We start from the raw sequence: 461,373 nt of genomic DNA on the forward strand, positions 1-461,373 counted from the left end.
CAAACACCGCACCAAGTCCTTGAATGCCGTAGCCGCCAGCCTTGTCTTGCGGCTCGCCGCTGGCCCAGTAAGCCACCGCTTCATCGCGACTGATGTTGCGAAAACGCACCAGACTGCTCACCACCCGAGACTCGCAACGCTCTCCATCGAGCACCGCAATCGCCGTCAGGACTTCATGTTCACACCCGGACAACATCATAAGCATGGCGCACGCCTCGGCTTCATCAACCGGCTTGCCGAGAATTTTTCCGTCCAGCACCACGGCGGTGTCGGCGCCCAGCACACAAAAATCTGTGGCGGACACGACAGTCCCACACCCGGCCTCGGCTTTGCCGCGCGCCAGGCGCTCGACATAGGCCGAAGGGGATTCATTTTCTAAAGGGGTTTCATCGATGTCCGCGCTGATGGCGGAGAACGGCACGCCGATCTGCGTGAGCAGTTCACGCCGACGCGGTGAGCCTGAGGCGAGGTACAACATTTTCATCAAGACATCTCCCTTGTCGAGGTGCGGGCAAATGCCTGACCGAATTAATTGATCTTGTAGCGCCGACGCAAACCGCGCAAACCGTAGCTGATCCACGGCCAGAGTAATGCGCTGACCAGTGCCGGCAAGACCAGCGCCAGCGTCGGCTGACGATTGCCGGTCAGGGCGCTGAGCCATAGTTGAACAAGCTGCGCGAGGCCGAAGATCACCAGGATCACCAGGCTCTGTTGCCACATCGGGAACATGCGCAGGCGTTGTTGCAGCGCCAGCACCAGGTACGTGATCAGCGTCAGGATCAATGCGTTCTGACCCAGCAGCGTGCCATAGAGCACATCTTCAGCCAGGCCCAGGCACCACGCGGTGACCATCCCGACTTTCTGCGGCATGGCCAACGCCCAGAATGCCAGCAGCAGGGCCAGCCACAGCGGACGGAGGATTTCCATGAATTGCGGCAGCGGCGAAACGCTGAGCAGCATGCCTATGGCGAATGTCAGCCAGACCATCCAGCCGTTTCGGGAGGCAGTAGCACCCACCATTATTCTCGTCCCCCAGTGGTAGCCGGCGCAGAGACAGGCGGTTTGGCTGCAGGCTTCGCGGCAGCAGGTGTCGTGGCTGGCGGTTTAGCGGCCGCAGGTTGCGTCGCGGGCGGCTTGCTGGCCGCAGGTTTCGCAGGAGCAGAATGAGTTGCCACAGGTTTGGGCGGGGTTGTGGCAGCAGGGGCAGCAGGGGCAGTCGTCGGCGCAGCCGGAGCCACGGGCGCAGCAACAGCAGCCGGGACCATGGCTGGTTTCGGTACTGTCGCTGGAATGATCGGCCCACCACCGTGCTGGTCCAAGGCTTCTTGAGCCTGGGCAGCTTCGTTGGCGCGCTCTTCGGCTGTGCGACCGTCGGTGAACACCAGCAGCAGGTAACGGCTACGGTTCAAGGCGGCGGTCGGCACGGCGCGCACGATAGCGAACGGCTGACCGGAATCGTGAATCACTTCCTTGACCGTCGCTACCGGATAACCCGCCGGGAACCGCTGACCCAGACCGGAGCTGACCAGCAGATCGCCTTCTTTAATGTCGGCGGTATCGGCCACGTGACGCAGCTCCAGGCGTTCCGGGTTACCGGTGCCGCTGGCGATCGCGCGCAGACCGTTACGGTTCACCTGCACCGGAATGCTGTGAGTGGTGTCGGTCAGCAGCAGCACACGAGAGGTGTACGGCATCAACTCGACAACCTGGCCCATCAGGCCGCGGGCATCCAGCACCGGCTGACCAAGGACCACACCGTCACGCTCACCTTTATTGATGATGATGCGATGGGTGAAGGGGTTGGGGTCCATGCCGATCAATTCGGCCACTTCGACCTTCTCGTTGACCAGCGCGGAAGAGTTGAGCAACTCGCGCAGCCGAACGTTCTGCTCGGTGAGGGCGGCAAGCTTTTGCATGCGGCCCTGCAACAGCAGGTTTTCGGTTTTGAGTTTTTCGTTTTCGGCGACGAGCTCGGTACGGCTGCCAAACTGGCTGGCCACACCCTGCCATAGCCGCTGCGGCAGGTCGGTGATCCAGTAAGACTGCATCAGTACCAGCGACATCTGGCTACGCACTGGCTTGAGCAGTGTGAAGCGGGCATCGACCACCATCAACGCGACCGATAGCACGACCAGCACCAACAAGCGCACGCCCAGTGAAGGCCCTTTGGTGAAAAGCGGTTTAATAAGCCGCTCCTCCCAGGCAAATGTTCTCTTTATTCATACGGCATCAAACCGGCCTGGATGCAGACTGACAGAAGATAAACGCCAACAGGCAGCACTGCAAAGTGCTGCCTGCGCGCCAACAGCATAGAGGCGTCGGGCGAGATCACTCGCTCGACAGCAGGTCCATGGTGTGTTTATCCATCATTTCCAACGCACGGCCACCGCCGCGAGCAACACAGGTCAGCGGGTCTTCGGCAACGATTACCGGCAGACCGGTTTCCTGGGCCAGCAACTTGTCGAGGTCACGCAGCAAGGCGCCGCCACCGGTCAGTACCAGGCCACGCTCGGCGATATCGGAAGCCAGCTCCGGAGGCGATTGCTCCAGCGCACTTTTCACAGCCTGAACGATGGTGGCCAGGGACTCTTGCAGAGCTTCCAGCACTTCATTGGAGTTCAGGGTGAATGCGCGTGGAACGCCTTCGGCCAGGTTGCGACCACGAACGTCGACTTCGCGAACTTCGCCGCCCGGGTAGGCAGTACCGATTTCCTGCTTGATGCGCTCAGCGGTGGATTCACCGATCAGGCTGCCGTAGTTGCGACGCACGTAAGTGATGATCGCTTCGTCGAAGCGGTCGCCGCCAACCCGTACGGACTCGGCGTAAACCACACCGTTCAGGGAGATCAGCGCGATTTCAGTGGTACCGCCACCGATATCGACAACCATCGAACCGCGAGCTTCTTCAACCGGCAAGCCAGCACCGATCGCAGCAGCCATTGGCTCTTCGATCAGGAACACTTCACGGGCACCGGCACCGAGGGCCGACTCACGGATGGCACGGCGCTCAACCTGGGTGGATTTGCAAGGAACGCAGATCAACACACGAGGGCTAGGCTGCAGGAAGCTGTTTTCGTGAACCTTGTTGATAAAGTACTGCAGCATCTTTTCGCAAACGCTGAAGTCGGCGATCACGCCATCCTTCATCGGACGAATGGCAGCAATGTTGCCCGGTGTACGGCCGAGCATGCGCTTGGCCTCGGTGCCGACAGCAACGACACTTTTCTGGTTACCGTGTGTCCGAATAGCCACAACTGATGGCTCATTCAGGACGATACCGCGCTCGCGCACGTAAATAAGGGTGTTGGCAGTGCCCAGGTCAATGGAAAGATCGCTGGAAAACATGCCACGCAGTTTCTTGAACATGGGAAAGGGACCCTAGGCAACGCGTGGGTAAAAAAGTGCGGCAAACTCTAACAACGACAGGGATTTTGGGCAAGGCGCCAATATGTTAAATTGGCCGCTTTTCTGTGCACCAACCCCCACAATCGCGGCCTTATGACCGTAGAAATGCGGTAGTGTTCCGACAATCTAACACACGGATAGCATCCGTTCTGTTTTCCTTCCACTGGAGAATCCCATGACGCTTGAACGCTCCGACGTGGAAAAAATCGCTCATCTGGCCTGTCTTGGCCTTAATGATGCCGATCTTCCACACATCACTTCGGCCCTGAACAGCATTCTGGGGCTGGTCGACGAAATGCAGGCGGTCAATACCGACGGTATCGAGCCGCTCGCCCATCCACTGGAAGCCAGCCAGCGCCTGCGTGCAGACGTCGTGACCGAGACCAATCATCGCGAGGCCTATCAGTCCATCGCACCAGCGGTCGAAAACGGCCTGTACCTGGTTCCGAAAGTCATCGACTAAAGGGAAAGAGCCTGCAATGCATCAATTGACTCTGGCCGAGATCGCCCGCGGACTCGCCGATAAAAAGTTTTCTTCCGAAGAGCTGACCAAAGTCCTGCTGGCGCGCATCGCCCAGCTCGATCCGCAGCTCAACAGTTTCATCAGCCTCACCGAAGACCTGGCGCTCCAGCAGGCGAAAGCCGCTGACGCACGCCGGGCCAATGGTGAGAGCGGCGCCCTGCTCGGTGCGCCGATCGCCCACAAAGACCTGTTCTGCACTCAGGGCATCCGCACCAGCTGCGGATCGAAGATGCTCGACAACTTTAAAGCACCGTACGACGCCACCGTGGTCGCCAAACTGGCCGCTGCCGGGGCTGTGACCCTGGGCAAGACCAACATGGACGAATTCGCCATGGGTTCGGCCAACGAGTCGAGCTACTACGGCGCCGTGAAAAACCCGTGGAACCTGGAACACGTGCCCGGCGGTTCGTCCGGTGGTTCGGCCGCGGCCGTTGCCGCTCGTCTGTTGCCGGCCGCTACTGCCACCGACACCGGCGGCTCGATCCGCCAGCCGGCCGCGTTTACCAACCTGACTGGCCTGAAACCGACGTACGGTCGCGTTTCGCGCTGGGGCATGATCGCTTACGCCTCCAGTCTCGATCAGGGCGGCCCGTTGGCACGCACGGCCGAAGACTGCGCCATCCTGCTGCAAGGCATGGCCGGTTTCGACCCGCAAGACTCCACCAGCATCGACGAGCCTGTGCCTGATTACAGCGCCAGCCTCAACGGTTCGCTGCAAGGCCTGCGCATCGGCGTGCCGAAGGAATACTTCAGCGCCGGTCTCGACCCGCGTATCGCCGACCTGATCATGGCCAGCATCGAAGAGCTGAAAAAGCTCGGTGCCGTGATCAAGGAAATCAGCCTGCCGAACATGCAACACGCGATCCCTGCGTACTACGTGATCGCCCCGGCAGAAGCGTCTTCCAACCTGTCGCGTTTCGACGGCGTACGTTTCGGCCATCGCTGCGAAGACCCGAAAAACCTGATCGACCTGTACAAGCGTTCCCGTGGCGAAGGCTTCGGGCCTGAAGTGCAGCGCCGGATCATGGTCGGCGCCTACGCGTTGTCCGCCGGTTACTACGACGCCTACTACCTGAAGGCGCAGAAGATTCGCCGTTTGGTGAAGAACGACTTCATGGCGGCCTTCAATGAGGTCGACATCATCCTCGGCCCAACCACGCCAAACCCGGCCTGGAAGCTTGGCGCCAAGAGCAGCGACCCGGTTGCTGCGTACCTGGAAGACGTCTACACCATCACCGCCAACCTCGCCGGTCTGCCGGGCTTGTCCATGCCAGCCGGTTTTGTCGATGGTCTGCCGGTCGGCGTGCAATTGCTCGCCCCGTATTTCCAGGAAGGCCGTTTGCTCAACGTTGCGCACCAGTACCAGCTGAACACTGACTGGCACACCCGCACCCCAACCGGCTTCTGAGGAGAAACACATGCAATGGGAAGTCGTGATCGGGCTGGAGATTCACACCCAGCTCACCACCCGGTCGAAAATCTTTTCCGGTAGCTCCACCACTTTCGGTTCCGAGCCGAACACCCAGGCCAGCCTGGTTGACCTCGGCATGCCCGGCGTATTGCCGGTGCTGAACCAGGAAGCAGTGCGCATGGCGGTGATGTTCGGTCTGGCAATTGATGCCGAGATCGGCCAGCACAACGTGTTCGCCCGTAAAAACTATTTCTATCCGGACTTGCCGAAGGGCTACCAGATCAGCCAGATGGAATTGCCGATCGTCGGCAAAGGCCACCTGGACATCGCGCTGGAAGACGGCACGGTCAAACGCGTCGGCATCACCCGCGCGCACCTGGAAGAAGACGCCGGTAAAAGCCTGCACGAAGAATTCAGCGGCGCCACCGGCATCGACCTGAACCGCGCCGGCACGCCGCTGCTGGAAATCGTTTCCGAGCCGGACATGCGCAGCGCCAAGGAAGCCGTGGCTTACGTCAAGGCTGTCCACGCACTGGTTCGCTACCTGGGCATTTGCGACGGCAACATGGCCGAAGGCTCGCTGCGTTGCGACTGCAACGTGTCGATCCGTCCGAAAGGCCAGGTTGAATTCGGCACGCGCTGCGAGATCAAGAACGTCAACTCGTTCCGTTTCATCGAGAAGGCGATCAACACCGAAGTGCAACGTCAGATCGAATTGATCGAAGACGGCGGCAAGGTGATCCAGCAGACTCGCCTGTACGATCCGAACAAGGACGAAACCCGTCCGATGCGCAGCAAAGAGGAAGCCAACGACTACCGTTACTTCCCCGATCCAGACCTGCTGCCAGTCGTCATCGAGAACTCGTTCCTCGACGACGTACGCGCCACCCTGCCTGAATTGCCGCCGCAGAAACGCGAACGCTTCCAGGCGCAGTTCGGTCTGTCGGTCTACGACGCCAGCGTCCTGGCCACCAGCCGCGAGCAAGCCGATTACTTCGAGAAAGTCGTGAGCATCGGCGGCGACGCCAAGCTGGCGGCCAACTGGGTGATGGTTGAATTGGGCAGCCTGTTGAACAAACAGGGCCTGGACATCGATCAGTCGCCGGTCTCGGCCGAGCAACTGGGCGGTATGCTGCTGCGCATCACCGACAACACCATCTCCGGCAAGATCGCCAAGGTGGTGTTTGAAGCCATGGCCAACGGAGAAGGCAGCGCGGACGAGATCATCGACAAGCGTGGCTTGAAGCAAGTGACCGACACGGGTGCGATCTCGGCAGTATTGGACGAGATGCTCGCGGCCAATGCCGAACAGGTTGAACAGTACCGCGCGGCAGACGAAGCCAAACGCGGCAAGATGTTCGGCTTCTTCGTCGGCCAGGCCATGAAAGCCTCCAAAGGCAAGGCCAACCCGCAACAGGTTAACGAACTGCTGAAAAGCAAGCTCGAAGGCTGATGAGAATGGAGCCAGATTTAAAGCCTGGCTCATTCCCCTGTGGCGAGGGAGCTTGCTCCCGCTCGGCCGCGAAGCGGTCGCAACGTCGGCTGATGCACTCTTCCAGAAAGAATGCGGTTGCCGATTTGGGTCTGCTTCGCAGACCAGCGGGAGCAAGCTCCCTCGCCACATTTATTTTGGGAACCTTTGAATGAAGCGTCTGCTCAGTACCTGCGCCCTGCTCTCTCTGCTGGCCGGTTGCGCCAGCACCGATGTCATCGATCCACACGGCTACGACAAGACCGGCGTTGCTTCGTATTACGGCGCCAAACACCAAGGTAAACGCACCGCCAGTGGCGAGCGTTTCAACAAGAATTCCCTGACCGCCGCCCATCGTCAGTTGCCCTTCGGCACGCGGGTGAAGGTCACCAATCTGAACAACGACAAGTCCTGTGTAGTGCGCATCAATGATCGCGGGCCGCACACCCGTGGGCGTCTGATCGATGTTTCACATGAAGCGGCCGAACAACTGGGTATGCTCAGGAGCGGCACCGCGAAGGTTCGCGTGCAAGCCCTCGACGACTGATAGATGGAGCGCTGACCATTTTCGGACTTGCCGATTTACCCCTGATCAGCGTGATTGAATTGCTCAGCGGCTTGCTGTTATTGATCGCCGGCGCCGAACTGATGGTGCGCGCCGCCGTACGCCTCGCCGCGCGCCTGCATGTACGACCGCTGATTATCGGCCTGACCATCGTCGCCCTCGGCAGCAGCGCACCGCAGATGGCGGTCAGCCTGCAAGCGACCCTGGCAGAGAACGCCGACATCGCCGTCGGCAGCGTGATCGGCAGTAGCATCTTCAACATCCTCGTCACCCTCGGGCTCTCGGCACTGATCATCCCGCTGCGGGTTTCACGGCAACTGGTGCGCCTGGATATTCCGCTGATGATCGGCGCCAGTCTTTTGGTGTTCGTATTGGCGTGGAACGAAGAACTGACCCGCACCGATGGCGTGATGCTGCTCGCGGCACTGGCCCTGTATCTGGGCCTGCTGCTGCGCCAGTCGCGGCACTCGACCCGCCCGCAATCGACGACCCACGAAGTCCCGCAAGCGCCATGGTTCAGCAGCCTGCTGATGATCGCCGTGGGTTTGGCGATGCTGGTCTACGCCGGTCACTTGCTGTTGGGCGCGGCGGTTTCGGTCGCGACCGATCTGGGATTGTCGGAGCGGATCATCGGCCTGACCATCGTTGCCGTCAGCACGTCCCTGCCGGAACTGGCGACCTCGTTGATCGCCGCCTTGCGCGGCCAGCGCGACATCGCCGTGGGCAACGTGATCGGCAGCAACCTGTTCAACCTCTTGGGCGTGCTGGGCTTCACCGCATTGATCGCGCCTTCGCCGTTGTCGGTATCGCCCAATGCCCTGGATTTCGACTTGCCGGTGATGCTCGGCGTCGCGACATTGTGTCTGCCGGCGTTCTATTCCGGCTACCGGGTGACCCGCGCCGAAGGTCTGCTGTTTTTGGGTTTGTATCTGGCTTACGGTCTGCACGTGGTGTCGTTCACCACCGGCATGCCGCTGGCCGGCAAGCTTGAACACCTGATGCTGTTTTTTGTCCTGCCGGCGCTGGTGGCGTATTTGCTGTTCACGTCGCTGCGCGCCTGGCGTCGCCAACACCACAATAAGGAATTGCCATGACCGATGATAAAAAGCCTGGGATTGAAGTCCGCCGCCAAGTGATGGGCGACGCCTTCGTCGACCGCGCGCTGGGCAATGCCACCGAATTCACTCAACCGCTGCAGGATTTCGTCAACGAACACGCCTGGGGCGGCGTCTGGAACCGCGAAGGTTTGCCATTGAAAACCCGCAGCCTGATCACCCTCGCCGCCCTGACCGCGCTGAAGTGCCCGCAGGAATTGAAAGGCCACGTGCGCGGCGCGCTGAACAATGGCTGCACCGTGGAAGAGATTCGTGAAGCGCTGTTGCATTGCGCGGTGTATGCCGGTGTACCGGCGGCGATCGATGCGTTTCGCGCGGCGCAGGAAGTGATCGATAGCTACCAGAGGCCTGAGTAACCGCCAGACATCTTGGGTGTCGAGTCGATTGCTATCGCGAGCAGGCTCACTCCTACAGTGGTTTTGTGTCGATCACATACCTTGTAGGAGTGAGCCTGCTCGCGATGAGGCCCTGAAGGACAACACAAAATCCCCGGGCTAAATCCACCCGCCCCACTGCAACAGGAAGATCCCGACATTGGTGGTGATCGCCGCCATCAACGTGGTGATCACAATGATCGCTGCCGCCAGTTCATGATTGCCATTGGCCTGACGGGCCATGACAAAACTGGCCGCGGCGGTCGGGCTGCCGAAGTACAGAAACAGAATCCCCAACTCCGCACCGCGAAAACCCCAGAGCCACGCCCCCAGCGTCGCCAGGACCGGCAGGCCGATCATCTTCACCAGACTTGAGCTCAGCGCCATGTTGCCGCTTTTGCGCAGGGCCGCCAGCGACAGCGTGCCGCCAATGCAGATCAACGCCAACGGCAAGGTGGTTTGCGCCAGGTATTGGCCGGACGTCTCCAGCCATCCCGGCAAGCTGATCTTGAAGTAGGCAAACGGCGCCGCCGCAAACACGCTGATGATCAACGGATTGACCATCACGCTTTTGCAGATGCTCCAGGGGTCGGACTTGATCACCGGGCTGTACACCGCCAACACGATTGTCGAGAGCGTGTTGTAAAACAGGATCACCAACGCCGCGAGAATCGCCCCGAGGGAAATCCCGTAGTCGCCGTACATACTTGCAGCCAGTGCGAGGCCGATGACCCCGTTGTTGCCGCGAAAGGCGCCTTGGGTGTAAATCCCCCGATCTTCCCGCGGGCACTTCCAGATCGCCCAGCCCCAGGCGATGGCAAAACACACCAGCGTCGCCAGCGAGAAGTAGATGAGCAGCGCCGGTTGCAACGCGGCGTGCAGGTCGGCATGCAGGATGCCCAGAAACAACAACGCCGGCATGGTGACATTGAACACCAAGGCCGACGCTGTGTGGATGAAGTTGTCGTTGATCCAGTCGATGCGCTTGAGCAGCGCCCCCAGAAACAGCATGGCAAACACCGGCGCGGTGATGTTCAGGGTTTCGAGGAAGATAGCCAGCATGCCGGGGGTAACCTTGGGTGAGCGTCGTTAGGGGGCTAATGATAAGCCACTGAGGACATCGGCGTCTGGTAGAGCACCGCCGCGAGCAGGCGATGAGTAACCTGTGGCGAGGGAGCTTGCTCCCGCTGGACTGCGCAGCAGGCCCATTTTGGGGGCCGCTTCGCGCCCCAGCGGGAGTAAGCTCCCTCGCCACAAGATCAGGTGATCGGCGCGGGGTTGAACAACGTGATGTCGTTATGCAGCTTGTGCTTCTCCGCCCACGTCTGCTTCTTCCCGCTAGCCACATCCAGGTAGTAGTGGAACAACTCCCAGCCAAGGTCCTCAATCGACGCCCGTCCGGTCGCAATCCGCCCGGCATCGATGTCGATCAAATCCGGCCAGCGCTGCGCCAGCTCGGTCCGGGTCGACACCTTCACCACGGGCGCCATCGCCAAACCATACGGCGTACCACGCCCGGTGGTGAACACGTGCAGGTTCATCCCCGCCGCCAATTGCAACGTCCCGCAGACAAAGTCACTGGCCGGGGTCGCACAGAAGATCAGCCCTTTACGCTTGAACCGCTCGCCAGGGCCAAGCACGCCGTTGATCGCGCTGCTGCCGGATTTGACGATCGAGCCAAGCGACTTTTCGACAATGTTCGACAACCCGCCCTTCTTGTTCCCCGGCGTAGTGTTGGCGCTGCGATCCGCTTCACCCTTGGCCAGGTAACGGTCGTACCAGTCCATCTCGCGCACCAGTTCCTGAGCGACCTCTTCTGTTTCCGCACGTGAAGTCAGCAGGTAAATCGCATCGCGCACTTCGGTGACTTCGGAAAACATCACCGTCGCACCCGCGCGCAACAACAGGTCCGAGGCATAGCCCAACGCCGGGTTGGCGGTGATCCCGGAAAACGCATCGCTGCCGCCGCACTGCATGCCAAGAATCAGCTCGGACGCCGGCACCGTTTCCCGGCGACGTTGATCGAGCTTCTTCAAACGGGTCTCGGCCAACGCCATGATCTGCTCGATCATCTCGGTGAAACCGTGACTGGAATCCTGCAAGCGGTACAACCACGGATCGCTCAGATCCACCGAGCTGTCGTTCTCGTGCATCACCTGCCCGGCCTGCAATTTCTCGCAGCCCAGGCTGATCACCAACGCCTCGCCACCCAGGTTCGGGTTGCGCGCCAGGTTGCGCACGGTACGAATCGGGATGTACGCGTCAGTCGCGGTAATCGCCACGCCACAGCCGTAGCTGTGGGTCAGCGCCACCACGTCGTCAACGTGCGGGTACTTGGGCAGCAACTCGTCCTTGATGCGCTTGACCGCATGGTCCAGCACGCCGGTGACGCACTGAACCGTCGTGGTGATCCCCAGAATATTGCGCGTACCGACGGTGCCGTCGGCGTTGCGATAACCCTCGAACGTGAAGCCCTCCAGCGGTGCCTGCGCCGCCGGCACTTCGGTGGACAGCGGCAAGCTGTCCAGCGGTGGCGCGGTGGGCATGCGCAGTTGATCTTCCTTGACCCAGCTGCCGCGCGGTATCGGCTGCAACGCGTAGCCAATGGTCTGGCCGTAACGAATCACCTGGCCGCCCACGGGAATGTCTTCCAGGGTGACCTTGTGGCTCTGTGGTACGAAATCCACGGTGACCAGGCCGTCCGGAAATTCGGTACCGGCCGGCACGCCTTGGTCATTGACCACGATCACTACGTTGTCCCGCTCGTGCAGGCGGATGTAGCGCGGCGAGTCGGAATGTTCAATCAACTGCATGACGCCGCTCCTCAGGAATGCGCTTCAGATAATTTGTTGTTGGTTTCAGGACCGCTGACTGGCGGTTCCTTGAGTACCACACGTTTGATCGGACCAACGATCACCAGGTAACTGAACACTGCGACCAGTGCGTTGCAACCGACAAACACCAGCGCCCATTTGAACGAACCGGTGGAGCTGATGATGTAGCCGATGACAATCGGGGTGGTGATCGAAGCGATGTTGCCGAAGGTGTTGAACAAGCCACCGCTGAGACCGGCGATCTGTTTTGGCGAGGTGTCAGACACCACGGCCCAACCCAGCGCACCCACGCCTTTACCGAAGAATGCCAGGGCCATGAAGCCGACGACCATCCATTCAACGTCAACGTAGTTGCAGGCCACGATGCTGCTGGAGACCAGCAAGCCAGCAATGATCGGCGCCTTGCGGGCGAAGGTCAGGGAATGGCCCTTGCGCAGCAGGTAGTCGGAAATCACGCCGCCGAGCACACCACCAATAAAGCCGCAGATCGCCGGCAACGAGGCAATGAAACCGGCCTTGAGGATGGTCATGCCGCGTTCTTGCACCAGGTACACCGGGAACCAGGTCAGGAAGAAGTAGGTGATGCCGTTGATGCAGTACTGCCCCAGATACACGCCGAGCATCATGCGGTTGGTCAGCAACTGGCGGATGTAGTCCCACTTCGGACCGTCGACCTTTTTGCCTTTGCCTTTGTCCTGGTCCATGTCGACCATGCCGCCGTTGTCGGCGATGTGTTTGAACTCGGCGTCATTGATCATCGGATGCTGACGCGGGCTGTGGATAACCTTCAGCCAGATCCCCGAGAAGATGATGCCGATCACGCCCATGACGATGAACACGTGCTGCCAGCCGAAGCTGTAAACGATCCAACCCATCAGCGGCGCAAACAACACGGTAGCGAAATATTGCGCCGAGTTGAAAATCGCCGACGCCGTACCGCGCTCAGCGGTCGGGAACCAGGCTGCAACGATGCGCGCGTTACCGGGGAAGGATGGCGCTTCGGCCAGGCCCACCAGGAAGCGCAGCATGAACAGCGCAACCACCGCCGTGGACATGCCGAACTCACCGACATAACCCTGCAACACGGTGAACAGCGACCAGGTGAAGATGCTGAGCGCGTAGATTTTTTTCGAGCCGAAACGGTCCAGCAGCCAGCCACCGGGAATTTGCCCGGCCACGTAGGCCCAACCGAATGCAGAGAAGATATAACCGAGGGTGACCGCGTCGATGCCGAGGTCTTTTTGCAGGCTGGAGCCCGCGATGGCGATGGTAGCCCGGTCGGCATAGTTGATCGTGGTCACCAGAAAAAGCATGAGCAAAATCAAATAGCGGACGTGGGTCGGCTTGGTCGCTTGCATGTAGATGTACTCCCACTGATTATTTTTATGCGCGGGTGGAGCTGTTGCGGTATCGATGCCGATACCGCGATGTTTCCTGTCAGGAGCCGATGTAGCTGGTCTTCACGACCGTGTAGAACTCTTGCGCGTAGCGACCTTGCTCGCGGGACCCATAGGATGAACCTTTACGCCCACCGAATGGAACGTGGTAATCCACGCCTGCCGTCGGCAGGTTGACCATCACCATCCCGGCCTGGGAGTGGCGCTTGAAGTGGTTGGCGTACTTCAACGACGTGGTGGCAATGCCCGCCGACAGACCGAATTCGGTGTCGTTGGCCATGGCCAGCGCGGCCTCGTAATCCGCTACGCGAACCACGTTGGCCACCGGGCCGAAGATCTCTTCACGGCTGATGCGCATCGCGGCTTCGCTGTCGGCAAACAGGGTTGGCGCGAGGTAATAGCCTTCGGTATCGCAGGTCACCAGACCGCCGCCACTGACCAGACGTGCACCTTCGGACTGGCCGATGTCGATGTACTTCATGTCCTGTTCAAGCTGCGCTTGCGAGACGACCGGACCGATGTCGGTGCCGGCTTTCAGCGCGTGACCGACCTTGATCGACTTCATGCGCTCAGCCACGGCTTCGACGAACTTGTCGTGAATCCCGGCGGTGACGATGAAGCGGCTCGAGGCGGTGCAACGCTGGCCAGTCGAGTAGAACGCACTCTGTACCGACAGCTCGACCGCTTGCTTGAGGTCGGCGTCGTCGAGAATGATCTGCGGGTTCTTGCCACCCATTTCCAGCTGAACCTTGGCCTGGCGCGAAACGCAGCTGACCGCGATCTGACGACCGACGCCCACCGAACCGGTGAAGCTGATGCCGTCGACTTTCGGGCTCTGAACCAGCGCATCGCCAACCACTCGACCGCTGCCCATCACCAGGTTGAACACGCCGGCGGGGAAGCCGGCGCGGGAGATGATTTCGGCCAGCGCCCAGGCGCAACCCGGCACCAGATCAGCCGGCTTCAGCACGACGCAGTTGCCGTAGGCCAGGGCCGGGGCAATTTTCCACGCCGGGATCGCGATTGGGAAGTTCCATGGCGTGATCAGACCGACCACACCCAGCGCTTCGCGAGTCACTTCGACGTTCACACCCGGACGTACCGACGGCAGGTAATCGCCGGACAGACGCAGGCATTCACCGGCGAAGAACTTGAAGATGTTACCGGCGCGGGTCACTTCGCCGATGGCTTCAGGCAGGGTCTTGCCCTCTTCCCGAGCCAGCAAGGTGCCGAGTTCTTCGCGGCGAGCAAGGATTTCAGTGCCGACTTTATCCAGCGAATCGTGGCGAGCCTGGATGCCCGACGTCGACCAGGCCGGGAACGCGGCGCGAGCGGCGTCGATGGCCGCGTGAACCTGAGCCAGATCAGCCTTGGCGTACTCGCCAATGGTGTCGGTCAGTTCGGACGGGTTGATGTTGGTGGAGTAATCGCTACCCGAAACCCATTCACCGTTGATGTAATTATCAAAACGCTTTGTATCAGCCACAACAAATCTCCTCACGCAAAAGGCCGCTGAATACTCAGCGGCCTTGTTTAATCGGGTTGTTACTGCGCACCTTGCTTGTCGATCAGCGCGGCGAGCATTTCGTACTCTTCGCCGGTCAGATCGGTCAGCGGTGCACGCACAGGACCTGCGTCATAGCCGGCAATTTTTGCCCCGGCCTTGACGATGCTCACGGCGTAACCGGCTTTGCGGTTACGGATGTCCAGGTACGGCAGGAAGAAGTCGTCGATGATCTTGCCGACGGTGGCGTGATCTTCGCGGGCAATGGCGTGGTAGAAATCCATCGCGGTTTTCGGGATGAAGTTGAACACCGCCGAGGAGTAGACCGGTACGCCCAGCGCCTTATAGGCAGCGGCGTACACTTCGGCGGTCGGCAAACCGCCCAGGTAGCTGAAGCGATCACCGAGGCGGCGACGAATCGACACCATCAACTCGATATCGCCCAGGCCATCCTTGTAGCCGATCAGGTTCGGGCAGCGCTCGGCCAGACGTTCCAGCAGCGGCGCGGTCAGGCGGCAGACGTTGCGGTTGTAAACCACCACGCCGATTTTTACCGATTTGCACACAGCCTCAACGTGGGCGGCAACGCCGTCCTGGCTGGCTTCGGTCAGGTAGTGCGGCAGCAGCAACAGGCCTTTGGCGCCCAGACGCTCGGCTTCCTGTGCGTATTCGATGGCTTGACGCGTCGAGCCGCCAACGCCGGCCAGAATCGGCACGCTGGTTTCGCAGGTGTCGACGGCGGTCTTGATGATTTCCGAATATTCGCTGGCCGCCAGAGAGAAGAACTCACCGGTGCCGCCCGCGGCGAACAACGCCGTGGCGCCGTATGGGGCCAGCCATTCGAGACGTTTGATATAGCCCGCGCGATGGAAGTCGCCCTGAGCATTGAAATCGGTAACCGGGAAAGACAGCAGACCGGAGGAGAGGATGGACTTCAGTTCTTGTGGATTCATTATTCGAACACCCTGGTAGCAACGTATGTGTGTGTGAGTAAACCGTTCAGCCTGCGCCGAAGTTGTAGGTCATCGTACAACTTAAAAAATAACCGTCAACTGCATTTCATCGCCAACCGCAGAATTTGAGTCGGAAAGGTATTTTCTTGACGTAGGAAATTTCTCATCTATGATCCAGACAGCTGTATATACATACAGTTATTTTTTGATCGTACCGACGACATATCAAGGAGATAGAAATGTCAGGTCTACACGCACAACCGAAGGAAAAACCGAAACAGGTCATCGCCGAACTGGATGATCTTTTTACCGAACATGGCATCCCTCTCATCGGGGAAAACCAGCACGTGGTCTTGCAGATTGCTGATCATCACAACGCTGCGTCTGCCCTTCCCGCGTCGCTACCCACAGCCTCCGGTAAAGCCCTGAAAGGCAAGCCACAGCTGAGGTTCGAGGGTGGCGAACACACCGCCATCGGCGACAGCACCCTGCTGCGTTTCATCAAAGATGCACCTGCTATCCCGGCTTCGCAGGTGGAGCTGCATCTACCCAATGGGCTGGCGCTCACCTATGGCCAGGTCGTTGCGCTGGGGGGTGATTTCTATGGAATTCCCGATCAACCGATCAGCGAAGGCGCGACGGCCGCCGACCGAATCCAGCGTTTTACCAATGCCTTCAATTCGCTGGCCGTGCTGCCTGCTTCTAACGCTGAGGCCAAGCTGATCCTCGGTGTCATGCAAAAGGAAATCGCCGCGATCAAGCAGGCGATCAAGGACGGTAAACAGCCTCACGAAGCCTATGACGCCCTCGGTGATACGTTGTCGGAAGAGTGGAACAAGATCACTGGCGGTGGCAGTGTCGTCTCGGCGCTATTTCCATTGGGGCGCTACCTGAAACTGGCCGCCAACAATGCCGATCACTTCGCCGAATGGGCACTGCTGGCATATATCGCCGGTCACACCGCGGCGGTGCAACAAGCGGTGCAGGCCCACGCCAGCGGCGATGAAAAGCAGTTGGAGCAGGCCTATGCGATGAACGCTTTTGCCGATCACTACCTGACCGACCTGTTTTCCGCCGGCCACCTGCGAGTGCCGCGCAAACAATTGGCCGCGGTGGTCACGCCGAGCGATCTGGGTTCGTTGATCACGCGCTTCATGCACGACGAAGACAGCAAATTCGGCCTCAATGTGCGCAATAGCAACGGCGATCAATGGCGTGCGTATGGGGACAAGCGCTACTTCGACGCCATCGACAGCGCTAATCGCGCCCAGGTGAATCAGGCGGTTCAGGTGTCGGCGGATGAAGTGTTTGCGGCTTATCTCAGCGGGATCGCACCGTCGGCCGGCAGCTTTGCTGCGTTAAAAAAACTGCCTGATCTTCAAGCGGTCCTGAACCCGACGGGTAATTTCTCGCCGTTGTTCAAGGTCGAGGGCAACAAGGTGTTGCGACGTAAGGACGTCAACAACCTGAACGACACCGCCACCGTGGATGACTGGTGGGGCTGGAGCACTTATTTGCTGCTCAAGGATTACAAACCCACTGGCAACGTTGCCTGATAAGGAGATCGATGATGACTATCAAATTGAAACTGGAATTGGCTTCGGGCCAATCGCTGAAGGGTGCGCCGTTGGAGTTGTTGGTCAAGGGAGTGCCAATTGCTCGGGCGGTGGTTGATGAGCATGGGCATGTGGCGTTCGATGCCAAGGCCGGGGCTTCTGAGTGGGCCGTGAGGGTGGATCGTTCGATTCTCAGGACCGGCTGATTCCCCGCACCTGATCGTTCCCATGCTTTGCGTGGGAACGATCTAATTCGTCAGCCCACTTCACCTACCATTCGTCGGCACTGTAATTTCTGACAGTAGCCGAACAACTGTCGCTGCGGCCTAAATGGTTCCGGAGTTAACGAACCGGCTCCGTCAGCGAAGCGTTTCAGTTCGCGTCTTTCAAACGGTTTGATTGATTGCTAAAAGGATTTTGATCATGACTGCACAACTGAAAACCTTGCCTGCACCGGTGCTTCCAGACGCCGTCGGCAACATTCTTTACGTTCACAACTTGCCAGACCCGACACCTGGCAAGGTTGAACCATACCCAAATGCTAAGGCAGGAGATGTAGTCAAACTTACGGTAAGCACTTCTACGGGTAATAACTGGCAGGAACAGCACACGCTGACAGCCGGGGAGGTCGGGAAACCTATCAAATTCTTGATTAAGAAAGAGGCCTTTGAAAAAGGCCTGGTCCCAGGTGCCACTGCCGAGCTGCATTACACGGTGACCAGCGCATCCAGTAACCCGGTTCAATCCCCGGTGCTAAAGGTTCGCCTCGAACGCTAAACAGCAATGAGCGCTGCGCCTCCGCTTCTTCATGAGCATGGCGCAGCCGCTCGCGGCTATTGGTCAGGTGCAACCGCATCGACTGACCCGTGTTTGGTGCCAAGCCCGGTGCCAGGAGTTGGGCTAAAACTGAATCACTCGCTGATCAAATGTGCGATTGAATGGCTGTTCTTTTGCTTCAGACCGTTCGTCGTAACTAGTAATTCTTACAGTATCGTTGACTGAGGGGTTGCTCCTAGTTTGAGTGACCTCATTAAGTAAGCAGGAGTAGAGCGTGAACATTACCTATACGTTGAAGCATCCCATCGGCAAACGTCAGAACTTCATGTTCGACGGCATTATTTATGCGACGGACGTATTGCAATTCGAAGGTCTCGATGATCAGTACATCGTCACCAAAAGAACGCTGACCATCCCTTTCGAAATCGATCAACCGATCGAACGCGTCACACTTGAAACCGAGCTTTATAAACCTAAGCCTTAACCCCGCTGCGCCTCAGCCTCTTCATGCGCATGACGCAGCCGCTCGCGGCTGTTCGTCAGATGCAACCGCATCGCCGCCCGCGCCGCATCCGAATCCTGACGAGCAATCGCGTCGTAAATCTCTTCGTGCTCACGGCTCAGGCGATTCATGTAGTGCTGCTGGTCGTCATGGGCCAGGCGCGCGGAGTTGAGGCGCGTACGCGGAATGATGCTGGTGCCCAGGTGGGTCATGATGTCGGTGAAATAGCGGTTGCCGGTCGCCAGGGCGATTTGCAGGTGGAACTGGAAGTCGGACGCCACGGCATCGCTGGCATGGGAAACACTTTCATTCAATGCATCCAGCGCAGCACGCATCAACGCCAGTTGCTCAGGGCTGCGGCGCTGCGCGGCGAGGCCGGCGGATTCCACTTCGAGGCTGATGCGCAGTTCCAGAATCGCCAGTACATCCCGCAGCGTGACCACCGTCGCCGGGTCGATTCGGAAACCGCTTGGGCTTGGGGTGTCGAGTACAAAAGTACCGATGCCGTGGCGGGTTTCAACCTGGCCTGCGGCCTGCAAACGGGAAATCGCTTCGCGCACCACGGTGCGGCTGACGCCATGGGCATCCATGATCGCCGACTCGGTGGGCAACTTGTCGCCACGCTTGAGGTGACCGTCGCGGATCTGCTCGGACAGCACCGTCACCAGTTCCTGAGCGAGGCTGCGGCGCTTGCGAGGGAGGCGTGGTGCGTCGATCGGGTTTTCCATGGTGAACGTCTTTCTCGAAAGTTGCGGCTGAAACCGCATCATAGCTCAACGCGGTTGTACGATCACCCCGCCCCGGTAGGCGCGACCTGTGGCGAGGGGATAAATCCCCTCACCACAAAATCCACCCCACAGGTAGGGCGGAGGGGTTTACGCAGTCACGGTCTGGTCCACCAGATGCCCATTCTCGATACGAACATGCCGAGGATGAAAGCGCTTCAGGCTGCTGCGATGCCCGACGCTGACAATGCTCAACCCCGGAATCTCATCGATCAAAGTCTGATACAGCGACGCCTCGTCCTCTTCGTCCATCGCCGAGGTCGCCTCGTCCATGTACAGCCATTGCGGTCCATACAGCAGCGCACGGGCAAAGGCCAGACGCTGTTGCTCACCCGGCGACAACATGCGCTGCCAGTGATTGGCGTCATCAAGACGCGACACCAGATGCGGTAAACGACAGGCTTCCAGCACGTGAACGTAGCGCTCGTGCGGATACGTATCGCCAGCCTGTGGATAACTCAGCGCCTCGCGCAGCGTGCCAATTGGCAAATAAGGTTTTTGCGGCAGGAACAGATAACGCCCCGTCGGCAGTCGAATACTGCCGTGGCCCGCCGGCCACAGATGACCCATTGCTCTGAACAACGTGGATTTACCACTGCCGGAACGACCGCTGAGCATGACGCGCTCACCCTCCTCCACGGTCATGTCGGCGTTGCTCAGCAGGTGACGACCGTCGGCCAGATCAAGGCCGAGGTTATGCACCTTCAACGCCGAGCCTTGGTTTTGCACATCAATCGCGGGCGCACGCTCTTCGTTGTCGGTCATGGCCTGACGGAAACTCAGCAGACGATCACAGGTGGCGCGCCATTCGGCGAGGTCCTGGTACGCGGTGATGAACCAACTGAAATTGTCCTGGACGTTAGCGAACGCCGAGTTGATTTGCATCAGCTCACCCAGCTCGATCTTGCCAGCGAAGTAACGCGGCGAGGCGACCATGAACGGGAAGATGACGGCGATCTGCTCATAACCGGAAGTAAAAAAGGTCAGGCGCTTGGACACTTTCATGATGTCCCAGAAGTTGTGCCAGACCATCCCGAACCGGCTGCTCAAGCGGCGGTTCTCATTCGGCTCGCCGTTGTACAGCGCAATGCTTTCGGCATTCTCGCGAACCCGCACCATGGAGAAACGCAGGTCGGCCTCGAAGCGTTGCTGGTTGTTGTTGAGGCCGATCAGGCGGCGACCAATCAAATGCGTCAGCCAACTGGCAACCGCCGCGTAAACCAGCGCGCACCAGAACATGTAGCCGGGAATGGTGAAACCAAATACTTCGATACTGCCGGACACGCCCCACAGAATGATCGAGAACGAGACGAGGCTGACGATGTTGCGAATCAACCCGAGCCCAAGGCCCAGCGTGTTGGTAGTGAATTTATTGAGGTCTTCGGAAATCCGCTGGTCCGGGTTATCGGTGTAACCGCCCTGCTCCAGCTGGTAGTAATTCTTGTTGTCGAGCCAACGGGCAAAGTGCTTCTCGGTGAGCCAGGCCCGCCAGCGGATGGTCAGCATCTGCGTCAGGTAGAGCCGATACACCGCGCCGAGAATGGCCACCGCCGCAATGCCGCAGAAATACAGGATCAACTGCCAGAAGGCCGCTTCGTCCTTTTTCTGCAGGGCGTTGTAGAAGTCCTTGTACCAACTGTTGACCCACACCGAAATCGCTACGCTGAACAGCGACAGCGCGATCACGGCGATCAGCAACGTCCAGGCCTTGCCCTTCTCTTCGCTGCGCCAGTAAGGCGTGGTCATCGCCCAGACTTTGCGAAAAAACTGCCCGCGCACAGCATCATTGACCGCGGAATATTCAGCGTTCTGATTCATGGATAAGGCTCGATAAAGAAAAGAACACACACGAACCGATCATAGATGATCGGTTCGGTTCCTCGCGAGGAGCGGCCCACATTCGTTCAGCGCCGGTTCAGCGACGGAACAAATGACAGCGGCACCCTGCGAATCATTGCACGACAGCCATCACCGTTGGTCTGGACTGTCAGATATGACAGTAGAATGAAAAATTTCAATTTGCCCTAATCCGTTCACACCGCAGGCGCGAGGTGCCAAGTCGATAAAGCGCTATAACGCAAAAGGAGTTTTTACATGAGCAATGACAAAAATAATTTTGCCGCCCCAATCGCCAAAGATGTGCATCAGAATGCGTTTTACATGTACCGACTACATGAAAAAGAAACCACTCCATTAACGCTGCCATTAGCAGCATATCCTGTACCCGCAACGCTAGTGTTCGTGGCCAAGATGGAAGGTACTGACCCCGTGAAAAAATGGGAGTCCCCCCCTATGCCCTCCGGCGCGGATAACATAGCTCACTTACCCGTAAGCTTCCTGAGAGAGAATCTACACCGAGAAGTCGATATCACGTTCAACGTTGATGGCGTCGACTCTAAATCGTTGAAAGTTCGTATCTTGCCGTAAAGCCTTACGAAGCTGGAAAGCGACACTCGATAGAGTGTCGCTTATTAGCCTCTTCATCAAAAATATCAGCTCAACGACGAACGGGACGCTTCTGCAGTTTGCGCTGCAGCGTGCGGCGGTGCATGCCCAGGGCGCGGGCAGTGGCGGAGATGTTGCCTTCGTGCTCGGTCAGCACGCGCTGGATGTGTTCCCACTGCAGGCGATCCACCGACATCGGGTTTTCCGGCACCAGCGTGTCGAGGTCGGCGTGCTCGGAGAGCAGCGCGGCCAACACGTCATCGGCGTCCGCCGGTTTGCACAGGTAATTGCAGGCGCCGCGCTTGATCGCCTCGACGGCGGTGGCGATGCTCGAGTAACCGGTGAGGATCACCACGCGCATTTCCGGGTCCAGCTCAAGCAGCTTGGGCAACAGCACCAGGCCGGAATCGCCGTCCATTTTCAGGTCCAGCGCGGCGTAGTCCGGCAGGTCGGCCTGAGCGATGGTCAGGCCTTCTTCGGCGGAACCGGCGGTGCTGACGCGAAAACCGCGGCGGGCCATGGCACGGGCCATCACCCGGGTAAAAGTTGCGTCGTCATCTACCAGCAGCAAATGCGGCAGTTCTTCGCCTTCGCCTTCGACTTGGATCTCGTCACTCATGTTCGTCTCCTCGGGCGACACGGGGCAGGCGCAGCTCGGTGAGCGTGCCGCCTTCCTCATGACTGTAGAGTTTCACTGAGCCGCCGGCGCGTGTCACGCTGGCCTTGCTCAAAAACAGGCCCAGGCCGAAACCTTTGCCCTTGGTGGTAAAAAACGGTTTGCCGATCTGCTCGGCGATGGCCAGCGGCACCCCGGCGCCGTGGTCGCGGATGCTGATGGTCAGGTCTTCGGCATTCCAGTCCAGCGTCACTTGCAGCCCTTCGGGGCAAGCGTCGGCGGCGTTGTTGAGCAAATTCAGCAGCGCCTGGGTCAGGTCCGGCGGCGGCGCCATGCGCGGCACGGCGCCTTGGCCCAGGCGCTGGAAGCGGTAACTGGCTTCCGGGCGCATCAGGTGCCAGCGGTTCAGCGCTTCGTCGAGCCAATCAGTGACGTCCTGCATCTCCACTGCCAAGCGGCGGTTGGCCTCGGCGGCGCGCACCAGTTGCTGCAAGGTTTCCTTGCAGAGTTTGACCTGATCCTGCAGCACGCTCAGGTCGTCCTGCAACATCGGGTCGTGATGGTCCTGACGCATTTCCTTGAGCAACACGCTCATGGTCGCCAGCGGCGTGCCCAGTTCATGGGCCGCACCGGCGGCCTGGGTGGCGACGGCCAGCAGTTGCTGATCACGCAGCCCCTCTTCGCGACGGATGGCGCGCAGTTCTTCCTGACGGCGCAGCTCTTCGGCCATGCGTGCGGCGAAGAAGGTGATGACCGCCGCGGCCAGGGCGAAACTCAGCCACATCCCGTAAACCTGCAGGTTTTCCCGAGCGATCGGGAAGGTTTGCAGCGGATAGAAGCGCGCCAGCAGCAGGGTGTACATCGTCAGCGCAATGCCGGACAGAATCACCGAATAACGCCACGGCAAGGTTACGGCGGCGATGGTCAGCGGTACCAGGTAATAAGAGACGAAAGGGTTGGTCGAGCCACCGGAGAAATACAGCAAGGCACTGTGGATAAACAGGTCGCAGGCCAGTTGCACGGCGTATTCGAGTTCAGTAACCGGCCATGAGGTGCGCAAGCGAATCGCCGTGAACGCGCACAGCAGCATCGAGCAACCGAGGGTCGCGGCCAGTTGGAACCAAGGCAGCGGCAGTAAGTCGAGCCAGTAGGCAAGCCCCACGGAACCGGCCTGAGCGGCCAACACCAATGTGCGGATGAACGTCAGCCGCCAGAGATTCTGGCGAGTTGCGGAAGTGATTTGAACGGGGGCGAGCATGAGCTCTCCTGATGAGCGCTCCAGGCGGATCGCACGGAGTATAACCAAGCACGGGGGCTGACAGGCAAAAGTGCGGCAAACCGCCACAGGCCTTCAGCCAACACAAAGCCTTGTAGCAGCTGCCGAAGGCTGCGTTCGGCCGCGAAGCGGTCGTAAAACCTGAGACCTTATTCCTTCATGCAAAACGCGCCAGCCCAATTGCGACCGCTTCGCGCTCGAACGCAGCCTTCGGCAGCTGCAAGAGATCGCGTCGATCTGTATAGAAGTTGTAACTGTGCGAACCGGATCATAAAAGCTAGAGTCTGATGGTTTCACGCAGGCTCGGCCCCATACCCCTGCGCACCGCCCAAGGAGCTTTTCATGCACACATTGCGCCGCAGCGTCGCCCTTCTCGCCCTCAGCGCTGGCACCGTCGCCAGCCTCCCGACCCTGGCTGCCGACGAACTTCATTACAACCAGATCGCCCTGCGCGCCGAAGTCAGTCAGGAAGTCGCCCGCGACCTGATGATCGTGACCCTCTACACCGAAGAACAAAACACCGACCCGGCCAAACTCGCCGCCGACGTCAGCACCACCATGAACAAAGCGCTGGCCCAGGCCAAACAGGTCAAGGAAGTCACCCTGCGCCAGGGCAGCCGCAACAGCTACCCGATCTACGACACCAAGGGCCAGAAAATCACCGGCTGGCGCGAACGCGCCGAACTGCGCCTGGAAAGCTCCGACTTCGCCGCACTGTCGAAACTGACCGGCGAACTGCTCACCGACCTGAAAATGGGCGGCATGGACTTCGCCATCGCGACACCAACCCGCAAGGCCAGCGAAGATGCGCTACTCAAAGACGCTGTCAGCGCATTTAAAGCCCGTGCGCAATTGGCTACCGATGCATTGGGCGGCAAGGGGTACAAAATCGTTAACCTGAACTTGAACAGCAACGGTTACCCACAACCGTACATGCGCGCGCCGATGATGATGAAAGCGGCGAGCATGGACGGTGCGCCGGTGACGCCGGACGTTGAGGCTGGCACCAGTCAGGTCAGCATGACGGCGGATGGTTCGATTGAAGTGTTGATGCCTTGATTCGATAACCCGTGCACAGAAACGGCGATCACTGAAGTGATCGCCGTTTTTTTATGCCAGAGCAAAACCCATGCAATTCCCCTGCAGGGGTTTCAGAAGGCTTAGAAGCGGAACGCGGAGCGTCCCAGTCGGCATTCCCACGCGGAGCGTGGGAACGATCAATCGAGCACAGCAGCAAGATATTGCTCAGCTATAAGGCGGCCAAGCCGACAACCCGCTTGAATATGCCGAGATAGAGGGGTCCCCCTCCAAAAACGATATTTCCGCGACACCCGCCAACACCGCTACTCTCAGAAAAACACCGCTACCCAAACCCTCGGGGACTCCATGGAAAGAACCACCGTCAAACCACTGCTGCTCGCTCTCGCCCTCGCAATGACCGCCCCACTCGCCCAAGCCGCCACCACCCTGGTCTACTGCTCCGAAGCCAGCCCCGCCGGCTTCGACCCCAGCCAGTACACCAGCGGCACCGACTTCGACGCCTCGGCCGAAACCCTCTTCAATCGCCTCACCCAATTCAAACGCGGTGGCACCGAAGTCGAACCCGGTCTGGCAACAAAATGGGAGGTGTCCACGGACGGCCTCAGCTACACCTTCCACCTGCGCGACGGCGTGAAATTCCACACCACCGACTACTTCACCCCGACCCGCGACTTCAACGCCGACGACGTACTGTTCACCTTCCAGCGCCTGCTCGATCCGGAAAATGCGTTCCGAAAAGCCTACCCCGCCGAGTCGCCATACTTCACCGACATGGACCTGAACAAAACGATCAAGAGCGTCGACAAAATCGACGACCACACCGTGCGTTTCAACCTGAACAACATCGACGCGGCCTTCATCCAGAACCTCGCCATGAGCTTCGCCTCAGTGCAATCCGCCGAGTACGGAGCGCAGTTGTTAAAAGAAGGCAAAGCGGCGGATATCAACCAGAAACCTGTCGGCACCGGCCCGTTCGTGTTCAAGCGCTATCAAAAGGACTCGCAGATCCGCTACGCCGCCAACAAGTCGTACTGGAAACCCGAGGACGTGAAAATCGACAACCTGGTGTTCTCGATCACCCCCGACGCCGCCGTACGCTTGCAGAAACTCAAGGCCGGCGAATGCCAGGTCAGCGGTTACCCACGCCCGGCAGACATCGAAGTCATGGAGAAAGACCCGAATCTCACCGTGCTCAAACAAGCCGGTTTCAACCTCGGTTTCCTGGCCTACAACGTGACGCATCCACCTCTGGACCAGCTCAAGGTACGCCAGGCCCTGGACATGGCCATCGACAAACCCGCGATCATCAAAGCCGTTTACCAAAGTGCCGGCCAACTGGCGCAGAACGCCCTGCCTCCTGCCCAATGGTCGTATGACCCGAGCATCAAGGACGCGCCTCACGACCCGACGAAAGCGAAGGCACTACTGAAAGAAGCAGGGGTTGCACCCGGTACCACTATTAATTTGTGGGCGATGACCGTGCAGCGCGCATCGAACCCCAACGCCCGGATGTCGGCACAGATGATCCAGCAGGATTGGGAGAAAATCGGGATCAAGGCCAACATCGTCAGCTATGAATGGGGTGAGTACATCAAGCGCGCCAAGAACGGCGAACACGACACGATGATTTACGGCTGGACGGGCGACAACGGTGACCCGGATAACTGGCTCGGCGTGCTCTACAGCTGCGCTGCGGTGAAAGGTAGCAACTACGCCAAGTGGTGCGACCCGGCGTACGACAAATTGATTCAGCAAGCCAAAGTGTCCACTGACAAACAGCAACGGGTCAATTTGTACCAGCAGGCACAACAAATCCTTAAGCAACAAGTACCTATCACACCGATTGCGAACTCGACGGTGTTCCAGCCGCTGCGCAAGGAAGTGACCGACTTCAAGATCAGCCCGTTTGGCCTCACACCCTTCTATGGTGTGGGTATAAATAAGTAACACCGCGCTCCAACCGGGTGCGCCAGGCGCCCCGGCCGCCCTCTGTCGGTGCGCGATTTGCACTGGAAAAAACCTGCGCAAACGGTCAAATGCGCCTGAATTTATACATATGCGACATTAAGGTACGTTCGTGCCACTGTTTAAGACATGTGGCCGCTCTGGATCTTGCAATGGGTATGGCCCCTGCATAAGTATCCGCAGGCACGACTCACGAGGTCGTCCTCTAATTCCAAAAATGACAACAAATCATGAGGCCACCATGCTTAAACACGCGGTCATTCCGTTTTTAGTCGGCGCCAGCTTGTTAGCTAGCGCACCATTCGCCCAAGCAGCGACTAACCTGGTGTTTTGCTCCGAAGGGAGCCCGGCCGGTTTTGATCCTGGTCAGTACACCACCGGAACCGACTTCGACGCCTCTGCAGAAACCATGTTCAACCGTTTGACCCAGTTCGAACGTGGCGGCACCGCTGTCATTCCTGGTCTGGCGACCAAATGGGACATCTCCGATGATGGCCTGACTTACACCTTCCACCTGCGTGAAGGCGTCAAGTTCCACACCACCCCGTACTTCAAGCCGACTCGTGAGTTCAACGCCGACGACGTGCTGTTCACCTTTAATCGCATGATTAACAAGGATGATCCGTTCCGTAAGGCGTACCCGACCGAATTCCCGTACTTCACCGACATGGGGATGGACACCAACATCACCAAGGTCGATAAAGTCGACGACAAAACTGTCAAGTTCACCCTGAAAGAAGTCGACGCCGCGTTCATCCAGAACATGGCCATGAGTTTCGCTTCCATCCAGTCCGCCGAGTACGCCGCCCAGCTGCTGAAAGAAGGCAAAGCCGCCGACATCAACCAGAAGCCGGTCGGTACTGGTCCGTTCGTGTTCAAGAGCTACCAGAAAGACTCCAACATCCGCTACACCGGGAACAAGGACTACTGGAAGCCTGACGACGTCAAGATCGACAACCTGATCTTCGCCATCACCACCGACCCGTCGGTGCGTATCCAGAAGCTGAAGAAGAACGAGTGCCAGATCACTCTGTTCCCACGTCCGGCCGACCTGAAGGCGCTGCAAGAAGACAAGACTCTGAAAGTACCTAACCAGGCTGGTTTCAACCTGGGTTACATCGCCTACAACGTGATGGACAAGATCAAGGGCAGCGATCAGCCGAACCCGATGGCCCAACTGAAAGTGCGTCAAGCGCTGGACATGGCCGTCAACAAGCAGCAGATCATTGACTCCGTTTACCAGGGCGCAGGTCAGCTGGCCGTCAACGCCATGCCGCCAACCCAGTGGTCCTACGACACCACCATCAAGGATGCGCCGTACAACCCTGAGAAAGCCAAAGAGCTGCTCAAGGAAGCCGGCATCAAGGAAGGCACCGAGATCAACCTGTGGGCGATGCCGGTACAGCGTCCTTACAACCCGAACGCCAAGCTGATGGCTGAAATGCTGCAGTCCGACTGGGCCAAGGTTGGTATCAAAGCCAAGATCGTGACCTACGAGTGGGGCGAGTACATCAAGCGCTCCAAAGGCGGCGAAAACGGCGCGATGCTGATTGGCTGGAGCGGCGACAACGGTGACCCGGACAACTGGCTGAACGTGCTGTTCGGCTGCGACTCGCTGCAAGGCAACAACTTCTCCAAGTGGTGCGACAAGAAGTTTGACGGCATCGTGAAAGAAGCCAAGCGCACGACCGATCAGTCCAAGCGCACCGAACTGTACAAACAGGCGCAACACGTCCTCAAAGATGCCGTTCCAATGACACCTATCGCTCACTCGACGGTGTTCCAACCCATGCGCGACAACGTGCAGGACTTCAAGATCAGCCCGTTTGGCTTGAACTCCTTCTACGGCGTCAGCGTCAGCAAATAAGGTTTTGCAACGGCGACGTTTTTGACGTCGCCGTTGTTCTATCTGCCGAGAAAGTAGGAAACCACCTACATCCAATTCCGCTGGGTATTACAACAGCGGCGTCGGACGCGTTGCCATTTCCTACGAGTCTTTAGGACTCTACGCATTTACTGCCAGGCCCGCGGCTCATACCGTCGGGACCTGACCCGTTCATGCGTGGGCTCTCGGTTATTGCTGCCTGTCATGGCTTGAGATCAGTGATGCCTCCACGTCCCCGGACGAGGCGGCGGTTCATTGAAAACACTTAGAGAAAGAGAAAAGGGAGCGTCATGCGCCATACCTTGGTTTTATCCGCATTGCTGGGCACCGGCCTGTTGGCCGCCACTTCTATCAGCCAGGCCGCCAATAACAGCCTGGTGTTCTGCTCCGAAGGCAGCCCTGCTGGCTTCGACACCGCGCAGTACACGACCGCGACCGACAATGACGCCGCCGAGCCGTTGTACAACCGACTGGCAGAGTTCGAAAAAGGCGCCACCAACGTCGTACCTGGCCTGGCCAAAAGCTGGGATATTTCCGAGGACGGCCTCAAGTACACTTTTCACCTGCGCGAAGGGGTGAAATTTCACACAACCAAATACTTCACGCCGACCCGTGATTTCAACGCCGATGACGTGCTGTTCACGTTCAATCGCATGCTCGATCCACAGCAACCTTTCCGTAAGGCTTATCCGACCGAGTTCCCGTATTTCAACGGGATGAGCCTGAACAAGAACATCGCCAAGGTCGAGAAGACCGGGCCGCTGACCGTGGTCATGACGCTCAACAGCGTGGACGCCGCGTTCATCCAGAACATCGCCATGAGCTTCGCCGCCATCCTGTCCGCCGAATACGCCGACAAACTGCTGGCCGACGGCAAGCCGAGCGACATCAACCAGAAGCCGATCGGCACCGGGCCGTTCGTGTTCAAGAGTTATCAGAAAGATTCCAACATCCGTTACACCGGCAACAAGCAGTACTGGGACCCGAGCCGGGTCAAGCTTGAGAACCTGATTTTCGCCATCAACACCGACGCTTCGGTGCGGGTGCAGAAGCTCAAGGCCAACGAGTGCCAGATCACCCTGCACCCGCGCCCTGCCGACGTGACCGCACTGAAGAACGACCCGACGCTCAAGCTCATCGAGAAGCCTGGTTTCAACCTCGGTTACATCGCCTACAACGTGCGCCACAAGCCTTTCGACCAGCTCGAAGTGCGCCAGGCGCTGGACATGGCGGTGAACAAGCAAGGCATTCTCAACGCCGTCTATCAAGGCGCCGGTCAACTGGCGGTCAACGCCATGCCGCCGACCCAATGGTCCTACGACGAGACCATTAAAGACGCCGCCTACAACCCGGAAAAAGCCAAGGAATTGCTCAAGGCTGCCGGCGTGAAGGAAGGCACCGAAATTACCCTCTGGGCCATGCCGGTCCAGCGCCCGTACAACCCCAACGCCAAATTGATGGCCGAAATGCTCCAGGCCGACTGGGCAAAAATCGGCCTCAAAGTGAAGATCGTCAGCTACGAATGGGGCGAGTACATCAAGCGCACCAAGAATGGCGAACACGACGTCAGCCTGATTGGCTGGACCGGTGACAATGGGGACCCGGACAACTGGCTCGGCACGCTTTACAGCTGCGACGCCATTGGCGGCAACAACTACTCCATGTGGTGTGATCCGGCTTACGACAAGCTGATCAAGCAGGCCAAGGTCGTCACCGACCGCGACCAGCGCACCGTGCTTTACAAACAGGCGCAGCAGTACCTCAAGCAGCAGGTACCGATTACGCCAGTCGCCCACTCGACGGTTAACCAGCCGTTGAGCGCCAAAATCGAAGGATTCAAGGTGAGTCCTTTCGGTCGCAACGTGTTCTCGGGCGTCAGCATAGAAAAATAACCGATTAGCCAAAAACGCAGGGGGCGGATTTCGCCCTCACGCAAGCGTATTGCCGTAATTCGTCAATCCGGCCTACAGCAAACGTTTGCGATGCCTTGTATGAGTTCAAAACCAAATAGCCGGATCACCAAAAAAGACCGGCATTAATAAAAGAAAGAAAGGAGCTTCACCCCATGAAACTGAGCAGCACCGCGTTATTGGCCCTGGCCATCAGCAGCGTAACCGCCTCGGCGTACGCAGAAACCCAAAGCCAGGCGTACACCCCGGTTACCGTGAAAGAGAAAAGTGCTCAGAGTGAAGCCACTGGTTTCGTCGAAGGCCAATCGATCACCGGGAGCACGCGTAACTGGTATGCCAACGAGCAACTGAAGCGCGGCGGTGTGTTCCGTTACAACAAGAACGGCGCATTGCAAACGACAGACCGCCGTATCAACTGGCTGCAGGGCACCATCCTCAAGTACAACTCGGGCTTCACCGAGGGTGCTGTCGGTTTGAGCACCGAAGTTGCGGTATATAACGCCGTTGCCCTTGAGCGTGATCGCAAGGATCTGGCCTCTGGTTTCGGCGGCGTTCCCTTCGACCGTGAGCGTGCCGGTAACAACCGCACCCTGACCAAAGAAGGCGGCGATGCCCAAGGCCAGTGGAGCAAACTGGGCCTGGCCAACGTCAAGGCCCGCTTCTCCAACACCACCCTGACCGCCGGCCGCATGAACTTCAGCAGCCCGCAGGTCGATGTAATCGGCAACCGTGCACTGCCTTCGAGCTTCGAAGGTGTGGCGATCCACAGCGAAGAGCTGGAGAACCTGTCGTTCGACCTGGCCACCTTCGATCGCAACTCACCGCGTACCGAAGAAAGCCAGCGTAAATTCCGCGCGGAATACGCCGACCACCTCGTTGAAATCGATCACGTGTACACCGGCGGTATCACCTACCAGCCGTTCGCCAGCCTGACTACCAGCCTGTGGGGCACCCAGGCCGAAGACATGTGGAACCAGTACTACTTCGGCGCCAGCCATGTATTGGGTGACAGCTCGGTACTGAGCCTGACCACCGGCCTGAACTACTACAAAACCGTCGACGAAGGCAAAGCCGTACTGGGCGAAATCGATAACGACACCTACTCCCTGTCGTTCGGCCTGACCCACCAGGCCCACAGCCTGACTTTCTCGTACCAGGAAGTGAACGGTAACGAGTACTTCGACTACCTGCACGAAACCAACGGCATCTACCTGGCCAACTCCCTGCTGTCGGACTTCAACGGCCCGAACGAGAAATCCTTCCAGATCGCCTACGGCTTGAACATGGCCGAATACGGCGTGCCAGGCCTGAAGTTCAACATCTACCAGGCTCGCGGCTGGGGTATCGACGGTACTCATAACAAAGGCGGCGAGTACGCCAGCGTGCAGACGATGGACGGCGAACACCATTACGAATACGGCATCGGTACTTCGTACGCCGTGCAGAGCGGCCCACTCAAGGCCACCACTGTTCGCGCGACCTACACCGCTCACCGCGCCAGCGAGAACCAGGCTGACGGCAGCATCAACGAGTTCCGTCTCGTGACCACCATTCCGTTCAACATTCTGTAAAAACGCACGCCTGCGGCTGACTCATGACGAGTCGGCCGTTTGGTTTTCTTCAGTTCAACCGATTGCAGAGGGTTCTTTGATGAAAATGCTTCCCCTACGTGCGGCCATCGCGGCCGCGTTGCTGAGTGTCGCTGTTGGCGTCTCGGCCAAACCCCTGGTGGTCTGCACCGAAGCCAGTCCGGAAGGCTTCGATATGGTCCAGTACACGACTGCAGTCACAGCCGATGCGGTGGCCGAAACCATCTTCAATCGTCTGGCGGACTTCAAGCCCGGCACCACTGAAGTGATTCCGGCACTGGCCGATTCCTGGGACATCAGCGAGGACGGTCTGACCTACACGTTCCACCTGCGCAAAGGCGTCAAGTTCCACACCACCGAATACTTCAAGCCGACCCGCGACATGAACGCCGACGACGTGGTCTGGAGCTTCCAGCGTCAGCTGGACCCGAATCACCCGTGGCACAAACTGTCGAGCGTGGGCTTCCCGTACTTTGAAAGCATGGGCTTCAAAGAGCTGCTCAAAAGTGTCGAGAAGATCGACGACAACACGGTCACCTTCACCCTGACCCGCCGCGAAGCGCCGTTCCTGGCCGACATCGCCATGGCCTTCTCCTCGATCTACTCCGCCGAGTATGCCGACCAGTTGCTCAAGGCCAACAAGACCGGCGACCTGAACAACAAGCCTGTCGGCACCGGCCCGTTCGTATTCCAGCGTTACAACAAGGACGCTCAAGTCCGCTTCAAGGCCAACCCGGATTACTTCCGTGGCAAGCCACCGGCTGATTCGCTGATCCTGGCCATCGCCACCGACAACAACGTGCGTCTGCAAAAACTGAAAGCCAACGAGTGCCAGATTGCGCTGTACCCGAAACCGGATGACATCCCGAGCATCAAGAAAGACGCCAAACTGAGTGTCGATGAACTGAACGCGATGACCGTTTCGTACATCGCCATGAACACCTCGCACAAATACATGAGCGATGTGCGCGTCCGTAAAGCCATCGATATCGCCTTCGACAAGGCCGCCTACGTCAACGCGCTGTTTGGCAAAGGCAATGCGACCGTGGCGGTCAATCCGTACCCGGACACCCTGCTGGGCTACAACCACGACCTGAAGAATCCGCCACGTGATCTGGACAAGGCTCGCGCCCTGCTCAAGGAAGCCGGCGTGCCGGATGGCACCACATTCACCCTGTTCACCCGTAACGGCGGCGGTCCAACCAACCCGAACCCAATGCTCGGCGCGCAGATGATGCAGGCTGACCTGGCCCAGGTCGGGATCAAGGTCGATATTCGCGTCATGGAATGGGGCGAAATGCTCAAACGCGCGAAAAACGGCGAGCACGACATGGTGTCTGCCGGATGGGCGGGCGATAACGGCGACCCGGATAACTTCCTGACGCCTATGCTCAGTTGCGAGGCCGCCAAAAACGGCGAAAACTACGCACGTTGGTGCAACGAGAAGTTCCAGGCGCTGATCGATGAAGCCAGGGCTAAAGTGAACCCGGCGGAACGCGCAGCGCTCTATGAGCAAGCCCAAGAAGTCTTTAACCAGGACCAACCTTGGATCAGCATGGCGCACACGCGTATGTTCACCGCAATGCGCAACAACGTAGAGGGCTATCACATTAGCCCGCTCACCACTAATAACTTCGCCACCACCCAGGTGAAGTAGATAAGAAACTACCGGCATTCCTGACCCAGGAATGCCGGGCACGCCTAACCGGCTGATGAGGTACACCACAAGATGTTTAGTTTTATTGCCCGCCGATTGGGGTTATTGATCCCCACGTTCTTCGGCATCACCTTGCTGACTTTCGCGTTGATTCGCATGATTCCAGGCGACCCCGTGGAAGTGATGATGGGCGAACGTCGAGTCGACCCCGAAATGCACGCTCAGGCAATGGAACGCCTAGGTCTGAACAAACCCCTGTATGCCCAATACCTGGATTACGTTGGCAAACTGGCCCACGGCGATCTCGGCGAATCCCTGCGTACCCGTGAAAGTGTCTGGAGCGAATTCACTTCTCTATTCCCCGCGACCCTGGAACTGTCCATGGCCGCCCTGTTGTTCGCCGGCGTCCTGGGCCTTCTGGCCGGGGTGATCGCGGCACTCAAGCGAGGATCCCTGTTCGACCATGGGGTGATGGGCGTCTCCCTGGCGGGATACTCGATGCCGATCTTCTGGTGGGGCCTGATCCTGATCATGTTCTTCTCGGTGTCCCTGGGCTGGACCCCGGTGTCCGGGCGGATCGACCTGCTCTATGACATCGAGCCACGGACCGGTTTCATGCTCATCGACACGCTGCTGGCCGATGACGTCGGTGCGTTCTTCGATGCCCTGCATCACCTGATCCTGCCGGCCATTGTGCTCGGCACCATCCCGCTGGCGGTGATCGCGCGGATGACCCGTTCTTCGATGCTCGAAGTGCTGCGTGAAGACTACATCCGTACCGCCCGCGCCAAAGGCCTGTCGCCGTCGCGCGTAGTGTTCGTTCACGGCCTGCGTAACGCGCTGATTCCGGTACTGACCGTGGTCGGCCTGCAAGTCGGCACATTGCTGGCCGGTGCGGTCCTGACCGAAACCATCTTCTCCTGGCCCGGCATCGGCAAATGGCTGATCGAAGCCATTGGCGCACGGGACTATCCCGTGGTGCAAAACGGCATCCTGTTAATCGCCTGCCTGGTGATTCTGGTCAACTTCGTGGTGGACATCCTCTACGGCTTTGCCAACCCACGCATTCGTCACCAGCGCTGAGATCATTATGACCATGACCACTTCAATTCCAGCGGTAGCAGTCGATCAAAGCCTGCTGTATCCGTCCCCTTACAAAGAATTCTGGCAAGCGTTCTCCAAGAACAAAGGTGCCGTCGCCGGCCTGATGTTCATGCTGCTGGTGATTTTCTGCGCCCTGTTCGCCCCTTGGGTGGCACCGCATAACCCGAGCGAGCAGTACCGCGACTTCCTGCTGACCCCGCCGTCCTGGCTGGAAGGTGGGCAACTCCAGTTCCTGCTCGGCACCGATGAACTGGGTCGCGACCTGCTGTCGCGACTGATCCACGGTTCGCGCCTGTCCCTGCTGATCGGCTTGTCGTCGGTGGTGATGTCGCTGATTCCGGGCATCCTGTTGGGTCTGTTCGCCGGGTTCTTCCCGCGCTTGCTCGGCCCGACCATCATGCGTCTGATGGACATCATGCTGGCCCTGCCGTCCCTGCTGCTGGCCGTGGCGATTGTCGCCATCCTCGGCCCTGGCCTGATCAACACCATTATTGCCATCGCCGTGGTTTCGTTGCCGTCCTATGTTCGTCTGACCCGCGCCGCGGTGATGGGCGAATTGAACCGCGACTACGTGACCGCCGCGCGCCTGGCCGGTGCCGGTCTGCCACGCCTGATGTTCGTCACCGTGCTGCCTAACTGCATGGCGCCGCTGATCGTTCAGGCTACTTTGAGCTTCTCCTCGGCGATCCTCGATGCCGCCGCACTGGGCTTCCTCGGCCTTGGCGTACAACCGCCAACCCCTGAGTGGGGCACCATGCTGGCTTCGGCTCGCGACTACATCGAACGCGCCTGGTGGGTGGTAAGTCTGCCTGGTTTGACCATTTTGCTCAGCGTGCTGGCAATCAACTTGATGGGCGACGGCCTGCGCGATGCGCTGGACCCGAAACTCAAGAACGCCGCCTGAGGAGATTCAAATGTCACTGTTAGAAATCAAGAATCTCAACGTTCGCTTCGGCGACAAGAACGCCGTTCCGGTGGTCGACGGTCTCGACATCACCGTGGACAAGGGCGAAGTTCTGGCCATCGTTGGCGAATCGGGTTCCGGCAAGTCCGTGACCATGATGGCGCTGATGGGCCTGATCGAACATCCGGGGATCGTCACCGCCGACGCCCTGAATTTCGACGGCAAGAACATGCTCAAACTGAGCAACCGTCAGCGTCGGCAAATCGTCGGCAAAGACCTGGCCATGGTCTTCCAGGACCCGATGACCGCGCTGAACCCGAGCTACACCGTTGGTTTCCAGATCGAAGAAGTGCTGCGCCTGCACCTGAAAATGTCCGGCAAGCAAGCCCGCGCCCGCGCCATCGAACTGCTGGAAAAAGTTGAAATCCCGGGCGCCGCCAGCCGTATGGATGCTTACCCGCATCAACTGTCCGGTGGTATGAGCCAGCGTGTTGCGATCGCCATGGCGATTGCCGGCGAACCGAAACTGCTGATCGCCGACGAACCGACCACCGCACTGGACGTAACGATTCAGGCGCAGATCATGGACCTGCTGTTGGCCCTGCAGAAAGAGCAGAACATGGGCCTGGTGCTGATCACTCACGACCTCGCGGTCGTGGCCGAAACCGCTCAGCGCGTGTGCGTGATGTACGCCGGCCAAGCGGTCGAAGTGGGTCAGGTGCCTCAGCTGTTCGACATTCCGGCGCACCCGTACAGCGAAGCGCTGCTCAAGGCGATTCCGGAACACAGCCTGGGCGCCACCCGCCTGGCCACGCTGCCGGGCATCGTTCCCGGTCGTTATGACCGTCCGCAGGGTTGCCTGCTGTCGCCGCGTTGCCCGTATGTGCAGGAGACCTGCCGTCAGCAACGTCCAACCCTTGACCCGAAAAGCAACAGCCTCGCCCGCTGCTTCTACCCGCTGAATCAGGAGGTGGCGTAATGGCCGTCGTACTTACCGCCCGCGACCTGACCCGTCACTACGAAGTGTCCCGTGGCCTGTTCAAGGGCCATGCGACCGTTCGCGCGCTGAACGGTGTGTCGTTCGAACTGGAAGCCGGCAAGACCCTCGCTGTCGTCGGTGAATCGGGCTGTGGCAAATCCACTCTGGCCCGTGCCCTGACGCTGATCGAAGAGCCCTCCTCCGGCTCCTTGAAAATCGCCGGGCAGGAAGTCGCCGGTGCGAACAAGGCTGAACGCAAGCAACTGCGCAAAGACGTGCAGATGGTGTTCCAGAGCCCTTACGCGTCGTTGAACCCTCGGCAAAAAGTCGGTGACCAGCTCGGCGAGCCGCTGCTGATCAACACCAACCTGTCCGCTGCCGAACGTCGCGAAAAAGTGCAGGCGATGATGAAACAGGTGGGCTTGCGTCCTGAGCACTACCAGCGTTATCCGCACATGTTCTCCGGCGGTCAGCGCCAGCGGATCGCCCTGGCCCGCGCGATGATGTTGCAGCCTAAAGTGCTGGTCGCGGATGAACCGACCTCGGCGCTGGACGTGTCCATCCAGGCGCAGGTGCTGAACCTGTTCATGGATTTGCAGCAAGAGTTCAACACCGCTTACGTGTTCATCTCCCACAACCTGGCGGTGGTGCAACACGTCGCCGATGACGTGATGGTGATGTACCTCGGTCGCCCGGTGGAAATGGGCCCGAAGAACGACATCTACGAGCGTCCTCTGCACCCGTACACCCAGGCGCTGCTGTCGGCCACCCCGACCATTCACCCGGACCCGAACAAGCCGAAAATCAAGATCGTCGGCGAATTGCCCAACCCGCTGAACCCGCCGTCCGGCTGCGCATTCCACAAGCGCTGCCCGTACGCGACCGAGCGCTGCAGCACTGAAGAGCCGGCCCTGCGCCTGCTCGACAGCCGCCAGGTGGCTTGCCACTACGCCGAGCAATTCCTCGACGGCGCGGCATAAAAATGTGGGAGCCGGCCCGCTCCCACAGGGATATTTGAGCTGTTCAATAACCCCTTCTGCTTCGATTGCGCATCAATCGGTCAGAAGGGGTTTTCTTTTGTCTGTCATTCAAGCCCCTTCATCCTCGTCGGGGTCCGGTTCGTCGGTGGTCGAGTCGTCATCGTCCGCGCTGCCACCCTGCCCCTCATCACCGGGCTCCGATTCGGATTTGGCGATCATCTGGGCAGTGTGCGCCACCGGCCCACTCGAAGCCTGTTCTCCGTGATCCTCGCACTCGGCCCACGCCGCCGACATGCCAACGGACAGCATCACCAAAACCTTAAGCAACAGCACAATGCGTTGAAAAATGCTCATAGCCGATTCCATCCTTCATTAGTGAAGCGTGGGGTGTCTGTCTGGCACTCAATGAAATTTAGTTCCGATCAGCGCGGTTCTCCAGATAGGACGCTAACGAATGGACGGAATGCCGTTTGCGGGGAGATTGGTTTTGCATAATGGCTATAACCAGATCAGCTAAGTGGGGCGGGCTCGCCGCGCGCAGTTGGATGAACCCTTTGATGCTCCGACAAGCGAGTCGCTTGATAAAACAGCGGTATGGACAACACCGCCAGCGCCGCGCTTGCGAGCCAGACACTGTGGCCACCGAAATGACCGTAAAGCTGGCCGCCCAGCACAGGCGAAAGCAGTGCACTCGCACTCCAGCACATGAAAAAAAGGCCGAAGTAGTGCCCGCTTTTTCCTGCTTGCGCATGCTGCATGACCAGCACGTTCAGGGGTGGCATGAACAGCGCTTCGCCAAGCGTCCAGACCGCCGTCGACAGGCAGACATACGCCAACCCCGAGCCCAACGGCAACATGCCGAGACCGCAAGCCAACAACACGCTGCCTGCCAGCAGTTGCCGACGCGCGCCCCACTGCTCGGTCCAATGGGATATCGGTATCTGCAGCAGCACGACCAACAGCGCATTGAGTGCAAACTGCCATCCGATGGCTTCCGTACTCAACCGGTAGTATTCGCGTAAATAGTTGCCCAGCATGCTGTACACCGAGTCAAAGGCAATGCCGAGCAAGACAGACGCCGCCAGCAACCAAAGAAAAGGTTTGTCTCGATACGGTACGCATGAACCTGTCGCGCCATCAGGCCCCACATCCGGCGGCAATACCGGTCGATGAAATGTCGCCCGGACAAACCAGGACAACGCCAACAGCGTCATGGCCGCGCTGACAAAAAACACCCAGCGAAAATCAGCCTGCGCCAAGACCCCGCCCATCACCCCGGCGACAGCCATGCCCAGGTTCCTGGCCACTCGACTCAATGACTGCGCCCGAGCGCGCTGCGCAACCGGGCAATACTCCATGATCAACCGTTGGTGCAGCGTACGAATCGCACCATCGAGTACACCGCTCAACAGCAGCAATCCAGCCAGCCAAGGCACGTCAGTGACCAGCCCCAACGAGACCAAAACCCACACCGAGGCAAAAAACAACGCGCCGGTGAGCCGCGCCGTAGAGCAATGATCACTCAACAAGCCACCCACCATTGACCCAATCAGCAAGCCGGCCCCGTACCCGGATAACAACCAGCCAACGGTTTCAATCGCAAGCCCCAGTTCCTGGCGTAGATACAACGCCATGAACAGCTTGACCATGGCGCTCAACCGATTGATGAAGAGCAACGCAGCAAGCATCCAGGCCATTGGACAGAAATAGCCATCGAACCGAATCAGGTGAGTGAACCGACTGGTCATTCCATTGATCTCGTGGAGAATCGCTGCTTGCGAAAGGTCCTCCAAACACTAGACGCCAACAATTGCGTTGTCGCGGGTAAAACCCCTCGTATCGAAAAAACAGAGTCAAGCCACGACAACAGGAAAAAAGACCTACAGAAAAGCCTTACCCGCGAGGGCTCCTGCCCGTTCAATGATCAAAAAAAACCCGCAGCTTTCGCAACGGGGCTAGTTGAAAGACTGCTTTTAATATCTCTTGCAATCTCATCAGGTAAACACTTATTCGCGAGCCCCAGCGTCCGATCGACCGAGTTCTCCAGATAGGACGCTAACGAACGCAGAGAATTGTCGTTAATGGGCTGATTGGTTTGGAGCAAGAAATATAGCGAAAAACTTTCCAAAGACTACTTGCCGACCCGCGCGAATAGTCTCGGGAATGCGCATTGGATGTCCGCTTACTTGAGAACTGTGCTGGCCCGACGGGAGAGGGAGAAACCTGTTAAGTTCGCCCCGCCCACAAACTTGGCGACATTGCCATCGCCCTCTGCAGAGAAGCCGAAACTGACCTCGACATGGGCATTGGGCAGGTCCATTTTGTTGACCGTGAGCGTGCCACCCGCCAGTGTTTCCCATCTAACGCTGTCGTCAGTGGCGAATTGTACATCCACGGAGACGTCATGATCCCCTTGATCCGGATAGATCTTGTAGGCATGACCTGGCACGACATTCTCATAATTATAAATCGTGATAATTAGCCCCCTCCCGTCGTTGTCCCATCCTTCCAGAGCCAGCTCATCATAAGGAGATGGAAACGAACGAAGTGAAATACACTCTGCTTTGAAATAGTCCTGTCCCGATACATCAGCCTCAAATTTACCTGTGGTGGCTAACTTTTCATTGGCGCTCATGGCAACGTCCTGTTTATGTTTGGGTTCAGAGAGGGTTTTCTCTTCGCGAATTTATAGGAAGTAAACATAGGAGCGGTCTACTGTCAGATCTGACAGTGAAACGATTTTTCTGCAAAAAAACAGACTAAAGGTAAAAAGCCGTGTCTGGAGTTGGGCGGCGTCGCGATCAGCGGGAGCAAGCTCCCACAGGGATTTCGCTTAACTGGCTGAAATCGGGTCAATAAAAAACCCCGCAGCTTTCGCAACGGGGTTTTGAATGTAGCCGATCAGCGCTTAGTGATGCTCACGCGTCGCACGGAATTTCACGTCCGGCCAGCGCTCTTCCATCAGCGCCAGGTTGACCCGCGTCGGGGCCAGGTAGGTCAGGTGACCGCCGCCGTCAATCGCGAGGTTTTCCACAGCCTTGATGCTGAACTCTTCGAGCTTCTTCTTATCGCTGCAATCAATCCAGCGCGCGGAATAAACGGTGATCGGCTCGTAAGAGCACTCGACCTTGTATTCCTCTTTCAAACGGCTGGCGACCACATCGAACTGCAGCACACCGACGGCGCCGAGGATGATGTCGTTGCTGCGCTCAGGGAAGAACACCTGAGTGGCGCCCTCTTCCGCCAATTGCTGCAGACCCTGACGCAGTTGCTTGGATTTCAGCGGATCACGCAGACGTACGCGACGGAACAGTTCCGGGGCGAAGTGCGGGATACCGGTGAAGCCCAGGACTTCGCCTTCGGTGAAGGTGTCGCCGATCTGGATGGTGCCGTGGTTGTGCAAACCGATGATGTCGCCGGCAAACGCTTCTTCCAGTTGCTCACGCTCGGAGGAGAAGAAGGTCAGCGCATCGCCGATCCGCACGTCCTTGCCGGTGCGCACGTGGCGCATCTTCATGCCTTTTTCGTACTTGCCGGAGCAGATACGCATGAAGGCGATACGGTCGCGGTGTTTCGGGTCCATGTTCGCCTGGATCTTGAACACGAAGCCGGCGAATTTCTCTTCAACCGGTTCCACGGTGCGTTCGTTGGCGACACGGGCCAGCGGTTTCGGCGCCCAGTTGACCACGGCGTCGAGCACGTGATCGACACCGAAGTTGCCCAGTGCGGTACCGAAGAACACCGGGGTCAGTTGGCCGTCGAGGAATTCCTGTTGATTGAATTCGTGACAAGCGCCCTGCACCAGTTCCAGCTGATCGACGAAGCGATCGTACTCGTCGCCCAAGTGCGCGCGGGCTTCATCGGAGTCGAGTTTCTCGATGATTTTCACATCGGTGCGCTCGTGGCCGTGGCCAGCGGTGTACACGATGATGTAGTCGTCGGCGAGGTGATAAACGCCTTTGAAGTCGCGGTAGCAACCGATCGGCCAGGTGATCGGTGCCGCCTTGATCTTCAGGACCGCTTCGATTTCGTCGAGCAGTTCGATCGGGTCGCGGATGTCACGGTCGAGTTTGTTGATGAAGCTGACGATCGGCGTGTCACGCAGACGGCAGACGTCCATCAGCGCGATGGTCCGTGGCTCTACACCCTTACCGCCGTCGAGAACCATCAATGCCGAGTCAACCGCCGTCAGGGTGCGGTAGGTATCTTCGGAGAAGTCTTCGTGGCCCGGGGTGTCGAGCAGGTTGATCATGTGATCGCGATACGGGAACTGCATGACCGACGTGGTAATGGAAATACCCCGTTGTTTTTCCATTTCCATCCAGTCGGAGGTGGCATGGCGGTCAGACTTGCGAGATTTCACCGTGCCAGCAATCGCAATCGCCTTGCCCATCAGCAAGAGCTTCTCGGTGATGGTGGTTTTACCGGCATCGGGGTGGGAAATAATGGCGAAAGTGCGGCGTTTCGCGACTTCGGCGGCCTGTTTGGTCATGGGAAATCGCCTGGCAGGTGATTCAAAAAAGGGCGGCGAGTATAGCGCAAACCGGCCTCTACGGACCACCGTTCGCCCTGTAGCAGCTGCCGAGCAGCGCGAGGCTGCGTTCGGCGGCGCAGCCGTCGTAAAACCGTACGCTGCGGTGTATCAGACCGACCGCATGGGCCGACTCTACGACGGCTGCGCCGCCGAACGCAGCCTCGCGCTGCTCGACAGCTGCTACGGGAGGCAATACGGAATGCGCGGTGGCTAAATGCTGCTAAATATGGAACCTTTTAAAAGGTGGAGGCGTCCACTCCCCTGTTACAGCACTCGTAGCAGGGTTTGAAAAATCTGCAAGTTAGCCTGACGAGGCTGCGCTTATGGCTCGATCTCATGCGGCTTCATCAGCATGTAGAGCTGCTTCTCGCGAACGTTGATAAGCCCGGCAGCCAGGAATGGCCCTGCCACACGGGACTGCGTTCGCCGACAAAGAAAAAAGGAGTCTGCCTGTGGCTATTCGCTATGGCAAAGGGCTGATAGGAGGTGCGGTTGTCGTCGCTCTCCTGGCCCTGCTGGTCCACTGGATTGGCATCAACACGATCGAACATTACCGCGACGATTTGTTGTTTTACCTGCAAGCCCATTTGATTCTCGTCCTCGCTTCCATGCTGGCCGCCCTTGTTGTGGGCATACCCGCCGGTATCTTTCTCAGCCGCCCGACCATGGTGGGCCGCGCTGAACGCTTCATGCAGATCTTCAACATCGGCAACACCGTGCCGCCTCTTGCCGTACTGGCCATCGCCCTGGGGATCCTCGGCATCGGCAGCGGCCCCGCGATTTTCGCCCTGTTCCTCGCCTCGCTGTTGCCGATCGTGCGCAACACCTATGAAGGCCTGAAAAACGTCCAGGGTTCGCTCAAGGAAGCGGCCGTCGGCATCGGCATGACACCGACTCAGGTGCTGTGGCGGGTCGAACTGCCGAACGCCGTACCGATCATCATCGGTGGCGTGCGCGTGGCCCTGGCGATCAACGTCGGTACCGCACCGCTGGCGTTTCTGATCGGCGCCAACAGCCTGGGCAGCCTAATTTTCCCTGGCATCGCCTTGAACAATCAGCCGCAACTGCTGCTCGGCGCTGCCTGCACCGCCCTGCTGGCCTTGCTGCTCGACGGCCTGGTGACACTCGCCAGCCGCCTCTGGCTCGAACGCGGCTTGCGCCCGTCTTAAGCCTCGGCAAAGGAATTAACATGAAAAAAGTATGCTTGTTTTTAGGCTGCGCTCTGCTGTTCGCAGGATTTGCCCAAGCCGCTGAAAAACCGGTGATCCGCATCGGCGCCCGGGTGTTCACCGAACAAACCCTGCTGGCGGAAATCACCTCCCAATACCTGCGCACCAAGGGTTACGACACTCAAGTGACCGGCGGCCTGGGCAGCAACCTGGCCCGCAGCGCCCACGAAAGTGGCCAGCTGGATTTGATGTGGGAATACACCGGCGTGTCGCTGGTGGCTTACAACCACATCACTGACAAGCTCGACAGCGCTCAGTCCTACGCCAAGGTGAAAGAACTCGACGCGCAAAAAGGCCTGATCTGGCTGACGCCGTCGAAGTTCAGCAACACCTACGCCCTGGCGCTGCCGGAAAAAACCGCAAAGGCTTATCCGCAGATCAACACCATCAGCGAGCTGAACACGGTGATGCAGGCCGAGGCGAAGACCAATCACATCGTCGCCCTCGACACCGAGTTCGCCAACCGTTCCGACGGTCTGGACGGCATGGTCGATCTTTACGGCATGAACCTGACCCGCAAAAACATCCGCCAGATGGATGCCGGGCTGGTTTACACCGCCTTGCGCAATGGCCAAGTGTTTGCCGGTCTGGTTTACACAACGGACGGTCGCTTGAACGCCTTCAAGCTGAAACTGCTGGAAGACGACAAGCGTTACTTCCCGGACTACACCGCCGCGCCCGTGGTGCGTCAGGTTTACCTCGACGCCCATCCAAAACTGGCGGAAGAAATGAAGCCGCTGGCTGAACTGTTCGACGACGCCACCATGCGCCAGCTCAATGCGCGGGTCGACGTCGATCACGAAAGCCCTTCATCCGTTGCCGCCGATTTCCTGCGCCAGCACCCCATCAAATAAGGAGGAAAAGACATGGAATTTCTGAACGCCTTTTCCCATCTCGACTGGCCGCTGGTGCTGCAACTGACCGGACAGCACATCACCCTCGTCGGTATCGCCGTGACCCTGGCGATTCTGGTCGGCGTGCCGCTGGGCATCCTGATGACACGCTTCCCGACGCTTGCCGGTCCGCTGCAAGCCAGCGCCACGGTGCTGCTGACAGTGCCATCGATTGCGCTGTTCGGTCTGCTGCTGCCGTTCTACTCCAAATTCGGCCAGGGCCTGGGCCCGATGCCGGCGATTACCGCAGTGTTTCTGTATTCGCTGCTGCCGATCATGCGTAACACCTACCTCGCCCTGACCGGCGTAGACCCCGGCATTCGCGAAGCCGCCCGCGGCATCGGCATGACCTTTGGCCAGCGCCTGCGCATGGTCGAGCTGCCGATTGCGGTGCCGGTAATCCTCGCTGGTGTGCGCACTGCCGTGGTCATGAACATTGGTGTCATGACCATCGCCGCGACCATCGGCGCCGGCGGCCTCGGTGTACTCATTCTCGCTTCAATCAGCCGCAGCGACATGTCGATGCTGATCGTCGGCGCCGTGCTGGTCAGTCTCCTGGCCATCTTCGCCGACCTGCTTCTGCAATGGCTGCAACGCACGCTGACTCCAAAAGGATTACTCAAATGATCGAACTTCAAAACCTCAGCAAGACCTTCCAAAGCAACGGCAAAGATGTGAAAGCCGTGGACTCGGTAAGCCTGACCGTCAATGAAGGCGAGATCTGTGTGTTCCTCGGGCCATCGGGCTGCGGCAAAAGCACCACGCTGAAGATGATCAATCGCCTGATCAAGCCGACCTCCGGCAAGATCCTGATCAACGGCGAAGACACCACCGACCTCGACGCCGTGACCCTGCGCCGCAACATCGGTTATGTGATCCAGCAGATCGGTCTGTTCCCGAACATGACCATCGAGGAGAACATCACCATCGTTCCGCGCCTGCTGGGCTGGGACAAACAGAAATGCCACGACCGCGCCCGCGAGTTGATGAGCATGATCAAGCTTGAGCCCAAGCAGTATCTGACTCGCTACCCGCGTGAATTGTCCGGTGGCCAGCAGCAACGAATCGGCGTGATTCGTGCGTTGGCGGCGGATGCGCCACTGTTGCTGATGGACGAACCGTTTGGCGCGGTCGACCCGATCAACCGCGAGATGATCCAGAACGAGTTCTTCGAAATGCAGCGCGCGCTGAACAAGACCGTGATCATGGTCAGCCACGACATCGATGAAGCGATCAAGCTGGGCGACAAGATCGCGATTTTCCGTGCGGGCAAGCTGTTGCAGATCGACCACCCGGATACGCTGCTGGCGCACCCGGCGGATGACTTTGTCAGCAACTTCGTCGGCCAGGACAGCACCCTCAAGCGTCTGTTGCTGGTGAAAGCCGAAGATGCAGCGGACAACGCGCCGTCGGTGAGCCCGGAAACACCAGTGGCCGAGGCCCTGGAGTTGATGGACGAACTGGACCGTCGTTATGTGGTGGTCACGGATGGTGAGAACAAGGCGCTCGGTTATGTACGACGTCGCGACCTGCACCGTCAGACCGGGACTTGCGCGCAGTACCTGCGTGAGTTCAATGCCACGGCGGCGTTTGACGAGCATTTGCGCATCCTGCTGTCGCGCATGTACGAATTCAACCGCTCGTGGTTGCCGGTGATGGATGCGGAGCGGGTGTTCCTGGGTGAAGTGACTCAGGAATCGATTGCCGAGTATCTGAGCTCCGGCAAGTCCCGTGGGGGCAAGACCAGCATTGTTTCGCCTGCCGAGACTGCTGTCGCCTGATCTGACCCTGTGGCGAGGGAGCTTGCTCCCGCTCGGTTGCGTAGCAGCCGCAAAATCCGGGGCCGCTACGCAGCCCAGCGGGAGCAAGCTCCCTCGCCACAAAGGCTATGTAAATCCCTTCAGAATTCCCCATCCGGGGAACATCACACTGTCATGCAGGTCGGTTACATCAGTAGTTGTCCGGGACCGCACGACGGATGCGTGTAAAAACGCGACATTTTTTGTTGATCTCAAGCCCCTCACGCCCTAAAGTTCGCGCCGAACGTCCATGCTGGAAACGATCCATCCGGCTCAAGTACTGACGACGAGACAGCAAGGCCAAGGGAAAGCACCGCTTCCCATGGCCTTTTTGCTTTCGGCGACATGCCTTGGGAAGTAGGCGAACCAAAGTGGGGATACGGAGGACGTTCATTTGCACCCATTGTTAATTTCAGTTTGCCAGTAGGAGTTCCCAGCATGTCGATCAACGTCGAAGACTATTTCGCGCGCGATACCTTCAACAAAATGAAGGCCTTCGCCGACAAACAAGAAACCCCGTTCGTGGTGATCGACACCGCGATGATCAGCCAGGCCTATGACGACCTGCGCGCCGGTTTCGAATTCGCCAAGGTCTACTACGCGGTCAAGGCCAACCCGGCCGTCGAAATCATCGACCTGCTCAAAGAGAAAGGTTCGAACTTCGACATCGCTTCGATCTACGAGCTCGATAAAGTGATGAACCAGGGCGTCGGCCCGGATCGCATCAGCTACGGCAACACCATCAAGAAATCCAAAGACATTCGCTACTTCTACGAGAAGGGCGTGCGTCTGTATGCCACCGACTCCGAAGCCGACCTGCGCAACATCGCCAAGGCTGCACCGGGTTCGAAAGTCTACGTGCGCATCCTCACCGAAGGCTCGACCACCGCTGACTGGCCTCTGTCGCGCAAATTCGGCTGCCAGACCGACATGGCCATGGACCTGCTGATCCTTGCTCGCGACCTGGGCCTGGTGCCGTACGGCATCTCGTTCCACGTCGGCTCGCAACAGCGCGACATCAGCGTCTGGGACGCGGCGATCGCCAAGGTCAAAGTGATCTTCGAACGCCTGAAAGAAGAAGACGGCATTCACCTGAAGCTGATCAACATGGGCGGCGGCTTCCCGGCCAACTACATCACCCGCACCAACAGCCTGGAAACCTACGCTGAAGAAATCATCCGTTTCCTCAAGGAAGACTTCGGTGACGAACTGCCGGAAATCATCCTGGAACCGGGCCGTTCGCTAATCGCCAACGCTGGCATCCTGGTCAGTGAAGTGGTGCTGGTCGCCCGTAAATCCCGTACCGCGGTAGAGCGATGGGTGTACACGGATGTGGGCAAGTTCTCCGGCCTGATCGAAACCATGGACGAAGCCATCAAGTTCCCGATCTGGACCGAGAAGAAAGGCGAGATGGAAGAAGTGGTCATCGCCGGCCCGACCTGCGACAGCGCCGACATCATGTACGAAAACTACAAGTACGGTTTGCCGCTGAACCTGGCGATTGGTGATCGTTTGTACTGGTTGTCGACCGGTGCGTACACCACCAGTTACAGCGCCGTTGAGTTCAATGGCTTCCCGCCGCTGAAGTCGTTTTACGTGTAAAAACCGCTGGTAAAAGAAAAGGCCCATGACATGTCATGGGCCTTTTTTATTATCTGGACCACTGCTGAATCTGATGCCTCATCGTCACGAACTCCTTCAACACGTATTCAACCTGCGCCAAAGAAGAGATCAATTGCGATAGTTTCATCGTCGGTTTGACTGCCAGCAGCTCTTTTTCTGCCGTGCTTGAAAAGCCGCACATTGCATACAAAAAATCACTCAAATTGTTAATCGCTGAACTGGCGTCAGTGTAAACAGCGACAAGCTCGCGAAGGTGTTCTTTGGACTGGGCCAGACTTGCGCCCCTGAAACCACCGATTGCAGGTGGAGTTTTCATTCCTGACAAGCTGAATCCGCCTTCCACGTACCAGGCTTCAATCCGGGAATAATGGGAATGGCATTGGCAGGACTTCAGTGTCCATGACCGCACAAATCGCGAAAACACAGTGTGGATATCAAGATTGAGTTCGAGAGGCACAGCCTTGAGCTCCATAATCGCCGATGTAGCGCGATTCAATCGAAAATAAAGCTCATGGGTCAACCCTTTCACATCCGTGGGTGGAACCCAGATCCACCATGGCGAACGGGATAAGCTGAATCGCTTGAAGTCCAGCTCACGGAGGGTGATACCCCGGCCATTGCGCGGCGACTCTTTCGCGAGAACCCGACACTCTTGAATAAAATCAGAAAGGTAAATCAAGTTTTCATCACAGATTTTCCCAGCCTTCGCGATGTTACGTGCAAGTTGGTCCAGGTAACCCGTACTGAAAGAGGCCAGCACTGTCAAACGTTGCGTGTCCGGCAGGGTCGTCAGTACATGGCCCTGTCGCTGCAAACTTTCCGAGAAACTCTTGTATTGATTGAACGTGACAGGAAGTGCCTGGAGAAACTTGAAATAATTTTTCAGAGAAACAAAGTGTTTCTCGGCCAGCAGAAATTCATACATAAAATAGAGCCTGGATAAACGGGCGATAGCGTGTCGAAGAATCAAAAACCTTTAATAGGTGCCAGACAGGGCGCAACTGTCTTTGATAAAAAACGCGTTGCCCCCTGCGTACCCGTCAAACGTCTATGGTTATGGCAACGACACCGGGGCGAGGAAGGTGACGAGCTTCTTCACCTCTTTTATCGCGAGCGATACGCGCTGACCGAGATCACTTGTTTTGTTTTTTTCTACAGCGCTCAGAAAATCCGCAAATACCACGACTGCTTTCTTGTATTCCGAGACATAGACCTGACGTTGATCATCCAGCGAATGGACCACGCGAATAAACTCGATGCGCCCGAGGGTCTGGCTGATGTTTTTATCTTCCTGGGCAATCCTCTTGAAAAGGTCGTTCACTTTCTCTTGCAGCTTCCGACTCTCATGGATCATGTTCAGGAAAGAGATACCGTCATTGATATCGGCCATACTCTTTTTAAGCTGTTCGATCGCGAACATCACAATCTGAGCTTGCGGCGGCGCCATACCCAAGGCCTGAATCTTGTCGATGGTTAACGCAACATCGTTGCCGATTTTCTCTATAGCGGTTTTTTCAATTGCACTGATGGCGTCGGCAACCGCCTTGAGTTCACCCTGGGCGTTGACCAGGTATTCACCTAGCTCCGCCTTCACCTCACGAGCCCCCGCCAGATCTTTTTCCAGACCGGCTGCAAATCCTCGCGTAACGCCTTGGTCATACCCATCACTGATATTGGCCAGGCGAGTGCTGATTTTTCCTGCCTGCTTACCTGTTAATACCGGCAACTTTTTCAGCTCTGTCGCAATATCGACCTCGATCTCCAAGTACTCCTCGGAACCCGCAACCGCACCCGCCAGTTCTGCTTCAAGAGCGGCGAGTTTACGAATCCTGGACTCCAGATCCATCTTACTGTTGAGGCTGCACTCCCGTAGGTCGCGAGCACTGGCGTTAACATCACCTACCAGCCTTTTGAAGCGGTCAAAGACACCAGGGAGGTAGTTGAGCCGGATGAACAGCGCTTCAGCCGTGATGCCATCGTCGAGCATTGCCGACTGACTATTTTTCAGTGCCTGAAGATCAAGCACCGAGTATTGCTGCTGCTCAATGAACATGGTTCTCATCATCCTTGGTGCCGCCATTACCTGGCTTTGGCTGTATTCCTGATCTGCGTCCTTGAATACTTGAATCAAGGCATCTGCATCCTGGTGAATTTGTACCCAAGGACTAACCACTTCCCTGAATGTCGACATAAACCGCCGAAGGCTCAGTGCATCGTTAATCCCCGAAATCGCGGTCGCAGACTCCGTGACATAGCGATGCATTACGTTCCACACGTGCATCAGGTTTTGCGTCGCCAGATCCGCATCGATGGCGACAACCGTCAGATTTTGCAAATCGTGCTCAACGCGCTTCAACGAACCCAAGGTCTGGTTCATGTTTTTAAGGATTTCGATGTCCTTGTCTTGCTGCTCATTCAGTTTTTTGCGTTCGGCCCGGACATTTTCTGCCTCGACGCCGTAATAGATTGCCATACCAAGACCAAAGATATTCAGGCCCGCCGCAGAGCCCAGCGCCTTCTCGACCAGCGCTTTATATTGCGTGTTCTTTTCCTGGATCTCTGCAGCACGCCGAGTGATAACGTGGTCCTGCGCCTTGATGTCGGCAGGGTAAGAGTTGGTCTGGATCAGGCCAACTCGAAGTTTTATCCCTGGAAGTACCTTCTCTCGCAGGTCATAACCAAATTTATCCAGATCGGTTTTTATGGCACTGACATTCGCCAGATTGGACGCAACCCGGGCAAAGATCTTACTCAGGTAGTGCTGAATATCCGGAAGGGTGTCAGGTTCCAGTTCAATACCTGGAAACTTGCCACCCATATTGATTTGCAGCGTCTTTAGTTCAGCCAGGGTCTTAATATTATGTTTATCGAGCAATGGCGCAGCCTTGAGATCATCGTAGACCTCCTGCATATCGTCGCCATAGGTCTGCATGCTAGCGCCAAACAGTTTCAACTCGGTACCGGTGAGCATGATGCGTTCGCGCAGTGGCGACCAGCGCTTGGCATGATCACGGGTGTCGGTGAACGTCTTCAGAAAATCAGCCGCCTTGAGGCCCGCGCCACCGTCCTGCCCGGCACCAAAGCGCAAATAGTCGATTACATCCTGCAAGGTATAGGGCAGGGCCAGACCCGCAGCCTCGTACTTCCTCAGATCGATGATTTGTTTCTTGGTCAGCAACAGACCGGTATCGCGAGTAACACCATCGCTGTCAGCGGTGGAGGCATCGGTCAGAAGTTTTGGCACTTCCGTTGCAAACTCGGTAACTTTTTCATAACTGGCACCCTGCAAAGAGGCTGCCCACAACTTATTATCACTCATAATTATTCCATTAATTATACGACTGTTTATCCAAGGCAAATTACCTGAACAGTATTGCGCAACTTAAAACAACTTAAAGTCACGACACCCGAAAGACTAAAACAACTTCGAAAGTACTGTCAAAGACTAACAATCAACTTATATAAGAGAATAATACAGAGCAACTTATTACCACCAACCAACTTACTCACGAGCTCAGCCAAACATCTCCCGCTCGTGTTTTAAATAATCCTCGCCTAACAACTGCAGCAGAGGTTGCGGCGCATTCAGCAATCGCCGGGCACTGATCTGAAGAAAACGCTGATTACCGTTGAGCATGGCTTGGCGTAGCCAGACGAGCCCGTCTTCGATCCGGCCCTGCTCGACCAGCACGGCGCCAAGGCTGAATTGGCCACGAAAGTCGCCACCTTCGGCCGAGCGCTTGTACCACTCGACGGCCGCGGCAGGATCGCGCGGACAAAAACGCCCTTCTTCCAGATAACGCCCGAGCAGGTTCATCGACTTTGCATGCCCGAGTTCGGCTGCCCGGCGATAGCAGCCCAATGCTTGCGCCTGGTCTTCAGCCACCCCGCGCCCGGTGGCCAGCAGATTGGCGTAGTTATACATCGCCCAATCCAGTCCCTTCTCAGCCGCCAGTCGATAATGCCCCGCAGCCACTGAAGCATCGGCGGAGCAACCCCAGCCATGTTCATGACAACGACCGAGCATGTTGCGCGCCATCAAGTGCCCGCCATGGGCAGCGATCTCGAACCAACGCACAGCCAACGGCTGATCCTGCTCGATACCCTGCCCGTCCAGCAGAATCTGCCCGAGCAAGGCCTGAGCGTCGAGAACACCTTCGCGGGCGGCGATCAGAATCGCCTGTGCCGCGCGCGCCGGGCTTTCGTCGAGCATGGCCTTAAGCGAATCACCGTCGAGGATTTCCTCGCGCCGTAGTTGAAAACTCATACCTCGACCCAGCGACGCAGCAGGTTGTGGTAAGTGCCGGTGAGGCGAATCAGCGAAGGGTGATCGGGCATGTCCTGGGTCAGCTGCTGGATCGCCCCGTCCATCTCGAACAGCAAGGCGCGCTGGCTGTCTTCCCGGACCAGGCTTTGGGTCCAGAAGAACGAGGCGTAGCGAGTGCCGCGCGTCACGGCGTTGACCTTGTGCAGGCTGGTGCCGGGGTACAGCACCATGTCACCGGCCGGTAACTTCACCCGTTGGGTGCCGAAGGTGTCCTGGATTTCCAGTTCGCCGCCTTCGTAGTCGTCCGGCTCGCTGAAAAACAGAGTGGCCGACAAATCGGTGCGCACCCGCTCGATGCTGCCCTTGGGCTGGCGCACGGCGTTGTCGATGTGAAAGTCGAAACTGCCGCCGGCCGTGTAACAGTTCAGCAACGGAGGGAAGACCTTGTGCGGCAGCGCCGCCGACATGAACAGCGGATTTTTCCACAGCCGTTCCAGCATCGCCGCGCCGACTTCCTTGGCCAGCGGATGACCTTCCGGCAGCTGCAGATTGTGCTTGGCTTTGGCCGACTGGTAGCCGGCGGTGATCTTGCCGTCCGCCCAATCTGCCTGCTCCAGAGCCTCGCGGATGCGCTGCACTTCTTCTTTCGCGAACAGGCCGGGAATGTGCAGCAGCATGGGGATGACACCTGAAGACAAAGAGGCGGCAATGGTATTGATTCTTATTGCCTGTGTAAAACCCCTAGGACGAACGAGACGCCAAAAACCGTAAGGGTAAATTGTAAAGAATGTAAATTTAATGCGAATAGTAAAGTTTCGCAATTGATACAAATACCTGTTTACCCTATATTCCGCGGCCTCAAATCCTTGGGGAGGGGAATTCAAATGTCACGTCAACAACCACAAGTACCGGTCAGTTCACCACGTTTGCTCGCATCGGCCATCGGCATGGCGATTACTGCCGGTTCTGCGGGCCACATGGTTTTCGCAGCGGAAAAAGCTGACGAAAAGGCACCGGGTAATGTGATTTCTCTGGGCGCAACCGCCATCACTGGCGAGGCCCAGGACGAGACGTCCTACAAAGTCGAAAAAGCCTCCTCACCCAAGTACACCGCGCCGCTGGTGGATACCCCACGTTCGATCACCGTCATCCCGCAACAAGTACTCAAGGACACCGGCGCCCTCAACATGCAGGACGCGCTGCGCACTGTTCCAGGCATCACCTTCGGTGCCGGTGAAGGCGGCAACCCTCAAGGCGACCGCCCATTCATTCGCGGCTTCGATGCCCAGGGCGATACGTATCTGGACGGCGTGCGCGATACCGGTTCGCAGAGCCGCGAGATCTTCGCCGTTGAGTCGATCGAAGTCAGCAAAGGCCCGAACTCGGCAATCGGCGGCCGTGGTGCTGCCGGCGGCAGTATCAACCTGGTGAGTAAAAAAGCTCACCTGGGCAATTCGCTCGATGGCGGTTTCACCTGGGGTTCCGACCAGACCCAGCGGTACACCATGGATGGCAACTATCAGTTCACCGACACCGCGGCTGGCCGTCTGAACCTGATGAGCCACGAAAGCAACGTCGCTGGCCGTGACAGCGTCGACTATGACCGTTGGGGCGTCGCACCTTCGCTGGCTTTCGGCCTGGGCACCGACACTCGGGTCAACCTCGACTACTACCACCTGGAAAACAACGACACGCCAGATTCCGGGATTCCGTACAGCATCCCGGTCGCAGGTTCGACGGCTCGCACCAAGTCCAGCCCGGACAAGCCTGACGATGGCGGCGACAGCAGCAACTTCTATGGCTTGAACGGCCGCGACTTCCGCAAGGGCCGCACCGACACCGCAACCATCGCCATCGAGCACGATCTGAACGACGCGCTGACCATCAAGAACACCCTGCGCCACGGCACCAGCATGCAGGACTACATCCTGACCCAGCCGGACGACAGCAAGGGCAACGTCAACAATGGCAGCGTCTGGCGTCGGGCCAACACCCGGGTCAGCAACACCGAAACCACCACTAACCAGACCGATCTGTTTGGCGACGTCTACATCGCCGGATTCAAAAACAGCTTCTCTACCGGTATCGAGTTGAGCCGCGAGGAAAGCGAAAAGTCCTCGTATAACGTCAACACCGACACCACCCCGGGAACGACCGCGCCTCCAGCAAGCACCAACTGCACACCGGCGATGATTGGCGCACCGAGCGGTTACAACTGTACCTCGCTGTCCAACCCGAACCCGAACGACCCATGGAACGGTGCAATCTCGCGCAACTACGCTGGCACCGACACCAAAGCCAACACCTATGCGCTGTATGTGTTCGACACGCTGGAATTGTCCGAGCAATGGCTGGTGAACATGGGCCTGCGTTACGACCATTTCGACACCCAGTACCGCACCTTTGACAGCGCAGGGGCGACGGTCATCAACAAAGGCGTACCTGCAAAAGGCAAAGACACCAGCGAGTTCGTCACCGGTCAATTCGGTGTGGTCTACAAGCCGGCCGAAAACGGCAGCATTTATGCGTCCTACGCGACTTCTGCCACTCCACCAGGCTCCACCCTCGGCGAAGGCATGGACGGCAACCCGCTGGGTGGCACGGTTGATCGCAACAAAGATGTGCTCAAAAGCGACATGGAGCCGGAAACCACCAAGAACTACGAAATCGGTACCAAGTGGGACCTGCTGAACGATCGCCTGTCGTTGACCGCCGACATCTTCCGCACCGAGAAAGAAAACGCTCGCGTTCAAGTCGACACCACATCGTATGAAAACGCCGGTAAAACCCGCGTTCAAGGTATCGAACTGTCGGCCAGCGGCAAGATCACCGACAAATGGCAAGTGTTCGCCGGTTACGCCTACATGGACAGCGAGCAGGTCGATGCCGGCCCGCTGAACCGCGCCAACGAAGGCAACGAGCTGCCTAACACACCGAAAAACAGTGCCAGCGTGTGGACGACTTATCAGGTCACGCCGAAGCTGACCATCGGTGGCGGTGCGTTTTATGTCGATGATGTGTTCGGCAACGTAGCCAACACCACCATGGTTGATTCCTACGTTCGTTACGACGCAATGGCCGCGTACAAGCTGAGCAAAAACGTCGACCTGCAACTGAACGTGCAGAACCTGACCGATGAAACCTACTACGACAAAGCTTTCTCGACCCACTTCGCCAACCAGGCGGCGGGCCGTACCGCCCTGCTGAGCACCAACTTCCACTTCTGATAGAAGCGTGAAGACCAAAGCCCCGTTCATCCAGATGAACGGGGCTTTTGTGCGTAAGAAAGAATGTTTCTCGACAACCCACGGCATAATGCGCGCCGTGATCATTATTTCCGAACGAACAAGGCGAGTGACGTGTTGAAGAAAACCCTGTTCCAGTTGCACTGGTTTTTCGGCATCAGCGCCGGACTGGTCCTGGCCCTGATGGGCATCACCGGGGCGACGGTGTCGTTTCAGGATGAAATCCTGCGCGCGCTGAACCCTTCTGTGCTGCAAGTCGAGAAGCAGGTCGCTGGCGTCCTGCCACCCGCCGAACTGGTGGAAAAAATCGAGGGTGCCTCGGGCAAGAAAGTTTCGATGCTCTGGGTTGAGACCGACAGCGGTAACGCCGCGCGTGTGATCTTTACCCCGCCACCGGGCGAGCGCCGTGGGCAGATGCGCTACTTCGACCCGTACACCGCCGAGTTCATGGGCGACGCCACCGGCCAGGATTTCTTCGGCCTGATGCTGCAACTGCACCGCTTCCTCGCCATGGGCGATACCGGTCGGCAAATCACCGGTGCCTGTACGCTGATACTGGTGTTCTTCTGCCTGTCCGGCCTTTACCTGCGCTGGCCGCGCCAGTGGAAAAGCTGGCGCGCCTGGCTGACCCTCGACTGGAAGAAAAAGGGCCGCAGCTTCAACTGGGATTTGCACTCCGTCGCCGGCACCTGGTGCCTGGTGTTTTACCTCCTGGCAGCGCTCACCGGGTTGTCCTGGTCCTATGAGTGGTACAACAAGGGCCTGACCCGATTGCTTTCCGACTCACCGCAGAACGAGCGTGTTCGTGGCGGTCGCGGCCCTGCGCCAAGCGGCCCGGCCCCCACCGCCGATTACGCCGCGATGTGGAGCAGCATCTACAGCGCCGCTGGCCCGGCACTGAGTGCCTACAACATCCGCATGCCGTCCGTGGCCGGGCAGCCGGCCACCGTGTTCTACCTGTTGAACAGCTCGCCCCACGACCGTGCGCTGAACCAGATCACGCTGGATCCGGCCACCGGCATCGTCAAGCGGCATGACCGCTACAGCGACAAGAGCCTCAAGGCGCAACTGCTGACCAGCATTTACGCGCTGCACGTCGGCAGCTATTTCGGAATCATCGGGCGCGTCATCCTGACGATCAGTGCGCTGACGATGCCACTGTTTTTCGTCACCGGTTGGTTGTTGTACCTCGATCGTCGACGCAAGAAAAAACAGATCAAGGATGCCCGCGCAGGCTTCGCGCAAACAGGCAGCAATACACCCGCCTGGTTGATCGGCTTCGCCAGCCAAAGCGGCTTTGCCGAACAACTGGCGTGGCAGACCGCCGGGCAATTGCAGGCGGCCGGCCTGCCGGTGAAGGTTCAGCCGTTGGCGAATGTCAGCGCGCAGGACTTGCGTGAATCCAGCAACGCACTGTTCGTGGTCAGCACCTTCGGCGACGGTGAAGCGCCGGACAGCGCCCGGGGTTTTGAGCGCAAAGTGCTGGGCCGGACGTTGGGCCTGGAAAGCCTGAACTACGCCGTGCTTGGGATTGGCGATCGCCAGTACCAACATTTCTGCGGTTTCGCTCGACGCTTGCACACGTGGCTGGGCGAGCACGGCGGCAAGACCCTGTTCGCCCCGGTGGAGGTCGACAGCGGCGACCCTTACGCCTTGCGTCACTGGCAGCAGCAACTGGGCCTGCTGACCGGACAGGCGCCCGTGGACACCTGGCAAGCACCAAGCTATGACAACTGGACCCTGACCCGCCGCGAACTGCTCAACCCTGACAGCACGGGTTCTGCTGTGTACTTGCTGGGCCTCACCGCCCCCACCACCAGCAGTTGGCTGGCCGGTGACCTGGTGGAAGTGTTGCCGCGCAATTGTCCGTGGGCGATCGAGCATTTCCTCGATGGCCTGGGCATTGACGGTCGCGCCACGGTTACGCTCGATGACCTGTCGCAACCGCTAGAGCAAGCCCTCGCCAGTCGACAACTGCCGGAAAACAGAGCTCACCTGGTCGGCCTGCATGCCCAGGCGCTGGTGAATGCGCTGGTGCCCCTGGCCATGCGCGAATACTCCATCGCCTCGATCGCCGCCGATGGCGTACTCGAACTGATCGTGCGCCAGGAACTTCATCCCGACGGTAGCCTGGGTGTTGGTTCCGGCTGGCTGACCGAACACGCCACGGTGGGCGGCACCATCAGCCTGCGCGTGCGGCGCAACAGCGGTTTCCATCTACCGAACGAACCCGTGCCGATGATCCTGCTGGGCAATGGCACCGGCCTGGCCGGGCTGCGCAGTTTGCTCAAGGCACGGATCGCCAATGGGCAGCAACGTCATTGGCTGTTGTTCGGCGAACGCAATCGCGAGCATGACTATCTGTGTCGCGATGAGCTGGAAGAATGGTTGATTTCGGGGGATCTGGAGCGGCTGGACCTGGCGTTCTCGCGGGATCAGGCCGAGAAGATTTATGTGCAGGATCGACTGCGTGAGTCGGCTGGGGAGTTGAAGAAGTGGTTGGCCGAGGGTGCGGTCATTTACATCTGCGGCAGCTTGCAAGGGATGGCTTCGGGGGTGGACCACGTGCTCAACGAATTGCTTGGGATTGCAGAGGTTGATCGCCTGATTGAGCAAGGTCGGTATCGGCGTGACGTCTACTAAAAAGCCTCCCTCACCCTAGCCCTCTCCCAGAGGGAGAGGGGACTGACCGAGTTGTTCTTAGAGTTACATCGACCTGAAAAATCGAGTCGAACTCAGGTTTGGATACGATGAAGATCGGCTCCCTTTCCCCCTCTCCCCCGTGGGGAGAGGGGTGGTTCTACAAGCAAACGACAAAACCTCGGCTACAGTTAAACCTCCATCCCCCTTCACACGGACGTGAAGCATGCCCACCCGCCCCTCCTCCAACCAACGCCAATTCGCCCGCCATCTGCGCACCCACCAAACCGACTGCGAACTGCTCCTCTGGCAAAAACTCCGTTCTCGGCAAATCGCCAATCTGAAGTTTCGTCGGCAGTTTCCATGCCCGCCGTACATCCTGGATTTTTATTGCGTGGAACTGAAGTTGGCCATCGAACTCGATGGTGGTCAGCATTACGAGACGGCGGCAAAAATACATGACCAGCGTCGAACGCTTTACCTTCAGCAGCAAGGTATTGAGGTTGTGCGGTTTAGCAATCTGGAGGTCATTGAGAGGATGAGTGACGTGCTTGAGCAAATCCTGAGGTTTGCGGCGAATCGAACATCGCCCCCTCACCCTAACCCTCTCCCGGAGGGAGAGGGGACTGACCGTGGGTTTCTTTAGAGTTTCTGCGACCTGAAAGTGCTGTGCCGAATCCACAATCGACTCGATTTTTCAGGTCGATGGATTACGGGAGACACTTCGATCGGCTCCCTCTCCCCTCTGGGGAGAGGGCTGGGGTGAGGGGTGGATCTATCAGACTGGCTGCAACTTCTGCTCAAACACCCCAACCCCATCCAGATCCCGCAACACCACACTCATCTCCCCCGTCTGCCCATCAATATTCACCTCACCAAAAAACTGAAACCCGGCAAACGGTGAGGTGTTCTGTGCCGGCGGTGCTTTCTCGAACACCACGTCCGGGCCAAAGGTTTTATCCAGCACATCAGGCCCGAAGCTCCCCGCATTCAAAGGTCCGGCGACAAACTCCCAGAAGGGTTCGAAATCCTGAAACGCCGCACGGTCCGGGTGGTAATGGTGCGCGGCGCAGTAATGCACATCCGCCGTCAGCCAGACGAAATTGCGCACCTGCTGCGCCCGCAGAAAACCCAACAATTCGGCGATTTCCAGTTCACGCCCCTGGGCCGGTCCCGGATCACCATTGGCCACGGCTTCCCAGCGCGCCACACCGGGGCTGACTTCACCATCCGATACGCCGAGGCCGATCGGCATATCAGCAGCAATGACTTTCCACTGGGCATTGGAGGCCTTCAATTCACGCTTGAGCCAGTCCAGCTGTTCACGTCCGAGGAACGGTTTAGCGGCACCCAGGTTGGCATCATTGGCCCCGCGATAGCTGCGCATGTCGAGCACGAACACATCAAGCAATGGCCCATAACCGAGCTTGCGATAAATCCGCCCGCCGTCATCGGCGCTCTGCAACCGCATCGGTGCGTATTCAAGCCAGGCCTGACGCGCGCGACCGACCAGGCTGTGGATATCTTTGCTCTTGTAGCGATCATCCAACTGCTTGCCCGGCGACCAGTTGTTCACCACTTCATGATCGTCCCATTGCCAGATCTGCGGGACCTCGGCGTTGAAGCGGCGGATGTTTTCGTCCATCAGGTTGTAGCGGTAATTGCCGCGATAGTCGTCGAGGGTTTCGGCGACTTTGCTCTTGGCTTCAGTGGTGATGTTTCGCCACACGCGGCCGCTCTCTGTGGTGAGCTGCGCAGGTATGGGACCGTCGGCGTAGATGGTGTCGCCGCTGTGGATAAAGAAGTCTGGCAGGCGCAAACGCATGGCATCGTAGATGCGCATGCCGCCGATGTCCGGGTTGATGCCGAAGCCCTGGCCGGCGGTGTCGCCGCTCCAGACGAAACGGATGTCACGACGGGTTTGCGGCACGCTGCGCAGATGGCCAAACCAGGGTTCGCTGGCGACACCGCTCTGGGCGTCTTCGAAGAGCACGCGGTAGAAAATCGCCTGGTCGGCGGGCAGGCCAGTGAGTTCGACGCGGGTAGTGAAATCGGTAGTGGAGTCGGCCAATGGCGAGACAAAACGACGGGGGTTGGTGAACAGACTGCGGGTGTCCCACTCCACCACCATGCGCGCCGGGCGATCACAACGACTCCAGATCATCGCCCGGTCGCCCAGTACGTCGCCGGACTGCACGCCATCGGTGAGTTGCGGACGATCCTTGACCGAAGCAATCACCGCCGGCGCCAGGCCTGGCAACAACAGCCCGGCACCGACGGCTTGTATGACACGACGGCGGCCGAGGTCGAATTCGCTCATGGTGTTCTCCCTGAAAAGGAAAACTTAAGCACATGCCCATGAAACCGGTGTGACACGTCCCTTTGTAGGAGTGAGCCTGCTCGCGATAGCGACTTAACATTCAACGAAAATGGTGACTGCTAAACCGCTATCGCGAGCAGGCTCACGCCTACAGTAGTGCGGTGGGGTGTCAGGCGTTGGCGGGTTCCAGTGCCAGCTCGACCGCTTCCGGCCGCTTGAGCAGCGCATACGCCACCGCCGTCAGCAGACTCCCGGCCACAATCGCCAGCAGGTACAACAGCGCATGGTTGATCGCATTCGGGATCGCCAGCACGAACAATCCGCCGTGCGGCGCCATCAGTTTGCAGCCGAAATACATCGACAACGCACCGGTCAGCGCACCACCGGCAATGCTCGCCGGGATCACCCGTAGCGGGTCTTTCGCGGCAAACGGGATCGCGCCTTCGGAGATGAAGCACAACCCCAAGACCAACGCCGCTTTACCGGCCTCGCGTTCGGTCTGGGCGAACTTGCGCCGCGCAATAAACGTAGCGATGCCCAGACCAATCGGCGGCACCATGCCGGCCGCCATGGTCGCGGCCATCGGTGCATAGCTTTGCGACGCCAGCAGCCCCACCGAGAACGCATACGCGGCTTTGTTGATCGGCCCGCCAAGGTCGACGCACATCATCCCGCCCAGCAACACACCGAGCAGAATCGCGTTGGTGGTACCCATGCTGTCGAGGAAGTGCGTGAGCCCTTCGAGCATCCCGGCCACCGGTTTGCCGACCACATAGATCATCACCAGACCGGTGAACAGACTCGCCAGCAACGGGATGATCAGGATCGGTTTCAGCGCCTCAAGACTTTGTGGCAAGCGCGCATAACGGTTGATCGCCTGCGCCGCGTAACCGGCGATGAAACCGGCAATGATCCCGCCGATAAAACCGGCCCCCAAAGTACTTGCCAGCAGACCGCCAATCATCCCCGGCGCCAGGCCCGGACGGTCGGCGATCGAGTAGGCGATGTAACCCGCCAGCAGTGGCACCATCAACTTGAACGCAGTCTCGCCGCCGATCTGCATCAGCGCCGCCGCCAATGTGCCCGGCTCCTTGAACGCCGTAATGCCGAACACAAACGACAAGGCGATCATCAGACCGCCCGCTACCACCATCGGCAGCATGAACGACACGCCCGTCAGCAGGTGTTTGTAGACACCGGTTTTCTCTTGCTTGGCCGGGCCTTTGGCACCGCTCGAAGCGGTTTCCTGCGTGCCTTCGGCCAACGCTTTGTTCAGCGTCGCTTCGGCTTGCTTGAGGGCGATGCCGGTGCCGCAACGGTAAATCTTCTTGCCGGCGAAACGATCGGTGGCGACTTCGATATCGCAGGCCAGCAGCACCACGTCCGCATTGGCAATCGCCGCTGCACTCAACGGATTGCGCGCACCGACCGAGCCCTGGGTTTCCACTTGCAGGTCGTAACCCAGACGCTTGGCCGCTTGCTGCAAAGCCTCCGCGGCCATGAAGGTGTGAGCGACGCCGGTCGGGCACGCGGTAATCGCGACCAGACGCGGGGCGTTTTTTACCAGGGCGGCAGGCTCGGCCACGGCTTCCGGGACGACGTAAACCTGGGCCTCTTCAGCACCACGACGCAGCACCGCTTCAACATCTTGCAGGGCTTGCGCCGGGGTGCTCTGGAACACCCGCTTGCCGACGAATCGCGACATATCCACCGGCGCGCTGGTCACCAACAACACCCACTCGGCCGCCTCAATCGTGGCCGCCGATAATTGACGTTCAGGGTGCGCGGCATCGTTGACTTCGACACTGGTGCTCCAGCCCTGACGCTGGGCCGCTGCATCAAGCAAGCGGGCGCACAGCACACTGGTGACCATGCCGTTCGGGCAGGCCGTAACAATGGCTAACTTCATGACAAACCCTCTTATTGTTCTGTCAGGGGGCGCACGCGCACACCCTGTTCAAGCCGCGCCAACTGCGTGGCGTCGCCAATACCAAAACCGATCTGGGTGACCGCCATCGCGGCAATCGCCGTGGCGGTGCGCAAGGTTTGTTCAGGCGTGTCGGCGCTGAGCAAACCGTGGAGCATGCCGGCCAGTAACGAATCGCCTGCGCCCACGGTGCTGACGACACTGACCTTGGGCGGCGTGGCATGCATCGCCGAGCCGACACTGAACCAGTTCACACCGTCAGCACCGTCGGAGATCACCACGTGCTCGATGCCTTGAGCGTGCAAGCGGCTCGCGGCTTGCGCTTGCGCAGCCACCGAAACCACATCGCAGCCCAGCACGTCGGCCAGCTCTTCGGTGTTCGGCTTGATCAGCCACGGGCCGGCATTGAGCGCGGCCCGCAAAGCTTCGCCACTGCTGTCCAGCGCCACGTTCAAACCGAGATTTTTCAAACGCACAATCAACGCCTGCAACCACTGAGGACTGATGCCTTGGGGCAGGCTGCCGGCAACGACGACCGCGTCATGACCGGGAGCGATTTGATCAAGTCGATCAAGCAATGCCTGCTGCGCGGCTTCACTCACCAAGGGTCCGGGACCGTTGATGTCGGTGATGCGTCCATTGCCTTCCGCCAGTTTGATGTTGCTGCGCGTCTCACCCGGAACACGGATGAACGCGTCGACAAACCCGCGTTTGGCGAACAGGGTTTCGAACGCTTGAGGGTTGTCCTCCCCGAGGAAACCGCTGACCGTGAGCTGATGCCCGAGGTCCGCCAGCACCTGTGCCACGTTCACGCCTTTACCGGCGGCATGCGTGTGCATCTCGTCGCTACGGTTGACTTGGCCGGGGGTAAGCAACGGCAACTGGACCGTGAGGTCCAGCGCCGGGTTGAGGGTCAGGGTCAGGATCTTGGCCATTACAGGGCCTCCACTAATGCGCGCACTTCGTTTGCGCTGCCCACGGCCAGGGCCTGTTGGGCAAGGATTTTGGTCTGCGCCAGGCTGAGTTCGCGAACCCGCGCCTTGACCTCGGCGATGCTGCGACCGGACACGCTCAACTCATCCACACCGAGACCGACCAGCACCGGCACCGCCAGCGGATCGGCCGCCAACTCCCCGCACACGCCGACCCACTTGCCGTTGGCATGCGCCGCACGCACGGTGATGTCGATCAGTTGCAGCACCGCCGGGTGCAAGCCGTCAGCCTGGGCCGACAAGGTTGGGTGACCACGGTCGATGGCCAGGGTGTATTGGGTCAGGTCATTGGTGCCGACGCTGAAGAAGTCGACCTCTTTGGCCAGCACCGGCGCCAGCAACGCAGCCGACGGCACTTCAATCATGATCCCCAGTTGCAGGTCGGCAACCGGAATTTCCAGACGCAGACGTTCGGTCATGTCCCGCGCCTGGCGCCATTCATCGACGCTGCCGACCATGGGAAACATGATCCGCAATGGACGGTTGTCCGCCGCACGGAGCAACGCACGCAATTGCGCTTCCATGATGTGCGGACGTTGCAGGGTCAGACGAATACCGCGAACGCCGAGGAACGGGTTTTCTTCTTTGGCGATCGGCCAATACGGCAGCGGTTTGTCGCCACCGACATCGAGAGTACGCACCACCAGCGGCCGACCGGCCAGACCATCGAGGACGCGACGGTATTCGACTTCCTGGGTCGCCTCGTCCGGCGCTTGCGAGTGAGCCATGAAAATCAGTTCGGTGCGCAGCAGGCCAATGCCTTCGGCACCCTGCTCCACCGCGCTGGTCACGCCGGCGCTTTCGCCGATGTTGGCGAACACTTCGACCGCATGTCCGTCAGTGGTCAGTGCCGGTTGATGACGTTGTTCGGCGGCCGCTTTCAGACGCAGCTCGCGGGTGTCGCGTTCTTCGGTGGCGCGCTGCAAGGTCGCCGCGTCGGCGTCCACGTGCAGGCGGCCGCGTTGGCCATCAATCAGCAACGGCGTGCCCGGCGCCAGCAGCAACACGGCCGGGCCGGCGCCGACCAGCGCTGGAATACCGAGGGCTCGGGCAACAATCGCACTGTGTGCGGTGGCGCCACCACGGGCGGTGAGGATCCCGGCGACACGCGCCGGATCAAGGCGGGCGACGTCGGACGGACCGACTTCATCCATCACCAGAATGTACGGTTGCTCCGGCTCGCTCGGGGATTCGACGCCACTCAGTTGCGCCAGCACTCGACGGCCGATATCACGCAAGTCGGCGGCACGCTCGGCGAGCAAGGCGTCCTGAAGCGATTCCTGTTGTTTGGCCGCCGCTTCAATCACCGCCATCCACGCCGCTTCGGCGCTTTCGCCCTGCTTGAGACGGGTGTCGACTTCATCGGTCAATTCCGGGTCGTCGAGCATTTCCTGGTGGGTGATGAAAATTTCACGAATAGCCTTGGACTTGCTGCGTTCGATCAGGCCTTCAATGTCGCGACGCACGTCCGCCAACGCCTGTTGGAGGCGCTCACGCTCGATTGCGGCAGACTCACCGCGCAGCGGGTATTCAATGATTTGCAGCACTTGAATGTGCGCCGGGCCGATGGCGATGCCCGGTGCGGCGGCGATGGCCTGAACCAGACTGCCGGAGGCTGGCGCGAGGACCACTTCGGCCACATCGGCGATCACTTCGCGCTGTTGGCTCACGGCTGGCAGCGGCTCGACTTCTTCACCGAGGCCTTCTTCGATGGCGGCCAGCAAGGCTGGCAAGGCATCGGCGGAGATGCTCGGTTCAGCGACAAATTCCAGAACCTGACCGCGACGGGCGCCGAGGCTGAGCAGTTTGCTCAAGCTCTTCACCGACACAGCGCTGTCCTGGCCATCGACGATGCGTACGCGGATTTCACCTTCAAAACTTTTCGCCAGTTGCGCGAGGATCTTCGCCGGACGTGCGTGCAAGCCGTGGGCGTTGGCCAGGGCGATGCGAGCGCTGGGCCAATCGGCCGGCAGCTCACCGCCAAGGACTTCGAGGACTTTACGGCTGCTGGTGGCGCGGCCCAATTCGTGGCCGCGACCTTCGATCAGCAACGCACAAAGGCGTTCGAGCAAGGCCTGATGGGCTTCACCGAGGCTGGCCAGGCAAAACAGACCGCTGAGCGGCTGGCCGAGGTAACGCATGGGTTTGTCCGGCGTAACGAAGGCCAGGCCCGGGCGCTTGACCGTTTGCTCGCTGTGCAACCACCACAGGCCATCGCCCAATGGCAGCGCGTCGACTTGTTGCAACACGGCAGAGAAACCGTTGCTCACACAATCGGCCTGACGCAGCAAACGCGCACCGCGCCAGACCAGCTCTTCGAAGTCATCGGCGGACACACCGAGGCCGATCATCTGTGCATCCAGCGCCAATTCTTGCGGCGCGCCTTGCAGCAGTTTCAGCAAGGCTTCGGCGGAACCGGCGCGACGCAGGGCCTGGCCGAGGTCAGTTTCGCCGAGGGCGCGGGTAAGAAGTTGTAACAAGCGCAGGTGTTCGTCGGATTTGGCCGCAATACCAATCGCCAGGTAGACGATCTGACCGTCGCCCCAGTCCACGCCTTCGGGGAACTGCATCAGTCGCACGCCGGTGGAAAACACCAGATCGCGGGTTTCCGGCGTACCGTGGGGGATGGCAATACCTTGACCGAGAAAGGTCGAGCCCTGGGCTTCGCGCGCCTGCAACCCGGCGAGATAACCCTCGGCCACCAGGCCATCGGCGACCAGATGCTGGGCCAGCAGTTGCAACGCTGCGGACTTATCCACAGCCGATTGGCCCATGGATATCTGCTCTATGGTGAGCTCGAGCATGCTTTCTCCTTTTTGGCGTCTTGTGACGCCAGGTATTGTTTTGAATGATTCAGCTTAAGCTCTTAAGCACACCTTTTCAGGGGCAGTTTTGGCGGTTTCGCGGCAGAACCGTCAAAGGAGCCTATAACGTAGAAAATACGCCTGCTGAAACGTTTAATCTAGAATGATTGGCACGTTACTCGATAATGTCTCATCCTTGAAGCCCAATTGTCGGATGCGTCACGACGATGGTCGTCTGCCTGAATCGGGTAGGATTGGCGAAAATGTCGGGGCAAGCTCGAAAAAACAAGGAAAACCCGGGTTGAAACTCAGTGATATTGCCCAGTTGGCCGGTGTGTCCGTTACCACCGCCAGCTATGTCATCAATGGCAAGGCAGAACAACAACGTATCAGCAGTGCCACCGTCGAGCGCGTGCGCGCAGTCGTCGAACAACATGGCTTTACGCCCAACCCCCAGGCTGCCGGGCTGCGCAGCCGGCATACCCGCACCCTGGGTTTCATTCTGCCGGACCTGGAAAACCCCAGTTACGCGCGAATCGCAAAACTGTTGGAACAAGGTGCCCGCGCTCGCGGCTATCAGTTGCTGATCGCCAGCTCCGACGATGCGCCGGACAGCGAACGGCAATTGCTGAAACTGTTCCGGGCCCGGCGCTGCGATGCGTTGATCGTTGCCAGTTGCCTGCCGGCCGGCGATGACAGCTATCGCCAATTGCAGGCCAAAGGCATTCCGATCATCGCGATCGACCGGGTCATGGAGCCTGAGCATTTCTGTTCGGTGATCAGTGATGACCGCGAGGCCAGCCTGCAACTGACCCGCAGTCTACTGGACCCGTTGCCCAAGCAGATCGCACTGATCGGCGCACGCCCCGAACTGAGCATCAGCCAGGAACGGGCGGGTGGTTTCAAAGAGGCGTTGGACGGGTTCAAAGGCGAAGTGCTGATCGAACACGGTGAGTCGTTCAGCCGTGAATGCGGCAAACAGTTGATGGAAGAACTGCTACAGCGTCTGGGCCATTTGCCGGATGCGCTGGTAACCACGTCCTACGTGTTGCTTCAGGGCGTATTCGATGCCTTGCACGACTTCCCGCTCAAAACCCGCCCGCTACGCCTCGGCACATTCGGCGACACGCAGCTGCTGGATTTCCTGCCGCTGCCGGTCAACGCCATGGCCCAGCAGCATCAGCTTATCGCCGACAAAGCGCTGGAACTGGCCCTGGCCGCCATCGAGCAATCGGATTACCGACCCGGCGTGCAGGCCATCGCGCGGACCTTCAAGCAGCGTATTCGCCAGGACTGAACCGTGGAGCTGATCGACAGCCATACTCATCTGGATTTTCCGGACTTCGACGAGGATCGCACGGCGTTGTTGGCCGAGAGCCGCGCCCTCGGAGTGCGGCGGATGGTGGTGCTGGGGGTTTATCGGGGCAATTGGCAGCGCGTCTGGGATCTGGTGCAAAGCGATCCCGACCTGCATGCGGCGTTCGGTCTGCACCCGGTGTATCTGGATGATCATCGCCCTGAAGATTTACACGAACTGGGTGATTGGCTGACCCGGCTGGCGGGTCATCGGCAGTTGTGCGCGGTGGGCGAGATCGGTCTGGATTACTTTATCGAAACCCTGGACCGTGAACGCCAACAGGCGTTGTTCGATGCGCAACTGCAGCTGGCGGCGGACTTCAACCTTCCAGCGCTGATACATGTGCGACGCAGCCACGCTGCTGTAATTGCCACGCTTAAACGGTTTCGCTTGAAACGCGCGGGGATCATTCATGCCTTCGCCGGCAGCAAAGAAGAAGCCCGCGAATACATCAAGCTCGGTTTCAAATTAGGCCTGGGCGGTGCCGCGACCTGGCCTCAGGCGTTACGCATGCATCGTGTGCTTGCCGAATTGCCGATTGAATCGGTGGTACTGGAAACCGATTCGCCGGACATGGCACCCGCCATGTTTCCCGGCCAACGCAACAGCCCGGCGCATCTGCCGGCAATCTGCTCGGCACTGGCCGGGATCATGGCGATCAGCCCTGAGCAATTGGCCGCCGCCAGCACGGCCAATGCTTGTGAGCTGTTCAACTGGTAATCAGTCGGCGTGGGCCTTGGCGGCTTCCAGCGTCAGCGTCATGTGTTGCCGGTGCCGGGCAAACCGCATGACGGCGAAATAGACGAAAATCGCCAACAGCGAAAAATTCAGCTGCTCCACGACGCTGAACATCCCGATCCACTCCAACACCAACGCCACCAGCAACGCGGTGCAAACCATGACCAACGTGCTCGCCCGCAGCAATGCCAGGGAGTCGAGGGACTTGAAGCGCTTGATCTGTTTCGGATCGTTCAGTTGCAAAGCTTTCTGGCAGTGGGAACACGCGAACACTTCATTGATCGCAATGGCGTTGAGTTGCCAGGGTTTGAGCAGGAGTGTGCTCCCGCAATGAGCGCAGTGACCCTGGATTCCAATCGTTGCAGCAGACATAACCGAGCCTCCTCAGGGCAGGTCCAAGTGATTGATCTTCCTCCATTAAAGACCAAAAACCAGATAACGGAGGAAAACCGGACATTGCCGACCTGAAGAGGAAACAAATACTACAGATTGTGCGCAAGCCCACTCCCACACTCGATCCGATGTGTGACATCAAACCCGGAACGCGCTGATCAACTGCTTCAACTCCACCACCTGGGCCGACAACGCACGACTGGCGTCCTCGGTCTGGTGTGCACCTTCGGCTGTACGCTCACCGGCGCGGTTGATTTCGACAATATTCTGGTCGATGTCATGGGCCACGGCGGTCTGCTGCTCTACCGCGGCGGCAATTTGCTGGTTCTGATCGACGATCATGCCGACGGCACCGAGGATGTTTTCCAGCGCTTGCTGAACCTTTTCCGACTGACCCACCGTGCCGCTGGCCATCTGATGACTGGTCCCCATCGCTTTCACCGCAGCGCCGACACCGCTGTGCAGCTTGGCGATCATCTGCTCGATTTCCTCGGTCGATTGCTGGGTGCGCTTGGCCAGGGTCCGGACCTCGTCCGCCACCACCGCAAAACCACGCCCCTGCTCACCGGCCCGAGCGGCTTCGATGGCGGCGTTGAGGGCCAGAAGGTTGGTCTGTTCGGCGATGCTTTTGATCACCTCCAGCACGCGGCTGATGGACTGGCTGTCGCTGGCCAGTTGATTGATCACCAGCACCGACTGATCGATCTCACTGGCAAGGGCTGCGATGCTGCCTTGCTGGGATTCCACCAGCCCGCGACCGCTGATGGTCTCGTCGTTGACGCTGTGTGCGCTGCTGACCGCTGCCGCGGCACTGCGTGCAACCTCAAGTGAGGTGGCAGACATCTGGTTCATGGCCGTGGCGACCTGTTCGATCTGCGTGCGCTGCCCCGCCACCGCCTGGTTGCTCTGGGCGGAAACGTTTTCCACCTGCCCGGCCTGGCGCTCGACCTCACTGACGGTCTGGCCGACCCGCTCGATCAGGTCATGGATTTTCTTCACGGTGCCGTTGAACACCTCACCCAACTCACCCAGTTCATCGCGGCTATTGGCGCTGAAGGTCACCGTCATGTCGCCGGCCGCGACTTTGTCCATCACCGCGCCAAGACGCTTGAGGGTGGTGCGGGTCGAGGCGTAGAAGCCGCCGTAGAGGTAAAAAATCAGCACAAACACCACCGACAACGCCACGGCCTGCAAGACCATGTGGGTGCGGTTCTGCTCCAGTCGCTGTTGCAGCTGGGTGCCAAGAAACTTCAGCGTGGCTTCGTTGAGTTGGTACGTCTGGTCCATCAGGCCCGTGACCTGATCGTAAAAGCCCTGCCACGGCGCATCGAGCGTGTCGGCCATCACCACCTGCTCTTCGAACAGTTCACTGGCCTTTTTCAACGACGCCTTGCTGCTATCGGCCTGAGCGGCCAGGGTTTCACGTGCCGCTTTGCTGGAACCCAGCGCGTCTTGCAACTTCAGGGCATATTCGGCGTGCAGTTTTTCGATCTGCGCCAGCAACTCATCAAAACGGGTACTCGATGCCGAGTTGAGAAAACCCTGCCCCAGCGAAAAAGAGCCCATTGCCCGACCTTCACCCAGAAGCTGAGTCACGGGCGGGGTGACATTGGTAATGAGTTCGCTCAGCTGGCGCATGTCGCTCTGGGTGTCGCGGCTGAGGCCGGCCTGACTGGCGATGATCTGACTGAAAATTTGCGCGTTACCGAGCAACTTGCCGATCATCGCGCTTTTGCTTTGCAGGGAGTTTTCCGCTTGCTGGGCCTTGAACGCGGCGATCATTTCATCGCGTTTGCCATCGAAAACCATGATTTGCTCGGGGTCAGCGGTCATCGCCGACAGCCCTTGCAAACGGGTCAGCACACTTTGCCCCAGGGTACTAATCTGCGACTCGACATTGCCGGCCTTGCCGGACTGACCGAGGGTGACGTTGATCTGCACAAGGTTGTTCAGGGTTTCCAGATCGCGCCGTAACGCCAGGCTGCTGCCCAGCAGGTCGAGGCTTTGCAGTTCGACTCGGGTGCCTTGGAATTCGCGATAGGAATCGCGTACCAGATAGAAGTTAGTCACCAGCATCGGCACAAGGAACAGCACGCTGATCAGACTGAACTTCATGCCAAAGCTCAGGCGATTCATCAGCGCGACGGCGGGATAGAGCAAGCTCTTCACTGGAAGTCTCCCTTTGATTTCTTATTTTTATTGGCAGGCGCGGGTCGAGAGCAGATAGCCACTATTCGGCGCTGTCTCTGTATAGCTCAAATCGGCGGGAGGTTTTGTAACTTAAGGTTAACGGCAGGATACACGCGGACCGGTAGCAGCTGGCGCAGCCTGCGTCAGGCTGCGTCAGGCTGCTACAGGGGGTCAGTGTGCTTACGGAAGGACGGTCCACAACGCAAAACCGGCGTACCAGAGCACCGCCGCGCGCAGCAACAGTTCCCAGATCCGGTCGAGGCTGTTGATGCCGTCTGGCCCGACCACCGGTGCCGGGATTTCACCGGCCACCAGCCCGACCTTCTCGATCAATTGGGCGGCGCTGATGTTCCAGTTCAGCAGTTCGTGCAACATCACTCGGCTGACCGCGACAAAGTTGCCGACCAACGCAAAACTCGCCGCCAACAAACGCACCGGCAGCCAATCGAACGCATGACGTAGTTTTGCCGCGCGCTCGACCACGGCCGGATTCTGCCCGTGTTCTTCGGCCAGGGCCAGCAGGCGATAGCTCAGGGCGGCGACCGGGCCCAGCAGGAAGTACCAGAAAATCACTGCGAAAAAGCTCTGATAAGCCTCCCACAGCAGATGCCCTTCGACCCGTTCCAGCAATTGTTCGCCACTATCGGCGCAAATACCCAGGTCGCGGTTCGCCACATGAGCGGCCGCTTGCAGGTCTTCCCGGCGCCAGGCATCGCGAAACGGCCCGAGACCGGCCAGCAGATCACCGCGACCGAGACTGTAAATCACCACCAGCAGGTGCACCGGCAAGGCCAGCAGACCGTAAGCCACCGGGTCCAGTACCAACAGCAGCAAACCCAGCAGTGCCACTGGCAACAACACCAGTACGACCAAGATCAGCCACGGACTTTTCGCCAGACGCGGATTGACCTCAAGCTTGTTCAGCTCGCGAACCCATCCACCATCGCGCTGAATCCGATGACGCAGGGCCGAGAACTTCTCGATCCAGACCGCCAACAGCAACACCAGAAAACTCATTGTTACTCCTTACTTTCCAGAGCAGCTTTTGCCAGGGCCGCTCGATAGCGTGCCCAGTCGAACGCCGGCCCCGGATCGGTTTTACGCCCGGGTGCGATGTCGCTATGCCCGCAGATGCGCTGTGCGGTGATGGCCGTGAAGGCGCTTTGCAGCTGCCGGGTCAAGGTCGTCAACGCTTGATACTGAGCGTCGGTGAACGGCAGATCATCCGTGCCTTCAAGTTCGATGCCCACGGAAAAATCGTTACAGGTTTCCCGACCTTCAAAACTCGAGACGCCGGCATGCCAGGCACGCTCAAGACAAGAGACAAACTGAGTGACGGTGCCGTCACGTTCGATCAGAAAATGCGCAGACACACGCAGGTCGGCGATCCCTTCAAAGTAGGGATGCTCCGTGACATCCAGACGATTCTGGAAAAATTCCTGCACCTTGCCGGTAGCGAACTGCGCTGGCGGCAGGCTGATGTTGTGGATCACCAGCAGGGAAATTTCGCCCGAGGGGCGCGCATTGAAGTTGGGCGAGGGGCAAATATCTACGCCCTGACACCAACCGCTCGCGGGGTCCAACTGCATAAAGGTTCCTTCAACGACGACTGTGTAGGCGCCCAGTATGCCGCGATAGACCCTCGGGGCGCGATCACTTGCCGCGATTGAGGCGCCGCAGGTTGCCGATCACCGACTCCAGCGCCCGGTCGAACAGCAAGGTGTCATCCAGCGCGCGCACCGCGCCACGACGGAATTCCAGCGCCAGGCCGATGCGGCTGCGCTCCAGCACTTTCATCCCGGTGCGATTGACGAAAATATACTTGCCGGTGGCTTCAATGATCGCCGCCAGCTTGCAGCGAAGGGTGTTTTCCTCATCTTCCTGAAACTCGACCCAGCCCCCCAACCGCAGTTGATCGACCTGAAGCAGACCGGCATCGTCCTCCGGCAAGCGCACTGAAGCCGTATCGACTGGCCCTTCGTCCGCGGTTCGCAGGACGACTTGCTGCCGCACTTCGACCATTACCGGTGTTTTGACAGACTGCTCAAGCTTTTGCCCAGGACGTTCGAACAGTTGAACGTGCAAGGCTTCCAGCTCACTGAAAAATTCGCTGGTGGCGAACGGATCGAAGGCCGAACTGCTCAGCCCGTCGCGCAACGACTTGAGTAACCCTGGCACCAGCGCCAACAAGCGCAGGCTCGCACCGGGTTCATCATGACGCTGCACGCTCCAGATCAATTGCTCCATGGACTGCACATCGGCGTGCCACTCGGCCGACTGATCGCCGTGCTTGAGACAGGTCAGCAGCAACACCTGGCTCCAGGCTTCCTGTACAAACACCACCACCCGTTGCGGCAATACTTTGCCCAACAAGGCCTGATTCAGCACCTGCTCGACGCGCTGACGGGCCAGTTCAGTCCTGGCACGGCCTTCTTCGGCGTCACGGGTACGTTGCTCCAGCAGATCACTGCGACGGCGCTCGTCGCTGGTGAAGGCGAGAAAATCCGCGAGCAATTCGGAAAAGACCGCCGGATCATCGACAAAATCATTCAGCAACCGTTGCACCACTTGCTCGATGCGCAGATACAGGCTGTCGCGCTCATGATCATCGCACTCACCCCAGCCCATGGCTGCGTTGGCGATTTCATTGAGCAGGCGCCGGGCCGGGTGACTGCTGCGGCTGAAGAAGCTCTTGTCGAGCACCGCCACTTTCAGCATCGGGATCTGCAAACGGCCGATCAACGCCTTGAGCGAGTCCGGCAGGTTGCGGTCATCGAGAATGCATTCGAAGAGCATGGCGATCAGGTTGATCACGTCTTCGTCAGCCACCCCGACCACGCGTGACTTGCCACTTTTAACGCTGACCCGGGTCAGCAGCTGTTCGAGCTGGTTTCGCAGATCGAAGTCATCCTGGGCTGCCGGCGCCGGCACGTATTGCTGCAAGTGCGAGAGCAGGCGCATGAGGTCACGGGTGGAAATCGGCTGGGTCTGGGCACTGGCTTCGAGCGTTGGCGCGACACTGCCACGCACATGAAACAGCAACTCCTGCAACGCCGCGAAGACTTCCTGCACGCTGTCGTCGGTCGGCGGGCCACCGACGCGAGTGCTGGCCTGTGCGGGTTCAGTACCGACGCTGGCAGCCGCACGATCCGTGGACCGACGCGCAGGGGCGGGCTTGAGATCAGGCAGAACACCGGTGGCGGCCAGCAACTGATTGGCTTCGGCGTACAGCTGATTGGCATCCCTGAGTACATAGCGTTCGAACAGTTTGAGGATGATCAGCTTGACCTTGATTTCCACCCCCAGGTTGCGCCCGGCCTGCATAAAGTACTCGCAGAGCATCGCCGGCCCCATGGGATTGTGCCGATCGAGCAGTTCCCTGCCCAGCAGTGCGCTGAGTCGGGCGGTCAGTTGGTCCAGGGCGAAGCCGTCGCGGTTCAGCACTTTGCTGACCATCGCTTCCACTGCCACGCTGCGCTCCATGTCGTCATTGGGCTGCGCCACCGAGGCGTCGAAGGCCAACGCCTGGGGCAAGGCAGACTGAGTGGTGTCGTACTGGGTAAGGCTGACAAAGGCCTCGAAGAATTGTTCGAGAAAGCCGCGCTCGATGTTTTTGCGCTTGAGGCGCAAGTCACGCATGGCTTCGAAGAACAGGTTCTGTTCGACGTCATTACGGGCCCGGTCGGCCATTTCGAACAGCGTGTCGTCGGCGTTATCGAACAGTTCCTGCAAGCCCTGCCTGAGCTGTTGGGCGGCCTTGTCGCGAACCTGAAGCAGAATCACAGGCAGGCGGGCGAGCGGCGAGGGAGTCGCCTGGTCGGTAGCAACCTTGTGCAAAGGCACTACATTCCCGTCGTTGTGCATTCAGGCCTCCTGAAACGGTGAGTCTTCGAAGTCGTCCATTCAAATCTACGTCAAAGCCATGACGTCAAAAGCAAGGCGGATTATCTTGCAAAAGATGCCCCCTCTACCAGCAGACTCTGCGTTTCCCATTGAAATAGACGCTTATGGCAGACGCAGACTTAGGGCCGATTGCTCAGGCGAATCGACCAAATGCAGGTTTCAGAGCGATGGGAACGCCTCTGATGCCTTGGGTTGCCCAGCGCCATGGCCCTATAATCGGGCCACTTTGTTTGTGGAGTCCGTTATGCCGAATCTACGTCTCGCCGATTTGACCGCCGAAATCGAAGCCAACGTGCGCCGTGCGTTGCTCGAAGACATCGGCAGCGGCGACATCACCGCACAGCTGATCCCGGCCGAACGCCTGGCCAAAGCCACGATCATCACCCGCGACGCTGCTGTCATCTGCGGCACAGCCTGGGTTGATACTGTGTTTCGGCAGCTGGACCCACGAGTTGCTGTGCACTGGCAGGTGTCCGATGGCGAGCGGGTGAAACCCAATCAGGTGCTGTTCCACCTCGAAGGCCCGGCGCGCTCGCTACTGACGGGCGAACGCAGCGCACTGAACTTCCTGCAACTGCTTTCGGGTGTGGCCACTCGCGCGCAATACCTGGCGGATTTTGTCGCCGAGACCCAGGTGAAGTTGCTCGACACCCGTAAAACCTTACCGGGGCTGCGTCTGGCGCAGAAGTACGCCGTGACCTGCGGCGGTTGCCACAACCACCGCATCGGCCTGTACGACGCCTTCCTGATCAAGGAAAACCATATTGCCGCCTGCGGTGGCATCCCGGAGGCCATCAAAGCCGCGCACAAGATTGCCCCGGGCAAACCGGTGGAGATCGAAGTGGAAAGCCTGGACGAGCTGAAGGAAGCCCTGGCGGCCGGTGCCGACATCATCATGCTCGATGAGTTGAGTCTGGATGACATGCGCGAAGCCGTGCGTCTGAACGCAGGCAAGGCGAAACTGGAGGCTAGCGGCGGCATCAACGAAAGCACGCTGCTGCCTATCGCCGAGACCGGGGTGGATTACATCTCGATTGGTGCGATGACCAAGGATGTGAAGGCTGTCGATCTGTCGATGCGTCTGAGCCTTTGATAACGCCTGCGTGAATGAAAAACGCCAGCCTCGTGAGGCTGGCGTTTTTATCAGACCACCAGATTATTCATCTCGCAGTACTCTTCCCACTCGACACCCAACACCTCGGCCGCCTCCTTGTGCAGAACAAGGCGCGCAGCCTCGAACTCTTCCGGAGTCGAGGTGTACTTGAGCGTCAGCTCCCACGGCTGTAAGCCCTGAGACTCTGCTTCGTCTTCGAACGCCCACTGGATCTGGTCTTTCTGATCGTCGGCGGGCAAGTCCTTGATCTCTTCGGCTAGCTGGGGCGATTCCAGCAAGTACTTCTTCAGCGCTTCTGCGTGTCTGGCTTCTTGGGTCAATTCTTTAACGGTCATGGCGTTCTCTTTGATCTGGGGAATGGAAGATGGATCTGGATCATCAAGGATCTCTCTGACGCAAAAAACCGTTTGAAGCCCGGTTTGTCTGGCCTTCAGAACCATTCGGGATCATCTGAAAACAACGTGTCGCTCGTGCCCGAGACAGGAATCGAACCTGCGACCTTCGCGTTACGAGTGCGCTGCTCTACCAACTGAGCTACACGGGCAGTGGGCTAAACCTAGCACTGACTTTGGGGTCAGGCAACTTCATGACTCGTCTCATTTTTTTGCAGGCAAAAAAATGCCCCGCAGCTTGCACTGCGGGGCATTTTTTATAACGTTGAAGCGGTCAGGCGTGGGGAGTGATTAAACGCCCGAAGCCTTGGCTGCTGCTACGTCTTTGATGGACAGCTTGATACGGCCGCGGTTGTCCACGTCCAGTACCAGTACTTCCACTTCCTGGCCTTCTTTCAGGATGTCGGTCACTTTCTCAACGCGAGCGTCGCTCAGCATCGAGATGTGAACCAGACCGTCCTTGCCAGGCAGGATGTTGACGAATGCGCCGAAGTCGACGATGCGCTCAACCTTACCGACGTAGATCTTGCCGATTTCAGCTTCAGCGGTGATGCCCAGGACGCGCTGACGTGCTGCTTCAGCCGCTTCCTTGGTTTCGCCGAAGATCTTGATCGAGCCGTCGTCTTCGATGTCGATCGAAGCCTTGGTCTCTTCACAGATCGCACGAATGGTCGCGCCGCCTTTACCGATGACATCACGGATTTTGTCGGTGTCGATTTTCATCGCGATCATGGTCGGAGCGTTTTCCGACAGTTCGGTACGCGACTGGCCAATGATCTGGTTCATCTGACCGAGGATGTTCAGGCGCGCTTCCAGGGCTTGGCCCAGAGCGATCTCCATGATTTCTTCGGTGATGCCTTTGATCTTGATGTCCATCTGCAGCGCGGTAACACCTTTGGCGGTACCGGCTACTTTGAAGTCCATGTCGCCCAGGTGGTCTTCGTCACCCAGGATGTCGGTCAGGACGGCGAACTTCTCGCCTTCTTTAACCAGACCCATGGCGATACCGGCAACCGGTGCCTTCATCGGAACGCCGGCGTCCATCAGAGCCAGGGAAGCGCCGCAGACCGAAGCCATGGAGCTCGAACCGTTGGACTCGGTGATTTCCGATACCACACGGATGGTGTACGGGAACACGTCGGCAGCAGGCAGCATGGCCTGAACCGAACGACGGGCCAGACGGCCGTGACCGATTTCGCGACGACCAGCGCCACCCATGCGACCACACTCACCTACCGAGAACGGAGGGAAGTTGTAGTGCAGCATGAACGGGTCTTTTTTCTCGCCTTCCAGGGTGTCCAGCAGCTGTGCGTCACGGGCAGTACCCAGCGTTGCAACAACCAGAGCCTGAGTTTCGCCACGGGTGAACAGAGCCGAACCGTGGGTCTTTGGCAGAACACCGACTTCGATGTTCAACGGACGTACGGTCTTGGTGTCGCGACCGTCGATACGTGGCTTGCCGTTTACGATGTTTTCGCGAACGGTGCGGTATTCGATTTCGCCGAAAGCCGCTTTGACTTCGCTGGAGGAAGGCTGACCTTCTTCACCGGACAGCTTGGCAACGACCTGGTCTTTCAGCTCACCCAGGCGAGCGTAACGGTCGGCCTTGATGGTGATGGTGTAAGCCTGGGAGATCGCGTCGCCGAACTCGGCACGGATAGCGCCCAGCAGAGCAGTGGCTTCTGGCTGTGGAGCCCAGGTCCAGGTCGGCTTGGCAGCTTCAGCGGCCAGTTCTTTAACGGCGTTGATCACAACCTGGAACTCGTCGTGAGCAAACAGTACCGCACCCAGCATCTGGTCTTCGGTCAGCTCTTTGGCTTCCGATTCAACCATCAACACGGCTTCCGAAGTACCGGCAACGACCATGTCCAGGCTCGACGCTTTCAGTTGTTCGTAAGTCGGGTTCAGCAGATAGCCGGTGCTTTCGTGGAACGCAACGCGGGCAGCGCCGATCGGGCCATCGAAAGGAATGCCGGAGATGGCCAGCGCAGCCGAGGTACCGATCATCGCAGCGATGTCCGGATCGGTCTTCTTGCTGGTGGAAACGACGGTGCAGACAACCTGCACTTCGTTCATGAAGCCTTCTGGGAACAGCGGACGGATCGGACGGTCGATCAGTCGGGAAGTCAGGGTTTCTTTCTCGGAAGGACGGCCTTCACGCTTGAAGAAACCGCCAGGGATCTTACCGGCAGCGTAAGTTTTTTCCTGGTAGTGAACAGACAGAGGGAAGAAGCCCTTGCCTGGATCGGCTTGCTTGGCGCCGACCACAGTCACCAACACGCTGACGTCGTCGTCAACGGTGACCAATACTGCGCCGGAGGCCTGACGGGCGATACGGCCAGTCTCGAGGGTAACGGTCGACTGACCGAACTGGAATTTTTTGATTACCGGGTTCACGGTGTCCTACCTTCTTTTGTGGCTCTTGGGGAACTTGTCTTCTTGCGAAATTCTTGGGCAACGCCGGGAATCGGCCCGACTGTCATTGTCCAGGTAAAGCAGGTATCCAGATAAAACTTGAGGCTGGGAGCCTGCCATGCGCCAGCGGGAAACCCGCTGACGTACGACAGACAACCAACCTCTAGCGCAATCGCTTATTAGCGACGCAGACCCAGGCGACCGATCAGAGTCTGATAACGACCCAGATCCTTGCCTTTCAGGTAGTCCAGCAGCTTACGACGCTGGTTTACCATGCGGATCAGACCACGACGGGAGTGGTGATCTTTACCGTTGGCCTTGAAGTGACCTTGCAGCTTGTTGATGTTGTGGGTCAGCAGTGCAACTTGCACTTCTGGCGAACCAGTGTCACCAACAGCTTGCTGGTAGTCAGCTACGATTTGAGCTTTTTCTTGAACGTCGAGAGCCATGAGGCAATCCTTTTATCAGGAAACTGTTTCAAAGAAACAGCTTCAACAGGCCAGGGACAAATCCCTGTATCTAAAAATGAGTAGTGACCGTGCCTGTTAACAGCCACACTCGTTCGGTCATTCTGACCGAATCAGTCGACGTGGCGCGATGCGCCCGTCTTCGCTCACTTCACCGATACCGATGAAGCGACCATTGTGATCCTGTACCCGTACCATGCCGAACTTCGGTGCATCCGGGGCTCGTACCGGTTGGCCGTTAAGCCAGTAGAACGAGCTGTGCTCCGAGAACTGCAACAGTGGCCAATCCAGCAGGCCGCTGTCCGATGGCATCAGGAAGCGGTCGACCGCTTCGTTGCCGCCTTCGGCATGTACCGCTTCCAACTCTTCCAGCGTGACCGTCTGGGCCAGCGTGAAAGGCCCGGCCTGGGTACGTCGCAGTTCAGCAACGTAAGCGCCACAACCGAGTTGCTCACCGATATCCTCCACCAGGGTGCGGATATAGGTACCTTTGGTGCAATCCACTGCAAGCCGCGCAGTATCACCTTCAAAGGCCAGTAATTCCAAGCGCGTAATAGTAACAGAACGCGGTTCGCGCTCCACTACTTCACCTGCCCGGGCCAGCTTGTACAACGGCTGGCCATCACGTTTGAGCGCCGAGTACATGGGCGGTATCTGACTGATTTGCCCACGAAATTTCGGCAGTACCGCTTCGACATCGGCGCGACCAACGGTCACCGGGCGCTCCAGCAAAACATCACCCTCGGCATCGGCCGTGGTGGTGGTCTTGCCCAGTTGCGCCAGAGTCTCGTAACCCTTGTCGGAATCGAGCAGGTATTGCGAAAACTTGGTGGCCTCACCGAAGCACAACGGCAACACGCCGGTGGCCAGCGGATCGAGACTGCCGGTGTGCCCGGCCTTCTCGGCGTTCAGTAGCCAGCGGACCTTCTGCAACGCCGCATTGGAGGTGAACCCCAGTGGCTTGTCGAGCAGGATGATGCCGCTGACGTTACGACGGATACGTTTGACCTGAGCCACCGATTACTCCTTGGTGTCTTCGGCTTCTGCCGCAACCGGATGCTGATTGTCTTCAGCCACTGCACGTTCGATCAATGCCGACAGATGAGCACCACGCACGACGCTTTCGTCATAGTGGAAGTGCAACTGCGGAACGCTGCGCAACTTCATTTCGCGAGCCAGCTGCATGCGCAGGAAACCGGCGGCGGAGTTGAGCACCTTGATGCTTTGCGCGATGTCTTCAGCGTTATCCTGACCCATCACGGTGATGAAGATCTTGGCGTGACCGACGTCACGGCTGACTTCAACAGCGGTAATGGTGACCAGGCCGACGCGCGGGTCTTTGACTTCACGACGGATCAGCTGTGCCAGCTCACGCTGCATCTGATCGCCGATACGTTGGGTACGGCTGTATTCTTTTGCCATGTCTTGTTACCTGTTACTGCCCCACGGTGAAACCCGAAGGGTCTGAAAGCGGCAAACGCCCGGCCTGACAAAAGCCAGACCGGGCGTTGCGTTTAGAGTCCTGACGCTGTGTCGCGCATCTGCATGCGGCGGCTCATCGTGGCCCTTGAAGTGCGCGAGTTAGAGGCTGCGAGCAACCTGAACCTTCTCGAAGACTTCGATCTTGTCACCGACTTTGACGTCGTTGTAGCTCTTCACGCCGATACCGCATTCCATGCCGGCACGTACTTCGGAAGCGTCATCCTTGAAGCGGCGCAGGGATTCCAGCTCGCCTTCGAAGATAACGATGTCTTCACGCAGTACACGGATTGGACGGTTACGGTGAACAACACCTTCGATAACCATGCAACCGGCGATCGCGCCAAACTTCGGCGAACGGAACACGTCACGCACTTCAGCGGTACCCAGGATGTTCTCGCGAACATCGCTGCCCAGCATACCGGTGAGGGCTTTCTTGACGTCTTCGATGATGTCGTAGATCACGTTGTAGTAACGCATATCCAGACCTTCCTGCTCGACGATCTTGCGAGCGCCAGCATCGGCACGCACGTTGAAGCCGAACAGTACAGCGTTGGAAGCCAGTGCCAGGTTGGCGTCGGACTCGGTGATACCACCGACACCGCCACCGACAACACGCACTTGCACTTCGTCGTTACCCAGGCCGTTCAAGGCACCGTTCAACGCTTCCAGCGAACCACGGACGTCGGATTTGAGGACGATGTTGAGCGTCTTCTTCTCTTCCTGACCCATGTTCTCGAAGATGTTTTCAAGCTTGCCAGCGTGAGCACGGGCCAGTTTGACTTCGCGGAACTTGCCTTGACGGAACAGAGCCACTTCACGGGCTTTCTTCTCGTCGGCAACTACGCTCATCTCGTCGCCAGCGTCCGGGGTACCGTCCAGGCCGAGAATCTCGACAGGGATGGAAGGACCCGCTTCCTTGATTGGCTTGCCGTTCTCGTCGAGCATGGCGCGAACGCGGCCATAGTTCGAACCGACCAGCACCATGTCGCCTTGGCGCAGGGTACCGTCTTGAACCAGAACGGTAGCAACCGGGCCACGACCTTTGTCGAGACGCGATTCAACCACAACGCCACGGCCAGGGGCCGAAGGAGTCGCTTTCAGTTCCAGGACTTCAGCTTGCAGCAGAACAGCTTCGAGCAACTCGTCCACGCCAGTACCGACTTTCGCCGAAACCGATACGAACGGGGTGTCGCCGCCCCACTCTTCCGAAGTCACGCCGTGAACCGACAGTTCGCTACGGATGCGATCGAGATCAGCGCCCGGCTTGTCGATTTTGTTCACTGCAACAACCAGCGGAACACCGGCAGCCTTGGCGTGCTGAACGGCTTCAACGGTCTGCGGCATTACGCCGTCGTCCGCTGCAACCACCAGGATCACGATGTCGGTCGCCTTGGCACCACGAGCACGCATTGCGGTAAACGCGGCGTGACCCGGGGTGTCGAGGAAGGTGACCATGCCGCGTTCGGTTTCAACGTGGTACGCACCGATGTGCTGGGTGATACCGCCGGCTTCGCCTGCAGCTACCTTGGCACGACGGATATAGTCGAGCAGCGAGGTCTTACCGTGGTCAACGTGGCCCATTACGGTCACGACTGGTGCACGGGAGAACGCTTCACCTTCAAACTTCAGGGACTCGGCCAGGGAATCTTCCAGGGCGGTGTCGCTGACCAGGGTCACTTTGTGGCCCAGCTCTTCAGCAACCAGTTGGGCAGTTTCCTGATCCAGTACCTGGTTGATGGTCGCTGGAGTACCCAGTTTGAACATGAACTTGATGATTTCAGCAGCCTTGACCGACATCTGCTGGGCGAGATCGCCAACAGTGATGGTCTCGCCGATCTTCACTTCGCGCACAACAGGGCCGGTTGGGCTCTGGAAACCGTGAGCGTTGCGTTTCTTCAGCTTGGCCTTGCCGCGACCACCACGACGGAAGCCATCGCTTTCTTCGTCGGTAGTACGTGGGGCAACGCGTGGAGCAGGCGCTTTTTCCTTGACCGAAGCACGATGCGGAGCGTTTTTGCGCTCACCATCGCCACTGCCACGACGACTGTTATCGTCGGCACGTGGTTTGTCCGGACGGCGCTGTTCGTTCTGCTTATTGCGAACATCGGCAGACGGCGCTGGAGCAGCAGCCACAACCGGCGCGCTTTCACGTACTGGCTCGGCAACTGCAGCAGGTGCTGCAACGGCGTCATTAGTAGCGGATTGCGCAGCAGCAGGCTGGCGACGCGCTTCTTCTTCGGCGCGACGCTTGGCTTCTTCTTCAGCCTTCTGACGTGCAGCATTTTCTACTGCGCGACGTTCTTCCAGTTCGCGTTTGCGCTCGGCTTCGATTTCTTCCGGGCTGCGCTGTACGAAAACTTTCTTCTTACGGACTTCAACGCTGATGCTTTTGCTGCCAGCAACACGCAGGGTGCTGGTGGTTTTACGCTGCAGCGTGATCTTGCGTGGTTCTTCCACTTTCGCCTTGTGGCTGCTTTTCAAGTGAGTCAGCAAAGATTGCTTCTCACTGTCAGTCACATGTTCTTCGGCGGCGGTGTGCGGCAGACCTGCCTCACGCATCTGCTGCAACAGGCGCTCTACCGGTGTTTTGACCTCATCGGCCAGTTGTTTCACCGTGACTTGCGTCATGCACTTCTCTCCTCAGGCCGCGCCTAATTACTCGAACCAGTGGGCTCGGGCGGCCATGATCAACTTGCCGGCACGATCATCGTCAATGCCGTCGATGTCGAGCAGGTCGTCAATAGACTGCTCGGCCAGGTCTTCGCGGGTAATTACGCCGCGCACCGCCAGTTCCATCGCCAAATCCTTGTCCATACCCTCAAGCGAGAGCAGGTCTTCGGCCGGATGGGCGTCTGCCAGCTTTTCCTCAGTAGCGATGGCTTTGGTCAACAAACGATCCTTGGCGCGAGCGCGAAGCTCGTTGACGGTTTCTTCGTCAAAGCCGTCGATGTTGAGCATTTCTTCCAACGGTACGTAGGCAATCTCTTCCAGGCTCGTAAAGCCTTCATCTACCAGCACCTGTGCCAGGTCTTCGTCGACTTCCAGCTCGTCGATGAAGTTGCGCAGGATGTCGCCGGTTTCTGCTTGCTGCTTAGCCTGGATGTCCGATTCGGTCATCACGTTCAGGGTCCAGCCAGTCAACTGGCTAGCCAGACGCACGTTCTGACCACCCCGACCAATGGCCTGAGCCAGATTGTCTGCGCCAACGGCGATGTCCATTGCATGGGCATCTTCGTCAACGATAATTGCCGCCACTTCAGCCGGCGACATTGCATTGATCACGAACTGAGCCGGGTTGTCGTCCCACAGGACGATGTCCACACGCTCACCGCCCAACTCACCCGACACTGCCTGGACGCGCGAACCGCGCATACCGATGCAAGCGCCTTGCGGGTCGATGCGTTTGTCCTTGGAGCGGACCGCGATCTTGGCGCGCGAACCCGGGTCACGGGATGCTGCCATTACTTCGATCAGGCCTTCAGCAATTTCCGGCACTTCGATGCGGAACAACTCGATCAGCATTTCCGGCGCGGTACGCGACAGGATCAGCTGCGGGCCGCGGTTCTCGGTGCGGATCTCCTTGAGCAGCGCACGCAAACGCACGCCAACCCGGAAGGTTTCGCGAGAAATGATGTCTTCGCGAGCCAGCAACGCTTCAGCGTTGTTGCCCAGGTCGACGATCACGTTGTCGCGGGTCACTTTCTTCACGGTGCCGGAGATGATTTCCCCCAGGCGCTCGCGATAGGCATCAACGACTTGAGCGCGCTCGGCTTCGCGAACTTTCTGCACGATGACTTGCTTGGCAGTCTGTGCAGCAATGCGGCCGAACTCGATGGATTCGATCTTTTCTTCGACTACATCACCAACCTGAGCACCAGGATGCGTTTCTGCAACCTTGCTCGGCCAGGTTTCGATGGCCGGATCGTCCAGGTCTGCTTCTTCGACGACCGTCCAGCGACGGAATGTCTCGTAAGCACCGGTGTGGCGATTGATTTCCACACGCAGATCGACTTCGTCCTCGAAACGTTTTTTGGTAGCAGTGGCCAGAGCCAGCTCCAGCGCTTCAAAAATTACGTTTGCCGGTACGCCCTTTTCATTGGATACCGACTCAACAACCAGCAGTACTTCTTTGCTCATCGTACGCCTCGCCTTTCGCAAGCCATTGGATCCGCGGGATCCGCGTCTCAGTCAAAACTGGGAATAATGTTGGCCTTGTCGATCATATCGATCGGCAACAGGAACTCATGGTCTTCAACCTGCACCACGACGTCCTGCTCTTCTACACCGCGCAGAAGGCCCTGAAAGTTGCGTCGGCCTTCAAAAGGCGAGCGCAGCTTGATCTTCACTTGTTCACCGGCAAATTTTGCAAACTGCTCAATAGTGAACAGCGGGCGTTCCATGCCAGGCGAGGAAACTTCAAGGGTGTATTCAACGGCGATTGGATCTTCAACATCCAGGACACCGCTGATCTGACGGCTGACAATGGCGCAATCGTCCACCAGCACACCGCCCTCTTTATCGATATAAACGCGCAACATTGAGTGGCGACCTTGAGCCGAAAACTCAATACCCCAGCATTCATAGCCTAGGGCCACGACCACCGGGGCCAGCAAGGCCTGCAACTCTTCTAGCTTGCTCGACACCTGAACCCCCTCGTGCATGTATGTGCATGCTGTGCAAAATAAAAAAATGGGCGAAACGCCCATCCTTGAAACGCCGTCGAACAGCGGCGTTGAAAGTGTCCAGCTAACAAAAAGCCCCTTAAAAGGGGCTCCTTAAACTGGTTGCGGGGGCCGGATTTGAACCGACGACCTTCGGGTTATGAGCCCGACGAGCTACCAGACTGCTCCACCCCGCGACAAAGCTGGGGCGGAAGTATACGACCGATCCCTGACAGGGTCAATGTAACCTTCCACCTACAAGAAAGCCCGCAACAGCGGGCTCTCCTGATAATTGGTACCGAGAAGGGGACTCGAACCCCTACACCCTATGGGCACAACCACCTCAAGGTTGCGTGTCTACCAATTCCACCACCTCGGCAATACTACGTTTGAAACCTTCTTACTTCTGCTCTTGAGCTGGAGGCACGTCAGTCGCTGGAGTAGCCGACTTTTGCTCTTGAAGCACCGGGACATCATCAGAAGCCGGTTGTTGCTTTGGAACTTCCAACACTGCTGGATTTGGCAAACCTACTTGAGTCAGCTGGTGAGCCTTCTCTTTAGCAAAGTAACCTAACCCTAAGCTGGTTATGAAGAAACCGGCGGCAAGTATAGCAGTAAACTTACTAAGAAAGGTAGAGGAACCTTGGCTTCCGAACACAGTATTTGAAGCACCTGCTCCGAAAGACGCGCCAGCATCCGCACCTTTACCCTGCTGCAGCAATACCAGAGCAACTACGCCCAATGCACCCAGCAGATGAAAAACGACTACGACTGTTTCCAGCATTTTTTCAGTTTCCCGCGGCGCGACAAATCGCACCGAACTCATCTGCATTCAGGGAAGCTCCACCAATGAGCCCCCCATCGATATCCGGCATGCCGAACAGTTCGACCGCATTGGCCGCCTTCACGCTGCCGCCGTATAGAAGCCGCACACCTTGTGCGACCTCAGAATTCTCTGCCGCCAACTGAGCGCGAATGGCTGCATGCACATCCTGCGCCTGTTGCGGCGAAGCAGTCAGCCCGGTACCAATGGCCCAGACCGGCTCGTAAGCAATTACTGCCTTTGCAAAGGCACCAACACCCAGCTCTTCTATGATACTGCCTAGCTGACGCCCGACAACCTCAAGAGTTTTCCCAGCCTCGCGCTCTTCAAGGGTCTCCCCTACGCACAATACCGGAATCAAGCCGCATGCCTGTGCCGCTGCGAACTTGCGAATCAGCATTCCGTCCTGCTCGCCCATTATCTGGCGGCGCTCGGAGTGCCCGACAAGCACCAGGGAACAACCTGCATCCACTAACTGACTCGGCGAAACTTCACCGGTCAATGCACCTTGCATGGATTCCACCGCAGAGTTCTGCGCGCCGACCGAAATCGACTTTTCCTTCAAGCCATCAATCACTAGATTGATATGCAAGCAAGGCGGGAATACCGCTACATCAACATCGCTCGGCAAGGCCAGATGACGAAGGCCATTGATCAGCTCAGCGACGCTGGCGCGGGTACCGTGCATCTTCCAGTTACCAGCTACCATAGGGCGACGCATGCTGTACCTCGTCGGTCAAAGTGGGCGCAGATGTTACCCAACACAATCATGGCTGGCAAGCCGAAATCAGGCAGAAACTTCAGTAACCAGTTTTGCCAGCTCTTCGGCGTAGCCGCGAACCTGTGTTTCGTCCTCGCCTTCGACCATGACACGCACCAGCGGCTCCGTCCCGGACTTGCGCAACAGCACGCGCCCACGACCCGCCATAGCCTTGGTAACGCGCTCGCTTGCCTCCTTGACGGAGGGATGATCAAGAGGGCTCGCACCACCGCCGAATCGTACATTGATCAGCACCTGAGGGCACTTGCGCAGTGCCTGACGCGATTGCGCCAGCCCCTCGGAGCGGGTCTTCAGCGCCATCAATACCTGCAATGCGGCAATGATCGCGTCACCGGTGGTGGTGTGGTTGAAGCAGACAATGTGCCCCGAATTTTCACCACCCACCAGCCAATCGCGCTCCAGCAACTCGGAGATTACGTACCGGTCGCCAACATTGGCCCGCACAAAAGGAATTGCCAGATCCGCCAGGGCCAATTCCAGCCCCAGGTTACTCATCAGCGTACCGACCACACCGCCCTGCAACTTGCCGTGCTCATGCAGGTCGCGAGCAATGATGAACAACAGCTCATCACCGTCGACAACAGTACCGGTGTGATCAACCATTTGAACGCGGTCACCATCACCGTCAAATGCGATACCCAAATCAGCATGCTCGGCCAATACAGCTGCTTGCAGCGGCCCCATATGGGTCGAACCGCAATTTTCATTGATGTTCAGGCCGTTAGGATGAGCGGAAAGCACAACGACATCGGCTCCCAGCTCACGGAATACACTAGGCGCCACCTTATAGGTCGCACCGTGAGCGCAGTCGATCACGATCTTCAGGCCCGCGAAGCTGGTGCCGGTCGGGACGCTGCTTTTGCAGAATTCGATATAGCGACCTGACGCATCGTTGATGCGCGATACCTTGCCGATCTTGCTCGACTCAACCACGGTCATCGGGGTGTCGAGCAATTCTTCGATCATATGCTCGACTTCATCAGGAAGCTTGGTGCCCTTCCCGGAGAAAAACTTGATGCCATTGTCATCGTGAGGGTTGTGCGAGGCACTGATCACGATGCCCGCTTCGGCCTGGAAGGTACGCGTCAGGTAGGCGATGGCCGGTGTCGGCATCGGCCCCAGGAGCATGACATCGGCACCTGCCGATGTAAGTCCGGCCTCGAGCGCAGATTCGAACATATACCCGGAGATCCGCGTGTCCTTGCCCACCAATACCTTGCAGGCGCCCATTTTGCGGAACGCCATGCCAGCAGCCCAGCCGAGCTTGAGCATGAAGTCAGGAGTAATCGGATATTCGCCGACCCGACCACGAATGCCGTCGGTGCCAAAGTATTTTTTAGTCATAAGTACTCCATCATTCTTATTCGGCTGAGTCCACTGCGGCGATCATTCGCACCACATCGACGGTTTCGGCCACATCATGGACGCGCAATATACGCGCACCCTTGACCGAAGCCAGCGCTGCAAGCGCCAGACCACCATACAGACGCTCGCCAACCGGACGATTCAATGCCTGACCTATCATGCTCTTACGCGAGACCCCGACCAACAGGGGTCGCCCCAAGGCATGCAAGGCCTCCATATGCTTGAACAAGCTTAGATTGTGCTGCAAGGTTTTTGCGAAGCCAAAGCCCGGATCCAGGATGATCCGGTCCGCCGTAATTCCTACCGACGCACACTGAGCCATGCGCTCGGCAAGAAACTCGCCGACCTCTTTCGTGACGTCCTGGTACTGCGGATTGTCCTGCATGTCGCCCGGCTCACCGAGCATATGCATGAGACAGACTGGCAAGCCGGTGGCCGCAGCCGCATCCAGAGCACCATCACGCCGCAGCGAGCGCACGTCATTGATCAACCCCGCGCCAAGCCGTGCGGCTTCGCGCATGACAGCCGGGGTGGAAGTGTCGACCGAGATAATTACATCCAGCTCGCGATGTATTCGCTCGACGACCGGAGCTACGCGTTCAAGCTCCTCCAGCGGTGAAACCACCCTGGCACCCGGCCGGGTCGATTCGCCACCGACATCAATCAACGTCGCGCCGGCCGCCACCATAGCCTCAGCGTGGCGCAAGGCCGCATCGAGCTGGCTAAATTGGCCGCCATCAGAGAAGGAATCGGGAGTGACATTGAGAATACCCATGACGTGCGTCAGGGCTAAATCAAGAACCCGATTGCCGCAAGGCAACCGGGTCGAGGACTGAACAGAAGTCATTTCAAACCTTAAACGTCAGCAGCCGGACCGCCGATCGGTGTTTCCGGACGCGGATCCTGTGCCACCGGAGGAGTTCCGGAGGTACCGGTGCCGCCGCCTGACCAGTCGCGAGGCTCACGAGGCGTACGACCCGCCATGATGTCGTCGATCTGATCAGCGTCGATCGTTTCGTACTTCATCAAGGCATCAGCCATGGCGTCGAGCTTGTCACGGTTATCAGTGAGGATCTGCTTCGCCGTGCCGTAGCACTGATCGATGATGCTGCGCACTTCGGAGTCAATCAACTTGGCTGTCTCACCGGAGAAGCTTGCACCCTGACCGCCACCGCCGCGACCGAGGAACACTTCGCCCTCTTCTTCTGCGTACATCAACGGACCGAGTTTTTCCGACAAGCCCCACTTGGTCACCATGTTCCGTGCAATCTGGCTGGCACGCATGATGTCGTTTGACGCACCGGTGGTGACGCCGTCGAAGCCCAAGGTCATTTCTTCAGCAATACGACCGCCATACAACGAGCAGATCTGACTGATCAACGCACGCTTGGACAGGCTGTAGCGATCTTCTTCCGGCAGAAACATGGTCACACCCAGCGCACGACCGCGCGGGATGATCGACACCTTGTAGACCGGGTCATGCTCAGGCACTACGCGCCCAACAATAGCGTGACCTGCCTCATGGTAAGCGGTGTTCTGCTTCTCTTTCTCGGACATGACCATGGATTTGCGCTCGGCGCCCATCATGATCTTGTCTTTGGCCAACTCAAATTCTTTCATTTCGACGATGCGCTTGCCGGCACGGGCCGCGAACAACGACGCCTCGTTCACCAGGTTAGCCAGGTCAGCACCAGAGAAACCAGGGGTACCACGAGCGATCACGGCCGGAGCGACATCGTCACCCATTGGCACTTTTCGCATGTGAACCTTGAGAATCTGCTCGCGACCACGGATATCCGGCAGACCGACGACAACCTGACGGTCGAAACGGCCCGGACGCAGCAACGCAGGGTCCAGCACATCCGGACGGTTGGTTGCAGCGATGACGATAATGCCGTCGTTCATTTCGAAGCCGTCCATCTCTACCAGCAACTGGTTGAGAGTCTGCTCGCGCTCATCGTGACCACCACCCATCCCGGCGCCACGATGGCGACCGACGGCGTCGATTTCATCGATGAAGATGATGCAAGGCGCGTGCTTCTTGGCCTGCTCGAACATGTCACGAACACGGCTGGCACCGACACCGACAAACATTTCGACAAAATCGGAACCGGAAATAGTGAAGAACGGTACTTTTGCTTCGCCTGCAATCGCTTTGGCGAGCAACGTTTTACCGGTACCTGGAGGACCCACCATCAGCACGCCGCGAGGAATGCGACCACCCAGACGCTGGAACTTGCCCGGATCACGCAAGAACTCGACCAGCTCACCAACTTCTTCCTTGGCTTCGTCACAACCGGCAACGTCACCCAAGGTGGTTTTCACCTGATCCTCGGAGAGCAGGCGCGCCTTACTCTTGCCGAAGCTCATTGGCCCGCCCTTTCCACCGGCGCCACCCTGCATCTGCCGCATGAAGAACATGAACACGGCGATGATCACCAGGATCGGGAAGCTTGCGACCAGGAGCTGAGTCCAGATGCTTTGCTGTTCAGGCTGCTTGCCTTCAACTACGACATGGTTGTCCACGAGGTCGCCGATCAGACCGTTGTCCTGGATTGCCGGACGAATGGTCTTGAAGCTGTCGCCATCGTTGCGTTTGCCGGTAATCACGTAGCCGTCAACCGCTACGCGCTCGACCTTTCCATCCTTGACCTGCTGGATGAAGTCGGAATAGTTGAGGGTCTGCGGCTCGTTAGGGCTGGAGAAGTTGTTCATCACTGTCACCAGGACAGCCGCGATGATCAACCACAGGATCAGATTCTTTGCCATATCGTTCAATTAACTACCCTCTGAAGCAAGCTCCGCTAATGGCGCGCGCTTCGCATGATATTCACCGGCCTAACTTACTACATTACCTACGGCTCTGGCAGGCGCCGTCTGTAACCCTTTGTGAAACACTTTCTACACAATATTCGTTTATGCACGCGGGGCGAAATACGAAAAACCTATCACCCCGCAAAAAAACCTCGTTTTACTCACTACGGCCGCGATAGCCCCAAGCCAGCATGTATTGCTCGCGGGAACTGCCACGGGAAGAGTCCGGCTTGATCATCTGGACCTTGTCGAACTTCTGACGAGCGTCCTTCACGTAAGCATCAAACCCCTCACCCTGAAACACCTTGATCACGAAATTACCACCCGGCTTGAGTATCCGAGCCGCCAGATCAAGAGCCAGCTCGCAAAGAAACATGGCTTTTGGCATGTCTACGGCAGGCGTACCACTCATATTGGGGGCCATATCGGAAATCACAAGGTCCACCTGCGAATTACCCACGGCTTCAAGGATCTGAGCGAGCACTTCGTCCTGGGTGAAGTCACCCTGGATGAAAGTCACGTCCGGAATGCTGTCCATTTCGAGGATGTCCGACGCGATCAGGCGCCCCTGCCCACCGATCAGCCTGCTAGTGACCTGCGACCAGCCACCGGGCGCCGCACCCAGGTCGACAACGCTCATACCCGGACGGATCAGCTTGTATTTCTCTTGGACCTCCAGAAGCTTGTAACTCGCACGCGAGCGGTAGCCATCCTTCTGCGCCTGCTTCACATACGGATCATTGACATGTCTTTTCAGCCAACCAAGGCTTGTCTTGGAACGCGCCATTGGGCACCTCGATGATAAGGGTCGTGATTAATTGGGCGGATCCACGAACCCTCGGGTAAAATGGCCGCCATTTTACAGAATCCAGACTAAAGGGTCAGATTATGCCGCTCACTCAAGAGCAGAAGAAACAGTACAAATCCATTGGCCACCATTTGAAACCAGTTTTGATTGTGGCTGACAACGGTTTGACTGAAGGTGTATTAGCCGAACTTGAACGCGCTTTGGCGGATCACGAGCTGATCAAAATCAAGCTCAACATCCTCGATCGCGAGTCGCGTCTGGCGAACATTGCAGAACTGTGCAAGGTCGGCAAAGCGGACCTGGTTCAGGTCATCGGCAAGATGGCACTGATTTACCGCAAGAACTTCAGCGTCAACAAGCAGCTGTCGAACGTTCATCGCTTCAAGTGATGGCAAGGGTCAAGGGTGTGCTTCGCGCACCCTGCCACTCCATCCAGGCACCGGCTGCAACACCAGCACCAGCCCGGAAAAGCCCAGAACAAGATAGCTGAACACCTGCCAACGCACTGCATCCGGCCAACCGAAGCGCACCGCGAAAAACATCGCACACGCATACAGCGCCATCATTAGCAGTTGCCCACGAATATCGCGCCATAGACTGACGAGGCCCTCGGCCTGAACCAGCACCAAAGCCTGAAAAATCACGCACGCTGTGGCGAAACCCACCATCAGCGCATCAAGCATGCCTGCAATTTCGTCGATCAGCAGCGGCGCCAGGCCAATCTTGGCCAGCACCGGCAGCAGACCGATGTGCAACAGCCACAGGCCACCCACCCACAACATCTGAGTCAGTTGCCAAAGCATGGCGCCCGCATGTAGCGGGCGCCTGCGCTCAGATGTGGCGAACTTCGACAATCTCGTACTCGATAACGCCGCCAGGCGTTTTCACGGCAACCACATCACCCTCTTCCTTGGCAATCAAGGCGCGGGCCAATGGCGAGCCGACCGAAATCTTGCCGAGCTTGAAGTCAGCCTCATCCTCACCAACGATGTGGTAAGTGACGCTTTCATCTGTCTCGACGTTGGCGATTTCAACGGTGGTGCCGAAGATCACTTTGCCGGTATGAGGAATGGTCGTGACATCAATGATCACCGCGTTCTGCATGCGGCCTTCGATGTCGCGGATCCGTGCCTCGACCATACCTTGCTGCTCGCGAGCAGCGTGGTATTCGGCGTTTTCTTTCAAGTCACCCAGCTCGCGGGCCGTACCGATGTCCTGGCTGAGCTTCGGACGGACGACCTTGGTCAGGTGAGCGTGTTCTTCTTCCAGGGCTTTCGCGCCCTGAACGGTCATTGGGTACTTGGTTATGCTCATGCCTTCAATCCTGCGTGTAGATCCTGCAAGCGGCGCACGGTCTTCTCGGGACCGAACTTCAGCGCTTCGCAGATAGCTTCGCCAGCAGCAATGGTAGTGGTGCAGTAAATCTTGTGCTGCAAGGCATTACGACGAATGGAGTACGAATCAGCGATCGATTGACGACCTTCGGTGGTGTTGATGATCAGGGTGACTTCGTCATTCTTGATCATGTCGACCACGTGCGGACGACCCTCGGTCACCTTGTTCACACGACGCACTTTCAGGCCTGCGGCTTCGATCAGCTTGGCAGTACCGGCAGTGGCGACCACTTCGAAGCCCAAGTTGATCAGATCACGGGCCACGCCTGCAACCAGTGGCTTGTCGTCATCACGCACGCTGATGAATGCGGTACCGCCGGTCGGCAGCACTTCGCTGGCGCCCATTTGGGCTTTGGCAAACGCTTCACCGAAGGTGTCGCCCACGCCCATCACTTCACCAGTGGACTTCATCTCTGGGCCCAGAATCGGGTCCACGCCAGGGAATTTGGCGAATGGGAACACCGCCTCTTTCACACTGTAGAAGTTCGGAATGATTTCTTTGGTGAAACCAATTTCCTTCAGGGTTTTACCGGCCATCACGCGAGCCGCGATCATTGCCAGGGAAACACCGATGCACTTGGACACGAACGGCACGGTACGGGAAGCGCGCGGGTTGACTTCGATGACGTAGATGTCTTCGCCTTGCAGCGCCAACTGAACGTTCATCAGGCCGACAACGCCCAGCTCCAGGGCCATTTTCTTGACCTGTTCGCGCATTTCGTCCTGGATGTGAGCAGGCAGCGAGTACGGCGGCAGGGAGCACGCGGAGTCACCGGAGTGAACGCCGGCCTGCTCGATGTGCTGCATGATTGCGCCGATCACCACGTCGGTGCCGTCGCAGACCGCATCCACGTCCATTTCGATCGCGCAGTTGAGGAAGTGGTCGAGCAGCACCGGGCTGTCGTTGGACACTTTCACCGCATCACGCAGGTAGCGCTTGAGCTCTTCTTCTTCGTAAACGATTTCCATCGCGCGGCCGCCCAGTACGTAGGACGGACGAACGACCAGCGGGTAACCGATCTTGCTGGCTGCGCGGATCGCTTCGTCTTCGCTGCGCACGGTGGCGTTTGGCGGCTGACGCAGGTTCAGGCGCTCAACCATTTGCTGGAAACGCTCACGGTCTTCTGCACGGTCGATGGCGTCAGGGCTGGTGCCGATGATCGGCACACCGGCTTCTTCCAGGGCACGAGCCAGTTTCAACGGGGTTTGGCCGCCGTACTGGACGATCACGCCTTTCGGCTTCTCGACGCGGACGATTTCCAGTACGTCTTCCAGGGTCACTGGTTCGAAGTACAGGCGATCGGAAGTGTCGTAATCGGTGGAAACGGTTTCCGGGTTGCAGTTGACCATAATGGTCTCGTAACCGTCTTCGCGCAGCGCCAGTGCCGCGTGTACGCAGCAGTAGTCGAACTCGATACCCTGGCCGATACGGTTAGGACCGCCGCCGAGGATCATGATCTTGTCGCGGCCCGACGGCGCAGCTTCGCACTCTTCCTCGTAAGTTGAGTACATGTAGGCGGTGTCGGTGGCGAACTCGGCCGCGCAGGTGTCAACGCGCTTGTAGACCGGGAAGATTTCCAACTTGTGACGGTGGCGACGCAGAGCCTTCTCGGTCACGCCCAGCAGCTTGGCCAGACGCATGTCGGAGAAGCCTTTGCGCTTGAGGCGGAACATCAAGTCGCGGTCGATGCTGGCCAGACCCAGGGTCTTGATCTTCTCTTCTTCCTTGATCAGATCTTCGATCTGTACCAGGAACCACGGGTCGATCATGTTCATGCCGAAGATGTCTTCGACCGACAGGCCGGCGCGGAAGGCGTCAGCCACGTACCAGATACGCTCGGCACCCGGCACGGTCAGTTCGCGCTTGAGGATGCTCATGCTTTCCGGATTGCTCAGGTCGAGCTTCTCGTCCAGGCCGCAAACGCCCACTTCCAGACCTCGCAGGGCTTTCTGCAGGGATTCCTGGAAAGTCCGGCCGATGGCCATGACTTCACCCACCGACTTCATTTGAGTGGTCAGGCGCGCGTCGGCTTTCGGGAATTTCTCGAAGGCGAAGCGTGGCAGCTTGGTCACGACGTAGTCGATGGACGGCTCGAAGGAAGCGGGAGTAGCGCCGCCGGTGATTTCGTTCTGCAACTCGTCCAGGGTGTAGCCGATCGCCAGCTTGGCAGCGATACGCGCAATCGGGAAACCAGTGGCTTTCGAGGCCAGCGCCGAAGAGCGGGATACACGCGGGTTCATCTCGATCACGACCATACGGCCAGTGTCCGGGCAGATGCCAAACTGAACGTTGGAGCCGCCGGTTTCCACGCCGATCTCACGCAGTACCGCCAACGAGGCGTTACGCATGATCTGGTATTCCTTGTCCGTCAGGGTTTGTGCAGGAGCAACGGTGATCGAGTCACCGGTGTGCACGCCCATCGGGTCAAAGTTTTCGATGGAGCAGACGATGATGCAGTTGTCCTTCTTATCGCGGACAACCTCCATCTCATATTCTTTCCAGCCGATCAGGGATTCGTCGATCAGCAGCTCTTTGGTCGGCGACAGGTCGAGGCCGCGGGCGCAGATTTCTTCGAACTCTTCACGGTTGTAAGCGATACCGCCACCGGTGCCGCCCATAGTGAAGGACGGACGGATGATGCACGGGAAGCCAAGCTTCTCGAGGACCACGTTGGCCTCTTCCATGCTGTGGGCGATACCCGAACGCGGGCAGTCCAGGCCGATGGATTTCATCGCCTTGTCGAAGCGCGAACGGTCTTCAGCCTTGTCGATGGTGTCAGCGTTGGCGCCGATCATCTCTACGCCGAACTTCTCCAAAACGCCTTCGCGCTCCAGATCCAGTGCGCAGTTCAGAGCGGTCTGGCCACCCATGGTCGGCAGCAGTGCGTCCGGACGCTCTTTCTCGATGATCTTGGCAACGGTCTGCCACTTGATCGGCTCGATGTAGGTGGCGTCGGCCATGGCCGGGTCGGTCATGATGGTCGCTGGGTTGGAGTTCACCAGGATGACGCGGTAACCCTCCTCGCGCAGGGCTTTACAGGCCTGGGCGCCGGAGTAGTCGAATTCGCAGGCCTGGCCGATCACGATCGGGCCAGCGCCGAGAATCAGGATGCTTTTAATGTCTGTACGTTTTGGCATGGGTTTGTCACTCAAATCCGCAGGTCAGTCGGCAAGCCGTCTTGTTCAATCTTTGAAGACCTGAGGGGCCACCGTGTGTCGGGACCGCCCTCAAGCTTTGCTACATCAAGGCGAGCGATTAGCGTCGCTTGGCCATTTCGTTGATGAAGCGATCAAACAGTGGTGCTACGTCGTTCGGGCCAGGGCTGGCTTCAGGGTGACCCTGGAAGCTGAAGGCGCTCTTGTCGGTACGTTCGATACCTTGCAGGGTGCCGTCGAACAGCGATTTGTGGATCGCCCGGACGTTGGCTGGCAGGGTCGCGTCGTCTACCGCAAAACCGTGGTTCTGGCTGGTGATCATCACCACACCGGTGTCCAGATCCTGGACCGGGTGGTTGGCACCGTGGTGGCCGTGACCCATTTTCAGGGTCTTGGCACCGGAGGCCAGGGCCAGCAGTTGGTGACCAAGGCAGATACCGAAGACCGGAATGTCGGTTTCCAGCACATCCTTGATCGCCTGGATCGCGTAGTCGCAAGGCTCCGGGTCACCAGGGCCGTTGGACAGGAACACGCCGTCCGGCTTCAATGCCAGCGCTTCAGCAGCTGGCGTCTGTGCCGGCACCACGGTCACGCGGCAACCGCGCTCGACGAGCATGCGCAGGATGTTCAGCTTGACGCCGTAGTCGTAGGCAACCACGTGGTACGGCAGCTCAGAGGCCTCGATGGTCGCGTGGCTGTCGGTTTTCAAATCCCAGACAGTTGAGCGCCACTCGTATTTCTCTTTGGTGCTGACGACTTTCGCCAGGTCCATGCCTTTGAGGCCAGGGAAACCCTGGGCGGCGGCGATGGCGGCTTCTTCGGAAATGTTGTCACCGGCCATGATGCAGCCGTTCTGCGCGCCTTTTTCACGCAGGATGCGCGTCAGGCGGCGAGTGTCGATACCGGCGATTGCCACAACGTTGTTGGCTTTCAGGTAGTCGGACAGAGACATCGTGTTACGCCAGTTGCTCGCAACCAGTGGCAGGTCACGGATAACCAGGCCCGCGGACCAGACGCGGTTGGACTCGGCGTCTTCCGGCGTGGTGCCGGTATTGCCGATGTGCGGGTAAGTCAGGGTAACAATCTGTTGGGCGTAGGAAGGATCGGTAAGGATTTCCTGATAGCCGGTCATTGCGGTGTTGAACACCACCTCACCAACGGTTTGACCGTCGGCTCCAATGGCTTCGCCGCGAAAAATGCTGCCATCAGCAAGGGCGAGTATGGCTGGCTTAGTCAAGAAGACCTCCCGTAAATAAAGCCTGAAAGGGCGATCGCAGGTTGTAAAAAAGCGGAGTGACGTATGGACACGTCACCCCGCTTCTTCACCGAATAATTCTGCGCGCTTTTAGTGGACACACTAAAGCTGTAGCTTACAGAAAAAGGCATTTTTGGTCTACCGCCAATGAGCCTAAAAGGCCGGAGAATGCGACAGGACGTCGCTTGGCGGAATAAAACCGGGTTCAAACACACTCTTTGAACCCGATTTCGGGGCGCATCTTAACGCAGATCGAGTACATCTTGCATGTCGTAAAGACCCGGCTCACAACCGTCCAGCCACAACGCAGCACGTACCGCGCCCTTGGCGAAGGTCATGCGACTGGAAGCTTTATGCGTGATCTCCAGTCGCTCGCCCTCACAGGCGAACAGCACCGTATGATCGCCAACTACATCACCACCGCGAACAGTGGCAAAGCCGATCGTTTCACGCTCGCGAGCACCGGTATGACCTTCGCGACCATAAACCGCAACCTTCTGCAGATCACGATCCAGGGCGCTGGCGATGACTTCGCCCATGCGCAGAGCCGTACCTGAAGGCGCATCGATCTTGTGCCGATGATGAGCCTCGATGATCTCGATATCCGCGTCATCACCCAGCACACGAGCAGCCATGTCGAGCAGCTTCAGCGACAGGTTTACACCGACACTGAAATTGGCGGCGAACACGATCGGAATATCCTTGCCGGCCTCGGCCAGCAGCTGCTTCTGCGCGGCGTCCAGCCCTGTCGTGCCGATCACCATGGCCTTGCCCGCCTTACGGCAGAACGCCAGGTTTTTCAGCATGACTTCCGGGAGCGTGAAGTCGATCAGCACGTCGAATTCATCAACCACCGCGTCCAGATTGCCAGACAGTGGAACGCCGATACGCCCCAGCGAGGCCAGCTCACCAGCATCTACGCCAATCAGCGTGCTGCCAGGGCGTACGATGGCTGCCGTCAGCCCGGTCAGCGGCGCGCGCTGCTGCACCGCCTCGACCAGAATCTTGCCCATGCGCCCGGCAGCGCCCATCACAGCTATACGTCGCATGCCGACTCCTTACAAATCGCCGAAGAAGCGCTTCACGCCTTCGAACCAACCAGTGGTTTTAGGCGAATGGCTGTTGTCATCCGCCAGCGAGCTACGGAACTCTTCCAGCAGTTCGCGCTGACGACGCCCCAGATTGACCGGGGTTTCGACCGCCACTCGGCACATCAAGTCACCAGCACCGCCGCCGCGCACTGGCGCCACACCCTTGCCGCGAACACGGAACTGCTTGCCAGTCTGAGTCCCTTCAGGGATTTTCAGTTTGACGCGACCATCAAGGGTCGGAATCTCCAGCTCGCCACCCAGCGCAGCATCGACAAAGCTGATTGGCACTTCGCAGAACAGGTGCTTGCCGTCGCGCTGGAAGATCGCGTGCTCACGCACGTTGATCACCACGTACAGGTCGCCAGTCGGACCACCCTGAGCACCCGCCTCGCCTTCGCCGGACAGACGAATGCGGTCACCGGTATCAACACCGGCCGGCACTTTCACCGAGAGGGTTTTGTACTCTTCGACACGACCTTGACCGTCGCACGAGCTGCACGGATCGGAAATGATCTTGCCTTGGCCATGGCAGCGCGGGCACGTCTGCTGCACCGAGAAAAAGCCCTGCTGCATACGGACTTGACCGATACCGCCGCAAGTCGGGCAAGTGATCGGCGCGGAGCCTTTCTTGGCGCCCGAACCGTCGCACGGCTTGCAGTTGACCAATGTCGGAACACGGATATTCACGGTCGTACCGCGCACCGCTTCTTCCAGGTTCAGTTCCAGGGTGTAGCGCAGGTCGCTGCCGCGCTGAGCGCCGCCACGAGAACCGCCGCGACCACCGCCGAAGAAGTCACTGAAGACATCACCAAAGATGTCGGAGAAGTTCTGACCGCCAAACCCGGCACCGCCGCCGCCCATGCTCGGGTCAACACCGGCATGACCGTACTGGTCGTAGGCCGCGCGCTTGCTGGAATCGGACAGCACCTCGTAGGCCTCGTTGGCCTCCTTGAACATATCTTCCGACGCTTTGTCATCGGGATTACGGTCCGGGTGGTGCTTCATCGCCAGGCGACGGTAGGCCTTTTTCAGGTCTGCTTCGCTTGAGCCACGCTCAACACCCAATACTTCGTAATAGTCACGCTTTGCCATAAGTCTTTGCACTCTTAAGGACGTTCGGCAAACCTCTCCTGAGCCTTGCCAAACTCGTTGAGCCCCAATACAGGCCCGGACCCAACTCACGTCAATTCAACGATCCTGGTCTTTGATTCACGCGGTACTTTCGGCTCGAAAAGCAGGAGCATTCCCGGCCATACCGCCAACACACGAGCCTTGTCGCATGCTGTAAAAATTCGTTAACTCCAGACACGCCAACGCGGGAGCAAGCCCCCGCGCGGCGACATCCTACCAGTCACTGCCTAAAGGCAGTCAACCGGCCGACCAACAACTTACTTGTGGTCTTTGACTTCTTCGAACTCAGCGTCGACGACGTCGTCAGCCTTCTCAGCCGATTCGCCTTGCGGTGCAGCACCTTCAGCAGGTTGAGCCTGCTCGGCGTACATCTTCTGCGCTACTGGAGCGGAGACTTTCGACAGCTCTTCAACCTTGGCTTCGATCGCGGCCTTGTCGTCGCCTTTGACAGCGGCTTCCAGGGCAACAACAGCAGCTTCGATTGCAGCCTTCTCTTCAGCAGTCACTTTATCGCCAGCGTCTGCGACCATTTTGCGAGTCGAGTGAACCAGCGCATCGCCCTGGTTGCGAGCAGTTGCCAGCTCTTCGAACTGGCGATCTGCGTCGACGTTGGCTTCAGCATCGCGAATCATCTGCTGAATTTCTTCCTCGGACAGACCGGAGTTGGCCTTGATCACGATCGACTGAGTCTTGCCGGTAGCCTTGTCTTTGGCGCCTACGTGCAGAATGCCGTTGGCGTCGATGTCGAAGGTCACTTCAATTTGTGGCACGCCACGTGGTGCTGGTGGAATCTCGGCCAGGTCGAACTTGCCCAAAGACTTGTTTTGAGCGGCTTGCTTACGCTCACCTTGCAGCACGTGAATGGTCACAGCGCCCTGGTTGTCGTCGGCAGTCGAGAACACTTGCGATTTCTTGGTAGGAATCGTGGTGTTTTTCTCGATCAGCGCGGTCATCACGCCACCCATGGTTTCGATACCCAGGGTCAGCGGGCTAACGTCCAGCAGCAGAACGTCTTTCACGTCACCAGCCAATACTGCGCCCTGGATAGCAGCACCCATGGCAACAGCTTCGTCCGGGTTTACGTCTTTACGTGCTTCTTTACCGAAGAACTCGGTCACCAACTTCTGAACCAGTGGCATACGGGTCTGACCGCCGACCAGGATCACGTCATTGATAGCGCCAATGTCGATACCGGAGTCTTTCAGAGCGATGCGGCAAGGTTCGATGGTGCGTTGAACCAGGTCTTCTACCAGCGCTTCGAGCTTGGCGCGGGAGATTTTCACGTTCAAGTGCTTAGGACCGGTAGCGTCTGCGGTGATGTACGGCAGGTTCACGTCGGTCGAATTGCTCGAAGACAGTTCGATCTTGGCTTTTTCAGCGGCTTCTTTCAGGCGCTGCATGGCCAGCGGGTCACCTTTAAGGTTCATGCCGCTTTCTTTCTTGAATTCGTCAACGAGGTAGTCGATCAGACGAATGTCAAAGTCTTCACCACCCAGGAACGTATCACCGTTGGTGGCCAATACTTCGAACTGGTGCTCGCCATCGACTTCAGCGATTTCGATCACGGAAACGTCGAAAGTACCGCCGCCCAAGTCGTAAACGATCACGGTGTGATCGCCCTTCGCCTTGTCCATACCGTAAGCCAGAGCGGCTGCGGTTGGTTCGTTGATGATACGTTTTACGTCCAGGCCCGCGATGCGGCCGGCGTCTTTGGTGGCTTGACGCTGGCTGTCGTTGAAGTAGGCCGGAACGGTGATTACCGCTTCGGTCACTGGCTCGCCGAGGTAGTCTTCGGCGGTCTTCTTCATTTTCTTCAGAATTTCAGCCGAGATTTGTGGCGGCGACATTTTCTGGCCGTTCACTTCAACCCACGCATCGCCGTTATCAGCCTTGGCGATTTTGTAAGGGACCATCTTGATGTCTTTCTGTACGACTTCTTCGTCGAACTTACGACCGATCAGACGCTTCACCGCATACAGGGTGTTGTGCGGATTGGTCACAGCCTGACGCTTGGCCGATTGGCCAACGAGGATTTCACCATCGTTGGCGTAAGCGATGATCGACGGCGTGGTACGCGTGCCTTCAGCGTTTTCAATAACTTTGGCTACGCCGTTTTCAAGCACGGAGACGCAGGAGTTGGTAGTCCCCAGGTCGATACCGATAATTTTGCCCATGTTCACTCTCCCGAAACTTTGGATTTGGTTGCCGCAGCAGTGGTGGCTAACTGCGGTAGCACTTAAACGCTTGACTTCTAAATGGGGGCCTTGCGGCTAATTTCAAGCCTGCTCGTCAATCGAAGGCGAAACCGGTGCAGGTGCCTTGCTGACCACGACCATGGCCGGGCGCAGCAGGCGACCGTTGAGCTGATAGCCCTTCTGGAACACCTTGAGCACGCTGTTCGGCTCGACGTCGGCGCTTTCCTGCATGGCCATTGCCTGATGCTGAACGGCGTTGAACGGTTCGCCATGCGGATCGATCGCTTCCAGCTGATAACGTTTCAGGGTGTCCTGGAACATTTTCAGGGTCAGCTCGATGCCTTCGCGCATTGGACGAATGCTTTCGTCGTCCGGGCTGGACAACTCCAGACCACGCTCGAGGCTGTCGATGATCGGCAACAAGTCACCGGCGAATTTCTCCAGTGCGAATTTGTGAGCCTTTTCGACATCCTGCTCGGCGCGACGGCGGACGTTCTGCAGATCAGCCGCTACACGCAAAGCCTGATCATGAGCGCCAGCCAATTGCTCTTCGAGCACTTGAACACGAGCCGCCAGTTCATCACCCGAATCCTGGGCAGCCTGATCGGCGTCTAGGTTTTGCGTATCCACTGTCTGTTCGTCAGCCATAGATTTCTCCTTTCAATATCGTCCGCGAGCTCAACTCGCGCTTCTGCCCAGCTATATGGGGCCGCAAAATTCAGCTTCAAGGGGCGCTTATTTATTAACCCTACAAAAAACAGCTGCATTGTCATTCCCGGGCGCACTAAGGATTTCGTCGGATCAAGCAAATCGAGCTAAGTGAGGGCATTGTCAGCCAGAAACAAAACACTGTATAAATAACCAGACCTAAAGCCTGGGAGCGGCCTTTATGCTGGTGCACCTGTCCGTACATAACTACGCCATTGTTGAACATCTCGATCTCGAACTCGATCGCGGGATGAGCGTGATCACTGGGGAAACCGGCGCCGGCAAGTCGATCATGCTCGACGCCCTCGGCCTGACCCTGGGCGATCGCGCCGACAGCGGCGTGGTCCGTCCCGGCGCCGACAAGGCCGATATCCTGGCAACCTTCGACCTGGTCGATATTCCAGAAGCCAGTGTCTGGCTGGCCGAACGTGACCTGGAGAGCGATGGCCCGTGCATCCTGCGCCGGGTGATCACCGCCGAAGGGCGCTCGCGTGGCTACATCAACGGCACGCCCTGCCCCCTCGGCGACCTCAAAGCCCTGGGTGAACTGCTGATCGATATCCACAGCCAGCATGAACATCAATCCCTGCTCAAGACCGACACGCACCGCCGTCTGCTCGACGAATACGCCGGTGCAACGGACCTTGCCCGCCAGGTACACCTGGCCGCCCAACGCTGGCGCCAGACCCGCCAGGAGCTGGAACGCCTTTCCAATTCCGGCGATGAACAGCGCGCTCGCCATCAATTGCTCAGTTATCAACTCGAAGAGCTGGAAAACCTCGGCCTCGGCGAAAACGAGCTGGAGCAGCTGGAGCAGGAACACAAGAACCTGACCAACGCCGAAACCCTGCTGGGCATTTGCCGGCAAGTGGTCGAACAATGCAGTGAAAGTGATTCCGGAAATGTGCTGAACGCCCTCACCGCCAGTCTCAATCGCCTTTCGAGCGTCAACAATTCGATTGGGGCCCTGGGTGAAGCCAGCAGCCTGCTGACCAGCGCACAGATTCAGGTTGAAGAAGCCGTGGGAGAACTGAACCGCTTCCTTGATAACTTCGATGCCGATCCAGCGCGTCTTCAGTACCTGGAAGAACGCCTTGATGCGATCTATACCATGGCGCGCAAACACCGCATCCAGCCGACCGAAGTGGCCGAGATGCAGCAGCGCCTGCTGGATGAAATCGAAACCCTGAATGCCAACGACGAATCCATCGAGCGACTGAGCGATGAACTGGCTTCCTATGCCCGTCATTATCAGGAAAAGGCTCGCGAGCTCAGCGATTTGCGCCATCAAGCCTCGAACAGCCTGGCCAGCGCCGTGGAGCATGAAATCCAGCGATTGGGCATGCCCGGTGGGCGCTTCACTATCGAGCTGCGACCCAACAGTAGCGATGAACTGCTACCCAATGGCCTCGAGCAGGTAGAGCTGCTGGTGAGTGCTAACCCGGGCCAACCTTTGAAAGCGCTGGCAAAAGTCGCGTCTGGCGGCGAATTGTCACGGATCAGCCTGGCGATACAAGTGATCACCGCACAAACCTCCCGCGTACCGACACTGGTGTTCGACGAAGTGGACGTAGGCATCGGCGGCCCGACCGCCGAAATCGTGGGCCAATTGCTGCGCCGACTTGGGGAGCGCGGGCAGGTATTGACGGTAACTCACTTGCCGCAGGTTGCAGCGCAGGGCCATCAACATTTATTCGTACACAAAGTGCGCGGCGAAGAGGCCACTCACACAGCCGTCTCCAAGCTGAGCAAGAACGATCGTGTCGAAGAAGTGGCGCGGATGCTGGGCGGCATCGACCTTACAAAGGAATCCCTGGCTCACGCCAGGAAAATGGTCGTCACCGCGAAAATTTAAGACTGACAGAAAGCACGAAGGCGACCCTGGGGTCGCCTTCGCTCGTTTCGCGAACCTTAAGTTCGCGCGACATGCTTACTTTTTCTTGCGTACGTACAGCACAAGATTGTGATCAACCATCTCGAAGCCATACTTGTCGACGATTGCCTTCTGCAGTCGCTCGATTTCTTCGTCGAAGAATTCGATCACTTCACTGGTCTCAACGTTGACCATATGGTCGTGATGCTTGCCGTCGTCCAGCTCGAAGACCGCATGGCCCCCGTCGAAGTTGTGCCGCACCACAAGGCCAGCTGCCTCGAACTGGGTCAGGACACGGTAAACCGTGGCCAGACCGACGTCCTCACCAGCCTCCATCAGCGCCTTGTAGACATCCTCGGCACTCATGTGGCGTTGCTCGGCGGAATCGAGCATTTGCAGAATCTTGACCCGTGGAAGGGTCACTTTGAGGCCGGCTTTGCGTAGTTCGCTATTTTCAACCATGGTCAGCTTTCTCGCGATGCTGCTTCGCAGCTTCTCTTAATGCGGGTATGATCGGCGTTTACGTTGTCCCAGCCAAGATAGTGGAAGTCGCCCACCGATGCAAAACACCAAGCTCTTGCTAACCAGTTTCACCTTTGTGGGACTGCTCGCACTCGCCGGTTGTTCATTCCCCGGGGTTTACAAAATCGACATCCAGCAGGGCAATGTCGTCACGCAGGACATGATAGACCAGTTACGCCCGGGAATGACCCGCAAGCAAGTACGGTTTATCATGGGCAACCCTCTGTTGACCGACACGTTCCATGCCGATCGCTGGGATTATCTGTACAGCCTGCAACCGGGTGGCGGCGAACGCCAACAGGAACGCATTAGCGTTATCTTCAACCCAAATGACCAGCTTGTCAGCCTCTCTGGTGATTTCATGCCAGGCGTGAGCCGCGACGAAGCCATTCTCGGCAAGGACAGCGGCACTACAGTTGCTGCACCAGCAGAAAACGCCGAGAAGCCGAAACCAGAAAAACCGGTCAAGCCAGGTTCTTTGCTGGACCAGATCCAGAAGGATGTCGACGGTGTAGAAACCGTTCCAGTCCCGACTCCAGAACCGCTGGAAACCTCGCCGCAATAATTTGCGACGCAATAAAAAACCCGGCATGTCCGGGTTTAATGAGATGGTCAGCCTGACCGAGAAGCCCTGCAGGTTTACGCTTGCAGGGCTTTTCTCGTTTTCGGCGGAGGATCTCTCATGAACACGATGACGCTTCTCGGTATCGACATTGGCAAACACAGTTTCCACCTGCATGGCCAGGATGCCAAAGGTCATCAGGTACTGCGCAAGAAAACCAATCGCGGCCAATTGCTCAGCACCTTGGCCCAGCTACCGGCCTGCACGGTGGTGATGGAGTCATGCGGCGGCGCTCACTGGCTGGCTCGACAGATCGGTACTTTGGGCCACGAGGTGAAGCTGATCGCCCCGCAGTACGTCAAACCGTTCGTCAAAGGCAACAAAAACGACTTCATTGATGCCGAAGCGATTTGCGAGGCGGCGAGCCGCCCCGCGATGCGCTTCTGCTCGATCAAAACCGCAGAGCAACAAACGCTTTCAGCGCTGCATCGTGTCCGAGATTCCCTGATTAGCCATCGCACCGTCGCGACCAACCAGATTCATGGGTTTCTGCTGGAGTTCGGGATCAGCCTGCCTATTGGAACCGCTGCGCTGCACCGTGTGCCGACGTTGCTCGACAACCCGCAACACTCGGTGCCGTTGCGCCTCAAGGGTTTGGTGATGCGTCTCTACCGACAAATTCAACAACTGGACCAAGAGATCAAGGATATCGAGTCCGACCTCAAGCAACAGTTGAAAGAGGACGACGCCGGAAACCGTTTGCAGAGCATCCCTGGCATCAGACCGATCACTGCCAGCGCCTTGCTGGCAGATATAGGGGATGTCTCGAACTATCGCAGCGGACGTGATTTCTCGGCTTCGTTGGGGTTGGTACCGAAACAGCATTCAACCGGCGGAAAGACAGTGCTGCTGGGGATCACAAAACGCGGCGACAAACACATACGCCGGCTGCTGGTGCAGGGCGCACGAGCCATCATGCAGCATATCGACGGTAGGGATGATGCGTTGGGGCCTTGGGTTCGAGAGCTGCTGACGCGTCGGCACTCCAATATCGTCGCCTGCGCGCTGGCGAACAAACTGGCGCGAATCGTGTGGGCGGTACTGGCCAAAGGCGGCCAGTACGACCCACATCCGAACGCTTGAACGTACAGCTTTAGCACCGGCTTTTGCGACGTCACTGACTGATGACAGTAAACGGCAAACGGCCCGACTGCGAACCTGGCAATAAAATCAGCTTCAGAAGCTGAGGGTTTTTTCAGGACAGTCGGGAGCGGCTACTCATCGAGGGCCGAGCGTTGTGGCGCAACGCTCACAATGAGCCCGGATACATTAGCGCAAGCCAGCTTTACCGAAAACAGCCCATGAGGTTGCAGGAGATGGGCTGACCATACATTTTATTGTCCAGCGTTTGAGCGAATTACTGATTCCGGTTTTTGGCCTCGGCAGCCTTGGCTGCGCGCAACCGACGAACTTCTTTCGGATCAGCCAGCAATGGTCGGTATATCTCGATCCGATCTCCAGCCTGGACAGGATGCTTGTCCGGATCAGCGATCACTTTACCGAAAATCCCCACCGGGCAACTGGCCAGATCCAGCTCGGAAAACGCCTCGCCGATGCCTGACTTCAGCAAAGCCGCCCGCACGGTTGTTCCTGCCGGTACCGACACCGACAGGAGCACCTGACGATCAATGGCGGCATACACCACCTCAACGTCGATCACGGCCTCAACCATGCATCTGCTTGGCGCGCTGGCAGAAGGCATCCACCAGCGTATTGGCCGCCTGATTGAACAACGGCCCCAAGGTTGCGCGGACAATCGGCCCGGCGTAATCGAACGACAGGTCCAGGCTGATCTTGCAGGCTTTCTCGCCCAACGGCTTGAACACCCAGACGCCATGCAATTGATTGAACGGGCCTTCCTCGAGGTTCATCTCGATCGAATGCCCAGGCACCAGCGTGTTGCGCGTTACGAAATGCTGGCTGAGACCGCCCTTGGCCACCCCGACGCTTGCGCGCATATGTTCAGGAGAACTCTCCAGAACTTCGGCCGATGAGCACCACGGCAGAAATTCCGGGTAACGCGCCACGTCGTTGACCAGGTCATACAGCGCTTGTGCCGGATACGGCAGCAGGGCCGAACGTTGAATGTGTGTCGTCATGTCAGCGTCACTTCCACAGCTGGGCGGCAAACACTACGAGAATGCCGATGGGCGCCACATAGCGCATCAAGAACAAGGACAGGGCGAACAATACGGGGCTGCGGATCGACAACTCGTCGCGTACCGCTTCACGCCCCATCACCCAGCCTGCAAACACCACGAAACACAAACCACCGAGTGGCAACATGATCCGCGAGGTGAAGAAATCGATCACACCAAAGAAGTCCAGGCCACCGGCCGCACCCCATTGATAGAGGTGGAACATCCCGCCTTCGTTCACGAAAAACTTGGCTTCCTTCCAGATATTGAAGGAAAACACCGTGCCCAGACCGACAAACCAGCAGATAAATGCAAGCCAGAATGTCACCCAGGCGCGGCTGACTTTCGTGCGTTCAACCAGGTAAGCCACCATCGGCTCAAGCAAGGAGATCGCCGAGCTCCAGGCTGCAATCGCTACCAACACGAAGAACACTACGCCCATCAACTGGCCGAACGCTACGTTACCAAAGGCAAATGGCAGGCTGACGAACATCAGGCCAGGGCCCTCGCTCGGATTCAGGCCTGCGGCAAACACGATCGGAAACAATGCCAGACCAGCGACCAGGGAAACGAAGGTATCGAGCAGTGCCACACCGACGATGGTGCCGGAAATCGATGAGTTCTTCGGCATATAGGCGCCGTAGATCATGATCGAACCGACGCCCACGCTCAGGGAGAAGAACGCATGCCCCATAGCGGGCAGTAAACCGTCGAGGACTTTTTCCGGGTGGAAGTCGAACATGAAGTGCACGCCCTCCATGAAGTGGCCGGTCGTCATGCTGTAACCCAGCAGCACCAGAATCATCACAAAAAGTAGCGGCATCATGATGCGCAGACTGCGTTCCAGGCCGGCGACCACCCCTTTGGCAATCACCACCGCCGACAGCAGCATAAATATTGTGTGCCAAAGTGTCAGGCGCCATGGATCGGCGATCACATTGCCAAAGTACGTGCCGACCTGATCCGGCGTTACTCCCTGGAAGTCGCCACGGCCCATGTCGATGATGTAATCCAGCGACCAGCCGCCGACCACACTATAGAAAGACAGGATCAACAACGCCGTGATCATCCCGGCAAATGCGCCCCAGGACCACTTCGTCGAATGCCCGGCTTCCAGTGCCAATACCTTCAAGGCGTTGGCCGGGCTCTGCCGTGCACGGCGACCGATCAGGGTTTCGGCCAGCATGACCGGCACACCGATCAGCGCGATACAGGCCAGGAACATCAGCACGAAGGCGCCGCCGCCATAGACGCCGACCATGTACGGGAATTTCCAGATACTACCCAGGCCCACGGCCGAACCGGTCGCGGCGAGTATGAAGACCCAGCGGCTAGCCCAACTGCCGTGGACAGAAACCTTGTCTGTCGACATCGTTATCACGTCCAAGCGTTCAAAAAAGAGGCCGCATTGTCCGGGATTCAATCAACCTGCTCAAGCACGTAGCGATACCGTAGCCGACTCGCGTGCAACTCCCTATAATGCCGCCCCTATGGCTAAACAGAAGAAACACCCAACAGGGACCATCGCGCAAAACAAAAAGGCGCGACACGATTACTTCATCGAGCATAAGTTCGAGGCTGGTCTGGTCCTGGCCGGCTGGGAAGTAAAAAGTCTGCGGGCAAGCAAGCTGCAACTGGTTGACAGTTACGTGCTGCTCAAGGATGGCGAAGCCTGGCTGCTCGGCAGCCACATTACGCCGCTGATGACCGCCAGCACCCACGTCATCGCTGATCCGACCCGCACCCGAAAATTGCTGCTCAACCGGCGCGAGCTGGAAAAGCTGGCCACGGCCGTGCAGCAAAAAGGTTACGCCTGCGTGTGCCTGTCCTGGTACTGGAGCAAGCACATGGTCAAGTGCGAGATCGCTCTGGGCAAGGGCAAGAAGGAATACGACAAGCGTGATACCGAACGCGAACGCGACGCCGGCCGCGAGTTGCAGCGTGCGGTGCGCAACAAGGGCAAGGAAGATTAATCTTTCGGCCTGAGTGTTGTGGCGCTAGCGAAAAGATCGCAGCCTGCGGCAGCTCCTACATAGATCGCGTATCCATGTAGGAGCTGCCGCAGGCTGCGATCTTTTGCTTTAAATAATCACATCCCTTTGCGCCGCTCCGCCCGAGCCATGCGCTGTACTTCCTGACGCACTTCTTCCAGCACTTCCTGCACATACAAGATATGTCGGCTGGAGACTTCCCGCGCCTGCTCGGCCCTTCCTTCGATAATCGCCAGGTACAACTCACGATGCTGGGTAATCAGCATGTCGCGGGTTTCCGTACGCTGCTTGTACATCCCGCCGATGTTGGTCACCACGTTACGCTTGAGCAGATCGAACAACCCACGAATGGTGTGCAGCAACACCGCGTTGTGACTGGCTTCAGCAATTGCCAGGTGGAATTTCGCATCCGCCGCCCCCTCTTCCGCCCGACTGACCTCGTCGTGACGCGTATAGCAGTCCTGCAATTCGTTGAAGGCCGCGGTCAATCGCTCGCGATCAACGTCCGTCGCACGCATGGCCGCGTAATAGGCGCAGGAGGCTTCCAGGGTGTGACGAAATTCCAGCAGATCGCGCTGCGCTTCAGGGTTGCTTTCCAGCAGATGCAGCAACGGATCACTGAAGGTTGACCCCAGCGACTCCACCACATAATTGCCGCCACCCTGGCGACTGACCAGCAAGCCCTTGGCCGCCAGCTTCTGAATCGCTTCGCGCAACGAAGGGCGTGACACGCCGAACTGCTCGGCCAACGCACGTTCGGCCGGCAAGCGCTCACCCGCCTTCAGCGTGCCCTCGAGAATCATCCCCTCGAGCTGCTCGACAATATCGTCAGACAAACGGCGCTGACGAATTTGATCAAACCCCATAACTCATTTCTCCACGATCCCGACGGCTCGCCGGGGTCTCTATTCTGGCCTATCAGGGCTGTGTCAGCACCTGCCAGACGGCATTTGGTCGAGCGGACCAGATGACTTCTGCACCACGCATTCGACAAAAGTTCTAGGACGGCAAATTGACACATCGCCTACAACGCTTTTACCCTAGCCAACAGCGATTGTAAATTGGTATTACCAATTATCCAAGAACGCTGACCAGTGCCTGACCAACAACAATTAGGGGCCACCCCATATGCAAACCTGGCAACAGCTCTATTCTCCGCTCGGCAGTCTCGGCGTGTCCGCGCTCGCGGCCGTTATCCCCATCGTGTTTTTCTTCCTGGCATTGGCCGTGTTCCGACTCAAAGGACACGTGGCCGGCAGTATCACGCTGGCCTTGTCCATTGCCGTGGCGATCTTCGCCTTCCAGATGCCGGTCGACATGGCCTTCGCTGCCGCCGGGTATGGTTTCGCCTACGGTCTGTGGCCGATTGCCTGGATCATCGTGGCAGCGGTGTTCCTCTACAAACTGACGGTCAAGAGTGGTCAGTTCGAAGTGATCCGCAGCTCGGTACTGTCGATTACCGACGACCAGCGCCTGCAAGTGCTGCTGATCGGCTTCTGCTTCGGTGCCTTCCTGGAAGGTGCCGCCGGTTTTGGTGCGCCGGTCGCGATTACTGCCGCCCTGCTGGTAGGGCTGGGCTTTAACCCGCTGTACGCCGCAGGCCTGTGCCTGATCGCCAACACCGCGCCGGTTGCCTTCGGTGCCTTGGGGATTCCGATCATCGTCGCCGGGCAAGTGACCGGTATCGACGCGTTCAAGATCGGCGCCATGGCCGGTCGGCAACTGCCATTGTTGTCGGTGTTCGTGCCGTTCTGGCTGGTGTTCATGATGGATGGCCTGCGTGGAGTTCGGGAAACCTGGCCTGCCGCACTGGTGGCCGGTTTGAGCTTTGCCGTCACCCAATACTTCACTTCGAACTTCATTGGCCCGGAGCTGCCGGACATCACCTCGGCGCTGGTCAGCCTGGTTTCTCTGACCCTGTTCCTGAAAGTCTGGCAGCCAAAACGCGCCGCAGGCGCACACATCGTCGGCGCCGTCTCGGCTTCCGTGGTGGCCAGCACCGGTGGTTTCGGCCAGAAGCGCACCACCGTGGCTTCGCCTTACAGCTTGGGGGAAATTTTCAAAGCCTGGTCGCCGTTTCTAATCCTCACCGTGCTGGTCACGATCTGGACGCTGAAACCGTTCAAGGCCATGTTCGCTGCAGGTGGCTCGATGTATAGCTGGGTGTTCAACTTCGCTATCCCGCACCTGGATCAAATGGTGATCAAGATCGCACCGATCGTGACCGCACCGACGGCGATGCCAGCGGTGTTCAAACTCGACCCGATTTCCGCGACCGGCACGGCGATTTTCTTCTCCGCACTGATCTCGATGCTGGTACTGAAGATCAATATCAAAACTGGTCTGACCACTTTGAGAGAGACCTTCTACGAGCTGCGCTGGCCGATTCTGTCCATCGGTATGGTGCTCGCCTTTGCCTTCGTCACTAACTACTCGGGCATGTCTTCGACCATGGCGCTGGTTCTGGCAGGCACTGGTGCAGCATTCCCGTTCTTCTCGCCGTTCCTCGGCTGGCTGGGTGTGTTCCTGACCGGTTCCGATACCTCGTCCAACGCACTGTTCAGTTCGCTGCAAGCGACTACTGCGCACCAGATCGGTGTGAACGATGTGTTGCTGGTTGCAGCGAACACCAGTGGTGGCGTGACCGGCAAGATGATCTCGCCACAATCGATCGCCGTCGCCTGCGCCGCGACCGGTCTGGTGGGCAAGGAATCGGATCTGTTCCGTTTCACCCTCAAGCACAGCCTGTTCTTTGCAACGATCGTCGGCTTGATCACTTTGGCTCAGGCCTACTGGTTCACCGGCATGCTGGTGCACTAAGTACTACACGAAAAAAAGCAAAAACCGACGCCGGACCACGATTCCGGCGTCAGCTATTCACTACCCGGTCTGTAAGGCTGCTGAAAGTTTGCCTCTCTATATTCAGCAGCCTCAGCGGACGGATAACCGGGCCCACCCGGAGACACGCCTGATGAGCGAGCTTTTTTACAACGCCGTGCCGAACGCGACCCGAGTCGCCCCGCCACTGCCCGAGCCTCGGCAATACCCCAGCAAAAAACCGTCACGGGTCTACCTGTTCGGAACCTGCGTCGTGGATTTGTTCTACCCTGAAGCCGGGATGGACGCGATTCACTTGCTGGAACGCGAAGGCATTCGTGTCGAGTATCCGCAGGGGCAAAGCTGCTGCGGGCAACCAGCCTACACCTCGGGTTACACCGAGCAGGCGAGGACCGTGGCACGCTCGCAACTGGCGCTGTTTGCCGGGGACTATCCGGTGGTGGTGCCGTCGGGATCGTGTGCCGGGATGTTGCGCGAACACTACGCCGACTTGTTCAAGGACGAGCCGGACACGCTGAAACAGGTTCAGGCGCTGGCTGGCCGGACTTATGAACTGGCCGAGTTTCTGTTGTTTGTCTGCAAGGTGCAGCTCAAGGACAGTGGCGAGCCAGTCAAAGTAGCGTTGCACACGTCGTGCTCGGCACGCCGTGAGATGAACACCCACTTGCATGGCCGTGAGTTATTGGCGCAGTTGAGCAACGTGGAGCGAGTCGACCACAGCCATGAAAGCGAATGCTGTGGCTTCGGTGGGACTTTCAGCGTCCGTATGCCAGACATTTCCGGCGCGATGGTGGCTGACAAGACCCGCTCGTTGAAGGAATCCGGCGCGCACAAGGTACTGAGTGCCGACTGCGGTTGCCTGATGAACATCAACGGCTCGCTGGAGAAACAGAAGGAAGCGTTGCGCGGCCAACACCTGGCCAGCTTCCTTTGGCAGCGAACCGGAGGTGTTCTATGAACGCTTCCGCGATTATTCCTACGGTTGCCGTAGAAGAAGATTTCCGCACCCGTGCTCACAAGGCGCTGGGTGACAAGCAACTGCGAAATAACTTTCGCACGGCGATGGATTCGCTGATGACAAAACGGGCAGCGTCCTTCAGCGATGCCCACGAAAGAGAACATTTGCGAGTGCTGGGCAATGCGGTCCGTGCCCGTGCTCTATCCAAGTTGCCCGACCTGCTCGAGCAGCTTGAACAGAACCTGACCCGCAACGGTGTGACAGTGCACTGGGCGGAAACGGTGGACGAGGCCAATGGCATCGTCCTCTCGATCATCCGCGCTCACGAGGGGCGGCAAGTGATCAAGGGCAAATCGATGGTCAGCGAAGAGATGGAAATGAATCACTTCCTCGCTGAACAGGGCATTGAATGCCTGGAATCGGACATGGGCGAGTACATCGTCCAGCTCGACCACGAGAAGCCTTCACACATTATTATGCCGGCGATCCACAAGAATGCCGGTCAGGTCGCGTCCTTGTTCCACGACAAACTTGGCGTGGAATACACCAAGGACGTTGACCAACTCATTCAGATCGGTCGCAAGGTCTTGCGGCAGAAATTCTTCGAAGCGGACATCGGCGTCTCCGGCGTCAACTTCGCCGTGGCCGAAACCGGCACCTTGCTGTTGGTGGAAAACGAAGGCAACGGGCGCATGACCACCACGGTGCCACCGGTGCACATCGCCGTCACCGGCATCGAAAAAGTCGTGGAAAACCTGCGCGATGTGGTGCCACTGCTGTCACTGCTGACCCGCTCAGCCCTCGGCCAACCGATTACCACTTACGTCAACATGATCTCCGGCCCGCGCAAGGAACATGAGCTCGACGGCCCTCAGGAAGTGCACCTGGTATTGCTCGACAACGGTCGCAGCCAGGCCTTCGCCGACAGCGAATTACGCCAGACCCTGAACTGCATCCGCTGCGGCGCCTGTATGAATCATTGCCCGGTCTACACCCGAATCGGCGGCCACGCCTATGGGGAGGTTTACCCTGGGCCTATCGGAAAAATCATCACCCCGCACATGGTCGGCCTGGCGAAAGTCCCGGACCACCCGAGCGCCTCGTCGCTGTGTGGCGCCTGCGGTGAAGTCTGTCCGGTAAAAATTCCGATTCCGGCGCTGCTGCGGCGCCTGCGGGAAGAGAACGTCAAAGCCCCTGACAGTCCCCATCAAGTGATGCGCGGCCAAGGCAGCAAGTATTCGCGCAAGGAACGCTTTATCTGGAACGCCTGGGCCAGGCTCAACAGTTCACCTACGCTCTATCGTCTGTTCGGCTTTTTCGCCACGCGCCTGCGTGCGCTGACGCCGAGCAACGTCGGTCCCTGGACGCAAAATCACAGCGCACCGAAACCCGCTGCCCGCTCACTGCATGACATGGCCCGCGAGCATCTGGGCAAACAGGGAGATCGTTGATGAGCGCCAAGCAAAATATCCTCGCCAAATTGCGTAAAAGTCTGACAGGCACCACGTCGGTGCCTGACGAGTTCGACGTCGAACTGGTGACCGCGCCCTACACGTACACCGCCGAGCAACGCATCCCGCAGCTGCGCAAACTGATGGAAGCGGTACACACCGAAATCCATCTGACGTCCGGCGAAGGTTGGCCTTCGTTGCTTGCTCAGTTGTTGCGGGACCGTCAGCTGCCGAGTTTGTTGATCGCACCGACTACACCGCACGGGCAACGCGTCACTCAGCACTGGGCGAAAAATCCTGGCTTGCCAACACTCAAAGCCTACGACCGTCCGGTTGAAGAATGGAAGACTGAATTGTTCAACGACACGCCGGCCAGCCTGACCGGCACACTGGGCGCAATCGCCGCGACAGGTAGTCTGATTCTCTGGCCGACGCGGGAAGAACCACGCTTGATGAGCCTGGTGCCGCCGGTGCATTTCGCCCTGCTCAAGGCCAGTCAAATCCGCGACAACTTCTATCAAGTGCAGCAGGAGTTCGAGTGGGCACAAGGCATGCCGACCAATGCCCTGCTGGTGTCCGGTCCTTCAAAAACCGCTGACATCGAGCAGGTCCTGGCTTACGGCGCTCACGGTCCGAAAGACCTCGTGGTCATGATCCTGGAGGACCAATGAATCTACCCGCGGCTTTCCTGCGAGATGCGCAGCAACTGATTCCCCAGGAGCGACGTTTCGACGACCCGCTGTCGACCTTGGCCTTCGGCACCGACGCCAGTTTCTACCGGCTGATTCCGAAACTGGTGATTCGTGTCGAATCGGAAGATGAAGTCGTCGCGCTGCTCAAACTGGCACAACGGGATAAAGTCCCGGTGACCTTCCGCGCCGCCGGCACCAGCCTGTCCGGCCAGGCCATCAGTGACTCGGTGTTGATCGTCCTCGGGGATAACTGGAACGGTCGCGAGATCCGTGGGCAAGGTACGCAAATCCGTCTGCAACCGGGTGTGATCGGTGCACAGGCCAACGCATGGCTGGCACCGTTTGGGCGCAAGATCGGCCCGGATCCGGCGTCGATCAATGCCTGTAAAATCGGCGGCATCGTCGCCAACAATGCCAGCGGCATGTGCTGCGGCACCGCGCAAAACACCTATCACACGTTGGCTGGCATTCGTCTGGTGCTGGCCGACGGCAGCCGTCTCGATACCGAAGATGCGGCGAGTGTTGTGGCGTTTCGTGAGAGCCACGCTTCGCTGCTTGAACGCCTGGCAACGTTGGGCCGCGAGACCCGCGCCAATGCCGAACTGGCTGCAAGAATTCGCCACAAATACCGTCTGAAAAATACCACCGGGCTGTCACTGAATGCGCTGGTGGATTTCGACGAGCCTGTGGATATCTTGAGCCACTTGCTGGTGGGCTCCGAAGGCACCCTCGGTTTCATCAGCGCGGTCACTTACGACACGGTGATTGACCATCCGAACAAGGCCTCGGCACTGATCGTATTCCCAGATGTGGAGACCTGCTGCAACGCCGTGACTGTACTGAAAAGCCAACCGGTGTCGGCCGTCGAACTGTTGGACCGACGCAGTCTGCGTTCAGTGCAGGACAAACCCGGCATGCCGGCTTTCGTACAACAGCTGTCGAACAATGCCTGTGCGCTGCTGATCGAATCCCGCGCAGCATCGTCCACGTTGTTACAGGAACAACTGGCGCACATCATGGCGTCGTTGACTTCTTTCCCGGTGGAAAAACAAGTCGACTTCACCGAAGACCCGGTGGAAAACGCTCGGCTCTGGGCGATCCGTAAAGACACCTTCCCTGCCGTCGGCGCCGTGCGCAAAACCGGCACCACGGTGATCATCGAAGACGTGACCTTCCCGGTGGAACAACTGGCCATCGGCGTAAACCGTTTGATCGAACTGTTCGACAAACATCACTACGACGAAGCGATCCTTTTCGGACACGCGTTGGAAGGCAATCTGCATTTCGTCTTCACTCAAGGCTTCAACAACCCGGAAGAAGTCGCACGCTATCAGGCGTTCATGGACGACGTGGCGCAGTTGGTGGCGGTGGAGTTCGGCGGCTCGTTGAAAGCTGAACACGGCACCGGCCGCAACATGGCGCCCTTTGTCGAACTGGAGTGGGGCAGCGATGCCTACCAGTTGATGTGGCAGCTTAAACGTCTGCTCGACCCCAACGGCATTCTCAACCCGGACGTGGTGCTCAGCGAGGATCCGCAGATCCACCTCAAGCACCTGAAGCCGTTGCCGGCCGCCGATGAGATTGTGGATAAGTGCATCGAATGCGGCTTCTGCGAACCGGTCTGCCCGTCTAAAGGCCTTACCCTGAGCCCGCGCCAGCGCATCGTGATCTGGCGTGACATTCAGGCGAAGAAACGCGCTGGCGTGGACACCACCGAACTCGAAGCCGCTTACGAATACCAAGGCATCGACACCTGCGCCGCCACCGGCCTCTGTGCGCAGCGTTGCCCTGTGGGAATCAACACCGGCGAGCTGGTGAAAAAGCTCCGCAGCCGGAAGGCAACTCATACGAAAACCGCCAATTGGCTGGAAGGTAATTTTGCCACTGCGTTGCAAGGCGCGCGTTTCACCCTGCACGTGGCCAACGGTGCGCGAATGCTGCTGGGGGCGCCACGATTGGCAAAGCTTTCGGCGACATTAACGCGCCTATCCAAAGGTCAGGTCCCGCAGTGGACCAACGCCATGCCGCAACCGGAAAAAGCCATTCGCTTCAGCCCGACGGTGTCGGACGAACGCCCTCGAGTGGTGTACCTCGCGGCCTGCGTATCGCGGGCAATGGGCCCGGCAGCGGGTGATAAAGAGCAAATGTCGCTGTACGACAAAACCCGTGGGCTGCTGGAAAAAGCCGGCTACCAAGTGGTCTTCCCGGACAACCTGGACAACCTCTGCTGCGGGCAACCGTTCGCCTCCAAGGGCTACGCCGAACAGGCCGAACACAAACGCCAGGAACTGATCGGTGCCTTGCTGCACGCCAGTCGCGGTGGGCTCGATCCGATTTATTGCGACACCAGTCCGTGTACGTTAAGACTGGTTCAGGACCTGGGCGATGTGCGACTGGACCTGTACGACCCGGTGCGTTTCATTCGTACACATCTGATGGATCGTCTGGATTTCACGCCGCAGGAAGCGCCAATCGCAGTGCACGTCACCTGTAGCACCCAGCACCTTGGGGAAAGTCAGGCGCTGATCGATCTGGCGCGCAAGTGCAGCAAAAACGTGGTTATCCCTGAAGGCATTCATTGCTGTGGGTTTGCCGGCGACAAGGGCTTCACCACGCCTGAACTGAATGCTCATTCGCTGCGCACGCTCAAGGATGCGGTTCAGCAGTGTAGCGAGGGGATTTCTACCAGCCGTACGTGTGAGATCGGTCTGACGCAACACGGTGGAATTGATTATCACGGGCTAGTCTATTTGGTGGATCGGGTAACGCAGGCGAGGGTTATGCAAGAAAAATAGAACCCTGATGCGCTGCCATAGTCCACAGAATTAGCCCGGCCGTTACCGGGCTTTACCCAAACTCGGCAGCCCGTCCTGATGGCCAGCGATGCCTGGACCCTCAGTTCAAGGAGATACTCATGAAACGTTCTGTACTGTTAGGTCTGTTCGTTACTGTCTCGCTGATGGCGTCCACCTCGTTTGCCGCTGAAGACCTCTGTGCGGTCAACTTGAAAACCATCGAAAATGCCAAGGCACAGACACCTCCGGAGATGACTGATCAGGTAATGGACAGCGTCAAAAAAGCCAAAGCCGATCAGGCAAAAGGCACCAAGGAAGGGACTGATGACTGCATCGCCGAGACCGAACAAACTATCCAGCAAATCAAGAACGCGAACAAAGGTGCGAAGTAATCCAGCACTTGGCCAACCTTCGGGTTGGGCTTGTGGCCCACGGTGGCACCCAATATGAAGCAAACCAAAACCCGCCAATCGCGGGTTTTGTTGCATCTGCGGTTGGCCATGTGTGCCCACTTTTAATGCCATTGTTTCTATCAAACAATTTTTTCATAGCCCTTCTGCCAAAACCGAATTCTTGCGTCGTGCCGTAGTCTTTTAAGTAGGCCTCTTCAATCGTGGCTTATTTTCCGACCTCGGCCGAGCCGCCCGCACATACGGCAGCACCGAGACCATCAGCTCAAGGTGATATCCATGAAACGTACCGCACTCGCTGGTCTGTTCATCTCTGCTGCAATGTTGGCCTCCCCCGTATTTGCTGCGGACAACGACCTTTGTACGAGCAAGCTGCAAGAGCTCAAAAACAAAGTGACGTCATTGCCGGTGACCTCCAGCAACACCGCCATGGAGGTCAAAAGACTGATGTCCAGCGCCGAAGCTTCAAAAGCCTCCGGCGACGACAAAAAATGCGTCACCGAGGCCACCCAGGGATTGTCTCTCGCTAACAACCTGAGCAATCAACCGACCCCATAATCTGCTGGAGCCAACCTTCGGGTTGGCCTTCTGAGGCGTGTTGGCGTACACTGCGCGTGCTTGTTGCTCACTTTGATTCACAGAGCAACAGGCTCGGGGCCGTTTAGGATTCGACGCCGGTTGCGAAACTTTAGGTGCATGCCGAGTTGGTAACAGAACTCGTAAATCCACTGTTGCAACTTTCTATAGTTGCCAATGACGAAACCTACGGGGAATACGCTCTCGCTGCGTAAGCAGCCTTAGCCCTTCCCTCCTGGTACCTTCGGGTCCAGCAATCATCAGGGGATGTCTGTAAACCCAAAGTGATTGTCATATAGAACAGAATCGCCGTGCAGTACGTTGTGGACGAAGCGGCTAAAACTTACACAACTCGCCCAAAGCACCCTGCCCGTCGGGTCGCTGAGGGTTAACTTAATAGACACGGCTACGCATGTAGTACCGACAGCGGAGTACTGGCGGACGGGGGTTCAAATCCCCCCGGCTCCACCACTTCATCATCTAAAGACGTCCACGGACGTCTTTTTTTGTGCCTGGAATCCAGTAAATACGCGGCTTCCATGGCTTCCGAGGACTTTTGAGGATTTCTGAGTTCCAGGCGCTTTGGTATCCCAGGTGGTATCCCGGGCTGCCAAATGCTACTTTCAGGATACCAAAACGGTGCTGGAGGTAGCCCCCATGCCTACTAACGCAACCCGCCTCTCCGATCGCCAGCTCAAGGCAGTCAAGGCAACTGGTAAAGACTTCGTCCTCAGCGACGGCGACGGCCTGCAGCTTCGAGTACGCGCCAGCGGCTCGATGATGTGGAATTTCAATTATCGCGAACCGTTGACCAGAAGCCGTCTTAATATGGCGCTCGGTCCATACCCCGACCTCTCATTAGCGAATGCTCGGAAGAAAGCAGTCGAGGCGCGAGAGCTACTTGCTCAAGGCATTGATCCCAAAGCCCAGCGCGATGAGCAAAGGCAAGCCAGATTGGCTGAGACCGAACACACCTTCGAGAAGATAGCCACCGCCTGGTTCGAACTGAAGAAAGACTCAGTGACGCCAGCGTACGCCGAGGACATTTGGCGTTCACTCACGCTGCATGTTTTTCCGAGCATGAAATCGACGCCGCTCTCTGAGGTCAGTGCTCCTATGGTGATCAAGCTCCTTCGCCCGATTGAGGCCAAAGGCAGCCTCGAAACAGTGAAGCGGCTGAGCCAACGACTCAACGAGATCATGACTTACGGGGTGAACTCCGGACTGATTTTCGCTAACCCCCTCAGCGGCATTCGGGCGGTCTTCAAGAAGCCCAAGAAAGAGAACATGGCCGCGCTACGACCCGAAGAGCTATCCGAGCTCATGATCGAAATCGCGAACGCCAGCATCAAGCGAATCACCCGCTGCCTGATCGAATGGCAACTGCACACCATGACCCGTCCTGCCGAAGCGGCGACCACCCGATGGGCAGACATCGACTTCGACAAACGCATTTGGACCATCCCGCCGGAGCACATGAAAAAGCGTCGTCCGCACACCATCCCGCTGACTGAACAGGCGCTCGGGCTGCTGGAGACACTCAAGCCCCACAGCGGCCACAGGGAATACGTGTTCCCGGCAGATAGGAATCCGCGCACCCACGCCAACAGCCAGACCGCCAACATGGCGTTGAAACGCATGGGCTTCCAGGACCGCTTGGTCAGCCACGGCATGCGCTCCATGGCCAGCACCATCCTGAACGAGCATGGGTGGGATCCGGAGCTGATCGAAGTCGCGCTGGCGCATGTCGACAAGGACGAAGTCCGAAGCGCTTACAACCGGGCGGACTACATCGAACGCCGGCGTCCGATGATGGCTTGGTGGAGCGAGCACATCCAGAAAGCGGCCACTGGCAACCTGTCGGCATCTGCGATCAATCAAACCAGAGACCACAACGTCGTGCCGATACGGTGAGCGCTCACCGGATGCCGCCGGTAACCGAAAATGACTCCCCAGATGGAGTGATGGTTGATTTGGCGACAGCGGCGACACCGGCGACAACCCGCGTAATACCTGGCTTGCAGCATGGCGACAGAAGTGGCGACTGTCGCCGTTGCAAGCCTCCCTCTTGGGGCTTTCTCGGCCAAGCCCACGCGAGCGGGAAGGCTCCGCATTCCCACTCGCATGGGCTCTGCGTAATTACATCTCATTTGACCACCTAAATGCATTGCCACTGACCAGTCATTCGCATTCGCGCTGACCAACCGCTTGCAGTTGATGGATGTCAGCGGATGCCACTCAGCCGCGAGTGCGTCAGCCAAGCACTGAAGGACTGCAACCGCCCCATAGCTGTCGGTGGCGACAGGCAAGAATCGGCCAGGAGCAGTCATTCGCACAGGAGTATTTCAGACCCCAGATTGCGGACGCATCCGCTGCCAACGGCTTGGGTGGGTGCGTTTTACAGGTCGCCCCCACGACTAATCCACAATGAACAACTTCGCCCCGATCGTAGTGAATGACCGATGTCCCTCAGCATTATTGCCCACCTGATAGCTCATGCCTGGCGTCAGTGTGAACTGACGACCATCTTCCAGTTCTGTATGCAACTGACCCTCTAGGCACAACAGGATGTGCCCCCTCCAACACCAGTGATCGGCCAGATATCCAGGGCTGTATTCGACCATCCGCACGCGCGCTGAACCAAACTGGCAGGTACGCCAATAGGCTGTGCCTGTCTGACCGGCATGCGCCACTGGTTCTATCGTTGACCAATCGGTGGTACCAAATGGGATTGCAGTGAAATCCATTGTTGCCTCATCGAAATGCAATAAATGCAGACCGTATCATTCGGGCGATAGTGCCGATAGACACAGAAGGCCCGCATTTATGGGATACAGGCGCGGTGAGAGAAACTGCCTTCAGCCTGCCACTGGATAACCATTCGGTGCTGCTATCGCGGGTAACTCATTGACCGCTTCACGCTCTGAGCCGGTCGTGACAGGCAGAGAATGGTAAGCGTCTTGCGAAGCCATCTCGACGAAGGAAAATCACGCGTTTTGCAGTGACGGCCAGAAACCTTAGCAACATATCGACAGCAGCATTTAGGCTACTGGCGATCTAGGATGGCTTTATTTTTTTTCGATGATGGAGGTGATTGCGGACGAAAATTGGTGGGCATCCTCAAGCATCATCAGATGGCCACAATTTTTCATTACTCGGTATGACGCGGCTTTCTCTTTGACCCAGGCGGGAATGTGCCATCCATTGGCTGATCGTTCGCCTGCAATAAGATGGAGCGGAATGTCATCAACCCAGCCTTTGATTCCATTCAGGTAGGCTGGGGCGCCCGTGATATCAACGACTGAGGCTGCCATTTGTTGAAGCGTGCTCGCCGGCTGAAAGGAAAGAGAGGTTATCGCAGCCAACAAGGTTGCCTCGGTTGGTTTAACTCCAGCTCCATGCAGCCATTTTTCAGGTTTTGAACGGTCATTCGCCAACTTGGCCTCGACTTCTTCGAGTGGCATCTTTGCCAGCTTTTGCGACCAAAAGGCGTCATCCAACGTGAAGTTGCCTTCAACACTTATCACGGCTTCCACGCGATCCGGGTACGCTGCGGCAAAAAGCGCAGCAATTGCACCACCGACCGAGTGCCCTACGAGGTACCAGCGGTCATGTGGTGCAGAGACTGCATTCATTTCCTTATGAAGATACTCGACCTGAGCATCTAGGCTAATCATCGCCGGATCGACTTTTGCCAAGGAGCCGTAGCCGAGCATGTCAGGAGCGAGCATTTGCGTAAACTTCGCCCCCTCCATCAGGATGGTTTCCTTGAGTGGGCCGATTAAGCCGTGAATAAAAACTATGCGAGTTGATTGAAGCATCTATATCTCCAATTAGTATTTTGAGTTCCTATTCGAGTAAGCCACGAATGCATCTTGTTCGGCCAACCTGTTCTCCGTCAATGCTACTGCGATGAAAACTATGATTTTTCATGTCGGGTGCGTTGAACCGTTGGTGCCCACGTCAAATTGATCCAGTTGCCGATGTCACTGACCCAATCTGTTCTTCTCGAACCATTGCCTATGCGTGACTTGTGCAAATTCAGAGGTGAGGCAGTCTTGCATCCGCCCGTGGTCAATTTGGCGTCGGTGTTAACACAAGCACCTTTTTTCGCTTTGCCACTTGATTTGTACACACCCCATGCATTTCGATTAAGCGCACCCTTGGGCGCTAGTCCTTAACCAATGTTGTTGGTGGTACTAACAAAAGTCTAATGCGGAGCATCAGTAATTATTTTTATTAAAACGCTATCTGTAAGGTTTCTAATTCTTATGCACTAATCAGCGTATTCGGACTTGCTCTTGCATCGAGATAGCAAGCCGGTGTTACCCCTCCCTGTTGAGTCGTTCAAAGCCCAAGGTGAGATCGTGCTTCAGATCATTGATGTCTTCCAGCCCAACTTGAATACGCAAGGCGTACCCAGTTTCCAACCAATCAGTCGCCGTTCTGTACGATTGGCAGTTGAACGGCACGATCAAACTTTCGAAGCCACCCCATGAAAGCCCCATACTAAAAACAGACATATTATCAAGCATGTTGCTTAGGCTTTTTTTGCAGTACTTCTTGTTTAAAATGACAGAAAACAACCCGGATGACCCGGTAAAGTCACGTTTCCAGAGTTCGTGCCCTGGACATCCTTCAAATGCTGGATGTAGCACCTTTTCGATCTCTGGACACTTTTGAAGCCAGGCAGCGAGTTCTATGGCCTTCTTCTCAGCCTCCTTCAACCTCAAATGCATTGTACGTAAACCGCGCAATGCCAAAATACAATCATCAGCACCAGGCAGCATTGCTATTGCATCGTACGTAGCTCTGAGTGCAGGCCAGCACTCTTCATTGGCGGATGCTAGTCCAAGCAGAATATCGGAGTGTCCTCCAAGGTATTTGGTGCCTGCCTCGACAGATATATCAATCCCATGAGCATGGGCATTAAAGAAAATTGGCGTGGCCCACGTATTATCCAAGATAGTCTTAATGCCATATTTTTTTGCCACTTGGACAATGGCGGGGATATCTTGGATCTCCATCGTTTGAGAGCCAGGCGACTCCATGAAAATAACCGTGGTATTGTTTTTTACGAGTGCCTCAATGTCATAACCAATCAAGGGATCATAATAGCTCGTCTGGACACCAAATTTAGCGAGAAAACCATCACAAAAAACTCGAGATGGTCGATAGATGGTGTCTGGCATCAGTATGTGATCGCCTACCTTAGTTAAACTCCATAGTGCTAAAGCCACGGAACCCAATCCTGATGGCGACAGAACAGTGCCCGCCGCACCAGTTAGCTGTGTCCATGCATCTTCTAGGTTTGCAATCGTTGGAGTACCGCAGGTTCCATAATGAAAACGGTTGCGCTTAAGCTCTATATCCTCAAGCGTTTTATAGATGACGGTGGAGCCTTTGTAGAGCGGAGGATTGACAAAGCCTGACTGCTCATCAGGATTTCTTCCGAGCATTGTAAGTTGAGTGCCGATGCTAAATTTCGAGATATTTTTGCGAGAGTCCATAATCGACCTCAGCGAACTGATTAAGTTTAACAGCTGCCTTACCGCCAAGTCCTCTGGTGCATCTAAATACACCCAGACTGGTACGATGTGATATTTAATGATTTTGACAACGGCGCCTCATGACAACCCGCATGCATCTAAGTGTCGGAGAGCTAACACTTAGGCACATGATGCGGAACGTCCATCCACGAACATTCAATTAGTTCGCAGCAACAGCCATTTCAGGAGCATCAACGGCTATCGGGGTGAATCGACTTGTTTTTCCCGCATGGAATCTACCTGGCGACACCAATAGTCAAACGTTCCGTTAACAATCGAAGGCTTCAGGAGGTAATCGTGAGCCTCACTTGCCAAGGCATCATCCAGCGGTTCCAATGGGCCGAACACCCGAGCACGAACCTGCATGCGTGCTGCGCGCTCGAGATACACACAGAGGTAAGTAGCTTCCTGGATGTTCCCGGTGGTGAGTTGACCGTGGTGCGCGAGCAGGATGGAGCGCTTTTTTCCAAGGGCGGCGGAAATGACTACGCCTTCGTGATCGGCAATCGGGACGCCTGGCCATTCGCTCAGAAAAGCGCAATCGTTGTGGAAGGGTGTCATATCCATTTGAGAAACGATCAGGGGCTGGCGCGCGGCGACCAAAGCAGATACCCAAGGAGAGTGGGTGTGAATGATGCTCTGGATATCAGGACGCGCTTCATAGACCCACAGGTGGAAACGCGTAGCAGGGTTTGCCATCCCGGATCCCGTAAGGGTATTCAGGTCACGGTCAACCTCGATAAAGTCTCCTGCTGTCGCTTCGTCGAACCCCAAGCCGAAACGCAATGTCCAGTAGGCATCAGGCCGTTCCGAACGAGCACTGATCTGGCCAGCCAAACCAGCTTCCTGACCTGTCATGGCGAGGATGCGACATGCGTAGGCAAGCTGTTCCTGTATTGAACGCTGTTGGGGTTTCAGATGTTCCTTCATCTCTCGTGTGGCACGGTCGTCGAAATATTCTTTGCTTCGTAAGTCCATACTATCTCCTCGAGGAGGTGCCTTCGACACCAGCTTTTCTCCAAGCGCGAAAACAATTCAGGTTGCCACTTCGTACAACTTTTTGCCTGTATCTGTTTTACCGGACGCATCCTGTCGGATGGACTGGAGCACGACATCGTTTGCGTGCCCAAGTCGCGGAAAACCTGTCGCCTAGCACAAGTGAAGTGCGAACTATCGCTCCAGCTCCAATTCTTTCAACAACGTGGCGACAATTTTCCGATCATTGCCCTCCAACGCTTTCAGGGGCAGCGGCAAACATGGTCGGCTTACCACGTTCAGCAACTCGGCCATCGCCGCCACGACTCGGAGGCTTCCGTGATTGCCAAACAACGTCCATAAAGGCCGTAACTTCTCCGACAGCCGAGCAGCTTCCTGCCAATTCCCTGCTTGTGCAGCGCGTGTAATTGCCACCGCCAAGTCTGGTAGCAATCCTCCGATTACGGAGTACCAAGCGTCGCAACCGGCATTCAACCCAGTCACAGCCGAAGCATCACCACTGACACCGATGGTCACATTGACGGGTATCAATGCACGAAGGCGATCAACTCGTGCCCTGGCAGCATCTAGATCTGCCGGTACCGCCGGGATCTTGATAGAGCCCACATTAGGCAGTTGCGCGATACGCCCATGTAGTTCGTCGCTGAACTCGAAGTGGGTAGTGTAGGGATTGTCATACACGCAAAGTGGTACAGACAGATCACGCGTCACTGCTTCATAGAGCCCAAATACCTCGTCAGCAGTCAGCTTCTGGTAAGACACTGGGGCGAGCAGAACGGCGCTTGCTCCAGCTTTCTGCGCCTGTTCCGCCAGAGCCTGTACGTCTCGAGTGCGCAACGCACCGATACCAACGATTACCGGAACGTCGCCTGCGTGCTTCACCGCAAGCTGTGCGGTTCGCAGCCGCTCTGCATGAGTCAGATATGCATAACTGCCGGTCGAACCGAGGGCTCCAATGGAGTCAATACCGGCAGTCGCAAGGCGCTCGATCAATCGGATATAGGCCGTTTCGTCAAGGCCGCTTTCATCCATGGGGGTCAATGGAAATGCACTGAGACCGGAGAACATTGTTGAGACTCCTGCGGTGGTTGAAGTGGAAAAGTTGTGCGTTTGTATTGCTTTGGCACTACAGAGACATCAGATCAGTCAAGGTCTTCGGCAGTGCTGATAAGACCTTCATTCAAATTGTGTTGATTAATTGGCCTATGGTATAGAGCCAATATCTAACAGAATTAATGAGCCAGAATTGATGGCAAGAAAAGCGAATGTTGTTGAAATTCCATCGCTAGGCGCTCTGGATCGAACCACAGGCCAATTAGGACGACAGCTTGCGCAAGCTCTGAGATCTGCGATCCGCAGGGGCGACGTTAAACCGGGCGAACTCCTTCCATCGACACGCATTCTCGCCAAATCGCTGACGATTGCCCGAGGCACCGTTATCGAGGCATTTGAGCAGCTGATCGCAGAGGGCTTCTTGGAATCGCAAGGTAGAGCGGGCACGCGGGTTGCCCGTTCTTTGGTCGACGTGCCTCCAACTAGCAACCAGAAGGAAAGTACGCCAACTGAAACACTGCCGTGGACGCCCTCTGCGCGAATCGAGAGGTTCGCTCAAGTGGCCCAGCAATTTGGAGCAGCTCCTCAGATTCCATTCTCAGTCTCTGTCCCGATCGGTAAAGCTGCTCCTGACGATATTTGGCGCCGCCTTGGTAATCGTATAAGGGCGCGAGGCCCAGGAGCGCCATCGGGATACGGCGATCCGAAGGGCGCCCTTGAGCTACGGGAAGCCGTAGCCGATTACGTGCGCAAGTCACGATCTGTCAGATGTGAAGCGAACCAAGTCATCATCACATCCGGCACGCAACAGGGCCTATACCTCGCTTGCCAGGTGCTTCTTGATGTCGGGGATTTTGCGTGGGTGGAGGATCCGGCCTACCGGGGTATCACCGCGATTTTGGAAAGTGCAGGCCATACGAATCAAATGATCCGCGTCCCTGTTGATGCTGAGGGTTTGAATGTTGAAAGCGGAATAGAGCAATGCCCCCAGGCCCGTGCAGCCTTCGTGACCTCATCACATCAATACCCGCTCGGCATGCCGATGAGCATGGCCAGACGCAATGCTTTGTTGTCATGGGCCAGAGCTTCAAACTCCTGGATTGTCGAGGACGATTATGATGGTGAGTTGCGTTATGCAGGCCATCCCTTTCCGTCCTTACAGGGACTAGACCCCGAGCGCGTCATCTACTTAGGAACATTCAGCAAAATATTGTTCCCATCTTTACGGCTCGGATACGCAATCGTTCCACCATGCCTGGTGCAAGCCTTTTGTGGGGCAAGAGTCCTGATGGATAGGCACCCTGCCAATGCTGATCAGCATGTTCTCGCGGCATTCATCGCAGAGGGACATTTGGATCGACACATCCGGAGAATTCGCGGAGTGTATGCGGATATTCACAGGCAAATAATCGAGGCCGTAAATAAGCTGATCCCCCACAACCTTGCATGGCTGGAACCCAGTGATCAGGGTATGCATTTGGTTCTATGGCTAAGGGACGACATCGATGATAAGTGGGTTGCCTTGAAAGCCTCAGAAGATCAAGTATCAGTACGTGCGGTGTCCACAATGTACGCCGGTGGCAATGGCCGCCCAGGGGTGATTTTGGGCTTGGGTGGGTTCAGCCCTGAAGAAATTGAATCTGCCACCCGGCGTCTTGCATACGTCATCACGCTGGCTGCGCAGAACCCTGCTGAATGATCTTGCTCCAAGTGTCCCCAGCCTGTTGTCGCTGACGCCCCCCCAACTGCCAAGACGTCACTGACCCAGTTTGTTCCTATAGAACCATTGCCTATGGGAGATTTTTGCAGATTTAGAGGTGGGTCAGTCTTGCTTCAGCACGAGGGTCAATTCGGCGTAGTGGAAGAGAATCACGTAATGGATTCGATCCTGGATGACAAGAAGGAACCAAAAGCGCTCACTCAAGAAACATCCGAAGGTGTTGGATGGCTGGCGTGCCCACATGGAATGGCAGATCGGGTCTGGAAACTGTAAAAGCCAGGCTACGGCCCTGGAAAGCGGAACTTGAAGATGTATCCATGACAATAATTTGATTGCCTTGCATGCACTCCATAGCATGCTTTTTTCAAGCCTGACTTGAGCAGCCGACGCTCGCCGTTGTGGCGTACCTGCTTCACGTTCCATTCCTGACCATATGCAGAGGAAGAAAACAGCATGCACGTCGCAATTCTTACTTTTGAAGGCTACAACGAACTCGACTCGCTCATCGCCTTGGGCATTCTAAATCGAATCAAGAAGCCTGGCTGGCGTGTATCAATTGCCAGCCCAACAGCCAAAGTTCGCTCCATGAACGGGGTTGTCATCGAATCCCATGTGTCGCTTTCAGAAGCGAGCAAGGCGGACGCCGTTATCGTCGGCAGTGGCATGCAAACACGAGAAGTGGTCGCTGACCCTGCGCTCATGGCGCAATTGAAACTTGATCCTAAAAGGCAATTGTTGGCCGCTCAGTGCTCCGGAACGTTGATTCTGGCAAAGCTCGGGCTGCTCGATGGTATTCCTGCCTGCACGGATCTCACGACGAAACCTTGGGTTCAGGAAGCAGGTATCGAAATTCTCAATCAAGCATTTTTCGCCCAAGGTAACCTTGCCACTGCGGGTGGGTGCCTTGCTTCCCAATATCTGGCCACCTGGATTATCGCCCGCTTGGAAGGCATTGAAGCAGCAGAGAGTGCAATGCATTACGTAGCGCCGGTAGGCGAAAAGGAAGACTACGTTAAGCGCGCAATGCGCAACATCACCCCCTACTTGCCCCAGAAACAAATCGCTCTTTAAACGCCATCAAAAAAGACGGGCCCTCGAAGGGCCCTTTTGTACTCAAATAAAATCACTTGGTCAGCCAGGACTCAACTGTCGCGGAGCCGTGCTCTGCTTTCCATTCTTTTAGGCCTTTGTGATTCCCACCTTTGGTTTCGATGATCTCGCCAGTGTGCGGGTTCTTGTAGACCTTAACCTGGCGCGGTTTGCGAGTCCCGGTCTTGGGCTCGGCTGCTGGAGCGCGACGACCAGACTTCGGATCAAGCAGGTTGATCACGTTCGGCAGGCTGTAACCGTACTCGGCAAGCAGAGCGCGCAGCTTGGTTTCAAATTCGATTTCTTTCTTGAGGCCCGCGTCGCGCTTTCAGCGCTTCAAGAGCTTGGAGCTGCTCGGCGAGGTGTTTTTCGAGCTGGCGGAATTCAGCTAATTTAGACATGAGAAATCTCTTTTCAGTAGTTGCCTAACAGTATATTGCAAATCGACCAGTGCAATACGGGCTGCTGGCGACAACTGAGCTAGCAGCCGAAAACTATGACTCAGCAGTAATTACGGCTGAGCCATAATTTGGAATAATCCAGTTTTGCTGCGAAATTTCACTCCACGTGGCCAATCCTCTCGACTCTCAGTTTTCGAGGTATTCAGCGCGTTTTCACACAGCCTGGGTCGATAGCGACCACAACGCACCGTGACTGTTCCACCCTTGTCCTCCCTCAACCTGGAGGACAAGCCATGAACTCAATTGCTACATATCGCCATCAGCCTTGGAACAAGGGAAAGCTCGTCGGGCAAAAGGCGCCGCTCCGAGTCAGAGATATCTGGGCCATCCGCGTAAGACTTCAGCTTGCTGAGAAGACACGGGATCTGGCGCTCTTCAACTTGGCTATCGACAGCAAACTGCGTGCCTGTGACTTAACCAAGCTGCGAGTCCGAGACATAGCCCATGGGGAACATGTGTCGTCACGGGCCATCGTGATGCAGCAGAAAACCCACCACCCAGTGCAATTTAAAATCACTGAGCAAACCCGAACGGTTCTGGAGGCTTGGATGCATCAAGCTCACCTGCACAGCGAGGATTTCTTGTTCCCGAGCCGTTTGCACGACTCAGACCATCTCTCCACCAGACAGTACGCTCGAATAGTCAAAGCGTGGGTGACCGCCATTGGCCTTGACCCAACCATGTACGGCACTCACACGCTACGGCGAACCAAGGCATCGTTGATTTATCGCAGGACAAAGAATCTGAGAGCAGTTCAACTCTTGCTGGGACATACGAAGCTTGAAAGCACCGTCAGGTACTTGGGCATCGAGGTCGATGATGCCCTGGAAATGGCAGAGCAGACGGAAGTCTGACCATCCACTGCGACGGTCCACGACAGACCGTCGCTATCCGACCCTAAGCGGTCTTACGACTTTCGCGGAAGCGGACATTCAAAGTAGTAGCGCCTTGCCTAATTATCCAACCAAACTTCAACTACTACACTGAGCCCAGTAATTCATTTTTTTAATCACTTTTTAAACGTCAATCAGGCGAACTGCCTGGCGCGAATCAATTGTTGGAATAAATCCGATGCGTTGGTGCTCTGTGATCCACCTCCGAGTCAGCTCTATATCGAAGTACCAGCCGTGGGTTTTCATCAGCACAAGCGCCGCACCCGTAATTCGACAATGCCCACAGCTCGGACAGGTTCTTTCCTCGTATTCACCATCAGTTTCAACGACCGCCGCAGACTCACCACAAATCAAGCAAGTCATGAACTACTCATTTTGGCTTTACCAAATCCCCCAGCGGGACGATAAATCTGCAATCCCAACGCGTAATCGACCCGAGTGGCGGCCAGGGCTGGGAGCTTGCCTAGTTGGCTTCTTTCACCGCACTGAGAAACGCGCACGTGCGTTCCTGCTGCGGGTGTTCGAAGATTTGCGCCGGGGTGCCCTGCTCGTGAATCTGCCCTTTGTAGAAAAAGCACACACGATCAGCGAACTCCCTAGCGAAACCCATTTGATGCGTAACCATCAGCATGGTCAGGTTGTGTTCGGTGCCGAGCTTGCGGATCACGTTGAGCACTTCGCCGCACAGTTCCGGGTCGAGCGCGGAGGTCACTTCGTCGAACAGCATGACTTTCGGGCGCATGGCCAGTGCCCGGGCGATCGCCACCCGTTGTTGTTGACCACCGGATAACTGCGATGGGTAATGCCCGAGCTTGCTGCCCAGACCCACCAGTTCCAGCAAGTCTGCTGCACGTTCACGGGCCTCGGCCGGTTTCATGCCGAGCACCTGCACCGGCGCCTCGATAACGTTTTGCAACGCTGTCATGTGAGGGAACAGGTTAAAACTCTGGAACACCATGCCGATCTTGCCGCGCACTCGGCGGATGTGCCGGTCATTGGCGGGCACCAATACACCGTTGCGATTGGGCATGTGGGTCAGCAAGTCATCCTCAATGCGGATCAGTCCGTCATCGATGCCTTCGAGTGTCATCAGTACCCGCAGCAGTGTGGATTTTCCGGAGCCGCTGGGGCCGATGATCGCGACTTTCTCACCCGGCGTGACGTCCAGGTTCAAATGATCGAGCACGGTAAAGTTGCCGTAGCTCTTGGTAACGTCCTGGAAGCTGACGATCGGCTTTACCGGTTTGGTTTCCTGCATGGCCATGGCCTCCTGCGGATGCAGCGGGGTCGGGTTGCTGTGCCGTGAAAGGTCACCGGGTGTCGACAGTGGAGTAGTCATTAGCGTAGCTCCAGGCGCACTTCAAGGCGCCGTACCAGATAAGCCAAAGCAATGCTTAGGGCGAGGAAAAACAGGCCGACCATGGTGATCGGCTCCAAATAGCGGAAATTCTCGGAACCGATGTTCTTGGCCTGTTGCATGATTTCCACCACGGTAATCGCCGACAGCACCGGCGTGTCCTTGAGCATCGCCACCAGGTAGTTGCCCAATGGAGGCAGGATCGGCCGCAGGGCCTGGGGCAGTATGATGTTGCGATAAGCGCTGTATGGGGCGATGTTCAACGCCGTGACCGCTTCCCATTGCGCGCGCGGCACCGCATCGAGGCCGCCGCGATACACCTCGGCGATGTAGCAGGCGTAATGCAGGCCTATGCCGAGAATCCCCACTTGCATCGCGGTCATGCTGACACCGTAATTGGGCAGCACGTAGTAAAGGAAATACACCTGGATCAGCAGCGGCGTGCTGCGAATGAACTCGATCACGGCGGTGGTCGGCCACGACAGCCAGACTCTGCGGCTCCTTCGACCGATAGCCAGGAACAGCCCCAGCACAATGGCAATCAGGAAGCCGACCAGGGTAATCCCCACGGTGTTAAGCGAAGCGCGCAGTAAATCGGGGAGGATTTGCCAGGCATAGGTCCAATCGAACAGTGTCATGACAGACCTCCACGCATCCGCCCGCGAGCCAGATGGCGCTCAATGTGACGCATGCCGATGTTGATCGCCTGCGCCAAGACGAAGTACATCACCAGCGCCAGGCTGAAAATTTCCAGAGTCTCGAAAGTTGCCTGATCCAATTGACGAGCCCTGAAGCTCAGGTCTGACAGGGTGATCAACGACACCAGCGAAGTATTTTTCAGCAGTTCGATCAGCAGGTTGGTACCCGGCGCAATAGCGGCCAGCAATGCCTGCGGAAGAATGATGCGGCGAAAGCGCTTGTAGCCGCTGAAGTTGAGTGCTGTGGACGCCTCGTATTGACCCTTGGCGACGGAGCTGATCGCACCGCGCATCACCTCGGCGCCGTAAGCGCCAATGTGCAAGCCGAGACCGACGATGGCCACGCTGTAGGGACTCAGTTCAAGGTTGAACGGCGGCAGCGGCAGCACGAAAAACAGCCAGAACAATTGCACCAGCAACGACGTGCCGCGAAACACTTCAATATAAGCAATGGAAAACCAGCGCAATGGCCGCCAAGGCGACATGCGCCCCAGAGCCGCGACAATTGCCGCGACAATCGCCAGCAGCGAACCGAAAATCGTCACCTGGAGCGTCACCCAGGCGCCTTGTATCAATAGCGGAAGTAATTCACCCATGGGTTAAACCTGTCCATCCGGATTAAGCAGGGAAATAGGCATCGCGCCGTGGCGCCATGCCTGTTTCGACTATTGAGCGCAGAGCTCGGCAGCCGTTTTGCTTGTCACGTTGGATTTGTCAAACCCGAAAGGGGCAACAGCCTTGAGGTGCTCTTCGGAGCCCAACCACTTTTTCAACTCGGCGTTGACCGCATCGCGCAGGTCTTTGTCTTCCGGACGGAAGGCGAGAGCACCGTATCCAATGTGTGACGGGTCGTCCTTGAACTCGGTGACCGCTTCAACTTTGTCGCCACCTTTGGCGGCCAAACCTTTCATGGTCAGTTGAGTACCCACTGCCGCATCGGCACGACCGGCGCGCACGGCTTGCAACTGGGCGGTGGTGTCCGGTACCTGGAGGATTTGCTCATCCTTTACACCCGAGTCTCGCGCATAGGCCAAGTTTACCGTGCCGGCCATGATTGCCAGCTTCACCTCGGGATTCTTGGCGATGTCTTCGTAACTGTGCAGACCCTTCGGGTTGCCTTTGGCCGTAAGCAGCGCGTCCGGCAGTTGATACTGCGGATCGGTAAACAGCACCTGCTTGCAGCGAGCCGGCGTGATGTACATGCCGGCGGCAATCACGTCGAAGCGCCCGGCGCGCAGACCCGGGATCAACGAGCCCCATTCGGTCAACACGCCGTCAACCTGTTTGATGCCCATTTTGGCAAAGATGGCTTTGGCGATTTCCGGTGATTCACCGGTGACCCTGCCGTCGGTTTCGGTAAAGGCGAACGGGGTTTCGTTGGCATAACCGATACGGATGCTGCTGTTCTGTTTGACGGTTTCCAGTGTCGTAGCGGCATGGGCGCCGGCGACTAGGCCGAACATCGCGCAAGCTACGAACAGGTGACGCAATGCATGGGTGCTGCGGGAAGGGAAATTGCTCATCGATAAAATCTCCTGTTTCTTGTTGACCCGTCGGTGACGGCTCTGTGGTAGGAGGCAGTGTTACAAGAGCAAAGCGTACAAGGACTGATCTCATGGATCTGGACGCAGTCCGGTACAGGTCGATTGATTTTGTTGTGGGCTTGAAGGTGCCCGGCTGTCGACCTTGAGCCGAGCATACAAAAGCGCTGAGCATCATTGTATTGCACTAGGACAATTGCATTGCATGGATACTGGCGCGATGCTGTCCCGACGAGCACAGACCCGGGTTTTAGCGCTGATGGACAAATGGAAAGCGGCACTGGATATCGCCCGCAGTGGCGAGTCAAAGTACAAGATTCTGGTGCAGGCGATTGCCGATGATATCGAGCAGGGTGTCTTGGCCAATGATCAGCGCCTGCCGCCGCAGCGGCATGTTGCCGATACCATGGGCATCAGCGTGCAGACGGTCACCAACGCCTATAAAGAGCTGGAGCGTCAGGGGCTGGTGCGTTGCGAAGTCGGGCGCGGCAGCTTTGTGTCGCGGCGCATGAGCGATCGAGTGGCTACCTATATTCTCGATAGCCCTGAACGGGCCCTGGTGGATTTTTCCATCGCGCGGATCCTGCACACCCGCGAGCACGACCAGTTCTGGCGTGACACCTGCCGCGAGCTCAGCACGGAAGAGGATCAGCCGTGGATACACGCATTTCGTCCGATTGCGGGTTTCGAGTCGCACCGCGAAGAGGCCATGCACTGGATCGGACGGCAAGGACTGCGGGTCGAGCGTGATGACATCCTGATTACCAACGGCGCCGCTCACGGCATCTTCCTTGCGCTGGCGTCTCTGGCCGGCCCCGATGATGTCGTGCTCTGCGAAGGGCTCACCGATCACGGGGTAATCGGCAACTCTCAGGTATTGGGATTCACCCTCAAAGGCCTGGAAATGGACCGTTATGGCATCGACCCGGAACACTTCGAAGACATGTGCAGCAATGAGCGCATCACCGCGCTGGTGTGCACGCCCAACCTGAACAACCCGACCACCAGCCTGATGCCGGACAGTCGTCGGCGGGAGATTGCCGACATCGCCCGGCGTTTCGGTGTGCACATCATTGAAGACGACGTATACGGGCCGTTGCTGGATGAGCATCGCGCGCCGCCGATCAGCCATTACCTGCCGGAGCTGTCGTTCTATTGCACCAGCATGACCAAGTCAGTGCTGACCGGTTTGCGCATCGGCTATTTGGTAGTGCCCAAGCGCCTGGCGTTGCGCACCGAAAGTATCTTGCGGGTCAACAGCTGGATGGCCACGCCCATGGTCTCCGAAATCGCTGCGCGCTGGATTCGTGACGGTCGCGCCGACACGCTCGTGCGATTGCAGCGCAAACTGTTGGCCGGCCGGCAGGCGATGGTCAGCGAATACCTGGGCGAGCACCTGCTCGGCCAGCATCCTCATGCACTGAACGCGTGGGTTGGCATTCCAATACACTGGGAGGTCGACAGCCTGGTGCGAGCCTTGCGTCACCGGCACATCGCTGTCGCATCGCCTGATCCGTTCACCGTGCGTGGAACGCCGCGAGCTCGAGCGGTGAGGGTGTGTGTCGGCGCCGAATGCAGCGACGAAGAAATGCGGGACGCACTGATGAGCATGCGCGAGATATTCGGGCAGTACCCGCAAATCCACGATGTCTGACCGGGAAAAAGTTCGCAAAAAAGTTTGTCGACTAAATTGCCCTAGTACATTCATTACGACAATCCAGTCCTCTTAGACTGCGCCCAACACCACAGTCGGGACGCGGTCATGTCAACGTTACAGCTACAGGATATTTACCTCGCTCGCCAGCGCATCGAATCGCTTGTCCGGCGTACCCCCTTGGAATATTCGCCCAGCCTTTCGCAACGATTGGGCGTGGCGGTGTACCTCAAACTCGAATCCCAGCAAATCACCGGCAGTTTCAAATTGCGCGGCGCGAGCAATGCCGTGGCGCAGCTCAGCGCCGAGGAGAAAGCGCGTGGCGTGGTGGCGGCGTCGACCGGTAATCACGGTCGTGCTCTGGCGTATGCCGCTTCCCGGCAAGGCGTGAAGGCGACGATTTGCCTGTCGCATCTGGTGCCGGCGAACAAGGTTCAAGCCATTCGTGATCTGGGCGCCGAGGTATGCATCGTCGGCCAGTCTCAGGACGACGCCCAGCGTGAAGCCGAACGGATCGCCAACGAGCAAGGCGCGACATTGCTGCCGCCGTTCGATCACCCGGCCATCATCGCCGGGCAGGGCACGCTGGGGCTGGAAATCCTCGAACAGCAACCGGACGTGGCGCAAATCCTCGTGCCGTTGTCCGGCGGCGGTTTGTTTGCCGGTGTGGCGCTGGCGATCAAAAGCGTCAGCGCGAACATCATCACCCACGGCATCAGCATGCAACGCGGTGCGGCCATGCACGCCAGCCTCGCAGCCGGGCATCCGGTGGAAGTCGAAGAGCTGCCGACTCTGGCCGACTCGCTCGGCGGTGGCATCGGCCTGAACAACCGTTACACCTTCAACATGACCCGCGATCTGTGTGACCACGTGCATTTGCTCAGCGAGACTTCCATCGCCAATGCCCTACGCCATGCCTATCGCGAAGAGCGTCTGGTGCTGGAGGGCGCGGCCGTGGTCGGGATTGCCGCGTTGCTTGATGGATTGATTGAGCCGCGCGGGCCGATCGTGGTGGTGGTCAGCGGCCGTAACGTCGACATCGATCAGCACCTGCGAGTCCTCGCGGGCGCAGATGCGTGAACCCCAACAATAACGACTGAATGGAGTGCCGCATTGATGAGTGACATCACCTTATTGAGCGAAGCGGATCTGCGTGCCTGTGTGGCACTAGACTTGCCGAGCATCGAAGCTATCGAACAAGCCTTTGTGCTGCTGGCCACGGCAGCGGTGGCCATGCCGCCGATCCTGCGTCTGGACATCCCCGAGCACAATGGCGAAGTGGACGTGAAGACTGCATACCTGCCGGGCCTGGAGCGTTTTGCGATCAAGGTCAGTCCGGGTTTTTTCGACAATCCGAAACTGGGCCTACCGAGTCTCAACGGCATGATGATGTTGCTTTCGGCGCGCACCGGTTTGCTCGACGCCTTGCTGCTGGACAACGGTTATCTGACCGCCGTACGCACAGCCGCGGCGGGCGCCGTGGCGGCTCGAGCCCTGTCCCGGGTCGACAGTTGCAGCGTAGCGCTGATCGGTGCCGGCGAGCAGGCCGCGTTGCAGCTTCAGGCGTTGCGTTTGGTTCGGCCGATTGAATCCGTTCAAGTCTGGGCACGCGACAGCGCCAAGGCCAAAGACTTCAGCACCGAGCTGGCGCGCGACAGCGGTCTGACGGTCACGCCTTGCGCTAGCATCGACGAGGCCATGACCGGCGTGGACATTGCGATCACCTGCACCCCGAGCCGTGAACCGCTGATCGAAGCGCGCCACTTGCACCCCGGCTTGCACATCACCGCCATGGGTTCGGATGCCGAACACAAAAATGAAATTTCTCCCCAAGCGTTGGCCAAGGTCGACCGCTACGTGGCGGATCGCTTGAGCCAAACGCGAATCCTCGGCGAGTTGCATCACGCTCTGGCGGCCGGTGTTATTACCGACGAATCGGGCTTGGCCGAATTGGGGCAAGTGCTCGCGGGCCAGCACCCGGGTCGGACCAGCGATGCGCAAGTCACCTTGTGCGACCTCACCGGAACCGGCGCCCAGGACACCGCCATGGCCAATCTGGCCTTCGAGCGCGCGCGCTCGGCCGGCAAGGGTTTTCAGTTCGGTAGCTAATCCACTTTTTTCATCCGTGCGTCATTTATCAGAGGGCATGTGCATGTCTCAGATAGTCGTCAATCTCCCGTTCGAACGGGAGGAATACGCCCAGCGTCTGGCCAAGGTTCGAGCGGCCATGCAGGTTCAGGGCATCGAGCTGTTGCTGGTCACCGATCCGTCGAACATGGCCTGGTTGACCGGCTATGACGGTTGGTCGTTTTACGTTCACCAATGCGTGTTGTTGGCGCTCGACGGCGAGCCGGTCTGGTTCGGTCGCGGGCAAGACGCCAACGGCGCCAAGCGCACGGTGTTCATGCAGCACGAGAACATCATCGGTTACCCGGACATCTACGTGCAGTCCCGGGAACGCCATCCGATGGATTACCTTTCGCGGGAAGTCATCAGTGCCCGGGGTTGGGACGCGCTGACCATCGGCGTGGAAATGGATAACTATTATTTCAGCGCCGCCGCGTATTTGTCGCTGCAGAAAAACCTGCCGCAGGCCAAGCTGATCGACGCGGTCGGGTTGGTGAACTGGCAGAGGGCGATCAAGTCGCCCCAGGAAATCGCTTACATGCGCATCGCTGCGCGCATCGTCGAAAACATGCACGGGCGGATCCTCGAACGGATCGAGCCGGGCATGCGCAAAAATGAACTGGTGGCTGAAATCTACAGCAGCGGGATCCTCGGCGCTGACGGTCATGGCGGCGATTACCCGGCCATCGTGCCGCTATTGCCCACGGGTGCCGACGCCAGCGCGCCGCACCTGACCTGGGACGATTCGCCGTTCGAAAAAGGCGCCGGGACCTTCTTTGAAATCGCCGGTTGCTACAAGCGTTATCACTGTCCGCTGTCGCGCACGATCTATTTGGGCAAACCTCCACAGCACTTCCTCGACGGCGAAAAAGCCGTGGTCGAAGGCATCGCCGCAGGACTGGAAGCAGCCAAACCGGGCAATACCACCGGCGACATCGCTGTGGCGTTTTTCAAAGTGTTGGAGAAATTCGGCATCCACAAGGACAGCCGTTGTGGCTACCCGATCGGGATCAGCTATCCGCCAGACTGGGGCGAACGCACCATGAGCCTGCGTCCCGGCGACACCAGCGTGTTGCAGCCGGGCATGACTTTCCACTTCATGCCGGGCCTGTGGATGGACGATTGGGGGCTAGAAATCACCGAAAGCATTCTGATCACCGAAACCGGCGTCGAGACGCTGTGCAACGTGCCACGCCAACTGTTCGTGAAGGATTGAGCCATGAGCGACCTGCCTGACAACCCGATCAGCGCCACGGTGGATTTTGCCCGCGAAGGCGTGCAGCACGGGTTCCTCAAATTGCCGTACTCCCGGGACGACTCGGCCTGGGGCTCGGTGATGATTCCGGTCACGGTGATTCAGCGCGGTCAGGGTCCGACCGCGCTGCTTACCGGCGGTAACCACGGTGACGAATACGAAGGCCCGGTGGCGCTGAGCAAACTGGCCCAGGGCCTGACGGCCGCCGATGTCACGGGGCGGGTGATTATCGTCCCGTTCATGAACACCCCGGCGTTCCATGCCGGTCGGCGCACGTCGCCGATCGACAAGGGCAATCTGAATCGCAGTTTCCCCGGTAAGCCGGACGGCACCGTGACCGAGAAAATCGCCGATTACTTCAACCGGACCTTGTTGCCCTTGGCCGACATCGTGCTGGATATCCATTCCGGTGGCCGCACCCTGGACTTCCTGCCTTTCGCGGCTTGTCATGTGCTGCCCGACAAGAACCAGCAAGAGCAATGTGAAGCCGCTATGCGCGCCTTCAATGCGCCTTACAGCATGCGCATGCTGGAGCTCGATGCCGGGTCGATGTACGACACCGCCGCCGAGCGTCAGGGCAAAGTTTTTGTCACGACCGAACTGGGTGGCGGTGGTTCGTCCACGGCGCGCAGTGTGGCGATTGCCGAGCGCGGGGTGCGCAATCTGCTGGTGCATGCGGGGATTCTCGAAGGTGAGATCCAGACCACGGAGTCAATCATGCTCGACATGCCCGATGCCAATTGCTTCATCGACAGCGAACACGATGGCTTGCTGGAAATGTGCCGCGATCTGGGCGATAACGTGAGAGAAGGAGACGTGATTGCCCGCGTTTACGACGCTACCCGGAGCGGCGTCGCCCCGGTGGAATATCGCGCGGCCCGCAGCGGGCTGCTGGCGGCGCGCCACTTTCCCGGCGTGGTGCAGTGCGGCGATATCATTGCCGTCATCGCCGATGTATTGACCTGATCTAAAAACCTGTGGGAGCGAGCCTGCTCGCGATTGCGGCGTTACATCTCTCATTGATGTGACTGAAATATCGCTATCGCGAGCAGGTTTGTCCTACTCATTCAGGAGATCCTCGACCCATGCACAAGCTCGATCGCTATGACCTGAAAATCCTGCGAATCCTCGCCGAAGACGGTCGGATCACCAAGTCGAGCTTGGCCGAGGCGATCAATCTCTCGGTGACCCCGGCGTGGGAGCGGGTTCGCAAGTTGGAGTCGCTTGGGCTGATAAAGGGCTACCGGGCACTGATCGACTGGAACGCGGTGTTCAAAAGCCAGCAGGTGCTGGTGGAAATCACCCTGGCCCGACACACCGCCCAGGACATGCGGCGGTTCGAACAACGCATGAACGAGGCCGCCGAAGTGGCATTCTGTTACGCCACCGGTGGCGGTGTTGATTACATGGCGATGATCCAGGCGCCGGACATTGACCATTACCAGCGTTTTATCGACCAGTTGTTGCTCGATGACCTGGGCATCGAGCGCTACTTCACCTATATCGTCACTAAAACCATCAAGACCGCGGGTGCCTTGCCGGCCGAGCTGGCGCAAGAGCCATAAACCGGGGCAAAACCTTCACCGCAAAAAGCCTCTGTTTGCCGACGTTCAATCAGAAAAAACCAATCGTTACACCCCGCCAAACGCCAACTCATCTTGGCTGCGCTGCCCTAGCATGGATTCACGCACACGGTTTGGAGTGAACGCCATGACATACAAACATCCGCTGTTGTTCAAAGCACTTTGCTACGTAGACGGCCATTGGGTCCACAGTGACAGCGGCCATAGCGTCGCCGTGCACAATCCGGCCGATCAGACGTTGATCGGTCATGTGCCGATGCTCGATCAGCCTCAGATCATCGCCGCCGTAGATGCCGCACACCGGGCGTTTTCAGCCTGGAGTGAACAAAGCCTCGATGACCGCGGAACGATTCTGCGGCGCTGGGCGGCGTTGATCCTTGAGCATCAGGAAGACCTGGCGCGGATTCTCAGCCAGGAACAAGGCAAGCCCCTGGCCGAATCACGCGGCGAAATCGCCTACGCCGCCAGTTTCATTCCATGGTTTGCCGAAGAAGCGCGGCGCCTTTACGGGCAGAACATCCCCAGCCATATCCCCGGCGCGCATCTGGGCACGATCAAGGAACCGGTTGGCGTCTGTGCACTGCTGACGCCGTGGAATTTTCCTTCGGCGATGATCACCCGCAAAGCCGCCGCCGCATTGGCCGCCGGTTGCACTGTGGTCATCAAACCGGCCCACGAAACGCCGTATTCGGCATTGGCCCTGGCGCAACTGGCAGAAGAGGCGGGCTTCCCGGCCGGCGTGTTCAACGTGGTGCTGGGCGAACCGCAAATGACCATGCAAACCCTGGTGCAGGACACTCGCGTGCGTTCGGTCAGCTTCACCGGCTCGACCCGGGTCGGCAAGTTGGTGCTGCAAGCGGCGGCCCAGGACGTGAAGAAAGTGTCGCTGGAACTGGGCGGAAACGCGCCGTTTATTGTCTGCGCCGATGCCGATCTGGATCTGGCGGTGAAAGTCGCGGTAGAGGCCAAGTTCCAGACCTCGGGCCAGGATTGCTGCGCGGCCAATCGGATTATGGTCGAACGCTCGATTTATCCGGCGTTCCTCAGCCGCTTTGCCTCTGCGGTGCGCGAACTGCGGGTCGGCCCGGCACTGGTGGGTGATCAAGAGCAAAGCGTCGACATCGGCCCGCTGATGCATCAGGCCGCCTTCGATGTGACCGCCGAGCGTGTGGCTGATGCGCTGAAGCTGGGCGCGCAACGTCTGGTGGGCGGCGAAGCGCATGCCCTCGGCGGATTGTTCTATCAGCCGACGGTGCTGGCCGACGTTACGCCGCAGATGCGTATCTACCGCGAAGAGAATTTCGCGCCGATTGCTGGCGTCATGCCTTTCGACACCCTCGAGCAAGCCATCGAAATGGCCAACGACACCGAATACGGTCTGGCTGCCTACATTTGTTCCAACCGCCTGGACCTAATCTACCCCCTGATTCGCCGCCTCGACCACGCCATGGTCGCAGTCAATGGCGTCAAGTTCACCGGCCATCCGATCCCGTTCGGTGGCATGAAAGCCTCGGGGCTGGGCCGCGAGGGCGGTACCGAGGGCTTCGAAGCCTTTGTCGAAACCAAATACTTTTGCCTGCACCATCAAGGCCAGTTCTAAGGAGATCCGCCATGAGCCAAAAACTCGATTCGTTGTTCGAACAAGACCGTGCGCACTTCATGCACCCGTCGACCCATGCCCATGACCACGCCAGCGGCACGCTCAAGGGACGCATCATCAAGAGCGCGTCAGGCATTCGTATCCGCGACCACGAAGGCCGCGAATTCATCGACGCCTTTGCCGGGTTGTACTGCGTGAATATCGGCTACGGGCGCACCGAAGTCGCCGATGCGATCTACAAGCAGGCCAAGGAACTGGCCTATTACCACACCTATGTCGGGCACTCGACCGAAGCGATCATCGAGCTGTCGAGCCGCATCATCGACTGGGCGCCGGAGGGCATGAAAAAAGTCTACTACGGCCTGTCCGGTTCCGACGCCAACGAAACCCAGATCAAACTGGTGCGTTACTACAACAACGTATTGGGTCGCCCGCAGAAGAAGAAAATCATCTCCCGTGATCGCGGTTATCACGGCTCGGGCATCATGACCGGCAGCCTGACCGGCCTGCCGACGTTCCATCAGCATTTCGACCTGCCGGCGGAGGGCGTCAAACATACCGTTTGTCCGCACTGGTATCGCAAGGCACCGGTGGGTATGGATGAAGCAGCTTTCGTGCGCTATTGCGCCGACGAGTTGGAGAAAATGATCCTGGCCGAAGGGCCGGACACCGTCGCCGCATTTATCGGCGAACCGCTGATGGGCACCGGCGGCATCATCGTTCCGCCGGCCGGCTATTGGGCCGCCATACAAGCGGTGTTGAACAAGTATGACGTGTTGTTGATCGCCGACGAAGTGGTCTGCGCCTTCGGTCGCCTGGGTTCGAAGATGGGCAGCCAGCGCTACGGCATGCGTCCGGACCTGATCACTACGGCCAAAGGCCTGACCAGTGCCTATGCGCCTTTATCAGCAGTGATTGTCGGTGAAAAAGTCTGGGACGTGATCGAAAAAGCCTCCGAATCTCAAGGTGCCATGGGGCATGGCTGGACGTACTCCGGGCATCCGATCTGCGCGGCGGCGGCCTTGGCCAACCTCGACATCCTGGAGCGGGAAAACCTGACAGCCAACGCAGAGAAGGTTGGCAGTTATCTGAATCGTCGGTTGCGGGAAGTATTGGAAGGTCATCCGCTGGTAGGCGAAGTGCGTGGCGACGGCATGCTTGCCGCAGTCGAGTTCATGGCCGATCGTGAGCAACGCACACCATTCGATGCTGCATTGAAGATCGGTCCGAAAGTATCGGCAGCCTGTCTTGAACGCGGAATGATTGCCCGAGCGATGCCCCATGGCGACATTCTCGGCTTTGCACCACCGTTGATCTTGACCGAGGAGGAGGCCGACCTGATAGTCGACATCACCAAAAGTGCGGTCGATCACGTGGCCAGCGAGATACTGGGCTAAGCCTTGCCGCTCATCCCTCACTCCCCAAAAAACCGTTCGATCCTTCACCGTTCGGGTGGTTTTTTGTATCGCCAGTTTTGGCCTTATCGTGAATAAACTGCGAATAGAAGATTGTGACTACATAAACTCATTTTGGGAGTAAGGAGGCCCGGAGATGAACTGCTGAAGGCCCATCGAATGACTGCTTTTGGCCGATTCTGTTGAAAAAGTCGGTTCTTCCAGACTGCCCGCATACTGACGGCTGAAAACGCCTTTTTTGCGCGCCGCTACGCGAAATCTGAACCCGGAATCCACTGCTCAAAGTAAAGATTTCAATCTCAAACGCGTACTTTTCTGTCGTGGAATCCATGACCGACTTTTTCAACAGAATCGGCCGAATTCTGCCTGTCGCGACGGGCTGATGTCGACCCATAGCTGCCCTTCACGAAGGGTGGAGATTGGCCGTTCTCTGCCTGTCGACTCTTGTGTGTGCATTGGTCAACCGTATGCAAACGGCGGTCTCCGCGAATGCAAATGTCTTGTGAGTGGCAATGCAATGGGTGGCCATGTGCGATGCAATTAAGCGTTTAGGAACACTTGAGAATTCACCACATTCGACGTGTCGCATAAGGCTAAACGCTCTACGACGACCTCTTTGCTTCGATAAAAGAGGCCGATGGTAGTGGGTAATCCTGCGTTGGTGCCTGCCTGAGCGTGGGCCGGATCAATGAGAGATCGCTGTCCAAGTGTTTGTAGAATGGGCGCCAAAGTGCGCGTGGAATCCGCAGACCAACTTGCGCACAGAGGCTAAACCCCCTTGAAACATTGGGTTTGGGGTTTATCAGAGAGGGAGAGAGAATTGTGTCAAAGTCGAAAAACCAGCGCGGATATGCCGCTCGGCGGCAACGAAGTGAGAGCCCAACCGATTCGACTACCAGCCTTTGACACCGCTCATGTCAGGCAACTTGTGGGCGATGCCCTTATGACAGTCGATACAGGTCGCCTGACCGCTGGCCAGTGCCGTGGAGTGCATATTGGCGGCGCGTTTGCCCTGGCGGGTAAAGTCCATGAATTCAAAGTTATGGCAATTGCGGCATTCTCGGGAGTCATTTGCCTTGAGCCGCCCCCACTCGTGCTCGGCCAGTTCACGCCGCATACCGAGAAATTTTTCCCGGGTGTCGATCGTTCCGAACACCTTGCCCCACACCTCTTTGGAAGCCTGCATCTTGCGGGCAATCTTGTGCGTCCATTCGTGCGGGACGTGACAGTCCGGACAGGTGGCGCGTACGCCAGAACGATTGGTGTAGTGAATGGTGTCCTGCAACTCGACAAACACGTTATCGCGCATTTCATGGCAGGAAATGCAGAACTTCTCGGTATTGGTGGCTTCCAGCGCAGTGTTGAAACCACCCCAGAAAATCACTCCGGCGATGAACCCGCCGAGCGTCAGAAAGCCCAGGCTGTAATGCACGCTGGGGCGACGCAGAATGCCCCAATAGTCTTTGAGCAGCGCACGCAAGGATTTCATGGCCTCTCCTTAAGGTTTCTGCTGGCCGTTGATTTCGTCTTGCAGCACCTGGTCAATGTTCTTGAAGTTGTTGCCCACCAGAGGCTTTACGTCTTTCTGTGGCACGTGACACTGAGTACAGAAATACCGACGCGGCGAAACAGCGGCCAGCGCCTGACCATCACGGTCCATGTAGTGGGTGATACTGATCATCGGCGCCTGAGTGCGGGCACTATTGGCACGGCTGTGACAGGACAGGCACTTGTTGCTGTTCTTGTCGATCGGATACCCCCGGATACTGTGGGGGATGGTGGGCGGCTGGTCAGGATAATTGCGCTCGCGCTTGAGGTCCTTGTTCTCGTCATCAGCCATCAACGGTGCCGCAAATTCCTGGGTCAAGGTCCCTCCGGGTCGCCGGCCATCCGGCGCAGGCGCATCCAGCGGGTAATCGGGCTGCGCCGCGAATGCCAGCGGCATCCACAGCAACAGAGCAGCAAGCAAAGACAGCAAATGACTCTTCATCTGAGCGCTCCTTATGCCGTCTTGATCAACTCAATCCTGATCGCACATTTTTTATAATCAGTCTGCTTGGAGATGGGATCCGTCGCATCGAGTGTGACCTTGTTGATCAGCTTGTTGGCATCGAAAAACGGCACAAAAACCAAGCCTTGTGGTGGCTTGTTGCGCCCTCGGGTTTCGATGCGCGCACGCATCTCACCGCGTCGACTGATCAGCTTCACTTCGCTGCCTCGACGGGCATTCAAGGCTTGGGCATCAGCCGGATGCATGTAGACCAATGCGTCGGGGACTGCTTTATGAAGTTCCTCGACACGCTGCGTCATCGACCCGGTGTGCCAGTGCTCAAGCACTCGTCCGGTGCTCAGCCAGAATGGGAACTCCGCGTCGGGGGATTCCGCCGGGGGCTCGTAGGGCAGCGCGAAAATAATCGCCTTCTTGTCGGGATAGCCATAGAACTGCACACCGCTGCCCTTCTCCACGTAGGGGTCATAGCCTTCCCGGAAACGCCAGCGTGTTTCCTTGCCATCGACGACGGGCCATCGCAACCCTCGTTCGGTGTGATAGAGATCGAACGGGGCGAGGTCATGACCGTGGCCACGGCCGAATTGGGCATATTCTTCGAACAGCCCTTTTTGCAGGTAAAAACCAAAATCCCGGGCTTCGTCGTTTTTATAGCCCGCCGCCATTTGATCAAGCGGGAACTGATCGACCTGACCGTTCTTGAACAACACCTCGTACAGGGTTTTGCCCTTGTACTGCGGTGAGGCCGACAATATTTCCTCGGACCAGACTTCTTCCGTTTTAAAGCGTTTGGAAAATTCAACCAGTTGCCAGAGGTCGGACTTGGCGTCACCCGGGGCCGAAACCAATTGATGCCAGAACTGCGTGCGTCGCTCCGCATTGCCGTAAGCGCCCTCTTTCTCGACCCACATCGCTGTGGGCAGAATCAGATCGGCCGCCTGGGCAGAGACGGTGGGATACACATCCGAGACAATCACGAAGTTCTCGGGGTTGCGCCAACCCGGCAACACTTCCTGCATGATGTTGGGGCCGGCCTGCATGTTGTTGCTGGCCATCGTCCAATACACATTGAGCACGCCGTCCTTGAGCATCCGACTCTGCTGCACGGCATGGAACCCGACTTTTTCATTGATGGTGCCTGGCGGCAATTTCCAGATTTTCTCCGCCGTGGCGCGATGCTTTGGATTGGTGACCACCAGATCAGCGGGCAAGCGATGGGAGAACGTTCCCACTTCCCGCGCCGTGCCGCAGGCCGAGGGCTGGCCCGTCAGGGAAAAAGGACTGTTGCCCGGCTCGCTGATTTTTCCGGTCAGCAGGTGGATGTTGTAAATCAGGTTATTCGCCCAGACGCCCCGCGTGTGCTGGTTAAAGCCCATGGTCCAGAAGGAGACCACCTTGCGCTTCGGGTCGGCATACAGCTCAGCCAAGGCCTTGAGTTGCTCGGCCGGTACGCCGGTTTCCTTGGCGGTGCGCTCAAGGGTGTAAGGTTTTACGAATGCCGCGAATTGCTCAAAGTCGATGTCACTCCAAGTGTTCGCCTTGGCCGCATTTTGGGCCTTCATCTCCAGCGGGTTATCGGAACGCAGGCCGTAGCCGATGTCATCCGTACCTTTGGCAAATTTGGTGTGTTTGCTGACAAAGTCCTTGTTGACCGAGCCACTTTCAATGATGTGGTTGGCAATGTAATTGAGGATAAACAGGTCCGTCTGTGGCTTGAACACCATGGGAATGTCGGCCAACTCAAAACTGCGATGCTCGAAGGTCGACAGTACGGCCACCTTGACGTTGGGCTGACTCAATCGGCGATCCGCCACCCTGCTCCAAAGAATCGGGTGCATCTCCGCCATGTTTGAACCCCACAGCACGAACGCATCGGTGACTTCTATATCGTCATAACACCCCATCGGCTCATCCATACCGAACGTGCGCATAAAACCCATGACCGCCGAGGCCATGCAATGACGCGCATTGGGATCAATGTTATTGGAGCGAAAACCCGCCTTCATCAACTTGTTGGCCGCATAGCCTTCCCAAACGGTCCACTGACCTGATCCGAACATGGCGATGGACTCGGACCCTTTGTTTTTTATCGCCTCCTTGAACTTCAACTCCATCACATCAAACGCTTGATCCCAGGACACCGGTTGAAACTCGCCTTGCTTGTCATACTGCCCGTTGGTCATGCGCAACAACGGCTGAGTGAGCCGATCAACGCCGTACATGATTTTCGACAGGAAATAGCCTTTGACGCAGTTCAGTCCGCGATTGACCTCGGCTTTCACATCACCATGAGTGGCGACCACCCGATTGTCCTTTGTTGCCACCATGACGCTGCACCCGGTACCGCAAAAGCGGCAAGGCGCTTTATTCCAGTCCAGGGCTACCCGGTCCTCTTCGGTGATCAGGTTGCTGGCGGATGTAAACACCGGGAGCCCCGCCGCCGCTGCGGCGATCCCGGCAGCCTGGGCTTTGACAAACTCGCGTCGAGTCATAGGCATGTGCTTTCTCCCGTTACATCGAGAATCTCGTGATAAACGAGGGCGGCATTGAGTACACCCGGCAAGCCGTTGATCTCACTGATGCGCCGGGAAATCTCACTTTCTTCTTCCATCTCCAGCACCACCACCAGCTTGCCGGCGGGACTTTCCTGATGCAGCTCAACGCCTTCGAGCAAGCGCAAGTTGGCTTTCACCGCCTCGAAAAACTCAGGAAGGGCAAGCACCACCAGACTGGCAATATGCAGCGTCTTTTCCATGACCCGTACTCCCCGTCTTTTGCTAAAGATGGACAACGATCAGTGAAGTGAACCAGGAGGGCCGAGCAGCATTTGCAGAAACCAGACAAAGAAACCGTAACCACCCACTATCGCCACCGACAGCAGAGGAAAAAAAACGACAATCAGAAAAAAGAACAGACGGGTTTCTTTGCGCGCTTGCCGGGTAGAGTCATCCGCTGATGGCATGGTTATCGCTCCTGCCAAACTTTGAATTCAGCCTAGACGGCCCACATCACAAATTCCACTAAACGGATTAACGGCAAAGCTAAGGAAGGTCTGAGCCAAGAGACAGATATTTTCAGATGGCGAGTCGAAGGACAGGCTGACACAACCAATTCAAGCTCAGGTGACCGGCGGCAAGCGAGAAGCGGAGGGGGTATCGACCAAAATTTGATGTTTTCCCCAGTCAACTGGAGCCCAACCCATTAGCGACGCCATATCGCTGATATTGCACTTTTTGAAAATCGAGCGTCCACTTTTGGCCGTTCTCCGCCGGTCGTCACTATGGCGTTTGCTGGTCAAGTCGAATGCAAACGGTTGATCAGCACGAATGCAATTGACTGGTCAGTGACGATGCAAATGGGTGGTCAAGTCCATGCAATTACGCAGGCTCACATTAAAAACCGACAAACGACCACCCGGCTATGGAAAACCACCGGACTCCAAGGTCTTCTAGCACTACCGATTGGCGCAAGAGTCGCCTCCAAAATATGGTTGACCGCGAGTAGAACGAGCGCTAAACCAGAACCGTACCAGCGCTGTCCTCGACAGCACCCAGGTAGCCAGAACCTTTGAGGCTACGCCACATCGTGGTGGTTCACCCCAAGTGCGATTAGCGTCCGGCGGCTCGCACAGTCACAGCGATGTGATGGATGCCACTTCTTCCAGAATGCCCACTGCGGAAACTCATGCCCCCTCCTGGCTGCTCTGCAGCAACTGATCCGCTTGGCTATTTCTTGCGCCAACCTTTTGCCCGTCTCTTTGCCCCCTAAAGAGACGGGCGCATATCACACTGCTGCAGCCCTGCTCGCACGGGCCTTTGCGGCTTTCCCCCTCGTGACAATCGGCGTGACAAACACCGAATGCTCACTCGACACAGCGATGCCGATGATGGTGCCGCAGCCCAAGGAATGGACTGCCCCTGACTGACAGTCAGGCATGCCCCGGTCATCACATCACTGCCTTCACCCGACTCAGGATCTCGCGGCATTGGTCTCGTCAGCCAGTGCAGCCTCTACCCGCCCACTTCTACGGAAGTGTTCAGGAGGCCAGATCATGAGATGCCCAAGTTCCCGGTCGTAAGGAGCCGTCAGTCCCGCGTGAGTGGACAAACCTCACAGGTCGCAGGGGGCTTGATCCCTGATAACACTCAACAACCGTGGCGGGATGAGTGAGGACGAAGTCGATAATCTCAGGAGAATAGCGATGCAACTGTGCGAAGCATTCGAGCCACCACAACCATTGCTGGAATACCAGCAGGCGCCACTGTCCTACCCGGTCGAAGCACTCGGGGATCTGTTGGGCCCTGCGGTCGAACGACTGGCCGAGGTGATCGGCGTGCCCTGCGCCATGGCCGCGCAATCGGTGCTGGCCAGCGCTGCTCTGGTGAGCCAGGGTCATGCCAATGTCCAACTCGACGGCCGAACCTATCCGCTGTCCCTCTACCTACTGACGGTGGCGTCCTCGGGTGATCGCAAAAGCGCGGTGGATCACCTGGCATTAAGGGCGGCGCGCGACTGGGAGCGGCAGCAGTGGACCCTGTATGTGGAAAAGCTCAAAGCCTATCGCGCCGCTACCAGCCTCATGGCCAAACCCAAAACCTCAACAGAGCGTGCTGAGGCGAAAGGCGCTGAGCTGTCCGAGCCGGTACCACCGAGACTGATCATTGCCGAACCCACCATTGAGGCCCTGGTCAAAAGTCTGTGCCAGGGCTTGCCCAGCATGGGCTTGTTCAATGATGAAGGTGGCCAGTTCTTGGGCAGCAGCACCATGAGCAAAGAGAACCTGCTCAAGGCGATCACCACCTTGTCGACACTGTGGGATGGCAGCCCAATCGACCGGACGCGCTCCATGGCCGGAGAAAGCCTGCGTGCCTATGACCGCCGCCTCAGCCTGCACCTGATGCTGCAGCCCTACCTGGCCAACCAGCTGTTCAAAGACCCGGTGATCAATGGCCAAGGCATCCTCGGCCGTTGCCTGATCAGTTGGCCCGAGCGCCTGGTCGGCCAGCGGCTCTACAAGGCGATCGACTTGACCCGAGATGCCAAAGTCCAGCGCTACCAACAGCGGATCACCGCTCTGCTGCAAAAGCCCTGGCCACTCCACAAGGATGGCTCACTCAATCCTGCCGCGCTGGAGCTGACGTCCCGTGCCCGCCGAGCCTGGATTGATATTCACGACACCATCGAGTGCCAGTCTGGCGAGTTCGGCGAGCTGGCCGGCGTCCAGCCTGTCGCGAGCAAGGCGGCGGCAAACGTACTGCGTATCGCGGGCGTGCTGGCCATGGTTGAAGAGGCCAGTGCGTTGGACGAAGCACACATCCAGCGCGCCTCCACGTTGATGGATTACTACCTGGCCGAGATTCAGCGCCTGACCGAACAGGAGCCAGTCAATAGGCGACACGAAGAGGCGGATCGGCTGCTGCGCTGGCTGGTGCAGAAAGGCTGGACTCACTTCACCATTCGCGACGTCAATCGCAACGGCCCTCGTTTTGCCCGCAAGAGCGCTGACCATACCGCCTCTTTATTGGTCGTGCTGATCACCCATCGCTGGCTGAGCAGCCGCGACGGAAAAACTTTCGAGGTCCGCCATGTTCCGCCTCAATGACGCGGTGCGCCGCTACCAAGCGCAACATCAACCGCCGCAAGAGTCGCGATGTGTCGCCGCTTCTGTCGCCACCCTGTCGCCACGCCCCAGGCCAGAAACGAAGCGGGTTGTCGCCACTGTCGCCGCTGTCGCCACACCCCCCATGGACCCTGCCTACATCGTTCTGCTGATTGAGCAACTGCGTGAGGAAGGGGCAATGCTGCAACATCAAGAGAACGCCCTCCTATTCCGCCCGACACACTGGCAGCAGGTAGAGAGGCTCAGCCCTCACTGGAAAGCCTTGCTGCTCTTTCTGCAAATAAACGAAAACGGTGATGACGATGGCCTTGGTCGGTCGGCGTGATGGGCGCAATTTCGGCTACGGCCGTCAGTTGAGTTACGCCGGCCCGCAAGCGCTGAGGGATTTGTTTGCCGGCGGACACTTTGCCACCGTCAAAGCGCATAGCGATCGCTGGCAAGCGTTCGTGCGTTGGTGTCGGTCAGAGGACGGTCCCGGTTACAACGATGCGCGCCAGATTGATCGCCGGACGCTGCAAGACTACGCCGCGTATCTGCGCCAACAGATCCAGCAAGGTGAACTCTGCATCGCCACCGCGCAGAACCGCCTGAGCAGCGTCAACCGCACCCTCGCTGCGCTGCGCGGTGATCAGGACCTGAGGATCGCCAGCCCGAGTCAGGCGTTGGGACAGAAGCGCTCGAGCGTACGCACCCGCGCACCGGACGGCCAAGATCACCAACATCTACGGCGAGTGCTCGAGGCGCTTGGCGAACAGCAACACGAGCGGGTGGCCGCGATTGTCCTGTTGGCCCGAACAACTGGTATGCGTCTGCGCGAAGCGATCCTGGCTGACCTGCCACGCTTGCAGCGCGAAGCCGAACACTTAGGCTGCATCAATATCCAGGACGGCACCAAAGGCGGCCGCTCAGGGGCATCAGCGCCGCGTTGGATCATCGCAAATGAAAAGGTGAAAGCGGCGCTACAGCTGGCTCGTGAAGCGTCACCGGCCGGCAGTCGCAACTTACTGGACCGAGACGAAAGCTACGTCGCGTTCCTACAACGGACCGTGCTCCCTGCCCGCGAAATACTGCACACACGTGGACTGAAGGGGGTCCATGATCTGCGTGCGGCCTACGCTTGCGAGCGTTACGAACAGCTCACGGGCCATGCCGCACCGGTCAATGGTGGTCACTGCTATCGCATTGACCGCGAATTGGATCGACAGGCGCGCCAACAGATCAGCCTTGAACTCGGGCATAACCGGATCGATGTGGTGTCGGCCTATATTGGAGGTAGAGCGTGACTAGGCCCTTCGATATGGCGCTGTTCCTGAGCGGCGTACTGACCGGCTCGAAAACCACGCAGCAACGCCACCTGCGGCAAGCCCGAATCATGCAAGCGGCCATTCAACAACGATGGCAACGAGACAATCCCTGGACCTGGCAGCTCAAGCATGTGCGCTGGTTTCTCACTCAGCACCTGAAAGACCACTCCGACGCTACCCGGTATTACTATCAACTCACCGTTCTATTGATCTGGAAGCGATTAGGGAATGATAGAAAATACTGATCTATCGTTCGAATTTAGGTGATTTTTTATCAAATTATTCTTGGCAATAAACGATGGGATGTATACCCGCTTCTTTAGCGGCATGCACGAACGACGATAAGATCCAGTAGAGCTGGGTTATGTTACCTGCCACACTCTTTCCTTTCTGGATTTTTTTGAACTCCTTCTCAATAATTTTCTTCGATATGAACGAACAGCAGATGATACACCTTCGATTGAATCGATAGTCCTGCCTAATCTTGTAAAGATAGTCTTCAAACTTGCCAGGAATACTTTTTCTCGTGCGATTCAAAAGACCACCACTATATTTCTTTTGAAGCTTTTCCTTGTGCTTTTTTAGAAACAGCTTCGGGTCAACGTCCATATTACCGATGTTTTTGATGGCCTGGCCCACGACATCATGGAGATTACTGGCCGACTTGCTAGCCTTCCCATGTTTGGAGTGTATGAAAGACACGGAAAAATCAGTTTGGTTAAAAGTGATGTGATCCGCCCACTCATTGCCTAGATCATCGCAGAAAACGTAGTCGTCAGCACCATGAGCTATCTCAACGATATCAAATACCGAGGTGGAATCAAACTTGGTTATCTTCTTTGTGATTTCGCCTTTCTCAGAGGTCGCTGAGGCTAGCGTTGGTAGGACTTTTAAAGTCCGAAGCATTGAAGGGATTTCGTTGATCCCCGCACCATCCTCAAAACACTGTCCCATAAAGTACATGTACCTTGGATCGGAGAATGTGATAGTTGCCAAACTCTGCTTCTTGATGTACGCCTGGAGTGTGATCCGTTTGCCGTTCTGCTCAAAATGAACATTTCGGAGTGCCCGGCTATTGACGGCAATCGAGTGAAGATTCTTTTTGAGTGTGGCCGCCCTAAAACTACCTAGGAGTTCGTAATCGGGCCCCGGACCAATTTCGTAAACCTGTTCCATTTCCGCAATCAAGGACTTGATCTGCTTAGATGTCATCTCAATAACACGACCATGTTTGGTTGTGTAAAAAACAGGGATACCTTGATCTATTACGTTTTCAACAAAAAACGAATATTCCAGCAGAATTGCGTTTGGCGCACTCGATTTCCAGACTAAATCAAGCTCGATAAATTTTGCGAAATTATTGAGAAAGTCTTTTTCAGTAGAAGGATTATGGATGTCGTGCAGTTGTGCCTTAGCCCATTCCACGGCGTGATGTACCGATTTCCGTTCCGATGCCTCGACTACGCGACCGCTTTGCGCGGAAATAGTTTTAGTACGCCCCTTCAATTTAAGCTTAAAGAAGTAGGGTATTGATCTCCCCGCAGCGTGTACAGACATAAGCCCTTTCAGATCTGAAGCTTCAAAGGCCCGGCCACGCATTGCTCGATCGGACACAGTCATGTTGCGGGTCGCCATCTTTTGATACTGCGCATCGACGTCGCTAAAAGCAGAGGTCAGCTCACTACTTCTAATTAGCATCGCATGCTTGTCCATGCTTTCCGTTATGCTGGCACAAGACTTTTTGAATATAGCGATACAGTCATCTATGGCAATGATCAAAATGAACGCATAGATCGTATCTTTGAGTGGCTGCTGCCAAAAATGTACATCACGGTCGGTCTTGAAGACGCGGAGGCTATAGGAGAACTTGCTGCCGTCTGGAAGCGCATCATCCTGGTCCAGAATGTCCGCGATAAGCGCGCTACCAATAGTCATATTGGAACTGGCAGCTTCGAGGATTACCGTGAGCGTAGCCTTAGTAAAAGGGGCCGTAGGGCGGTAGAATTGGGCATTCTGTGTAAGCAGGAGATCTTGCGACATCAAGCACCCTTCCGTGGAAATTCTGATAATGGGTAGCATAATGCTACTTATGACTTGGGGTCTACGGCATACAACTCTCGGCTTCACGTCGAAAGGTTGAGTCCGCCGCCAAAAACCACCACTAAAATTTTTAGAATCGACCATTCCTTTGGATACCTGTCGAGTCCGGCAGGAAAGTACAGAGCCCCAAATTTTTAGGCTTCTTTGCCGATTGCCTAACGGCGTTGCTTCCTAGCCACCTTCACCCTGCCCTAGGGCACAATCCAAGATAAAAGCACTGCAGGGACGACGTGAAACACTAGTCCTGCTATGGCCTCGGCTTATCTTGCCTACAACTCCATCACCAAAATCCGATCTTCCCCCGTGCCACTATTAAACAAGGTACATTTACACCCATCGAGCACGATCAGCGGTGCCGGAATGGAGCGACCAGGCCGGCTTGAAAGGGAATTGGGTTATGGACAAAAAGTCGCTTTCCGAGCGAGATATCTGCAGCAAGTACATCGCCCCAGCCGTTCAGCAAGCTGGATGGGACATGCACAAGCAGGTGCGCGAGGAAGTCAGCTTTACCAAAGGCCGCATTATCGTCCGGGGAAAACTTCACAGCCGTGGCGAAGCACGCCGCGCAGACTTCATCCTCTACCACCAGGCCAACCTGCCTATCGCTGTGATCGAGGCAAAGGACAACAAGCACTCCGTTGGCTCCGGCATGCAACAAGCCCTGGGCTATGCAGAGGCCCTGGACGTACCGTTCGTGTTCTCTAGCAATGGCGATGGCTTCTTGTTTCACGACCGCAGTGGCACAGGCAGCCAGGTAGAAACCGAACTCACCCTTGATCAATTCCCCAGCCCTGCCGAACTTTGGCACCGCTACTGCCAGTGGAAGGGGCTGGATACAACAGCCCAACACAAGATCGAAGCGCCCTACTACGACGACGGCTCCGGGCGCATGCCGCGCTATTACCAGATGAATGCCATCAACCGTACCGTCGAAGCCGTAGCGCGTGGCCAAGACCGTATCTTACTAGTGATGGCCACGGGCACCGGCAAGACCTACACCGCCTTCCAAATCATCTGGCGGCTGTGGAAATCGAAACAGAAGAAACGCATCCTGTTTCTGGCCGACCGCAACATCCTGGTCGACCAGACCAAGAACAACGACTTCAAACCCTTCGGCCAGGCGATGACCAAAATCGCCAAACGCCAGATCGATACCTCCTACGAGATCTACCTGTCGCTCTATCAGGCCGTCACCGGCACTGATGAAGAGATGAACAGGCACTGCAAACGTCAGTCTGACTGTTGCAAAAATTGGTGATGTCCCGGTACCTCTACTACCAATATCAGCACAACGTAAAGTCGATGAACTGATGGCCCTCTGCGACCGCCTGGAAGCCCAGCAGGCCGACGCCGAAAGCGCCCACGCCCAACTGGTGCAAGCACTGCTCGACAGACTGACCCAAGCTAGCGACGCCACCGACTTCGCCGTCAACTGGCAGCGCCTGGCTGAACACTTCCACACCTTATTCACCACAGAACCCAGCGTCGAAGCCCTCAAACAAGCCCTGGTGCAACTTGCCGTTATGGGCAAATTGGTGCCGCAAGATCCCAACGATGAAACGGCCAGTGAACTGCTAAAGCGCATCGCTGAGGAAAAGTCACGGTTGGTAGGGGAAGGCAAGCTCAAAAAGCAGAAATCATTGCCAGAGGTCGACGACGAAGAAAAACCATATGCTTTGCCCTCAAGCTGGAAATGGGTGCGCTTCGACTCGATCTCAAATACCCGTCTTGGAAAGATGCTTGATAAAGCCAAGAACAAAGGCGAGCTGCGACCATATCTTCGTAATACCAACGTTCAGTGGTTCAATTTTGAGATCGACGATCTCAAAAGTATGCGATTTGAAGAGCATGAGCTTGATGAATATCGAGTTACCTCCGGCGACTTAGTAATTTGCGAAGGAGGAGAACCTGGACGGTGTGCTGTCTGGCAGGGCGATGTGGAGGATATGTTCATCCAGAAAGCACTGCACCGTGCTCGCCCCTGGCTGGGTATTTCGCCTTTTTTCCTTCAGTTTTGCTTGAAGGCAGCGACTAACTCTGGCTATCTGAATCAATTTTTCACCGGAGCTACAATTAAACACTTCTCCGGCGAAAAGCTGGCGAAGTACCCGATACCGCTCCCCCCACTTACCGAGCAACACCGCATCGTCGCCAAACTAGATCAACTGATGGGGTTCTGCAAACAACTCAAAACTAGCTTAAGCCAGGCCAGCCAACTAAACGAACACGTGGCCAGCACCCTCGTCAAACATGCCCTTACCGATGATCTCCAGCAAGCCCTTATCGCTACGGATCGGCAAGTAGCCCGTACCACACTCGCCGCCGAAATCACTTGCCGGCTGCACGGCCAACGAACCTTTGGCCAGCGTAAGCTACAAAAGGTGATTTACTTAGCCGAGCATGCAGCCAAGCTTGCCGCTATCCAGGGCGCTTATCTGCGTGACGCCGCCGGCCCACATGATCGACAATTGATGAGTCAGGTCGAAAGCGAGCTGCAAAACCATCATTGGTATGAACGCATCGAGCGCGAGACAGTTGGTTTTGCTTACCGCCCGCTTTCCCAAGCAGGGCAGGGGCATATAGCAGTGCCTGGTCGGCCGTTGAACGCACCACCATTGAGCAGGTTATAGAGCTAATGCGGGACTGGGATACGGACCGTTGCGAAATGACTGTAACGCTCTATGCCGTATGGAACGACTTTATTCTCGAAGGTCACCCGGTTACCGATGAAGCCATCGTGGACGAAGTCTTGCATAGCTGGAACGACACCAAGCTGCGCTTTGGCAAAATCGAATGGTTGGCGGTACTCGCAGAGATGAAAAAACACAAGATCCTAATGCCCACCGGCTTTGGCAAGCGCACCAAAGGCGGCATGCTCAGCTTGCCCGGCTTCGAGTAAACAGATGATCCTTTTGGCCGTCCTTTGCAAGATACAGAAACGAAGCATATTGCTCGTTCCAGCTTCTCTCGGTATTCCAATCGGTATTCCAAAGAAATTTACAAACCAACATTAATCAATTAAATCAAATACCTAAAAAATCAGTTCAGATTACCCCGGCCCACCAAATACGAAGCAAAACAAAACCCGCCAAGTGCGGGTTTTGTTGCATCTGGGGGATCGACAATCGATGACCCACCGCGCCCCTCTGTGGGAGCGGGCTTGCCCGCGAAGAGGCCAGCCAGGTCAATACAAATACCCAGCAGCCACAGAAGCCTCCGTCGCCGCGACCTTCCCCGGAGCCTCGCATGCGCCAAGCCCTCCTCATCCTCGACGTCCAGCCCGGTTTCGCCCCACCTCAATGGCTCACCGAAGGTGTCCAGACACTCATCGGCACGATGCCCAGCGTGATTTCCAGCGAAGGCGACCCAAAGCCCTTCTACACTCATCTCTCACACGTCTGAAACACTCACCAAACGAGCCCACATGACCACCCTCAAAGACCGTTTGAAGCAAGGCAAGGATGCTCGCAAGAACTGCTCCCGCGGTTCGCAGGCGTCCATGGGGAAAATAAATCGCGACCCGCTGCCGCTGATCAAAACGTCCAGTGAAGGCCGGATCAAGTCGCTGGTCGAATTGCGCTACGGCCGCATGCTGGTTTCGCCCTTCACCTTCTATCGCGGCAATGCGCTGCTACACGCCCACGACTTGGCCGCAACATCCAGCATGGGTCTGGTATCGCCCATCTGCGGTGACAGTCACTTGATGAACTTCGGCGGTTTTGCAACGCCGGAACGCAATCTGCTGTTCAGCGTCAACGATTTCGACGAAGCCCATCCCGGCCCTTGGGAGTGGGACTTGAAACGGCTGGTGGCAAGTTTCGTGGTGGCGGCGCGCGACCTTCGTCATGGCGACACGGTCGAAGAAACGGTCTGCCGCCAGGTGGTCGGCGCCTACCAACAGACCATGCTCGAATGCGCCGAGCAAAGCGCCTTGGAAACCTGGTACGAGTCCATCAGTTACAGCGATCTGCGGCAGCAGGCAAGCAAAGCGACCCTGGAGCATGTGGAGCGCGCCATCGAAAAAGCCGAGCGGCGTACCCATGCTGAACTGCTGCCGAAAATCAGTGACCGTGACGCACATGGCCGACTGATCATTCGCGATGACCTGCCGGAAATTTTCCATTTACACGAAAACACCACGTTGCTGGATGCCGACGACGACTGGCTGCGCTTGTCGAACTGGCCTGCGCTTTACGACGCGTTCATGCGCGACTATCCCGGCACACTGCAAGCCGACCGTCGCGAGCTGTTGTCGCGTTTTCATGCCCACGACATGGCGTTCAAAGTGGTCGGTGTGGGCAGCGTCGGGACTCGTTGCCTGGTGGCCCTGCTGACTGACGATCAGGAGTTCCCGCTGTTCCTGCAGTTCAAGGAGGCACGTCGTTCGGTGCTTGCCGATTATGTGAAGACTAAATCGCGGGTGCGGCATAACGGTCAGCGCGTGGTCGATGGTCAACGGTTGATGCAATCGGCCAGTGACCTGTTCCTCGGCTGGACCACCGGCCCCAGCGGGCGACACTTCTATGTGCGCCAGTTGCGCGACATGAAAGTCTCGGCTGAGCTCGAGACGTTCGATGCGGACACCTTCGCCGCCTACGGACGCGTTTGTGGTCGCGCGTTGGCCCGCGCACACGCCAAATCGTCGGGAAACGCCGCACACATCAGCGGCTACATCGGCAAGAGCGATGCGCTGGCCGACGCGTTGTTCAAGTATGCGCAAAGCTATACCGCGCAGAATGAGCGCGACTTCGAACAATTCCAGCAGGCCTGCCGCAAGGGCCGTTTGCGGGCGCGCTCGGAAGCGGACTTTGCGGCGGATCACTTGCCTTAGGCATGTCTCAGGGCGTGAAGCGGGGGGCACTCATCGACATGAATTTTTCTTCACCCCACGACCTTTCACCAACGGGTACATTGCGCTCGCTCATTCAAGAAACTACGGTTTGCCCGCCCTCCCGCGGGCTTTTTTTTGCCTGCTGTTTTGTTGTCAGTGGGTTTAAAACGGTACTACGGGCGCTCCAAACGATACAAAGCGGATTCCATATTGGCCAAAAAAGGCGATGTTTGCTTGTTTGTGCAGCTAACCGGAAGGACTTTATAGAGCCATGCACTAGAAAGAGTCGGGGTTTCGGGCCCTGTCGCAATCCCCTGACGCAAACCACTTCCAACACCGCCATTGGGTGTACCATCAAACACTGTCCATCAGATATCAGTTAGCCATGTCCACGCTAAGCGATGAGAGCCGCCAGATCGTAGCTTCTCTGGCGCACCGCGTTGGCCCCAACGCTGACATTGCAACAGTCGCGCAAGCGATCGCATCAATATTGCAGGATATGGACGCAGCCCTCACGCCCATCATCGGCCAACAAGGGGTTGCCGCGCTTTATCGCCGCAGCCTTCACCTGTGTGCCTCCAACCATCCGCGCCTGGTCGGCACCTATGACGGTGTGCTGGCCTCCCTGGATCTGACTGCCCTCAAGTCCGTACTCGTCGAGCAAAGCGAAGCCGATGCGTTGTTTTTCGGTGAAGTAATGCTGACCACGTTTTACGAGCTGCTGACCACGCTGATCGGGCCCTCGCTCACCGCACGTTTGCTTCGTGGCGTGTGGGAACCTTCTTTGAGCGACACCCCTTCGCAGGAAATTTCGCCATGAGCACCAAAGTGACTATCAACCGCCTGGCCACCGGCGTGCCAGGACTGGACGAGGTGCTGGGCGGAGGGTTGCCGGAGTTTTCGTTCAACCTGATCGCAGGTCCCCCTGGCTGTGGCAAAACCACCCTGGCGCATCAGATGATGTTCGCCCTGGCGACGCCCGAGCGCCCGGCACTGTTTTTTACGGTACTCGGCGAGCCGCCTCTGAAGATGCTGCGCTATCAGCAGCAATTCGACTTTTTCGACAGCGAAGCGATCAACCAGTCGATCCGCTACATCAACCTGGCTGACGACACCCTGGCCGGGAATCTGGACGAAGTGCTGCGGCGCATCGTCAGCGAGGTGGAGGCTCACTCCCCGTCACTGGTGTTCGTCGACTCGTTCCGTTCGGTGGTCCTGGCGAGCCAGACCCAGGACAACCCCAACAACAACCTGCCGCAGTTCGTTCAGCAACTGGGTATGTTGATGACCACCTGGCAGGCCACGACCTTCCTGATCGGCGAATATTTCACCGAAACCGACACCAACCCGATTTTCACCGTGGCCGATGGCCTGATCTGGCTGCGCCAGAGCGTTCAGCGCAATTCCATGGTGCGCAAGATGGAAATCATGAAGATGCGCGGCCAGCCGACATTGCCGGGGCTGCACACCTTCCGCATTGCGACGTCGGGGATCAAGGTCTTTGCGCCTGCGCCACTCAATCCGGTTGAAGCGCCGCTGGAGTTCCCGATCAAGCGCCTGAAAATGGGCGTGCCACAGCTCGACGAGATGCTTGGCGGCGGCCTGCCCCGTGGTTATTCCTTGCTGGTGGCCGGGCCGTCGGGCTCGGGCAAGAGCATTCTGGCAGCGACCTTCCTCGCCGAAGGCGCGCGCAATGGCGAAACCGGTGTGATCGCGGTGTTTGAACAACGGCCCAATCACTCCCAGAACGCCACCCTTGCGGGCCTGATCCAGAGTGGACAGGTCGGTCTGGTGGACAGCCGCGCCCCGGACCTGTCCATCGACGAAATCGTGCAATTGCTGCTCAGCGAGATCAGCCGACTGAAAGCCACCCGTGTGGTGATCGATTCGTTGTCGGGCTTCGAACTGGCGCTGGCGCCGACCTTCCGCGAAGACTTTCGCGAGTCGCTGTCGCGCATGGTCACTGCTTTGACGAGCGCCGGGGTCAGCGTGTTGATGACCTCAGAACTGGAAGACCGCTACACCGATCTGCGTTTCAGCCCTTACGGCACGGCATTTCTCACCGACGCCATCATCGTTCAACGCTACATTGAAGTGCAGAGCCGTTTGCTGCGCATCATGGCCGTGGTCAAGGTGCGGGCCAGCGCCCACTCCGATGAATTGCGCCTGTATCGCATCGACGATAACGGCCTGCAGATCGGCGAGATGTTGCCGGATCAGGAAGGCTTACTCGGCGGCCGGCCAACCCGGCAGCTCAGCAAAGACAAGGTATGAATCAGGACCATGACTGAGGCCAATGGCACGAACGCGCAAACGATGGCCACGGCCGCTCGTGAGTTGTTCCTGCTCGGCCAGAAAACCGTAGAAGCGCGCGCAGTGCTGGCGGCACTGCAAAAAGAGTTGAGCGATACCAATAATCGGCTGGTGGACGCCCAGCAAATCGAACAATTGGTCGAAGCCAATCAGCAATTGGTACTGGCCATTCTCCTGGCGCAAACGGATGCGGAAAAACCCCATCGTTCACAGGAAGAACAGAAGCTGTTCCTTGAGATGCGCGAGGCTAACGCGCAATTGGTGATCGCGGCCCTCAGCGCACAAAACCTGCAAGCCTCGGCAGAACACACGCTGGCGCAGCAAGGCAACATCCTCACGCTGGTCGCCCATGAACTTCGCAACCCGCTGACGCCCATCAGCATGATCGCCGGTCGACTGGTGCGGGTGCCCAGTGAAGAGCTGCCGCGCATGCAGGCGCTGATCGAAGGTCAGGTGCAGCACATGTCGCGGCTGGTGGATGATTTGCTCGACGTGTCCCGCGCCAGTACCGGCAAGCTGCGCCTCGATTGCCGGATTGTGGACATGGTGCAGATCATCCATCAGGCCATCGAAGTGTGCAGCCCGGTGATGACGGCTCACCATTTGCACTTCACCACTGAACTTCCCACGTGCGCGCTGGCGGTGAACGGAGACCCGGTGCGGCTCACGCAGATCCTTGGCAACCTGCTGGGTAATGCGGCCAAGTACACACCGGAGGGAGGCAATGTCACGCTTTCGGTCACGACCAAGGACGACGTGCTGCAGATGAGCATTTGTGATGACGGCATCGGTATTTCCGCCCAGGCCCTGCCGTTTATCTTCGACCCGTTTGTGCAAGACGTTCACGCCATCGGCTTCAACGGTGCGGGCCTTGGCATTGGCCTGACGGTGGTGCGCGAGCTGGTCGAAGCCCATGGCGGCACGGTGATCGGCATGAGCGATGGCGACGGCAAAGGCAGCACCTTTATCGTGACATTGCCGCTGGCGATTTGAGTTTTCCCGCTGGCCACGCAATGCTTGCGCGACGATCCCTGTGAACCGGAGCGCCCTATGCCTCTGCTATCCCTGCCCTGCAAACGCTTGACGCTGGCGGTTCTCGCCCCTGAACAGGCGGCGCTGGAAAGCGACTTCTACCGGCGCAACCTGAGGCATCTCGCCCGGTGGTCGCCGATTCGCCCCGTCGATTATCACAGCCCTGAACGCATCCGCCCGCGCCTTGAGGTGCAAGCCAGCGCTTTCCAGGCCGGTCTGGCGGTGCATTTCGCGTTGCTGGATCCGGACAACGGCCAGATGATCGGCGCCTGCAACTTCAGCGGCATCACTCGCGGGGCGTTTCAGGCCTGCTATCTCGGTTACCACATCGACGAATCTCATCAAGGCCAGGGCTTGATGCAGGAAGCCCTGGAAGCGGGAATCGGCTACATGTTCGATGAGCAGAAACTGCACCGGATCATGGCCAATTACATCCCTGGCAATGAACGCAGTGCGCGGCTGCTGGAGCGCCTGGGATTTGAACGCGAGGGCTACGCCAAGGCCTACCTGAGTATCGCAGGGCGTTGGCAGGATCATGTGTTGACGGCGTTGATCAACCCGGCGCCAAGTGCCGAGTACCACTAAGCGCTCATCGTGTTATTGCACGACCACCTTTTGCGCACCATCGGGCAACAGGCAGCCTTTGGCCATCCACTGACAATCCCGGTCCCAACGATAACCGGTTTCCAGGTTGCCTCGATCGTCATAGTAGGCCAGCCGCAATTGGCCGGGATTCAGATCAAGTTTGGCAAAACCGGCGTGTCCGGTGGCAAACGAGGTGTCCTGCGATCCAGCGCCAACGGCGTAGAGTTTCTGGCCCCCGGCCCCGGAAATCACCCAGGCTGGCTCGGCGGCGCGTAGCAGCAGTTGCTGGTTGTGGTCGTGCCCGGCCAGGAACATGTCGACCTTGTTGCGCTCCAGTGCGGGCAACAACAGGTTGACCAGTTCACCGTCCTCACCATGCTGGCCATGATTGCGGACCGGGTGATGGGCCGCCGCGATGCGCCATACAGGTACCGGTCCCGGTTGCTGGAAGGCTTGGTCAAGCAAGTCGATCTGACGCTGAAAGGTTTCCCGTGGCGCCGAGGTGTCGAGGAACACCATTCGCACTAACGGGCGACCATCGACGCTGCCAAAATCCTTGACGTAGAAATTGCCCGGCATCTGCCAGCGACCCGAACCCTTGCGCTGCCGGCCATATTTGAGTTCGACCTTTTGCGACGTGGGGTAATCGTGATTGCCCAGCACGGCGTAGAACGGCACATGACTCAGCCACTGGCCCCAATAGACGCGCTCGAATTTCATTTGCCAGCCGAGGTCGTGGGTACTGGTCAGCGGTTTGCCATAGAAGTTGTCGCCCAACAACACAACCATATCCAGCCGCCCGTCTCTGGCCGCGACTCGCTCCATGGCCTGCCCCACTCGCCACTGTTGCAGATCGCCGCTGCCCTGGTCGCCCAAGGCAATCATCGACACGGCGGAAGGATCCAGACCGCTCAACGGAACAAACGGCGCCGGCGGTGTAAACATCCAGTACCCGACCATCGCTGCGCCAATCACCAGGATGACCGCGATGATGCTTAACCTGCGAACAGCTTTTGCGGGCACAAAACGTTTTGCAGCCGGCGATGGAATTGGAGGGCGTTTCAATCAAGGGCTCACTTGGCATGGCCAGCCAGGTATTAAGGGAAAGCAATGGTTGACAACAAAAAACCCGCCACCCTCTTCAGGGTTGGCGGGCTTTGTCGTTCAAGTCTTTTGAATCAGCTAGCCGTCTGCGGCTGTGCAACGCGTTCAGGCCGTTCATGCGCCTGGAGCACCGGTTGCTCCAGCCGCGCTCGCCCATAGAACGCCAGCGCTGTCAGCAAACACGCCAGCCACACGAAGATTCCCGCCCAGAAGGTGTGGGACATGTAGTGCCAGCCTTGCAGAACCCGCGTCGTGCCGTAGACGAAACCGAGCAGCAGCGAGCCGTACATCACCGCTTTGGAGTAGCGCCAGCGGTAACGACGCGCCACGAAGTACAACGCCAGCATGGTGAAACCACCCGAAGCATGTCCGCCCGGCCAGCAGCGACCTTCCCCTGCGACTTTCAGCAGATCAAAATTCTCATACCACTCCTTGTGCTCGATTTTCCCGCCGTACTGGGTCGTTTCGATCGGGCAGTACACGCTGGTGTGGCCCTTGAGGTAGTGGATGACACCGGTGCAGATGGAGAACGCGAACACCACGTAGAGGAAGTCCCGACGGTGCTTGGTGGCGAACCGAAGCACCGGCGCGACTTTGATTTTTTCCAGGAATGCGATGATTTTCGAATGCTTTTCGGCCTTCAGGCGCGGCCAGAGAAACGACAGCAAGGCGCCGACGATCGCTATCTCTCCGGTCCAGTTCGGGATGATCCGTGCCCACTTATGGGTGATCTTTTCGAACAGGTGGACATGATCCAGCGGAAACGTCTGCGTGACCGGATCATAAAAAAGATCATTGAATGCGATGTCGATTTTGGTCAAATCGAACATCAGGAAAACCACGACCGCACAGGCCAGCGGAATACCAAAGTTCACCCAGTAGAAGCGGTAATGGGAAGACGTCAACATCGTGTGTCCTGATCCAGAAAGTGAATTCACTCGGTGGTCATCGAGTGCCAGTCCGAGGCTTCGATGAAACCGAGCATGCGGGGTGCCTGTGGCGTTTCGGCCGAGATAAACAAAGAAGCGCCGTAGCCCAGCGTAGAGGCCGGCAACTTGAGGTCTTTCTCCAGTTGCGACATGCATTCGCTGTGGGTCACCAGAATCAGGTTTCGCCCGGCCACTTTGTGCGCCAGAGCGTCACGCAGCATGGTGCCCTTGCAATTGATCAACCATTCTTCACCGACACTGACCTTGTTGAACATGTAGCCAGCGGTCTGCGCTGTACGGATCATGGGGCTGTTGTAGATGTCAGCCTTGTTCAGGCCCAGTTGTTCGAACTGTGCACCGACACCCACCGCGACACTGCGAGAGCGATCGGTAATGCCATCGTTACCACTCAGGCAGGGGGCGCTGGAGTGATCGCAGCGTTCGACGTGCCGCACCAGCGCGATCACATTGCCTTTGGCCCAATCAGCCGTCAACCCCCGGGCGCCGGTTACATTGCCATGGGCCAGGTCCGGTACAGCGGCCGGCTGCAACAGCCACACCGTCAGCGGAATCACCACCAGTGCCGAGGCGAGCACGACAGCCGCATTGCGATAGCGGGCAAAACGGCTCAGATCAATCGAGCGTTTTATCCCGAACAGACTCAGTCTCAATTCCACATCAAACCGCCTCGCCGGCACGCATTACTGTCATTCGATGCCGCGAGGTTAGAGAGGCTGGCGTCGGCAGCCGGTGAAACTCATGTGAAAAAAAGCTTAAGACCGCACGAAAGTCTTGTTACACATCTGCCTGCAAAAACCATTCAGCTCTCGCAATTGCTGCCGATACAGTCCTGCTACACACCTTGCTGGCGACCAAAAACAACAATCTTCCAGCCAACCGACGATCTAGAAGCACAACGTTCCTGGAGGACTTTTGATGAATAGCTGGTTCGGCAATATCAGCGTGAACATGAAGCTGGGCTTGGGGTTCGGCCTGGTCCTGGCCCTGACCTGCGTCCTCGCCCTGACCGGTTGGACGAGCCTGGGCGGATTGATTGACCGCAGCAACTGGATGAGCGACATCACCCAGCTCAATGCCGGCCTGACCAAGCTACGTGTGGTTCGCCTGCAATACATGCTGACCAACGGCGACGAAACCGCCGCGCAGAACGTCCAGACCACACTCGAGGCGTTCTCCGCTCAGCAACAAGCGCTGCTGGTGAAATTCAAGAGCCCGGAAAACCTCAAGCTGCTCAAAGAGCAAGGCGCCGTCATCGACGCCTACAAGACGTCCCTGAACAAAATGCGCAGCGCGTACCGCACCGGTAACAGCGCGCGCGACACCATGGGCGCCAATGCTGACACCGCGAACACGCTGATCAATGCCATCAACACCAACGTGCAGCAAATGCCTCTGAGCGACCAACGCTTCGAACAATTCCAGGCCATCACGGCGGCCAAGGAAGCGTTCTTGCTGGCCCGCTACGAAGTGCGCGGCTACACCGCGACCACCAACGCCGAGACCGAGCAAAAAGCCGTCGGCCAACTGGACGTGGCCATCGCCAGCCTGAAACCCCTCAATGTACATTTCGCCGACACTCAGCAAGACGCCCTGCGTCAGCTGGAAACCGCACTGACCAACTACCGCAGCGCCTTGCAGGCTTATAAAGCGGCGAACAGCGATGCGGTGCAAGCGCGCAAGGAAATGACTGACCAGGGCGCCGCCATCGTGAGCTTGAGCGACCAGCTGTATCAGATCCAGCTCGATCGCCGTGACGCCGAAAGCGCCCAGGCTCGCACACTGCAGCTGATCAGCACCTTGCTGGCGTTGTTGGTGGGCATCATTGCTGCCGTGATCATCACCCGTCAGATTACTGGCCCGCTGCGCGATACTTTGGCCGTGGTTGAACGCATCGCCAGCGGCGACCTGTCCCAGGACGTCAAAGTGACTCGTCGCGATGAACTCGGCGTGTTGCAACAAGGCATCGCTCGCATGGGCGTGACCTTGCGCGACTTGATCAGCGGCATCCGCGATGGCGTCGCCCAGATCGCCAGCGCTGCCGAAGAACTGTCCGCCGTGACCGAGCAAACCAGCGCCGGCGTGAACAGCCAGAAGATCGAAACCGATCAAGTGGCCACCGCCATGCACGAGATGACGGCCACCGTGCAGGAAGTCGCGCGCAATGCCGAAGAAGCCTCCCAGGCGGCGGCCGCTGCTGATGGCGAAGCCCGCGAAGGCGACAAGGTTGTGAACGAAGCCATCGCCCAGATCGAACGCCTGGCCACTGAAGTGGCGCGTTCCACCGACGCCATGAGCGTGCTGCAACAGGAAAGCGACAAGATCGGCAGCGTCATGGACGTGATCAAGGCGGTGGCCGAACAGACCAACCTGCTGGCACTCAACGCCGCCATCGAAGCGGCCCGTGCCGGTGAAGCCGGTCGTGGTTTTGCCGTAGTTGCCGACGAAGTCCGCGGCCTGGCTCAGCGCACGCAGAAATCCACCGAAGAAATCGAAGGCCTGGTGGCCGGTCTGCAGAACGGCACGCAACAAGTGTCGGCGGTAATGAATAACAGCCGCGCCCTCACCGACAGCAGCGTCGCGCTGACCCGCAAGGCTGGCGTGTCACTGGAAAACATCACCCGCACGGTGTCCAACATCCAGTCGATGAACCAGCAGATCGCCGCCGCTGCCGAGCAGCAAAGCGCCGTGGCCGAAGAGATCAGCCGCAGCATCATCAACGTGCGCGACGTGTCCGAACAGACCGCCGCTGCCAGCGACGAAACCGCTGCGTCCAGTGTTGAACTGGCGCGGTTGGGTAATCAGTTGCAGATGATGGTGAGCCACTTCCGGGTGTAAGTCTCAGCTTGCTCCCCCCACCAGCACTCGTGCCGACTGGGGGAGCAAGCGTGTCGAATTCTTACAGGTTAATAGGCGTTTCTCCCGTCCAAACGGCGCCTTTTCCAGCTCTCCATGCAATGGACGGCTGACGGTTCTCAATCCTCCCGTGCAGTAATGTCGATAACTCCACTTCATAGGAGATTTATCGGCATGGACGGCTATCCATTACTCCAGGCACTTATCACGGCCAACAGTTCCGAGAAACACCGGGATCTGCAAAAACTCTTCAAAGACGCACTGAAGCTCACTTCAGTGTTCGATATCACTCGACTGACCGAAGCCAGCTTCAAGAAAAAAGTCGGGGACGCGATCAACCGTGACAGTACGCTCAAAGGGCACGCCTCCAGCATCGACATCGGGAAGCTCTACGACAACGCCAAGTGTCTTGCCGCCCAGGTCAGCCATTTATATCGGGAACAACAACTCTCATCTGGACAAACGCAACACCATTGGCACCCCCCAGGTATTCGTGCGGTCGAGAAACAAGGCCCCACCTATACCAATCTGTTTCAGGAAAACTGGGACGAGTCCTGCACAGTAGATTCGATCGCGGCAATCGACTCGCCAGTCGCTTACCTCAGAGCGCTGTACCTGTTTGCCAAGCAACTGGAAACCAGTGCCTCGCAATCAGCAACTGAGACCGTCAACCGAATCCTGCTGGAAAAGCGACGCCCGGATCTCGCAGCTCTGTCGATCGATCAGCAAAATACCTTCACTGCACAGCCCATGCTCAAGATCGTCAATGACATCCTGAACACGAATATTCAGGAGGCACTGAAGAGCACCGCCGACAAAAACAAATCAACGTATGACGTGTTGGCGCAACGACGTTATCCCTTCGCTCTTCCCTACAACATTTTTCATCATCAGTGCCTGCTGGGCCTCAGTGGAAAAACACCTTCGCTGGGAGAATTGAACTACCTCATCAGCACCCACCTTCCCATCACACAGACAGTCAACATTCAGTATGGCCAGGTACGGACATCCACCCCTTTCGAAGCCCAACAACTGTTGTCCGGGCTGAGTCCACAGCAGCAGGCATTACTGACAGAAGTCCCAAGAGAGGATGAGCAGTCTAAAGATAGCTATTGGCAAAGCCTCTATGGCACCGATGCACTTGCCAGCCTGAAAAACTTGGCAAGCTTTATGGAGCGCACAGAACTGAATGCAGGGCAAATCGAAGCGCTGCTCTCGCAAGGCAAACATGCCCCACGCCAATCCAGCAATGACCCAACGGCCGTTTCACTTCCCGGTCCGTATGGCGCTAGTTATATAAACGGCCCTTTCCCGGTAGGCACCACCACTGCCAACAACATGGCAATCATCAAAGTTGAGGGGGTTAAACAGATAGCCGAGGCGACAGACCCGCGACTTGTACGCTTGCAACGAATGATCCGCTTGCAACGCTGGCTCGATATCCCTTTCGCCGAGCTGGATACCCTGATCATCGGCGCGTTTGAATCACAAGTGCCGCGTAACACGCTCATGCAACTCGACACTTATACAGTGTGTACTTTGGGTGTTTATCGCTACTTTAACCGTCGGTACTCGATCAATGCCGAAGAGTTTGCTGCCTTGCTTTATCGAGTATCCCCCTCTGCCACCGGTGATGCCCCCGCCTTATTCGACCGGGTATTCAATCCGGCCCGACTATTCGATACGCCACTGGTACTCGATGGTCGAACCTTCAGCGCTGACGGCTCCGACCCGGCCTCGCATACCATCCTGCAACACCTGAGTGCCAGCCTTGGTCTGCCTCTGACCGAAGACTCGTTATTACTGATCGTCAGGAACACGAAGCGATACCTTGGCCCGCTGAAGTGTGATCTACGCACCCTGTCCTCGATCTATCGGCAGGCGCGGATTGCCCGAATGCTCGGCATTTCAATTGCCGACAGTGCGATGCTCGCAAACTTACTGGGGGGTGAAAGCCTCTCTAAATGCTTGGCAAACGGATACGCCCTAGACAGTCGAACAATCCAAATAAACATCAGAAATTCCAGTCAGTATTTCAATCTAGTCGCACGTTTTCGCGCACCCAAGCAAGTCGACCCTGAGAACCCTCCCCTGCTTCTGTCAGGATCAACACTTACAACCAATACTTCATTGTTCGCCGATAGAAATCTCATAGGAAAAATTCACATCCGTTTCCCCGGCGACTCAAGCAATAATGATGACTCCGATGATGAACCCAGCATCACTATCAACCAGATCCCGACCGTTGCCGGTGATACGGTGATCTCTCTTGAGGGTTGCCCAATAGAGCTGCCCAACGGCGATCTCAATGTATTAATACGCAGTGCAACCAAGTTAGCGACCGTGATACAGAGCCCACGCAGTCAAACTAGCAACGACCTCGATAACACTAGCAACTACACCGATGTCACGCTGACGCAGAATGAGCCCCAGGGGCTTGATGTACTCAACTTGCTTGATGTGCTGATGCAAATGGACTGGATAACAAACTGGCTCAGTGAGTCCGCCTACGACATTCCCAAGCTGCGACGCCTCCTGGAGCCCATGGGCAGCGATGATCATTCGTTTCGAGATTTGCGGCAACATCTCACCAAGCTGAACGGCGATACCTTGCAGTGTGTGGTAACCCCACGAGAAGTAGCAGAGCTGTCGCTTCCAAAAGACTTCGGGTGGCGTGCCCTACTGGCTAAAACATTGCTTGATGACAACGGCCTGGTAAAAAACTTCGCGCCTGCAATCAAAGACGATGTGCCGCAGAAACTGGCCACCGCACTGAACGACGTTATCGACCCACTGAAATTGGGTAACGTGCTCAAAGATGACTGCAAGCAAAAACTCAAAGACCTGCTACTGCGTGCCCATGATCGACAGCAGCACCTGATAGAGAAGCTCTTGCAGGAAACTTCTCAGCTCCCCATGAACTGCGCAAAGGGGGTGCTGTTATGGGCAAACTCCTCGACCCACGCGGTCCTCGCCGCCGCGCTGAGTGATGCACACTCAACCAGGCTCCCCACAGCACTCCACCCGGTTCTGCGCCACGCCGAAGCTGCCGTTCAACTGCATCTGAGCAACAGCGCCCTGCGCTTGTTCCTGCGCCATCCCGAGTGGCTGGAAACAGCAAACACGCAGCTGAAACTGACACTCAGCAGCTTGTACCTGCTGGATCGTTTCAACCACTGCATGAGCACCCATCAGCACCCGGAGGAAAGCCTTCTGAGCTATCTGGGGCTTGCCAATTCGACTGCCGATACCACAACAACGAACAGTTTCCTGGCCAAATTGCTGGGCTGGACGCCGACTGAAGTCAGTGTGGTGACCGCAACGCTGGCGTCCCGCAAAGCCAAAACAATGAAGGATGTGGATTGGGTAATGCGTTGTCATGCAACCTGCAAGACAACGGGGCTGAGCGCTACCTCACTCCTCGGCGCAACCGCCCTGAACAACGCAAGCGCGTCAGACGCCTGGAAGAAAGTCGGTGAAGCCGTCATGGCCGCCAGTCATTGATCCTGTTACATGCTCAAGGAATGAACATGTCTATCACCATTGAAAAGCAACTTAATGAAAGTTTGCGTGATGCTCAACTCGCACTCTATCTGTCAGCGATCGTACCTGAAGACGAGATGTTGAAGTCGCTGAAGATCGCCGAACATCTCAAGACGCCTAACGACCTCTATCACTACTGGCTTCTCGATGTGCTGGTCAGCCAGGACGTACCCACCAGTCCGGTGGCTTGCGCCATTGCCAGCCTGCAGCAATACATCAACAGCATTCTGGCCAACATGGAGCCCGGATATCACACCGCGAATATCCCGGCCGACCAGATCGAGACCTGGCGTACCGTGATGCATCACTATCCGACCTGGGTAGCCAACCAGCAGTTGCATTATTTCCCTGCGGTCTATCTGGACCCGACACTTCGCAGGACCAGGACCGACAGTTTTCAGCAACTGGAAAACGACATCAACCAGCATCAACTCACCTCCGAGTCCGTTCAGGCGGCCGTCTTGGCCTACCTGACAAGACTCGAAGAAGTTGCCAACCTGACACTACTCAATGGTTACATCGACGGAAACGATTTCGCCAACAGCACCTATTACTTCATTGCCAAATCCCGAGCCGCGAATACCTACTATTGGCGCTCGCTGGACATGGCCAAGCGTCCCCATACGGGAAGCTCTGCAGTGTCCCTCGCCTCGCCCTCCAAGTTCGATGCCCCCGAGCCAGAGGCCTGGTCGGACTGGAAACGCGTGAATCTGCCGATTTCCGAAAGTGCCATCGAACATACCATTCGCCCGGTCATGTTCAACAATCGTCTGTACGTGATCTGGGCCGAGTGCATCTTTCAGGAAAGTACGGCGGTAACCAAGACGGCAAAAGACAGCGCAACCAGCACAGAAAGACCTGACACCAATCCGCTGTTTCGTTTGAACCTGTGCTACAAAAAATATGATGAGAGCTGGAGCACCCCGCAGACCTGTCTACAGGGTTACGCTTCACGTGCACTGTTTCACAATAAGACCTTGGCTAATATCAAGCTGGACACACACACCATTGCCCTCAATGACGAGCATCACTCAACGCATTCATTGCACATTGGCCTGTATGTAAACGACCAGCTCCCCCAGTCAGATATTGCGCCGCAGTTCCAACTATCGGTAGATATCGATAAAGACTCGATTATCACAACGACCCCTACACGATCCAATACTGAAGAACTTGCCATAGCAATAATGCATAAACTTCTTCATTCGGGCATTCCCATCACGGCTGCCAGCGAGTGGAATAAGGCAAACAAAAGAACACTCCAGTTCAGCCGAATAAACGCGGACAGCGTAAAACTTAAAGCCCCTCGATTTAACTTCCGCCTGGCCGATAATTCAGGCACGACAGAATTTATTGATTTTGCAAATTCTACAATAGAAAAAAGTGACGTCTCGACCGACGAAGATCGCAATCCTGTTCGAATGAACATCACCTTCGCCAGGCATCTGATCGAGCGCGCCGAAACGGGCATGGACAAACTGCTGAGCTGGGGAACCCAGCACCTGCAGGAGCCTGCTTTCAGGGAAAACGGTACGCCTGAGAACGTGGATTTCTACGGCGCCTATGGTCGCTACTTCGTAGAGTTGTTCCTTTATCTTCCATGGCTGGTGGCACACCGCTTTAACCTGGAGCGCCAATACGGTGAGGCCGAACGCTGGTTGCAATACGTGTTCAACCCCGGCCGCAAAAAAGTCAATGAAGGCAACCCCGACTATTGGAATGCCGTGCCATTAATCAGCGCCAGTCCATCCCCCGGCCAACCCAGCTACGCCATCCAGGACCCACAAGACCCGCATCAGATTGCCCTTAGTTATCCCGTGCACTTTCGCAAAGCCTTGTACATGCTCTACATCGATATCCTGGCCAATCGCGGTGACACGGCCTACCGCACGTTGACCCCCGATGGGCTGGCGCAAGCCAAGCTCTGGTACATCCGCGCACTGGACCTTCTGGGCCCTCGCCCGGATCTCAGGCAAACCGACCTCTGGTCTACCGTCACACTGCAAAAATTCAGTGACGAGACCAACAGCGCTCTGCGCGCTTTTGAGAATGAGCTTGGAATAAACAAAAGAAACCAACCGACAGCAACCTCCCCCAACATTGCGCCCCAGGTGTGCGTGCGTCCGTATGCACCGCCCCCCTCGGTACACGCGATTGACACGCCACACTTGCGACTACCGTTCAACCCGGTGCTGATCTCGCGCTGGGAAAAGCTGGAAAGTCGCTTGCACAACCTTAGACATAATCTCGACATTGTCGGCAAGCCACTGAGTTTCTCCCTCTTCAAGGCGCCCGCTACACCAGGCGATTTATTGCGCTCCAATCCTCAGCGTGCGGCAGAACCCGGCATTGAGCGACGCCCAAGTCTGGATATCCCGCCCTACCGCTTCAGCACCCTGCATGCCCATGCCATAAGCGCGGTAGATACCGTGATTCAGTTCGGTACAACGCTGTTGTCATTCATCGAGCGTACCGAGCAAGCCAGCTATCAGGAAATTCAGCAACAACACCTCTGGGATCTGGCAAACATTACGGTAGACCTACAAACCCAGGCGTTGAAGATCGACCAGAAGAACAAGGAGGCCTTGCTAGCCAGTAAAGCCATTGTCGAAGGGCGTGTGGATTATTACAGTCAACGGGTCAATGAGGTGGTCAACACAGAAGAGGTCGCCGCCGCCACATTGCACCTCACAGGGCGTATTGCTGAAGCCTCTGCCTACGCGGCCCAAGTGGTCGGCCATGGCCTGAAGGTCATTCCCAACATTTTTGGCCTGGCAGACGGAGGTCATCGCGTCGAGGGGGTGCCCTTTGCGGTCATGGCCGGAGCTCAAGGCGTGGCAACTGCTGCTCATGGCGCTGGCGACGCCCTCGAACGTGCTGAGCAATACCGTCGTCGCCATCAGGAGTGGACACTCGCTCGCGATCAGGCAAGACTCGAAATCGCACAAATCGATGCACAACTGGCACTTGAAGCCGAACGGGAGACAGCCTCCCTGCTGCTGTTACGACAGACTCAAACGGCACTCAACCAAGCCAGAACCACCTACGACTTCCTCAGCAAGCGCTTTACCAGCTCGCAGCTTTACCAGTGGTTCACTGGCCAGCTGTCCATCTTCTATTACCAGGCGTATGACGAAGCCTTGTCGCTGTGCCAACTCACCGAGTCATGTTGGCGCTACGAGATGGCCGAGTATTCCACACAGCCGTTCTTCCAACCCCAGGGCTGGAACAGTACCTACCGCGGACTCGGCCCTGGGGAGTCGATGAAACTGGGCTTGCTGAAGATGAAGAGCGCCTACCTTTTGGGTCATGAGCGCGAGCTGGAAATTCGCAAGACCGTGTCGTTACGCCTGCTCAAAGACAAGGACAAGACCCCTGAATCCATTAATAAGCCCTGGAACGATACGCCTGCGCAGGGTGTGAAACCTGCGGTCACAGGCCTCAAATCAGGTCTTGTAAATAATGGCTCATGTGAATTCGAACTGACCCAGCCCCTGTTTGACAATGACTACCCAGGGCACTGCCTGCGCCGGATCAAGAGCATCAGCATCTCCCTGCCGGCGATCCTGGGCCCTTATGAGGATATCCGCGCTATCCTGACCCAGACCAGCAGCGATGTTGTCATGCCCAACGGCAGCAAAATGAGTAGCCGGCGAGCCAGTCAGCAAATAGCCCTTTCGACCGGTATCGACGACAACGGTCTGTTCACGTTGAACTTTCAGGACGAACGCTATCTGCCCTTCGAGTACACCGGCGCAATTTCAAAATGGAAGCTGTCGTTCCCTAATCACGCCGTTCAGAAAGCCATGCTCGAATCGCTCACCGATATCATCGTGCAGGTGCAGTACACCGCCAAGGCTGATGGGGGTGCCCGATGAGCGAACAAACCTCCATACCTGTCGATCTTCCGGCTCTGCCCAAGGGCGGCGGGGCGATTCAAAGCATTGGTAATGGCTTAGGCCCGATAGGGTCCAGCGGTGCGGCGTCCTGTGAGATCCCCCTGCCTGTTTCACCGGGTCGCGGATATGTCCCAGCCCTGGCCCTGAGCTACAGCAGTGCTCAAGGCAACGGTATTTTCGGCCTCGGCTGGAAATTGTCCCTGCCTACCGTTACACGACACACCCGTCTGGGCGTTCCGGCCTACACCCACGATGATTTGTTCGTCGGCCCCGGTGGTGAGGTCTGGATGCCTGAACGGGACAGAACAACAGGCGCAATCAAATCCAGCCACAAAATGTGCAGCGACGGCAAACAGCTGGTGCAACATGCTGTCGTGCGTTATCGACCTCGGATCGAAGCCGCCTTCGACTTGATCGAGCATTGGTCCAGCGCCACGAACAAACCGGGCTTCTGGCTGATACACAGCGCCGATGGCAGCCAACACCTGTACGGAAAAACATCGTCGGCACATCGCGCAGATCCCGACGCATCAGTGCGGGTAGGCGAGTGGTTGCTCGAAGAGAGCATGAATGCTCATGGCGAGCATATTCTTTATGAGTACACCGCTGATGAGGTCGCGACTCAGGGCTCCGCCGATTACCGCGCCCAGCGCTACCTGAGTCGCGTGCGCTATGGCAATTTCCACGGTGACTCACAGTTGTACCTGTGCAAGGTCGATGGCCTCAACGATAAGAAATGGCATTTCGAGCTGTGTTTCGACTATGGCGAACGCAGCGTTAGCCTGGAAGACACGCCTGGTTACGAAGGGACGCTGCCGTGCTCTGTACGCAGTGATCCGTTCTCGGAGTTCGCCTACGGTTTTGAATTGGGCACTCAACGCTTGTGCCAACAGGTTCTGATGTTTCATTACTTCCCGGATGAAACATCGATGGGCCGCGAACCAATACTGGTGCACCGCCTCCTGCTCCAGTACCAAACTGGCGCTCTATCCTATAACTGCCTGAGCGCAGCGTTGAACCAAGCCTTTGGCGACAATACCAATGAATATCAACCTCCACTTGAGTTCACCTACACCGGTTTCACGCTCAAGCCTGAGTCTCGCCACTTCAAACCCTTCGAGGCGCTGGCCAGGCTCAATCACCAGGAGCAGTTTCAGTTCGTCGATCTGCTGGGAGAAGGACTGCCGGGCATTCTTCATCGAACAGACAAAAGCTGGCGCTACAGCCAGCCTTTGCGGGACGACAACGCAGAAGATCACGTCATGTACGCACCATGGCGCGAGCTGCCACGAATCCCGCTGGCCGACAGCCGAAAGTCTCCTCGACAATTTCTCGGTGACCTCAGCGGTGACGGCCGTCCGGACTGGATCATGGCACACCCCGAGTTCAGCGGTTTCTTCACGCTGAGCCCGGATGGAGATTGGTCGAATTTCACCTCATTCACCGCTGTTCCGACCGAGTTTTTCCATCCTCAAGGACAATTGGCCAGTCTGATGGGGACCGGGCGCAGCGATCTGATCATGATCGGACCGCGCAGTGTTCGCCTGTACGCCAACCAGAACAAAATCGGCTTCGCCCCCGCAACCGAGGTGTCACGCCACACCGATGAAGATGATCTGCCGCAGCCCGGCAACTCATCCTGTGAACTGGTGGCCTTCAGCGATCTTCTGGGCAGCGGCCAACAGCACTTGATCCGTATTCGTCACAACGAAGTGAAATGCTGGCCCAACCTGGGCCAAGGACGCTTCGGGAAGGGGCGGGTGATCGCCACCCTGGATTTCTCATACGAGCAATTCGATGCATCCCGCGTCCTGCTGGCCGACCTGGACGGCTCGGGGGCCGCTGACCTTGTTTATCTGCAACCTGATTGCGCGCGCATTTTCATGAACCACGGCGGTAACACACTGGGGCCTGCGGTCGACTTACCCTGGCCCGAAGGCCTGCGCCATGACCGACTTTGCAAGGTCAGCGCCGCAGACCTGCAGGGGGTTGGCTGCTCCAGTCTGGTTTTCAGCGTACCTGGAGAGGAAAGCCGGCATTGGCGCTATGACTTCATTGACACCAAACCCTACTTGCTCAAGTCGACCAACAACAACATGGGCGCTAGTGGCAGCGTCAGCTATCGCAGTTCTGCACAAGAGTGGCTGGACGAAAAAAAGCAGTTACTCAAGAACAACAAACCAGCGATTTCACGTTTGCCATTTCCTCTGTTCCTGGTCAAGCAACAGACTCAGTACGACGAAATCACCGGCAATCGGCTGACCCAGCGGTTCAAATATCGACGTGGCTTCTACGACAGCACCGAACGAGAGTTCCGGGGTTTCGGCCTGCTCCAGCAAACCGATAGCCCAACCAGCCGTGGCAGCACAGAGAACAGTCCTCACACCTCAGCGACACTGACCAAGACCTGGTTCCACACCGGTGAAGAGGTAGACCCGTCCAACCTTGGTTACAACCGTAGCGATGCGACAGCCGCAGCCCTGAAGGCAACAGTTCTCGAGATGGGAGAAAGCTGGGGGCCAGCTGAACACACGCCGGCCGTTGACGCCATCAGTCACATGCTGGCCCGAAGGCGCGAGTTCGCTCGAGCGTTGAGCGGCCACACTTTGCGGGTAGAAACGTACGGTCAGGACCAGTCCCCGAAAGCAAAGCACCCTTATTCGGTGCAACAACATCGGTACCTGATACGTGAGCTCAGAGGCCTGGGGAAACACAGCCCCTATTCAATCGTGCATCCCGCGGTCGTGGAATCCATTAACTATCAGTACGAGCGCATTCCTGATGATCCTCGCTGCACCCACACGATCAATCTGGAATGGGACTCATATGGTCACCTCACTCACAGCCTGGAGATCAGTTACGCACGGCGTAAAACGGCTACCGATTCCCCCCCTTTCACGGATACCTGGCAAAACAAATGGTGGGGCGATGCCCATGACGAGGACCAGCAGTATTACTACCTGAACGAAACAAAAGCTCAATTTATCAACGTTAACACCCAGGGCAGGCGCCTGGGCCTGCGTTACCTGCAACGCACCAACGCGCTGAGGTTGCCCAAGACACCCTCGGCCGGAGGCCTGACCCCCAACACCATCAACTATGAAAACATATTGGAACTGAGCAATTCAGCGACCTGGGAAACCAGGCGGGTCATGACCGACCTGTCTTTACAGCGTTACAGAAAACCAGACACAAGCGACACCTTCGCTGATGGCCAGGCCAGCGTCGAAGCCTTGTTTGATCACCTTGAAACAGCCGAACTCAATGAGCTGGCGTTGAAGGCCTACGACGTGCTCAAACTTATACCGAGCAACGCGTCTTTTGATATGACGAAGAAACTCCAGGGCAGTGGCTACAAAAAAATGTCCATCGCTTTAGCGGCCGACAAGGAGTGGGATAAACAGGGCAACCTCTGGTCTGTACGACGCGGTTTCACCACTTACGCAAAACTGGACGGTTTTTTCAGGGCGCTGACATTCAAGGAAAGCCAACAGCATGGCTCAACGGCTATCACCTACGACGCTTATTACTGCCTGACCACCACTGTCAAACTACCGGACAACTGCACCACCACAGCGTCAAATATTGACTACCGAATACTCCAGCCAAAACAGATCACCGACCCCAACGGTAATGTCCAGGAAGCGTTGTACGATGTAGCCGGACAAGTTCAAGCCATCAGTTACCACAAAAGCAACTCGGGTGAGGATATCGGCTTCAAACCCATTGCCACCTATACCCGCCATTACGATGAGCGGCCCGACATCGCCATCGAAAATCCCGGCAGGGCACTCCAGGATGTCGCCAGCGCCTACTTTTACTCTCCGCTCAGTTGGATGGGACATATTGCGGCCACCACAACGCAAGAGCAGGACTGGCGCAAACAAGCCGTTGCGCAAGGCGATCTGTTGCCCAGCGGGCATGTCCGCGCCAGCGCTCGTACTCGTCTGGCCGACCTCAGTACCAAAACACCTTACGAGCAAAAACTCCAGACGCTGATAGAAAGCGTGGCACGCGAACCGGTGCACTGCGCCACGATGCAGGCAGACCGATTCCACAGCGACTCTGAACGACAAACCCGCATCGCCGTCGTTTGCTGGGATGGTTTTGGCCGGCAGTTACAAAGCAAACAAAAAGTCGAGCCAGGAATGGCCTGGATCGTTAATGAAGGCGGCACACTGACGCGGTTGAATGACAAACCGCAAGAGCGCGAAGTCAATCTTCGCTGGCGTGTCAGCGAGCGTATCGAATACGACAATAAAGGCCTGGTAATTCGTACCTATCGGCCCTACTTCAGTGACCGGCATCGGTACATCAACGATGAGTCGCTACGTCAGTCAGGACTTTGCGATCAGCATTTCCATGACCCACTGGGCCGACTCATTCGCGTCATCAATGCCAACGGCGACGAGCGTCGGTACACCTACCACCCCTGGTATTCCATCACCGAGGACGAGAACGACACCCGGCCCGACACGCCGTCCGATGATTCAACTACGCATGGAGGCGAAGTATGAGTACCACCATTCATCATCACACCCCGACACTCAACGTCGTCGACGGTCGTGGCTTTCAGGTTCGCGAAGTCACCTACCTGTGCAATGAATCCATCGCACAACCTCAGGCCCGTATTGCTCGTTACGTAAATGAAATCAATGGTCAGGTCGTTGAGCAACGCAGCAGCGCCAGCGTAATAACCGCTGATTCAAAGCAGCTCCGCAGTCTGTCGGGGGCTTTGTTACTGACCCAAAGCATCGATGCAGGCTGGCGCCTGACCTTCTTCGGCGAAGCCGGTCAGGTGGCGGAAAAATGGGACTCTCGCGGTAACCATTGGCAAACGCACCATGACAATCAGTTGCGCCCGACGGTGACTTACGAAAAGCCCGACGGAAAAAACCGCCAGGCCATCGAGCGTTTTACTTATGCAGATAACTCAACCGACCATGCGAAAACGAATCAGTGCGGTCGGTTGATTCGCCATGATGATCCGGCAGGCAAACTGCTTTTATCCGAGTATGACCTGACGGGAAAGTTGCTCAGCGAAACGCGACACTTTCTGAAAGATCTACAAGCACCGGACTGGCCGGAAGAACTCGACAAACGTGATGAGCTGCTAGAAAACGATACCGCGCACACCACCCACTGGCAGTACGCCCCCACTGGCGAGATCCTCAAACAAAAAGATGCCAAAAGGCATACACAATACTTCTGGTTCGATGTCGCCGGACAGCTCAAAAAAGTCACCCTGCAACTCGATGGTGTCATCAAACACACGCTGATTCTCGATCAGGTCAGGTACAACGCCCAGGGTCAGATCGAATCGCAGACCCTGGGAGGAAAGATCACCAGTGCAGCGGTTTACACGCCTGAAAATGGCCGCATGAACCAACTGAAAACGTCGCGAGCAGGAAAGGCTCTCCAAGAGCTGCACTACGCCTATGACGCTGTCGGCAATGTGTTGAACGTCGAGGATCACACCAAACCCGAACAGCACAACGCCAACCAACGCATAGAGCCGATCAGCACTTATGTCTACGACAGTCTCTATCAACTGACCCAGGCTTCGGGTCGTGAAGAGCACGGAGCACGGATTCACGCACCGCTCCCCGATTGGTTGCCGAGTCCGGGTGACCGGAGCCGGCTACGCAACTTCACTCAGCGTTATACCTATGATGAGCGCGCGAATCTGATCAAGCTGCAACATCAGTGCGAGGGAAATAATTACACCCGTGAGATGGGCATCGCCCCTGACAGCAATCGCGGGCTGTTATGGAAAACGGGCGATCCGACACCCGACTTTGCAAAGGGCTTCGACACCAACGGCAATCTACAACTGCTGCAAGCCGGGCAACCTATGGAGTGGAACGCACGCAACCAATTACAACGCGTGACACTGGTCGAACGCACAGAGCAAGCAGCGGATGCGGAAAGCTACTTCTACGACGGCAACGGTCAGCGCGTTCGCAAACGACAAATCCAAAAGGCACACGCGCTCATCCACTGCAATGACGTCACCTATTTGCCGGGCCTGGAGATCCGTGAAAGCACTAAGGAGAAACTCGATGTCATCACTGTGCAAGCAGGGCGCTGCAGTGTGCGTTGTCTGCATTGGAGCCAGGGAACTCCCTCGGCTATCACGAATGACGCTTTGCATTACAGCTTCGATGACCATCTGGGCTCCAATACAATGGAGCTGGACGCCGAAGGCAACCTGATCAGCGAGGAAGGTTATTACCCCTATGGCGGCACGGCCTGGAGGGCTGCCCGTACAGAACTGGAAGCGAAGTACAGAACCATTCGCTACTCAGGCAAGGAACGCGATGCCAGTGGGTTGTATTACTACGGCCAACGGTATTACGCGCCATGGTTGCAGCGCTGGATCAGTCCTGATCCGGCCGGTGCGGTTGACGGGTTGAATCTGTATTGCATGGTCGGGAATAACCCGGTGAGATTCATCGATCACCAGGGCCTGGGAAAAGACGATATCGTCACTGACTTTGCGGCTAAGGGCCGGGCCAGATCACAACAGATCATGTCATCAGCCTCTCAAGTGTATCCCGGCACAACACCGGCGAAGCGGGAGAGTTTCCGCAAGAAGAACATCGGAACGAACCCGGACTACAAATTCACCAAAGGCGTGCTGAAGGATCATCTTGTTGCTCATTCCTATGCGGTAGACACAGAGCATGAGCAAACATTTATGGACTATTTCAACATCGCAGCGCCCAAAAAAGGCCCGACTGACTATAACGGTGTAGACGCTGGCTATAAGGGCAGTGCTACGAGCACAGAGTTCTACCTGAACTTCGGAAGTTACAAAATCAATAATACTGCCGAGTACATGATGGATTTATCAACGCGGTACAGCGCAGCGAACGACGACTTGCTACATAAAAGAAGCTTCACCGAAGCTGAACTGATAGCTGATCCAACCCTGAGCAGGACGACCAGTCAAAGCAATGAACTACAACCGTATACGCGAGAGCTTATCGCAACGCATATCGAGCACAGCGACGGAATCATTCCGATAAGAGCTGGCGGTCCAGGGGCTCACTCAGAAGTCAGGCTCTTGAACTCGGTCGTTGCACTCTATCCAAACCGTGCTGAAAGGTTGCTTACTGACTTACACCTGTTCACGGACACCTTAATGAAAGGTGACGTCCCCGTGGCATTTCCAGCCTGCCACAATTGCAGCGGCATCATTCCTCAAGGCATCAATATCCCGACCGGGCGCAGTATTAGAGACTATCAATCGTTCAATGCTCATGTCCTGAGCATCAGGAGTGCTGAGCATTGACAGTCTTTGGCACAGAAGCCGCTAACGCAAAACAGTCCTAGCTCAAATACTGATCGCACTGGTAAACACCAACCGATTCCCAAACGGATCAGCGATGGTCATGTCCTGGCTACCCCAGGGCATGGCCTGGATCTGTGGGTGCGCAAACTTATATTCCTTGGCCAGCAACTGCTGCTGGAACACTTCCAACTCATCAGTCTCGATCCGCAACGCCGAGCCCGGTGTGCTGTCGCCGTGGTGTTCGGACAGATGCAGCACGCACTCACCACGAGAGACTTGCAGGTACAACGGAAAGTTGGGCTCGAAGCGATGCTGCCAGTCGATCTTGAAACCCAGGAAGTCGACGTAGAACTCCACGGCCTTGATTTCATCGAAAATCCGCAGGATCGGGGTGGTTTTGCCGAAGCTCATGGAGTTGCTCCCAGACTGATAAGGCCCAGAGTGTAGCTGGGCGAGATGTCAGCGCTTCGGCTTGGCGATGCCTTTCTTTAGTCTCAATGTGCCATCACTGTGACGCAGCACTCGGAATGTTTACTGGAATCCGTCACGCAAGTCCCCTTGCCGCGCCAGAAACCGCCCTTCCCTTCTTCCGTTTGCCTGGCCTTCGCTGTAACTCAAGACACCGTTGACCCACACCCCATCGATACCTTCCGCCGCCCGTTGCGGATCATTGAAATCAGCCACGTCGCGAATGGTCACAGGATTGAACAACACCAGATCCGCCCAATGTCCTTCACGGATGTCGCCACGTTCCTTCAAGCCAAATCGCGCCGCCGACAACCCGGTCATCTTGTGCACGGCGGTGTGCAGCGGAAACAGCCCTACATCGCGACTGAAATGTCCGAGCACGCGTGGGAATGCGCCCCACAAGCGTGGATGCGGAAACGGGTCTTCCGGCAATCCGTCAGAGCCCACCATCGACAGCGGATGCGCAAGGATTCTTCGTACATCCGCCTCATCCATTCCGTAGTAGACCGCGCCGGCCGGTTGCAGGCGTCGAGCGGCATCAAGTAGCGGCACGCCCCATTCGGCGGCGATGTCCATCAGGTCACGGCCACCCACTTCAAGGTGAGGCGTTGACCAGGTGATGGTGATGCGATGAGCGTCGGTGACTTGCTTGAGGTCCAGCGTCGATGAACTCGCCGCGTAGGGATAACAGTCGCAGCCTACCGGATGGGTTTTCGCCGCGTGTTCGAGGGACGCCAGCAGTTGTGGACTACGCCCCCAGTTACCGGCGCCGGCACATTTGAGGTGGGAAATGATCACCGGGGATTTCGCGTGGCGGCCAATCTGGAATGCCTCGTCCATGGCCTCCAGCACCGGCTCGAATTCGCTGCGCAAATGGGTGGTGTAGACCGCGCCGAAGGCGGTCAGCTCTTCAGTCAGCTGCATCACTTCATCGGTGGAAGCCGAGAAGGCGTTGGCATAGGCAAGCCCCGTGGACAGGCCCAACGCACCGGCCTCAAGACTTTCACGCAGTTGCTCGCGCATCGCGCTGATTTCGCCCTGCGTGGCAGTGCGAAACAGGTCGTCGAGGTGGTTGCTGCGCAGCGCCGTATGGCCGACTAGTGCAGCCACGTTCAGCGTGGTATTCGCCGCTTCGACGGCGGCACGGTAGTCGCTGAACCTCGGATAAACGAACGCTGCTGCGGTGCCGAGCAAGTTCATCGGGTCGGGAGGATCGCCGCGCAAACTCACCGGCGAAGCGCTGATCCCGCAGTTGCCGACAATCACTGTGGTCACGCCCTGGCTGAGCTTGGGCAGCATCTGCGGCTGGCGGATCACCACGGTGTCGTCATGGGTGTGCACGTCGATGAAACCTGGCGCCAACACGCGGCCGGCGGCGTCGATTTCTTCGCTGGCGCTGGCATCGTGCAAGTCGCCGATGCGCTCGATGCGGCCGTTCAGAATCGCCACGTCGGCGGGATAACCGGGGGCGTTGCTGCCATCGATGATCAGGGCGTTGCGAATCAGCGTGTCGTACTTCATGTCAGTCTCCCAGCGGCAAGTGATCGTCGCCGCCGCGGTAATCGTCGAGGGCGAGTTTGATCCGCCGCAGACGCTCTTGATTGTGTTCGGGATTGGCCAGCGCCAGCTCGGTGGCAAGCACGTCGATGGCCAGCAACATGCCGTAGCGTGCCGCCGTGGGTTTGTAGATGAAGGAGGTTTCGACGCCTTGCAGCGGCAGCAGCACATCCGCCAATTGCGCCAGCGGCGAGTCGGCCCGGGTGATGGCGATAATCCGTGCGCCGTAGTTGCGGGCCAGCTCGACGGCCTCGAGCAGTTCGGGCGTGATGCCGGTCAGCGAGCAGGCAATGACTGCGCGTTCGGCATCGAGGCTGGCGGCGGTGACGCGCATCATCACCGGGTCGTGGCACACCGCAATCGGGTAGCCAAATCGCACCAGCCGCACTTGCAATTCATCACTGCACAAGGTCGAGCAACCACCCATGCCGAACGCATGAATCATCCGCGCCTTGGCCAGCAATTTCACCGCGTCGGCGAAACGCGACTCGTCGAACGCCGACAGGTGCTGGCGCAAGGTCGACTCGATATCGCCAACGATCTGCCCGTAAAACGCCGACTGCTCGGGCGTGCCCGCCGGGTCCAAAAAACGGCTGCCGACGCCGCTGGCCTGGGCCAGTTGCAGCCGCAGATCGCGCAAGTCGCGGCAGCCGACGGTGCGAGCAAAACGCGAGAGCGTGGCGGTGCTGACTTCCGCTCTCTGCGCCAGTTCATCGAGGCTGGCGGCGGAGGCAAATCCTACGTCGTCGAGCATCAGCCGAGCGATGCGTCCTTCGCCCGCACTGAAGGAATCCTGACGGGCGCGGATCTGGTAGAGGATGTCCATGGCAGGCGGCTCCGGCTAAAGCAGATAAGAAAGACCCACGGTCAGGCCGAAGGCGACCACCGAGATAATGGTCTCGAGCACTGTCCAGGTCTTGAAGGTCTGGGCGACGGTCATGTTGAAGTATTCCTTGATCAACCAGAAGCCGCCGTCATTGACGTGGGAAAAGATAACCGACCCCGCGCCCGTCGCCAGCACCAACAGCTCTGGATGGGGATAACCCAGACCAATGGCCACCGGCGCGACGATGCCCGACGCGGTGGTCATGGCCACCGTGGCAGAACCGGTGGCGACGCGCATCAACGCGGCAAACAGCCAGCCCATCAACAGCGGCGACAGGTGGAATACCTGGGCCAGGCTGACGATTTGGTCGGTGACGCCAGCGTCCACCAGAATCCGGTTCAAGCCACCGCCCGCACCCACCAGCAAGGTGATGCTGGCGGTCGGTGCCAGGCATTCGTTGGTGAATTTGAGGATCGATTCGCGGTTGAAACCCTGAGCCAGACCGAGGGTCCAGAAACTCAGCAAAGTCGCCAGCAGCAAGGCAATTACCGAATTGCCGATAAACAACAGAAACTGATTGAAACCGCTGCCCGGCGTGGAGATCAGATTGGCCCAACCACCGACTAGCATCAGCACCACCGGCAACAGAATGGTCGCCATGGTGATGCCGAAACCCGGCAGGCTGTCGCGCGGTTCGCGCTCGAGGAACTGACGCTCCAGCGGGTTATCTTCCGGCAGTTGAATGCGCGGCACGATGAACTTGGCATACAAGGGGCCGGCGATGATCGCAGTCGGTATTCCGATCAAAATCGCATAGAGCAAGGTCTGCCCCACCGAAGCCTGATACGCCTGCACCGCCAGCATCGCCGCCGGGTGTGGCGGCACTAGGGCGTGGACCACCGAGAGCCCGGCGACCATCGGCAAACCGACCATCAGAATCGACACGCCCACGCGCCGCGCTACCGTGAAAGCGATCGGCACCAGCAGTACAAAACCGACTTCGAAGAACAGCGGCAGTCCTACAAGGAAAGCGATGCAGACCATCGCCCAGTGCGCATTTTTCTCACCGAAGCGGTCGATCAACGTTCGCGCCATCTGCTCGGCGCCGCCGGACTCAGCCATCATTTTGCCGAGCATCGTGCCCAGTGCGACCACCAGCGCGATATGGCCCAGCGTCTTGCCGACGCCCGCCTCGTACGCCCCCACCACGCCCGACGGCGGCATCCCCGCCAACAGCGCCAGGCCGATGGACACCAAGGTGATAACAATGAACGGATTGAGCCGGTAACGGGCGATCAGAACGATCAGCGCGATGATGGCGATGGCGGCGTAAACCAGCAGCCAATAGCCGAAGGACGGTGTCATGCGGTACTCCTCGAAAGGGTCACGTCGAATGGGTTGTGAAACTCATAAAACATTTCGAGGTGTGATTTTCAAACGAGGTGAAAGTAATTTTCGTGCAGGGATAAGGGTTGTCGCGCAGAGGTATGCGGGGTCGTGTGTTATGAAAATCGGGCAGGCGGATTTTCATCACGCCTGCGGTGGAGTCAGGCGTCAGTCGTGATTCACGCGGGCGCGCTTGAGCAGTTTCTTGCAGCGTTCGGACAAGTGCAGCACGCGCAGGTGCTTGCCAGCCTTGCTGTAGCGCTCTCGCAGCGCATTCAGCGCGGCGATGGCCGAGTAGTCGACGAAGCTCAGGTGGCGACAATCGATCGTCACGACGGGCGGATCGTTGGCGGGATCGAACTGATTGAGAAAAGGCGCCGTCGAGGCGAAGAACAGCGTGCCATGCAGAAGGTAAAGCTTACTGCCATCGGCTTCGAGGTGACTGTCGGCATAAAGCTCACGGGCCTGCTGCCAGGCGAAGTTGAGCGCCGCAATGATGATCCCGCAGAGCACGGCGGTGGCCAGATCGGTGAACACCGTTATGACCGTTACCGCGATGATCACCAACACGTCGTTCAGCGGCACTTTGTTCACCACCCGCAACGACGCCCAGGCAAACGTCTGCTGCGACACCACGAACATCACCCCGACCAATGCGGCCAGCGGGATGCGCTCGATCAGCGGCGAAAGGAAGAGGATGAACAGCAAAATCATCACCCCGGCCACCACACCGGACAGCCGACCGCGCCCGCCGGAGCTGAGGTTGATCACCGTCTGCCCGATCATGGCGCAGCCGCCCATACCGCCGAATACACCAGAGACCATGTTGGCCGCGCCCAGCGCCACGCATTCGCGATCCGGATAGCCACGGCTCTCGGTGATCTCGTCGGTCAGGTTCAGGGTCAGCAGGGTTTCCAGCAGACCGACCAACGCCATCAATATCGCGTAAGGGGCAATGATGCGCAGGGTTTCCAGGTTCCAGGGGATGTCTGGCAGCGCAAAGGTCGGCAAGCCGCCGGCGATGTGCGCCATGTCGCCCAAGGTGCGGGTCGGCAGGCCGAGCAGATAAACCGCCAGACCCACGCCCAGAATCGCCACCAGCGCTGGCGGCACGGCGCGCGTAAGACGCGGCATCACGTAAACGATGGCCATCGTCACGGCAACCAGCCCCGCCATCAGGTACAGCGGCGTGCCGCTGAGCCAGACGTCACCGTTCTTGAAGTGTTCCAGCTGCGCCAGGGCAATGATGATCGCCAGGCCGTTGACGAAGCCGAGCATCACCGGGTGCGGCACCATGCGCACCAGCTTGCCCAGTTTCAGCAACCCGAACGCGAGCATGATCAACCCACCCAGCAGCACGGTGGCCAGCAAGTACTGCACGCCGTGCTGCACCACCAGCGCGACGATCACCACGGCCATCGATCCGGCGGCGCCGGACACCATGCCCGGCCGCCCACCGAAAAGTGCGGTCAGGGTGCAAATAATGAAAGCGCCGTAAAGCCCCATCAACGGATTGAGGTGAGCCACCAGCGCGAAGGCGATGCATTCGGGTAGCAGGGCGAAAGACGTGGTGAGTCCGGCCAGGACATCGGCGCGCAGACGTTTGGGTTTCATGGCTGACCTAAAATACAGGCGGGGAAAGAGGGGGCGGATGTTACGGAATTGAGGGCGGCCCGGCCAGTTATTGGGCCGCCAGAAACGCAATCGCGGGCAAGCCACGCTCCCACAGGTTTTGCATCGTTCGCGAAACTGATGAACGACACAATACCTGTGGGAGCGTGGCTTGCCCGCGAAGAACGATGACGCGGTCTAAAGCGAACTCAAACCATCTCGTCCCGAATCCATTCAATCACCGATGTACGCTTCGGCGCCCAGCCCAGCAATTCGCGCGCCTTTTTACCGCGAACCCGACTGTTGGAGCCCAGGCCATAGTTGGCCATTTCATAACCCCACTCGGCTTCGGCATCCTTCAGCGGCCAGTCTTGTGGCTCATCCAGATTCAGCGCTTGGGCAATCGCAGTGGTCATGTCGATGAACGACGCTTCACCGCTTTCGACGAAGTAGAAGGTGCCCGGTACGTTGTTGGTCAGCGCCAGCAGGTACAGGGAAACCACATCTTGAATGTGCACGTTGGACCAGATGTTCTGGCCGCTACCGACATGCCGGACCACACCACTTTTACGCGCCTGTTTCAGCAAACGCGGTAGTTGCACGCTGTCACGATTGACGCCCAGGCTATGGCCGTAGATCAGGGTGTTGCAGATCACTGCCGAGTTCACCCCGTCCTTGGCTGCGGCGAGGATCAGGTTGTCGATGGCCACGCGAGCAGCCTTGTCGACGGTAGGGGCCGGCAGGTTGTCTTCGTAATAGATAACGTCACTGGATTTACCGCCCGACGCATCGCCGACGATGCTTGAGCCGCTGGTGTGCAGGAACACTTTGTTGGTACCGCGAAGTGCATCGAGCAACGCTTCTACCGCGCCGCGATGGTCGCTGCTGGCGGCGTTGATCACGGCGTCGGCAGCGCGGGCCTGGTCGGCCAGCAATGCGCTGTCGTCAAGCGTGCCGAGCACCGGGGTGATGCCCAGAGCACTCAGCTCATTGGCTTGTTCGGTACTGCGCACCAGGCCGGTGACTTTGTGACCGGCGCGGACCAGACCGGTGGCGATGGAGCCGCCGATGAAACCCGCGGCGCCGGTAATGAATACGTTCATGGAGAAACTCCCTGCGTTAATAAGTGATGCAGCCAGTATCGAGGACCGATGCCTGCGGAAACAGACAGCGTTGCCCAATTCACTCTTGCGCAGGGGTCACGAATCAGCCCTTGAAATCCGCGTTCGCGTAAGCCGCCAATTTGCCCTGGATGAAGTCCAGGAAGCACTGAATCCGTAGGGCTAGTTGCGAGTTGCGGTAGTACACCGCATTGATCGGCTGGCGATACCCGCTGTTGAAATCCGCCAGCAGCACCTGCAAACGACCGGCGCGAATGTCATCAATCGTCATGAAGTGCGACAGGCAGGCAATGCCCTGACCTTCCAGCACCAGGTGCCTGATCGTCTCGCCGCTGGAGGCGCTGATCGACGCCTGAATCGGCCAGCGATCACCGTGAACGTAACGCAGCGGCCATTGGTTGAGACCTTCGTTGTTGGTAAAACCCAGCAGCGTGTGCCCGGACAAATTCGCCACTTCAGCCGGTACGCCATGCTTTTCAAGATACGCCGGGCTGGCGACGATGTGCAGCGGGCTGCAACCCAGCGATCGAGCGTGCAAAGTCGAGTCGGCGAGCGTGCCGATACGGATGGCGATGTCGGTGCTTTGCTCGAGCAAATCGATGATCAAATCGTTGCTGTTGAGCTCCAGCTGGATGTCCGGATAGAGCCGGCGGAATTCGTCGATGTACGGCACGATGGCGTGCAGCATAAAGGGCGATGCGGCGTTGATCCGCAGACGCCCGGACGGGGTTTGCTGACGTGAGGTCAGGCGTTCTTCGAGCTCGTCCATCTGATCGAGAATCAGCTTGGCGTGCTCGAAGAAGTACTTGCCCTCTTCGGTCAGGTCCATGCGCCGCGTGGTGCGGTTGATCAGCGTGGTATCGAGTTTCGCCTCCAGCCGCGACAGCGTACGGCTGACCGCCGAAGGCGTTTGCCCGACCTGTTCGGCCGCAGCGGAAATCGACCCGCATTCAATCACGCAGACGAAAATCTGCAACTCATCGGATCTGGCTTTCACGGATGCCCCTCATTCAAAACTGGCTTGATAGTAGCTGGATGCGGGGCAAAAGGAACCTTACGCCGGCAGGCCGAACACCTCGGTCAAATGCTGCTCATAGCGCGCGACATCGGCTTCGACATTCGGGCGCTTCATCACATCGACGGCCAGGAACGTCGGCAAACCGGTCATGCCGAGGAACTCGTTGGCCTTGTGGAACGGGAAGTACACCGCGTCCACACCCTTGGCTTCGAAGAAGTCGGTCGGGTCGTCGAAGGCTTGCTGCGGCGCGTTCCAGGTCAGGGACAACATGTATTGCTTGCCCTGCAACAGGCCACCGCTGCCGTACTTTTGCGACGCGTCGGAACGGGTGCGGCCGTCGCTGGCGTAAAGGCTGCCATGGCCTTCGGTGAACACTTCGTCGATGTACTTCTTGACGGTCCAGGGTGCACCCATCCACCAGCCGGGCATCTGATAAATGATCACGTCGGCCCAGAGGAATTTGGCGACTTCTTCGGCGACGTCGTAACCCTCGTCGATGAAGGTGGCTTTCACGTCGACACCGCCGCGATCCAGCACGCTCAGCGCGGCTTCATGCAGGGTGGTGTTGTAGCGGCCATCGGAGTGGGCAAATTTTTTGCCGCCATTGAGCAACAGGACTTTTTTCATGGGAAGTCTCGGAAGGTTGGAATTCGATGGCGGCAGAGTAGCGATCTGCCTCGCGCGGAATAAGCGCTGAATTCACAAAATTCATTTGACCAATACGCACGAATCGACAGGTGATTGTTGCCATAGACTTGCGCCGATTCTGAACTTGAGGAGATTTTTGATGAGTGAAATGCAAGGCTTCATCCTGCACGCCAAGACCCGCCCGGAAAAATCTGACGCCTTTGAAGCGTTTTTCAGCGGCTATGTGGAAGCAAGCCGCGCCGAGCCCGGTTGCATCGAATACCACATGCTGCGCGATAAACAGGACCCGACGCTGTTTATCTTCTTCGAGATTTGGCAGTCCCAGGCCCACCTCGATGTGCACTCGAACCTGCCGCACATGAAGCAGTTCCTCGAGCAGCGCGATGAGTACCTGGAACGGGATTTCGATATCCGCGCCATCGGCATGCTCAGCCCGTCGTCCGCTACCCGCTGATCAGCAAGTGGCCGCCGAGCACGCCGAGGCCGATGAAGAACACGCGCTTGAACAACACGGCGCTAATCCGCTGGCGCAGCCATTGCCCCAGCAACATGCCGAGCACCGCCGGGATCAGCGCCAGCAACGACGCACTCAGCTCGCCGCCGCCTAGTGCGCCGCGCCATAACAGGCCGGCGGCCAAGGCCAGGGTCGAGACGGTGAACGACAGACCCAGCGCCTGCACCAGTTCATCCTTGCTCAAGCCCAAGGCTTGCAGATAAGGCACGGCCGGAATCACGAAGACGCCGGTGGCCGAAGTGATGACGCCCGTCAACACACCGCAAAGCGGACCGAGCCAACGCTCGGTGTGACGGCCGACGCGCAAGGTCGGCAGAAACAATCCGCTCAACGCATAGAGCAACAGCGCCGCGCCCAATCCCCGCACGACCCAATGACCACCGGCCATGCCGATCCACAACGTGCCCGCCCCGGTGCCGATGAAGATCGCCAACAGCATCGGCCACAGGCGTTTGATCAACCCTCGCAGATGCCCTCCGAATGTCAGTTGCCAGACATTGGTAAGCGTCGCGGGGATGATCAGCAGCGCGGCAGCCTGCGACGGAGCCATAGCCAGACCGAGCAAGCCCATTGCGATGGTCGGCAGACCCAGACCGATTACACCCTTGATCATGCCGGCCAGCAGAAAGGTCGCGATGACCATCAAGGAAAGGGCCAGACCGAGGTTTTGATAGAACGCGGCGAGTGTATTCATGGCGCTATCGTGAGCCCGGATTGGCTGCTTGAAAATCTGCCATATACTGAGACAGCCTCTTGTTTTGGTAGAGGCTTGACCTTCGGAACACACTATGCACTTCGACCTGACCGACCTGCGCCTCTACCTGAACATCCTCGACAGCGGCAACATCACCGCCGGCGCCGCTCGCAGTCATCTGTCCCTGGCGGCGGCGAGTGCACGCATCCGCGCCATGGAGGCTTCGTTGGGGATCGAGTTTCTGCAGCGAGGTCGCCGCGGTGTCAGCCCGACGCCGGCCGGCAAAGCCTTGGCACAACACGCCCGCGTCCTGCTGCAACAAGCCGAACGCATGCAACAGGACCTGGCCGAATACGCCAAGGGCGTCAAAGGTCAGGTGCGACTGTTGTGCAATACCACGGCGATCACCGAGTACCTGCCGGAGTTGCTCGCGGACTTTCTTCACGGCCACCCCAACCTCGACATCGATCTACAGGAACTGCCCAGCGCCCGCATCACCCATGCGTTGCGTCAGGGGGCTGCGGACCTCGGGATCGTGTCCGACGCCGTGGACACCGATGACCTGAAAACCCGGCCGTTTCGCGATGACCCGCTGGTGCTGATCTTGCCTTCTGACCATCCCCTGGCCGAAACGCCGTCACTGACCTTCGCCGACACCTTGAGCCATGACTATGTGACGCTAGGCGCCAGCAGTGCATTCGCGATCCACCTGGAAGAACAGGCCCTGCACATTGGCCAGCGCATGCCGATCCGCATTCGCGCCGACGGCTTCGACGGGGTCATTCGCATGGTCGCTCGCGGCGCAGGGCTGGCCATTGTGCCGCGGATGGCCATCGAGCGCTGGCCGCAGGTGCGAACGGTCACGATCCGGTCTCTTCCCGAAGACTGGGCCAACCGCACCCTGAAAATCTGTGCCCGCGACTTCGACAGCCTGCCCAGTTACGCCCGGGCCTTGCTGGAGGCACTGACCCCGAGAACGCCTTGACTCTACCGTTAGGGGCAGACTCTATGCTGCGAGCTTCATTTCAGGAGTACACGCGATGAGCAAACGAATGCTCGTGATTCTGGGGCACCCCTCCACCGACAGTTTCTGCGGGGCACTGAGCGAAACTTACGTCCAGGCCGCCAAGGATGCCGGTCATGACGTGCGCCTGCTGCGTCTGGATGCGCTGGACTTCGATCCGGTCTTGCACGACGGCTATCACACGATCCAGCCGCTGGAGCCGGACCTGTTGCAAGCCCAGGCCGATATCACCTGGGCCGAACACCTGACGTTCGTTTATCCAATCTGGTGGGGCGGGATACCGGCCCTGATGAAGGGCTTTCTCGACCGTATTTTCCTGCCCGGCTTTGCCTTCAAATACCGTGAGGGCAAGGCCTTCCCCGACAAATTGCTCAAGGGACGGACCGCACACCTGCTGGTGACCATGGACACGCCGCCCTGGTATTACAAATGGGTCTATCGCATGCCCGGCCTGCACCAGATGCGCAAGACAACCCTGGAGTTCTGCGGCATCAAGCCGTTGAAGACACTGACGTTCGGGCCGATCCTGGGTTCCAAGTCGACCCAGCGCGACGCCTGGCTGGAACAGGCCCGGGTCACCGCCGGCAGCTGACACCCCCTCGCTGTTTGCTGACGACGCGTCCTCGCCGTCAGCCCCTCCCCACGTCCCCTTCAAGCGGTCGTTCGTCGGTTGTGCGCGTCATTTACATGCTGCTGCAATCTTTGAACGCTATTCACTATATTATTCGCTCCGATCAGTCATGAAGTCTGGTCGCGCTACACCCTGTTTGATCATCGAGACGGATCTTTATGTATATCGGCAAAGCCGCCCAGCTGTCGGGCACCACAGTTAAAAGCATTCGCCATTACGAAGAAATCGGCCTGTTGCCCGAGCCCAAGCGTGAAGGCAAATACCGCATCTACAGCCAGCAGAGTGTCGAAGTATTAACGTTCATCAAGTGCGCCCAGCAACTGGGTTTCAAGCTCAAAGAGCTGCAGGTGATGTTGAACAACTACCACGGTGAAGAATTCCCGTGGGACATGGCGCAAAAAGCGATCGCCGAAAAAAAGGCCGAGCTGGTCTCCCAGATCGGCGCTCTACAGCAACTGCACAACGGCCTCGAAGAATTCGAAAACAACCTCAACGATGCCCGAGAGGAATGTCAGTTCGAGCGTATCGCCCGCTATGGCGAAAAAAACCCGAGCAATACGCTGAACTGAAGACCCTGCTGCGCCGGATGACCCGGCTCGCAGGTCACTTGCGCGCCTGCGTTACCGGTTATCAGGTCAGCTCAACGCTGGCTCCCGCACTGCTCGATCTTGTCCAGGCACCGGCGCGACCGGAACAATCGTCGCAAAGAACCACGGCGACACCAGCGTTACCAGCAGAATGGTCATGACACCGCTGGAAAACAGCGCCATCGCCACCAGTGCGCCCAGATCGACAATCGGCTTGAAGTCGGAAAACAGCAGCGCCATGAAGCCCACGGAGAAAATCACCACGTTGACCACGGTCGAACGGCCGACGCTGTGCATCGCCTGCAAAATGGCCGCATCGACATGAATTCCTTGCTGCACCAGCAGTTTGATTCGTGACAGCAGGTGCACCGCGTAATCGACCACACCGACTACCAGGAACGTCACCAGCGTCGTGCCGATGTTCAGCTCAATGCCGAACAGGAACATGCAGCCATAGACCGTCACCGAGGTGGTCAACAGGGTCAGCATGCCGAGAACGCCCAGGCGTACCGACTTGAGCCAATACATCATCATCAGCGTGACCACCACCAATGCCAGGGAAAAACTCAGGACCTGGCCCTGGGTGATTTCCTGCAACACGCCGGTCCAGATCAATGGCGTGCCGGCGTGCGTCACTTCGAGGTTGGCCGGTTTGTTCACCAGCAACCAGGCATCGAGCCGATCCAGCATGTCCTGGTAGTCGCTGGCCACCGAGGACGTCATGGTGTACAGCGTCAGCGCCTTGGAATAGTCGGCATTGAGCACGTTGTTGAGGTCCGAGCCGCCGCCGTTCTCGAACAGCATCACGTGTTGCTCGATCAGCGAATTGCCCGGCACCTCGAACCGCTCGACCTGTCCTTCGTCATTGACCGACGTGACCTGCTCTGTCGCCTGGGGCACGCGCAAGTAGTCTGGGTTCATGTCGTTGAGCACCAGGTTCATGCGCTTGACGTAAGTGGCCAGAGAGTAGCCGTAACTGACATGCGGTTGCTGCTTGATGAAGTGGTCGAGCTTGTCGATGAACTGCACCACCTCTGTGGTCAGCACGCCGCGCGGCTCTTTGCTGTCGATGGCGATCCAGCCCGGTGCCGTGCCCGCGACCTTGGCGTGGTTGATGAACTGGTCGGAAACGCGGATATGACTCTCGGACTTGAAATAGGCGATGCCCGAGTCTTCGATATCGACGCGGAACGTAAACACCGTCATCAGGACCAGCAACGGCAGCGTCACCATCAGGATCGGTTTGCGCCACTGAATCAGTCGCGCACAAAACGCCACCAGGTAACGCGAAATAATCGACTCCTTGTGCACGGCAGCCAAAGTTTTCGGCGTCTGGTCCTTGCCCCAGATCGAGATCCAGGCCGGAATCAGCAACAGCGAAATGATCAGCGCCGCCGTCAGGCCGATGGACATGAACACGCCGAAATTGCGGATGCTGACAATGTTATTGGTGGTAGAAATCATGAAGGTGGCGATGGTGGTCACCGTCGTCAACACCACCGGTATAACCATCAGCCGTTGCGTCTCGCGATTGGCTTCGCGGTTACTTTTACCGGCGTTTTTCTGCTCGTAATACTCCGCCATCACATGGATCGCATCCGCGCAGCAAATGGTGAACAGAAACACCGGCAGTACGCTGGTCAGCAAGTCGAATGGCACTCGCAACAAGGCCATCAGGCCGAGCGTCCAGATGGTACAGAACAGGATGTTAAACAGCGGCAATAGCACGCCCAGCGGTTTGCGAAAGAAGAAAATCAACAGCAGGGTAATCAGCAAAAAGACAATCGGAAACAGCACGGCCAAGTCATGGTCGATGATCTCTTGCTGGGCTGCGATGAAGATCGGCATACCGGCAATGAAAATCTCGTCCTTGAACTCGGGGTGCGCCGCCTGATAGTCCGCGACGATGCCACGCACGATCTGGTAGGCGCGCAGTTGCGCCTGGGCATCGTCTTGCTTGGTGCCCAGCTCGGCCACCAGCATCGCGACTTTCTTGTCCTTGGAGACCACCCCCTCGACCATCAGCTCGTTGCCCATGATCTGCGACTCGACCAACGCCGGGTCCATGTCGTAGGCGTTGAGGGTCTTGTGGATCAGCAACTCGCCATCGTCGGTCAGCACGATGTTTTCCAGATCACCCATGGAAGCCATTTCGCGGATCGGGTTAATCCGCTCGGCGAGAAAGGTCAGGAACTGCTGATCATGGGCATCCCAGTTCTGGCTCTGGGCATAATCACGCAGGGCCTTGGCCTGGGCATAGTCGTTCTGGGAAAAACCGTTCTCCAGAATGTCCCTCACCAATAATTGCGCGCGGCTGTCGTCCGGATATTTGGCGACGATTTGCGTCAACTGCTCCTTGTCGGCGTCGTTGGCCAGGATCATCTTGCGCATCGATTGCGACATCGAAAACAGAGCGTTGAGGGTCTGTTTGTTGAACACCGTCTGCGGGTTGTTCAGCGCCAGCATCACCGAGTCGAACGTGCCGGTGAACTCGCTTTGCAGATCGATGATGGTTTTGCGCGCAGGATGGCTTTCCTTGAGCAGATAAGGGTTGGTATCAGAGATCAGCGCGCCCAGCGTATAGGTGAAATACGCCGTGACCGCCACCAGCAGGAAAACGATCGCCCGCGCATAGCGCTCGACGAAGTTCAGGTATCTTTCCATAGTCATGCGTTCCAGGGTCGTCAGGGTCGGCGCTTAGCGGGCAGACACGGCAAAGTCGGGCACGTCGCCGGTTTTCAGCCCGCGCTTGATGGCGGTCTGAGTGAACAAACGGTCTTCCAGTTGCACGTTGTATTGCAGGTGGTTGAAACGCATCTCTGAGCGCGTGCCGTCGATGAAGTGCTCGGTTTCGCTCAGCACGATGCTGTCAATCGAGTCGATGGTGTCGACCTTTTGCGTGCGCATCTGCTTGACCAGCACGCCTTTGACATCGAAGAAGTCTTGGCGCATGACCAGGAAATTCTGTTTGTCGATCCACACTTTCAGTTTGTTGTAGCCGGTCTTTGCCAACACCTCCGGTGACGCTGGCTCACGCTCGATCACGTAACAGTCGCGGCCCTTGACCTGCTCTTCGCCGACCAGCGTCTGGGTGTAATCCTTGACCCGGACCTTGTCCAGGTCGGCGTAGGAGTACTCGCTGCCCATGAATGAGCCGCGCTTGTCGGTGGTGGAGATCCGTCGTGTCTGGCGGCTGACCGGCAAGTACATCCACTGGCTGTCTTCCAGGCCCAGGGTTTCGTGGGGGTTTTCGATATGAAAGGCAACGTCGCGCACGTCCGTGGGGGCGGAAAAATACATGCTGAATTTGTCGCTGTCCGGGTAATCCTTTTGCAGGTAGGTGAACTCGCGAACCCGGGTATTGCCCTTCTTGTCGTGGAGGATCAGCGACACCTGGGACATGAAGCTTTTACCGTCGTTTCGATCCCGCACCTGGCGGATGATTTCATCGGCATTCTTGCCGTCGGCGGCGGTGGCGCAAGCGCCGCTCAGGATCAATGCGGCAGCGGTCAGACTTTTGAATAGCGGCAACATGGGAACTTCCCTTTTCGTCAGATAAGTACGGTCGAGCCAATGCGCCAGTGGCACGCAGGCGTCATGGGGTTAAAACAGGTAACCGGCGGACAGCCGCACTTGATCGCGGTTGTCGTACTCGCCGAAGGTTTTGTCGGGCTTGCCGAAGAACACATCCACTTCAAGCCCGAGCTTGATCCAGTCCACCGGTTTGTAGGTGAAGATGCCTTGCAACAGCGCATCGTCCTTAAACGGTGGCGAGGCGGCGACCACCAGCCGGCTCTTGAGTCGGTCCTGCCAATGGGTGCCTTCGGCCGACAAGGTGAACAAGTGTTCGCGCTTGTCTTGCAGCATGCCGTCCTGCCAGTCGAGCAGTTGCTGCTCCTGCCATTGCAACGAGATCAGCCAGTCGCGCAGCAGGTAATCGACGCCCAGCAACGACTTGACCATCGGGGTGCTGTCGGCGCCGTAGGCGCGGGTCGGATTGGTCACCCGCCAGTTGTCGAACCAGGCAATTTCGCTGCGCACCACGATGCTGTGACCGGCGTCGATCGCCAGCCCCGCACCGCCCATGGTGTAACGGGGAAACTGGCGCTCCAGCCGAGTGCGACCGTCATCGGCCAGGCCTTCGACGGCGTACACCGGGTCTTTCTGGCGGGCATTCAGTGCGACGAAACTGGTGTCCACCGAACCGATCCGACCGTTGGCGCTCAAGCCATACGAAAAGCCCTCGTCACCGTCGTAGCCGGGCTTGGAATCCAACAGAAAATACTGAGGATCCGGCACAGCAAACAGTGGCGCGTCGAACTCGCTGCCCGCCACCGGCGGCTGGTTTTTGACAAAATCGGTGACCCACAGCGCCTCCAGTTCCCACTCGCCCACCGGTTGCGCAAACCGCACCATGGGCACCGCGATCCGGCTGTCTTCCAGCAGCGGAGTCAGGCCGTCGCGATAGTCCACCGGGTTGACCTGATCGAGCACACGCAACTCATCGGCACGCCCCCAGACCACTTGTTGCCAGCCGATGGTCACCTCGCCGTCGCCCACCGACTGGCCCCAGTACAGATGCCGCCAGTCGGCGTCGAAGCGGTATTTGTCCCGCGCCCGTTCGCTATACGGATTGTTACCGTCGTAGCGGGCGTCGTAACGCACCCGCCCTTTGGCCTTGTAGTAACCACCGTCCCAGTTGTCTTCCAGGTTGGCCTTGAAATACACGGCCTTCTGAGTGACCTGGTCGTCACCGTGCAAGCGCAACGCGGTGGCCACGCCGACTTCGGCATCGGCGTAATCCGGCTTGAAGTCGTCCACCGTCAATTCAGCCAGCGCCGGCGGCGCGGCCATGCACGCCAACACCGCCCACGCGGTGCGGCTAAAAGAAGATCCCTGCATGGCTACATTCCCAACCCGACACCGCCGTCGATCACCAGGCTCTGGGCGGTTACCCCGCCCGCTTCGGGGCTGGCCAGGTAACGCACCATCGCCGCGACTTCTTCGCTTTGAATGAAGCGTCGCATCGGCAGTTTCTTCTTGGCGTTACGCAGGATCTGTTCCTGGGTCAGCCCGGCAATGGCCGCTTGCGCCGCCAGTTCACCTTGCAGCATTGGCGTATCGATCCACGCGGGCAGAATCGCGTTGACGGTGATCTGCCGGGGCGCCAGGTCCATCGCCAGGGCTTTGGTCATGCCGACGATGCCGTGCTTGGAAGCGCAGTACGCGGTGTTGCGGACCTTGCCGGCGCGGCCCAGGATCGATGACATGTTGATGATCCGCCCGCGATCCGGCATCAACGGCAGGCATAACGAGGTGACGTAGAACGTACCGTTGAGGTTGACCGAAATCACTTTGTGCCAGTTGTGCAAATCTTCCGGTTCATTCTCGTTGCAGATGCCGGCGCTGTTGACCAGCACATCGACGTACTCCACTTGTTTGGCCAGCACTTTGAAGAACGCTTCCATGCCTGGCAGGTCGGCAATGTTCGCGGCATGGGTTTCGACCCGTGCCTTGATCTGCCCTTGTTGCTCATCGACCCAACGTTGCAGTTCCGGCAAATCCAGGTCCAGCAGGATCAAGCGGTGCCCGGCGTCGGTGGCAAAATTCTCCGCCACCGCCCGGCCGATGCCCTTGGCGGCGCCGGTAATCAGAATGGTCCGGCTCATGGCATTTTCAACCCGCCGTTGACCGGCAGGACCTCACCCGTCAGGTACAAACCACGATCGGCGATGTACAGCACCGCCTCGGCAATTTCATGGGGTTCGGCGTAACGTTTAATCAGCAGGCGCGACTGGATTTCCTGTTCCTGACTGCCAATCAGTGCCGTGCTCATTTCGGTGTTGACGATGCCCGGGGCCACCGCATTCACCCGAATGTTGCGCGGCGCCAACTCCACCGCCAGGGCACGGGTCAGCGCTTCGACACCGCCCTTGGCCGCGGCATAGTTGCTTTGACCCTTGCCGGGCTTCTGTGCGGCCACCGAGCTGATGTTGACGATGCAACCGCTGCGCTGGCGCATCATGGACGGAACCACCTGCTGACAGCAGAGCAAGGTGCCAATCAGGTTGGTCTGGATCACCTCGATGATGTCACGGCTCGGCATCGTCGCCAGCAACCCGTCACGGGTGATCCCTGCGTTGTTGACCAGCAGGTCGATGCGCTGGAAATGCTGTTCGACGCGTTCGAAAAAGCCCTTGATGCTGTCGCCGCTGCTGACGTCGCATTGCAGCGCCAGGCACTCGAGGCCCAGCGCCTCGACCTCGTCACGCAAGGACGCGGCCGACACTTCGTCGCGCACATAACTGAACGCGATCTGATAACCCGCGCCGGCCAGGGCCAGGACGATCGCCCGGCCGATGCCACGACTGCCACCGGTCACTACTGCTACTTTATTCGGCATGACCGTTCCTTAGAGTGAGTTATCAGTCTTGAACTGCGCGAGGCTGAAGCCGTGGGTCGCGGCCAGGGCACGAATCTGCTGCACCTGCTCGCGACTGATATCGCCGTAGGAATAGTGCTGTTTCATCCCGGACAAACCCATCAACACCGACTCCGCCATGCAGGCGTACAACTGACCTTCCTTGAGGTAGGCGCGCACGTTGCGGATCAGGCCATCGCCCAGCGGGGTCTGGACGATCCCGCCGTGCATATACAGCACGTCGGTCCGTTGGCCGGAGAGGTTCTGATCGACGTTCAGCGGCACCGCGATGTCGCAGATCACGCTGTTTTCAGCGAAGTGCCCGGCACCGAGAAACGGCTGGGGAGCGTTCGCAGCACAGAGCACGATGCGCGCCTGCTTCAGCACATCAAGGTCATTGCTGACCGTGATGAACGCATTCGCGCCCAGACGTTCTTCGACCAGGCGCTGCACCCGCTGACCGAGGTCGACGCCGGCACCGTGGGCCTGCAACAACGCGTCTATGCCGTCGAGTTTCTGCAAGCGGCTGGCGAGGCGGTCGTGCTCGGCGACACCCTTGAGAATCGCACGGGCGGCGTCGGCGTAAATCAGCTGGGCGGTCTTCTCCAGACGCCGCAGGGAGCCGTCACGACCGCTACCGATGAGGATCAGGTGTTCAACACTGGTGGACAGCAACGAGGCGTATGTCGAGGCAATGTTGCCGGCCGCGCCGACCACGGCGGCCGTCTGCTGGCTCAGTTCCAGGCCTTGCTGCTTGCAACCCTGCTCGATCGCTTCCAGGCCCATGCCGATGGTCAGCGCGTTGCCCGAGGTCAGCGCCATGTCGGGGATTTTCAGCGCCTGACAGTTGTTGGTGACGATCGAGGTGTACATGCCCAGACCGGCCACGCTGTAGCCATCGGCACGGGCATCACGGATGCGATTGCCGACTTCATCACGAATGGTGTCCAGGTCACCACTGGCGATGTACGCGGCCATGGCATCGGAATCCATGCACAACGGGTACAGGGTGAATTCCACGGCGGTGCCGAGTTTCGAGCGAATCAGCACCGGGCCGATCGGTGCGGCACGCCGCTCCGGAGCCATGCGTTTGATGAACTCGCGCTTCTGTTCGGCGCTCAGGGTGGACAGCGACGGGTCGACATCACTCAGCATGTCCGAATCGATCAGGTGATTGATGAACGCCACGCGCGCCACCACGCGAACGCTCTCGTCAGGCTTTGGGAGGTTTTCAGGCTCCTTGAAGCTCACCTCGCGTGCAGGCACTTCGCCGATGCTATCGGCGCACACACCGGCCGCCAGCGGAAAAGCATCACGGCGACGCAGCATGTCGCAGACCTTTTGCAATGAGCCCATCAAGCCGTCGATTTCCTCGAAGGTGATGCACACCGGCGGCTCCAGGCGAATCACGTTGGCGTTGCTGCCCGACGGCGCGACCCGCAGCGATTCGAATTGCAGCAGGTAGCCGGCGATGATGTAACCCAGCGCATCGTTGTACTGCGCAGACGCCTGGACCAGCGAACTGGTGCCGGTCAGGTCGTGCAGTTCGAACCCCAGCAACAACCCGCGACCACGCACATCGGCAATCACGTCCGGGTACGCGGCTTTGAGTTCGAGCAACGACGACTTGAGGTATTCGCCTTTCCTGTTCACATCCTTGAGCATCGCGCTGTCGTTCTCGAACAAGCGGCGCAACGCCGACAGGGCGATATGACACGAGGCATCGTCTTCGGCGAAGGTCGAACTGTGGATGTAGCTGAAATCGTTTTCGTAGTGGCTGGCGCGGATGACCGTCGCGGCGATTTTCATCAGGCCACCGCCCAACGCTTTGGACAGGCAGTAGTAATCGCCCTGCAAGTTGAAATGACTGGAGCCAAGCAAAGTGCCGGTGCGACCGAAGCCCGATTGCACTTCGTCGATGATCAGCGGGCATTGCTGCTCGTTGCACAGGCGACGCAGGCCCAGGTAGAACTCGCTGGCAAACTCGTTGATGCCGCCCTCGCCCTGGATCGGCTCCAGCAACACCGCAGTGATCGCACTGAACGCTTCACGACGCACTTGCAAGGTCTCGCCGCTCCACTCCAGGCTCAGCCAATGCCGAGTGTGACGGGCCGGCAAATCCTTGAGTTGCTGAGGTTGTTGCGGGTCGATGAACTCGACGTTGAGACCAAATCGGGCGAACGGCTGGCGGTACTGTTTGCCGTAAGTCAGCTGGACGGTATTCACCAATTTGCCGTGGAAGCTGCCGCGCAGGGCGACGAACACCGGCTCGACATGCAGCTGCGCGAGGTTGTGTTGACGCACCGCTTCCACCACTTGGCGAACGGTCACGTAGGACAGATTGTCCGGCAGCAACCCGACAGGCAGGTCGAGGTCGTCGACGTCCAGTTCGACATAGGCCTTGTCGCTGGCGGTCAGGTTGGCGAGGGCGAAATCCCGTTCGTCAAACTGCTTCTGCAAGGTTTTCTGGCGGCGGTATTCGGCATGCTTGACGGCGATTTCCACCGACTCGGCGCCACTGTTGGAGAAGGTCGAAATGTAGCGCTCGCTATTGTTCAATTCCCGGTTGAACGCCTCGCTGAGTTCTCGCCCCAGCAGACCGGCCGCGCCACGCACGGACATCTGCGCATTGAACGGCACATCGGCGCGCAACAGGCCGCAGAGTTGATCGACGAACTGCGGGTCATTGTGGCCAAACAACGCAGCGCCATAACCGCCGAGAAAGTCGGTGACGGTCACATCGCAGCCCTGTTTGTCGCGGTAGAACAGCTTGCTGCCCAACGCCCGATGGAACTGGCACTCCAAGCCCAGGGCCTGCATCAGTTCAACAAATTTCGGTCGTACGTAATCGCGATAATCCATGACAGTCATATCCCTTGATTAGAAAAATAGAAGCGATTCAATGCGTTCAAAACGGCTAGTCAGCCGCCTGATAATCGAGCTGGTAACAGGCGCTGAAACCATTGTCGTCGCGGTTGATGACCAGGCAGTCGCGCAGCACCGCGTCCCGCCCCTCACCGAGCACAAACGGCAGGCGCGGATCCACTGGTTGCTGCAACCCGATGATCGGCGGCACACGCTGGGCATGCAGCGCGTTGCGGGCCAGGATCAGGTCGACCAGGCTCGGCGCACCGCTGAGGATGCCGGTCACCGGCACGCTACTGGTGATGTGCGCGGCACCGGCGCGGGCCAGCGTTCGGGCCAGGTCGGCGTCCTTGTACGGATCGCCGCTGGCGCTGCTGACCAGCAGATCGATCTGCTTGTCCGGCAGGTTCAACGACCCCACACGCGGATGGGCGGAGAGTCCGGCCAGGCAGGTCTGCGGCCCATCCGCCAGATCGTCGGCCCGGCGCAAAATCAACGCCGCCGCCCCTTCGCCGGCAATCCCGCCGGTGCCTTGGCGATCGAATGCACGCAAGGTTTGAGAACCATCGGTGCTGATCACGCCAGCCTCGGCCAACGCGGCCAGTGCCAATGGATCGAGTTCACTGCCGGCACCGACCACAATCGCCGCATCGATACGACCGCTTTGCAACGCCGCGCACGCCTGGCGCAATGCCGCCAGATTGCCGGCCACGCCTTGCATGTAAGCGTTGCATTCACACTCCAGTTTCAGCGCCAGGCTGACAATCCCGAGCAAGCCGTTGCTCAGGCTTTTGAGTACCAGGAACGGGTCGAGCGCACGCTCCTGCAACACCCGTTGAGCGAGGCGCCGCATGTCGGCGCCGGACTCATTGCGGCACTCGTGGAGCAACTCACCATAGGCCACCAACGACGGATGGGTGTAACCGCCCTGACAGCAATAGAGGCCATAACGCAGACCGTCATTGCCCGGTTCAAGCCCGGCTTCGGCCAAGGCCTGGCGCACCGCGCTGACACCCCAGATCACTGCCGGCGGGCAATAGCGCTGGAGGTTCTGGGCCACGTCCTGGCGACTGGTTTGATGGTCTTCATCACTGACATGCCCGAAGGCCGTCACGCGCTCACTGTGAAACCATTTCGACTGCAGCAAAGCGATGCCGCTACGGGCTTCACTGGCCGCCGACCAGAAGCGTTGCACGCCCCAGCCGCTGGGTAATACGCAACCGCTGCCAGCGATCGCAACACGCACAGTAGCGTCAGTCATTGTCCGTGCTCCCGATATTTGCCAAGGGCCAGCGAGGTGTTGAGGCCGCCAAAACCGAAGGAGTTGCTCAAGGCAAAATCCACTCGGCGGCTGACCGCTTGCCCGGCGCAATAGTCCAGGTCGCATTGCTCATCGACGTCATGCAAGTTCACGGTCGGCGTGACCAGATCGTTCAGGCACGCCAGCGCCGTGACCATGCATTCCGGTGCCCCGGCGGCGGCAATCAAGTGGCCGAACTGCGACTTGTTGGCACTGACGGCCAAGGACCGGTAGTGCTTGTGCTCGGCGAACACACGCTTGATCGCCAGGGTTTCCGCGACGTCATTGAGCGGCGTCGAAGTACCGTGGGCGTTGATCAGATCGATTTGTTGCGCGCGCAGGCCGGCGTCGTCCAGCGCAGCTTGCATCGCCAGCGCCGCACCCCGGCCTTCGGGTTGCGGGGCGGTGACTTTGTAGGCGTCCAGGCTGCTGCCAAAGCCGAGGACTTCGGCATAGGGCGTCGCCCCTCGCGCCAGCGCGTGTTCAAGGCTTTCCAGCACCACGAAACCACCGCCCTCGCCGGCAATCAGGCCACTGCGATCACGGTCGAACGGCCGGCACAAATCAACACCCCAGCGCTGTTCGCTCGATGCCGCGCCGAGCAGGTACAGCGCGGCCATGGTGTCGAGGTTCAGCACCGAATCGGCGCCACCGGCAATCGCCACGTTCACTTCACCGCGACGAATCATCTGGAAGGCATTGCCGATGGCCTGGGAGGCTCCGGCGCACGCGCTGCTGATATTAATCACGGGGCCTTCACAGCCCAGTCCATCGGCAATCACCCGCGCCAGCCGATCATTGCTCTGGCGCAACGAGCCCTCGGCATTGACCTGTCCGGCACGAGGCATCAGGTGTTGCCAGCCTGGGGCACTGCCATCCGGTGCCAGCGTCAACAGCATGTCGGCCAGCATGTGCTGGGGCGCGCCCGAGGCGCAGAGCACGGCGGCTTCACGTAGTTGATCAGGCGCAAGTCGGCTGTCGTTCACCGCTTGGGTGGCGGCCACCCAGCCAAAGCGACTGCGCTTTTCCAGCGCAATGTTCCAGGCGGGATGGTCCTTCAAGGCCTCGGGCAACAGGGTCATATCCACGGCTGCGGCGTAGCGCACCGGGAATGTGCCGTCGCCCACCCCGTCGGGCTGCCATGGACATACACAATGTTCGGCGCCGAGCATTTTTTCCCAGAGGGTCTGCCATTCGAAACCGAACCCGGTCACGGCGCCCATGCCGGTGATCACAATCCGTGTCGCACTCATGTGTGCTTCTCCAGGGTTTCACTGGCCAGCAGCAAAGCGCCCCAATGACCGGCGCGGCTATGGCTGACAAACAGCGTGTGGCCCGGTGTCGCCGAGGCACTTTGGGTGTGGTGCAAGGCCAGCGCGATCTCGCTCAGCAACGTGCTGGCGCCAAGATCGCCGGTCATGGCCCGAGCGCTACGAACGCCCCGTGGGTGTTCGGCGAACAGGCTCATCAATTGCGCATCCTCGGGGTTGGCGACGATCTGCTCGACGTCACCGAGACACAGTTTTTCCAGGCTCAGCGCTTGGTCGATGACTCGCCGGGCAACCGCTGCGCCACGTTGCGGATCAGCGCTGTAACCCCGAGCGAACCCGGCGATGCGCAAGGCGTGCGGGGTGGTGCGCGAAGGGGCCGAACCCAGCAGCAGCGCCGCGGCACCCTCACCGAAAATCGCCTCGGCTGACGGAGTGGGTTCACGCAGATACAGGGCCGGCGTCAGGTTCGGACTGCTGCTGACCACCAGCGCGGCGTCGGCGCGTTGCTCGACAATCTGCTGGCAGGCTTCGATGAGGGCATCGAGCCCGGCGTTGTCCTGGGAACAGAACCCGCCCATCGGCCCGTGGCATTGCAACGCTTCGGCCACGTAGGCCATCACGCTGCTGTTGAGCAGCGTGATGGCGTGCAGTGGCGGTGTGTTGGCCAACAGTTGTGCCAGAGGCTTTTGCGGTTGCTCGCTGATCGCTTGCACCGCGTCCCAGCAAGGACTTGGCGCGTCGACCTCAGGAATGGCCGCCGTCAGGGCAATCCGTGCCGGCGGCAGTTGCAGGGCCGCCAGCGCGGGGGCCAGGCGTGCCACGCAATGCAACAGGCGCAAACCTTGTGGTTCGACGCTGCGCTGGATCTTGCGGTCGAACAGATCGCTGGCCAGACGCGGTGTCGGCAGCGCAAAAGCCCGCCGCGTCGCGTCGAATGCCAGCGGTTGCGGCGAGGGCGGCGTCCCGAGCAGGTCGGCACATTCGCTGCCGGCGGCGTTCAATACGGCCGCCGAATGGATGTAAACGGCAATGCTCATGTCATGCCCTCCCCAGAACCAGAGAGCTATTGACGCCGCCGAAACCGAACGAGTTGGACATCACCACGTTGATCGACTGGCGCATCGGCTCGCTGAGAAATGTCAGCGAGGGGTATTCGGCGCGATCGTGATCGTAGTTCAAGGTCGGCAACAGTACGCCATCCCGCAGGCTGATCAGAGACAGCACCGCCTCAATCGCGCCGCTGCCCGCCAGGGAATGACCGATGGCCGATTTGTTGGCGGTGAACGTCACGTGTTCCTGGCACTCGCCGAACACCCGCTGCAAGGCCAAGGCCTCGCAGCTGTCGTTGGCCTGGGTGGATGTGCCGTGGGTGTTGACGTGTTGCACGGCACTGCTGAGCAGCCCCGCGTCTTCGATTGCAGCTTCCATGCATTCCTCGTATTTGCTGCCATCCCGGCTGCTGGAGGTCATTTTCTGTGCCTCGCACACATTCGCATAACCCAGCACTCGCCCCACCGTCGTGGCTTTGCGACGTTGGGCATGCTCGGCGGATTCGAGAATGACCATGGCCGCACCCTCGCTGATCACGAAGCCGCAGCGGTCCGGCATGAACGGTCGGCTCTGCTCGCTGGCCGGCAGGTCGGCCTGGCACAGCGCGCCGAGGCTGTTGAACATGTAATACGGCAACTCGTTGGCCATCAGTTCGACGGCACCGCAAATGGCCAGATCGATTTCGCCACGCTCGATCGCCCGGTAGGCGCTGCCGATCGCCATGGTGCCGGCGGCGCAGGCATCGGAATGAGTCGAAATGTGATCGCGGATCCCGAGCGTCTCGGCCAGGTGCAGGGTCTGCTGATCGACCCGGCGCCCGAAGAGCGCGCTCGATGGCGCCGGGTTATCCAGCAGCTGATCCAGATCGACACGCCCGGTCTCACCCATGAAGCGACTGACCCGATGCAGGTCGTGACTGTCCGCGCAGTGCTTGTTGGCCCCCAGGAACAATCCACTGCGGGTGTGAGCAAAGGCTGTCGGGGTCAGGCCGGCGTGCAGCAAGGCTTGGCGGGCGACAAACTCGGCCAGCACGCTTTGCCGCGGGTGCAGCGCGGCATTGCCGCCGAAACCGGCGGCGATCTGCTGCCACTGGCCGTCGTCGATAAACCCGGCAGCGCTGTTGTTGAACCCCAGCGCCTTGAACCGTGGATGTTCGCGAACACAGGACTGCTTCTGGCAGATCCGCTCGAACAACGTGGCGGCGTCCAGCGCCATGGGCGCCACCAGACCGAATCCGGTCACATAGACTTCTCGTGTCCGCATGTGAACTCCTACACCGTCTCTTGGGCGAGAGTGGCCACAAATTTCTCTACCTGGCGGCGTGAAACCTCGTCGCCGTCGGCCGGCACCAGCCGTGCACTGCAAGCGCCGCAGACCACTTGCTGACGTTCGTTCAGTACGGCTTGATGAGCGCCGCAATCGGGGCAGTTTTGCGGCAGATAGTTGAAGAGGTTGCGGCACTGTTGCGCCCAGTTGCGCACGGTGGTGGCGGCAAATACCTGCGCCGGCTGCATACCGGTCTTGAGTTGATCCGGGGAGTAGCCGCTCAGGCTTTGCTCAAGCAAGGCCTTGCCGTTCTCGGTGATGCGACCGTTGACCAGGAACTCACTGGCGTCGCCACAGACTGCAACGGCGTGATCCAGCACGCTGGTTTTGGGCAAGGTGCAGCCATATTGACGACCGAGTTGAAAGCTCAGATCTACGATGTCCAGAGAATCGGCACTGAGGTCCTCGACGATACTGCTGTTTTCATCGATATCATCGGCGCTCATCACCAACAACTGCGCGAGAATCTCGCGGGTGCTGGCAATGACGTTTTCCAACTTCAATGGGTTGTTCATCTCTATCTCCCTATATCGTGATTTCTTCATGAATTCCGTATGTGAGAAGTAACTATTCCCACAGCAACTTCTCACGCGGCGGAAATCTAAACTCTGCCCTTAAGGGGAGAGTCAACGAACTATTCAAAGTTTTTTAACAACTTGAGAGTGGCGTCCGAGCCAGCCTGCGCGCAGCACTCGATTGGTACCAAGCCTCGCGCCAATCGACTTATTTACTTAACAAACGCTGCGTATGGTGGGAGAGCGCACTCAATCGTTGGCTAAATAGAGAGGGGCGCAAAAGTATCAACTTCCAGATCGCAGAACAGACGTGCAAATAATAGAAACCGGACAAGTAAAATAGTTATAACTTCATAACCATCGCTCTATATCAGCTCAGCCGTTAAATAACGCGCCTTGAGAATGTTCAAGCCGATCCGGGCAACCCGGCACAGCGCTTCTGGGTAACTGAGTGTCGAGCACAGACAACTGACCGGGCACGGGGCGCTATAGGGTGCGACTTCAGTTCTCTAGTCCATTGCCCCGGAGTCCACATGACCGCACCTATTACCGTTCTTCGCGACACTCACCCACTGCCGGTGCTCGATGCCTGCAAATGGGAAAAACTCGAAGGCGACCCGCACACCGTCAACCTCAACGCCTACACCAGCGAAGACGGCAGCAAAATCATGGGCACCTGGATCTGCACGCCGGGCAAGTGGTATGTGGAATACGTGAAGTGGGAATACTGCGATTTCCGCGAAGGCTATTGCATCATCACCCCGGAAGGGAAAGAGCCTATCCACCTGCGTGCTGGCGATATTTTCGTCATTGAGCCGGGGATGAAAGGTACCTGGGAAGTGGTTGAAACCGTGCGCAAGTATTTCGTGTTTGCCTGATGCAAAAAAACCGGGAGATCACCCGACGTGATTTCCCGGTCAATACGTTTTCAAGAGCGAGACACAACCTGTGGCGAGGGAGCTTGCTCCCGCTCGGCGGCGAAGCCGTCGTAAAGTCAGCCAATGCGCTCTGACTGAAACACCGCATTAGCCCCTATTGGGTCCGCTTCGCGAACCAGCGGGAGCAAGCTCCCTCGCCACAAAAACATCTTTCCAGAATCCCGGGGCAAACCTCTTACTGGGGTTTGCGATAGCTGTTGATGATCGCCGAGAAGTCTTTACCACCTTCCCCACGCTGGCTCATCGCCTGATACAACTGTTGGGCCACCGCGCCGAGCACCACCGGTTGATGCGCCTGACGTGCCGCCTCAGTGGCCAGCCCCAGATCCTTGAGCATCAGTTCGGCACCGAAACCGCCGGTATAGCCGCGCGAGGCCGGCGCCGTTTCGACGATGCCCGGCCATGGGTTATACATTTCCGAACTCCAGCAACGGCCGGTGGAACTGTTGATGATCCCGGCCAGTACTGTCGTGTCGATCCCGAGAGCATCACCCAGCGCCATGGCTTCGCTGACACCGACCATCGAGATCGCCAGCAGCAGGTTGTTGCAGATCTTGGCAATTTGCCCGGTGCCGACTTCGCCGCAATGGACGATGTTGCGGCCCATCTGCGCCAATACCGGTTGCAGGGTGGCGAACAGTTCAGGCGTGGCGCCGACCATAAAGGTCAGTGTCCCGGCTGCCGCACCGCCAGTACCGCCCGACACAGGTGCATCCGCCATGGCCACGCCTTGCTTGGCCGCCGCCGCAGCAACATCACGCGCCGTCTGCGGATCGATGGTGCTGCAATCGACTGCCGGCACGCCCTTGCCGATACCCGCCAGCACGCCGTCTTCACCCAGCCACACGCTGCGCACATGCACAGCGGCTGGCAGCATGGTGATCACCAATTCTGCGCCTTGAGCGGCTTCACGCGCCGAAGCGCTGATGCTCCCGCCCAGTTGCTCCAGCTCTGCCAGAACGGTTTTGTTCAGATCGACCAGCCGCAGTGCATGGCCAGCCTTGATCAGGTTGCGCGCCATTGGCGCGCCCATGTTGCCGAGACCGATAAAAGCGATTTTCATGTTCGGCTCCTTAACGCAAGTTGATGGTGGTGTTCACACCGTCGTTGACGCTGTTGTCATCGAACCAGCGACTAGTGACAGTCTTGGTCTGAGTGTAGAACTGCACCACTTGCTTGCCATACGGACCGAGGTCGCCGAGTTTGGACCCGCGCGAACCGGTGAAGCTGAAGAACGGGACCGGCACCGGAATCGGGATGTTGATGCCGACCTGGCCGACGTCGATTTCAGTCTGGAATTTACGCGCCGCCGCACCGCTTTGGGTGAACAGGCCCGTGCCGTTGCCGAACGGGTTGGCGTTGACCAGTGTGATGGCCTCATCGAGCGTATCGACTTCCAGCACCACCAGCACCGGACCGAAGATTTCCTGGGTGTAGATCTGCATCTCGGGGGTTACGCCGGAGAACAGGGTCGGGCCGACAAAGTTGCCCTTCTCGAAGCCTGGAACCGTGATTTCGCGACCGTCCAGTTCCAGCTTGGCGCCTTCCTTGATGCCGCTCTCGATCAGATCCAGAATCCGCGCCTTGGCCTTTTTGGAAATCACCGGCCCCACATCAGTGCCCGGCTCGCTGCCGGCATTCACTTTGAGTTTCTGCGCCAGCGCCTTCAGATCAGGCAGCCATTGTTTGGCCGCGCCCACCAGCACCACGACGGATGTGGCCATGCAGCGTTGCCCGGCCGCACCAAAACCGGCACCGACCAGCGCGTTGAGCGCTTGTTCGCGGTTGGCATCCGGCAGCACAACGGCGTGGTTCTTCGCGCCCATCATCGATTGCACGCGTTTGCCGTGTTTACCGGCCAGGTCATACACGTGAGTGCCGACGGCGGTCGAACCGACGAAAGAAACAGCCTTGATGTCCTTGTGGGTGCAGAGCGCATCCACCACGTCTTTACCACCATGAACGACGTTGAGCACGCCGGCCGGAACACCGGCTTCGATCGCCAGTTCCACCAGCAGCATGGTTGACATCGGGTCCTGTTCGGACGGTTTGAGCACGAAGGTGTTGCCGCAGGCGATGGCCATCGGGAACATCCACAGCGGAATCATCGCCGGGAAGTTGAACGGCGTGATGCCGGCGCAAACGCCGATGGGTTGACGCAGGGTGTAGGTATCGACGCCGCCAGCAACGTTCTCGGCGAACTCGCCCATTTGCAGGCTGCCGATGGAGCAAGCGTGTTCGACCACTTCCAGGCCGCGGAAGATATCGCCTTCAGCGTCGGCGATGGTTTTGCCTTGCTCGTTGCTGAGCACCACGGCGATGCGCTTGGAGTGTTCGCGAATCAACGCCTGGAGCTTGAGCATGATGCGCATCCGCGCGCCGATCGGCGTCAGCTTCCAGGTCTGGAAGGCGCGATGGGCGGCGGTGATTGCGGCGTCCACTTCCTGTGCGGTTGCGAACGGTACTTTCGCCAGCACTTGCTGGGTCGCCGGGTTGACGATGTCGTGCCACTCGGTGGTTTGGGACTCGACCCACTCGCCGTCGATCAACAGCTTTACCGTTTGGACAGTGGTTTCGTTTGGCGTGAGCGAAGCGTTCATGTTGGGTCTCCGGGACGTTGTTCTTATTTAGAGAGCTCTCTAGAGAGCCAAAGCGATAAAGTCGCCTTGAAATGAGGCGTGTGTCGCGAATTGATTGTCGGACTGTTTTTGGAGTATAGATGTGCAAACTTCTAATAAGAACGCACATAAAAGCCGGTCCATCATGCAAAAAAACATCACGTCTCTTGGCTCGTTGAACTGGGATGACCTCAAGTTTTTCCTTGAAGTCTCCCGCACCCGCAAGGCTAGCACCGCAGCCAAGCGCCTGGCGGTCGACTACACCACCGTGTCGCGGCGCATCAGTTCGCTGGAAGCGGCGTTGGGCACTTTGCTGTTCGAGAAATCCCGGACCAGCGGTTTTGTACTGACCGCCGAAGGCCAGCGGTTGCTGGGTTACGCCGAGTCGATAGAAAGCACGCTGCACATGGCCTGCGAGCAGGTTTCGGGGTCTGGCGTGGCGTTATCCGGGCATGTGCGCATGGGCTGCACCGAAGGCTTCGGCAGCTTTTTCATCACCCCGCAGCTCAGCCATTTCGTCGACGCCTACCCGGCAATCTCCGTGGACATCCTGCCGCTGCCGCACTTCATCAGCCTGTCCAAGCGCGAAGCGGACATCGTCATCGCCCTGGAGCGCCCGGAGCATGGCCCTTACGTCTGCTGCAAACTCTGCCACTACAAATTACAGCTCTACGCGACTCAGGATTATCTCGACAAGCACCCACCGATCCGCCGCCCGGCTGACTTGGGCAAACACTCATTCATCAGTTATGTCGACGATCTGGCGTTCAGCTCGGAGCTGTTGTACCTGGCGAATGTGTTGCCCGGCGCCAGTGCCAACCTGCGCAGCACCAGTGTGATCGCGCAATTCGTGGCCGCACAACAAGGGCGGTCGCTGGCGATTCTTCCGTGCTTCCTGGCGGCCCAGGATCCGCGCTTGCTGCCGGTGTTACCGGAAGAGATCAACATCACTCGACAGTTCTGGATGTACTGCCGTGAAGACCTGCGCAAGCTCAAGCGGATCACCCTGTTGTGGGATTACATCCGCGCGGTCACCGAGCAGAATCAGGGTCTGTTGATGGGTGAAAGTCGGGAGATGGTGTTCGCCGATTAGTTGGCGCTCACCTCATCCAATTCCAGCATCAACCCGCTCAAGCGCTTGACCTTGCGCCGCACCGCCTCTTCGAATACGCCGGAGCGAGGTTCGATCAGGGTGAACCAGTTTTTGGCCCGGGTAATCCCTGTATAAATCAATTCCTTGGTGAGTACAGGGTTCAGGGCATCCGGCAAAATCAACGCCGTATGAGCAAATTCCGAGCCCTGGGATTTGTGCACTGTCATGGCGTACACGGTTTCGACATCATTGAGACGACTTGGCAAAACAAACCGTACGCCGCCCTGCCCATCATTACGCGGGAACGCCACACGCAACACCTGCTTCCCAACCTCTGGCCCCTCGCGCTCCGGCAGCTTGAGGGCAATGCCGATGTCGCCGTTCATCAAACCCAGACCATAGTCGTTGCGGGTCATCAGCACCGGTCGGCCTTCGTACCACTGCTGGTCGCTGTCGATCAGCCGAGCCTTGAGCAGCGCGGCGGTCACGCGTTGATTTAAACCTTCAACGCCCCACGGCCCTTTGCGTACGGCGCACAACAATTGGAAGGCGTCGAAGGCTTGCAGTACCTGGCGAGCCCAATCGGTCCAGCAGGGATCATCAAGCGTGCTGTCGAGCGGTGGCCGCAGGCTGCGCAAGAGACTCAGGTAATGGCGATACCCCTGCGGCCCATCGCCATGCCCCTCAAGCAGCAAGCGTTCCAGCGCCCGGTCTTGCTCCCCCTTGAGGGACAGGGAAAACACGTCGTCATGGCTTCGCGCTGCCAACAACTTCCGAGCTTCCTCGGGTTGCTGCTGGTTGACCCAACGAGCCAGTTGGCCGATGCCGCTGCCCTCGCCGAACCGGCGTGAATGACGCAGCATCACCACTTGCTGGGCCAGTGGATGAGTCCCTTGGGTGTCTTCCTGCAAACCGCTGGCATCCAGGTTTTCACCACTGACCGCTTGCAGCCACAGGCGAGTCTGTGGGCTGTACCAACCGGCCTCGGCGTCGCGGCACAGGTCGCCCAGAACGGCGCCGGCCTCCACCGATGCCAGCTGATCCTTGTCACCGAGCAGCACCAGACGGGCATGGGCCGGCAACGCGTCGAGCAGGTTGGCCATCATTTCCAGATCGATCATCGAGGCTTCGTCCACCACCAGGACATCCAGCGGCAAGCGATTACCGGCGTGGTGACGGAAGTGTCGAGTACCGGGACGACTGCCGAGCAGACGGTGCACGGTGGTGACGTCTGACGGGATCTTCACTCGTACGGTTTCATCGACTTCCAGGGTTCTGACCTGCTGACTGATGGACTCCGTTAGTCGGGCTGCAGCCTTGCCGGTGGGTGCCGCGAGACGAATACGCAACGGCTTGCCCGCCTCCACTGCCGGCGCCTGGAGCAACGCCAGCAAACGCACGACCGTCGTCGTCTTGCCGGTCCCCGGGCCACCGGTAACGATGCTGAATGCGCTGCGGGTTGCGAGGGCACAGGCGAGTTTCTGCCAGTCAATCACTTCGCCGGGCCTGGCTGAGCCGAACAAGCTGGTGAGCCGTTGGGACAAATCATCCGGCGTGGTTTCGTGTTCCACCAGGCGTTGGCGCAGCGAGTTGTCGATACGCCGTTCGTAAGCCCAGTAGCGACGCAAGTACAGGCGTTTGCCCGATAACACCAATGGCCGATGCTGCGCCGCCTCGCGACCATCGACCGCCAATGCGACCAGACTGCTGGAGGCCAGGACCTTGCACCAATGGGCACCGTCCAGCGCCTCAAGCAATTGCGACGGCAACAACATCGCGCCACTTTGCACATCACCTTCCGGTGGCAGCGACAGGGCGAAGTCCGGTTCCTTGAGCGTCTCGAACAAGTCCAGGCACACATGACCGTGGCCCAGCTGATGACTGGCCAACGCGGCGGCCAGCAGCACCAGCGGATCGTCGCTGGGAGCAAGTTCGTGAAGAAAAGCGACGAAGGCTTTGTCCAGCGCTCGCAGCCAGCCGCGCTCAACCCAGCGTGTCAGCAATAGCAGCAGATCATCGGCGCGACTCAACGGCGCCAGATCCGCCAGGCTTTCGGCTGTCAACGAAGTGGGCAGCAAATCAGCGAAGGTGCGACTCATAGCAAAACTCCCTGTTCCCAGGCGGGTTCGGCCTTGGGTTCTGGCTTACCCTGGAACAGACGGTCCAGACGCTCGATCAACTCCCTTGGAGGCCGGGCGAAATACACGCCTTGGCTGGACGCGCGCGTACCACGCAAGAACAGGTACAGCGCACCACCGACATGCCGGTCGTAATCGTAATCGGCAAGTCGCGCCTTGAGCTGGCGATGCAGCGCCAACAGGTACAGCACGTATTGCAGGTCGTAACGGTTGTCGAGAATCGACTGCTCCATGGCCTGCTCGGTGTAGGCCGCGTCATCGACGCCCAGCCAGTTGGATTTGTAGTCGGCGACGTAATAGCGGCCGTCGTGCTCGAACGTCAGGTCGATGAAGCCTTTGAACATGCCATTGAGCAACACCGGCTCGGCAGCCACCCGGGCCACGCCGTTGTGGGTGTATTGACGCACCAGTTCATCGAGCTTGAGCACATCGACCTTATGACTGGCGAACCAGAACTCCATCTCCACCCGGTATTGGGTGAGCTGCTCGAATACCACGGGGGGCTGCCCGCCGCCGATATGCAGCGGGGATGTAAGCAGGTGCTGCAGCCAGTCGCTCAGGGCGGTTATCCAGCCCTCCCAGCCACGTCGATTGCAACGACGGGCAATGGCGTCTTCCACCGCTTTCGGCGTGGCGGCAAAACCTTCGTCACCGGCCCATTCGAGCAAACCATGGAGAAAGGTGCCGGGATTCGGACCACGAGGGAATCGATGGATATCAGCACCACCGGCCACCACTTCTCGTGGTGCTTGCGGATCAAGGCGTTCGTCGTCGAATAGCTTTTGCGCCTGCGGGCTCTCCGGCGCTTCATCAGTGCCCACGCTCATGCTGTCGCCAATGCGCAGGGCACTGTAGGAAGCAATCCACCAGTTTTCGCTAGCCTTGCGTTTGGGTATCAGCGGAGCAAGCAACTTCGCATCGTTGTGCGGCGGATGGTAGTGCTCGACGGTCGCTTCAGGCATTTCACCGTAGTTCAGCGCTGCACAATCCTGCTGCAGGTCTTCCAGCCACCGCTTCAAACCTGCCGACTCGGCCAATGGTGCTCCGCCGCCCAGCAGATAACCCAATGCCGACAGGTGCAGCACCGAGCTGTTGTTATTACCGCGCTTGAGATCAGTCACTCCGAGCCAGCAGGCGTGTTGCGCCCGGGTCAGGGCCACGTAAAGCAAGCGCAGATCCTCGGCAAGACGCTCATCATCCGCCTGAACGATCAACTCGGCCGTCGGCTTCAAGGTCACTTGGGCCTTGCCCGTGGCGTCGTGGTAATGCAACGGCAGACGGCTGCCATCCACCGGTTTCGCCGAGCAAATGAATGGCAGGAACACCAAGGGATACTCAAGCCCCTTGGACTTGTGAATGGTCACGACTTTGACCAGTTGTTCGTCACTCTCCAGACGCAGGATCTGCTCTTCGCCGGCCTGACCGGACAACGCCAGATGCTCGGACAAATGACGGATCAGCGCTTGCTCACCATCGAGTTCGGCGGCCGCCTGTTGCAGCAACTCGGACAGGTGCAGCAGATTGGTCAACACCCGCTCGCCGTCGCTGCGCGTCATCAATGTCTGTGGCAACTGGAAGTCATGCAGCAATCGCCGCAGCATTGGCAATACGCCCTGCTTGCGCCAGAGCTCGCGATAATGGCGGAACTGCATGACCCGCGCTTCCCACGCCAGTTCATCCTGATTCAGCCGCTCCAGTTCAGCCAGCGACAGGTTCAACGTGATGCAGGCCAACGCGGCCCGCAGCGGACGCTCGACATCCGGCTCGGCGCAGGCCTTGAGCCAGGTCAGCAGATCGTGGGCCTCCTGGGCGGCGAACACCGAGTCCTTGTCCGACAGATAGACGCTGCGCACACCCCGGGCGGAGAGCTCGCCACGCACAGCCTGGGCTTCTTTACCGTCGCGGACCAGGATCGCGATATCCGCTGGCAGCAGCCCTCTGAAGTCCTTGCCGTCCTGTATGAAACCCGCACGACCTTGTTGCCCGCCGTTGAGCAAAGCGGTGATCTCACTGGCGCAGGCGGCGGCGAGTTGTTGTCGGTACACCGCGCCGGACAGCGGCTGATCGGCGGACAGGTGCCAGATGTTCAGGGCGGGCACAACCTGGCCGTCAATGTGCAGAACTTCTTTGCGCCCTTGGGATTCGACGGGCAGGAACGGTACCGGGTTCTCACCGTTCTTTTCACGAAACAGGAACGCGCCTCGCCCGGACTCGCGAGACTCTGCACGCTCGAACACATGGTTGACCGCACTGACCATGCCATGGCTGGAACGGAAGTTCGTACCCAGGGTATGCAATCGGCCAGCGGTGGCCTGACGGGCGCGCAAGTAGGTGTAGATGTCGGCACCGCGAAACGCGTAGATCGCTTGTTTGGGGTCGCCGATCAGGAACAGACCGCATTCGGGATTGTTGTCTTCGATGCGATAGATGCTCTCGAAGATCCGGTACTGCACCGGGTCGGTGTCCTGGAACTCGTCGATCAACGCCACTGGAAACTGCTCGCGAATCAGGGTCGCCAGCCGCTCACCGCCATCGGACTGCAACGCTGCATCGAGGCGCAGCAGCATGTCATCGAAGCCCATCTCCGCACGGCGACGCTTTTCTTCCTCGAACCGTGTACCGACCCATTGGGCGGCGTGTTGCAGCACGGCGGCATCAGGAGTCGGCAATCCATCGAGACTGGCCTTGAGGCCGGGCATGGCGTCCAGCCCGGGATGACGGGGTACTTCGCCCTTCCAGGCTTCAGCCATACCTTCGGGAGTCAGGCGCGTGAATCCGGTGCCGATATCCAGTTGCTCAAGGGATTCGTCTTCAGCCCAGGCTCTGATCTTTTCGAACCAGGGTTCGAAATAGCGCGCCTGCATCTTGCGACCGTCGACGCTCTTGCTCGCAACACCCTGGTGACAGATGGCAAGCAATTCGTCCGCCCACTGGCGCCAGGGCATCTTGAGTTCGAGCAAGGCGGCCCGTCGCTCTTGCAGACACTCAGTGATCAGCTCGGCAGGCTCTTTACCTTCAACGCTGTCTCGCTCACTGGCGAACAAACCACGTACTCGCGACAGTAAAGCCGCTGGACCGCCCCAATTTCCGCGCACCCAGTTCAGCGCATCGCCTTGCATCGGGTAACAAAACAGGCGCCAGTAATCGCGCAGGACTTCGCCCAGCAAATCGCTGTGATCGGTTTCCAGGGATTGTGTAAACAGGCTGCCACTGTCGAACGCGTGTTCGCGCAACATGCGCTGGCACCAACTGTGGATGGTTGAAACGGCTGCCTCGTCCATCCACTGCGCGGCGATGTCCAGGCGGTTTGCGCACCCGGACCACTGCTCGGGAAGGTATTCCTTACGAAGCTCCGCGATAAGGCTATCGGGCGCCGGTGTTTCATCGCGAAAAAATCGCGCTGCTTCAGCAAGACGCGTGCGGATACGTTCGCGCAATTCTTTGGTTGCAGCATCGGTGAACGTCACAACGAGGATTTGCGGCGGCAACAGTTCACGTCCGAAGCCGCTCGACTCTGCGCCGTGGCCAAGGACCAGGCGCAGATAAAGCGCGGAAATGGTGAAGGTCTTGCCGGTCCCGGCGCTCGCTTCGATCAGTTGGCTGCCACGCAGGGGAAATGCCAAGGCCAGAGGTTTTGTGGTCATCAGCGCGCCTCCTCGCTGTTCAATGAACGCCAAGGCGCTTCAAGCAACGGCCGGTACAACGCGTTGCACCAATCCGGGAACGTTTCGTCTGCGGTAAGCGTGTCGTAGTCGGCGAACTGCCGTGCGAGTGCCGGGCTTTCCCGACGCTCACCATCGGTAGTCAGGCCATCGCCTTCGTACGCCTTGCGGGCTGCGGCTTGGGCTTTGACCGGATCCGTTTGACCAAGCCATGCGAAGCCGGTCTTCACCGCAATCGGCAGTGGTTGACGCATGCCGGTTTGCCAAGCCATTAACAGGTCGCCCAGAATCCGCAAGGCTGCATCCTCCTCCATCGGACCGAGCTGAAGACTGTCGTCGCTGGCCACCAACGCGGTGGTCATCGCCATACCACTGGCGCAGGCAACCAGATGATTGACCCATGGCCGTGTCAACCGATGCCATTTGCGCGACTTGATCGAGCCGATGCTGTTGGGGATTGTCGTGACTGATAGCAAACCACCGTCCGCTCGTTGATGCAGGCCGCTGAGCCAACCTTCCAGACGCAAACCCTGCAACTCCAGATTGACTGGCAGAGCGTTGGTGAGCGGTGTTGGCCATAACGACAAAAGCTGTTGGTAACGCAGCAACAGATCCGGCAACGGTTCGATTAACTCTCGCTGAAGGCATTCGCCGAATCCGGCCATGGGCAGAAGCCCACTGTTTTGCAGACGTTTAGCCTGTGCTTCCAGTACCTGGTCGGTGCTATCCAGATGTCCCAGCGCCGCTTCGAGCAAGCTGTCGCTGAGGCTGTAGCGTTGCAACGCATCGAGTACAAATGGCTCTTCATCCGCCAAGGGCACTTCAGCCGCTTCGAAGTACACCTTCAGTCGTTGACTGAAGAAATGTCGCACAGGATTACGCAGGAAGTCCTGCAGTTGACCGAGACTCAGCGGCTCTTCCTGAATGTAGGGATCAAGGACCTCGATATCAGTCGACGGCTCACTGGTTTGATGCAGTACCTGCCATTCATTCGCGTAGCTGAACAAATCATCGCCTTCATGGAAGTAGCGGGCGCTGAACGGTTGCAGTGGGTGTTCCTGAGTGATGGCCTCAAGCAGATTTTCGTCGACATCATGCAGTCGCCAACCGCTGGCCAGATGATCTCGCAACTGGCCAATCAGTACCGACGCTGGGCGTTCACTGTTATCGCGAATGCTGCGACCGACCCAGCTGATATAGAGTTGATCACGTGCCGACAACAGCGCTTCCAATAGCAGATAGCGGTCATCTTCACGTCGGGAGCGATCGCCAGGGCGGTAGTCACTGCCCATGAGGTCGAAGTCCAGTGGCGGTTGGGCACGCGGATAGTCCCCGTCATTCATGCCCAGCAGGCAAACCAGTTTGAACGGGATCGCGCGCATGGGCATCAAGGTGCAGAAGTTAACCGCACCGGCCAGAAAACGCTGGGACAGGCGGCCTTGGTCGAGGCCGGCAAGCCAGGCTTCTCGGACCACGGTTAATGGCAGTTCATCATGCAAGCCAACTGACTCGCAGGTCTCAAGCCAGGTTTCACGCAGCTCTTCGAGTTGGGCCAACACGTAGTCGTCATGCTCGTTACTGGCCAGGAAAAATAACTGAACCAGTGCGTGCAATCGAAAGCCCCATTGTTTTGGAGCTGCGGGCTGAGTGAGCTCCTGGTGGGCAATCTCCAATGCGTCCAGCAACGCGACCAAAGGCCCAATGAGCGCGGCATCCAGACCTCCGATCTCGTCGTAGGGTTCGATACCCTCGCAGGCACTGGCACTGCCCACGGCATAACCGAGCAACATCCGTCGCAGGCCGAAACGCCAACTGTTTTGTTCCAGCTCCTGCGGCAGACCAAGACCCGCGCGCTGCTCGGCATTCATGCCCCAGCGGATGCCTGCGCCTTCGATCCAACGGTGCAGGGTCGGCAGATCACGTTCCTCTACACCGAAGCGAGCGCGCAGTGCAGGAACATCCAGCAAATCAAGGATCTCGCTCACGGGGAAACGGCTATCGGGCAGTTTGAGCAGATGCTCGATAGCAATCAGTAGCGGATCACGGCCACGCTGGCCTTGATCGGCGAGCGTGAAGGGAATGAAACGCGGGTCGTGGCGTTCAAGCTGAGCAAAAACCGCACGAATATGCGGTGCGTAGCTGTCGATGTCCGGGACCATCACGATCACATCGCGAGGCCTTAAGTCCGGATCAGCACTGAAGCGTGCGAGCAATTGATCGTGGAGGATCTCCACTTCGCGCTGGGCGCTATGGGCAATGTGAAAACGGATCGATTCGTCGTTTGCCGGATCGACAGCCGGCCAGCGCTCGCGAGTCTCGTTCAAGGGACGCAATTCAAGAATGTCGTCCTGCAATTGATTGAGCATGTTCTGCGGCTGGCTTTCGCTGAACAGATCGATACGACCATCGCGGAATGCCGAGCGATAGCTGTTGGGATCGTCGTAGCTGTCGAGCAGATTGATATAGTCCCGCCCCTGCTTGCCCCATGCCGCCAGTAGTGGATGGGCATGCTGGTGAAGGGTTTGCGGGTCGAGCACAACCGGCATTCCGCTCTTGCGAGCCTGACGCTTGTACTGGTGCCGCAACAGGTCTTTATCGGCGACGATGTCCGCCCAATGGTGACGACACGGGTTATGCACGCAGAGCAGAACCTGGCTGAACCGGGCCAGTCCCGCCAGTGCTTCCAGGGCTTGAGCGGGCAGTGAAGAAATCCCGAAAACGATCACCCGGGAAGGTAATCCGCTGGGGGCGACGTCGAGGCTGTTGATGCGCTCGATAAACCGTTGATGGACGCCGGCTCGGCTTTGCGCCATGCCTTGTTCACCCACATCCAGCAACAGCGCACGCCACAACTCTGCCTGCCAGCAGTTAGCCGGGGTCAGAGGCTTGGTTTCGCCTCTGCCATTTCGTAATTGATGGCGACCTTCGGCCCAGTCTTCAAGCCAATCGGCCCTGTACACCTGATATTGGTCGAACAGGTCTGCCAATCGCTCCGCCAATTGATAGCGTTTACGTAAATCTGTGTCATTCGTAAGGAAGCGCTGCAGCGGTTCGAAGTGCGGTTGATTGATCAACTGCGGAAGCAGACGCATCAGACGCCAGGTCAAGGGAGCTTTATCAAGCAGGGATTTGACCGGAATTTCGTCACGACCAAGCACCATGCGATAGAGCTGCCACATAAAGCTACCCGGTAACTGCACGTCGATGGCTGCTGCGATTCCGCAGCCGCCCATGTCATCGTCTTCAGGGTCTTCAGCCAGTGCCAGCTTCAGCCATTGGGCGATGCCGTTACTCTGTACCAGGGCAATTTCATTTTCCAAGGGTGCCAAGGGGTAACGCCGCATCCAGCTGACCACCAGGCTGCGCAACTCGTCCAGGCGGTTGCCGTGAACCACCATAAAACCAGCACTGAGGGACGTCGCGTCCGGCATAAAGGCTTCCTTGGGAAAATACAAAAGCTAGGGCCGAACCTTAGCATTGTCGGGAGACTGTGACAGCCGGGAGCCGTCCGGTAATGCTGTACGAACTTTCCTGCGGACAAAACAAAACCCCTACCTGCATACGCAGATAGGGGTTTCGGAATTTAATCTTGACGATGACCTACTCTCACATGGGGAAACCCCACACTACCATCGGCGATGCATCGTTTCACTGCTGAGTTCGGGATGGGATCAGGTGGTTCCAATGCTCTATGGTCGTCAAGAAATTCGGTAGCCAGATCGTTTGCCTTACGGCTCACGCTCCAGCGAATGGGTAAGTGATAGATTTGGTGTTTTGTGAGTATCTCGAACTTTCGGTTCGTTTCGTCTTCACACACCGCAATCTGGTGCCTTTTCAGGTCAGCAAATTGCTTGGGTGTTATATGGTCAAGCCTCACGGGCAATTAGTATTGGTTAGCTCAACGCCTCACAGCGCTTACACACCCAACCTATCAACGTCGTAGTCTTCGACGGCCCTTCAGGGGACTCAAGGTCCCAGTGAGATCTCATCTTGAGGCTAGTTTCCCGCTTAGATGCTTTCAGCGGTTATCTATTCCGAACATAGCTACCCGGCAATGCCACTGGCGTGACAACCGGAACACCAGAGGTTCGTCCACTCCGGTCCTCTCGTACTAGGAGCAGCCCCTCTCAAATCTCAAACGTCCACGGCAGATAGGGACCGAACTGTCTCACGACGTTCTAAACCCAGCTCGCGTACCACTTTAAATGGCGAACAGCCATACCCTTGGGACCGGCTTCAGCCCCAGGATGTGATGAGCCGACATCGAGGTGCCAAACACCGCCGTCGATATGAACTCTTGGGCGGTATCAGCCTGTTATCCCCGGAGTACCTTTTATCCGTTGAGCGATGGCCCTTCCATACAGAACCACCGGATCACTAAGACCTACTTTCGTACCTGCTCGACGTGTCTGTCTCGCAGTCAAGCGCGCTTTTGCCTTTATACTCTACGACCGATTTCCGACCGGTCTGAGCGCACCTTCGTACTCCTCCGTTACTCTTTAGGAGGAGACCGCCCCAGTCAAACTACCCACCATACACTGTCCTCGATCCGGATAACGGACCTGAGTTAGAACCTCAAAGTTGCCAGGGTGGTATTTCAAGGTTGGCTCCACGCGAACTGGCGTCCACGCTTCAAAGCCTCCCACCTATCCTACACAAGCAAATTCAAAGTCCAGTGCAAAGCTATAGTAAAGGTTCACGGGGTCTTTCCGTCTAGCCGCGGATACACTGCATCTTCACAGCGATTTCAATTTCACTGAGTCTCGGGTGGAGACAGCGCCGCCATCGTTACGCCATTCGTGCAGGTCGGAACTTACCCGACAAGGAATTTCGCTACCTTAGGACCGTTATAGTTACGGCCGCCGTTTACCGGGGCTTCGATCAAGAGCTTCGCGTTAGCTAACCCCATCAATTAACCTTCCGGCACCGGGCAGGCGTCACACCCTATACGTCCACTTTCGTGTTTGCAGAGTGCTGTGTTTTTAATAAACAGTCGCAGCGGCCTGGTATCTTCGACCGGCATGGGCTTACGCAGTAAATGCTTCACCCTCACCGGCGCACCTTCTCCCGAAGTTACGGTGCCATTTTGCCTAGTTCCTTCACCCGAGTTCTCTCAAGCGCCTTGGTATTCTCTACCCAACCACCTGTGTCGGTTTGGGGTACGGTTCCTGGTTACCTGAAGCTTAGAAGCTTTTCTTGGAAGCATGGCATCAACCACTTCGTCACCCAAAGGGCAACTCGTCATCAGCTCTCGGCCTTAGAATCCCGGATTTACCTAAGATTCCAGCCTACCACCTTAAACTTGGACAACCAACGCCAAGCTGGCCTAGCCTTCTCCGTCCCTCCATCGCAATAACCAGAAGTACAGGAATATTAACCTGTTTTCCATCGACTACGCTTTTCAGCCTCGCCTTAGGAACCGACTAACCCTGCGTCGATTAACGTTGCGCAGGAAACCTTGGTCTTTCGGCGTGGGTGTTTTTCACACCCATTGTCGTTACTCATGTCAGCATTCGCACTTCTGATACCTCCAGCAAGCTTCTCAACTCACCTTCACAGGCTTACAGAACGCTCCTCTACCGCATCACCTAAGTGATACCCGTAGCTTCGGTGTATGGTTTGAGCCCCGTTACATCTTCCGCGCAGGCCGACTCGACTAGTGAGCTATTACGCTTTCTTTAAAGGGTGGCTGCTTCTAAGCCAACCTCCTAGCTGTCTAAGCCTTCCCACATCGTTTCCCACTTAACCATAACTTTGGGACCTTAGCTGACGGTCTGGGTTGTTTCCCTTTTCACGACGGACGTTAGCACCCGCCGTGTGTCTCCCATGCTCGGCACTTGTAGGTATTCGGAGTTTGCATCGGTTTGGTAAGTCGGGATGACCCCCTAGCCGAAACAGTGCTCTACCCCCTACAGTGATACATGAGGCGCTACCTAAATAGCTTTCGAGGAGAACCAGCTATCTCCGAGCTTGATTAGCCTTTCACTCCGATCCACAGGTCATCCGCTAACTTTTCAACGGTAGTCGGTTCGGTCCTCCAGTTAGTGTTACCCAACCTTCAACCTGCCCATGGATAGATCGCCCGGTTTCGGGTCTATTCCCAGCGACTAGACGCCCTATTAAGACTCGCTTTCGCTACGCCTCCCCTATTCGGTTAAGCTCGCCACTGAAAATAAGTCGCTGACCCATTATACAAAAGGTACGCAGTCACCCAACAAAGTGGGCTCCCACTGCTTGTACGCATACGGTTTCAGGATCTATTTCACTCCCCTCTCCGGGGTTCTTTTCGCCTTTCCCTCACGGTACTAGTTCACTATCGGTCAGTCAGTAGTATTTAGCCTTGGAGGATGGTCCCCCCATATTCAGACAAAGTTTCTCGTGCTCCGTCCTACTCGATTTCATGACTAAGAGATTTTCGCGTACAGGGCTATCACCCACTATGGCCGTACTTTCCAGAACGTTCCGCTAATCTCAAAGCCACTTAAGGGCTAGTCCCCGTTCGCTCGCCACTACTAAGGGAATCTCGGTTGATTTCTTTTCCTCAGGGTACTTAGATGTTTCAGTTCCCCTGGTTCGCCTCTTAAGCCTATGTATTCAGCTTAAGATAACCATCTTATGATGGCTGGGTTCCCCCATTCAGACATCTCCGGATCAAAGTCTGTTTGCCGACTCCCCGAAGCTTTTCGCAGGCTACCACGTCTTTCATCGCCTCTGACTGCCAAGGCATCCACCGTATGCGCTTCTTCACTTGACCATATAACCCCAAGCAATCTGGTTATACTGTGAAGACGACATTCGCCGAAAATTCGATAATACTCAATTAAGAGCAACTCACAAATTTTACCTTAGCCTGAGCCGTTACCAGTGAAAGTAACGTTCAGTCTATCTTTCTATCACATACCCAAATTTTTAAAGAACGATCTAGCCAAAGACTAGAAATCAACATTCACCATCATCACAATGGAATGCTCATTTCTAAGCTTTCAACAACAGAAGCAGTAGTGGTGGAGCCAAACGGGATCGAACCGTTGACCTCCTGCGTGCAAGGCAGGCGCTCTCCCAGCTGAGCTATGGCCCCGTATTTCTACAGGTTCCCACACAAAATTGGTGGGTCTGGGCAGATTCGAACTGCCGACCTCACCCTTATCAGGGGTGCGCTCTAACCAACTGAGCTACAGACCCAATTTCGGGCTGCTTCTTTATCGTCTTCTTCAATGAATCAAGCAATTCGTGTGGGAACTTATGGAGCAGCTGATGTCGTCGATTAAGGAGGTGATCCAGCCGCAGGTTCCCCTACGGCTACCTTGTTACGACTTCACCCCAGTCATGAATCACACCGTGGTAACCGTCCTCCCGAAGGTTAGACTAGCTACTTCTGGTGCAACCCACTCCCATGGTGTGACGGGCGGTGTGTACAAGGCCCGGGAACGTATTCACCGCGACATTCTGATTCGCGATTACTAGCGATTCCGACTTCACGCAGTCGAGTTGCAGACTGCGATCCGGACTACGATCGGTTTTCTGGGATTAGCTCCACCTCGCGGCTTGGCAACCCTCTGTACCGACCATTGTAGCACGTGTGTAGCCCAGGCCGTAAGGGCCATGATGACTTGACGTCATCCCCACCTTCCTCCGGTTTGTCACCGGCAGTCTCCTTAGAGTGCCCACCATTACGTGCTGGTAACTAAGGACAAGGGTTGCGCTCGTTACGGGACTTAACCCAACATCTCACGACACGAGCTGACGACAGCCATGCAGCACCTGTCTCAATGTTCCCGAAGGCACCAATCCATCTCTGGAAAGTTCATTGGATGTCAAGGCCTGGTAAGGTTCTTCGCGTTGCTTCGAATTAAACCACATGCTCCACCGCTTGTGCGGGCCCCCGTCAATTCATTTGAGTTTTAACCTTGCGGCCGTACTCCCCAGGCGGTCAACTTAATGCGTTAGCTGCGCCACTAAGAGCTCAAGGCTCCCAACGGCTAGTTGACATCGTTTACGGCGTGGACTACCAGGGTATCTAATCCTGTTTGCTCCCCACGCTTTCGCACCTCAGTGTCAGTATCAGTCCAGGTGGTCGCCTTCGCCACTGGTGTTCCTTCCTATATCTACGCATTTCACCGCTACACAGGAAATTCCACCACCCTCTACCATACTCTAGCTTGTCAGTTTTGAATGCAGTTCCCAGGTTGAGCCCGGGGATTTCACATCCAACTTAACAAACCACCTACGCGCGCTTTACGCCCAGTAATTCCGATTAACGCTTGCACCCTCTGTATTACCGCGGCTGCTGGCACAGAGTTAGCCGGTGCTTATTCTGTCGGTAACGTCAAAACACTAACGTATTAGGTTAATGCCCTTCCTCCCAACTTAAAGTGCTTTACAATCCGAAGACCTTCTTCACACACGCGGCATGGCTGGATCAGGCTTTCGCCCATTGTCCAATATTCCCCACTGCTGCCTCCCGTAGGAGTCTGGACCGTGTCTCAGTTCCAGTGTGACTGATCATCCTCTCAGACCAGTTACGGATCGTCGCCTTGGTGAGCCATTACCTCACCAACTAGCTAATCCGACCTAGGCTCATCTGATAGCGCAAGGCCCGAAGGTCCCCTGCTTTCTCCCGTAGGACGTATGCGGTATTAGCGTCCGTTTCCGAGCGTTATCCCCCACTACCAGGCAGATTCCTAGGCATTACTCACCCGTCCGCCGCTCGCCACCAGGTACAAGTACCCGTGCTGCCGCTCGACTTGCATGTGTTAGGCCTGCCGCCAGCGTTCAATCTGAGCCATGATCAAACTCTTCAGTTCAAACATCTTTGGGTTTTTAAGAAACCCTAAACTTGGCTCAGCAATCGTTGGTTACATCTTTGATTTCTCGCGGAGTAACTTGTGATGCTGATAATCTTGTTGACTATCAGTCTGACTCCACAAGCACCCACACGAATTGCTTGATTCAGTTGTTAAAGAGCGGTTGGTTAAGAGCTTTCGTCTCAACCGAGGCGCGCATTCTACAGCAGCCTCTGTTGCTGTCAAGCGGTTATTTTCCGAAGTTTTCAAAGTTTCCTTTGCAACTTCAACCACTTGCGCTTTCGATCTCTCGTTAGCGGGAGGCGAATTCTACAGCGTTACTCGCTGCTGTCAACACCTCTTTTGTTCCGCTTTCGACCGAGAAGATCGAATCGTTAAAAGAGCCAAACCACCCTGCTCTTTCAACTCCTTCTGGGCTTCGATGAGCTGAAGCCACTCGCTGCCGAAAACTGCGTAACTCATTGTTTACCAAGGAGTTTTTCGTTTCGACTGCGCCGGAAGTGGGGCGAATTATAGACTTCCAGAATCTGCCGTCAACACCTATTTTCACAGTTCTGTCATATAGGTGAAAAAAGCCCCTGAAACGCAAAGGCCGGCCCCAAGGGGCCGGCCTTCTTCCCTTCTACTTACAAACTAGGGAATGCGAACTGCGAAGCTTCATGGCTTGCCCGTTGTGGCCAGCGCTGGGTAATCGCCTTGCGACGTGTGTAGAAACGCACGCCATCCGGACCATAAGCATGCAAGTCGCCGAACAGCGAGCGCTTCCAGCCACCAAAGCTGTGATAGGCCACCGGTACCGGCAGCGGTACGTTGACGCCGACCATACCGACTTCGATCTCGTCGCAGAACAACCGTGCCGCTTCCCCATCACGGGTAAAGATGCAGGTGCCGTTGCCATACTCGTGATCGTTGATCAGCTGCATCGCCTCTTCCAGGCTGTTAACCCGGACAACACAAAGCACCGGCCCGAAGATCTCTTCTTTATAGATACGCATTTCTGGCGTGACGTTGTCGAACAGGCAGCCACCCAGGAAGAAGCCTTCCTCATGACCAGCCACGCTCAGCCCACGACCATCCACCACCAAGGTCGCACCCGAAGAAACACCGTCTTCTATATAGCCACTGACTTTGTCGCGAGCCTGACCGGAAACCAGCGGCCCCATGTCCAGACCGCATGAAGTACCGGCACCGATTTTCAGCGCCTTGATTTGCGGTACCAACTTGGCCACCAGCGCATCCGCCACCTGGTCGCCGACACACACTGCCACCGAGATCGCCATGCAACGCTCGCCGCAAGAACCGTAGGCCGCGCCCATCAGTGCGCTGACCGCGTTATCCAGATCCGCATCCGGCATCAGCACCGCATGGTTCTTCGCGCCGCCCAGTGCCTGAACGCGTTTGCCGCGCTTGGTGCCTTCGGCGTAGATGTATTCGGCAATCGGCGTCGAACCAACGAAGCTCAACGCTTTGACTTCCGGCGCTTCGATCAGCGCGTCCACCGCAGCCTTGTCGCCGTGAACCACACTCAGCACACCTTTAGGCAGACCGGCCTCCAACAGCAATTGAGCAATCAACAGCGTCGAACTTGGGTCACGCTCGGACGGCTTGAGGATGAAGCAGTTGCCGCAGACGATCGCCAGCGGATACATCCACAGCGGCACCATGGCCGGGAAGTTGAACGGCGTAATACCGGCCACCACACCCAGCGGCTGGAAGTCCGACCAGGCATCGATGTTCGGGCCGACGTTACGGCTGTATTCGCCCTTGAGGATTTCCGGTGCGGCGCAAGCGAACTCAACGTTCTCGATACCGCGCTTCAGTTCACCAGCAGCATCTTCCAGCGTTTTGCCGTGCTCTTCGCTGATCAGCTGAGCGATACGCCCTTCGTTCTGCTCCAGCAATTGTTTGAAGCGGAACATCACCTGCGCACGCTTGGCCGGCGGAGTGTTACGCCAGGCCGGGAACGCAGCCTTGGCCGAGTCGATGGCTTTTTGAATGGTTTCGCGGCTGGCCAACGGCAGCTTGTGGATCGCCTGGCCTGTGGACGGGTTGAACACGTCAGCGGTGCGACCGTCTTCGGTCACCAGTTCGCCATTGATCAAATGCGGGATAAGGCTCATGCAGGGCTCCTGAAAAGTTGTCCACGAGACGCCCTTCAACGGGCGCCTCTATATAGAAGGGAAAATCAGTCGATCTTGTTCAGTACTTCGCCGACCGCGTCGAACAGACGATCAAGGTCTTGCGGCTTGCTGTTGAAGGTTGGGCCGAACTGCAGGGTGTCGCCGCCGAAGCGCACGTAGAACCCGGCTTTCCAAAGGGCCATGCCGGCTTCGAACGGACGCACGATGGCGTCGCCGTCACGCGGCGCGATCTGGATCGCACCGGCCAAACCGTAGTTACGAATATCGATGATGTTTTTCGAACCCTTCAAACCGTGCAGCGCATTTTCGAAATGCGGTGCGACTTCAGCCACGCTCTGCACCAGGTTTTCCTTTTGCAGCAGGTCGAGTGCTGCCAGGCCAGCGGCACACGCCACCGGGTGCGCGGAATAGGTGTAGCCGTGCGGGAATTCCACCGCGTACTCCGGCGTCGCCTGGTTCATGAAGGTCTGGTAGATCTCGGAGCTGGCAATCACCGCGCCCATCGGGATCGCGCCGTTGGTGACTTGCTTGGCGATGCACATCAGGTCCGGGGTCACGCCAAAGGTATCGGCGCCGAACATTTTGCCGGTACGGCCGAAACCGGTGATCACTTCGTCGAACACCAACAGAATGTTGTGCTGATCGCAGATCTCGCGCAGACGTTTGAGATAACCCTGTGGCGGAACCAGAACACCCGCGGAACCGGCCAGCGGTTCAACGAATACCGCGGCGATGTTCGATGCGTCGTGCAGCTCGATCAACTTCAGCAACTCATCGGCCAACGCGATACCACCCAACTCCGGCATGCCACGGGAGTAGGCATTGCTCGCCAGCAGTGTGTGCGGCAGGTGATCAACGTCCATCATCGCCTGACCGAACATTTTGCGGTTGCCGTTCACACCACCGAGGCTGGTGCCGGCGATGTTCACGCCGTGATAACCACGGGCACGACCGATCATCTTGGTCTTGGTGGCCTGGCCTTTCAGGCGCCAGTAAGCACGAACCATCTTCACCGCCGTGTCAGCGCACTCGGAGCCCGAGTCAGTGAAGAACACGTGATTCAGATTGCCCGGGGTCAGCTCGGTGATTTTCTCAGCCAGCTGGAACGACAGCGGATGGCCGTACTGGAAACCTGGCGAGTAATCGAGGGTGCCCAATTGCTTGGCGACCGCTTCCTGGATTTCCTTGCGGGTATGCCCGGCGCCGCAGGTCCACAAACCAGAGAGCGAGTCGTAAACCTTGCGGCCCTTGTCATCGATCAGCCAACTGCCTTCAGCCGCCACGATCAGTCGCGGATCGCGCTGGAAATTACGGTTGGCGGTGTAGGGCATCCAGTGAGCATCGAGCTTGAGCTGGCTGGCCAGGGAAGTCGGGTTGTTTTCAGGCAAGTTCATGGGCAAAACCTCGCAGGGCAATAAGCGGCATAGAGATCAAAAGCGTTCTTGCAGCTAAATTGCCACGGGGATAAAGTCGGTGAAATCTAACTCTTCTAACGTTCAGTCAGGTCACCACTAAACTATGAGCAGCCGCCGCCCCGATCCGCTGGCGCAAGTCAGTGACTTTGATATCCGCTTGCTTCGGATCTTTCGCAGTGTGGTGGAGTGCGGCGGCTTCTCGGCAGCGGAGTCGGTGCTGGGGATCGGCCGCTCGGCCATCAGTCAGCAAATGAGCGATCTGGAACAGCGCCTCGGTTTGCGCTTGTGCCAACGCGGTCGCGCCGGTTTTTCCCTGACCGAAGAAGGTCGCGAGGTTTACCAATCGGCCTTACAGCTCTTAAGCGCGCTGGAAAGTTTCCGCACCGAAGTCAACGGCCTGCACCAGCATCTGCGCGGCGAATTGACCATCGGCCTGACCGACAACCTGGTCACCCTGCCCCACATGCGCATCACCCACGCCTTGGCGCAATTGAAGGAACGCGGGCCGGACGTGCAGATTCAGATCCGCATGATCGCGCCCAATGAAGTCGAACAAGGCGTGCTCGACGGTCGATTGCATGTCGGCGTGGTGCCGCAAGCCAGCGCGCTGTCGGGGCTGGAATATCAGCCGCTCTATAGCGAACGCTCGCTACTGTATTGCGCGGTCGGTCATCCGTTGTTTTATGTCGACGATAAACAACTGGATGACGAGCGCCTCAATAGCCAGGATGCCATTGCCCCGACCTTCCGTTTGCCCGCGGAAATCCAGGCCCATTACCAGGCGCTCAATTGCACCGCCAGTGCTTCGGACCGGGAAGGCATGGCGTTCCTGATCCTGACCGGGCGCTACATCGGCTATTTGCCGGACCACTACGCCAGCCTCTGGGTGCAGCAAGGCCGATTGCGTGCGCTGAAACCAACGGTGCGTTTTTATGACCTGAGCCTCGCATCAGTCACCCGCAAGGGCCGTCGCCCGCATTTGGTGCTGGAAAGTTTTCTGGAGAGCCTGGCTGCGACACGCTAGGTTTTATCGCGTCAGGACTTGTCTGATGCCTGTGGGTGCGCTATCAACGCACTGGTTGTACCCACCCACTTGTCCGGAAGTGCCTATGACCTTTGAAGTCCCCGCTCACGGCGGCAAACCTGCCAGCCGCATTCGTCAGAAGAACGAAGAGACCATCATCAAAGCCGCCGAAGACGAGTTCGCCCGTCACGGGTTCAAAGGCACCAGCATGAACACCATCGCCCTGAATGCCGGGTTGCCCAAGGCGAACCTGCATTACTACTTCACCAACAAACTCGGTTTGTACGTGGCGGTGTTGAGCAACATCCTCCAGTTGTGGGACAGCACCTTCAACACCCTGACCGCCGAGGATGATCCGGCGGAAGCGCTGACGCGTTATATCCGCGCCAAGATGGAATTCTCCCGCCGTCAGCCGCAAGCCTCGCGGATCTTCGCCATGGAAGTCATCAGCGGTGGCGAGTGCCTGACCGAGTACTTCAACCAGGATTATCGCGCCTGGTTCCAGGGTCGGGCGGGCGTGTTTCAAGCGTGGATCGACGCCGGCAAAATGGACCCGGTAGACCCGGTGAACCTGATCTTCCTGTTGTGGGGCAGCACCCAGCATTACGCCGATTTCGCCACGCAGATCTGCCGCGTCAGCGGTCGCACCAAGTTGACCAAGCAGGACATGGAAGACGCTGGCGACAACCTGATCCGTATCATTCTCAAGGGCTGCGGCCTGACGCCAACGATCTAAGACACTTATGCCTTTTACCCTCAGCGGTTTTTGCGAGTACCGCGAAGAGATTCGCAAAAGCCGCTTCATCACTTTCGCCGCGCCGATCAGCAGCCCTGCTGAAGCCCAGGCGTTCATCGAACAGCACAGCGATTTGAATGCCTCGCACAATTGCTGGGCCTGGAAGCTTGGCGACCAGTACCGCAGCACTGACGATGGCGAGCCTGGTGGCACCGCGGGCCGGCCGATTCTGGCGGCAATCGACGCGCAGGATTGCGATCAGGTCGCGGTGCTGGTGATTCGCTGGTATGGCGGCATTCAACTCGGCACCGGTGGCCTCGCCCGGGCGTATGGCGGCGGCGCCAACAAGTGCCTGCAAGCGGCGGCAAAGGTTGAACTGATCAGTCGGGTGCCGGTGAGTTGTGCCTGTGCTTTTGCAGAATTGCCGCTGGTGAAGCTTCGGGTGGCGGAACTGGGTGGATTGGTGGTGGAAGAAACGTTCACGGCCAACGGTGTAGACCTGCAACTGGCCATCGGCGAAAGCCAGATCGATACCCTGCAAACGCAGCTGGCGCACTTGAGCCGCGGACGCATTTTGTTGCAGCACTAATCGCACCAACAACGTTCACAGCCCTTTCGTCGAACCGGTGCATTTGCCCACATCTACTGTGCACCCGGCTGTGGATAACCTGAGCACACCCGGCTGTAACCCTTCTGTCATGCGGCTTTGCGGGCTTTGCTCACTTTTCGTCCAATCCGCCATCAAAAAAGCTAAATCCACGTAAAAACAATCAGTTAGCGTGGTTTATCACCTTTAGAAGAAAGCCACGCAGTGCTTATGCCCGAGCTTCGGGCTTGCGCACAAATACTGTGGAGCAATCTGTGGATAACCCGTTCATGGCTGTCGCCGCCCCATGCCCGGCATGGCTTGCCGTGGGTTGCTCGTTTTTTGACCAAACACCCTGAGCAAAACCGGAGCCCGATCAACGGCTTTGCCCTCAAGTGGTGCCAGGTTCGGGATCGACATAGGGCGAGGCGCTGTCCTCAAAGCCTTTATCTGTAACGCTTTTGATTTTTCCTGACTCAATGACCAGGAAATTGTTTTATCCACAGGCATCACTTCAATCGGCCCGAGCCTGTCATGCCCAACCCCGTGCCGATCCCCGATCCAACACCTCGTCTGCAATTGCTCAGAGCGCGGGCAAGCCTGCTCGCGAAAGCGTCCGAACAGGCAACACCTGAGCAACGCCCCACGCCAATTCAAAGAACAGGAAAATCACCAACAAAGAGCTGGCGCCATGGACCAGGGCATACAGCTGCCAAGCCGAAAACAGAAATCTGCCGACTGCGTCATACCGCCCATACACCTGCTGCGGATCACGAATCCGCAGCACCGCCCAAACACACACAATCGACCCCAACAGATTGGCCATCAGCAGGTGCACCGGCTCAAACGGCGGCAGCTCGCCAGGCAAGTTGAACGCCTGACTCACACTCAACAAAACGCCATGCAATGCCGCAAAACTCCACGGCGTGACAAACGCCACCATGACGATCAAGTCATACCACGCGCTACCCTTCACCAACCGGCGATATTGCGTTGAAGTCCACATCCTTCGTGCTCCATAAATTCAGGGAGCAACAAGGCTAAAGCCTGGAGTATGCTCCAGGGTCAAGCCCTCTCGAGATGTCATGATGCGCATCGGTGAATTAGCCCAGGCCAGCGCCGTCAGCCGCGACACGCTGCGTTTCTACGAGCAGCGCGGGTTGATTGCGGCGCAACGCAGCGCCAACGGTTATCGCGACTATCCGGCGGACATGGTGCAACTGGTGCTGTACATCAAGACCGCTCAGCGGCTGGGATTTACCCTCGGCGAGATCGGCAACAGCGTCGCCGCGTTATGGCACTCGCCCGATCCCGACAGCGCCGTCACGCAATTGCTGCAGGACAAACTCAAACTGATCGAAACCCGAATCGACGAACTCGGCGCGCTGCGTCAGGAGTTGCAGCAACGGCTCGGTCAACGTTGTCCATTGAATCCGTGATCCTCATTTATCAAGGAAGCCACTTATGTCTACGGCAAAAACCGCACTCATCATCGGCGCCTCCCGGGGCCTGGGCCTCGGTCTGGTGAAAACCCTGCTGGCCGACGGTTGGCAAGTCACCGCCACCGTGCGCAACCCGCAGAACGCCGAAGCCTTGCAGGCCTTGGGCAAGGTGCGGATCGAAAAACTCGACATGGACGACCAGCAGGCGGTCATCGCCCTGAGCCAACAACTCAAGGGTGAAGTGTTCGACCTGTTGTTCGTGAATGCCGGGGTCAAGGGGCCGGAGGTTCAGACACCGGGCGGCGCGACGCTGGCGGAAGTCGGGCAACTGTTTTTCACCAACGCCGTGGCGCCGATCAACCTGGCTCAACGCTTCGTCGGGCAGATTCGTCCGGATACCGGCGTACTGGCGTTCATGAGTTCGGTGCTGGGCAGTGTGACCATGCCGGATGCGCCGGAGCTGGCGTTGTACAAGGCCAGTAAAGCGGCATTGAACTCGATGACCAACAGCTTCGTCACTCAATTGGGCGAGCAGAAACTCACCGTGCTGTCGCTGCATCCGGGCTGGGTGAAGACCGACATGGGCGGTGAAGGCGCTGACATCGATGTGGACACCAGCACGCGCGGATTGGTCGATCAGGTGAACGCATACACCGGTAACGGCGGGCATCATTTTGTGAATTACCGAGGCGAAACCATTCCCTGGTAATCACCACCATCCCCCCTGTAGGAGTGAGCCTGCTCGCGATGAGGCAGTGTCAGCCACATCAATGCTGAATGACACGGCCTCATCGCGAGCAGGCTCACTCCTACAAGGATCATTCCAAACAGGGATTTGTGTTGTCTGGTCGGGCCGGGCTTGCCGACAAAGCGGTTTTGTTTGAAACTCCGCACCTCGTCCCCGCGACGACCCTGGATCAGCAGACAGGGTAATCACTGAGCTGGCTAACCTGAACCCCACTTTCAGAGGAGCCGGCCAACATGCCTGCGACCCGTACCTGGTTAAAAAATCCCCTCGCGATCTTCACTGCCAATGGCCTCGATGCCCGTGGCGGCCTGGTGCTGCAAGACGGTTTGATCGTCGAAGTGCTCGCCGCTGGCCAGCAACCGTCCGCGCCCTGTGGACAAGTCTTCGATGCCCGCGAGCATGTGATCCTGCCGGGACTGATCAACACCCATCACCACTTCTATCAAACCCTGACCCGCGCCTGGGCACCGGTGGTCAATCAGCCATTGTTCCCGTGGCTGAAAACCCTCTACCCGGTCTGGGCACGCCTCACCCCTGAAAAGCTCGCCCTCGCCAGCAAAGTCGCCTTGGCCGAATTGCTGCTGTCTGGCTGCACCACCGCGGCCGATCACCATTACCTGTTTCCACAAGGCCTGGAAAATGCGATCGACGTACAAGTCGAAAGCGTTCGCGAACTGGGCATGCGCGCCATGCTGACGCGCGGTTCCATGAGCCTCGGCGAAAAGGACGGCGGCCTGCCACCGCAGCAAACCGTGCAGGAAGGCGAAGTAATCCTCGCCGACAGCCAGCGCTTGATCGCCGAGTACCACGAACGTGGCGATGGCGCTCAAATCCAGATCGCCCTCGCGCCCTGCTCACCGTTCTCGGTGACCCCGGAAATCATGTCGGCCAGTGCCGAACTGGCGAACAAACTCGACGTGCGCCTGCACACTCACCTGGCCGAAACCCTCGACGAAGAAGACTTCTGTCTGCAACGCTTCGGCCTGCGCACGGTGGATTACCTGGACAGCGTCGGCTGGCTCGGCCCGCGCACCTGGCTGGCTCATGGCATTCACTTCAACCCGGATGAAATTGCTCGCCTCGGTGCCGCCGGCACCGGCATTTGCCATTGCCCGAGTTCGAACATGCGCCTGGCTTCCGGCATTTGCCCGACGCTGGATCTGACCGCTGCCGGCGCATTGCTGGGCTTGGGTGTGGACGGTTCGGCGTCCAACGATGCGTCGAACATGATGCTGGAAACCCGTCAGGCGCTTTACCTTCAGCGGCTGCGTTATGGCGCCGAGAAGATCACCCCGGAATTGGTTCTGGGGTGGGCGACCAAGGGGTCGGCGAGTTTGCTCGGGCGTACCGATATCGGTGAACTGGCGGTGGGCAAGCAGGCGGATCTGGCGCTGTTCAAGCTCGATGAACTGCGCTTCTCCGGCAGTCACGATCCGGTGTCGGCGTTGCTGCTGTGCGGCGCTGATCGGGCGGATCGGGTGATGGTCGGCGGCAAGTGGCGGGTGATTGATGGGCAGGTTGAAGGGCTGGATCTCAAAGGCCTGATCGCCAATCACAGTCAGGCGGCCCGGCAGCTAATCGCCGGAACCTGATTCAACACAAATCAAAACTGTAGGAGTGAGCCTGCTCGCGATAGCGGTGTGTCAGTCGACATTGAGGGTGTCGGACACACCGCTATCGCGAGCAGGCTCACTCCTACAGGGGATTTGTCGTGGGGCTAGAGACCCAGCAGCGACAACATGATGAATGTCGCAAACAACACAAAGTGGGTCATGCCTTCGATGGCATTGGTTTCGCCATCGTTAAGGTTGATCGCGCTGACGATCAGGGTGAGGAAGATCATCACCGTCTGCACCGGGGTCATTGCCATCTGGAACGGCTGGCCGGTGTAGAGCGCCATCGCTTCCATCACCGGCACCGTCAGGATCACCGTCGACAGCGACGCGCCCAAGGCGATGTTGACCACCGACTGCATGCGGTTGGCCAGAGCCGCCCGCAACGCCGTCAGAATCTCCGGCGCCGCCGAGATCGCCGCCACCAGGATCGCCGTGATCACCGGCGGTGCGCCCGTCCCTTCCAGGCCCAGGTCGAGGGTCTTGGACATCACTTCGGCCAAGGCGCCGATCACCACCACGCCGAACACCAATGTCCCGATACTCAGCCCCAGATTGATGGGCTCAGGTTCTTCGTTCGGGACTTTATTACGGCGTTTTTCCGGGTAGCTGTAGCTGAAGAAATAACTGTGCGGCCCGACCTGCATGCGCAGGAACAAGGCGTAAAGCACGACCATCGCACCAATGGTGAACGCCGAATAGAGTTTCCAACTGGCCTCGGGAATGAACTCCGGCACCACCATGGAAACGCCCATGGCGGTGAGGATCATCACGCTGTAGCTGCGCGCCGAGTCGTCGTTGTAGGACTGTTCGCCGTGCTTGAGCCCGCCCATCAACGCAGCGAGGCCGAGGATGCCGTTGATGTCGAGCATCACCGCCGAGTAAATCGTGTCGCGTACCAGGGTCGGCGAGGCTTCGTTGCTCATCATGATCGCCAGGATCACCACTTCCACCAGCACGGCGGCCAGGGTCAGGATCATCGTGCCGTAAGGGTCACCGACTTTTTCGGCCAGCAGTTCGGCGTGATGGGCGACGCGCATGGAGGCAACGACGATGAAGGCGATCAGCACCAGGCCGGCGGTCAGTGCAATGGGCTGACCGCTGTGCAGCATCCAGTGTTCCAGCGGATAGGCGACGATGGCGGCGAGCAGGGCCAGCAGCAGAAACTTTTCTTGCTTGAGGAGTGTGAGCATTGCGGGCCTTTTTTGCCGACTGAAGCGAACAGAGTGATGAGCTACTGACTGCGGGGCGGCACTAACGTTTCGTTACACCTTAGCGCACCAGTGGATGGCAGCCGTGCCAGCCTATGCACTTTTATCGGCCTCGCTCCCACATGACCTGCACAAATCCTGTAGGAGCGAGCTTGCTCGCGATGGCCGTTACACGGTCTCGAGCCATTTGTTGTCCTGTTGGTCAGCAACTTGCATTGGCCTTGCCAACCTCACAACAACATGGAGTTCCCATTCATGCTCAAACGTCCGTTGACGAAGCTGCTTTGCGCCGTCGCCGCAGCCATCGGTCTGAGCGCAAGCCTGACTGCCAGTGCCGCCGACCCGCTGAAAGTCGGCTTCGTCTACATCGGTCCGATTGGCGACCACGGCGGGACGTATCAGCATGAACAAGGGCGCAAGGCGCTGGCCGAAAAATTCGGTAATCAGATCACCACCAACTATGTGGAGAACGTCGCTGAAGGCGCCGACGCCGAGCGGGTGATCCGCAACAGGGTGTTCCAGCACACCGACAGCCCGGCGCCGATCCAGGCGGCCGAACGTCGCGGCGTGTATGCCGTGGGCTACGCTTCGGACATGGCGTACTTCGGGCCGAAAGCCGTGCTGACGTCCATCGTCAACGACTGGGGGCCGCACTACATTCAGGCGGCCCAAAGCGTGCTCGACCACCAGTGGAAATCGCAGGATTACTGGGGCGGGTTGAAGGAAGGCACAGTTGAACTGCCGATCAGCGATCTGGTGCCAGCGCCGGTGAGGGCCGAGGCAGAGCAGATCATTGCCGACATCAAAAGCGGTGCTTTCCATCCGTTCACCGGACCGATCAAGGATCAGGCGGACGCCGCGAAAATTGCGGCTGGCGCGACGGCCAGCAATGCGGAACTGGCGTCGATGAACTACTACGTTGAAGGCATGAAGGCGGACATCCCGAAGTAAATCCCGAGCCGAATACAAAACCCTGTGGGAGTGAGCCTGCTCGCGATAGCGGACTATCAGTCAACATGGATGTTGAATGTGACGGCCTCATCGCGAGCAGGCTCACTCCCACAATGAGTTTTCAGCGTTCTTGAGAATTGCCCGTTCTTCGCCGACTACGCCTATCGACGGGAACAGGAAGCGCTGTGATGAACCGGCTGGTCAGGTTTTGCTAATTGTTTCCACGGGCATCTGTAGAATGCTCGCCATCTGCACCTGATGAGAAAAGACTATGTACGACTGGCTGAACGCCCTGCCCAAGGCAGAACTGCACCTGCACCTTGAGGGTTCGCTGGAGCCCGAGTTGCTGTTCGCCCTGGCCGAACGCAACAAGATCGCCCTGCCGTGGAGCGATGTCGAGACCCTGCGCAAGGCCTATGCCTTCAACAACCTGCAAGAGTTTCTCGACCTGTATTACCAGGGCGCCGACGTGTTGCGCACCTCTCAGGATTTCTACGACCTGACCTGGGCCTACCTGTTGCGTTGCAAGGCGCAGAACGTGATTCACACCGAACCGTTCTTCGACCCGCAGACCCACACCGACCGTGGCGTGCCGTTTGAAGTGGTGCTCAACGGCATCGCCGCCGCGTTGAAGGATGGCGAGCAGCAACTGGGCATCACCAGCGGTTTGATCCTGAGCTTCCTGCGTCACTTGAGCGAAGAAGAGGCCGAGAAAACCCTCGACCAGGCGCTGCCGTTCCGTGATGCGTTTGTCGCCGTCGGCCTGGACAGTTCGGAGATGGGTCACCCGCCGAGCAAGTTCCAGCGCGTGTTTGATCGTGCCCGTCACGAAGGCTTCCTGACCGTCGCCCACGCCGGTGAAGAAGGCCCGCCCGAGTACATCTGGGAAGCCCTCGACTTGCTGAAAGTCCAGCGCATCGACCATGGCGTGCGCGCCATCGAAGACGAGCGCTTGATGCAGCGGATCATCGACGAGCAAATCCCGTTGACCGTGTGCCCGTTGTCGAACACCAAGCTCTGCGTGTTCGATCACATGTCTCAGCACAATATTCTCGACATGCTCGAGCGTGGCGTGAAAGTGACCGTGAACTCGGATGACCCGGCGTACTTCGGCGGTTATGTCACCGAGAACTTCGACGCGTTGTACACCCATTTGGGTATGACCCAGGATCAGGCCAAGCGATTGGCGCAGAACAGTTTGGATGCACGGTTGGTGAAACCTTAAGGCCGCCTTCGCGGGCAAGCCTCGCTCCTACAGGTTTTGCATCGTTCTTGAGACCGACGCTGTACCTGTAGGAGCGAGGCTTGCCCGCGAAGAACGATAACGCGGTGATTAATTGATGACCACCGGTTCGCTCAACTCCTCCAATGTCTTGCCCCGGGTCTCCATCCCGAACACCCACACTACCCCCGCCGCAATCGCAAAACACATCGCCCCCAGCGCAAACACCCCGCCCTGCCCGGTCATCGGGAACACCAGCCCGGTCACCATTGGCCCGAGCAACGAACCCACGCGGCCAATCGCCGACGCAAAACCCGAGCCCGTGGCCCGCGCTGATGTCGGGTACAACTCCGGCGTGTAGGTGTAAAGCACCGCCCACATGCCGAACAGGAAAAACTGCATCAGCAACCCCGACGCAATCAACAGGCTGACATTGCCGCCAAACACCGCGCTCTGACCATAAAGAAACGCCATCGCGCCGCCGCCGAGCATCGTCACCACGCACACCGGTTTACGCCCCCAACGCTCCACCAGCCAGGCGGCCATCAGGAAACCGGGAATCCCGCCGAGGGAAATCAGCACCGTGTAATACACCGACTGGGTCACGGCAAAACCCGACTGCTGCAGCAAGGCACTGAGCCAGGACGTCAGGCCATAGAAACCCAGCAAGGCAAAGAACCAGACGCTCCAGATCATCATCGTGCGCTGGCGGTATAGCGGCGACCAGATCTGCCGCAACGCGGAAAAGAAATGGCCCGGCGTACTCGCCACTCTCGGCAGGCGGATTGGCTCAGGCAACTCCGAACGTCCCAGAGAGGTCCGGACCCGATCTTCGATGCGCAGCAAGACCTTGTCTGCCACGTCATGGTGCCCGGCCTGTTCCAGCCAACGCGGTGATTCGGGAATGAAAAAGCGAATCGCCAGGACAAACACCGCCGGCACCGCCAACACCAGGAAGATGTCCCGCCAGCCAATCACTGGCAGCAGGAAGTACGACAGCACGCCGGCGGCGACGAAGCCCAGCGGCCAGAAACCGTCCATCAACGCAATGTAGCGCCCGCGCCGTTTGGCAGGGATCAGCTCCGAGAGCATCGACTGAGCGATGGGAAACTCCATGCCCATGCCGATCCCCAGCAGGATTCGAAACAACGTCAGCGTTTCGACGTTCTGCGCCGTGGAGCACAGATAACTGGCGATCCCCCACAACACGATGCTCCACTGAAACACCGGCTTGCGGCCGAAGCGGTCGGCCAGCATGCCGGACAGCGACGCCCCCACGACCATGCCGAAGAAGCTCGAACTGGCCAGCAACCCGGCCTGCGCCGTGCTCAGGCCAAACTCGGTTTTGATCGAGCCGAGCAAGAAGGTCATCATTGCCAGGTCCATGGAGTCGAAGAAAAACGCCAGGGCAATGATGATGAAAATGATTCGGTGATAACCGCTGATGGGCAGCCGTTCCAGTCGTTCTGCCGCGCTGAAGCCTCGTGTTTCCATGTCACATTCCCCCAATCCGAAAGTCCCCGGACGAGTGTGCGCGATAGCTGCTGGGGGTTACTGCTGGATGCGACCTGTTCGCAGCTCTAAACGACGCCCGAAGCTACGGACGTCGATCTCGATGCGTCTACAACGCCATTTCCAGCTCGGTTTCCTTGGCGAATCGATGGATTTCACGCTGCCCTGCGGCGGTGATCTGCAAGGCTCGCGAATCGTTGGGCAGGCTCAGCCAGCCTGACTGCATGAACAATTGCAGCAACGCCGCCCCCAGAGATCCGCCCATGTGCGGGCGTCTTTCGCTCCAGTCCGGACAAGCGCAGGCAACCCGGTTGTTGCGATGAGCCAGCGCCTGGATGAACACGCCCCGTGTCGCCAATTGCGTGGCGCCCTTGTGGGTGATCATGACCCGCTGATCGAACTGTTCGATCCAGCCTGCATCCAGCAGACGCTGGTAAAGATCGGCGGCAAGGGTGCCGCCCAAATGGTCGTCGCAAAGCCTGGCGCGCAAGAGTGACGAAGGTGCGGCCTGAGGTTTGGCGATGGGTGTCGTGCGCTTGAAAATGTCCGGGATTTCCCGAGGCGTACTGGCCAGGGTGGCGCTGGCCAGTGCCTCTATCGCGGCGCCCACTTCAGGCGCGGCAAGACGGAAGAACCGCTTGCGGCCGCGGACTTCGACTTTCAACAGACCTCCGGCAGACAAACGCCCCAGATGCGCACTGGCCGAAGACGGTGACAGGCCGGCCAACAAGGCCAGCTCTTCGGTTTGCCGTGCCGAGCCGTCCATCAAGGCCCACATCATTGCGCTGCGCTTTGGGTCAGCCAGCAACGTGGCAATCTGGCTGATGCAAGGTGCATGTTCCATGTATTCACTCCCTGTTGAATCGTTTCGTCTACTGCTCAGAGACATCTTGACCAGTAATGTGTCGTCGGCCAAGGCGAGGAAACCGCCATAAACCGGGCAAAGCCGGCCAATCGCACTGGCCATTGCTTCGCAGGTTTCGCAAAGCCACGGCGATTGACCATGGGGCCTGGCTGACTCGGACGTGGACTCGCCATGGCGAGATCGACGGTGCGTACATGAGGCGGGCGCTAGTATATGCGGGTTAACCGCCGGTTCCTGCCCTTGGGAAACCATTGGTGGTGATACTTCCTGAGTGAAATTTCGCTATTTGCCTGCGACTAATGATCGGTGCCCGATAACGTCGGAAATTGACTACTCAACCGGGCGCATCGGCTGGCGAGCATTTCCCGTAAAAGGTTCACCGGCTTACTCAATTGTGCGCGATGGGCGCACAGCAAATTCAGCGGTGCGCGCTCGCAGAGCAGTTCCGGCATGAGCACTTTCAATCGACCGGCCAGCACATCGGCCGCGACATCGAGCCAGGATTTGTAGGCGATCCCGGCGCCCGCCACCGCCCACAGCCGCACGACATCGGCGTCATCGCTGAAACGATCGCCGCTAACGGTCAGGCTGACCTCGCGTTTGCCATCGTGGAAACTCCAATGGTCGTGGACCCGGCTACCGAGCATGAACAGCAGGCAGTTGTGCTGAGCCAGTTGCTCCAGTTGCCGAGGCTCGCCATGCCGGGCCAGGTAACTCGGAGCGGCACACAGGACGCGGCGGTTCTGCGGGGCGATGGGCAGCGCCACCAGACTTGAGTCTTCCGGCTCGCCGTAACGCAGGGCGATGTCCACCGGTTGGCGGAACAGGTCGGCGATGCGGTCGCCCAGCAGCAAACGCACCGTGAGCTTCGGATGCTCTCGCTGAAACTCGTCCAGCCAAGGCAGCAGCAAGTTGCGGCCAAAGTCCGAAGGCGCCGACAGCTGCAAAATCCCGCTGACCTGGTCCTGACCGCTGGCCAATAAACGGCGGCCCTCATCGAGATTGCTCAAGGCGGCCCGAGCGTATTCGAGAAACCCCTCGCCTTCAGCGGTCAGCCGCAGGCTACGGGTAGAACGGGCGAGCAATCGGGCGCCGAGCTGCTGTTCGATGCGCTTCAACGCTGCACTGGCTACTGCGGCCGACATGTCCATCCCGCGCGCCGCCGCTGACAGACTGCCCAGGTCGGCCGCCCGGACAAACAACTGCAAGTCATCGAAACGCAGCATTCTTTAGCCTCGATTATCAAAAAAATATTGAAAGAGACTGCTCTTTTAGCGGGTTTTATCTTGCAGAGAAATAGCCAATCATCCGTCCCATCGAATTCATCCCGTTCCCGGAGCCGAACATGTCCCAGCCTTTCACCGCTATCGCCACCCTCATCGCCAAACCCGGTCAGCAGGACGCCCTCGAACAGCATTTGCGAGCGCTGCTGGAACCGACCCGCGCCGAGGCCGGTTGCGGCCAATACGACTTGCACCAGGACCTCGCCAATCCACATGCCTTCTACATGATCGAAAAGTGGAGCAGCGACGAGGCCCTGCAAGCCCATGACGCCAGCGCGCATATCCAGAACTTCCGCGCCAAAGCTGGCGACTTTCTCGAACATTTCGACCTCAAGCGCCTGCGCGCCATCGTCTGATTTCTTCCTTCTTTATTACTGTTCAGGAGCCCCAATGAAAGCCATCGCCTACTACGCCTCGTTGCCCATCAACGACGCAAACTCGCTGCAAGACATCGAATTGCCAGAACCGGTTGCCGGCCCGCGTGACCTGTTGGTAGAAGTCAAAGCCATCTCGGTCAACCCGGTGGACACCAAGGTCCGTCAGAACGTCCAGCCTGAACCGGGCGCGCCGAAAGTGCTGGGCTGGGACGTGGCCGGTGTGGTCAAAGCCGTCGGCAGTGAAGTCACGCTGTTCAAGGCCGGCGACAAAGTGTTCTACGCCGGCTCCATCGCCCGCGCAGGCGGCAACAGCGAACTGCATGTGGTCGATGAGCGGATCGTCGGCCATATGCCGAAAACCCTCGATTTCGCCGAAGCCGCCGCGCTGCCGCTGACCGCTATCACCGCGTGGGAATTACTCTTCGAGCGTCTGCAAGTGCGTGAAGGCAAAACCGATGAAGGCCAGAGCCTTTTGATCGTCGGTGCCGCCGGCGGTGTGGGGTCGATCCTCACGCAACTGGCCAGCCAGCTCACCGGACTGAACGTCATCGGCACCGCTTCCCGCCCGCAAACCCAGAGCTGGGTGCGTGAGCTGGGTGCTGACCTGGTGATCGATCACAGCCAGCCGTTGAGCGAAGAACTCAAACGCGCGGGTGTCGATCAGGTGACCCACGTCGCTAGCCTGACCCAGACCGATCACCACCTGGATCAGTTGATCGAGGCACTGGCACCGCAAGGCAAACTGGCCCTGATCGATGATCCGAAGGCGCTGGACGTGACCAAGCTCAAGCGCAAGAGCCTGTCGCTGCACTGGGAGTTCATGTACACCCGCTCGCTGTTCGAAACCGCGGACATGATCGAGCAGCACAAACTGCTCAACCGCGTGGCTGAGCTGATCGACGCCGGGACGCTGAAGACCACGGTCGGCGAGCATTTCGGGACCATCAACGCGGCGAACCTGCGCCGCGCCCATGAGCTGCTCGAAAGTGGCAAATCCAAGGGTAAGATTGTGCTCGAAGGGTTCTGAAACAAACTGACACAGTTGTCGCCCAGATGGGCGACACCGTCAGTCCGAAGGTTGACCGTTGTCACAATTGCGATCGTATTCGGGTCTACAATCGTGAAGCTCTGTGACGCATTCCTTTAAGTGACATCTTTTACGAGAGGAGAGATCAGCAATGAAGATCCTGATAAAAGAACTGGCAAAATCCCAGTGGCAGGTCCGTCTGGACCAACACGTCGTCACATTCCGCAGCGAAGCCGAAGCTCGCGCTTTCACCCGCACCCTTGAAGCGCGACTGCAAGCCCCTCATCAGATTACTGAACACCAGCAGCAGCGCGCTGCTGGCTGAGTCCATCCTCAGACCTGGGCTTGCGCCAGCGCCCGGGCATTTTGCAAACGCCGGGTGAGCATCGCCACGCTCACCACCAGAACTCCGCACAGGCTGATGACCATGGCCATCGGCATGGCGCTGCCGTCGTGTAAAACACCTACCAGTGCTGCGGCCCCGGCGGCGACGCTGAATTGCAGGCAACCGAGCATCGCCGACGCACTGCCGGCCCGCGCGCCCTGCCCGTTCATCGCGCAGGCCGAGGCGTTCGGAAGGATGCAGCCGAGGCTGGCGATGCAGACAAACAGCGGAATCAGCAACGGCCATAGCTGCGCGGTGTGCAGCGAACTGACGGCCAGCAGCGCCAGACCGCCGCCGACGTAGATCCACACGGTGCGCGACAGCAGAAACGCCGGGCCACGCTTGGCCAGCAGTCGCGCGTTGAGCTGCGCCACCAGAATGAAGCCCGCCGCGTTGGTACCGAACAGCCAACCGAAATGCTCGGGCGGCACGCCATACAGCTTGATGAAGACGAACGGTGAACCGGCGATGTAGGCAAACATCCCGGCGATGGCGATGCCGCCGGTCAAGGCGTGGCCGAGGAACACTGGATCCGACAACAGTCGACCGTACTGACGCAACGCGCCCGACAACGGTTGACGCGGCACATGGGCCGGCAGACTTTCCGGCAACCCGAGCGCCACGGCCAACCCTGCCAGCGCACTGAAACCGGTCAACGCGAGAAAGATCGACTGCCAGCCCGTGGTGTTGACCAACAGCCCGCCCAGCATCGGCGCAAGAATCGGCGCCAGGCCCATCACCAGCATCAGCTGCGAAAAGACCTTCGCCGAACCCACCGCATCGCATTTATCGCTGACAATCGCCCGCGCGATCACCATCCCCGCGCACCCGCCCAACGCCTGAACGAAACGTGCGCCGATCAGCCATTCGAGGTTCGGCGCATAGGCGCAGGCCAAGGAAGCCGCAGTGAACAAGCCGACACCGGTCAGCAAGGGAATGCGGCGCCCAAAGCGATCCGCCACCGGGCCGTAAGCCAGTTGACCGATGGACAAACCGAGGAAATACGCCGCCAGGGTCAGCTGAACGTGTTTTTCATCGGTGGCGAAGGCGAGCGCCATCGCCGGGAAGGCCGGCAGATAGAAATCGATCGCCAGCGGACCGAAGGCGCTCAAGGCGCCAAGAATCAAAATGGAACGGAAATTCATCAGGCATCCAGTTGGACAGGGGGCGGCAGCCCCACAGTCTAGCCGCGCATGGACGCCTTGAACATTCCGTTAGGTCGCTAACTATTAAAAAGCTTCAGGCGACTTTCGCCTTGTAGCCCTCTTCGGTGATCACCGCGATCACCTGATCCGCCGACAAAGCGCTCTCGACGCCGACTTCTTTCGCGGCCAGATCGATATGCACGCTGGCCGCAGGATCCTTGGCTTGCAGCGCCTGGGTGATGGCTTTGACGCAGTGACCACAAGACATACCTTGAACGTTGAACACTTGCATGGGGTGACTCCTTTCGTGAAGTTGTGTGCAGTCTCGAGCTTGCCACCGTGGCAAGGTCAAGTTCTGAACTGCGCTGCCGGGCTGGCAATCGGCGTCTCGCTCGGCCAAGCTGCGTCCATCAATGACTCGACATCAGGAGATTCAGCCATGCGCTGGTCAGCTCTCAGCCTGTTTGGCTTTCTCAGCCTATTGGCCGCGACACCTTCAGTTCAAGCCGCCGGGGAGGACTATGGCGTACTGATCATTTCCCGCGAGCGCCTGGAAGTCGCGACCTCCTGCGAGATCGGCGTGTACATTCACGATCAGCTGTCGGCGCGGTTATTCCAGGAGCAAAGCACCTCGTTCAACCTGCCGCCGGGTAATGTTTCCTTGCGTCTCAAGCTGCTGCCGGGCCAGGCGCCGGGTTGCAACCCGGGCATGCTTGCACCGGGTTCGCAGAACATCACGCTCAAGGCCGGTGATGTGTTGAAGTTCCGGATTGCGATGACGCAGGAAGGGATGTACCTGAAACCCACTGCCCTAGAATATTAATCACCACACCGATCATCTTTTGATCTGAGACATGGCGCTTGACCTTGCCAGCATGGCAAGGTTGATCCTGTAGTCATCTTCTACAGGGAGCGTGACCGATGTCCGAATCCACCACTTTCGATCTGCCGATTGCCGGCATGACCTGTGCCAGTTGCGCCGGGCGTGTCGAGCGTGCCTTGAGCAAAGTCATCGGCGCCTCTGCCGTCAGCGTCAACCTGGCCACCGAACAGGCCCGGGTTCAAGCGCCCAGCGACAGCCTGCCGGCCTTGATGGACGCGGTGCAGCAGGCGGGTTACAGCGTGCCGCAGCAGAGCCTGGAGTTGAGCATCGACGGCATGACCTGCGCCTCCTGCGTTGGCCGAGTCGAGCGAGCGCTGGCCAAGGTACCGGGGGTCAAGAGCGTCAGCGTCAACCTGGCCAATGAACGCGCTCACCTCGAACTGCTCGGCCATATCGATCCGCAAACCTTGATCGCTGCCGTGACCAAGGCTGGCTACAGCGCCAGTGTCTGGGAAGTCGAACACCCGCAAACCGATAATCAACAACAACGCCTGCACCGCGAGCGTTGGGCCTTGATCATGGCGATCGTCCTCGCTGCACCGTTGGTGCTACCGATGTTGCTGCAACCGTTCGGCGTGCACTGGATGCTCCCGGCCTGGGTGCAATTCGCGTTGGCCACGCCGGTGCAATTCATCTTCGGTGCACGCTTTTACGTCGCGGCCTGGAAAGCCGTGCGCGCCGGTGCGGGCAATATGGATTTGCTGGTCGCGTTGGGCACCAGCGCCGGTTATGGCTTAAGTCTTTATGAGTGGGCCACCGCCGCCGGGCGCATGCCGCACCTGTATTTCGAAGCCTCGGCGGTGGTGATTGCCTTGGTGCTGCTGGGCAAATACCTGGAAAGCCGCGCCAAACGCCAGACCGCCAGTGCCATTCGCGCCCTCGAAGCCTTGCGTCCGGAACGGGCGATTCAGGTGATCGACGGCCGCGAGCAAGATGTCGCCATCAGCGCCTTGCGTCTGAATGATCTGGTCATGGTCAAACCTGGCGAACGCTTCCCGGTGGACGGTGAAGTGGTCGAAGGCCAGAGCCACGCCGACGAAGCGTTGATCAGCGGCGAAAGCCTGCCGGTGCCCAAGCAACCCGGCGACAAAGTCACCGGCGGCGCGATCAATGGCGAAGGCCGGTTGCTCGTTCGCACACTGGCCTTGGGTGCGGAAACCGTGCTCGCCCGCATCATCCGCCTGGTCGAAGATGCTCAAGCGGCGAAGGCACCGATCCAGAAGCTGGTGGATAAAGTCAGCCAAGTGTTCGTGCCAACGGTGCTGCTGATTGCGTTGGCCACCTTGATCGGTTGGTGGTTGTACGGCGCGCCGATGGAAACGGCGCTGATCAATGCCGTGGCGGTATTGGTGATCGCTTGCCCGTGCGCCCTGGGGCTGGCCACGCCGACAGCGATCATGGCTGGCACCGGCGTGGCGGCGCGCCACGGGATTCTGATCAAGGACGCCGAAGCGTTGGAGCGAGCCCATGAAGTCAGTGCGGTGGTGTTCGACAAGACTGGCACGCTGACGTCGGGTACGCCGCGCATCGCTCATTTGAGCGCAATCAACCATGACGAAGCGGCCCTGCTGCAAATGGCTGGCGCCCTGCAACGCGGCAGCGAACATCCGCTGGCCAAGGCGGTTCTGGACGCTTGCGCCGAACGCGGCTTGACCGTGGCCGATGTCACCGACAGCCAGTCCCTGACCGGCCGTGGCATCGCGGGCACTCTGGACGGTCGTCGATTGGCGCTGGGCAATCGTCGTCTGTTGGAAGAGAGCGGCTTGAGCGCCGGAGAATGGGCTGAGTCTGCTGCCGCGTGGGAAACCGAAGGCCGGACCCTGTCCTGGCTGATCGAGCAAAGCTCCGAACCTCGGGTGCTGGGACTCTTCGCTTTCGGCGACACCCTCAAACCCGGCGCGTTGCAAGCTGTGCAACAACTCAGCGCACGCAACATCAGCAGCCACCTGCTGACCGGCGACAATCGCGGCAGCGCCAAGGTGGTTGCCGAGGCGCTGGGCATCAAGGATGTCCACGCCGAAGTACTGCCGGCGGACAAAGCTGCCACCGTCGCCGAACTGAAAAAAACCGGCGTGGTAGCGATGGTCGGCGACGGCATCAACGATGCACCCGCCCTGGCCGCCGCCGACATCGGCATCGCCATGGGCGGTGGCACCGACGTTGCGATGCACGCGGCCGGGATCACCCTGATGCGCGGCGACCCACGGCTGGTGCCGGCAGCGCTGGAGATCAGCCGCAAGACCTACGCGAAGATTCGTCAGAACCTGTTCTGGGCCTTCGTCTACAACCTGATCGGCATTCCGCTGGCAGCGTTCGGTTTCCTCAACCCGGTGCTGGCCGGTGCGGCCATGGCGTTGTCGAGCGTCAGCGTGGTGAGTAATGCGCTACTGTTGAAAACCTGGAAACCCAAGGATCTGGAGGACAACCGATGAACATCGGCCAAGCGGCCCGCCAAAGCGGCCTGAGCGCGAAGATGATTCGTTATTACGAATCCATCGGCTTGCTCAAGGCCGCCCATCGTACCGACAGCGGCTATCGGGTTTACGGCGACGACGACCTGCACACCCTGGCGTTCATCAAGCGCTCCCGGGACCTGGGGTTCTCACTGGAAGAGGTCGGCAAACTGCTGACCCTCTGGCAGGACCGCCAACGAGCCAGCGCCGACGTGAAGGCCCTGGCCCGTCAGCACATCGACGAGCTGAACCAGAAAATCCGCGAACTCGGCCAACTGCGCGACACCCTGCAGGACCTGGTCGAACACTGCCACGGTGATCACCGTCCCGACTGCCCGATCCTCAAGAACCTGGAGTCGGGCTGTTGCGCACAACCCGCTCGCCCCTGATTGCCAGCCCTTTCACCACCAACAAGGTGGTGAGGGGAATGCCGTGGAACAACAGCACCACGGCACCCGGCGTCCACCACGAATAGAACGGCGCGGCGATCAACATGCCGACGCCGAACCCGGTCATTTGCAGTAGCGTCAAGAAGCTGAAAATCGGCAGGCGCAGGCTGTCCGGTTCACGCTGCAGGCGCGACATCAGGCCGACCTCAGAGAAACCGTCGCCCAACCCCGCCGGCAACGAGAACAACAGCAAACCGTATAGCGTTTGCTGCTGAAACATCAGGATGAAGCCGCAGGACATCAGCAACACCCCAAAGAAAAATCGCCGCTCCAGGTTCACGTTGTCCGAACCCTTCAGCCGGCTGGCGATGCGCGCGCCAATGAGTTTTCCGCTGGCCCAGACCGCCAACATCAGGCCCAGCGTGGTGCTGGCCGACTCGGGCGTCAGCAGTCTGGAAATGATTGGGAACCCCACGTTGTGCGCGGCACTGCCAAGGGTGTCGGCCATCGCGACCGCGAGCATCGCGGCCACCACAGGTGTACTGCGCAGGCCCTGAAGCAGGGCCGCCCATTCACCACGTTTGTGGGTGGGTTCATCACTGGGTGCTGGTTGTGAAAAGCGCAGCGGCACGATGAACAACGCTGCCAACAGATAAGTGACCACGTTCAGCGCAAACACTGTTTCAAAGCCGAATGCTGCCACCAATAGCCCCGACACCAGACTTCCGCCGACCATGGCCGCCGACGACGCCGATGTGATCCAGGCGTTGGTCTTGAGCAGGTGATCGCTTTCGATCAAGTGCGGCAATTGGCTGTTTAGGCCGATGGCGAACATCGAGTTGCCAAATCCCAGACCGAAAGCGATCACCGGTAACAGCAGCATCTGCTGGCCGACAGGTAGCACCAGCAGCAGGCCCAGCAGCCCGGCGCGCAACAGGTCGAAGGCAATCAGCGGCAGGCGCCCGACCCAGCGGCGATAAAACGTCGTACCGATGAGGCTGGCGAAAATCCCACCGGCCACGCGGCTGGCGAGGAAGATGCCGACGCTCATGGCGCTGTTGCTGAGCAGGTAGACGTAGGTGGCCAGGGCGACCATGTTGAGGAAGGCGCCGAAGTCTGAAACCAGGCGGGCGGAGATGATCAGTTGGGCGTTTCGGGTGGAGTTCACATTCAGTCCTTGAGTGTGGTTTTGAGCGGTGAAAGGTAGACGGATTCGGGGTGGATCTGAAAGCGCCCCCCTCACCCTAACCCTCTCCCCGAGGGGCGAGGGGACTGACCGAGGTGTTCTTGGAGCTACATCGACCTGAGATTCCGAGTCGAACTCAGGCTTTGAAAAACATGAACATCTGCTCCCTTTCCCCTCTCCCCGAGGGGTGAGGGGACTGACCGAGGTGTTCTTGGAGCTACATCGACCTGAGAGCCCGAGTCGAACTCAGGCTTTGAAAAACTTGAAGATCGGCTCCCTTTCCCCCTCTCCCCCGTGGGGAGAGGGCTGGGGTGAGGGGTGGCTTTAACTAACACCACAACACAAAGACTTACCATCCACAAAAAACCCGGCCGAAGCCGGGTTTTTCGTTAACCAATCACTGCATCCAGGGCGGAGGCGGCTCTTCGGTTTTGCCTGGTGGCGCATCATCTGCCGCGCGCACCGCTTGCTTGCGCTCTTCATCAAGGCGTGCCGCCTCGATCTCGCGCATGATCCCCCCAACATCGGCCAACTCTTCCGGCTCGTCGAACTCGCCGGTCAAGAGGCTGGCCGGGTGCAAGGTGCCGGCTTCGAACAGGGCCCACATTTCCTTGGCGTACTTGGTCTTTTTCAACTCCGGCGCAAACCGTCCGAAGTAGGACGCCATGTTGCCCACATCCCGCTCCAGCATGCTGAACGCGTGGTTGTTGCCCGCTGCGTCGACCGCTTGCGGCAGATCGATGATCACCGGGCCGGTCGGGGTCAGCAATACGTTGAACTCCGACAGGTCACCGTGCACCAGACCGGTACACAACATCAGCACGATCTGCGAAATCAGGAACGCGTGATACTCGCGCGCCTGATCCGGTTCCAGCACCACGTCGTTCAGACGCGGCGCGGCATCGCCGTACTCATCGGCCACCAGTTCCATCAACAGCACGCCTTCAAGGAAGTCGTAAGGCTGAGGGACCCGAACGCCAGCACCGGCCAGACGGAACAATGCCGCCACTTCGGCATTCTGCCAGGCGTCTTCGGTTTCTTTCTTGCCGAACTTGGAGCCCTTGGCCATCGCACGAGCCTGACGGCTGTTGCGCACCTTGCGGCCTTCCTGATACTCGGCCGCCTGACGGAAACTGCGTTTATTCGCCTCCTTGTAGACCTTCGCGCAACGTAACTCGTTGCCGCAGCGCACCACATAAACAGCTGCTTCTTTACCACTCATGAGTGGGCGCAGCACCTCGTCGACCAGACCGTCCTCGATCAGGGGTTCAATGCGTTTTGGAGTCTTCATCAGCTTTTATTGGGGGTCCTTTATTACCAAACACGCGAAAGTCATTCCTTATACGGCAATCCACTCATTCGGGGGAGGGGTTGCCGACCTATGAACGTTCCTGTGACCGTCAACAAGCACACAATGTGCCGGTTTAATCGGTCACAACCGCCGGTCGTCATCGGCCGCCACAGATCATAGCTGACCCTGCGTCACTTGTTGCTGAAGGGCTAAGCGGGTATTTGCGACAGAAGCTGACATCCCGATTCATACCCTTCGTAGGATTTTTCTTAATAGGCCTCAATTTCCGCCTCGGCCAGCCGAAGTCATCAGAGACAAAGTGATTTGTCCGACAATCGTTTCGGCAATAACAACGATGGCGCACTCACGGAACCGGGTCGATCAACAACGTTTACGGCTGCCAATAATCCGCGAGTCATCTGCACTGCGTGGGCCTACAAGAAAAATCTGGAGCGCGGATGAACATCAAACAGAAGTTGACCTGGGCGTTTGCAATCATCGCCTGCTTGCCGGTGGTGCTGGTCGCTACCCTGGTTGTGCTGAACTTGCGCAGTGATGCCAAGGACAGTTTCGTTGACGGCAGTGGCCGCGAAATTCGTCAGGTCAGCAACGCCATGCAACTGTTCTTTGACGGCATCAGCCAGAACGTGGATTACCTGGCGACCCAACCGCTGATTAAGAACTCCGATGACAGCCTCAAGACCTACATGAGCGCCAACGCCGAGAGCATTCCCCAAGGCGAGATGGACAAGAAGGTTTTCGGCCTCCTTCAGGACCTGGGTAACAGTCACCCGTCCTACGCCTACGCCATCCTCGGCACCGCGGCGGGCGGTTATGTGTCCTGGCCGGACGATGCGAAGCTGAGCAATTACGACCCGCGCCAGCGCCCCTGGTACAAGGCTGCCCAGGCCAAACCGGGCAAACCGTTGCGCACCGAGGCCTATTACTGGGCCCAGGACGACGCGACGTACGTCAGTACCGTGCGCACCATCGACAACAAATTGGGCACCAATGGCGGCGTGGTCAGCATCGACGTGACGCTCAAGCAGCTCACCGAAATCGTCAAACAGATCAAGCTCGGTGAAACCGGTTACCTGATGTTGCTGGAAAACACCGGCACCGTGCTGGTCGATCCGAAGCAACCGGAACACAACTTCAAACCCTTGAGCAGCCTCGGCGAGGGCTACGCGCAACTCGGCAAGGCTGGCAAAGGGCTGGTGGAAGTCGAGCTGAACGGCGAACGCTACATGGCCAACGTCTGGCCGTCGGAGCAGCTGGGCTGGACCTTTGTCGGCCTGATCAAGCAAACCGACGTGATGAGTTCGGCCACCCAGCTGACCTGGCTGATCGCGATCATCGCCGCCGTGCTGGCCGTGTTCTTCGCCATCGTCGGCGCCAGTTTCGCCAGCCTTATCGTGCGACCGATCCGCAGCGTGGCCAGCGGTCTGGAAGGCATCGCCCAAGGTGAAGGCGACCTGACCAAGAACCTGCAAATCCGTGGCAGCGATGAAACCGCGCAACTGGCCAACTGGTTCAATCAGTTCCTGGCAGCGATTCGCAACCTGATCCAGAGCATTGGCGGCGCCGCGACCAAGATCCTCGCCACCTCCAAGAGTTCGACCCAGGTCTCCAGCGACATGGCTGAAGCGGCCGGGCGTCAGCGTGAAGCGGTGGACATGGTTTCCACGGCGTTCCACGAAATGGTCGCCACCGCCAACGAAGTCGCGCGCTCTTGCAGCCAGGCGGCGGAATCGGCCGACAGCGGCCAGCGCCAGGCACGTGAAGGTCAGCAGCAGATTGATGCGGCCGTGACCAGCGTTGATCGCTTGAGCCAGGAAATCGAACAGTCGGCCCAGTCGATGCAACAGCTTGAGCGCGACAGCAACGACATTCAGTCAATCCTCGGGACCATTCGCTCGATTGCCGAACAGACCAACCTGCTGGCGCTGAACGCGGCCATCGAAGCGGCGCGGGCCGGTGAACAGGGTCGTGGGTTTGCGGTGGTGGCCGATGAAGTTCGGGCGCTGGCCAAGCGGACTGCCGATTCCACTGCGGAAATTGATGGTTTGCTGGGCAACCTCGCCAAGCGCACCAGTCAGGTGACTCAGCAAATGCATGCGAGCCTGGAAGTGTCCCAGCAATCGGTGACGCGGATCGGTGAAGCACGCAGCAGCTTCGGGCTGATTCGTGAGTCGGTCGACGTGATCCGCGATATGAACACCCAGATCGCTACCGCGGCGGAAGAACAGCATCAGGTGGCGGAAGACATCAATCGGCACATCAGCCAGATTCATGGTGATGCGCAGTTGGTGGCAGAACTGGCGAACTCGGCGCGGCTGGATTCGCAGAGTCTGGCGGGGTTGTCGAATGAGCTGGATGGGTTGGTTCGGAGGTTCAGGACTTGAGATTGGGGAGGGCTTGAGATCCACCCCTCACCCTAACCCTCTCCCCAGAGGGTAGAGGGGACTGACCGAGTTGTTCTTCGAGCTACATCGACCTGAAATTCCGAGTCGAACTCAGGTCTTGAAAGGCCCCCAATTTGCTCCCTTTCCCCTCTCCCCCGTGGGGAGAGGGCTGGGGTGAGGGGCTGGCTCTCACTGCCGAAACAATTCTCCGGGCGTAAACCCAAACAACCCCTTAAACGCCGCAATAAACGCCGAAGTCGAGTCATACCCGCAAGACAGCGCGGCATTTGTCACGCTGTCCCCCTCCTCCAGCAAACTCAACGACGAGAGCAACCGCATCCGCTGACGCCACCCTCGAAAGCTCAACCCGGTTTCCCGCTGGAACAACCGCATTAAGGTCTTCTCCGACATCCCCAACCGCTCAGCCCACGCCTGCAACGTCACATTGCGCTCAGGGCTTTCGATCAGCTCGTTGCACAATCCCAGCAACCGTTCATGGCGCGGTAACGGTAGCGAGAAGCCGACCTCCGGCAAATGCGCTAACTGGTCCAGCAGCACACTCACCAGCCGCGCTTCCTGGCTGTCGCCCTGTGGATATTCAACCGGCAGCAAACAAAAACTCTTGATCAACTCGCGGGCCAACGGCGTCACTTCCAGCACCCGGCAACGCCCGTCCGCCCATTCACAATCCTCACGGCGCACATAGAGGCTGCGCATTTCGGCGCGCATGGAAGTCACCACCTGGTGTTCGAGATCCGCCGGAATCCAGATGCCCCACTGCGGCGGGGCAAAGAAACTGCCTTCGGCGGTGTGCACGCCGAGAACGCCGCTGATCGCGTAGGAAAACTGCACCCAATCGTGTCGATGCGGCGGCGTCCATGAGCCGGCGTTGAGGCTTTCCGCACGGGCATACAGCGGACGCGGCAACGCCTTCAGCGTTGGAATCGTCCGTTCGAGGGAAAGTTGTCCGTTAGTCGGCATTGATTGGCCTTATGTCGCAAGACGGCTGATGGGGCCGACGTTAGGCTAAGTCACCAATTCTTACAAATGTATTCGGTGCCTGTTATGCATGCCTTCAAACACCTCAAACGCGTGGTCACTGACTGGTTCTTGTGCGGCATGTTGATCGCCACGCTGCTGGCGTATTTCTTCCCGACCTTCGGTGCTACCGGCGGCGGAATGCACGCTGAATACGTGATCAACATCGGCGTGTTCCTGGTGTTCTTTCTGCACGGGGTCAACCTGTCCAGCGAGCAGATCACCCGCGGTCTGAAAAACTGGAAGCTGCACGTGATGGTTCAGGGGTTCACCTTTGCGGTGTTTCCGCTGATCTGGCTGCTCAGTGACAAGCTGTTGGGTTCGCACATTCCGTCGCTGCTGATGCTGGGCTTCCTGTACCTCTGCGCTTTGCCCTCGACCATATCCTCGTCTGTGGCCCTGACCGGCAGCGCGGGCGGCAACGTACCGGCGGCGATTCTCAACGCGAGCCTGTCCAGCGTGCTGGGGATTTTCCTGACGCCGTTGCTGGTGAGTTTCGTGGTCGGCAGCGGCGCGGGCGGTATCGATCTGGGCGCAACCCTGCTCGACCTCTGCGCCATGTTGCTGTTGCCGCTGGTGCTCGGCCAATTGGTTCGGCCGTTCCTCGGCAAGTTCTTCGCCCGCCACAAGCGCTACACCAACATCGTCGACAAGCTGGTGATTCTGTTGCTGGTCTATGCAGCATTCTGCAATTCGATGGTCTCGGGGATGTGGCAAAAACAGGGCAACAGCGTGATCCTCACGGCACTGATCGGCAGTGCGATCCTGCTGGCGATCATCCTGTGGATGACCACCCGCACCGCTCGCGCCTTGAAATTCAGCCCGGCCGATGAAATCGCCGCGGTGTTTTGCGCCAGCAAGAAATCCCTGGCCGCCGGTGCGCCAATGGCGGCGCTGATCTTCGGCGCCAACCCGGGGCTCGGGCTGATCCTGCTGCCGATCATGATTTACCACCCGTTGCAGCTGATCGTCTGCTCGGTCATGGCCGAGAGTTACGCCAACCGCAACCGGCAACTGGCCCAACAACAAAGCACCCCGGCCCTCAGCGCTCGATAATCACTGTCACCCCCTGGCCACCGGCGGCGCAGATCGAGATCAAGCCTCGACCTTTACCCGCCGCATCCAGCAACTTCGCCAGGTTCGCGACGATGCGTGCGCCAGTCGCGGCAAACGGATGCCCCGCCGCCAGTGAACTGCCTTTGACGTTGAGGCGGCTGCGGTCGATGGAGCCCAGTGGCGCATCGAGACCGAGGCGGGTTTTGCAAAATTCCGGATCCTCCCACGCCTTCAGCGTGCAGAGCACCTGCGCGGCGAAGGCTTCGTGGATTTCGTAGTAATCGAAGTCCTGCAATGTCAGGCCGTTGCGCGCCAGCAAACGCGGCACCGCATACACCGGCGCCATCAACAATCCTTCCGCACCGTTGACGAAATCCACCGCCGCCACCTCGCCATCGCGCAAATACGCGAGGATCGGCAGGCCACGTTCCTTGGCCCATTCTTCACTGCCCATCAGCACCAGCGATGCGCCATCGGTGAGCGGCGTCGAGTTACCCGGCGTCAGGGTGCCTTTGGCGCTTTTCTCGAACGCCGGTTTGAGTGAGGCGAGTTTTTCCAGGGTCAGGTCCGGGCGCAGGTTGTTGTCGCGGGTCAGACCGAGGAACGGCGTCATCAAATCGTTGTGCCAGCCTTCGGTGTAGGACGCGGCCATTTTCTGGTGACTTTCCCAGGCCAGTTGGTCCTGTTCGTCGCGCGCAATGTTCCAGGCCTGGGCCATCAACTCGCAGTGCTCACCCATCGACAGGCCAGTGCGTGGCTCGTTGATGGTTGGCAGATCCGGGATCAGGTGACGGGGCCGCAGTTGCAGGAAGGCTTTCAGTTTGTCGGCAGTGGTTTTGGCGCGGTTGGCCTGCAGGAGGATTTTGCGCAGGCCTTCGTTGACGCCGATCGGCACGTCGGAGGCGGTGTCGACGCCGCCAGCGATTGCGGACTCGATCTGGCCCAGCGCGATTTTATTCGCCGCCAGCAGCGTCGCTTCCAGACCGGTGCCGCACGCCTGCTGAATGTCGTAGGCCGGGGTGGTTGGCGCCAGCCGCGAGCCGAGTACACATTCGCGGGTCAGGCTCATATCCCGGGAGTGCTTGGCCACCGCCCCCGCCGCCACTTCGCCCAGGCGCAAACCGTGCAGGTTGTAGCGTTCTATCAGGCCTTCGAGCGCGGCGGTGAGCATCGCCTTATTACTGGCGGTGGTGTACGGCCCGTTGGAACGGGCGAAGGGGATACGGTTACCACCAATAATCGCAACGCGGCGCAGCTGAGTCATGAAAAGCTTCCTATTCTGTGAAGGCCATAACCCACAAGCGTAGGCCTAATCTCGTGAATCGAACGACTGATTGCGATTCATGGTCCACACTTTGAACCCCAGCTGCTGGAGCGCGTTCCATGTCTGACCGTTATATCGACTTCGCCAATTCGTCCATCGGCCATCGTGTGGTCGGGGCCCTGGGTCTGCCGTCGCCGGTTCGGCTGGAGCGCTGGCAAGCAGGCCGGCTGCGGCCTGTAGAGGGGGCGCTGTTGATAGGCGGAGGCCCGTTGACGGAGAACATCGGCACCTTCGCCAACCGCCTGACCGACGCGATCTACAGCTACGGCACCGAGCCTTCACTGGCCACCGCGTGGATTCCCGGCCACGGCCCCAAACTCAAAGCCGTGGTGTTCGACGCCAGCAACCTGGTGCAAACCGATCAACTCAAACAGCTGCGCGAGTTCTTCCAGCCGTTGATTAAAAACCTTGATCACAGCGCGCACCTGGTGATTCTGGGTCGCGCGCCGGAGACCTTGAGCGATCCGTTCGCCGCCAGTGCCCAGCGAGCGCTGGAAGGCTTCAGCCGTTCGTTGGCCAAGGAGCTGCGCAGCGGCGGCACCTTGCAGCTGATCTATGTCGGCGAAGGGGCGGAGGATCAACTGGAAGGCCCGCTGAGGTTTTTCCTCTCGCCCAAAAGTGCGTTCGTTTCCGGACAAGTGATTCGCTTGAATGCCTGCGACACGCAGGTGGCGGACTGGACTCGCCCATTGTCTGGCCGTAAGGCTCTGGTCACGGGTGCTGCGCGCGGCATCGGCGCCTCCATCGCCGAAACCCTGGCCCGCGATGGGGCCGAAGTGATCCTGCTCGATGTAGCACCGGCCAAGACTGACCTCGAAGCCCTCGCCGCACGCCTCGGCGGGCGCAGCATTACCCTGGACATTTGCGCCGAAGACGCCGCCGCGCAGTTGGTCGAGCAACTGCCCGACGGCATCGACATCGTGGTCCACAACGCCGGCATCACCCGGGATAAAACCCTGGCCAACATGACCCCGGAATTCTGGGACGCGGTGCTGGCGGTCAACCTCAATGCGCCGCAAGTGCTGACCAAGGCACTGCTCGACAGCAGCACCCTGCACGACAACGGCCGGGTGATCCTGCTGGCGTCCATCAGCGGCATCGCCGGCAATCGCGGGCAAACCAATTACGCCGCGAGCAAGGCCGGGCTGATCGGTCTGGCCCAGGCCTGGGCGCCGCTGCTGAATCAGCGCGGCATCAGCATCAATGCGGTAGCACCCGGTTTCATCGAAACCCAGATGACCGCGCACCTTCCGTTCGGCGTGCGTGAGGCCGGGCGACGCATGAGTTCGCTGGGCCAGGGTGGCCTGCCGCAAGACGTCGCCGAAGCGGTGGCGTGGCTGGCTCAACCGGGCACCGGCGCGTTCACCGGGCAAGCGTTGCGAGTGTGCGGACAAAGTGTTTTGGGGGCTTAGGCATGATCATCGATTGGCACCTACTCAACCGCGAACCGAGCCTGTCGGGACTGTACGTGCGGGCCGCGACGCGACGCAAAATCACCGGCACCACCCTGCCCGATTCGGGTTTGCGCTGCTGGATCAATGTCGATCCGAAGCGCCTGGCGGACTATCGCAAGGTCTGCGGTTTTGCCGAGAACGGTTTGTTGCCGCCAACCTATCCACACATCCTCGCGTTCGCCTTGCAGATGCAGTTGCTGACGGCCAAGGAGTTTCCATTTCCGCTGCTGGGGTTGATTCACCTGAGCAACCGCATTCGCATCTTTCGCCCAATGGGCGGTGTGAATCGCGTGCGGGTCAGCGTTCAGGTGCAAAACCTTCAGCCACATGAAAAGGGCGCGACTTTCGATTTGGTGACCACGCTCGACGATCAGCTAGGGGCGTTGTGGGAAGCCGAAAGCCAGATGTTGTGCCGCGGGGTCAAACTCGAAGGCGAGCCCGTAGAAGACGTGTTGGCATCGACGCTGGAAATGTCGGAAGTGGCGCACTGGAAAGCGCCGTCGGACATTGGGCGGCAGTACGCCAAAGTGTCCGGCGACTACAACCCGATCCACCTGAGTGCCGTCAGCGCCAAACTCTTCGGTTTCCCGACGGCCATCGCCCATGGGTTGTGGAACAAGGCGCGTACCCTTGCGGCGCTTTCCGATTATCTGCCGGCGGCGAATGTCGAGATTGCGGTGCAGTTTCGCAAACCGGTGCGGTTGCCCAGTGAAGTGACATTACTGGCCAGTGCGGCAGGGTCGAGCGGGGATTTGCTGTTGGTGGGTGCGGGGGGGCTTGAACATATGGCGGGGCATTGGCGGCCGGTTGCCTGACCTGATCGCTCCCTTGCTCTGCGTTCGGCTCTTGGGACGCAGAGCGTCCCTGGCTGCATTCCCACGCAGAGCGTGGGAACGATCAATCACGGACTGACTAAATCCACGCGCGGCAGTGGAAACAAATTATTCAACGTCTCCAACAACCGCACGTGATAAATCGGCTTGCGAAACAGGTCGAGCACCTGCAACCGCAACATGTCACTGACATCCTCCATATCCGCATGCCCCGACGTCACAATCACCGGCAAATGCTGGCGGGACGTGTGCTCGCGCAACCGCTTGATCAACGACATGCCACTCTCCTCCGGCATCCGCAGATCAGTGATCACCAACGCAATATCAGGGTGACGCGTCAGATGTTGCAACGCGAGTTTGACCGAGGTGGCGGTAAAACAATTGAATCCCTCGCCCTCCAGCAATTCCGCCAATTCCAGCAGCGCATCCTCCTCATCATCGACCAGAAGAAGCTGTTGGCGTGGAAGTGAGGGAGCGTTCATGGGCAACACCTGCAATGGACTGAGCGCTGACGTTAGAAGCCCTTTGCGGGATTAGCAAGTAGCTGACCATTGACAGCAGGCAGGTCAAAGCGCGTTTTTGATAGTGGTAAACATGGTGGTGACAGACGTGGAGATCGGCGTCACAAACGCCGCTAAAGCGACTGCCACCATGCCCGCAATAATGGCGTATTCGATACCCGAAGCACCCTCGGTATCTTTGGCCAGGCCTTTGTAAAAAGCGATTTCGGATTTGATCTTCTGAGCAATCTTGATAAAGGACATGGCAGTTCTCCTGAAAGACGACGGGTGTTGCACAGTCGCAACATGGTTCCCCTTTGCCAGCATCAGCATTGTCGGCATTCCCCGTGCCCACAACTGTAAGAACGAATTATCACTAAAGTATTAGTCGCTTCGTTGACGCCAAAAAAGCCTCATTTGCGCCCTGCCCCCTTACTTTCGTTAGTTATTTTCAGGCCCGTAATGGCTTTTTGCTCTAGCTGAGCTACCGTCAAATAGCGAAATAGTTCCATTTTATTGCTGCCTGATTGCGAAGTTGACTCGTTGGATGCGATGAGGTCTCAAGCAGCAGGAAAGGGAGAGCCATCACGAACAGTCGTATCACTCTGGGCCTGGCTGGTTTGTTTCTGGTGGGCGCCATTATTGCCGGTTACTGGGGCCTCACGCTGAGCCGCCAACCCGCTCCCGAGCCTGTCGTGCAATCCGCAATCGTCACGCCTGCACCCATCGCCCAGACGCCGGCCCCCGTAGACGACCCCACTCGCCAACCGGTGGTGGTGCTGCTGCATGACGTGCCACCGTTCGTGCCGATCAGCGCCGCCGACGTGACCCTGGAAAAACTCCGTACCGTCCCGACCGGCAGCCTGAGCCGCCTCGATCAAGCGATTGGCCGCACGCCCTGGCGCGCCCTCAGCGCCGGCACCTGGCTCAATGATGAAAGCTTTGAAGCCGGCGGCAGACTGGCGCGGATGATTCGTCCCGATGAACGCGCCCTTGCCGTCGCGGTGGATGAAGTGATCAATGCCGGTGGGCAACTGACACCGGGGGACTATGTCGATGTGCTGCTGTTTCTGCGCATGGACAACAACAACCTTCAGCCGTCGGCGCAACTGGTGGTGCCGGCCTTGCGGGTGCTCGGGGTGGGCGAACAGATGGGGTTGACCAACGACGGTCAACCCGCAAGCCCGGCCCGCAGCCTCGAAGAAAAACTCCGGCAGGAACAATTGCGCGCCAGCGCCCGCAGCGTCTTGCTTGCCGTCCCCGAACAACTATTGAGCCGCCTGATGTTAGCGGCCCAGGCCGGCGTGTTGCGCCTGGCCGTACGCAGCGCCGATGAAAAACGTCTGGCTCGTTACTGGGCCGGCGAACGCGATTCATCGGCCAATCTTGCCAATGCCAACCGCGAGTTGATCCAGTTCAGCCAACTGGCCATGACGCCCCCACCCAAACCTGTCGTCACCCACGGCGGCACAGCACCGCGCAAGTCGAGCGTGGAAGTCATCCGCGGCAACGAAATTACCCAACAAACCCCCTGAATCGAGCAAGGACGCATCTAAATGCGCAGTCGTTCCATGCCCCTTTTTCAAGGCCTGCTCTGGATCTCTTTACTGAGCGGCGTGCCGCTTGGCGTAACGTTCGCCGCCGCCGGCAATTGCGCCGCGCTGGGTTCGTTGCCTGCAGTGCTGGAAGTCAGTGAAGGGCTGCAACAGGAGGTGCAATCGCCGGTAGCAATCACTCGGGTGGCGGTGGGTGACCCGAAAATCGCCGACGTGCGAGTCAACGGCAATCAAGCGTTTCTGCTAACCGGGATGGCCCCCGGCGCGACCAGCCTGATGGTCTGGACCGCCTGCGCCAGCGCTCCGCGCCAAAGCATGGTGTTCGTTCAGGGCAAGGCCACCGCGGCGATGACCAGCGCAACACGGTTACCCTCTGATGACCCACTGCTACCGTCGCAAGTACAGACCGACATTCGTTTTGTCGAAGTCAGCCGGACCAAACTGAAAGAGGCCGGCACGTCGATTTTCGGCAAGGGCTCGAACAACTTCCTGTTCGGCGCACCCGGTACCGTGCCCAACACGGCCGTGACGCCGGGCGTGGTGCCGCTGCCCAACATTAATCCCCGGATCGCGGTGCCCAGCATCCCGTTGCTCAACGACAGCTTCAACATTGTCTGGGGTGGTGGCAGCAGCAAATTCCTCGGCATCGTCAACGCCCTGGAAGGCAGCGGCTTCGCCTACACCCTGGCACGGCCGAGCCTGGTGGCCCTCAGCGGGCAGAGCGCGAGCTTCCTGGCCGGTGGTGAGATTCCGATCCCGGTGCCCAGCGCCAACAGCAACAGCTACTCCATCGAATACAAGGAATTCGGCATCCGCCTGACGCTCACACCGACCGTGGTCAGCCACGACCGCATCACCCTCAAAGTGGCGCCGGAGGTCAGCGAACTCGACTTCAACAATGGCGTGACCATCGGCGGCACCACCGTCCCGGCGTTCACCATTCGCCGCACCGACACCAGCATCTCGCTGGCCGATGGCGAGAGTTTCGTCATCAGCGGTTTGATCAGCACTCACAACATTTCGCAAGTCAGCAAGTTTCCAGGCCTGGGCGATATCCCGATTCTCGGTGCGTTTTTTCGCACCTCATCGGTCAACCGCGAAGAGCGTGAACTGCTGATGATCGTCACGCCGCACCTGGTCCAACCGTTGGCTGCCAACGCACAACTGCCGTCGTTGCCGGGTGAAAAGCTGCGCAACTATGACCCGAACTGGTATCGCTTGTACTTCCTCGAAAACGGCGACTTCGATAAACGCAGCGGATTATCGCAATGAGCCAGAGCCAGAACCTGAGCCAGACTTTCCTCGCGATCACGCGCAACAGAACCGACCTTGAGTGGCTGCAAGGCTCCCTCGCCCCGTTGGGCCAAGTGGTCAGCGCCGGCAGTGGCAGCCTCGACGAGTTGCTGGCGCTGGTGGACGTGACCTTCGCCAGCCTGGTGTTCATCGGCCTGGACCGCGAACACGTGGTGGCCCAAAGCGCACTGATCGAAGGCGCCCTGGAAGCCAAACCGATGCTGGCGATCGTCGCGCTGGGCGATGGCATGGACAACCAACTCGTGCTCAATGCCATGCGCGCCGGTGCGCGGGATTTCGTGGCCTATGGTTCGCGCTCCAGTGAAGTCGCGGGGTTGGTGCGACGGCTGAGCAAACGCCTGCCGCCCGTGGCCCCGAACACCCAAATGGGTGGCCTGACGGTGCTCTACGGTGTGCAGATCAACGCCGACGGCGCGCTGCTCGCCACGCACTTGGCGCAAGTGGTGCACAAGAGCGGACAGCAAACGCTGTTGCTGGACCTGGGCCTGCCGCGCGGTGACAGCCTGGCCTTGCTCGGGCTGGAGAGTTCGTTCCACTTCGGCGATGCACTCCGGCACTTGCGGCGCCTCGACTCAACGCTGATCGACAGCGCGTTCACCAACTGCGCCGCCGGGTTGCGGATCCTCGCCTACGCCAACCACGATGAGCCGCTGGAACACACCAGCACCGCCGAGTTGTACATGCTGCTCAGCGCCCTGCGCCAACACTTCCAGCACATCGTGGTGAACCTGACTGGCCAGCCGGACAGCGAAGCGCTACGCACCTTCGTCACCCATTGCGACAAGTTGCTGTGGTACACCGATCAGAACGTACTCGACTGCCGTCGCAACCTGGCGGTACTCAGCCTGTGGCGTGAAAAAGGCATGAAGCTCGATCACGCCAGGCTGCTGGTGGATCGCTACCTGCGCAACGTCGCACCGGACGCCGACACCCTGAGCAAAAGCTTCGGCATGGAGATCATCGCGACCCTCGTCTACAGCCCGGAAGTTCGACTTAACGCCAAGAACCAAGGTGTGACGCTGTTTGAACTGGCCCCCCGCGAAGGCCTGACTCAAAGCCTGCGCGCCCTCGGCGATCAGTTGGCCAAGCGCTCCGAGGGTCTGGCCAAACCCAAGTCTGGCTGGTTCAACCGGTTGAGGGGTGCGCAATGAACGGTGAAAAACTCTTCGGTGCCCCTGTACGCACCACCAGCGGCAACACCGACCACGAAGGTCTGAAACTGGTGCTGCACCGCTACATCATCGACGCCATCGAAGAGTCCGGCAAAAACCTGCTGGAGGGTTCGCGGCAGGTGCTCTCGCAGTTTGTCATCGACAAGGTTGCCGAGTACATCGCCCGGCTGCACCTGGCGATTTCCCGCTATGAAATGGAGCGCCTGGCCGAAGAAATCGTCGACGAACTCACCGGTTTCGGCCCTTTGGAAGTGCTGCTGCGAGACCCGGCGGTGACGGAGATTCTGGTCAACGGCCCGCACCGGGTGTTCATTGAACGCGACGGCGTACTGCATCAAAGCGACCTGCGCTTCATCGATGCACATCACGTCGAACGGGTCATGCAACGGATCCTCGCGCCCCTCGGTCGACGGCTCGATGAGTCGTCGCCCATGGTCGACGCACGACTGCCCGACGGAAGCCGGGTCAACGCGATCATTCCACCGATTGCCCTCGATGGTCCCTGCCTGTCGATACGTAAATTTCGCAAGGACATGCTCAAAAGCTCGGACCTGATGGCGATGCAAACCATCGATCAGGCGATCTTCGACTTTATTCAGGAGGCCGTGGGCAAGCGCTGCAACATCCTGATCAGCGGCGGCACCGGCACCGGCAAAACCACGCTGCTGAACATTCTCAGCCAGTTGATCAACCCTCACGAACGAATCGTCACCATCGAAGACGTCGCCGAACTGCAACTGGGCCACCCTCACGTGGTGCGTCTGGAAACCCGACCGCCGAATGCCGAAGGCCACGGCGAAGTGAAGTCCAGCGACCTGATTCGCAACGCCCTGCGGATGCGCCCGGACCGAATCATCCTCGGCGAGATTCGAGGCGTCGAAGTGGTGGACGTACTCACTGCAATGAACACCGGCCACGACGGTTCCATGAGCACCGTGCACGCCAACAACGCCCAGGATGCGCTGTTGCGCCTGGAGACATTGGTGGGCCTGACGGGTCGCACCATCGCCGAACGGACATTGCGGCAAATGATCTGCGCCGCACTGGACGTAGTGATCCAGCTGACGCGCATGCCCGACGGTCGCCGCTGCGTCAGCGAAGTGGTGGAGGTGATCGGCTTGCGTGATGACGTGTATGTCACCAACACGTTGTTCCGGCTCGACCGGCGCAGCGGTTTCGGATTCATGCGCGAGGCGGTCAACCCCGCCGGCGACAAACTGCGCCGTGAGTTGGCGCTCACTCCCTCCGCTTACTGAAGGCCACGGCATGCTCAAACCGGTGCTGCTCATCCTCGCTTGCCTGGTCTTGCTCGGACTGTCGATCCGCCTGTTTTATCGCGGTTTGCGCCAGACCGGCACCGAACGGGTACTGGGACGCCTGAACCAGGGGCAACCGCAGCCGGTGCAGGCAAAAACCTCCTGGGTGGGTCTGGATCGAGCCTTTCTGCGGGCCGGCCTTGGGCGTCCCTCTGAGCGTCTGGGGGTATGGCTGCTGCTGTGGGCCTTTGGCATCTTGCTCGGGTTTGCTAGCGGTGGCTGGGCGGGTTTGCTGGTTCTGTTACTGCTGCCGCCGTTGATTCTGCGGCTGTATGTCAATTGGCGTTATCAGCGCCGACTCCAGCGCATGATCGAACAACTGCCACCCATGCTCGATCACACCGTGCGCAGTCTGAAGTCCGGGCGCACCCTGGCCGATGCAGTGCTGGGCGCCATCGACGTCGCTGAAGACCCACTGAAAAATGCCATGGGGCGGATTCAGCGCAACGTGCAGCTGGGGGTCAGCCTGCCGGATGCCGCGGCTGACCTCGCCGAGTTGTATGAGAAAGACGAACTTCGCCTGTTCGCGCTCGGTTTGAAGGTCAATCACCGCTATGGCGGCAATGCCAGCGAATTGCTGGAAAACCTGATCAAGATGATCCGTGAACGCGAGCAAGCTGCGCGCCAGCTCAGGGCCATGACCGGTGAAACCCGGGTAACCGCGTGGGTCCTGGGCTGTTTGCCGATTGGCCTGGCCGGCTATTTCCTCGCGACCAACCCCCATTACTTGCTCGCCATGTGGCACGACCCTTCAGGGCAAATCATGCTCGCGTCCGCGTTCGGCTTGCAGGTGGTCGGCAGCCTGGCGCTCTGGCACATGTTGCGCAGCGTATGAAAGTGCCTTTGCTGATCTGCGCATTGCTGTTTCTGGGCGCAACCTTGTTGCTGCTCAGCGGTTTGCTGGAACACCGTCGGCGGGTTCGCCAGGTGGCGCAACGACTCGACGGCAAACTGGCGAACGACCACCGGGTGGATCAGTGGCTGCAGGTGCTGGGCAGCAGCCGGATCGGCCAGCGCTCGGTCAACCTGGATAACGAAACCCAGGCATTGCTTAACCGTCTCGGCTGGCGCAGCGCCCGGCGACGTTCACTGTTCGCGGCGTTCCAGGTAGGCGCTCCGGTGCTGGCACTGGCCCTGACCTTGCTGATCCAGGGCGTGTTCTTCCCTCATACCGACAACCACTGGATGGCCCCGGTGTTCGCCACCGGCATCGGCTATCTGTTGCCCAAACGGTTGCTGGCCGCTGCCGCGCAGCGTCGGCAGAAACAACTGGCAACCGAGATTTCCACCTTCATTCCGTTGCTGCGCATCCTGTTCGAATCGGGCATGGCGGTGGAGCAGTCGCTGCGAGTGTTGAGCAATGAAGGCAAACAATTATTACCGGCCCTGACCCATGAGTTGCGTCTGGTATTGGCCCGGGTCGATTCCGGCCTGGAACTGGGTGAAGAGCTGAACAAAGCCACCCGATTGCTGGCCGTCGACGAGTTCACCGACACCTGCGTCATCCTTGAGCAGTTGATCCATCAGGGGGGCGGGGCGATGAAATCTTTGCTGACCCTCAAGCAATTGCTGGATGACCGGCGCCTGACGCGCTTGCAGGAATACATCTCCAAGCTGTCCGCCAAAATGTCCGTCGTGATGATGCTGTTTCTCTTCCCGGCGTTATTGATCGTACTGGCCGGCCCGGGCTTCACCGCCCTGTCCCATGCCTTTGGTTCTTAGAGGGATCGTTATGAAAGCAATCATTGCCGGTTTGAGTCTGCTGCTGTTAGGCGGCTGCGCAAGCAACGGTGCGACGCCCTGGAGCGCCCTGACCAATACGGCCAGTTGCGGCAAGCTGACCTCCGAAGAACAGCTGTCGCTGAACCTCGCCGATGACATGGCCAATGACGGCAAACTGCACGCCAGCCTCGCCAACCTGCAAAGCCTGCCCGACAACCTGGCCGACGTGCGCCTGCGCAAGGCCAAGGTCTATCGACTGCTGGGCCGCAGCGAAGCCGAGCCGTTGTACCGCAGCCTGCTCGGCAGTTGCCTGGCTGCCCAAGCCGAACACGGCCTGGGCCAACTCGCCGCCGCCAAGGGTGACAACGGCCTGGCACAAGCCCACTTGCAACGGGCCGCGCGACTGGCGCCGACCGACGAGAAAATTCGCAACGACCTCGGTGTGGTGTACCTCAACCAACTACGCGTCGAGGATGCGCGTTTTGAATTTCTGACGGCCATGGAACTCAAGCAAAGCGATCAACTGGCCGCGTTGAATCTGGTCACGCTGCTGATCTACCAGGACGACTGGAGCCGCGCGGCCGAACTCGTCAGCCGTCTCGGCCTGAGCCCCGCCCAAGTCACCGAAGCCCAGGCCCGCGCGCAAAGACTCAAGACACCGGGCAAGTCCGGCCCGACCGCCGTAAACCAGGTCGCCGTCGCCATACCGACGCTTCAATAAGGAGAGGCTTTTGATGAAACCCACCATCCTCTGCTGCATCGGCCTGCTGGCCCTGCCCCTCACCGCTCACGCCATCGACCCCGGCCCCGCTTCGGCCCAACAACAGGAAACCGAAGGCTGGCTGCAACTGCAACGCAGCAACAAAGCGGCGTCCCAGAAACCGCAAACCTCAACCGCGACCGAGCGCGAACTGAGCATGCAGCGTTGGTTGAAAAGCTATCAGCATGAGATCCCGGAGTACTTTGATCAGTATGAAAGCGGGCAGGTGGATGGTGGAACGGGGGGGTAGTCTAGATCGGGGGGTAATGCCGCCAGCGAAGGAGCGCGTAGCCTTGGTAAGCGGCCGTTACCGCAGGAATGGACAGGTACACCAACAAATACCTAATGCGTAGTTACCCCCTGACGCAATCCAGAATGACCGGGTAACAACGCCAGCGCCAACTGCGTCCGATTATGCATATGCGTCAGCCGCAAAACCTGCGACACATAGAGCTTCACCGTGTTCTCAGTAATCCCCAACTCACAGGCAATCTGATAATTCGTCTGCCCCTTCCCCACCAACCGCGCCACCTCCCACTGCCTTGGCGACAGCTGACTGAAAATCGCCGGGATCTCAACCCGATCCACAGCACTGACATCCTCATCAGAGGAAACCGATAACCGCGGCCCACGCCGAACCTTATCCAGATCCTGATACAGATCATCGATCGACTCGGCAAGGTACTGCAGCTTCTGATCCAGATGCCCCAGCTGCACATTCTTCTGCCGTTCCTGCAAAACCACTACCTGACGCGCAATCCCTTCGAGCAACTCACCCAGATTAATCGGCTTCTGGTAGTAATCGGCAAACCCGGCCCGCAGAGCCTTGATCACATCCTGCTTGTCCGCACGCCCAGTGAGCATGATTGCTTCAAACACACGGTGCTTGCCGGATAGCCGTTGCAGCTCTTGAACCAGTTGAATCCCGTCCAGACCGGGCATGTGCAAATCGCAAAGCACCAGGCCGATCGCTTCGTCTTCATTGAAACGCTCGACGGCCTGTTTGCCAGTCTCGCAAGGAATGCAACGGTAACCGCGGCCTTCAAGAAACTCACAAAGCTGCGCGGCAATAAGCGGCTGGTCGTCGACCACTAGGATTTTTACAGCCCAAGAAAGCTTGTTCACGTGCGACTCCCTGCCGGGTCAACGTTGACCGTTCCTCTACAAACAGCAACAGACTGGACAACTGCTGAATTGAAAGTAGACGTACTTTCCGACTCTGTACATAGAACGGGGGACTAGTGAAACCAGGCGAGTGTGAGCATCAGGCCCACCAATACGAAGGGTGCAAAGGGTTGTTTCTTTGACATTCCAGGCCCCAGGTATCGAAGATGATCTCTAAGCCCTTGGCCCATATGAAGCCAGACTCTTGGCGCCAGCAGCAGCCACAGCACACTGGCCAATCCGGCACCGATGAACACGCCGAGCAGGTGCATGCCGTCAGTCGCCAGCCCCAGGCCGGTCATCAATTTCACATCGCCTGCGCCCAAGCGTCTCAGCGCATAACCGGGCAAGGTGAAAGCCAGCGCCAGCAAAAAAGCCCAGCCGCCCTGCACCGCCTCGGCCCCCAGCCAGGTAGTGCCCGTCCACAGGAGATACGCCAGCGCCAACACCGCGGCGCCAAGGGTCAGGCCATTGGCGATGTGCCGTTCTCGAGCATCCTGTGCTGCGCATAGCGTCAGCCAGATCAGTAGTACAAAGCTCTGCATCCGGTAAAAAACGTCCATTTTGGCTGAATGATTCTATGCTGATATCACGTCGTGAATGTCAGGGTAGACGCAGTCATGAAAATAGGCCTCCCCCGTAAGCAAAAAGGCGCTGTAGCGATTGAATTCGCTTTGGTGTTTCTGATCTTTTTCGCCGTGTTTTATGGAATCGTCACTTACAGCTTGCCGCTGTTGCTGATGCAATCGTTCACCCAGTCGACCGCCGAAGCGGTGCGCCGAAGCGTGGCGCTGGATCCGAGCACCCCCGGATACGACACCGCGGTAAAAACCGTGGCCACGACAGAACTGAGCCGGCAGCTGGCCTGGATTCCTGCCGCACTGAATTTCAATGTCGCCACCGACGCCAGCGCCACCTACGTGGGCGGCGTGTTGAAGGTCAGCATCAGCTACCCCACCAGCAAACTGCAGCAGGTCATCCCGTTTCTGAACTTGCCGGGAATTGGCCAAGTGCCCAATCTGCCGGCAAACCTCACCGCCAGTTCGAGCCTGCAATTTTGAGTTCCGCAGACAAACTTTTCGGGCGCCTGCTTAACCGGCATCCGCCTCAGCCAGTGGACATGCCAGACACCCTGAGCGTGCAAAGTGTCGGTTTGCAGATGCATCTGGATGCCGAAGGTCGAGTGATTCACCTGACCGGCCCGCTGCGGCATGTGCTGGCCCAGCAGACGCCCGCTGCGAAAGCACCCCACCTGCTCGATTTCCTCATGCCCCACAGCGGCCTCGCCGTTGAAGGTTCGCCCGTCGACTGGCAGGGACAGTCTCTGGACCTGGACTTTTACAGCCTCAACGGACAACCCCTGCACCTGCGTGGCTGGGTCCAGCCATTGGCCGATGCCTGGCTGTTGCAGTTGCTGGACATCGGCGACTTGTTGCTCGATCGCCGACAATCACGCAGCCGCGAACAATGCCAATTACTCGCAGCGCAGATCGGCGAACAGTTGCGCCGGTGCAACCTGACGCGTCTGCCCGAGGTGTTGGTGGAACAGCTGCAAGGCCTGGCCCAGCGTTTCCACATGCCATGCATTGCGGTGGCGTTACTCGATGAACAGGAAGAAGGCTGGCAGATACACCAGCAATACACGGCCTTCGATGCGCCCCACCTGTGGCAAAACGCTCAGCGCCTGGGCACGGGGCTCGACAGCCTGAACGGCTCTGCACCGCAATGCCTGACGCCCGCTGAACATCCCCGTTTGCAAGGCATCTTCGGTAATGCCGAAGGGTTCGCGGTGCCCTATCACGATGCTCAGGGTGTGGTCGCCTGGTTGCTGTGTGGCCTTTATCCGGTGCAACAACATGCACCCGACCTGAATGATCGCGACTGGCTACAACTGACCGCCGCATTGGCAGGCCCGTTGCTTGAGCGCTTGCGCGAGCAGCGGCACCATCTGCAACTGGAACGGCTGGAGTCGCTGCAAGCCTTGCTCGGCACCGGATGGTGGGAGGTGTTCAGCGACAGTCGCGAGGTGCAATTGGCGCCGTCGCTGGCCAGCAACCTGAACCTTGCGATCGATCGTTTGCCGCTGCACGACTGGCTGGATCAGGTGCACCCCGCCGACCGGGAAGAGCTGAGCAGTCGTCTGCAAGCCTTGCAAGACGACGGTACCCCGCTGCTGCTGTGCGTGCGTCTGGCACAAACGCCGAACTGGTATCGCCTGCAGGGCCAGGTTCTGGGCCTCGGTAAAAACCGGCGGATGCTGGGTTTCATGCTCGACATCAGTGACATCAAAAACCAGGAGCAAAATGCCGCGGCGGCCCATGCCCGACTGGACAATCTGATCGCCAGTTCGCCGGCGGTGATCTACGTGCAGCGCTATGTCGAAGGTGCGCTGCAACCGACGTTTTTCAGTGACAGCCTACTGCCGCTGCTCGGCTGGACACTGGCTGATTGCACGACGGGAAACCTGATTGAAAGGGTGCACCCGGATGACCGCGATCGGTACTTCGAACGTACCCGACATTTGCTGCGTGAAGGTTCGGTGCGCGCCCGCTATCGGCTGCGCGACAGTCGCGGCGAATACCACTGGCTACTCGATGAAGCCAAGTTACTGCGCGACGACCTTGGCTTGCCGGTGGAAGCCGTCGGCCTGTGGCTGGACGTCACCGAAGCAACCCTGGCCGCCGAACAGGTGAAGCAGAGTGAAGAACGCTACCGGATCCTGGTGGAAGACTCTCCGGCGATGATCTGCCGCTACCGCCCGGACCTGACCCTGACCTTCGGCAACCGCCCACTGGCGACTTACCTGGAGTGCCCGCCCGAACAACTGCCTGGGGTGAATCTGGGCAGCTGGATGTCACCGGAACAGCGCGAAGCGTTTCTCCAGCGGCTCGGCCGACTCAGCCCGGAATTCCCGGTCAGCACCGCGGAAATCAACCTGCAACTGCCGGGACGGGAACATGCCTGGTGGGTGTGGTCGGATCGCGGGGTGTTCGATGAGGACGGCCATTTGTTGGAGATTCAGGCCGTGGGTCGCGACAACACCGAAGTGCGCCGCGCCCAGCAGCAGCTCACCCAAAGCGCAAAAATGGCCACCCTCGGTGAAATGGCCACAGGGCTGGCCCATGAAATCAATCAGCCGTTGAATGTGATGCGCATGGCCATCGTCAACGTGCTCAAGCGTCTGAGCAACGGCGATGCGCAGATCGACTACCTGACCGACAAGCTCAACCGCATCGATGCACAGGTCCAGCGGGCCGCGCGGGTGGTGGATCACATGCGGGTGTTTGGCCGCCGCTCAGAGATCGAGCAACATCCGTTTAATCCGGCACAAGCCATCGAAGGCACGCTGTCGCTGCTGGCCGAAGGGATGCGCGGCAAAGGGGTCGATCTGCGGGTCAACGAGACCGGGTTTGAAGTGCAAGTGCGCGGTTACGTCGATCAGCTCGAACAGGTGTTGATTAACTTGATGGTCAACGCTCGGGATGCATTGCTCGGCAAACGCGAGGCCGACCGCGAGTTCAAACCGTGGATCTCGGTGTACGCCGAACGTGATGCGCATTCGGTGCGGCTGTGGGTCGAGGACAACGGCGGCGGTATCGATCCACGGTTGCTGGAGCGGATTTTCGAGCCGTTCTTCACCACCAAACCCGTGGGTGTCGGCACCGGGCTCGGGTTGTCGGTCAGTTACGGCATCGTCGAGAACATGGGCGGAAAACTGAGCGTCAGAAACTCGGTCGAGGGCGCACGGTTTTGTATCGAACTGCCGATTGCCGCCGACGATCAGATCGCCAGTGTCGCTCGTCCTGAGTGACAACTGAGGTTGGCGCCGACATCGACCTTGTTCAGATCGATCCCCAGGCTGAGCAGCAGTGTGTTGATCAAGGTGTCGAGTAACGGGCTGAGCACGCTGTTGATCGCGTTGACCAGCAATGTGGTGACACTGCTGAGGATGGCCCCCAGACCACCGACCAGACTGCCCGTCGGGCCGTACATGTCGACCTTGATGTTAGTCGCCGTGTCGGTAAGGCTGCTGACGATATTGCTGGTGGACCAGGAATAGTAGAACGGTGGCTGGTTGATCTCCGGCAGGCTGGTGGCCGGCGGAGCGGAATAGACGTGCGGCATGTTGGCGCTCTGTGCCACGGTGGTGTCGGCCATGATATCGATGCCGCCGCCGACGCCTGGAATTCGCGGGTCACAACTGACGGGCAAGATCAGGAACCGGCGGCAGGTCTTCACCCCGATATCGATCACCTTCAACGGCTGTACCACCACGGTGGGCGGCGTGGTGTTGTTGCCGAAAGCCGTGTTCGGATCGATCTTGCCGATTTTCAACTTCACCAGTGAAGTGCTGGTATTGGTGGTCAGGGATTTGTTGGTGGCGCTGACGCAACTGTAGGCAGTGACGTAACTGTTGGCGCTCGCGACGTCCAGTGCGACATCGAGGCTTACGGTACTGGAAAGCGGCACGATCGAAGGTGTTTCACAGGCCGCCCCCAGCGCGCAGGTCAGTGAGTCAATGACACCGACCAGATTGAGATGCAACAAGGCGTTCAAGGTATTGGTCAACGGTCCGGCAAGATCCGCCGCCGCCTCGAGCAAGGGTTGAATCGCACTCAGAATGGGCAAGTCGATCGACAGCAATGTACGCACCTGAGCGGTTTTCACATAGATCCGGTTGGGCCCCAAAGGCGCGAGCGCGGCGCTTTTCGGATTGCCGATGGCCGAGAGCTGTGGCGGCTCCAGTATCTGCACCCGAGCAGTGATTTGCGCGAGCCCCGCGAGGTTGATCGGCAGGGTCGCCACCAGGCCGTTTTTCTTGTTGGCCAGTTGCACGACGGCTTCGATCAGGTCGAACACTTTCAGGTTGGTCCCCAGCGCCGTCACGGTGCTGCCAGCCTCGACGTGCAGCACGTTGCCGAGTACGACGGTGGTTGCGCCTGCCGCGACCTTCAGCGCTTGAAGACTCGCAATGGTGGCGGTCGCACCGAGTGTGCCGCCGGGGTCCAGTACATTAACGGCGGTCTGGATCAGCTGGCTGACGGCAATCGTATTGCCCAACACCTGGTCATACCCGGCAGCGCTGAGGTTAAGGTCGACCTTCAATCGGTCGAGGTAGCCGAGCAGGCTGATGTTGGTGTTCACCAGTCCGTTCCAGCCCGCCGCGTTGATGTTCAGGCTACCCCCGAGCAAACCACCGAACAGCGCGTTGAGCGTCGTCGATTTGCTGGTGTCGACGCTCAACGTCGTGCTGCGCAGGGTCAGCGAAGCCTGCGGTGGCGGCAATGCGGCGACAGCGCTGGCCGTCAGGTTGATGGTTGCCCCGCGTGGAGCGCCACCGAACAGGGCGCCGACACCGCCAGCGAGGCTCTGCGGGACCGAATGGCTGGCGATCACCCGAATGGCTTCGCTCTTGCTCGGGTCGGCGCCAAATACCCGAAGGTTATTGGCATCCAGGGTCAAGGCGCCGCAAGCGACCAGCAGATTGTGATTGGGGTCAGGAAGGGTGAAGCCATTACGGTTTGCGCTGGCGGTGGCATAGACAGTGGCGGTGTTGCCAGCGGCGCAATCACCGCCTCGGGTGGAGGCTTCAAGTGCGGCCATGTCCGCTACGCGCTGCAGGTCACGTTTTTTCAGGTACAAACGCCCGCTGTCGACCACGACCAGCAAGAACATCAGGGCCATGCCCAATGTCAGCGCCGCCATCAAACCGATCGCCCCCCGTTGCCGGGACGGGCTGCGAAACTGCAAACGGGGAGACATCGCGCACTCCTTTGCCGGTGCACAGCTGAGGGCTACCTCCTTGGGTGAACAGCAGTGTAGACAAGACTTGGCTGGACTGCTGGCAACATGCCAGTGCAGAAAACAAAAACCCTGTACGAGCTGAGCTGCTCCTACAGGGTTTTGGGGTGTTTATTTCGGTGGATAGTTGGCGAGAATTCGCCCCACCGTTTCACGTATCGCCGTGCTGCGATCCGAAGGGTTCGGTGTGCGGCTGAGTATCTGCTCGTCACTGCCGCGCCACACCAGTTTGCCGTCCTTGCCATCAAGCAGGTCGATCTGGATGATCGCCACTTTGTAGCTGACGTTACGGGTTTCGTTGTACATCGGCCCCCCCCAGTAACCGTTCCATGGATTACCCCAAGCGCCGCCGTAGTTGGTGGTTACTTGTTGCTGGCGCTGCTCGACGATCAGATAGGTCTGTACGCTCAAATCGCCCTTTTTGCCATCCGCCGCCGGACGCAGGCCACGCTGATCCAGCTGATCGGTCACCGATTGGCGGATGCGTTGTTCAGTCAGGTCGCTCTTGATCCGCGGGTCATCGGGGCGATATTGCAGGGCGGGTTCTTTCCAGCTCCAGCTGCGATAGGCGGCGAAGTCGCGGCTGGCATCGAAGTCATGATTGACCTGGCTGCCGGCGCAGGCAGTGAGCAGCATGGCCACGGTCAGTAAAGCGAGACGGCGGAACATGATATTTCTCCGGTTGAAGACATGAACCTGCGTAATGCTTCTTAACTACAGAAGCTAACTAGGAGGATACGCCGACATCGCCTTTTCTACAGCCTCCCGTATCGCATCGACACGCTCGCTCTGGCTCCCGCGATTGCTGGTTTCGGCGCTGGCACTCCAGACCGGTTCACCGCTCTGAGCGTCAAACAAATCAACCTGCACCACCACGACCTGTTCCTGATAAGTCCGAACGATCGGCACGGTGTTGTACATGCCGTAACCGCTGCCGTAGCGGTTGTAACCGCCATAACCGCCGCCGTAGTAACCATAGTCGTCCTGAACCTGACGCAGGCGGGTTTCCAGGTGCAGGTCGGCGCTGACAAACAGGTCGACCGGGCGGTTATCGTGCAGCGGGCGCAAGCCACGTTGATCAAGGGCATTGCTGACGGCTTCGGCGACCTGCGCCGAATCCGCCCAGGTAGTGCCCGGCGGCAACTGCCCGTTGAGCCAGGCCCAGCTGCGGTAACGCCCATAGTCGCGCGGCGGTGCCGGGTAGGCGCTGCGGTCAAAGGTGTTGGCGGCCTGAGGCGGCGCGGGTGGCAAGGGGTTGGATGACGCCACATAAGGGTTGCTGCCCTGACAGGCCGCCAACCCGAGACAGATCACCAATAACCCCGAACGACTGTTCATTTCGCGCTCCGATCAGACCGGCCGACAGATCCAGTGCAAGTAGCGCCCAAGCCCGGCAAAGCTTGGGTGACGGCGGTGGGCCAGCTCCATTTCCAACAAGTCCACCAGTTCGGCACGGGCCTGGAATTCCACCGGCATGTAGTCGTGAAAAACTCGCACCCCGCTCTGGGTTTCGACTTGCCACAGGCCTTCAAGTTGCGCCGCCAGTTCCCGTGGATCAAGGGGCTGCTGCGGGGTCAGACTCTGTTTCTCACCGGCCATGTCGTTCTTGCGCATCTTGCGGAAATGGCCTTTGAGCAGGTTGCGATAGATCAGCGCATCGCGGTTGTAGAAGGCCAGGGACAGCCAGCCATCCGGCTTGGTCAATTGATGCAGCACCGGCAGGATCGCGTGAGGTTCGGCCAGCCATTCCAGCACGGCGTGGCACAGCACCAGGTCGTAGGGTTCGGTGAGTTGGCCGAGCAGATCCTGCCACGGCGCCTGAATGAACGTCGCTGTTTGCCCGGCGTCGGCAAAGCGCTGACGGGCGCCTTCGAGCATTGGCTCGGCGGGCTCGGCCAGTGTGACCTCATGACCACGCTGGGCCAGCCACAACGACATGTGGCCCAGGCCGGCGCCGATGTCCAGTACGCGCAACGGTCGGTCCGGCAGGGTTTCGGCCAGGTCGGCCTGAAGCACTGCCAGACGGATCGCGCCTTTGGCACCGCCGTAGATTTTTTCGGCGAAGCGGGTGGCCAGTTGATCGAAATGACGGTCGCTCATCAGCTGAACCTCCGTTCGCTGTCCGCGAGTTTGCTGCGCACCACTTCATTCATGTCCAACCCCAACTCGCTGCACAGCAGCAGTAAATAGAGCACGATGTCACCGATTTCCTGCCCGGCATGGGCGAGCTTGTCCTTCGGCAACTGGCGCGACTGGTCTTCGGTCAGCCACTGGAAAATCTCCACCAGCTCGGACATTTCCACGCTCGCGGCCATGGCCAGGTTTTTCGGGCTGTGAAATTGCCGCCAGTCATTGCGGTCACGGATGGCGTGCAGGCGTTCGGTCAGTTCAACAAGGTTCATCGGGCTCTCCTGAAGGCGTATAGCTTCGGGGGGATAAGGAATGAAGGCAAGCGGCAAGCGCTGCAAAACCACTATGCTTGGAGGGAACTCGGCACCCAGCTCGATAGCCCAAGGCTCAAGTCCGGCAACCCTGCCACCACTTTCATCAAGGACGCTCACAACATGCAGGTAGAAAGTTTTTTCGAATGGCTCGGCCAGGCACTCGGTTCGGTTATCCGCTTCATCGTTGACGGCCTCAGTGGCTTGTTCAATCTGTTGAGCCACGCCGGCAGCAACTTTGTCGAAGGGCTGTCCCGTGCGCTGGGCATGGACGCGTCGATCATCAGCATCATTGCGCTGATTTTGGGGTTGATGCTGTTGTGGTCGGCGATTCGGGCGTTCATGAATGCGTCGATCATCATGGGGATTATCTGGTTGCTGCTGGGGTTGTGGTTGTTGAGCTGGATAATCCATTGATCGGCTTGAGATCCAGCCCTCACCCTAGCCCTCTCCCGGAGGGAGAGGGGACTGACTGAGTTGTACTTTCGAGCGACATCGACCTGAAATTCCGCGTCGAACTCAGGTTTTGAAAAGCATGGAGATCAGCTCCCTTTCCCCCTCTCCCCACTGGGGAGAGGGCTGGGGTGAGGGGTCGATTTCTGATTCACAGCAAATCCCCAATCAACCGCTACAATGCCCGCTCCCCCAAGGAGCCTGCATGTCCAACCTGATCGCCGACTGGCGCGACCGCCCTACCCATCGTCGAGTCTGGGCGCTCGCCGCGCCGATGATTCTCTCGAACATTTCCGTACCGCTGGTGGCGCTGGTCGACAGTACCGTCATCGGCCACTTGCCCCACGCCCATCAGTTGGGCGCCGTCGCGGTCGGGGCCAGCCTGTATACCTTTCTCGCCTGGGCCATGGGTTTTCTGCGCATGGGCACCACGGGGTTCGCCGCACAGGCCGCCGGGCGTGGGGACGGCGCCGCATTGCGGCAGATTTTGTTGCAGGGTCTGTTGTTGGCCATGGGCCTGGCCATTGTCCTGGGAACACTGGGTGTGCCGTTGAGCGGGGTCGCGCTGCACTTCATGCAGCCGTCGGCGGAGCTGGATCAGCTGACCCGCGAATTTTTCCACACTCGCCTGTTCGGCCTGCCGGCGGCGCTGGCCAGTTATGCGCTGGTCGGCTGGTTCCTCGGCACTCAGAACGCCCGGGCGCCACTGGCGATTCTGCTGAGCACCAACCTGGTGAACATCGCGCTGAACCTGTGGTTCGTTCTCGGGCTGGAGTGGGGGGTGGTCGGCGCGGCCCGAGCGTCGGTGATCGCCGAATGGACCGGCGCGCTGATCGGCCTGCTGATGACCCGCAACGCCCTGCGCGCCTATCCCGGCCACATCGCCTGGGCCGCGCTGGCGTTGTGGCAGAGCTGGCGGCCGCTATTGGCGGTCAACCGCGACATTTTCATCCGCAGCCTGGCGCTGCAATCGGTGTTTTTCCTGATCACCGTGCAAGGCGCGCGACTGGGTGATGCCACCGTCGCCGCCAACGCGCTGCTGCTCAATGGTTTGCTGCTGACCGCCCATGCACTGGACGGCCTGGCCCACGCCGTGGAAGCCCTGTGTGGGCATGCCATCGGTGCTCGTGATCGAGAGGCCCTGCGCCGCTCATTGGTGGTGGCCTGCGGTTGGTCGTTGCTGGCGAGCCTGGGTTTTGCCGTGCTGTTCCTGTTTGCCGGGCATCTGTTTATCGAGATGCAGACCAACATTCAGAGCGTGCGCGACACGGCGTTCATCTACCTGCCCTACCTCGCCGCGCTGCCGCTGATCGCGGTCGGGAGTTACCTGCTCGACGGGCTGTTTATCGGCGCTACCCGCGCCCGGGAAATGCGCAACGGCATGCTGCTGACGGTGGTTTTATTGCTGCCATTCGCTTGGGCGCTGCAAGGTTTTGGCAACCATGGACTGTGGATAACCTTTCTGTTGTTCATGTTGCTGCGCAGCCTGACCCTCGGCACGTTTGCCTGGTACCTGCACAAAAACGACGGCTGGTTCGCCGGCAAAGCTCACTGAGTCGGCGTGGCGTTGACGAAGGCCGTGACCACATCCAGCACCGGAGCCAAACCGCGCATCGGCCGGGACAGCGTCGCCACCAGCGTGGCGTGGCTGGTACGCGAGAAATACAGGTCCTGCACCGGTACGCCCGCCTCGCGCAGTTTGCGCGCCAGACCACCGGTGTTGCGGACCGGGTTGACCAGTTCATCGTCGCTCGCCGCGATCAACAAGGCTGGCGGCGCGCCACGACTGACATGATTGATCGGCTGCGACCGGGGTGGTGAGTCCGGCCAGAAAAACACCGGGCGCACCTGCGGATTCTTGATCGGCAGAAAATCATAAGGCCCGGCCAGGCCGATCCAGCCACTGAGGTTATGCGGCGACAAACCCACCGCCCCCAATAACCCGGGGTCCAGCGCCAGCATCGCAACGTTGTAGGCCCCGGAACTGTGGCCCATCAGGTACAACCGCTGCGGATTACCGGAATATTGACGGATGTGTTCATGGGTCCAGGCCACGGCCCGGGCGCCATCTTCAAGGAACAGCGGATAACGCACCTGCGGGTACAACCGATAGTCCGCCAGCACCACCACAATTCCCCGGGACGCCAAGGCCTCGCCGACAAAAGCGTAATCGCTGCGTGAACCGCTGTTCCAGCTGCCGCCGTAGAAAAACACCACCACCGGGGCGTTTTTCATGGGAGGGCGCGGCACATACACATCGAGTTTTTGCCGCGGATCAGGGCCATAGGCAATGCCCTCGGTCTTGTCGAAGGTTGTGTCGGGGGTCAGCGCATTGAGCAACTTCAGCGGCGAGCACGCCGTCATCACGGCCAGTAAAACGCCGACGACAATCAGGCTGAACAATCGCCGCGTGGTGCTCGCCATTGATGTCGAACCTCGTGTTCAGGGCTGATCGTTCTGCCACAGGTTGCGCAGGCTATCGAGACGCTCCTGCTGGGTGAGTCCCGGCAATGCGTGCCCAGGCAAAGCGCCGGGGTACTGCAAGCGTAGCCATAACCAGTCATCGAGTACCGGGCGCTCGGTAAAATCCAGCGCCAGCCCTTCCTGCAGGTGGGACCACTGCGTGTTGTAGTCAGTCCCGGTGGATCGACTCCAGTGCCAGGCATGTTGCTCCAGCAGGCAGGTTTGCAGTTTTTCCTGCTGGCGAGGACTGAGGTTTTCTTCAACCGCCAAAGGGCTGACGGCAAGCCCCGGATTGACCAACTGCTGCCAGCCCTGACTGCCGATCGCGCGGTCGGCCCACGTCCCGCCGAACCAGCGCAAATGGCTGATAGGCCCCAGCCAGCGACTCAGCTCCTGCGCATCGCAGGCATCGAACAAATAACTGGCCGTTTGCGGGTTGTAGTAACTCAACAAGGCTCGGTGATGCAGACCGAACGTGACCGTGAGCATGCGGCGCAAATGCTCCAGCAACAGCGGCGACGACACCTCGCTGGCCATCAGCAAGCCGCGCCAGAGGGGCACTTCGCTGTCACATAACCCGACCAGCGCAGGGCATGTCCGAAGGTCGATCAGGGCCGGGCCGTGTTCACGCAACGCATGCCACTCAGTGCCTTCGAACAACCAGAACCACCGGGCATGTGCAAACTTCTGTTGTAGCATCGCCCCCGCCTGTGGCGCACCCGGCACATCCAGCAATAGCCATTGCGGGGTCGCGGCGATCATGCCGCACCGCTCTGGCCAAACTGCATCGCCGCCCGGCAGGTGCAGAGGGGCTGCGTGCAATGGCTGAAACTGCCGCCACCGGGCAGCAGACAGAGCAACGTCAATGGCTCGCTCGATTGCAGAAACTCCAGCAAGCCCTCGACGTCATCTGTGGCGACTGTGCGTGGCGGGTCGACCTCCTCAGCATCGTCAACGGACGCAGGGGCGTGAAGAAACCCGGTAATCAACGGCTGATCCGGATCCCCCTCGATAAAGCTCACCACCACCTCGGCCCCTTCACTCAACCGCGTGAATGCCGCGTCGCCCAGCTCAGCGGCCAACGGCAGCCAACAGTGGCTCGGCGCCGCCCCTTCGCCCTGATAGAGCCAGTCAAATTGCACCGCCACCGGCCTGGACGGATCGGGGCATGACTCATCAATGTCGACCACCCAGGCCCTTTGCAGGCTGTGCATCCTGGGTTGCACTGCGCAATGAGGCGAAACAAAAGGCATCTGCCAGTGAGTCGCGCGGATCTGGTTGCTGTAGGACGCCGTTAAATCCTGGCGGCCCTGATGCTCGACGTGAGTCAGCAGCCAGAGATGATTCCAGTCGGCAATCGGATGGCCGGACAGCGGCATCACCTGACCGCTGCGCAGCACCGTCAGGTCCGTGCAACCTTCGGCAATCGGCGCGGTTCGTTGCCCGGCGCCCCCCAGAAGCTTGAACTGACGCACGGCCGATTGCTCACCATCTACCTGAAAGACCGCACGGTCACCGAATCGAAAGTGCTCCTGACCATCACCGAAAACCACGCAATGCCCGTGCTCGCCGTGTTCGAAATGGTAGTGAAGCCGTTCCTGGGCACACAGGCGCTGGATAAATTGCAGGTCTGATTCCCGAAACTGCGTACAGAATTCACGGGCCGGGTAATCGCTACTCAGCTCAAAGCGCCGACTCTTGCCGGCAATACCGTGCTCCTTGAGCACCTGACTGAGGATTTGCGGCACCGAACGCGCGCTGAAAATTCGCTGGCTAAAGCGCAGGGAAAGGCACGCCAGCTTCGGCCCAAAACGTACGCGGCAAAGCCTGACAGCCGGGTCATGATCACGCTGGACGAGTTCATGCAATTGTCCGTGAAAGCCGTTTCCCGCAGGCCCGAGATGCAGAAAGGCCGGACGGTACAGCAGGCTTGCAAGGTCGAGTGTCGGGTCATCGATCAGCAGATCCACGTCGAACACAAAAGGCTCGCTGATCGCTTCACTACCGGTAAACGCCAAGACCTCGAAGGGGTCGGGCAGACCCTCTACATCCAGACGAAATGACGGCTCGTTGACTGGATCGAACATCGGCGATTCTCTACAGGAGGGGCGGCCGGGGATTCTCTCCGAGAGAGTTGGCCGAGTAGAGTGCCGAAGTACAACTTAGGAAATGACCTACGCGAAAAGAAGACCACATCGCTTGGATGGCCAAGAATGTAAGTCATTTCGCTCGAAATCAGAGAGGCATCCCACCAAGTCATCTGAAATTTCCGCTACGTGCGGAACATTTTCAGACAACTTGATGGGAGCGGTGCCTTACCTCAAGAAGACAGGTAAGAGGAACGGGTCAGCCCCAGACGCAGCGCGTCGAGGAACTGGGTACGCTCGGCGGAGGTGATGCGGGCACTGGCGCATTTGTCGCGGTAGTGGGTCATCAACTCTTCCGGCGACAAGTGCACGTAACGCAGCATGTCTTCAATGGTGTCGTGGGTTTCGATACCAGCGTGGTACACGCTGCCGTCAGCGTTCTGGTAGATGTTCACCGAGTCGGTGTCACCGAACAGGTTGTGCATGTCGCCGAGGATTTCCTGGTAGGCGCCGACCAGGAAGATACCCAGCAGGTAGTCTTCACCGTCGTTCAAACTGTGAACCGGCAGGCTGGTTTCGATGCTCTGCTCGTCGACGTATTGCTTGATCTTGCCGTCGGAGTCGCAAGTCAGGTCTTGCAGCACGGCACGGCGCAGCGGCTCTTCGTCGAGACGGTGCAGCGGCAGGATCGGCAGGACCTGGCCGATAGCCCAGGTGTCCGGCAGGCTCTGGAATACCGAGAAGTTGCAGATGTACTTGTCGGCCAGCTTGTCGTTGAGTTCGTCGAGCACCTGACGGTGCGAACGCTGACGAGCCTTCAACGAGTTGTGCAGGCGACGGCACACCGCGAAATAGCATTGCTCGGCCAGGGCTTTCTCGGCCAGGGTCAACTTGCCATCGGCGTACTGGGTCGCGATGTCGCTCATATAGTGCGTGGCGCGCCAGTAGGTTTCGGTGACCATCTCGATGTCGGTCGGGCCCAGCAGGTCAACCAGCCACTGCACGGTTTCCGGCAGTTCTTCCTTGTTGTCGATCTGCGGCACGTCGTCGTTGTGCTTCTCGACGTCGGTCACTTGCACCACCAGCATTGCGTGGTGAGCGGTCAGGGAACGGCCGCTTTCGGAGAAGATGTTCGGGTGCGGCAGGTTCTGCGCGTCGCAGAACTCCTTGAGCATCCCGACCACAACACCGGCGTAATCGTCCATGTCGTAGTTGATCGAGCTGGCGTTGCGCGAGTGCGTACCGTCGTAATCCACGCCCAAACCACCACCGACGTCGATGTGATCCACCGGCAGGCCGAGGTTGCGCAGTTCGCCGTAGTAACGAATCGCTTCCTTGAAGCCGTGCTGGTAGTCCGCCAGGTTGGCGATCTGCGAGCCCATGTGGAAGTGCAACAGGCGAATGCCCTGATCCAGGCCGGCAGCGCGGAAACGCTCGACCACCGACAGCAATTGCGCCGCCGACAGGCCGAACTTGGATTTCTCGCCACCGGTGTCAGCCCACTTGGACGACGCCAGGGACGACAGACGCACGCGCAGACCGACCTGAGGCTTGACCTTCAGCGAGGCGGCTTCTTCGATCACCAGTTCAACTTCGGATTCTTTCTCGATCACGATGAACACGTTGTGGCCGAGCTTCTGGCCCATCAGCGCCAGACGAATGAACTCGCGATCCTTGTAGCCGTTGCAGACGATGGTGCCGCCCTTCGGCGCTAGGGCCAGCACGGCCAGCAGCTCAGGCTTGGAGCCGGCTTCAAGACCGATGGACACGTCTTGGGTCGCAATGATGTTCTCGATCACCGCTTCTTGCTGGTTAACCTTGATCGGGTACAGCGCGGTGTATTTGCTCTGGTATTCCAGGCGCTCGATGTTGGCGTCGAAGGCGCCGGTCAGCTGACGCACGCGGTCTTGCAGAATGTCAGGGAAACGCACCAGCAACGGCAAGGACAGGCCGCTTTTACGCAACTGGTCAACTTGCTCGAACAGGTCGATAGGCGAACTGGTCGGACCGTTCGGACGAACTTCGACGCGACCGGCGTCATTGATCGCGAAGTACCCGGCCCCCCAATGGCGAATCCCGTAAACACTGCGGCTGTCCGCAACTGTCCATTGGCTGCCATCGTCTTTGCGTGTGCGTCGTACGGACATTGAAGTCCCCTATAAAGAAGTCATAGAGCGTCGCCTGGGTTCAGGCCGGCGCAGTCTAAAGAATGAAAATGACGGTTCGTCAACGAGGGGATAGACCTCGCTGACCGCAGTGAGTTTAGAAACCGGTCAGAACAGGCTCTGTGAAAACCATGTAGACGACGCCAAACCTGAATCGGATCAGGGCTGGATCAAGCCGAGGGTGGTTTTCACAGAAGCTGCTAGCCGCCGGACTTCTTCGCTTTGAAACCGTGTTTGATCAGCTCGGCCAAGAGTAGCTCGACATGATCGCCCTGGATTTCGATGATTCCGTCTTTCAACGCACCACCGGTCCCGCAACGTTTCTTCAACGTGGTCGCCAGGTCCTTGAGTGCGTCTTCGGCCAACGGCACGCCGGTGATGGTGGTCACCGTCTTGCCGCCACGCCCCTTGCTTTCGCGACGCACACGAGCGATGCCGTCGCCGGCCGGGATAACGGTCTGTTTGCAGATGCAGGCATCCACCGGTTTACTGCAATCCGGGCAATGACGACCTGCGTCGGTGGAAAATACCAAGCCACCAAGGGCGGCGAAGGATGCGGCTTTTTTGGCCACCGGCAATCCTCTTGGGAGGACAAAGACTGGTCGCGGCAACTTGGGCAAGTGCCATCGACCGCGAAGCCCCACTCAGGCAGGGGCAGCGCTACTGAGCCAGGCAATACTGGTTCAGCTTGAAAAGGTCGCGCAGTGTAACGGCAAAAAGCCGACTTGCTAAGAGCCAATCGGCGCCAATTTATGCCTCTTTTGCGACGTCCGACCCACGGGCCCGAAGATACCGCTTCAATGCGGCCAGAGAGTCCGGGCAATAAGGCTTTTGCTGGATTTCCAGCAGCACCTGATCGATGGGGATAAAGCGCGCCTCAAGGACTTCTTCGGGTTGCAGGATCAATGGACCGTCCCACACCGCCGAAAACGCCGAACACCAGAGCCGGTTACCGGTGTCTTCGAAGAAAAAGTGATCATGGGCGGTCAGTTCCACACCGCTTACGCCCAGCTCTTCTTCCAGCTCACGGGCAGCGGATTCGGCGTAGGTTTCGGTCGCGAGCACCATCCCCCCCGCCGCCACGTCCCAGAACCCTGGATAAATGGCTTTGCTCAGCGTGCGTCGATGCACGCAGAGTTCACCGGCGGAATTGAACAGCATGATGTAAGTGCCGCGCCCGATCAGCCCGCGCTCACGCAGGTCGGAGCGGACCAGGGCGCCGAGCAGGTTGTCCTGCTCGTCAACCCAGGCGATCTGTTCGGCATCCGAGGCCGCGCGATGCGCGACCTCTCTGGCGCTATCGACCATGACTTAGCCCTGATTGAGCAATTGACGCAAATCGATCACTGCGGCGTTGGCCCGGGAGATGTAGTTGGCCATGACCAGCGAATGGTTGGCCAGCACCCCGAAGCCGCTGCCATTAAGGATCATAGGACTCCAGACCGGTTCCTGCGAGGCTTCCAGTTCACGAATGATCTGACGCACGCTGACCGTGGCGTTCTTCTTGGCCAGCACATCGGCGAAGTCGACTTCGATGGCGCGCAGCAGATGGGACAGGGCCCAGGCCTGACCGCGAGCTTCGTAGAACACGTTGTCGATCTGCATCCACGGCGTCTCGACGATTTCTTCGTCGACCTGGGGCACCTGACCCGGGGCCAGGACTTCGGTTTTCAGCGCGGTGTTGAGCTTGACCCGGCCAACGCTGGCCGACAGCCGTTGCGACAGCGAACCCAGACGGGTACCGACATCGCCCAGCCAGTTGTTCAGGTTGTCGGCGCGGGCATAGAACAGCGCGCTTTTCTGACTCGGATCGGACAGGCGCGCCTGATAACGACTCAGGGAGTTGATGCCTTCCTGGTATTCGGACTCACTGGAAGGCAGCACCCAGCTCTTGTTGTCGAAGTTGAAACGCGGCTCGGCCTTGGCCAGGTCGGCGTCTTCGGTGGACTGCGACTGCGAACGGGCGAAGTCTTTACGCATGGCACGGCTCAGGTCGCGGACCTGGACCAGCACGCCATATTCCCAGCTCGGCGTGTTATCCATCCACAGGCCCGGCGGGAAACGGTCGTTGGAAATATAGCCACCCGGCTTGGTCAGCAAAGTACCGGCGACGGTCTTGAGGGTTTCGACCGTGGTGTAGCCGATGACCATTTGCTTGCCTTCTTTTTCGGCGGCCATCTGGGCGTTCTGCTGAACCGGGAACAGCGCAGGTTCCTGGCTCCAGTACCAGCCCAGCGCAATAGCCACCAGCAGGTAAAGGCCAATCAGAGTGGCCAGCGCCCGGCTGAACAACAGGCCACCGAAGTAACTCCGGGTGGCCGATTTCGGTTCAGCGGCACGTTCAGGCGCGCTGCCCGCGCGGTTCTTCCAGTCCAGCATGGCGATATCCTTTCAATCACTTGAGTTCATCGGTTCGACCACAACCCTATCTCATCGTGCCTCGTTTGCCGCGCATTAAATCCTGCGTAAACACGACCCGCACAATGACTACGATCGACGGCCACTATAAATGAAGCACAACCTGGATCCTATGCGACCAGTCGGTCAGGAACTGAATAAGGTCGCTTTGCAGTTAATTGACATACGACACTCATGCGATGGAAAAGAGGTGCTAGCATAGAGCCACCAGTCGATCTCAGCATGCACCCTAACTAGTAGTCAGGATATGACCGAGCCAGAAGACCCCAGCCGTGAGCGCCTCAAGCACCACTTTGCCCAGCGGGTAATTCATCAGGCACGTCAAATTCTTGAGATATGGCAGCGCCTGCAACGCAACGAGTGGTCCACCACCGACTTATCGGAACTGAGCGAGGCCAACCTGCGCCTGCTGCGTTTCGCCGAACGCTTCGAACAACCTGAACACTCGCAGCTGGCACGCCACATCGGTCAGTCGCTGGAGGCTGTCGACGCCAATCGCGGACGCCTGAGCAGCGGACTGATCACCGACCTCAATCGTTTGATGCAGCGCCTGTCGCGCACCGGCCTGCGCCACGGCGACCAATTCGAACAAACCTTCCTGCCGCCGCTGCGCAAGCCGATCTACGTGATGCTGCAGGATTACGACCGCGCCGAGCGTCTGGCCAAGCAGCTGGAATTTTTCGGGCTCAGCGCGCAAGCCCTCGACAGTGTTTCGGCATTCCGCTCTTCGATGGTCGAGCGCTTGCCCGCGGCAATCGTCATGGACGTGGACTTCAGTGGTACCGGCATCGGCCTGAAACTGGCCGCCGAAGCCCAGGAAGGCCTTGATCATCAATTACCGCTGTTGTTCTTCAGCCTGCACGAAACCGATACCCCGACCCGTCTCGCCGCCGTGCGTGCCGGTGGCCAGGAATTCCTGACCGGCACCCTCGAAGCCTCGAGCCTGCTGGAGAAGATTGAAGTCCTGACCTGCGTCGCCCAGTACGAACCTTATAAAGTGCTGATCATCGACGACTCCCGCGCCCAGGCCTTGCACACCGAGCGCCTGCTCAATAGCGCCGGGATCGTCACGCGGACGCTGATCGAGCCGATCCAGGCCATGGCCGAGCTCGCGGATTTCCAGCCAGACCTGATCATCCTCGACATGTACATGCCGGCCTGCACCGGCACTGAACTGGCCAAAGTGATCCGCCATAACGACCGTTACGTCAGCGTGCCGATCATTTACCTGTCGGCCGAAGATGATCTGGACAAGCAGCTCGACGCCATGAGCGAGGGCGGCGACGACTTCCTGACCAAACCGATCAAGCCCCGACACCTGATCACCACCGTGCGCAACCGCGCGGCGCGGGCGCGCAATCTGAAAGCGCGGATGGTCCGCGACAGCCTCACCGGGCTGTACAACCACACGCACATTCTGCAATTGCTCGAAGACTGTTCGTTCCGCGCCCGTCGCGAGAACAAGCCGCTGAGCTTTGCGATGCTCGACATCGACCACTTCAAACGGGTCAACGACAGCCACGGCCACCCCATGGGCGATCGGGTGATCAAGAGCCTGGCGCTGTTTCTCAAGCAACGCTTGCGCAAGACCGATTTCATCGGCCGTTACGGCGGTGAAGAATTCGCCATCGTCATGCCGGACACCGATCTCGAATCGGCCCATAAAGTGCTCGACGAAATCCGTCGACGCTTCGCTGAGATTCACTACCCGGCTCAACCGCAGGACCTCTGGTGCACGTTCAGCGCCGGCGTGGTGGAGCTGTGTGAAAACTCCGACAGCCTGATGATGGCCAGCCAGGCAGACGAAGCGCTGTACCGCGCGAAAAACGCCGGACGCAACCGCGTGCAGGCCGCGCGAACAGCAAAGCAAAGTGCCACCTTTTCATCGGAATCGACCCATTCGGTCATAACCCTGTAACACAAACGCAATAAATTCAGGCGCTTACCATTCTGCCGCTGGTAGACCCGCGATGCGCCTGAAGCTGCTGACCAATCTCAATACCCTCCTTTTAGTCGCCGTTTGCGTGGCCCTTGGCGCCACGCTGTGGTGGTCGCAAAAAGCCCTGGAGCGCCCCTATCTATTGATGGCGCGTTACCTGGGCCTGTCCCAGCAATTTCAGAATGAAGTCGCGCGCAACATCGACGACTATCTCGCCAGCGGCGATGCCCTGCGCCTGAGCAGCGCCAGCCAGGCCATCGACAGCCTGCAAAAGGAACTCGGTGAGCTGCCGCCGGCCTTGGCCGACACCTTGCGCCCGAGCCTGTCGACCCTCGAAGAATTCAGCAAAACCGACCTGCTGGCCGCCGGCAAACTCGCGGGCGATCCGCAAGCGCTGCTGCTGCAAGCCGAACGCGAGCTCGGTGCCAGCCTCGATCAGCTCAGCCAATACGCCAGCGCTAACGCGGCGTATCTGACGCCGTTGCTCGCTGCTTCTCAGCACTTGGGCAAGTTGTCTCTGGCCCGGGACAAACTGGTCAGCAGCGGTCGCAGCGAATTGGCCGCCGATGTCGAGCGCGAGGTCAGCAACATCCGCACCCAGGCTGAGTTGCTGGGCGCCTTGCCGCTGCTCGGTGTAGCCAGCAGCAGCGAATCCGGTACCGATGATTTCGCCGCGATGATGGGCCTGGAGAACACCGAAAAAGCGGTTGCCGAAGATGCGGGTGTCGGCCTCAAGCGCGAACTCAACAGCCTGCTGACACGCTACCCGGCCGAACTCTCCCGTACTCGTGAGCAGATCCAGAAACGCACCGACCTCAGCGCCGCCACTCACCTGAAAATCGCCGCCGTGCAGCAGGCCATCGCCGGACTGGAGCCGGTGGTTCGTGCCCAGCACGGGCAGATCCAGGGCGAAGTGCGGCTGATGCAAGGGGTGATGATTGGCCTGATTCTGCTGATAGCTTTGCTGATCGACACCTTGCAACGGAAACTGGCCCGGACGCTGACCAACCTCGCCCCGGCCCTTTCGACCTGGGCCGAGGGCGACTTCAGTCGGGACATTGAACTGGGCAAGACCAATCGCGAACTGCATGACATTCAAGCTTCGCTCAATCGCTTGCGCGCCTATCTGGTCGACCTGGTCGGGACCATTCGCCTCAACGCCGAGCAGGTCGCTGGTAGCAGCCGAACCCTGGCCGAGTTGAGCAATGACCTGCACAGCGGTGCCGAACATCAGGCCGGCGACACGGCGTTGATCCGTGACTCTCTCGGCGAGCTGGAAGCGACCATTCAACAGGTTGCCGGTGACGCCAGCCAAGCCGCCGACGCCAGCCGCCATGCCGGGCTGGCGGTGGAGCATGGCCAGAAAGTCATCGGTTTGAGCCTCACCGGGCTGCACGCGCTGGTCGGTGAAGTGCAAGGCAACGCGCAAATGATCGAACACCTGGCCGAAGAGTCGGCAACCATCGGTGGCGTGCTGACGGTCATCCGCTCGATTGCCGACCAGACCAACCTGCTGGCCCTGAACGCCGCCATCGAAGCGGCCCGCGCCGGGGAAATGGGTCGAGGGTTTGCGGTGGTGGCCGAAGAAGTTCGTTCACTGGCACAACGCACCGCTGGCGCCACAGCAGAGATCCAGACACTGATCGCTGGTTTGCAAACCGCAGCGCGACAATCGGTGGAAGGCATGCGCGCCCAGGTCGAACACGCCGAAGCCACCGCCAATCAGGCCCAGGCCGCCGACGGGGCGCTGGATAAAATCGTCGGTGCAATCCAGACCATTTCCGACACCGCCGTGCGCATCGCTGATGTCACCGCTCAGCAGAGCGGCGCCGTCAGCGAGATCCGCGATCACAGCGAGCGGATTCACCAATTGGGTGGGGATAACTTGCTGCGGATTGGTGAAGGGCGTGAGCAAGGGGAGCATTTGTTGGTGCTGGGTGGGCGGTTGCATACCGCCGTCCAGGCCTTCCGCGTCTGATAGATCGCCATCGCGAGCAGGCTCGCTCCCACAGGGGCACGCATTCCATTGTGGGAGCGAGCCTGCTCGCGAAGGCGTCATTGCAATCACCGCAAGACTCCCCGCCCTGCATACCCGACCGCTGTCCGCTATCATGCCCTCACTTTCGATACGCGAGATTGTCATGCGCCGTTTGCTCTGCCTGTTGTTTTTAATGCTCGCCCTGCCGGCCACCGCCGCCGGGTTACTGGACAGTCGGCCCAGCTCGACGCTGGGCTCGATCAACAACAGCGCCGACTTCCTGCCGGTACGTGAAGCCTTTCAACTGAGCCTGGTAGAAAGCACACCGCAATCGATCAAACTGCGTTTCGTCGCCACAGAGGGTTACTACCTCTACCGGCATCGCTTTCAATTTCGAGCCGATCCGCAGGACGTTAGCCTCGGCGCCGCGCAACTGCCCAAGGGCGAGCAGAAACACGACGAGTATTTTGGCGATGTCGAGGTCTACCACGGGGTTCTCGATGTAGAGCTGCCGCGCACCGATCAACGCGCCTTCACCCTGGTGGTTACGTATCAGGGTTGCGCCGACAAAGGCTTGTGCTATCCACCCGAAACCGAGCGTTTGAGTATTGATGGCAGCACAGGTGCGCCTCCGGCCTGGAGCTGGCGCGAATTGGCGCTGTTCTTCCTCGCTGGCCTGGGCCTGACGTTCACACCGTGCGTGCTGCCGATGCTGCCGATCCTGTCCGGCGTGGTGTTGCGCGGTCAGGTGGGTGGTTTGCGCGGTTTCAATCTGTCACTCGCTTATGTGCTGCCAATGGCCATCTGCTTCGCCCTGCTTGGGGCGTTGATGGGGATGTTCGGCGCACAACTCAATCTTCAGGCGCGGCTGCAATCAGCATGGGTGCTGGTGCCATTCGCGATGTTTTTTGCGCTGTTTGCCTTGGCAATGTTTGGCGTCTTCGAACTCAAGCTGCCTCACGCCATCAGCAGTCGGCTGGATCGGATTGCCGGTCGCACCGAGGGTGGCTCGTTGTGGGGCGCCGCCGTGCTGGGCGTGGTTTCCAGCCTGTTGGTGTCACCCTGCGTCTCGGCACCGCTGGCCGGCGCGTTGCTGTACATCAGCGCCAGCGGCGATGCATTGGGCGGTGGTCTGAAATTGTTCATGCTTGGCCTGGGCATGGGCGCCCCGCTGTTGCTGGTCGCCACCGGTGGCGCCGCCTGGTTGCCGAAAAGCGGCCCTTGGCTGATCTATGTGAAAAACGCGATTGGCGTTTTGTTGCTGGGGCTGGCGATCGGTCTGCTCAGTCGAGTACTGCCGGGCCAGATCACGTTGCTGCTGATCGGCTTGCTGGCCGGTGGCGTCGGGTTGTTCATGGGGGCGCTGGAGTTCGTCTACAAACCACCGAGAAAACGCCTGGGCCAGTTGCTGGGAATGTTCCTGCTGTTTTATGCGCTGGCGTGTTGGTATGGAGCGTTCAGCGGCCAGACCGACCCGCTCAATCCGATAGGCCAGCCGCGCACGGTTACCGGCAACGAGCAACCGCAAAACACCAGCACCTGGCAAACCATCAGCACCCCGGCTGACCTGGACCGCGTCCTCGCCGAAGCCAAATCATCGGGCACCCCGCTGCTGCTCGACTGGTACGCCGACTGGTGCATCAGTTGCAAAGTCATCGAACATGAAGTGCTCAACGACGCCAAGGTCGTCGAACGCCTCAAAGGCTATCGCCTGATCCGCTTCGACATCACCGCCAGTAACGCCGAGCAACGCGCCTTGCTCGACCGCTACAAACTGTTCGGCCCGCCAGCGCTGATGTTTTTCGGCAAGGACGGCGTCGAACACACCGATGTGCGGGTGATCGGCGAGATCAACGCCTCCGACTTCGCCGAACGTGTTGCGAAAGCAAATGACCGGATTTAATAACCCGGTCACATATTTCGCGCAAACATCGGCCATCGTGCTGGCTATTGCATAGAACTGGACAGTCACAAAGGCTTTGCGGCATAGTCGCCGGGTTCTGACAATTGCACACAGATCACAAGGAACAGCAGATGGCGACGCTACTGGTTCTGCACGGACCCAACCTGAACATGCTCGGCACCCGTGAACCGGGCACCTACGGCGCTACGACACTGGCGCAGATCAACCAGGACCTGGAACGCCGTGCCCGTGAAGCCGGCCACCACTTGCTGCACCTGCAAAGCAACGCCGAGTACGAATTGATCGACCGCATCCACGCTGCCCGCAGCGAAGGTGTGGACTTCATTCTGATCAACCCAGCAGCTTTTACGCACACGAGTGTCGCATTACGTGACGCGCTGCTGGCGGTGAGCATCCCATTCATCGAAGTGCATTTGTCTAACGTGCACAAACGCGAACCTTTCCGCCATCACTCTTACTTCTCCGACGTAGCGGTGGGAGTGATCTGCGGCCTTGGCGCCAGCGGTTATCGACTGGCCCTGGAGGCTGCCCTAGAACAGCTTGAAAGACCGGCAACAGCTTGAACAACAAGCGTAACGCCCCTGACCGACCCTTGGGAGTTGATGATTCATGGATATCCGTAAAGTTAAGAAACTGATCGAACTGCTGGAAGAGTCCGGCATCGACGAGCTCGAGATCAAGGAAGGCGAAGAGTCCGTACGCATCAGCCGTCACAGCAAGACCCCGGCTCAGCAGTACTACGCACCGGCTCCAATGCATGCTCCGGCGCCTGCGCCTGTTGCTGCCGCCGCCCCGGTTGCTGCCGCCGCACCTGCTGCTCCTGCCGCGCCAGTTCTGAACGGTAACGTTGCCCGTTCGCCTATGGTCGGCACCTTCTATCGCAAATCTTCGCCATCCTCGCCGTCCTTCGTTGAAGTCGGCCAGACCGTGAAGAAAGGCGACACCCTGTGCATCGTCGAAGCCATGAAGATGATGAACCACATCGAAGCTGAAAGCAGCGGTGTGATCGAATCCATCCTCGTCGAAGACGGCCAGCCGGTTGAGTACGACCAACCGCTGTTCACCATCGTTTGAACCGCGGAGAGACTTTGATGACTGCGAAGTTGGAAAAAGTTCTGATCGCCAACCGCGGTGAGATCGCCCTGCGGATCCTGCGTGCCTGCAAAGAGATGGGCATCAAGACTGTCGCCGTTTACTCCAAGGCCGACAAAGAGCTGATGCACCTGGGTCTGGCAGACGAATCCGTCTGCATCGGCCCGGCCTCGGCCGCGCATTCTTATCTGCACATCCCGGCAATCATCGCCGCGGCTGAAGTGACCGGCGCTACCGCCATTCACCCAGGCTACGGTTTCCTTGCGGAAAACGCTGATTTCGCTGAACAGGTCGAGAACTCCGGCTTCGCCTTCATTGGCCCGAAAGCCGACACCATTCGCCTGATGGGCGACAAGGTATCGGCCAAGCACGCCATGATCGCTGCGGGCGTTCCAACCGTTCCGGGTTCCGACGGCCCGCTGCCTGAAGACGAAGAAACCGCTCTGCGCATCGGTCGCGAAGTCGGTTACCCGGTGATCATCAAGGCCGCTGGCGGCGGTGGTGGTCGCGGCATGCGCGTTGTGCATAACGAAGAAGACCTGATCTCCTCGGCGAAACTGACCCGCTCCGAAGCAGGCGCGGCGTTCGGCAACCCGATGGTCTATCTGGAAAAATTCCTGACCAACCCACGTCACGTGGAAGTCCAGGTACTTTCCGACGGCCAGGGCCACGCCATCCATCTGGGCGACCGCGACTGCTCGCTGCAACGTCGTCACCAGAAGGTTCTCGAAGAAGCGCCGGCACCGGGCATCGACGAGCAGGCACGGGCTGAAGTCCTCGCACGTTGCGTCAAGGCGTGCATCGACATCGGCTACCGTGGCGCTGGCACCTTCGAGTTCCTTTACGAAAACGGTCACTTCTACTTCATCGAGATGAACACTCGTGTCCAGGTAGAGCACCCGGTTTCGGAAATGGTCACCGGCATCGACATCGTCAAGGAGATGCTCAGCATCGCCGCTGGCAACAAGCTGTCGTTCACCCAGGAAGACGTGGTCATCCGCGGTCACGCGCTGGAATGCCGGATCAACGCCGAAGACCCGAAAACCTTCATGCCGAGCCCAGGCACGGTCAAGCATTTCCACGCACCAGGCGGCAACGGCGTTCGCGTCGATTCGCACCTGTACAGTGGCTATGCCGTTCCGCCGAACTACGATTCGTTGATCGGCAAGCTGATCACCTACGGCGCAACCCGTGACGAAGCCATGGCGCGCATGCGCAATGCGCTGGACGAAATCGTTGTCGACGGGATCAAGACCAACATCCCGCTGCACCGCGACCTGGTCCGTGATGAAGGCTTCTGCAAAGGGGGCGTGAACATTCACTACCTCGAGCACAAGCTGGCAGGCGAGAAGCACTAAGCTTCGACCCCATAAACAAAGCCGCCTTCGGGCGGCTTTGTTGTTTCTGGACATTGCCAACACACAGAAACCCTGTGGCGAGGGAGCTTGCTCCCGCTCGGTTGCGCAGCAACCGCAAGACCATTCAACAGAGCTGTATCAGACAGATCCGGTTCGGGCATTTGGGGACCGCTACGCGCTCCAGCGGGAGCAAGCTCCCTCGCCACAGGTGATTTGTTCACCCCAGATCCTTGGCACCCGGTCGTCTTCTGCGTCGCGCTCGCGTAAACTTGCGCGCTTCTCGCAGCCCGCTAGGCTGCAATCAATATTTTTCAAAGGTGCCCGCCATGCCTTGGCTGCAAGTCCGTCTCGCCATCAGCCCAGAACAAGCCGAAACCTACGAAGACGCTTTCCTTGAAGTGGGCGCCGTATCGGTGACCTTCATGGACGCCGAAGATCAGCCGATCTTCGAGCCGGAACTCAACACCACCCCGCTGTGGTCGCACACGCACCTGCTGGCCCTGTTCGAAGGCGGCACCGAAGCCGCCACCGTGCTGGCCCACCTTGAGTTGCTGACCGGCAGTCCGCTGCCTGAACATCACAGCGAAGTCATCGAAGACCAGGACTGGGAACGTAGCTGGATGGACGGTTTCCAGCCAATGCGTTTCGGCCAGCGTCTGTGGATCGTTCCAAGCTGGCACGCCGCACCCGAGCCTGACGCCGTGAATTTGCTGCTGGATCCGGGCCTGGCGTTCGGCACCGGCACTCACCCGACTACCGCGCTGTGCCTGGAATGGCTCGACGGTCAGGACCTGAAAGACTGCAACGTGCTGGACTTCGGTTGCGGCTCAGGGATTCTGGCCATCGCTGCCCTGCTGCTGGGCGCCAAGCAAGCCGTCGGCACCGATATCGACGTGCAAGCCCTGGAAGCCTCCCGCGATAACGCCGGCCGCAACAATATTGCCGAAGAGCTCTTCCCACTGTATCTGCCAGAAGACTTGCCGCAGGTTCAGGCCGACGTGCTGGTGGCCAATATTCTTGCCGGCCCGCTGGTTTCCCTGGCGCCGCAATTGTCCAGCCTGGTCAAATCCGGTGGTCGTCTGGCGCTGTCGGGCATCCTCGCCGAGCAAGGTGAAGAAGTCGCCAAAGCCTACGCCCAGGACTTCGATCTGGACCCGATCGCCAATCGCGATGGCTGGGTGCGCATTACTGGCCGTCGGCGCTAGAATGAGCGCCTGCATAAACCGGATCGCCGCATGACCGACAGTTTCGTCACCCAGTGCCCGCATTGCCAAACCAGCTTCCGTGTCAGCCATGCTCAATTGAGCGTGGCCCGCGGGGTGGTTCGTTGCGGCTCGTGTTTGCAGGTGTTCAACGCCGCCAAGCAGCTACTTGAGCAACGGGCCGGCAAAGACGCGATCACGCCGCAGGTCCCGGCCATCGTCGAACCGCCTGAGCCGCGGGCCATCAGCCAAAAGCAATGGAGCGCCGCCGAGCTGGATCTGGACAGTCTGGACCTGGACGAAGAACTCGCCCGCCTCGAACAACGGGAGATCCAGCCGACCACGGAATTCGGCCGTCAGCGCGAAGACAGCCTGAGTGCCAGCCGGGATACCGTCGAGCACGAAGAAGCGCCGTGGCCCGACAGCCTGTTCAGCGAATCGGCCGCCGATCGTGCGCAGACCTCTGAAGCTGACTTGCCGGAGCTGGAACTCGATCCGAGCAAATACTCGCGCACCGAACCTTCGCTGTCCCTGGAACCGGTGGAACTGGAAGACGAGTCTCTGCCGCCACAATTGCGCCTGCACGACCCACTCGACGCACCGATACATCACGAACGCCTGTCGGCGACCGATGACATCGACGACGACCTACCCTCGATCGAGCCTGTGCGCAGAAAGCGTGAACCGGCTGTCCGCGCCGAAGCCCTGCAAGACCTGACCGACGACCCACTGCAACTGGACTGGCAAAAGCGCCGCTCGCCCTGGGGTCGCCGTTTTTTCTGGCTGCTGCTGATCCTGCTCGGCGGCGCCGCGCTCGCCGGCCAGTACATCGCCTACCATTTCGAGGAACTGGCCCGTCAGGACCAGTACCGTCCGTGGTTCCAGCAACTGTGCCCGCAAATCGGCTGCACCGTGCCATCCAAAGTCGACATCGCCAAAATCAAAAGCAGCAATCTGGTGGTCCGCAGCCATCCGGACTTCAGCGGTGCACTGGTGGTCGATGCGATCATCTACAACCGCGCGCCCTTCTCCCAGCCTTTCCCGCTGCTGGAATTGCGTTTTGCCGACCTCAACGGTCACCTGATCGCCAGCCGTCGCTTCAAGCCCGGCGAGTACCTCAACGGCGACCTCGAAGGGATGGCGGAGATGCCTCCGCAAACGCCGATCCACATCGCACTGGATATCCTCGATCCAGGCTCCAAAGCGGTGAATTACAGCCTGAGCTTCCATTCGCCTGAGTGAAACGCTTCAGTGTTACGGCTTTGACGGCATATTTCTGACTTTGACCGCTCACACCAAACCGCTGGCGATAACAGAATAACTGTTCAGATTTTGTTCAATTCAGCCTTTATCCAGTCATCGAGAGCGGGTATCATGCCAACCCTTTTTCGAACTCTCATGATCCGACCCCACAACAGGGAAGTCCTATGTCGGCGGTACGCATCGGTCCTTACACATTGCACAACGGCTTGATTCTCGCCCCGATGGCGGGGGTCACAGACCAACCCTTTCGTCAGCTGTGCAAGCGACTGGGCGCAGGACTTGTAGTCTCGGAAATGGTCACCAGCGACATGAGCTTGTGGAACACCCGCAAATCGCGGATGCGCATGATCCACGAAGGTGATCCCGAGCCCCGCTCGGTACAGATCGCCGGTGGTGACGCACAGATGCTGGCGGATGCGGCCCGGGCCAACGTTGAACTGGGCGCACAGATTATTGACATCAACATGGGCTGTCCGGCGAAAAAGGTCTGCAACAAGGCCGCCGGGTCCGCACTGTTGAAAGATGAAGCATTGGTGACCGAGATCCTGCAGGCCGTAGTGGCTGCGGTTGATGTGCCGGTCACCCTGAAGATCCGTACCGGCTGGGACCGGGACAACAAGAACGGCCTGACCGTGGCGAAGATCGCCGAGCAGGCAGGCATTACGGCGTTGGCGGTTCATGGCCGCACCCGTGCCGATCTGTACACCGGCGAAGCCGAATACGACACCATTGCCGCGATCAAGCAGGCGGTGTCGATTCCGGTCTTTGCCAACGGCGATATCGATTCGCCAGAGAAGGCCCGGTACGTGCTCGATGCGACCGGTGCCGATGGCCTGCTGGTAGGCCGGGCCGCCCAGGGGCGGCCATGGATTTTTCGTGAGATCGATCATTTTCTGCGTACCGGCGAGAAACTCCCGGCACTGGAACTGATCGAGGTGGAACGCATTCTGCTAGAGCATCTGGCTGCGCTGCACGTCTTCTATGGAGATGTCATGGGCGTACGCATTGCTCGAAAGCATGTGGGCTGGTATCTCGCAACCTTGCCGGGCGCCAGGGAGTTTCGCGCCCACTTCAATCGTTTGGAAGATACGGAAGCACAATGCGCCAACGTTCAGGGCTTCTTCGCCGAACGTTACAAGAGCCTGACAGGGGACGGAGACGAGGTGGCCGCATGACGATGATGACCGAGACTTTAGTGAGTGGAATAACACCCGTGAGCGACAACGTGAATTTGAAACAGCACCTCAACACGCCGAGCGAAGAAGGTCAGACCCTTCGCGGGAGTGTCGAGAAGGCGCTGCACAATTATTTCGCCCACCTTGAAGGCGCTGCCGTCACGGATGTGTACAACCTGGTGCTCTCCGAAGTCGAGGCTCCCCTGCTCGAGTGCGTGATGAACTACGTCAAGGGCAACCAGACCAAGGCCAGCGAGCTGCTCGGGCTGAACCGAGGCACGCTGCGCAAGAAACTCAAGCAGTACGATTTGCTGTAAGCATTCAATCAAACCAGAAAGGCGCCCGCGTAAAAACGGTCGCCTTTTTTGCTGACTCCTTTGCTTTTGATGGAAATTGAAATGACCGACCAGACTACCCGCCTGCCGATCCGCCGCGCGTTGATCAGCGTTTCCGACAAGACCGGGATCCTCGAATTCGCCAAAGAGCTTGAAGCCCTGGGCGTCGAGATCCTCTCCACCGGCGGAACGTTCAAGCTGCTGCGCGACAACGGTGTTGCCGCAGTGGAAGTCGCGGATTACACCGGTTTCGCAGAAATGATGGACGGTCGGGTGAAAACCCTGCACCCGAAAATCCATGGCGGGATCCTCGGTCGTCGCGGTATCGACGACGCCATCATGAACGAGCACGGCATCAAGCCGATCGACCTGGTAGCGGTCAACCTGTACCCGTTCGAAGCGACTATCAACAAGCCAGGCTGCGACCTGCCGACCGCGATCGAGAACATCGATATCGGCGGCCCGACCATGGTCCGTTCGGCTGCAAAAAACCACAAAGACGTGGCCATCGTGGTGAATGCCAGCGACTACGCCAACGTCCTCGAAAGCCTCAAGGCCGGCGGCCTGACCTACGCTCAGCGTTTCGACCTGATGCTCAAGGCCTTCGAACACACCGCGGCCTATGACGGCATGATCGCCAACTACATGGGCACCGTGAACCAGGCGGCTGACACCCTCTGCACTGAAGGCCGCAGCGAGTTCCCGCGCACCTTCAACAGCCAGTTCGTCAAGGCTCAGGAAATGCGCTACGGCGAGAACCCGCACCAGAGCGCGGCGTTCTACGTGGAAGCCAAGCCTGCCGAAGTCGGCATCGCCACCGCGACCCAACTGCAAGGCAAAGAGCTGTCGTACAACAACGTGGCCGACACCGACGCCGCGCTGGAATGCGTGAAGAGCTTCGTCAAACCGGCCTGCGTGATCGTCAAGCACGCCAACCCGTGCGGCGTGGCCGTGAGCCCGGACGCCGAAGGCGGTATCCGTCAGGCTTACGAACTGGCCTACGCCACCGACACCGAATCGGCATTCGGCGGCATCATCGCCTTCAACCGCGAGCTGGATGCTGAAACCGCCAAAGCTATCGTCGAGCGTCAGTTCGTCGAAGTGATCATCGCCCCTTCCGTCAGCGAAGAAGCACGCGCCATCGTGGCTGCCAAAGCCAACGTGCGCCTGCTGGCCTGCGGCGAGTGGTCGGCTGATCGCGCTGCTGCCTGGGATTACAAACGCGTCAACGGTGGCCTGCTGGTACAGAGCCGCGACATCGGCATGATCGGTGCCGACGACTTGAAAGTCGTGACCAAACGCGCTCCGACCGAACAGGAGATCCACGACCTGATCTTCGCCTGGAAAGTCGCCAAATACGTTAAGTCCAACGCCATCGTCTACGCCAAGAACCGTCAGACCATCGGTGTCGGTGCTGGCCAGATGAGCCGCGTGAACTCCGCTCGTATTGCTGCGATCAAGGCTGAACATGCCGGCTTGCAGGTGGCCGGTTCGGTCATGGCATCCGACGCGTTCTTCCCGTTCCGCGACGGCCTGGACAACGCTGCCAAGGTCGGCATCACTGCGGTGATTCAGCCGGGTGGCTCGATGCGTGACAACGAAGTGATTGCCGCGGCTGATGAAGCTGGCATCGCCATGGTCTTCACCGGCATGCGCCACTTCCGTCACTGATACGACGATCAACTGTAGGAGTGAGCCTGCTCGCGATAGCGTCCTTTCAGACACATTGATTCTGACTGTAACGCCGTCATCGCGAGCAGGCTCACTCCTACAGAAAAGCATCTCTGCGGTGCTCCACAGAATTAGCGTCATCCGAGGTTTTTGAAATGAATGTTTTGATCATTGGCAGCGGTGGCCGTGAACACGCCCTGGCCTGGAAAGTGGCTCAGGATCCGCGCGTGCAGAAAGTTTTCGTGGCTCCGGGCAACGCCGGCACCGCCATTGAAGCCAAGTGCGAGAACGTCGCTATCGACGTGCTGGCCCTTGAACAGCTGGCAGACTTCGCCGAGAAAAATGTTTCCCTGACCATCGTCGGCCCGGAAGTGCCGCTGGTCGCTGGTGTCGTCGACCTGTTCCGCTCCCGCGGTCTGGATTGCTTCGGTCCGACCGCTGGCGCTGCTCAGCTGGAAGGTTCGAAAGCCTTCACCAAGGACTTCCTGGCGCGCCACAAGATCCCGACCGCCGACTACCAGAATTTCACCGAGATCGAGCCTGCCCTGGCTTATCTGCGTGAAAAAGGCGCACCGATCGTGATCAAGGCCGATGGCCTGGCCGCCGGCAAAGGCGTGATCGTTGCCATGACATTGACCGAAGCCGAAGACGCCGTACGCGACATGCTCGCGGGCAACGCATTCGGCGACGCCGGTTCGCGCGTAGTGATCGAAGAGTTCCTGGACGGTGAAGAAGCCAGCTTCATCGTCATGGTCGACGGCAAGAACGTATTGCCGATGGCCACCAGCCAGGACCACAAACGCGTCGGCGACGGCGACACCGGTCCGAACACTGGCGGCATGGGTGCTTACTCCCCTGCCCCGGTCGTGACCGCGCAAGTGCACAAGCGCGTCATGGACCTGGTGATCTGGCCAACCGTGCGCGGCATGGCCGAAGAAGGCAACGTCTACACCGGTTTCCTGTACGCCGGCCTGATGATTGACAAAGCCGGTAACCCAAAAGTTATCGAGTTCAACTGCCGTTTCGGCGACCCTGAGACCCAACCGGTGATGCTGCGTTTGCAGTCGAGCCTGGTGTTGCTGGTCGAAGCGGCGCTGGCGCAAGCCCTGGACAAGGTCGAAGCACAATGGGATCCGCGTCCGAGCGTCGGCATCGTGCTGGCGGCTGGCGGCTATCCTGGTGACTACGCTAAAGGCGTTGCCATCAACGGTCTCGATGCAGCGGCGGCACTGGAAGGCAAAGTCTTCCACGCCGGCACGGCACTCAAGGACGGTCAAGTGGTGACGGCCGGTGGCCGGGTGCTCTGCGCCACGGCAATGGGTGCCAGCGTCGATGCCGCTCAGCAGCAGGCTTACAAGCTGGCGGCCAAAATTGACTGGGAAGGCTGTTTCTATCGCAAGGACATTGGCTACCGTGCCATTGCCCGCGAGCGTGGCGAAAATCAGGAATAAGAACGCCATTCGGCCAGGCAAGGGCTTCGGGCCCTTGCCGGACTATTCCGGTGCCGCGCATAGTTATATTCTGGCATTAACCTACGAAGGGATTTCGCCGTGCGCTGGCTCAGGATTGCCATAGGATTCACCGTCACTCTGCTGACCTTGCTCTGCATGATGCTCCCGGCCCAGGCCGCGCAAGGCAGTGGCTGGGCGGTATTGCTCGACGAACAGGGTGACCTGCAGCTCAGCGACATCCGTTCCGCTCGCTACACCAATCAATTCAGCCCCATTGAACTCGACCGCCTCACTGCCGCCGAGCCCGATGGCGCGTTATGGCTGCGTTTCAGACTCGCTCCCGGCAAGCATGAACAGTTGCTGCGGGTGTTCGCTCCCGACCTGTCGCACCTCAATCTGTATGTGCTGGACGGCGACACGCTGATCGAGCAACTGAACACCGGCACCGACCAGCCCCAGGCTGAACGGCCACTGCCCAGCCGCGACTTCATGTTGCCGCTGCCGCAAAACGAAAAACCTCTCGACGTTTACCTGCGACTGGTCTCCGATCATCAGTTGCGGCCTTACATCACCCTGCAGTCGGCGGTCATGACCGCGGCCAATCAGAATCAGACGCTGATCTACGGACTATTGTTCGGCTGTATCTCGATGTTGATCCTGCACAGCCTCGTCCGCTACGCCTATACCCGCTCACGCAGCAGTCTCTGGCTGGCCGGATGCGAAGCATTGTTGATGCTCAGCCTGTTGCTGTTGCTGAATCTGGCAGGGCCATGGCTGCCGAACTGGCACGCAGTACAGACACCCGGCGCCTACCTCGCCTTGCTGCTGACGGCGCCGTGCGGCCTGATGTTCGCCTATCGCTTCTTCGCCCCACTCGGCCCGCACCCGCTGAACAAGCTGCTGCTGGGGGACATTCTGTTCATCGTGGTCTGCGGCTTGCTGCTGTTGTTCGTCAACACGCTGCCGCTGAACATCATGACCTACGCCCTGGTCGCCCTGGCAGGCCTGAGCATGTTGTTCGTCAGCGCCTATCACTGGCAAAAAGGTTATCGCCCGGCGCGCCTGTTCGTCGCGGCGATGGTGGTGTTCAACATTGGCACCCTGATCATGTTGCCGGCACTGCTGGGGCTGACCCTGGTCGCACCGCAGGGCTTGATCATGACGCTGCTGGGGTTGATCTGCATCAGCGGCGTGTTGATGAGCATTGCACTGAGCGAACGTCAGCGCCGCATCACCGAAGACCGTTTCAGCGTCAGCCGCGACCTGGCCGCCAGCAACGCCGAGATCAACGCCAAGGCCGAATTCCTGGCAAAAATCAGCCACGAAATCCGCACCCCGATGAATGGCGTGCTGGGCATGACCGAGCTGCTGCTGGGCACGCCGCTCTCGGTCAAGCAGCGCGACTATGTACAGACCATCCACAGTGCCGGCAACGAACTGCTGACACTGATCAACGAGATTCTCGACATCTCCAAACTCGAGTCCGGGCAGATCGAACTGGACGATGTGCAGTTCGACCTCAACGCACTGATCGAAGACTGCCTGAGCATCTTCCGCGCCAAGGCCGAACAGCAGAACGTCGAGCTGATCAGCTTTATCCAGCCGCAAGTGCCGCGCGTCATCAGCGGTGACCCGACGCGCCTGCGTCAGACCCTGCTGAGCCTGCTGGAAAACGCCCTGAAGAAAACCGACGAAGGCGAAATCCTGATCGTCGTCGCGCTCGATGAGCGCAGTGCCAAACCTCGCTTGCGCATTGCCGTGCAGGACAGCGGCGAGCCAATGGACGCCGAAGAGCGCGACGCATTGATGCACGCCGAACTGCACAGCAAGCACTTCCTCTCGGCCACTCGTCTGGGAGGCAACCTGGGGCTGGTGATCGCCCGTCAGCTGATTCGCTTGATGCAAGGGGAGTTCGGGGTCAAGAGCGGCGCCAACCAGGGCAGCACCTTGTGGCTGACCCTGCCGCTGGACCCTGACCGCCTCGAACACCCGACGTCGGACCTTGATGGCCCGCTGCAGGGTGCACGAGTACTGGTGGTGGACGATAACGACACGTGTCGCAAAGTGCTGGTGCAACAGTGCAGCGCCTGGGGCCTGAATGTCAGTGCCGTAGCGTCCGGCAAGGAAGCGCTGGCGCTGCTGCGCACCAAGGCTCACTTGCGCGATTACTTCGACGTGGTCCTGCTGGACCAGAACATGCCCGGTATGACCGGCATGCAACTGGCCGCCAAGATCAAGGAAGACCCGAGCCTGAACCACGACATCCTGCTGATCATGCTCACCGGCATCAGCAATGCGCCCAGCAAGATCATCGCGCGCAACTCGGGGATCAAACGCATCCTCGCCAAACCGGTGGCCGGCTACACCCTCAAGACAACGTTGGCCGATGAGCTGAACCAGCGAAACAAGGGCCTGTCCATCTCGCAGCACCTGCCCACCGGTCCGACTTTACCGGTGAAGGTGCCAAGCGATTTCCGCATCCTGGTGGCCGAAGACAACAGCATCTCGACCAAAGTGATTCGCGGCATGCTAGGCAAGCTCAACCTGCAACCGGACACCGCCAGCAATGGCGAAGAAGCCTTGCAGGCGATGAAAGCCCAGCGCTATGACCTGGTCCTGATGGACTGCGAAATGCCGATCCTCGACGGCTTCTCCGCGACTCAGCAATTGCGTGCCTGGGAAGTCGGTAATCAGCGGATTCGCACGCCGGTGGTGGCGCTGACAGCGCACATCCTTGCCGAGCATAAAGAGCGCGCGCGCCAGGCCGGCATGGACGGGCACATGGCCAAACCGGTAGAGCTGTCGCAACTGCGTGACCTGATAGAGCATTGGGTGGCCCAGCGCGATCAGCAGAACCGCACGGCCTCGACCTTTTGAGCAGGCGTGTGGCGCCTGCTCGACCAGGACTCAATCTGCAGCGCAGATCCCTTTGTCCGAACCTTCATCGGTCAGTGTCAACATCGCAACGTTGTCCTCAAGCCTGTCTTTGACTTTCAAGGCAATGGCGTCGCGCACGGGGCTGTAGAGTGTTTCGGATAGGTTGGCGCCGGCGTAGCGCATGCAAACACTGCCTCGTATATCCTTGGCTTGATAGCGCTGGGCCAACGGGTTGGAGTCGAGGCCCTGGTCAGTCTTAAGTTCCATGTACACGCTTGTGACGGATGTCGGCGTGTACGCTACAACCACTAGCAAACGCACAGCCATGGCGGGTGAAAGCACATCCCCAGGCTCCCCCGTGGAAATTTTCTGCATGTGCCCGCGCAGCAACCCCATTGCGGGTTCGGTGCCGGACAGCCTTGTCAGCCGCTGCAACGTTGCAGCCGCTGCGCCTCATTTGTTCGCAGCATCTTTGAACAACGATGCGATGACCCAGTCGCCGACACACTCGACGCTATCTTGTGCGACAGGCCATTCCTGTCTTGCTCTTGAATGTCGCAGCCAGTAGTCATCCAGAAATTCTACATAGGCGTTGTACCAGTCAATATGCGGTGCTTTTTCGATCTTCTTGTTGGCAACCAATTGCGCCAACAACAGGGAGTCGATTAAATCATTATAACGACCCAGCTCATGCGCTGCAGGAACTAGCAAGACACCCGCCCCAACGATCAACAAAGAATACTCGTCACTCATATAAACTCCGCGACAACAACAAGGCAGCCGATAATCGGCTGCCGATTTAAATCAGTTAGACGTCAATATTTGCGATTTGATTTTTATGCGGGATCAGCTTGCTCTTGACCGATTCACGAACTGAGTCAGCGACGAATGTATTTTTGGCAAATACTGTTTCGCCGCGATACAGGCTCACATTACGGACATCCACATCAACGAACATCACTTTGGTCGAGTAGTTCTTGCGAAGAAAACGCACTGTACCGACGGCCATGATGCCTTCACCTTCGACTTCGACACACGCGCCGGCCGAGATTCCGCCTACGCCCTGTTCCAGCAGATTTCGCTCATAAACAGTCAGGGCAGCCGTGTCACGCTTTTGCAGGGCAGCGATCGCATCCCCCGCGACCTTGAGCATCAACGCGGTCGACGGACCAGGCAATGCAACGCCGGCAACCACCGAACCGAGAATCTCCAGCACCAGTTTGTCCATCCGCACGCTGGTGCCCTCGACTTGGAGGCCATTGTAGTACTTGCTGACAGGCGTCCAGCCTGCGATTGTCATGACTTCCCGGAACCTCAAATACCACTCTTTGCCCTGATGTTCTTGCGGGTATTGTTTGTTCGCTGCACGGGTTGCAAAGAGAAAGGCGTTTTCAGCATCCGACTTGTTTTCGACACTGAGTTTGCCAGCAAAGCCCAACGTGCCTTCACCCACAATAGAGCCTTTCGACGGCGCTTCAATCTCGTCGCCCACAACCTTCATGCCACGAGGACGAATAATCACCTGTTCATCGAGCTCACACTCTTCAATCGCTTCAATACAGGCCGCAACATAACTTTCACGAATAGCTTTATTGTACATAACGAACTCCTTATAAAAATATCAGACAAGTTCCTCATGAACTTGCGATAAAACAATAATCAAACAACCGAACAACTACAAACTCAAACCTGTAACATTAAAACCAACCAAACAATGCAACTTACAAGACGCCCACCAGGCTATAACAACACCCGACAAAAAAATTAATTGGCGCGTACGCCACAACTCAAATCCACAAGCAACTAACTGACTGATAGACTCCCCGTCATCCCTCTCCTGATGCGAGCCGAAACCATGCTCCACGTGTTGTTCAGCGTTTACCTGAAGATGCTGGTGCTCTACAGCCCGTTCTTCGTGTTGTCCTGCTTCATCAGCCTGACTCGCGGTTATTCACGCAAGGAACAACGCCGACTGGCCTGGAAAGTGGCAACAGCCACCCTGGTCTCCAGCGTCTTGCTGTATCTGTTCGGGCGAGTGATTTTCAGTGTCTTCGGCATCACCGTGGACGCGTTCCGCATCGGTGCCGGCAGTGTGTTGTTCATCTCGGCGCTGGGCATGGCCCAGGGCAAGTCGGCCGTGCAGACCGACAACGTGCAGCAGGACGTGACCATCGTCCCACTGACGATTCCCCTGACGGTCGGCCCCGGCACCATCGGCGCCTTGCTGGTGATGGGCGTGAGTCAGCCGCATTGGGACGACAAACTCACGGCCATTCTCAGCATTGCCCTGGCCAGTTTCACGGTCGGCGTGGTGCTTTATTTGTCCAACCGTATCGAGCGGATTCTCGGTGACCAGGGCTTGCAGATCGTCAGCCGGTTGATGGGGTTGTTCGTCTGCGCATTGGCGGCGCAGATCATCTTTACCGGAGTGAAGGGCTATCTGGTTCCGTGACGCCCACCTTCGTCATTAGCGCGGCGAGCTGCCTGTCCTCGCCATCGATGGCCAGTGCCGGCACTAACTCATCAAGGGTTACGGTCATTGTGGTTCCATGAACCTGCAGACTCAGATTCATCGAACGGCGTTCGGCCAAATCGTCGGAGTGATCGCGCAAGATCAGGCTGTGTCCGGTATTCGGGTCAATGAGCACCAACTGCCTTTCAACCAGGCTGACCCGCCACGCATCCTGCGCCCCCGTATCCAGAATCAATGTGCCAGGCATCAGTGACCCGGCACTCAACGAACGACGACAATCAACCACGATGCATTCAAGCCGCTGCCAGACAGTGCTCGATACGCTGCAACTGATCGCCCTGGGCCCATAACTCAAGATCAACTGGGTAACGCCGTCAGGTATCAACGGCATAACGTCATTGAGTTCACCCTGAAATTCCAGCATCAACACCTCAGCTTCACGACGGGCAACGCTGTTCTCCAGCCACACGTCCCTCGAAGCGCTGTATGTCAGTTGGCTGGGCGTTTCATGTAACAAGGCAACCGTTTTGTTTCGAACACCCAGCAGTCGGGTTTCCACGCTCGTATTGATCTCACCCACCACACGATCGATGTCCTCGACGTACCATTGGTAGCCCGAGTTACCGCCAACCGATACAAATGCTTCGTGGGGATGCTTGCTCAGCAGCGCCTTCAACGCTTGCCTCACCCCTTCATCGTTAGGGGCATTCGTCCCCTGTTGCGCCAGAACCCAGTCTCCCGTGACGCCGACAATACGTGCCGGCTCACCGAACATCATCTCGAGCTCAACCCCTTCAAGCGTTCGCCCTCGCAGACCGGTGCCATGTGTCCATACCTGCGCAAAAGACCATTTTGGCCAGACCTTTTGTGGCTCAGGCACCAGGTCCTGCCGCAGAAGCTCCAGACCATTATCAAAGAGTGTCGGCAGTTTTTCAGGCTCAAGGTACGCTTGGCGGTAAAGTTGCCCGACGGAAACATCCAGCAGCCAACCCGCCTCCTCATCTGGTGACGTTGCCACCAACTGCACGACCTTGCCGGGGCCGACATCAGCAATCAGCCATCGATGGTCGACGTACCAGGCACACAGTTTTTCATCCCGTACGCCGTTACCCAGACCAAGAATCGAAAAGCTCGACGCTTGATGCGCCTTCGCAAGCGCCTCGACGTCGGTCCAAAACTCAAAGCCAATGCCCAACGGCCCTCTGGCATCCTCCAGCCAGTCTTCGGAGACTCCGGCCAGCTGCGACTGCCCTTGCTCGTTGATGTCGAAATACAGTCCGTTCCCGGTCAACGCAACGTAGCGTTTTTCATTGGCGATGACGTCAATCACACTCTTGGGCCCGACAGGCTCAGCCTGGGCATCCACACCGGTGACGGTCATTCCGATCTTCTGGCGATAGAGGGTCCGATTGTGCTTGTCAAAGAACAGGACGGTATCGCCCGTGCTGGTCGCGGGTGTCAGCAACATCGGGCTGACCGCGCCGCCCGGCCCCTCGATCTGCGGCACATTGGGACGAATCAGCAGGCCATCGGCAGCACGGACCCACGTGCTGACCGGTTCCTTTCTGCCCTGGGTCAACGGTGTTATCGAGACAAACGCCGCGGGCTGATAATCCACGACTTTCACTTGGGTCAAAGGCCTGAGCTTCGAGTCCTTGACCAACAGTTCGTAATCCCACAAGAAATTCGACCACCCTGGCATGGCGCTCTTGAGCATCAGGTCTTGCTGACGGTCGGTCAGATGACCTGCAATCGCCAGCAGCAAGACTTCGTCTTCACCCAACAGGTAGACCACCTCGGCTTCACGCCCGGTGCGCTGGGTCACTTGCTGGACAATCCGCATGATCCCCTGCCCCAGGACCTGGAACACCGAAATGCTCGAACCGGGCACCGGATCCATCAGCCTGTAGAATCGATTAACCCGCCCGGTGACCACGTCAGAGCGCCAGATGAGTGCTTCCTGGGAGCAGTAGAAATACGCCTGCCCACCCACAACCGCACCTAGCCTGGCTTGGTTCGCCAGTGCTGATGGGAGGTCGCGAGCGTAGATAAAACGATCACGGGCCTGCTCATAAAAAGCCGTGGTGAGTTGTGGTTCTTGTGGGTCTGCGAACGGAACCGGGAAATGCTGTACCGCTGTGAACGGACTGGCCAAACGATTGGCGCGGCCCAGCTTCCTGACTCGGGCCTGGATCATCGCCGAGTCGCCAGTCGGATCGTTCTCCAGCTCTTCGAGCAGCAACTGCTGTTTCGCCCAGTTGACTCGAAACGACTGATGCAAAGTCTGGATAACCAGTTCAGGCGTACCCATGACGAGAACGTCGACATCCCCTACCTTCAAAAGACCTTCGCCGACAACGATATCCTCTTCGCTCAACCAGAGCGCACGCAGCGTCCAGGCCATGGGGCGAGCCTTCTGTGCCAGTGACAGATTCACCGAACGCACGCCCGAAGCGAGGGTCAGCGCGCAATGACCACCCACCCCTTCAATCCTGTAAGACAGCTTGCCGCGCAACATTTTTGGCAGCTCGGGCACCAGCAACGAACGCGGTTCCTGATCCAGCAAGACACTGATCGTCGTCTCGACTTCTATCGGATTCAAGTCGCGCATGATGTATTCGGAGGGGAACTTGTAAAAGGTAAACCAGAACTGGCGATTGCCTGCTGCGTCGTACTCCAGCTTCAGCGCCGTATCAAAATGCTCGGAACGCGTGGTCGAAAACGGCAGGGCCGAGTAATCGAAACCGAACCAGGTGTTGGCCACACACGGCAGGACAACGGCCTGAAAGGTCGTCAAATCGCCAATGTCCGCATGCTCTGGCAACCCGAGGTGTTGTCGAATGTTGATGGCTTTCGAACGATCAAGGTTGTGATTCGGCGGGTGCAGCGTGGAGGTGTTGGCCGATAAAATTTCCTGACTGCCGAATGTCAGTCGCTGGTTGCGTAAATCAATCTCATGGATGACCGCATAAGGATTCGGATAAAACACGCCCTCCCTGATCGAGTGACCGCCCGAGCGATACGCCCTATCGACGCGATTCAGGTACTGACCGATCCGCCGTCCTCGCTCCAATGTGCCGTTGAACCCTTCGACCAGCGCGCTCACGCCAATGGCCAACCCGCCCAGAATCACACCGGCCCCGCCAAGAAACGCAGCCGCCGTACTGGCACCGGCCAGGCCGGCGCCTATGCCGGCCACAGACAGTGCCAACCCCGCCGAATCGAACGCCAACTGCGTGCCGTATTGCGCCTGTTGCAGATCGTCCTTGGCATTGGCCAACAGGTAGATATCGAAACCCAGAGTCGCCAGTTGCATCACCGTGGCCAAACCATCCCTGGCAATATGTCCCAGCGCGTTGACCACTACCGAGGAGGTGGTCCGGGCCACCAGCGGTGCATCGTTTAATGCCACCCTGAACAGTTTCACCAGATCCACGATGTCGAGCAGATTGCCATGGGCCAGTTGCGCGTAACTGAGGTAACCGTGCAGTCGCACGGCAGTCGTCAGGCTGCGGTCTTCATTGATGTCGCTGATTTGCTCATGGGACTGGAGCGCCACCAGCAGCGCCTGAACCGTAAAAGCCGCATTCAAGGTATGCACGGCGCTGACATCGGTCGGGTCAAACTTACCCGGTACCGACGGCTTGACCGACAATGTCTGGAAGGTCTCCGTCAGGTAGGAGCGGATCCGCGACAGAACTCCATCAGTGCTTGATACCCTGACGGTGCGCGAGGGGTCCTTGAGATTGACCAGGCTGATTTCATAGCGCCCACCAGACACCTCTCGCACACTGTCGAACACCGGAGCAAAGTCTCGCCCAAGGTTACTTTCCGTGTGCAGGCGATCAGCGCTGCGCTGAATCTGCTGCGCCCAGTGACGAGCGTCCAGTTCGTTCAGTCCACGCCCCAGTCGGGCATTCTCCGACAATGATCGAGCCCGTAACGCAGCGTGATGTTCCCAGGGTGCCACCGTTACACCGGTGCTGATCGGATCATGGCTCAGCAACCCCGACACATTGATCTGCGACGGTAGGGTCAGATCGGCGATACGTGAGCCCTTGAGGCCGATGACGTTGAACGTCGCTTCCGTCAGGTGACTGATCTCATAGAGTTTGGCCAGTTCAGGGATGCTCAAAAACTGCTCAAGCCCACGGTGCAGGTCCTGCACCTGGTCAAATCCGAAGACACCGAAATTCGGATCGTAGAAGCGGTAGGTACTCGACTCGCCGTCGACGATTTTTGCCACCAGCAGGGAATGGCTTTCGGTGTTGATCATCAAGGTACTGGTGGACGTCCTGGCTTCCAGTGTCTGCATGACCTGGTCCAGCCGGGATGCCCCCAATAAAGTGCCCGACTGCGCCATTGGCACAGTTCGCAGCTCATCGAGGGTGCGCACAAATGCATGGGTTTCATTAGCATCAGGAGCGAGGTTGGCATTGGCCAACCTGCCGCTCAAAGCGTCCACGGCCGAGGGGCCTTTTTCGATGGCCGCCGCCATGGCCAACACCAGTGGATAACAGCGCATTCCGGGATCGCCTTCACCCCTGACCAGTAATCCTTGAGGCATCAACCTCCCCGTCGAAGCACCTTGCGCGATGAAGGTTTCCAACACCGTGGCGCTGCGCTGGAAGATGTGGTGGCGCAATTCGTATTGGGCCTGAAACCTGATGCGGGCCATGTGCTCGCCCCATTGGCGCAAGGTCAACGGCGTCTCGAACGCAAGGGCCTTGAGCACCTGAGCGCTGTTCTTCGATGGCTCAACCGTTGCCTGGGCAGCGGCAAACCCGGCTTCGAATGCAGGATTCCTGCGGGCGAACAAGGCCTGCTCGATGGCCATATAACGCTGGGCGAAACCGAGATCGACGGTGCTCTGCGCGAGGGTTCGGGTGTGCTGCCAGGCACCGTCGAATCCGGCATTATCCAGCGTCTGCGCGCCGAACAGCCCGCCGAGTAACACTCGATGCACCGGGCTCAACTGATCAAGTGGCAGAGAGCCGTGACCAATGCGAACGATCATTTCATTCAGATTGCCGATCGGCTCAAAACCGTGCGAGACCGGAAGTCCGACACGGTCTTGCGCCAGGATCCGCTGACGCTCATCGAAGCTCACGGACCAAGGCTTATCGAAGCTCAGGTCGCCGCTGAGTTTTTCGTTCATGGCCCGGATGAAGGGGCCTCCCAGGTCATCCATCAATTGCTGCAAGATGTCGGTCTGTAAAACCGGCCGGCCTTCAATCACAGGCCAACCCTTTTCAAACGTCATCAGCTGACCTTTAAGCAGCTCAGTGATGTTGCCTTTGAAATGGGCCTTATAGCCGCCCTGGCTCCCTTTTGTTGTTTCAAGCTCGAACCAGGCCGCCTCAGTCCTGGCATTGTCTTTCCAGCTGTGATGGGTTTCTTCTTCGGTGGCGAGGTTAAAGCCGTCGAACAGGTCAACCTTGTCGCTAATCAGTTGGCGGCTTTGAAGTACCGCATGGTCTTCGACAAAGTCACTCAAACCGCTGGATACCGCCGTCGGTCCGCTCATCGCAATGGCCGATTGGGCACCGAATTTGATGCCATCGGCATCATAGTCATTGATGGCCTGCAAAAAACTGTTGAGGCTTTGCAGATTCGCCTTCCAGGTTGAAATCGGACCGTGTTGTTTCTCCAGCTCCCGGATAATCAGATCGGGGAATGCCTGGCGATCCTGAAGCGATACATTGCTGCTCAACGCCTGCGCAACTACCTGGTCCAGGAACTGATAGTTGCTGCGAATTTTTTCCATGACGGCGGCGAGTTGCGCAGAACCCGCATGACCACTCAACAGGGCATTGGATAATCCGTTGAATGGCGTCTTGATTTGATTCGTCATCGAATCAGGCGTGTTTTTATTACCGACACGCAGACCGTTCGACGCCACCATGACGTCATTGAACGGGGCAAAAATATCGCTGAGCGACGGCATGCTTTTGGCAAATGCTGTTATCGCCTCTCTGTGTTGTTCAGGCACCTTGGGGCGAAAATCCGCATAGGCCTGCCCCCTATTCGGAAGTATTGTCGGGTTGTGATCAAACAATACCTGCATCACACCTATGCGTTCTTCGGCACTGAAGGCGGCGAGATCCACACCCCCGAGCACTTTATGCAGAGACGGCAGCAAATCAGCATCAAGATAGGTTCCACTCTCGAGATTCACAGCCTGTAGACGCGTGATATCGGACGCCGCCGCCAGGTTGGTACGAAAAGAGATTTCACGCTCATAAATATCGAACAACGGTTGATCGATAAGCTGAACTCGCAGGTCTCGAAGTGCGACGCCCTCACGCGCCAGGGACTGAAGGTTGCGCGCCTTGAGGGCCGTGAGCGCACCTTTATCCTGGCCGTAGGCACTCACTAAAAGATCGATTCGCGCCTGATCGGCGCTCCCGCCAGCCTGGATGGCGGACTGGATATGATTGAACATCTGCTGTCGCAATACTCGAGCTCTCTCGATGTAACGACGAGCCAGCGCAGCAGGCGTATCGACTGTTCCTGGTGGCGCAGAAGTTGTCCCCAGCGCTTTGGCTGACTCGACGATGATGCGATTGGTCTCATGGGCCAGCAAAGCCTCGCTGTCATACCACAGGTTGAGGCTGTAACCCTGAGGGGCAAGCATTTGCCGCCAGACATTGATGTAGTCTCCCTGAATAGCGCCAATGCCGCCGCCCACCCAGGCAAAGTGCAACTTTTTGGGGGCGGGCTTGACCGTATTCAGTAGTTCGACAGTGGTACTCAAACGCAGGAAATAGTCCGTCAATTTATCCCGGACTTTTTGCAGTGCGGCAGCCGACCCTTTCGGGTTTATTGATTCAAGCGTTTCCTTCAATAGACTTATCGGCGTCAGTTGGGCGTCCGGACTCGACGCGTCGATAGCACCGTCGAAGTAACGCAAGGCCGCTGCGTGCTCCGGCAGTTCTTTGAAGCTGCTCAACGCAACCTCCAACTCGCTGCGATCAAACGGCGTGGAAAAAGTGTCAGTCTGATTCAGTGTTCCGGTCGGTGTACTTTTCATTTTCATATCCATATGAAAAAAGCCGACAGCCACTGACACATCGAACAGGCTCTATGTGTCAGTAGCTGTCAAAACTCAATCTTCTATTTTTTCAACTATTGCGGTGGGCAAAATGTCTTTGAGTAACACACTGCTCGTACTGCCTTTCCTGGCAACCAGGGCACTCACCAGTGTTGACACTGCGAAGGACTGATAGCCGCTCATCGCCAGAAATACGTTCCGTTGCAAAACGACATCGGTCGAGAACACGTCGCGAAAGATCAAACTGTGTCCACTGTCCGTATCCACAATCACCAAGTGTTCATCGACCCGGCTCGCCCACAATTGATCCGCAACCACGATATCCCAGATCAGTTTTCCCGGAACCGAAGGCGAGTGGTCGAGCGAATGGCGGCAATCGACAATGACCGATTCAAGTTTCAACCATGCGGCTCTGGCAAGCCGACAGGTCGTTGAACCTTGACCCAGTTTGAGCACCAGAATGCTGACATCATCGGCAATCAACGGGAGCAGGTCCGTATGCGTTTTCGCTCCCTCGACCACCAGTATTTCGGTATTTCGTTCGACATAGTCGAACGGCCCGACCCTGTTGTCTTGCGGGTAGGTGTGCAAAAAACCATCCGCGCGGTCATGCAGCATCACATTGGTTTGATGCTGGGTGCCGACGAGCGTGAATTGCGCAGCCATAGCGGTCTTCGGAACGCGGATCAACCGTCCGGTCCGGACCACGTACCACCGTTGGTAGTCGGGGTCTTTGACGGACAGAAAATCGGCGCATCTATGTTCGTTCGCTAGCGCCGCCAGCCCCTCACTCAATTCACCTTCCAGTGCAGCGACCCAATGGCTGTTGACGCCCGTAATCCGTGCCGGTTCGTAGTGTTGTAAATCCACCTCCACGCCCTCAAGCGTCGTTGCCCTGAGGCCAGAGCCTTCCACTGCTACGTCGCTAAAGGTCCAGCTCGCCCATTCCTGCGTCGGGGCTGGTAATGCCTCAGCCACTAACAGTTTCGTTCCCTCGGCGAATGCGGTGCTCAAGTGGTCTGGATCGATAAAGCCCTGACGGACAATCTTGCCGGTTGAAAGATCAAACAGCCAGGTGGCCTGATTGTCTGGAGTAATACTCAGCAAACGTACTTCTTTGCCATACCCTATTTCAGCGAGCAGCAGCCGCCCTCCCAGGTACCAGGCGCACAAACCGCCCTTGAAACCGGCCAAACCCAGGATGGCAAAACTCGGCACCGGGTATTGCAACGCAACCGTTGCCAGCGCCGACCACCACTGGGTTTTATCCTTGAACCAGTGCTCGGTCAGCCCGCCAAACCTCAGATTCCCGTCCGGTGTAATGTCAAAGAACAGACCAGCGTCGGTCAGGGCGAGATAGTCCCGTTCAACGGCGATAACATTGTTCAACCCAGGGGGGGCGATTTCTCTGGACGACCATTGTGCGCGACCCTCCACCATCGACCTTTGCTGTCGCACGAGCCTTGCGTGAGGCTTGTCGTAGGTAATGAACACTTCACCCTCGGCACCGGCAGGGGCGATGAGCAGAAGCTCATTCAAGGCCTTGATCGAGTCTGCCCATCCCCGCTCGCGGTGACGCCTGGCAGGCGCACGAATAATCAACCCGTCACCGTTGCGCACCCAGACCATATCCCGCCACGTGTCATCGATCTGCCAACAAATCGAAACCAGTGCACCGGGACGCCAGTTAACGGTATTGGCGGACTCTGCCAGCAGCACATAGTCGCCCAGTACCTGCTTCCAGTCAGTCAGCGTGTCAGCCTCCAAAACAGCCTGCAGCGCAGGATCCTGACAGAGGGTGATCGAACTGAGCAACACGGCCCGGTCATGGATCACATAGGTCAGTTCATCGCGATGGCCGTCCTTTCCTGTGAGTTGCTGCACGATCTGAATGCCGCCATTGGTCACAGCCTCGCAGCGGACAATTTCCAGGTCGTCTCTGATCAGCAAACGATAGCGCTGAACCAGCGTGCCGGTGTTCGCATCGACCTGCCAGACATAGAAAGTCTCGGGGTGATAGAAGTAAGCCGAACCCTCCACCACTGCCCCTAACACGGCCTCATCGGCCAACAGTTCATTCGGGTCGCGGATGTACAGAAAACGATCCTGTGCCGAGTCGTAATACGCGACTACCGTCCTGGGTTCGTCCGGCTTTTCGAATGGCACCACGAAGTTGCGAACGGGGGTGTAAGACGTGGCCAGACGATGTTCATGGGTCAGTGTCTTGAAGTGATCCAGCAACGCTAGTTCCCCGAGGGCCGGATTGGCCTCTTCTTCGACAACCTCCAGCCGCCGGGCAGCAAGATCTACAAGCACGATTTTGTTACCCGCCAGCTTCAGCAATACATGGTGAACGCCACCGCCACTGAACGTCACATCCAGCGTCTGGGAAACAAGGCGTCCCCCCGCTTCTATCTGGATGTCTGTCTCCGCCAGCCAAGGCGTCAGCAGCACCCATTGCATGGCAGTGTGACCGGGTGCGGCGAGCTCGAGGCTCACCCCGGGATTGAGCAGCATGGAACATTGAGCGCCTGCGCCTTCTATCCGGTAGGACACCAGGCCATGCCACGCCTTCGGCAGCGCAGGTACCGCCAGTGAACGCTCGACGTTATCGAGACGTACATTGAATACCGTTGGTTTGTAGACCGGGTTCAGCCGGTTGACCACGTACTCGCCAGGAAACGAATAGAACGAAAACAGAAACTGCCATTGCCCCTGTTCGTTCTTTTTCTCCAGTCGACGTGCCGTGTCGTACCCGCCGGAATGACGAAATGTGACAAACGGCAGCAACTTGTATTGGTAGCCGTACCAGGTCCTGGGTCTGCAGGGCAGAACGATTGTCTGTCCGACCTGTGGCGAGAAACGCGCCGAGTCCGGCAACTCAAGGCCCTGACGAATATCGGTGGCCCGGTTGTAATCCACATCGAAATCCGGAACCCCGAAATGGTCCCGAAGCGGGAACAGTTTCGGACTGTCGAAATGGACGGTGGATGCGCGCAAATCCAAATCGGCAAACACCAGCAAGGGTTGCGCAATCCAGGCATTCGACGCCTTGTCCAGATAATAACCGCCTTGTTCATACGCCTTTTCAAGCCCATCAAAAAACAGCGCGACCTCCTTGGCTTCCTCCGCAATCGTCGCAAAACCTTCGGCCAGCGCCGTAACGCCCACCGCCAGCCCGCCCAGAATCACCCCGACACCCCCAAGCACCCCGGCCACTGTACCTGCGCCAGCCAGTGCCGCACCCAGGCCGGCTGCGCCTACCACCGTACTCGCGTAGTCAAAGGCCAACTGCGTTCCGAACTGCGCCTTTTCAATGTCATTGGTGGCGTGGCTTAACTGATAAATATCAAACCCGACATTCACCATCCCCAGCACAGTACCGACGCCTTCATTGGCGATGTGCCCCAAGGCCTTTTGCACCAACGGTGCGCTGGTATGGGCGATCAGCTTTTCATCGTCCAGTGCCTGACGCACCAGTTTCACAACGCCAATCAAATCCACGACATTGCCATGGGCCAGCTGGGCATAGTTGACGTAGGCATGCAGGCGAATGGCGGTGGTCAGGGCCTTGTCACCACCGCTCGCTGCACTCTCGTGATGACGCAGCGCATTCATCAGGGCCTGTATGGTGAAACCGGCATTTAGCGTATGAACGCTGCCGGCGTCCGTCGGATCATGCGAATTGACCGGTGCACGCGGGCGACCGGCTAACGAATGGAAGGTTTCCGAGAGGAAGTTTTTAATCCTCAGGAGTCGATGATCATCGGTGGTCACACGCACAATGCTCTTCGCGGCATCGGTGTTGACCAGACTGATTTTGTATTCTCCTGCCGGGGTTATCTCCAGCGTCTCGAACAACGCAACAGCGCCCGGTGGCAACCCGTGTTGCTCCTGCAACTGCCGAGTCGCCTGCGCGATCTGCCCACCCCACCAGTGCGCGTCCAGTTCCAGCAATGAACTGCCCAGCACCGCATTGTTGACCAGCGACTGCCCACGGGCGCTGGCCAGCCGTTGTCTTACCCGAGGCGCCTGCTCAGGCAGGCTGCCCGACTCGGAAAGACTGGACACCTGGACACCCGACGACAGCACCCTTTCATTGAGTCGGGTAGCGTCGATTTCAATCAAATCAAACGTCGGACGCGCAGGCTCTCCATAGGCTGCGTAATGCCTGGCCATTTCCTGTCGAACGAAAAAATGTGTCAGCGCTTCGCTGAACGCTTTGGCGGAATCAAATTCGAAAACACCAAAATTCGGATCGTAGAAATGGTACGTGCTGCGCCCGCCATTGGACGTTTTGGCCACCAGCATGGAATGGTTGTCAGAGTTGAGCATCAGCGTGCTGGTGCCGTTTTTTCCTTCGAGCGTCGCAATGACTTGCGTCAGATCGGAACGCACCACCGCCCCACCCAGGTCATGGATGTCGGTATCGCGTAAATCTTCGAGAATGCTCACAAACGCCTTGGAATCGCTGGTGTCGGGTTCAATGACCGCCAGGTAGAACCGCTCACGCAGAATGTTGGCCGCATCGCTCCCTTTACTCATGGCCGCTGCCATGGCCAGTGCCAACGGGTAACAACGCCCGGCGATACGGTCACCGGCCCCCTGAAGCAACAAGTCCTGCGGGACCAACTTGAAACTGCCGTGATTGAAGCTTTCCAGCACATCGGTCATCCGCTCGCCAATACGGTCACGGAATTCGAGTTTTGCTATCTGCTGAATACGGGCAACCTGGCGTCCCCATTGCAGCAAAGTCAGTGGCTGCCCGAGCGCCTGCTTCTTCAGCTCAATGCTGGTCTCGGACAACGCTACGGTGGGCGTCGAGGCACTGGCCAAACCCGCCACGAACGCTGGGTGATTTTCTTTAAACAGCTCCCGTTCAATAGCCCCGTAACGGTGAGACACGCCCAGTTCAGACACGTTGTTGGCGAGGTTTTCCAGCCGCGCGCTGACGTAATCAAAGTTACGCTGATCCATGGCCCTAGCGCCCAGCAACGAACCGATCAATAACCGCTGCAGGGGGTCAAGCTGTTCAACCTGCAAAGCACCTCGACCTATTCGGTGAAGCAATTCATCCAGGGGTAAAGCCGCTGTTGCCGGCTCACCGACCAACGACGGCGGGAGCGCGATCTCTTGCGCGAGGATAGATTGACGCTCGTCAAAACTCAGCTGCAACGGCTTGTCGAAAGTCACCCCACCGGTGGTCCGCTGACTCATCGCACGCAAAAACGGTTCGCCAAGGTGCTGTGCCAGGGATTGCAGTAATTCGGTCGACAACACATGTCGACCTTCGATGACAGGCCAGCCATGGTCGAAATGGATCGTCTGACTCTTTAACAACTGATCCACTTTGCCCACGTAACGTGCTTTGAACTGCCCGGCTTCCCAACGTTGTTTTTCTTTAATGAGCCATTGGGCTGTGTCGCTTTCGTTTTCTTTCCAGGAGTGGTCCAGCTCCTCCTCGGTTGCCCGGTTCACCGTTGCGGCGGCGACAATAGCCACATCCGCTCGCCAGGCGTCAGATGCACGAGGGGTGAAATGCATTTTTGCGTAGTCCGCGATTGCATCGCGCATCGCCGCAGGCCCGGTCAGATAGATGGTCACTTCGCTCTGAGGGCGGATGCCGTCGCTGTAGTAAATCGCTGCGGCTTCAACCAGAAAACTGAGCGACAGCTCTTCTTCCGGCGACAATTGGTGCATGGGACCAAATTTTTTCTCGACGACTTCCAGCGCAAGACCACTCATGGCCTCGGCGTCGATAAAGGCGACTTGCCGCTCCATGGCCAAGCGGGCCGTCGCATCGACAATCTCGTAGTTGCGTTTGAAGCGATCGAGAACGGCGTTCAACATCGCCGACCCGGGATGCGCCATTAGAAACGCATTACTCAGGCTGTTCTGTTCGGCAACCGCTCGCAGTCCGTTCGGACGAACGAGGCGTTCTGCGGGCGCGTGAAAGACGCTATTCAAATCCGGGCGACTTTTAGCGAAACGCTCCAGTGCCGGGCGATGTTCTTTGGGGATTAGCTCAACGTAGCTTGTGTACTTACTTTTTAACGCCTCACGACCTGGCATCCATTCCGGGTTGTGATTAAGCAGTAACTGCAACACGCCCAGGCGCGCATCGCTACCAAATTGACTGATGTCCACGTCGCCCAGCTTCTCCAGAAGGGGGGGCAGGTTATCGACATCCGCATAACTTCCGCCTTCGCCCCTCAATGCCTCGATGCGCACAACATCGGAGGCGGCGGCAAAATTACCACGCAGGCTGATTTCCCGATCGTAAATAGCCTGCAAGTGCAGCGGCGTTACATTCTGCGCAAGATCGCAAAGCTCTACACCGCCCTCGCCCAATGCCGAAATACTCTGACTGTTTTTGTCCCTCAAGGCGTTCAAGCGCGCTTCATTCTGGCCATAACCACGTACCAGAAGATCAATGCGGGCGTCATCCGCTTTAATTCCGTGCTCAACTGATTTTTTGATATGCGCGAACATTTGTTGCTTGAGGACGATGGCCCGCGCCTCATACTTATCGCCAAGTTCAATCGCCGATTGACTGATCAGACCACCGTTAACCATCGCATCGGCCTTCGCGGCCTCGACAATGATGCGGTTGGTTTCATAGGCCAACAATGCATCGCTGTCATACCAGAGTTTAACGGCATAGTCTTGCTCGACCAGAACCTTCTTCCAGACATTAATGTAGTCGCGCTGAATGTTCCCCAGGCCACCCCCCAGCCAAACGAAGTGCATATTCTTCGGTACTTCGGTTGCTACAGAAGTCAGTTGTTCGATGCTGTCGGACAGGCGTGCGTGAAAGCCTTCGACCCTGTTGCTGATTTCAGCCAGGCCCGGAGTGGCAGTACCCTCCGGCGCTGTTGACGGTTCCACCCCCGCCGCACGTCGACGCCGGCGCGTGGGTTCAACAAAAGTCTCAAGCGCCTCGCGCAGCAAACCCAGCGGTGGAAGCATTCTCGGAAAGTCGAGTAAGCCGATACACGCGAAGTAATACCGAAATACCGCGTCGTACTTGTCGGTACCTTTATGTTCCTGCAATGCCTGCTCAAGATCAGACAATTTAAAAAGATCAATAAAATTGACGTAGCCGTTCACACGGCTAACTGCTTGCTCATCCATAAATTACTTCCCTGTAAAAATTAAATGCTGGCAACCCACCAAGATGCAGAAACTATCCGACCTCAAACAACACTAACCGAACGCATTTCCCACCTCAAAACAGAAAACAAACAATTGATGACCAACCGAACATTCAGAAACTTAAACACCCACCCAAACAACAAAAGAAAGACAACAAAATGCTCGACCATCAATAAACCCGATAGCGACCTTACTTCCAAACCAAATATTAACTTACATCAAGACATCGAACTGTCGGCCGCAGTCAATGCGAGTTCATTAACCACAGACAGGTATAAAAGCGGCCCCTGGACGAGGCCGCCGACACTCACGAAGTTGGCTTGTCGCCGTACCAACGAGGCGTATACACCCACTCGCCACCCTCGGCACGAGGGAACACGCAGGTGGTGGAGGAACCGATCAGCACCATGGTGCGCATGTCGACCTGGTCCGGGGTCAACTGCCCCAGCGTGGTGACGCGCAAGGTCTGGCCCGGGCGACCAATGTCGCGCCCCAATACGACCGGCGTTTCAGCGGTGCGGTGCTGCGCGACAATCTCCAGGGCCCGACCCAATTGCCATGGACGTGAACGCGAGATCGGGTTGTAGAACGCCAACGCCAGATCGGCTTCGGCGGCCAGGTCCAGGCGCTTCTCGATGATCGCCCAAGGCTTGAGGTTGTCCGACAGCGACATCACGCAGAAGTCATGCCCCAACGGCGCACCGGCCTGCGCAGCGGTCGCCAGCGAAGCGGAAACACCCGGCAGGATTTCCAGATCGACGCTATGCCAGCTCTGCTCACTCGACTCATGCAACGCTTCAAGCACCGCCGCCGCCATGGCGAACACGCCGGGGTCACCGGACGACACAACAATCACCGAACGGCCTTGCGCCGCCAACTCGAAGGCGTGGCGGGCACGCTGCATTTCTTCGCGGTTGTCGGTGCAATGCAGCACCTGATCTTCACGGAACGGCCCGGCCATGCGCACGTAGGTTTCGTAGCCGAGTACGTCGGTGGCCCTGGCCAGTTCGGCCTTGACCGCGGGCACCATCAGTTCGGCGGCGCCAGGCCCCAGACCGATCACCGCCAAACGACCACGTGCACGGCCGATTTTCGCAGCGTCCAGCGGCTGAGTGGCGACCGCGATGGCAATGCCGGTATCCGCTGACACGATGGTAGCGTTCGGCACGGTGTGGCGGGACAACTCGCTAACGCCGCCGCTGACCGACGCAAACCGCAGAGGCACACCCAGTTCCAGTGCTGCTTCGCGCAATGCCGTGCTGGCCATGTTCAGATCGCTGGCCAACAGGCACGCCACCGATTGCACGGCGATTTTCGCTTGATGCAGGGCCGTGCGAATCGCGCCTGGCAGACCCGTCACCTCGCCGCCCACCGTCACCAACACATTGCGCGGGTAAATCATCAATTCATTGTCTGCCGGTGTCCGCTCGGCATTGCCGACATGGATCGACAGCTGCGCGTGAGGATCTTGCGGCAACTGCGCTTGCGCCAGCCACGGCGCAGCCCCTTCGACGCGGACGCTTTGGCCGGCGAGCAAATCCGAGACGAAGCGCTTGCCCAGTTCCAGATCGCCGAGGGCGTAACCGCTGGGTGGATTGAGCAGGCAGGTGCCGAAGCGCAATTCACCGCTGGTGGTGATCGCCGCAGCAACCTCAAGACCAGCAGCAATCTCGCGCGCCATGACGTTCACGCCACCGAGACCACCGAGCAGCGGCACCACGGCGCTGCCGTCTTCGGCCACGGCCAGCACCGGCGGCTCGGCGCCTTTTTCCAGCAGTAACGGCGCAAGAGTGCGGATCACGATGCCCGCAGCGCACAACGCGATAATCGGCGTGTCCTGCTGATAGAACTCACGCAAGGTGGCACCGAACTCGTGATAGACGCGGTCCGCGCCTTCCACCCGCTCGGCCAGGCCATGGACCAATGCGCCAGGGTACAACTGCGCAATCTTGCGCGCGGTCGCGAGGCTGCCATTGCCCAGAATGACAATCGCCGGAACTGGACGGGACATCAGCCTTGCCACCTTTCGCCGGGCACAATGATCAGCGAGAAGTACGGTGAGGACATCGGCTCGACCTGATCCAGCGGGACGATTTTCTGATTGGCCATGGTCGCGCGCTCAACGTACAACGCACGCTCCGCCAGCCCGAGCTCTTCGAGCACCTGACGGACCTTGGGAAAGTTGCGCCCCAGTTTCATGATCACGGCGGCATCGGCATCGGCCAGACGCCGCTTGAGATCGTCGGCGGGCAATACACCCGACAGCACCGACAAACTCTGATTGCGATACACCAGCGGCGCACCCAGTACCGAGGCACCGCCGAGCATCGAACAAACGCCCGGCACAACTTCGGCTTCGTAGCGCTCGGCCAGCCGATCGTGCAGGTACATATAGGAGCCGTAGAAGAACGGATCACCCTCGCAGATCACCGCCACGTCACGGCCAGCGTCCAGGTGCGCGGCGAGTTCTTCGCCGGCCGCATCGTAGAAATCGCTGATGACTTGTTCGTACGACAGCGGCGCCGGCAACGCTTCGGTGGTCACCGGATACACCAGCGGCAGCAGCGTTTGCGCGTCCTGCAAATGCGCCTCGATGATGCCGAAGGCGTTGCCCTTTTTGCCCTTGGCGACGAAGTACGCCACCACCGGCGATTCGCGCAGCAGGCGCAGGGCTTTGACTGTAATCAGCTCCGGATCACCAGGGCCGACGCCCAGGCCGATCAAACGTCCAGGTTGCTGCATCATTCGATCTCCGTAGCGAGGGCATTGACGGCGGCGGCGGCCATGGCGCTGCCGCCCAGCCGGCCTTGCATGATGACGAAGGGCACGCCACGGCTGTCCGCCGCGAGCGCGGCCTTGGATTCGGCGGCGCCGACGAAGCCCACCGGGAAGCCGAGAATCAGCGCCGGTTTCGGTGCGCCCGCGTCGAGCATTTCCAACAGATAAAACAGTGCGGTCGGCGCGTTGCCGATCACCACCACGCTGCCTTCCAGATGAGGGCGCCACAGTTCAAGCGCAGCGGCGGAGCGGGTGTTGCCCAACTCCCGGGCCAGATCAGGAACGCTTTCATCGCGCAGGGTGCAGATGACCTGATTGTTCGCAGGCAAGCGCGTGCGGGTCACGCCTTCACTGACCATCCTCGCATCGCACAGGATCGGTGCACCGGCGGCCAGCGCATCACGGCCGGCCTTGCCCGCGCCTTCGGAAAATTGCAGGCCGTCGATAGCGTCGACCATGCCGCAAGCATGGATCACACGGACCGCGAGTTTTTCCAGGTCGGCCGGAATACGCTCGAGGTTGGCCTCGGCACGAATGATCGCGAAGGAGTTGCGATAGATCTCCTGACCGTCGCGGATGTAATCAAGCATCAAGGGGGCTCCGTGAGCGGGCGTCGAGCAAGGCTGCGACCGCTTCAATAGTAAGGTTGCATGCGTGCAGCGCGCCGAAACCCGGCTGCGCTGCATCGCGAAAATAGAGGTCGTAGTGACCGGGAGAAACCGCCAGCAATGTGATGGGGGCGATGTGTGCGGCCGCGCAGGAACGTGAGCAACCGGACAGGTGGACGTTCTGTGTCTGGCCCTGATGTTGCAACAGCGCGGCCAGTTGCCGGGCATCGCCCTTGGTGTCGGCCAGGCCTTTGCTGCAACCCGTCGAGCCGGTGCAGGCGATCAGATGCGCCAAGGCATCGTCGGCCGAGCAACGCAGGCCAAGTTGTTCGAGGCTGTGGATAACTTGAGATGCATCGTCGCCATGGACACCGGGCAACAACAGGCTTTGCCAAGGTGTGAAACGCAGGCTGCCATCGCCCTGGTCGCGCGCCAATTGTGCGACGCCTCTGAGCATCGCGGGATTGAGGCGACCCAGAGGCGGCACCGCGCCGATATACACGCGCTCGGCCTCGCTCTGTGGATGAACGCCGATGTGCAAGACACTCGGACTAACCTTGCGCTGCCAACCCTTGATGGGCATTAACAGCACACGTTCGGCCAGACGAGCGAGAAACCCGTCGAGCGAACATTCAGCGAGCAAATGCCGCATTCGCGTCTGCTCGGGACGCGCCATGTCGAGAAACAACTCAAGCACCCCGACCACCAGCGCATGGCCCTGCTCCAGCGGCACCGCGCCCGCAGGCGAATCCACGGGACACCCCGCCAGACCGAATGCAAAAACCAACTCGCCGTCTCGTTCAGTGGCGGACAACCACAGGTCATGGGGATGTTCGAGCATCGCCAAGCCTTCGCCGCCATCCAGTTGCACGGCAAACTTGGCACTGAGGTCGTGGAAGCGTTCATGGCTTTGCAGCGTGACGAGGATCTGCTCGGCCAGCAGACGCGTATCGAACAGCATCTGCCGATCAATCCCGGCGCTGGGGCTGAGCATCAAATTGCGCACATCGTCGCCAGCGGCGGTGCTTGGCCCCAACCCGGCAGCCATCAGGCCATCGATCAAGGCGCCCTGTTCACTGCCGATCCCGCGAATTTGCAGATTGGCGCGGTTGGTCGCCTCGATTACGCCTCCGGCGAACCGTTCAGCGGCATCGGCCACTGCATCGGCCTGATCTGCCGTGATCGAACCACCATTAAGCTTGATCCGGCAGATCCCACCGTCCAGCGCCTGGACGATACGCAGCAACCCCGGACAGGCCGAGGGGCGTAAAGCGTTGGACATCGGGCGTTCGTTCAATGAGTGACCGGCTGACTGGATGCATGTGAAAGGCGAAGGGCTGCCATTATGCCTGCTTTGCCCGAGCGCATGAAAAGTCTGCCGGTCGGAAACGCTGCCAACGTATCAATCAAGCAAAAGAATGCTTCGGCCTGCGTGGATTAGAGCTCGAACTCGCTGAACTCAAGCGCAAGGGCTCGCGTGGCCTCTTCCACGCGTTGTCGAATGGCGTCCATGTCTCGACGCTTGATCTCCAACCGCCGAATCCGGATATCCAATTGGGACAGACTCTGGTCTATCGTCCAGACCAGATAGGGTGTAGTGATGCCCAACTTGATCAACCGGACATGACTGACCACCATTTCCAGATCTCCGTTGGGTTTATAACTGACCGGTACGATGTTGAATCCGCCTATTTTCCCACTGGTGCCCGCAATCTTCGCCAGCAAACTGGCGTCACGCTCCAGCTTTACAAGTACTGCTCCAACCTGCGCTATTTGAGCGCTCGTGAGGTAGGGACGTGCCACGTTCAACCAAGCCTGTTTCAAACTGCCCGAGAACTGCGGCTTGATGTACTCGACAGGCTCGGCAAGCTTCCAATCCATTGACCAAAACATATTGGTGTAATGATCGAACCAAGGCCCCGGCTGCGTCTCGCTCTTTGCGACTTTATCCGCGCCATGCTGGGCCAGATAAATGCAATTTTTAACAAAATTATTGTCGGCGATAGTCTGGCCGGCAATACCGGTCAGCAGCACATTTCTCATCACCAGCGCATCATGCTCGACGACACTTTTAGCTATCACGTTATCCATATAAGCTTCTTTCATCCTTGATAGTGTCGCGACCAACATCAACTATCGGCCAAATATTTAATACATATAAGTTTGCGCAACCTGAACAAAAACCAAACTATCAAAACTATCATTACAACAGACATTTTTTCGTCAACATTAAGTGTCTGCAACCCGAAGTACCCTTTCCCGGCCATAGACCTGCGTCAGATGACAGAAGCCGCGTTATCATGTCGCCTTGACGATGAACATTGGATTAAGGAACAACATGGCCTCCTGGCTGACAGTAGTGGGAATCGGTGAAGACGGCTTCAAGGGCCTGGGCAAAAACGCCCGGCACGCTCTGCTGCGCGCTTCGCGGATCATTGGCGGTCAGCGGCAACTGGATTTGCTGCCGGTGTGCATCCGTGGCAAGCGACAGTTGTGGCCCAGCCCTTTCTCCCTTGAGCCGGTTTTGGCGCTGCGCGGCGAACCGGTCTGCGTACTGGCCAGCGGCGATCCGATGTTCTTTGGCGTGGGCGCAAGCCTTGCCCGGAAACTGCCCAACGATGAAATGCTGATATTGCCAGCGCCCTCTTCTTGTTCATTGGCGGCGGCGCGAATGGGCTGGCCGTTGCAGGATGTGGTGACACTGTCGGTGGTTGCCCGTCCCATCGCCGCACTCAGCGCGCAGTTGTTCAGCGGTGTTCGCTTGCTGGTGTTGAGCAACGACGGTCAGAGTCCGGCCGCGATCGCTGCGTTGCTACGTGAGCGCGGTTTCGGGGCGAGTCGCCTCACCGTGCTGGAACATCTGGGCGGTGCCGCCGAACGACGCATCGAGGGTGTCGCCAATGACTGGAACGATCCTGTGATTGCCGACCTGAACCTGATCGCCATCGAGTGCATCGCCGAGCCCAATACGCCGCGACTCTCTCGACTGGCCGGCCTGCCGGACTCAGCCTTCAAGCACGACGGCCAATTGACCAAGCGCGACGTGCGCGCCATTACCCTCGCGCGTCTCGCTCCGATACCCGGTGAACTCTTGTGGGACGTCGGCGCCGGCAGCGGCTCGATCGGCATCGAATGGATGCGCGCCCACCCCAGTTGTCGGGCGCTGGCCATCGAGGCCGATGAAGGGCGGCAGCTGTTGATCGAACACAACCGGGAGGCCCTCGGTGTTCCCGGCCTGCAGCTGATTCGCGGCAGTGCACCGCTGGCCTTGGCCGGGCTCGAGGATCCAGACGCTATTTTCATTGGTGGCGGTGTCACCCGCGAGGGCGTGCTCAACACGTGCTGGGCCGCACTCAAGCCCGGCGGCCGACTGATTGCCAACGCCGTCACACTGCAAAGTGAAATGACCTTGATGGCCTGGCGCGAGCAGCACGGCGGTGAGCTGACGCGCATTCATATCGCTCAAGCGCAACCGCTGGGGGACTTTGATACCTGGCGTCAGGCGTTGCCGATTACCTTGCTGGAAGTGACGAAGCCTTTCGATGCGTGACGAAACCGCTGAACAACCCGCCCCGTTACGCAGCGGCCTGACCACCGGCAGCTGCGCCACCGCAACCAGTTTGGCGGCGGCTCGTTTGTTATTGGGCGGGCTGAGTGCTGACGCTGTGGAGATCGTTTTGCCCAAGGGCAAGCAGGTGCAGATGCGGCTGGAGTTCTGTCGTCTGATCGACAACGGCGCCGAAGCAGGGACGATCAAGGACGCGGGCGACGATCCGGACGTGACCCATGGCGCGCTGCTTTATTCCCAAGTACGACTGAGTAGCGAGCCGGGCATTCGCTTCAATGCCGGTCGCGGCGTCGGCACGGTGACCCGGCCGGGGCTGGTGCTGGGTGTCGGTGAACCCGCGATCAACCCGGTGCCACGCAAGATGATCACCGACCACTTGACCTTGCTGGCCGAGGAACTCGATTACCGCGGCGGATTCGAGGTCACGGTGAACGTCGAGGACGGTGAAGCGCTGGCCTTGAAAACCATGAACCCGCGCCTGGGGATTCTCGGCGGTTTGTCGATTCTCGGCACCAGCGGCATCGTCCGGCCGTTTTCCTGCGCGGCCTACATTGCCTCGATCCATCAAGGCATCGATGTGGCAAAAACCAACGGCTACCTGCACATCGCCGCATGCACCGGCAACGCCAGCGAAGACACCATGCGCCGGGTCTACGATTTGCCGGAAATCGCCCTGATCGAAATGGGCGACTTCGTCGGCGCCGTGCTCAAACACCTGCGCAAAGTGCCGGTGGATAAACTCAGCCTCTGCGGCGGCTTCGGCAAGATCAGCAAACTGGCGGCCGGGCACATGGATCTGCACAGTCGACATTCGAGCATCGACCTGCCGCAACTGGCCGAGTGGGCGGCGGCGATTGGCGCCGATGAGACGTTGCAGCAAGGGATTCGCGAAGCCAACACCAGCCAGCAAGCCTTGGCGATGGCCAGCGCTGTGGGTATCGCGCTCGGAGATGCTGTGTGTCAGCACGCGCTGGACTTTGCTCGCAGCGTGGTGCCGGCGCAGGTTCAGGTTGAAGTATTTGCCATCGATCGCCAGGGTGGGATTGTCGGCCATGCGGGAGCTTTTCAATGAAGCGCGTGTTGTTGCTGGGTGGCGTGACAGAAGCCTTGGCCATCGCCCGGACCCTGGGGCCAGAACACATCTATAGCCTGGCCGGCGTCGGGCGTGTGCCGACGGATCTGACCTGCCAGGTTCGCGTTGGCGGCTACGGCGGGGCCGAAGGGCTTGCGCAGTTCATTCGGGATGAAGGGATCGACCTGCTGCTGGACGCCACCCACCCCTACGCCGCACAAATCAGCCAGAACGCCGCCACTGCCGCGCAATTGAGCGGCATTGCATGTTGGGCGCTGAGGCGTCCGGCCTGGCAGCCACAGCCCGGCGACGACTGGCGAGACGTCAGCGATTGGGCCGAATTGATCGAAGCGCTGAAACCGTTTCGGCGACCGCTGTTCACCCTCGGCCGCGAACCCTTGCAGCATCTGCATGAAATCCCGCCAGAGCAATTCTGGACCTTGCGTGCCCTGGACGTTTACCCCGGCAACGAACGCTGCGAGGTGATCGGCGCGCGCGGGCCATTTCTGATCGAGGATGAACGTGCGCTGTTTGAACGTCGGCAGATAGATGTACTGATCAGCAAGAACAGCGGCAGCACCGCGACCGAACCGAAACTGGAAGTGGCACGGGAGCGTGGGGTGCCGGTGATAGTTTTGCAGCGGCCAGTGTTGCCGGGAGTTGATCGGGAGTTTGGGTCGGTGAGTGACGTGTTGGCAGCCCTGACAGCAGAAACCACTACATAACCCTGTAGCAGCTGGCGGAGCCTGCGTTCGGCTGCGCAGCAGGCGTAAATCCTGCATCCACGATTAACCTGAAAGACCGAGGCGTTTGATTTTACGACTGCTGCGCAGCCGAACGCAGGCTTCGCCAGCTGCTACAAAAAAATGCGCAACGCCCTACCTATCTATCGGACCTTACCCACAACATCATCCAACGCGGCTGACTAGTCAGGTCGCAACCCCGTCCCTATATTTCCGAGTCCCACGAATGTAGCGCTCGGAGTACCGAATGACCGAACAATTCACCCGTTTCGATGCCGCCGAATTTCTAAAAACCCCAGAAGAAATGGCCGCTTACCTGGACGCCTGTTTTGAAGAGGATGCAGGCGATGGAGTGCTCATACGTGCAGCCCTTAACGACATAGCCCGAGCAAAGGGCATGACACAGATTGCCCGTGATGCAGGCCTGGGTCGTGAAAGTCTGTACAAAGCATTGGGCAGCACTGGCAATCCGGAATTCGCGACTATCATGAAGGTTATGAAAGCTTTGGGCCTGCGCTTGCACGCCAGTACTCTCTGACTGCGCTGCGACACCACACCGCACGCCGCTTTTTTACTTATCGGCCCTGATCAGGCTAAATAGTCGCGCCTGATCGCCCACCCAACCGGATTATTCCCATGTCCCGACAACGGCTCGCATTTGCCTGGATCGCCTGCTTCGCAGTGCTGTTCAACATGCTTGCCATGCCGATGTCCGGAGCGATGGCACAGACGGCGAAATCACCCGCCGAGCAGTTGTTGTGGGGCAGTTTCTGCTCCGCCAGCGGCACGAAGATGGTGGCGATTTCCCTGGGCGATGTCGAACAGAAAGCCCCGCAGAACGACGATCATTCCAACATGCAGCATTGCTGGTGCTGTTCAGGTTCCGCGCCACTGGTGGCGCTGCCCGGGCATGTGCCGCAACTGTACTTCGCGCGTTTCGAGGCCAATCGAAGCCTGCCTCACGCCACTCTCGATACACCGACACCGCGCCAGCAATGGCCGAGCCTCAACCCCCGCGCTTCCCCTCTGGTGTGATTCCTTCTCGCAATTGACCTGCGTTTTGAATCGTTCTGGAGAACTGCCATGTTGAACAAACTCATCGTCCTGGCTGTGTTGCTGCTGCCTGCCTGTTTTGCCAATGCCCACGAATACACGGCCGGGGAGCTGGAAATCGCTCATCCGTGGTCGCAAGAGTTGCCGCCCAACGCGCCAACGGTCGCGGCGTATTTCGTGATTCACAACAGCGGTAAAACGGCCGACCGACTGCTCAGCGTCGACTCGCCGATTGCAGGCGAAGCCCAGCTGCACGAGCATGTGATGCAGAACGATCTGATGAAAATGCAGCAAGTACCGAGCGTCGACATTCCTGCCAGTGGCAACGTCACTTTTGCGCCGATGGCCTACCACGTGATGCTGGTAAACCTGAAAGACCGCAGCCTGTTGAGTGACGGCAAACGCTTCCCGCTGACGATGCACTTCGAAAAGTCCGGCGACGTGACGGTCGACGTCTCGGTGCAGAAGAAGCCGCCGGAAGGCATGCAGATACACGCCCACGCTCAGTAAGCGACTGAGCAAAAACGCCCATGCGCCCGCTTAGCGCCAGGTCATCCGCACACCGTCGTCAGCCGTTAAGCCTGACGCGCGGTAGCTGGATCAGCCTGTTCGCCATGTTGATGATCTTTATCGGCCCGCTGATTTCTCAGTCGATGCCGATGGATCAACGCGCCTCCTCGATGACCATGAGCATGTCGATGGACATGAGCATGGACATGTCGGCGATGGATCACGCCGTCCACGATGCGCAACCCGCTGCCGAACACTGCCCGCCCAAAGCCTCACATCACGCGCTCTGGGAAAAATGCGGCTATTGCAGCCTGCTGTTCAATTGCCCGGCGCTGACCGGCGGCCAGTCCTTCGTTGCCTTCGACACACCACAAGCCACCACTTTCACCACACCCTCCCCTCGCCTGGGCCACGCCCGCCAAACCTTCTTCCCCGGCGCCCGCACCCGCGCCCCGCCCATCGACGCGTAAACCCTCACATCCGATCTCACACGGTTTAGAAGTCAACCAAAGCAACCTGTGGGAGTGAGCCAGTGTGGCGAGGGAGCTTGCTCCCGCTTGAGTGCGCAGCACTCATAAATGGGGCCGCTACGCAGCCCAGCGCGAGCAAGCTCGCTCACCACAAAAGCTCGCTCCCACATGGATTGCGCAGGCTGCCGGCCGTGTCGTTTACGACTGTTCGATGGAAATTGTCATGTCCAGGTTTTCTGCTGACACACGCTTGAGCGCTGCCCAGGCTTCTTTTGCCCCGAACGAATCCAGCATTCGTTTCAAGCACGCCACCGCCTTCCTTTGCGGTGCAATGCTGACACCCATGGTGCTGGCCGATGAACACGCCGGTCACAGCGAAGAACTGAGCCCGACGGTGATCACCGCCATCGCGCCGAGTTCGCCACTGACCATCGTCACCAACCCCAAGGACCCGCGCCAACCGGTGCCGGCCAGCGACGGTGGCGACTACCTGAAAACCATTCCCGGCTTCGCCCTGGTGCGCAATGGCGGCACCAACGGCGACCCGGTACTGCGCGGCATGTTCGGCTCGCGGCTGAACATCCTCACCAACGGCGGCCAGTTGCTCGGCGCCTGCCCCGGCCGAATGGACGCTCCGACCTCATACATCTCGCCGGAAACCTACGACAAACTCACCGTCATCAAAGGCCCGCAAACCGTGCTCTGGGGACCCGGCGCGTCGGCCGGGACCATCCTCTTCGACCGTGAGCCGGAAAGCTTCGGTGAACTCGGCACGCGGGTGAACGCCAGCGTGCTGGCTGGCTCCAACGGCCGCTTCGACAAAGTGCTGGACGCTGCTGCCGGCGGGCCATTGGGTTACGTGCGAGTGATCGGCAACACCGCGCATGCCGACGACTACCAGGACGGTAACAACGACACCGTGCCGTCGCGCTATGACAAATGGAACGGCGACGTCGCGGTGGGCTGGACCCCGGACGCCGACACCCTGCTGGAACTCACCGCCGGCAAGGGCGATGGCGAAGCGCGTTACGCCGGGCGCGGCATGGACGGCTCGCAGTTCAAGCGCGAAAGCCTGGGCCTGCGGTTCGAGCAGTCGAACATCGGCGAAGTGCTGGACAAGGTCGAGGCCCAGATCTACTACAACTACGCCGACCACGTGATGGACAACTACACCCTGCGCACGCCGTCCGGCACCGGAATGATGGCCGGCCCAATGGCCTCCAACGTCGACCGTCGAACCCTCGGCGCACGGATCAAAGCCACCTGGCGCTGGGCCGATGTGCAGTTGATCAGCGGCATTGATGCGCAGACCAGCGAACACCGCCAACGCAGCGCCATGGGCATCGACGTCTACAAGGAATTGCCACGCAACAAGGACGCCGACTTCCACAACTACGGCGTGTTCAGCGAATTGACCTGGTACGCCGCCGACCGTGACCGGCTGATTACCGGCGCGCGCCTGGATCGCGTTTCGGCCAAGGATTTTCGGCAGACCACTGGCTCCGGGATGATGGCGCGCCCTAACCCGACCGCCGACGACACCCGTGCCGACACATTGCCGAGCGGCTTCGTCCGTTACGAGCATGACCTGGCTGACAGTCCGACCACGCTGTATGCCGGCCTCGGTCACACCCAGCGTTTCCCGGATTACTGGGAGCTGTTTTCACCCAAGTCCGGCCCCGCCGGCTCGGTGAATGCCTTCGATTCGATCAAGCCTGAAAAAACCACCCAGCTCGACTTCGGCCTGCAATACCAGACTGAAGACCTCGAAGCCTGGGCCTCGGGTTACGTCGGGCAGGTGCGCGACTACATCCTGTTCAACTACACGCCAACAATGATGGGCATGACCTCGCAAGCACAGAACATCGACGCGCGAATCATGGGCGGCGAATTGGGTGCGGCCTACAAGCTGACCAGCCACTGGAAAGCCGACGCGACCCTGGCCTATGCCTGGGGCAAGAACAGCAGCGACGGTAACGCACTGCCGCAAATGCCGCCGCTGGACGCACGTTTCGGCCTGACCTACAGCGAAGACAACTGGAGTGCCGGGGCCTTGTGGCGCGTGGTCGCGGCGCAAAACCGCATCGACCAGAACAAGGGCAACGTGGTCGGCAAGGACTTCGACAAGACCCCGGGGTTTGGCGTGTTCTCGCTCAATGGCGCGTACCGGATCGACAAGCACTGGAAGATCAGCACCGGCGTCGACAACCTGTTCGGCAAGGCGTACGCCGAGCACTTGAACCTGGCCGGCAACGCCGGTTTCGGCTACCCGGCCAATGATCCGCAAGCCATTAAAGAACCGGGGCGAACGCTCTGGACCAAAGTGGACATGAGTTTCTAACAAGAAAAGTCGAGAGATCGCAGCAGCGATCTTTCGACAAACAATTGATTCGCCAAGCGGAGCACAACCGATGAAACAGCCCAAACCGAATTTCTACAACCTGGCCTGGCGCTGGCATTTCTATGCCGGTCTGTTCGTCGCGCCTTTCATGGTGATGCTGGCCCTGACCGGCATCATTTACCTGTTCAAGCCGCAACTCGACCCGTTGATGTACGGCAGCCTGCTGAACGTCCCGGCCGGGCATCACAGCGTCCCGGCCGATGACCTGCTCAAGCGAGTGAAAGAGGCTTATCCACACGCCACGATCAAGCAGTATTTGCCACCGGTCGACGCCGAGCGCAGCGCGCAATTTGTCGTGCTCAATGGCGGTAACGAACTCAACGTTTTCGTCGATCCCTACCACGGCGACATCCTCGGCGAGCAAGACGCCAAGAAGAATCTGCAAGCCGTTGCGCGAGCGATTCACGGTGAGTTGATGATCGGCACCGTCGGTGATCGACTGATCGAACTGGCCGCCGGCTGGGGTGTGGTGTTGGTGGTCTCCGGCGTCTTTCTGTGGTGGCCACGCGGTCAAGCGGCCGGCATCCTGTGGCCACGCTTGAGCAGTCGCGGTCGTGTGCTCTGGCGTGACCTGCACGCGGTGACCGGGTTCTGGGGCGCGTCGTTGCTGCTGGTGATGCTGCTCAGCGGCATGACCTGGACCGGGTTCTGGGGCAAGCAATACGCCGAAGTGTGGAATGTCTTTCCGGCAGCGATGTGGGACGACGTGCCCAAGTCCGATGTCGAGGCCCGCAGCCTCAACACCGCCACCCGCCAGACCGTGCCTTGGGCGATGGAAAACACACCGATGCCAATGTCCGGCGACCACGCCGAACACATGGCCCACGGTAGCGCGCAAGCGGGCCCCGCCGCGCCGACCATCAGCTTGCAGGACGTGCAGAACATTGCTGCGCAACGCCAGGTCGAACCGGGTTACAGCATCACCTTGCCGACCACGGCGACTGGCGTGTTCACCATCGCGGTGTTCGCCGACGACCCGCGCAATGACGCCACGCTGCATGTGGATCAGTACACCGGCGACGTCCTCGCCGACGTGCGCTACGCCCAATACGGCGCCGTCGCCCGCGCGACGGAAATCGGCGTGATGCTGCACGAAGGCAAAATGTTCGGCCCGCTCAACCAGATCATCGTGCTGCTGATCTGCCTGATGATTCTGCTCAGCGCCGTCAGCGGCGTGGTGATCTGGTGGAAGCGTCGCCCGCAAGGCAAGTTCGGTGTTCCGCCGCTGCGCCACGACCTGCCGAAATGGAAAACCGCGATGGTCATCATGTTTGCATTGGCGGTGGCGTTTCCATTGGTGGGCGCTTCGCTGGTGGTGGTCTGGCTGCTGGATCGGGTGCTGCTGTCGCGCTTGAGCGGCCAGTCTGAATCCGCCTCATCTTCATCCTGAAGACAGCGAGATGCCTGTTGCAGTGCGGTTGACCTTACAATGTCGGCCCGCTGCAACAACCCGCACGTCGAGCGCGCAATGACCTCGCTGAACCTCACAAATCTCGCCTGGACACCCCTGGGCCACGGCCATTGCCATCACCAGTTCCAGCTGCGTGATGCAACCTTGCACGTGCTCCCCGGTGAGTTCGTCGGTCTGATCGGCCCCAACGGCAGCGGCAAAACCAGCCTGCTGCGCTGCGCCTGGCGCTTCAGCAAACCCGAGCGCGGCGAGGTCAAGCTCGACCACCACAATGTCTGGAAGCAATCCTCGCGTTGGTGCGCGCAACGCATCGCCGTGGTCCTGCAGGAATTCCCCGACGCCTTCGGCCTCACCGTCGACGAAGTCGTCGCCATGGGCCGCACACCGCACAAAGGCCTGTTCGACGGCGATACCCTCGAAGACAGAACTCTCGCGACCCAGGCCCTGGAATCAGTCGGTCTGAAGGGCTTCGAGGATCATGCCTTCGCCACCCTCTCCGGCGGTGAAAAACAGCGCGTGATCCTCGCCCGCGCCCTGTCTCAGCAACCGCAAATGCTGATCCTCGACGAGCCGACCAATCACCTCGACCCGCGCTATCAACTCGAACTGCTGCAACTGGTCAAACGCCTGAAGATCGGCACCCTGGCGAGCATCCATGACCTCAATCTGGCGGCGGCTTTCTGCGATCGGCTGTACGTGATCAATCACGGGCGCATCGTCGCCAGCGGCACCCCCAAAGAAGTCCTGACCGCCCCCCTGTTGCGCGACGTGTTCGGCGTCGAAGCGCTGATCGATGAACATCCTTTGCACGGCTACCCACGAATCACCTGGATAACCCAACCATGACTTTGCGTTCCCTGCTTTGCGCCGCTCTGCTGCTGGGCAATTCCCAAGCATTTGCCGAGGCCACTCACTACCCGTTGACCGTGCAGAGCTGCAACCGCGAAGTGACCTTCAAGCAAGCGCCGAAACACGCGGTCAGCCACGACATCAACATGACCCAGATGATGCTCGCCCTCGGCCTGAAACCCAGCATGGCCGGGTATAGCGGCGTTACCGGCTGGAAGTCGGTCACGCCGCAGATGCAGACCATCCTCGATGGCTTGCCGGAGCTGGCGGCCAAGTACCCGTCGGTGGAAACCCTGCTCAACGCCAACGTCGATTTCTTCTTCGCTGGCTGGGATTACGGCATGCGCGTGGGCGGTGACCTGACGCCGCAAACGTTGCAGCCGCTGGGCATCAATGTCTATGAGCTGACCGAGTCCTGCGCGTTCGTGATGAAGCGTCCGCCGGCCAGTCTGGAAGACACCTACAACGACCTGCGCAACCTCGGCAAAATCTTTGACGTGCAGGATCGCGCCAATGCCTTGATCGGCCAGATGCAGGCGCAAGTCACCGAAGTGCGCAAGGACCTGCCGGCAGACAAACCTCGCGTGTTCCTCTATGACAGCGGTGAAGACCGCGCCATGACCTCCGGCCGTCTCGGTATGCCGCAAGCGCTGATCGACGCTGCTGGCGGGCGCAATATTCTCGACGATGTCGAAGCGAGTTGGACCCGGGTCAACTGGGAGAACGTGGTCGAGCGCAATCCGCAGGTGATCGTGATCGTCGACTACGGCGAAGTCACCGCCGAACAGAAAGAGCAATTTCTGCTCAACAACAAGGCGCTGCAATCGGTGGACGCGATCAAGAACCAGCGCTTCATCGTGATTCCGTATGTGCAGGCCACGCCGGGTATCGACAACGTGCTGGCGGTTGAAACCCTGGCCAAGGGTTTCCACGGCGAATGATCAATCGTCGCTACGCCTTGTTGCTGGTGGCCCTCGGCGCGTTGTTGCTGGTGTCGTGCGTGGTGTCGCTGGGCTTTGGCCCGGCGCGGGTGCCGGTGGACGTTGTGTGGCGGATTTTGCTGCACAAGATGTTCGGTTTCGGCGTGCCGGACTGGGCCACCGGGCAGGAACATATCGTCTGGCTGATCCGCGTGCCGCGCATGTTGCTTGGCGCGTTGGTGGGGGCCGGGCTGGCGCTAATCGGTGCGGTGCTGCAAGCGGTGACACGCAATCCGCTGGCCGATCCGCACCTGCTTGGAGTCACCTCTGGCGCGACCCTCGGTGCCGTGATTGTGGTGCTGCATGTCGGTGAAATCGTTGGCCTGCTGACCTTGCCAATCGCGGCGTTTATCGGCGCGTTGCTTAGCATGCTGATCGTTCTGATGATCGCCAACCGCAACGGGCGGCTGGACAGTGATCGGCTGCTGTTGTGCGGCGTGGCGGTGTCGTTCGTGATGATGGCGATCGCCAATCTGCTGCTGTTTCTCGGCGATCATCGCGCGAGTTCGGCGGTGATGTTCTGGATGCTTGGCGGGCTCGGGTTGGCGCGTTGGGAATTGCTGGCGGTGCCGGCGGCCAGCGTGTTGCTCGGTTTGCTGTTGTTGCTGGGAATGGCTCGACCATTGAATGCGTTGATGACGGGAGAACAGACGGCGGTGACCCTTGGGCTGAATGCTCGCACCGTGCGGTTACGGGTGTTTTTGATTGCCTCGCTGATGACCGGGGTGTTGGTGTCGATCAGCGGATCCATCGGATTTGTCGGGCTGATGGTGCCGCATATTGCGCGGCGGTTGGTCGGGGCGGAGCATCGGCGATTGCTGCCGGTGTGCGTGTTGTTGGGCAGCCTCTTTCTCGTCTGGGTCGATGTCGCCGCCCGCACCCTGATCGCCCCCGAAGACCTGCCCATCGGCGTCGCCACCGCCGCCATCGGTGGGCTGTTCTTCATCGGCCTCATGCGCCGCCGCTGAACCCACAAGAACACCACCGAACCTGTGGGAGCGGGCTTGCCTGCGATGACGGCGGCACATTCAACATTTCTGTGACTGAACCACCGCTATCGCGGGCAAGCCCGCTCCCACAGGGGTAAGCGCCGTTCACAGATTCTTCGCCCCAATGTGGCGCACCCCTTCGCACCAACGCGCCAGAGGCGGTCTTTCATGGTGCACCACCTAAACCGCGCAACCGCTCTAATACGACATTTCCCTGCCTTTGGCCGACCAGGCACAGCCCTTGCTAAAGACTCTTCAGTAGTCCGCATCTGCCACCAAGAAAATTCATAAGTTCATGGAGATCGCACAATGAAGCGTCGCAGCTTGATCAAGGCTTTCACACTTTCGGCAAGCATTGCCGCGATGGGCATGACCTGGAGCCTCCAGGCCGCCGAGACCATCAAGGTCGGTATTCTGCATTCGTTGTCCGGCACCATGGCGATCTCCGAAACGTCGCTCAAAGACATGGCATTGATGACCATCGACGAGATCAACGCCAAGGGCGGCGTGAACGGCAAAATGCTGGAGCCTGTGGTCGTCGACCCGGCATCGAACTGGCCGCTGTTCGCTGAAAAAGGTCGTCAGTTGCTGACTCAGGACAAGGTGGCGGTGGTGTTCGGTTGCTGGACGTCGGTGTCGCGTAAATCGGTGTTGCCGGTGTTCGAAGAGCTCAACGGCCTGTTGTTCTACCCGGTGCAGTACGAAGGCGAAGAGATGTCGCCGAACGTGTTCTACACCGGCGCCGCACCGAACCAGCAAGCGATTCCGGCGGTGGAATACCTGATGAGCGAAGAAGGCGGCAGCGCCAAGCGTTACTTCCTGTTGGGCACTGACTACGTTTACCCGCGCACCACCAACAAAATCCTGCGCTCGTTCCTGCACTCCAAAGGTGTGGCGGACAAGGACATCGAAGAGGTCTACACCCCGTTCGGCCATAGCGATTATCAAACCATCGTGGCCAACATCAAAAAATTCTCGGCCGGTGGCAAGACAGCGGTCATCTCCACCGTCAACGGCGACTCCAACGTGCCGTTCTATAAAGAGCTGGCTAACCAAGGCTTGAAAGCCACCGACGTTCCGGTCGTGGCGTTCTCGGTCGGCGAAGAAGAACTGCGCGGTATCGACACCAAACCGCTGGTGGGCAACCTCGCAGCGTGGAACTACTTCGAATCGGTCGAGAACCCGGCGAACAAGAAATTCGTCGCCGACTGGAAAGCCTACGCCAAGAAACACAACCTGCCGGGCGCCGACAAAGCGGTGACCAACGACCCGATGGAAGCCACGTACGTGGGCATCCACATGTGGGCGCAAGCGGCTGAGAAAGCCAAGTCCACCGACGTCGACAAAGTCCGCGAAGCCCTCGCCGGCCAGACCTTTGCCGCACCGTCCGGGTACACCCTGACCATGGACAAGACCAACCACCACCTGCACAAACCGGTGATGATCGGCGAGATCCAGGCGGACGGTCAGTTCAACGTGGTGTGGCAGACCGAAGGGCCGATCCGTGCCGAGCCGTGGAGCCCGTTCATTTCGGGTAACGACAAGAAGCCGGATTATGCGGTGAAGAGCAACTGAGGCGGATCTGGAGTTTGGGGTGGGCTTGAAATCCCCCCCTCACCCTAACCCTCTCCCCAGAGGGGCGAGGGGACTGACCGAGTTGTCTGGTCGAGCTACTTCGACCTGCGCAATTAAGTCGAACTCAGGATTTGAAAAGCATGAAGATCGGCCCCCTTTCCCCCTCGCCCCATTGGGGAGAGGGTTGGGGTGAGGGGTCGATTTAACAGGAACACCACATATGCCCACTGCCCTCTACCGCTTCATCTTCGCGCTCGCGCTCTTGCTGCCGATGGCCGTACACGCCAGCGACACCGAAGACTTCGTCGCCGCCAATCCCGTGCAACAAGCAAAACTCCTCGAAGCCTGGGCCGCGCAGCCCGACCCGGTCCGTATCGAGCTGATCAACGCCCTGCAGCAAGGCGAGTTGACCGTCGACGGCCAACCGAAAACCCTGCGCCTGAACAACCGCCTGCGGGGTCTGATCGACACCGCTATGGCCAGTCACCAATTGCTCGCCACCGACACCAAACCCCGTCTGGCCGCCGCGCAGCAATTGCAGAAAAGCGCCAAACCGGCGCAGTTGAAATTCCTCGACCAGCAACTGGCTGGCGAGCAAGACAAAAGCGTTCACGCGGCTTTGAGCCTGGCGCTGGCCAACCTGCAACTGGTGGACACCGACCCGGCCGTGCGGCTTGCCGCTGTGCGTCTGCTCGGTGAAACCGGCGATCCGATGGCCCGCACTCGCCTCGAAAGCCTGCTGCAACCGGGTGTCGAAGCCGACGCCGGCGTACGCACCGCCGCCGAAACCAGCCTCGCTCAGGTCAAACGCAAATTGCTGATCGGCGAGATCCTCGGTCAAGCCTTCAGCGGCATGTCCCTCGGTTCGATCCTGTTGCTTGCCGCACTCGGTCTGGCGATCACTTTCGGCCTGCTCGGCGTGATCAACATGGCCCATGGCGAGATGCTGATGCTCGGCGCGTACTCGACGTACGTGGTGCAGTTGATGTTCCAGCGCTTCGCCCCGCAAGCCATCGAGTTCTACCCGCTGATCGCCTTGCCGGTGGCGTTTTTCGTCACCGCCGCCATCGGCATGGCACTGGAACGCACGGTGATTCGCCACCTCTACGGCCGACCATTGGAAACCCTGCTCGCCACGTGGGGCATCAGCCTGATGCTGATTCAGCTTGTCCGATTGGTATTCGGCGCACAGAACGTTGAGGTCGCGAATCCGGCCTGGCTGTCCGGCGGAATTCAAGTGCTGCCCAACCTTGTACTGCCCTACAACCGCATCGTGATCATCGCTTTCGCCCTGTTTGTGGTGGTGCTGACCTGGTTGCTGCTGAACAAGACGCGCCTGGGTTTGAACGTTCGCGCCGTTACCCAGAACCGCAACATGGCCGCTTGCTGCGGCGTGCCGACCGGGCGCGTGGACATGCTCGCTTTCGGCCTCGGTTCGGGCATTGCCGGACTCGGTGGCGTAGCCCTCAGTCAGATCGGCAACGTCGGCCCGGACCTCGGCCAGAGCTACATCATCGACTCGTTCCTGGTGGTGGTGCTTGGTGGCGTCGGCCAATTGGCCGGTAGCGTGCTCGCTGCGTTCGGCCTCGGTATTGCCAACAAAATTCTCGAACCGCAAATCGGTGCCGTGCTCGGCAAAATCCTGATCCTCGCGCTGATCATTCTGTTCATTCAGAAACGTCCGCAAGGCCTCTTTGCACTGAAAGGACGGGTGATCGACTGATGAACCAGCCCCTGATGCTCACGGCCACGCAAAAGGCCGGCCCAAAAGTCACGATTGCCCTCGGCGCAGTGATCCTCGTTCTGTTGCTGGCGTTACCGCTGCTGTCGCTGCTATCGCCGGACAGCACGTTTCACGTCTCGGCTTACACGCTGACGCTGGTGGGCAAGATTCTTTGCTACGCGATTGTCGCGCTGGCCCTCGATCTGGTCTGGGGTTACGCCGGTCTGTTGTCCCTTGGTCACGGCTTGTTCTTCGCCCTCGGCGGTTATGCGATGGGCATGTACCTGATGCGCCAGGCGTCGGGCGATGGCTTGCCGGCGTTCATGACCTTTCTGTCGTGGACCGAATTGCCGTGGTACTGGACCGGCACCAGCAGTTTCCTCTGGTCGATGTGCCTGGTGGTGTTGGCGCCGGGGTTGCTGGCGCTGGTGTTCGGTTTCTTCGCCTTCCGCTCGCGGATCAAGGGCGTGTATTTCTCGATCATGACCCAGGCCCTGACCTTCGCCGGGATGCTCCTGTTCTTCCGCAACGAAACCGGGTTTGGCGGCAACAACGGCTTCACCAATTTCCGCACCATTCTCGGATTTGGCATTACTGAACCGGGGACTCGCGCGGTGTTGTTTTTCGCCACGGTGGTGTTGCTGGTGGCGAGCCTGTTTATCGGCTGGCGTCTGGCGCAGAGCAAGTTCGGCCGGGTGCTGACCGCACTGCGCGATGCCGAAAACCGCCTGATGTTCTGCGGTTACGATCCACGCGGTTTCAAGCTGTTCGTCTGGGTGTTGAGCGCAGTGTTGTGCGGCCTGGCCGGTGCGCTGTACGTGCCGCAAGTCGGCATCATCAACCCGAGTGAAATGTCGCCAACCAACTCCATTGAAGCAGCGGTCTGGGTTGCACTTGGCGGTCGTGGCACCTTGATCGGTCCGTTGCTCGGTGCCGGTGTAGTCAACGGGATGAAGAGCTGGTTCACCGTGGCTTTCCCGGAATACTGGCTGTTCTTCCTCGGCGCGCTGTTCATCGTCGTGACCCTGTACCTGCCCAAAGGCGTGATCGGTCTGCTGAAGAAAAGGGGTGAACAATGAGAACCACTGCGACGGCTGAATTCATGCTCGAACCGGCGTTTTTTCCGCCACTGGAACCCAACAGGGACGCCGGCAGCAGCCGTGACGCCATCGGCCTCGGCCAAGCCGCCGGCAAAGGTCTGAACACTCGCCACGGCACCATCCTGACCCTGGAAGACATCAGCGTCAGCTTCGATGGCTTCAAGGCGCTGAACGCTCTGAACCTGTACATCGGCGTCGGCGAATTGCGCTGCATCATCGGTCCCAACGGCGCGGGCAAGACCACACTGATGGACGTGATCACTGGCAAGACCCGTCCGAGTCACGGCAAGGCCTGGTTCGGTGAAACCCTCGACCTGACGCAGATGAGCGAAGTGCAAATCGCCCAGGCGGGCATCGGTCGCAAGTTCCAGAAGCCGACAGTGTTCGAAGCCTTGAGCGTGTTCGAGAACCTGGAGCTGGCGCAGAAAACCGACAAATCGGTGTGGGCCAGCCTGCGGGCTCGCCTGAGTGGCGAACAGAAAGATCGCATCAGCGAGGTGCTGGACACCATTCGCCTGACCACGTCGGTCAATCGTCCGGCGGGTTTGTTGTCCCACGGTCAGAAGCAGTTTCTGGAAATCGGCATGTTGCTGATGCAGGACCCGCAACTGCTGCTGCTCGACGAGCCGGTAGCAGGCATGACCGACGCCGAAACCGAATTCACCGCCGAACTGTTCAAGAGCCTCGCGGGCAAACACTCGCTGATGGTGGTGGAACACGACATGGGCTTCGTCGGCTCCATCGCCGACCACGTCACCGTGTTGCACCAGGGCAGCGTGTTGGCCGAAGGGTCGCTGGAGCAGGTGCAGGACAACGAGCGCGTCATCGAGGTCTACCTCGGTCGCTAGACCTGTGAACACCTATCCAACTGTAGGAGTGAGCCTGCTCGCGATAACGGTGGGTCAGACAACATATCTGTTGATTGAAAGACCGCTATCGCGAGCAGGCTCACTCCTACAGGGGATTTGAGGAGAATTTGAACATGCTGCAAGTCGACAAGCTGCACCAGTATTACGGCGGTAGCCACATCCTGCGCGGCCTGACGTTTGACGTAAAGGTCGGCGAAGTCACTTGCCTGCTCGGCCGTAACGGCGTGGGCAAGACCACCCTGCTCAAGTGCCTCATGGGTTTGTTGCCGGCCAAAGAAGGCGCGGTGAACTGGGAAGGCAAACCGATCACCGCGTTCAAGCCACACCAGCGGGTTCACGCCGGGATCGCTTACGTGCCTCAGGGTCGGGAAATTTTCGGCCGGCTGACGGTGGAAGAAAACCTGTTGATGGGCCTGTCGCGATTTCCAGGCGCAGAAGCCAAGGAAGTCCCGGCGTTCATCTACGAACTGTTTCCGGTGCTGTTGCAGATGAAGCAACGGCGCGGCGGTGACTTGTCCGGAGGCCAACAACAACAATTGGCGATCGGCCGAGCGTTGGCCAGCCGTCCACGCTTGCTGATTCTCGACGAGCCCACCGAAGGCATCCAGCCATCGGTGATCAAGGAAATCGGCGTGGTGATCAAGAAGCTTGCGGCCCGTGGTGATATGGCGATTTTGCTGGTGGAGCAGTTCTACGATTTCGCCGCCGAACTGGCCGATCAGTACCTGGTGATGTCCCGGGGCGAAATCGTGCAACAGGGTCGCGGAGAAAATATGGAGGCCGAGGGTGTACGCGGTCTGGTTACGATATAAAGCTACGATCTAATCTGCAGCGTCCTGACGATAATTAGAGATCATGAATTTACCTCTTCCCACTGCCCTGTTTACCCCCAGCTGGCACGCCGAACTGGAACTCGGCTACGCCCGATTCGGCGACAGTACGCGCCCGGTTCAGCGCCGCCACAAAGGCCCGCTGCGGGTGCAAAAGCACCTGTATGCCGAAGGGCCGGAGGTTTGCCAGCACATCATCGTGCACCCGCCGGGCGGGATTGCCGGTGGTGATCGGCTGGACATCTCGGCCAGTGTCGGCCGCGATGCCTGGGCGCAAATCACCAGCCCCGGTGCGGCCAAGTGGTATCGCGCAGCGGGGCCCGCTTATCAGCAGCTGGATTTGAAAGTGGTGAGCGGTGCGACACTTGAATGGTTGCCACAAGAGACGATCATTTTCAGTGCCGCCCAGGCTGAACTCAGCACCTGCATCGACCTTGAAGGCGATGCCCGGGTGTTCTACTGGGACGTGGTAGCGCTGGGTCGCCCGGCCAGTGGCGAGCGTTTTGACCTCGGGCATTTTCAGGCGCAACTGGACATCCGCCGTGACGGCCAGTTGCTCTGGCACGAACGCCAGCGCATTGTCGGAGGCGATGGTTTGCTTGATTCGCCGATTGGCCTGGATGGGCAACCGGTGTTTGCGACGTTGCTGGTGACCGGGGACATCGATAGCGACTTACTGGAGCGTTGCCGTTCGCTGCCCCATGACGTGCGCGGAGACCTGACCCAGTTACCGGGGCTGTTAGTCGCACGTTGCCTGGCCAGTGAAGCGCTGTTGGCGCGCGGTTGGCTGATTGATTTGTGGCGGTTGCTCAGGCCTGCATTGCTTGGCCGCGAAGCCGTCCCCCCAAGAATATGGAGCACCTGAAACACAATCTCCTGTAGGAGTGAGCCTGCTCGCGATGGCGCCGGCACACTCAACACATAAGTTGCCTGACACACCGCCATCGCGAGCAGGCTCACTCCTACAGGGGTTTTGTGTTTACACATCCGAATACTTTTTTTACTGCCGATTATGGATTCCCAACGATGGACCTGACCCCACGCGAAAAAGACAAGCTGCTGATCTTCACCGCCGGCCTCGTGGCCGAGCGACGTTTGGCGCGAGGTGTGAAACTCAACTACCCGGAAGCCATGGCCTACATTTCCGCCGCGCTGCTCGAAGGCGCACGTGATGGCCGGACTGTGGCCGAGCTGATGCACTTCGGCACCACCCTGCTCAGCCGCGAACAAGTGATGGAAGGCATCCCGGAAATGATCCCGGAGATCCAGGTCGAAGCGACCTTTCCCGACGGCACCAAACTGGTCACCGTCCACCAACCGATCGCCTGAGGCCGCGCCATGACCTACCACATCCGCGATGCAGAGTACGCCGACTTGCCGGCGATCCGCGATATCTACAACGACGCCGTACTCAACACCACGGCCATCTGGAACGAACAGGCCGTGGATTTGGGTAACCGCCAGGCCTGGTTCAGCGCCCGGCAATCCCAGGGCTACCCGATTCTGGTAATCGTCGACGGCGACAACACGGTGCTGGGCTACGCTTCATTCGGTGACTGGCGGCCGTTCGACGGGTTCCGCCATACCGTCGAGCATTCGGTTTACGTGCGCAGCGACCAGCGTGGCAATGGTCTCGGCCCACAATTGATGACTGCGTTGATCGAGCTCGCCAAAGGCTGCGACAAACACGTGATGGTCGCCGCCATCGAAAGCGGTAACGCTGCTTCTATTCGCCTGCATGAACGGGCCGGTTTCGTGACGACCGGCCAGATGCCTCAGGTGGGCACCAAGTTCGGTCGCTGGCTGGACCTGACCTTTATGCAACTGACCCTCAATCCTGGCGCGGAACCGCCAACCGCCAACAAGGAGTAATTTGCCATGAACGCCGCCCAACTGCGCCGCGTCAATGTTGAAAGCTTTGCGCACTATCGTCAGGGTTTGATTGATCTGCTGCTCGACGCCGTCGGCTATGGCGCCAGCGTCGGGTTCATGGCCAATCTGGACGCCACCCAGGCCCGAGCCTATTTCGATGATGTCCAGGAGAACCTGAACAAGGGCAACGTGCTGCTGTGGGTGGTGGTCAAGGACGAACAAGTGCAGGCCAGCGTGCAACTGACCCTGTGCCAGAAAGCCAATGGCCTGAACCGTGCCGAAGTGCAAAAGCTGCTGGTGCGTGAACATGCGCGTCGCCGGGGACTGGGCCAACAGTTGATGAGTGCACTGGAAGCGGCCGCGCTCCAGCACAAGCGCGGCATGCTGTACCTCGACACCGAGGCCGGCTCTCCCGCCGAAGACTTCTACAAGGCCCTGGGTTACACCAAGGCCGGCGAAATCCCCGACTATGCCTGCGACCCGAGCGGTCTCTACAAACCGACCGCGCTCTACTACAAGATTCTCCAAGGAGCCCATTGATGATTCCTGGTGAATACCAGATCCAGCCCGGCGACATCGAACTCAACGTTGGCCGTCGCACCCTCAACCTGAAAGTGGCCAACAGCGGCGACCGGCCGATTCAGGTCGGCTCGCATTACCACTTCTTCGAAACCAACGATGCGCTGACGTTCGACCGCGCCGCCAGCCGCGGCATGCGCCTGAACATCCCCGCCGGCACCGCCGTGCGCTTCGAGCCGGGGCAGAGCCGCGAGGTCGAGTTGGTAGACCTGGCCGGGCATCGCCGGGTGTTCGGGTTTGCCGGCAGGATCATGGGTGACCTGGATTAACACCGCCCTTGTGGCGAGGGAGCTTGCTCCCGCTCGAGCGCGAAGCGCTCGCAATACAGCTAATGCGATTTATCTGAATAAACCGAGGCGGTAGATTTTTACGACTGCTGCGCAGCCGAGCGGGAGCAAGCTCCCTCGCCACAATGGACAGCGGACTGCCGCACTTTCCAAGGCAAACATATGAAAATTTCGAGACAAGCCTACGCCGACATGTTCGGCCCCACCGTCGGCGACAAGGTCCGTCTGGCCGACACCGAGCTGTGGATCGAAGTCGAGAAAGACTTCACCACCTACGGTGAAGAAGTGAAATTCGGCGGCGGTAAAGTCATCCGCGACGGCCAGGGTCAAAGCCAATTGCTCGCCGCAGAGGTCGTCGACACGCTGATCACCAATGCGCTGATCATCGACCACTGGGGCATCGTCAAGGCCGATGTCGGCCTCAAGGACGGCCGCATCGCCGCCATCGGCAAGGCCGGCAACCCGGACATCCAGCCGAACGTGACCATCGCGGTCGGTGCCAGCACCGAAGTCATCGCCGGTGAAGGCATGATCCTCACTGCGGGCGGCATCGACACGCACATCCATTTCATCTGCCCGCAGCAGATCGAAGAAGCATTGATGAGCGGCGTCACCACCATGATCGGCGGCGGCACCGGCCCGGCCACGGGCACCAATGCAACCACCTGCACGTCCGGACCGTGGCACCTGGCGCGGATGCTCCAGGCTGCCGATGCGTTCCCGATGAACATTGGCCTCACGGGCAAGGGCAACGCCAGTCTGCCGGAACCGTTGATCGAGCAGGTCAAGGCCGGTGCCATCGGGCTGAAGTTGCACGAAGACTGGGGCACCACCCCGGCGAGCATCGACAACTGCCTGAACGTCGCTGACCAGTACGACGTACAAGTGGCGATCCACACCGACACGCTCAACGAATCGGGCTTCGTCGAAACCACCCTCGCCGCCTTCAAGGGCCGCACCATCCATACCTATCACACCGAAGGCGCCGGTGGCGGCCATGCCCCGGACATCATCAAGGCCTGCGGCTTTGCCAACGTGCTGCCGAGCTCGACCAACCCGACCCGGCCGTTCACCCGCAACACCATCGACGAACACCTCGACATGCTGATGGTCTGCCATCACCTGGACCCAAGCATTGCCGAAGACGTGGCCTTCGCCGAAAGCCGCATCCGCCGCGAAACCATCGCCGCCGAAGACATCCTCCACGACCTCGGCGCGTTCTCGATGATCAGCTCTGACAGCCAGGCCATGGGCCGGGTTGGCGAAGTGATCATGCGCACCTGGCAGACCGCCGACAAGATGAAAAAACAGCGCGGCCCATTGCCCGGTGATGGCGAAGGCAACGACAACTTCCGCGCCAAACGCTACATCGCCAAGTACACGATCAACCCCGCAATCACCCACGGCATCAGCCATGAAGTGGGCTCGGTCGAAGTGGGTAAATGGGCGGACCTGGTGCTCTGGCGCCCGGCATTTTTCGGGGTCAAACCGACGCTGATCCTCAAGGGCGGCGCCATCGCGGCCAGCCTGATGGGCGACGCCAACGCGTCGATCCCGACACCGCAACCGGTGCATTACCGTCCGATGTTTGCCAGCTACGGTGGTTCGCTGCATGCCACCAGCCTGACCTTTATCAGTCAGGCGGCGCAAGAGGCCGGCCTTGCTGAAGCACTGGGTCTGAAAAAGAAAATCGCTGTGGTCAAAGGTTGCCGCGAGGTGCAGAAAACCGACCTGATACACAACGATTACCTGCCGAACATCGACGTCGACCCGCAGACTTATCAGGTCAAGGCTGACGGTGTTTTGCTGTGGTGTGAACCGGCGGATGTGTTGCCGATGACTCAGCGTTACTTTCTGTTCTGAGCCATCAGCGTCCTCAATGCGAAGCATGACGCCTTCGCATTGAGGCTGAACGTGCAGTGATCAGCTGCCCGCATCGACCTTGAAAGGTATCTCCACCCGATTCAATTTGGCCCGATCCATGGCGCTCTGAGTCAGTTGCAGTAACAAGGCTTCACGCTCGTTTCTAATCAAGGCCAGCGCTTGTTCATAGGCCTCGTCCGTCATGACCTGGCCCGCAGCGATAGCACTTTCCGGCTGGCCGAGTTCAGCGGCCAGGACGCGGATTTGCTCTTTCAATCCGGCTTTCTCCTCCGGTGACAGGCTCGCGCTGCGCGCTCTTGCATCCAGGGCTTCCTTGAACTCGGTCGTGGCAACTGTCTTGCGATCAATGGCCCGGAAGCGTGCCCGGTTGGAACTCTCGACAAAAGAATTCCAGAATGGCTGCTCGGCAATCGAATCACACAGCAGATTGCCCTCCTCCAGCCCCAGAATCCTCTGATAGGCATCTTCGATCATTTCACTGGTGACGCCTGCCATATTGCGAAACTGCATGCCGCGAGCCTGCCACGGCAGGTCCAGCCGTTCTGCCAGATCCGTCATGAAGGCCAGGTGAACTTCGACCTCATCAATCGTCCCGGTGATATCACCGGCGGCATTTTCACGACGAAATCGCTCCCCCGCGGCCTCTCGGGCCTCGATATGACGCCTGGCGATTCTCCCGAGCTCATCCAGCCTCGACTTGCCTTTTGCCAGGCTCACCAGCTCAGCTTCGATCAAACCGTTGTTGCCCAGTTTTTTAGCTTCTTGAACCAGCACATCGACACCCAGGACGTTGAAAAGCTGTGTGGCTCCGTCGACGCAGCTAGATCGTGCGTTGGCCTCCATGAAGAATTTTTGTCTTAACCTGGCGTCCTCGGCCATGGTCTCCAGCATTCGCCAGACCTTGGCCGTCAAATCGGCCCGATAGGCCCTGCTGGCGGTGAAGTCTTTAGACCGGGTAAGGTTTTCGATCTCTTCGAAAAAATCGGTCGAATTGAATTCATCCTCAACCTCGTTCCAGAGCTCCTGCTTCGCTACCCAGTCAGACCGCCTCAAGCCTTCCCCCCAATCGATGCTGGAACGCACACCTCGGGGCGGGTACGCACGATCAGGATCCATGCCCGCCGACCGAACATAGTCTTTGAGAATTTCCAGGTTTTCAGCTGACATCCATCTGGGTTCGCGGCTGAGCCACGTACGCCCCAACAGCTCGGCGTCCCATGTCCCCCGAACAACCCGCGGAATAGTCGTCAACGGGTTGTTGCGCAGATCCAGGAAAAAATGCCGAAACCGTGGCCAGGTAAACGTCCCGGGCGGCCAGGTAGTGGCCCCTGTGCCGGACAATATCAGGGTATGCAAATCGGGCATGCGACTGATGTCCGGCAACAACCCCAGCGGGTTGTCACCCAGGCATAAAGTGGTCAGTCGAGTACGGTTCCTGAGCATTGCGACGTCCGCGGGCCGCAGCACGATGCGGTTTCCCGTGAGGTCCAGGTCGGTCAAGTGCGGCATCTGGGTAATACTCTGCGGCAGCGCCGTCAGGGAATTACGCGCCACGTCCAGCGTTTGCACGTTGCGAAAGGACTCAAGAAACGGTTGCTCGATACTTGATAACCCTGTGTTGCGTAACCACAGACGTGTGACGTGATCGAAGTTGGCCTCCAGCTTGGGCATGCGATCGATGTGCAGGTGCAAATTGAAGTTACTCAGGTCCAGCGTCTGACCAAGAACGTTCCCATACGCATCTAGATGCCTGGGGCCGGTGCGCTGCCAACACCGCCTGATTTTTGCGGCGATGGTGTTCCTGGCGCGCCACTCGGCAACGGCACTGGGACCGAAACGAAAATCCTGGGTCGGCCCGTTTACCCACCGCTCCAGGGTTGAAACCAGTTGGTCGAATTCGATCTCAAGCGCATGAATCTGTGCGCCCAACGATGTGTTTCGCTGGCGCAAGGTCTCGATGAACGTATCGAGTTCGGCATCGCTGAGCGTTGGATAAAGACTGCGCACGCGAAGCCGTGCAGTACTTTCCCCGGAAGCACGATGGTAACCGTCCATCCCCCCGAGCAGCTTCATGGTTTGCGGGTCATAGGTCGGCTTGCGAATCGGATGTTCAAGCAATGTCGGGGCGAACTGCTCATGGCTCAGGGGTAAGCGATGTACATCGGCCTTGAGCCGTGCGCCATCGTGAATGCCATACCCCAACGCGTCACGCTGCGCATCCGGCAAGGCGTGCAAGACCGAAGCGTAGAGCTCATCGGTGCCGTGCAGGTGCTGATCTTCGGCATCACGTGTCTGGTAGCGCCCGTCCTCGTCGAGAATCAGTACTTTGCGGATGGACGCCTCTTGCAGCCCCACGCTGGCATGCAGTTTCCCGTTGAATCCCAGCTCGCGAATTTCGATGCGCACCTCGTCGGACCAACCTGGCAAGTTGGCCAGCGAACCCAGCTCAAGCCTGCGCGAGTCGGCACCGGCCAGTTCCTCAAGGTATAGGCCCTCATACGCACGGTTCAATCGCACCCGGTCGCGCATGTGTCGTGCCTGTTGGCGCAAACGCAGCGAGAGGCGCTGTTTTTCGGCCAGGTGTCGCAGATCTTCCGGTTCAGCCTGCTCCAGCAGTTCCTGAGCAGCGTTGGCCGGCAGCTCCGGAACCTCATTGAGCACTCGCTGCACACGTGGATCGCTGGAAACGTCGCGTTTTTTATACAGTGCTTCAAACAGGCTTTTTTTCTGTTTGCCTGCCTGCATGGCCATCTGCTGGTGCAGTGTTTGGATACGCGTCGGTTGATCGAGTGCAATCTCATGGCCCAGCAGGGTGCGCATGTCGGCTTCATTCAACGACTCAAGCACCCGCTCTGGCAGTTTCCCGGCCGCCAGCTCGGAACGGCTGATCCTGATCGTCATCGGGTCAGTGGCCATTGCATTGCCGTATTTGACCGAAGGCCCGGTGCGATTCTCGGCCTGAAACACTTCAATGGCGCGGCTCTCGGGCCAGCGCGGTAATGCGACCATGGCGGCCGCTTCAATGCCAATCATCTCATCGGGCACCTGATTGGCCAGGATCTGCTGCGGCAACCGTTCCGCCTCGCCGTAGGCGTCGAAACGGGTGACGGTATCGCGCAGCAACGCAGGTGGGGCTTCATGTTCGACATGCAGCCTGCGCAGCACGGTTTCCTGGACACCGCTCACTCGCTGAATCTTGGCCAGCGTTTGCGCGGAGTGGTTGGCAAGTCGGCTGTCCATGCGTCGCATCACTCCCTCCGCGTCCCATTCCAGCGGTTGTTCGGTTTCGACTTTCCAGGCGCCAGCGTCGTTGTGTTCCACCCGCGGTTTGTAGGCCGTGGGGCGCTGCGGATGCTCCAGTCGGTGCTGCCCCGTCACCGGGTCCTGGCTCACCTGATAGTTCTTTTCCTCCAGCCGCAGCCACGGCTTGCCGCGGTGCTCATACAAGCCGATGTCGTTGGGCACGGCATTGGCCGGCAGCGCCACCGGGTGCTCATAAGGCCCGACGTCGGGCTTCCACAGGCGGGATTTACCACCGGGGAGCTCCACCGGTTTAAGACTGTCGATCAATGCGCTGGGCTTTACTGCGACGGCACCCCGGGGCAGTACATGCCCGGCGCCCATCAGCGCCAACTGGGCAAAATTGATCAGCACCCCGTTTATATGAGACGCCGCCTCGTCCCGATCGCCCTTGCTCCAGTCTTCGATGCCTTCCACCAGCTCATCGACGATTTGCGCAACCATCACCCCCAGCAGGACTTCCCCCAGCACGGGCACCAACATTCCGACAAAGTTGAACACGTTCCAGCCGATGTTCAGATAAGAGCTCAGGCGCTTCCACCGTGCGGCCTTATCCTCGTCCCCTGTCGGCACCGCGATGACCCGCGCATCGGCAATGGCTTTGTCGCGTTTGTCGACACACAGCCACTGCCACACGTCATCGGTAATCAGGTTGGTGATCGGCTCGGCATTGGGGTTTTCGAGCGCGGTTTCCCGCCACCAGGGGCCCATGTCCAGCGGCTCGCGTTGCTGCCAGACGACACGCGACAAGCGCTCGTTGACCCGCGCGAAGAACTGTCCTTTGTCCTTTTGCCTCACGAAACGGCTGAAATACTCCTGATAGGGCTTGTCGCGAAGCTGGCCGAGCAGTTCCTTCATGAAATCGGCAAGGGAGTTGTACTCTTTCAAGGGGTGCAGCGGATCGTCTGGCACGTAGGCAATCAGCGGGCCGTCGAGACGGCTTTGCTGATAAAGGTCCTCGCGACGCAGCATGTCCTCCCGGACGCCGGAAGGACCGTTGGTGAGAAACGACTGCAGCAGTTTGAACTTCCCGTAAAGATCTCCTGGCATCACTGGCGCGCGATGCGACAAGTCGCTCCAGAATTTCACTCCGTCAGGGGTCAATGCGTCGACCAGTGGCTTGAGCCGGGACGGCTGGCTGACGGCGCTGAACAGCACGATGCCGTGCAACGCAAAGCCCATCAGCGTTAACCGATGCGGGTGCAGCGGCTGGTCATGGAAGTTGATTCCACGCTCGCCATCGTGCACCCGCTGAAGGATGTTATATGAATACGTACCGATGTCTTTTTTAACGTACGCCATCAGCGCCGCCAGATTGAAACTGGCCCTTTCCGTCGCCAACCAATCCCTTTCAAGTAACTTCCGGGCGTTCAGATCGGGCGGCATCAGGATATTTTTTATATGAGCCTGATACTTCGCACCCACGTCCAGGCTCCGACATAAAGTTGTAACTTTCTCGACGGTCATGGTGCGTTCAAGTTGCAACTCCCCTCTGGCATCCGTCGAATACACACCGGAGCCTGTCCTGAAATAATCCTCAGCGGTTTCGGAGGCTTCAAAGTTATGCAATGCGGCTTCCAGCAGCGAGTAATGACGCTGATAACTGGCGCCCCTGTCGATGAACAAGAGAATCCTGTCCGGCACATACAGCTTCAGCGTCAGCTCGCTGACGTCGGCACTTGAGTTGAAATTCAAGCGGATCGCCTCGGCCAGCAAAGGCTTGGCAAATGCCTGAATGTCGTGCTGCAAGTCTTTCAGGGAAGCGTCCACCTTTTCCTGCAACCGCCAGCGCACGTCAATCAGCTTTTTAAGCTGTTGCCGATGAGTGCTGGACATCTCCATGTACCAATCGGGGAATTCTGGACGTGCAATGTCCAGTGACAACAGACGGCTCATCGGCGCTTGCGTTATTGCGCGGGGCAGTGACTGGACAATAAGTTCGCGGGGCCGTTTTTTATCAACGCCCGGACGGATCACCGTCAAACCAGCAGTTCTATTCAATTCCAATTCAGACATTAGATACAACCAAACTAACAATAGGAGCAAACAGCTTAAATCGTACCGCTCAAAACAAAAGACTAAAAAACTGCTCGACCGTCCGCGTAACAAACAGAGCGAACGTTCGAATATTGCAGTGCGAAAAATACATATATAACACCCTGCGCCTACTGCAATACGAGCGGATTAATATTGGATATTACTTAACGCCCAACAAGCATTAAAAAAGCCCCAAACACTGCACAATTGGCAATATTTGGGGCCTATAAAGGAAACCTGTATTTATTCGAATGCGACGCCTGTCAATCCTGCCGCAGCCTCACTGTCCGGCGTTGAACCGGGGTAATTCCACCTTTGTCTTGCGCTCAATGAATGCTTGCTCCATCGCGTTGAACTCGCTCTTGAGTTCGTCGCTTTTGAGCTTGTACTCCTGACTCGTCATGCCTTGTTGTACGTCATCCAACGCTTGCTGACGCACCCACAGTGGACCTTGATCCAGCAGCAGTTCATCGGAGTATTTGTCTTTCAGGAACGCTCTCCAGAAATCACGCTGAGTGGTCGCCAACAGCTCCTGCGCTGAGTTGTCCAGACTCAGCACCCGCTGCTCGGCGGCCTCAAGCATCTGCGTCGTCACATTGGCAATCCCGGTGAACCTGGCCTGTCCAGGTTGCCCCGGCAAGCCCAGCCGGTCCTTCAAGCCGATGCGATAGGCAAGCCGGATCTCCACTCTATCGACCTGCAAGGCTCGTTCAACTTTCTTCAGGAGGGTATCGGTTGATTGCGCAATGACACGAATGCGAGCGTCTATATCCTGCTGCGCGATTCGCTCGACTTCATCGAGTCTGAACAGTCCTTTTGCCAAGGTCGAAAGCGCCTCTTTGGCCTGCCCGGCATTGACGCTCTTCAAGCCTTCGTTGGCGAGGTTCCTGACCTCCAACCGACTGAAAATCAAACTGGCCCCATCGGCGCAAGTCTCTACATCGCCTGCCAGAAGGAACAAGTCGGTACGCAGTTCCTCGGAGTGCGTGGCGGCATCCAGTATTTTCCACACTCGCGCCTGTAGATCCGGGTAAGCATTTCTGTACTCGGCCGTTTCCCTCAGGTCTTCCAACAACGTGAAGAACTCGCTCGACGTTTGCTGGCCATCGTCTACAAGTCGCCATTGGTCCTCCCTGATGGCACGCTCGCTGTCCGGAATGTCACGCATCCAGCGCTCAAGCCTCGCATCGGAGTTCGCCAGAGGGTCGCGAACCCCATTCGGTGCCATAGGCACATGCACCCCTTCGGGTGGCCGTGAAAAGCGCATCCACGCCTGTGCATAGTCATCCAGGGCAGAAGGCGTGAGCGGATTACCGTCCAGAGAGGTGCGTTTGAATGCCCGCTCGGCAGCGGCTGCATACTCTTCAGAAGGGTTGAGGATGTCGCCTGCGACCCGGGTGATCAGGTTATCGCGCAAATCGACGCGTTGAAGATCCGGCAAGGTATCCAGCCCTGTCGGCCACTCGGTGAGTGCGGTGCGGCGCAGGTCGATTTGCCGCAAGGTCGGCATGCGGCGAAAGTCAGGTGCGCGGCCCAGTGGGTTATCACTCAAGTACAGGTGTTGTAACGCAGGGCATTCTTCGAGAACCGCAACGGTCTGCGGCGTTAACGCAATCTGGTTTCTGGAAGCGTCAAGTGCCTCTAGCCAGCGCATCTCCCGCAACTCCGTCGGTATACGTGTCAGTCGATTATCCTCCAGGCTTATTTCGCGCACGTTGGGGAAGGCTTCCAGAAAAGCATCCGGCACCGCCCCAAGCGCCATAGCGCTGAGGTCTAGCGAGGGGACATGAAAAAACTGCGCCCTGGAAATCACCGGCAGCTCGCCAATCCGCAGACCAGCCAGGCTGAGCAAGCCTCCGGAGTGCAAGCCCCCCCCAGCCCCTTCCGGTACGTCCACTCTTTGCCAGCACTGGCGGAGCAAGTCCGCCACTCGCTGTTTGTCCTGCCGGCTGACCACCTCAGTACGGCCATCGGGCAAGACGTGCGTACTGGGTGTTTCCACCCAGGCTTGTGCCTCGGTTTTCAGGCTTTCCAGCTCAAATTCAAGGTTGAACAGATAGTTATCAATCGTCATCGGGAGCGTCGGATGAACCTGCGCATTCGCCGCCTGCGCCAGCACAAGTTCGATGTCTGCGTTGCCATAGGAGGGGTATAGCCTGCGAACCCTGTCGCGGCGCTCTGCGAGTAACCTTTGCATGCTCTGCCCACGACCACTCAACGGATAACCAAAACGACCATCGCCCCCACGCGCCGGCTTCTTGAAGAAGGGCTTGACCGGCTGCATCTGCAGAACCTCGCGCAGCGCCGTACGTGACAGGGCTTGCCGCCTGATCAGCAGCTTGAGCTGCGGCCCCTGCCCCACATGAGGCAGGCCCAACGCGCTGCGATGGGCATCCGGCAGTGCATGCTGCAATGCCGCGTACAGGTCATCGTCACCATGCAAATGGTTGTCTTCAGCATCACGCGTTTCGTAGCGCCCATCGTCCTTGCGCATCAGAACCTTGCGCTCGGTGGCCTGCTCGGGCCCGACACTGGCGCGCAGCTCCCCGTGCAAGGAACCCTCCCGGACTTCAATTCGCAAGTTGCCTGGCCAACCCGGCAATGCTTCCAGGGTGTTGAGGGCAAGACGCTCGGTGTCCTGGGTCAGCAGCGCATCCAGATAAAGCCCCTCATAGGCCCGCGACAGGCGCACTTCACGTTGCGCGTGACGTAACGCCTCTGCCAGACGCAGCGGGATGGGCTTGGTTTGTCGAGTGTCCGCAAAATTCCATTTGGCCATTTGTTCGCGCTCCGCACTCGATGCACCGGCCAACAGGTCTTCGACCCTACGGGTGGGAATACCGGAAAAACGACTTTTAATCAGATTGACCTGTGGGTCTGCGCTCGCTTGCTGGCTGGCATAGCGATCATTGAACAGCACACGCTTTCTGCTGGCGGTAACCGTTGCAGGCTCATCGATGTTCATCTGAGCGATCAAGCGCTCGGCCTGTTTATAGGCGTCAAACCGGCTGAGCGTATCGGCCAACAGCGCAGGCACAGGTTCGTTTTCGACGTGCATTTTGCGCAACACACCTTCATGTGTGCCGCTGATGTCCAGGATCTGCGCAAGCTCGGCATCGCTGAACGCGTCCGCCGAGTAACCCAGGCGCCGCATCAACCGCTTCGCGTCCCATTCCAGCGGTTGTTCGGTTTCGACCTTCCAGGCGCCAGCGTCGTTGTGTTCCACCCGCGGTTTGTAGGCCGTGCGGCGCTGCGGATGCTCCAGTCGGTGCTGCCCCGTCACCGGGTCCTGGCTCACCTGGTAGGTCTTTTCCTCCAGCCGCAGCCACGGCTTGCCGCGGTGCTCATACAAGCCGATGTCGTTGGGCACGGCATTGGCCGGCAGCGCCACCGGGTGCTCGTAAGGCCCGACGTCGGGCTTCCACAGGCGGGATTTACCACCGGGGAGCTCTACCGGTTTGAGGCTGTCGATCAGCGCGCTGGGCTTTACTGCGATGACACCCTTGGGCAGTACGTGTCCCGCGCCCATCAGCGCCAACTGGGCAAAATTGATCAGCACCCCGTTAATATGGGACGCCGCCTCGTCCCGATCGCCCTTGCTCCAGTCTTCGATGCCTTCCAGCAGTTCATCGGCGATCTGCGCCACCATCACGCCCAGTAGCACTTCACCCACGCCCGGAATCAACATCCCGACAAAGTTGAACAGATTCCAGCCGATGTCCAGGTAGCTGGTCAGACGCTTCCAGCGTGTCGCAGCGTCCTCATCGCCGGTCGGCACTGCAATGACCCGCGCATCGGCGATGGCTTTATCGCGTTTGTCGACATACAACCATTGCCACAGATCTCCGGCAATCAGGTTGGTGATGGGCTCGGCGGCAGGATTTTCGACTGCGGTTTCCCGCCACCAGGGGCCCATGTCCAACGGCTCGCGCTGCCGCCAGACGACACGCGACAGGCGTTCGTTGACCCGGGCAAAGAATTTACCCTTGTCCTTTTGCCTCACGAAGCGACTGAAGAACGCCTGATACTGCGACTCGCGCAGTTGGCTGAGCAGTTCTTTCATGAAGTCGGCGAGTGAGTTGTACTCTTTCAACGGATGCAGCGGATCGTCCGGCACGTAGGCAATCACCGGTCCATCCAGTCGGCTTTGCTGATAAATATCCTCGCGACGCAGCATGTCCTCATGGACGCCGGAAGGACCGTTGGTGAAAAACGACTGCAGCAGTTTGAATTTCCCGTAATGATCTCCTGGCATCACTGGCAAGCGTTGCGACCAGTCGCTCCAGAACTTCACTCCGTCAGGGGTCAATGCGTCGACCAGTGGCTTGAGCCGGGACGGCTGGCTCAAGGCGCTGAACAGCACGATGCCGTGCAACGGGAAACCCATCAGCGAGAGTCGATGCCGGTGCAGCGGCTGATCATGAAAGGTGATATCGCTTTTGTTATCGCGCACCTGTTGAAGTTTGCTGTACGCATACTCGCTGATATCTTTTTTCAAGTAAGCCGTTAACGCATCCAGGTTAAAGGAAGCTTTCTGCGCGGCCACCGTATTATCTTTCAATAACTGCCTGGCGTTTGGATCGGACGGTAGCAGAATGCTTTTTATATGGCTTTGATACTGCGCACCCAGGTTTAACCGCCGACACAGGGTGGCGATCTTGGTGATCGTCATTGCTTTTACAAGTTTCAGTTCACCCCTGAAGTTCTTCGAATACACACCGGAACCGCTCCTGAAATAATCATTTGCGGTTTCCGGTTCTTCGAAGTTATGCAACGCCGCCTCCAGCAGGGTGGATTCACGCAGATAACTGGCGCCACCGTCGATCACCCGCAGAATCGTGTCCGGCACATACAGCTTCACCTTCAACGCGCTGACGTCGGCATCGGAGTTGAAATTTGACCAGATAAGCAAGGAAAGCAAGGGTTTGGCAAACGCCTGGATGTCCTGCTGCAAGTCTTTCAGAGGGGCATCCACCTTCGCCTGCAGCCGCCAGCGCTCATCTACCAGCGCCTTTAGACGCTGCCGATCGAGGCTGGACGCATTTATGTACCAATCGGGGAACGCTGGACTTGCGATGTCCAGTGATAACAGGCGGCTCATGGGTGCTGCTGTTATTGCGCGGGGCAGTGCCTGGACAATACGTTCGTGGTGAGGGCTTTTATGGGGCACTGGATTAATCGGCTTTTGTTTAACGCCTTCCAACCCTTTTAATTCAGACATTATGTAACAACCAAAGATAACGATAGAAGTTATCAGCTTAGGCGGCACCCCTGGAAATAAAAGACTAAAAATTTGTTCGACCGGCGACCGACCAATAGAGTGATCGATCAACTATTAAAGGGTTGAATATACATATATAACACCATTATTTTCTGTTGAGCTTATGCCCTCGCCACGCGCTGTTTTACCGGCAGATCATGGCGTTATGATGTTCACTCACTGCCTTGGGACATGGGCCGACTACTCGATCACCAACCGAGCCAACCGCTGCTTGAGCATGCGGTTCTCGGCCCGCAGTTGCTGGACCTCTTCAAGCAGGTCCAGCGCCAGGGCGACGCCTTCCCATTCCAGCTCCAGATCGTGCCGCAGCTTCGCGGCACGTTTGGCCAGCGCCAACTCATAATCGTTAAAACGCCAATCCTTGGGCTGCTTGCCCTGAGGTTCGAGGATGCCGTGCTCGACGATCTCGATCACGTAGACGTCCGACAGGTCGGTCGCCTCACAGAATTCTGCCAGGTCCAGTTGAACGATCAGGGGGTTGCTCATGATGGGCTACTCCGTCTCTTGGATCAGAAGTTTTCTCTGGGGTTGAAAGCTGCTTTTTTCGCCAGTTCCTGCCACAACGCCTTGACCTCGTCATCCGAGGCTTTAGGCATGACGGCCTTGAGTTGTACAAACAGATAACCGCGATGACCGGCCTTGTTCATCAAGCCGTGGCCCTTGGCGCGCATGCGCTGGCCGTTCTGGCTGCCGGCCGGAATCTTGAGGTTGATCTTGCCTGTCAGTGTAGGCACTGCCACCTCAGTGCCTAATGCCAACTCCCACGGAGCCAACGGCAAGGTAATGATCAGGTTTTCGCCTTCGACGTCGAACTTGGGGTGCGGCGCAAAGCGAATGATCAAGAACAAGTCGCCATTGGGCCCGCCACCCGTGCCCGGTGCACCCTGGCCCTTGAGGCGGATGCGCTCGCCGTCGGTCACGCCGGCCGGGATCTTCACGTTCAGGCTTTTGCTGGTGTTGCTGACATGCTGGCCGGCAGCGTTGTACTGCGGCACCTGGAAGGTGACCTTCTTCGATTCGTTCGAGAGGGTTTCTTCCAGAAAAATCCCGAGTTCCATTTCCACGTCTTGCCCTCGACGCCCGGCGCTGCGGCCCGACTGTCCACCACCAAAACCAGGGCCACGGTTACCGAAAATCGAACTGAAGAAGTCCGAAAAATCGCCTGTGTCCTGACCACCACCGAAACCGCCTGCGCCACGCCCCTGCCAACCCGGCGGGCCCTGGAACGGTTGGCCGTGCTGGCCGTATTTGCGCAAGTCGTCGTATTCGGCGCGCTTGTCGGCGCTTTTCAGCGCTTCATAGGCCTCCGAGGCGTCTTTGAATTTGGACTCGGCGTCCTTTTCCTTGCTGACGTCCGGGTGATACTTGCGCGCAAGTTTGCGATAGGCGGCCTTGATCGTCTTATCGTCCGCGGTCGGTTCCACACCGAGAATCTTGTAATAGTCTTTGAAGTCCATCTAAGGATCACCATCCGTTATCAAAATCGCGCCACCACCGGCAGCATGCGCTTATTGGCAGCCGCGAGGTTGACCGATCTCAAGGTTGTGACCGGGGCGCGCATCAGAAGTTTATCGGCAGCGGAGGACGGTTCTTGCGACCGTCCGATGGCTGCCAGGGTCGATGCAGACAAGTTTGGGGCATCGGTCCAGCTTATCAAGGCGCTATTCGTGGTGATTTAGCGGATAGTCGGCCTTCGAATCTGCGCCGCACTGACATACACTGCGCGGCCGTTTTTTAACCGGAACCTGATAGACATGAAAAACGCATCTCCAGCCCGTGCCTGTGGTATCGACTTCGGCACGTCCAACTCCACCGTCGGCTGGCTGCGCCCCGGCATGGAAACGCTGATCGCGCTGGAGGACGACAAGATCACCCTGCCGTCGGTGGTCTTCTTCAACATGGAAGAACGCCGCCCGGTGTACGGCCGCCTCGCGCTGCACGAGTACCTGGAAGGCTATGAAGGCCGGCTGATGCGCTCGCTCAAGAGCCTGCTCGGTTCCAAGCTGATCAAGCACGACACCAGCGTCCTCGGCACGGCGATGCCGTTCAAGGACCTGCTCGGACTGTTTATCGGCCAGCTGAAGAAGCGCGCCGAAACCGCCGCCGGTCGCGAGTTCGATGAAGTGGTGCTCGGTCGTCCGGTGTTCTTCGTCGACGACGATGAAATGGCCGACCAGGAAGCCGAAAACACCCTGGTGGACGTGGCCCGCGCCATCGGTTTCAAGGACGTTTCGTTCCAGTACGAACCGATTGCGGCGGCCTTCGACTATGAGTCGACCATTGAAAAAGAAGAACTGGTACTGATCGTCGACATCGGCGGGGGTACGTCAGACTTCTCGCTCGTGCGCCTGTCCCCTGAACGCCGTACCCACGACAACCGTCACGACGACATCCTCGCCACCGGCGGCGTGCACATCGGCGGGACCGATTTCGACAAGCAGTTGAGCCTGCAAGGCCTGATGCCGCTGTTCGGCTACGGCAGCCGGATGAAGAGCGGTGCTTACATGCCGACCAGCCATCACATGAACCTGGCGACCTGGCACACCATCAACTCGGTGTATTCGCAGAAGTCGACCCTGGCGCTGGGCAGCATGCGTTACGACATCGAAGACACCGGCGGTATCGATCGCCTGTTCAAGCTGATTGACCAGCGCGCCGGCCACTGGCTGGCCATGGAAGTGGAAGAAACCAAGATCCAGCTGACCCACGCCGACAGCCGCCATGTGCCGCTGGACCGCATCGAACCGGGTTTGAGCGTGGAGTTGAGCCGGGCACTGTTCGAATCGGCCATCGACAACTTGCTGGAGCGCGTGCGCAACAGCGTGACCCAGCTGCTGAACGACGCCAATGTGCGAGTCGATCAGGTGGATACGGTGTTCTTCACCGGTGGTTCGAGCGGGATTCCGGCGCTGCGCAACAGCGTCTCGGCAATGTTGCCGAATGCGCGGCATGTGGAAGGGAACATCTTCGGCAGCATTGGCAGTGGCTTGGCGATTGAAGCGATGAAGCGCTACGGCACGATGGACTGACCTAAAACCCTGTGGCGAGGGGGCAAGCCCCCTCTCCACAGTAGATCAACAGCGGATCAGACCATCCCCACCTGCTTCAACTCACTCTTCAAATACGCGTAATAAATCGGCCCTGCCACCACCCCCGGCAGGCCGAACGCGGCCTCGAACACCAGCATCGCCAGCAGCAACTCCCACGACTTGGCACTGATCTGCCCGCCCACGATGCGCGCATTGAGAAAGTATTCGAGCTTGTGGATAAAAATCAGGTAACCCAGCGCCGCCACAGCCACCCAGATCGACAGCGACAGACCGACGATGGTGATCAGGGTGTTCGACATCAGGTTGCCGATCACCGGCAGCAGGCCGAGCAGGAACGTCAGCACGATCAGGGTTTTGGTCAATGGCAGCTTGATCCCGAACATCGGCAGGACCACCGCCAGGAAAATCCCGGTGAAGAAGGTGTTGAGCAGGGAAATCTTGATTTGGGCGAACACGATGTTGCGAAATGCCTGGACCAGCAGGTGCAAGCGGTCGAACAGCGCGGCGGCCAAGGGCTTGCGCTTGGTCACGTCTGGCACGCGCTGCAAGGCAATGATCGCCCCCAGCACCATGCCGATCAGCAGCGTCACAAACATGTGCGCCACGTCCTTGCCCACCAGCTGCAAGTCGCTGAGGTGCTTGCTCACCCACTCGCCAATCGCCACGCGGAACTCGGCGGCGCTGGCGGGCAGATAGGCGTCGATGAACGGCGGCAGTTGCCCACGCGCCCGATCAACCACCCCCATGAATTTGTCGAGAGAAGCGCCGGGGTTTTCCGCTTCATGCAGCAGAAAGCTGAAGGCACCGGCAAAGATCAACGTCAACACACTGACCACTAGCGTTCCCAACAACGCCACCGCCAGCCAGCGCGCACGCCGACCTTCGATCAACCGCTGCAATTGCGGGGTGAGCATGTTGACCAGTTCGAACACCAGCAGCCCGGCCAGCAGGCTGGGCAGTAACCGCAGCGGTATCACCAGCAACAATCCGCCGAAAATAATGACCCAACTGATGACTAGCAAGACGTGACGTTGAGAAAACGTTGGCATACAGCCTCAAAACGAACGGCGTAAAAGGATTGGCAGTCTGCCAGCGTTCCGGCGGCGAAGCGAGCAGATGCCTTCGCCCCGTAGACGCTCGATTATTTTTTCTTCAGGCAATCGCTCATGAAGGTTTTGCGCGCATCGCCCTTGAGCGCCTTAGTGGCGGCATCAGCGTTGCAGGTTTTCATTTTCTCTTGCTGAGGCGTCAGGGGTTTGGCGGCATCGGCGGCGGGCGCAGCTTTGAGGCAATTGCTCATGAAAGCTTTGCGTTCGTCTCCCTTGAGGGTTTTCGCGGTAGCGTCAGCATTGCAGGTGGTCATCTTGTTCTGTTGCTCAGTGGCGGCGAAGCCTTGGGAGCAGAGCAGCAAACCGATCATCAACAAAGGGACACGCAACATCTTCATGGAGTTTTCTCCTTGTTGCCGCACCGACGAGCACGGCCTCGTTCTGGAGTGTAGACAACACCTGTTACACCTTCCTGCTCTCAAGGTGGCTGCGTCGATACTGTTCCGGCGTGCACTGCGCCTGGCGTTGAAACATCGCGATAAACGCAGAGCCGGTGCTGTAGCCCATGTCGAAGGCGATTTCCTGAATGCTGCGATGGCTGTCCAGCGCTTCGATCGCCGCCAGAAACCGCAACCGCTGCCGCCACTCACCAAAACTCATGCCCAACTCATGCACGAACCGCCGCGCCAGGGTGCGTTCGCTGACATGGATCTGCGCAGCCCATTCCGCTAAGGGCCGGTTATCTCCGGGCTCGGCCTGCAAGGCTTCGAGTATCCCGAGCAATCCGGGGCTGCTGGCGTAGGGCAAATAACACTCATGGACGGGCGCCTGTTGCAACTGATCCACCAACACCTGAGCCAGACGTTTGTCGGCTTCGTGCTCGGGAATCTTCACGTCACGGGTGGCGAAGTCTTTGAGGATCGCTTTGAGGATGTCGCTGATGGCCAGGGTGCAGGCCTGTTGCGGCAGGTCCTGGCACATCGGCGGTGCCAGGCAGACCGCGCGATAGTTGATGGGCTGATGGCTGTAGAAGCTGTGCTCGGTCTGCGGCGGCACCCACACCGCATATTGCGGCGGTGACATGAAGCGGCTGCCGCCGATTTCCATGTGCAATACGCCGTGGGCCGAATACTCCAGCGTGCCCCATGGATGACGGTGCGCCGAGGCAAATCGATGCGCATCAAAGTCGGCATAACGGAAGTACACCGGGGCAGGCAGTTCGCTGAAGTCGAGCAGATCGATGTGCTTACTGTTCATGCTGTCCGTCATCAGGGGCAGGTTGTCTGGATCGAAGTATAGGCCTGTATCCAGACAGGCGATAATCACCCCTCATTAACGTTCTGGTTTTCTCTGATGCAATACGCTTATCCCCTGCTGGCCATTTTCATTTGGGCCGGCAACACCGTGATCACCAAGATGTCGGCCGGGGCGATCTTCCCCGCCGAGATCGGCTTTTACCGCTGGCTGCTTGCCGGACTGCTGTTCACACCCTTCATGCTCAAACCGGTGATCGCCCATTGGCCAGCGATCCGCCCGAACCTGGGCAAGATCTTTGTGCTCGGCGTGCTCGGCATGGCTGTTTACCAAAGCCTGGCGTACTTCGCCGCGAGCCTGACCTCGGCCACCAACATGGGCATCATCCTGTCGCTGATGCCACTGATGTCGCTGGCCATGGCGATCATCAGTCTCGGTCAGCGCCTGACCATCGGGGCCCTGGTCGGAGCGGTGCTGTCGCTCGCAGGGGTTTTGGTGGTCGTCTCATCCGGCAGCCTGGGTGCGCTGCTCGAACACGGGGTGAACCTGGGTGACGCGATGATGCTGATCGCCACCCTGGCCTACGCGATCTACAGCACGCTGCTGAAAAAGTGGCAGCTGCGTTTGCCGCCGCTGGTGTTGCTGTACTTGCAGGTATGGGTGGCGGTGGTGGTGCTGTTTCCGATGTTCCTCGCGTCACCGAAAATCGGCCCGACGCTGCAGAACATTCCGCTGGTGCTTTACGCCTGCCTGCTGGCCTCGATGGTTGCGCCATTGGCGTGGATGCAGGCCGTGATCCGCCTGGGGCCGAGCCGGACCACCCTGTTTTTCAATCTGCTGCCGTTGATTACTGCGCTGATTGCAGCGGTGGTGCTGCATGAGCAGTTGGCGATGTATCACCTGGTCGGCGGGGTGTTGACGCTGGGTGGGGTGATTTTGTCGGAGCGCTGGACCACGGTTCTCGGCCGCGCGTAAACCTTTGTGGCGAGGGAGCTTGTCGGAACGCCGCACCGTCCCGATCGAGCGCGAAGCGGTCGCAATTCGGGGCCGCTTCGCAGCCCAACGGGAGCAAGCTCCCTCGCCACAGGAGGCTACACCCCGGCGGCTTTCAATCGGGCAGCATGCTCGACAAACAACCGGATCGGCTCCGCGCCCTTGCCCACCCAACCCAACGACTGATTGACGATGTCGAAGTGATCCAGCGGATACTCATCGCCGATCACTGTCCCCAGATGCGAGCTGTAACGCCCGACCATCCCGTCGCAATGCCCGACTTCTCGAACGAAGGTTCTGGAAAACAACCGACAACTGCGGTTGGTCCCATCAAACAGGTTTCGCCCGCGATCGGTCTTGCCCGGCTGCAAGGTCCCGGACCAGGAGTAATACCGCACGCCATTGACCTCTTCCGGCCCATGTCCGCCCCAGGTTTCAGGCAAGCCCTGTGGATAACGCTGGTTGAACAGCGCCACGCCTTCAGTCGTCAGGGAATGATGAGAGGCATGGATATCCACCGGCAATTTCGGTCCGCGATAACCGGTATCCAGCAGGCTCATCAGCGCACTGATCCAGCGCAGCAAAACGCTGAGCAAACGCCCCTTGGCACTGTCTCCCGGATAGTGTTTATGCAGGTAATCCGCCAGCTCCGAACCGTGATTGGGCCCTGCCACCGACGTCACCGACGCCACCCGATCCGGGCGCTTGGCAGCGGCGTAACGGGCGGTGAGCGAGCCCTGGCTATGACCGATCAGGTTGACCTTCTCGGCCCCGGTTTCCCGCAGAATCTCCTCGATCCGCGCCAGCAGCTGCTCGCCACGTACCTCGTTTGAATTGAGCGGCGAGACCTGCACCGCAAACACCAAAGCCCCACCCCGGCGCAACGCCGAGATAATCCCGTACCAATACGGATAGATCAGTAGACGGATAAACCCGAGCATTCCCGGGACCAACACCAACGGATAACGCGTGGCAGAACCTTGCGACATGGGTGAACGTCCTTGTGATCGGTGAGGTGACGCAAGGCTGAATGCAAGACACCAGCCAAGCATCGGCATCGAAGATGACAACTCAACGACCAGTCTATGACATCCCGCCCTACTTCAGTCCCACCACCCCCGCCACGATCAATCCGACCGACACCAGTTTGACCGCCGTCAGGCTTTCGCCGAGCAGCGCAAACCCGAGAAACACCGTGCCCAGTGAGCCGATGGCGGTCCAGATCGGGTAAGCGATGCTCACCGGCAACTCGCGCATGGCCAGGGTCAGGAAGTAGATCCCGCCCACCGCAGCCACCACGGTGATCATTGACGGCCAGAGCCGGGTGAAGCCCTCGGCGTACTTCATGCCCATCGCAAAGGTGACTTCGAAGCCGGCGGCGATCAGCAAAAACAGCCAGGCCATCTAGAACTCCCTGGCCAGCGCCCGCAAACGCTGCTCGGCCTCGGCGGCGGAGATCTGGAAGGTGCGCGCCTCGGATTCTTCGCCTTCGGCGGCCACGACCGTGATGTCGGTGATGCCGATGAACCCCAATGCCGTGCGCAACAACGGATCAGCATGGTTCATCGCCTCAAGTTCTCCACCGGGCCCGAAACCGAATCCACCGCGACTGGTGACGATCAACGCCTTCTTGCCCAGCACCAGCGGCTCGTATTGGGCGACGCCATTGTCCAGGGTGTGATTGAAGGTCAGCCCCAGTCGCACAATCTGATCGATCCAGGCCTTGAGGCCGCTGGGCACGCTGAAGTTGTGCATCGGCGTGGAGATCACCAGCAAATCGTGACCGAGTAACTCGCCCACCAGTTCATCGCTGAACGCCAGGTCGGCCTGCATCGACAGCGGCCGCGCATCGGGTTCGGGGTAAAACGCGGCGGCCACAAAAGCCTCATTGACGGGCGGAATCAACGCTCGACCGACTTCTCGACGGGTCAGGTGCGACTGAGGATTGGCCGCCTGCCAGGCTGAAAGAAACACCTCGGCCAAACGCCGGGAGTGAGAACGGTCGCCACGGGGGCTGGCATGTACGGCAAGAATTGTGCTCATCTGAATCTCCTGAAGGACTAAACTCAAACTGCTTGTGGCTTGCAGCTTGAAGCGCGCAGCCGCCCCTCTTCAAATGAGCAAAAATCAGTCTGGATGAATTGGATTCATCCATGGAGCTTTCAATGTTTGCCTCGCTGCCGCTGACCGCCCTGCGCGCCTTTGAATCCGCCTCGCGCCTGCTGAGCTTCAAGGCAGCCGCCGAAGAACTCTCGGTGACGCCGACGGCGGTGTCCCATCAGATTCGTTCGCTGGAGAGCTGGCTCGGTGTGCCCTTATTCGAGCGGTTGCCACGGCAAGTTCGCCTGACGGACTGCGGTGAACGGCTGTTCCACAGCTTGCACGGTGCCTTGCTGGAAGTGGCGCAAAGTGTCGATACCTTGCGCCCACAACGCAGCGGCGCGAGCCTGACGATCTCCACCACCGCCGCTTTCGCTGCGTTGTGGCTGGTGCCGCGGCTGGGCCGGTTCTACAGCCGACACCCGAACATCAGCCTGCGGCTCGATACCCATTGCGAAGTCATCGATTTGCATCAGGACGCCAGCATCGATCTGGTGCTGCGCTACAGCCTCGGTGATTACCCGAACCTTTATGGCCTGTGTCTGTTCGACGAATCCTTCGGTGTCTACGGCTCGCCCGAGCAAGTCGCCCTGGCCGCCAGCCGAGCGCCGACGCTGATCAGCGTGCGCTGGCACAACTCCAAACTGTACGCACACGGCTGGGAGGCGTGGTGCGCACACTCCGGCGAGAACTGGCTTGCGGGGCAGCCAGCGATCCGCGAATACGACGAAGAGCATTACGCCCTGCAAGCGGCGATTGCCGGGCAAGGCCTGGTGCTGGCGAGCAATATTCTGGTGTCCGAGAGCGTGGCGAACGGTTTGCTGGTGGCCTACAAGGGTGAGGTTCAGGTCGATGGTGCCGGTTACGCCGCACTATGCGTGCCGGGGCGCGAACGGCATCCGCCGGTCCGGGCGTTTTTTGCGTGGTTGCAGGAGGAAGCCGCGTTGTCAGGGTTATTGCCAAGATCGCGGCCTTAAGATGACTGATCGTTCCCACTCCGCGTGGGAACGATCGCTGGTTACCGGGTGGGTTTGACGGTGACTGGCGCCTTGCCGGCCTTCATCTGCTCCAGCAACGGCGCGCACTGATTCGGTTCGCCACCGCTCGGCGCCACCAACGCCAGCAACCCCGCCGCCGGTGCGGCAATCACACCCAGCGCCACCATCCCCGCCCCACGCAGTATCAGCGGCACAGCCTTCACACCCGCATCAGGCTTGATGAACTTGCCCCGCACATACAACGGCGAACGCAGCGATATCAAGCGCCAGCCCTTGGATTCCGGGGTGATGGTCAGGTCCAGTTGTTCAGTCGCCATGTTGGCGGTGCCATCGATGTAGATAATCGCGTTTTCGGTATCGAAGACGAACAGGCGCGTGGTCGCCAGACCGGTCGTGATATCGAAGTCGGCGGCAGCGCAGTTGATCTTCACTTCCTTGTCACCAAAGATTTTGCCGACCACATAGTTGCCAACGTTGAGCCCGGCCAGTTCCATGAGTTCGCGGCTGATGGCACCGTCATTGATCAGCATCTTCAGATTGCCATTGGCAGTGCCCAGCAGTTTGGCCACCGAGTTGCCACGACCGGTGATGTCGGCATCGCCATTGAGCTCGCCGAAACTGGTTTTCATCGGTTCAAAGGTCGGGAACAACTGCTTGAGTTTGAACTTGCGTGCGGTGAGTTTGGCCCGGCCTTCCAGCGGTTCGGTTCGGCCATTGAGGCGAATCTGAGCATCCAGGTTGCCGCCGGCCACGCCGAAGCGCAGGGGTTCAAGGCTGAGCACGCCGTCGATGAGTATCAGGTGGGTGTAGAGATCGTTGAACGGCAGTTTTTCGCTGTGGACGATGCGCTTGCCAGTGAACTCGACGTCAGCGTCCATATCGCGCCAGCGCTCGGTTTTAAACTCTTCGACCGGCAACACCTTGTCCGCCGGCTGCTTGCTGTCGCCGCCACGGGCCTTTTGTTTGGCGTTGGAATCAGCACCGATCAGCGGGGCCAGGTCGGCAAACAGCAGTTGATTGGATAGCAATGAGCCGCTCAGCTTCGGGCGCGGCTGACTGGCGACATAAGCAAGGCTGCCATGGATGTCGCTCTGACCGATCTTGCCGTTGAATTCTTCGTAACGGAACACCGCGCCGTCTGCTTCATGCAGCTTGGCGATCAGGTGCCCGTCAGTCTCGTACGGCGGTGTGTCCGGCAGGGTTACGCCGGTCAGCGGATAGAGATTGCCCAGGCTGGTGCCAGCCAGTTTCAGGCGCAAGTCCAAGGCGCCGAGGTTCAGTGGATCGGTGAGGGTGCCGGCCAGTTCGACACTGGTGTCGGCGATTTTCACTTGCGCTTGAAGCGGGAACGGTCTGGCCGCGTCCTGCAACGCCAGCAGGCCGCCGATCTTGCCTTCGCCCGCGAGTTTCTGGCCGTGGTATTGGCCTTTGACCTTCAGCGCGAATGCGTAATCCTGCGGCGCAGCGCCCTTCTGCGACGCGGTTTTCGCCGCTTTGTCACCGACGATGTCACTGAACGGAATCGGTTTGCCCAGCGGGTCGATGATCAAGTCGAGCTGAGTTTTCAGGTTTTGGTCGTCGAGGGTGACGTGGCCTTTGTCGAAGCCGATCGCACCGATGTCCACCACCCAGCTTGAAGGCTCGGCGTTCGGGTCTTTGGGGTCGAACTTGAAGGTCCAGTTAGCGCGACCATCGGCCAGGCGCTGGAGATCAGCATTCGGTTCGGTCAGGTCGATACGCGGGATCACCACGCGCTGCGCCAGCAAGGCCAAGGGCGAGAGGCGCAACTCGACACGCTTGAGGGTGACCATCTGCGGCTGCTTCGACCAGTCCGGGTTGCCCAGGCTCAAGTCCTGCGCCACTACATGCGGCCACGGCACCCACGCGCGCCAGCCGCCCTCGTCAGGTTCACGCTGCCAGACCACCGCGAGGTTGCCGTTGATGGCGAACGGGCGGTGCAGCTCTTCGGAAACTTTGGCGTTAAGCGATGGTTTGATCCGGTTCCAATCGAAGAACGCGATGATCAGAACCAGTACGGCCAGCAGGACAACAAGGCTGGCGAGGGTCCAGATAAAAACTTTACGAGTGCGCGTCATTGCACAGGGCTCCTGATACGACTGAGCGCCCTGACTGCGACGCACGTTTGAAACGTTAGGGCAGAACCGGCCTGCCATGGAGTCTACGACTGGGAAATGGCGCGCAGGTTTAACAGAAATATCGCTTAACGCTCAAATAATCGGCCGGCGACAGGATGCCCCTCAATCCAGCGTTACCGGCCCCGCACTTTTGCATGGCGCAAGTGAGTGGAAAATACCCATCTCAGCGCAAAAACGTCCGCCGGAAACGCCCGATTTAGAGCCGTTTCACGGAACAATCAATTCCGTTGATTATTACCATTGCGTTTATGAACTTTTATATCGACTTATCGAGAGTAGCATTGCCCTCGTACCCACTTTATCGCCCTCCTACGGAGCACCCAATCATGAAACGCCAATTACTGTTTAGCCTTACCCTCTCGATGCTGGCCAGCACGGCTTTTGCCCTGCCAGCGGCTGACCAGGCCACACCGCAAGTGAAATCCACCCACTCGGAGTTCAGCCAAACCGTCGCCGAAGGTGGCAATGATCGCCTGAAAGAAAAAGGCTTGATCACCCAGGATGGCTCGGACCGTACTCCACAAGGCCAAACCCTGGCTGCTGATGGTTCCGATCGCACTCCACAAGGCCAAACCCTGGCTGCTGATGGTTCCGACCGCACTCCACAAGGCCAAACCCTGGCTGCTGATGGTTCCGACCGCACTCCACAAGGCCAAACCCTGGCTGCAGATGGTTCCGATCGCACTCCACAAGGCCAAACCCTGGCTGCTGATGGTTCCGACCGCACTCCACAAGGTCAAACCCTGGCTGAAGGTGGTGGTGACCGTGTCATCGAACGCAACAGCGCTTTGAGCTAAGCCTATGGCGGCCCTGAAAAAAAGCCCAATCCCCGGATTGGGCTTTTGACGTTATAGATGCCTCACTTTCCCGCTTGATCCCCCGATAGTCATTCGACGCCGGCAAAGCCGATTTGCTAGAGTGCGTCGCTGTCTTATCCAGAAAACACCCTTGCGATGCTGCCCCGCGCCGAACAGAAACAACAGACCCGCAACGCCCTGATGGACGCTGCCCGCCACTTGATGGAATGCGGCCGAGGATTCGGCAGCCTGAGCCTGCGCGAAGTCGCCAGAACCGCCGGGATCGTGCCCACCGGTTTCTACCGGCATTTCGCCGATATGGATGAACTGGGCCTGGTACTGGTGAGTGAAGTCGGTCAAACCTTCCGCGAAACCATTCGCCTGGTGCGCCACAACGAGTTCGTCATGGGCGGCATCATTGACGCCTCGGTGCGGATCTTTCTCGACGTGGTCACGGCCAATCGCTCGCAGTTCCTGTTTCTGGCCCGCGAGCAGTACGGCGGCTCGCTGCCCGTGCGCCAGGCCATTGGCCGTTTGCGCGAAGACATCAGTTCGGACCTGGCGGCCGACTTGTCCTTGATGCCGAAACTGCAACACCTGGATATCGCCGGCCTGAGCGTCATGGCTGACCTGATTGTTAAAAGCGTATTCGCGACCTTGCCGGACATCATTGATCCGCCGGCGCAGGCGCTGCCCGAGCATCTGACGCCGCAAGCGAAAATCACTCAGCAACTGCGATTCATCTTTATCGGCCTCAAGCATTGGCAAGGCTTGGGCAGCACCGAATAACCCATGTGGGAGCAAGCCCGCTCCCACAAAAATCCCTCCAAGCATCAATTTGGTGCCGCTGAAAAATCCTCGCACCATTCCAGCTCAGAATTCTGCAACGTCCTGAAGCACTTGCTGAGTTCCGACAGGCATTTCCTACTCTTAGCTCGATTGGCAAGCCCCTTGCTCTAGCCTAAGCATTGTCCATTGCTGGAAGCCTTCCGATGCTGGTGATTCATCGCAGAATCGACCCTCAACCCGTCTGGGCCGCCGAGTTGCACCTGACCTTCGAAGCCCGGAGCAAAAGCCGTTTGCGCTGTTTCAGTGCCGAGGGTGAAGACGTCGGGTTGTTTTTGGAGCGCGGTCAGCCACCGCTGTACGACGGCGAGTGCCTGCAAGCCGAAGACGGACGCATCGTCCGCGTCTGCGCCCGGGCCGAACAACTGCTGCACGTCACCTGCGCCAATGCTTTCGAACTGACTCGCGCGGCCTATCACCTCGGCAACCGCCACGTTGCCCTGCAAGTCGGTGATGGCTGGTTGCGCCTGCTCGACGACTACGTACTCAAGGCCATGCTCGAACAGCTTGATGCCAAGGTCGAAAACATCGAAGCGCCGTTCCAGCCGGAACACGGCGCCTACGGTGGCGGCCATCACCATTCGCGCCACGGCGACGAAGACTTCAACTACCCGCCGAAACTGCACCAATTCGGCGTGCGGCTATGAACCCAGCCTGGGCGCTGTTGCGCCTGGCCAGTCCGCAGTTGCCGATTGGCGGTTACAGCTATTCCCAGGGTCTGGAAATGGCTGTGGATAACGGCCGCGTCAACGACTCCAATAGCGCCCGGCGCTGGATCAGTGATCAGTTGCTGCTGAACCTGGCGCGTTTCGAAGCGCCGTTGCTGCTCGCCCATTGCGTGGCCGCCTCTGATGAAAACTGGGGTGAGTTGCTGCAACGCTGCGAAGAACATCGCGCCAGCCGGGAAACCCGCGAGCTGCATCAGGAAAGTCGGCAGATGGGTTATTCGTTGCAGCAACTGCTCAACGGTTTGCCGGAGCTTGATGCTCCGGCCCGCGCCTTTCTTGAGCAACGTCCCGAGCCGCACCTGGCCCTCGGCTGGGCACTGGCCGCTCGCGCCTGGAATATCAGCCCGCAGGACGCACTGGCGGCGTGGCTCTGGAGTTGGCTGGAAAACCAATTGGCGGTGCTGATGAAAACCCTGCCACTGGGCCAGCAAGCCGCGCAACGCCTGACCAGCGAACTGCTGCCGCTGCTGCAAGAGGCTCAACAGAGCGCCACCCGAATCACCCCCGAACACTATGGCAGCGCTGCTTTCGGCCTGTCCCTGGCGTGCATGGCCCATGAGCGCCAGTACAGCCGTCTGTTCCGTTCCTAGGGCCTTTATTTTGGGCCTGTTATTTTGGAGAAGCACATGAACACACAACCTCTGCGCGTCGGCATCGGCGGTCCGGTCGGTTCCGGCAAAACCGCTCTGACTTTGGCCCTGTGCCTGGCCTTGCGCGACCGCTACAACCTGGCAGTGGTCACCAACGATATCTACACCCGTGAAGACGCCGACTTTCTGGTGCGCAACGAAGCATTGGCGCCGGAGCGGATCATCGGCGTGGAAACCGGCGGCTGCCCGCACACGGCGATCCGCGAAGACGCCTCGATCAACCTCGAAGCCGTGGACCAACTGAACCGCCGCTTTCCAGGGCTGGACCTGATCCTTGTGGAATCCGGTGGTGACAACCTGTCCGCCACCTTCAGCCCAGAGTTGTCCGACCTGACCATTTACGTGATCGACGTCTCGGCCGGCGACAAGCTGCCGCGCAAGGGTGGGCCGGGGATCTGCAAATCCGACTTGCTGGTGATCAACAAAATCGACCTCGCGCCATTGGTGGGTGCGTCGCTGGAACTGATGGACAGCGACACCAAGCGCATGCGCAACGGCAAGCCGTTCGTTTTCAGCAACCAGAAAACCGGTCTCGGCCTGGAAGAAATCATCGCCTTCATCGAACGCCAGGGCCTGCTGACTGCGGCGTGAACACGATCAACTTTTATCAACAAGGAAGCTTATCCATGACACTAAAACGCATTCTGGGCGCCATGGCCCTGCTGCTGACCCCGGCCATCGCCTTCGCCCACCCGGGGCATGGCGACAACGGTTTGATCGCCGGCATCAGCCACCCGGTCGGTGGCCTCGATCACTTGTTGGCGATGGTGGCGGTCGGATTGTGGGCGGCACAACAGAAAGGCGCTGCACGCTGGGCGCTGCCGTGCACATTCGTCGGCATCATGCTGATCGGCGGGTTGCTGGGGTTTGAAGGGCTGAACCTGCCGGCGCTGGAGAGCGGGATTGCGGCGTCGGTACTGGCGCTGGGTCTGGCTGTGGCGTTGGCTGTGCGTCCGCCGTTGAGCCTCGCCGTTGCGGCAACCGCGTTGTTTGCGTTGTTCCACGGGGTGGCGCACGGACTGGAGTTGCCGCAGATGTCGAGCCCTTGGGCGTATGCGGCGGGTTTTGTAGCCGCGACGGCTGCATTGCATGGCTTGGGTTATGCAGCCGTGCGGTTGTTGCCGCAAGCGGCGGCGCCGCTGGTTCGACTGGCGGGTGCAGCGTCGGCGGCGACTGGCGTGTGGTTGCTGGCAGGCTAAACGCCCAAAGATCGTTCCCACGCAGAGCGTGGGAACGATCGACGCGCGCTCTCTGCTAACATGTCGCGCAATCAACCCTGCCGTGACGACGCCAGCCAATGCCGCCTGTTTCCCGCTCCGCCTCCCAGCCTGAATTGACCGCTCTGTTTGCCTCAGTGCAACAGCACTTCCAGGACGTGATCGTGCCGCTCTGGCAAGGCCCCGGCTGGAATGCCGACATGGCGTTGCCCTATGAGGCGCTGGACGCCGAGCACCAACCGCTGCCGCCCCAACGCTACCGGGCCATGGCCTGCGCACGGCAGCTTTACCTGTTTTCCAGCCTGATCGGCCAGGTACCGGCCGCCGAAGAGCGCGCCGCAGCGCTGTTCCGTTCCCTGCAGCAGCATTTCCACGATGCCGAGCATGGCGGCTGGTTCTACAGCGTCGACCCGCAGGGCGCGCCGCTGGATCAGCGTAAAGACCTCTACACCCACGCCTTCATCCTGTTCGCCTGCGCCCATTACTGGGACAAGGTCCGCGAACCGCTGGTGGAATCGGTGCTCAACGCCGTACTGGAAGTGGTCGCGCAGCGCTTTGCCACGGGCGACGGCCTGTACGAAGCCAGCCTCGACCGTGACTGGTCCTCGCTCGAGTCCGGGCCGCTGCAAAATCCCCTGATGCACTTGGCCGAAGCCTTCCTCGCCACGCTATCGGTGCGCAAAGACGTCGCCGTGCAAGACGCGCTCGTCGAGTTATGCACAGCCATGCAGAAGCGTTTTATCGACCCGCAACACGGTGTGTTGATGGAAAAACCGCTGGGTGCTGTGGATAACTGGTTTGAACCTGGGCATCAGTTCGAGTGGTATTTCCTGCTGGAATCGTCTTCGCTGCTGCGCGGTTCGACACTCCACACCTCTCTGGAACGCGCCTTTGCGTTCACCGAGCAACTGGGTATCGATCAACAGACCGGCGCCGTGCGGGCCATGCTCGACCTGCAGCCGAACGGCTCACCTCGGGACGCTACGCAGCGAATCTGGGCTCAGGCTGAATACCTGCGTGCCCTGACCTTGCGACCAGACAGCGAGCCTGCAGTGCTGCACCAGTTGCAGGCGTTGCAGCAGCGCTTTCTGCATGCGGGTGGCTGGTATGAGTGTCGTGATGAAAACGGTGATGTGACACGCCGGGACATGCCGTCGACCACGCCTTATCACTTGGCGACCTGCTATCGCGGACTGATCGAATATCTTCGCTGACTGAAAGATAGCTATCGCGGGCAAGCCACGCTCCCACAGGTTTTTTGTCGTTCGCGAAATGGCGATTCAACACAAATCCTGTGGGAGCGTGGCTTGCCCGCGATGGCCGTTACGCGGTCTTAAACCTTGGCATTACGCTCAATCGCAAACCCGCTCCACGTCTGGCTCACCGGCATCAGCTCCAGGCTGTTGATGTTGATGTGCGCCGGGGCATTGAGCACCCAGAAAATGGTGTCGGCGATGTCTTGCGGCTGGATCGGCTCGGCACCGGCGTAAGTCGCGTTGTAACGCTCCTGGTCACCGGCGAAACGCACCAGTGAGAACTCGCTTTCGCACAGGCCCGGCTCGATATTGCTGACCCGCACACCTGTACCTTGCAGGTCGCAACGCAGGTTCAGGGAGAACTGTTTGACGAACGCTTTGCTCGCGCCATACACATGGCTGCCCGGGTACGGGTAGTTGCCGGCGATGGAGCCGAGGTTGACGATGCCCGCGCCGCGACCGTGAGCGATCAGGCGGGGCAACAGCAGACGAGTGCTGTACATCAGGCCTTTGATGTTGGTGTCGACCATCGTGTCCCAATCGTCGAGGTCGCACTTGGGCGCCGGGTCAACACCCAGGGCCAGCCCGGCGTTGTTGATCAGCCCGCGCAGTTTGGCGAAGGACGGCGGCAGGTTGGCAATCGCCTCCTCCATGGCCTTGCGATCACGCACGTCGAGCACCAGGCCATGGACCTCGGTCTGCTTCGACAACTCGGCGCACAGCGCATTGAGACGCTCTTCACGACGGCCGGTCAGCACCAGTTTCCAGCCGGCTTCGGCAAAACGACGGGCGCAGGCTTCGCCAAAACCGGAGGTCGCGCCGGTAATAAACAGGGTGTTGGACATCGTGTTCTCCTTGCTTCGGCTGATCGGCAGCCACTGGAATAGAAAATCAGCAGCCAGCATGCCCGGCCTTGCCCACAGCGGCAACTACCGCACGAGCTGTACAAAAAACGATCAAACGATGCCACGCCTTACCTGCCGTGGCTTGCAGCCATGTGCGCGCACCTTATCCACAGGCCGGTCCACAGTTTCCGGGGGCAAGTGGAAAAGCTGTAAGCCGCTGTGCACAAGGCTTTGCGGGCAAATTGGAAATTTTTTTGCTTGACCCTGGAACGCCGGCTGTGTAGCCCATGGCATTTTGCACGATTGGCCGGTCATACCGACGATGGCGCCAAGCCAGTAACTACGGCCTTCAGCCGAGTCTTTCCAGAGTTTAACCACAGACTTATCCACAGGCAGCCCCACTTCATTTCGGTCCGTTTTCGTCACCAACAAAAAGGTTGACAAAGCTCGCTCGCGGTCCCGCAAAAACGCCTGATCAAAAAACAACCACAACTCTGCAAGCCACGGTTTCAAAGGCTTTCAGCCAGCTACTCCCACGTTATTCACAGCCAGCTCCACAGCAAACGGGGACAAGTCAAAACCGTGACAAAACAACTATTTGCAGCGGCTTTATGTCGCGCTTTGAGAGCTTGTGAATATTGTTTTCCACAATTTCAAAAAAGCTTTAGGACCGGCATAAAAAAACGCCCTGACGTTGATTCGTCAGGGCGTTTTTTATCCACCCAGCCGTTTAGTGGCCGCCGAGATAAGCGTTACGCACTTCCTCGTTAACCAGCAGTTCCTTGCCAGTGCCTGTGATGCGGATCTCGCCGTTGACCATCACGTACGCCCGGTCCGACAGTTTGAGGGCGTGGTTGGCGTTCTGCTCCACCAGGAAGATCGTCATGCCGGTTTTGGCCAGTTCCCGCAGCGTCGCGAAGATCTGTTTCACCACAATCGGCGCCAGCCCCAGGCTCGGCTCGTCCAGCAACAGCAGTTTCGGCCGGCTCATCAGCGCACGCGCGATGGCGAGCATTTGCTGCTCGCCGCCGGACATGGTCATCGCCCGCTGGGTTCGCCGCTCTTCGAGTCGCGGGAACAACTCGAACATGCGTTGCATGTCTTCCTTGGCGTACTTGTCACCGATAGGGATGGTACCCATCAGCAGGTTTTCCTCGACGGTCATGTCAGGGAACACCCGCCGTCCTTCCGGCGATTGAGCGATGCCGTTGGACGCGATGTAGTGGGATGACTTGTGAGTGATATCCACACCCTGATAGATGATCTCCCCGTCCGCCGCTCGCGGCTGACCGAAAATCGACATCAGCAGGGTCGATTTACCGGCGCCGTTGGAGCCGATCAGGCTGACCGTTTCACCTTCATTGATGTGCAGCGAGACTTTCTTCAGGGCCTGGATCGGCCCGTAGAACACATCCAGATCCTTCAGTTCGAGGATGGGTTTGCTCATAGCACCACTTCCTCTTCATCGGCGCCCAGGTAGGCCGCAATCACTTTCGGATCGTGTCGGATGGCCTCGGGGCCGCCCTCGGCGATGACGATGCCGTGGTCCAGCACCACGATGTGGTCGGAAATGCTCATTACCATGCCCATGTCGTGTTCGATCAGCACCACGGTCAGATCGTGCTCGTCGCGCAGCAGCCGGATCATCGCGCTCAGCGCTTCGGTTTCCTGAGGGTTGAGGCCGGCGGCCGGTTCGTCGAGGCAGATGATTTGCGGCCGGGTGCACATGGCCCGGGCAATTTCCAGACGACGTTGCTGGCCGTAGGACAGTTCACCGGCCAGACGGTTGGCGCAGTCCACCAGGTCCACCACTTCCAACCAGTAGAACGCATGGTCCAGTGCATCGCTTTCGGCTTTGCGATAACCCTTGGTGTTGAGGATCCCGGCCAGCATGCTGCGGTTGACCCACATGTGTTGGGCCACCAGCAGGTTTTCCAGCACCGACATCTCCTTGAACAGGCGAATGTTCTGGAACGTCCGCGCCAGGCCGGCACGGTTCACCAGGTGAGTGCCGCCGAACATCTTGTAATGGAGCCGGCTGATGAAGTTTTTTGGCGATACAAAATCTGTCGCCTTGAACGGTTCGCCCAGCATTTTGATGACATCGGTGCGCTCGCCACGCACGTTGAGTTCAATCTTGCCGCCCGAGGCCTTGTAGAACCCGGTCAGGCAGTTGAACACGGTGGTCTTGCCGGCGCCATTGGGGCCGATCAGGGCGAAGATCGAGTTGCGTTTGACCTTCAGGCTGACATCGTTCAACGCCTTGATGCCGCCGAAGTGCATCATCAGCTTCTCGACCGAGAGTACGACTTCGCTCATGGCGCTACTCCTTTACGCGGGGTCACACCGGTACGGCTGATCCGAATCAGGCCGCGCGGTCGCCAGATCATCATCAACACCATCAGGATACCGAACAGCAGCACGCGATATTCCGCGAAGCCCCGCAGCAGTTCCGGGGCGACGGTCAGCACGAAAGCCGCAATCACCACGCCGATGGTCGAACCCATGCCGCCGAGCACCACGATGGCGAGGATCAAGGCCGATTCGAAGAAGGTGAACGAGGTCGGGTTGACGAAGCCCTGGTAGGTGGCGAAGAACACGCCGGCCAGACCGGCCGTCGATGCACCGATGGTAAACGCCGAGAGTTTGACCAGTACGTGGTTCAGCCCCATGGAACGGCAAGCGATTTCGTCTTCACGCAAGGCTTCCCAGGCGCGACCGACCGGCATGCGGGTCAAGCGGTGCTTGATGTGCAATACGGCCAATACCACCAGGAACAACACCGTGTAGATGAAGTAGTACTTCACGTCCGGGTTGTAGGCGATGCCAAAGAACTCATGGAACGGCACCCCGCCCTCTTTTGCCCGCTTGCCAAACTCGATGCCGAAGAAGGTTGGCAACGGAGCGGCCATGCCATTCGGGCCGCCAGTCAGGGACAACCAGTTATTGAGGATCAACCGGATGATTTCACCGAAGCCCAGGGTCACGATCGCCAGGTAGTCACCGTGCAGGCGCAGCACCGGGAAACCGAGGATGCAACCGGCCAGGCCGGCGGTGATCGCCGCCAGCGGCAGCACCGTCCAGAAGCCCAGACCGAGGTATTGGTAACCGAGCGCCAGCCCGTAGGCGCCGATGGCGTAGAACGCCACATAACCCAGGTCGAGCAGACCGGCCAGACCGACCACGATGTTCAGCCCCAGGCCCAGCAGTACGTAGATCAGTCCGAGGATGACCACGCCCAGCAAGTAGGAGTTGGAGAAAAACGGGAACACCACGGCAACGACAATCAACACCGGAATGATCCAGCGCAACCGGCTTTTATAGTCCGGCGGCAGTACATGAACGCCGGAGCCGGTGCTTTCAAAGCCTTCAAGAATTTTCAGGCCCTTGGGGGTTTGCAGGAACAGGCTCAAGGCAAAGCGGCCGGCCATGACAATGGCGACAATCCACGCTACCCGGGTCGTTTCCAGGTTGAAGCCGTAGCCGTCGAGAACCACGCCGACAATCGGGCCGAACACAATCAGGGCCACCAGGCCGGCAAGAATCGCGTCAACCAGGCTTCTTTTGAGATCAATGGTTTTTTTAGTGGTTGAAGACATCGCTTACACCTTCGACACAAGAGGACGGCCGAGCAGGCCTTGAGGCCGAAAGACCAGAACAAGAACGAGCAGCGAGAAGCTGAAAACGTCTTTGTAGTCCGAGTTCACCAGACCTGAGAACAGTGATTCGGAGATCCCCAGAATAATCCCGCCGAGCATGGCGCCAGGCAGCGAACCGATCCCGCCGAGTACCGCGGCGGTGAACGCTTTGATCCCGATGACGAAGCCTGCGTAGAAGTCGAACGTGCCGTAGTTCATGGTGATCAGCACGCCGGCCAGGGCCGCCATCGCTGCACCGATGATGAACACATAGGAAATTACGCGGTCGGTGTTGATCCCCAGGATCGAAGCCATCTTGCGGTCTTGTTGGGTGGCGCGGCACATGCGGCCGAGCTTGGTGTACTTGATGACGTAGGTCAGCAGGCCCATCCCGACAAATGCGGCGATCAGAATGAATATCTTGGTGTAGGTGAGCTGAACGAAGCCGCTCCCGACTTCAACTCGCCATGCACCGGTCAGCAGTGTGGGTACGCCTTGTTGACGGGCGCCTTGGGCGATCTGTGCATAGTTTTGCAGGATCAGCGAAATACCGATGGCGCTGATCAGCGGTGCCAGTCGTGTGGAGTTGCGCAACGGTTTGTAGGCGACACGCTCGATGACCCAGCCATACACCGCCGTGACGATGATGGTGAAGACCAGTGTGCCGAGCATCAGCAGAGGGAAGGATTCAATACCGAAGTAAGCCAGCAGAGCCAGACTGATCGCCGCGAGGTAAGCGGAAATCATGTAAACCTCGCCGTGGGCGAAGTTGATCATGCCGATGATGCCATAGACCATTGTGTAGCCGATGGCGATCAGGCCATAGACCGACCCGAGGGTCAGGCCGTTGACCAGTTGCTGCAGGAAAATACCATCCATAACGCAATCTCACGCATTTGAGAGACTGCACAGAAGCCGTGTACGACGGACCGGGGTTCAGCCACCGGCGCAACACGGTTGTGTGCAGCTCTACGAGAAAAGACAGGTACTGCACGGACATGTTGATTGATTGCCCGGCGCACAAGGTGCCGGGCAATCAGCAGGTCATATCACTTCTGTTTTTCCAGTTGGTGGTATTTGCCGTCCTTGTCCCACTGGTAAACCACGTAGTCGGAGACTTTCAGGTCGCCCTTGGCGTCCCAGGTCTTCTCGCCCATCACGGTTTGGACCTTGTTGGCTTTCAGCCATTTGGCAGCGTCGTCGCCCTTGTTGGACTTGGCGCCATTGAAAGCAGCTGCGAGGGTCTGGACCGAAGCGTAGGCGTACAGGGTGTAGCCTTCAGGCTCGGTGCCTTTTTTGCGGAACTCGTCCACTACCGTCTTGCTGTCTGGCAGCAGGCGCGGGTCGGCGCCGAAGGTCATGTACACGCCGTCAACGTTCTGCGGGCCACCGGCGGTGGTCACCAGTTCGTCGGTCACGATGCCGTCATCGGACATGAACTTGACGTCTTTGAGGCCTTGTTCACGCAGTTGGCGAACCAGTGGACCGGCTTCCGGGTGCAAGCCGCCGAAGTAGACCACGTCGGCACCGGCCGCACGGATCTTGGTCACCACGGCGCTGAAGTCTTTCTCGCCGCGGGTCAGGCCTTCGTACAGCACCGGCGTTACGCCGCGCTTGACCAGTTGTGCCTTGGTGGCATCTGCCAGACCTTGGCCGTAGGTGTCTTTGTCGTGGAGGACCACGACTTTCTTGCCTTTGAGCACGTCGACGATGTAGTCGCCGGCCACAATGCCTTGCTGGTCGTCACGACCGCACATACGGAACATGGCAGCCAGGCCGCGTTCGGTAACCTGTGGGTTGGTGGAGCCTGGAGTGATCGCGATGATGCCCGCTTCGTCGTAGATCTCCGAAGCCGGGATCGTCGAGGAGGAGCAGAAGTGACCGACTACGCCAGCGACTTTCTGGTTGGTCAGGTCCTTGGCGACCGTCACAGCCTGTTTCGGTTCGCAGGCGTCATCGCCTTTGACCAGTACGATTTTTTCCCCGTTTACGCCGCCCGCTGCGTTGACCGCATCGGCCGCAGCCTGTGCACCCTTCATGTACTGCTCGCCAAATGCCGCGTTGGCGCCTGTCATCGGTCCCGCCACACCGATTTTCACATCAGCCTGTGCAAACGCAGAAACACCCAACGCAGTTGCCACTGCGAGGGCCAAAAAGCCTTTTTTGTAAAACGTCTGGGACATGAGGTGGTGCTCCAAGGTTTTTTTTTAGTTGGCACTGCGACTTCCTGAATGCTCAGAGCAAGGGCCGTGCCATCGGTTTTTTATTCTGAAAAAAGTCGCTGCTTTATTGTTATTTCGACTGTTTCGATCCCATTTTCATTGGGCGTGCAACCGTCTAAACCGCGGGAGGTGAAACCATTTATTTTTAAAGGCGCAACCCGCATGCGCCATCATTGCAACCGCGGCGCCAAACGACGTGCAACCAGCCTGTAACAACGTGCGTCACCGAAGTGCACACTGCTGGTGCGGAACTGCTACAACCCGCACCTTTTACAGGCTAGTCGCTGCGCGAAAAAGCGCCGCTTCCAGCAACAAATTTCAACAATCAAATAACGATCCGCAGGCACTGGCCTGCGTGATACAGCGAGAATCCGGCCTCGTACAGACAGCTGCGCAATCCCACACCCGCCAATGGCTGCATAGGCGCAAAGGGAATCGGCAGCGCTTGAGGATTTCCGTTACACAGATAATCGGCAAAGGCTTTGCCGACGACAGTGCCAGTAGTGACGCCCCGGCCGTTGTAACCGGTGACTGCCACTAAACCGGGCGCTGGCTCGAATAAACGCATCAAATGATCGGGGGTAAAGGCGATGCAACCGGTCCAGGTGCATTCCCATTCCACCGGTTTGAGATAAGGAAAATAGTGCTGCTGAACCCGGTCGGCCCAAGCCTTGAGAAACCAGGTCGGTTTCTGATTGCCATTACCGAGACTGCCGAGCAGCAGACGGCCGTCCTTATCCCGACGAACACTGCTGAGGACCTGACGGGTGTCCCAGGAACCCTGGCCACCCGGGAGAATTTGTTGCGCGGCCTCTTCGGTCAGCGGGACCGAGGCCACCTGATAGTAATAACCGGGGAAGAAGTTGCGCCGCAATTCCGTCCAGTCACCTTCGGTGTAGGCGTTAGAGGCAATCACGACTTGCTCGGCAAGCACCGAACCCTGAGCGGTTTGTACCGACCAGCGCTGGCCCTGACGTTCGAGTCGGGTCACCGGGGAATGGTCGAACAACTGACCGCCGAGACCGATGGCCGCTTTGGCCAGCCCCGTCGTGTAAGCCATTGGGTTGATCGTGCCGGCACGTCGATCAAGCAGCGCAGCGGCAATCTTTTTGGTGCCTGTTGCTTGTTCACAGGCTTTACCGGTCAACAGTTCCACCGGCGCGCCGCGACGTTTCCATTGTTCTTCACGACTGCGCAAGTCCGCTTCGCCACGGGCGTTGTGTGCCATGTGCAGCGTGCCTTCACGGCGAAGCTGGCAATCGATGTTGTACTTATCCACAAGGCTGAACACCAGGGACGGTGCCGCTCCAAGCATGCGATTAAGCTGACTGCCAACCGCCTCGCCGAAACCGGCTTCGATCTCGTCCGGCGGAATCCACATCCCGGCATTGACCAGCCCGACGTTGCGCCCCGATCCGCCATGACCGGCGCGATGGGCCTCCAGTACACAGACGCTTTTGCCTTTTTCCAGCAGATGCACCGCCGCCGACAGACCGGTGAAACCGGCGCCGATAACGCAGACATCCACCGTTACCTCACCCTTGAGCGCCGCGTTGTCAGGCCTTTGCGGCGTCAGTTTTTCCCACAGACACTCTTCGCGTAACGGCATTGCCAGACTCCAACAGAAACCTAACCAACACACAGTTCAAAATGTAGGAGTGAGCCTGCTCGCGATTGAGGTCTATCAGTCAACATAGATGTTGAATGTTAAATCGCTATCGCGAGCAGGCTCACTCCTACAGGGGATCACTGCTCGACTTGAGGTATCAGTCGAAGGTAATGCCCTGAGCCAACGGCAATTCCAGCGAATAGTTCACGGTGTTGGTCTGACGGCGCATGTAGCCGCGCCATGCATCGGAACCGGACTCACGACCGCCACCCGTTTCTTTCTCGCCGCCAAACGCCCCGCCGATTTCCGCGCCGCTCGGGCCGATGTTGACGTTGGCGATGCCGCAGTCGCTGCCCACCGCCGACATGAACTGCTCGGCTTCACGTACGTCAGTGGTGAAGATGCACGACGACAGGCCTTGTGGCACGGCGTTGTTCAGGCGCAGCGCTTCGTCGAATTCCTTGTAACCCACCACGTACAGAATCGGCGCGAAGGTTTCGTGGCAAACCACATCGCTCTGCTCCGGCATTTCAACGATGGCCGGCGAGACGTAATAAGCGTTAGGGAATTTGTCTTCCAGTTGGCGCTTGCCACCGAACACCCGGCCGCCTTCGCTCAAGGCCTGCTCAAGCGCATCCTGCATGTTTTCGAAGCTGTGTTTGTCGATCAGCGGACCAATCAGATTGCCTTCCAGTGGATTGCCGATACGCACTTTGGAGTAAGCGGCTTTCAGGCGGGTGACGATTTCTTCTTTCACCGATTCATGGGCAATCAGGCGACGCAACGTGGTGCAACGCTGACCGGCAGTGCCGACGGCGCTGAACAGGATGGCTCGTACGGCCATGTCCAGGTCGGCGCTTGGGCCCAGGATCATTGCGTTGTTGCCACCCAGCTCCAGAATGCTGCGAGCGAAACGTGCGGCGATTTTCGGTGCCACTTCGCGGCCCATGCGGGTGCTGCCGGTGGCGCTGATCAGCGCGACACGCGGGTCATCGACCAGGGCTTCGCCAGCATCGCGACCGCCAATGATGACCTGGCTCAGGTGCGGCGGCGCGTCGCTGAAGTTCTTCAGTACGCGATCGAACAGCGCTTGGCACGCCAAGGCGGTCAGCGGAGTTTTCTCCGATGGTTTCCAGATCACCGGGTTGCCGCAGACCAGCGCCAGCGCGGTGTTCCAGGCCCAGACCGCCACCGGGAAGTTGAACGCACTGATCACGCCGACGACGCCCAGCGGGTGCCAGGTTTCGCGCATGTGGTGGCCAGGACGCTCGGATGCGATGGTCAAACCGTACAGCTGCCGGGACAGGCCGACGGCGAAATCGCAGATGTCGATCATTTCCTGAACTTCACCCAGACCTTCCTGAGTGATCTTGCCGGCTTCCCAGGACACGAGCTCGCCGAGATCGGCCTTGTATTCACGCAGGATGTCGCCCAGTTGGCGGACCAGTTCGCCACGGCGCGGGGCCGGGACCTTGCGCCACAATTCGAACGCATGATCTGCACGACTGATGTGCTGCTCGACTTCAGCGGCGCCTTCCCAGTTCACGGCGGCGATCTGGCTGCCATCGATCGGCGAATGCACCGGCACTTTGCCGTTCTGGTACAGGGCCGGGTTCACACCAAGACGATCAAGCAATGCGGCAACCATGGGTCACTCCTCAAGCAAAAAACAGAAAACGTGCAGCCGGATTGATTCGGCTGGTGAGGCCTGTAGTTTTAGCGCTCCCGACGTTACCCAACAAACGACCTTTAAGAGAGATATCATTCCGTTTATTCATGCTGCGAATTGCTGGTAAGAAAGAAACAAGAAAAAGGACAACCCATGCTGAATAAACGCTACTTGCCGTCGATCACCGCGCTGCAGTGTTTTGAGGCCGTGACCCGGCATTTGAGCTTCACCCGGGCGGCTGAAGAGCTGAACCTGACCCAGAGCGCTGTCAGCAAACAGGTCGCGCAACTCGAAGAATTGCTGCAGCACCTGTTGTTCCGCCGGGTACGCCGTCGCCTGCAAATGACCCCGGCCGGTGATTTGTACCTGGTGGAGGTACGAAAAATCCTCACGCAGGTCGAGATGTCGACCCACTACCTGCGCTCCTACGGCGGTGAAACCGAAGTCCTGCGCGTCTCGACGCCTCCGACCTTCGGCGCGCGCTGGCTAGTGCCACGCTTGAAAGGCTGGCGTCTGCGCCATCCCTCGATCCATCTGGACCTGTGCAGCGAACAGGAAGCCGACGATCTGCTGCAAGGTCGCAGCGACCTGGCGTTCTACTTCGGCCAGGGCTCACGCCCCGGCACTGAATGCCTGAAGCTGTTCGGCGAAGAGCTGGTGCCGGTCTGCGCACCCGGTAGCCTGCCGGACACGCCGTTCACCGATCCTACGCAACTCACCGACCTGGTCCTGCTGCAAAACGCCTCCCGGCCCCAGGCCTGGCACGACTGGTTCGACAGTCAGGGCTACCACACCGAACACAGCTACCACGGCCCGCGTTTCGAAACCTTTTATATGTGTATCCGCGCAGCCCAGGTCGGCTGCGGTGTAGCACTGTTGCCGCGGTTTCTGGTGGAAGAGGAATTGGCCGACGGCAAACTGGTCATACCCTGGCAGCACGCGATGCCGAGCACCGATGCCTATTACCTGGCGTATCCGGAGCATTCGGCGGAAGTGCCCAAGGTGCGGGATTTTGTGAAGTGGATGCTGGAGCAGATCGATAGCCCGGGTGCGGCGCAGAGTTGAGACCTGATGTAACACCTGTGGCGAGGGGGCTTGCCCCCGTTGGATAGGCCTCTTATGAGCCAACAACCCGGGTTGTCAGGCTCATAGTGGCGTCACGCAATACCAAAGAGGCCGTCGACGATTTTGGTTTGAGCGAGGCGTCCGCGCAGGTCCTCATCGATGGAGGGATCATCCATTCTGTACAGCCGCACCTTGCGATACGCATTGACTCGATTGATCTCCCGCCCCAAATACTCCCAAACCACCCGCGAACATGCCGGAGTGCGATGGTCGGCCGCTGAAACGCCCATTTTCAAGCCATTGAGTCGAATAATCCGGCTTTTGTAGTTTGGAATAAGAATGGTCTGACTGATCTCGTTGGACGTCAGCGACTCATAGTCGAGCAGGAACAAGCGATCCTGTAGATAGTAGGCAACCCCAACGTATCGATACCGCTCAAATGTCCCCTCTGCCCCACCAATCTGTATCCGCTCATTTCGTTCATACACGAAATGTTGGCCCTCTTCCCTTATGTGCACCAATGAACACAGAATGCAACCTGGCTCTGTCATCGCGTAGTAGTACTCGTAGTAATAACCACAATAGGCCTTGAGCTGCGACGAAGACTGTTTGCGAAGGTGATCAAGCATGCGCTGAGGCGCTGCCACCTCGTCCGAGGGTTTGATTTTCTTGGCTTTAACGCCAGTGAGCGTGATGAATTGCTCCGTCGGCAAATACATCTCGTACTCTTCAACCCCAAAAAAATCACAGATCCGTTTAAGGTTAAACGGTGTCGGAAGACTATTCCCACTCAAGTACTTATTAAACTGCCCTCGATTAATACGAAGTTTCCTACAAACCTCCGCGATAGATCGGTAGTGGCTGCATAGCTGTCTTAAGTTATTCGGAAAAAATTCACGCATATCAGCTCATCACAATAGTGCTAGAAGGCTCAAACATAGCAGCAACTCGCATCATTTTTAAGCAAGTCGCGAAATTGCACTCAGCGATACGATAACCGGATATTACGAGCCTTGAGGTTTTCTCAAGACAGCCAACAAAAGCTGAACAATTCGCCACTACTCTAAAAACAGCAGGGAGCACTCAATGCTTGAAGTCATTAATGACTTTCTTTCCGGAAAAATCCTTATTCCATTGGTCCTTGGTTTGGGAGGCTACTTCACCATCCGATCAAGATTTGTCCAGTTCAGGTATTTTTTTCACATGCTATCGGTATTGCGCGGCAGTTGGCGCACAGGCAATTATCATCTGAGCTCGCTACAGGCGTTAACCCTCAGCCTCGCAGGTCGCGTCGGGACGGGCAACATCGTTGGTGTCGGCATCGCCGTGAGCATGGGCGGACCAGGAGCGGTGTTCTGGATGTGGATAACCGCGCTCCTGGGCATGTCGAGCAGTTTTTTCGAATGCGCCCTTGGACAACTCTACAAACGCTGCGACGGAAACGGCCTTTATCGTGGTGGTCCATCCTGGTACATCCAGCATGGTCTGGGTAAACGCTGGCTAGGGATGATTGCCGCCCTCCTGTTGTTGGTGACCTTCGGTTTTGCAATCAATGGCCTGGAGGCTCATGCCGTATCGCACTCGCTTAAGGATGCTTTTGACATTTCGACCACTTGGTCGGGGTTGGCATTGTCGGTGATGCTGGCTGTTGTATTTGTGGGTGGGATCAAACGAATAGCAGCTGTTGCCGACCTGCTGGTACCGCTTAAAGTTCTCGCCTACATCGGGGTCACGCTCTATGTAATTGTCCTGCAATCGGAGCAGGTGCCCTCGATGTTAATGACTATCGTCAAGAGCGCGTTCGGCCTGGACCAAGCGTTCGGCGGACTGCTCGGCACTGCAATAATCATGGGTGTGAGGCGCGGTGTGTTTTCCAATGAAGCAGGTTTGGGAAGCGCGCCCAACGTTGCTTCGGTGGCCAAGGTCGAACACCCGATAAGCCAAGGCGTGGTGCAAGCACTGAGTGTCTTCATTGATACCTTCGTCATCTGCACCTGCACAGCATTGGTCATCCTGTTATCCGGTTTCTATACACCCGGTTTCGAAGGTGACGGCATAGCTCTTGCGCAAAACTCGCTGGCAGCCATTGTTGGCGAGTGGGGTCGAATTTTTATTAGCGTGGCGCTTACATTATTTGTATTTACCGCAATGCTCTATAACTACTACTTGGGCGAAAACAGCTTGCGGTTCATGTTCGGAGCCCCCCGAAAAACCTTGCTCATCTACCGCGCGCTGGTAATGGCGCTGGTGTTCTGGGGCTCGATTGAAGACCTTTCCACCGTACTCGCATTTGCCGACATCACCATGACATTGCTTGCCTTCGTCAACCTTATAGCCATGGCCTTGCTGTTTAACGTCGGCATGCGAATCTTGAACGACTATGACGAGCAGCGTCGCGCAGGAGTCAAGAATCCAGTGTTCGACTCCAGCAAGTTCAAGGATCTGGATCTCGATTTTATGGCCTGGCCAGCGATAGAGAATGACCAGAACACGTTAAAGCATCCTGCCCACCTTTCTCGTAACTGCACATATCCGCAATCGGCATAAATTAAAAAACTCTGAGCCATTGCGAATCCGCAACGGCTCAGCAGCGAAACCTAGCAACAATTATCTACAATAGATCTCACTATTCAAACACGATTAAAAACTCTAAAGGAGATTGTTAATGAATCGTTATCGCCCTCTTAAATCCAACACTTCCGAAGTTCCGGTACTTTGTATAGACACACACATAACGCCAAACCACCTCTTTGAAAATGCCTGTTTCAGGATTCGAACCGCTACTAGTCTTTTAGAAACACTCACATCTGTAACCATAAAGCATACCGCTGACATTGATCTATACCGGCTAATACTTCCAGCTTATGTATTACTGCAGGATGGTGTCGACACACTGGAACAAATCACCTTAAAGGCGGAGTGAAATCATGGCTACCCCTGCAACTAATGAAATGTTTAAGGCTGCAATGAGAAAAGCAATTGAAACCGGTCTTATCCCTAGTTACTCGCACCTTGATGGATATTTAAGAAGCTGGGAAAGCCTTGCGTTGGTCGTCCAAGCCGCGGTTGACGCTACCCCGATAGTTGAGCCCCCTCCGAATTGTTCAAACAAGTGCTGTCGAGGGCTGCCACTCTCCAATTTTTGTTCCAAGTGAACGGAGGCATTACGATGTTCCCGAAAAGATCGCAGCCTTCGACAGCCCATGAAATCCGCCAGAATCGATGCTACTGCAAAAAAGGCTGGCAAACCGGGCCACTGATATGCGCCACTAGCCCCATTCATTGAAACAGCTGCAACGTCGCTGCCACGGGCCGCGGCCAGCCTGGAGAACCCCGTTATGAGCGAGAGCGTGTTTGGCGATCGCATCGTGCAGAACCTGCTCGACACCGACTTCTACAAACTGACGATGATGCAGGCGGTGCTGCACAACTACCCGAACGTGGAAGTCGAATGGGAGTTTCGTTGCCGTAACAGTGAAGATTTGCGCCCGTACCTGGCAGAAATCCGCTTCCAGATCGAACGCCTTGCCGAATTGAGCCTGAGCGCCGACCAGTTGAGTTTCATGGAGCGCATCAGCTTCATGAAGCCGGATTTCCTGCGCTTTCTCGGGTTGTTCCGCTTCAATCTGCGCTATGTCCATACCGGCATTGAAAACGGCGAGCTGTTCATCCGCCTGCGCGGGCCATGGCTGCACGTGATCCTGTTCGAAGTGCCGCTGCTGTCCATCGTCAGTGAAGTGCGCAATCGCTATCGCTACCGTGAGGTCGTGCTGGAACAGGCGCGCGAACAGCTCTATCGCAAGTTCGACTGGCTCACCGCCAACGCCAGCGCGGACGAATTGTCCGAATTGCAGGTCGCCGATTTCGGCACTCGCCGTCGCTTCTCGTACCGCGTGCAGGAAGAAGTGGTGAACGTGCTCAAGCACGATTTCCCCGGCCGTTTTGTCGGCACCAGCAACGTGCACCTTTCACGGGAGCTGGACATGAAACCGTTGGGCACCATGGCCCACGAATGGATCATGGCCCATCAGCAACTCGGCCCGCGGCTGATCGACAGTCAGATTGCCGCCCTCGATTGCTGGGTGCGCGAGTACCGTGGCCTGTTGGGGATCGCCCTCACCGACTGCATCACCACGGATGCCTTTCTCAGCGATTTCGACCTGTATTTCGCCAAGCTGTTTGACGGCTTGCGCCATGATTCCGGTGATCCGGTGCTCTGGGCAGAAAAGGCCATTGCGCACTATCACAAGCTGGGCATCGACCCGATGAGCAAGACGCTGGTGTTCTCCGACAGTCTGACGCTGCCCAAGTCCCTGGAGATTTTTCGGGCGCTGCGGGGTCGGATCAATGTGAGCTTTGGCATCGGCACCAACCTGACGTGCGATATTCCGGGTGTTGAACCGATGAGCATCGTGCTTAAAATGGCCGCCTGCAACGGCCAGCCCGTGGCAAAGATTTCCGATGAGCCTGGCAAGACTCACTGCAAAGACCCGAATTTCGTCGCCTATTTGCGACATGTTTTCAAAGTTCCTGCCGCCCTTTCCAGCACATCAAGCACATCTAGCAAGGAGTGAATTCATGCAAGCCGAACAGCGTGAGATTGCTGAACAGCTCAAGGTCCAGCCGCCGTTCGCCGACCAGGCCGCCCTCGAGGCTGAAGTCGCCCGGCGGATTACCTTCATCCAGGATTGCCTGGTCAATTCCGGGCTCAAGACCCTGGTACTCGGCATCAGCGGCGGCGTCGATTCCCTGACCGCCGGCCTCCTGGCCCAGCGTGCCATGCGCGAACTGCGCACACGCACAGGCGACGACAGCTACAAGTTCATCGCCGTGCGCCTGCCGTACGAAACCCAGTTCGACGAACATGATGCCCAGGCTTCGGTGGACTTCATCGCCCCGGACGAGCGCCACACCGTGAACATCGGTCCGGCCGTCAAATCCTTGGCCAGTGAAGTAGCGGCCTTCGAAGGCAAGCACGCGGTCTCGGTGGATTTCGTGCTGGGCAATACCAAGGCGCGGATGCGCATGGTCGCTCAATACACCATCGCCGGCGCAGCCCAGGGCCTGGTGATCGGTACCGACCACGCGGCGGAAGCGGTGATGGGTTTCTTCACCAAATTCGGTGATGGCGCGTGCGACCTGGCGCCGCTGAGCGGTCTGGTGAAAAACCAGGTCCGGGACATCGCCCGCAGCTTCGGTGCGCCGGAATCGCTGGTGGAAAAAATCCCGACGGCCGACCTTGAAGACCTGTCGCCCGGCAAACCGGACGAAGCGTCCCACGGCGTGACCTATGCCGAGATCGACGCGTTTTTGCACGGCGAGCCGGTGCGCGAGGAAGCATTCAAGATCATCTGCGACACGTACAAAAAGACTCATCACAAACGTGTGATGCCGTTCGCGCCTTGATTGAGCGAACAGACAGGCAAAAAAAAAGCGTCCAGGTGGACGCTTTTTTTATGAGAGCGATTCGATTACTTCAGGACAACAGTACCTTTCATCATCGAGATGTGGCCAGGGAACGAGCAGAAGAAACCGTACTTCTCGGCAGCATCGAGCTTCGACACGTCGAAGGTCACCGAGTCGGTTTCCTTGGCGCCGATGATTTTGGTGTGGGCGATGATGCGCGCGTCACCTTCTGGCAGGTAGTTCTTTTCGATGCCTGCGGCCAGGCCCGCGGTGGCGATCGGCTGCATATCAGCCTCTTTACTCAGCACCCAGTTATGACCCATGACGTTTTTCGGCAGGCTGCCGGAGTGTTTCAGTTCCACGGTGAACGTCTTGCAGCTCTTGTCGATGCTGATTTCCTTGGTATCGAAGGACATCTGGTCAGTCGAGTCGACAGTGACCTTGCACTCGGCAGCCATCAATTGGCTGCTGGCCAGTGTCAGCAGGGATACCGCAACAAGTTTGGCAAACATGGTGAATCTCCAAGGCAGGGTTAACAAAAGTGCGAATGGACAGAAGACTGCCTGAAAACTTCGCAAGTTCCTATGACCTGAATCAAAAATTGTATACAACTTTCGGGCTATGACACCTATCGAAACAATCTACCAGCCAGACGTCTAGGGCGGCCCTATCATCAAGCCGTCATCACGTATCTGGAGCGTCAGTCATGTCCCTTAACAGCCTGTTGCGCAGTTTGCTTGCCGCCTACGCCTGTGGCGCCAGCGGAACCTTTGAAACACCTGAACGCGAAGTGTAGACCTTGGAACGTCGCGTGCCTGCCTTTACTCTGTGGCCATCCTGACCATGGAATAAGGCATGTCTTTAGCGTCCGTTTGTGTATTTTGCGGTGCCAGCACTGGCACCAACCCGGCTTATCGTGAAGCGGCTGTCGCCTTGGGGCGAGCATTGGCCGAGCGTAAGCTGACACTGGTCTATGGCGGCGGTGCCGTCGGACTGATGGGCATCGTTGCCGATGCTGCGCTAGCGGCCGGCGGTGAAGTGATCGGGATCATCCCGCAAAGCCTCAAAGACAAGGAAATCGGTCACAGCGGCCTCACTCGCCTGGAAGTGGTCGACGGCATGCATGCGCGCAAGGCGCGGATGGCCGAGCTCAGTGACGCCTTTATCGCCCTGCCCGGCGGCCTGGGCACGCTGGAAGAACTGTTCGAAGTCTGGACCTGGGGCCAGCTCGGCTACCACGGCAAACCGCTGGGGCTGCTGGAAGTGAACGGTTTCTACAGCAAATTGACGTCTTTTCTCGATCATATCGTCGGCGAAGGCTTCGTTCGTGAACCGCACCGTGACATGCTGCAAGTGAGCGAATCGCCGCAAACCCTGCTCGATGCACTGGATGCCTGGCAGCCGACAGTGGTGCCAAAGTGGCTCGAGCAAAAACCCAGCTAACGGCTGGGCATCGATACAGGGCAGAATACGCGCCGCTCAACCTCACCTTCGACCCCAGAGGATCGCCCATGGCTAAACCCAATTATTCCTTCGCCAAACGTCAGAGAGACTTGGCCAAGGAGCAGAAGAAAGAGGAAAAGCTTCAGCGCAAGAAAGCTACAGCTGAAGAAGAAGCCGCCGCACTGAACCCGGATGCAGAAGGTGAAGTGACCGCAGAAGACGATGTTGAAGCACCGAAAGATCAGGCGCCCGACGCCTGAGACCCTCAGGGCCCGATGATCTGATCAGGCCCACCGGATCTGTGTCCAGGGTCAGCAGTTACTTTGCTGACCCTCACAGCCCCCTCTGAATTACCCCTTCCCGAAAGAACTGCACAGCCCCCTGTAGGAGTGAGCCTGCTCGCGAAAGCGTTGGCACATTCAACTTCTTGGTGGCTGAAAGATCGCTTTCGCGAGCAGGCTCACTCCTACAGGGGGCCGTGCGTTAATCCAGTGGCATCACGGTGACGCGGACTTCCGGGTCATGGCTGCCGCCACCCAAGATCACCCCGCGCAACGGCGACACATCGGAAAAATCCCGGCCCCAGGCCAAGGTGATGTGTTCCAGCGCCGGCTGCACGTTGTTGGTCGGATCGAAATCCACCCAACCGAGCACCGGGCAAAACACTGAAACCCACGCATGTGACGCATCGGCGCCGATCAGTCGCGGCTGGCCCGGTGGTGGCTGGGTCAGCAGGTAGCCACTGATATACCGCGCTGCCAACCCACGCGAACGCACACACGCGAGCATCAGGTGAGCAAAGTCCTGGCAAACACCGCGCCGGCGCTCCAGCACTTCCACTAGCGGCGTCGCCACTTGGGTCGCTTCAGCGTCGAAGGTGAATTCGCTGAAAATCTTCTCCATCAGCACCTGAACACCCAACAGCAGCGGCCGACCCGGTGGAAAACAGCTTTCGGAAAACTCGACGAAGTTGCGCTTCAGATGCACATAGGGTGATTCGAACCGGTAACGACACGCTTCCAGCAATTCGGGGGAAAGCGGTTGGCTGCTGTAGGTCAGCGCGCTGCGGGTTTCTTCCCACGCAGGGGATTGATTGAAATCCAGCGCAGGCCGGGCCAACACTTCGACGGTGAGTCGGGCGTTGACCAGCAATTCATCGTGCGGCCGCTCGAACGCCAACCGGGTCAGCGGATTACCGAACACATCCAGTTCATCGCGGCGCGAAGTCGGGTCGGGACAGATCTGCAATTGCTGCTCGGTGCAGCGCTGCCAGGCACACGTCCGCGGCCATAGGTGCGCGAGCTGCTGAGCCAGGGACACCGGGCTGTCGTAGTGATAATGGGTGTCGTGGAGAATCTGGTAATGGGCGCTCATCAGACGGACACCGTGCGCTGGCTGACGTCATCGACGTGGGCGAAATGGCGCAAGGCCAGACGATCCGACACTTGCCCACTGGCGTCGGCGATTTCTTGCAACAGGTCGGCCAGCCCCTCAATGGCTGCCCGAACGCTGGCTTCGCCGAACAGCGAGTTCTCCAGGCATCCCAGATCGAACTGTGCCAAGCGTTCCACCAACTGCGGCAACCCCGCTTCGCGAGGCACGCCGAAGTCATCATTCAAGCGTTTCAAGGTACGAGTCACCAGTTTCAACTGAAACAGCACGGCGTGGGGGTTCTGCTCGTCGAGCAGCAACAGGTCGAGCACAGGGATCAGTTGCGCCACCGCCAGATACCGCGAACGGTAAGTGATGCTGCTGTTGCCCAGCTCCAGCAGCCATTCCAGTCCGGCCTGATCGAAAGCACCGGTACCGCGCAGAAATGCCGCCAGGCTGGCGCTGAGAAATTGCAGGCGTTCGATCCGGCGGCCGATCATCAGGAAGCGCCAGCCTTCGTCCCGGGTCATGTCGTCGAGGGCGAAACCGGATAACGCCGCCAGGGACATCACCAGACGGTTGAGGAAATCCAGCAATTCGCCGAAATCCGGCTCTTCGGCTTCCAGCTCCAAGGCCTCGCGCTGCAGCTCCACCAGCGCTTGCCAGTTTTCCCGCGAGAGCTTGCCGCGCACTTGCGAGGCCGCCCACTGCAAACGCTGCAGGTTGGAGCGCAGGCTGAACGACCAGTCATCGCCAAGCAATGCCGCCAGCAAACGCTCCGGCAACTCGCCTTCATCGGGCAACAACATCAATCGTTCGCCCAGATCGACCGCCGCTTCCAGGGCTTGCGGGTCATCGCCATCGACATACCGCGCCAGCATGATTCGCAGCAGTCGCGCGCTGTCATCACAACGCTCGCAGTAACGGCCGAACCAGAACAGATTTTCCACCACTCGCGACGGCAGATACGGATCCCGTCGCACCAGGTCGTGCACACCGATCGTGCGCTGGGTTTTCCATTGCTCACCGCTCGGCGGGCGATCGCCCAACACCCAGGTGTCTTTGCTCGCGCCACCGCGCTGCATCGACACCACTTCGGCGTCAGCCTCGGCGGCAACGCGGGTAAGACCGCCGGGCAGTACCCGATAGCCCTCACGGCTGGCCACGGCGTACACACGCATGCCAATAGCCCGAGGTTGCAGATGACCGTCTTCAGCCTGCCAGATCGGGGCTTGAGAGAGTTGAGCCAATTCTTGCGCGACATAGGCGTAAGGCCTGGCCTGCATGCGCCCAGCCAGCTCGTGACGCTGTTTTTCACTCAAATCACGCCCAAATACAGGATTGAAGCTCTGTGACGGGAAAGCCGGTTTGATCAACAACTCCGGTAATTTTTCCAGGGCCTGAGCCAGCACCGGAGCCTCACCGCACCACCAGGTCGCGATGGAGGGCAGAATCAGTTCTTCGCCGAACAGGAATTGATTGATCCTCGGCAGGAAGCCCAACAACCCCGGCGACTCCAGCACGCCGCTGCCGAGGGCGTTGGCCACCAGCACCCGGCCTCGGCGTACCGCTTCCAGCAATCCCGGCACACCAAGGGCCGAGTCAGTGCGCAGCTCCAGCGGATCGCAGAAGTCATCGTCGAGCCGGCGCATGATCGCGTGGACCCGGCGCAGTCCGCTCAAGGTTTTCAGGTAGACCGTGGCATCCCGGACGGTCAGGTCGCCGCCCTCTACCAGTGGATAACCGAGCTGGCGAGCCAGATAGAGGTGTTCGAAATAGCTTTCGTTGAAACGCCCCGGCGTGAGCAGCACGATCAGCGGCGCTTCGTCATCACTCGGCGCCTGACGGGCCAGGGTTTCCTGAAGCGTGCGGAAGAATCCGGCCAGGTGCTGCACTTTCAAATCGCGGTACAACTCGGGAAAGGCCCGGGACACGATGGTGCGGTTTTCCAGCGCATAACCGGCACCGGACGGTGCTTGCGTCCGATCCGCCGTGACCCACCAGCGACCGTCAGGCGTACGCGCCAGATCCACGGCATACAGATGCAGAAAAGCCCCGTCGGGCGGCGTGATGCCCTGACAGGGCCAGAGGAAGTTGTTGTGACCGAAGACCAGCTCAGCAGGCAGCAGGCCCTCAGCGATCAACCGTTGCGGGCCGTACAAATCTGCCAGCACAGCATTGAGCAAGCGTGCCCGCTGGGCGATCCCGGCTGACAACTGCTGCCATTCATCCGCAGCAATCACGTGCGGTAGCAGATCGAGTTCCCACGGCCGATCGGCACCCTTAGGGTCGGCGTAGACGTTGTACGTCACGCCGTTTTCCTGGATCTGCCGGGTCAGCAGCGCCTGACGCTGCACCAATTGCGTTGGTGTGCTGCGTTGCAATTGGTCGAACAACCGACGCCAGTGCGGGCGCACCGCGCCGCTGTCGTCGAGCAGTTCATGATAAGTGCCCGCCGTCAGCGGGTAGCGGTCAAGCAGGTCAGGCATGGAAAGCTCGGCAGACAGCAAAGAACGGTCAGACTAACGCAGGCTCATGACGCCCGGATATACGAAAAATCCGAGCGTCGTGTACGGTTTAGAAGCGTCGTAAATCGAGAGTCATCGGCAGCTCGTCGTTAATTTCCATATTGGGTATAGGAAGTTTCCCCGGCGTATGTCCGATGCGAAAAAAACGCGCCATCCGCCGACTCTCGGCCTCATTGGCGTTCACCGGCAAGCTGTCGTAGTTGCGCCCGCCCGGGTGGGCGACGTGGTACTGACAGCCCCCCAGCGAACGCTGCATCCAGGTGTCGAGCAGGTCGAACACCAACGGCGCATGGACCGGAATAGTCGGCTGCAGGCAGTTGGCCGGTTGCCAGGCGCGGAAACGCACGCCAGCGACAAACTCGCCGACCCGCCCGGTGGGTTGCAATGGCACCGGGATGCCATTGCACGTCAGCAGATAACGCTGCGGCGGCAGACCCGTGAGTTTGACCTGCAAGCGTTCCAGCGACGAGTCCACGTAACGTACCGTGCCGCCGACTGCGCCTTCTTCGCCCAGCACATGCCAGGGCTCCAGTGCCTGACGCAATTCCAGCTCGATCCCGCTGACGGCGTAATCGCCGACCTTGGGAAAACGGAACTCCAGATGCGCCGCAAACCACTCGGCGCGCACGGGATAACCGGCGGCATTGAGGTCGGCAATGACGTCGGCGAAATCCTGTTCGATAAAGTGCGGCAACAGGAAACGATCGTGCAGCTCAGTGCCCCAGCGTGCCAGTTTCGGCGGCGCATAAGGCTCGCGCCAGAACCGCGCCACCAGCGCCCGCAACAACAATTGCTGAGCCAGGCTCATGCGCGCATGGGGCGGCATTTCAAAGGCGCGCAACTCGAGCAACCCCAGACGCCCCGTCGCACCATCCGGTGAATAGAGTTTGTCGATGCAAAACTCGGCGCGGTGAGTGTTGCCTGTCACGTCGATCAGCAGGTTACGCAGCAGCCGATCCACCAGCCACGGCGCGCACTCCTCACCCGGCTCAGGCATCTGGGCGAAGGCGATTTCCAGTTCATACAAGGCATCGTTGCGTGCCTCGTCGACCCGTGGCGCCTGAGACGTCGGGCCGATGAATAATCCCGAAAACAGGTAGGACAAGGACGGATGGTTATGCCAATAGCTGATCAGGCTGCGCAGCAGATCGGGACGGCGTAGAAACGGTGAGTCAGCCGGTGTCGCGCCGCCCAGTACGAAATGGTTACCGCCGCCGGTGCCGGTGTGCCGGCCGTCGATCATGAATTTCTCGGTGGTCAGTCGGGTCTGACGTGCCTCTTCGTAAAGGAATTCGGTGCGCTCGACCAATTCATCCCACGTGGCAGACGGCTGTACGTTGACCTCAATCACGCCCGGGTCGGGCGTGATACGGAAGTTGTTCAGGCGCGGATCGCTCGGCGGTTCATAGCCTTCCAGCAACACCGGACAACGCAATTCCTCGGCGGTGGCTTCGATGGCACTGACCAGTTCCAGATAATCCTCGACCCGCTCCAGCGGCGGCATGAACAGGTACAACCGCCCTTCTCGCGCTTCGGCGCAGAACGCCGTGCGGGTCAGCCAGTCGGCGGATTCGTCGATCTTTGGCGCGCGGTCATCAGCAATCGCAGGCTCGCCTTGGCTTTGAAGTTGTGCAGTGTCGGGCAGTGCAGGGAAATCCTGATTCGGGTCCACAGGATGAATGAACGGGTACTCCGCCGCTTTCACCCAAGGCTGCGAGCCGAGCGGCAAGCGATAGCCCAGCGGCGAATCCCCCGGCACCAGTCGGCAATGCTCATCGCGCAGATACCAGCGGCCGCTTTGCCACTGATCACCCTTGGCAGTGCGCGCCAGCGGCAGGACCTGGCCTATGACTTTGTCCAGACCCTGGCTGAAGACTTTACGCAGACGCGCTCGCTCCAGAGGCTCTTCAAGACGCGAGTCTTCGGCGCTGACGTTCTGCGGCAAAGTACCTTCGCGCCAGAGGTAATAGAAATTGTCTTCGTAGGCCGGAAATACAAAGCGTGTCGGAATTTTCAGGCGTTCGGCGACACTCGCCAGAAAGCGTCCGGCCAGCTCGCCATTGGCACCGTAGTCTTGTTGCTCATCAGCAATCAGCGCGCTGTTGTGCCAGATCGGCACATCGTCGCGGCGCCAGTAGCAGTTCAGCGACCAGCGCGGCAACTGCTCACCGGGGTACCACTTGCCCTGACCGAAATGCACCAGGCCTTGGGGCGCGTAGTGCTTGCGCATGCGCTGGAACAATTCGGCGGACAGACGTCGCTTGTCTGGCCCAAGTGCCGCGGTGTTCCATTCGGCGCCGTCAGGATCATCGATGGAAACAAACGTCGGTTCGCCGCCCATGGTCAGGCGTACGTCACCCTCCAACAGGTCGGCATCGATCTGCCGACCCAACGCCTGGATCGCCAGCCATTGGTCTTCGGTGTAGGGCTTCGTTACCCGTGGCGCTTCCCAAATCCGCTCCACGGACATTTCGTGGGTGAATTCGCACTCGCACGGTTCAACCAAGCCACTGATCGGTGCCGCAGAGCCCGGATCGGGGCTACACGCCAACGGAATGTGTCCTTCACCGGCAAACAGCCCTGACGTCGCGTCCAGGCCGATCCAGCCGGCACCGGGCAAATAGACCTCGCACCAGGCGTGCAGGTCGGTGAAGTCCACGTCAGTGCCCGACGGGCCGTCGAGGCTTTTGACGTCGGCGGTCAGTTGAATCAGGTAGCCGGAGACGAAACGCGCCGCCAGACCGAGGTTGCGCAACAGCTGCACCAGCAACCACGCGGAGTCGCGGCAGGAACCGGAGGCATGTTCGAGGGTATGTTCGGGCGTTTGCACGCCCGGCTCCATGCGAATCAGGTAGCCAATGTCTTCACTCAGGCGCTGATTGAGTGCGACGAGGAAATCCACACTGGGCAGCGGTGTGCGGTCGATGCCTTCCAGATAGGCCTTGAACTTCGGCGTCAGGGGCAAGGTTTCCAGGTACGGCGACAGTTCCTTGCGCTCATCCGCGGCGTAGGCGAACGGGATCTTTTCCGCGTAGGGCTCAAGGAAAAAGTCGAACGGATTGAAGACCGCCATCTCTGCCAGCAGATCGACTTCGATCCGCAGCTCATCGGTTTTCTCCGGGAACACCAACCGCGCCAGGTAATTGCCCTGGGGGTCTTGCTGCCAGTTGATGAAGTGCTGCTCAGGCGACACTTTCAGCGCGTAGGACAGTATCCGCGTGCGACTGTGGGCGGCCGGGCGCAGGCGAACGATCTGCGGACCGAGCTCGACGGCGCGGTCGTAGCGGTAATGCGTGACGTGGTGCAATGCGACATGAATCGACACGGCGTGCCTCCTGCGAGCCTTAAGCGTATTGGAAAGCGCGCAAGACTTATGCCATCCAGCAGCGCTGGCGCTTTCTCCGATTGCTTGAGGCAGTACAGCACCAAAATCGGGCGACGCGGGAATTTGGTTAGGGGGAGTTGCACGGAAATGTTGCGGAGGGAGGGTTGGGTTCCGCTTGAGATCCAGCCCTCACCCTAGCCCTCCCGAAACGTCGGACCGCCCGTAGGGAGAGGGGACTGACCGAGGTGTTTGGCCGAGATGCTGCAACCTGAAAGTCCCGCGTCGAACTCAGGCTTTGAAAACCACCGAGATCGACTCCCTTTCCCCCTCTCCCCATTGGGGAGAGGGATGGGCGGGCGGCGTTCCGATGAGGGGTGGATCCCATTGGCACAACACAATTTCCAGACAGCCAAAACGCAAAACGCCAACCCGAAGGTTGGCGTTCTGTTCAGCGCTAGCGAGGTTTAGCGCGGTACAACCGGCTTGCGCGCAGGCTTCGGTCCCTTGCCTTTGGCCGCGTCCTTACGATCCTTGGCCGCCTGCTGGTTGCGGGCGAATGCCGCTGCCTTGGCCTGTTCACGCTTGTCCCACGGATTGCCGCCATCACTGGCGCGCGGTGGCAAGCCCGTGTGCTGGGTCAGGATCTTGGTGGTCTTTTCCCCAGCCACTTTATGGCTGCCGGCCGGTGTCGAGTTCTTGCGACGGGCGCTCTGGTAGCTGTCGGTCGCTGGCTGATGCAGCGGGATCAACTGGTTCTTGCCCGGCCCGATCAGATCGGCGCGGCCCATGCGGGTCAGCGCCTCACGCAGCATCGGCCAGCCTTTCGGGTCGTGATAACGCAAGAACGCCTTGTGCAGACGACGCTGCTCTTCGCTCTTGACGATGGTCACGGCGTCGCTCTTGTAAGTGACCTTACGCAGCGGGTTCTTGCCCGAGTGGTACATCGCGGTGGCGGTGGCCATCGGCGACGGGTAGAACGCCTGCACCTGGTCGGCACGGAAGCCGTTGCCCTTGAGCCACAGGGCCAGGTTCATCATGTCTTCGTCGGTGGTGCCCGGGTGAGCGGCGATGAAGTACGGAATCAGGTACTGCTCTTTCCCGGCTTCCTTGGAGTACTTCTCGAACATGCGCTTGAACTTGTCATAGCTACCGATGCCCGGTTTCATCATCTGATTGAGCGGACCTTCCTCGGTGTGTTCCGGGGCGATCTTCAGGTAACCACCGACGTGGTGGGTCACCAGCTCTTTGACGTATTCCGGCGACTCGACCGCGAGGTCGTAGCGCAGACCGGAAGCGATCAGGATCTTCTTCACACCCGGCAAGGCACGGGCGCTGCGGTACAGCTGGATCAGCGACGAGTGATCGGTGTTCAGGTTCGGGCAAATGCCCGGGAACACGCACGAAGGCTTGCGGCACGCGGATTCGATTTCCGGGGTCTTGCAAGCAATGCGGTACATGTTCGCGGTCGGGCCGCCGAGGTCGGAAATGACGCCGGTAAAGCCTGGGACCTTGTCGCGGATCTCTTCGATTTCGCGAATGATCGACTCTTCGGAGCGGTTCTGGATGATCCGGCCTTCGTGCTCGGTGATCGAGCAGAAGGTGCAGCCGCCGAAGCAGCCACGCATGATGTTCACCGAGAAGCGGATCATGTCGTAGGCAGGGATCTTTTCCTTGCCGTACGCCGGGTGCGGAATGCGCGCATAGGGCATGCCGAACACGTAGTCCATTTCTTCAGTGGTCATCGGAATCGGAGGCGGGTTGAACCAGACGTCGACTTCGCCGTGCTTCTGCACCAGCGCACGGGCGTTGCCCGGGTTGGTTTCCAGGTGAAGCACGCGGTTGGCGTGAGCATAAAGAACCGCGTCACCGCGGACTTTCTCAACCGAAGGCAGACGAATCACGGTCTTGTCGCGAGTCATCTTCGGGCTGGCCAGAATCTGCACGACCTTGGCTTCGCTCGGATCTTCAACCGGGCCTTTTTCCTGCTCGATGGCACAGGCCTGGGTGTCCTGGGTGTTCACGTACGGGTTGATGATCTTGTCGATCTTGCCCGGACGGTCGATGCGCGTGGAATCGACTTCGTACCAGTCTTTCGGCGTGTCGCGACGAATGAACGCGGTGCCGCGCACGTCGGTGATGTCTTCGATCTTGTGACCGTAGGACAGACGCTGGGCGACTTCGACGATCGCACGCTCGGCGTTGCCGTAGAGCAGGATGTCGGCGCAGGCGTCGATCAGGATCGAGTTGCGAACCCGGTCCTGCCAGTAATCGTAGTGGGCGATGCGGCGCAGGGAAGCTTCGATGCCACCGAGAACGATCGGCACGTTCTTGTAGGCTTCCTTGCAACGCTGGCTGTAAACCAGGCTCGCGCGGTCCGGACGTTTGCCCGCCAGGCCGCCCGGGGTGTAGGCGTCATCGGAACGGATTTTTTTGTCGGCGGTGTAGCGGTTGATCATCGAGTCCATGTTGCCGGCCGCGACGCCGAAGAACAGGTTCGGCTCGCCGAGCTTCATGAAGTCGTCTTTGGACTGCCAGTTCGGCTGGGCAATGATCCCGACGCGGAAGCCTTGCGACTCCAGCAGCCGGCCGATGATTGCCATGCCGAACGACGGATGGTCAACGTACGCATCACCGGTGACGATGATGATGTCGCATGAATCCCAGCCAAGCTGATCCATCTCCTCCCTGCTCATCGGCAGGAATGGCGCTGGACCGAAACATTCGGCCCAGTACTTGGGATAGTCAAATAACGGCTTGGCTGTTTGCATGACGATGACCGGTGTTGAGATGAAAAATCGCGGGCGCGGAATATAGCACAAAAAATAACCAATTCCGACGGCTATGGTCGGAAATTAGCGGCGCGCCCATCGCGGGCAAGCCCGCTCCCACAGGAATCACACGGAACCTGTGGGAGCGGGCTTGCCCGCGATGGGGCCCGCTCAGACGACGAAAATTATTCGTCGTCGAAGTTGTAGCTGCCCGGTGCCAGGTTTTCGAAACGGGTGTACTTGCCGATGAACGCTAGTCGTGACGTGCCGATAGGGCCGTTCCGCTGCTTGCCGATGATGATCTCGGCGATGCCTTTGTGTTCGGTTTCCGGGTGATACACCTCGTCCCGGTACACGAACATGATGACGTCGGCATCCTGCTCGATCGCTCCGGATTCCCGCAAGTCGGAGTTGATCGGGCGCTTGTTCGGGCGTTGCTCCAGGGAGCGGTTGAGCTGCGACAGCGCCACCACCGGGCAGTTGAATTCCTTGGCCAGGGCTTTCAAGGAACGGGAGATCTCGGAAATCTCGTTGGTCCGGTTGTCACCGCCAGAACCCGGGATCTGCATCAATTGCAGGTAGTCGATCATGATCAGGGCGATATCGCCGTGTTCACGCACCAGACGCCGGGTCCGTGCGCGCATTTCCGACGGGCTGATACCGGCGGTATCGTCAATGAACAGCTTGCGATCGTTAAGCAAGTTGACCGCCGATGTCAGGCGCGGCCAATCGTCGTCTTCCAGGCGACCGGCACGAACCTTGGTCTGATCGATCCGGCCGAGGGACGACAACATACGCATGATCAGCGATTCGCCTGGCATCTCCAGCGAGTAAACCAATACGCATTTGTCGCTGCGCAGCACGGCGTTTTCCACCAGGTTCATCGCAAAGGTGGTTTTACCCATGGATGGGCGGCCGGCGACGATGATCAGGTCAGACGGTTGCAGGCCGCTGGTCATACCGTCGAGATCGGTATAACCGGTGGACAGGCCGGTAATGGCGTTGTCAGTGTTGAACAAGGTGTCGATGCGGTCGATGGCCTTGGTCAACAGGTCATTCACGCTCACCGGGCCGCCGGTTTTTGGCCGGGCCTCGGCGATCTGGAAAATCTGCCGTTCGGCTTCGTCGAGAATCTCTTCAGCCGAGCGGCCTTCCGGGTTGAAGGCGCTGTCGGCGATTTCGGTGGCGATGCCGATCAACTGTCGCAACGTTGCCCGTGCACGGACGATCTGCGCATACGCCTTGATGTTGGCGACGGATGGCGTGTTTTTTGCCAGCTCGCCAAGGTATCCGAGGCCGCCGACTTGCGAGGTCTGACCTTCCTTGTCCAATTGCTCGGCAAGGGTCACGACGTCGATCGGCGAGTTCTGGTCGGCGAGCTTGGCGATCGCACGGAAGATCAGGCGGTGGTCATGTCGATAGAAATCGCCGTCCGAGACCTGATCCAGCACGCGTTCCCAGGCGTTGTTGTCCAGCATCAAACCACCGAGCACGGCCTGCTCGGCCTCGATGGAATGCGGCGGCACCTTCAGGGCAGCGGTTTGCAGATCGTATTGCTCAGGAGCGGAGATATCGTTCATGGCCACTTGAATTAGTTTTGTGAAAATCAGGAACTGCAGAAAGACAAAGGGCACGACCTGTAAACAGGATCGTGCCCGATGTTACCGGCAAGCACCCGAGGGTGCCAGCCGACAAGTGCTGCTTAAGCTGCTACCACGACAACGCGTACGGTGGCTTCAACTTCGGCGTGCAGGTGCACGGCTACGTCGAATTCGCCTACGTTGCGGATAGTGCCGTTCGGCAGACGAACTTCGCTTTTTGCAACTTCAACGCCAGAGGCGGTCAGTGCATCAGCGATGTCGTGAGTACCGATCGAACCGAACAGCTTGCCTTCGTCGCCAGCGGTGGCAGTGATAGTCACTTCCAGCTCAGCCAGTTGGGCAGCGCGGCTTTCAGCCGAAGTTTTACGATCTGCTGCGGCTTTTTCCAGCTCAGCGCGACGCTCTTCGAACGCAGCCAGGTTGGCAGCGGTCGCAGCGGTAGCTTTGCCGTAAGGCAGCAGGTAGTTACGACCGTAACCAGCCTTAACGTTCACTTTGTCACCCAGGTTGCCCAGGTTGGTGACTTTTTCCAGAAGGATCAGTTGCATGTGAAAATCCTCTTAACTTTTAACCTTCACCGTTCGCGCTATCGACGTCTTTCGGCGTCGAACGACCGCGAAAATCAATCAGGCTGTCGACGATGGCCAAGACCACCAGCAACGGATAGATCAGCTGCATGAACAGCAACAGCGTGACGTACAACCCCACCAGCCAGAACCTGGCCAGTCGCTTTTGCGCCACCAGCCCGTGAATCAGGGCCAGCCCGGCGAACACCAGCGGTACACTGCACAACGGCGTCAACATGGCCATCTGCGGACCGATGTTCGGTCCCAGAAGCATGAACACCAGCAGTAACATCGCCAGCCCCAGCGGGAAGCGGATGGCGCGAAACTCGCGACCAAAACCACCCGGGTTGTACAACAACGCCTGCCAGTAGCGCCCGACAAGCAGGCTCAGCACACTGACGATTTGCAACAAGGCCGCAATCAGGCCGGTCAGGACCGGTGCGATCAGGGACGCAAAATGCGCTTGCTCGTCTACCGACAACTTCTGGTAGACATCACCGAGTAGCGACGGCATGACTTTTATCAAAGCCTGCGCCAGCATCTCGATTTGGGGACCAAAAGCCGTCCCCAGCACCACTGAAAACACCACTCCCATCGCTATGCTGACCAGCAGCACGCGGTTCCAGGATTCGCTTGCGCGCAAAACCAACGCAAGGCTCCAAGACCCCAGCAGCACCAGAAGTGCCCGTGGGTCATCGGAGTAAAGCCACCAGGCCAACGCCGGCAGCAGTCCCAGAGCAAGAACGCCCAGGGCGTCCTTCAATCCGCGCCGCAGGAGCACAAGGCAACCAGCGGCAGCACCCAACCAATACAACAACGGCAATATTGCGCATCCGGCCACTACGAGAGTGGCCTGCATACGGCCGCGCATGATGAACTCAGCTATGGCACGCATGCTTTCAATCCTTTGCTACGTGTCGACTGCCCGGTCTCAGCGGCCGTGGCTGTCGGTGTAGGCCAGCAGGGCCAGGAAGCGGGCGCGCTTGATAGCGGTGGCCAGCTGACGCTGATAACGTGCTTTGGTACCGGTGATGCGGCTTGGAACGATTTTGCCGGTCTCGGATACATAAGCTTTCAGAGTGTTGAGATCTTTGTAATCGATCTCTTTCACGTCTTCAGCGGTGAAGCGGCAGAATTTACGACGACGGAAGAAACGTGCCATGTAATAGGCTCCTCAAAAGGTCCGTGGATTACTCGTCAGCGTTATCGCTGTTGTCGCTGTCATCACTATCAGCGCTTTCAGCGCCTTCGTGCTCAGGACGGTCGCGACGCTCACGGCGCTCACTGCGGTTTTCTTCAGCCTTGAGCATCTCGGATTGGCCGGTAACGGCTTCTTCGCGACGGATGACCAGGTTACGGATCACTGCATCGTTGTAGCGGAAGTTGTCTTCCAGCTCGGCCAGGGCCTTGCCAGTGCACTCAACGTTCAGCATCACGTAGTGAGCCTTGTGAACATTGTTGATTGCGTAGGCCAGTTGACGACGGCCCCAATCTTCCAGACGGTGGATTTTGCCGCCGTCTTCTTCGATCAGCTTGGTGTAACGCTCTACCATGCCGCCGACTTGCTCGCTTTGATCCGGGTGGACCAAAAAGATGATTTCGTAATGACGCATGAATGCTCCTTACGGGTTGTAGCCTGCCGCTCAAAAGCGGTCAGACAAGGAGTGAATGACACTTATGGACTTGCTTGCGATAGACACATGCGTGCCTGCCGTCACAGCAAGGGGCGCAATTGTAGAGAAGGGACAGAAGAGGTGCAAGGCAATTGGTGATTATTTGAACAGCTCGTTCAACCCACTATTTTCGCCTCACCACAAACCACTGTGGGAGCGGGCTTGCTCGCGAAGGCGATATAACTTTCAACATTGATGCTGAATGTTACTCCGCTATCGCGAGCAGGCTCGCTCCCACAGGGATCGCAACTGGTTTAAGACTTTTTGGCGGTTCCGGCGGCTTTGACGCTACGCTGGCGCTGAGCCTCGAACAGGCAAACGCCAGTCGCCACGGATACGTTGAGGCTGCTGACGCTACCGGTCATCGGCAGGTGCACCAGATAATCGCAAAGATCGCGAGTCAGGCGACGCATGCCGCTGCCTTCAGCACCCATGATCAGGATGGTCGGGCCAGTCATGTCTTGCTGATACAGACTCTGCTCAGCCTCGCCCGCCGTACCGACAACCCACAAGCCACGTTGCTTGAGTTTTTCCAGGGTGCGCGCCAGGTTGGTGACGGCGACCAGCGGAATCACTTCCGCCGCGCCACAAGCGACTTTTCGTACCGTCGGGGTCAGCGTGGCTGACTTGTCCTTCGGCACGATCACCGCCAGTGCGCCGGCCGCATCCGCCGAACGCAGGCAAGCGCCGAGGTTGTGCGGATCGGTCACGCCGTCGAGCACCAGCAACAGCGGTGCGCCTTCAGTGCGATCGAGCAATTCGTCGAGCATGGCCTCGCCCCAGACCTGGCTCGGACTCACGTCCGCCACCACGCCTTGGTGCACGCCTTCAACCCAGGCATCCAGCTCGCGACGCTCAGCATTGCCGACGGCTACACGATTTTCGGCAGCCAACTGGATCAGGGTCTGCACGCGCGGATCACTGCGGCCTTCGGCCAGCCAGATCTGCTTGACGCGTTTTGGGTGGTGACGCAGCAACGCTTCTACAGCATGCACGCCGTAGATCTTTTCCAAATTACTCATGACTTGGCCTTCGGCTTACGCGCCCCGCCGCTTTTGGCGGCTGGAGCAGAACCCGCTTTTGGCGGGCCTTTACGGTGTTTGCTCGGTTTGGCTGGCTTGCCGCCGGGAGCCTTGTCAGGCGCCGACCGTCCGGTCTTTCCCCCAGACGCCGCTTTACCGCCGCTTTTCGCTTCAGACAACAACGCCTGCTTCATTTCGCGGCTTTTGCGCAATTCGGCATTTTTCGCCGCGGCGTCGCTCGGGCGATAGGCTTCGACAGCTTTTTCCTTGGCAGGACGACGACCTGTTTTCGCCGGGGCCGGTTCAGCAACTGTTTTGGCAGCAGGTGCAGCGGTTTCTGTTCCGCGCTTTTTGCGGCCAATCGGCGCGCTGATGGTTTTTTCAGCCATCTCGAAGTCGATCTTGCGTTCGTCGAGGTCGACGCGCATGACGCGCACTTCAACGGTATCGCCAAGACGGAAGCTGCGACCGGTACGCTCACCGGCCAGGCGGTGGTGCACAGGATCGAAGTGGTAGTAATCGCCCGGCAGCGCGGTGACGTGCACCAGGCCTTCGACGTAGATATCGGTCAGCTCGACGAACAGACCAAAACCGGTCACGGCAGTGATCACACCCGGGAACGACTCGCCCACACGGTCTTTCATGAACTCGCACTTGAGCCAGTTCACGACGTCGCGGGTCGCTTCGTCGGCACGGCGCTCGCTCATCGAGCACTGCTCGCCGAGCTGCTCCAGGATCGCTTCGTCGTACGGATAGATGCGCGCTTTCGGAATGGTCATCGCGCCAGCACGGCGAACGTGCGGGGTGTCCATTTTCGAATGGATGACGCTGCGAATCGCCCGGTGCGTGAGCAAATCCGGGTAGCGGCGGATCGGCGAGGTGAAGTGGGTGTAGGCTTCGTAATTGAGGCCGAAGTGGCCCTGGTTATCAGCGCTATACACCGCTTGGCTCAACGAACGCAGCATGACGGTCTGGATCAGATGGAAATCCGGACGGTCCTTGATGCTCGCCAGCAATGCCTGGTAATCCTTCGGCGACGGGCCGTCCTTGCCTTTGTGCAGGGACAGGCCGAGCTCGCCAAGGAAGGCGCGCAGTTTTTCCAGACGCTCCGGTGGCGGGCCATCGTGGACGCGGTACAGCGCAGGGATTTCGTGCTTTTTCAGGAATTCGGCAGTGGCCACGTTGGCCGCCAGCATGCATTCCTCGATCAGCTTGTGGGCGTCGTTGCGAACGGTTGGACGGATTTCGGCAATCTTGCGCTCGGTCCCGAAGATGATCCGGGTTTCCTGCGTTTCGAAATCGATCGCGCCACGCACGTGACGAGCGGCCAACAGCACCTTGTAGAGCGCGTAGAGCTGCTTGAGGTGCGGCAGAACGTCGTTGTACTCGCCACGGAGCTGACGCGCCTCGGTGAGTTTCGGCGTTTCCAGCATCGAGCTGACTTTGTTGTAGGTCAGGCGAGCGTGGGAGTGAATCACCGCTTCGTAGAAGCAGTAGTCGGTCATCTCGCCGGATTTGGAGATGGTCATCTCGCAAACCATGGCCAGGCGATCGACGTGCGGGTTCAGCGAGCACAGGCCGTTGGACAGCTGCTCAGGCAGCATCGGCACGACGCGCTCAGGGAAATACACCGAGTTACCGCGAACCTGGGACTCGTTGTCCAGTGCCGAACCGATTTTCACGTAGCTGGAAACGTCGGCAATCGCCACGTACAACTTCCAGCCGCCGGAGAACAGGCGCAGCTTGCCCGGTTTGGCTTCGCAGTAGACCGCATCATCGAAGTCGCGCGCATCTTCGCCGTCGATGGTGACGAACGGCAGATGACGCAGGTCGATGCGCTTCTCTTTGTCTTTCTCTTCGACTTCCGGCTTGAGCTTGGCGGCTTCTTTCAGCACAGCCTCAGGCCAGACGTGAGGAATATCGTAGGTGCGCAGGGCGACATCGATTTCCATGCCCGGCGCCATGTAGTTGCCCACGACTTCGACCACGTCGCCTTGCGGCTGGAAGCGTGGCGTCGGCCAGTGAGTGATCTTCACTTCGACGAACTGACCGATCTGCGCGTTGGCATTGCGACCCGGCGTGACCAGCACTTCTTGCTGGATCTTCGGATTGTCCGCAACGACAAAACCAATACCGCCCTCTTCGAAGTAGCGACCAACGATGGTCTCGTGGGCACGGGACACCACTTCGACGATCATGCCTTCGCGGCGACCGCGACGGTCAAGGCCGGAAACACGGGCCAGGGCACGATCGCCATCGAACACCAGACGCATTTGCGCCGGGCTCATGAACAGGTCGTCACTGCCGTCGTCCGGGACCAGGAAGCCGAAGCCGTCACGGTGACCGCTGATGCGGCCCAGGATCAGGTCGAGCTTGTCCACCGGCGCATAGGTGCCGCGACGGGTATAGATGAGTTGAGCGTCGCGCTCCATGGCGCGCAGGCGGCGGCGCAGGGCTTCGATCTGGTCTTCTGTCGTCAGACCAAACTCTTCGACCAACTGCTCGCGGTTAGCAGGCGAACCCCGATCAGCAAGGTGCTGAAGGATCAGTTCGCGGCTAGGAATAGGGTTGTCATATTTTTCCGCTTCACGAGCGGCCTCGGGATCGAGGGACTGCCAATCGGCCATTAGAGAGTTTTCACCTTGTCTATATGCGGGTTAGTTTGGCATAGGCGTAATGAAACGGGAAATTTCAGGCTGTGACAGCCCATCTAAAGCCCTTTATCGACACCGCGACGCTGAATTAAATGCCGCTGGTAAAATATTCCAGGTTTTTTTGATGTCGGGGGTTTACAGTTAAAAAGACGCTCCGTATAGTGCGCGCCATCGACGACGCAGACGCATTGCCGATAATGCCCAGATGGTGAAATTGGTAGACACGCCAGCTTCAGGTGCTGGTGACCGCAAGGTCGTGGAAGTTCGAGTCTTCTTCTGGGCACCAATTTCGAGCTTGAGATTAGTTCAATTTCAAGGCTCACACAAAAACCCGCGAAAGCGGGTTTTTTGCATTCTAAGCCTCTGATTTATTAAAACTAAATCAGGGGTTTACAGATCAAAAAGCTCTCCGTATAGTGCGCCACATCAACAGCGGCAACGCTGAAGATTATGCCCAGATGGTGAAATTGGTAGACACGCCAGCTTCAGGTGCTGGTGACCGCAAGGTCGTGGAAGTTCGAGTCTTCTTCTGGGCACCAATTCAAATTTCAGAGTCGATCTGAAATTTCACAAAAACCCGCGAAAGCGGGTTTTTGCGTTTCTGGCATTTGAAAAGATATCAATGCGGCCTTTTGTGGCGAGGGAGCTTACTCTCGCTGGGGTGCGGAACAGCCCTACTTGTTAATCTCTGCCATACATTTTTTCCTCTTTTGCGACTGCTTCGCAGCCGAGCGGGAGCAAGCTCCCTCACCACAAAGGCTCGCACTAGCCACCTCAGACTAAACCTCGCCCCCCCTGCAAGGCGCACTTGAGAAACAATATCGTTTATCATTGTTTCAAGTTTTTGCAATGCGACAGTGAGGAACCTTGCGAATGATATTTCGAAATACCCTGCGCCGCGGCCTGACCATCACCCTGCTCGGCCTGGCACTCGCCACTCCCCTCACCCATGCCGCCGAACCGGTTTCCCTGACACTCTATAACGGTCAACACAAAGAAGTCGGCGACGCCATCGCCAAAGCCTTCGAAGCCAAGACCGGAATTCACGTCAATGTGCGCAAAGGCAGCAGCAACCAGCTCGCCAGCCAGGTCGTCGAAGAAGGAGATCGCTCCCCCGCCGACGTGATCTACACCGAAGAATCGCCACCTTTGAACAAACTCGGCGAACAAGGCCTGCTTGCACAGACCGATGCCGCCACCCTCGCCGTTCTGCCCAAAGACTACGTCGCCGGCAATGGCACCTGGATCGGTGTCACCGCCCGGGTCCGCGTGGTCGCCTTCAACCCGAAACTGATTGATGAAAAAGACCTGCCCAAGTCGGTCATGGAGTTCTCCGATCCGAAATGGCAAGGCAAGGTCGGCTTCGTACCTACCAGTGGCGCCTTCCAGGAACAGGCCGTGGCAATCATCAAAGTGCATGGCATGGACGCGGCCGAAGAATGGCTGACCGGCTTGCGCGCTTTCGGCAAGACCTACAGCAACAACATGGTTGCGCTGAAGGCGGTGGAAAACGGCGAAGTCGCTACCGTGCTCGTGAACAACTATTACTGGTTCGCCTTGCAGCGTGAAAAAGGCCAGCTCGATTCGAAACTGCATTATTTCACCGGAGGCGACGTCGGCGGACTGATCACTGTTTCCAGTGCGGCCGTACTGAAGTCCAGCAAACACCCAAAAGAAGCCCAGCAATTCCTTGCCTACATGGCCAGTGAAGAAGGTCAGCGCGTGATCACCCAGACCACCGCCGAGTACCCTCTGCACAAAGGCATGGAATCGGATCGCGGGCTCAAGCCGTTCAGCGAACTTGAGGCACCGAAGGTCACGCCCGCCGATCTCGGCAATGCCGAGGAAGCCCTGGACCTGGAACGTGACGTTGGCTTGAACTGATGAGCGTATCGCTATCCGCCCCCGCCTCGAGCGGGGGTTACGTGCCACGGCGCAAGCGGCCATCGATTTGGTTGTTGTTGCCGGTTTTTCTGTTGGTGGTGCTCAGCCTGTTGCCGCTGGCGTATGTCGGACTCAAGACCTGGCAGGCCGGCTGGGCTGAGGCGTTGCATTTGTTGTGGCGCCCTTATGTGTTTGGCCTGCTGCGCAACACGTTGGCGCTGATGGTCGGTGTGACGCTCGCCTGTGGCGTGATCGGCCTGTCGCTGGCTTGGCTGCTTGAGCGCAGCAACTTGCCGGGGCGGCGCTTGTGGGGCGTGATTCTGTGCCTGCCGTTCGCGGTACCGGCATTTGTCAGCAGCTTTACCTGGGTCTCGCTGAGCGCTCATTTCGAAGGCTTGGGCGGGGCGATCCTGGTGATGACCCTGTCCAAGTATCCGCTGATCTTTCTGCCGGTCGCGGCGACCCTGCGCAATCTCGACCCCTCCCTCGAAGAATCCGCCCGCACACTGGGGCAGAATCGCTGGGGCGTATTTTTCAGAATCACTCTGCCACTGCTCTGGCCGTCACTGCTCGCCGGTTCGCTGCTGATCGCGCTGCACATGCTGGTGGAATTCGGCGCGCTGTCGATCATTGGACTGCAAACCTTTACCACCGCGATCTATCAACAGTTCGAACTGGAATTCAGTAACGCGAATGCTGCGATGCTTTCCGCGGTGTTGTTGGCGCTGTGTCTGATACTGCTGTGGCTGGAACTGCGCGTACGTGGCAAGGGCCGACACGTGCGTACCGGTCAGGGCGCGGCCCGGCATGCGGAACAGGTTCGGCTGGGGCCTTGGGCTGCCGCCGGACAACTTTATTGCCTGGTGCTGGCGATCATCGGCAGCGGTATTCCACTCGGAATGCTGGCGTACTGGCTGGCAGTGGGTTCGTCGGCAGCCTTCCCGGTGGCGGCAATCAGCGAGGCGCTGCTCTCCTCCCTGGCGTTGTCGCTGGGCGGCGCCGCGCTGTGCCTGGTGCTGGCAGTGCCGGTGGGACTGCTGGTGGTGCGCCACAAGGGCCAATTGGCGATCTGGGCCGAACGCTTGCCGTATCTGCTGCATGCACTGCCAGGACTGGTGATCGCGCTGACGCTGGTGTATTTCGCCCTGCACTATGTGCCGGTGCTGTACCAGACTTCTGCGCTGCTGCTGATTGCTTATGCGCTGTTGTTTCTGCCGCTGGCACAGGCACCAATTCGTACGGCGCTGAACAAGGCTGCGCCGCAACTGGAGGAGGCTGCACGCACGCTGGGAGCATCGTCTTTCAGTGCGTTTTGCCGGGTGACGCTGCCGATCATTTTCCCGGCACTGGGCGCAGCGTTTGCGCTGGTGTTTCTGGATGCGATGAAGGAACTGACGGCGACCTTACTGCTGAGTCCGACCGGGCTTAATACGCTGGCCACTGAAGTCTGGGCGCATACCGCGAATGTGGAGTTTGCGGCGGCAGCGCCTTATGCGGCGTTGTTGATTTTGGTGTCGGGGTTGCCGGTCTATTTGCTTACGACACGGATGTATCTGAGCCGCTGAGATTGCCATCGCGAGCAAGCTCGCTCCCACAGGGGAGCGGGCTTGCTCGCGAAGAGGCCAGTCCAAACAAAGAACATCCTAAGCCCGGAACTGCCCCAGGCTCGCCTTCAACTGCGCCGCCAATCCATCCAGCACCTTGCCGCTGGCCGTGGTTTCCACCACCGCTTGAGCCGCTTTCTCAGCCTGTGCATGAATGGTCTCAACGCGACCACGCACCGCTTGCGCGCCTTGCGCCTGATGCGCCGCTGCCTGCGTTGCCAGACCTATCGCCGCATGCACTTGTTCGACCGACGTCTGCACCGACTGCTGCAACCGCGCACTGTCACGCAGCACCAGCAAACCTTCGCTGGCCTGACGCCCGGCCTGACCGATCGCGGCCACCGCCTCACGCGCGCCTTGTTGCAAAGCAACGATGTGCGCCTGAATGTCGCCAGTGGAGCTTTGCGTCTTGCTCGCCAGCGCCCGCACTTCATCGGCCACCACGGCAAACCCGCGACCGGTCTCGCCCGCACGCGCCGCTTCGATCGCCGCGTTCAGCGCCAGCAGGTTGGTTTGCTCGGCGATCCCGTGAATCACCGTCAGCACCACTTCAATCTGCTCACTCTGCTGCGCCAGCCGCTCGATGACTTTCGCCCCGGTATCGACCTGCCCGGCCAACGCCTCGATCAGACTGCCGACTTTCGCCGAGGTCCGCGTGTTTTCATCCGTGGCCGAACGAATATCCACCACTTGCTGCAAGGCCGCCTGCATGGCGTGACTTTCAGACTGAGCGTCATCCGCCATCTGCGACAACGCACGCAGGCTCTCCGCCACTTCATCACGCTGCATGCCCGCTGCTTTATCGGCCCCGGCATTGCGTAAGGTCATGGCGCCGATTTCCACGCCAGTGCGCTGAGCCACATCGCCCGCTTCGCGCACGATCGGCTGCAACTTATCCACAAAGCGATTGACCGCCGAGGCCATATCGCCGATTTCGTCCTTGCTGTTGATCTGCACACGCTTGGTCAGATCGCCCTCGCCCGCCGCTAAATCATCCATGGCCGCAATCAGCAATTTCAGGCGATTGACCACTCGACGACCCAGCACCACCGCGAGCAACAGCAGCACACCGCAACCGACCAGCGCGAGACCCATGCCGATGCGCCAGCGCAATGTACCCGCCGCTTCCTGAACAGTGCTGGTGGTGTTGGCTTGCATTTCAGAAGCCGTGGATTGCGCCGACTTCAGACGCGCGCCCATTGCCGCTGCGCTATCAGCCGCCGCGCCTTTGAGGCTGTCGCCGACCAGTTGATCACTGCTGGCGATCAGCGCGGTGAAGCGCTTGTCCAGGGCTGCCAGATCGACTTCCACCGAAGCGGTAGAGACGCCCATCAAAACCTTGCCGATTTCCACTCCATTGGGGCTGATCGAGGCCTCGAGGTAGTAGACCGATGGATCGTTCTTCGCCGCATCCAGCACTTTGTCCAACGCACGCTCGCCTTGGCCCTTCTCCAGCAGCGCTTTGTTGATCGGGTTCTCGCGATTCAAATAGCGGGTCAGGTGCTGGCCGGTGGCGTCGTCATAGATCACGAACAACACGTTCGGATTGCGCTGAGCCCGGCGGGCGAATTCGGACAGGGTTGGAACGTCGCTGTCCCACATGGCGCGGGGCGCGACCGAAGCCAGAAGCTGCGCCATATCATTGGCGGAGTCCTTCAGATCCTTCTCGAGCGTCGCACGCAGCTGTGCCTGCTCGTCCTTCAATCGCGAGGACAAGCCCGCCGTAAGGCGCTGGCGCGTGCTGGTGGAGAGGCTGTCGAGGCTCGACGTGACTTCACGCCCTGCTTGCTCCAACTCTCCGGAAAGTTTTTGACTGTCGGCACCCAGGCGCACACCCAGGTCGGCTTCCAGTGCAGTCACCGTGCTCCGAGTCAAAGCAACAGCCACCAGCACCTGCACCAAAAGGGCGATACCAAGGGTAACGAACACAGGCCGTAATAGACGGCTTTGTAACAGTGAGAGAACGGCCGACACTTAGAATCCCTCTGCTTTAACGCCATTAAATTGATGGCACGCTAGAAGCGATGCGCTTAATGAAGTTCACAGCAAGGGTCGTGCCGTCCGACAGACAGAAACGACAAAGGCCCCAATTAAGGGGCCTTTGTGTTTTACATCAATGACTTATTAAGCGAACGGGTGACGCAAAACGATGGTTTCGTTGCGGTCCGGGCCCGTCGAAATAATGTCGATCGGCGCGCCGATCAGCTCTTCGACGCGCTTGATGTAGGCACGAGCATTGATTGGCAGCTCTTCCAGTGTCTTGGCACCCACGGTCGACTCGGTCCAGCCCGGCACTTCTTCGTACACCGGCAGCAGACCCACGTAGCTGTCAGCGTCAGTCGGGGCGACAACGTTACCTGCGGCGTCTTTGTAGCCGACGCAGATATTGATGGTTTCCAGACCGTCGAGTACGTCCAGCTTGGTCAGGCAGATGCCCGAGATGCTGTTCACATCAATAGCGCGACGCAGGATAACAGCGTCAAACCAGCCACAACGACGGGCACGGCCGGTAGTCGCGCCGAACTCGTGACCTTGTTTGGCCAAGTGCGCACCGACTTCGTCGAACAGTTCAGTCGGGAATGGACCCGAACCTACACGCGTGGTGTAAGCCTTGGTGATGCCCAGGATGTAGTCCAGGAACATCGGGCCAACACCCGAACCGGTAGCCACGCCGCCAGCGGTGGTGTTGGAGCTGGTCACGTACGGGTAAGTACCGTGGTCGATGTCCAGCAACGAACCTTGGGCGCCTTCAAACATGATGTCTTTGCCCGCGCGACGCAGGTCGTGCAGCTCGGCCGTCACGTCGAGCATCAGCGGCTTGAGCAGCTCAGCGTATTCTTTGCACTCAGCCAGGGTCTTTTCAAACTCGATGGCCGGCTCTTTGTAGTAACCCACCAGCATGAAGTTGTGGTAGTCCACCAGTTCACGCAACTTGTCTTCAAAGCGCGGCATGTTGAGCAGGTCGCCAACACGCAGACCACGGCGCGCAACCTTGTCTTCGTAGGCCGGGCCGATGCCGCGACCGGTTGTACCGATCTTCAGCTCGCCACGGGCCTTTTCACGGGCCTGGTCCAGCGCAACGTGGAAGGACAGGATCAGCGGGCAGGACGGGCTGATACGCAGGCGCTCGCGCACCGGTACGCCTTTCTCTTCCAGCTTGACGATTTCCCGCAGCAGGGCGTCAGGTGCAACCACCACGCCGTTGCCGATCAGGCACTGCACGCCTTCGCGCAGCACGCCCGACGGAATCAGGTGCAAGACGGTTTTTTCGCCATCGATCACCAGGGTGTGACCAGCGTTGTGGCCACCCTGGTAGCGCACTACGGCGGCAGCATGTTCGGTCAGCAGATCAACGATCTTGCCTTTGCCCTCATCACCCCATTGGGTGCCCAGGACTACGACATTCTTACCCATAACACTTGTCCTCATTCGCGCAAACTTGGTGCCGGCCGCGGCCGGCAGGAAAACTCAAGAAGCCAGTGGCGATACTTGCCAAAGCCCGTTCTGCTGAATCAATTGCCGGTCGCAGTCCGCTTCACGGGCGGCGGCCAAAGGTTGCCCAGGCAATGCCTGAACGACACGCTGACCCTCACTGCGCAACTGGCAAACCTGCTGCCAGAGTGCCGCATCCGTACTGTCAGGCATCCAGATACCGCCAGACGGTAACTCGATCTCAGCACGCCCCAGGGTCACCAGGGTTTTCAAATCGGTAGAGAAGCCGGTTGCCGGACGGGCACGACCGAAGTCGGCACCGATGTCGTCGTAACGACCGCCCTGAGCAATGGACTGGCCAACACCCGGCACAAACACCGCGAACACCACACCGGTGTGGTAGTGGTAGCCGCGCAACTCGCCCAGGTCGAAATACAACGGCAACTCAGGGAAACGCGTGGACAGACGCTCGGCAATCGCCAGCAAGTCGTCCAGAGCGGCCAGTACTGGCGCCGGCGCATTCGCCAGACGCTCGCGCGCAGCGCTCAATACTTCACGGCCGCCACACAGGTCGACCAGCGCCCGCAACATGCCCGACAGATCGGCAGGCAAGCCTTCGGTCAAGGTAATGACCTCGTCGATGGCCTTACGTTGCAATGCATCGAACAACTGTTGTTCAACTTCACCGGACAAACCGGCGGCGCGAGCCAGGCCGCGGTAGATACCGACATGACCGAGGTCCATGTGCACATCCGGCACATCGGCCAGTTGCAGCATAGCCAACATCAGGCTGATGACTTCCACGTCGCTGCTCGGGCTGGCATCGCCGTACAACTCGGCACCCAGCTGGATCGGGCTGCGCGAGGACGACAAGGCGCGCGGCTGAGCGTGCAGCACGCTACCGGCATAGCACAGACGGCTCGGGCCTTCGCGACGCAAGGTGTGCGCATCGATACGCGCCACTTGCGGCGTGATGTCAGCACGGAAACCCATCTGCCGGCCCGATTGCGGGTCGATGACCTTGAAGGTACGCAGATCGAGGTCCTGGCCCGCGCCGGTCAGCAGGGATTCCAGGTACTCGATATGGGGAGTCACGACAAACTCGTAACCCCAGCTCTGGAACAGATCCAACACCTGACGACGCGCGACTTCAATGCGCGCCGCTTCTGGTGGCAGTACTTCTTCGATGCCATCTGGCAGCAGCCAGCGGTCTACCGTTGCCATTACGCCATTCCCCTATGATCCGGGCGACAAGCCTTTGGGCGAGCCTTGAGTGAAGCAGAAAATGATCGGCTCATGCGCACAAACCACGCGCATGAACAACGCGGCGAAAAGCCTGAAACCGGCTTCGCCAACCACTTTCCTCGAAAAACCTGTCGAGTCATTCAACTCGGACGCCTGCATAAAAAACAGCAATCAAACGTGCAGACGCAAAAAAGCCGGGAATTTCCCGGCTGCCGCATCATACACACGTTTTCCCAAAGGATCACCCCGCCCGAGGTGTTAGCCGTCAGGCGGGGGATGATTCAGGTCAACGTCGTATCAAGGCTTGGCTTTTTCCAGGTAACGGAAGAAGTCGCTGCTTGGGTCCAGGACCATGACGTCGGATTTGTTCGCGAAGCTTTCACGGTAGGCACGCAGGCTACGGTAGAAACCGTAGAACTCCTGATCCTGGCCGTAGGCCTTGGAGTAGATTGCAGCGGCCTGGGCATCACCGTCACCGCGAACCTCTTCAGATTCACGATAGGCTTCAGCCAGCAACACGCGGCGTTGACGATCAGCGTCGGCACGAATGCCTTCCGACAGCTCGTTACCCTTGGCGCGGTGCTCGCGAGCTTCACGCTCACGCTCGGAACTCATGCGCTCGAACACACTGCGGTTCACTTCTTTCGGCAGATCGATGGCCTTGACCCGAACATCGACAACTTCGATGCCCAGCTCTTTTTCCGCCATCTTGTTCAGCGAAGCGGTGATATCGGTCATCAGCGCATCGCGCTCACCGGACACCACTTCGTGCAGCGTGCGCTTACCGAACTGGTCACGCAGGCCCGACTCCAGACGACGGGAAAGACGCTCGTCAGCAATCTGCTTGAGGCCGGAAGTCGCGGTGTAGAAGCGCTCGGCATCTTTCACGCGCCACTTGGCGTAGGCATCAACCATGACGGCTTTCTTTTCCAGCGTCAGGAAGCGTTGTGTCGGTGCATCCAACGTCATCAGACGTGCGTCAAATTTACGCACCTGGTTAACGTAAGGCACTTTCACATGCAGGCCCGGCTGAACATCTGTCTGGACCACACGACCGAACTGCAGCAGCACCGCACGCTCGGTCTGAGCCACGATGTAGAAACAGTTCCAGGCAGCGATCGCCACGACGACGCCGACAATAAGGGCGATCAGCGATTTATTGCTCATCAGCGACTCTCCCTGGTACGTGCTTGCTGTTGCTGCAGATCGGCTGCACGCACATTCGCTTCATTGCTGGTGGCTGCCGCGCCGGTCACCGGAGTGCTGGTGTTGCGACCGCCTTCGACCATCTTGTCCAGCGGCAAGTACAGCAGATTGCTCTGGCCATTCTTGTTGCCGGTCACGAGAACCTTGCTGGTATTGCTGAAGACTTCCTGCATGGTGTCCAGGTACAGACGCTGACGGGTCACTTCAGGTGCCTTGCGATACTCGCTCACCAGCTTGGTGAAGCGATCAGCCTCACCCTTGGCGCGCGAGACGGTTTCGTCACGGTAACCATTGGCATCTTCGATGATGCGCTGGGCCTGACCACGGGCTTCCGGCACGACGCCGTTGGCGTAGGTTTCAGCCTGGTTACGCGAACGCTGCTCGTCTTCACGGGCGCGGATCACGTCATCGAAGGCTTCCTGCACTTCACGCGGTGCGGCTGCGCTCTGTACGTTGACCTGAGTAACGGTGATGCCGGTGCGATAGGTATCCATGAAGCGTTGCAGACGCTCCTTGATTTCGCTGGCCATCAATTCACGACCTTCGGTCAGCACCTGATCCATCGCAGTGGAACCCACCACGTGGCGCAAGGCACTTTCGGTCGCGTGCTGCAGGCTGATTTCCGGCTGATCAACGCTCAGCACGAAGTCCTGCAGGTTGCTGATCTTGTACTGCACGGTCAGCGGCACTTCGACGATGTTTTCGTCTTCAGTCAGCATTTGACCCTGCTTGGTATAGGCACGCTCACGCGTGACGTTTTCCAGGTACTTGCGATCGATCGGCGGGAAATAGATGTTCAGGCCCGGGCCAACGGTTTCGTAGTACTTGCCGAAGCGCAGCACCACGGCTTGCTCCTGCTCGTCGACTACATAGACCGCGCTGTACAGCCACACGGCCGCCAACACGACCAGGCCGATGCCGAGCAGACCGCCGAAGCCGCTACTCCTGCCCGAACCGCCACCGTCATCACCGCGTTTCTTACCACCACCGAACAACCCGTTCAGGCTTTCCTGCAGCTTTCGGAAGGCCTCGTCGAGATCCGGTGGTCCCTTGCGGTCGCCGTTATTGCGGCGCTTGCCACCCCAAGGATCCTGATTATTCGAGTTGCCACCCGGCTCATTCCAAGCCATAGCGCTCTCCATCTGATAAAGCAAAGACGCACCCACGGCGCGCCGACCAATGCTACAGAATGCCCGTCACCGCGGCACAACCGCTTTTCCAGGCTTTTATTGCAAAGTGTGTTGCTCGATGAACTCTGTCGGCACAACGCCTTCACGGCTAACCAGCCGATTAAGCTCCGAACGGGGCAATCGAACGGCCAGCAAGCTGACACCTTCTTCGTCGTGTTCTTCTTTCTGCACCGCTCCAAGTTCGAAGAACTGCGCACGCAGTCGAGCGAATCGTTGCGGCAAGCGCAAGGTACCGATAAACAACTCACTGCCCAGCAACTCGGCAATGGCTTGCTCAAGCAATTCCAGACCACTGCCATCACGCGCCGATAGCCAGACCCGTTGAGGCTTGCCGTTTTCGTCGCGCTGGATTTGTGGCTCAACGCCTTCAAGCAAATCGAGTTTGTTATAGACCTCGAGGATCGGCAAGTCCTGGGCACCGATCTCGCCCAACACCACCATCACCTGCTCGATCTGCAACATGCGATCCGGTTCGGCCGCATCGATCACGTGCAACAGCAGGTCGGAGTTGCTCGACTCTTCGAGGGTAGACCGAAATGCTTCGACCAGCTTGTGGGGCAAGTGGCGAATGAAACCCACAGTGTCAGCCAGGACAATCGGCCCCAGGTCGTCCAGTTCCAGACGGCGCAAGGTCGGGTCCAGCGTGGCAAACAACTGGTCAGCCGCGTACACGTCGGATTTCGTCACGTTATTGAAGAGCGTGGATTTACCGGCGTTGGTATACCCCACCAAAGACACGGTAGGGATATCCGCACGCATACGGCCACGTCGCGACTGTTCGCGCTGGCTGCGCACTTTTTCCAGCCGGCCTTTGATCTGTCGCAGGCGAACCCGCAGCAAGCGGCGGTCGGTTTCCAGCTGGGTTTCACCCGGGCCACGCATGCCGATACCGCCACCTTGACGCTCAAGGTGAGTCCAGCCACGAACCAGCCGGGTGCTCATGTGGTCAAGCTGGGCCAGTTCTACCTGGAGCTTGCCTTCATGGGTGCGGGCGCGCTGGGCGAAAATATCGAGAATCAGACCGGTGCGATCGATCACGCGACACTCGAATACACGTTCGAGGTTACGTTCCTGACTGGGCGTGAGGATGTGATTGAAGATCACCAGATCTGCCTTTTCGGCATGGACCAGGTCGCGTAGTTCCTCGACCTTGCCGCTACCGATCAGGAATTTGGCGGTTGGCCGATGACGCGGCACGTTAAAAAACGCAACGGTCTCGGCGCCGGCCGAATTAGCCAATTCCTGAAACTCCTGCGGATCTTCGCGCGCCTCAGGGTCCTGTCCATCCAAGTGAACGAGGATCACTCGCTCACCACCACCGTGGCGCTCAAAGAACAAAGGAGACTCCTATCAGGCGTTACCTGGCTCAGCGTCACCTGCTTCGGATTCGGTTGCGCTAGGCAGACGAATTGGACGAACCGGCACCACTGTAGAGATAGCGTGTTTGTAAACCATCTGGCTGACGGTGTTTTTCAGCAGGATAACGAACTGGTCGAAAGACTCGATCGTGCCTTGCAGCTTGATACCGTTGACCAGGTAGATGGAAACCCCCACTTTCTCTTTACGTAAAGTATTCAAGTAAGGGTCTTGTAGCGAATGCCCTTTTGACATGTGCCGCACTCCTTTAAGGATTCAATATAAAAAATAGGTAAACAAATGGCTTGTGGCCGTCACACCCCCAAGGATAGACGGCAAATGCAAGGACTCAGCTCAATATGGAGATGGTCCCAAGGTATTTCAAGGCGCGCGGCAGATTGTCGCAATCGAGGCTGTCCAACCAGTGTAAATCAGCCCAACTGCGCAGCCAGGTGAACTGGCGCTTTGCCAATTGGCGCGTGGCAATGATTCCACGCTCCTGCATCTCGGCTTGCGTCAGCTTGCCATCCAGGTAATCCCAGACTTGTCGGTAGCCTACTGCACGTATAGACGGCAACCCGGCATGCAGGTCACTCCGTTTACGCAGGGCTACGACCTCGTCAATGAATCCCTGTTCCAACATATTCGTGAATCTTTGTTTAATTCGCTCGTGCAATACCTGACGATTTGCCGGAGCAATTGCCAAGTTCGCGACAGTATAGGGCAATTGTTGCAGTCCCGAGGCGGCTGCTTCAGTACTTTGCGCAGATTGTTGCAGCCTTAGTGCAGTCATGCTCTGACCACTGACGCGATAAACTTCCAGCGCTCGACTGAGTCGCTGTGGATCGTTCGGATGAATGCGCGCGGCGGATTCCGGATCAATGACCGCCAGTTGATCGTGCAGGGCTTGCCAGCCAAGGCGTGCAGCTTCTTCTTCGATCTGTGCGCGGACGTCCGGATCTGCCGCGGGCATGTCTGCCAGACCTTCAACCAAAGCCTTGTAATAGAGCATTGTGCCGCCCACCAGCAGCGGAATTTTGCCCCGTGCGGTGATCTCGGCCATGGCCTGGAGGGCATCACGACGGAAATCGGCGGCCGAATAGCTCTCTGCCGGGTCAAGAATATCGATCAACCGGTGTGGAAATTCAGCCAGAAGCTCTTTTGAAGGCTTGGCGGTGCCGATGTCCATGCCACGGTAGACCAGCGCCGAATCGACGCTGATCAGCTCGCAAGGCAAGACTTTGGTGAGTTCGATGGCCAGGTCGGTCTTGCCGGCGGCGGTCGGCCCCATCAGGAAAATCGCAGGAGGGAGCTGGTTCATCAACGACCGCGCAAGAACAGTTTGTCCAGATCGTCCAGGCCCAGTTGGGTCCAGGTCGGTCGGCCATGGTTGCATTGACCGCTGCGTTCGGTGTTTTCCATGTCCCGCAGCAGACCGTTCATTTCCGGCAGGGCCAGACGCCGATTCGCCCGAATCGCGCCATGGCAGGCCATGGTGCCGAGCAATTCGTTCAGGTGCGCCTGAATCCGGTCGCTGGTGCCATATTCCATCAGGTCCGCCAGTACGTCACTGACCAATCGATTGGCTTCAGCTTGCTTGAGCAAGGCTGGAATTTGCCGAATGGCCAGTGTTTCAGGACCAAGACGCTGCAGTTCAAAGCCCAGACGCTGGAACCACGCGACGTTTTCTTCGGCGCAATCGCCTTCGCGCTCGCTCACAGCCAAAGATTCCGGCACCAGCAGCGGCTGACCGCTCAGGCCTTCGCTGGCCATGGCGATTTTCAGGCGTTCGTACATGATCCGCTCATGGGCAGCGTGCATGTCCACCAGCACCAGCCCTTGGGCGTTTTCCGAAAGAATGTAGATACCTTTGAGCTGCGCCAGTGCATAACCCAACGGCGGAATATCATCCTGCCCGGCCGGCAGCGCAACCGCATTGGCTTCTGGCAACGGCGCAAAAAACTCACGGTAGGCGGCCTGAGCTTCAGCCACCGGCACGCCGGACTGAGGCCGTGGCGAGTACTGATATTGATAACCGGCACCAGCGCCCGAGCCTGCCGGCGTATTGAACGACGGCTGAGCCTGAGGCTGCTCCAGCAAGGCATTGGCCGCCAGACGCATTTCGCCCTGCGGACCGAACTCGCCAGCATCAATGCCGGTGGGTCGAACGATGGCTGTCGCCACCGGCGCGGCCAGATGGTCATCCGGGCGCACATCGCCCAAGGCGCGGTGCAGGGTGCCATAGAGGAAATCGTGAACCATGCGCCCGTCACGGAAGCGCACTTCGTGCTTGGTCGGGTGCACGTTGACGTCGACGCCTGCCGGATCGACTTCGAAAAACAGCACGAACGTCGGGTGCCGGCCGTTGAACAGCACGTCGCGATAGGCCTGGCGCACCGCGTGGGCCACCAGTTTGTCGCGTACCGCACGGCCGTTCACAAAGAAATACTGCAAGTCTGCCTGGCTACGGTTGAACGTCGGCAAGCCGACCCAGCCCCACAAATGCAGGCCATTGCGCTCGATCTCGATCGGCAGCGCCTGCTCGAGGAAACCCGAACCGCAAATCGCCGCCACACGCCGGGCACGGGCCGCGTCGTCATGGGCTTCATGCAGGCTGAGGATGGTCTTGCCGTTGTGGCGCAAATGGAACGCCACGTCGAAGCGCGCCAACGCCAAGCGCTTGATCACTTCTTGCAGGTGATCGAATTCGGTTTTTTCGGTTTTGAGAAACTTGCGTCGCGCCGGGGTGTTGAAGAACAGGTCACGCACTTCCACCGATGTGCCCACCGGATGGGCCGCCGGCTGCACGCGAGGCGCCATGTCCCGGCCTTCGGTTTCAACCTGCCAGGCCTGATCAGCATCACGGGTGCGAGACGTCAGGGTCAGGCGTGCCACGGAGCTGATCGAGGCAAGTGCTTCACCACGAAACCCAAGGCTCATGACCTGCTCAAGGTCTTCCAGATTACGGATTTTGCTGGTGGCGTGACGCGCCAGGGCCAGCGGCAAGTCATCGGCAGAAATGCCGCTGCCATCGTCGCGCACCCGCAGCAGCTTGACGCCGCCCTGCTCTACATCGACATCAATACGCTTGGCGCCGGAGTCGAGACTGTTTTCCAACAGCTCCTTGATCACCGAAGCCGGGCGCTCAACCACCTCACCAGCGGCAATCTGGTTCGCCAGTCGCGGGCTGAGCAGCTCGATGCGAGCCGTATTGGTCAGCACCTGGTTCATTCTTTGGCCGCCAGTTCAGTGCCGGGAATGGTCAGGTTCTGACCGATTTTCAGCTCGTCACTCTGCAGATTGTTGGCACTGCGTAGCGTGGCCGGCGACACCTGATAACGCACGGCAATCATTGCCAGCGTCTCGCCCGGGCTCACCCGATGGTCACGTGGACCTTGAGCGATTTTTCCGGAATCACGCAGCCAGGCGATGTAGGTGCCCGGTGGCGGATTCTGCTGGAAGAACTGGCGAACACCGGCGCTGATCGAGCGTGCCAGCGCCTGCTGGTGGTTCGCTGCGGCAAGCTTGGAGGCTTCGTTGGCGTTGGAGATGAACCCGGTTTCCACCAGGATCGACGGAATGTCCGGCGATTTCAGCACCATGAACCCGGCCTGCTCCACCCGTTGTTTGTGCAACGGCGTGACCCGGCTGATGTTGCTCAAGACCTTTTGGCCAACGTCCAGGCTCGAAGTCAAGGAAGCGGTCATCGACAGGTCGAGCAGCACACCGGCCAGCATGCGGTCCTTGTCGTCGAGGCTGACGCTGCCAGCACCACCGATCAAGTCGGAACGGTTTTCACTGTCGGCCAGCCAACGGGCCGTTTCCGAGGTCGCACCGCGATCAGACAGGGCAAACACCGAAGCACCGAAGGCTGCGGCCGAAGGTGCGGCGTCGGCGTGAATCGAAACGAACAGGTCGGCGCCCTTCTTGCGGGCGATTTCAGTACGACCGCGCAATGGAATGAAGTAGTCGCCGGTGCGGGTCAGTTCGGCGCGGAAGCCTTTCATGCCGTTGACCTGACGCTGCAATTCGCGGGCGATGGCCAGTACCACGTCTTTTTCACGCTGACCGCGAGAGCCGGAGGCACCCGGGTCTTCGCCGCCGTGACCGGCATCGATGACCACAACGATGTCGCGCTTGCCAGCCGGGGCTGGCGGCAACTTCACCGCAGGTTCCACCGGAGTGACCGGCACCGGGGCGACCGTCGCGACGTTGGTCGGCGCTGGTATTGGCGCGGCATCGGCGGCGTTATCGAACAAGTCGACTACCAGGCGATTGCCGTACTGGGCGTTTGGCGCCAAGGTAAAACTTTTCGGCGTCACGGCTTTTTTCAGGTCGATGACCACCCGCAGGTCAGTCGGCGTACGTTGAGCCGAGCGCATGGCGGTGATTGGAGTGTTCGAACTGTTGACGTTCAGCGGCGCCCCCAGTGTCGCGCCATTGATGTCGATGACCAGCCGATCCGGGGCGGTCAGGGTAAAAACGCTGTGCTGGACGGGACCGCTCAGGTCGAACACCAGTCGTGTGTTGTCCGGAGCCCGCCACAGGCGAACGCTGTTGACCTTTGTCTCGGCCACAGCGTCGACGGTCACCGCCAAAAACAACAATCCTACGGCAGCTACCATCGCGCGAAAGCGCATACCAAACCCCATCATTTAATTGGTTTCCAATGCCAAAGCGGCACACCACGACTCGCCACGCGAACCCTGGGACAAAATTTTCAGCGAACGCCCGCTGCCTTGCGGGCTAATGGTAATGGTCAGGTCGGGCTTTGGCAAAAAGCCTGCACCCTTTTCGGGCCACTCGATCAGGCACAACGCGTCGTCTTCGAAGTAGTCGCGGATGCCGAGGTACTCCAGCTCTTCAGGGTCGACCAAGCGATAGAGGTCGAAATGGAAGGCCCGGATGTCGCCAATCTCGTAGGGTTCAACCAGGGTGAAGGTCGGACTTTTTACCGCGCCCACATGCCCCAAGCCACGGATGATGCCCCGGGACAGCGTGGTTTTCCCCGCGCCCAGATCTCCCTCGAGAAAAATCAGACCGTGCCCTTCAGTGGTTTGTGCGATGCGTGCGCCAAATGCAGTCATCGCCTCTTCATCAGCCAGGTACAGGGTTACTTCAGACACGGTGCTTGCTCCTCCAACAACTGACGAATGGCTGGAATCAGATCACTGGCCGCCAGCCCACGGCCCGATTTACCTTCTTGCGCGCCAGCATTGGCGTGCAGCCAGACGGCCAGGCAGGCGGCGTCGAACGCCTCCATGCCTTGCGCCAGCAACGCGCCGACCAGACCGGCCAGCACATCGCCCAAACCGGCGGTCGCCATGGCCGGATGGCCCTGATGACACAACGCCAGGCGCCCATCGGGGCTGGCGATCAGACTGCCGGCGCCTTTCAGCACCACGACAGCTGTATATTTTTTGCTCAATGCGTGAGCCGCCGCAGGGCGATCGGCCTGAACGTCGGCAGTGCTCATCCCCAACAAGTGCGCTGCTTCCCCCGGATGCGGCGTGATCACACATTCCTTGGGCAAGCTCACGTGTTCTGTGGCCAGCAGATTCAATGCATCGGCGTCCCAGACTTGCGGCAGCGGCGCGTTGGCGGCCGCCGACAAAAGGCTGCGCCCCCAGGAAGCCTGACCCAAGCCTGGGCCGACAACCAGCACGGAAACCTTTTGCAGCAGTTCCATCAGCTGATTGGCCGACGAAGTGCCCAACACCATGGCTTCCGGAATTCTCGCCAGCGCGGCCGGAACATGTTCACTGCGCGTCGCCACGGACACCATGCCCGCACCGCTGCGCAGGGCACTTTGCGCGCTCAGCAGGATGGCGCCACCAAAGCCGCGATCGCCGCCGATCAGCAATACATGGCCGAATTTGCCCTTATGGGACGTTGGAGCCCGGCTCGCCAGACGCGGCAAGGAACTGGCCGTCAGGCGACGTGCACTGATGGCGACTCCGTTAAACGACTCGGGGGAGGCTTGCAGATCGTTGAACACCAACTCGCCGACCACGTCTGCAGCATCGCCGGCGAACAGACCCAGTTTCAGGCCGATGAACGTCACCGTCAGGTCAGCCCGCACCGCAGCGCCGAGTATTCGGCCGGTATCAGCGCACAGCCCCGAAGGGATATCCACTGCCGCAACCGGCAGTCCACTGGCATTGATCGCTGCGATGACGCCCGCGTAGGGCTCTCGTACTTCTCCCGTCAGACCGGTGCCGAGCAAGGCATCCAGCACGATACCGCGCAACTCTGACTGTGCGCTCCAGGCTTGAACCGCGACACCTTCGGACACGGCCTCGGCATGGGCCAATGCCGCGTCACCCTGTAAACGCTGGGGATCACCGGCCGCCAGCACCCGTACATGCCAGCCCGCACGTCGGGCCAGCACAGCCACCAGATAACCGTCGCCTGCGTTATTGCCGTGGCCGGCCACAACACTCAATTCGTGCGCCGTCGGCCAATGACGGACCAACGCGCGCCAGGTCGCACGCGCCGCGCGCTGCATCAATTCGAAGCCCGGTGTGCCGGCCGCAATCAGGCTCGCATCGAGTGCTCGCACCTGCGCGGCGCTATACAGCGCGTCGGGTAAATCATCTTTAGTGTGCGGCATGCGTCTTCGGGCTCCGATGTCTGGCAGAATTATACGCACCTCAGCTCCGGTTTCTCTCGCCTCATGCCCGCAATTACCACAGACCTGCCCGCCCTCGCCCAATCCATCAAGGATTGGGGCCGCGAGTTGGGCTTTCAGCAAGTCGGCATCAGCGGCCTCGACCTGGCCGAGCATGAGCAGCACCTGGAGCGCTGGCTCGCGGCCGGCTACCACGGCGAAATGGAGTACATGGGCGCCCACGGCAGTAAACGCTCACACCCGGAAGAGCTGGTGCCCGGCACGCTTCGAGTCATTTCCCTACGCATGGACTACCTGCCGGGCGACACCGAAATGGCCAAACGTCTGGCCCAACCGGAAAAAGCCTACGTCTCGCGTTATGCCTTGGGCCGCGATTACCACAAATTGATCCGTAAACGCGTGCAACAACTGGCCGATAAAATTCAGGCCGAAATCGGCCCGTTTGGTTTCCGCGCCTTCGTAGACAGCGCGCCGGTGCTGGAAAAGGCCATCGCCGAACAGGCCGGTCTTGGATGGATCGGCAAAAACACCCTGGTCTTGAATCGCAAGGCCGGCAGTTACTTCTTTCTCAGCGAACTGTTTGTCGACCTGCCGCTGCCGGTTGACCCGCCACACAGCACCGAACATTGCGGCCGTTGCACGGCATGCCTCGACATCTGCCCGACCAACGCCTTTGTCGGCCCTTATGTTCTCGACGCCCGACGCTGCATTTCCTACCTGACCATCGAATTGAAAAGTGCAATCCCGGAAGATTTGCGGCCATTGATCGGCAATCGGGTGTTCGGTTGCGATGACTGCCAGATCGTCTGCCCGTGGAACCGCTTCGCCCGCCCGTCCGGCGAAAGCGACTTCAAGCCACGGCACAATCTGGACAACGCAGAGTTGGCCGAACTGTTCATGTGGGATGAGGAGAAGTTTCTCAGCAGCACTGAAGGTTCGCCGTTACGCCGAGCGGGTTACGAGCGCTGGCTGCGAAACCTGGCGGTAGGCCTGGGGAACGCGCCGTCGAGCATTCCGGTGCTGGAAGCACTGAAGGCGCGGCGCGAACACCCTTCAGAGCTGGTGCGTGAGCATGTCGAGTGGGCATTGAAGCAACATGAGCAGCGCACTGGCACCCTTGGAACTCGCCCTTAGCGGTGCAAGTTTATCCACTTGGCGCTACGCCCCTTCCCAGTCGACTCGATTAGCCCTTCAGCTTTCAATGAACGCAAAACCATACGCACGGTGTCACGACTTATGCCAGGACAAGCCTCTTCAAGCTCAGTAATCGAAAACGGTAGGGCGCGCTTCAACGCTTCAACTCGAACTCGATCGCTTTTACCTCCATGGCGCTTATCGATCTTACCGACACGCTCCTCAAACTCCTTGTAAGCGCGAAGAAGCGCCCCCCAGAAATAGTTGAGCCATGGCTGAACATCGTGCCTGCCTTCATGCCAACCTTGAGAGCTGACCTCAAGTGTTTCGTAGTAGCTTTCCTTTGAGTCCTCGAAGATCCGCTCAAGGCTGATAAAACGACCTACGCGATAATCAAACTGGTAAAGCAATAACAAGGTAAGCAGTCGAGCTACACGCCCGTTGCCATCTGAGAAAGGGTGTATGCAGAGAAAGTCGAGAATACTCAGCGGGACCAATACGAGCGGGTCTGCCAGATTTTGATCCAGTGCTCTGCGGTACTGCATAACCATATCGACCATTGCAATGGGTGTCAGATGTGCAGCGACCGGCTGAAAGCGGATACGCGAACTGCCGTCCGGATGGCGCTCGATGATGTCATTGTTCGTTGCTTTCCACTCCCCGCCATCCTGCGGTAGATAGCGATAAAGCATGCCATGCAACTGCCGAATGACGCCCTCGGAGAATGGCATCCCTTCTGCCGCCTCATGGATAAGAGAAAGCGCATCGCGGTAACCCGCAACTTCTTGCTCGGAGCGACTTTTCGGGTCCGCATTTTTGATAATCAACGACTTCAACCGACTTGGTGAAACAACCACTCCCTCCAATCGGTTCGATGACTCTGTGGACTCAATGACTGCAAGCTGCTTCAGGTCCTGGAGAATTTCTGGGGACTGGGAAACGAACAATTGTTGCTTGCCCCGGTACTCACCGAGAGCCCGCAACGTCGCGACCTGCAATCCGTTGTAGCGAAGCGTTGAGAGAAATTCAGGTGTAAGTGACCGCATAGATGTTTTTCCTGCCAAATAGGGTAACCCAGAACTAAACAGGGTAACTCGACAGCGAATTACCCTATTTATTAACTTTTTACCCTATTTTTACTGTGTGACCTAGGCGAGTTCCTCGACAGGATATTTCGACGCACACATTTTTCGACCATGCACTCCGCTGGAGTCAGGCTTCGTCGTTATAAACGAACTTCGGCATTTCCCAGTGAAAACGGATTGCCAGTAATCGCAGCAGGAAACCGCCGAACAGGGTGATCAAAATCGCCTGTTCACCGGGTAATTGCAGGTAGATGCAGAGCATGTAGCACCACGCTGCAGCGAACGAGACGCTGGCGTAGAGTTCGCGGCGGAAGATCAGTGGGATGTCGTTGCAGAAGATGTCGCGCAGAATACCGCCGAAAACTCCGGTGATCACACCGCTGACGGACGCTACGAGCATGCCGTGGCCCATTTCCAGCGCGGTCATGCAGCCGATCAGGGTGAACGCCACCAAACCCACGGCGTCGAGCACCAGAAACAGCGAGCGCAGGTGACGCATCCAGCGTGCAGCGAACACCGTGAACATCGCCGCCACCGAGGTTAGCACCAGATATTCCGGGTGCTTGACCCACGTCAACGGGTAGTGACCGAGCAGCACGTCACGCACCGAACCCCCACCCAAAGCCGTGACGCAGGCAATCAGCACCACGCCAAACCAGTCCATCCCGCGACGACCGGCAGAAAGGGCACCGGTCATGGCTTCGGCGGTAATGGCGATCAGGTAAAGCATCAGCAACATGGCGGCGGTCCTTGCAGGAAGGCGCGCAGTCTACTCACTTCACCGAAGCCCCAAAAGAGGGCAGCCGTTACGCCAGCTGCCAGATCAGAACTTGATGAAGTGCTTGCGGTAGTGCTGCAGCTCGGCGATCGATTCGCGGATGTCATCCAGGGCCAGGTGAGTGCTGCCCTTTTTGAAGCTGTCGCGCACGTCCGGCGCCCAGCGTGCGGCCAACTCTTTCAGGGTCGAGACGTCGAGGTTGCGGTAGTGGAAGAAGCTTTCCAGGGATTTCATGTGGGTATAAAGGAAGCGACGGTCCTGGCAAATGCTATTGCCACAGATCGGCGACTTGCCCTTCGGCACCCATTGTTCCAGGAAGGCGATGGTCTGGGCTTCGGCTTCGGCCATGCTGATGCGGCTGTCGCGCACCCGCTGGGTCAGGCCCGAGCCGCCGTGCTGACGGGTGTTCCACTCGTCCATGCCGGCGAGAATTTCGTCGCTGTGATGGATGGCGATCACCGGACCTTCGGCCAAGGTGTTCAGGTCACTGTCGGTGACGATAGTGGCCATTTCGATGATGACGTCGGTATCAGGGTTCAGACCGGTCATTTCCAGGTCGATCCAGATCAGATTCTGCGGGTTTTGCATGTGTCGGCTCCTAGGCAATGCTGCGCAGTTTAGCCTAGGCAACTGGCCGGGCGTGCTAAACTCGCGGCCGTTTTACCTAATCGCTGCATTCTTCATACGGAACACCCATGGCCAAACGCCAACTCAATCGTCGTCAAAACTGGCGCATCGAAAAGATTCAGGGCGAACGCGCTGCCCGCGCCGCCAAACGCGAGTCCTCGGCTGTCGAGGCACTTGAGGGTGGCGATCTGGGCCCGGAACAGACCGGCCTGGTGATCGCGCACTTCGGTGTGCAGGTCGAAGTCGAAGCCCTTGATGGCGAGCTGGCTGGCCAAGTGTTCCGCTGTCACTTGCGCGCCAACCTGCCGGCGCTGGTGACCGGCGATCAGGTGGTCTGGCGTGCCGGCAACCAGGGCATCGGCGTGATCGTGGCGCAACTGCCGCGCAAAACCGAACTCTGCCGCCCGGACAGCCGAGGTCAGCTCAAGCCTGTCGCGGCCAACGTCGACATGATCGTGATTGTCTTCGCGCCACTGCCCGAGCCTCACGCCAACTTGATCGACCGCTACCTGGTCGCCGCTGAGCACGCAGGGATTCGTCCGTTGCTGTTGCTCAACAAGTTCGACCTGATCGACGAGCAGAACGCCCCGGCGCTGAATGCCTTGCTGGCGGTTTACCGCACACTGGGTTACCCGGTGCTGGAAGTCTCGGCGCACCACGGCAATGGCATGGAGCAACTTCAAAAACAACTGGACGGACGCATCAGCGTGTTCGTCGGCCAGTCCGGCGTCGGCAAATCCTCGTTGGTCAACAGCCTGTTGCCTGAAGTCGAAGCCCGTGTCGGCCCGCTGTCCGAGTTGTCCGGCCAGGGCACTCACACCACCACCACCGCGCGGTTGTTCCACTTCCCCGGTGGCGGTGAGTTGATCGACTCCCCGGGTATCCGCGAATTCGGCCTGGGCCACGTCAGCCGTGCCGATGTCGAAGCCGGCTTCATCGAGTTCAACGACTTGATCGGCACCTGCCGCTTCCGCGACTGCAAGCACGACCGCGAGCCGGGTTGCGCCCTGCTCAAGGCCCTGGAAGAAGGCCGCGTGCAGCAGCAACGGATGAACAGCTACCGCTCGATCATCGCCAGCTTGCCTGAAAACAGCTATTAAACAGACGCGCCCGCTGCCTCGACACTGACGGGGCGGCGCGCCGCTTGTAGCATCCTACAAATATCCTCACCATTTAAACGTCAGAAACTTCTGTAAGGCGCTTGCACGCCTGCGTGTAGGGAAATTCTCTTTATCAGCGCAGGCCTTGTTACGCCCACTCAAGTGCATACATTCGAGCCCTCATCGCATTTCTGGCGATACCGAGGGACAGCCATGCAAACCTATCATTTGTTCATCAGCCACTCGTGGAACTACCCCCACGCCCACGACAACCTCGTACGGCTGCTCAACGCTAAACCCGGCTTCACGTTCAAAAATTTTTCGGTGCCGCCAGACAACCCGATCATCGGCGCGAAAACCGACAAACAGCTGGAAGAAGCCATCGAAAACAAAATCCGGCCCTGCTCGGCAGTGCTGATCATGGCGGGGATGTATTCGACCTACAGCAAGTGGATCAATAAGGAAATCGAGATCGCCAGGCGAATGGGCAAGGTGATCATTGCGGTGAAGCCGTTTGGTGCGGAGCGGATTTCCACGGTGGTACGCCGGGCGGCGCACGCGGAGTGTGCGTGGAACACCAACAGCATCATCAATGCCATTCGAACTCACGCAGCGGGGTGAACCATGCGCAAGGGACTGTTCATCGGGATCAACCATTACGCCCACGTCTCTCCATTGAGCGGATGCAATAACGATGCGATGGCCATGGCCTCGGTGCTGGAGCGTCACGCCAACGGGCGGCCGAACTTCAGCAGCAAGGTGCTGACCTCAGCCGAAGATGACCTTTCGCTGACGGCCATGAAGCAGCACATCCAAAGCCTGTTTTCCGGTGATTGTGATGTGGCGCTGCTGTATTTCGCCGGCCATGGCCAATTCGATACCAGCATCGACGAGGGGCTGCTGATTCCTCAGGACTTTGCACCGGGTGGCGATGGTATTCGCATCAGCGACATATTGAGTTGGGCGGACAACGCCCCCCACATCAAGAACAAAATCATCATCCTCGATTGCTGCCAGGCTGGCGCAGCCGCCGCAATGCGCGGATTGCGCGGTGGTAGCAGCGTCATCGGCGAAGGCATGACCATTCTCACCGCCTGCAAAAAAGATCAGGTTGCACTCGAAGGACGCGGCCACGGCGTGTTTACCGACCTGCTGCTGCAAGCGCTGCACGGTGGGGCCGCCAACGTACTGGGCAAGGTCACTCCCGGCAGCGTGTATTCATTCGTCGACAATGCGTTGGGTGCATGGGAACAACGGCCAGTGTTCAAGACCAACGTCTCGCAATTTGTCCCCTTGCGCGAGGTCACGCCACTGATCGCCGAAGAAACCCTGCGCAAACTCAAGGACTGGTTCCCGGAGCCCAGCCATGTCTTTGCGCTCGACCCCAGCTACGAACCCACCGAAACAACGTTCGACCCGGACCACGGCGAAGTCTTCGCCCAATTGCAAAAATGCAACCGCCACAGCCTGATCGAACCGGTGGACGCCGAGCACATGTATTACGCGGCCCTGAACTCAACCGGTTGCCGCCTTACCGCCCTCGGCGCCTATTACCGCGAACTCGCCCTCAAAGGACATTTCTGATGCCCGTATTCATCAGCTACCGTCACGTGGATCGCCCCTACGCGATCGCCATCAACAGCCGTCTGATACGAGCCAACATCAAGACCTACTTCGACGTGCTGGACCCGGAATCACAGACCACCGACGACATCACCGGGGTCATCACCCGCAACATCACGGCGTGCACGCATCTGATGGCGGTGGTCTCTGACAAGACCGCGCTCTCATGGTGGGTGCCGTTCGAAATCGGTGAAGCGACCATCAGTAACCGACGGATATGCTCATTCAAGACAGAACCGGCCGAACTGCCGCTTTACCTCGATAAATGGCCAAAGCTCAGCACCGACAAGGATCTGGATTTTTTCATTGATGCCTACCGTGAAGAAGTGGCGACCAAGCGCTCAATGACGTTGGACTCGATCAACGAATCTCTTTACGGCACCTACAAACGCAATGCCGAGCTGTTCCACGACCAGCTCAAGAACCGCATCCGACGCGGCTTCTGACAGACACAAAAAAGCCGACATCACTGTCGGCTTTTTCGTGGGTCACTGCTTCGGTGGCTCACCCGGTTTCGGCGCCGGGTTGTCGAACAGGTTCAAGCGCTCCCGAAGCTCATGCGCCGGCAACGGCTCTTTATCCGCCGGCAACGCATTCGGATCGGCTGGCGTGGCAGGCACTTCGCCCGGGCCGCCCTGCCCTTGCGTCGGCTCTGGAGCCGGCTCCGCACCTTGCGAACCTTCGATGGCACGCTGGGCTTTCTTGGTCAGCACCACGATGTCGATACGGCGATTGATCGGATTGAACGGGTGCTCGCGATCGAACAACGCCGACGAGGCATAACCGACGACGCGCGCCACCTGTGCATCCGGATAGCTGCCGGCGACCAGCGCACGACGTGCAGCGTTGGCACGGTTGGCCGAGAGTTCCCAGTTACCGAAGTCACCCGTGCCCGTGTACGGCTTGGCATCGGTGTGGCCGCTGATGCTGATCTTGTTCGGCACCGCTTTAATGGTGTCGGCCATGGCCAGCAGGATGTCTTCGAAGTACGGCTTCAGACGGGCACTGCCAGAGTCGAACATCGGCCGGTTTTCGGCGTCCACAATCTGGATGCGCAAACCGTCCGGCGTGATTTCGAAACTGATCTGGTCTTTGAATTTCTTCAGCTGCGGGTTCTCTTCGACCTTGGTCTGCAGTTCTTGCAGCAACAGTTCGAGACGTTCCTTCTCGACCTGTTCGGCCATGCCTTCAACCTGCTCGGCGTCGACGGTCACCTTGTCCGGCTGCGGCTGAGATTTCACTTCGGGGTTGAGGGTGTTCTCCGGCGCCAGGGTCGGCGAGCCGCCCAGGTCGATGATGTACGGCGTGCCACTTTCGGAAAAGCCGACCGGGTCCTTGAAGTAACCGGCGATGGCGATCTTCTGCTCAGGCGTTGCGGTGGACAGTAGCCACAGCACCAGGAAGAACGCCATCATCGCCGTCGCGAAGTCCGCGAAGGCGATTTTCCAGGCGCCCCCGTGATGCCCGCCGGCGATGCGCTTGACGCGCTTGATGATTATCGGCTGGTTATTTTCCATGACTTAACGACCGCGAACCGCTTGTTCCAGCTCAGCGAAGCTAGGACGGTGCGCCGGGTACAGAACCTTGCGCCCGAACTCTACCGCCAGCGATGGCGGCATGCCGGAGGCCGAAGCGACCAGCGAGGCCTTGATGGCTTCGTAGACGTTCAGTTCTTCCTTGGCATCGTGGGCCAGGGAATGGGCCAGCGGGCCGAAGAAACCGTACGCCGCGAGAATACCGAAGAAGGTACCGACGAGTGCCGCACCGACGTGCAGGCCGATGGATTTCTGATCGCCTTCACCCAGGGAAGCCATGGTCACCACGATACCGAGTACCGCCGCGACGATACCGAAACCGGGCATGGCGTCGGCAATACCGTTCACCGCGTGGGACGGATGCTCGAGGTCTTCCTTGAGGCTGTAAAGCTCCATGTCGAACAGGCCTTCAAGCTCATGGGGAGCCATGTTGCCGGAGGACATGATGCGCAAGTAATCGCAGATGAACGCGGTCATGCGTTCGTCTTTAAGCACAGTCGGGTACTTGGCGAAAATCGGGCTTGCGGCGGCGTCTTCGATGTCGCCCTCGATCGCCATCATGCCTTCGCGGCGGCTCTTGTTGAGGATCTCGTAGATCAGGCCCAGCACTTCCAGATAGAACGTGTGGTTGAAACGCGAACTGAACATGCCCAAGGATTTCTTGAGCACGTGCATGGTCATGTAACCGGGGTTGGCCTGCAGAAATGCACCGAGTGCCGCACCACCGATAATCATGACCTCGAAGGGCTGAATCAGGGCGGCAATTTTGCCATGGGAGAGCACGTATCCGCCGAGCACGCTCGCGAATACGACGATGATGCCGATTAATTTAGCCATAGGTAGGAGAGCACTTACTGAGTCGGGTTCAAGGTCATATTCGGAAGTTAAAAAATCTCTTCTTCTACTTATCGGCAAAACTGCGCCAGACTATAGCCAGTTCAGGCGAAAAGCCAATTTGGCCCGCTCCGGGCATAGGTAATGCAGACGATGATCGCGTCCAACCATGGCTAACGAAACGAACGTTCCAACGCCAAAACCGACCACTCTCGAAGGCTGGGTCAAGCTTCTCGATGGCGTGCGCCTGCCCGTTCCGCAAGCCAGTCATGACCGCGTCTGCAACGCCATCGCCAACAGTCGCAGTTCCCTGCGCGATATCGCCGAACTGATACAGGACAGCCCCGCGCTGGCGCTGAGCGTGATTCGCGAAGCCAATCGCCACACCCATGGCAGCATGACCGAGCCTGCGGAAAACCTTGAGGTGGCGATCAATCGCCTCGGTTTGAAGCGCACCGAAGAACTGCTCGCCCGCCTGCCTGCCCAGCCTCAATCCGAAATCCCGGTGGGCCTGCGTCAGCTGCAACTGATCAGCCAGCACGCGACCCAACAGGCCAACGGTTTTTTCGCCAGTCGCCTGGCGCGGCTGTGGCAGGACATCCACTGGGGCAGCCTGCTGTTTCTCTCGCCGCTCTGGCCGATGGCGTTGACCCATCCGCAGTTGCTCGAAGAATGGGAGCTGCGGGTCATCCACAAAGGCGAGTCGGCGCGCAAAGTCGAAAAGCAATTGTTCGGCGCTCGCCTGCTGGAAATCTGCCTGGCGCTCGTGGACATCTGGCGTCTGCCGATCTGGGTGCAGCAGGGTTATCGGCTGCTGCTCAACGAGCAACGTGAGCTGGTGAAAGTGCTGCGCATCGCGCGCGACAGCGATCATCCATTGCGCCAGCAGAACCGCCTCGACGACGATCCGACCCTGCGCCGCTGGCTCAATCAACCGGCCAATACGGTGTTGCTGGCCAACGGTCTGGCGCTGTCGGCGCAACAGGCCTGGGACAGTCCGCACAGTGAACGCTGGCAGTACCTGACCAGCCTTTACCTGCAAATGCCGATGGACGAAGTGCAGCAGCAGTTGCACCAACAGGCCGCCAACAGCGCCCGTCATCACGCCATGCCGGACCTCTGGCACCCGGCCGTTTCATTGATCTGGCCGTGGGGCATGAACCGCGTTCACGCCGGATTGCTGCCAGCCCCGGCACCGACGGCCGAAGACCTGGCGAAATGGCGCAGACAGTGTGCCGAGTTGCTGGTCGAGCCCAGTCGCTTCACCAATGCCATGCACTTGACCACCTCTGCCCGGGACGCGTTGGTCGCGTGTGGCATGCGTCGGGTGATGATCCTGATGGCCGACCGCACTCACGCCAATCTGCGAGTGCATCAGACGGCCGGACTGCCAAAAGAAGCGGCCGGCCTGAACTTCGTCGTCAGCCAGAGCACCGTACTGCAACGCCTGCTCTCGCAACAGGCCCAGGTACGCCTGACGCCGGCCAACAACGCACAATTTTCCGAGCTGTTACCAGTCAGCCTGCGCTCACAGTTCGGCGGCGAACACTTGCTGCTGCGTTCACTGGTCAATAATGGTCGGGTGATCATGATTGTGGTGGCAGATCAGGGCGGCGGGCCGTTCTCTGAAATCACCGTGCAAGCCTTCGGCAAAACCGCGCAGTGCATCGAAAAGGCACTGCACAGCTTTAGCCACCGCGGCCAATGACGCTGCGCTACAATCCTCCCCTTTGTGTTCTGGAGACCTCACATGTCTGACTTCTCTGGCTTGCCGCTGGTGATCGAGCCGAGCGACTTGCTCCCGCGACTCGACGCCCGCGATCTGATTCTGGTGGACCTGACCAGCAGCGCCCGTTATGCCGAAGGGCATATCCCCGGTGCGCGTTTTGTCGATCCGAAACGCACTCAACTCGGTCACGCGCCTGCGCCGGGACTGATGCCGCCGCAAGCGGCGCTCGAAGCGTTGTTCGGTGAGCTGGGACACAACCCCGATGCGGTCTACGTGGTCTATGACGACGAAGGCGGCGGTTGGGCCGGGCGCTTTATCTGGCTGCTGGATGTCATCGGCCACAGCAAGTACCACTATGTCGACGGCGGCCTGAAGGCCTGGCTGGCAGAAGGCTTGCCCATGTCGATCCAGATCCCGCCAGCGGTCGGCGGCCCGGTTGCGTTGACCTTGCACGACGAACCCACCGCCACCCGCGAGTACCTGCAAAGCCGCCTCGGTGCCGCCGACCTGGCGATCTGGGACGCACGCGGGCCGCTGGAGTACTCCGGCGAGAAAGTCCTGGCGGCCAAGGCCGGGCACATTCCCGGCGCGGTCAATTTCGAATGGACCGCGGGCATGGATCAGGCGCGCAACCTGCGCATCCGCACCGACATGCCGCAGATTCTGGAAAAACTCGGGATCAGCAAAGACAAAGAAGTGATTACCCACTGCCAGACTCACCACCGTTCTGGCTTCACCTATCTGGTGGCCAAATCCCTCGGTTATCCGCGGGTCAAAGGCTACGCCGGTTCCTGGGGCGAATGGGGCAACCACCCCGATACGCCCGTAGAGATTTAAGGTTTTTAAGGACAGTTAATGAATAAGCGTTTGTTTATCCTCAGCCAATACCTGCTGCCCCATCACCTGCTGTCGCGACTGGCCGGCTGCATTGCCGAATGCCGCGTGCGCTGGTTCAAAAATGCCTTTACCGCCTGGTTCGCCAAGCGCTATCAGGTGGATATGTCGCAGGCGCTGGTCGAAGACCTGACGGCTTACGAGCACTTCAATGCGTTCTTCACTCGCGCTTTGAAGGATGGTGCTCGCCCGCTAGACCAGACGCCAGGCGCGATCCTCAGCCCGGCCGACGGCGCGGTCAGCCAACTCGGTCCGATCGAACACGGTCGAGTGTTCCAGGCCAAGGGTCATAGCTTCAGCGTGCTGGAATTGCTGGGTGGCGACGCGGCCAACGCAGCGCCGTTCATGGGCGGTGATTTCGCGACTATTTATCTGTCGCCGAAGGACTACCACCGCGTGCACATGCCGTTGGCCGGCACCCTGCGCGAGATGGTCTACATCCCGGGCCGGATCTTCTCGGTCAACCAGACCACCGCCGAAAACGTTCCGGAATTGTTCGCCCGCAACGAGCGTGTGGCGTGCATTTTCGACACCGAGCGCGGGCCGATGGCCGTGGTGTTGGTGGGTGCGATGATCGTTGCGTCGATCGAAACCGTTTGGGCCGGGTTGGTCACGCCGCCGAAACGCGAGCTGAAAACCTTCCGCTACGACGAAGCTGCCCGTGCGCCGATCCATTTGGAAAAAGGTGCAGAACTGGGTCGCTTCAAGCTGGGTTCGACCGCTGTCGTGCTGTTCGGGCCTGATCAAGTGAAGTGGGCTGAAGAACTGGCGGCCGGTTCGCCGGTGCAGATGGGCCAGGGCATGGGCATGGGCCTGGCAAAAGCTTGATCCCTGATCCGAACCCGCGAACGTCTTCGCGGGGTCGGACATTTCGGTGGTGCCGTTACTCTATCTGTCCACGGAAGCCGATCGGCCCTTCGTTGGCGTAGGTATTGGTGCCACTGAGGTTTTTCCCTCCATCGCCGGAGGTCACGCTCAACGCCACAACGTTCTGATTATCCCGACCTCCGATGACCCATTTGCCACCCGGATGCCACGGGGCATCGTTGCCGCCCCACTGATTTTCAACGTTGTACTGGTTCTGGCCCGTGCGCTGAGCCTTGAAGCCAATGGGACCTTCACCCGCATACGTCATGGTGCCGGTGAAACTCTTCCCGCCATCGCCCGATTTGATATCGATCGCGACAACGTTCTGGTTGTCCCGCGCGCCTAGCGTCCAGTCTCCGCCCGGATGCCAGGGTGCCGAACTACCGCCCCATTGATTTGCCACTACATATCTAGACATAAACTTCATCTCCTTGAAGTTACAAAGAGACCTGCCCTGCGTAGGCAGCAGGCCGCACGACTGTGCGTATCCAGTCGCACGACTGTCAGATTAGTAGTACGCCCGCAGGGCACTCGACTGACAGACAAACGGTAGAAGTCCATAACTGCTACAGTCAGGTCATTCACTGCCCATTTCCCGGTTGGAGTTTTCCACGGCATGAATGAGACCAGCCCCCATCTGTTGCTACGCACCCCGATCCCAACGCAGTTGCGCCTGTCGTTCTGTGAAGCCACCCCGCGTGATCTCAAGCGTTGGATCGCCAATCTGCCCAAAGCCAATATCGGCGAAACCGCTCGCCAGCTGTATCAAGGCTTGAGCGAACTCAACCAGCTGGTCACGCCCAGCGACAATCGCCTGCAATTGCTCGAACTGTTGCGCCCCGAGGTGTATTACGTCTGCAAACACCTTGAGCGGCATTTCCTTCATCAGTCGATTGTCCTCGACGAGCGTTCGCGCAAGATCGCCAACCTCTGTCAGGCGCTGCAGAGTCATTTGGCGATTGGCTATAAACAGATTGTCGTGCGCATCACGCCACGCTTCAGCAAAGACCGTGCGCCACTGCTGACCCAGGCTCTGCAACGAGCGATCCATTGCCTGAACGGGCCGCTGACTCGTTCTACTGAACTGTATTGCCCGGTGCCGGAAGGCCTGTGGCTGGAGCTGCATCAGCTCTACCGGATCGCCTGCGCGCACCGGCTCCAGCACACCAGCCTGCGCGATGAGCTGGCCAGCCAGAGGCAAAACCTGAGCATCGAACAGACTTACGTGGTCGCCCTGCTGTTGGGCGCCTCACGCTGCAACCAACTGCGCCAGAACCAGATTGCCCGGGTGGCCGAGGTGCTGGAGCCCTGGAGCCAATGGATCAAGCTGCAACCCGACAAACCAGCCACCGGGCTGTTTGCCGTCTCGCCAGACCTCGACACCGGACCGCGTTACCGCACCAAGTTCCGGGCCGAGCAGCAAGAGCGCTTATTGGGGATCGATCCGCAGGGGTTGGTCGCGGCAATAGAAGCTCATTTGCAAAAAACCGACAGCTCATCGCCGCTGCCCGTGCCGCCAGGGTTAAGCCTGGATACGTTGCAACACCTTCATGCCGCCTGGGGCCAGGCTGCCGAGCGCAGTTTCCAGCGCACCGTCGGCCAAGGCACGTTGACCCTGTGCATAGGCATGAGCGCGCTGCACTTTTATCTGGGTGGGCAACGCTCATTCAGCGACATCCTGAAGAACCACGGTGCCCGGCCTGCACAATTTTCGGTAACGTCAGTGACCGGCCGGGAAAAGGACCAATGGCACGAGGCCTTCGACGCCGCGCCCCAAGGCAATTCGGACACTCTATTGCCCTACGAAGAGATCGAATACCCGCAGCTTCAGAATGACGACAGCCACGAAGCATCCGACCGCAATCAGCACTTCCCGACCCATGTCCTGTCAGTGGTCAATCACAGCCCCGGCGGTTACTGCCTGGCCTGGCCTGGCGCAGTCCCTGCCGAATTACAGGCGGGTGAGATGGTCGGTATCGAGGATTTTGCCGGTCAGGGCTGGAGCATCGCGGTGGTGCGCTGGATCCGTCAGGTGCGCGGCGGTGGTACGCAGATGGGCATCGAACAGGTCGCACCCTTCGCCGAGCCTTGCGGCCTGCAACTGGTGCGCACCCGTGATGACCACAGCCAATACCTTCGCGGTCTGTTGCTGCCGCAAATCAGCGCTATCGACGTGCCGGCCACCCTGCTCGCGCCGCGCCTGCCCTTTCAGGAAGGCAACAAAGTCATGATCAATACCCACGGCGAGGAACGCCGGGTCGGGCTGGAGCGACGGGTGGCAAGCAGCAACAGCTTTAATCAGTTCGCCTACCGCCCACTGGAGACCGCCAGAAACGACAACGCCGCAGTGAGCGGCGTTGAGGAGGATTTTGATTTGTTGTGGAAAACGCTTTGAGGGTGATGCCGGTAACTGTGGCGAGGGAGCTTGCTCCCGTCTGGACTGCGTAGCAGTCCTTTTTTGGGGCCGATTCGCAGCCCAACGGGAGCAAGCTCCCTCGCCACAAGGCTCTTTCAGCCCTGAAACAATCAGAGCTGCCCGTCGCGATCCCGGAAGCCCAGCAAATACAGCACGCCATCCAGCCCAAGGGTGGAAATCGCCTGCTTCGCCGACTGCTTCACCAGCGGCTTGGCACGGAACGCCACGCCCAACCCGGCAATCGCCAACATTGGCAAATCGTTGGCGCCGTCGCCGACCGCAATGGTCTGCTCCAGACGCAAACCTTCCTTGTGCGCCAGTTCCTTCAGCAGATCCGCCTTGCGCTGTGCATCGACAATCGGCTCGACCGCCACACCGGTGACCTTGCCGTCGACCACTTCCAGTTCATTGGCGAACACATAGTCGATACCCAACTTGACCTGCAATTGCTTGGCGAAGTAGGTAAAACCGCCCGACAGGATTGCGGTTTTATAGCCCAGACGCTTGAGTTCGGCGAACAGGGTTTCGGCACCTTCGGTCAGGCGCAGGGAGGCGCCGATGGAATCCAGTACGCTGACATCCAGCCCTTTCAACAAGGCCAGGCGCTCCTTGAAGCTGGCGCGGAAGTCCAATTCGCCGGCCATCGCCCGCTCGGTGATCGCGGACACCTGATCGCCCACGCCGGCAGCCTTGGCCAGTTCGTCGATCACTTCGGCTTCGATCAGCGTCGAGTCCATGTCGAACACCGCCAGACGGCGGTTACGGCGGAACAGCGAATCTTCCTGGAAGGCGATGTCGACGTTCAATTCCTGCGCGACGCTGAGGAATTCGGCCCGCAGCGCTTGCGGATCAGCCGCTTCACCACGTACGGAAAACTCGATGCAGCCTTTACCCTGATCGGCCGGGGTGTCCAGCGGCATGCGCCCGGACAGACGATCGATGTGGTCGATGTTCAAGCCATATTTGGCGGTGATCGAACTCACGGCCTGCAATTGCCCGGCGGTCACTTTGCGGGTCAGCAGGGTCACGATGTGGCGTTTCTTGCCCTGATTGCCTACCCACTGCTGGTAATCCTCTTCGGACACCGGCGTGAAACGCACCTGCTGATCGAGCTTGTACGCCGTGAACAGGATGTCCTTGAGCACCGACTTGCCTTGCTCGGTGTCAGGAATTTCAACCAGGATGCCGAACGACAACGTGTCGTGGATCACCGCCTGACCAATGTCGAGAATGTTCACACCACCCTGGGCCAGAACGCCGGTAATGGCCGCAGTCAGACCCGGACGGTCGACTCCCGTGATGTTTATCAGGACGATTTCGCGCAAGGCGCACCCCCGCAGGTGGAAAAAAACCGCATTCTACCCACTTTCAGTGACCATCGGGCACCGTGAGCGCTTTGACGGTCTAGGGCCTGTCGCTATACTGCGCGTCAACTTCACGGACAAAAGAGCCGAGCTCAAGTGAACCGGCCCACGCCAGTAAAAACCGATAACTTCTTTCTGCTGATCTTCCGTGCACTGCGCCACCGCCGTGTACCGATTGCATTGCGCATCGCCAGCCATAACGTGATCCTGGTCGCTCTGGCCCTGGTGATCTATGCCTGTGTGATGGGTTTGCAGTTCAAGCAGGCCATGCACGAGCAGGCGGATGCCCTGGGCGAAAGCCTGACCACCCAGACTGCCACGTCCGCCACGGAGCTGTTGGTGTCCAACGACATCCTCAGCCTCAACGTGCTGCTCAACAACCTGACCAAAAACAAGCTAGTGGCTCACGCTGCCATCTACAGCGTGGATAACCGCATCCTCGCCGAAGCCGGTCAGCGCCCCAAGCACAGCCTGCTGGGCGAAGCCGAAGGCATGTACCAGAGCAAGATCACTTTCCAGGATGTGACCGCCGGGCAACTGCGCATCAGCCTGGACATGGATCAGTTCCAGCAGCCGATGACCATCAGCCTGCAAAGCATGGGCATTTTGAGCGCGATCCTGCTGGCGCTGTCCCTGGCCTTGAGCCTGCGACTGGGTCGGCACATCTCCACACCGTTGCTGCAATTGCGGGTGTGGCTGCGCCATATCGACGAACACACCCCGGGCACCGAGCGTCAGGATGAGATCGGCGACCTGGCTCGCCAGCTGCACGCCGACTTCGCGCCAGAGCCCGCCGAGCCGGAACCCGCTCCCGAGCCTGAATACGACGAAAGCGACTACGAAGACGCGGACGATAACGAGCCAACCTTCGAAGTGCGCAATTTGCGTGACCCGAGTTTCGATGAATCCAAGCCTGTGGCTGGCCTCAAACCTGCGCCACGGCGCAGTGTCAGCACCGTTGAAGACGATGATGACGACGATGCATTTGCCGACCTGATTGATGAGTCAGCGTCGAGCGCGCCGAAACCGGTAGCCAAACCGCAACCATCGAACGTGCCGCAGCACAGCGCTGTGCTGGCCGTGCAACTGGGCGCTCAGGATCAACTGCGTCGTCTGCCCCGCACACGTCTGGAAGAACTGCTCAAACGCTATCGCGACTGCCTTGATCAGGCCGCCTCGCTCTACCAGAGCGAGCTGCACACCCTGAACGATGGCAGCACCCTGATGCTGTTCCACACCGAAGACAGCGGCGACGACTACCTGACCAACGCTATCTGCTGCGGTGAGTTGTTGCGGGCTCTGGGCCATCAGTTGCAGATCGAAGTTGCCGACAGCGGCATCACCCTGCAATTGCAACTGGGCCTGACCCTGGGTGACGAACTGTTCGGCCTGAGCCAGATAGATCTGCTGCTGACCGAAACCGCTCAAGATGCGCTGGCCCTGTCGCAACACAGCCGCAACCTGTTGCTGGTGCAGCGCAAGATCGGTGACGACGCGCTGATCCGCCAGCGCGCACGCATCCGCCCAATCGCAAGCCCGGAAGGCGCTTGTTGCGTAGAGCGACTGATGGAGCCTTATCCGTCGATGCTCGAGCGGCAACTGGCGCGGATGCATGAACGCCGGGCGTAAATAGCCCCGCTACGAAAAAGCCCGCAGACGAGTAATCGTCTGCGGGCTTTTTGTTGCTACCTGATTCTTGTAGCAGCTGCCGAGCCTGCGAGGCTGCGTTCGGCTGCGCAGCAGTCGTAAATCAGTCAGCGCGATGGGTCATGCAATCGTTTGAACAGGATTTGCGAGGGCTTCGGTCCAGCGCTACCCCGGCTCGAACGCAGCCTCGCAGGCTCGACAGCTGCTACGGAAACAACAAAGCCCGCACATGGCGGGCTTTGCTTTGGATCAATCCAGACTTAGAACCTGAACACTTCCATATCGGTCCGGATCGGCGAAGCCATCGGGATCTTTGGTTGCTTATCCTGTTCTGCCGCCGGCGCCACGGGCTTGGCAGCCTGTTTTCTTGGTGCTTCGGCAATTGGCGGCTGATTAGCCAGCGGCTTGAGCGCCGTCGACAGTTGCTCGGCCAGACGCTGCAGCAATACACCCTGAGCCTGAACCTGAGCCGCCGTACCACCGGCATGCTGTTCCTGCAGATGAATGATGCGGTTATCACGAACCTGGCCACGGCGGTCGATCAGACGCCATTGCGCATCAAGGATCGCCGGTTGCGCCTCACCCGAGTCCAGGCGAGTAATCGTCAGAAGAACCTGCACATCCGGCGTGAAGCCCACTGTCGCTGGCGCCAGCACCACGCGCTGGCTGTCCAGACGACCGGCGACCTGACGCAGCAGCAGCTGATCGATGTCCGAAGACAGGCTACCCGCCCAACGACCATCAGCCGAAGCTTGCAGGCTGCCATCCGGCTGTCGCTGCAACAATGTTTCGCGTTGCAGGTAATCAGCGACCGTTACCGGACCCAGCAAAACAGCCATGCCCGCGCTTTGCGCAGGCTGAGCCGGACTTCCGCTGTCCAGCTGATACAGCGACACCGGTTGGTGAACGCTGCAACCCGCCAGGCCAAGAACGCCAGCGAGCATCAAAATAAAAGGAAGGCGCAGAGCAGTCATCGTCCCATCCAGGTGGTCGCCACAAGGCTAACCACAGTGAAAATACTCAATAAATGTGAAGAACGCTCGGCCACGCCGGCGCTTGAAAGGCCATATCATCCGTGAATATGCGTTCCGACTCCAGCGGCAAAGCGTCGATCTACGCGTTAAATCGTAGATCGAGCGCTCTAGGACGCTTAATTGAGGTTTTCGACGAGCAGCGCATCTACCCTCTGAAAGCCACGTGGCAGTTTGTTACCACGACGTCCACGCTCACCTTTGTAGTGTTCGAGGTCGTCCGCTTTAAGGGACAAAGTACGTTTTCCGGCCTGCAGCACCAACGTGGCGCCATCCGGCAGTACCGCGATGTCCGTGACATATTCTTCGCGACTGGCGACACGCTCACCGGAAATCCCGATGATCTTGTTGCCTTTGCCCTTACCTAATTGTGGCAGATCACTGATTTTGAAGATCAACAGGCGACCTTCGGTGGTCACCGAGGCCAGCCAGTTTTGCTCACGATCAGCCACCGGTCGCGGCAGAATCACCTTGGCGTTGTTCGGCAGGCTCAACAGCGCCTTGCCCGCCTTGTTCTTGGCTTGGAGGTCTTCACCTTTTACCACGAAACCGTAACCGGCGTCGGACGCAATCACGTACAGCGAATCGTCTTCCGGCATCAGCACGCATTCAAAGCTCGCCCCTGGTGGCGGCGTCAGACGGCCGGTCAGCGGTTCGCCCTGGCCACGGGCCGATGGCAGCGTGTGCGCAGCCACCGAATAGCTGCGACCGGTGGAATCGATAAACACCGCAAACTGGTTGGAGCGGCCGGGCGCCAAGGCCTTGAAACCATCCCCGGCCTTGTAGGAAAGCCCGGTGGCGTCGATTTCGTGACCCTTGGCAGAACGAACCCAGCCTTTTTCCGACAGAACGACGGTTACTTTCTCGTTCGGCAGCAGATCGTGCTCGGTCAGGGCCTTGGCTTCGGCGCGCTCGACGATTGGCGAGCGACGGTCGTCGCCGTAGGTTTCGGCGTCCTTGATCAGCTCGGTGCGGACCAGTTTTTTCAGCTTGGCTTCGCTGCTCAGCAGGGCTTGCAGCTTGGCTTGTTCCTTGAGCAGTTCATCCTGCTCGGCACGCAGCTTCATTTCTTCCAGTCGCGCCAACTGACGCAAACGGGTGTCGAGAATGTAGTCGGCCTGGATTTCGCTCAGGGCGAAACGCTCGATCAGCGCGGCTTTTGGGTGCTCCTCGGTGCGGATGATGTGAATCACTTCATCCAGGTTGAGGTAGGCAATCAACAAACCGTCCAACAGGTGCAGGCGACGCTCGACCTTGTCGAGGCGGAATTGCAGGCGGCGACGTACGGTCTGCACCCGGAACTCCAGCCACTCGACCAGCAATGCGCGCAGATTTTTCAGCTGCGGCTTGCCGTCCAGGCCGATGATGTTGATGTTGACCCGGTAGCTCGACTCCAGCTCGGTGCTGGCGAACAGGTGCGTCATCAGTGCGTCGTGATCGAAGTTTTTGCGCGCGCCGGGAATGATTACGATGCGGCACGGGTTTTCGTGATCGGACTCGTCTCGCAGGTCAGCGATCTGCGGGGCTTTGGACGGCTTGGCCTGCATCATGGCCGCGATCTGTTCCAGCACCTTGGCGCCAGACACCTGATGCGGCAGCGCGGTGACAATGATGTCGCCGTCTTCGATGTGGTACACGGCGCGCATACGCACCGAGCCCTTGCCGGTTTCGTACATTTTCAGCAGGTCGGCGCGCGGCGTGATGATTTCCGCTTCGGTCGGGTAATCCGGGCCCTGGATGTGCTCGCAGAGCTGTTCGACCGTGGCTTTCGGCTCATCGAGCAAACGCACGCACGCCGTGGCAACTTCGCGCAGGTTGTGCGGTGGTACGTCGGTGGCCATGCCCACGGCGATGCCGGTGGTGCCGTTGAGCAGGATGTTCGGCAAACGTGCCGGCAACACCAGCGGCTCGTCGAGCGTACCGTCGAAGTTCGGCCCCCAGTCCGCAGTGCCCTGGCCCAGTTCGCTGAGCAGCACTTCGGAATAACGCGACAGCCGCGCTTCGGTGTAACGCATGGCGGCGAAGGACTTGGGATCATCCGGCGCACCCCAGTTACCCTGGCCGTCGACCAGCGTGTAGCGGTAGCTGAACGGCTGGGCCATCAGGACCATGGCTTCGTAGCAGGCCGAGTCGCCGTGGGGGTGGAACTTGCCGAGCACGTCACCGACGGTACGCGCCGATTTCTTGTGCTTGGAATCAGCGTCCAACCCCAACTCGCTCATCGCGTAGATGATGCGCCGCTGTACCGGTTTCAGGCCGTCGCCGATATGCGGCAAAGCACGGTCCATGATCACGTACATGGAGTAGTTGAGGTAGGCATTTTCGGTGAAGTCAGCCAGTGACCGGCGTTCTACGCCGTCCAGGCTGAGATCAAGGGAGTCGCTCATGCGGGCCTCATCGGTTCGTTGTCTGGCGCAGCAGCATGGTGCCACCGCGCTGGGTAAATTCAAGTTTGTTCAGCGCGCTCATTCCGAGCAGCACTTGCTTGCCATCCAGGCCTGGCACGACGAGGGCGCGCACATCACGCAGCACAATGTCGCCCAGTTGCAGCCGGTCGATGCGGGTTCGGTAACCCTGGGTGCGACCATTGGCTGTGCTCAGGGTCACCCCGAAGCCTTTTTCCAGTTTCAGGCGTTCGGCCATTTCAGCCGGGATCGACACGTCGGTCGCCCCGGTATCGAGCATGAAATCCACCGGCTGACCGTTGATCTGGCCGCTGGCGACGAAGTGACCCTGTGTGTTGCTGGCCAGTTTCACTTCGATAAACCCTTCGCCCTGCTCAGAGCTGACGACGGTGTTGGGGTTCTGCTGACGCGCCTCCCACTGGCCGAAAAACCGCGTCGCCAGAAACAGCGCCGCGCACCAGGCCAGCACCATCAACACTCGACCAGCGCGTTTGCCTGGCGGCTGCTGACTCATGGCTTGGCACTCCAGCCACCTTCAGGCGCGGCAAAGCGCCAGACGACCGGACGTTCCTCGCCATCGGCGCGGGCATCGTTGTTGTTGTCGGTGCCAATCCACGCGCCCTCGGCGTCAACAATCAATGCTTCGGTCAGGCCGTAAGGGTTTGAATAGCGGCGATGCGCTTTCAAGGCTTCATCGGCAAACGACCAGCAGCGATCGACCTTGGCCGTCACCGCATCACGGCGGCAGATCTGGTAAGCGTTGCGCTCAAGGGTAAACAGCTTGCCGTTGAACAGCGACAGGTCGGCAAAGTCTCGGGACACTGCTTTGGCTCGGGGAAACTGCGCCGGTTGCATTTCTTTCCCGGCTTCGCTCAGCAACACACAGCCACCCTCGCAATCCCAGACCGTTTGTTTGCGCTTGATCAGCAACAAGCCACGGCTTTGACGCTCGGCGGCGAGCCACAATTGATCACCCGCCGGATTGATCGCCAGGCCCTCGAACAACGCATTGAAATGCAGCAGCATGCCACTGGCCCGGGCTTCGCGAATCAGAATCGGCGAGATCTTCAGCCAGGACGATGGCCCAACGGGTGGCACTTGCAGAATCGCAGCATGGGATTCGCTGACGATGTAGCGATTACCGGCGCTGTCGCAGGTGATGCCTTCAAAATCCAGATCCCCGCCACGGACAAACGACGCCACCCAGGATCGCGAACGCAAACCCCAGGGCAAACCGCTGTCTGGCACCGGCGGTACGCCAATGCCCACGGTTTCGGCTTTCCATACCCTGTCGCGGGTATCGAGCCGGTAAATCTGATCGTCGTCGCGATCGGAGACCGTCCACAAATCCTTGCCACACTGGGCCAGCCCGGAGAGGTTGCCGCCGCGCATACCGTCAACGGGATGCTCGGACAACAGGCGCAGTTCCGGCACCGGTTCGGCAAATACCGAAACCGAGGTCAGAAGTAACGCACACGCCAGGGCAAAGCCAACCCGCATCAGCCAAGAACCTCGGCCAGGTTGCCTTTGGATTCCAGCCAGGATTTGCGGTCACCGGCGCGTTTCTTCGCCAGCAACATGTCCATCATTTCCGAGGTCGCTTCGAAATCGTCCAGCGTCAGCTGCACCAGACGCCGAGTGTTCGGGTCCATGGTGGTTTCGCGCAGCTGCGGCGGGTTCATTTCACCCAGACCTTTGAATCGTGTGACCTGCGGCTTGCCGCGTTTCTTCTCGGCCACCAGACGATCGAGGATGCCATCGCGCTCGGCTTCGTCCAGGGCGTAGTAAATCTCTTTGCCCAGGTCGATACGGTACAGCGGCGGCATCGCGACGTAGACGTGACCGGCATCCACCAACGGGCGGAAATGCTGGACGAACAACGCGCACAGCAAGGTGGCGATGTGCAGACCGTCGGAGTCGGCGTCGGCGAGGATGCAGATCTTGCCGTAACGCAGCTGGGCGATGTCCGTTGAGCCCGGATCGACACCGATGGCCACGGCGATGTTGTGCACTTCCTGGCTGGCCAGCACTTCGCTGCCGTCGACTTCCCAGGTGTTCAGAATCTTGCCGCGCAACGGCAGGATCGCTTGAAATTCTTTATCCCGCGCCTGCTTGGCCGAACCGCCGGCGGAATCACCTTCCACCAGAAACAGCTCGGAACGCATCGGGTCCTGCCCGGCACAGTCGGCGAGTTTGCCCGGCAGTGCCGGCCCCGCCGTGATGCGCTTGCGCTCGACCTTCTTGCTGGCCTTGAGACGACGGCCGGCATTGTTGATCGCCAGTTCCGCCAGCAACATGCCGGTTTCCGGGTTGGCGTTGAGCCACAGGCTGAACGCGTCCTTGACCACACCGGAAACGAACGCGGCCGCTTCACGGGACGACAGGCGCTCTTTGGTCTGGCCGGAGAATTGCGGCTCTTGCATCTTCATCGACAGCACAAAAGCGATGCGTTCCCAGACGTCTTCCGGCGCCAGTTTCACGCCACGAGGCAGCAGGCTGCGGAATTCGCAGAATTCGCGCATCGCATCGAGCAAGCCCTGACGCAGACCGTTGACGTGGGTACCGCCCTGCGCCGTCGGGATCAGGTTGACGTAGCTTTCCTGAACGCTGTCGCCACCTTCCGGCAACCACAGCAGGGCCCAATCGACCGCTTCTTTATTACCGGCCAGGCTGCCGCAGAACGGCTCGTCCGGCAGACGCTCGAACCCGTTGACCGCGTCCACCAGGTAGGAGCGCAGGCCGTCTTCGTAATGCCATTCGACTTTCTCGCCGGTGGCCTTGTCTTCAAAACTGACCAGCAGCCCCGGGCACAGAACGGCCTTGGCCTTGAGCACGTGCTTGAGGCGGCTGATGGAGAATTTCGGCGAATCGAAGTATTTCGGGTCCGGCGCGAAGAACACGCTGGTACCTGTGTTGCGCTTGCCGACGGTACCAATGATTTCCAGCTCGGTTTTCTTGTAACCGTCGGCGAAGGTCATCTGGTATTCGTTGCCGTCACGCTTGACGCGCACCCGGACTTCGTTCGACAAGGCGTTGACCACGGAAATACCCACCCCGTGCAGACCGCCGGAGAACTGGTAGTTCTTGTTGGAAAACTTGCCACCCGCATGAAGCTTGGTGAGGATCAGCTCGACCCCGGAAACACCCTCTTCCGGGTGAATGTCCACTGGCATGCCACGGCCGTCATCGCTGACTTCCAGGGAGTGATCGGCGTGCAGGATGACCTGCACCGAGGTCGCGTGCCCGGCCAAGGCTTCGTCGACGCTGTTGTCGATGACTTCCTGGGCGAGGTGGTTCGGCCGACTGGTGTCGGTGTACATGCCGGGGCGTTTGCGCACCGGGTCGAGGCCCGAGAGGACTTCGATGGCGTCTGCGTTATAAGAGCTAGCGCTGGGAGTGGCCATGGGGTCTCGTCGTCAAATGTTCTGTGAAAAAGAGGCGAAGGCTCACAGTGCTGTGAAATCAATCGCCTGATACAAATCTGCGCCGATGCCGGCAAAACTCAGCATTGCCGGAAGTTGCGCGGCAAAACCCTGGAAACTATGGTCGCCGCCGGCCTGGATACGCAAGGCACAGGCCCGGTAGTACTGCTGGGCGAGGCGATAGTCCAGCGTTTCATCGCCGGTCTGCAACCACACCTGATACCGCTGCGGGTCCTGAGGCGCCGGCACTTCCAGCTCGGCCAGGGCCGTCACGTGGTCGTGGGTCAACTCCCAGGCCTCATCGGTATACAGGTTTTTCTGCGTCCCCAGATACCCGTCGAACATCCGGTGCGGACTGACGGCAGGGTTGATCAACAGGGCCTTGAGGCCATGGCGCTCGGCCAAGTGAGTCGCATAGTAGCCGCCGAGTGAGCTGCCGACCAGCAGTGGCCGCCCAAGCTCCTCAATCGCCTTGTTTAGCTGACCGATGGCCTCGCGCGGATGGTGATGCAAGGCCGGAACGCGCAACTGATCGCTCAAACCCAGACGCTCCATCACTTGCACCAACTGCGTGGCCTTTTTAGACGAAGGCGCGCTGTTGAAACCGTGGATATAAAGGATCGAACCAGACATTTGAGCTCCCTGTGCGTCGGGTAAAGAGGCGCAGTTTACAGGGAGAAATGCGGGGATTGGGGCTGGATCGAGAATTTGCTGACAAGCAGGGCCACCCCTCACCCTAACCCTCTCCCAGAGGTAGAGGGGACTGACCGAGGTGTTCTTGGAGCTACATCGACCTGAGATATCGAGTCGAACTCAGGGCTTCAAGGACATGAAGATCGGCTCCCTTCCCCCCTCTCCCCTAATAACCGTCGGATCCGTAATCAACCTGGAAATCGAACCCGCTTACGCGCTCCACGCCAGTTTCCAGCCGGCCATCAGGCAAAAGCCGCAACCATCGATACCCCGGCGCCTGATCACTG

At 58.7% G+C, this 461,373-nt stretch carries 370 protein-coding genes, 7 tRNA genes, 3 rRNA genes, 1 other RNA gene and 8 pseudogenes (2 of these 389 only partly in view); 181 read left to right on the top strand and 208 right to left on the bottom strand.

The features are described from left to right. The 4 genes from ABH912_RS15895 to mreB all read right to left on the bottom strand — a co-directional run. Positions 1-484 carry the 5' portion of a Maf family protein gene (locus tag ABH912_RS15895; RefSeq protein ID WP_033058027.1) on the bottom strand. The gene continues 113 nt to the left of window position 1, outside the view, so 484 of the gene's 597 nt are visible here — the first part of the coding sequence; the start codon lies at positions 482-484; its stop codon lies off the left edge, out of view. A gap of 44 nt (positions 485-528) precedes the next feature. Beyond that, positions 529-1,020, bottom strand: coding sequence for a rod shape-determining protein MreD (mreD, locus tag ABH912_RS15900; RefSeq protein ID WP_008148886.1), 492 nt, complete (start codon positions 1,018-1,020; stop codon positions 529-531). After that, a complete protein-coding gene (gene mreC / locus ABH912_RS15905) occupies positions 1,020-2,186 on the bottom strand; it encodes a rod shape-determining protein MreC (RefSeq protein WP_429513114.1) in 1,167 nt (388 codons plus the stop codon). Before mreC ends, mreD begins: the two co-directional genes overlap by 1 nt. A gap of 142 nt (positions 2,187-2,328) precedes the next feature. Continuing rightward, on the bottom strand, positions 2,329-3,366 hold the full coding sequence (gene mreB, locus ABH912_RS15910; protein ID WP_002555108.1) for a rod shape-determining protein MreB: 1,038 nt from the start codon (positions 3,364-3,366) through the stop codon (positions 2,329-2,331). Positions 3,367-3,580: 214 nt separating this feature from the next. Between mreB and gatC the strand changes: the two genes are divergently transcribed. The 6 genes from gatC to ABH912_RS15940 all read left to right on the top strand — a co-directional run bounded on the left by gatC (position 3,581) and on the right by ABH912_RS15940 (position 8,846). Next, positions 3,581-3,868 carry an Asp-tRNA(Asn)/Glu-tRNA(Gln) amidotransferase subunit GatC gene (gene gatC / locus ABH912_RS15915; protein WP_008026876.1) on the top strand — a complete coding sequence of 96 codons (288 nt, stop codon included), beginning with the start codon at positions 3,581-3,583 and terminating at the stop codon, positions 3,866-3,868. A 16-nt stretch (positions 3,869-3,884) separates the two neighbouring features. After that, positions 3,885-5,336, top strand: a complete 1,452-nt coding sequence (gene gatA / locus ABH912_RS15920; RefSeq protein WP_033058029.1) for an Asp-tRNA(Asn)/Glu-tRNA(Gln) amidotransferase subunit GatA — start codon at positions 3,885-3,887, stop codon at positions 5,334-5,336. Between the two features lie 10 nt (positions 5,337-5,346). Next, positions 5,347-6,792, top strand: coding sequence for an Asp-tRNA(Asn)/Glu-tRNA(Gln) amidotransferase subunit GatB (gene gatB, locus ABH912_RS15925; RefSeq protein ID WP_046052872.1), 1,446 nt, complete (start codon positions 5,347-5,349; stop codon positions 6,790-6,792). A gap of 190 nt (positions 6,793-6,982) precedes the next feature. Beyond that, complete coding sequence (locus ABH912_RS15930) at positions 6,983-7,357, top strand: septal ring lytic transglycosylase RlpA family protein (protein ID WP_033058032.1); 375 nt, start codon at positions 6,983-6,985, stop codon at positions 7,355-7,357. Between the two features lie 50 nt (positions 7,358-7,407). Beyond that, positions 7,408-8,469: a calcium/sodium antiporter gene (locus tag ABH912_RS15935; RefSeq protein ID WP_033058034.1), complete on the top strand. Its 1,062-nt coding sequence runs from the start codon at positions 7,408-7,410 to the stop codon at positions 8,467-8,469. Then, positions 8,466-8,846, top strand: a complete 381-nt coding sequence (locus ABH912_RS15940; RefSeq protein ID WP_429511095.1) for a carboxymuconolactone decarboxylase family protein — start codon at positions 8,466-8,468, stop codon at positions 8,844-8,846. The genes ABH912_RS15935 and ABH912_RS15940 overlap by 4 nt, the downstream gene beginning before the upstream one ends. 138 nt (positions 8,847-8,984) lie before the next feature. Here the strand turns inward: ABH912_RS15940 and ABH912_RS15945 are convergent, their stop codons facing one another. The 5 genes from ABH912_RS15945 to kdgD form a co-directional block, all read right to left on the bottom strand. Beyond that, positions 8,985-9,926 (bottom strand): AEC family transporter, encoded by a 942-nt coding sequence (locus ABH912_RS15945; RefSeq protein ID WP_033058038.1) that lies wholly within the window; start codon positions 9,924-9,926, stop codon positions 8,985-8,987. Between the two features lie 197 nt (positions 9,927-10,123). After that, positions 10,124-11,677, bottom strand: a complete 1,554-nt coding sequence (gene garD / locus ABH912_RS15950) for a galactarate dehydratase (protein WP_046045834.1) — start codon at positions 11,675-11,677, stop codon at positions 10,124-10,126. Positions 11,678-11,688: 11 nt separating this feature from the next. Continuing rightward, complete coding sequence (locus ABH912_RS15955) at positions 11,689-13,056, bottom strand: MFS transporter (protein ID WP_033058042.1); 1,368 nt, start codon at positions 13,054-13,056, stop codon at positions 11,689-11,691. A gap of 79 nt (positions 13,057-13,135) precedes the next feature. Further along, a complete protein-coding gene (locus ABH912_RS15960) occupies positions 13,136-14,581 on the bottom strand; it encodes an aldehyde dehydrogenase family protein (protein ID WP_033058044.1) in 1,446 nt (481 codons plus the stop codon). A 59-nt stretch (positions 14,582-14,640) separates the two neighbouring features. Continuing rightward, entirely contained in the window at positions 14,641-15,552 is a 912-nt protein-coding gene (gene kdgD, locus ABH912_RS15965) for a 5-dehydro-4-deoxyglucarate dehydratase (RefSeq protein ID WP_109627960.1), read from the bottom strand. A 239-nt stretch (positions 15,553-15,791) separates the two neighbouring features. Between kdgD and ABH912_RS15970 the strand changes: the two genes are divergently transcribed. From ABH912_RS15970 to ABH912_RS15980, 3 genes are all read left to right on the top strand, one after another. Beyond that, a complete protein-coding gene (locus ABH912_RS15970) occupies positions 15,792-17,108 on the top strand; it encodes a phospholipase (protein WP_429511096.1) in 1,317 nt (438 codons plus the stop codon). A 14-nt stretch (positions 17,109-17,122) separates the two neighbouring features. Beyond that, the gene (locus ABH912_RS15975) at positions 17,123-17,314 is read left to right on the top strand and encodes a hypothetical protein (protein WP_033058050.1); all 192 of its coding nucleotides are present in this window, start codon (positions 17,123-17,125) and stop codon (positions 17,312-17,314) included. Positions 17,315-17,531: 217 nt separating this feature from the next. Further along, entirely contained in the window at positions 17,532-17,885 is a 354-nt protein-coding gene (locus ABH912_RS15980; RefSeq protein WP_429513198.1) for a hypothetical protein, read from the top strand. A gap of 7 nt (positions 17,886-17,892) precedes the next feature. Here ABH912_RS15980 and ABH912_RS15985 read toward each other — a convergent pair. Then, positions 17,893-17,967 (bottom strand): annotated as a pseudogene (locus tag ABH912_RS15985) (GntR family transcriptional regulator); the annotation flags it as partial. Positions 17,968-18,159: 192 nt separating this feature from the next. Between ABH912_RS15985 and ABH912_RS15990 the strand changes: the two are divergent. Further along, positions 18,160-18,369, top strand: coding sequence for a hypothetical protein (locus ABH912_RS15990; protein ID WP_429511097.1), 210 nt, complete (start codon positions 18,160-18,162; stop codon positions 18,367-18,369). On the opposite strand, the gene ABH912_RS15995 is transcribed toward ABH912_RS15990, so the two are convergent. Further along, the gene (locus ABH912_RS15995) at positions 18,366-19,115 is read right to left on the bottom strand and encodes a FadR/GntR family transcriptional regulator (RefSeq protein WP_046045828.1); all 750 of its coding nucleotides are present in this window, start codon (positions 19,113-19,115) and stop codon (positions 18,366-18,368) included. The two genes, ABH912_RS15990 and ABH912_RS15995, sit on opposite strands and share 4 nt — an antisense overlap. Positions 19,116-19,262: 147 nt before the next feature. Continuing rightward, positions 19,263-20,990, bottom strand: a complete 1,728-nt coding sequence (locus tag ABH912_RS16000; RefSeq protein WP_429511098.1) for an ABC transporter ATP-binding protein/permease — start codon at positions 20,988-20,990, stop codon at positions 19,263-19,265. 276 nt (positions 20,991-21,266) lie between these two features. On the opposite strand from ABH912_RS16000, the gene ABH912_RS16005 reads away from it, so the two are divergent. After that, on the top strand, positions 21,267-21,599 hold the full coding sequence (locus ABH912_RS16005; protein ID WP_033058056.1) for a hypothetical protein: 333 nt from the start codon (positions 21,267-21,269) through the stop codon (positions 21,597-21,599). Positions 21,600-21,669: 70 nt separating this feature from the next. Here the strand turns inward: ABH912_RS16005 and ABH912_RS16010 are convergent, their stop codons facing one another. After that, positions 21,670-22,236, bottom strand: a complete 567-nt coding sequence (locus tag ABH912_RS16010; RefSeq protein ID WP_008148925.1) for a response regulator transcription factor — start codon at positions 22,234-22,236, stop codon at positions 21,670-21,672. Beyond that, the gene (locus ABH912_RS16015; RefSeq protein ID WP_008148927.1) at positions 22,229-23,491 is read right to left on the bottom strand and encodes an ATP-binding protein; all 1,263 of its coding nucleotides are present in this window, start codon (positions 23,489-23,491) and stop codon (positions 22,229-22,231) included. The genes ABH912_RS16010 and ABH912_RS16015 overlap by 8 nt, the downstream gene beginning before the upstream one ends. Before the next feature lie 360 nt (positions 23,492-23,851). Here ABH912_RS16015 and ABH912_RS16020 point away from each other — a divergent pair, with 360 nt between their 5' ends. The 10 genes from ABH912_RS16020 (at position 23,852) to ABH912_RS16065 (ending at position 37,523) form a co-directional block, all read left to right on the top strand. Continuing rightward, entirely contained in the window at positions 23,852-24,568 is a 717-nt protein-coding gene (locus ABH912_RS16020; RefSeq protein ID WP_033058057.1) for an SIMPL domain-containing protein, read from the top strand. A 327-nt stretch (positions 24,569-24,895) separates the two neighbouring features. Next, the gene (locus tag ABH912_RS16025; protein ID WP_429511099.1) at positions 24,896-26,497 is read left to right on the top strand and encodes an ABC transporter substrate-binding protein; all 1,602 of its coding nucleotides are present in this window, start codon (positions 24,896-24,898) and stop codon (positions 26,495-26,497) included. 259 nt (positions 26,498-26,756) lie between these two features. Next, positions 26,757-28,382, top strand: coding sequence for an ABC transporter substrate-binding protein (locus ABH912_RS16030; protein ID WP_033058060.1), 1,626 nt, complete (start codon positions 26,757-26,759; stop codon positions 28,380-28,382). A 308-nt stretch (positions 28,383-28,690) separates the two neighbouring features. Then, positions 28,691-30,292: an ABC transporter substrate-binding protein gene (locus ABH912_RS16035; protein ID WP_033058062.1), complete on the top strand. Its 1,602-nt coding sequence runs from the start codon at positions 28,691-28,693 to the stop codon at positions 30,290-30,292. 173 nt (positions 30,293-30,465) lie between these two features. Then, positions 30,466-31,881 carry an OprD family outer membrane porin gene (locus tag ABH912_RS16040; protein ID WP_429511100.1) on the top strand — a complete coding sequence of 472 codons (1,416 nt, stop codon included), beginning with the start codon at positions 30,466-30,468 and terminating at the stop codon, positions 31,879-31,881. A 79-nt stretch (positions 31,882-31,960) separates the two neighbouring features. Continuing rightward, positions 31,961-33,556: an ABC transporter substrate-binding protein gene (locus ABH912_RS16045; protein ID WP_033058065.1), complete on the top strand. Its 1,596-nt coding sequence runs from the start codon at positions 31,961-31,963 to the stop codon at positions 33,554-33,556. A 72-nt stretch (positions 33,557-33,628) separates the two neighbouring features. After that, entirely contained in the window at positions 33,629-34,639 is a 1,011-nt protein-coding gene (locus ABH912_RS16050) for an ABC transporter permease subunit (protein WP_033058067.1), read from the top strand. 13 nt (positions 34,640-34,652) lie between these two features. After that, positions 34,653-35,564: an ABC transporter permease subunit gene (locus ABH912_RS16055; RefSeq protein WP_046052928.1), complete on the top strand. Its 912-nt coding sequence runs from the start codon at positions 34,653-34,655 to the stop codon at positions 35,562-35,564. Between the two features lie 10 nt (positions 35,565-35,574). Then, a complete protein-coding gene (locus ABH912_RS16060) occupies positions 35,575-36,543 on the top strand; it encodes an ABC transporter ATP-binding protein (RefSeq protein WP_033058069.1) in 969 nt (322 codons plus the stop codon). Beyond that, the gene (locus ABH912_RS16065; RefSeq protein WP_033058071.1) at positions 36,543-37,523 is read left to right on the top strand and encodes a peptide ABC transporter ATP-binding protein; all 981 of its coding nucleotides are present in this window, start codon (positions 36,543-36,545) and stop codon (positions 37,521-37,523) included. Before ABH912_RS16060 ends, ABH912_RS16065 begins: the two co-directional genes overlap by 1 nt. A 108-nt stretch (positions 37,524-37,631) precedes the next feature. On the opposite strand, the gene ABH912_RS16070 is transcribed toward ABH912_RS16065, so the two are convergent. From ABH912_RS16070 to ABH912_RS16085, 4 genes are all read right to left on the bottom strand, one after another. After that, on the bottom strand, positions 37,632-37,877 hold the full coding sequence (locus tag ABH912_RS16070; RefSeq protein ID WP_033058073.1) for a hypothetical protein: 246 nt from the start codon (positions 37,875-37,877) through the stop codon (positions 37,632-37,634). A gap of 155 nt (positions 37,878-38,032) precedes the next feature. Further along, on the bottom strand, positions 38,033-39,271 hold the full coding sequence (locus ABH912_RS16075) for an MFS transporter (RefSeq protein ID WP_429511101.1): 1,239 nt from the start codon (positions 39,269-39,271) through the stop codon (positions 38,033-38,035). 434 nt (positions 39,272-39,705) lie between these two features. Beyond that, a complete protein-coding gene (locus ABH912_RS16080; protein ID WP_033058076.1) occupies positions 39,706-40,158 on the bottom strand; it encodes a hypothetical protein in 453 nt (150 codons plus the stop codon). A gap of 273 nt (positions 40,159-40,431) precedes the next feature. Next, positions 40,432-42,015, bottom strand: coding sequence for a peptide chain release factor 3 (locus ABH912_RS16085; RefSeq protein ID WP_033058078.1), 1,584 nt, complete (start codon positions 42,013-42,015; stop codon positions 40,432-40,434). Positions 42,016-42,509: 494 nt separating this feature from the next. Here ABH912_RS16085 and ABH912_RS16090 point away from each other — a divergent pair, with 494 nt between their 5' ends. From ABH912_RS16090 to ABH912_RS16110, 5 genes are all read left to right on the top strand, one after another. Next, positions 42,510-43,226 carry an ABC transporter permease gene (locus ABH912_RS16090; protein ID WP_008148956.1) on the top strand — a complete coding sequence of 239 codons (717 nt, stop codon included), beginning with the start codon at positions 42,510-42,512 and terminating at the stop codon, positions 43,224-43,226. 20 nt (positions 43,227-43,246) lie between these two features. Further along, positions 43,247-44,140 (top strand): glycine betaine ABC transporter substrate-binding protein, encoded by an 894-nt coding sequence (locus tag ABH912_RS16095; protein WP_429511102.1) that lies wholly within the window; start codon positions 43,247-43,249, stop codon positions 44,138-44,140. Positions 44,141-44,152: 12 nt separating this feature from the next. Further along, positions 44,153-44,806: an ABC transporter permease gene (locus ABH912_RS16100; protein WP_008148960.1), complete on the top strand. Its 654-nt coding sequence runs from the start codon at positions 44,153-44,155 to the stop codon at positions 44,804-44,806. Next, entirely contained in the window at positions 44,803-45,960 is a 1,158-nt protein-coding gene (locus ABH912_RS16105; RefSeq protein WP_033058082.1) for a betaine/proline/choline family ABC transporter ATP-binding protein, read from the top strand. The genes ABH912_RS16100 and ABH912_RS16105 overlap by 4 nt, the downstream gene beginning before the upstream one ends. A gap of 456 nt (positions 45,961-46,416) precedes the next feature. Beyond that, a complete protein-coding gene (locus tag ABH912_RS16110; RefSeq protein WP_033058084.1) occupies positions 46,417-47,580 on the top strand; it encodes a type III PLP-dependent enzyme in 1,164 nt (387 codons plus the stop codon). Between the two features lie 49 nt (positions 47,581-47,629). On the opposite strand, the gene ABH912_RS16115 is transcribed toward ABH912_RS16110, so the two are convergent. The 4 genes from ABH912_RS16115 to ABH912_RS16130 form a co-directional block, all read right to left on the bottom strand. Beyond that, positions 47,630-48,526 (bottom strand): hypothetical protein, encoded by an 897-nt coding sequence (locus tag ABH912_RS16115; RefSeq protein WP_429511103.1) that lies wholly within the window; start codon positions 48,524-48,526, stop codon positions 47,630-47,632. 129 nt (positions 48,527-48,655) lie between these two features. Further along, on the bottom strand, positions 48,656-50,920 hold the full coding sequence (locus ABH912_RS16120) for an alpha-xenorhabdolysin family binary toxin subunit A (protein WP_429511104.1): 2,265 nt from the start codon (positions 50,918-50,920) through the stop codon (positions 48,656-48,658). Positions 50,921-51,115: 195 nt separating this feature from the next. Further along, positions 51,116-51,868 (bottom strand): tetratricopeptide repeat protein, encoded by a 753-nt coding sequence (locus ABH912_RS16125; RefSeq protein WP_033058089.1) that lies wholly within the window; start codon positions 51,866-51,868, stop codon positions 51,116-51,118. Then, complete coding sequence (locus ABH912_RS16130; RefSeq protein ID WP_033058090.1) at positions 51,865-52,545, bottom strand: Fe2+-dependent dioxygenase; 681 nt, start codon at positions 52,543-52,545, stop codon at positions 51,865-51,867. Before ABH912_RS16130 ends, ABH912_RS16125 begins: the two co-directional genes overlap by 4 nt. 207 nt (positions 52,546-52,752) lie before the next feature. On the opposite strand from ABH912_RS16130, the gene ABH912_RS16135 reads away from it, so the two are divergent. The 3 genes from ABH912_RS16135 to ABH912_RS16145 all read left to right on the top strand — a co-directional run bounded on the left by ABH912_RS16135 (position 52,753) and on the right by ABH912_RS16145 (position 58,399). Next, on the top strand, positions 52,753-55,095 hold the full coding sequence (locus ABH912_RS16135) for a TonB-dependent receptor (protein ID WP_429511105.1): 2,343 nt from the start codon (positions 52,753-52,755) through the stop codon (positions 55,093-55,095). A 132-nt stretch (positions 55,096-55,227) separates the two neighbouring features. Beyond that, on the top strand, positions 55,228-57,756 hold the full coding sequence (locus ABH912_RS16140) for a PepSY domain-containing protein (RefSeq protein WP_429511106.1): 2,529 nt from the start codon (positions 55,228-55,230) through the stop codon (positions 57,754-57,756). A gap of 223 nt (positions 57,757-57,979) precedes the next feature. Next, on the top strand, positions 57,980-58,399 hold the full coding sequence (locus tag ABH912_RS16145; protein ID WP_033058094.1) for an endonuclease domain-containing protein: 420 nt from the start codon (positions 57,980-57,982) through the stop codon (positions 58,397-58,399). Between the two features lie 132 nt (positions 58,400-58,531). Here ABH912_RS16145 and ABH912_RS16150 read toward each other — a convergent pair whose 3' ends face one another. The 4 genes from ABH912_RS16150 to ptsP all read right to left on the bottom strand — a co-directional run bounded on the left by ABH912_RS16150 (position 58,532) and on the right by ptsP (position 65,796). After that, complete coding sequence (locus tag ABH912_RS16150) at positions 58,532-60,073, bottom strand: alkaline phosphatase D family protein (protein WP_429511107.1); 1,542 nt, start codon at positions 60,071-60,073, stop codon at positions 58,532-58,534. A gap of 169 nt (positions 60,074-60,242) precedes the next feature. After that, positions 60,243-61,982 (bottom strand): PTS fructose-like transporter subunit IIB, encoded by a 1,740-nt coding sequence (locus tag ABH912_RS16155; protein ID WP_429511108.1) that lies wholly within the window; start codon positions 61,980-61,982, stop codon positions 60,243-60,245. Positions 61,983-61,993: 11 nt separating this feature from the next. Beyond that, the gene (gene pfkB / locus ABH912_RS16160; protein ID WP_429511109.1) at positions 61,994-62,935 is read right to left on the bottom strand and encodes a 1-phosphofructokinase; all 942 of its coding nucleotides are present in this window, start codon (positions 62,933-62,935) and stop codon (positions 61,994-61,996) included. Further along, a complete protein-coding gene (ptsP, locus tag ABH912_RS16165; protein WP_429511110.1) occupies positions 62,935-65,796 on the bottom strand; it encodes a phosphoenolpyruvate--protein phosphotransferase in 2,862 nt (953 codons plus the stop codon). Before ptsP ends, pfkB begins: the two co-directional genes overlap by 1 nt. Before the next feature lie 301 nt (positions 65,797-66,097). Between ptsP and cra the strand changes: the two genes are divergently transcribed. Next, a complete protein-coding gene (gene cra, locus ABH912_RS16170; protein ID WP_056742871.1) occupies positions 66,098-67,093 on the top strand; it encodes a catabolite repressor/activator in 996 nt (331 codons plus the stop codon). 3 nt (positions 67,094-67,096) lie between these two features. After that, positions 67,097-67,873, top strand: a complete 777-nt coding sequence (locus tag ABH912_RS16175) for a TatD family hydrolase (protein WP_429511111.1) — start codon at positions 67,097-67,099, stop codon at positions 67,871-67,873. Here ABH912_RS16175 and ABH912_RS16180 read toward each other — a convergent pair whose 3' ends face one another. The 5 genes from ABH912_RS16180 to ABH912_RS16200 form a co-directional block, all read right to left on the bottom strand. Further along, positions 67,874-68,263 (bottom strand): hypothetical protein, encoded by a 390-nt coding sequence (locus tag ABH912_RS16180; RefSeq protein WP_429511112.1) that lies wholly within the window; start codon positions 68,261-68,263, stop codon positions 67,874-67,876. A gap of 159 nt (positions 68,264-68,422) precedes the next feature. Continuing rightward, positions 68,423-70,453 carry a methyl-accepting chemotaxis protein gene (locus ABH912_RS16185; protein ID WP_429511113.1) on the bottom strand — a complete coding sequence of 677 codons (2,031 nt, stop codon included), beginning with the start codon at positions 70,451-70,453 and terminating at the stop codon, positions 68,423-68,425. A 201-nt stretch (positions 70,454-70,654) separates the two neighbouring features. Further along, entirely contained in the window at positions 70,655-71,491 is an 837-nt protein-coding gene (gene ampE, locus ABH912_RS16190; protein WP_033058108.1) for a regulatory signaling modulator protein AmpE, read from the bottom strand. 2 nt (positions 71,492-71,493) lie between these two features. Next, positions 71,494-72,063 carry a 1,6-anhydro-N-acetylmuramyl-L-alanine amidase AmpD gene (ampD, locus tag ABH912_RS16195; RefSeq protein ID WP_033058110.1) on the bottom strand — a complete coding sequence of 190 codons (570 nt, stop codon included), beginning with the start codon at positions 72,061-72,063 and terminating at the stop codon, positions 71,494-71,496. A gap of 64 nt (positions 72,064-72,127) precedes the next feature. Next, positions 72,128-74,338, bottom strand: a complete 2,211-nt coding sequence (locus tag ABH912_RS16200; RefSeq protein ID WP_429511114.1) for a DUF1631 domain-containing protein — start codon at positions 74,336-74,338, stop codon at positions 72,128-72,130. Positions 74,339-74,621: 283 nt separating this feature from the next. Here ABH912_RS16200 and nadC point away from each other — a divergent pair, with 283 nt between their 5' ends. After that, the gene (gene nadC, locus ABH912_RS16205) at positions 74,622-75,470 is read left to right on the top strand and encodes a carboxylating nicotinate-nucleotide diphosphorylase (protein ID WP_429511115.1); all 849 of its coding nucleotides are present in this window, start codon (positions 74,622-74,624) and stop codon (positions 75,468-75,470) included. A 50-nt stretch (positions 75,471-75,520) separates the two neighbouring features. Here nadC and ABH912_RS16210 read toward each other — a convergent pair whose 3' ends face one another. The 17 genes from ABH912_RS16210 to rlmE form a co-directional block, all read right to left on the bottom strand. After that, positions 75,521-75,826, bottom strand: coding sequence for a DUF6388 family protein (locus tag ABH912_RS16210; RefSeq protein WP_046046051.1), 306 nt, complete (start codon positions 75,824-75,826; stop codon positions 75,521-75,523). A gap of 136 nt (positions 75,827-75,962) precedes the next feature. Next, a tRNA-Thr gene (locus tag ABH912_RS16215) sits at positions 75,963-76,035 on the bottom strand. A gap of 139 nt (positions 76,036-76,174) precedes the next feature. Further along, complete coding sequence (gene pnp, locus ABH912_RS16220) at positions 76,175-78,280, bottom strand: polyribonucleotide nucleotidyltransferase (protein ID WP_008024453.1); 2,106 nt, start codon at positions 78,278-78,280, stop codon at positions 76,175-76,177. A gap of 197 nt (positions 78,281-78,477) precedes the next feature. After that, positions 78,478-78,747: a 30S ribosomal protein S15 gene (gene rpsO / locus ABH912_RS16225; RefSeq protein WP_003177875.1), complete on the bottom strand. Its 270-nt coding sequence runs from the start codon at positions 78,745-78,747 to the stop codon at positions 78,478-78,480. Between the two features lie 117 nt (positions 78,748-78,864). After that, a complete protein-coding gene (gene truB, locus ABH912_RS16230; RefSeq protein ID WP_008149014.1) occupies positions 78,865-79,782 on the bottom strand; it encodes a tRNA pseudouridine(55) synthase TruB in 918 nt (305 codons plus the stop codon). Positions 79,783-79,785: 3 nt separating this feature from the next. Further along, on the bottom strand, positions 79,786-80,187 hold the full coding sequence (gene rbfA / locus ABH912_RS16235; RefSeq protein WP_008149016.1) for a 30S ribosome-binding factor RbfA: 402 nt from the start codon (positions 80,185-80,187) through the stop codon (positions 79,786-79,788). A gap of 159 nt (positions 80,188-80,346) precedes the next feature. Beyond that, a complete protein-coding gene (gene infB, locus ABH912_RS16240) occupies positions 80,347-82,875 on the bottom strand; it encodes a translation initiation factor IF-2 (protein ID WP_033058116.1) in 2,529 nt (842 codons plus the stop codon). A gap of 27 nt (positions 82,876-82,902) precedes the next feature. After that, positions 82,903-84,384 (bottom strand): transcription termination factor NusA, encoded by a 1,482-nt coding sequence (gene nusA / locus ABH912_RS16245; protein WP_008024459.1) that lies wholly within the window; start codon positions 84,382-84,384, stop codon positions 82,903-82,905. Positions 84,385-84,431: 47 nt separating this feature from the next. Further along, positions 84,432-84,890 carry a ribosome maturation factor RimP gene (gene rimP, locus ABH912_RS16250; RefSeq protein ID WP_010463487.1) on the bottom strand — a complete coding sequence of 153 codons (459 nt, stop codon included), beginning with the start codon at positions 84,888-84,890 and terminating at the stop codon, positions 84,432-84,434. 138 nt (positions 84,891-85,028) lie between these two features. Continuing rightward, positions 85,029-85,105: transfer RNA gene (locus tag ABH912_RS16255), tRNA-Met, on the bottom strand. 96 nt (positions 85,106-85,201) lie between these two features. After that, a tRNA-Leu gene (locus ABH912_RS16260) sits at positions 85,202-85,287 on the bottom strand. A 21-nt stretch (positions 85,288-85,308) separates the two neighbouring features. Next, positions 85,309-85,692, bottom strand: a complete 384-nt coding sequence (secG, locus tag ABH912_RS16265; RefSeq protein ID WP_017336473.1) for a preprotein translocase subunit SecG — start codon at positions 85,690-85,692, stop codon at positions 85,309-85,311. Between the two features lie 4 nt (positions 85,693-85,696). After that, the gene (tpiA, locus tag ABH912_RS16270) at positions 85,697-86,452 is read right to left on the bottom strand and encodes a triose-phosphate isomerase (protein ID WP_033058118.1); all 756 of its coding nucleotides are present in this window, start codon (positions 86,450-86,452) and stop codon (positions 85,697-85,699) included. A gap of 66 nt (positions 86,453-86,518) precedes the next feature. After that, positions 86,519-87,856 carry a phosphoglucosamine mutase gene (gene glmM / locus ABH912_RS16275; RefSeq protein WP_033058120.1) on the bottom strand — a complete coding sequence of 446 codons (1,338 nt, stop codon included), beginning with the start codon at positions 87,854-87,856 and terminating at the stop codon, positions 86,519-86,521. Positions 87,857-87,872: 16 nt separating this feature from the next. After that, positions 87,873-88,724: a dihydropteroate synthase gene (gene folP, locus ABH912_RS16280; RefSeq protein WP_033058122.1), complete on the bottom strand. Its 852-nt coding sequence runs from the start codon at positions 88,722-88,724 to the stop codon at positions 87,873-87,875. Positions 88,725-88,732: 8 nt separating this feature from the next. Further along, complete coding sequence (gene ftsH / locus ABH912_RS16285) at positions 88,733-90,646, bottom strand: ATP-dependent zinc metalloprotease FtsH (protein ID WP_033058123.1); 1,914 nt, start codon at positions 90,644-90,646, stop codon at positions 88,733-88,735. 202 nt (positions 90,647-90,848) lie between these two features. Then, a complete protein-coding gene (gene rlmE / locus ABH912_RS16290; RefSeq protein ID WP_046054045.1) occupies positions 90,849-91,478 on the bottom strand; it encodes a 23S rRNA (uridine(2552)-2'-O)-methyltransferase RlmE in 630 nt (209 codons plus the stop codon). A gap of 101 nt (positions 91,479-91,579) precedes the next feature. On the opposite strand from rlmE, the gene ABH912_RS16295 reads away from it, so the two are divergent. Next, the gene (locus tag ABH912_RS16295) at positions 91,580-91,888 is read left to right on the top strand and encodes a YhbY family RNA-binding protein (protein WP_008057408.1); all 309 of its coding nucleotides are present in this window, start codon (positions 91,580-91,582) and stop codon (positions 91,886-91,888) included. Between the two features lie 9 nt (positions 91,889-91,897). Here ABH912_RS16295 and ABH912_RS16300 read toward each other — a convergent pair whose 3' ends face one another. From ABH912_RS16300 to grpE, 8 genes are all read right to left on the bottom strand, one after another. Then, positions 91,898-92,302, bottom strand: a complete 405-nt coding sequence (locus tag ABH912_RS16300; protein WP_429511116.1) for an MFS transporter — start codon at positions 92,300-92,302, stop codon at positions 91,898-91,900. 28 nt (positions 92,303-92,330) lie between these two features. Beyond that, complete coding sequence (greA, locus tag ABH912_RS16305) at positions 92,331-92,807, bottom strand: transcription elongation factor GreA (RefSeq protein ID WP_033058235.1); 477 nt, start codon at positions 92,805-92,807, stop codon at positions 92,331-92,333. A gap of 2 nt (positions 92,808-92,809) precedes the next feature. Next, entirely contained in the window at positions 92,810-96,031 is a 3,222-nt protein-coding gene (gene carB / locus ABH912_RS16310) for a carbamoyl-phosphate synthase large subunit (RefSeq protein ID WP_429511117.1), read from the bottom strand. Positions 96,032-96,149: 118 nt separating this feature from the next. Then, the gene (carA, locus tag ABH912_RS16315) at positions 96,150-97,286 is read right to left on the bottom strand and encodes a glutamine-hydrolyzing carbamoyl-phosphate synthase small subunit (protein WP_033058128.1); all 1,137 of its coding nucleotides are present in this window, start codon (positions 97,284-97,286) and stop codon (positions 96,150-96,152) included. A 260-nt stretch (positions 97,287-97,546) separates the two neighbouring features. Further along, complete coding sequence (gene dapB / locus ABH912_RS16320) at positions 97,547-98,353, bottom strand: 4-hydroxy-tetrahydrodipicolinate reductase (RefSeq protein WP_429511118.1); 807 nt, start codon at positions 98,351-98,353, stop codon at positions 97,547-97,549. 9 nt (positions 98,354-98,362) lie between these two features. Next, on the bottom strand, positions 98,363-99,487 hold the full coding sequence (gene dnaJ, locus ABH912_RS16325; protein ID WP_033058131.1) for a molecular chaperone DnaJ: 1,125 nt from the start codon (positions 99,485-99,487) through the stop codon (positions 98,363-98,365). Between the two features lie 296 nt (positions 99,488-99,783). Beyond that, a complete protein-coding gene (gene dnaK / locus ABH912_RS16330) occupies positions 99,784-101,700 on the bottom strand; it encodes a molecular chaperone DnaK (protein WP_033058133.1) in 1,917 nt (638 codons plus the stop codon). Positions 101,701-101,802: 102 nt separating this feature from the next. After that, positions 101,803-102,369, bottom strand: a complete 567-nt coding sequence (gene grpE, locus ABH912_RS16335; RefSeq protein WP_033058135.1) for a nucleotide exchange factor GrpE — start codon at positions 102,367-102,369, stop codon at positions 101,803-101,805. Between the two features lie 241 nt (positions 102,370-102,610). On the opposite strand from grpE, the gene recN reads away from it, so the two are divergent. Then, a complete protein-coding gene (gene recN / locus ABH912_RS16340; protein ID WP_429511119.1) occupies positions 102,611-104,284 on the top strand; it encodes a DNA repair protein RecN in 1,674 nt (557 codons plus the stop codon). Between the two features lie 75 nt (positions 104,285-104,359). Here the strand turns inward: recN and fur are convergent, their stop codons facing one another. After that, complete coding sequence (fur, locus tag ABH912_RS16345) at positions 104,360-104,764, bottom strand: ferric iron uptake transcriptional regulator (protein WP_003197684.1); 405 nt, start codon at positions 104,762-104,764, stop codon at positions 104,360-104,362. 97 nt (positions 104,765-104,861) lie between these two features. Here fur and ABH912_RS16350 point away from each other — a divergent pair, with 97 nt between their 5' ends. Further along, positions 104,862-105,389 (top strand): outer membrane protein assembly factor BamE, encoded by a 528-nt coding sequence (locus ABH912_RS16350; RefSeq protein WP_008149042.1) that lies wholly within the window; start codon positions 104,862-104,864, stop codon positions 105,387-105,389. A 117-nt stretch (positions 105,390-105,506) separates the two neighbouring features. Next, positions 105,507-106,529, top strand: a complete 1,023-nt coding sequence (locus tag ABH912_RS16355) for an IS110 family transposase (protein ID WP_429511120.1) — start codon at positions 105,507-105,509, stop codon at positions 106,527-106,529. Between the two features lie 274 nt (positions 106,530-106,803). Here the strand turns inward: ABH912_RS16355 and ABH912_RS16360 are convergent, their stop codons facing one another. From ABH912_RS16360 to ABH912_RS16370, 3 genes are read right to left on the bottom strand one after another with little or no spacing between them, the layout of a single operon-like run. Beyond that, positions 106,804-107,118: an RnfH family protein gene (locus tag ABH912_RS16360; RefSeq protein ID WP_429511121.1), complete on the bottom strand. Its 315-nt coding sequence runs from the start codon at positions 107,116-107,118 to the stop codon at positions 106,804-106,806. Beyond that, complete coding sequence (locus ABH912_RS16365) at positions 107,111-107,545, bottom strand: type II toxin-antitoxin system RatA family toxin (RefSeq protein WP_033058141.1); 435 nt, start codon at positions 107,543-107,545, stop codon at positions 107,111-107,113. Before ABH912_RS16365 ends, ABH912_RS16360 begins: the two co-directional genes overlap by 8 nt. Positions 107,546-107,552: 7 nt before the next feature. Next, the gene (locus ABH912_RS16370; protein ID WP_033058143.1) at positions 107,553-108,956 is read right to left on the bottom strand and encodes a sodium-dependent transporter; all 1,404 of its coding nucleotides are present in this window, start codon (positions 108,954-108,956) and stop codon (positions 107,553-107,555) included. 118 nt (positions 108,957-109,074) lie between these two features. Between ABH912_RS16370 and smpB the strand changes: the two genes are divergently transcribed. Beyond that, positions 109,075-109,557 carry an SsrA-binding protein SmpB gene (smpB, locus tag ABH912_RS16375; protein WP_008149046.1) on the top strand — a complete coding sequence of 161 codons (483 nt, stop codon included), beginning with the start codon at positions 109,075-109,077 and terminating at the stop codon, positions 109,555-109,557. A 116-nt stretch (positions 109,558-109,673) separates the two neighbouring features. Here the strand turns inward: smpB and ABH912_RS16380 are convergent, their stop codons facing one another. Next, positions 109,674-110,441, bottom strand: coding sequence for a GntR family transcriptional regulator (locus tag ABH912_RS16380; RefSeq protein ID WP_008149047.1), 768 nt, complete (start codon positions 110,439-110,441; stop codon positions 109,674-109,676). A 262-nt stretch (positions 110,442-110,703) separates the two neighbouring features. On the opposite strand from ABH912_RS16380, the gene ABH912_RS16385 reads away from it, so the two are divergent. The 9 genes from ABH912_RS16385 to ABH912_RS16425 all read left to right on the top strand — a co-directional run bounded on the left by ABH912_RS16385 (position 110,704) and on the right by ABH912_RS16425 (position 121,209). After that, positions 110,704-112,395, top strand: a complete 1,692-nt coding sequence (locus tag ABH912_RS16385; protein WP_033058145.1) for a lactate permease LctP family transporter — start codon at positions 110,704-110,706, stop codon at positions 112,393-112,395. A 151-nt stretch (positions 112,396-112,546) separates the two neighbouring features. Next, positions 112,547-113,371: a (Fe-S)-binding protein gene (locus tag ABH912_RS16390; protein ID WP_033058148.1), complete on the top strand. Its 825-nt coding sequence runs from the start codon at positions 112,547-112,549 to the stop codon at positions 113,369-113,371. Beyond that, positions 113,368-114,822: a LutB/LldF family L-lactate oxidation iron-sulfur protein gene (locus ABH912_RS16395; protein ID WP_033058150.1), complete on the top strand. Its 1,455-nt coding sequence runs from the start codon at positions 113,368-113,370 to the stop codon at positions 114,820-114,822. The genes ABH912_RS16390 and ABH912_RS16395 overlap by 4 nt, the downstream gene beginning before the upstream one ends. Further along, positions 114,822-115,493 (top strand): LutC/YkgG family protein, encoded by a 672-nt coding sequence (locus ABH912_RS16400; RefSeq protein ID WP_429511122.1) that lies wholly within the window; start codon positions 114,822-114,824, stop codon positions 115,491-115,493. Before ABH912_RS16395 ends, ABH912_RS16400 begins: the two co-directional genes overlap by 1 nt. Beyond that, positions 115,490-118,309 carry an FAD-binding and (Fe-S)-binding domain-containing protein gene (locus ABH912_RS16405; protein ID WP_429511123.1) on the top strand — a complete coding sequence of 940 codons (2,820 nt, stop codon included), beginning with the start codon at positions 115,490-115,492 and terminating at the stop codon, positions 118,307-118,309. The genes ABH912_RS16400 and ABH912_RS16405 overlap by 4 nt, the downstream gene beginning before the upstream one ends. Before the next feature lie 119 nt (positions 118,310-118,428). Next, complete coding sequence (locus tag ABH912_RS16410) at positions 118,429-118,701, top strand: hypothetical protein (RefSeq protein ID WP_033058154.1); 273 nt, start codon at positions 118,429-118,431, stop codon at positions 118,699-118,701. Positions 118,702-118,998: 297 nt separating this feature from the next. Further along, the gene (locus ABH912_RS16415) at positions 118,999-119,277 is read left to right on the top strand and encodes a hypothetical protein (protein ID WP_033058156.1); all 279 of its coding nucleotides are present in this window, start codon (positions 118,999-119,001) and stop codon (positions 119,275-119,277) included. 95 nt (positions 119,278-119,372) lie between these two features. Beyond that, positions 119,373-119,766, top strand: a transfer-messenger RNA (tmRNA) gene (ssrA, locus tag ABH912_RS16420). A 186-nt stretch (positions 119,767-119,952) separates the two neighbouring features. Then, positions 119,953-121,209, top strand: coding sequence for an integrase domain-containing protein (locus ABH912_RS16425; RefSeq protein WP_429511124.1), 1,257 nt, complete (start codon positions 119,953-119,955; stop codon positions 121,207-121,209). A gap of 503 nt (positions 121,210-121,712) precedes the next feature. On the opposite strand, the gene ABH912_RS16430 is transcribed toward ABH912_RS16425, so the two are convergent. The 5 genes from ABH912_RS16430 to ABH912_RS16450 form a co-directional block, all read right to left on the bottom strand. Further along, positions 121,713-122,042, bottom strand: coding sequence for a DHCW motif cupin fold protein (locus ABH912_RS16430; protein ID WP_429511125.1), 330 nt, complete (start codon positions 122,040-122,042; stop codon positions 121,713-121,715). Between the two features lie 321 nt (positions 122,043-122,363). Beyond that, positions 122,364-123,116, bottom strand: coding sequence for an alpha/beta fold hydrolase (locus tag ABH912_RS16435; protein ID WP_429511126.1), 753 nt, complete (start codon positions 123,114-123,116; stop codon positions 122,364-122,366). Between the two features lie 504 nt (positions 123,117-123,620). After that, on the bottom strand, positions 123,621-124,805 hold the full coding sequence (gene metC / locus ABH912_RS16440; protein ID WP_429511127.1) for a cystathionine beta-lyase: 1,185 nt from the start codon (positions 124,803-124,805) through the stop codon (positions 123,621-123,623). A 237-nt stretch (positions 124,806-125,042) separates the two neighbouring features. After that, the gene (locus tag ABH912_RS16445; RefSeq protein WP_429511128.1) at positions 125,043-125,822 is read right to left on the bottom strand and encodes an aldolase; all 780 of its coding nucleotides are present in this window, start codon (positions 125,820-125,822) and stop codon (positions 125,043-125,045) included. 192 nt (positions 125,823-126,014) lie between these two features. Continuing rightward, positions 126,015-126,908: a dihydrodipicolinate synthase family protein gene (locus ABH912_RS16450; RefSeq protein WP_429511129.1), complete on the bottom strand. Its 894-nt coding sequence runs from the start codon at positions 126,906-126,908 to the stop codon at positions 126,015-126,017. A gap of 130 nt (positions 126,909-127,038) precedes the next feature. On the opposite strand from ABH912_RS16450, the gene ABH912_RS16455 reads away from it, so the two are divergent. Next, entirely contained in the window at positions 127,039-128,592 is a 1,554-nt protein-coding gene (locus ABH912_RS16455; RefSeq protein ID WP_429511130.1) for a PLP-dependent aminotransferase family protein, read from the top strand. A 474-nt stretch (positions 128,593-129,066) separates the two neighbouring features. Next, a complete protein-coding gene (locus ABH912_RS16460) occupies positions 129,067-129,684 on the top strand; it encodes a DJ-1/PfpI family protein (RefSeq protein WP_429511131.1) in 618 nt (205 codons plus the stop codon). A 52-nt stretch (positions 129,685-129,736) separates the two neighbouring features. Here ABH912_RS16460 and ABH912_RS16465 read toward each other — a convergent pair. Continuing rightward, positions 129,737-130,103, bottom strand: a pseudogene (locus tag ABH912_RS16465) (histone-like nucleoid-structuring protein, MvaT/MvaU family). 293 nt (positions 130,104-130,396) lie between these two features. On the opposite strand from ABH912_RS16465, the gene ABH912_RS16470 reads away from it, so the two are divergent. Continuing rightward, positions 130,397-131,017 carry a tyrosine-type recombinase/integrase gene (locus ABH912_RS16470; RefSeq protein ID WP_429511132.1) on the top strand — a complete coding sequence of 207 codons (621 nt, stop codon included), beginning with the start codon at positions 130,397-130,399 and terminating at the stop codon, positions 131,015-131,017. 162 nt (positions 131,018-131,179) lie between these two features. Here the strand turns inward: ABH912_RS16470 and ABH912_RS16475 are convergent, their stop codons facing one another. The 5 genes from ABH912_RS16475 to ehuB form a co-directional block, all read right to left on the bottom strand. Further along, positions 131,180-131,419, bottom strand: a complete 240-nt coding sequence (locus ABH912_RS16475) for a hypothetical protein (RefSeq protein WP_429511133.1) — start codon at positions 131,417-131,419, stop codon at positions 131,180-131,182. Positions 131,420-131,519: 100 nt separating this feature from the next. Continuing rightward, positions 131,520-132,395, bottom strand: a complete 876-nt coding sequence (ehuA, locus tag ABH912_RS16480; protein ID WP_082457645.1) for an ectoine/hydroxyectoine ABC transporter ATP-binding protein EhuA — start codon at positions 132,393-132,395, stop codon at positions 131,520-131,522. Beyond that, positions 132,395-133,051 (bottom strand): ectoine/hydroxyectoine ABC transporter permease subunit EhuD, encoded by a 657-nt coding sequence (ehuD, locus tag ABH912_RS16485; RefSeq protein WP_060543916.1) that lies wholly within the window; start codon positions 133,049-133,051, stop codon positions 132,395-132,397. The genes ehuA and ehuD overlap by 1 nt, the downstream gene beginning before the upstream one ends. Beyond that, positions 133,048-133,707 (bottom strand): ectoine/hydroxyectoine ABC transporter permease subunit EhuC, encoded by a 660-nt coding sequence (gene ehuC / locus ABH912_RS16490; protein ID WP_429511134.1) that lies wholly within the window; start codon positions 133,705-133,707, stop codon positions 133,048-133,050. Before ehuC ends, ehuD begins: the two co-directional genes overlap by 4 nt. Before the next feature lie 69 nt (positions 133,708-133,776). Next, positions 133,777-134,634, bottom strand: coding sequence for an ectoine/hydroxyectoine ABC transporter substrate-binding protein EhuB (gene ehuB, locus ABH912_RS16495; RefSeq protein WP_429511135.1), 858 nt, complete (start codon positions 134,632-134,634; stop codon positions 133,777-133,779). Positions 134,635-134,911: 277 nt separating this feature from the next. On the opposite strand from ehuB, the gene ABH912_RS16500 reads away from it, so the two are divergent. The 8 genes from ABH912_RS16500 to ABH912_RS16535 all read left to right on the top strand — a co-directional run bounded on the left by ABH912_RS16500 (position 134,912) and on the right by ABH912_RS16535 (position 144,268). Then, complete coding sequence (locus ABH912_RS16500; protein WP_429512978.1) at positions 134,912-136,306, top strand: PLP-dependent aminotransferase family protein; 1,395 nt, start codon at positions 134,912-134,914, stop codon at positions 136,304-136,306. Positions 136,307-136,414: 108 nt separating this feature from the next. Beyond that, a complete protein-coding gene (gene eutB / locus ABH912_RS16505) occupies positions 136,415-137,386 on the top strand; it encodes a hydroxyectoine utilization dehydratase EutB (RefSeq protein WP_429509219.1) in 972 nt (323 codons plus the stop codon). A gap of 36 nt (positions 137,387-137,422) precedes the next feature. After that, entirely contained in the window at positions 137,423-138,415 is a 993-nt protein-coding gene (gene eutC / locus ABH912_RS16510) for an ectoine utilization protein EutC (protein WP_223525592.1), read from the top strand. A 43-nt stretch (positions 138,416-138,458) separates the two neighbouring features. Continuing rightward, on the top strand, positions 138,459-139,649 hold the full coding sequence (gene doeA, locus ABH912_RS16515) for an ectoine hydrolase DoeA (protein WP_429509220.1): 1,191 nt from the start codon (positions 138,459-138,461) through the stop codon (positions 139,647-139,649). Between the two features lie 3 nt (positions 139,650-139,652). Beyond that, the gene (doeB, locus tag ABH912_RS16520; RefSeq protein ID WP_429509221.1) at positions 139,653-140,654 is read left to right on the top strand and encodes a N(2)-acetyl-L-2,4-diaminobutanoate deacetylase DoeB; all 1,002 of its coding nucleotides are present in this window, start codon (positions 139,653-139,655) and stop codon (positions 140,652-140,654) included. Between the two features lie 119 nt (positions 140,655-140,773). Next, the gene (locus tag ABH912_RS16525) at positions 140,774-141,253 is read left to right on the top strand and encodes an Lrp/AsnC family transcriptional regulator (protein WP_223525591.1); all 480 of its coding nucleotides are present in this window, start codon (positions 140,774-140,776) and stop codon (positions 141,251-141,253) included. 145 nt (positions 141,254-141,398) lie between these two features. Further along, positions 141,399-142,871, top strand: coding sequence for an NAD-dependent succinate-semialdehyde dehydrogenase (locus tag ABH912_RS16530; protein WP_429509222.1), 1,473 nt, complete (start codon positions 141,399-141,401; stop codon positions 142,869-142,871). A gap of 11 nt (positions 142,872-142,882) precedes the next feature. Beyond that, positions 142,883-144,268 (top strand): aspartate aminotransferase family protein, encoded by a 1,386-nt coding sequence (locus ABH912_RS16535; RefSeq protein WP_429511136.1) that lies wholly within the window; start codon positions 142,883-142,885, stop codon positions 144,266-144,268. Between the two features lie 910 nt (positions 144,269-145,178). Here the strand turns inward: ABH912_RS16535 and ABH912_RS16540 are convergent. The 5 genes from ABH912_RS16540 to ABH912_RS16560 are packed head-to-tail and all read right to left on the bottom strand — an operon-like array spanning position 145,179 to position 149,256. Continuing rightward, a complete protein-coding gene (locus ABH912_RS16540) occupies positions 145,179-145,775 on the bottom strand; it encodes a cytochrome c3 family protein (protein WP_007943094.1) in 597 nt (198 codons plus the stop codon). A 9-nt stretch (positions 145,776-145,784) separates the two neighbouring features. Beyond that, a complete protein-coding gene (locus ABH912_RS16545) occupies positions 145,785-146,276 on the bottom strand; it encodes a nitrate reductase cytochrome c-type subunit (RefSeq protein ID WP_223525583.1) in 492 nt (163 codons plus the stop codon). Positions 146,277-146,287: 11 nt separating this feature from the next. Continuing rightward, positions 146,288-148,792, bottom strand: coding sequence for a nitrate reductase catalytic subunit NapA (napA, locus tag ABH912_RS16550; RefSeq protein ID WP_429511137.1), 2,505 nt, complete (start codon positions 148,790-148,792; stop codon positions 146,288-146,290). Next, positions 148,783-149,049, bottom strand: a complete 267-nt coding sequence (locus ABH912_RS16555) for a chaperone NapD (RefSeq protein WP_429511138.1) — start codon at positions 149,047-149,049, stop codon at positions 148,783-148,785. The genes napA and ABH912_RS16555 overlap by 10 nt, the downstream gene beginning before the upstream one ends. Before the next feature lie 39 nt (positions 149,050-149,088). Further along, positions 149,089-149,256, bottom strand: coding sequence for a periplasmic nitrate reductase, NapE protein (locus ABH912_RS16560; RefSeq protein ID WP_150726924.1), 168 nt, complete (start codon positions 149,254-149,256; stop codon positions 149,089-149,091). 1,239 nt (positions 149,257-150,495) lie between these two features. Between ABH912_RS16560 and ABH912_RS16565 the strand changes: the two genes are divergently transcribed. From ABH912_RS16565 to ABH912_RS16580, 4 genes are read left to right on the top strand one after another with little or no spacing between them, the layout of a single operon-like run. Next, entirely contained in the window at positions 150,496-151,896 is a 1,401-nt protein-coding gene (locus ABH912_RS16565) for a YfjI family protein (protein WP_429511139.1), read from the top strand. Continuing rightward, the gene (locus tag ABH912_RS16570) at positions 151,880-152,239 is read left to right on the top strand and encodes a hypothetical protein (protein ID WP_429511140.1); all 360 of its coding nucleotides are present in this window, start codon (positions 151,880-151,882) and stop codon (positions 152,237-152,239) included. The genes ABH912_RS16565 and ABH912_RS16570 overlap by 17 nt, the downstream gene beginning before the upstream one ends. Beyond that, positions 152,217-153,197: an integrase domain-containing protein gene (locus ABH912_RS16575; protein WP_429513117.1), complete on the top strand. Its 981-nt coding sequence runs from the start codon at positions 152,217-152,219 to the stop codon at positions 153,195-153,197. The genes ABH912_RS16570 and ABH912_RS16575 overlap by 23 nt, the downstream gene beginning before the upstream one ends. After that, entirely contained in the window at positions 153,194-153,463 is a 270-nt protein-coding gene (locus tag ABH912_RS16580; protein WP_429511141.1) for a hypothetical protein, read from the top strand. Before ABH912_RS16575 ends, ABH912_RS16580 begins: the two co-directional genes overlap by 4 nt. A 34-nt stretch (positions 153,464-153,497) precedes the next feature. Here the strand turns inward: ABH912_RS16580 and ABH912_RS16585 are convergent, their stop codons facing one another. Next, positions 153,498-155,258 (bottom strand): hypothetical protein, encoded by a 1,761-nt coding sequence (locus tag ABH912_RS16585; RefSeq protein ID WP_429511142.1) that lies wholly within the window; start codon positions 155,256-155,258, stop codon positions 153,498-153,500. Positions 155,259-155,715: 457 nt separating this feature from the next. Between ABH912_RS16585 and ABH912_RS16590 the strand changes: the two are divergent. From ABH912_RS16590 to rimJ, 9 genes and pseudogenes are all read left to right on the top strand, one after another. Further along, positions 155,716-156,534, top strand: a pseudogene (locus ABH912_RS16590) (DEAD/DEAH box helicase family protein); the annotation flags it as partial. A gap of 79 nt (positions 156,535-156,613) precedes the next feature. After that, positions 156,614-157,576 (top strand): annotated as a pseudogene (locus ABH912_RS16595) (restriction endonuclease subunit S); the annotation flags it as partial. A gap of 407 nt (positions 157,577-157,983) precedes the next feature. Then, complete coding sequence (locus ABH912_RS16600) at positions 157,984-158,217, top strand: hypothetical protein (RefSeq protein WP_429511143.1); 234 nt, start codon at positions 157,984-157,986, stop codon at positions 158,215-158,217. Positions 158,218-158,564: 347 nt separating this feature from the next. Then, positions 158,565-158,678 (top strand): annotated as a pseudogene (locus tag ABH912_RS16605) (hydrolase); the annotation flags it as partial. A gap of 64 nt (positions 158,679-158,742) precedes the next feature. Then, positions 158,743-160,149, top strand: coding sequence for a DUF2252 domain-containing protein (locus ABH912_RS16610; protein ID WP_429511144.1), 1,407 nt, complete (start codon positions 158,743-158,745; stop codon positions 160,147-160,149). A 499-nt stretch (positions 160,150-160,648) separates the two neighbouring features. After that, the gene (locus tag ABH912_RS16615; RefSeq protein ID WP_429511145.1) at positions 160,649-160,969 is read left to right on the top strand and encodes a hypothetical protein; all 321 of its coding nucleotides are present in this window, start codon (positions 160,649-160,651) and stop codon (positions 160,967-160,969) included. Then, on the top strand, positions 160,966-162,423 hold the full coding sequence (locus tag ABH912_RS16620; protein ID WP_033058161.1) for an ATPase domain-containing protein: 1,458 nt from the start codon (positions 160,966-160,968) through the stop codon (positions 162,421-162,423). Before ABH912_RS16615 ends, ABH912_RS16620 begins: the two co-directional genes overlap by 4 nt. A 9-nt stretch (positions 162,424-162,432) precedes the next feature. After that, the gene (locus ABH912_RS16625) at positions 162,433-163,455 is read left to right on the top strand and encodes a sensor histidine kinase (RefSeq protein ID WP_429511146.1); all 1,023 of its coding nucleotides are present in this window, start codon (positions 162,433-162,435) and stop codon (positions 163,453-163,455) included. A 57-nt stretch (positions 163,456-163,512) separates the two neighbouring features. After that, positions 163,513-164,079 carry a ribosomal protein S5-alanine N-acetyltransferase gene (gene rimJ / locus ABH912_RS16630; protein WP_033058164.1) on the top strand — a complete coding sequence of 189 codons (567 nt, stop codon included), beginning with the start codon at positions 163,513-163,515 and terminating at the stop codon, positions 164,077-164,079. Positions 164,080-164,091: 12 nt separating this feature from the next. Here rimJ and ABH912_RS16635 read toward each other — a convergent pair whose 3' ends face one another. Further along, positions 164,092-165,024, bottom strand: coding sequence for a metallophosphoesterase (locus ABH912_RS16635; protein ID WP_429511147.1), 933 nt, complete (start codon positions 165,022-165,024; stop codon positions 164,092-164,094). 43 nt (positions 165,025-165,067) lie between these two features. Between ABH912_RS16635 and ABH912_RS16640 the strand changes: the two genes are divergently transcribed. After that, positions 165,068-165,256 carry a hypothetical protein gene (locus ABH912_RS16640; RefSeq protein ID WP_429511148.1) on the top strand — a complete coding sequence of 63 codons (189 nt, stop codon included), beginning with the start codon at positions 165,068-165,070 and terminating at the stop codon, positions 165,254-165,256. Between the two features lies 1 nt (position 165,257). Here the strand turns inward: ABH912_RS16640 and ABH912_RS16645 are convergent, their stop codons facing one another. Beyond that, positions 165,258-166,091, bottom strand: coding sequence for a phosphatase PAP2 family protein (locus ABH912_RS16645; RefSeq protein WP_429511149.1), 834 nt, complete (start codon positions 166,089-166,091; stop codon positions 165,258-165,260). A 26-nt stretch (positions 166,092-166,117) separates the two neighbouring features. After that, positions 166,118-166,789, bottom strand: a complete 672-nt coding sequence (locus ABH912_RS16650; protein ID WP_429511150.1) for a histidine phosphatase family protein — start codon at positions 166,787-166,789, stop codon at positions 166,118-166,120. 394 nt (positions 166,790-167,183) lie between these two features. Here ABH912_RS16650 and ABH912_RS16655 point away from each other — a divergent pair. The 6 genes and pseudogenes from ABH912_RS16655 to ABH912_RS16680 form a co-directional block, all read left to right on the top strand. After that, positions 167,184-168,062, top strand: a pseudogene (locus ABH912_RS16655) (methyl-accepting chemotaxis protein); the annotation flags it as partial. 201 nt (positions 168,063-168,263) lie between these two features. Next, positions 168,264-168,968, top strand: a complete 705-nt coding sequence (locus ABH912_RS16660; protein ID WP_419866197.1) for a methyl-accepting chemotaxis protein — start codon at positions 168,264-168,266, stop codon at positions 168,966-168,968. A gap of 192 nt (positions 168,969-169,160) precedes the next feature. Beyond that, positions 169,161-172,490: a Tc toxin subunit A gene (locus ABH912_RS16665; RefSeq protein ID WP_429511151.1), complete on the top strand. Its 3,330-nt coding sequence runs from the start codon at positions 169,161-169,163 to the stop codon at positions 172,488-172,490. A gap of 26 nt (positions 172,491-172,516) precedes the next feature. Next, complete coding sequence (locus ABH912_RS16670) at positions 172,517-176,407, top strand: neuraminidase-like domain-containing protein (RefSeq protein ID WP_429511152.1); 3,891 nt, start codon at positions 172,517-172,519, stop codon at positions 176,405-176,407. Then, complete coding sequence (locus tag ABH912_RS16675; protein ID WP_429511153.1) at positions 176,404-180,945, top strand: SpvB/TcaC N-terminal domain-containing protein; 4,542 nt, start codon at positions 176,404-176,406, stop codon at positions 180,943-180,945. Before ABH912_RS16670 ends, ABH912_RS16675 begins: the two co-directional genes overlap by 4 nt. Beyond that, complete coding sequence (locus ABH912_RS16680) at positions 180,942-183,725, top strand: RHS repeat-associated core domain-containing protein (RefSeq protein ID WP_429511154.1); 2,784 nt, start codon at positions 180,942-180,944, stop codon at positions 183,723-183,725. The genes ABH912_RS16675 and ABH912_RS16680 overlap by 4 nt, the downstream gene beginning before the upstream one ends. Before the next feature lie 42 nt (positions 183,726-183,767). Here ABH912_RS16680 and ABH912_RS16685 read toward each other — a convergent pair whose 3' ends face one another. From ABH912_RS16685 to ABH912_RS16720, 8 genes are all read right to left on the bottom strand, one after another. After that, complete coding sequence (locus ABH912_RS16685) at positions 183,768-184,136, bottom strand: glyoxalase superfamily protein (protein WP_033058177.1); 369 nt, start codon at positions 184,134-184,136, stop codon at positions 183,768-183,770. A 120-nt stretch (positions 184,137-184,256) separates the two neighbouring features. Then, positions 184,257-185,714 carry a D-aminoacylase gene (locus ABH912_RS16690; protein ID WP_429511155.1) on the bottom strand — a complete coding sequence of 486 codons (1,458 nt, stop codon included), beginning with the start codon at positions 185,712-185,714 and terminating at the stop codon, positions 184,257-184,259. A gap of 1 nt (position 185,715) precedes the next feature. Further along, positions 185,716-186,576 carry a MurR/RpiR family transcriptional regulator gene (locus ABH912_RS16695; protein ID WP_429511156.1) on the bottom strand — a complete coding sequence of 287 codons (861 nt, stop codon included), beginning with the start codon at positions 186,574-186,576 and terminating at the stop codon, positions 185,716-185,718. Between the two features lie 15 nt (positions 186,577-186,591). Next, positions 186,592-187,941 carry a GntP family permease gene (locus ABH912_RS16700; protein ID WP_033058182.1) on the bottom strand — a complete coding sequence of 450 codons (1,350 nt, stop codon included), beginning with the start codon at positions 187,939-187,941 and terminating at the stop codon, positions 186,592-186,594. Positions 187,942-188,130: 189 nt separating this feature from the next. Further along, positions 188,131-189,576, bottom strand: a complete 1,446-nt coding sequence (locus ABH912_RS16705; protein WP_429511157.1) for a SulP family inorganic anion transporter — start codon at positions 189,574-189,576, stop codon at positions 188,131-188,133. Between the two features lie 206 nt (positions 189,577-189,782). Next, positions 189,783-190,676 carry an NAD-dependent epimerase/dehydratase family protein gene (locus ABH912_RS16710; RefSeq protein WP_033058186.1) on the bottom strand — a complete coding sequence of 298 codons (894 nt, stop codon included), beginning with the start codon at positions 190,674-190,676 and terminating at the stop codon, positions 189,783-189,785. A gap of 103 nt (positions 190,677-190,779) precedes the next feature. Then, positions 190,780-191,691 carry a LysR substrate-binding domain-containing protein gene (locus ABH912_RS16715; protein ID WP_429511158.1) on the bottom strand — a complete coding sequence of 304 codons (912 nt, stop codon included), beginning with the start codon at positions 191,689-191,691 and terminating at the stop codon, positions 190,780-190,782. A gap of 57 nt (positions 191,692-191,748) precedes the next feature. Further along, positions 191,749-192,339 carry an NAD(P)H-dependent oxidoreductase gene (locus ABH912_RS16720; RefSeq protein WP_033058190.1) on the bottom strand — a complete coding sequence of 197 codons (591 nt, stop codon included), beginning with the start codon at positions 192,337-192,339 and terminating at the stop codon, positions 191,749-191,751. A gap of 160 nt (positions 192,340-192,499) precedes the next feature. On the opposite strand from ABH912_RS16720, the gene ABH912_RS16725 reads away from it, so the two are divergent. Next, on the top strand, positions 192,500-192,814 hold the full coding sequence (locus ABH912_RS16725; RefSeq protein WP_429511159.1) for a putative quinol monooxygenase: 315 nt from the start codon (positions 192,500-192,502) through the stop codon (positions 192,812-192,814). Here the strand turns inward: ABH912_RS16725 and ABH912_RS16730 are convergent. Next, on the bottom strand, positions 192,804-193,568 hold the full coding sequence (locus ABH912_RS16730; protein WP_429511160.1) for a sulfite exporter TauE/SafE family protein: 765 nt from the start codon (positions 193,566-193,568) through the stop codon (positions 192,804-192,806). The genes ABH912_RS16725 and ABH912_RS16730 overlap by 11 nt on opposite strands. Before the next feature lie 94 nt (positions 193,569-193,662). Between ABH912_RS16730 and ABH912_RS16735 the strand changes: the two genes are divergently transcribed. The 3 genes from ABH912_RS16735 to ABH912_RS16745 all read left to right on the top strand — a co-directional run bounded on the left by ABH912_RS16735 (position 193,663) and on the right by ABH912_RS16745 (position 195,792). Further along, entirely contained in the window at positions 193,663-194,553 is an 891-nt protein-coding gene (locus ABH912_RS16735) for a LysR substrate-binding domain-containing protein (RefSeq protein WP_429511161.1), read from the top strand. 55 nt (positions 194,554-194,608) lie between these two features. After that, positions 194,609-195,184: an NAD(P)H-dependent oxidoreductase gene (locus ABH912_RS16740; protein WP_033058197.1), complete on the top strand. Its 576-nt coding sequence runs from the start codon at positions 194,609-194,611 to the stop codon at positions 195,182-195,184. Between the two features lie 197 nt (positions 195,185-195,381). Continuing rightward, positions 195,382-195,792: a MerR family transcriptional regulator gene (locus tag ABH912_RS16745; RefSeq protein WP_033058198.1), complete on the top strand. Its 411-nt coding sequence runs from the start codon at positions 195,382-195,384 to the stop codon at positions 195,790-195,792. Positions 195,793-195,858: 66 nt separating this feature from the next. Here the strand turns inward: ABH912_RS16745 and ABH912_RS16750 are convergent, their stop codons facing one another. From ABH912_RS16750 to ABH912_RS16800, 11 genes are all read right to left on the bottom strand, one after another. Continuing rightward, positions 195,859-198,474 (bottom strand): efflux RND transporter permease subunit, encoded by a 2,616-nt coding sequence (locus tag ABH912_RS16750; RefSeq protein ID WP_429511162.1) that lies wholly within the window; start codon positions 198,472-198,474, stop codon positions 195,859-195,861. A gap of 33 nt (positions 198,475-198,507) precedes the next feature. Beyond that, the gene (locus ABH912_RS16755; RefSeq protein WP_033058200.1) at positions 198,508-199,344 is read right to left on the bottom strand and encodes an outer membrane lipoprotein-sorting protein; all 837 of its coding nucleotides are present in this window, start codon (positions 199,342-199,344) and stop codon (positions 198,508-198,510) included. Positions 199,345-199,413: 69 nt separating this feature from the next. Then, on the bottom strand, positions 199,414-200,712 hold the full coding sequence (locus ABH912_RS16760) for a DUF1302 family protein (RefSeq protein ID WP_033058201.1): 1,299 nt from the start codon (positions 200,710-200,712) through the stop codon (positions 199,414-199,416). Between the two features lie 2 nt (positions 200,713-200,714). Further along, positions 200,715-201,479 (bottom strand): SDR family NAD(P)-dependent oxidoreductase, encoded by a 765-nt coding sequence (locus ABH912_RS16765; protein ID WP_429511163.1) that lies wholly within the window; start codon positions 201,477-201,479, stop codon positions 200,715-200,717. Next, on the bottom strand, positions 201,476-202,213 hold the full coding sequence (locus ABH912_RS16770) for a 3-oxoacyl-ACP reductase family protein (RefSeq protein ID WP_033058203.1): 738 nt from the start codon (positions 202,211-202,213) through the stop codon (positions 201,476-201,478). The genes ABH912_RS16765 and ABH912_RS16770 overlap by 4 nt, the downstream gene beginning before the upstream one ends. 9 nt (positions 202,214-202,222) lie before the next feature. After that, positions 202,223-205,093, bottom strand: coding sequence for an aminotransferase class III-fold pyridoxal phosphate-dependent enzyme (locus ABH912_RS16775; RefSeq protein ID WP_429511164.1), 2,871 nt, complete (start codon positions 205,091-205,093; stop codon positions 202,223-202,225). A gap of 55 nt (positions 205,094-205,148) precedes the next feature. Continuing rightward, positions 205,149-206,357 carry a beta-ketoacyl synthase N-terminal-like domain-containing protein gene (locus tag ABH912_RS16780; protein WP_033058205.1) on the bottom strand — a complete coding sequence of 403 codons (1,209 nt, stop codon included), beginning with the start codon at positions 206,355-206,357 and terminating at the stop codon, positions 205,149-205,151. Then, a complete protein-coding gene (locus ABH912_RS16785; protein WP_429511165.1) occupies positions 206,354-207,649 on the bottom strand; it encodes a beta-ketoacyl-[acyl-carrier-protein] synthase family protein in 1,296 nt (431 codons plus the stop codon). The genes ABH912_RS16780 and ABH912_RS16785 overlap by 4 nt, the downstream gene beginning before the upstream one ends. Then, positions 207,646-208,704, bottom strand: a complete 1,059-nt coding sequence (locus ABH912_RS16790; protein WP_429511166.1) for a beta-ketoacyl synthase — start codon at positions 208,702-208,704, stop codon at positions 207,646-207,648. Before ABH912_RS16790 ends, ABH912_RS16785 begins: the two co-directional genes overlap by 4 nt. A 1-nt stretch (position 208,705) precedes the next feature. Then, entirely contained in the window at positions 208,706-209,980 is a 1,275-nt protein-coding gene (locus tag ABH912_RS16795) for a beta-ketoacyl-[acyl-carrier-protein] synthase family protein (protein WP_429511167.1), read from the bottom strand. Between the two features lie 8 nt (positions 209,981-209,988). Then, positions 209,989-210,558 carry an acyl carrier protein gene (locus ABH912_RS16800; RefSeq protein ID WP_429511168.1) on the bottom strand — a complete coding sequence of 190 codons (570 nt, stop codon included), beginning with the start codon at positions 210,556-210,558 and terminating at the stop codon, positions 209,989-209,991. Positions 210,559-211,091: 533 nt separating this feature from the next. Here ABH912_RS16800 and ABH912_RS16805 point away from each other — a divergent pair. Then, positions 211,092-211,436 (top strand): cupin domain-containing protein, encoded by a 345-nt coding sequence (locus ABH912_RS16805; protein ID WP_007946320.1) that lies wholly within the window; start codon positions 211,092-211,094, stop codon positions 211,434-211,436. A 235-nt stretch (positions 211,437-211,671) separates the two neighbouring features. Here the strand turns inward: ABH912_RS16805 and mmsB are convergent, their stop codons facing one another. After that, positions 211,672-212,559: a 3-hydroxyisobutyrate dehydrogenase gene (mmsB, locus tag ABH912_RS16810; protein ID WP_283189826.1), complete on the bottom strand. Its 888-nt coding sequence runs from the start codon at positions 212,557-212,559 to the stop codon at positions 211,672-211,674. Between the two features lie 10 nt (positions 212,560-212,569). Further along, positions 212,570-214,096, bottom strand: a complete 1,527-nt coding sequence (locus ABH912_RS16815) for a CoA-acylating methylmalonate-semialdehyde dehydrogenase (protein ID WP_429511169.1) — start codon at positions 214,094-214,096, stop codon at positions 212,570-212,572. 163 nt (positions 214,097-214,259) lie between these two features. On the opposite strand from ABH912_RS16815, the gene ABH912_RS16820 reads away from it, so the two are divergent. Next, on the top strand, positions 214,260-215,207 hold the full coding sequence (locus tag ABH912_RS16820) for a LysR family transcriptional regulator (protein ID WP_429511170.1): 948 nt from the start codon (positions 214,260-214,262) through the stop codon (positions 215,205-215,207). Here ABH912_RS16820 and recD read toward each other — a convergent pair. The 10 genes from recD to ABH912_RS16870 form a co-directional block, all read right to left on the bottom strand. After that, entirely contained in the window at positions 215,204-217,306 is a 2,103-nt protein-coding gene (recD, locus tag ABH912_RS16825) for an exodeoxyribonuclease V subunit alpha (protein WP_429511171.1), read from the bottom strand. The two genes, ABH912_RS16820 and recD, sit on opposite strands and share 4 nt — an antisense overlap. Beyond that, entirely contained in the window at positions 217,303-220,989 is a 3,687-nt protein-coding gene (gene recB / locus ABH912_RS16830) for an exodeoxyribonuclease V subunit beta (RefSeq protein ID WP_429511173.1), read from the bottom strand. The genes recD and recB overlap by 4 nt, the downstream gene beginning before the upstream one ends. Then, positions 220,989-224,438, bottom strand: coding sequence for an exodeoxyribonuclease V subunit gamma (gene recC / locus ABH912_RS16835; protein WP_429511174.1), 3,450 nt, complete (start codon positions 224,436-224,438; stop codon positions 220,989-220,991). Before recC ends, recB begins: the two co-directional genes overlap by 1 nt. 156 nt (positions 224,439-224,594) lie before the next feature. Next, a 5S ribosomal RNA gene (gene rrf, locus ABH912_RS16840) occupies positions 224,595-224,710 on the bottom strand. A gap of 159 nt (positions 224,711-224,869) precedes the next feature. Further along, positions 224,870-227,761, bottom strand: a 23S ribosomal RNA gene (locus ABH912_RS16845). A 248-nt stretch (positions 227,762-228,009) separates the two neighbouring features. Beyond that, positions 228,010-228,085, bottom strand: a tRNA-Ala gene (locus ABH912_RS16850). A gap of 27 nt (positions 228,086-228,112) precedes the next feature. Further along, positions 228,113-228,189: transfer RNA gene (locus ABH912_RS16855), tRNA-Ile, on the bottom strand. Between the two features lie 83 nt (positions 228,190-228,272). Next, positions 228,273-229,811, bottom strand: a 16S ribosomal RNA gene (locus tag ABH912_RS16860). Together the 16S, 23S and 5S rRNA genes with 2 tRNA genes alongside form the textbook arrangement of a ribosomal RNA operon. A 626-nt stretch (positions 229,812-230,437) precedes the next feature. Further along, positions 230,438-231,931 (bottom strand): CoA-acylating methylmalonate-semialdehyde dehydrogenase, encoded by a 1,494-nt coding sequence (locus ABH912_RS16865; RefSeq protein ID WP_033059478.1) that lies wholly within the window; start codon positions 231,929-231,931, stop codon positions 230,438-230,440. 65 nt (positions 231,932-231,996) lie between these two features. Then, complete coding sequence (locus tag ABH912_RS16870) at positions 231,997-233,346, bottom strand: aspartate aminotransferase family protein (protein ID WP_033059480.1); 1,350 nt, start codon at positions 233,344-233,346, stop codon at positions 231,997-231,999. A gap of 124 nt (positions 233,347-233,470) precedes the next feature. On the opposite strand from ABH912_RS16870, the gene ABH912_RS16875 reads away from it, so the two are divergent. The 3 genes from ABH912_RS16875 to ABH912_RS16885 all read left to right on the top strand — a co-directional run bounded on the left by ABH912_RS16875 (position 233,471) and on the right by ABH912_RS16885 (position 235,716). Continuing rightward, positions 233,471-234,391: a LysR family transcriptional regulator gene (locus ABH912_RS16875; RefSeq protein ID WP_033059482.1), complete on the top strand. Its 921-nt coding sequence runs from the start codon at positions 233,471-233,473 to the stop codon at positions 234,389-234,391. An 85-nt stretch (positions 234,392-234,476) separates the two neighbouring features. Next, positions 234,477-235,127 carry a TetR/AcrR family transcriptional regulator gene (locus ABH912_RS16880; protein WP_033059484.1) on the top strand — a complete coding sequence of 217 codons (651 nt, stop codon included), beginning with the start codon at positions 234,477-234,479 and terminating at the stop codon, positions 235,125-235,127. 7 nt (positions 235,128-235,134) lie between these two features. Beyond that, the gene (locus ABH912_RS16885; RefSeq protein ID WP_429511175.1) at positions 235,135-235,716 is read left to right on the top strand and encodes an IMPACT family protein; all 582 of its coding nucleotides are present in this window, start codon (positions 235,135-235,137) and stop codon (positions 235,714-235,716) included. A gap of 580 nt (positions 235,717-236,296) precedes the next feature. Here the strand turns inward: ABH912_RS16885 and ABH912_RS16890 are convergent. Continuing rightward, positions 236,297-236,719 carry a hypothetical protein gene (locus tag ABH912_RS16890; RefSeq protein ID WP_429511176.1) on the bottom strand — a complete coding sequence of 141 codons (423 nt, stop codon included), beginning with the start codon at positions 236,717-236,719 and terminating at the stop codon, positions 236,297-236,299. Between the two features lie 82 nt (positions 236,720-236,801). Here ABH912_RS16890 and ABH912_RS16895 point away from each other — a divergent pair, with 82 nt between their 5' ends. The 3 genes from ABH912_RS16895 to ABH912_RS16905 all read left to right on the top strand — a co-directional run bounded on the left by ABH912_RS16895 (position 236,802) and on the right by ABH912_RS16905 (position 239,495). After that, the gene (locus tag ABH912_RS16895; protein WP_033059605.1) at positions 236,802-237,152 is read left to right on the top strand and encodes a MerR family transcriptional regulator; all 351 of its coding nucleotides are present in this window, start codon (positions 236,802-236,804) and stop codon (positions 237,150-237,152) included. A 25-nt stretch (positions 237,153-237,177) separates the two neighbouring features. After that, positions 237,178-237,864 (top strand): SDR family oxidoreductase, encoded by a 687-nt coding sequence (locus ABH912_RS16900; protein ID WP_429511177.1) that lies wholly within the window; start codon positions 237,178-237,180, stop codon positions 237,862-237,864. Positions 237,865-238,136: 272 nt separating this feature from the next. Continuing rightward, positions 238,137-239,495 carry an 8-oxoguanine deaminase gene (locus ABH912_RS16905; RefSeq protein ID WP_033059493.1) on the top strand — a complete coding sequence of 453 codons (1,359 nt, stop codon included), beginning with the start codon at positions 238,137-238,139 and terminating at the stop codon, positions 239,493-239,495. A 125-nt stretch (positions 239,496-239,620) separates the two neighbouring features. On the opposite strand, the gene ABH912_RS16910 is transcribed toward ABH912_RS16905, so the two are convergent. Next, the gene (locus ABH912_RS16910) at positions 239,621-240,709 is read right to left on the bottom strand and encodes a calcium:proton antiporter (protein WP_429511178.1); all 1,089 of its coding nucleotides are present in this window, start codon (positions 240,707-240,709) and stop codon (positions 239,621-239,623) included. A 273-nt stretch (positions 240,710-240,982) separates the two neighbouring features. Between ABH912_RS16910 and ABH912_RS16915 the strand changes: the two genes are divergently transcribed. Both ABH912_RS16915 and ABH912_RS16920 read left to right on the top strand, forming a co-directional pair. After that, positions 240,983-241,678, top strand: coding sequence for a BMP family ABC transporter substrate-binding protein (locus ABH912_RS16915; protein WP_429511179.1), 696 nt, complete (start codon positions 240,983-240,985; stop codon positions 241,676-241,678). 271 nt (positions 241,679-241,949) lie between these two features. Continuing rightward, complete coding sequence (locus tag ABH912_RS16920; RefSeq protein WP_429511180.1) at positions 241,950-242,903, top strand: adenosine deaminase; 954 nt, start codon at positions 241,950-241,952, stop codon at positions 242,901-242,903. A gap of 108 nt (positions 242,904-243,011) precedes the next feature. On the opposite strand, the gene ABH912_RS16925 is transcribed toward ABH912_RS16920, so the two are convergent. The 3 genes from ABH912_RS16925 to ABH912_RS16935 all read right to left on the bottom strand — a co-directional run bounded on the left by ABH912_RS16925 (position 243,012) and on the right by ABH912_RS16935 (position 246,503). Further along, positions 243,012-244,394: an MFS transporter gene (locus ABH912_RS16925; RefSeq protein WP_033059499.1), complete on the bottom strand. Its 1,383-nt coding sequence runs from the start codon at positions 244,392-244,394 to the stop codon at positions 243,012-243,014. Positions 244,395-244,521: 127 nt separating this feature from the next. Next, positions 244,522-245,256 carry an ArsR/SmtB family transcription factor gene (locus ABH912_RS16930; RefSeq protein ID WP_033059501.1) on the bottom strand — a complete coding sequence of 245 codons (735 nt, stop codon included), beginning with the start codon at positions 245,254-245,256 and terminating at the stop codon, positions 244,522-244,524. 317 nt (positions 245,257-245,573) lie between these two features. After that, positions 245,574-246,503, bottom strand: a complete 930-nt coding sequence (locus ABH912_RS16935; RefSeq protein WP_033059503.1) for a LysR family transcriptional regulator — start codon at positions 246,501-246,503, stop codon at positions 245,574-245,576. A 119-nt stretch (positions 246,504-246,622) separates the two neighbouring features. On the opposite strand from ABH912_RS16935, the gene ABH912_RS16940 reads away from it, so the two are divergent. The 3 genes from ABH912_RS16940 (at position 246,623) to ABH912_RS16950 (ending at position 248,289) form a co-directional block, all read left to right on the top strand. Then, complete coding sequence (locus ABH912_RS16940) at positions 246,623-246,916, top strand: putative quinol monooxygenase (protein ID WP_429511181.1); 294 nt, start codon at positions 246,623-246,625, stop codon at positions 246,914-246,916. A gap of 34 nt (positions 246,917-246,950) precedes the next feature. After that, on the top strand, positions 246,951-247,964 hold the full coding sequence (locus tag ABH912_RS16945; protein ID WP_429511182.1) for a zinc-binding alcohol dehydrogenase family protein: 1,014 nt from the start codon (positions 246,951-246,953) through the stop codon (positions 247,962-247,964). Positions 247,965-248,115: 151 nt separating this feature from the next. Next, positions 248,116-248,289 (top strand): hypothetical protein, encoded by a 174-nt coding sequence (locus tag ABH912_RS16950; RefSeq protein ID WP_197281765.1) that lies wholly within the window; start codon positions 248,116-248,118, stop codon positions 248,287-248,289. An 8-nt stretch (positions 248,290-248,297) separates the two neighbouring features. On the opposite strand, the gene ABH912_RS16955 is transcribed toward ABH912_RS16950, so the two are convergent. Continuing rightward, the gene (locus ABH912_RS16955) at positions 248,298-249,494 is read right to left on the bottom strand and encodes a multidrug effflux MFS transporter (RefSeq protein ID WP_429511183.1); all 1,197 of its coding nucleotides are present in this window, start codon (positions 249,492-249,494) and stop codon (positions 248,298-248,300) included. A gap of 94 nt (positions 249,495-249,588) precedes the next feature. Beyond that, entirely contained in the window at positions 249,589-249,786 is a 198-nt protein-coding gene (locus tag ABH912_RS16960; protein ID WP_429511184.1) for a heavy-metal-associated domain-containing protein, read from the bottom strand. A 147-nt stretch (positions 249,787-249,933) separates the two neighbouring features. Between ABH912_RS16960 and ABH912_RS16965 the strand changes: the two genes are divergently transcribed. The 3 genes from ABH912_RS16965 to cueR all read left to right on the top strand — a co-directional run bounded on the left by ABH912_RS16965 (position 249,934) and on the right by cueR (position 253,219). Then, positions 249,934-250,317 (top strand): hypothetical protein, encoded by a 384-nt coding sequence (locus ABH912_RS16965; protein ID WP_033059512.1) that lies wholly within the window; start codon positions 249,934-249,936, stop codon positions 250,315-250,317. Between the two features lie 98 nt (positions 250,318-250,415). Further along, positions 250,416-252,809 carry a heavy metal translocating P-type ATPase gene (locus ABH912_RS16970; protein WP_429511185.1) on the top strand — a complete coding sequence of 798 codons (2,394 nt, stop codon included), beginning with the start codon at positions 250,416-250,418 and terminating at the stop codon, positions 252,807-252,809. After that, the gene (cueR, locus tag ABH912_RS16975; RefSeq protein ID WP_008156539.1) at positions 252,806-253,219 is read left to right on the top strand and encodes a Cu(I)-responsive transcriptional regulator; all 414 of its coding nucleotides are present in this window, start codon (positions 252,806-252,808) and stop codon (positions 253,217-253,219) included. The genes ABH912_RS16970 and cueR overlap by 4 nt, the downstream gene beginning before the upstream one ends. On the opposite strand, the gene ABH912_RS16980 is transcribed toward cueR, so the two are convergent. Next, the gene (locus ABH912_RS16980; RefSeq protein ID WP_429511186.1) at positions 253,173-254,387 is read right to left on the bottom strand and encodes an MFS transporter; all 1,215 of its coding nucleotides are present in this window, start codon (positions 254,385-254,387) and stop codon (positions 253,173-253,175) included. The genes cueR and ABH912_RS16980 overlap by 47 nt on opposite strands. Positions 254,388-254,802: 415 nt before the next feature. Then, positions 254,803-255,696 (bottom strand): PA4780 family RIO1-like protein kinase, encoded by an 894-nt coding sequence (locus ABH912_RS16985; protein ID WP_033059517.1) that lies wholly within the window; start codon positions 255,694-255,696, stop codon positions 254,803-254,805. Between the two features lie 458 nt (positions 255,697-256,154). Here ABH912_RS16985 and ABH912_RS16990 point away from each other — a divergent pair. Together ABH912_RS16990 and ABH912_RS16995 are read left to right on the top strand one after the other, a co-directional pair. Further along, positions 256,155-257,243, top strand: a pseudogene (locus tag ABH912_RS16990) (cache domain-containing protein); the annotation flags it as partial. A gap of 129 nt (positions 257,244-257,372) precedes the next feature. Continuing rightward, the gene (locus ABH912_RS16995; protein WP_371917828.1) at positions 257,373-258,101 is read left to right on the top strand and encodes a methyl-accepting chemotaxis protein; all 729 of its coding nucleotides are present in this window, start codon (positions 257,373-257,375) and stop codon (positions 258,099-258,101) included. A 189-nt stretch (positions 258,102-258,290) separates the two neighbouring features. Here ABH912_RS16995 and ABH912_RS17000 read toward each other — a convergent pair whose 3' ends face one another. Next, positions 258,291-259,082, bottom strand: a complete 792-nt coding sequence (locus ABH912_RS17000; protein ID WP_429511187.1) for an AraC family transcriptional regulator — start codon at positions 259,080-259,082, stop codon at positions 258,291-258,293. 84 nt (positions 259,083-259,166) lie between these two features. On the opposite strand from ABH912_RS17000, the gene ABH912_RS17005 reads away from it, so the two are divergent. Continuing rightward, on the top strand, positions 259,167-260,195 hold the full coding sequence (locus ABH912_RS17005) for a bile acid:sodium symporter family protein (RefSeq protein WP_429511188.1): 1,029 nt from the start codon (positions 259,167-259,169) through the stop codon (positions 260,193-260,195). Here the strand turns inward: ABH912_RS17005 and ABH912_RS17010 are convergent. Further along, positions 260,182-261,459, bottom strand: a complete 1,278-nt coding sequence (locus ABH912_RS17010) for an acetyl-CoA C-acetyltransferase (protein WP_033059525.1) — start codon at positions 261,457-261,459, stop codon at positions 260,182-260,184. The genes ABH912_RS17005 and ABH912_RS17010 overlap by 14 nt on opposite strands. Before the next feature lie 119 nt (positions 261,460-261,578). Here ABH912_RS17010 and ABH912_RS17015 point away from each other — a divergent pair, with 119 nt between their 5' ends. Further along, on the top strand, positions 261,579-262,931 hold the full coding sequence (locus ABH912_RS17015; protein ID WP_429511189.1) for a 3-oxoacyl-ACP reductase: 1,353 nt from the start codon (positions 261,579-261,581) through the stop codon (positions 262,929-262,931). 2 nt (positions 262,932-262,933) lie between these two features. Further along, the gene (locus tag ABH912_RS17020) at positions 262,934-263,788 is read left to right on the top strand and encodes a MaoC/PaaZ C-terminal domain-containing protein (protein WP_429511190.1); all 855 of its coding nucleotides are present in this window, start codon (positions 262,934-262,936) and stop codon (positions 263,786-263,788) included. An 86-nt stretch (positions 263,789-263,874) separates the two neighbouring features. Here the strand turns inward: ABH912_RS17020 and ABH912_RS17025 are convergent, their stop codons facing one another. Together ABH912_RS17025 and ABH912_RS17030 are read right to left on the bottom strand one after the other, a co-directional pair. Further along, the gene (locus tag ABH912_RS17025) at positions 263,875-264,288 is read right to left on the bottom strand and encodes a response regulator (RefSeq protein WP_033059532.1); all 414 of its coding nucleotides are present in this window, start codon (positions 264,286-264,288) and stop codon (positions 263,875-263,877) included. A gap of 84 nt (positions 264,289-264,372) precedes the next feature. Next, positions 264,373-264,570 (bottom strand): Flp family type IVb pilin, encoded by a 198-nt coding sequence (locus ABH912_RS17030; RefSeq protein WP_033059533.1) that lies wholly within the window; start codon positions 264,568-264,570, stop codon positions 264,373-264,375. Positions 264,571-264,890: 320 nt separating this feature from the next. Between ABH912_RS17030 and cpaB the strand changes: the two genes are divergently transcribed. From cpaB to ABH912_RS17070, 8 genes are read left to right on the top strand one after another with little or no spacing between them, the layout of a single operon-like run. Then, positions 264,891-265,841 carry a Flp pilus assembly protein CpaB gene (cpaB, locus tag ABH912_RS17035; protein WP_429513119.1) on the top strand — a complete coding sequence of 317 codons (951 nt, stop codon included), beginning with the start codon at positions 264,891-264,893 and terminating at the stop codon, positions 265,839-265,841. Between the two features lie 21 nt (positions 265,842-265,862). Beyond that, positions 265,863-267,134 (top strand): type II and III secretion system protein family protein, encoded by a 1,272-nt coding sequence (locus tag ABH912_RS17040; protein WP_033059538.1) that lies wholly within the window; start codon positions 265,863-265,865, stop codon positions 267,132-267,134. Further along, positions 267,131-268,327 carry an AAA family ATPase gene (locus tag ABH912_RS17045; protein WP_033059539.1) on the top strand — a complete coding sequence of 399 codons (1,197 nt, stop codon included), beginning with the start codon at positions 267,131-267,133 and terminating at the stop codon, positions 268,325-268,327. Before ABH912_RS17040 ends, ABH912_RS17045 begins: the two co-directional genes overlap by 4 nt. Then, positions 268,324-269,604 carry a CpaF family protein gene (locus ABH912_RS17050; RefSeq protein WP_033059541.1) on the top strand — a complete coding sequence of 427 codons (1,281 nt, stop codon included), beginning with the start codon at positions 268,324-268,326 and terminating at the stop codon, positions 269,602-269,604. Before ABH912_RS17045 ends, ABH912_RS17050 begins: the two co-directional genes overlap by 4 nt. A gap of 10 nt (positions 269,605-269,614) precedes the next feature. Beyond that, entirely contained in the window at positions 269,615-270,499 is an 885-nt protein-coding gene (locus ABH912_RS17055) for a type II secretion system F family protein (RefSeq protein WP_033059542.1), read from the top strand. Then, the gene (locus ABH912_RS17060; RefSeq protein WP_429511192.1) at positions 270,496-271,386 is read left to right on the top strand and encodes a type II secretion system F family protein; all 891 of its coding nucleotides are present in this window, start codon (positions 270,496-270,498) and stop codon (positions 271,384-271,386) included. The genes ABH912_RS17055 and ABH912_RS17060 overlap by 4 nt, the downstream gene beginning before the upstream one ends. 10 nt (positions 271,387-271,396) lie before the next feature. Further along, positions 271,397-272,107: a hypothetical protein gene (locus tag ABH912_RS17065; RefSeq protein ID WP_033059546.1), complete on the top strand. Its 711-nt coding sequence runs from the start codon at positions 271,397-271,399 to the stop codon at positions 272,105-272,107. 13 nt (positions 272,108-272,120) lie between these two features. Further along, the gene (locus ABH912_RS17070; protein WP_033059547.1) at positions 272,121-272,396 is read left to right on the top strand and encodes a DUF3613 domain-containing protein; all 276 of its coding nucleotides are present in this window, start codon (positions 272,121-272,123) and stop codon (positions 272,394-272,396) included. A gap of 92 nt (positions 272,397-272,488) precedes the next feature. On the opposite strand, the gene ABH912_RS17075 is transcribed toward ABH912_RS17070, so the two are convergent. Both ABH912_RS17075 and ABH912_RS17080 read right to left on the bottom strand, forming a co-directional pair. After that, entirely contained in the window at positions 272,489-273,271 is a 783-nt protein-coding gene (locus tag ABH912_RS17075) for a response regulator transcription factor (protein WP_429511193.1), read from the bottom strand. Between the two features lie 113 nt (positions 273,272-273,384). After that, positions 273,385-273,855 carry a prepilin peptidase gene (locus ABH912_RS17080; protein ID WP_429511194.1) on the bottom strand — a complete coding sequence of 157 codons (471 nt, stop codon included), beginning with the start codon at positions 273,853-273,855 and terminating at the stop codon, positions 273,385-273,387. Between the two features lie 75 nt (positions 273,856-273,930). On the opposite strand from ABH912_RS17080, the gene ABH912_RS17085 reads away from it, so the two are divergent. Together ABH912_RS17085 and ABH912_RS17090 are read left to right on the top strand one after the other, a co-directional pair. Further along, a complete protein-coding gene (locus ABH912_RS17085; protein ID WP_429511195.1) occupies positions 273,931-274,371 on the top strand; it encodes a TadE/TadG family type IV pilus assembly protein in 441 nt (146 codons plus the stop codon). Next, the gene (locus tag ABH912_RS17090) at positions 274,368-277,121 is read left to right on the top strand and encodes a PAS domain-containing sensor histidine kinase (protein WP_429511196.1); all 2,754 of its coding nucleotides are present in this window, start codon (positions 274,368-274,370) and stop codon (positions 277,119-277,121) included. Before ABH912_RS17085 ends, ABH912_RS17090 begins: the two co-directional genes overlap by 4 nt. On the opposite strand, the gene ABH912_RS17095 is transcribed toward ABH912_RS17090, so the two are convergent. The 5 genes from ABH912_RS17095 to ABH912_RS17115 form a co-directional block, all read right to left on the bottom strand. After that, on the bottom strand, positions 277,091-279,073 hold the full coding sequence (locus ABH912_RS17095) for a pilus assembly protein TadG-related protein (RefSeq protein WP_429511197.1): 1,983 nt from the start codon (positions 279,071-279,073) through the stop codon (positions 277,091-277,093). The genes ABH912_RS17090 and ABH912_RS17095 overlap by 31 nt on opposite strands. Positions 279,074-279,223: 150 nt before the next feature. Beyond that, on the bottom strand, positions 279,224-279,781 hold the full coding sequence (locus ABH912_RS17100) for a DUF4136 domain-containing protein (protein WP_033059556.1): 558 nt from the start codon (positions 279,779-279,781) through the stop codon (positions 279,224-279,226). Between the two features lie 54 nt (positions 279,782-279,835). Beyond that, positions 279,836-280,450: a DUF4136 domain-containing protein gene (locus ABH912_RS17105; RefSeq protein ID WP_429511199.1), complete on the bottom strand. Its 615-nt coding sequence runs from the start codon at positions 280,448-280,450 to the stop codon at positions 279,836-279,838. A gap of 12 nt (positions 280,451-280,462) precedes the next feature. Continuing rightward, entirely contained in the window at positions 280,463-281,212 is a 750-nt protein-coding gene (locus tag ABH912_RS17110; RefSeq protein WP_033059558.1) for a methyltransferase, read from the bottom strand. Continuing rightward, positions 281,212-281,514, bottom strand: coding sequence for a MazG-like family protein (locus tag ABH912_RS17115; protein ID WP_429511201.1), 303 nt, complete (start codon positions 281,512-281,514; stop codon positions 281,212-281,214). The genes ABH912_RS17110 and ABH912_RS17115 overlap by 1 nt, the downstream gene beginning before the upstream one ends. A gap of 162 nt (positions 281,515-281,676) precedes the next feature. Here ABH912_RS17115 and ABH912_RS17120 point away from each other — a divergent pair, with 162 nt between their 5' ends. Beyond that, positions 281,677-281,970, top strand: coding sequence for a hypothetical protein (locus ABH912_RS17120; protein ID WP_033059560.1), 294 nt, complete (start codon positions 281,677-281,679; stop codon positions 281,968-281,970). Between the two features lie 241 nt (positions 281,971-282,211). Next, positions 282,212-283,561 carry an MATE family efflux transporter gene (locus tag ABH912_RS17125; protein ID WP_429511202.1) on the top strand — a complete coding sequence of 450 codons (1,350 nt, stop codon included), beginning with the start codon at positions 282,212-282,214 and terminating at the stop codon, positions 283,559-283,561. On the opposite strand, the gene ABH912_RS17130 is transcribed toward ABH912_RS17125, so the two are convergent. The 7 genes from ABH912_RS17130 to ABH912_RS17160 all read right to left on the bottom strand — a co-directional run bounded on the left by ABH912_RS17130 (position 283,555) and on the right by ABH912_RS17160 (position 291,100). Then, entirely contained in the window at positions 283,555-284,430 is an 876-nt protein-coding gene (locus ABH912_RS17130; RefSeq protein WP_429511203.1) for an alpha/beta hydrolase, read from the bottom strand. The two genes, ABH912_RS17125 and ABH912_RS17130, sit on opposite strands and share 7 nt — an antisense overlap. Positions 284,431-284,448: 18 nt before the next feature. Then, positions 284,449-285,231, bottom strand: a complete 783-nt coding sequence (locus tag ABH912_RS17135; RefSeq protein ID WP_429511205.1) for a DUF4123 domain-containing protein — start codon at positions 285,229-285,231, stop codon at positions 284,449-284,451. After that, complete coding sequence (locus ABH912_RS17140) at positions 285,228-286,556, bottom strand: contractile injection system protein, VgrG/Pvc8 family (protein WP_429511206.1); 1,329 nt, start codon at positions 286,554-286,556, stop codon at positions 285,228-285,230. Before ABH912_RS17140 ends, ABH912_RS17135 begins: the two co-directional genes overlap by 4 nt. Before the next feature lie 233 nt (positions 286,557-286,789). After that, entirely contained in the window at positions 286,790-288,703 is a 1,914-nt protein-coding gene (gene speA / locus ABH912_RS17145; protein ID WP_429511207.1) for an arginine decarboxylase, read from the bottom strand. A gap of 218 nt (positions 288,704-288,921) precedes the next feature. Continuing rightward, complete coding sequence (locus tag ABH912_RS17150; RefSeq protein ID WP_033059567.1) at positions 288,922-289,293, bottom strand: translation initiation factor Sui1; 372 nt, start codon at positions 289,291-289,293, stop codon at positions 288,922-288,924. Between the two features lie 178 nt (positions 289,294-289,471). Then, entirely contained in the window at positions 289,472-290,029 is a 558-nt protein-coding gene (locus ABH912_RS17155; RefSeq protein ID WP_223432850.1) for an NUDIX hydrolase, read from the bottom strand. A gap of 3 nt (positions 290,030-290,032) precedes the next feature. After that, entirely contained in the window at positions 290,033-291,100 is a 1,068-nt protein-coding gene (locus ABH912_RS17160) for a DUF2333 family protein (RefSeq protein WP_033059570.1), read from the bottom strand. A 286-nt stretch (positions 291,101-291,386) separates the two neighbouring features. On the opposite strand from ABH912_RS17160, the gene gcbA reads away from it, so the two are divergent. The 13 genes and pseudogenes from gcbA (at position 291,387) to ABH912_RS17225 (ending at position 309,404) form a co-directional block, all read left to right on the top strand. Continuing rightward, positions 291,387-293,057, top strand: coding sequence for a diguanylate cyclase GcbA (gene gcbA / locus ABH912_RS17165; protein WP_033059572.1), 1,671 nt, complete (start codon positions 291,387-291,389; stop codon positions 293,055-293,057). Between the two features lie 1,492 nt (positions 293,058-294,549). Next, positions 294,550-295,056: pseudogene (locus ABH912_RS17170) on the top strand (methyl-accepting chemotaxis protein); the annotation flags it as partial. Between the two features lie 163 nt (positions 295,057-295,219). Then, positions 295,220-296,959, top strand: coding sequence for a protein-disulfide reductase DsbD (locus ABH912_RS17175; RefSeq protein WP_429511209.1), 1,740 nt, complete (start codon positions 295,220-295,222; stop codon positions 296,957-296,959). A gap of 131 nt (positions 296,960-297,090) precedes the next feature. Then, positions 297,091-297,543, top strand: a complete 453-nt coding sequence (gene aroQ / locus ABH912_RS17180; RefSeq protein WP_033059577.1) for a type II 3-dehydroquinate dehydratase — start codon at positions 297,091-297,093, stop codon at positions 297,541-297,543. Positions 297,544-297,589: 46 nt separating this feature from the next. Beyond that, the gene (gene accB, locus ABH912_RS17185; protein WP_033059578.1) at positions 297,590-298,054 is read left to right on the top strand and encodes an acetyl-CoA carboxylase biotin carboxyl carrier protein; all 465 of its coding nucleotides are present in this window, start codon (positions 297,590-297,592) and stop codon (positions 298,052-298,054) included. A 17-nt stretch (positions 298,055-298,071) separates the two neighbouring features. Beyond that, entirely contained in the window at positions 298,072-299,430 is a 1,359-nt protein-coding gene (gene accC / locus ABH912_RS17190) for an acetyl-CoA carboxylase biotin carboxylase subunit (protein ID WP_033059580.1), read from the top strand. A gap of 326 nt (positions 299,431-299,756) precedes the next feature. Further along, positions 299,757-300,635, top strand: coding sequence for a 50S ribosomal protein L11 methyltransferase (gene prmA, locus ABH912_RS17195; protein WP_033059581.1), 879 nt, complete (start codon positions 299,757-299,759; stop codon positions 300,633-300,635). Positions 300,636-300,665: 30 nt separating this feature from the next. Continuing rightward, positions 300,666-301,874, top strand: a complete 1,209-nt coding sequence (locus ABH912_RS17200) for a DUF3426 domain-containing protein (RefSeq protein ID WP_429511210.1) — start codon at positions 300,666-300,668, stop codon at positions 301,872-301,874. A gap of 185 nt (positions 301,875-302,059) precedes the next feature. Next, positions 302,060-303,070 (top strand): tRNA dihydrouridine synthase DusB, encoded by a 1,011-nt coding sequence (dusB, locus tag ABH912_RS17205; RefSeq protein ID WP_008153758.1) that lies wholly within the window; start codon positions 302,060-302,062, stop codon positions 303,068-303,070. Further along, entirely contained in the window at positions 303,067-303,387 is a 321-nt protein-coding gene (fis, locus tag ABH912_RS17210) for a DNA-binding transcriptional regulator Fis (RefSeq protein ID WP_033059584.1), read from the top strand. Before dusB ends, fis begins: the two co-directional genes overlap by 4 nt. A gap of 81 nt (positions 303,388-303,468) precedes the next feature. Further along, positions 303,469-305,076: a bifunctional phosphoribosylaminoimidazolecarboxamide formyltransferase/IMP cyclohydrolase gene (gene purH / locus ABH912_RS17215; RefSeq protein ID WP_429511211.1), complete on the top strand. Its 1,608-nt coding sequence runs from the start codon at positions 303,469-303,471 to the stop codon at positions 305,074-305,076. A gap of 155 nt (positions 305,077-305,231) precedes the next feature. Next, the gene (gene purD / locus ABH912_RS17220; protein WP_415758092.1) at positions 305,232-306,527 is read left to right on the top strand and encodes a phosphoribosylamine--glycine ligase; all 1,296 of its coding nucleotides are present in this window, start codon (positions 305,232-305,234) and stop codon (positions 306,525-306,527) included. Positions 306,528-306,626: 99 nt separating this feature from the next. Continuing rightward, positions 306,627-309,404, top strand: a complete 2,778-nt coding sequence (locus tag ABH912_RS17225) for a response regulator (RefSeq protein WP_429511212.1) — start codon at positions 306,627-306,629, stop codon at positions 309,402-309,404. A 30-nt stretch (positions 309,405-309,434) separates the two neighbouring features. Here ABH912_RS17225 and ABH912_RS17230 read toward each other — a convergent pair whose 3' ends face one another. The 3 genes from ABH912_RS17230 to ABH912_RS17240 form a co-directional block, all read right to left on the bottom strand. Next, positions 309,435-309,671, bottom strand: coding sequence for a hypothetical protein (locus ABH912_RS17230; protein WP_429511213.1), 237 nt, complete (start codon positions 309,669-309,671; stop codon positions 309,435-309,437). Positions 309,672-309,857: 186 nt separating this feature from the next. Further along, positions 309,858-310,157: a hypothetical protein gene (locus ABH912_RS17235; RefSeq protein ID WP_429511214.1), complete on the bottom strand. Its 300-nt coding sequence runs from the start codon at positions 310,155-310,157 to the stop codon at positions 309,858-309,860. A gap of 55 nt (positions 310,158-310,212) precedes the next feature. Continuing rightward, on the bottom strand, positions 310,213-311,004 hold the full coding sequence (locus ABH912_RS17240) for a hypothetical protein (protein WP_429511215.1): 792 nt from the start codon (positions 311,002-311,004) through the stop codon (positions 310,213-310,215). 255 nt (positions 311,005-311,259) lie between these two features. On the opposite strand from ABH912_RS17240, the gene ABH912_RS17245 reads away from it, so the two are divergent. Further along, positions 311,260-311,856 (top strand): MarC family protein, encoded by a 597-nt coding sequence (locus ABH912_RS17245; RefSeq protein ID WP_007937197.1) that lies wholly within the window; start codon positions 311,260-311,262, stop codon positions 311,854-311,856. Here the strand turns inward: ABH912_RS17245 and ABH912_RS17250 are convergent. From ABH912_RS17250 to ABH912_RS17280, 7 genes are all read right to left on the bottom strand, one after another. After that, complete coding sequence (locus ABH912_RS17250) at positions 311,825-318,910, bottom strand: TcdA/TcdB pore-forming domain-containing protein (RefSeq protein ID WP_429511216.1); 7,086 nt, start codon at positions 318,908-318,910, stop codon at positions 311,825-311,827. The two genes, ABH912_RS17245 and ABH912_RS17250, sit on opposite strands and share 32 nt — an antisense overlap. Before the next feature lie 75 nt (positions 318,911-318,985). Next, positions 318,986-326,065 (bottom strand): TcdA/TcdB pore-forming domain-containing protein, encoded by a 7,080-nt coding sequence (locus ABH912_RS17255; RefSeq protein WP_429511217.1) that lies wholly within the window; start codon positions 326,063-326,065, stop codon positions 318,986-318,988. 328 nt (positions 326,066-326,393) lie between these two features. Continuing rightward, positions 326,394-328,097, bottom strand: a complete 1,704-nt coding sequence (gene cobJ, locus ABH912_RS17260; protein WP_429511218.1) for a precorrin-3B C(17)-methyltransferase — start codon at positions 328,095-328,097, stop codon at positions 326,394-326,396. Then, a complete protein-coding gene (locus ABH912_RS17265; protein WP_033053597.1) occupies positions 328,097-328,828 on the bottom strand; it encodes a precorrin-2 C(20)-methyltransferase in 732 nt (243 codons plus the stop codon). Before ABH912_RS17265 ends, cobJ begins: the two co-directional genes overlap by 1 nt. Next, complete coding sequence (locus ABH912_RS17270) at positions 328,828-329,454, bottom strand: precorrin-8X methylmutase (RefSeq protein WP_033059596.1); 627 nt, start codon at positions 329,452-329,454, stop codon at positions 328,828-328,830. The genes ABH912_RS17265 and ABH912_RS17270 overlap by 1 nt, the downstream gene beginning before the upstream one ends. Further along, positions 329,447-330,754, bottom strand: coding sequence for a precorrin-3B synthase (gene cobG / locus ABH912_RS17275; RefSeq protein ID WP_429511219.1), 1,308 nt, complete (start codon positions 330,752-330,754; stop codon positions 329,447-329,449). The genes ABH912_RS17270 and cobG overlap by 8 nt, the downstream gene beginning before the upstream one ends. Before the next feature lie 155 nt (positions 330,755-330,909). Further along, complete coding sequence (locus tag ABH912_RS17280; protein ID WP_429511220.1) at positions 330,910-331,563, bottom strand: hypothetical protein; 654 nt, start codon at positions 331,561-331,563, stop codon at positions 330,910-330,912. A 247-nt stretch (positions 331,564-331,810) separates the two neighbouring features. Between ABH912_RS17280 and cbiE the strand changes: the two genes are divergently transcribed. From cbiE to ureC, 23 genes are all read left to right on the top strand, one after another. Next, positions 331,811-333,022 (top strand): precorrin-6y C5,15-methyltransferase (decarboxylating) subunit CbiE, encoded by a 1,212-nt coding sequence (gene cbiE, locus ABH912_RS17285; RefSeq protein ID WP_429511221.1) that lies wholly within the window; start codon positions 331,811-331,813, stop codon positions 333,020-333,022. Beyond that, the gene (locus ABH912_RS17290) at positions 333,015-334,112 is read left to right on the top strand and encodes a cobalt-precorrin-5B (C(1))-methyltransferase (protein ID WP_429511222.1); all 1,098 of its coding nucleotides are present in this window, start codon (positions 333,015-333,017) and stop codon (positions 334,110-334,112) included. Before cbiE ends, ABH912_RS17290 begins: the two co-directional genes overlap by 8 nt. Next, a complete protein-coding gene (locus ABH912_RS17295) occupies positions 334,109-334,837 on the top strand; it encodes a cobalt-precorrin-6A reductase (protein ID WP_429511223.1) in 729 nt (242 codons plus the stop codon). Before ABH912_RS17290 ends, ABH912_RS17295 begins: the two co-directional genes overlap by 4 nt. A gap of 265 nt (positions 334,838-335,102) precedes the next feature. Beyond that, on the top strand, positions 335,103-335,393 hold the full coding sequence (locus ABH912_RS17300; RefSeq protein WP_033055621.1) for an addiction module antidote protein: 291 nt from the start codon (positions 335,103-335,105) through the stop codon (positions 335,391-335,393). 98 nt (positions 335,394-335,491) lie between these two features. Further along, positions 335,492-335,890: a DUF2946 domain-containing protein gene (locus ABH912_RS17305; protein ID WP_429511224.1), complete on the top strand. Its 399-nt coding sequence runs from the start codon at positions 335,492-335,494 to the stop codon at positions 335,888-335,890. A gap of 48 nt (positions 335,891-335,938) precedes the next feature. Next, positions 335,939-336,418, top strand: coding sequence for a copper chaperone PCu(A)C (locus tag ABH912_RS17310; RefSeq protein ID WP_033055619.1), 480 nt, complete (start codon positions 335,939-335,941; stop codon positions 336,416-336,418). A gap of 20 nt (positions 336,419-336,438) precedes the next feature. Next, a complete protein-coding gene (locus tag ABH912_RS17315) occupies positions 336,439-336,888 on the top strand; it encodes a DUF2946 domain-containing protein (protein ID WP_033055618.1) in 450 nt (149 codons plus the stop codon). A 223-nt stretch (positions 336,889-337,111) separates the two neighbouring features. After that, complete coding sequence (locus ABH912_RS17320; protein ID WP_429511225.1) at positions 337,112-339,229, top strand: TonB-dependent copper receptor; 2,118 nt, start codon at positions 337,112-337,114, stop codon at positions 339,227-339,229. A 70-nt stretch (positions 339,230-339,299) separates the two neighbouring features. Next, the gene (locus ABH912_RS17325) at positions 339,300-340,679 is read left to right on the top strand and encodes a PepSY-associated TM helix domain-containing protein (RefSeq protein WP_429511226.1); all 1,380 of its coding nucleotides are present in this window, start codon (positions 339,300-339,302) and stop codon (positions 340,677-340,679) included. Positions 340,680-340,757: 78 nt separating this feature from the next. After that, a complete protein-coding gene (locus ABH912_RS17330) occupies positions 340,758-341,546 on the top strand; it encodes an ABC transporter ATP-binding protein (protein WP_429513121.1) in 789 nt (262 codons plus the stop codon). Continuing rightward, complete coding sequence (locus ABH912_RS17335) at positions 341,543-342,490, top strand: ABC transporter substrate-binding protein (protein ID WP_429511227.1); 948 nt, start codon at positions 341,543-341,545, stop codon at positions 342,488-342,490. The genes ABH912_RS17330 and ABH912_RS17335 overlap by 4 nt, the downstream gene beginning before the upstream one ends. Further along, positions 342,487-343,497 carry a FecCD family ABC transporter permease gene (locus ABH912_RS17340; protein ID WP_429511228.1) on the top strand — a complete coding sequence of 337 codons (1,011 nt, stop codon included), beginning with the start codon at positions 342,487-342,489 and terminating at the stop codon, positions 343,495-343,497. The genes ABH912_RS17335 and ABH912_RS17340 overlap by 4 nt, the downstream gene beginning before the upstream one ends. 330 nt (positions 343,498-343,827) lie before the next feature. Further along, on the top strand, positions 343,828-345,093 hold the full coding sequence (urtA, locus tag ABH912_RS17345) for an urea ABC transporter substrate-binding protein (RefSeq protein ID WP_033055613.1): 1,266 nt from the start codon (positions 343,828-343,830) through the stop codon (positions 345,091-345,093). A 220-nt stretch (positions 345,094-345,313) separates the two neighbouring features. Next, positions 345,314-346,816, top strand: a complete 1,503-nt coding sequence (gene urtB, locus ABH912_RS17350; RefSeq protein WP_429511229.1) for an urea ABC transporter permease subunit UrtB — start codon at positions 345,314-345,316, stop codon at positions 346,814-346,816. Beyond that, positions 346,816-347,895, top strand: a complete 1,080-nt coding sequence (urtC, locus tag ABH912_RS17355) for an urea ABC transporter permease subunit UrtC (RefSeq protein WP_429511230.1) — start codon at positions 346,816-346,818, stop codon at positions 347,893-347,895. The genes urtB and urtC overlap by 1 nt, the downstream gene beginning before the upstream one ends. After that, on the top strand, positions 347,892-348,764 hold the full coding sequence (gene urtD, locus ABH912_RS17360) for an urea ABC transporter ATP-binding protein UrtD (protein ID WP_429511231.1): 873 nt from the start codon (positions 347,892-347,894) through the stop codon (positions 348,762-348,764). The genes urtC and urtD overlap by 4 nt, the downstream gene beginning before the upstream one ends. Before the next feature lie 134 nt (positions 348,765-348,898). Next, positions 348,899-349,597, top strand: a complete 699-nt coding sequence (urtE, locus tag ABH912_RS17365; protein WP_429511232.1) for an urea ABC transporter ATP-binding subunit UrtE — start codon at positions 348,899-348,901, stop codon at positions 349,595-349,597. A 43-nt stretch (positions 349,598-349,640) separates the two neighbouring features. Further along, a complete protein-coding gene (locus tag ABH912_RS17370) occupies positions 349,641-350,480 on the top strand; it encodes an urease accessory protein UreD (protein ID WP_429511233.1) in 840 nt (279 codons plus the stop codon). A 161-nt stretch (positions 350,481-350,641) separates the two neighbouring features. Continuing rightward, on the top strand, positions 350,642-350,944 hold the full coding sequence (gene ureA, locus ABH912_RS17375; protein ID WP_033055605.1) for an urease subunit gamma: 303 nt from the start codon (positions 350,642-350,644) through the stop codon (positions 350,942-350,944). Positions 350,945-350,953: 9 nt separating this feature from the next. Beyond that, a complete protein-coding gene (locus ABH912_RS17380) occupies positions 350,954-351,487 on the top strand; it encodes an N-acetyltransferase family protein (protein WP_429511234.1) in 534 nt (177 codons plus the stop codon). Between the two features lie 6 nt (positions 351,488-351,493). Further along, complete coding sequence (locus ABH912_RS17385) at positions 351,494-352,027, top strand: GNAT family N-acetyltransferase (protein ID WP_033055602.1); 534 nt, start codon at positions 351,494-351,496, stop codon at positions 352,025-352,027. Next, on the top strand, positions 352,027-352,335 hold the full coding sequence (locus ABH912_RS17390; RefSeq protein WP_033055601.1) for an urease subunit beta: 309 nt from the start codon (positions 352,027-352,029) through the stop codon (positions 352,333-352,335). The genes ABH912_RS17385 and ABH912_RS17390 overlap by 1 nt, the downstream gene beginning before the upstream one ends. 180 nt (positions 352,336-352,515) lie before the next feature. Continuing rightward, positions 352,516-354,216: an urease subunit alpha gene (gene ureC, locus ABH912_RS17395; RefSeq protein WP_429511235.1), complete on the top strand. Its 1,701-nt coding sequence runs from the start codon at positions 352,516-352,518 to the stop codon at positions 354,214-354,216. A 60-nt stretch (positions 354,217-354,276) separates the two neighbouring features. Here the strand turns inward: ureC and ABH912_RS17400 are convergent, their stop codons facing one another. The 4 genes from ABH912_RS17400 to ABH912_RS17415 form a co-directional block, all read right to left on the bottom strand. Then, entirely contained in the window at positions 354,277-359,433 is a 5,157-nt protein-coding gene (locus tag ABH912_RS17400) for an NEL-type E3 ubiquitin ligase domain-containing protein (protein ID WP_429511236.1), read from the bottom strand. A gap of 421 nt (positions 359,434-359,854) precedes the next feature. Beyond that, positions 359,855-364,675: an NEL-type E3 ubiquitin ligase domain-containing protein gene (locus ABH912_RS17405; protein WP_429511237.1), complete on the bottom strand. Its 4,821-nt coding sequence runs from the start codon at positions 364,673-364,675 to the stop codon at positions 359,855-359,857. 360 nt (positions 364,676-365,035) lie between these two features. Then, positions 365,036-365,341 carry a chaperone modulator CbpM gene (locus tag ABH912_RS17410; protein ID WP_033055598.1) on the bottom strand — a complete coding sequence of 102 codons (306 nt, stop codon included), beginning with the start codon at positions 365,339-365,341 and terminating at the stop codon, positions 365,036-365,038. A 23-nt stretch (positions 365,342-365,364) separates the two neighbouring features. Continuing rightward, complete coding sequence (locus ABH912_RS17415) at positions 365,365-366,312, bottom strand: DnaJ C-terminal domain-containing protein (protein ID WP_429511239.1); 948 nt, start codon at positions 366,310-366,312, stop codon at positions 365,365-365,367. 297 nt (positions 366,313-366,609) lie between these two features. Between ABH912_RS17415 and ABH912_RS17420 the strand changes: the two genes are divergently transcribed. Next, positions 366,610-367,884: an Hsp70 family protein gene (locus ABH912_RS17420; RefSeq protein ID WP_033055595.1), complete on the top strand. Its 1,275-nt coding sequence runs from the start codon at positions 366,610-366,612 to the stop codon at positions 367,882-367,884. Positions 367,885-367,940: 56 nt separating this feature from the next. On the opposite strand, the gene ABH912_RS17425 is transcribed toward ABH912_RS17420, so the two are convergent. From ABH912_RS17425 to ABH912_RS17435, 3 genes are all read right to left on the bottom strand, one after another. Beyond that, positions 367,941-368,954, bottom strand: coding sequence for an AI-2E family transporter (locus tag ABH912_RS17425; protein WP_033055594.1), 1,014 nt, complete (start codon positions 368,952-368,954; stop codon positions 367,941-367,943). 92 nt (positions 368,955-369,046) lie between these two features. Further along, positions 369,047-369,352: a PsiF family protein gene (locus tag ABH912_RS17430; RefSeq protein ID WP_429511240.1), complete on the bottom strand. Its 306-nt coding sequence runs from the start codon at positions 369,350-369,352 to the stop codon at positions 369,047-369,049. A gap of 64 nt (positions 369,353-369,416) precedes the next feature. Then, on the bottom strand, positions 369,417-370,211 hold the full coding sequence (locus tag ABH912_RS17435; RefSeq protein WP_429511241.1) for an AraC family transcriptional regulator: 795 nt from the start codon (positions 370,209-370,211) through the stop codon (positions 369,417-369,419). A gap of 96 nt (positions 370,212-370,307) precedes the next feature. Here ABH912_RS17435 and ABH912_RS17440 point away from each other — a divergent pair, with 96 nt between their 5' ends. Continuing rightward, on the top strand, positions 370,308-371,183 hold the full coding sequence (locus ABH912_RS17440; protein WP_033055592.1) for a DMT family transporter: 876 nt from the start codon (positions 370,308-370,310) through the stop codon (positions 371,181-371,183). 116 nt (positions 371,184-371,299) lie between these two features. Here ABH912_RS17440 and ABH912_RS17445 read toward each other — a convergent pair whose 3' ends face one another. From ABH912_RS17445 to ABH912_RS17455, 3 genes are all read right to left on the bottom strand, one after another. Next, positions 371,300-372,190, bottom strand: coding sequence for an alpha/beta fold hydrolase (locus tag ABH912_RS17445; RefSeq protein ID WP_429511242.1), 891 nt, complete (start codon positions 372,188-372,190; stop codon positions 371,300-371,302). A gap of 109 nt (positions 372,191-372,299) precedes the next feature. Next, positions 372,300-372,605 (bottom strand): DMT family transporter, encoded by a 306-nt coding sequence (locus ABH912_RS17450; protein WP_008157366.1) that lies wholly within the window; start codon positions 372,603-372,605, stop codon positions 372,300-372,302. Next, positions 372,606-373,244 carry an FMN-dependent NADH-azoreductase gene (locus ABH912_RS17455; RefSeq protein ID WP_429511243.1) on the bottom strand — a complete coding sequence of 213 codons (639 nt, stop codon included), beginning with the start codon at positions 373,242-373,244 and terminating at the stop codon, positions 372,606-372,608. 110 nt (positions 373,245-373,354) lie between these two features. Here ABH912_RS17455 and ABH912_RS17460 point away from each other — a divergent pair, with 110 nt between their 5' ends. Further along, complete coding sequence (locus tag ABH912_RS17460) at positions 373,355-374,278, top strand: LysR substrate-binding domain-containing protein (RefSeq protein WP_429511244.1); 924 nt, start codon at positions 373,355-373,357, stop codon at positions 374,276-374,278. Positions 374,279-374,319: 41 nt separating this feature from the next. On the opposite strand, the gene ABH912_RS17465 is transcribed toward ABH912_RS17460, so the two are convergent. Further along, the gene (locus ABH912_RS17465; RefSeq protein WP_429511245.1) at positions 374,320-376,395 is read right to left on the bottom strand and encodes an AsmA family protein; all 2,076 of its coding nucleotides are present in this window, start codon (positions 376,393-376,395) and stop codon (positions 374,320-374,322) included. 386 nt (positions 376,396-376,781) lie between these two features. Here ABH912_RS17465 and ABH912_RS17470 point away from each other — a divergent pair, with 386 nt between their 5' ends. The 7 genes from ABH912_RS17470 to ABH912_RS17500 all read left to right on the top strand — a co-directional run bounded on the left by ABH912_RS17470 (position 376,782) and on the right by ABH912_RS17500 (position 381,907). Then, positions 376,782-377,252, top strand: a complete 471-nt coding sequence (locus ABH912_RS17470) for a hypothetical protein (RefSeq protein ID WP_429511246.1) — start codon at positions 376,782-376,784, stop codon at positions 377,250-377,252. 156 nt (positions 377,253-377,408) lie between these two features. Further along, on the top strand, positions 377,409-378,041 hold the full coding sequence (locus ABH912_RS17475; RefSeq protein ID WP_033055580.1) for a TetR family transcriptional regulator: 633 nt from the start codon (positions 377,409-377,411) through the stop codon (positions 378,039-378,041). A gap of 203 nt (positions 378,042-378,244) precedes the next feature. After that, on the top strand, positions 378,245-378,745 hold the full coding sequence (ureE, locus tag ABH912_RS17480; RefSeq protein WP_033055578.1) for an urease accessory protein UreE: 501 nt from the start codon (positions 378,245-378,247) through the stop codon (positions 378,743-378,745). Further along, positions 378,742-379,416 (top strand): urease accessory protein UreF, encoded by a 675-nt coding sequence (locus ABH912_RS17485; protein ID WP_429511247.1) that lies wholly within the window; start codon positions 378,742-378,744, stop codon positions 379,414-379,416. Before ureE ends, ABH912_RS17485 begins: the two co-directional genes overlap by 4 nt. Positions 379,417-379,452: 36 nt before the next feature. Continuing rightward, the gene (gene ureG, locus ABH912_RS17490) at positions 379,453-380,067 is read left to right on the top strand and encodes an urease accessory protein UreG (RefSeq protein WP_008157381.1); all 615 of its coding nucleotides are present in this window, start codon (positions 379,453-379,455) and stop codon (positions 380,065-380,067) included. Positions 380,068-380,102: 35 nt separating this feature from the next. After that, on the top strand, positions 380,103-380,675 hold the full coding sequence (locus tag ABH912_RS17495; protein WP_033055574.1) for a HupE/UreJ family protein: 573 nt from the start codon (positions 380,103-380,105) through the stop codon (positions 380,673-380,675). Between the two features lie 98 nt (positions 380,676-380,773). Beyond that, entirely contained in the window at positions 380,774-381,907 is a 1,134-nt protein-coding gene (locus tag ABH912_RS17500; RefSeq protein WP_429511248.1) for an AGE family epimerase/isomerase, read from the top strand. A 119-nt stretch (positions 381,908-382,026) separates the two neighbouring features. Here the strand turns inward: ABH912_RS17500 and ABH912_RS17505 are convergent, their stop codons facing one another. From ABH912_RS17505 to amaB, 8 genes are all read right to left on the bottom strand, one after another. Further along, on the bottom strand, positions 382,027-382,794 hold the full coding sequence (locus tag ABH912_RS17505; RefSeq protein WP_033055572.1) for an SDR family oxidoreductase: 768 nt from the start codon (positions 382,792-382,794) through the stop codon (positions 382,027-382,029). Between the two features lie 730 nt (positions 382,795-383,524). Beyond that, positions 383,525-384,241 carry an ABC transporter ATP-binding protein gene (locus tag ABH912_RS17510; RefSeq protein WP_033055571.1) on the bottom strand — a complete coding sequence of 239 codons (717 nt, stop codon included), beginning with the start codon at positions 384,239-384,241 and terminating at the stop codon, positions 383,525-383,527. Then, a complete protein-coding gene (locus ABH912_RS17515; RefSeq protein ID WP_033055570.1) occupies positions 384,238-385,113 on the bottom strand; it encodes an ABC transporter ATP-binding protein in 876 nt (291 codons plus the stop codon). Before ABH912_RS17515 ends, ABH912_RS17510 begins: the two co-directional genes overlap by 4 nt. Continuing rightward, positions 385,110-386,393, bottom strand: coding sequence for a high-affinity branched-chain amino acid ABC transporter permease LivM (gene livM / locus ABH912_RS17520; RefSeq protein WP_033055569.1), 1,284 nt, complete (start codon positions 386,391-386,393; stop codon positions 385,110-385,112). The genes ABH912_RS17515 and livM overlap by 4 nt, the downstream gene beginning before the upstream one ends. 3 nt (positions 386,394-386,396) lie before the next feature. Next, positions 386,397-387,311 carry an ABC transporter permease subunit gene (locus ABH912_RS17525; protein WP_008153375.1) on the bottom strand — a complete coding sequence of 305 codons (915 nt, stop codon included), beginning with the start codon at positions 387,309-387,311 and terminating at the stop codon, positions 386,397-386,399. Between the two features lie 170 nt (positions 387,312-387,481). Continuing rightward, positions 387,482-388,615 carry a branched-chain amino acid ABC transporter substrate-binding protein gene (locus ABH912_RS17530; protein WP_033055567.1) on the bottom strand — a complete coding sequence of 378 codons (1,134 nt, stop codon included), beginning with the start codon at positions 388,613-388,615 and terminating at the stop codon, positions 387,482-387,484. A 364-nt stretch (positions 388,616-388,979) separates the two neighbouring features. After that, positions 388,980-390,263 (bottom strand): L-pipecolate oxidase, encoded by a 1,284-nt coding sequence (amaA, locus tag ABH912_RS17535; protein WP_033055565.1) that lies wholly within the window; start codon positions 390,261-390,263, stop codon positions 388,980-388,982. Positions 390,264-390,420: 157 nt separating this feature from the next. Then, a complete protein-coding gene (gene amaB, locus ABH912_RS17540; RefSeq protein ID WP_429511249.1) occupies positions 390,421-391,911 on the bottom strand; it encodes an L-piperidine-6-carboxylate dehydrogenase in 1,491 nt (496 codons plus the stop codon). Positions 391,912-392,085: 174 nt separating this feature from the next. On the opposite strand from amaB, the gene ABH912_RS17545 reads away from it, so the two are divergent. Beyond that, the gene (locus ABH912_RS17545; protein WP_429511250.1) at positions 392,086-392,997 is read left to right on the top strand and encodes a LysR family transcriptional regulator; all 912 of its coding nucleotides are present in this window, start codon (positions 392,086-392,088) and stop codon (positions 392,995-392,997) included. 92 nt (positions 392,998-393,089) lie between these two features. Here ABH912_RS17545 and ABH912_RS17550 read toward each other — a convergent pair whose 3' ends face one another. Then, positions 393,090-393,899 carry a helix-turn-helix domain-containing protein gene (locus ABH912_RS17550; RefSeq protein WP_429511251.1) on the bottom strand — a complete coding sequence of 270 codons (810 nt, stop codon included), beginning with the start codon at positions 393,897-393,899 and terminating at the stop codon, positions 393,090-393,092. 184 nt (positions 393,900-394,083) lie between these two features. On the opposite strand from ABH912_RS17550, the gene ABH912_RS17555 reads away from it, so the two are divergent. The 3 genes from ABH912_RS17555 to nadE all read left to right on the top strand — a co-directional run bounded on the left by ABH912_RS17555 (position 394,084) and on the right by nadE (position 398,403). Next, positions 394,084-395,544, top strand: coding sequence for an alanine/glycine:cation symporter family protein (locus tag ABH912_RS17555; RefSeq protein ID WP_429511252.1), 1,461 nt, complete (start codon positions 394,084-394,086; stop codon positions 395,542-395,544). Positions 395,545-396,335: 791 nt separating this feature from the next. Beyond that, a complete protein-coding gene (pncB, locus tag ABH912_RS17560; RefSeq protein ID WP_429511253.1) occupies positions 396,336-397,571 on the top strand; it encodes a nicotinate phosphoribosyltransferase in 1,236 nt (411 codons plus the stop codon). A gap of 4 nt (positions 397,572-397,575) precedes the next feature. Beyond that, the gene (nadE, locus tag ABH912_RS17565; RefSeq protein ID WP_429511254.1) at positions 397,576-398,403 is read left to right on the top strand and encodes an ammonia-dependent NAD(+) synthetase; all 828 of its coding nucleotides are present in this window, start codon (positions 397,576-397,578) and stop codon (positions 398,401-398,403) included. Between the two features lie 65 nt (positions 398,404-398,468). Here the strand turns inward: nadE and azu are convergent, their stop codons facing one another. Continuing rightward, positions 398,469-398,915 (bottom strand): azurin, encoded by a 447-nt coding sequence (gene azu / locus ABH912_RS17570; RefSeq protein WP_033055561.1) that lies wholly within the window; start codon positions 398,913-398,915, stop codon positions 398,469-398,471. 343 nt (positions 398,916-399,258) lie between these two features. On the opposite strand from azu, the gene ABH912_RS17575 reads away from it, so the two are divergent. Both ABH912_RS17575 and ABH912_RS17580 read left to right on the top strand, forming a co-directional pair. Beyond that, a complete protein-coding gene (locus ABH912_RS17575) occupies positions 399,259-399,846 on the top strand; it encodes a TIGR00730 family Rossman fold protein (RefSeq protein ID WP_033055560.1) in 588 nt (195 codons plus the stop codon). A gap of 68 nt (positions 399,847-399,914) precedes the next feature. Beyond that, positions 399,915-400,106 carry a hypothetical protein gene (locus ABH912_RS17580; protein WP_033055559.1) on the top strand — a complete coding sequence of 64 codons (192 nt, stop codon included), beginning with the start codon at positions 399,915-399,917 and terminating at the stop codon, positions 400,104-400,106. A 223-nt stretch (positions 400,107-400,329) separates the two neighbouring features. Here ABH912_RS17580 and ABH912_RS17585 read toward each other — a convergent pair whose 3' ends face one another. The 11 genes from ABH912_RS17585 to rnr form a co-directional block, all read right to left on the bottom strand. Next, positions 400,330-401,220 (bottom strand): transglutaminase family protein, encoded by an 891-nt coding sequence (locus tag ABH912_RS17585; protein ID WP_429511255.1) that lies wholly within the window; start codon positions 401,218-401,220, stop codon positions 400,330-400,332. After that, positions 401,220-403,706 carry a circularly permuted type 2 ATP-grasp protein gene (locus ABH912_RS17590; protein ID WP_429511256.1) on the bottom strand — a complete coding sequence of 829 codons (2,487 nt, stop codon included), beginning with the start codon at positions 403,704-403,706 and terminating at the stop codon, positions 401,220-401,222. Before ABH912_RS17590 ends, ABH912_RS17585 begins: the two co-directional genes overlap by 1 nt. Positions 403,707-403,794: 88 nt before the next feature. Next, positions 403,795-407,070: a DUF2126 domain-containing protein gene (locus ABH912_RS17595; protein WP_429511257.1), complete on the bottom strand. Its 3,276-nt coding sequence runs from the start codon at positions 407,068-407,070 to the stop codon at positions 403,795-403,797. 464 nt (positions 407,071-407,534) lie between these two features. Then, on the bottom strand, positions 407,535-409,838 hold the full coding sequence (locus ABH912_RS17600; protein ID WP_033055554.1) for a YgiQ family radical SAM protein: 2,304 nt from the start codon (positions 409,836-409,838) through the stop codon (positions 407,535-407,537). 185 nt (positions 409,839-410,023) lie between these two features. After that, complete coding sequence (gene dnaB / locus ABH912_RS17605; protein WP_033055553.1) at positions 410,024-411,418, bottom strand: replicative DNA helicase; 1,395 nt, start codon at positions 411,416-411,418, stop codon at positions 410,024-410,026. A 122-nt stretch (positions 411,419-411,540) separates the two neighbouring features. After that, positions 411,541-411,987: a 50S ribosomal protein L9 gene (gene rplI / locus ABH912_RS17610; RefSeq protein WP_003197251.1), complete on the bottom strand. Its 447-nt coding sequence runs from the start codon at positions 411,985-411,987 to the stop codon at positions 411,541-411,543. 19 nt (positions 411,988-412,006) lie between these two features. Then, positions 412,007-412,900, bottom strand: a complete 894-nt coding sequence (locus ABH912_RS17615) for a hypothetical protein (RefSeq protein WP_429511258.1) — start codon at positions 412,898-412,900, stop codon at positions 412,007-412,009. A 36-nt stretch (positions 412,901-412,936) separates the two neighbouring features. Next, on the bottom strand, positions 412,937-413,167 hold the full coding sequence (gene rpsR, locus ABH912_RS17620; protein ID WP_002551829.1) for a 30S ribosomal protein S18: 231 nt from the start codon (positions 413,165-413,167) through the stop codon (positions 412,937-412,939). Between the two features lie 28 nt (positions 413,168-413,195). After that, positions 413,196-413,618: a 30S ribosomal protein S6 gene (gene rpsF, locus ABH912_RS17625; protein WP_003217491.1), complete on the bottom strand. Its 423-nt coding sequence runs from the start codon at positions 413,616-413,618 to the stop codon at positions 413,196-413,198. A 314-nt stretch (positions 413,619-413,932) separates the two neighbouring features. Continuing rightward, on the bottom strand, positions 413,933-414,700 hold the full coding sequence (rlmB, locus tag ABH912_RS17630) for a 23S rRNA (guanosine(2251)-2'-O)-methyltransferase RlmB (protein WP_429511259.1): 768 nt from the start codon (positions 414,698-414,700) through the stop codon (positions 413,933-413,935). Further along, a complete protein-coding gene (gene rnr / locus ABH912_RS17635) occupies positions 414,697-417,327 on the bottom strand; it encodes a ribonuclease R (RefSeq protein WP_429511260.1) in 2,631 nt (876 codons plus the stop codon). The genes rlmB and rnr overlap by 4 nt, the downstream gene beginning before the upstream one ends. A 226-nt stretch (positions 417,328-417,553) precedes the next feature. Between rnr and ABH912_RS17640 the strand changes: the two genes are divergently transcribed. The 4 genes from ABH912_RS17640 (at position 417,554) to ABH912_RS17655 (ending at position 420,803) form a co-directional block, all read left to right on the top strand. After that, a tRNA-Leu gene (locus ABH912_RS17640) sits at positions 417,554-417,640 on the top strand. 166 nt (positions 417,641-417,806) lie between these two features. After that, a tRNA-Leu gene (locus ABH912_RS17645) sits at positions 417,807-417,893 on the top strand. A gap of 334 nt (positions 417,894-418,227) precedes the next feature. Beyond that, the gene (locus ABH912_RS17650) at positions 418,228-419,238 is read left to right on the top strand and encodes an extracellular solute-binding protein (RefSeq protein WP_429511261.1); all 1,011 of its coding nucleotides are present in this window, start codon (positions 418,228-418,230) and stop codon (positions 419,236-419,238) included. Continuing rightward, a complete protein-coding gene (locus ABH912_RS17655; RefSeq protein ID WP_429511262.1) occupies positions 419,238-420,803 on the top strand; it encodes an ABC transporter permease in 1,566 nt (521 codons plus the stop codon). Before ABH912_RS17650 ends, ABH912_RS17655 begins: the two co-directional genes overlap by 1 nt. 78 nt (positions 420,804-420,881) lie before the next feature. On the opposite strand, the gene ABH912_RS17660 is transcribed toward ABH912_RS17655, so the two are convergent. The 12 genes from ABH912_RS17660 to ABH912_RS17715 all read right to left on the bottom strand — a co-directional run bounded on the left by ABH912_RS17660 (position 420,882) and on the right by ABH912_RS17715 (position 435,884). Next, complete coding sequence (locus ABH912_RS17660; RefSeq protein WP_033055546.1) at positions 420,882-422,816, bottom strand: methyl-accepting chemotaxis protein; 1,935 nt, start codon at positions 422,814-422,816, stop codon at positions 420,882-420,884. Positions 422,817-422,966: 150 nt separating this feature from the next. Next, positions 422,967-424,256: an adenylosuccinate synthase gene (locus ABH912_RS17665; RefSeq protein ID WP_429511263.1), complete on the bottom strand. Its 1,290-nt coding sequence runs from the start codon at positions 424,254-424,256 to the stop codon at positions 422,967-422,969. Positions 424,257-424,310: 54 nt separating this feature from the next. Continuing rightward, on the bottom strand, positions 424,311-425,498 hold the full coding sequence (locus tag ABH912_RS17670) for an ATP phosphoribosyltransferase regulatory subunit (protein ID WP_007939588.1): 1,188 nt from the start codon (positions 425,496-425,498) through the stop codon (positions 424,311-424,313). A gap of 318 nt (positions 425,499-425,816) precedes the next feature. Next, a complete protein-coding gene (gene hflC / locus ABH912_RS17675; RefSeq protein ID WP_008156983.1) occupies positions 425,817-426,686 on the bottom strand; it encodes a protease modulator HflC in 870 nt (289 codons plus the stop codon). Next, entirely contained in the window at positions 426,686-427,855 is a 1,170-nt protein-coding gene (gene hflK / locus ABH912_RS17680) for an FtsH protease activity modulator HflK (protein ID WP_033055544.1), read from the bottom strand. The genes hflC and hflK overlap by 1 nt, the downstream gene beginning before the upstream one ends. A 96-nt stretch (positions 427,856-427,951) precedes the next feature. Further along, entirely contained in the window at positions 427,952-429,253 is a 1,302-nt protein-coding gene (gene hflX / locus ABH912_RS17685; RefSeq protein ID WP_033055543.1) for a ribosome rescue GTPase HflX, read from the bottom strand. 12 nt (positions 429,254-429,265) lie between these two features. After that, on the bottom strand, positions 429,266-429,526 hold the full coding sequence (gene hfq, locus ABH912_RS17690; RefSeq protein ID WP_007902656.1) for an RNA chaperone Hfq: 261 nt from the start codon (positions 429,524-429,526) through the stop codon (positions 429,266-429,268). Positions 429,527-429,620: 94 nt separating this feature from the next. After that, positions 429,621-430,592, bottom strand: a complete 972-nt coding sequence (gene miaA / locus ABH912_RS17695; RefSeq protein ID WP_046056853.1) for a tRNA (adenosine(37)-N6)-dimethylallyltransferase MiaA — start codon at positions 430,590-430,592, stop codon at positions 429,621-429,623. Next, positions 430,592-432,502 (bottom strand): DNA mismatch repair endonuclease MutL, encoded by a 1,911-nt coding sequence (mutL, locus tag ABH912_RS17700; protein WP_429511264.1) that lies wholly within the window; start codon positions 432,500-432,502, stop codon positions 430,592-430,594. The genes miaA and mutL overlap by 1 nt, the downstream gene beginning before the upstream one ends. Then, positions 432,499-433,926: an N-acetylmuramoyl-L-alanine amidase gene (locus ABH912_RS17705; RefSeq protein WP_429511265.1), complete on the bottom strand. Its 1,428-nt coding sequence runs from the start codon at positions 433,924-433,926 to the stop codon at positions 432,499-432,501. Before ABH912_RS17705 ends, mutL begins: the two co-directional genes overlap by 4 nt. After that, positions 433,927-434,397 (bottom strand): tRNA (adenosine(37)-N6)-threonylcarbamoyltransferase complex ATPase subunit type 1 TsaE, encoded by a 471-nt coding sequence (tsaE, locus tag ABH912_RS17710; protein WP_429511266.1) that lies wholly within the window; start codon positions 434,395-434,397, stop codon positions 433,927-433,929. Beyond that, positions 434,385-435,884, bottom strand: a complete 1,500-nt coding sequence (locus ABH912_RS17715) for an NAD(P)H-hydrate dehydratase (RefSeq protein WP_429511267.1) — start codon at positions 435,882-435,884, stop codon at positions 434,385-434,387. Before ABH912_RS17715 ends, tsaE begins: the two co-directional genes overlap by 13 nt. Positions 435,885-435,947: 63 nt before the next feature. On the opposite strand from ABH912_RS17715, the gene queG reads away from it, so the two are divergent. Next, entirely contained in the window at positions 435,948-437,036 is a 1,089-nt protein-coding gene (queG, locus tag ABH912_RS17720) for a tRNA epoxyqueuosine(34) reductase QueG (protein ID WP_429511268.1), read from the top strand. On the opposite strand, the gene ABH912_RS17725 is transcribed toward queG, so the two are convergent. From ABH912_RS17725 to orn, 3 genes are all read right to left on the bottom strand, one after another. Beyond that, a complete protein-coding gene (locus tag ABH912_RS17725) occupies positions 437,033-438,082 on the bottom strand; it encodes a Fic family protein (protein WP_033055530.1) in 1,050 nt (349 codons plus the stop codon). The two genes, queG and ABH912_RS17725, sit on opposite strands and share 4 nt — an antisense overlap. A gap of 166 nt (positions 438,083-438,248) precedes the next feature. Then, positions 438,249-438,860, bottom strand: a complete 612-nt coding sequence (locus tag ABH912_RS17730; protein WP_008153267.1) for a trimeric intracellular cation channel family protein — start codon at positions 438,858-438,860, stop codon at positions 438,249-438,251. A gap of 84 nt (positions 438,861-438,944) precedes the next feature. Then, positions 438,945-439,487, bottom strand: coding sequence for an oligoribonuclease (gene orn / locus ABH912_RS17735; protein WP_046056848.1), 543 nt, complete (start codon positions 439,485-439,487; stop codon positions 438,945-438,947). Between the two features lie 107 nt (positions 439,488-439,594). On the opposite strand from orn, the gene rsgA reads away from it, so the two are divergent. The 4 genes from rsgA (at position 439,595) to ABH912_RS17755 (ending at position 442,695) form a co-directional block, all read left to right on the top strand. Then, entirely contained in the window at positions 439,595-440,626 is a 1,032-nt protein-coding gene (rsgA, locus tag ABH912_RS17740) for a small ribosomal subunit biogenesis GTPase RsgA (RefSeq protein WP_033055527.1), read from the top strand. Between the two features lie 213 nt (positions 440,627-440,839). Next, entirely contained in the window at positions 440,840-441,247 is a 408-nt protein-coding gene (locus tag ABH912_RS17745) for a TIR domain-containing protein (RefSeq protein WP_415773017.1), read from the top strand. 3 nt (positions 441,248-441,250) lie between these two features. Continuing rightward, positions 441,251-442,210, top strand: a complete 960-nt coding sequence (locus ABH912_RS17750; RefSeq protein ID WP_033055523.1) for a caspase family protein — start codon at positions 441,251-441,253, stop codon at positions 442,208-442,210. Continuing rightward, positions 442,210-442,695 (top strand): toll/interleukin-1 receptor domain-containing protein, encoded by a 486-nt coding sequence (locus tag ABH912_RS17755; RefSeq protein WP_033055520.1) that lies wholly within the window; start codon positions 442,210-442,212, stop codon positions 442,693-442,695. Before ABH912_RS17750 ends, ABH912_RS17755 begins: the two co-directional genes overlap by 1 nt. A gap of 42 nt (positions 442,696-442,737) precedes the next feature. Here the strand turns inward: ABH912_RS17755 and motB are convergent, their stop codons facing one another. Both motB and motA read right to left on the bottom strand, forming a co-directional pair. Beyond that, the gene (motB, locus tag ABH912_RS17760) at positions 442,738-443,766 is read right to left on the bottom strand and encodes a flagellar motor protein MotB (protein WP_033055519.1); all 1,029 of its coding nucleotides are present in this window, start codon (positions 443,764-443,766) and stop codon (positions 442,738-442,740) included. 3 nt (positions 443,767-443,769) lie between these two features. Then, the gene (gene motA / locus ABH912_RS17765; protein WP_033055517.1) at positions 443,770-444,621 is read right to left on the bottom strand and encodes a flagellar motor stator protein MotA; all 852 of its coding nucleotides are present in this window, start codon (positions 444,619-444,621) and stop codon (positions 443,770-443,772) included. 166 nt (positions 444,622-444,787) lie between these two features. Here motA and ABH912_RS17770 point away from each other — a divergent pair, with 166 nt between their 5' ends. The 3 genes from ABH912_RS17770 to asd are packed head-to-tail and all read left to right on the top strand — an operon-like array spanning position 444,788 to position 448,069. Then, positions 444,788-446,326, top strand: a complete 1,539-nt coding sequence (locus ABH912_RS17770; RefSeq protein ID WP_429511269.1) for an HDOD domain-containing protein — start codon at positions 444,788-444,790, stop codon at positions 446,324-446,326. A 42-nt stretch (positions 446,327-446,368) separates the two neighbouring features. Continuing rightward, positions 446,369-447,184: a rhodanese-like domain-containing protein gene (locus tag ABH912_RS17775; RefSeq protein WP_033055513.1), complete on the top strand. Its 816-nt coding sequence runs from the start codon at positions 446,369-446,371 to the stop codon at positions 447,182-447,184. 18 nt (positions 447,185-447,202) lie between these two features. Beyond that, positions 447,203-448,069, top strand: a complete 867-nt coding sequence (gene asd / locus ABH912_RS17780) for an archaetidylserine decarboxylase (RefSeq protein WP_429511270.1) — start codon at positions 447,203-447,205, stop codon at positions 448,067-448,069. A gap of 55 nt (positions 448,070-448,124) precedes the next feature. Here asd and ABH912_RS17785 read toward each other — a convergent pair whose 3' ends face one another. After that, positions 448,125-448,526, bottom strand: a complete 402-nt coding sequence (locus ABH912_RS17785) for a lectin OAA family protein (RefSeq protein WP_033055626.1) — start codon at positions 448,524-448,526, stop codon at positions 448,125-448,127. Between the two features lie 198 nt (positions 448,527-448,724). Here ABH912_RS17785 and ABH912_RS17790 point away from each other — a divergent pair, with 198 nt between their 5' ends. Next, positions 448,725-450,503: a molecular chaperone gene (locus ABH912_RS17790; RefSeq protein ID WP_429511271.1), complete on the top strand. Its 1,779-nt coding sequence runs from the start codon at positions 448,725-448,727 to the stop codon at positions 450,501-450,503. Positions 450,504-450,634: 131 nt separating this feature from the next. On the opposite strand, the gene serB is transcribed toward ABH912_RS17790, so the two are convergent. Then, complete coding sequence (serB, locus tag ABH912_RS17795; protein ID WP_033055508.1) at positions 450,635-451,849, bottom strand: phosphoserine phosphatase SerB; 1,215 nt, start codon at positions 451,847-451,849, stop codon at positions 450,635-450,637. Positions 451,850-451,984: 135 nt separating this feature from the next. Here serB and ABH912_RS17800 point away from each other — a divergent pair, with 135 nt between their 5' ends. Next, positions 451,985-453,517, top strand: a complete 1,533-nt coding sequence (locus ABH912_RS17800) for an AhpA/YtjB family protein (RefSeq protein WP_429511272.1) — start codon at positions 451,985-451,987, stop codon at positions 453,515-453,517. Between the two features lie 278 nt (positions 453,518-453,795). Here ABH912_RS17800 and ABH912_RS17805 read toward each other — a convergent pair whose 3' ends face one another. The 7 genes from ABH912_RS17805 to cpdA form a co-directional block, all read right to left on the bottom strand. Next, on the bottom strand, positions 453,796-454,509 hold the full coding sequence (locus ABH912_RS17805; RefSeq protein WP_033055506.1) for a PqiC family protein: 714 nt from the start codon (positions 454,507-454,509) through the stop codon (positions 453,796-453,798). A 176-nt stretch (positions 454,510-454,685) separates the two neighbouring features. Next, positions 454,686-456,953 (bottom strand): DNA topoisomerase IV subunit A, encoded by a 2,268-nt coding sequence (gene parC / locus ABH912_RS17810; RefSeq protein ID WP_033055505.1) that lies wholly within the window; start codon positions 456,951-456,953, stop codon positions 454,686-454,688. Between the two features lie 7 nt (positions 456,954-456,960). Continuing rightward, positions 456,961-457,485: a retropepsin-like aspartic protease family protein gene (locus ABH912_RS17815; protein ID WP_033055504.1), complete on the bottom strand. Its 525-nt coding sequence runs from the start codon at positions 457,483-457,485 to the stop codon at positions 456,961-456,963. After that, on the bottom strand, positions 457,482-458,471 hold the full coding sequence (locus ABH912_RS17820; protein ID WP_429511273.1) for an esterase-like activity of phytase family protein: 990 nt from the start codon (positions 458,469-458,471) through the stop codon (positions 457,482-457,484). Before ABH912_RS17820 ends, ABH912_RS17815 begins: the two co-directional genes overlap by 4 nt. Beyond that, positions 458,471-460,375 (bottom strand): DNA topoisomerase IV subunit B, encoded by a 1,905-nt coding sequence (gene parE, locus ABH912_RS17825; protein ID WP_429511274.1) that lies wholly within the window; start codon positions 460,373-460,375, stop codon positions 458,471-458,473. Before parE ends, ABH912_RS17820 begins: the two co-directional genes overlap by 1 nt. A 42-nt stretch (positions 460,376-460,417) precedes the next feature. Continuing rightward, complete coding sequence (locus tag ABH912_RS17830; RefSeq protein ID WP_046056736.1) at positions 460,418-461,026, bottom strand: YqiA/YcfP family alpha/beta fold hydrolase; 609 nt, start codon at positions 461,024-461,026, stop codon at positions 460,418-460,420. Positions 461,027-461,252: 226 nt separating this feature from the next. After that, positions 461,253-461,373: the 3' portion of a 3',5'-cyclic-AMP phosphodiesterase gene (gene cpdA / locus ABH912_RS17835; protein WP_429511275.1), read on the bottom strand. It continues 695 nt past the right edge of the window; the window shows 121 of its 816 coding nt (coding positions 696-816); its start codon lies off the right edge, out of view; its stop codon occupies positions 461,253-461,255.

Origin of the sequence: Pseudomonas sp. BT76 TE3572 (assembly GCF_050435365.1) — a bacterium.
Lineage (GTDB): Bacteria > Pseudomonadota > Gammaproteobacteria > Pseudomonadales > Pseudomonadaceae > Aquipseudomonas > Aquipseudomonas fluorescens_W.

What these genes read in the sequence shown, in the direction of transcription:
- mreD (WP_008148886.1), bottom strand. Translation starts at nt 1,020, where the DNA reads ATGGTGGGTGCTACTGCCTCCCGAAACGGCTGGATGGTCTGGCTGACA.
- mreB (WP_002555108.1), bottom strand. Translation starts at nt 3,366, where the DNA reads ATGTTCAAGAAACTGCGTGGCATGTTTTCCAGCGATCTTTCCATTGAC.
- gatC (WP_008026876.1), top strand. Translation starts at nt 3,581, where the DNA reads ATGACGCTTGAACGCTCCGACGTGGAAAAAATCGCTCATCTGGCCTGT.
- gatA (WP_033058029.1), top strand. Translation starts at nt 3,885, where the DNA reads ATGCATCAATTGACTCTGGCCGAGATCGCCCGCGGACTCGCCGATAAA.
- gatB (WP_046052872.1), top strand. Translation starts at nt 5,347, where the DNA reads ATGCAATGGGAAGTCGTGATCGGGCTGGAGATTCACACCCAGCTCACC.
- ABH912_RS15930 (WP_033058032.1), top strand. Translation starts at nt 6,983, where the DNA reads ATGAAGCGTCTGCTCAGTACCTGCGCCCTGCTCTCTCTGCTGGCCGGT.
- ABH912_RS15940 (WP_429511095.1), top strand. Translation starts at nt 8,466, where the DNA reads ATGACCGATGATAAAAAGCCTGGGATTGAAGTCCGCCGCCAAGTGATG.
- ABH912_RS15945 (WP_033058038.1), bottom strand. Translation starts at nt 9,926, where the DNA reads ATGCTGGCTATCTTCCTCGAAACCCTGAACATCACCGCGCCGGTGTTT.
- garD (WP_046045834.1), bottom strand. Translation starts at nt 11,677, where the DNA reads ATGCAGTTGATTGAACATTCCGACTCGCCGCGCTACATCCGCCTGCAC.
- ABH912_RS15955 (WP_033058042.1), bottom strand. Translation starts at nt 13,056, where the DNA reads ATGCAAGCGACCAAGCCGACCCACGTCCGCTATTTGATTTTGCTCATG.
- kdgD (WP_109627960.1), bottom strand. Translation starts at nt 15,552, where the DNA reads ATGAATCCACAAGAACTGAAGTCCATCCTCTCCTCCGGTCTGCTGTCT.
- ABH912_RS15970 (WP_429511096.1), top strand. Translation starts at nt 15,792, where the DNA reads ATGTCAGGTCTACACGCACAACCGAAGGAAAAACCGAAACAGGTCATC.
- ABH912_RS15975 (WP_033058050.1), top strand. Translation starts at nt 17,123, where the DNA reads ATGACTATCAAATTGAAACTGGAATTGGCTTCGGGCCAATCGCTGAAG.
- ABH912_RS15980 (WP_429513198.1), top strand. Translation starts at nt 17,532, where the DNA reads ATGACTGCACAACTGAAAACCTTGCCTGCACCGGTGCTTCCAGACGCC.
- ABH912_RS15995 (WP_046045828.1), bottom strand. Translation starts at nt 19,115, where the DNA reads ATGGAAAACCCGATCGACGCACCACGCCTCCCTCGCAAGCGCCGCAGC.
- ABH912_RS16000 (WP_429511098.1), bottom strand. Translation starts at nt 20,990, where the DNA reads ATGAATCAGAACGCTGAATATTCCGCGGTCAATGATGCTGTGCGCGGG.
- ABH912_RS16005 (WP_033058056.1), top strand. Translation starts at nt 21,267, where the DNA reads ATGAGCAATGACAAAAATAATTTTGCCGCCCCAATCGCCAAAGATGTG.
- ABH912_RS16010 (WP_008148925.1), bottom strand. Translation starts at nt 22,236, where the DNA reads ATGAGTGACGAGATCCAAGTCGAAGGCGAAGGCGAAGAACTGCCGCAT.
- ABH912_RS16015 (WP_008148927.1), bottom strand. Translation starts at nt 23,491, where the DNA reads ATGCTCGCCCCCGTTCAAATCACTTCCGCAACTCGCCAGAATCTCTGG.
- ABH912_RS16020 (WP_033058057.1), top strand. Translation starts at nt 23,852, where the DNA reads ATGCACACATTGCGCCGCAGCGTCGCCCTTCTCGCCCTCAGCGCTGGC.
- ABH912_RS16025 (WP_429511099.1), top strand. Translation starts at nt 24,896, where the DNA reads ATGGAAAGAACCACCGTCAAACCACTGCTGCTCGCTCTCGCCCTCGCA.
- ABH912_RS16030 (WP_033058060.1), top strand. Translation starts at nt 26,757, where the DNA reads ATGCTTAAACACGCGGTCATTCCGTTTTTAGTCGGCGCCAGCTTGTTA.
- ABH912_RS16035 (WP_033058062.1), top strand. Translation starts at nt 28,691, where the DNA reads ATGCGCCATACCTTGGTTTTATCCGCATTGCTGGGCACCGGCCTGTTG.
- ABH912_RS16040 (WP_429511100.1), top strand. Translation starts at nt 30,466, where the DNA reads ATGAAACTGAGCAGCACCGCGTTATTGGCCCTGGCCATCAGCAGCGTA.
- ABH912_RS16045 (WP_033058065.1), top strand. Translation starts at nt 31,961, where the DNA reads ATGAAAATGCTTCCCCTACGTGCGGCCATCGCGGCCGCGTTGCTGAGT.
- ABH912_RS16050 (WP_033058067.1), top strand. Translation starts at nt 33,629, where the DNA reads ATGTTTAGTTTTATTGCCCGCCGATTGGGGTTATTGATCCCCACGTTC.
- ABH912_RS16055 (WP_046052928.1), top strand. Translation starts at nt 34,653, where the DNA reads ATGACCACTTCAATTCCAGCGGTAGCAGTCGATCAAAGCCTGCTGTAT.
- ABH912_RS16060 (WP_033058069.1), top strand. Translation starts at nt 35,575, where the DNA reads ATGTCACTGTTAGAAATCAAGAATCTCAACGTTCGCTTCGGCGACAAG.
- ABH912_RS16065 (WP_033058071.1), top strand. Translation starts at nt 36,543, where the DNA reads ATGGCCGTCGTACTTACCGCCCGCGACCTGACCCGTCACTACGAAGTG.
- ABH912_RS16070 (WP_033058073.1), bottom strand. Translation starts at nt 37,877, where the DNA reads ATGAGCATTTTTCAACGCATTGTGCTGTTGCTTAAGGTTTTGGTGATG.
- ABH912_RS16075 (WP_429511101.1), bottom strand. Translation starts at nt 39,271, where the DNA reads ATGACCAGTCGGTTCACTCACCTGATTCGGTTCGATGGCTATTTCTGT.
- ABH912_RS16080 (WP_033058076.1), bottom strand. Translation starts at nt 40,158, where the DNA reads ATGAGCGCCAATGAAAAGTTAGCCACCACAGGTAAATTTGAGGCTGAT.
- ABH912_RS16085 (WP_033058078.1), bottom strand. Translation starts at nt 42,015, where the DNA reads ATGACCAAACAGGCCGCCGAAGTCGCGAAACGCCGCACTTTCGCCATT.
- ABH912_RS16095 (WP_429511102.1), top strand. Translation starts at nt 43,247, where the DNA reads ATGAAAAAAGTATGCTTGTTTTTAGGCTGCGCTCTGCTGTTCGCAGGA.
- ABH912_RS16100 (WP_008148960.1), top strand. Translation starts at nt 44,153, where the DNA reads ATGGAATTTCTGAACGCCTTTTCCCATCTCGACTGGCCGCTGGTGCTG.
- ABH912_RS16105 (WP_033058082.1), top strand. Translation starts at nt 44,803, where the DNA reads ATGATCGAACTTCAAAACCTCAGCAAGACCTTCCAAAGCAACGGCAAA.
- ABH912_RS16110 (WP_033058084.1), top strand. Translation starts at nt 46,417, where the DNA reads ATGTCGATCAACGTCGAAGACTATTTCGCGCGCGATACCTTCAACAAA.
- ABH912_RS16115 (WP_429511103.1), bottom strand. Translation starts at nt 48,526, where the DNA reads ATGTATGAATTTCTGCTGGCCGAGAAACACTTTGTTTCTCTGAAAAAT.
- ABH912_RS16120 (WP_429511104.1), bottom strand. Translation starts at nt 50,920, where the DNA reads ATGAGTGATAATAAGTTGTGGGCAGCCTCTTTGCAGGGTGCCAGTTAT.
- ABH912_RS16125 (WP_033058089.1), bottom strand. Translation starts at nt 51,868, where the DNA reads ATGAGTTTTCAACTACGGCGCGAGGAAATCCTCGACGGTGATTCGCTT.
- ABH912_RS16130 (WP_033058090.1), bottom strand. Translation starts at nt 52,545, where the DNA reads ATGCTGCTGCACATTCCCGGCCTGTTCGCGAAAGAAGAAGTGCAGCGC.
- ABH912_RS16135 (WP_429511105.1), top strand. Translation starts at nt 52,753, where the DNA reads ATGTCACGTCAACAACCACAAGTACCGGTCAGTTCACCACGTTTGCTC.
- ABH912_RS16145 (WP_033058094.1), top strand. Translation starts at nt 57,980, where the DNA reads ATGCCCACCCGCCCCTCCTCCAACCAACGCCAATTCGCCCGCCATCTG.
- ABH912_RS16150 (WP_429511107.1), bottom strand. Translation starts at nt 60,073, where the DNA reads ATGAGCGAATTCGACCTCGGCCGCCGTCGTGTCATACAAGCCGTCGGT.
- ABH912_RS16155 (WP_429511108.1), bottom strand. Translation starts at nt 61,982, where the DNA reads ATGAAGTTAGCCATTGTTACGGCCTGCCCGAACGGCATGGTCACCAGT.
- pfkB (WP_429511109.1), bottom strand. Translation starts at nt 62,935, where the DNA reads ATGGCCAAGATCCTGACCCTGACCCTCAACCCGGCGCTGGACCTCACG.
- ptsP (WP_429511110.1), bottom strand. Translation starts at nt 65,796, where the DNA reads ATGCTCGAGCTCACCATAGAGCAGATATCCATGGGCCAATCGGCTGTG.
- ABH912_RS16180 (WP_429511112.1), bottom strand. Translation starts at nt 68,263, where the DNA reads ATGTCTGCTGCAACGATTGGAATCCAGGGTCACTGCGCTCATTGCGGG.
- ampE (WP_033058108.1), bottom strand. Translation starts at nt 71,491, where the DNA reads ATGAGTTTTCTGGTGTTGCTGTTGGCGGTCTGGATCGAGAAGTTCTCG.
- ampD (WP_033058110.1), bottom strand. Translation starts at nt 72,063, where the DNA reads ATGCAGTTGGACCCCGCGAGCGGTTGGTGTCAGGGCGTAGATATTTGC.
- ABH912_RS16200 (WP_429511114.1), bottom strand. Translation starts at nt 74,338, where the DNA reads ATGCACAACGACGGGAATGTAGTGCCTTTGCACAAGGTTGCTACCGAC.
- nadC (WP_429511115.1), top strand. Translation starts at nt 74,622, where the DNA reads ATGCCGAATCTACGTCTCGCCGATTTGACCGCCGAAATCGAAGCCAAC.
- ABH912_RS16210 (WP_046046051.1), bottom strand. Translation starts at nt 75,826, where the DNA reads ATGACCGTTAAAGAATTGACCCAAGAAGCCAGACACGCAGAAGCGCTG.
- rpsO (WP_003177875.1), bottom strand. Translation starts at nt 78,747, where the DNA reads ATGGCTCTCGACGTTCAAGAAAAAGCTCAAATCGTAGCTGACTACCAG.
- rbfA (WP_008149016.1), bottom strand. Translation starts at nt 80,187, where the DNA reads ATGGCAAAAGAATACAGCCGTACCCAACGTATCGGCGATCAGATGCAG.
- infB (WP_033058116.1), bottom strand. Translation starts at nt 82,875, where the DNA reads ATGACGCAAGTCACGGTGAAACAACTGGCCGATGAGGTCAAAACACCG.
- nusA (WP_008024459.1), bottom strand. Translation starts at nt 84,384, where the DNA reads ATGAGCAAAGAAGTACTGCTGGTTGTTGAGTCGGTATCCAATGAAAAG.
- secG (WP_017336473.1), bottom strand. Translation starts at nt 85,692, where the DNA reads ATGCTGGAAACAGTCGTAGTCGTTTTTCATCTGCTGGGTGCATTGGGC.
- tpiA (WP_033058118.1), bottom strand. Translation starts at nt 86,452, where the DNA reads ATGCGTCGCCCTATGGTAGCTGGTAACTGGAAGATGCACGGTACCCGC.
- glmM (WP_033058120.1), bottom strand. Translation starts at nt 87,856, where the DNA reads ATGACTAAAAAATACTTTGGCACCGACGGCATTCGTGGTCGGGTCGGC.
- folP (WP_033058122.1), bottom strand. Translation starts at nt 88,724, where the DNA reads ATGACTTCTGTTCAGTCCTCGACCCGGTTGCCTTGCGGCAATCGGGTT.
- ftsH (WP_033058123.1), bottom strand. Translation starts at nt 90,646, where the DNA reads ATGGCAAAGAATCTGATCCTGTGGTTGATCATCGCGGCTGTCCTGGTG.
- rlmE (WP_046054045.1), bottom strand. Translation starts at nt 91,478, where the DNA reads ATGGCGCGTTCCAAGACAAGCCTTGGTTGGCTGAAAAGACATGTCAAT.
- ABH912_RS16295 (WP_008057408.1), top strand. Translation starts at nt 91,580, where the DNA reads ATGCCGCTCACTCAAGAGCAGAAGAAACAGTACAAATCCATTGGCCAC.
- ABH912_RS16300 (WP_429511116.1), bottom strand. Translation starts at nt 92,302, where the DNA reads ATGCTTTGGCAACTGACTCAGATGTTGTGGGTGGGTGGCCTGTGGCTG.
- carB (WP_429511117.1), bottom strand. Translation starts at nt 96,031, where the DNA reads ATGCCAAAACGTACAGACATTAAAAGCATCCTGATTCTCGGCGCTGGC.
- dapB (WP_429511118.1), bottom strand. Translation starts at nt 98,353, where the DNA reads ATGCGACGTATAGCTGTGATGGGCGCTGCCGGGCGCATGGGCAAGATT.
- dnaJ (WP_033058131.1), bottom strand. Translation starts at nt 99,487, where the DNA reads ATGGCAAAGCGTGACTATTACGAAGTATTGGGTGTTGAGCGTGGCTCA.
- dnaK (WP_033058133.1), bottom strand. Translation starts at nt 101,700, where the DNA reads ATGGGCAAAATTATCGGTATCGACCTGGGGACTACCAACTCCTGCGTC.
- grpE (WP_033058135.1), bottom strand. Translation starts at nt 102,369, where the DNA reads ATGGCTGACGAACAGACAGTGGATACGCAAAACCTAGACGCCGATCAG.
- recN (WP_429511119.1), top strand. Translation starts at nt 102,611, where the DNA reads ATGCTGGTGCACCTGTCCGTACATAACTACGCCATTGTTGAACATCTC.
- fur (WP_003197684.1), bottom strand. Translation starts at nt 104,764, where the DNA reads ATGGTTGAAAATAGCGAACTACGCAAAGCCGGCCTCAAAGTGACCCTT.
- ABH912_RS16350 (WP_008149042.1), top strand. Translation starts at nt 104,862, where the DNA reads ATGCAAAACACCAAGCTCTTGCTAACCAGTTTCACCTTTGTGGGACTG.
- ABH912_RS16355 (WP_429511120.1), top strand. Translation starts at nt 105,507, where the DNA reads ATGAACACGATGACGCTTCTCGGTATCGACATTGGCAAACACAGTTTC.
- ABH912_RS16360 (WP_429511121.1), bottom strand. Translation starts at nt 107,118, where the DNA reads ATGGTTGAGGCCGTGATCGACGTTGAGGTGGTGTATGCCGCCATTGAT.
- ABH912_RS16365 (WP_033058141.1), bottom strand. Translation starts at nt 107,545, where the DNA reads ATGACGACACACATTCAACGTTCGGCCCTGCTGCCGTATCCGGCACAA.
- ABH912_RS16370 (WP_033058143.1), bottom strand. Translation starts at nt 108,956, where the DNA reads ATGTCGACAGACAAGGTTTCTGTCCACGGCAGTTGGGCTAGCCGCTGG.
- smpB (WP_008149046.1), top strand. Translation starts at nt 109,075, where the DNA reads ATGGCTAAACAGAAGAAACACCCAACAGGGACCATCGCGCAAAACAAA.
- ABH912_RS16380 (WP_008149047.1), bottom strand. Translation starts at nt 110,441, where the DNA reads ATGGGGTTTGATCAAATTCGTCAGCGCCGTTTGTCTGACGATATTGTC.
- ABH912_RS16385 (WP_033058145.1), top strand. Translation starts at nt 110,704, where the DNA reads ATGCAAACCTGGCAACAGCTCTATTCTCCGCTCGGCAGTCTCGGCGTG.
- ABH912_RS16390 (WP_033058148.1), top strand. Translation starts at nt 112,547, where the DNA reads ATGAGCGAGCTTTTTTACAACGCCGTGCCGAACGCGACCCGAGTCGCC.
- ABH912_RS16395 (WP_033058150.1), top strand. Translation starts at nt 113,368, where the DNA reads ATGAACGCTTCCGCGATTATTCCTACGGTTGCCGTAGAAGAAGATTTC.
- ABH912_RS16400 (WP_429511122.1), top strand. Translation starts at nt 114,822, where the DNA reads ATGAGCGCCAAGCAAAATATCCTCGCCAAATTGCGTAAAAGTCTGACA.
- ABH912_RS16405 (WP_429511123.1), top strand. Translation starts at nt 115,490, where the DNA reads ATGAATCTACCCGCGGCTTTCCTGCGAGATGCGCAGCAACTGATTCCC.
- ABH912_RS16410 (WP_033058154.1), top strand. Translation starts at nt 118,429, where the DNA reads ATGAAACGTTCTGTACTGTTAGGTCTGTTCGTTACTGTCTCGCTGATG.
- ABH912_RS16415 (WP_033058156.1), top strand. Translation starts at nt 118,999, where the DNA reads ATGAAACGTACCGCACTCGCTGGTCTGTTCATCTCTGCTGCAATGTTG.
- ABH912_RS16425 (WP_429511124.1), top strand. Translation starts at nt 119,953, where the DNA reads ATGCCTACTAACGCAACCCGCCTCTCCGATCGCCAGCTCAAGGCAGTC.
- ABH912_RS16430 (WP_429511125.1), bottom strand. Translation starts at nt 122,042, where the DNA reads ATGGATTTCACTGCAATCCCATTTGGTACCACCGATTGGTCAACGATA.
- ABH912_RS16435 (WP_429511126.1), bottom strand. Translation starts at nt 123,116, where the DNA reads ATGCTTCAATCAACTCGCATAGTTTTTATTCACGGCTTAATCGGCCCA.
- metC (WP_429511127.1), bottom strand. Translation starts at nt 124,805, where the DNA reads ATGGACTCTCGCAAAAATATCTCGAAATTTAGCATCGGCACTCAACTT.
- ABH912_RS16445 (WP_429511128.1), bottom strand. Translation starts at nt 125,822, where the DNA reads ATGGACTTACGAAGCAAAGAATATTTCGACGACCGTGCCACACGAGAG.
- ABH912_RS16450 (WP_429511129.1), bottom strand. Translation starts at nt 126,908, where the DNA reads ATGTTCTCCGGTCTCAGTGCATTTCCATTGACCCCCATGGATGAAAGC.
- ABH912_RS16460 (WP_429511131.1), top strand. Translation starts at nt 129,067, where the DNA reads ATGCACGTCGCAATTCTTACTTTTGAAGGCTACAACGAACTCGACTCG.
- ABH912_RS16470 (WP_429511132.1), top strand. Translation starts at nt 130,397, where the DNA reads ATGAACTCAATTGCTACATATCGCCATCAGCCTTGGAACAAGGGAAAG.
- ABH912_RS16475 (WP_429511133.1), bottom strand. Translation starts at nt 131,419, where the DNA reads ATGACTTGCTTGATTTGTGGTGAGTCTGCGGCGGTCGTTGAAACTGAT.
- ehuA (WP_082457645.1), bottom strand. Translation starts at nt 132,395, where the DNA reads ATGACTACTCCACTGTCGACACCCGGTGACCTTTCACGGCACAGCAAC.
- ehuD (WP_060543916.1), bottom strand. Translation starts at nt 133,051, where the DNA reads ATGACACTGTTCGATTGGACCTATGCCTGGCAAATCCTCCCCGATTTA.
- ehuC (WP_429511134.1), bottom strand. Translation starts at nt 133,707, where the DNA reads ATGGGTGAATTACTTCCGCTATTGATACAAGGCGCCTGGGTGACGCTC.
- ehuB (WP_429511135.1), bottom strand. Translation starts at nt 134,634, where the DNA reads ATGAGCAATTTCCCTTCCCGCAGCACCCATGCATTGCGTCACCTGTTC.
- ABH912_RS16500 (WP_429512978.1), top strand. Translation starts at nt 134,912, where the DNA reads ATGGACAAATGGAAAGCGGCACTGGATATCGCCCGCAGTGGCGAGTCA.
- eutB (WP_429509219.1), top strand. Translation starts at nt 136,415, where the DNA reads ATGTCAACGTTACAGCTACAGGATATTTACCTCGCTCGCCAGCGCATC.
- eutC (WP_223525592.1), top strand. Translation starts at nt 137,423, where the DNA reads ATGAGTGACATCACCTTATTGAGCGAAGCGGATCTGCGTGCCTGTGTG.
- doeA (WP_429509220.1), top strand. Translation starts at nt 138,459, where the DNA reads ATGTCTCAGATAGTCGTCAATCTCCCGTTCGAACGGGAGGAATACGCC.
- doeB (WP_429509221.1), top strand. Translation starts at nt 139,653, where the DNA reads ATGAGCGACCTGCCTGACAACCCGATCAGCGCCACGGTGGATTTTGCC.
- ABH912_RS16525 (WP_223525591.1), top strand. Translation starts at nt 140,774, where the DNA reads ATGCACAAGCTCGATCGCTATGACCTGAAAATCCTGCGAATCCTCGCC.
- ABH912_RS16530 (WP_429509222.1), top strand. Translation starts at nt 141,399, where the DNA reads ATGACATACAAACATCCGCTGTTGTTCAAAGCACTTTGCTACGTAGAC.
- ABH912_RS16535 (WP_429511136.1), top strand. Translation starts at nt 142,883, where the DNA reads ATGAGCCAAAAACTCGATTCGTTGTTCGAACAAGACCGTGCGCACTTC.
- ABH912_RS16540 (WP_007943094.1), bottom strand. Translation starts at nt 145,775, where the DNA reads ATGAAATCCTTGCGTGCGCTGCTCAAAGACTATTGGGGCATTCTGCGT.
- ABH912_RS16545 (WP_223525583.1), bottom strand. Translation starts at nt 146,276, where the DNA reads ATGAAGAGTCATTTGCTGTCTTTGCTTGCTGCTCTGTTGCTGTGGATG.
- napA (WP_429511137.1), bottom strand. Translation starts at nt 148,792, where the DNA reads ATGCCTATGACTCGACGCGAGTTTGTCAAAGCCCAGGCTGCCGGGATC.
- ABH912_RS16555 (WP_429511138.1), bottom strand. Translation starts at nt 149,049, where the DNA reads ATGGAAAAGACGCTGCATATTGCCAGTCTGGTGGTGCTTGCCCTTCCT.
- ABH912_RS16560 (WP_150726924.1), bottom strand. Translation starts at nt 149,256, where the DNA reads ATGCCATCAGCGGATGACTCTACCCGGCAAGCGCGCAAAGAAACCCGT.
- ABH912_RS16565 (WP_429511139.1), top strand. Translation starts at nt 150,496, where the DNA reads ATGCAACTGTGCGAAGCATTCGAGCCACCACAACCATTGCTGGAATAC.
- ABH912_RS16570 (WP_429511140.1), top strand. Translation starts at nt 151,880, where the DNA reads ATGTTCCGCCTCAATGACGCGGTGCGCCGCTACCAAGCGCAACATCAA.
- ABH912_RS16575 (WP_429513117.1), top strand. Translation starts at nt 152,217, where the DNA reads ATGGCCTTGGTCGGTCGGCGTGATGGGCGCAATTTCGGCTACGGCCGT.
- ABH912_RS16585 (WP_429511142.1), bottom strand. Translation starts at nt 155,258, where the DNA reads ATGTCGCAAGATCTCCTGCTTACACAGAATGCCCAATTCTACCGCCCT.
- ABH912_RS16600 (WP_429511143.1), top strand. Translation starts at nt 157,984, where the DNA reads ATGACTGTAACGCTCTATGCCGTATGGAACGACTTTATTCTCGAAGGT.
- ABH912_RS16610 (WP_429511144.1), top strand. Translation starts at nt 158,743, where the DNA reads ATGACCACCCTCAAAGACCGTTTGAAGCAAGGCAAGGATGCTCGCAAG.
- ABH912_RS16615 (WP_429511145.1), top strand. Translation starts at nt 160,649, where the DNA reads ATGGACGCAGCCCTCACGCCCATCATCGGCCAACAAGGGGTTGCCGCG.
- ABH912_RS16620 (WP_033058161.1), top strand. Translation starts at nt 160,966, where the DNA reads ATGAGCACCAAAGTGACTATCAACCGCCTGGCCACCGGCGTGCCAGGA.
- ABH912_RS16625 (WP_429511146.1), top strand. Translation starts at nt 162,433, where the DNA reads ATGACTGAGGCCAATGGCACGAACGCGCAAACGATGGCCACGGCCGCT.
- rimJ (WP_033058164.1), top strand. Translation starts at nt 163,513, where the DNA reads ATGCCTCTGCTATCCCTGCCCTGCAAACGCTTGACGCTGGCGGTTCTC.
- ABH912_RS16635 (WP_429511147.1), bottom strand. Translation starts at nt 165,024, where the DNA reads ATGTTTACACCGCCGGCGCCGTTTGTTCCGTTGAGCGGTCTGGATCCT.
- ABH912_RS16640 (WP_429511148.1), top strand. Translation starts at nt 165,068, where the DNA reads ATGATGCTTAACCTGCGAACAGCTTTTGCGGGCACAAAACGTTTTGCA.
- ABH912_RS16645 (WP_429511149.1), bottom strand. Translation starts at nt 166,091, where the DNA reads ATGTTGACGTCTTCCCATTACCGCTTCTACTGGGTGAACTTTGGTATT.
- ABH912_RS16660 (WP_419866197.1), top strand. Translation starts at nt 168,264, where the DNA reads ATGACGGCCACCGTGCAGGAAGTCGCGCGCAATGCCGAAGAAGCCTCC.
- ABH912_RS16665 (WP_429511151.1), top strand. Translation starts at nt 169,161, where the DNA reads ATGGACGGCTATCCATTACTCCAGGCACTTATCACGGCCAACAGTTCC.
- ABH912_RS16670 (WP_429511152.1), top strand. Translation starts at nt 172,517, where the DNA reads ATGTCTATCACCATTGAAAAGCAACTTAATGAAAGTTTGCGTGATGCT.
- ABH912_RS16675 (WP_429511153.1), top strand. Translation starts at nt 176,404, where the DNA reads ATGAGCGAACAAACCTCCATACCTGTCGATCTTCCGGCTCTGCCCAAG.
- ABH912_RS16680 (WP_429511154.1), top strand. Translation starts at nt 180,942, where the DNA reads ATGAGTACCACCATTCATCATCACACCCCGACACTCAACGTCGTCGAC.
- ABH912_RS16685 (WP_033058177.1), bottom strand. Translation starts at nt 184,136, where the DNA reads ATGAGCTTCGGCAAAACCACCCCGATCCTGCGGATTTTCGATGAAATC.
- ABH912_RS16690 (WP_429511155.1), bottom strand. Translation starts at nt 185,714, where the DNA reads ATGAAGTACGACACGCTGATTCGCAACGCCCTGATCATCGATGGCAGC.
- ABH912_RS16695 (WP_429511156.1), bottom strand. Translation starts at nt 186,576, where the DNA reads ATGGACATCCTCTACCAGATCCGCGCCCGTCAGGATTCCTTCAGTGCG.
- ABH912_RS16700 (WP_033058182.1), bottom strand. Translation starts at nt 187,941, where the DNA reads ATGACACCGTCCTTCGGCTATTGGCTGCTGGTTTACGCCGCCATCGCC.
- ABH912_RS16705 (WP_429511157.1), bottom strand. Translation starts at nt 189,576, where the DNA reads ATGAAACCCAAACGTCTGCGCGCCGATGTCCTGGCCGGACTCACCACG.
- ABH912_RS16710 (WP_033058186.1), bottom strand. Translation starts at nt 190,676, where the DNA reads ATGAACGTATTCATTACCGGCGCCGCGGGTTTCATCGGCGGCTCCATC.
- ABH912_RS16720 (WP_033058190.1), bottom strand. Translation starts at nt 192,339, where the DNA reads ATGAAAAAAGTCCTGTTGCTCAATGGCGGCAAAAAATTTGCCCACTCC.
- ABH912_RS16725 (WP_429511159.1), top strand. Translation starts at nt 192,500, where the DNA reads ATGAGTGAAATGCAAGGCTTCATCCTGCACGCCAAGACCCGCCCGGAA.
- ABH912_RS16730 (WP_429511160.1), bottom strand. Translation starts at nt 193,568, where the DNA reads ATGAATACACTCGCCGCGTTCTATCAAAACCTCGGTCTGGCCCTTTCC.
- ABH912_RS16735 (WP_429511161.1), top strand. Translation starts at nt 193,663, where the DNA reads ATGCACTTCGACCTGACCGACCTGCGCCTCTACCTGAACATCCTCGAC.
- ABH912_RS16740 (WP_033058197.1), top strand. Translation starts at nt 194,609, where the DNA reads ATGAGCAAACGAATGCTCGTGATTCTGGGGCACCCCTCCACCGACAGT.
- ABH912_RS16745 (WP_033058198.1), top strand. Translation starts at nt 195,382, where the DNA reads ATGTATATCGGCAAAGCCGCCCAGCTGTCGGGCACCACAGTTAAAAGC.
- ABH912_RS16750 (WP_429511162.1), bottom strand. Translation starts at nt 198,474, where the DNA reads ATGGAAAGATACCTGAACTTCGTCGAGCGCTATGCGCGGGCGATCGTT.
- ABH912_RS16755 (WP_033058200.1), bottom strand. Translation starts at nt 199,344, where the DNA reads ATGTTGCCGCTATTCAAAAGTCTGACCGCTGCCGCATTGATCCTGAGC.
- ABH912_RS16760 (WP_033058201.1), bottom strand. Translation starts at nt 200,712, where the DNA reads ATGCAGGGATCTTCTTTTAGCCGCACCGCGTGGGCGGTGTTGGCGTGC.
- ABH912_RS16765 (WP_429511163.1), bottom strand. Translation starts at nt 201,479, where the DNA reads ATGAGCCGGACCATTCTGATTACCGGCGCCGCCAAGGGCATCGGCCGG.
- ABH912_RS16770 (WP_033058203.1), bottom strand. Translation starts at nt 202,213, where the DNA reads ATGCCGAATAAAGTAGCAGTAGTGACCGGTGGCAGTCGTGGCATCGGC.
- ABH912_RS16775 (WP_429511164.1), bottom strand. Translation starts at nt 205,093, where the DNA reads ATGGATTATCGCGATTACGTACGACCGAAATTTGTTGAACTGATGCAG.
- ABH912_RS16780 (WP_033058205.1), bottom strand. Translation starts at nt 206,357, where the DNA reads ATGACTGACGCTACTGTGCGTGTTGCGATCGCTGGCAGCGGTTGCGTA.
- ABH912_RS16785 (WP_429511165.1), bottom strand. Translation starts at nt 207,649, where the DNA reads ATGAGTGCGACACGGATTGTGATCACCGGCATGGGCGCCGTGACCGGG.
- ABH912_RS16790 (WP_429511166.1), bottom strand. Translation starts at nt 208,704, where the DNA reads ATGAGCATTGCCGTTTACATCCATTCGGCGGCCGTATTGAACGCCGCC.
- ABH912_RS16795 (WP_429511167.1), bottom strand. Translation starts at nt 209,980, where the DNA reads ATGCGGACACGAGAAGTCTATGTGACCGGATTCGGTCTGGTGGCGCCC.
- ABH912_RS16800 (WP_429511168.1), bottom strand. Translation starts at nt 210,558, where the DNA reads ATGAACAACCCATTGAAGTTGGAAAACGTCATTGCCAGCACCCGCGAG.
- ABH912_RS16805 (WP_007946320.1), top strand. Translation starts at nt 211,092, where the DNA reads ATGACCGCACCTATTACCGTTCTTCGCGACACTCACCCACTGCCGGTG.
- mmsB (WP_283189826.1), bottom strand. Translation starts at nt 212,559, where the DNA reads ATGAAAATCGCTTTTATCGGTCTCGGCAACATGGGCGCGCCAATGGCG.
- ABH912_RS16815 (WP_429511169.1), bottom strand. Translation starts at nt 214,096, where the DNA reads ATGAACGCTTCGCTCACGCCAAACGAAACCACTGTCCAAACGGTAAAG.
- ABH912_RS16820 (WP_429511170.1), top strand. Translation starts at nt 214,260, where the DNA reads ATGCAAAAAAACATCACGTCTCTTGGCTCGTTGAACTGGGATGACCTC.
- recD (WP_429511171.1), bottom strand. Translation starts at nt 217,306, where the DNA reads ATGAGTCGCACCTTCGCTGATTTGCTGCCCACTTCGTTGACAGCCGAA.
- recB (WP_429511173.1), bottom strand. Translation starts at nt 220,989, where the DNA reads ATGACCACAAAACCTCTGGCCTTGGCATTTCCCCTGCGTGGCAGCCAA.
- recC (WP_429511174.1), bottom strand. Translation starts at nt 224,438, where the DNA reads ATGCCGGACGCGACGTCCCTCAGTGCTGGTTTTATGGTGGTTCACGGC.
- ABH912_RS16865 (WP_033059478.1), bottom strand. Translation starts at nt 231,931, where the DNA reads ATGAGCCTTATCCCGCATTTGATCAATGGCGAACTGGTGACCGAAGAC.
- ABH912_RS16870 (WP_033059480.1), bottom strand. Translation starts at nt 233,346, where the DNA reads ATGAACTTGCCTGAAAACAACCCGACTTCCCTGGCCAGCCAGCTCAAG.
- ABH912_RS16875 (WP_033059482.1), top strand. Translation starts at nt 233,471, where the DNA reads ATGAGCAGCCGCCGCCCCGATCCGCTGGCGCAAGTCAGTGACTTTGAT.
- ABH912_RS16880 (WP_033059484.1), top strand. Translation starts at nt 234,477, where the DNA reads ATGACCTTTGAAGTCCCCGCTCACGGCGGCAAACCTGCCAGCCGCATT.
- ABH912_RS16885 (WP_429511175.1), top strand. Translation starts at nt 235,135, where the DNA reads ATGCCTTTTACCCTCAGCGGTTTTTGCGAGTACCGCGAAGAGATTCGC.
- ABH912_RS16890 (WP_429511176.1), bottom strand. Translation starts at nt 236,719, where the DNA reads ATGTGGACTTCAACGCAATATCGCCGGTTGGTGAAGGGTAGCGCGTGG.
- ABH912_RS16895 (WP_033059605.1), top strand. Translation starts at nt 236,802, where the DNA reads ATGCGCATCGGTGAATTAGCCCAGGCCAGCGCCGTCAGCCGCGACACG.
- ABH912_RS16900 (WP_429511177.1), top strand. Translation starts at nt 237,178, where the DNA reads ATGTCTACGGCAAAAACCGCACTCATCATCGGCGCCTCCCGGGGCCTG.
- ABH912_RS16905 (WP_033059493.1), top strand. Translation starts at nt 238,137, where the DNA reads ATGCCTGCGACCCGTACCTGGTTAAAAAATCCCCTCGCGATCTTCACT.
- ABH912_RS16910 (WP_429511178.1), bottom strand. Translation starts at nt 240,709, where the DNA reads ATGCTCACACTCCTCAAGCAAGAAAAGTTTCTGCTGCTGGCCCTGCTC.
- ABH912_RS16915 (WP_429511179.1), top strand. Translation starts at nt 240,983, where the DNA reads ATGCTCAAACGTCCGTTGACGAAGCTGCTTTGCGCCGTCGCCGCAGCC.
- ABH912_RS16920 (WP_429511180.1), top strand. Translation starts at nt 241,950, where the DNA reads ATGTACGACTGGCTGAACGCCCTGCCCAAGGCAGAACTGCACCTGCAC.
- ABH912_RS16925 (WP_033059499.1), bottom strand. Translation starts at nt 244,394, where the DNA reads ATGGAAACACGAGGCTTCAGCGCGGCAGAACGACTGGAACGGCTGCCC.
- ABH912_RS16930 (WP_033059501.1), bottom strand. Translation starts at nt 245,256, where the DNA reads ATGGAACATGCACCTTGCATCAGCCAGATTGCCACGTTGCTGGCTGAC.
- ABH912_RS16935 (WP_033059503.1), bottom strand. Translation starts at nt 246,503, where the DNA reads ATGCTGCGTTTCGATGACTTGCAGTTGTTTGTCCGGGCGGCCGACCTG.
- ABH912_RS16940 (WP_429511181.1), top strand. Translation starts at nt 246,623, where the DNA reads ATGTCCCAGCCTTTCACCGCTATCGCCACCCTCATCGCCAAACCCGGT.
- ABH912_RS16945 (WP_429511182.1), top strand. Translation starts at nt 246,951, where the DNA reads ATGAAAGCCATCGCCTACTACGCCTCGTTGCCCATCAACGACGCAAAC.
- ABH912_RS16950 (WP_197281765.1), top strand. Translation starts at nt 248,116, where the DNA reads ATGAAGATCCTGATAAAAGAACTGGCAAAATCCCAGTGGCAGGTCCGT.
- ABH912_RS16955 (WP_429511183.1), bottom strand. Translation starts at nt 249,494, where the DNA reads ATGAATTTCCGTTCCATTTTGATTCTTGGCGCCTTGAGCGCCTTCGGT.
- ABH912_RS16960 (WP_429511184.1), bottom strand. Translation starts at nt 249,786, where the DNA reads ATGCAAGTGTTCAACGTTCAAGGTATGTCTTGTGGTCACTGCGTCAAA.
- ABH912_RS16965 (WP_033059512.1), top strand. Translation starts at nt 249,934, where the DNA reads ATGCGCTGGTCAGCTCTCAGCCTGTTTGGCTTTCTCAGCCTATTGGCC.
- ABH912_RS16970 (WP_429511185.1), top strand. Translation starts at nt 250,416, where the DNA reads ATGTCCGAATCCACCACTTTCGATCTGCCGATTGCCGGCATGACCTGT.
- cueR (WP_008156539.1), top strand. Translation starts at nt 252,806, where the DNA reads ATGAACATCGGCCAAGCGGCCCGCCAAAGCGGCCTGAGCGCGAAGATG.
- ABH912_RS16985 (WP_033059517.1), bottom strand. Translation starts at nt 255,696, where the DNA reads ATGAAGACTCCAAAACGCATTGAACCCCTGATCGAGGACGGTCTGGTC.
- ABH912_RS16995 (WP_371917828.1), top strand. Translation starts at nt 257,373, where the DNA reads ATGGTTTCCACGGCGTTCCACGAAATGGTCGCCACCGCCAACGAAGTC.
- ABH912_RS17000 (WP_429511187.1), bottom strand. Translation starts at nt 259,082, where the DNA reads ATGCCGACTAACGGACAACTTTCCCTCGAACGGACGATTCCAACGCTG.
- ABH912_RS17005 (WP_429511188.1), top strand. Translation starts at nt 259,167, where the DNA reads ATGCATGCCTTCAAACACCTCAAACGCGTGGTCACTGACTGGTTCTTG.
- ABH912_RS17010 (WP_033059525.1), bottom strand. Translation starts at nt 261,459, where the DNA reads ATGACTCAGCTGCGCCGCGTTGCGATTATTGGTGGTAACCGTATCCCC.
- ABH912_RS17015 (WP_429511189.1), top strand. Translation starts at nt 261,579, where the DNA reads ATGTCTGACCGTTATATCGACTTCGCCAATTCGTCCATCGGCCATCGT.
- ABH912_RS17020 (WP_429511190.1), top strand. Translation starts at nt 262,934, where the DNA reads ATGATCATCGATTGGCACCTACTCAACCGCGAACCGAGCCTGTCGGGA.
- ABH912_RS17025 (WP_033059532.1), bottom strand. Translation starts at nt 264,288, where the DNA reads ATGAACGCTCCCTCACTTCCACGCCAACAGCTTCTTCTGGTCGATGAT.
- ABH912_RS17030 (WP_033059533.1), bottom strand. Translation starts at nt 264,570, where the DNA reads ATGTCCTTTATCAAGATTGCTCAGAAGATCAAATCCGAAATCGCTTTT.
- ABH912_RS17040 (WP_033059538.1), top strand. Translation starts at nt 265,863, where the DNA reads ATGCGCAGTCGTTCCATGCCCCTTTTTCAAGGCCTGCTCTGGATCTCT.
- ABH912_RS17045 (WP_033059539.1), top strand. Translation starts at nt 267,131, where the DNA reads ATGAGCCAGAGCCAGAACCTGAGCCAGACTTTCCTCGCGATCACGCGC.
- ABH912_RS17050 (WP_033059541.1), top strand. Translation starts at nt 268,324, where the DNA reads ATGAACGGTGAAAAACTCTTCGGTGCCCCTGTACGCACCACCAGCGGC.
- ABH912_RS17055 (WP_033059542.1), top strand. Translation starts at nt 269,615, where the DNA reads ATGCTCAAACCGGTGCTGCTCATCCTCGCTTGCCTGGTCTTGCTCGGA.
- ABH912_RS17060 (WP_429511192.1), top strand. Translation starts at nt 270,496, where the DNA reads ATGAAAGTGCCTTTGCTGATCTGCGCATTGCTGTTTCTGGGCGCAACC.
- ABH912_RS17065 (WP_033059546.1), top strand. Translation starts at nt 271,397, where the DNA reads ATGAAAGCAATCATTGCCGGTTTGAGTCTGCTGCTGTTAGGCGGCTGC.
- ABH912_RS17070 (WP_033059547.1), top strand. Translation starts at nt 272,121, where the DNA reads ATGAAACCCACCATCCTCTGCTGCATCGGCCTGCTGGCCCTGCCCCTC.
- ABH912_RS17080 (WP_429511194.1), bottom strand. Translation starts at nt 273,855, where the DNA reads ATGCAGAGCTTTGTACTACTGATCTGGCTGACGCTATGCGCAGCACAG.
- ABH912_RS17085 (WP_429511195.1), top strand. Translation starts at nt 273,931, where the DNA reads ATGAAAATAGGCCTCCCCCGTAAGCAAAAAGGCGCTGTAGCGATTGAA.
- ABH912_RS17095 (WP_429511197.1), bottom strand. Translation starts at nt 279,073, where the DNA reads ATGTCTCCCCGTTTGCAGTTTCGCAGCCCGTCCCGGCAACGGGGGGCG.
- ABH912_RS17100 (WP_033059556.1), bottom strand. Translation starts at nt 279,781, where the DNA reads ATGTTCCGCCGTCTCGCTTTACTGACCGTGGCCATGCTGCTCACTGCC.
- ABH912_RS17105 (WP_429511199.1), bottom strand. Translation starts at nt 280,450, where the DNA reads ATGAACAGTCGTTCGGGGTTATTGGTGATCTGTCTCGGGTTGGCGGCC.
- ABH912_RS17110 (WP_033059558.1), bottom strand. Translation starts at nt 281,212, where the DNA reads ATGAGCGACCGTCATTTCGATCAACTGGCCACCCGCTTCGCCGAAAAA.
- ABH912_RS17115 (WP_429511201.1), bottom strand. Translation starts at nt 281,514, where the DNA reads ATGAACCTTGTTGAACTGACCGAACGCCTGCACGCCATCCGTGACCGC.
- ABH912_RS17120 (WP_033059560.1), top strand. Translation starts at nt 281,677, where the DNA reads ATGCAGGTAGAAAGTTTTTTCGAATGGCTCGGCCAGGCACTCGGTTCG.
- ABH912_RS17125 (WP_429511202.1), top strand. Translation starts at nt 282,212, where the DNA reads ATGTCCAACCTGATCGCCGACTGGCGCGACCGCCCTACCCATCGTCGA.
- ABH912_RS17130 (WP_429511203.1), bottom strand. Translation starts at nt 284,430, where the DNA reads ATGGCGAGCACCACGCGGCGATTGTTCAGCCTGATTGTCGTCGGCGTT.
- ABH912_RS17135 (WP_429511205.1), bottom strand. Translation starts at nt 285,231, where the DNA reads ATGATCGCCGCGACCCCGCAATGGCTATTGCTGGATGTGCCGGGTGCG.
- ABH912_RS17140 (WP_429511206.1), bottom strand. Translation starts at nt 286,556, where the DNA reads ATGTTCGATCCAGTCAACGAGCCGTCATTTCGTCTGGATGTAGAGGGT.
- speA (WP_429511207.1), bottom strand. Translation starts at nt 288,703, where the DNA reads ATGTCCGTACGACGCACACGCAAAGACGATGGCAGCCAATGGACAGTT.
- ABH912_RS17155 (WP_223432850.1), bottom strand. Translation starts at nt 290,029, where the DNA reads ATGGTCGATAGCGCCAGAGAGGTCGCGCATCGCGCGGCCTCGGATGCC.
- ABH912_RS17160 (WP_033059570.1), bottom strand. Translation starts at nt 291,100, where the DNA reads ATGCTGGACTGGAAGAACCGCGCGGGCAGCGCGCCTGAACGTGCCGCT.
- gcbA (WP_033059572.1), top strand. Translation starts at nt 291,387, where the DNA reads ATGACCGAGCCAGAAGACCCCAGCCGTGAGCGCCTCAAGCACCACTTT.
- ABH912_RS17175 (WP_429511209.1), top strand. Translation starts at nt 295,220, where the DNA reads ATGCGCCGTTTGCTCTGCCTGTTGTTTTTAATGCTCGCCCTGCCGGCC.
- aroQ (WP_033059577.1), top strand. Translation starts at nt 297,091, where the DNA reads ATGGCGACGCTACTGGTTCTGCACGGACCCAACCTGAACATGCTCGGC.
- accB (WP_033059578.1), top strand. Translation starts at nt 297,590, where the DNA reads ATGGATATCCGTAAAGTTAAGAAACTGATCGAACTGCTGGAAGAGTCC.
- accC (WP_033059580.1), top strand. Translation starts at nt 298,072, where the DNA reads ATGACTGCGAAGTTGGAAAAAGTTCTGATCGCCAACCGCGGTGAGATC.
- prmA (WP_033059581.1), top strand. Translation starts at nt 299,757, where the DNA reads ATGCCTTGGCTGCAAGTCCGTCTCGCCATCAGCCCAGAACAAGCCGAA.
- ABH912_RS17200 (WP_429511210.1), top strand. Translation starts at nt 300,666, where the DNA reads ATGACCGACAGTTTCGTCACCCAGTGCCCGCATTGCCAAACCAGCTTC.
- dusB (WP_008153758.1), top strand. Translation starts at nt 302,060, where the DNA reads ATGTCGGCGGTACGCATCGGTCCTTACACATTGCACAACGGCTTGATT.
- fis (WP_033059584.1), top strand. Translation starts at nt 303,067, where the DNA reads ATGACGATGATGACCGAGACTTTAGTGAGTGGAATAACACCCGTGAGC.
- purH (WP_429511211.1), top strand. Translation starts at nt 303,469, where the DNA reads ATGACCGACCAGACTACCCGCCTGCCGATCCGCCGCGCGTTGATCAGC.
- purD (WP_415758092.1), top strand. Translation starts at nt 305,232, where the DNA reads ATGAATGTTTTGATCATTGGCAGCGGTGGCCGTGAACACGCCCTGGCC.
- ABH912_RS17230 (WP_429511213.1), bottom strand. Translation starts at nt 309,671, where the DNA reads ATGGAACTTAAGACTGACCAGGGCCTCGACTCCAACCCGTTGGCCCAG.
- ABH912_RS17235 (WP_429511214.1), bottom strand. Translation starts at nt 310,157, where the DNA reads ATGAGTGACGAGTATTCTTTGTTGATCGTTGGGGCGGGTGTCTTGCTA.
- ABH912_RS17240 (WP_429511215.1), bottom strand. Translation starts at nt 311,004, where the DNA reads ATGTACAATAAAGCTATTCGTGAAAGTTATGTTGCGGCCTGTATTGAA.
- ABH912_RS17245 (WP_007937197.1), top strand. Translation starts at nt 311,260, where the DNA reads ATGCTCCACGTGTTGTTCAGCGTTTACCTGAAGATGCTGGTGCTCTAC.
- ABH912_RS17250 (WP_429511216.1), bottom strand. Translation starts at nt 318,910, where the DNA reads ATGAAAAGTACACCGACCGGAACACTGAATCAGACTGACACTTTTTCC.
- ABH912_RS17255 (WP_429511217.1), bottom strand. Translation starts at nt 326,065, where the DNA reads ATGGATGAGCAAGCAGTTAGCCGTGTGAACGGCTACGTCAATTTTATT.
- cobJ (WP_429511218.1), bottom strand. Translation starts at nt 328,097, where the DNA reads ATGTCCCGTCCAGTTCCGGCGATTGTCATTCTGGGCAATGGCAGCCTC.
- ABH912_RS17265 (WP_033053597.1), bottom strand. Translation starts at nt 328,828, where the DNA reads ATGCAGCAACCTGGACGTTTGATCGGCCTGGGCGTCGGCCCTGGTGAT.
- ABH912_RS17270 (WP_033059596.1), bottom strand. Translation starts at nt 329,454, where the DNA reads ATGCTTGATTACATCCGCGACGGTCAGGAGATCTATCGCAACTCCTTC.
- cobG (WP_429511219.1), bottom strand. Translation starts at nt 330,754, where the DNA reads ATGTCCAACGCTTTACGCCCCTCGGCCTGTCCGGGGTTGCTGCGTATC.
- ABH912_RS17280 (WP_429511220.1), bottom strand. Translation starts at nt 331,563, where the DNA reads ATGGATAACGTGATAGCTAAAAGTGTCGTCGAGCATGATGCGCTGGTG.
- cbiE (WP_429511221.1), top strand. Translation starts at nt 331,811, where the DNA reads ATGGCCTCCTGGCTGACAGTAGTGGGAATCGGTGAAGACGGCTTCAAG.
- ABH912_RS17290 (WP_429511222.1), top strand. Translation starts at nt 333,015, where the DNA reads ATGCGTGACGAAACCGCTGAACAACCCGCCCCGTTACGCAGCGGCCTG.
- ABH912_RS17295 (WP_429511223.1), top strand. Translation starts at nt 334,109, where the DNA reads ATGAAGCGCGTGTTGTTGCTGGGTGGCGTGACAGAAGCCTTGGCCATC.
- ABH912_RS17300 (WP_033055621.1), top strand. Translation starts at nt 335,103, where the DNA reads ATGACCGAACAATTCACCCGTTTCGATGCCGCCGAATTTCTAAAAACC.
- ABH912_RS17305 (WP_429511224.1), top strand. Translation starts at nt 335,492, where the DNA reads ATGTCCCGACAACGGCTCGCATTTGCCTGGATCGCCTGCTTCGCAGTG.
- ABH912_RS17310 (WP_033055619.1), top strand. Translation starts at nt 335,939, where the DNA reads ATGTTGAACAAACTCATCGTCCTGGCTGTGTTGCTGCTGCCTGCCTGT.
- ABH912_RS17315 (WP_033055618.1), top strand. Translation starts at nt 336,439, where the DNA reads ATGCGCCCGCTTAGCGCCAGGTCATCCGCACACCGTCGTCAGCCGTTA.
- ABH912_RS17320 (WP_429511225.1), top strand. Translation starts at nt 337,112, where the DNA reads ATGTCCAGGTTTTCTGCTGACACACGCTTGAGCGCTGCCCAGGCTTCT.
- ABH912_RS17325 (WP_429511226.1), top strand. Translation starts at nt 339,300, where the DNA reads ATGAAACAGCCCAAACCGAATTTCTACAACCTGGCCTGGCGCTGGCAT.
- ABH912_RS17330 (WP_429513121.1), top strand. Translation starts at nt 340,758, where the DNA reads ATGACCTCGCTGAACCTCACAAATCTCGCCTGGACACCCCTGGGCCAC.
- ABH912_RS17335 (WP_429511227.1), top strand. Translation starts at nt 341,543, where the DNA reads ATGACTTTGCGTTCCCTGCTTTGCGCCGCTCTGCTGCTGGGCAATTCC.
- ABH912_RS17340 (WP_429511228.1), top strand. Translation starts at nt 342,487, where the DNA reads ATGATCAATCGTCGCTACGCCTTGTTGCTGGTGGCCCTCGGCGCGTTG.
- urtA (WP_033055613.1), top strand. Translation starts at nt 343,828, where the DNA reads ATGAAGCGTCGCAGCTTGATCAAGGCTTTCACACTTTCGGCAAGCATT.
- urtB (WP_429511229.1), top strand. Translation starts at nt 345,314, where the DNA reads ATGCCCACTGCCCTCTACCGCTTCATCTTCGCGCTCGCGCTCTTGCTG.
- urtC (WP_429511230.1), top strand. Translation starts at nt 346,816, where the DNA reads ATGAACCAGCCCCTGATGCTCACGGCCACGCAAAAGGCCGGCCCAAAA.
- urtD (WP_429511231.1), top strand. Translation starts at nt 347,892, where the DNA reads ATGAGAACCACTGCGACGGCTGAATTCATGCTCGAACCGGCGTTTTTT.
- urtE (WP_429511232.1), top strand. Translation starts at nt 348,899, where the DNA reads ATGCTGCAAGTCGACAAGCTGCACCAGTATTACGGCGGTAGCCACATC.
- ABH912_RS17370 (WP_429511233.1), top strand. Translation starts at nt 349,641, where the DNA reads ATGAATTTACCTCTTCCCACTGCCCTGTTTACCCCCAGCTGGCACGCC.
- ureA (WP_033055605.1), top strand. Translation starts at nt 350,642, where the DNA reads ATGGACCTGACCCCACGCGAAAAAGACAAGCTGCTGATCTTCACCGCC.
- ABH912_RS17380 (WP_429511234.1), top strand. Translation starts at nt 350,954, where the DNA reads ATGACCTACCACATCCGCGATGCAGAGTACGCCGACTTGCCGGCGATC.
- ABH912_RS17385 (WP_033055602.1), top strand. Translation starts at nt 351,494, where the DNA reads ATGAACGCCGCCCAACTGCGCCGCGTCAATGTTGAAAGCTTTGCGCAC.
- ABH912_RS17390 (WP_033055601.1), top strand. Translation starts at nt 352,027, where the DNA reads ATGATTCCTGGTGAATACCAGATCCAGCCCGGCGACATCGAACTCAAC.
- ureC (WP_429511235.1), top strand. Translation starts at nt 352,516, where the DNA reads ATGAAAATTTCGAGACAAGCCTACGCCGACATGTTCGGCCCCACCGTC.
- ABH912_RS17400 (WP_429511236.1), bottom strand. Translation starts at nt 359,433, where the DNA reads ATGAGCCGTCTGTTGTCACTGGACATTGCACGTCCAGAATTCCCCGAT.
- ABH912_RS17405 (WP_429511237.1), bottom strand. Translation starts at nt 364,675, where the DNA reads ATGAGCCGCCTGTTATCACTGGACATCGCAAGTCCAGCGTTCCCCGAT.
- ABH912_RS17410 (WP_033055598.1), bottom strand. Translation starts at nt 365,341, where the DNA reads ATGAGCAACCCCCTGATCGTTCAACTGGACCTGGCAGAATTCTGTGAG.
- ABH912_RS17415 (WP_429511239.1), bottom strand. Translation starts at nt 366,312, where the DNA reads ATGGACTTCAAAGACTATTACAAGATTCTCGGTGTGGAACCGACCGCG.
- ABH912_RS17420 (WP_033055595.1), top strand. Translation starts at nt 366,610, where the DNA reads ATGAAAAACGCATCTCCAGCCCGTGCCTGTGGTATCGACTTCGGCACG.
- ABH912_RS17425 (WP_033055594.1), bottom strand. Translation starts at nt 368,954, where the DNA reads ATGCCAACGTTTTCTCAACGTCACGTCTTGCTAGTCATCAGTTGGGTC.
- ABH912_RS17430 (WP_429511240.1), bottom strand. Translation starts at nt 369,352, where the DNA reads ATGAAGATGTTGCGTGTCCCTTTGTTGATGATCGGTTTGCTGCTCTGC.
- ABH912_RS17435 (WP_429511241.1), bottom strand. Translation starts at nt 370,211, where the DNA reads ATGAACAGTAAGCACATCGATCTGCTCGACTTCAGCGAACTGCCTGCC.
- ABH912_RS17440 (WP_033055592.1), top strand. Translation starts at nt 370,308, where the DNA reads ATGCAATACGCTTATCCCCTGCTGGCCATTTTCATTTGGGCCGGCAAC.
- ABH912_RS17445 (WP_429511242.1), bottom strand. Translation starts at nt 372,190, where the DNA reads ATGTCGCAAGGTTCTGCCACGCGTTATCCGTTGGTGTTGGTCCCGGGA.
- ABH912_RS17450 (WP_008157366.1), bottom strand. Translation starts at nt 372,605, where the DNA reads ATGGCCTGGCTGTTTTTGCTGATCGCCGCCGGCTTCGAAGTCACCTTT.
- ABH912_RS17455 (WP_429511243.1), bottom strand. Translation starts at nt 373,244, where the DNA reads ATGAGCACAATTCTTGCCGTACATGCCAGCCCCCGTGGCGACCGTTCT.
- ABH912_RS17460 (WP_429511244.1), top strand. Translation starts at nt 373,355, where the DNA reads ATGGAGCTTTCAATGTTTGCCTCGCTGCCGCTGACCGCCCTGCGCGCC.
- ABH912_RS17465 (WP_429511245.1), bottom strand. Translation starts at nt 376,395, where the DNA reads ATGACGCGCACTCGTAAAGTTTTTATCTGGACCCTCGCCAGCCTTGTT.
- ABH912_RS17470 (WP_429511246.1), top strand. Translation starts at nt 376,782, where the DNA reads ATGAAACGCCAATTACTGTTTAGCCTTACCCTCTCGATGCTGGCCAGC.
- ABH912_RS17475 (WP_033055580.1), top strand. Translation starts at nt 377,409, where the DNA reads ATGCTGCCCCGCGCCGAACAGAAACAACAGACCCGCAACGCCCTGATG.
- ureE (WP_033055578.1), top strand. Translation starts at nt 378,245, where the DNA reads ATGCTGGTGATTCATCGCAGAATCGACCCTCAACCCGTCTGGGCCGCC.
- ABH912_RS17485 (WP_429511247.1), top strand. Translation starts at nt 378,742, where the DNA reads ATGAACCCAGCCTGGGCGCTGTTGCGCCTGGCCAGTCCGCAGTTGCCG.
- ureG (WP_008157381.1), top strand. Translation starts at nt 379,453, where the DNA reads ATGAACACACAACCTCTGCGCGTCGGCATCGGCGGTCCGGTCGGTTCC.
- ABH912_RS17495 (WP_033055574.1), top strand. Translation starts at nt 380,103, where the DNA reads ATGACACTAAAACGCATTCTGGGCGCCATGGCCCTGCTGCTGACCCCG.
- ABH912_RS17500 (WP_429511248.1), top strand. Translation starts at nt 380,774, where the DNA reads ATGCCGCCTGTTTCCCGCTCCGCCTCCCAGCCTGAATTGACCGCTCTG.
- ABH912_RS17505 (WP_033055572.1), bottom strand. Translation starts at nt 382,794, where the DNA reads ATGTCCAACACCCTGTTTATTACCGGCGCGACCTCCGGTTTTGGCGAA.
- ABH912_RS17510 (WP_033055571.1), bottom strand. Translation starts at nt 384,241, where the DNA reads ATGAGCAAACCCATCCTCGAACTGAAGGATCTGGATGTGTTCTACGGG.
- ABH912_RS17515 (WP_033055570.1), bottom strand. Translation starts at nt 385,113, where the DNA reads ATGAGCGAAGTCGTACTCTCGGTCGAGAAGCTGATGATGCACTTCGGC.
- livM (WP_033055569.1), bottom strand. Translation starts at nt 386,393, where the DNA reads ATGTCTTCAACCACTAAAAAAACCATTGATCTCAAAAGAAGCCTGGTT.
- ABH912_RS17525 (WP_008153375.1), bottom strand. Translation starts at nt 387,311, where the DNA reads ATGGATGGTATTTTCCTGCAGCAACTGGTCAACGGCCTGACCCTCGGG.
- ABH912_RS17530 (WP_033055567.1), bottom strand. Translation starts at nt 388,615, where the DNA reads ATGTCCCAGACGTTTTACAAAAAAGGCTTTTTGGCCCTCGCAGTGGCA.
- amaA (WP_033055565.1), bottom strand. Translation starts at nt 390,263, where the DNA reads ATGCCGTTACGCGAAGAGTGTCTGTGGGAAAAACTGACGCCGCAAAGG.
- amaB (WP_429511249.1), bottom strand. Translation starts at nt 391,911, where the DNA reads ATGGTTGCCGCATTGCTTGATCGTCTTGGTGTGAACCCGGCCCTGTAC.
- ABH912_RS17545 (WP_429511250.1), top strand. Translation starts at nt 392,086, where the DNA reads ATGCTGAATAAACGCTACTTGCCGTCGATCACCGCGCTGCAGTGTTTT.
- ABH912_RS17550 (WP_429511251.1), bottom strand. Translation starts at nt 393,899, where the DNA reads ATGCGTGAATTTTTTCCGAATAACTTAAGACAGCTATGCAGCCACTAC.
- ABH912_RS17555 (WP_429511252.1), top strand. Translation starts at nt 394,084, where the DNA reads ATGCTTGAAGTCATTAATGACTTTCTTTCCGGAAAAATCCTTATTCCA.
- pncB (WP_429511253.1), top strand. Translation starts at nt 396,336, where the DNA reads ATGAGCGAGAGCGTGTTTGGCGATCGCATCGTGCAGAACCTGCTCGAC.
- nadE (WP_429511254.1), top strand. Translation starts at nt 397,576, where the DNA reads ATGCAAGCCGAACAGCGTGAGATTGCTGAACAGCTCAAGGTCCAGCCG.
- azu (WP_033055561.1), bottom strand. Translation starts at nt 398,915, where the DNA reads ATGTTTGCCAAACTTGTTGCGGTATCCCTGCTGACACTGGCCAGCAGC.
- ABH912_RS17575 (WP_033055560.1), top strand. Translation starts at nt 399,259, where the DNA reads ATGTCTTTAGCGTCCGTTTGTGTATTTTGCGGTGCCAGCACTGGCACC.
- ABH912_RS17580 (WP_033055559.1), top strand. Translation starts at nt 399,915, where the DNA reads ATGGCTAAACCCAATTATTCCTTCGCCAAACGTCAGAGAGACTTGGCC.
- ABH912_RS17585 (WP_429511255.1), bottom strand. Translation starts at nt 401,220, where the DNA reads ATGAGCGCCCATTACCAGATTCTCCACGACACCCATTATCACTACGAC.
- ABH912_RS17590 (WP_429511256.1), bottom strand. Translation starts at nt 403,706, where the DNA reads ATGCCTGACCTGCTTGACCGCTACCCGCTGACGGCGGGCACTTATCAT.
- ABH912_RS17600 (WP_033055554.1), bottom strand. Translation starts at nt 409,838, where the DNA reads ATGCAAACAGCCAAGCCGTTATTTGACTATCCCAAGTACTGGGCCGAA.
- dnaB (WP_033055553.1), bottom strand. Translation starts at nt 411,418, where the DNA reads ATGAACGATATCTCCGCTCCTGAGCAATACGATCTGCAAACCGCTGCC.
- rplI (WP_003197251.1), bottom strand. Translation starts at nt 411,987, where the DNA reads ATGCAACTGATCCTTCTGGAAAAAGTCACCAACCTGGGCAACCTGGGT.
- ABH912_RS17615 (WP_429511258.1), bottom strand. Translation starts at nt 412,900, where the DNA reads ATGCGTGCCATAGCTGAGTTCATCATGCGCGGCCGTATGCAGGCCACT.
- rpsR (WP_002551829.1), bottom strand. Translation starts at nt 413,167, where the DNA reads ATGGCACGTTTCTTCCGTCGTCGTAAATTCTGCCGCTTCACCGCTGAA.
- rpsF (WP_003217491.1), bottom strand. Translation starts at nt 413,618, where the DNA reads ATGCGTCATTACGAAATCATCTTTTTGGTCCACCCGGATCAAAGCGAG.
- rlmB (WP_429511259.1), bottom strand. Translation starts at nt 414,700, where the DNA reads ATGAGTAATTTGGAAAAGATCTACGGCGTGCATGCTGTAGAAGCGTTG.
- rnr (WP_429511260.1), bottom strand. Translation starts at nt 417,327, where the DNA reads ATGGCCGATTGGCAGTCCCTCGATCCCGAGGCCGCTCGTGAAGCGGAA.
- ABH912_RS17650 (WP_429511261.1), top strand. Translation starts at nt 418,228, where the DNA reads ATGATATTTCGAAATACCCTGCGCCGCGGCCTGACCATCACCCTGCTC.
- ABH912_RS17655 (WP_429511262.1), top strand. Translation starts at nt 419,238, where the DNA reads ATGAGCGTATCGCTATCCGCCCCCGCCTCGAGCGGGGGTTACGTGCCA.
- ABH912_RS17665 (WP_429511263.1), bottom strand. Translation starts at nt 424,256, where the DNA reads ATGGGTAAGAATGTCGTAGTCCTGGGCACCCAATGGGGTGATGAGGGC.
- ABH912_RS17670 (WP_007939588.1), bottom strand. Translation starts at nt 425,498, where the DNA reads ATGGCAACGGTAGACCGCTGGCTGCTGCCAGATGGCATCGAAGAAGTA.
- hflC (WP_008156983.1), bottom strand. Translation starts at nt 426,686, where the DNA reads ATGAGCAATAAATCGCTGATCGCCCTTATTGTCGGCGTCGTCGTGGCG.
- hflK (WP_033055544.1), bottom strand. Translation starts at nt 427,855, where the DNA reads ATGGCTTGGAATGAGCCGGGTGGCAACTCGAATAATCAGGATCCTTGG.
- hfq (WP_007902656.1), bottom strand. Translation starts at nt 429,526, where the DNA reads ATGTCAAAAGGGCATTCGCTACAAGACCCTTACTTGAATACTTTACGT.
- miaA (WP_046056853.1), bottom strand. Translation starts at nt 430,592, where the DNA reads ATGAACCAGCTCCCTCCTGCGATTTTCCTGATGGGGCCGACCGCCGCC.
- mutL (WP_429511264.1), bottom strand. Translation starts at nt 432,502, where the DNA reads ATGAACCAGGTGCTGACCAATACGGCTCGCATCGAGCTGCTCAGCCCG.
- ABH912_RS17705 (WP_429511265.1), bottom strand. Translation starts at nt 433,926, where the DNA reads ATGATGGGGTTTGGTATGCGCTTTCGCGCGATGGTAGCTGCCGTAGGA.
- ABH912_RS17715 (WP_429511267.1), bottom strand. Translation starts at nt 435,884, where the DNA reads ATGCCGCACACTAAAGATGATTTACCCGACGCGCTGTATAGCGCCGCG.
- queG (WP_429511268.1), top strand. Translation starts at nt 435,948, where the DNA reads ATGCCCGCAATTACCACAGACCTGCCCGCCCTCGCCCAATCCATCAAG.
- ABH912_RS17725 (WP_033055530.1), bottom strand. Translation starts at nt 438,082, where the DNA reads ATGCGGTCACTTACACCTGAATTTCTCTCAACGCTTCGCTACAACGGA.
- ABH912_RS17730 (WP_008153267.1), bottom strand. Translation starts at nt 438,860, where the DNA reads ATGTTGCTGATGCTTTACCTGATCGCCATTACCGCCGAAGCCATGACC.
- orn (WP_046056848.1), bottom strand. Translation starts at nt 439,487, where the DNA reads ATGCAAAACCCGCAGAATCTGATCTGGATCGACCTGGAAATGACCGGT.
- rsgA (WP_033055527.1), top strand. Translation starts at nt 439,595, where the DNA reads ATGGCCAAACGCCAACTCAATCGTCGTCAAAACTGGCGCATCGAAAAG.
- ABH912_RS17745 (WP_415773017.1), top strand. Translation starts at nt 440,840, where the DNA reads ATGCAAACCTATCATTTGTTCATCAGCCACTCGTGGAACTACCCCCAC.
- ABH912_RS17750 (WP_033055523.1), top strand. Translation starts at nt 441,251, where the DNA reads ATGCGCAAGGGACTGTTCATCGGGATCAACCATTACGCCCACGTCTCT.
- ABH912_RS17755 (WP_033055520.1), top strand. Translation starts at nt 442,210, where the DNA reads ATGCCCGTATTCATCAGCTACCGTCACGTGGATCGCCCCTACGCGATC.
- motB (WP_033055519.1), bottom strand. Translation starts at nt 443,766, where the DNA reads ATGGAAAATAACCAGCCGATAATCATCAAGCGCGTCAAGCGCATCGCC.
- motA (WP_033055517.1), bottom strand. Translation starts at nt 444,621, where the DNA reads ATGGCTAAATTAATCGGCATCATCGTCGTATTCGCGAGCGTGCTCGGC.
- ABH912_RS17770 (WP_429511269.1), top strand. Translation starts at nt 444,788, where the DNA reads ATGGCTAACGAAACGAACGTTCCAACGCCAAAACCGACCACTCTCGAA.
- ABH912_RS17775 (WP_033055513.1), top strand. Translation starts at nt 446,369, where the DNA reads ATGTCTGACTTCTCTGGCTTGCCGCTGGTGATCGAGCCGAGCGACTTG.
- asd (WP_429511270.1), top strand. Translation starts at nt 447,203, where the DNA reads ATGAATAAGCGTTTGTTTATCCTCAGCCAATACCTGCTGCCCCATCAC.
- ABH912_RS17785 (WP_033055626.1), bottom strand. Translation starts at nt 448,526, where the DNA reads ATGTCTAGATATGTAGTGGCAAATCAATGGGGCGGTAGTTCGGCACCC.
- ABH912_RS17790 (WP_429511271.1), top strand. Translation starts at nt 448,725, where the DNA reads ATGAATGAGACCAGCCCCCATCTGTTGCTACGCACCCCGATCCCAACG.
- ABH912_RS17805 (WP_033055506.1), bottom strand. Translation starts at nt 454,509, where the DNA reads ATGACTGCTCTGCGCCTTCCTTTTATTTTGATGCTCGCTGGCGTTCTT.
- parC (WP_033055505.1), bottom strand. Translation starts at nt 456,953, where the DNA reads ATGAGCGACTCCCTTGATCTCAGCCTGGACGGCGTAGAACGCCGGTCA.
- ABH912_RS17815 (WP_033055504.1), bottom strand. Translation starts at nt 457,485, where the DNA reads ATGAGTCAGCAGCCGCCAGGCAAACGCGCTGGTCGAGTGTTGATGGTG.
- ABH912_RS17820 (WP_429511273.1), bottom strand. Translation starts at nt 458,471, where the DNA reads ATGCGGGTTGGCTTTGCCCTGGCGTGTGCGTTACTTCTGACCTCGGTT.
- parE (WP_429511274.1), bottom strand. Translation starts at nt 460,375, where the DNA reads ATGGCCACTCCCAGCGCTAGCTCTTATAACGCAGACGCCATCGAAGTC.
- ABH912_RS17830 (WP_046056736.1), bottom strand. Translation starts at nt 461,026, where the DNA reads ATGTCTGGTTCGATCCTTTATATCCACGGTTTCAACAGCGCGCCTTCG.